Origin of the sequence: Virgibacillus sp. Bac332 (assembly GCF_003667785.1) — a bacterium.
Lineage (GTDB): Bacteria > Bacillota > Bacilli > Bacillales > Amphibacillaceae > Virgibacillus > Virgibacillus salarius.
On the sequence record NZ_CP033046.1, the window covers coordinates 2,536,470 to 2,997,842 of the forward strand.

The window sequence follows — 461,373 nt, forward strand, 5'->3', positions numbered from 1 at the left end:
CGTTTTTTGATCAATATGTAAAAAACTAGTAAGTCATGTATTTTTTTCATAATCATGGTTTAACAGTTATAAAAAATTAGTAAACGAGAGGGGCTGGGACAAAACCCAGTAAAATAAAAAGTGGTACTCGCCAATAATTTGGTAAGTACCACTTTTTTTGAGATTTATGTACGCAAAAGGGATACCTTCTGGTAAAGTTAAAGTAATCACACCCAAACAGAACCGGAGGTATCCCTTATGTTTAAACATTATACCATGAATCAAGTCGTTTTGCCTTTAGATTTTGAAATGAAATTACAAGAAAATGATATCGCCTATGCGGTTAACCATATTGTAGAACATATCCCAGAAGAATCATTTGTGGGATTTTTGCGCGAAACAGGTTGTCCTGCATACCATCCTCGAATGATGATGAAGATTATCTTATGTGCCTATACCCAAACTGTTTTTTCTGGCAGAAAAATAGAAGGCTTACTTAAAGATAGTGTACGGATGATGTGGCTAGCACAGGGTTATGAGCCGAGCTATCGTACCATCAATCGATTCCGTGTTCATCCCGAAGTAAAAGAGTTACTACGCCAATGTTTTGTCCTATTTCGCTGTCAACTTGTTGAAGAGAAGGCAATTGAAGAAGAGGCCATTTTTATTGACGGCACGAAATTAGAAGCGAATGCCAATAAGTTCACTTTTGTATGGAAAAAATCCATTGAAAAATACAGCTCCGATTTAGTAGAGAAGTCGAATCAAATGTATGAGGAGCTACTGGAAAAAGAAATTATCCCCGAAATAGAAAGAGAAAGTTCTGATGAAATTTCAACGGAAGAACTCAATGAAGTAGTAAAAAAACTAGATGAAAAAGTGAAGAAATACGATCAAGAAATCGAGGAAAGTGAAAAAGCAAAAGATCGCAAACAACTCCGTTCTATGCGAAAAGAACCCAAGCAATACCGTAAACAATTCCAAGACTATGTAATTCGTAAACAGAAATATCAAAATGATATGGAGATCTTTGGCAACCGCAATAGTTATTCTAAGACGGATCATGATGCCACTTTTATGAGAATGAAAGATGACTATATGAAAAATGGCCAACTTAAGGCGGGTTATAATGTACAAATTGCGACCGAAGGCCAGTACACATTAGCTTATGATGTATTTCCAAATCCTACGGATACTCGCACGTTTATTCCTTTCCTCAAGAATATTGAAGAAAGGTACTTCAAGTTACCCAAGTATATTGTCGCTGACGCCGGTTATGGTAGTGAACAAAATTATAGTGAGGTATTACATCGAAATAGAACTCCACTCATTACGTATAATTCCTATCGGATGGAAAAGAAAAAGAAATATAAAGAAAATCCTTTTTATGTGTCAAACTGGGACTATGATTCAGACAGCGACTTCTTTACTTGCCCAAACGGAAAGAAGGTACCTTTTCAATATCTATCGAATCGAACAGATAAAGCCGGATTTAAACGAACCTTTCGTGTCTATGAATGTGAAGATTGTTCGGGATGTCCATTACGCGTTCATTGTACCAAAGCAAAAGGAAATCGTAAGATTTTCTATAATGCCCATTGGGAACAGCAAAAAGCATATATAAGAGAGCAGCTTTCAAAAGAAGAAACGGGAGAAATCTATGGAAAACGTAAAATAGATGTAGAACCTGTCTTCGGATTTTTGAAGGCTAATTTGCGTTTCACTCGTATGTCAGTGAGAGGCAAATCGAAAGTGGAAAATGAATTAGGATTCGCCTTTATGGCGGTGAATTTAAGAAAGTACACCGCCTTCAGGCAAAATACAAGCCTAAATTATAACAAAAAAGATTCCAGCTATCATTTTTTGATAACTGGAATCTTTTTTAACTTCATAAGGGCTAGTTATGTCCCAGCCCCTTTCTTATAAGTTAAGAAAGTATAAAATCAGTGCAATGACTGGTTAAGCCAAGTAGTTATTTTGAAATGTTTGATGTATATTGGGCAATGCTCCGACTAATTACTTCGCTTTCCACGGGCACGGCCTCAACTAACTTTGCAAAGAAGAACACGTTGCAAAGTGGATTTTCGGCTCGCGCTAATCCCGCAGGAGTCTACGTAATTAGTCTCCGCTATGAGAAAGTGCAACAATTCTTGTCATAAGAAATAGGTTGACTTTTTTTACAATGGGTAAAGTGAAAATCGCTATCCGTGAGTATAAAAACAGCTGTGTTACTTCATGCTAGCGTTGTAGAGCCTGATAATAGCGAAGGCCGGTCGCTTCAACTCCTGTGGGAAATGTTTGACCTGAAGATCCACTTTTTTGAGCGGGTTTTGCTAAAAAAGTTAGCTGAAGGACAAACCCCACGGAAAGGGAAGTGGGCAAGCCGGAGTGGTGGTCAAGCAAGCAGTAGCTATTATTCCATAATAGCTACTAGAGGAAGCGTAAATCTGAGCATTTAGTGATAAGGACTGAGCGAATTTTGCTCCGTTTTTCTTATGGTTTAGAAAGAGGCTGTATTCCACATATAGCTGGCAGTAATCCCCCACTTCAAGTAATAAGGAGAAATCTCAATATAGGTAAGTGGGGGCGGCTGCCAGTAAATGTTCGATTGGTTTAAAGGCTTTTAGGTCACCCTTGTGGTACATAGAATATGTGCTATAAACTTTAGAGAAAGGTCCGTATCGACAAAAGCAGTGTATATTCGCTGCGGATTCAGAAACGACTATTCTTGAAAATTACTGTATAAAGTGAAACTTCCATCATTAGGTGTTTTGTTTATCCCCAATAATGGTTGTGAATATCAAAGGTATCTAAGCAAAGACAACATAGAGGAAGTTCCATTAATTACGGATTATAACGAGGGAATCTACAAGTGTTCATATGGGCATAGAATATGTCCAACCTACTATGGGAAAGGCAATCGTGTAAAAATCCCCGGAATTCGTGACCTCACGAGGATGCTGAATAACTGTCCATAGAAAGGTATTTTATTCCAACTGTGTTGAAAATGCATCTTCTGAGACCTCCCCAGTTTAGTATATCCTTATTCGTCACTTAACATATGATACGTAGTAAGGAATGGTCTATCTGCGAAATAAGCCGGTGGTTTTGTTGATTGTCCTTTATGGGATTGCTTAAACTGATCCGAGTTTTTCCAGTTTTCAAAATCTTGTACTGACTTCCATTGTGTGAATACAACGTACGTATTCCCTTTTTTGGGCTTTAACAACCGGAATGCTTGAAAGCCAGGCATCATGTCTACTTCGTGTTTACGTTTTTTAAAACGATCCTCGAATACTGGCTGCCCCTCTTCCGTTACTGGAATATTATTCATAACGACATATCCCTCTTCCTGTAAATTTCCTTTGTGGATTAGAATGTCGTATTCTCTTCCTGATGCAAATATGCTTTTCTTTTCATCTTCATAATAGGCAAGTGATCCTGAATTTGAACTCATGATCCAAAGTTGTTTATCCGTATGTTTTTCTTCAAGCTTCTTTAGAAAATCTGCAGTTCCATTAGTCATAAAAGCTTTCATTATATTTCCCCTTTCTTGAATGCTCTTATAGTCATCATACCCTATACAGATACTAGTTAGTCAATATCTTTTCTTATTAAATCTTACACGTGGAAAATAAATATTTGTCAATTTAGAAAATATGCTATGCTATACACTAGGAAAGGTGGAAGCACTATGAAACTTTCTAAAAACGTGTTAATTACGGTCACCATTCTTTTGGTTTTATCTATATGTCTTATTTTTTGTTGCTCATGGAACACCATGGGGGATGGCCAATGCCAAAGCTAGTTTTAGGGATTATTTAGAAGCTAAATACGATAGCAACTTCCTTATTAAAGAACTTTCTTTTGATGTGATGCATGGAGCGTATCATGCTACTGCATATGAGGTCAGTGAACCTGAATTATTGTTTTATGTTGGTGAGAATATCGCCGACAAAAAAATTAGTGATGCATATGATATTGAGAAAATAACTCAAGCAGCACAAGCTGATGTAACTGCCATCATCGACATGCATCTTTCCAAAGCTAAGATTTCTGTTGAACTAATATCACTACAAGCTAAAGAGCTTGAGATAAATGTTTGGACAGAATATAAAGTAGAAGAATCAGTGAAGGAGAAAATTTTAGAAGAAATTATAAATAATGGTTATCTAACAAATCAGTTAATCTTTAATCGTGATTAAAACAAACTCTGCTTTGCTATAGGGGTTGTTTTTTGTTTGCATTCACATAAATCTTTCTTTAGAATCTATTTGAAATAATTATTAATTAATATGAAGTATAAAACTTTAAGATTGTAGATTTGTGTCGTATAATGTAGGTGTGAATGTGTAGAGGTGAACAAATGAGCAGAATAGAAAGAAGGAAGTCCAAGCGTTCCCACCTTGTTCGTAAATTAAAGGTAATACTTTATAGCTGTCTATTTATTATTTTTATTGGATTCTTAAGTTTTGCTGCCATTGTATTTGCAGGTAGGCTAGTAGTTGATGATGAGAAATTTTTATTAAATGCTACAACTACGATTGAAACTGAGGATGGAGAAATCATAGGTCGATTATACAATGAGAACCGCACCCTTGCTTCACTTGCTGATATCCCAAAGCATGTTCAAGAGGCGTTTATTTCGATTGAAGATAAGCGGTTTTATGGTCATGCTGGTGTCGATTTCCGTTCTGTGTTTCGGGCGATATACAAAGATATTATTGCAATGAGTAAAGTGGAAGGAGCTAGCACCATCACACAACAGCTTGCTAAGAACCTGTTTCTCACGAATGATAAAACATGGTTACGTAAGACGAAAGAAGTGATGGCAGCTGTTTACCTAGAACAAACACTTCCTAAGGAACGCATTCTTGAATTGTACTTAAATGAAATTTATTTTGGACAAGGGGTATATGGTGTAGCAACTGCTGCAAATTATTACTTTTCCAAACCAATTGAAGAATTAACGATTGCCGAAGGAGCTTTGCTGGCAGGGCTTGCTAAGGCACCAAATGGGTATTCTCCAATAAACCACCCTGACAAGGCTAAGGATAGACGTAATACTGTTTTAAGATCGATGGAGGATGCAGGTGTAATTACTACAGAACAGCGCGTTAAAGAGGAACAGAGATCTCTTGGGTTAGATGTGAATAAATGGGATCCAAAACCATGGGCTGCGAGCTATGTTGACTTTGTCATGAAAGAAGCCGCAGCTGAGCATGATCTATCATTGGAAGAACTGAAGCGCGGAGGCTATCGAATTATTGTAAATATGAATGATACTGCACAAAAAGTAGCATATGATCAGTTTAAAAACGAGAATTATTTCCCAGGTAATACTGCTGGTACACAAGGAGCCTTTGCTATGATGGAGCAGAAAACCGGAAAGATCGTATCCATTATCGGAGGTAGAGATTATCAACTAGGTGACCTGAACCGTGCTACAGTATCAAGACAACCAGGTTCGACGATGAAGCCTATTGCAGTATATGGACCAGCTATGATGCAAAAAGAAAAATTTCAGCCTTATACACTTATACCAGATCAAGAAATTGATTATGATGGTTATACGGCCAAAAATTATGACGACAATTATGAAGGAGCTGTTTCTATTTATGATGCAGTCATTCACTCAAAAAATGCACCGGCTGTTTGGCTTTTAAATGAGATTGGCATCACAAATGCTAAGCAATATTTAAGCAAACTAAACCTTTCTATAAAGGATGAAGGACTTGCAATTGCCTTAGGAGGACTGACGGAGGGAATAACCCCCATTGAGCTAATGGAAAGCTATAGCGTTTTTCCACGGAAAGGAAAAGTGATCGAATCGAATGCGATAGACCGTATCTATAATCGTAATCAAAAGCTATTATTCCATGCTAAGCCAAAGTCTACGAAAGTGTTTGATTCCCAGGTTGCCTGGAACATGACGGAGATGCTTATAGAAACAGTGGCCAGTGGAACTGCAAGTGCTGGAGATTTTTCTAAAGCATTAGCTGGAAAGACAGGGTCGACACAACATTTGCAAGTCAAAGGAAAGACAAAAGATGCGTGGTTTGCCGGTTATACACCAGAATACGTCATGGCATTATGGATGGGATATGATAAATCGGATAAGGAGCATTACTTAACTGGTGGTAGTGAATACCCAACAAGGCTTGTAAAAAGCATTTTAACGGAGTTGGATAAACAGGATTCACTTGTCCAGTCATTTACAAAACCAGAAAAGGTTACAGCTGTTCCGAAGCCGATAGTCCTCCCTGAAATCAAGAATTTACAAGCTAGTTATTCCTTTGGGAGTATATCACTAGTAAGGGGTAAGCTGACATGGGAGGGGTCTACGGATAAACGTGTCATCTATCGAATTTACCGTGATAAAGCTGGCATAGATGAGCGAATTGGCGAAGTTGAAGGTGTTACAGAATTTACGATCGATGACGCATTATTTAGATCGAAAAGGTATTATATTGTTCCTTATAACCCATTAACAAAAGTAGAAGGTAAACGCTCTAAATCAGTACAATTAACGTGGTAATTTAGACAAATTCATGACAATCAGTAAGCATTACTATACAGGTTTACTATTAATCGATATAGTTATTAGTGGCTAATGAAGTACGTGAAAAGGATGGATGGTATGTCAAAGAAAATAAATGATACGATAATTCGCGCATATAAGGGGGAAGTTACCGATTATACACCAGCTTGGTTTATGCGTCAGGCGGGGAGATCCCAACCAGAATACAGGGCTCTAAAGGAGAAGTATTCATTATTTGAAATTACGCATCAACCAGAATTATGTGCCTATGTTACTAGATTGCCCGTTGAAAATTATGGCGTGGATGCTGCGATTTTATATAAAGATATTATGTCGCCATTACCTGCTATTGGCGTCGATGTTGAAATTAAATCGGGAATTGGTCCAGTTATTCATAATCCAATTACATCTTTTCATGATGTAGAAAAGCTTGGTGCAATTAATCCGAAAGCAGATGTTCCATACGTGTTGGACACAATTCGCCTATTGACAGAAGAGCAGCTAGATGTGCCTTTAATTGGATTTAGCGGTGCCCCGTTTACGTTAGCTAGTTATATGATCGAAGGCGGACCTTCTAAAAATTACAATAAAACGAAAGCATTCATGTATCAGCAAGCAGATGCATGGTTTGCTTTAATGGACAAACTATCAGATATGGTGATAGCGTATGTGGATGCCCAGGTTGAAGCGGGAGCTCGAGTTATTCAAATCTTCGATTCCTGGGTAGGTAACTTAAATGCTGCTGATTATCGTGTGTTTATAAAACCAGTAATGACGCGTATTTTCTCCGAGTTGAGAAAGCATCAAGTACCACTAATCATTTTTGGGGTTGGTGCACGGCACTTATTACTTGAATGGAATGACTTGCCGGTGGATGTTATTGGTTTGGATTGGCGTACCTCAATTGCTGAAGCTAGACAAATCGGGGTAACCAAAGTAGTCCAAGGAAATCTTGATCCAACGATTCTACTAACGAATTGGGAAATGATTAAAACGAAAACCAAAACTATTCTGGATGAAGGCCTTGCAGATGGCAATCATGTATTTAACCTTGGTCACGGGGTTACGCCGGATATCAAACCGGCTACATTAGAAAAACTGACGGCCTTTATTCATGAATATACAGGAAAGAACAAATAATCTTTAAGCAAGAAATCTAAATGAAGAGGTGCTTGGTAATGGGAAAACAAAAATTGGGATTATTAGTAATGGCTTATGGAACACCTTATAAAGAGGAGGATATCGAACGTTATTACACGCATATTCGCCATGGGAGAAAACCAGATGAAGCTGCATTACAGGATTTAAAAGATCGTTACAAAGCAATTGGCGGAATTTCTCCATTAGCAAAAATAACAGAGCAGCAAGCAGCGGCATTAGAAGAAAATTTAAATGCTTTACAGGATGAAGTTGAATTTAAAGCTTACATCGGTCTAAAGCATATCGAACCATTCATTGAGGATGCTGTACAGCAAATGGCAAATGATGGTATTGAGGAAGCTGTTTCCATTGTATTAGCTCCTCACTATTCTACCTTTAGTGTTAAATCTTATAATCAACGAGCGAATGATGAAGCTGCTAAGCATGGCGTGACATCCATTACTTCTGTAGAAAGCTGGTATGACGAGCCAGGATTTATTAAGTATTGGGCAGATCAAATATCTGCTGTCTACGATAAAATGACAGAGGATGAGCGTGAAAAAGCAGTCCTAATTGTTTCAGCACATAGCCTGCCAGAAAAAATCTTGCAAAATGGTGACCCATACCCACAACAGTTAGAAGAAACAGCGAAGTTAATTGCTAAAGAAACGGGTATTCGTAATTATGAAATTGGTTGGCAAAGTGAAGGGAATACTCCTGATCCTTGGCTTGGACCTGATGTACAAGATCTAACAAGAGATCTTTATGAGCAAAAGGGATATCGTACATTTGTCTATGCGCCTGTCGGCTTTATTGCGGATCATTTAGAAGTACTATTTGATAATGATTATGAATGCAAAGTAGTTTGTGACGAGCTAGGAGCAACATACTATCGTCCGGAAATGCCGAATGTTCATCCCCAGTTCATTCGTACATTGTCTGAAGTTGTTTTGAAAAAAGTAAAGCGTGAAGTACAATGAAGCCAACCAAGACGATTGCAATTGTGGGTGGCGGAATAACAGGCTTATCTGCTGCCTACTATTTACAAAAAGAGATAAAAGCAAAAAATCTACCCTATGAGATTAAGCTAATTGAAGCAAATAGCCGCTTAGGTGGAAAAATAAAAACCTTGAGACGTGATGGGTTTACGATTGAACAAGGTCCGGATTCACTTCTTGTCAGAAAACAGCCTGCTGTTAAACTTGTGGAAGAATTAGGGTTACAAGAGCAAATCGTCCGTAATGCAACAGGACAATCCTATATATTGGTTAATGATAGATTACATAAGATGCCTAAAGGAACGTTTATGGGAGTTCCAAAGGATATCGGACCGTTACTCACTTCTAAGTTAATTTCACCAAAGGGTAAGGCTCGCGCGTTATTTGATTTGGTATTGCCTAAAGGGAAACAAAAGGACGATCAATCACTAGGTGCTTTTTTCCGCCGTCGATTTGGAAATGAGTTATTAGTAAATCAAATTGAGGCATTATTATCTGGAATTCACTCTGGGGATATTGACCAAATGAGTTTAAAGGCAACCTATCCGAACTTTTATCAATTGGAGCAAAAATATGGTAGTGTAATAAAGGGCTTGCAGAAAACGATGCCAAAGGCGGATAAGCGTAAAAAGAAAAATCCAGAAGGCGTATTCTTTTCCTTTACAAATGGATTGGAAACACTTGTGAATCGTTTGGAAGAAGTACTTGACGACGACATCATCTCCTTGCAAACATCTGTTGATCATGTGGAAAAAAAGGAGCATGGGTACCATTTGTTACTAAGCAATGGAAATGTGTATAAAGCTGATGCAATCATCATGGCTACACCGCATTTTACAATACCAAAAATTTTTAGCCAGTATGATTTCTTTAAACCATTTACTACTGTTCCATCTACATCTACAGCAAATGTTGTTTTAGCATTCGATCAGTCAGCTATTAAAAAGGATATTAATGGTACAGGCTTTCTAGTGTCAAGAAGCAGCGATTATCAAATCACAGCTTGTACATGGACGCATAAGAAATGGCCAACAACGACACCTAAAGGAAAGATCTTACTACGGTGCTATGTAGGGAGACCAAATGACGAGTCTGTAGTCGACTTATCTGACGATGAATTGACGGATGTTGTTTTAAATGATTTAAATAAGACCATGAAAATTAAAGCAAAGCCAGAGTTTCGCGTCATTACTCGATGGAAGAATTCACGACCGCAATATACTGTAGGACATTTGGAGCGTCTTTCTGAAGTGCGTAATGAGGCTAATAAACATGTACCAGGAGTGTTTTTAACAGGATGTTCCTTTGATGGGGCTGGTATTCCCGATTGTATTGAACAAGGTGAGCAAACCGCACAAGATGTCATATCATTATTACAGTAATCATATATACAGTGGGCCGGATAGAAGCTGAAATTCTATTCGGCTTTTTTAGTCTAGGAAATTATAAAATTTGCCCAAGTGGATAAAGATGGGCGTGTTGAGCCTCGTCCAGCTCCAGCGCCTAGAAACTACGCGACTTCACGAACCGCCCTAATCTAAGTCAACATCGGCTCGCAAGCTCTATCTCCGTTGACTCGCTCCAGTCGCTAGGCTTCTAATCAGGCGCTTGTGCTTTTGTTTTAAGGAGAAAACCTCTGGCTGGGGGCTAGAGAGCTTATAGCTTGGCAATAAAAACTCACTTTATGGTAGGTTAAAGCTGTTGGTTTCTGGTGATTTTGATTTATCCACATTACAAAGGTCGACGGTATCGTAAATAATACGTGGGGGTGAAGGCAAAACCCCCACTGATGGAAATAGCACTTACAAAGATTATTTCTTTATCAAGAATTAAATGATAACATTATCTAGCTGGATGATCACAATCGTCACATAAATTACCGTAGCAATCTGCTTTCTCAACCATTTCATGACCACATTTACTACACTTTTTCTTAGGTAGATTTCTAAAAAACTCCATGACGTTTATCATGTGATTCCTCCTCTTGATTGAATTAAACTCATTGTAATATAACAGTATTCAATTAGTCAATACTGTGTTACAACAAAATAAAAAATAGGAGTGTATGCTTATGAAATTTACTGTTATTGGCTGCTGGGGTGGGTATCCTGCGCCAAATGGAGCAACTTCATGCTATTTACTAGAAACGAGAGGTTATAGCATGGTGCTAGATATGGGTAGTGGAGCTTTATCAAAATTGCAACAGTTTAAAGCAATTTCAGATTTGGACGTTGTCCTATTGTCTCATTATCATTACGACCATATCGCTGATATTGGAGTTCTACAGTATGCAAGATTGGTCAACTATTATATAACAGGAGTAGGCCGTGTATTACCCATTTTTGCACATACAGAGGATAGAGACGCATTTGATTCATTGACACATTCATTTACAAAGGGAATAGAATATGACCCAGCATTGCCTTTAAGCGTAGGACCGTTTACCATTACTTTTCTAAAAACGAAGCACCCAGTCCCTTGTTATGGAATGCGTATTACAGATGGTCAACATGTTATTGTATATACAGCAGACACTAGTTATCATATAGACTGGATTGATTTTGCGAAGAATGCAGATCTTTTGATTACAGATTGCAATCTTTATGCGGAACAAGATGGGACAAATGTAGGGCATATGACTAGTAGTGAAGGAGCATCAATTGCACAACAAGCTAATGTTAAACAGCTAATTTTAAGTCATTTGCCTCAGTACGGTGATAAGAATCAATTAAAAGAAGAGGCGGAACAGATTTATCAAGGTGTAATACAAATTGCAAAAGAAGGTTTGGTTTGGGAGCGCTAGGTTTATTTTTTGATTACTACTCTTATTTACATTAAACTAAAGCTATACCAAATACCTATTTTTATGTTGAAGGGAGTATAAACGATGAAGTTTATTGACAATAAAGGGATTACAGACCCATCAATTAATCTTGCACTTGAAGAATATGTATTGCAAAATTTTGGTGAGAAAGATACATATTTACTATTTTATGTGAATGCTCCATCTATTATTATCGGTCGGAATCAAAATACGATCGAAGAAATAAATACACAATATGTAGATGATAACGGCATTAAAGTCGTCCGTAGATTATCAGGTGGCGGAGCAGTATACCATGATGAAGGTAACTTAAACTTTAGCTTCATAACGAAAGATGATGGAAATAGCTTTCAAAATTTTGCTAAATTTACACAACCAGTGGTTGATGCTTTAAATAAACTTGGTGTGCCAGCTGAACTACAAGGGAGAAATGACCTTACTGTAGAAGGTCGGAAAATTTCAGGGAATGCCATGTATTCAACCAAAGGGAAAATGTTCAGCCATGGTACACTTATGCTGGATTCTGAAATAGAAAATGTTGTTTCTGCATTAAAAGTTAAAAAAGAAAAGATTGAGTCAAAGGGAATTAAGTCAATCCGTAGTCGTGTTGCTAACATTTCAGAATTTCTTGAGAAAAAAATTACCGTTGATGAATTTAAAGAGATTATTCTGCGACATGTATTCGACGTAGAGGATGTTGCTGATGTTCCGCGCTATGAGTTAACTGAGGAAGATTGGGAAAATGTCCATCAAATATCGCGTGAGCGCTATCAAAATTGGGAATGGAACTATGGGAAATCACCATCCTTCAACATTCAAGCATCACATAAATTCCCTGCTGGTCTTGTTGATGTGCGACTAGATGTTAAAAAAGGTGTCATTGGAAATTGTAAAATTTATGGGGATTTCTTTGGTATTGGTGAAATAAAAGTCATGGAAGAAAAGTTAGTAGGTGTTCGTCATAATCGCCAAGCTCTGGAAGAAGCATTGGCAAATGTTGATGTATCTCATTACTTAGGAAAAATTTCTAAAGATGATTTTATTAATTTAATTTATTGAGTTAATTTCATAATATAGAGCCCTTGGGGCTCAAGACTTTAAAGACATAAAAATTAGAGCACCTCCCCAAATCCTGTATAATGTTAGTTACCACACAAACATAAACAGAGAGGTGAGATGCCCCCTATGTCTATTATACGACAACAAAGCTTGTTTGACATACACGAATTATATGAGATGGAACCTACCCATCATTTTGAAGCTGTTTTTTCAACAATCAATTTGGATCCTATCTTGAATTTATTTGATAAACCTAATAAAGTTGGTGCCCCAAGAGAACTGAATTACGGTGCCATGATCTACTCATTAATCGCTCGTGTGGTGGAGCGAATTGTAACAATCAAAGACCTGATTAGGCGTTTAAAACGTGATCCTATTTTTCGATATGACTGTGGATTTCTTCACTCTGACCAAATTCCATCTGAAGCTTCTTATTCAAGAATGGTTACTATCATCAGTGAATCAGATGAGATGGAACATATCCATGATGAGCTTATTTTTCTTGCCATCGATGAAGGGCATATCGGCGAAGAAAACATCGCTATTGACGCTACTCATTTCGAGGCAAGAGATCGCGCTCATACATCCGATAAGAAAGAAAGGACAACACCGAAAAAGCGCGGACGCAAACCAAAAGCTGAGCGTGAACAATGGCTCAAAGAAAAACAGGCCGAGGAAGAAGCGCGTCCGATTTATGAAAAAGAAATTGTTCATCAGCTTTCTGAATCAGTGGAAGTGTTGTTGAATGAAGCCCCCATCGAACCAAAATGGGGAGTCAAGAAAAACAGTGATGGAAAAAACATCTTCTGGTTTGGCTACAAAGGTCACTTAGCCGTTAGCACAAAAAGCCAGTACATTCTTGCGGGGATGATGACGTCCGGTAGCCTCAATGATGGAAAGGCAGCCATCCCTTTATTAAAGAAAATTGATCGCGATCTTCCGTCTTTATTTACTGCTGGCCTTTTCGATGCCGGTTACGATTATGAACCAATCTATCAACAATTAATCGATCAGGATCTACAAGCTGTCATTCCATATAACCGACGTAACGAAGGAGAGACGGTTGGTTATGACGAGTACTTCGCACCGACTTGTGTCCTAGAGCATTCCTATCGCTACGACAGCTTCGATCCAAAATACAAGACATTGAAATATACACGTCCGAAGGAATGTGCAACGTGCCCATTACAACACGACTCACTTTGTCAAAAGACTTTTAAAATCAAACAATCTACAGATATCCGAAAGTACACCAATCCCGCAAGGGGATCGAAAAAATGGGATGAACTGTACAAAGAACGTACCGCTGTCGAACGTGTTAATGCCTATTTGAAAGAATTCTTTGGACTGAATAATGTCCGACACCGAACCGGGAAAAAATCAAGTCTTCACTTCCATTTGGTGACGCTTGTTTATAATGCCTCAAGATTAGCCGCGGATCGGATTAGACTAGAAATGAAACATAAGACGCTAAAAGCTGCATAAATAAAATTGATCTTTATTAAAAAAACTTGAAAATCATCAAGGAACAACTCTATGCATTTTTAAAAACAGCAATTATGAAATTGATTCTATTAAATGAAGATAATTGTTAAGCCTAGGGCTTTTTAGAAGTTCAATTAGAGCCGTCATCTTTTCACGGACAGCTGCAGCTTTTACAGGAATCAAACTCGCTCCTAGCGGGATCTTCAGCAGTTGCTGCTTCCGCAGGGGCGACGGCTCCATTACTATCTATCTACTTTGTCTATTCGTTTTATAGAGAAAAAAAGAAATCCAACTAAGGATGTCTTTTTTTTGGCCTAATTTGCTTTTAACACAGTGATCTCCTTACTGTGAAGGAATAGAATTTGAATTTCTCACAATTTGTTAACGCTTGCACTTGAAATGATAAAAATCGTAATTTATACTAAAATAGTAAAATAATTCATATGTTTTTGAAGATAGAGGAATAGCCAAAGTAATGGGAAGTATTCTTCTATTAAAAAATGCTGCATAATGAATGATTATTCATTCATTATGCATGAGGAGGATTAGCAGTGAATTTAAGTGAACAATTAGCTGTTACTGCAAAAAAGTATCCTGACAAGACGGCATATGTGTTTCAACATAAAGAAACGTCTTATTTTGAACTGAATCATGCTGTTTCGCTATTTGCCTCTGGCCTAGCATCCTTAGGATACAAGAAAGGAGATCATGTTGCCTTAGTTGTTGGTAATAGTCCTTATTATGTCATTGGTCTGTATGGCGCGTTACGACTTGGTCTAGTTATTATTCCAATTAATCCTTTATATACATCAAGTGAAATGACATATATAGTGAAGAATGGAGATGTCAAGGCTGTTATTACAATGGATGTATTATTGGAAAAGTTTCATGCAATCGATGATCAATTACCTGCGATTAATCATTACATAGTCTGCGACTCCGAGAAAAACGTATCATCACCACTCTTTCTTCAAGAAAAAACAAAAGCATTTACTGAAATTTTAGCTCTTGGAGAAACAAGCTTTATAGACCCTTCTTTGGATCAAGAGGATTTGGCTATTATCCTATATACCTCTGGAACGACAGGAACACCTAAGGGAGCGATGCTCTCACATAAAAACTTATATTCTAATGCAAAAGATACAGCAGATTATTTAACAATAAATAATCAAGACCGTGTGATTGCTGCATTACCTATGTTTCACGTTTTTTGTTTAACGGTTTCGTTGAACGCTCCATTAATGAATGGTGGAACAGTACTGATTTTGCCTAAATTTTCACCTACGGATGTGTTTCAAGTTAGTAAACAATATCAAGCCACGATTTTCGCTGGTGTACCTACAATGTATAATTACTTGGTACGAAGTGGGAAAGAGATGGTAGATCATTTTTCTACGATTCGTTTATGTATTTCTGGCGGCGCATCTATGCCTGTGGCTCTTTTAAAGTCCTTTGAGGAGATCTTCCATGTGAAGGTTTCAGAAGGGTACGGGTTATCTGAGGCCTCACCAGTAACTTGTTTTAACCCATTGGATCGTCCGCGCAAACCAGGATCTATTGGTAGAAGTATCCTTCACGTGGAAAACAAAGTAGTTGATGAGTTTGGCGAAGAAGTACAGGTGGGAGAAGTAGGCGAACTTGTTGTTCGTGGACCAAACGTTATGCTAGGCTATTATAAAATGCCGGAAGAATCGGCAATTGCTTTAAAGGATGGTTGGCTTTATACAGGAGATATGGCTCGAATGGATGATGAAGGGTACTTCTATATCGTTGATAGGAAAAAAGACATGATTCTTGTGGGTGGGTATAATGTATATCCAAGAGAAGTGGAAGAGGTTTTATACGCCCATCCAGGTGTTTCCGAGGTTGCTGTTATCGGTGTTCCCGATAGTCAAACTGGAGAGGCTGTATGCAGCTTCGTTGTGGTTAATGATTCTTCTATAACAGAGGACGAGTTATTGGAATACTGTGCTACCTATCTAGTAAAATATAAAATTCCTTCCACTGTTGAATTTCTTGAGGAATTACCTAAAAATACGACAGGAAAGATATTACGAAAAAATTTAAGATCGCATACACGAAATTGAGAAGAAAAAATGGCTGGGACAAGAGAATGAAGAAACAATTAAAAACGAAAACGAACGATGATTATTTTTGATTAATTATCGTTCGTTTTTTGATCAGAATCATTCATTTAGCACCTGAAATAAGCGAGACTCCGGCGGTAACAGCACGCGTCCGAAGATCCACGTATTAACGTGTTTTTCTTTACCAAAGTTAGCTGAGGCCGTGCCCGCGGAAAACGAATATAGTTTCACGGTGCGGCGATGATACTCCTATTGATAATATGATTATTCGTATTTTGAGTAAAGAAGTTGTGTTTTGTCCCAGCCTCTTTTTTGTTGTGGGATAAGACTGAACAAATAATGTATGGTTGTGTATAAATTGAGAGAGAATAGAGATAAGAGGTGATAAGGGATGAACTTATACGAAGATGAAGAGAAGGAGCTTGCTACTTTTACATGGTTAAATCCTGAGTTTGATGTATCTCAGAAACAGGAGCAAACCACTCCATCGCATTATGAATTAAAACATGAGGGTGATGCAGAAAACAATCGTTGAATTTTGTGAAGATATTGTTTTTATCTTCCATTTTCTCTATAATTTTGATAAATTAATATATAAGCCACTTTCTTTTCTTCGGAAAGGATGAGCATTTTAATGTTGAATTTGTATACATCTACACCAGAAATCACCCCACTGACTGTTGCTCTTGTTGCCCAACGTGATTCCAAAGATAACCCCATTACTATGGTATTAGAAGAAGAAGCTGAATATCCAGTCAGCTTTTCTCCTAGCAAAATTGTCGATCATGCTTGTAAGTTTTTTGGTGCAAGTTTAAAAGGTCGACAAGAGGGTACCAAAGATATCTGTGGAATTACACATAAAGCACCAATCACAATTGATCCAATTAGTGGCATGTATTTCTTCCCGACTACATCCCCTTCAAGCTCCAAATGTTCATGGATTGCACACTCCCATATTGATCAAGTTCTTAAAGCAGCTAATTATGGTACAGAAATCCTGTTTAAGAATGGCAAGCGTGTATTTCTTGATATCTCCTATGGTTCTGCGCTAAATCAGGTTCAACGAACTGCGCAGTTTCGCTATCTTTTAGATAATCGTATTAGGTTTTTGCAGAAGCATATTGATCGGACTGCCCCTTTTCCATTAATTCCTCAAGAATAGTTAGGACTTTTTTTCGAATAGCAGGGTTAAAATAATTCCGTTTTTCCTCACGACCTCGGCAGAGGAATAAATACGAAGAAAATGAATCATTTTTTTCTAATGTAACGACCTTTATTTGTTTATGAAGCATAGTACTTCGTAACACTCTGCGTTCATTGACTGCTTCTGCCTCCATTCTTTTCAAAAGTCCCATATAATGCTCTGTGATTTTAAACGCTCCTTTTTGGAAATGTTGCATGTCTTGTTGTATAACGACCATGGCCATCGATAGGAACAGAAAGCGAGAAGCAATCGTTAATTCTTCTTCGTTTAGATAGCGCATGACAATCTCCCTCCTTGACAAGAACGTTTGTTCTTGTTCATAGTATATGCAAAAATTAATAAACTAATCAATGGTAACTATTAGAAATGAAAAGAAAGTGGCAAATTAAGGATATGACTATGCATAATTAGATGTTTACATTAAAATAAAAATAGATAGACTTAAAAATAGGATAAAGTGACATTTACATATTGAGGAGATTTTACTACATGTATTTATTAGACATCCAACTTTCGGATTGGAAAACAATGATTGAAAATGACAATTTCGATGAATATATTATGCACTTGCTTCATAATTACGAGAATTTAGGGCCACTACCAGGGATATTGTTGCCATTCATTGAAGCGTTTCTCCCTTTTCTTCCATTGGTTGTATTTGTATTTGCCAATGCAGCGGCATATGGGTTGCTTGAAGGCTTTTTATTATCATGGGCAGGGTCAGCACTGGGCGCTGTCTTAGTATTTTTAGTCATTCGCAAGCTTGGTAATAAACGAATTTTTAAAACGATTCGAGGGAATAAACAAGTAAAGAAAGTGACAACCTGGTTGGAGCGACATGGATTTGGACCACTTTTCTTATTAATGTGTTTTCCTTTTTCACCATCCTCTGTCATCAATGTTGTTTCAGGCTTGTCGAAAATTAGTAAGCAACAGTTTATTCTTGCTGTAATTATGGGGAAATCGGTGATGATCTTTTCCATTGCTTATGTAGGCTCAAGTATTATGGAATTTGCTAAAAATCCGGTGAAGACTATAATTGTTGGAGGTTGCATCGTCCTTTTTTGGATTATTGGTAAGTATATCGAGAAGCGTTTGCAGAAAAAGGCGCTTGAAAATGATGAAATAGGCTCTGAAAAGGGTTAAGACACTGTCCTCCAGGGTATGATGTAAAGAGAACATACTCTGGAGGAAGGTTTGGCATGAAAAAAATAAAATATCGAAAAGTGATTCCACTTGTATTGCTTGGGATCATAGTTGCGATGGTATTCCGTTCTGTGATTTTTGCTAGTTATGTTGTAGACGGAGAATCCATGCAGCCAACATTAAACGATGGTAACTTATTAATGGTTAATAAAGTCGTCTACGATCTAACGGATGTGGATCGTTTTGATGTCATCGTGTTTCACGCTAATAAACAGGAGGACTATGTAAAACGTGTAATAGGTGTTCCTGGGGATGAAATAAAATATAAGGACGATAACTTATATATAAATGGAAAATATGTAGAAGAACGATTTTTAAGTGAGTTCGTTCAGGCAAGTAATGGAAAACCATACACCGAAAACTTTACCTTAGAAGAAATTACGGGTAAAACAGAGGTTCCAGAAGGAAAACTATTTGTAATGGGCGATAATCGTGATAATAGTCTGGACAGCAGATCGTTTGGGTTTATTTCACAAACACAGCTTGTAGGGAAAGTAGATGTGAAATATTGGCCGCTTTCTCAAGCGAGTTTAAGCCTTGGCAAATAGTTATGTAGTAGCTCTCATCTTTGGTAAAATAAAAGGATGAGAGCTTTTTAAATTGGAGAAGGAAATGGGGGAAACATTATGGGACTCCGTTTTATTACTGGACGAGCAGGAACGGGGAAAAGCGGCCGTTCATTGGATGAGATGAAAGCCAAATTAATTCAGGAACCACAAGGCCCACCTATATTCTATATCGTTCCAGATCAAATGACATTTCAACAGGAGTATACACTGTTTAATGATAAAGATATTCGCGGGAGTATTCGTGCTCAAGTAGCAAGCTTTTCAAGGCTGGCTTGGAGGGTGCTGCAGGAAACAGGAGGCGGGACGAAGCAGTTTATTAGTACGGTTGGTATTCAAATGATGCTACGCAAAATTATAGAAGAAAAACAAGATGAGTGGCATGTTTTCCAAAAAGCAATGGAAAAACAAGGTTTTTTACATCAATTAGAAACAATGATAACGGAGTTTAAGCGATATACCATTACACCAGAGCTATTGCATGCGCAAATTGAACAAATTGGTCAATACGTACATAAGGAGCCTGGGGAAGAGGCGTTAGCGAATAAGCTTGAGGATTTAGTATATATCTATGAAAAATTACTATTTGCTTTGCAAGATAAATATATAGATGGCGAGGATCAACTGCAATTACTTGCTGATAAGATTAAAGAGTCGCAATTATTACATGAAGCAGAGATATATGTTGATGGGTTTCATCGGTTTACACCAAAAGAAATGATGGTAGTAGAAGCACTTATGAAAAAATGCAAACGTGTAACTGTCGCGTTAACTGTGGAGCAGCCAGAGGGGGACGCTGTGTCTGAATTGGATTTATTTTACCAGACAACGGAAACCTACCAAGCACTTAAGCAAACTGCGGAAATGAATGACGTAATGATAGAAGAGACCGTTGAACTTGACCCTGAATATGGAAGATTTCGAGATCGGCCTTACTTTGCACATTTGGAAAAAAATTTTGATGTCCGACCTGTCCCTCACTATGATGGGCAAGTTCCACTGCAAATTGCAGAAGCAGTCCATCCCCGAGCAGAAGTAGAAGGAGCAGCTCAAGAGATTGTTCGACTTGTTAGGGAAGAGGGCTATCGTTATCGTGATATTGCGCTGTTTATTCGGCAAACCGATACGTACCATGATTTAATTGCAACGCTCTTTAATGATTATGACATTCCAGTTTTTATTGATGAAAAAAGAACCATGCAGAATCATGCGCTAATTGAATTGATTCGTTCTTTATTAGATATGGTAGAAGGAAATTGGCGATATGATGCTGTTTTTCGCGTACTCAAAACTGGTTTTATTCCAAGTTTAAATAAGGAATATCCGCTAAACCCTGACGCAATAGATGAATTAGAAAATTATGTACTAGAGTATGGAATTAGATCAAGAGAGCGCTGGCTAGGAGAAGAAGAGTGGGTGTTTCAAAGATTTCGAGGATTTGACCAAATGGCGCAAACAGATATGGAAAGAGATACACAAGCAAGAATAAATCATTATCGTAACCAAGTGGCGCAGGCATTAGGAAACTTCGATACGCAAATGAGAGACGCTTCAACCGTTCAGGAAAAATGTGAAACCATTTATTTATTACTAGAGGAATTACAAGTTCCCGTTCGATTAGAGGAAATACGTACGGATTATGATAATGTTGGAGAGCTTGAAAAAGGAAGGGAACAAGAGCAGGTATGGGATGCTGTCATTCAATTGTTTGATGAAATCGTTGAGATGGCTGGAGAAGAGGAAATGTCACTAACTACGTTTCGAAAAACATTAGAAGCTGGTTTCGAGACGTTAACGTTTGCTCATGTTCCGCCAAGTATGGACCATGTCATAGTTGGTTCTATCGATCGTTCTCGAATCAGTGGAATAAAATGTGGTTTCCTTCTCGGTGTAAATGAAGGCGTTTGGCCAATGAAACCACCAACTGATGGATTGATAAATGAACAGGAAAGAGAAATGCTGGCTGGTCATGGATTAAAGCTAGCAGAAAGTAGCAAGCGCCAATTACTTGATGATTGGTTCTATATGTATATAGCATTTACGGTAGCTAGAGACAGATTGTGGATTAGTTATCCTTTAAGTGATGATGAAGGAAAGGCAAAGATGCCTTCACAGCTGATTAAGCGTATGGAGGATCTATTTCCAAGCTCCAGTGACCACTTGGTTTTGCAGGATCCTGATGAATTATTAGATGCAGGTCGATTTATAACGACACCAACGAAGACAAGAGCTGCTTTAACAGCTCAGTTAGCTAGATATCAAAAAGGCTACCCTGTTAGGAGCATATGGTGGTATGTACTGAATTGGTATATGGAGCATCACAAGAAGTATCATACGACGTATCGAATTTTACAAAGTTTATTCTATCAAAATAAACCTACCGACTTGTCTAGTGAAACCATCGAACAGCTTTATCCAAAACAGGTAAAGGCGAGTGTTTCTCGATTAGAGACATATTATCGATGTTCATACCAGCACTTTGCAAAATACAGTTTAGGACTTGAAGAGCGTAGAACATACAAGTTAGATGCACCAGACATTGGGCAATTATTCCATGAAGCGTTAAAAACCATTACAGAATGGGTTCAAAGCGAAGGTAGAGATTTTTCACACTTGAACCAGTCTGATGCAGCTAATTATGCGTCTAAGGCTGTAAGCCATTTAGCGCCAGTACTACAGCATCAGATTCTACACAGTTCTAACCGTTATAAATACATTCAACAAAAGCTGGAAGAAGTTATCGCACGAGCGGCTTTTGTATTAAGTGAGCAGGCAAGACAAAGTAATTTCTCTCCAGTTGGGTTAGAATTAGGTTTTGGTAAAAATCAGAAGCTGCCACCATTAACGATTACGTTGGAGAATGGTTTTGAGTTAATGCTACGAGGTAGAATTGATCGTGTCGACAGAGCAATAAAGGATGATGAACTATTTTTACGAATTATAGATTATAAGTCTAGTGCCAAAGGACTTAACCTAATGGAAGTTTATTATGGTTTAGCTCTACAAATGCTTACGTATTTAGATGTGGTGTTAACGCACTCTGAAAAGTGGCTAGGGGTTCAAGCGACACCAGCAGGAGTATTATACTTCCATGTCCATAATCCAATGATTACAGGAAAAGGGAGACTTGATGATGCCTCCATCGCGGAAGAATTGTTTAAGAAATATAAAATGCAAGGATTACTATTATCAGACGAAGAAATTGTGAAATGGATGGATACTGCATTAGATTCTGGAGCTAGCCAAATTGTTCCTGCAGGTGTAAAGAAAAAGGGTGGCTTTTATAGTTATTCCAAAATAGCAGATCAACAAACATTCGCTAGTTTACAAAATCATATGCATCGACTTATGGCTAAAGCTGGTATTGATATGACTACAGGGGGAGTTGATTTAAACCCTTATCAGCATAAGCAGCAAGTTGCATGTACATATTGCCCATTCCATGCTGTATGTCAGTTTGATTCAACCATAGCAACGAATGATTACAGAAAGCTAACCGACTTAAAGGATGAAGATATCCTTAACCGTATTCAGAGGGAGGAGGGCGATTCATGGTAAGCTGGACAAAAGAACAAGAGGAAGCAATATATACCAGTGGGAGCGATGTACTCGTTGCAGCGGCAGCAGGTTCAGGGAAGACCGCTGTACTCGTTGAACGAATAATACAGAAGCTCCTTAATAAAGAGAACCCAGTAGATATCGATTCTCTACTCGTAGTAACCTTTACAAATGCTGCAGCCCAAGAAATGCGTAAGCGAGTTGGCGCAGCTCTTGAAAAGGCTTTGGCTGAAGACCCATCTTCCCAACATCTAAAGAAACAATTATCCCTACTACAACGGGCATCGATATCCACACTGCATTCCTTTTGTCTTGAAGTTGTACGTCAATATGCATATTTATTAGATATTGATCCTTCATTTCGCATTGCTAATGAAATGGAAGTAGATTTAATGAAACAAGAGGTAATGGATGATTTGTTTGAGGATTGGTATGGTGCAGATGGCGCTGACCAGGCATTATTTTTTCAAGTCGTAGATCGTTTTTCGAGTGACCGTAGTGATGCTGAAGTAGAAGACTTAATCCTTTCTCTCTATTCGTTTGCTGTACAGAATCCTTGGCCTGATCACTGGCTAGATCAATTAGCAAATGCGTATGATGTATCAGAAAATGATGAGCAAATAGATCTTTATTGGTTAAATATACTTAAGCGTGAGGTGGAAGGGAAGTTTGAAGCTATTCAGCAAGAAATGCTACTTGCTATGAATATAACAAAAGAAAATGACGGACCGTACCAGTATGCGAATACGATAGAAGAAGATATAGCTATGTTGCAGGAAGTTAAACGAGTTCAAGGTGATTGGAATCAACTTTATAATTTCATGAAAGACTACACATTTTCAAAACTATCGAGTCAACGTGTTGAAGTAAATGAGGAGAAAAAAAAGCATGTTCAAAAGCTAAGAAATAGCTATAAAAAACGTTGGAATGATATGAAGCAGGACTGGTTTAGTAGAGATTTAGCTAGTCATTTAGAAGATATGCGTGAAATGGCGCCAGTAATTAAACAATTGACGGAGTTAGTGAAGGAATTTAAACAACGCTTTACAAAAGAGAAGCGGGAGCGAGCAATGGTAGATTTCACGGACCTCGAACATTATTGCTTACAGTTATTAAATGAAGATGATTCAACCGAGTCACCAACACCATCAAAAGTGGCAGTTGGATTTCAACGACGATTTTCTGAATTACTCATCGATGAATATCAGGATACTAACCTAGTACAAGAGACCATTCTACATTTATTAAGTGATCAAATTGGTAAGGGAAATCGATTTATGGTAGGAGATGTAAAGCAAAGTATTTACCGTTTTCGACATGCGGAGCCGTCTTTGTTTATTGGTAAGTATAAACGATTTGCTGCTAATACTAATTCGGGAAAACGCATTGATTTAGCCAGAAACTTTAGAAGTAGAGAGCAAGTTTTAACTGGAACGAATTATATCTTTCGACAAATTATCGATGAAGCTCTTGGTGAAATAAACTATGATGAAAATGCGGAGCTAATTTATGGCAATAAAATGTATGATGAATATCCTTATAGTCAGCCAAATCCAGAGTTGGTAATTATAGATCGCCATATTGATGAACAAGAAGAAAGTATGGAGGAAGTGGACTTCCGAGATTTGGAAAAGGCAGAGCTTGAAGCTAGAGTATATGCTAAAAAAATTAAAAATTGGATTGGTCAAGCAGATCAAGCACCTTTGCAAGTGGTTGATAAGGAAACAAACGCCCAAAGGGATATGCAATATCGGGATGTTGTCATTCTGCTTCGGTCGATGACATGGGCTCCGGCTATTACAGATGAGTTGAAAAAACAAGGTATTCCTGTATATGCAGAATTATCAACAGGTTATTTTGAAGCAATTGAAATAAAGGTAATGATTAGCCTTTTAAAAGTGATTGATAATCCGAGACAGGACATCCCATTAGCGTCAGTATTACGTTCACCAATAGTTGGTTTAAATGAAGAAGAATTGGCAGCAATTCGATTAGCAGGAAAGAATCTTTCGTTTTATGATGCATTAAAAAACTATGTTAAGCAGCATACAAATGAAACTGCAAAAAGGCTTCAACGTTTTGTTGACAATCGGGAAAGATACCGTTTAGCATCTAGGCAAGGTTCTTTATCTGAGTTGATTTGGCAGATTTTTCGAGAAACAGGGTATTACGACTTTGTTGGAGGTATGCCAGGAGGCAGACAACGACAGGCGAATCTCCGAGCTCTCTATGATCGAGCGCGAACGTATGAAAAAACGTCATTTCGTGGATTATTTCGATTCCTACGCTTTATCGAGCGAATGGAAGAACGAGGGGATGACCTTGGAGCAGCAAGGGCTCTGAGTGAACAAGAGGACGTTGTACGTATTATGACGATTCATAAAAGTAAGGGACTTGAATTCCCTGTAGTGCTTTTAGGGGGGATGGATAAACAATTTAATTTGATGGATTTAAATCAGAAATACTTATTGCATAAGGATTATGGTTTTGCCAGTAAATACATCGACCCAGTTAAGCGAATTAGCTATCCAACACTGTATTATCAAGCGTTAAAGCGTGAAAAATTGAGGGAGCAGCTCGCAGAGGAAATGCGTGTACTTTATGTTGCATTAACTCGCGCAAAAGAAAAACTTGTCATGATAGGGAGTGTACCATCTTTAGAGAAAAAAATAGAGAAATGGGAGAAAATAAGGGAGCATCATGAATGGGTACTTCCTTCGTACTTCCGCATCGAATCAAAAACCTATCTGGATTGGGTTGGTCCAGCGCTCTTACGTCATCGTGACTGCGAAATGTTACGATTAGGCGATACCTCAAAAATGTCGAATGAAACGATAGAGCATGATCCGTCACATTGGGATGTGACCATTATTCATGGAAGTGAGCTGGTCAATAATACGGAACCTAATAAGGACAATGATGTGCAATTATATGAGCACATTTCTAAATGGAAGCCGTTGGATTTAACAGATAATGAACTCAAATATATCGTTGATCAACGTTTGCAATTTACGTATCCCTATCGAGAGGCTGCGACCTCAAGGGCAAAACAAACAGTAACTGAAATTAAAAGGCAACAGGAAATAAAGGATGAATATAGTTCTGATCAGCTTGTAGCTACATTTCAAAAGCCGATTGTTAAACGACCAGTATTTATGCAAAAGGAAAAATCAATGATTTCAGCTGAAAAAGGAACTGCAATGCACACAGTCATGCAGCATTTACCTATTAAACGAGTATTAAATGGTTTGCAAATAGAGGAAGAAATTGAAAAAATGATAGAAAAAGAGATTATAGGAAGACAAGAAGCAGGCCAGATTGACATCCATGCAATTGAGCAATTTTATCATACACCGATTGCTGCATTTATCATGGGTGTACCTAAATTCTATCGCGAGGTACCATTTAGTCTTGCATTGCCAGCAAGTGAAGTTTATACAACATGGCACGCACCAGAAGAAAATGTGCTAATACAAGGGGTAATCGATTGTCTTATTCCAAAAGAAGATGGTTGGATAATGATCGATTATAAAACGGATGCCATTAATGCTGAATGGACAGAGCAAGTCAAGGAAAAAATGCTACACCGTTATTTTACGCAAATGAAGCTTTATCGATATGCTGTTGAAACGATTTGGAAACAGCCTGTAAAGGAAACATATTTGTATTTCTTTGCGAAAAATCAACTTGTTGAAGTGCCACAGGAATTAAAAAGCTAGGCTAATAGTAGAGTAAAGCAAAATTCTGTTTTGTTATGTACAAGGGGGTGCGACATACTAAAACGGCTCTTTTTAAAGACGAAACCATCCTTTACACTCCCGCCGAAATATAGTGTGGGAGCAAAGGCTCAATAATAAGCTTGTAGAACCACTAAGGATTCCACAAGCTTATTTCATAATGTTTATGCGTTTGCCGTAATGTTTTGATCGTTTAAATCAGGGTCAAACGGATTGGTTGTACTGACGCCGTTATTCGTACAGATGAAGTCACCTGTATTAAGTGAGCCAGAACCAGCGTTAGTTTTTGCAGTATCCTTTGGAGATAAATAAAAGGAATCACCAAAGTTAACCACACCTCCGCCAACACTAATTATTTTTACTGGTCCAACAATAGCGGGCATGCTAACACCTTCTATCATAGTATTCTTAAAACAGTCTATGAGATGGAACAAGGATTGGTGTCTTATTTAATCTTGGAGCTTTCGGAAATGCTTTAATCGTGCATCTGCAGCTATATTTTCCACGCTCCCGATTTGCATTAAGGAGGAACTACTAACTCCAATTAAAGAAACATGGTGGACATTAATAGAACAGTCGTGATGAAAAGTAGATTTATTTACGGTTTTCCCATCTTTCAGCCAGTTTGCTTTTCTGGTGAAAATCGGATAATCCTCAAAGTATTCCTCATCTGCTTTTGTGAAGTAATCTCCCTCTTTTTGTACCGCAATCCCTTTGGAATTTAAATTGGCATTGAATGTGTCTCCAATTGAAACAACGCCACTAAAGGAAACAGAATTGGTAAACATATCGGATACATGAGCGATTCGTTTTTGCACGAGTTATTCTCTCCTTATGGGGCTAATGGTACAATATTTCCAAAAGTAAAGGCCTCTGGTGGTGTATCAAAAAAAGATGAAAGACATATCTCATCGTTGTCCCCAATCAAAAAAACGGATGAGGCAGATACGTTATCTACATTAACATTTTCAACATTTAGTCCCCAGTTATGGACTTCCATGTTCATGATGATTCTCCTTTATTCTTTTTGGTATGCATAAAATGAGCTAGCGATTTTTGAATTTCACTTTTAATGTTATCTGATATATAAGCATGCAATTCCTCTCTTGATTTAAGGTTACCATTTTGTGTTGCCTCATTTTCATGAAAGGCAATCCGTCCAGGCAACTGTTTTTCTATATCTTGTATAAGAACGGAGGGATATCCATCGTTTAAATTTACACTGTGCTCTCTTGCGAGCTGACGAATAATAGAGGGACCGGTTTCATGGAGATAATTTCCTAATTCTGATTGTAAGGTTTGTTTAAGTGGTGGCTGATAATTTGGTATGTCAGGCTGGTTTGGGAAACCCGTATCTTCAAGGTTTGCTAAGTCCTGTGGGGATAAACCGATATGAAGCGTACCGTCTAAATGCTCAATCTTCAGTTGGTCGAAGTGATATTCCACCTTTTCAATCTTATTAGATTTAGCAGCTTGCAAACTATCCTCCAATTGGTTTACTCTCGACATTAATGTTTGGATTAGATTCTCCTGCTGCTTCATATGTTCATGTAAATCATAAATATATTTTGACCAATCATTATTGTTCATGAAAATAAACCCCCCTTGCACAGTGTAGACGAATGCCTATGCTTAGTTTATGCATTACCTACAAAAATGTGCGAATTAAGGGGCTAAAGGTACAAGAGGAGTAGTCTCACTAATTGCTTCTGCCTCCTCAACAGCTTCTGTAAATCCGCCTGTATTGTATATATCGGATTGGGCTTGTAGACTGCCAGTGCTTCCAATTTGCAATACAGAAGAATTGGTAATAGCACCGACTTTTATCATATAAATACTAATGGATTGATGGACAGTGATATTCATCTTTATTCCTCCGAGATTATAGGTTGATCAAAATTGTCGGGATCAAAAACATAGGTTTTAGAATTCCCCAAGTTTACACGAATACCTCTTCCAGTATTGAAAGACCCTCCACCAGCATAGGTTTTGGCAGTACTGTCTGGGGATATGGAATACACATCGCCAATATTAAAAATACTGGAGGAAGATATATTAATTACTTTGACTGCTCCGACTTTTGCTGGCATTTGGACTCCTCCTTTACTGTTAGCTTATGAAAATCTTCTATTTTGTTGAGGATCTTTAGCAGGATTGTTTTGTTTTTTATCGAATAATATGAGGTACGAAGCAGAAAGGGAGTATATGATGGATATAAAGGCAACACCGACTCGTGAAAAAGATCGGTTGGTTTGGATTGATGCAGCTAGAGGCTTCGCTATTTTTGGTATATTTATTGTGAATATTGGCGCCTTCAGTGCACCTTATTTTTTGTATGGAGGAGAAGGGGTAGCGTGGCCATCTAGTTTGGATCATACGGTTCAAGGTATTATCGACATATTTTTTCAAGCAAGCTTCTATTCATTATTTTCAATTTTGTTTGGCTTTGGCATTCAGTTAATGAAGGAAGGGCTATTTGTAAAAGGAATTGCCTTTTATCCGATTCTAATTCGCAGGCTCATGGTTTTAATTGGATTTGGAATAATTCATGCGTTTTTAATATGGCATGGTGATATTTTATTGTCGTATGGAATAATTGGGTTGTTTTTACTTTTATTCTTGGATGTGAAAGATCGGACGCTACTTGGCTGGGGAGTTACTCTGTTAGTTGGAAGTGTTAGTATGTTAACACTATTTTTGTATAATGCGAGGCATTTTCTTAATGAATATGACGATGTAATGATAAATCAAGCGCTTGAAAATTATCAAAGTACCACTATTCAAGCCATTTGGTATCAAAACTTTCAAGATTGGATGTATGGTAATGGAGGAATTGTTTTTTTCATAATGATTGCAACCATTTTACCTTTATTTCTATTTGGAATGTACATTGCACGGAAACGCTGGCTACATAAACCGAAGCAATATCATTCTATTATTAAAAGGCTTTGGTTTAGTTCCTTGATTCTCTTCATTCTCTTAAAGCTAGCTCCCTATTTGTTTGGGAATCCGACATGGTTTTCGATGATTCAAGATAATATAGGTGGCTCATTTTCAGCACTATTTTATTTAACATCGATTACACTGTTAGCTCAAACCAAGGTGGGCGCTGCAATACTCCAACCATTAGTTTATGTAGGCAGAATGGCATTAACCAATTATATTACACAATCTGTCATATGTTTTGTCTTATTTTATGGGGTTGGATTGGGTCTATATGGAGCTATATCACCATTAATTGGAGTACTTATGGTTATTGTCATTTATTTCTTACAGATCATATATAGTAAATGGTGGTTTATTCATTTTCGGTTTGGTCCATTAGAATGGATATGGCGTAGCTTGACCTATAATCAGAAACAGTATCTTCGTAGGAAAAATCAAGGGTGAATGGGGGAGAAGTGATGCGAGTTCCAAAAGATAACTTTCCAACACTTGAAACAGAGCGAATGCGATTACGAAGGGTTACCATCGATGATGCTGCGGATATGTTTGCTTATTGCTCCGATAAAGAAGTAGCTAAATATGTGAATTGGGATGCCCATCAATCGATGGCCGATACCCATATATTTCTTAATCTAATATTAAATCAGTACAAAGGAAATAATTATGTCTTCTGGGGAATTCAAGATAAACAAACACATCATTTAATAGGAACGATTAATTTTGTATCATGGAAGAAAAAACATCGTACGGCAGAAATAGCGTATATCATTTCTAGAGACTATTGGGGAAGAGGAATGATGACAGAAGCTGCAATGAGAGTGATAGCATATGGATTTACAGAGATGAATTTAGTACGTATCCAAGCAAGATGTTTTCGAGAAAATCTTGCGTCTGAAAGAGTAATGGAAAAGGTAGGAATGACCTTTGAAGGAATAATGAGAATGGCCATGCAAGTAAACGGAATACATTATGATTTAAAATTATATTCCATTTTAAATCATGAATTTGATGCAGGTTAATGATAAACTACAGAAAGTTAGGGCAGTCAGCAAACTTTCTACGTTTTCCATTTTCATGACTCAAGAAGACATCTCCATAACTATCATGGATTTGACTGAAACTACTTTCTATCTGTACGAATTGTGAGAAACGTAATTTATTTCATCTGTGGCTGTGAATTACTGCTGCAGTCTGCAATAAAGCTATTAAAAAGGCTGTTCACAAGTCTAGCTTGACTTATGGGACAGCCTTTCTGTATACATTATAAAAATTCGTACTTAACCGTTAAACACTTCACGGATATGACTAATAGCCCAATCGAGATCTGTTTTATCAATAATAAGTGGAGGAGCAAAGCGTATTACATTGTCATGAGTTTCTTTACATAGTAATCCCTTTTCTTTTAACGCTTCACAATACGGGCGAGCGGCCTCTGTTAACTCCATACCAATAAATAGACCTTTACCACGTACTTCTTTTATTTTGGGATTATCAATTGTATTGAGTTCAGCCATCATATAGCTCCCAAGCTCTAACGAGCGTTCTGCCAAATTTTCTTCCTCTAGTACTTCTAAAGATGCTGTGGAAACTGCACAAGCTAGTGGATTTCCACCAAAGGTTGAACCGTGTGATCCAGGGTTAAATACACCCAAGATATCTTTATTAGCGACGACACAGGAGATTGGAAATACGCCTCCTCCTAAGGCTTTTCCGAGAATTAGAACATCTGGAGTTACATCTTCCCAATCACAAGCGAACATTTTTCCACTACGTGCAAGTCCGGCTTGTATTTCATCAGCGATATACAAAACCTTATTTTCCTTACATATAGCATAAGCTTCCTTTAAGAATCCTTCTGGAGGCATTACAATTCCAGCTTCACCTTGAATCGGTTCAAATAAAAAGCCCGCTGTGTTCTCTGTAATAGCATTTTTTAATGCATCAATGTCACCATAAGGAATGATTTTAATTCCTGGCAGCATTGGTCCAAATCCACGTTTGTATTCAGCTTCTGAAGAAAGGGATACAGCAGTCATTGTTCTTCCATGAAAATTTCCTTCACAAGCAATGATTTCTGCTTTATCTTCTGCAACACCTTTTACATCATAAGCCCATCTTCTAGCTGCTTTGATCGCTGTTTCAACAGCTTCAGCCCCTGTATTCATTGGCAGGGCCATTTCTTTATTAGTTAGTTTACATATTTTTTCGTACCAAGGTCCAAGCTGATCATTGTGGAAAGCTCTTGAGGTTAATGTTACAGCATCAGCTTGTTTTTTTAAGGCTTCAATAATTTTGGGGTGACGATGTCCTTGGTTTACTGCTGAATAAGCACTCAGCATGTCCATATAGCGGTTTCCTTCTGGATCTTCTACCCAAACTCCTTCAGCCTTTGCAATAACAACAGGTAGAGGATGATAGTTTTTCGCACCATATTCCTGTGTCTGATCAATTATTTCCTGACTCGTTTGTACCATATGATCCCTCCGAATTTTAAAAATAATCTACAAAAATAGTATAACAGTTTTTCTTGCTGAATAGATACAGAAAATTTGTCATGATTTTTTTATATGATTTATTAAAGTGATCATGGTATGATAGCGATAGTCATTGAATTTGGACAGGAGGTTGTTTAGAGATGACACATATGCATATTACTGCATGGGCGCTTGGTTTTATTTTATTTGCTCTAGCTTACATGATGTTAAAACAAGGTAAGGAAAAGCCTGCAAAAATTACACAAATGATTTTGCGATTAGACTATTTGTTTATACTTTATACCGGTGGAGATTTAATTGCGTATTATTTTAATGGCAGTCCATTACTACCTGAAGCAATCATTAAGGGACTTGCTGGAGTTTGGATTATTGCTGTGATGGAAATGATGCTTGTGAAGTTAAGAAAGCAGAAGCCACTTAAAGGTTTGTGGATCCAATTTGTGATTGCCGTTATTATTGTACTTGCATTGGGATTCTTTAGACTCCCTATGTCTGTATAAGTATAGAAAGATTGTCCTTATGTTTGGGGCAATCTTTTTTTATAGCCTAGGAAATTACAAAATTTGAGCCTATGGATAAATATACGTATTAAGTCACGTCCAGCTCCAACGCCCAGAAACGATGCGTCTTCACGAATCGCCCTAATCTAAGTCATCATCGGCTCGCAAGCTCACCGTGATTCCTTTATCTCCGTTGACTCGCTTCAGTCGTTACGTTTCTAATCGGGCTCTTGCGCTTTTGTTCTGTTTTGACAACGTGTTGGTTATCATAGCTCGACAACAGGTTATTATGCTATCATTATAGCTGACTATGGAGGCAAGGGTTAAAAATTTGAATGATTTCTTACAATGTAAGGATTAATATTGACTATTCCGATAAAAGCTCAATAATAGAACAAGAGTACTTTTACTAGATGGAGGAATTATATGAAACGTATCCTAAGTATTTTTTTTGCTATCCTTGCTATTCTTGTAGCGATGCCAAATGATATACAAGCAGAAAGTGCAAATATAAACGAAGAGATTTTATACAGTATCACCGTGGATCGCTATAATAATCTGGACCATGAACGAGATAAACAAGTCCGTTTAGATGATCCAATGGCATATCATGGAGGAGACCTAAAGGGGATTATAGACAAACTCGATTTCTTTGAAGAATTAGGCTATACAACACTGGTGCTATCACCCATTATGGCGAATGCACCGGACGGATATCATGGTTACTGGATTGAGGATTTTTATTCTGTTGAGGAACAATTTGGTACGATGGATGATCTACATACACTAATTAAAGAGGCACATAAACGAAACATAAAAGTAGTTATGGAGCTTGTTACCAATTATATTGCAGATAGTCATCCCATTGCACAGGATACAGCAAAGAAGGATTGGGTAATCGAGAATAAAAAGCCACAAACCAATTGGTCTAAAAATACAGTAAAACTTAATCAGAACAACCCAGAAGTGCAAGCTTACTTATTGAATGTGGCTAATTATTGGATGGATGAAACCGATATTGATGGTTATAAGCTACATGCGGCTGATCAAGCATCTTCAGAATTCCTGAATACACTTTCTAAGAATATTAAAGCAAAGGACGATGATTTCTATATCCTAGCAGATATTCTCGACCCTGAAACAGATATAACACATTTAAAAGAAAATAAATTATTGGATGCTATCGAAAATTACTCGTTATATAATAGAATGACAGAGGTATTCGCCGAAGCAGGAAAGCCGGTTTCTGACATATATGGAGCTTGGCAACAAACTGATCAAGCGTCTATGATATTTGTAGATAATAAATCAACGGAGCGGTTCACGCAGACTTTAGCAGAGAACGGAAGAAACGCTCTTACGACATGGTCACTAGCATTAACTTATATGTATACGATTCCTGGTGTACCAGTATTGTATCAAGGATCCGAATTGCCAATGTATGGGTCAGGCTTAGCTGAAGCACAGCAAATGGTGAAATTTAATAGCGGTGATCCAGACTTGACTGAATTTCATAACCGTATCTCATCGTTACGTAATAAATTTCCTGTTCTAACGCATGGCGATTTCGAAATGGTTGGCTCTGATGGAGCAATGAGTGTATTTAAACGGAGCTATCAAGATGAGACGATGTATATTGCAATAAATAATGATGAACACTCTAGGGCGGTTTCAATAAGTGATTTAGAGTCAGGAAAACAGCTACGTGGATATCTTGGTGATAATACTGTTCGGGAAAATGATAAGGGAGAATACAAAATTGGTTTAGCCAGAGAGACAGCAGAAGTGTTCGCTGTAGAAAATGATACAGGCTATAATTGGTTATTTATTGGGTTTATTATTGGCGTATTTTTATTATTTATTATCGCTGTAATTATCCTCAGTCGTAAACAAAAACAAAGGAAAAGTAAATAACTAGTGAGATTTGTTTTGTGGTTATTCGTAAAAGCTTGTAGGGTGATTTTTCTCTACAAGCTTTTTAATTATCTAGGAAATTATAAAATATGCCCACATGGATAAATATGGAGTGTTGAGTCATGTTCAGCCCCAGCGCCCAGAAACGAGACGACTTCACGAATCACCCAATAAGTTATCAACGACTCGCAAGCACACATAGATTCCTTTATATCGATTGACTTGCTCCAGTCGCTACATTTCTAATCGGGCGCTTGCGCTTTTGTTCTAAGTTAAGAAAGTATAAAATCAGTGCAATGACTGTGTTAAGCCAAGTAGTTATTTTGAAATGTTTAATGTATATTGGCAATGCTCCGACTAATTGCTTCGCTTTCCGCGGGCACGGCCTCAACTAACTTTGCAAAGAAGAACACGTTGCAAAGTGGATTTTCGGCTCGCGCTAATCCCGCAGGAGTCTACGTAATTAGTCTCCGCTATGAGAAGGTACAACAATTCTTGTCATAAGTAATAGGTTGACTTTTTTTACAATGGGTAAAGCGAAAATCGTTATCCGTGAGTATAAAAGCAGCTGTGTTACTTCATGCTAGCGTTGTAGAGCCTGATAATAGCGAAGGCCGGCCACTTCAACTCCTGTGGGAAATGTTTGACCTGAAGATCCACTTTTTTGAGCGGGTTTTGCTAAAAAAGTTAGCTGAAGGACAAACCCCACGGAAAGGGAAGTGGGCAGCCGGAGTGGTGGTCAAGCAAGCAGTAGCTATTATTCCATAATAGCTACTAGAGGAAGCGTAAATCTGAGCATTTAGTGATAAGGAATGAGCAAATTTTGCTCAGTTTTTTTTATGTGTGTCAATAAGCCCATTACTTTAGGTGGTTTTTTTCTTACAATCTCTTAATCTTCAGTTTAGTTTGAATTAACAGAGCATCGTTATAATAGAATTAAATACAGAACAAAGAGAGGGAGATTTAATGAAGCGTATTGTTTCAATTTTGCTAATGACATTTATTGTCATGTCCATGTTTACCACAGCTACATTTGCATCAAACAGTGAAATTAGTAAGAGAAATAAAGTTGTCAATGTAGCACATAGGGGTGCATCAGGACATGCTCCAGAGAATACGATGGCAGCTTTTCATGAGGCGTTTAAAATGAAAGCAGATTACATTGAGATTGATGTTCAAATGTCAAAAGATGGAGAATTAGTACTTATTCATGACACCACACTAGACCGTACTACAAATGGAACGGGTTATGTTGGAGATCATACGTTAGAGGAATTAAAACAACTAGATGCAGGAAGTTGGTTCAGTGATGAATTTGCCGGCGAGAAGATTCCAACCTTCGAAGAAGTATTAGATGCTTTTCGCGGAAAAATTGGTATCTTAGTTGAGTTAAAATCACCAGAATTATATCCTGGTATCGAGGAGAAGGTAGCTAATGCATTAAAGGAACGAAATATGGATAAGCCAAGAAATAATAAGATTATTATTCAATCTTTCAATCATGATTCTGTGTTAACCACCAAATCTTTATTACCACGTATACCTGTAGGAGTACTGGCTGGGATGAGCTGGAAGGATGTTACGGATCAAGAGCTTGAGGAATTTGCTTCTTATGCTGACTATTTCAACCCAAATATGAATATTTTAGACGCTGAATTAGTAGACAGAATTCATGACATAGGTTTGGATATTTGGCCATATACGGTCAGAGAAAAGGAACAGGCAGATCGACTGTTAAAGCTAGGCGTGGATGGAATTATTACTGATTTTCCTGAATATGTATATGACCATCCTGGAAGACATAAATAAGGAACAAAAGCGTGTCCGATTAGAAACGTAGCGACTGGAGCGAGTCAACGGAGATAAAGGAATCACGGTGAGCTTACGATCCGATCCTGACTTATCGTAGGCGATTCATGAAGTCGCCTCGTTTCTGGACGCGGCTTAACACGCCCTTATTTATCCACATGGGATAATTTTATAATTTTCTTGATTTGCTGACTATGAAAAAAGGGGCTGAATAAGTTTAAAAAGACTTGAGGGCCCCTTTTTTATTTTAAGACTAAAATTCAGAAAACCAATTTAGCCGTTAACAATCGTTCCACCATTTACATGGATCATTTGTCCACTGACATAGCTTGAATCCTTACAAGCTAAATATACGTAAGCAGGGGCTAATTCCTCTGGTTGACCAGGTCTTTTCATTGGAGTATCCCCTCCAAAGGAATCAACTTTTTCTTTTGTGAATGTAGAAGGAATTAACGGTGTCCAAATTGGACCAGGTGCTACAGCATTTACACGAATTCCTTTGTCAGCTAATTCCTCTGATAGTGATCGAGTAAAGGATGTGATCGCTCCTTTTGTTGCAGAATAATCAATTAAATCTTTGCTACCTTGATATGCTGTTATGGATGAAGTATTGATGATCGCACTTCCTTTTTTTAGGTTAGGAAGTACTGCTTTGGTTAAATAAAACATACTGAAAATATTAGTACGAAATGTTTTCTCTAATTGGTTACTTGTAATATCCAATATACTTGACTGTGGATGCTGCTCAGCTGCGTTATTTACCAAGACATCGATTTTCTTAAACTTTTCGAGTGTTTCTGCTACAGCTGCTTCACAAAAGGCTTGATTACCTACATCACCATCGATGAGGATACATTTTTTTCCTACCTGCTCGACTAAGCGCTTTGTTTCATTAGCGTCAGAATGTTCATTAAGATATATAATCGCGATATCTGCACCTTCTCGCGCAAAGTGAATGCTTACTGCTCGTCCAATCCCACTATCTCCTCCAGTTATTAAAGCAACCTTACCATATAATTTATTGCTACCATGATAGTCTGCACGGATGTATGCTGGTTCAGGCTTCATCTTTGCTTCTATTCCTGGTTGTTTATTCTGCTGCTGTGCTGGGGGTGTCAGCTGTCCATTCTCTTTTTCCATTTTCATATTTATACCTCCTGTTAAGCTGCTTTCTTTACTCTAATGGAAAGTGTTAGTTTCATTTTCCCCGAATCGTACTTTTTCAATCATATAATTGCTAAGGCGTTATAATGTTCAACAAAACGGGACAATAAAAAAATACTCAGCATATGAATCTTTTTCTGAGTATTTTTTAAGTGAAAATAGTGGATACAGATTTCATGTAGAGAGTAAATCAAATTCCTTCTTTAATAAAATGATGTAGGAAAGGGCTTCTTTGGTGTGTTGTACATATATTCATGTGCAGAGCTGGCACCTTGAATTTTAAGAAAGGAATAAATTTCTCGATACATGACAATATCTATTTCACCGGTAACATATTTCTTTTGATAATAATCTAGAATATCATTCATAGAATTAGGAGACTGATTACGCTCATGTTGATACATCTGGATTAATTGATCGATGTACATGCTATCCCCTCCCTTTGTAAGTTTTGTACAACCTAATACTACATGATTATGATCGGAGGGCAGTTTTCATGCATGTAATTTTCGTTTTATCCTATAACGTGACTTACTTTAATTCTGTATCTGTTGGTACATTTGGTTGATCTGGCAAGTTTAAGGTGTGAATGACTTTATCGCTATTCATATCATATACCTTCATTTGATTATAGGAAAAGGTATATAGAACGTTATCGATAGATGCCATTCTTCTCGTTTCTGACTCCCATTCTGGATGGTCATTTTCCTGTTTCTGGTGTGTAATGGATTCCTTTATTTGAATGCCATTTTCAGACGAAATATTAAGTAATAAAGCCCCTTCAAATAAAAATTGCGGTTTTTCATATGTTATATCTGCTTCTTGGACAGTCTTTGTCTCAAAGAGAGTAACTGGAAAGCCAAATAGATTTTTGTCCGGATGTTGATACAGTGCTTTATGATTATGGTTTAATTCGGTAAAGGAACCTTTTTCACCGATCACCTTACTAAACGTTTCTTTTGGTTTAGTAGGGTTACTAACATCAAAGATAGATATCTTAATTCCGCCGGTTTGTACAAGTGGTTCTGCATGATTCGTATTATTATCAACCTCGGTGTGCATTCCAAATCCTATCACATGCTGTTTATCCAATGGGTGTAAATAATTACTAAATCCAGGGATTTTTAATTCGCCCAAAACGTTTGGATTTTTGGGGTCTTTTAAGTCAATCACGAATAAAGGATCGATTTGTTTAAATGTAACCATATAAGCGACATTATCCATAAAACGAACACTATAGATTCGTTCGTCTTTTGCCAATCCTTCAATGGATCCTAGTCTATTTAATTCTAGATCAAATGTATATAAATTATTTGTAGTGTTTTCGTTTTCATCTATTCTATCGTTCGTAGTGGCTACACGAAAGTTATCCTTTCGTTCATCCATAGCAAATTGATTAATTAAGGTACCTGGCACCGTTGTCGAAGCTTGAAATTCTATATTGCCATTGTCTACAGCAAATTGCATGATTTCCGTTTTTACAGGCATTGGTGCAATCATTGTTGCTGTCTCTTCACTTCTTGAAGTATTATTTTGTTGGTACTTAGCAACAGCAATATACATATGCCGTTTGGACATATAGATGTCATGTGAAGCACCTAAATAGGATTGTATCTTTGCTGTTTCATTTATATTGTTGAGATCGATGGAGGTAAAGAGCAAGAAGTTCTTTTCCTCACTTTCTGGAAAGAAATACATATCATCATAGTTAATAGGCTTTCCATCTTTTCCATCTTTTGCATCTGCAGCAGTATCCTTTATAAATGGACGGATTTCTGGATTAGAATCAGCTTCTTCTAAGATTCTAAAATCAGGTTGCTCATTAGCAATAAGATATAGTTGGTTATCTGTTTTCCGTGAAGCTGAATAATTTCCTTCCAATGTTACTTCCCGAATCCGCTCGGGATTTTCCTTGTTGGAGATATCATAAATAAACACTGTAGTTTGACTGTGATGTGGCATTATATCTCTTGTTAGAGAACTGTTTTGTTGCTTTGTTGAATGATTATCCCCTTTACGTATCGGTTTATAACTATGGCCTATACTAATAAGATAATTATCATGTAAATATAGTTCCAACGGTTGAAAATTTTTCTCTGTAATTGTACTAATTACATTGCTTTCATTACTTCCCGCCGTAACTATGAGCAAATCATTTTCGCGTGAGAAGTAAAGATATTCTCCATCACTTTTTAGCTGGTCTCCCTCGTCGATACCTGCTACTTGAACATTTGTATTTGAAGTAGGAGTTGCAGCGGGCTTATCAGCTGCTAATTCGTTTGTCGATTCAGCCGTATTCGCAGATTCCTCTTTAATTGTCATCGTGGATCGTTCTTTAAGGATTGTTATTAATTGCTGTGCATCTTTGATTTTTGGAATATCGTTAACGACTGTAAACGTATGTGTGAGAGCATCCGAGAGGTAGTCTCCCTTTGCTGTTTTTACGCGATTAGATATGTTAATTTGGTAGGTGTGATCTTGTTGATAGCCATTTTCTGCATTAATTTTCAAAATGGTGTTTGATTCTTCCCAGTCAAAGGAAATAGATAAGGGCTCATTGTTTTCATTACGAATGGTAACACTTTCTTGTGTAATTGAATTTGGATCCATTTCTTTATTAAAATGAATGGTCCAAATTTTAGCTGCGGTAGCATAACTTGTGGCATTTGGTATATTTGCGGTTACCTTATTTGTTGTAAGCGAATAAAAAATTCCTACGCTGCATAGTAGAATTACTAAAAATAGCAATCCAGTTATTTGCTTATTCATTATCGAACCTCCTTTTATTTTGTTGGTGAAAAATTATTAATATTTACTTGAATACATCTATTTGAAGCGTGAATGCTTACTTATCTAGTTAGACGGACAAAATGATTGATTTGTTACAATGTTGTCAAAAAAAAGCTTAACCCAAGTTTAGGGTTAAGCGAAGTCATTACTTAGAGTTATTCAAGAAGAAAAGTGCAATTGTTCCAGGGCCTGAATGAGAACCAATCGCGGAGCCAACCATTTCAATAACGACATCTTTAACAGGAAATTTCTCTTTGATCATTGCAGCAAGTTGCTTTGCACGTTCAAGGTCATCACCATGAGAAATTCCAATTGTTTGATCTGTGAAATCTTTGCCCCGTTCTTCCATTAAGTCTAACATGCGTTGAAATAACTTTTTGGAACCACGGATTTTTTCTAAAGGAATTAATTTTCCATCTTCTACATGAAGAATAGGTTTTATCTTTAAAAGTGTGCCTACAAATGCAGCTGTTCGGCTAACTCGACCACCACGGTATAAATATTCTAAATTATCTACCGTGAAAATATGTTCCATATTTACTGCATATGTACGTGCAGCTGAGATTATCTCTTCCAATGTTGCGCCTTGTTTAGCAAGCTTAGCTGTATGAAGAACTACAAGTCCATAGCCTAGGGAAGCGCATTTTGTATCGATAACGTGAATAGGTGCTTCTGGGTGAATCTCCTTTACTTCCTGTTCCATCATCTTAGCTGTTTGATAGGTACCGGAAAGTTCAGAAGAAAATGCAAGATACACTAGAGGTTGATTTGACTCAGCGTAAGCAGTAAAAATATCTTTAAAAGTTTGTGGAGAAACCTGTGATGTTTTTGGGCTTTTCCCTTCTCTCATGGCATGATAAACTGTCTTAGGGTTAATTGTTTTTCCATCTTCATAATCATTATCATCAAGATGAACCGTTAATGATACCATTTCTATATCAAATTCGTTATAATAAGTCATTGACAAATCACATGCGGAATCCGCAAGAATTTTTATCGTCATATATATTCACCTGCATTTCTAAACTAGACTTTATTTTAGTTTAAATTGAATTTGTAGGATAGTCAAAATATATTTACGTAAAATTTTAAAAAATGTAAAAAATAATCAGTATGTTATACCAATTTGTAGGGAGGTAGCTATGTTTATATTTGAAGCAAAACGGATTTTCGTAGTCATTTTTGGAGCATTCTTAAATGCGTTGTCGCTAAACTTTTTCCTCATTGGAGCAAATGTATATGCTAGTGGGTTTACGGGTGCTGCCCAGCTGGTTTCTAGTGTATTTAACGATTTCATTGGTATAGGCGTTAGTACGGGAATTTTACTTGCAGTATTCAATATTCCTGTAGCGATCTTAGGCTGGTTTAAAGTAGGGAAAGGGTTTACGGTATACAGTATCATATCTGTAATGTTTACATCCGTATTTTTAGAATTATTACCTGTATTAGAAATTTCCGAAGATATAATTTTAAATGCTGTATTTGGCGGAGTGATTGCAGGAACGGGTGTAGGATTAACCTTGAAGGTAGGTGCATCTACTGGGGGTATGGATATTGTAGCAATGGTATTATCTAGAATGAAGGATCGCCCAATTGGAACGTATTTCTTAATGCTCAATGCAATTATTATTGCTTTGGCAGGGATTCTTTATCAACCAGAAAATGCTTTATATACATTATTAACATTGTATGTAACTACCCGTGTAATCGATGCTATTCATACACGCCATGAAAAAGTAACCGCGATGATTATTACCCATAAAGCGGATGAATTACAAAAAGAAATTCACAAAACGATGGTAAGAGGGATCACTATTTTGCCTGCTAAAGGTGCATATACAAAAGCAGATAAGCACATGATGTACCTAGTTGTGACACGCTATGAGTTATATGACCTGGAACGGATTATTAATGAAGTTGACCCCAATGCGTTTACCAATATTGTACAAACGACGGGCATATTTGGGTTCTTCCGAAGAGATTGATCCTTAAAATAGGCATAAGAGAAGGGGATACGATGAAATATTTCAGTGTTATTTTAATCTTATTATTTCTAATGGGGTGTGGTGACCAAGCGGAAACAGGTGATGATTCATCAAACCATTCCTCGATGAATAAGGAAACAACTGCTAATACTGCAGTAAGTTTTCGGAATATCGATATAAAGGTAGAAGATGGAAAAGCTATTATAGAAGGAGAAGTCAATGCAAGAAATACAGAAGTATTCTATATCCTTGAACATCAAAATCAAGAAATAATTAGCGAAAAACAAGCAAATACCAAACAACAGTCAGTAGCATGGATGGATTTTACTCTGGAAGTTTCACTTCCAGAAGAGGTGATGACTGGAAAAGAGCCACCGATTTTAATTCTTTATGGAAAAAATGAACAAGATGAAAGGATTAATGCAAATTATTTTCCAGTTGATATAAATAATGAATAATGACACAAAAAGGTCATGCAATCAAATGCTGACCTTTTTTATAGCCATATGATGTATGGCTTAATAGCCATAGTTTTCTAATACACTTATTACTTGGGGAGAAAGGTTATCCCATTCAACATCGAATTTTTTGTTTATGGTGATAAAGTTTTGGTAGCCAAATACATTATCAACACCTTCTAATTCCATAAGATCATTTAAAATTTGATGTTCGCTCGTATCACCAGGCATAACAGAAATGCTGTTTGTTCCTTCAAAAATTAGTTTATCCGTTGTAAATTTCAACGCGTTTGGGTTTGGGGTGGCTTCTGCTCGAATTCCCATTCGTCATCCCTCCTAAATCATACTTACTTCTATAGTAGCAGAAAAAGGTGGGATAAAAAAGCATTTTGTCGAATGAAATCCATGATACTTAAAGGATTCATTTGCATCAGAATAAAAGTACAAGTGTCCGATTAGAAACGTAACGACTAGAGCGAGTCAACGGAGATAAAGGAAACACGGTGAGCTTGCGAGTCATGATGACTTATCGTACGCGATTCGTGAAGTCGCCTCGTTTCTGGAATGTGGAGCTGGGCGCGGCTCAGCACGCCCATATGTATCCGCATGGGCTATTTTTATAATTTCCCAGACAATAAAGGGGCTGGGACATAACTAGCCTGGAGAAGTAAAAAAGAGATTCCAGTTATCAAAAATAGATAGCTGGAATCTTTTTCATTATCATAAATACATGAATTTTGTGTTATGGCGGTGTACTTTCTTAAGTTCACCGCCATAAAGGCAAATCCTAATTCATTTTCCACTTTCGAATTGCCTCTCACCGACATTCGAGTGAAACGCAAATTGGCCTTCAAAAATCCGAAGACAGGTTCTACATCTATTTTTCGTTTACCATAGATTTTTCCTGTTTCTTCTTTTGAAAGCTGCTCTCTTATATATGCTTTTTGCTGTTCCCATTGAGCATTGTAATAAATCTTTCGATTCCCTTTTGCTTTGGTACAATGAACGCGTAATGGACATCCCGAACAATCTTCACATTCATAGACACGAAAGGTTCGTTTAAATCCGGCTTTATCTGTTCGATTCGATAGATATTGAAAAGGTACTTTCTTTCCATTTGGACAAGTAAAAAAGTCTCCGTCTGAATCGTAGTCCCAGTTGGATACATGGAAAGGATTTGTTTTATATTTCTTTTTCTTTTCCATCCGATAGGAATTATAAGTAATCAGTGGCGTTCTTTTTCTATGAAGTACATTACTGTAATTTTGTTCACTACCGTAACCTGCGTCGGCGACAATATGCTCGGGCAATTGAAAGTACCTATCTTCAATACTATCGAGAAAAGGAATAAACGTGCGAGTATCCGTAGGATTTGGAAATACATCGTAGGCTAATGTGTATTGACCTTCGGTCGCAATTTGTACATTATAACCTGCTTTAAGTTGACCATTTTTCATATAGTCATCTTTCATTCGCATAAAAGTGGCATCATGATCTGTCTTAGAATAACTATTGCGATCGCCTAAGATTGCCATATCTTTTTGATATTTGTGTTTACGAGCTTCAAAATCTTGGAATTGTTTACGGTATTGCTTGGGTTCTTTTCGTTCGGAACGAAGTTGTTTGCGTTCTTTTGCTTCTTTGCTTTCTTCGATTGCTTTATCATATTTTTCTACTTTTTCATCTAGCTTTTTAACCACTTCACTGAGTTCTTCCTTTGAAAGTTCATCGGAACTTTCCCTTTCTATTTCAGGAATAATTTCTTTTTCCAGTAATTCCTCATACATTTGATTCGACTTCTCTATTAAATCGGTGCTGTATTTTTCAATGGATTTTTTCCATACAAAGGTAAACTTATTGGCATTTGCCTCTATTTTCGTACCATCAATAAAAATAGCCTCTTCTTCAATCGCCTTCTCTTCAACAAGTTGACAACGAAATAAGACAAAACACTGACGTAATAATTCTTTTACTTCGGAATGAACACGAAAACGATTAATGGTACGATAACTTGGTTCATAGCCTTGTGCTAACCACATCATACGTACACTGTCTTTGATTAATCCCTCTATTTTTCTGCCAGAAAAAACAGACTGTGTATAGGCACATAAGATAATCTTCATCATCATGCGTGGATGGTATGCAGGACAACCTGTTTCACGCAAAAATCCCACAAATGATTCCTCTGGGATATGTTCTACAATATGGTTAACCGCATAGGCGATATCATTTTCTTGTAATTTCATTTCAAAATCTAAAGGCAAAACGACTTGATTCATGGTATAATGTTTAAACATAAAGGATACCTCTTTTCTAAGTTTTTGTGTAGTTACTTTAACTTTATCAGAAGGTATCCTTTTTGCGTATATAAATATTGAAAAAAGTAAAAAAAGTGATACGCCCTAAATTGGCGTACCACTTTTTTCAGTTACTGGGTTTTGTCCCAGCCCCTTTATTGCTTAAAGTAAATCCGTTTCATCATGTCCATTAAAAACTAATGAATTGGAATTTACCTTCACAATATATGCAGAGGCTACTGTAATTGATTATGCTGTTTTAGTTGGTTCTCCAATTGCTGTAATTGCTGCTTTTCCTCAGGAGTGGCTTCATTATATGCAGCTTGTATAGCATTTTGTGCTGCTTGCTTATCCTGAGCACTAGCATTGTTTCCTTGTATATTCATAAAGTTTGTAACAGCATTTCTAGCTTGTTGAAAAAGGTTATTGTTATTATTATTCAACTTAAAAACCTCCTACTGTGTGGTTATCTGCTTCTTCCTGTTTTCTTTCTGCATCAGAGAATCTTGCCCTGTACGGAAATCGCTCAGCATGTTTTTTAACAGAATCAGCGCTCTGTTGGCTAAAACGCTTAGACTTACTTCCTTTTCCCACGATACTTCCTCCTTAGGAACACTATTTTGGAAAGAATCATGTTACACAAAAGCATGTTTAGCGTTCTTGAATAGCGCTCGCTATCCTTTTAGTCAGAATGGTACATTTGGAAGTTATGCAAAAAGTGAACGCATGTAGGCGTTCACTTCTAGTATGGCTGCTATGTTTTTTTATATAGTAGGAAATATTTGTGAATAATTAAACGGATTCAACCTCTAATTTTAAATATTCTTGAAGGAAGTTACCAATGCCATCCTCTTCGTTTGTATCAGTTATGTGTTTTGCCACAGCTTTTAATTCATCAATGGCATTTCCCATTGCAACACCAACACCAGCATAGTCAATCATTTCCAAGTCATTATCTTCATCGCCAAAGGCAATGATTCTCTCCTTTGGAATATGGTAATAATGAGCGACCTTTTGTAGACCTACCGCTTTATTCATCCCTTTTCTAACAATTTCTATGATATTCCACGGTGCACCCCATTTGCGATGTTCAATTAAATCAGCATGGTACTGATCAAGATGCTGACGCAACGTAGTAATATGATCTTCTTTTGGGTGAATAAGAATAGAAGTTGGATCTTCTCTTAATTTATTCTTAAGACTTCCAATGGTAAATGGCGGATCATTTTGAGTCATATGGAAGATGTCAATAATTGCTTGATCGTATTGATCCAAATAAACCTCATCCATAACCTCCGCTAACACATTATGGACATTAAGCTCATAGCAGGCTTCGACAATCTTATGTGCAGTTCTTATGGGCATAGGACTATGTAGCGCATCCCATTTACTATCTTGAGGATGATGAATTAGCGCACCATTAAAATTCACCATAGGTGTTGATAAACCAAGGTTTTTATAATAGTTAATACTAGCTCGATGTGGTCTTCCAGTAGCAATAACAACTATATGCCCTTCATCCATTGCTTTCCATATCAGCTGTTTGGTTCGGGGACTAATTTCCTTTTTATCTGTTAAAAGCGTACCATCTAAATCCAATGCGATTAAATGTCTATTCGTTTGCATAATTATTTCACCTCATCTGACAATAGTGTATAGTTGATAGTTATAGATGTAAAGTAAAATTTATCTAAGCATCATTTGCATTTCCAAACAATGGAATAGTAAAATTGTAAATGAAAACATACGTAAGGGGACAGTCACGATGATTGGAATATATGAAGAACAAATAAATAACATTCCGAGCTTGATTGTAGTTGAAGCAGATAAAGCAAAAGAAGCACTACCTGTCATCACATATTTTCATGGATTTACGAGTGCAAAAGAACATAACCTTCCTTTAGCGTTTTTACTTGCTGAAAAAGGATACAGGGTTATCTTACCAGATAGTAAATACCATGGTGCTAGAGAACAAGAAGTATCCTCTTTAAAACGACAAGTGTCTTTCTGGGAAATCGTCATACAAAATGTAAAAGAGCTAAAGGATGTAAAAGAATATCTAGATGATAAAGGTCTTGTCTTAAATGACCAATTTGGTATTGCAGGGACCAGTATGGGTGGTATCACCACTTCAGCAGCCCTTACACAGTATCCTTGGATTAAAACGGCGGCGATTTTAATGGGCTCTCCTAAGATAACAACCTATGCAAAAACACTGGTTGATAGCTTTAAAAAGATGGGGAATCTTCCGGTAACGGATGAAGAAATTAATTCCTTATATGAGCAATTGAAGTTATACGATTTGTCTGAACGGCCAGAAAAATTAAATCAACGTCCGTTGTTATTTTGGCATGGAGAAGACGATCCAGTTGTTCCGTTTGACCATTCCTATACTTTTTATGAACAAGTTGCCAAGGATTATATGAATCCGGAAGACATTGTATTTTTGAAGGAAGCCAATCGTGGGCATAAAGTGGGAAGGTATGCCATATTAGAAACAGTTAAATGGTTTGATAGGCATTTGTAGTTTGAAACAATGATATTTAAAAAAATCTATAAATATGTTTAAATAGTAATATCAAGTTAGAGGAGGTATGAGGGTATGGATGAAGCGCTAAAAGAGAATTTAATGGGTGCCTTAGAAAATGTTATTGATCCTGAATTAGGTATTGATATTGTTAATTTAGGTCTAATATATGATGTTGATTTAAATGACGAAGGTGTATGTAAAGTAACGATGACACTTACTGCAATGGGGTGCCCACTTGCTGGACATATCGAGCAAGATGTAAAGCATGCACTATTTGATATACCAGAAGTCAAGGAAACAGAAGTAAATATTGTTTGGAATCCACCTTGGGGTAAAGAAAGAATGTCTCGCTATGCTAAAATTGCCTTAGGTATTCCTGATTGATAATAATTTAGGTTAATTCATAGTATATGGATTGACCTTTTTATTTAGAATGATTAGGGTTGGTTTTTTCTTTCTAAAAAGGAGATGAACCACTAAACGTAGCTGAAGCAATAACGAAGGTAATAAGTTCTGACGCAGGGGCAGTTAATTATTGGAATGGTTCGTGAATTTACGAAAGGTAAACGAACCGTTTATTTAGAATACCAAGCATATAGAACGATGGTTTGGCAGAGAAAATGTTAGCGCAAATTGGCGACGAAATTAACCAAAAATGGGATAATGCGGATACGGTAATTATTCATCGAATTAGTAAGTTAGATACTTCAGATATTGCTGTTGTCATTGCAGGATCAACTCCACATCGTAAGGATACGATCGAAGCAAGTAGTTATGCTATGGAACGGTTGAAAGAAATTGTCCCTATTTGGAAGAAGGAGCATTAGGATAATGAAGAGGTTTGGATAGGTGTTCAAATACAGGAGAATACGAATGAAGTCTCTGTGATAGCGAAAGGGGAATTTCACTTGATTAAGGTGTTGATGGTTGCTGAAATAAAAGAAATAGTAAAAGATAAAATTTTACTGGGCGGAGCTGGGATGACTGTAAGGGAATTAAAGGAGAAATTGCAAGTAACATTAAGCGTGGAAGTATAGAGTCTGCACTCGTTGTAATTAACGAGGAATATGTGGATGAGCAGACATTGTTGAAAGAGGGCGATGTAGTAGCTATCATTCTCATCTGTTAGTGGGGGATAATCGAGCTGCTTGTCTGTATGAATAATAAAGCTGGATGACAATAAGTTATAACGGATTGAAGTGTGTAATAGGCTAGGAGAAGTACAGTCAATTACAGTTATTATGAGTTAAAAGGGCGGACTGCTTTTTCGTTGGCATTCCGCGTATTAATGAATAGTACATAAGTGAACAGGGCATTCTTCGCAATTAATGGCATTTTTAAGGTATTGTAAATTATGAATAGTAATGTATCCTTTGCAAATAGTTAGAATCCCTTTGCGCTTTAACTCGTTTAGTAAACGACTAACACTTTCTCTTGTTGTACCGCAGAAATTAGCTAGCTCTTGATTCGTAAGAGCTATGTTAATGAAGATAGCTTGTTCCTGCTTGAGCCCATAGCTATTTGATAATCTAATTAATGTTGAGTAGAGGGCACCACGCTTTCCAAACATGACTAAATCTCTGAATTTAGTTTGATCTCTCCGTAATGCGTTATTCATTAAATTGATAAAATCAATTGCCAGCTTACCGTCTTTTTGTAATTCTGGTTTTAGTCGTGAGGTAGTAAAAACAGCCGCTTTCGTATATTCTAGAGCCTTAGCATGTAATAAGAAGAAGTTACTTTCTAAACCTATATTTAATTCACCGATCACGTCTCCAGTAGAACATAAGCGTAAGGAAAGCTCTTTACCATCAGGAGAGGTTTTACCAACTTCGACTTTCCCCGATTGGATGATATATAGTTCTGTTGCTAGATCGGCTTCATGAAATACATAGTCTCCTGCTCGGAATTCTTGATAATAATCAGGATTATTTAGTAACTGTGTTAGGCTCTGAGAAAATCCATTTGCAGTACTCATATAAAGCTCCTCCAATCCATGAAGATCATCCGTTAAAAAATAGAAGGGGCTGGGACATAACTAGCCCTTATGAAGTTAAAAAAGATTCCAGTTATCAAAAAATGATAGCTGGAATCTTTTTTGTTATAATTTAGGCTTGTATTTTGCCTGAAGGCGGTGTACTTTCTTAAATTCACCGCCATAAAGGCGAATCCTAATTCATTTTCCACTTTCGATTTGCCTCTCACTGACATACGAGTGAAACGCAAATTAGCCTTCAAAAATCCGAAGACAGGTTCTACATCTATTTTACGTTTTCCATAGATTTCTCCCGTTTCTTCTTTTGAAAGCTGCTCTCTTATATATGCTTTTTGCTGTTCCCAATGGGCATTATAGAAAATCTTACGATTTCCTTTTGCTTTGGTACAATGAACGCGTAATGGACATCCCGAACAATCTTCACATTCATAGACACGAAAGGTTCGTTTAAATCCGGCTTTATCTGTTCGATTCGATAGATATTGAAAAGGTACCTTCTTTCCGTTTGGGCAAGTAAAGAAGTCGCTGTCTGAATCATAGTCCCAGTTTGACACATAAAAAGGATTTTCTTTATATTTCTTTTTCTTTTCCATCCGATAGGAATTATACGTAATGAGTGGAGTTCTATTTCGATGTAATACCTCACTATAATTTTGTTCACTACCATAACCGGCGTCAGCGACAATATACTTGGGTAACTTGAAGTACCTTTCTTCAATATTCTTGAGGAAAGGAATAAACGTGCGAGTATCCGTAGGATTTGGAAATACATCATAAGCTAATGTGTACTGGCCTTCGGTCGCAATTTGTACATTATAACCCGCCTTAAGTTGGCCATTTTTCATATAGTCATCTTTCATTCTCATAAAAGTGGCATCATGATCCGTCTTAGAATAACTATTGCGGTTGCCAAAGATCTCCATATCATTTTGATATTTCTGTTTACGAATTACATAGTCTTGGAATTGTTTACGGTATTGCTTGGGTTCTTTTCGCATAGAACGGAGTTGTTTGCGATCTTTTGCTTTTTCACTTTCCTCGATTTCTTGATCGTATTTCTTCACTTTTTCATCTAGTTTTTTTACTACTTCATTGAGTTCTTCCGTTGAAATTTCATCAGAACTTTCTCTTTCTATTTCGGGGATAATTTCTTTTTCCAGTAGCTCCTCATACATTTGATTCGACTTCTCTACTAAATCGGAGCTGTATTTTTCAATGGATTTTTTCCATACAAAAGTGAACTTATTGGCATTCGCTTCTAATTTCGTGCCGTCAATAAAAATGGCCTCTTCTTCAATTGCCTTCTCTTCAACAAGTTGACAGCGAAATAGGACAAAACATTGGCGTAGTAACTCTTTTACTTCGGGATGAACACGGAATCGATTGATGGTACGATAGCTCGGCTCATAACCCTGTGCTAGCCACATCATCCGTACACTATCTTTAAGTAAGCCTTCTATTTTTCTGCCAGAAAAAACAGATTGGGTATAGGCACATAAGATAATCTTCATCATCATTCGAGGATGGTATGCAGGACAACCTGTTTCGCGCAAAAATCCCACAAATGATTCTTCTGGGATATGTTCTACAATATGGTTAACCGCATAGGCGATATCATTTTCTTGTAATTTCATTTCAAAATCTAAAGGCAAAACGACTTGATTCATGGTATAATGTTTAAACATAAGGGATACCTCCGGTTCTGTTTGGGTGTGATTACTTTAACTTTACCAGAAGGTATCCCTTTTGCGTACATAAATCTCAAAAAAAGTGGTACTTACCAAATTATTGGCGAGTACCACTTTTTATTTTACTGGGTTTTGTCCCAGCCCCTTGAAGAAAATAATTATGTTACAAGAAAATAATAACAAGGATACCTACAATAAAGCAATAAAATGCAAAGTATTTCAGGTTTCCTTTGGCCATAATATTAATAAACCATTTTAAAGCAAAATACGAAGCGATGATTGAAGCAAGAAATGCTAATATGTTCGGAATCATTAATGCGCTAAACTCTGGGCTAGTAACTATTTTTGGTAACTTTAATACCGTTATCCCTAAGCTAACAGGAATGTATAGTAGAAACGAGAATCGTAATGCAGTCTCTTGTTTCATACCAACTAACATCGCTGCTACAATCGTAGCACCTGAACGACTAATCCCTGGAATGAGTGATACTGCTTGGGCAGCCCCTACAATTAATGCGTCCTTTACAGTTAGATCACCATCATTTTTCTTCCCTCTAAGGTTTCGAATAACCCATAATGCTGCTCCCGTAATTAACAATGTGTAGCCGACAACTACAGGGAAACTTAGTTTCTCACTAATATAATCCTCGAATAATAGTCCTAAAATTCCTGTAGGAATCGTAGCAATGATTAGAAATAAAATAAACTGAAAATCCGCCTTTGCTGTTTCTTCTTTTTTACTAAGATAACGCCAGCCATTTACAATTAGGCGAATAATATCTTTGCGGAAGATAACAAGAACAGCCAGTAATGAACCAAAATTAACAAGTATTTCAAAGGAAAGACCTTTGATTTCTATACCAAAAAGTTCTCGTAAAATGACTAAGTGCCCGCTTGATGAAATTGGAATTGGTTCTGTAAATCCTTGAAATAATCCTAGAATTACATATTTTATTAATGTCCCAAGTTCGGTTAGTGTTTCCATGAAATGTTCCTCCTCTTAATGTATTATTTATTTTTATCACTTATAGTCACCAACCCATAGGCTAATGAATAGGCTAGGTGGTGAGGAGGTAGATAAAAATGAATAATAATTATCAACATATATACGATGTGTGCAAAGATCATATGCATGCTTATGTGCTTATTGAATTAGCAGATGGTTCCAGTATTGATGGTATTATCACGGGACTAGATCAGGAATCAGTTTACATTGCAGTACCTTTAGAAGGTCATGAACAACAAAATATGATGTCTCAGCATCAGGCACCCTCCCATCAAAGACAATTCGGATATGGGTATCCTGGTTATGGGTATCCACCACCACGTTTCAGAAGATTAATTTTGCCATTAGCTGCGATTGCTGCATTAAGTATTCTGCCATGGTACTAAGACTACAAATGTTCGCATAGCAGCGAAATGTCTACACGTACTAATTCCTAGGATAGAACATAGTAAAACCCTTGCCCACTGTGCAGAGAAGGCAAGGGTTTATCCGGGCATACACAGGTTATTCCTCTCACTTACAGATTTACTATCGAAATATAAGATCAATTCACCTGTTTTCGTATTCCATCTACCGAATGGCAGCTATGCATAGTTGCTAAAGAACATGCTAATCACATTAATTTTCATGATTAGCTTCTGTTTGATCATCAGTTAACACACTATCACCCAATATGGTAATGGCTATAAACATAGTAACAGCAAGTACGATTGTACCCATGACGTCAAATTTATCGCCACCCATGCTTGATAAAACATAAGAAAGCACACTACTGATTAGAAGTGCCCAAACAATTGTTGCAATATAACGCATTTTATACACCTCAGCTTTTTGCAATTATCTCTACTTCATCTTTAATTAGTTTACCAAAACCGATAGGAAAAAAAAAGTATTTCTTTAGGTTATTGCTGCCATTGTTAATTAGGTATATCATCCCGCTTACTTTTATGTAAGAGGAACTACATAAATGTTTAGTTCCAATTGACGGTTCAAAGGGGGAGGAGAATTATTTATGACTTGTTTAGTTATAAATTGTAATCATTGGATAGGTTATCATATTGTCAATGATCTATTGGAAAAAGGTTGGGAAGTCGATGGATTAGTAAATGAGCAGCTAAATGATTCACTAAGCCTTTATTATGGAAGAAATAGTAATTTTTCGTTTTATCAAAGTGCAAATAAAAAACACTATGATACAAAGATTCATGTAGGTTCTATGAAAAGGGTAGAAGAAGTATCAGCAGATCTATCTGTAGTAATTCATTCAGTAGCTCCTGATCATTTACATGCGAATGATTTTTTTATTAAAGCTCCCTTACTTTTTGGTGAATGGATGCCTATGACTGAGAATGGAATGTATCGTAATCAACTCTTCATTCCGTTTAATTCAACATATTTCCTTACAGAGGCTGTCTATATTAAGGATTTCATGCATGCATTTATGGATTGGCTGGAAAAAGATAATAAAAAAGGTGAAAATAAAGAAAATAAGCAAATAAAACTTGAAAAATCAGCTTATCTTCGTGACAATATACCTATAGAAGAAAAATTAGATCATGTATTAGAGCATTATCATTTGAATAAGGAAATCTATTAGGTATGTTGGGTAATAAAAAATGCATATAGATTGGAGTGCCCACAATTGCAGAAGTTTGGATTGCTAGTAATTTTACTAATATTTGCAGTTATTATTGTAACTGGTTGTAGTTCCAATGTGGGTCAAGGGAAAATGCAAAATGTTGGAATGCTATTGGAAACTTCCATTAGTGACCAAGTATGGGCTGAAAAGGGATATCAAGGGTTAAATGAAATAGGTGAAACGTTTGATACCGATGTCTATTATAAAGAAAATATTAAAACAGAGGCAGAAGTAATTAAAGCAGTAGATGAGTTTGTACAGCATGGAGTAAATCTTGTTTTTGGACACAGTAGTATTTATGGGAAATACTTTACAGATATAGCAAAAAATTATCCTGACTTACATTTTGTTTATTTTAATGGTGGATATTTTTCTGATAATGTAACCAGTTTTAACTTTAATGCACATGCAATGGGTTTTTTTGCTGGTGTTTTGTCAGGGGCTATGACAGAGACAGATAAAGTAGGGATAGTTGCTGCTTACGAATGGCAACCAGAGATAGAAGGATTTTTTGAAGGTGTAAAATATCAAAATCCTCAAGCAGCTGTACAACTTGAATTTTTAAATGATTGGAACGATACGCAAACGGCAACGCAAATTTATCAAACGATGAAGCACGAAGGAACAGATGTGTTTTATCCAACGGGTGATGCTTATAGTGCTGAAATTATAGAGCGAGCAAAGCAGGACGGTAATTATGCAATTGGTTATGTGACCGATCAATCCGCAGTTGGTAGAAAAACGGTATTAACGAGTACGATTCAACATGTGGACAAGCTGTATCATTATGCTGCAGAACAATTTAATGATGGGGAGCTTGAAGGCGATATAAAAACATTCGACTTTCAAGATGATGCGATATCGTTAGCCCCATTTAGCTCAGATGTTCCAATTGCCATCCAGAAGCAACTGAAACAAATGGTTGATGCCTATACGGAAACAGGATTACTACCTCATGAGCAGTAATGTGACAACCATGAAGCTAACTTGCAAATTAGGGTAAAATACATTAAAATTAGTACCAAGTCATAATAATAGATAATAACATTATGTTTAAGGAGATGGAAATATGGATGTTGGTGTTTTAGGTACAGGTCACTATGTTCCAGAAAAGATCGTGACAAATAAAGATATGGAAAAAATAGTGGAGACAAATGACGAATGGATCCGCACAAGAACAGGAATTGAAGAGCGAAGAATTGCAGGAGATGATATAGATACGTCAGATATGGCCTATTATTCCGCAATAGACGCCCTAGAGAATGCAGACATGACACCAGAAGATATTGATTTAATATTAGTTGCTACCGTGACACCAGATACACCCTTCCCCTCTGTAGCATGTATAATTCAAGAAAGATTAGGAGCAACAAATGCTGCTGCTATGGATATAAGTGCTGCCTGTTCTGGATTTATGTATGGAATGGTTACAGCCAAACAATTTATCGATACAAATACGTACAAACATGTACTAGTAGTTGGGGTGGAAAAACTTTCGAAAGTAACAGACTGGAAAGATCGAAGTACTTGTGTGCTCTTTGGTGATGGTGCAGGTGCCGCAGTAATGGGACCTGTTTCGCAAGGAAGAGGTATTCTATCCTTTGAACTAGGATCTAATGGTGCTGGTGGGAAGGAATTATATCAAGACAAAGATAGCGGCTATATCTTTATGAATGGTCGTGAAGTGTTTAAGTTTGCTGTTAGACAAATGCCAGAGTCCTCTGTAAATGTAATTAAAGCAGCAGGTCATAACGAAGAGGATGTTGATTACTTAATTCCACATCAAGCAAATATTCGTATTATGGATGCTGCTAGAGAAAGACTTGGTATATCCGAAGATAAGATGGCGAAAACAGTGAAGAAATATGGGAATAATTCCGCAGCATCCATCCCTATTGCTTTATCAGAATCAATTAAAGATGGTAAAATAAACGATGATGATTTGATCGTTTTAGTAGGCTTTGGTGGTGGATTAACGTGGGGAGCTTTGGCATTACGCTGGGGCAGATAAATGTATATGATGTAGGAGGTCAATCGTATGGAGCAAAGAAGAGTAGTTATAACTGGTGTAGGAGCTATTAGTCCTGTTGGTAATGATGTAAATACGATGTGGGAAAATCTTATTAACGGGAAATCAGGTATTGACTATGTTACAAGAGTAGATAAAGATCTTTATGCAGCAAAGGTAGCTGCAGAGGTTAAGGATTTTGAGCCAACAAAGTATATAGAAAAAAGAGATGTCCGTAAAATGGACTTATTTACACAATATGCAGTTGTAGCATCTAAAATGGCAGTCGAGGACGCAAACCTAACGATAGATGAAAGTAATGAAAATCGGGTAGGTGTGTGGATTGGCTCCGGTATTGGTGGAATGCAGACATGGGAAGATCAGCATAAGAAGCTATTGGAAAAAGGTCCAAAACGGGTTAGTCCGTTCTTTGTGCCGATGATGATTCCGGATATGGCAGCTGGCCAAGTGTCGATTCAATTAGGTGCTAAAGGAATTAATTCCTGTACAGTAACTGCTTGTGCATCTGGCGCAAACTCTATTGGTGATGCTTTTAAGGCTATTCAGCGTGGAGATGCAGATTATATAATAACCGGTGGAACAGAAGCACCAATATCAAATATGGCTTTTGCTGGTTTTTCATCTGCCAAGGCTTTGTCTACAAACGAAGACCCAGAAAAGGCAAGCAGACCATTCGATAAAAATAGAGATGGGTTTATAATGGGTGAAGGTTCAGGTATATTGATTCTTGAAGACCTTGAAACGGCATTATCCCGTGGGGCACATATTTATGCTGAAATTGTTGGTTATGGTGCGACTGGTGATGCTTATCATATAACAGCACCTGCAGAAAGTGGAGAAGGTGCAGCCCGAGCAATGCAGCATGCATTGGATGATGCGTCGATTTCTGCTCAGGAAGTAGATTATATAAATGCTCATGGTACGGGTACAGATCTTAATGATAAATATGAAACAGCAGCAATTAAGGCTGTATTAAAGGAACATGCTGATAAAGTAGCAATTTCTTCAACAAAATCAATGACAGGACATTTACTTGGAGCTGCTGGAGGAATTGAGTCGGTTATTGCTGTAAAATCCATTGTAGATGGAATTATTCCACCGACAATTAACTATGAAACTCCAGATCCAGAATGCGATTTGGATTATGTCCCAAACGAAGCTAGAAAGCAGGATGTAAATGTTGTATTGAGCAACTCACTAGGTTTTGGTGGTCATAATGTTGCATTAGTATTTAAAAAATATGAATAGGAAATCAAAGTCGATCCGATTACATGGGGGTCGGCTTTTTTATTGTCTAGGAAATTATAAAATTAGCCCATGTAGATAAATAGGCGCGTGCTGAGCGGCGTCTCCCGCAGAAACGAAGCGATCTTCACGAATCGCCCTAATCTAATTCATTCATCGGCTCGTAAGCTCACTGTGATTCCTTATCTCCGTTGACTCGCTCCAGTCACTACGTTTCTATTCGGACGCTTGCACTTTTATTCATAGAAGAACAACGACTGCCACTTCAAGCAATAAAAGTGAAACAATTATGGGGAAGTGGGGGATCGACTGCCAGTAAATGTCTGATTGGTTCAAAGTCCTTTAGGTCAAACCCTTGTGGTACTAGCATCTGTGGAGAATAAACAAAACCCCACGGATCGAAGTTTTACTTTATTTGTGACTTGTACATTTTTTTCATTTCTTTTATAAGACAAGCATATTCTATTAAAAAGTGGACAAGGTAGGCGAAAAGCAATGGGGTATGTGTTTATCTTTCTAATGGGTTTTGGTTTTTCGGTGATGGGTGGAGTAACGATAATTGCTTACATGAACTTCCTACCAGCTGGACTTTCATGGGGAGAATACTTCACGTTTATTGCTAGTAGAATGGAGTGTTATTTTCTTCCAATAGGAATTATTATCATGGCAATTGTGCTGGCTCGATTTCCAAATAATACTAATCGCGGATCTTAGGGGACTTTAAAAAACAATTATATTTGTATGGATTATTAGCAACGGAGCGTTATTAGCCAATGAAATGATTCATCACAATGGATCGGATTTACCTTAAAATATCCTCATTTAAAAATGGGTCACTTAGAATATTTTTCTAAATGATGGTCATAATGTATGTTAAGTTCAGTTAATAAAGTGAGGGTTGTTTTATGTTATATATGCATGATGTATGGGTGAATTGGTTTGAAGGAGAAGAGAACGGTTATAATGTTTGTTATTTTCAAGAATGGCGTAAAGAAGATGGCATCGAGTTGCTAGATCAAGTGCCACTGCTATACATAACAAAGGATTTGTATAACTATATTGAAAATGACATGCATGATTTGCCAAAAGCCTTGCTAGATGCAATTTACAAACGCGCATATATGAGAAAAGGACAGGAGCGAACCGTATTAGACTATGCTTGTATTGTAACAGATGGAAACGATATTGTAGCTTTTGATACGATTAGTTATAAAATTCCTGTTCGTAAAAGTAGACTAATTCCGAGACAGGAGCAATTGGTGTATGACATGATAAAAAACACCAAACCTCAATCATTTAAGTTTGATAATAAATTTTATCAAAAGGAGTACCATATGCTTTCCATGCCACCTGAGCTTGTCTTTGGATTAACTAGAAGAGAGAGACAGTTGAAGCAATTATTAATGATGGGTTTAGACCAATTACGTACGGCGAATAATTTAGAGGAATTACGATATTGGTTGACGGAATGGGATCCCAAGAACTACCCTTATATCCGCTTCATGGATGAAGAGAAGGTTTGGACAGCTTTATATAATGGAGTTAGGGAAGGCTGGAGCTCTAGGCATGAGGACTTGTGTGGAAAGCTGATAAAAGGGCAACCATTTTTAGAGAAAATGTGGGAAATAGAAAACGGTCAAGAACAGAATACATCCAAACAGCAGTAATTCTTATGGGAGGATAGGCTGCCTACCTATTTTAAATAGGAGAGGGCGAGGCAAAAAGAAATTTAATAAAGGCTCCGAATTATAACCGTGTATATAAAGCTATATCTGGTTCATAGTTTGGAGCCTTTATTGTTCATTTTTTGAAGTGGAAGATGAAAGCGTAAAATGTTGTTCCCATATATAACTGGCAGTAAGAGTAAGCCCCGCTCCAAGCAATCTGTGAAACCACTATTATTAAGTGTGTGAATCGACTGCCAGTAAATGTCCGATTGGTTCAAAGGCCTTTGAGTCATACCCTTGTGGTTCGAACAGTCCGTGGGGGAAACCACCTACGGATGGAAGCTTCACTTTATTTGCAGTCTTTACGTTTTGTATAGCATTATTTTTTCTTTTTTACTCTTCCTAAACCTATTGCTTTCTTTGCTTTCGCTACTGTACGATTCGCAGTGATGGATGCTTTTTCAGCCCCATTGTCTAAAATCTGATCTAGCTCATCTGAGTTAATTAAAGCATTATATTTATCCTGAATTGGTTTTAGTACTTCAATGACAGCGTCGGCAGTACCTTGTTTGAATTCACCATATCCCTTTCCTTCATATTTAGCTTCCAATTCTTGGATGGATTCTCCTGAACAAATGGAATGTATGGTAAGAAGGTTTGATACACCTGCCTTGTTCTCTTTATCATATTTAACAACACCATCAGAATCCGTGACGGCACTTTTAATTTTCTTCTCAATTTTATTTGGTTCATCAAGCATGGAAATAAAACCTTTTTCATTGGAATCGGATTTACTCATTTTTTTCAAAGGATCTTGTAATGACATAATTCTCGCACCGACTTTAGGAATGCTTACTTCAGGTATTGTAAAAATATCATTATATCGATTATTGAAACGATGGGCTAGATCTCTGGTTAATTCTAAGTGTTGTTTTTGATCATCGCCAACAGGAACAATATGTGTATTGTATAGTAAAATGTCAGCAGCCATTAGCGAAGGGTACGTTAATAAACCAGAGGATACAGCTTCTTTTCCTTTTGATTTATCTTTGAATTGCGTCATACGCTCTAATTCACCCATATAGCTAATGGATTGTAAGATCCAACCTAGCTGTGTATGTGCGGGCACTTCAGACTGAATAAATAGGGTTGACTTGTCAGGATCAATCCCAGATGCAAGGTATAATGCTGCAAGTGAGCGAATATTATATCTTAATTTTAAGCGGTCTTGAGGAACTGTAATAGCATGTTCATCTACAATACAAAAGTAGCAGTCATGATCGTCTTGTAGTTTTGTAAAATGTTTTAAAGCTCCTAAATAATTTCCTAACGTTAGTGTACCACTTGGTTGAATACCAGAGAATATTGTTTGCATAATAATTCTTCACTCCATTTCAATTTTGGGCCATATAAAAAGGTCCAATTATCCCTAAAAATAGGGACGATTGAACCGCGGTGCCACCCTTATTATCTTACATTATTAATGTAAGATCACTTTCAACATATAAGCTCTAAAGCCCATTTCCAATCATCCATAGCGCTTGTTTCCACCAACCACAAGCTCTCTGTTACATGGTGTTTTAGGATAATGCTCCAATGAAACAAACGAAAAACCCCATAATTTTTGCTAGCGGGACATTGTACTATATCTTTATCATCGCTTTAACTTATTAATTTACATTATTATATATGATAAGACATGGTAAAATCAAGTTACACTAGCTCTGCTTTACTAGCAAACTAAGCGTGATATTATATATATTTTTTAGTGTTTTAGCATTCGTGTATCCTCAGCATAAAAGTGCAATTACTCTAAGATGCCGAGAAATGAAAGAAACGCATGGAAAGGGGTTCAATTATGAAAGTACTAATCGTAGGTTCAGGGGCGATGGGAAGTTTATTTGCAGGCAAGTTAAAGCAACATGGTGTAGATATCACATTATTAAATAGGCCAAATAGCCATATAAAGGCAATACAAAAGACTGGGTTACAGATTGTCGAACAAGACGGAAATCTTGCTACAATTGATCTTATGGTAAAAACAAATGCTGCTGATTTAAACAATGATTATGACCTTATCCTTTTATTTGTTAAAGCATTTGCTACAGAATCTGTATTATCAAACGTTTTACCATTCCTTTCACGTACTACACCAATTCTCACGTTGCAAAATGGTGTTGGAAATATGGAAAAGATACAAAAGCTAAGTCCGTCACGTAACGTAGTTGTAGGTGGAACTAGTACCGGCGCTGGAATAGTAAAACCTGGTGTAGTGGAGCAACGTGCTTGGGGGAGTACATTTATCGGATCTACCGTACCAGAAAAGCACAAGCAATTACTTGAACAAATTGCCTCTCTCTTCTCTGCAGGGGGAATCAAGACACATGTATCTGAGAATGTTCAATCTGTCATTTGGAGTAAATTAATCGTTAATGTAGCCTATAATGGATTAACAGCCGTTACACGATTAACAAATGGGGAGGCAATACGGACAGATGAGGGGAAGGAACTAGTTGCAAAGCTGGTAACTGAGGCTGTGCAAATTGCAGAACGAAAAGGGATTCTGTTATTGTATGATGATCCAATAAATGAATGTATCCGTTTAGGAATAGAAGAGATCGGCAAAAATACATCATCTATGTTAACAGATGTTCTAAACAAAAGAAAAACGGAAGTTGAAGTAATTAATGGAGCAATTGTTAAGGAGGGAAAGAAACACAACATGGCTACTCCATACAATGAAATGATTCTGAAACTAGTTTATATGATTGAAAACAGCTATGAGCAACGCTTATAAGAACCTTATTTTAGTCGAAAGATAAAGCGGGCAGGGCATAACTAAATGGTTTCTAAAGACGAACAACATACTATACTATCTCCGGACATTTACGTAGATCTCTGGGGAAATTATTGGTGAGTCTTACAAGTGCATCAGCACGAGAAGGCTCACCAGCTGTTTATTATCTGGCTAAAACACTTTTGTCCCAATCACCAATATGTCTATGATTCTATTGTTGTTAATGGAGGCTCCTGTTCAAGGATTTCTCTAATTTCATTATTTTCATTCATAATAGCCACAAGCGGGCGATGTGCAGCCAGTTCTTCGTTTGAGATTAGTGCATAGGAAACAATAATAACAACATCTTCCTTCTGTACGAGTCTAGCTGCTGCTCCGTTTAGACAGACAACTCTTGATCCTCTTTCACCAGGTATAACATATGTTTCAAGTCGTGCCCCGTTATTATTATTGACAATTTGTACCTTTTCATGTGGAAGGATATTTACTTTATCCAAAATATCTTGATCAATAGTCACACTGCCAACATAATTTAAATTTGCCTCTGTTACCCGGGCTCTATGAATTTTACTTTTCATCATAGTACGAAACATACGATTTCCTCCTAGTTATAGCGGTTAATAATTTTTCCATTCGGATGTAAAATTAAATTATCGATTAATCTAGCTTCATCAAAGTAAACTGCCGCTGCAAGAATTACCTGCTGATTAATGGTGGAAACAGGTTTTAATGCGGGATAACTTAATAATTTAATATAGTCAATCTTTCCTGAAATATGTTTTTCCACTGTTTGAGTTACTTCTTTTATAATAAGGGCTGGATTTCCTTCACCTTTAAGAAGAAGCTGTTGACCAGCTAGTAACCCTTTATATATCCATACAGCTTCTCTTCTCTCATGTTCTTTTAAATTTACATTACGACTGCTCTTAGCTAAGCCGTCTTTTTCTCGAACCGTAGGTAATCCAATTAACTCCATTGGAAAATTTAAGTCTTGAATTAATGCATCAACTACAGCAACTTGCTGTGCATCCTTCAATCCAAAATAAACCTTAGTTGGACGAATAATGTGGAACAGCTTTGTTAACACGGTTAATACGCCATCGAAATGTCCAGGGCGAGAATGGCCGCATAATACATTTACTCTCTCCCTGATACTCATATGAATGAGCATCGCATGTGGATACATTTCTTTTACAGTTGGTATAAATAAGACATCAACACCAGTTTTTTCAGCAAGTAATGTATCAGATTGTTCATCTCTAGGGTATTTTTCAAAATCTTCATTTGGGCCAAACTGTAGCGGATTGACAAATATACTAGCTACAACAATTGCGTTCTCCTTTTTTGCTTCCTTCATGAGTTGTAAATGTCCTTCGTGTAAAAAACCCATTGTAGCAACGAATCCAATTTGTTTATGTTGTAAATGGTATTTTTGAATAATCTCACTCATTGTATTTACGGAACGTATGACTTGCATATAAATATCTCCTTACTCACTAATAGGCAAATAATCTTTATCTTTAATATGGAAGGATTGTTCATCAGCCGGGAAGGATACCTGTTTTACTTCTGAAATGTAAGATTTCAGTGCATTTATTCCTTCTGTATTAAAGTCAGTATAGGGCTTCACAAATTTTGGCAGACGCTCAATACCATATTTCATAATATCATGGTAAACAAGAACTTGACCATCACATTCTGGACCTGCACCTATGCCGATGGTTGGAATATCTACTGTAGCTGTTATTATTTCTGCTAGCTCCCTTGGAACGCATTCTAAAACAAGAGCAACTGCACCGTGTTCAGCTACTTGTTTTGCATCTTCCAGCAGCTGTTTGGCAGCAGCTTTATCCTTACCTTGTACTTTAAATCCGCCTAACACATTTACGGATTGGGGAGTTAAGCCTAAATGGGCGATGACTGGTATACCAGATTCTGTTAATCGTTCCATGAAATGAAGTATTTCTAGAGAAGCACCCTCAATTTTAAGGCTTTGCGCATTAGTTTCTTGAAAAAGCTTTGTGGCATTACGTAGCGAATCTTCTAAAGATATATGATACGACATAAATGGCATGTCAACAACAGTAAATGTATTCGGTGCACCGCGCTTGACTGCTTTAGCATGGTGGATCATATCATTGACCTTCACCTCAACAGTTGATGAATAACCTAGTACAACCATACCTAACGAATCACCGACGAGTATGGTATCAATACCAGCCTGTTCTGCCTGTTTTGCCGATGGGTAATCATAGGAAGTGACCATTGTAATTTTGTCTTGATTCGCTTTCATTTTTTTGAAATCTAGTACACTTAGCATTAAATATTTCCCCCTTTTCAGACAAGTTTAGTATGTATGTATATTCATATGTAGAATTTGACTTTCAATTGCAATGAAGTTAATTATACAATAAACAGGGAAAAGAATAAATCAAGTGGAATTTTTTCTGCAGAATCTAGTTTTTTTCGTTCAAAATTGACAAATTTTCCTTTATACTAGATTCATATTACATAGTTGGGGATTGATAGCTTATGAAGAAAAATAAAAACATCATCATCGCTTTTCTTGGGATTATATTGCTAAGTATTCCAGTAATTGTGAGTGGAGAGGAAGCACAAAAAGTGACTGCTCATCAGGAGAGGCAAATTAATATTAAACCATTAAAAGCGAATAAAACATTGAAGCGATTTGTACATACTTCAGGCTATGATTTTGAATATCCCGACGCGGTACGTGGGATATATGTTACTGGAAATTCAGCTGGAGGCAGTCGTTTCGATTCCCTTGTGGAGCTAGTGGATCGTACGGATTTAAATACAATGGTTATTGATGTGAAAGAGGATAATGGAAATTTAACTTTTACCCCGGAAAAAGGATCTCCATATGAGGAAATTGCGAAGGATTACATTGATAATCCCAAAAAAATGATGAAGGTTCTTGAAGAAAAAGGGATTTATCCGATTGCTAGAGTTGTTGTATTTAAAGATTCCGTATTAGCAAAAAAACGCCCAGATTTATCTTTTACTAAAAATGGTAAAGTATGGGTCAATGGTAAAGGTGAGGCATTTGTTAGTCCTTTCCAAAAAGAAGTATGGGAGTACAATGTAGAAATTGGAAAAATGGCAGCATCAATGGGCTTCCAAGAAATCCAATTTGATTATGTTCGTTTTCCAGAAGGTTTTGAACATCGAGATAAAGAACTGGAGTATTCATTAGGAGATTATGAAGATCTTGACATGAATAATATTAAAAAACGTGTAAAGGCAGTAACGGATTTTGTTCACTATGCAAAAGAAGAGCTCAATAATTACGATGTGGATGTATCTGTAGACATATTTGGTTATGCAGCAACTATTGAGGAAACGCCGGGAATTGGACAAAACTTCTCGAAAATCGCGGAGAATGTGGATATAATTTCTTCCATGATCTATCCTAGTCACTGGTCTTCTTATTTTGGAATAGAAAAGCCTGATACAGAGCCGTATAAATTAGTAAATGAGTATGCGAAAGTGGAAAATAAAGTTTTAGGGAAATTAGACGATGCTCCTATTTCTAGACCGTGGATACAGGATTTTGAGGCTCCTTGGTTATATAGTGGTGCTACAAAGCAATATGGAAAAGCAGAAGTAGAGGCACAAATCAAAGCATTGTATGAAAATGGTATCAATGAGTTTCTGCTGTGGAATGCTGGTAATTCCTATACAGAAAACGTAGATTATAAATTAGGTAAATAACAAAAGTGAAACAGAAGCTGAGACAAAAGAATGAAGAAACAATAAAAGACGAACGATTAGGTGGTTACCCCCAAAAGTTAGAGTTTATACTATGCAGCTGATTGGCTGGATTGCGTTCGGTACTCAACTGGACTCAGCCCAGCCAATTTTTCCTTTATTCGTTCATGATTATACCAGTAGATATATTCTTCAATCCGACTTTTTAATTCTTCATAGCGTACTAATTTTTCACCATAATACATTTCTTGTTTTAAAATGCCAAAGAAATTCTCCATTGGTGCATTGTCTGCACAGGTGGCTTTGCGCGACATGCTTTGGAATATTTTATTTTCTTTTAGTGTCCGCACCCACTGATTGTGTTGGTAATGCCAGCCTTGATCGGAGTGGATCGTAGTGCGGTAGATTGCCCGACTCTTCAGTATCTCTATTAATTCTTTTAAAGGGGTCATGACAAGGTTTAATGTTGGGCGTTTTTTGATGTCATACGTAATAATTTCTCCGTTATAAAGGTCAAGAATCGGATTTAAATATAACTTCTCTTCGCCTAGACATTTGAATTCCGTTATGTCTGTTACTAACTTTTGAAGTGGAATAGATGTGTTAAAACGGCGAGACAATCGGTTTTTCGCCACTTTTCCAACGTTCCCCTTATAGGAATTGTATTTACGGGATTTCCGCATAAATTTCACACATTTTAATCCCAATTCTCGCATAATGCGATACACTTTTTTATGGTTGATAACATATCCTAATTTCTTTAGTTCTCCTGTAATACGTTTATAGCCATAACGTTCATGGAACTTTTTAAATAAATCTGTAATGATTTCTTTTAATACTGTGTCCGAATCTTCTCTTCTAAAATTTTTCACATGATAGTGATAGGTTGCTTCAGGAATACCCACAATAGGAAAAATATCTTTTAATCGGAATCCTTCTTCTTTGAGTTCGAATGCCACCTTTGCCTGTGCTTTTCGTAGAAGGCATTCGGATTCTCCCGAAAAGCTTTTAGCTTTTTTAAGTAGGCATTCTCTAGCCTTAGTAGCTCATTCTCACGTTCTAACACTTCTTCACGTGTTCTCTTTTTTGCTTTCTGCTTCTTCTGTTTCATGGGTTTTTTAGACATAGAAGGACGCCCCTTTTGTTTTAATTCCAGGCCTTCCTTACCTTGTTTGCGAAATTTTTTCATCCAGAGTTTAACAATGGACGAAGTGCTCAACTTAAATTGAACAGCAGTTTCTGTATAAGAAGCACCTGTCTCTAACATAAATTGTATCGCATCTAATTTAAATTGAACAGAATACTCCTTCTTTGTATTTCTTCGTTTTAGTCCCGCCATACCGTGACGCTCATAGTTTTTCACCCATTCATATATTGGTGTAGAGCTACTCATATGATATTTTTTGGCTAAGGAACGATATGAAAGATTTCCATCTATATACTCGGTGACAACCTTCCCTTTAAATTCTTCACTATATTTAGCCACAAAAACACCCCCTGAAATTAGATTTTTTACTCTAACTTCAGGGGGTCGGTACCTTATCGTTCTTTTTTTGATCAGAATCATTCATTTAGCACCTGAAACAAGCGAGACTCCGGCGGGAACAGCACGCGTCCGAAGATCCTCCTATTGATAACATGATTATTCGTATTTTGAGTAAAGAAGTTGTGTTTTGTCCCAGCCTCTGTTTTTTACATGATTTAGTGTAGAATGGGCAAGCTATAATAACACAAAATTATGAAACGATTTAACAAATCATTACATTTTCGTTATACTTAATACGACTACTAAAAAATAAGGAGTAGATCAATGAACTGGTATGAAAAGTTGAACAAGTATTTTCCTGTAGAAGAGATGAAATCAAGAGAACACATGGAAATGCTCTTAGAGGAAAAAGGAGATGTCTATTATAAAGACGAAAGTAATCAGCATGTTTTAATGTACGCTGAATTCGATACGTTTTTATTCATCGATTATCTATGGGTATCCGCAAAAACAAGAGGACAAGGGATTGGTCATTCCTTAATCGAAAAATTAAAGGCCAAGAATAAACCAATTATTCTGGAAGTAGAACCTGTAGATTATGAAGATTCAGATACAGAAAAAAGACTCCATTTTTACCACAGGGAAGGGTTTACCCATGCCCAATCTATCGGCTATAGTCGCCGTTCATTAGCCACTAATGAAGCTACCCCTATGGAAATACTTTATTGGTCACCTAATGATGATTCCGAAGACTTTATTTATGAACAGATGAAAAAAATGTATGAAGATATTCATACGTATAAAGATGAAGAAATTTACGGTCAGTCTTATCAGCCTGTGGATGAAGTGTTGACGTATGATGAAAATCGTTCTTCTGGAAATATTATGGAGAATTTAAAAACAACAGAGAAAGCCTAAGTAAAAAACTCCCTGCTTATTCAACAATAAGCAGGGAGTTTTTTACTTAGGCTAAAATATAGTCCGTCCGAATTAATACGAAACACAGGTTTTTATTTTATAGATTAATGAGTGAGAGTGTTTATTTCTGTATCATTTGAACTAAGTTGATTTATGTTTCGCATTCCCCATAGATAGATTATTTAAACGATCAGCTAGACCTAAGTTATAACCAATCGATTCGTCATTTTCAGAAATAAGCGATTCCTTTAATTCATATGCATTTGATCCATGTTCCGTGAAGTCTAATCCGGCTAATTCTTCTTCCTCAGAAACTCGGATAGATGAGAATTGTTTCACAATGAATAAGAATGCTCCTAATGTTATCATTGTCCATGCGATAACTGCTATAACTCCTATCGTTTGAATCCAAAATTGCGTTGTTCCATAACCATAGAACAAACCAGTCGACGTTGAAAATAAACCGATAGCTAATGTACCCCAAATTCCACAAAGACCATGTACAGTAATAGCGCCAACGGGATCATCAATACGTAGTTTGGCATCTAACCAGTGAATCCCTTCTACAAGTATGATGCCAGAAATAAGGCCAACTATTATTGATCCACCAAGTGAAATCTCTGCACATCCAGCGGTAATGCCGACTAAACCACCTAGTACACCGTTTAGGGACAATGAGGCATCGATACGCTTAAAGCGTAATTTTGTATATACGGCAGTCGATACAAGTGCTGCCGAAGTTGATAGCAACGTAGTGCCTATAACCATAGGTACAAGCGAAGGGTCGGCAGTAAGTGTACTACCTCCATTAAAACCAAACCAACCAAGCCAAAGGATAAAGACACCGAGTGCGCCGATAGGAATGTTATGTCCTTGAATAACATTTACTCTTTTCCCTGAGTATTTTCCAATACGTGGGCCTAAGTGCAATACAGCGGTGAGAGCACCTACTGCGCCGGTTACATGTACTACTGTCGATCCTGCAAAATCACTGAATCCTAAATCGGTAAGCCAGCCATCACCTTGCCAAACCCAGTGACCGACAACAGGATAGACAAATGCAGTCATCGCTATCACGATGAGAACATAACTGCTTAGTTTCATTCGTTCAGCAACAGCACCAGAAATAATCGTGGCACAGGTAGCTATGAACATTGCTTGAAATACGAAGAAGCCAACGTCTTCAACGTCATGTAATAAGAAACTATCTGTGCCTATGAATGAACCTCCAGAAGTACCAAACATAATACCAAAGCCGACAATAAAAAAGAGAATGGTCGAAATGCTAATTGTCAAGAAGTTTTTCATAAGAATATTGAGGGAATTTTTTGCTCTAGTAAAACCTGACTCCACCATCGCAAACCCTGCATGCATAAAGAATACTAGGAACGCACCAAGCATAATCCAAACCAAGTTAATGGATAACTCAAGAGAGGTAGTAGTTGGTGCAGCATATACAGGAGATGCAATGAGGGAAATAACGAAAAACAAGAATAAACTTTTTCTAAACATGCTTCATCCTCCTTTTAAATTACATAACAGCTTCTTTCCCTCTTTCTCCTGTTCTAATCCGGATCGTTTCTTCAACAGGCGAAACAAAGATCTTTCCGTCTCCAATATTACCAGTGCTACAATTTTTGATAATAATAGTAAGTATTTCATCTAATCGTTGTTCTTCTACAACCGTCTCCACTTTAATTTTAGCTAGTAGTTGTAGTTGAAAGGTTGTACCTCGGAATACTCCCTTTTGTCCTTTCTGCTTACCTGTTCCAGCAGCCTCTGTAACTGTTAAGCCTCCAATACCTGCTGCAGATAATGCTTTACGAAGTAATTGAAACTTTTCTGGACGGATAATTGCCTCAATTTTTTTCAATGCACTCACTCCTTTCGTGTAAGAAAACCTTACATTATAAGTTATGTAAATTATCATAATAGGTATACTAATTAAAATCAAGTAATTTTATATAATTATTTAGAAAATTACGAAACGAGCATTTGCAATTGGTTTTTAAGAAATTTTTTCAAATAAGATGTTTAATTAAAAATGATTAAGGGTAACTTACAAGTGAATGATTAAATTACATTTCGTAAACATCTAAAAAAAGCTCAATTTTTTCTTGAATATCCTCTACCTTTCGCTTGACAATTGTAGTATAATTTACATATAGGGTTATTTAAACTTATTTTAATTTGATAAGTGTTAAATGTTTATGGAATGACTAAACCCATTTTAGAATGAGGAGTGAAGTTTTAATGGTTACACTTTATACCTCACCAAGTTGTACATCTTGCAGAAAAGCAAAAGCATGGTTGGAAGAACATGATATCCCGTTCACGGAGCGTAATATATTTTCCGAACCACTAACACTGGATGAAATAAAGGAAATTTTACGTATGACGGAAGATGGCACTGATGAGATCATTTCAACTCGATCAAAGGTTTTTCAAAAATTGGATGTCAATATTGATCAATTACCAATGAAGGATCTTTTTAATTTAATTCAACAAAATCCGGGTCTTTTACGTAGACCGATTATTTTGGATGAAAAGCGTCTGCAAGTTGGATATAATGAAGATGAGATTCGCCGCTTCTTACCAAGAACGGTTCGTACTTTTCAGTTACGTGAGGCGCAACGAATGGTTAATTAACCAATTTAACATATTAAAAAACGCAGATCATTAATTACGATCTGCGTTTTTTTATCGCTATCTTGTAATCCTGCAAAGTAGACAGGTTAATTGTTACGGTTTCGTCACAAAAACGAGGATGACAAAACTTTAAATATAGGTTAAAATATGTTACTAATTATATAGGCATATATGTTTCCAATATGTTTGCTACTATCATACAATAAGTATAGAAAACCTTTTATTTCATTTACAAACATTTTGTTTGTAGGAAGTTTGGCATCACTCACATGTTGGAAGCATGAGCTGATCGTAAAGATTAGAAATCAAGGCATTAGGGTAAATCTACAATATTAAGTTATTTGGTGAAGCTGTTCTTCCACCTACCTAAAAAAGAAGGGGGAGAAATGAAAATGGAAATTGAAAGAATTAACGAGAATACAGTGAAATTTTACATTTCATATATTGATATTGAGGATCGCGGATTTGAGAGAGAAGAAATCTGGTATAATCGTGAAAGAAGTGAACAGCTTTTTTGGCAAATGATGGATGAAGTCAATTATAAAGAGGACTTTAATGTTGACGGTCCGTTATGGATACAGGTACAGGCTTTGGAAAAAGGATTGGAAATTATTGTAACTAAAGCTCAAATTTCTAAAAATGGAGACAATATTGAGCTTCAGACAGAAGATGGTAATACAGTTGATTTTCCAGTCGATAAAAAAATCGAAAATATGTTAGAAGATAAATTTGGTAAGCATGAAGAACCATTAGATGAAGAAGATGATGATAAGCTATGGATCATTGCTGATTTTGTCGACTTTGAAGATGTAATACAGCTAAGCCATTATCTTGATGACCTACAGGAAGGTACGATGGAAACACTTTACCATTATAACAATAAGTATTATCTATATATGGAGTTTTCTGAGGAAGAGCTTGATGAAAAACAGCAAGAAGATATTATTAGTAAAGTTTTTGAGTTTGCAGATGATTCAGATATTACCATACATGTACTTGAGGAATACGGGAAGAAAATCTTTGAAGAAGATACGTTTAATAAAGTTCGATCCCATTTCCCTGTACAAGTATAGACACTCCTTGAAAAGGAGTGCTTTTTTTATAAGTTAAGAAAGTATAAAATCAGTGCAATGACTGCGTTAAGCCAAGTAGTTATTTTGAAATGTTAGATGTATATTGGCAATGCTCGGACTAATTATTTCGCTTTCCGCGGGCACGGCCTCAACTAACTTTGCAAAGAAGAACACGTTGCAAAGTGGATTTTCGGCTCGCGCTAATCCCGCAGGAGTCTACGTAATTCGTCTCCGCTATGAGAAGGTGCACCAATTCTTGTCATAAGTAATAGGTTGACTTTTTTTACAATGGGTAAAGTGAAAATCGCTATCCGTGAGTATAAAAGTAGCTGTGTTACTTCATGCTAGCGTTGTAGAGCCTGATAATAGCGAAGGCCGGCCACTTCAACTCCTGTGGGAAATGTTTGACCTGAAGATCCACTTTTTTGAGCGGGTTTTGCTAAAAAAGTTAGCTGAAGGACAAACCCCACGGAAAGGGAAGTGGGCAGCCGGAGTGGTGGTCAAACAAGCAGTAGCTATTATTCCATAATAGCTACTATAGGAAGCGTAGATCTGAGCATTTAGTGATAAAGACTGAGCGAATTTTGCTCAGTTTTTTTTATGTTCTTTTTTTGTCCCACATATAACTGGCAGTAAGCCCGCCACTCCAAGAAGAAAAATAATTGGCTAAACCTAAGTAGGCTAACTTACCCGCCACTCCGTATAAAGTTTTTCTGAGGAAGCACAAAAAGTGGTGCCTCTAGCTTCGTATTGCCAAAAATAGTATCTTTTACGGAATGATGAACTGGGACTTGATATTTTCGTTCATATCAGTGAAACCGATATGGATAATGTGGGGTGGACTGCCAGTAAATGTCCGATTGATTAATTTTGGATTTAATTTTCTTCCTACAACGTTGTTTAATTTGATAGAATATAACAGGAGAGGTGAGCGCATGAGGAATCTACCCTTATACGGTAAAGTAAATATCATCATTGCTGCTGTATTCATGATTACAGGAATTTTATTATTCATCCAACGATTAGGTGCAGTTTTCGAGTGGCGGGATCAGTATCTGTCTCTTTCTTTTATTTTTTTAGGTAGCGCTTTATTTTTAAGTACCATTCGCTTAAAGAAAAAGAAGAATAATTAGAAGGATTTAAGCACTTTCTGTCGAATTCTTATTATTCACGGAGGTGTTTTTATGCTGCAAGCAATAGCGCAAACTGGAGAAATCGTGCTACTTTCTATTAAAACAAGGCATGAAATTGAACAATTGCGAAAACAGACCTTTTATTGTCCAATATGTAAGCAGCAAGTAATCATGAAAGCAGGTGCAGAGGTAATCCCACATTTCGCTCATTATTCATCAAGCCACTGCCGAATTCGTGAAGATGGTGAAGGGGCGTATCATGAGTCCGGGAAATTAATACTGTATCAATGGTTAAAAGCCCAAAAGCTAAACGTAACATTGGAGCCATTCCTCAATGAAATTCAACAGCGACCTGATATTTTATTAACGGTTAACACGAAAAAGATAGCTTTGGAATATCAGTGTGCTACAATTCCAATATCTATTATTACGGCCAGAAATAAGGGTTATCAGGCTGCAGGAATTACTCCCATATGGATACTTGGTGCTAAGCATTTTAAGCGTGAAACAGCCAGTAAATTTCGTTTATCTCCATTTACCAGCTCCTTTATACATCAATTTCCCACAAGCCAATCTTTGAAAGTTTTTTTCTTCTGTCCTATTACACGTTACTTTATTACCGCCCAAAACATTTATTTTACTACCAGTTTTAAAGCATTAGGTAAGTTTGTAATTACAAAGCTCAAGCATCTCATTTTTACGGATATATTTAAAGAAATTTCCTTCCCTAAACAAGAACTGTATCCATTATGGTTAAAGGAAAAGATGCTTTTTCGGACCAAATCACGAGTTCGAACAACCAAGCAAGAATTTTTATGGTTGAAATGGCTATATATAAAACAACACCATGTGGAAACATTGCCGTCCCTCATTTATTTACCGATATCATCGCAGATTCGTATGAACAAGCCTCTATGGCTCTGGCAAAGTAAAATTATCTTAGATCATATAGCTCCTCTATCAGTTGGTACAAAAATGGATGTTAGATTTATTGGTCGTTTATTGAACAAGCAAACTAGGTCAATAAGTCAAACCCCACTATTATTAAAGACGAAAAATCCTCTTATAGAATATATGTCTCTACTTGAACAACTGAAAATTGTAAAGCAGAATGCTCCCTTTATTTATACAAAACGCATACCAGTTTTCGTTCCTTCAACTTTAGAGCGAGCACTAGAAGAAGATCAGCTAATCATTAATCAATTACAGAAGCAAAATAAAAGCATGATTCATAAATAATACGATATACTAAATAGCAAGTATGCATTTTAAAAGAAGACTTTAAAATGCTTAACAAACAAGATAATGAGTTTTGTTTATTGGCTAAAAAGGAATTAGCAAACACATCACGAAAGAATAACTATAGGACGAATAGGGAGGAATAGAATTGGCTAAATCAACTAAGGAATTACCTAAACGAGAAGAATTACCTGAAGAGTCAACGTGGAAATTAGAAGATATCTTCGAAACGAATGATGCGTGGGAGCAGGAATGGAAAAGTCTGCAGCAAGCCATTCCACAAATTGAAGCATACCAAGGAAAATTAGCAGAATCACCTGCAAAACTTCTAGAATTATTGCAGCTACAGGATAAGCTATCAGAACGACTAGGTAAGCTATATACATATGCGCATATGCGATATGATCAAGATACAACAAATGGCATGTATCAGCGGTTAAATGCTCAGGCCGAGAGTATATTGACTTCAGCTTCTAGTTCAATGAGTTTTATAGTTCCCGAAATTTTAGCAATCGATGAGGAGAAGCTAAATCGTTTTTTAAAGGAAGAACAAGGTTTAAAGGCCTATAAAAAGACGTTGGATGAAATTACCCGTCAACGGCCACATATTTTAAGCGAGCGAGAAGAGGCAATACTTGCTGAATCATCAGAACCGATGTCAGCTGCTTCGCAAACATTCGGTATGCTGAATAATGCAGATTTAACATTTCCATCGATAAAAAATGAAAATGGAGAGGAAGTAGATCTAACACATGGACGATATATCCGTTTTTTGGAGTCCAAGGATCGTTCTGTCCGCAAAGCAGCCTTTGAAGCAATGTATGATACGTACGGGAAATTTCTAAACACGTTCGCTTCTACATTAAGCGGGAATATTAAGAAGGATAACTTCTTTGCAAAGGTTAGAAATTATAATTCTGCAAGACAAGCAGCATTGGATGATAATCATATTCCGGAAAAGGTCTATGATAATTTGATAGAAGCAGTTGATGAAAAGCTCCCATTACTTCATCGATATACCGAATTACGTAAAAAAGTGTTAAAGCTGGATGAGTTGCATATGTATGATCTCTATACGCCACTTGTTCAGGATGTAGATATGGAGATTCCTTTTGAAAGAGCCAAGCAATACGTCTTAGAGGGGCTTTCTCCATTAGGTGATGACTATCTAAGTATCATAAAAGAAGGTTATGAGAATCGATGGATTGATGTAGAAGAGAATAAAGGAAAACGTAGTGGCGCATATTCTTCTGGTGCATACGGTACTAACCCATATATACTGTTAAATTGGCAAAACAATGTTAATGATATGTTCACATTAGCTCATGAGCTTGGACATTCCGTGCATAGTTATTATACAAGAAAAAATCAGCCTTTCCGTTATGGAAATTATTCTATTTTTGTAGCAGAAGTAGCATCTACCTGTAACGAGGCATTGTTAAATGACTATCTATTGAATAACTTAGAGGATGAGAAGCAAAAGCTATATTTGCTTAACCATTTCCTAGAAGGATTTAGAGGTACTGTCTTCCGTCAAACAATGTTCGCGGAATTTGAGCATATTATTCACGTGAAACAGCAAGAAGGTGAAGCGCTAACTGCAGAAAAATTAACAGAGGTATACTACAATCTAAATAAAAAATACTTTGGCGATGGGGTAATTTCCGATAAAGAAATCGGGATGGAATGGGCACGAATTCCTCATTTTTATTACAACTACTATGTATACCAATATGCTACAGGATACTCTGCAGCTACCGCATTAGCAAGTCAGATCCTAGATGGTAAGGGAGATGCAGTAAAACGCTATATCAATTTCTTGAAAGCAGGTAGTAGTGATTATCCAATTGAAGTATTGAAGCAAGCAGGAGTAGATATGAACGATAAACAGCCTATTTTAGATGCTCTAGATGTATTTGAGGAGAAACTAAATGAAATGGAGCAGCTGCTAAGCTAATGAAATAGTGGGTTGACTAACAGAGTCTCCCTACACTGCCGAGAAATTTTTCTCGGCAGTTATTTTATTGTCAAGGAAATGATAAAATTAGCCCGTGTGGATAAATAGGGGTGTGTTGAGCCGCGTCCAGTTCCAGCGCCCAGAAACGAAGCGACTTCACGAATCGCCTATGCTAAGTCATCATTGGCTCGTAAGCACCCCGTGATTCCTTTATCTCTGTTGATTCGCTCCAGTCGCTATGTTTCTAATCGGACGCTTGCGTTTTGTTCATAAGTTAAGAAAGTATAAAATCAGTGCAATGACTGCGTTAAGCGAAGTAGTTATTTTGAAATGTTTGATGTATATTGGCAATGCTCCGACTAATTACTTCGCTTTCCGAGGGCACGGCCTCAACTAACTTTGCAAAGAAGAACACGTTGCAAAGTGGATTTTCGGCTCGCGCTAATCCCGCAGGAGTCTACGTAATTCGTCTCCGCTATGAGAAGGTGCACCAATTCTTGTTATAAGTAATAGGTTGACTTTTTTTACAATGGGTAAAGTGAAAATCGCTATCCGTGAGTATAAAAGCAGCTGTGTTACTTCATGCTAGCGTTGTAGAGCCTGATAATAGCGAAGGGCGGCCACTTCAACTCCTGTGGGAAATGTTTGACCTGAAGATCCACTTTTTTGAGCGGGTTTTGCTAAAAAAGTTAGCTGAAGGACAAACCCCACGGAAAGGGAAGTGGGCAGCCGGAGTGGTGGTCAAGCAAGCAGTAGCTATTATTCCATAATAGCTACTAGAGAAAGCGTAAATCTGAGCATTTAGTGATAAGGACTGAGCGAATTTTGCTCAGTTTTTCTTAAATAATGAAAATTGCAGGCACCTTCTTCTTGTAAAGTAAAAACGTTCACGTAGGAGCTTTAGCTGTTGCTAGGGTTCTAGGCTCATGCTTTTGCTTTCCTATGGAGACGTTGATGAAAGGAGGGGGACTTTGCTCATAGTCGAACATAAGCATTTTTTCTAATGTCAGATAACGGATTTTTTCTTGAATGTACGGATTCACTAACAAGTGTGTTAGATAAAGGTTATCGCATTCCCCTATATACGCGTCTATTTGCGAAGGAATATATGGTTAAATAAATTGCTAGGAATAAGATTGGTAAAGTAATATATAGCGGGATAACTTGCATTAGACCGAGAATATTTAAAAAGAAAGCGACAGCTGTTAATAATAAAAAGAGAAGTGGCTGAATAAATTGTTTCATCCTATCACCTCTATGTAATTTTTTTACGCTTGTAAATCGTATGTAGTGAGGAGATCATTTAGAAGTGACATTTTTGTGAAATCATGAACATACTACTTGAAAGGTGTAAAGTTACTTGGTATATTTATATTGTAAGTTAAATACAAACAAAACCCCTTTGTTTGATCATGAAACTTTCTCCCATCCCCCTTTGTTATTACAAAGAGAAAAAAGGCTATACGCTGCCCCGTATAGCCTTTTTTTATATATAAATAATAATGAATAATGACATTAGGTTAAAAAAGTCTTATAAAAGATTGTTGATTAATCATCATATTTCCAAAAATCACCATATTTCACAGGGACTCGAACTACTCTCTGCTTAAGCTGTAACTTCTTCATTTCTCTTTCCGCTTTGGCCATGGACCAATCATAGACCACGGCAATCTCTTTTGTTCCAACTGTTTTATAGAAGGAAAGAAAACTTTCCAATGGCGGCTTTTCCGAAGGGATTGGCTCTTTCTGCAAAATCTCTCTAAGAATTCGAACATAAATTTCATAAGGGTAGAGACCTGATATTTTAATCCCTTGTTCCTCTGTAACTTGATTAAAGAAAACAATCGTTGGAATAAAATCAACTTCCATTTCTTGCGTTAACTTTAAATCACATTGAAAAGCCTTCTTAGCTGATGATGAGTACAAATCGTTTCTGAATTCATCTGTATCCAAATTTGCTGCTTTTGCACATGCATAAAGCACTTCTTCGTCTGATATATCTTGTTTATATAAAAATGCACTCTCTTGAATTTTACGAAGAAAAATACGACCTGCTTTTTTCCCTTGTAATTCAGCAGCTTTGATGGCTAAGGATGCAATCCACGGATAAGGGATCGGATTTTCAGTCCATAGGTCCCCATCACAACACATACCAGTCCGTTTCGCTGTTTTTTCCCATATATCTTTTATTTTTCTAGGACGGTCAAATTGGTCTTTATTCAATGTATTTAGGTGTCCACTAATAATTGGACGTATAGTGAAAAAACGGCCGTATTCCATAGACAGCTTTTTTAAAAATGGCTCTAAAGCCCAGCACTCAGGACAAAGTGGATCAACAAAAACATAGATTTCAATTGGCTTCTGAACAAAATCAAAAAAGCTATATTGCTCCGATGTGTTTGATTGATAGGAGGATGTAACTCCAGAATGATCCCAACTCACATCGATTCTCCTTTCTCCTATTCTGGCGTGTTCATCATGTGGTTTGCAGTTAAGGTTAATTTTTCAAATATAGCTGTGCGATAGGGTTCAGCTATTTCTGCTTCTTCTAGTGCATGTGCCATACAATCAAGCCAAGCATCTCTGCGGGTAGGCGTAATCTCAAAAGGTAGATGTCTTCTACGTAACATTGGGTGACCACGCTCTTCAGCATACAATGATGGTCCACCCAAAAATTGGGTAAGGAAAAGTTTTTGTTTATGGATTGTTTCTGTTAAATCTTCTGGAAAGATTGGAATTAAATCTGGATGCTTTCCAACACGTGCATAAAAAGCTTGCACAAGCCGATCAACAGAAGCAAAGCCACCTATTGCTTCAAAAATGGTTCCAGGTTGTTTCATTCTCATTTTCCCCTTATTTGTTTCTATTTATTGTAGCAACGGAATGGGAAGTGGGCAAATAATCTGATTAGAATGGCTAGGTGAATGGACCCATAATTGGTTAATAATAGCAGAAAACTAAAAACGAGCTTTTTGTTTGTATTCTATTCTATTCAAGGACATGGCAAATAACTCTTTTTAGTCTAGAATGAATCACTATTCTACATAGTATTTAATGTTGAGAAAAAACGCTTGATTTTATTTGGTGTATCTCTTTTGGGAATTCGATAGGAAGTCAGCAGTTCATTAAATTTCGCTAGTCCATTTTTAGTAGATGTTGCCTCTAGTTCTAGCTCATAATCCGATGTTCCATTATACGTGCTATAATCAAGTACTAGCAAAATGTCCTCTTTCTGTACTTCTCTTCGTTCTGTTTTCAAACTGCCAAAATAACTAAGAGATGATAGTGAAATTCCTAATTCATGTAATTGTGCAGATGTTTCAGGTTTTTCTACCATCTTTCCTCTAAAACATGCTTCTGCCTCTTCTTTTGTTATAAAGTCATGTGTTTCTAGTAACCCTTGCGCGTGTGGTTCTTTAAGCGTTAAACGATAGAAACCATTTTTTTCTCGAATGCGTAGAGCACATCCTAACTGTTGCAATGCAAGATCCTTTGTTTCAAAATAGTAGTTGGTCTGTGTGTCACTATAAGCAGGAAATGGTATTTGACTTAATAAGCGGTGGTACTCTTGTTGGGTTAATAAATTTTTAAATTCAATCTCTATTTCTTGTGCCATAGTTACCCTCCACGTGAAAAAATAAGCTATTATTGATTATCGCCAATTTGCTACAATTTTGCAAAGATTAGTCATTGACCAATTCTGTGATACAATAATAGAGGCTTAATATTTGTGATAAACAATTAGGTGGTGTTGCATGTGAATTGGAAAACAATACTTGCTCCATATACGCAGGTTGTTGAAGAATTAAAGGTTAAATTAAAAGGGATTCGTAAACAATTTGAATATGATTCCAGACATTCACCAATTGAATTTATAACTGGCAGGGTAAAACCAATCCCTAGCATCCTAGAAAAAGCGGAAAATAGAAAAATCCCATTAGAGCATATAGAAAGAGAAATTCAAGATATCGCTGGTGTACGAGTGGTTTGTCAATTTGTAGATGATATCTATACCGTTGTAGAAATGATTCGAGCAAGAAAAGACTTAACGATTATTGAAGAGAAGGACTACATATCTGCAAAAAAAGAGAGTGGTTATCGATCGTATCATCTAATTATTGAATACCCTGTGGAAACAATTGATGGAATGAAAAAGTTACTCGCAGAAATCCAAATTCGAACATTGGCCATGAACTTTTGGGCTACAAATGAACATTCTTTGAATTATAAATATAAGGGAAGTATACCTTCAGAAATTAAGGAGAGATTACAAAAGGCGGCAGAGGCAGCTTTTAAACTGGATGAGGAAATGTCTATGATCAAGCATGAAGTTCAAGAAGCACAGCGAATGTTTCATCGAAAGTAAGTAAACACACTCCTTGTTCAAGTCAAACTAGAATAGTAAAATTTACATATGAATTTAAACTACATACATCAAGGAAGAGGGATGTTGAAATGAAATTCGCAATTGTGTCAAAAGGAGATGCGCGCTCCGAACAAATTAAAGGTACAATGACACAGTATTTAACAGATTTCGAATTAGAATATAATGCAAATGAGCCAGACCTTGTTATTTCAGTAGGTGGAGATGGGACCTTTTTAGAAGCTTTCCATACGTACGTTCATCGTTTAGGTTCAACTGCTTTTATCGGTGTTCATACCGGACATTTAGGCTTCTATGCAGACTGGGTACCTGATGAAGTGGAAAAATTAATTATTGAAATAGCTAAAACGCCGTTTCAGGTTGTTGAATATCCTCTCCTTGAAGTGATCATTCGTGCTAAGACCGGTGGGAGTGAAGATCGGTTTTTAGCATTAAACGAAGCAACGATAAAAACTGCCGATGGCTCTGTTGTATTTGATGTAGAAATTAAAGGGGAGCATTTTGAAACCTTCCGTGGTGATGGCTTATGTGTCTCTACTCCGTCAGGCAGTACGGCATATAATAAAGCACTGGGGGGGGGATAATTCATCCTTCGCTTGATGCAATCCAGTTAACGGAGATGGCATCCATCAATAATCGTGTATTCCGAACTATTGGATCACCACTTATTCTACCCAAACACCACACATGTTTACTAAAGCCGATAGTAGATCGAAGTTTTTTAATTGCTATCGATCATTTTACAACGAATTATACGAATGTAAAATCGATCCAGTGCCGAGTGGCAGAAGAACGAATTAGATTTGCGAGGTTCCGCCAATTTCCATTTTGGAATAGAGTCAGGGATTCCTTCGTAGCTGATGATAATCATTAATTAGAAAGAGAAGCGAAGTCATGGAATGGAAAATAAAGAACGTACATCAGGATATGCTCATTCGAGATTACTTACGTGACATACAAGGATTTTCAAGACGAATTGTAAAATCCATTAAATTTGATGGTGGAAGTATACTTGTTAATGGTACTACTCAAACGGTCCGTTATCGATTACAAGAGGGGGACAGGCTGACAGTCCACTTTCCCCAAGAAAAAAAAGGTAGCCTTATGCAGCCAGAAGCGATTGAACTCTCGATTGTATACGAGGATGAAGATATTGTAGTTATTAACAAGACACCAGGTATGGCAGTTATCCCTTCCATTCATCATCCAAATGGGACAGTAGCAAATGGCTTATTAGCTCATTATGCGAAGCAGAATGTACCTTTTACCGTTCATATCGTAACACGTTTAGACCGAGATACATCTGGTTTGATGCTCGTAGCAAAGCACCGATATAGTCATTCGATTTTAGCTGATTCACAACAACATGGTGAAGTAACGCGGAAATATCGAGCAATGGTGGAGGGGAAGCTAAAGAATAAGCATGGTACCTTTCGTGCTCCGATCGCTAGAAAAGATGGATCAATTATTGAACGAGAAATTAATACGAAAGGAAAGTCGGCAATAACACATTATATAGTAGAGAAAGAGTTTTCGCACTATTCATTAGTCTCTGTTCAATTAGAAACAGGACGTACCCATCAAATTCGTGTACACTTCTCTGGAAATGGTCATCCACTTCTCGGAGATACGTTATACGGAGGCGCTACAACCACCATTTCCCGGCAAGCATTACATTGTAATGAGCTTTCTTTTAAGCATCCAGTAACAAAAGAATGGTTGGAATTTTATTCTGAACTTCCCGTGGACATGGCTGCTGTTATGAAAAATAGCTGAACTTTTCCTTTACAAATGGCTGTTCCGATGGAACGGCTATCGTTTTTTCCTCAGGAAGTCGAAAGGCTGTTAGCTTATTTCCAAATACGCATCCAGTATCGATATTAATCGTTTTCTTCATTAATCTGGGTTCTATAACAGGTGTATGTCCATATACAATCCATTCATCACCATCGTAGTACTGTGCCCAATCTTTTCGAATCGGTCGTCCATCTTCGTGCACTTCACCCGTGATATCACCATATAATACAAATGTTTTTACCTTTTTATCTGTTCTTCCGATGAGGGATTCCTTAATTCCTGCATGAGCAATAATTGCGTTTGCTTCTGGTAGCTGTAAGTAGAGAGGAGCCTGTTCGTATAACGTCATAAATTGCTTACGAACAACCTCTTGTTGCTTCTTGGTAAGTGATTTATATTCAGCAACAGTTGTTTCTAAGCCATGTCGTTGCTGAACTTGATTACCTAGAAAGTAACGGTATAGTTTATTACAATGATTACCAGGTACATATAAGGCTTTCTTATGAACGATAGCCATCTTATAGACGAGTTGAATGACAGCGATTGACCTAGGACCGCGATCGGTAATATCTCCAACAAAAATGGGAGTTCGTTGATGTGGATGAAGATAAATTTCATTTGTTTTGAAATAGCCTAGCTCGATAAAAAGATGCTCCAGTTCATGTAGGCAGCCATGCACATCACCAATTACATCTATTTTCATTGTAAAATCTCCTTGATTTGTTCGGTTATTTTGGATATGATATGTTGCGGGAATAATCGCATTACCTTAGTTTGAATTGTATCATATTATATATACGGAATTTCATTTACAAACAGAAGCTTGCTTCAATATTGTTAGAAATGATGATAAGGGACCATGACTTCATGTGATTTTTGTTTGATTGTAAACAGACAGGGTAAAATGAAGTGTAGGAAATAAAAAGGATGTGATCGTATGGAATCCAATAATCGATTTGATAAAGAATACGAAGTACAGTATGAACAGCATTGGGAGAAACTACAACAGGCACTGGATGATGATAATTTAGAAGGATTTCGTAGCGAGTTTTTAGACATGCATCCCTATGATCAGGCTATGTTTTTTATGGAACAGGAAAAGGCGATTCGTCTGCAAATATATACGTATTTATCTCCAGAGGAAATTGGTGACATTATGGAGAGTATGGACGAAGAGGATACACAGGTTTTAATGGCCGAAATGGATCCCCGCTTTGCATCCATGGTGCTAGCAGAAATGTCTGCTGATAATGCAGTGGATATTCTGAATGAGTTAGAAAAAGATCAGGTTGCTAGCTTTTTAACTATTATGGATAAAGAAGCCGCTGAAGAAATAAAACAATTGCTACATTATGAAGAAAAAACTGCTGGTAGTATCATGACTACAGAGTTTGTAGCAACGTACAAAACGTATACTGCTCAGCAAACAATGCAGCAGTTAAAGGAGGATGCTCCTGAAGCGGAAACGATCTACTATTTATATGTATTGGATAAGGATAAGCGCCTTGTAGGTGTTCTGTCTTTACGTGACTTAATCGTAGCGAATGAAAATACATTGATAGAAGATATTATGAGTGAAAAAATCGTAGCAGTATCTGTAGGGAAAGATCAGGAAGAAGTGGCACAGATGATTCGAGATTATGACTTTCTTGCATTACCAGTCGTTGATTTTCAAGATCATTTACTCGGTATAATAACCGTCGATGATATTTTAGATGTAATGGAAGAAGAAGCAAGTGAGGATTATTCTAAGCTTGCAGGGGTATCTGACATGGATAAACCCCATGATAATGCATTTGTTTCAGCACGGAAGCGATTACCATGGCTTATTATCTTGTTATTTTTAGGTATGTTTACAGCTAGCTTAATTGGTCGTTTTGAAGAAACATTAAATCAAGTTGCAGTGCTTGCGATATTTATTCCATTAATTGCAGGTATGGCTGGAAATACTGGGACACAGGCACTGGCTGTTGCTGTCCGAGGCTTGGCAAATGGTGATTATGGCAAGCAAGGAAAAGCGAAGCTCGTTATGCGAGAGGCTTGTACAGGATTAATAAATGGTATTGTATGTGGTCTCGTTATAACGCTGGTTATCTATTTATGGAAGGACAGTATTTATCTCGGATTACTTGTAGGTATATCTATTGCAGCAACTTTATTAGTAGCTACACTTGCAGGTGCACTCGTACCAATCTTAATGGAACGTATGCATATTGATCCAGCAGTAGCCTCAGGACCATTTATTACAACTATCAATGACATTATATCAATCCTCATTTATTTTGGAATGGCAACTGTATTTATGGGGTTCTTAACATGACATCACTTTCAGTTAAAAATGTAATAGGTAGTTAAGAACGAATTTATAACAGTTATACTTGCATGAGCTGGCTTGCACATCGATTTCAGCTTTCCTGCCATATGGAAAAAGCAGAAAGAGATTGCTTTCCAGAATAGAAAACACTTTTTTCATCTGTGGTTAGGTATCTAGGTGAAAAAAGTGTTTTTTAAGTTGGACAACAGCAGTGTTTAGCTATAAGTATGTGGTTACATTTGGTACACAATCCTGAAGCTAAGATTAGCTTATACGAAAATTTAAACAACACATTTCTAGATATGGGTTCATATAATGGGTTGAGGAATGATATAAAAGGAGAGGTGAGGAATGGGAAAGAAGTATGCAAAAAACCCTTTGCTCTTTATTCATCAGCCTAAGGAAGTAGATAAAAAAGTACCCATGCAGCATATGTATGTTACTCCAAAAGAGAAAAAAGAAAGTAAACCAGATCATCAGGAAACTGTAAAGAAGTCGATAAGACACCGAGCATTTGCCGAACAAGATAATGAATCTCAAAATGAGAGCGACTTATACATGAATGACACAGATTCCGAAGTTGAAGACAAAATGGAAATGACGGAGGAGGACATGACAGAACAATCCTTGAATAATAATGGTGATAAACAAAGGTTTAAGGATATGTCTATCGAAGAGAAGGTTAATTATTTTGTGAATTCTCCTAGCTATGCACCGAAACTAAAGTGTGAAATTAGGACGGAAGGTAGAAATTATCGAGGTGTAATAACAGGTTCAGAAGGAAATGATGTATATGTTCGTGTAGGTAATCGGTCATCAAGTACAAAAATCTCTTTAGATGATATTAAGCACATAAAGCTATTAGGATTTTAACAAAACATCAAAAAACTGGGGAAACTCCCCAGTTTTTTGATTCATTCTTTAGTGTATTGCATTAATTGCTGGTAGGCAAGTTACATGACAGAAGCAGCTTAAGTCAACCGTCATACAGATGCCTGTTGTACATAATGGCTTTGTATCTTGATCTACTGGATCTTTTGGATCACGATCATCATCACGTGGGTCTCTTAGTAGTTCTATTACTGCACAGCAATCATCGGTTACCTTCTTAACGCGGAAGAAGAAACTTCCAACTATATCACCAATATCGCTTGGATGAGCTCCGAATCCTTTAAATGGTTTACAAGTACCTTTACAATATAAAATGACAGGTACTGTATCTAGACCATTGCCGTTATCTGTATCTCCCAAGAGATCGTTAATGGACTGTTCGCAGCTTGTGTCACAGCAATTCTCAATGACATCATTTTGTGCCTCTACGATTTCCTTTAAAATATCACATACACAGTTGCCTGTATCAAAATCTTTTCCACAACCCATGAATTATTTCTCCTTTCGATTATAATTGACTCATTTGTCTTTAATAGAATATGTCTGATTATTAGGATTGTGTGGGCACTCACACTAATTATTGATTTCGATTTAGGGTTATTTGCCATTTCATCGTAATGAGGACATTTATATATTTTCTGGGTAAATTCCGGGCGAATGACTATACCTGACAGTGTTGTTAACATAGACTAATAACGACCATACGTATAGAGGGAGGAAAGCAAATGTCTGAAAGAAAACAAGTCATTCATGTGAAAGATCTTGTGATCAAGGCAGATAATGTCCATATAGAACCATCACGACCACAAAGACCATCACGTCCATCTCGCCATCGAAGGGATCCATTCTTCGGTCGTGGACATCGTGAGATAGAGGAATCAGCAGAAAGTGAAAGCTCTGAGGAATATGAACATGACAGAAGAGAAGAGCGACATGATGATCGTGATGAAGATGATAGAAGAGAGCGTAAAGATGATGATCGGGGAAATAGAAGAAATTTCTCTTGGTTTTAATTTCAGATAAAGCAGCTGAATAAATAGCTGCTTTTTTTATTCTAAAGTCAGATCATGCTTAGTGGAGGATAATAATGAGGATACCAGAGCCTAAATGGATGAAGCATTTTCATGATATAGAAAAGCATCTAGGAAAAAACGAGAAGTGGTTACAGTTCCCAGAGAAAAAGGCTAAGAATATAGAACAGGATATGGAAAAATGGAACAATGAATTTTTGAAGATGATTTCCAATGTAGAAGATATAATAAAAGAATTAGAGAAAAAAATGGAAGAATAATTGATAAACAGGAATATTGTTATCGCCAAACGGGTATCGTTAAAGGATAGGTTAAGATCAATGTTAACATCGAAATTAATTCTTTAATTATCTGAATGTTTTGTGCGGTTGGGTGGGTAAATGATATACTAAGTAAAAGGGAGAGATGGTAATGGGATATATTTTGCCAGTTCAGCATTATCAATATCAACATTATCACCAGAGAGTCGAGACAAAGCAGCAACGAATGTTTTATATAGAAGAGCCATTTAAAGCACTACTTGATAACAAACATCAAGCATTAACCAAAAAGTATGAACGGTTTTATCGACAAGGCTATGACCGATATAGCATAAAGCCGATTGTATATCCAGAACCCTTTATTAAGCTCACAGCAAAGGGAAAGTCTGTTGATAAGGTTATTTAACATAAATAGATGCTCAGCATTTTCACTATCTGCTAAGCATCGAATTTATGGTGTTCTCTATTGACGAAAGGAAGGATAAATAATTCTTGCCCCTTCATATATTCTGCATAAAATACATCACTGACTTTTTCATAGTCCTGTTCTTTTAGTTGTTCATACAGCCAATCTTCTGTTAAATTTTTTTCTTTTAGGTTGTCATAAATAATTTCTCCGTCATTAATTAACGTAGTTGCCAAGTTTATTTCTTGGGGGGAAACATGCAGGTCTTGCTTATTCGGCATTTGATACGGAGGCTTACGGATAACCGATATGGTGCCGTTTGTTTCCATAAATGCGAATTCCACCTCTCGTAAGGAAAAAACATCTTTTGTACGAAGTAGACTTTGTAGTTGATTTACGTCCAAGCTGTTTTTTTTCATCACATCTCGAATTAATTTTCCTCTGTAAATAACAAAATCTGGTCCACCTTCTAATAACTGACGCGTACGTTTGAATTTCTGTGTGATCACTTCTGTTACATAGATTAACGAGCCCCAAAGTGTAATAACAAAGGCAATTTCAGGAATGCCTGCTTCTTTATCAAATAACGCATTTCCTACTAATTCACCAAGAATTAGGGCAGAAATAAAGTCAAAGGGAGTTAACTGTGTAATTTGAGTCTTGCCAAGAATTTTCGTTAACACAAATAAGGATAAAAACCCAAATATTGTATCACCTAACATCTGCAGATAAGAATCCATTCATCCTGCCCCCTTCAAACAATATCATCCATTAGCATAACCTGTAATGGGAAAATCATTCATGATAAAATGGGACGTTACTGAATTGTAAAGAAACCATACAAAAAAGAGAAATAATTTATTATAAAGTACTTTTGGATTGGGGAATTTAGCTGGGTGTATTAATGCAAATAATAATGTTTAACTTTCACCACAACCTAAAATATAGACACTTTCCGCGGACACGCCTTTAGTTAACTTGGCAGAGTGGATTCTCAGAAGCATGCCTTTTTTCAAAAGAGTCACTAGCTAGGATGAAAGGGCAAGTGTATCCATAATATTGATTATTTCAACCTGGACGATAAAAAACCGAACTACTATCGTGATATGATAATCGATAATAGTTCGGAAATTCGTTTTCTTCATTTTTTTGTCTTGTCCTTGATTTTTGTTAGAGCTCTTTCACCATCGTTACATGAGGGATGCCAGCATCCATAAACTCACCAGATATGGTTTTATAGCCTAATCGTTGATAGAATTTTTCTGCATGTGTTTGACCATTAAGCTTTGCTTTATGATAGCCTTTTTCTAGAATGACAGCTTCCATTGCTTGAATAAGTTGTTTTCCAATCGCTTTTCCACGATACGTTTTTAGTACGCAGATGCGTTCTAGTTTTCCATAACTGTCTACGAAGCGAAGGCGGCTAGCCGCAATTGGCTTATCATCATCGTATACGACGAAATGAGTGGATGATTCATCATGTGCATCTAATTCTTCTTCTGGAGGTACGTTTTGCTCATCAACAAAAACAACTGTCCGCACATAAAAGGCTTGTTCTATTTCCTCTTGTGAGGTAACTACTTTTATGTTCAAACTGGTTCCTTTCCGAAAACAAAGGAGTCATGAACCGTCCATGAACCGTTATCTAATTGATACATAAGCTGGAAGCGATCAACCTCATCTTCAATTTGGATATTTTTCATTTGTAGACTACCAAACACATCAGAATATTCGTCATGCGAAAGTTTTTGCGCAATCGTAATATGTGGTACGAATGCATATTCTTGATTTTTTGGGAATTTCCCTGACTGCATCTTCTCGTATAATTCAATAAGCTCTTTAATCGGTTCAACTTTTAGGTATATCGTGTTTGTTACAGGAGCAAAGGTGCTCACTTTATTAATGTTTATCTTGAATGGTTTTGTTTCATTTGCGATACGTTTTAATTCAGTAACCAATTCCTCTAATTGATCATCATCATCTACTTGAAATGCTTCTTTTAATGTAATATGTGGAGGAATTAACGCATAGTGCGGGTCATAACGCTTTCTATAAGAATTTGCTTCATCCTGTACGGCCTTCGTTGGGAAAATAGCGATACCATATTTCATTATAAAACCTCCTATTTTAATCAAACGTCTTATCTACTAGTAAATACTCGTTTGTTAGATATACTGGATTTTTTAGTTACCCTTTATTATAACAAAAAATTTGGCAAAATAAGAGATTTTTTTGCACTATCTGAAAAATTGCTTCCAATTTTCCTAGTCGAACATAGTAACTAGTGCACGTTTCATATCCTTTTGCCAGTATTTCCATGTATGTTCACCAGCTTCCAACTCATGATACGTATAGCTTGTTCCCATATTGTGAAGGGTTTTGTGTAGTTCGCGGTTCGGTGTGACAAAATCCATTCGTTGCCCATCTGTCGTATCAACAGCTGTTTCTTCGGTACCAATCGTATGATAAATATCAATAGCATCAAGTTGCTTAGCTTGTGCCGCAGCCTGTAATACAGTTTCATCCACGTAGGGGGATTGCATAATGACATTTCCAAACGTATGCGGATAACGAAGTGCGGTCATAAATGCCAGTGTCCCAGCCAAAGAGTCTCCCATCAAGGTCCTAGACTGACCCATATGATAAGTAGGGAGGAGGTCATCCAAGAATGGGACAATTTCATTTACTAAAAATTTTGTGTAAGATTCATTTTGTTCACCGCTTGGATGGTATTTCTCCCGACGATCATATTTATTTTGATAATGGATTCCCACAAAAATGGTGTTCGTCATATCCTCACTATCATGTAGTCTATCGCTTAACGTCGCTATTCTACCCATTTGGTAATAGTCATTTCCATCTTGCATGATGCAAATATGGTATTTGTAAAGTGGAGAAAATGATTCTGGCTGATATATCTTTAATGTCATTATTTCGTTTAAGTACTTACTATTTATTTGTTTCTCCATCATTGTTCCTTTTCTTCCCATGATTCCACCCCTTATATTGTATCAATATTCCCGTTGTCTTAATTAGTAAAACAAAGTTAGTTGGCATTCTCCAATAGTTGGCCAGTAAATAGTTGATGATATTTCCCTTTTTGGGCAAGAAGTTCTTCATGACTTCCTTGTTCAATGATCTGCCCATGCTCTAACATAATGATTTTATCCGCTTCTTGTATTGTGTTCAAACGATGTGCTATAACGAAGCTTGTTCGACCATTCATCAGGCGTTTTAGTGCATCTTGAATTTTCAGTTCGGTAATTGTATCAATATTACTAGTTGCCTCATCAAGAATTAAAATCGAAGGCTCAGCTAGTAGTGCACGAGCAATAGTGAGTAGCTGCTTTTGTCCTTGGCTAATGCCGCTACCTTCTTGATCAAGCACAGTATCATAGCCATTAGGTAATTTTTTGATAAAATCATATGCGTTTGCATCCTTAGCAGCTTGAGTCACTTCTGCATCCGTTGCTTCTAGTCGACCATAGCGGATGTTTTCTCGTATCGTTGTATGAAATAGAAAGGAATCTTGCAATACAAAAGCCATATGTTTTCTTAGACTGGATCGTTTTATGTTCTTAAGCGGGATACCGTCTAGACGAATTTCTCCTTTGTCATAGTTATAAAAGCGTGATATAAGGTTAATGATGGTTGTTTTTCCAGCACCTGTATGCCCGACAAGCGCAACTGTCTCACCAGACGCTGCTTCCAAATTGATGTTATTTAAAATGATGCTTTCTTCGTATCCAAATGAAACGTGATCAAAGACAATATTACCATTCGTACGATCAATGCTTCTGGCAGTAATTTCATCTGCTTCTTCCTGCTTCTCATCCAATACTCCAAATACTCGCTCAGCACCAGCTACAGCAGATAAAAGAATATTAAATTGATTAGATAATTCATTTAACGGGCGAGTGAACTGCCGAGCATATTCTGTGAAAATGACAATGATACCAACAGTGATTTGTCCTTGTATCGCTAAAATACCACCTATTAAAGCAATTAGCCCAAAGCTAAGGAAGTTAAGCATGTTCATGACCTTCGGAATGAATCCAGAAAACGTTAGTGCCCAAAATCCTGCTTTATTTAAATCCTTATTACGTGTCTCAAACTCTTGCATAACTCGTTTCTCCTGAGAAAAGGTTTTGACAATATGCTGTCCAGAAACAATCTCTTCGACATAGCCATTTACTTCACCAAGGTTTTTTTGTTGCAGTTTATATAATGGGCCAGTTCGCTTTGTGATCCAGCGCATGCCAATAAACATTACCGGTACGATTGTCATTGTAACAACTGTCAATATCGGACTGAGATATAGCATGACGCCAATTGTTCCAATTAGCGTAAGGACACTGGAAAATATTTGGATAACTGATTGATTTAACGTATTATTTACATTGTCAATATCATTGGTAATTCTACTCATTAATTCACCATGCTGCCTTTTATCAAAATAGGCGATTGGTAGATGATGGAATTGATGAAACAAATCGGATCGTAATGCGTAAACAGTGTTTTGGGCTACGCCAATCATCCAAAAATTTTGTAAGAAGATGGCTAGCGAATGAAATAAGTAGATAAAAACAAGCCAAATTAACAAAGCGGCTAATCCAGCACTTTCCTTCGTAACAATAAAATCATCGACCGCCATACCAATCATATAAGGACCGAGTAGACTGAGGCTAGAACTTGCAATAACCATCAGAATAATTAACGTAAGCTTCACTTTTTCTCTTGCAAGATAAGCCCAGATTCGTTTTATTGTACCAGCCGTGTCTTTTGCTTTTTTATTACTCGTTACTTGAATTGTATCTATTGGGATTTTTTCATATTGAAAAGGCTGCTTTAATTGATTATTTCGCATTTGCGTACTCCTTTCCAAATTGCGACTCTACTAGGCGTTGATACAGTTCAGACGTTTCCAGTAATTTCTCATGGGAACCAATGGCTAGCATTTTGCCTTCATCCAGTAATAAAATACGATCTGCACGCATCGCTGTAGAGATTTTTTGCGTTATAATTAATGTCGTACAGTCATAACTATCGATTGCAGTAAGTAAATGTGATTCTGTTGTTAAATCAAGGGCACTTGTACTATCATCTAACATCAAGATCTTTGGCTTACGAATGAGTGCACGAGCAATAGATATGCGCTGTTTTTGCCCTCCAGATAGATTTACTCCTTTTTGTCCAACTCGAGTAGCATATTGCTGATCTAATTCCATAATGGTATCGTGTATTTGCGCATCCTTGGCGGCTTGCGTAATCTCTTCAGTTGTTGCGTCGTTTTTTCCCCAAGCAATATTGTCCGTAATTGAACCAGTAAATAGCAGTGGACTTTGTGGAACATATCCAATGCTACCACGTAAATGATCTAATGAATAAGCTTGTATTTCTTTATGATCAATTTTTATCTGTCCCGTTTTGGCGTCATATAACCTAGGAATCAATTGGAATAATGATGTTTTTCCTGCACCTGTTGAACCAATCACTGCGAGGCGCTCTCCGGCTTCCACAGTAAAGCTAACGTGATCAATCACCTGTTTGTCACTGTCTGGGTAAGAAAAGGAAACGTCCCGAAACGTGATAGAACCATGACTCACCTTTAAGGTGGTATCCGATTCATTGGTATCTTTTAGGTCTACCTTTAGGTGAAGGACTTCACTGATGCGATCTGCGGAGGCCTTCATCCTAGATAAACCCATAATGATAAAGGTGAACATCGAGATAGACATCGCTACTCGCATGGCGTAGTTTACGATTGCTACTACGTCACCTACATTGGTTTCCCCAGCTATGGCTTGAGTGTTTCCAAACCAAATAATAAAAATAAGGCTTAAGTTCATAACGAATAGTAGCACTGGCATAGATGATTCCACAAAACGAAAAGTGAAACGAGTGCGGCTCGCAAGCTCTTTATTTGCTTCTGTAAAGCGAGTTTTTTCATGGTTTCTTCGGAAGAAAGCCTTAATTAATCGCATACCTGCTAGATTTTCTTGCATGACTCGATTGACGTTATCTATACTTTTCTGTACATTATTAAACAGGCGACTGGCTATTTTTAATACCCATAAAATAAAACCAATTAATATTGGAACAGTCACTAGAAAGATCAGTGCAAGCTTTGCGTTGACAATAAATGCCATCGTGACACCACCAATAACAATTAGAGGTGCTTTGGACATAATTCGCAATATCATAAATATAGTATTCTGAATTTGCCTAACATCATTGGTAAAGCGTGTCATTAAACCAGATGTAGGGTATTTATGCAAATTTGCAAAGGAAAATTCCTGAATCTTTGCAAATAATCTCTCTCGGATATCATGGGCAAATCCCCAGCTAACATGGGACGCATAAAATGAATTAATAATTCCAGCGATAAATGCAGTGAATGCGAGACCAATCATAATACCGCCCCACATCACAATATTTCCAATATCTTGATTTACCACACCATTGTTAATCATTTTCCCCAGGAAGAAAGGAAGTAAGAGCTCAACCGCTAATTCAATTAGCATCAGCATATAGGCGAGAATAGCAGGGAGCTTATATGGTTTTAAAAAAGATAAGACTGTTCTCACGATGACCCTCCCCAAAGTAGTTTTCTACTATTATAAATGGAAAAAATTTTTTTATCCAACATCCTATTTCGAGTGACGAAGGAATTTGGAGGTTTGATCATCTTTTACGGGGGGATGGAGTATTTCAGAAAAGAAGTAATTTGAAAAAATTATAAGCTAGTGGCAGGTGTTTGCGAATAAACGAAAGTAATAAAGAATAATACAATTAGTTTAATTATTATAATGGTTAATTCTCAGAATGCGTGAAGTTTATTTACATGTTTATATAGAAAAATTTGAGTAACTATATTCATCTTTTTTAGGGAGCGTATACCAAGATAAATGTAGAGATATAAATGATAAAATTTGATAGCAATTGAACTACACTCTCAATTCATTTTTAATACGATTAGTATTGTCTATTAAAACAAGAAAGAGGCTGTATTAATTTATGTTGTAGCTAAATTTTAAAAGTAGAGTTCAGAATTAAGATTTTCACATTTTCTTAATATATTAATGTTTGGATTGGAAGAAATATCACTTACTTTACTTGGCAACGTTATAAAAAGTTTATAACCTAAAAAGAAGTGATTGACAGAATAGAGGAAGAGACAGTATATTAATAGAGTAACCAGTATTTATTAATGCGATTCCGTAGCTCAGCTGGGAGAGCGCCACCTTGACAGGGTGGAGGTCGTTGGTTCGAGCCCAATCGGAATCATACCTTCAAACTATTGATATAACAATGTTTGGAACTAAAACACCACCTTTTGAAAAGGCGGTGTTTTTTATTGATTTTAATAATTGATACGAAATTGATACGAATGACTACTAATTTTGATAGAACATTTTACTGAAATTATTAACCGTTTCCTTTTGTAAATTTGGTAGCAGGTGGCTATAAGTATCAAGGGTAATTCTAACATTTGCATGTCCTAAACGTTCCGATACTATCTTAGGATTAACACCCTGTTTTAATAAAAGACTTGCGTGAGTATGGCGAAGATCATGAAAGCGAATTTTTTTAATTCCTGATTTATCTATAATTGAGTAGAAGGATCGTAATAAATTTCTTGGTGAAAGAGGTAATCCTGTGCTAGTTCTTACAACTAAATCATTTTGACTATTATAGACTGGACTGTTTACCATCATTTCTTCTTCTTGGAGGGTACGATGTTTTAAAACCTGAGAAAGAGTATTACTATCAATAGAAATTCTTCTGTTCCCTGAATTGGTTTTAGCTCCTACGCTTAATTCTTGACCTTTGTGAGATAATGTCTGAACTATTGAGATAGTTTCATTTTCAATATCGATATCTTTCCATCGTAAACCAAGTATTTCTCCTTGTCTCATTCCAGTTGTCAACGCTAAAAGGAAAGCATGATAATAACGTGAATCCTTAGCTACATGAGTTAATTTCATAATATAGAGCCCTTGGGGCTCAAGACTTTAAAGACATAAAAATTAGAGCACCTCCCCAAATCCTGTATAATGTTAGTTACCACACAAACATAAACAGAGAGGTGAGATGCCCCTATGTCTATTATACGACAACAAAGCTTGTTTGACATACACGAATTATATGAGATGGAACCTACCCATCATTTTGAAGCTGTTTTTTCAACAATCAATTTGGATCCCATCTTGAATTTATTTGATAAACCTAATAAAGTTGGTGCCCCAAGAGAACTGAATTACGGTGCCATGATCTACTCATTAATCGCTCGTGTGGTGGAGCGAATTGTAACAATCAAAGACCTGATTAGGCGTTTAAAACGTGATCCTATTTTTCGATATGACTGTGGATTTCTTCACTCTGACCAAATTCCTTCTGAAGCTTCTTATTCAAGAATGGTTACTATCATCAGTGAATCAGATGAGATGGAACATATCCATGATGAGCTGATTTTTCTTGCCATCGATGAAGGGCATATCGGCGAAGAAAACATCGCTATTGACGCTACTCATTTCGAGGCAAGAGATCGCGCTCATACATCCGATAAGAAAGAAAGGACAACACCGAAAAAGCGCGGACGCAAACCAAAAGCTGAGCGTGAACAATGGCTCAAAGAAAAACAGGCCGAGGAAGAAGCGCGTCCGATTTATGAAAAAGAAATTGTTCATCAGCTTTCTGAATCAGTGGAAGTGTTGTTGAATGAAGCCCCCATCGAACCAAAATGGGGAGTCAAGAAAAACAGTGATGGAAAAAACATCTTCTGGTTTGGCTACAAAGGTCACTTAGCCGTTAGCACAAAAAGCCAGTACATTCTTGCGGGGATGATGACGTCCGGTAGCCTCAATGATGGAAAGGCAGCCATCCCTTTATTAAAGAAAATTAATCGCGATCTTCCGTCTTTATTTACTGCTGGCCTTTTCGATGCCGGTTACGATTATGAACCAATCTATCAACAATTAATCGATCAGGATCTACAAGCTGTCATTCCATATAACCGACGTAACGAAGGAGAGACGGTTGGTTATGACGAGTACTTCGCACCGACTTGTGTCCTAGAGCATTCCTATCGCTACGACAGCTTCGATCCAAAATACAAGACATTGAAATATACACGTCCGAAGGAATGTGCAACGTGCCCATTACAACACGACTCACTTTGTCAAAAGACTTTTAAAATCAGACAATCTACAGATATCCGAAAGTACACCAATCCCGCAAGGGGATCGAAAAAATGGGATGAACTGTACAAAGAACGTACCGCTGTCGAACGTGTTAATGCCTATTTGAAAGAATTCTTTGGACTGAATAATGTCCGTCACCGAACCGGGAAAAAATCAAGGCTTCACTTCCATTTAGTGACGCTTGTTTATAATGCCTCGAGATTAGCCGCGGATCGGATTAGACTAGAAATGAAACATAAGACGCTAAAAGCTGCATAAATAAAATTGATCTTTATTAAAAAAACTTAAAAATCATCAAGGAACAACTCTATGCATTTTTAAAAACAGCAATTATGAAATTGATTCACATTTAAAAAAATGTTAATCTCATCTTGATTCCACACCTCAACTTCTTTTTTTATAACTTTCGGTGCATCTACCAAAGTAGCTGGATTTCTATTAATCATTCCCCATTTAAATGCTTTATTTAAAGAATCGTTAATAATAGTGTGGATTTTCCTAATGTTTTCAGAAGAAAGTCTTTTATTTTCTTTAAGATTATTATAGAGAGTCTGGATTTCTCTGGGGGTGATTTTTTGTAATTCTATATCTCCAAGTGAAACTAATATGAAGTTTTCTACAAGGTATTGATAATTAGAATAGGTGCTTTTCTTTACGTTTATTTTTTTGTCCTGTAGCCAACTATCCATAAAATCTCTATATAAAGTTTTGGAAGGTTCGATATATGTTCCTTTATTTACTGAATCCATAGCTTCAATCATTGCATTTTCGGCTTCTTTTTTAGTTTTAAATCCACGTTTTAGTTTCTTTTTATACTTATTACTCTCTTTGTAGCTGAAAGAGTAATACCATTTGTTTTTCTTAGCGTTCTTATCTTTGTAAACAGGCATTTGTTTAATTCCTCCTTAATAGCTTGTATGAATATAAGTATTAAAGTAAAGAAATGCTTAGAATGTATGTTCTGTTTAAATGCATGAAAAAATAATCCTGTTATTTGATATCCCATCTAATTTTATTTTTATTGCTTGAATCGGTAAATTAAAGAAACTTGCTATTTCCTTTAATGAAATTGTACTGATTTTACTTAATTGTGAAAATAATATTTCATCAGTTAAAACCAATTCTGTAGCAAATACAATGGTTTCTGGATTATTCATTTTGATGAAAAGAACAGATTGGTCTGGATTAAAATTGAAAAAGAAATGACCTAGCATATAGGCGATACAAAAGTTTTTATTTTTGACTCTAGGATTGATATGGATTAGAGGCTGAGCGTAGCAATATTGAAGAATTCCTTTTGCCTGTCCTAGATCACTTGCTTGAATCTTTATACAAAAACGATTGCATAGTTTATAAACATCATTTGTTTGATAGTGATCGATTATTGCATTTACTTCTTCTTTGATGCTGTCTCTGGTAAAAATAAGTATCCACTCCTTGATTTATGTTTTTTGCTATTTCAAGACGCCTATATATTAGTATATTAGGAATATTCTGTTATAAATAATACGATTTAAGTTATTATTTCGTTTCATTTTTTAGATGAGTTAATTTCATAATATAGAGCCCTTGGGGCTCAAGACTTTAAAGACATAAAAATTAGAGCACCTCCCCAAATCCTGTATAATGTTAGTTACCACACAAACATAAACAGAGAGGTGAGATGCCCCCTATGTCTATTATACGACAACAAAGCTTGTTTGACATACACGAATTATATGAGATGGAACCTACCCATCATTTTGAAGCTGTTTTTTCAACAATCAATTTGGATCCTATCTTGAATTTATTTGATAAACCTAATAAAGTTGGTGCCCCAAGAGAACTGAATTACGGTGCCATGATCTACTCATTAATCGCTCGTGTGGTGGAGCGAATTGTAACAATCAAAGACCTGATTAGGCGTTTAAAACGTGATCCTATTTTTCGATATGACTGTGGATTTCTTCACTCTGACCAAATTCCATCTGAAGCTTCTTATTCAAGAATGGTTACTATCATCAGTGAATCAGATGAGATGGAACATATCCATGATGAGCTTATTTTTCTTGCCATCGATGAAGGGCATATCGGCGAAGAAAACATCGCTATTGACGCTACTCATTTCGAGGCAAGAGATCGCGCTCATACATCCGATAAGAAAGAAAGGACAACACCGAAAAAGCGCGGACGCAAACCAAAAGCTGAGCGTGAACAATGGCTCAAAGAAAAACAGGCCGAGGAAGAAGCGCGTCCGATTTATGAAAAAGAAATTGTTCATCAGCTTTCTGAATCAGTGGAAGTGTTGTTGAATGAAGCCCCCATCGAACCAAAATGGGGAGTCAAGAAAAACAGTGATGGAAAAAACATCTTCTGGTTTGGCTACAAAGGTCACTTAGCCGTTAGCACAAAAAGCCAGTACATTCTTGCGGGGATGATGACGTCCGGTAGCCTCAATGATGGAAAGGCAGCCATCCCTTTATTAAAGAAAATTGATCGCGATCTTCCGTCTTTATTTACTGCTGGCCTTTTCGATGCCGGTTACGATTATGAACCAATCTATCAACAATTAATCGATCAGGATCTACAAGCTGTCATTCCATATAACCGACGTAACGAAGGAGAGACGGTTGGTTATGACGAGTACTTCGCACCGACTTGTGTCCTAGAGCATTCCTATCGCTACGACAGCTTCGATCCAAAATACAAGACATTGAAATATACACGTCCGAAGGAATGTGCAACGTGCCCATTACAACACGACTCACTTTGTCAAAAGACTTTTAAAATCAAACAATCTACAGATATCCGAAAGTACACCAATCCCGCAAGGGGATCGAAAAAATGGGATGAACTGTACAAAGAACGTACCGCTGTCGAACGTGTTAATGCCTATTTGAAAGAATTCTTTGGACTGAATAATGTCCGTCACCGAACCGGGAAAAAATCAAGTCTTCACTTCCATTTGGTGACGCTTGTTTATAATGCCTCAAGATTAGCCGCGGATCGGATTAGACTAGAAATGAAACATAAGACGCTAAAAGCTGCATAAATAAAATTGATCTTTATTAAAAAAACTTGAAAATCATCAAGGAACAACTCTATGCATTTTTAAAAACAGCAATTATGAAATTGATTCAGATATGTTTTTTATAAGAATTTTCTTTTATATATTTTTTCGTGCAATAGTTTATAAAATCTGTTTTATTTTCTTCATTATTAATCTTGTCTGGATAATCTTAAATATAGCTCTTTCAATTTATAGTTTCCAAGCATATTTACACTTAAATTTTTCCATTCAGATTTTTGAAAAGAGAGCACTTCATCAGCTCCATTTATTTTTAATTTTGCTAAGAACGTATTGTTATCCTGTAAACGATAATGCCAGTTGTTTTCTATTATTTTTTTACCTTCTGGATTCCACTTATCCGCTTGATTAATCATTTGAATAAATGTATTTACAGCTCCAATTACTTCATTTTTATAATGGGTTTCTAAATCCATTTTCTCACCTCATATTTTTTGCTACTGCTCATTTTATTGTGTGAAAAGTATATAAAAAAATATGAAAACCACTATAGAAATATTAGTAGTTTTCATACTTTTATTAATAAAATTCTTTTTTAACATTTATATTCCCAGTTCTATGTCCGTATTTTGCAAATTTATAACGGATATACATTGATATCTTATCTTCATGAGTGGATAAAATAATTTGTCTATCTGAGAAATCATTTCTTAGCAATTCAACAAATGATGCCATATTTATTTCATCCATAGTTTGAATTGGGTCATCTATTAGTAAAGTTCCGAGGCCACTATTATTATAGACCTTATTTAACGCTAAAGAAAAAGCCAGTACGGTTGCTGACAACTGACCGGAACTAAATGAATGCATTATATCATGATCAGTTTTCTCAGGTGGTACAAAATTTATCGCCTTTAATTGAGGGTCATTGTTTTGCTCATTTGGATCTTCTTTAATGAATATCCCTATACCTCTTTGATGATTTTGTATTATTTTCCCGCTATAAATATAAAATGGTATTTCAATTTCATTAATCATCTGAGCACGGTATCCATTTATTTTCTCATTGTAGATACCAATTGAATCATTAAGAGAATCTATGGATTCAGTTACTAGATGAAATTGATTAACTAATTTTTGATGCTTGATAAAAGATTCATTAACTTGCATATAGTACATATACTCAATATATTGTTTCTTTTTATCAATTTTTGCAATATTTATATCTTGAAGTAATAACTCGTTCTTATTAAAAATATTGCTATAAATTTCTTTATATTCGTTAAATTTATCAATTTCTAATCTACTTTTAGAAAGTTTACTGTACAATATTTCCTTAATACTCTCCACTCTTTCGTTTAGATTATTCACGTAATCCTTTTCTTTATTAAAGTAAGAGGAAATATCAATATTTAATTCATTAAAGAACTTCTTAGCTGCATTAATATCAACATTTAAAAGTATATGTTCATTAACTTGGTTAAAGAAAGCATCATTAATTGATTTCTTTATAAATTCATCTAAATGGATGACCAATTGAGCCAAATGTTTATCATATAGTTGGTCTGTTTCGTTAAGAATATTAGTAGAAGTATTATCTAGTTCCTCTTTTAATAATTTGGTTTTGTTATCTATTCGTGTAATGAGGTCATGGTAGGATTCCCATTCTCTACCGCAAAGTGGACAATCGTTACCATCAATTTGTTTGTTTCTAATAAATTCTTCATACTTTAACATAAGGTCTTTTCTAGTTGAAAGTAACTTCTCAACTATACTTGAGAGATTACTTGAATTCGTTTTTAATCCTTTAATAAAATTTATCTTTTGAATGAGGTCCTCTTTACTAATGGTTAGATTAAAATGTTCGTAGACTAAGTTCCAATTTAAATCAGTTTTAAAGATATCTTTATTCTCAATTTCTATTTTGATATTTTCGAACTTTTTTTTCAGATTATGGTCGTCCTTTATTTGGTCTAATTCTTTTTCAAAATGTCCCAAGATAATCAATGCGGATAGTTTTTGTTCCTTTGATGCAATAACTCGAATCTTTTCGTTTTGGGACTCTATCTTAAATTCATCAAAATTAGTTAGTAGAGCTTTTATAGATTCCAGTTGTTCTAAATACTTAGATTTATTTTTTTTATCCAAAGGTGTAATAATTTTCTGATCCCATACTATTTTATTAGAAGGGATGTTAATCAATTGAGCATATTCAACTTGTGGTGACTGAGTATTTTCTTTACTAGCAACAGAATCTATGTTCATTTCATCAATTTTTTGCTTTAAGCTTGTTTTGTGACGGATTAATTTATTTTTAGCTTTTTCAAGAATATCTCGTTCTTTCACTTCAGATTCAATATTAAAAAGTTTACTTATTGAATCCATTCGTTCCTTTTCATTTTTTTTCAATAAATGACTTGATTCCTCTTGTTCAATATAATGGTATAAACTGAACTTAGAAGCTAAATCAGAAACACCAAACTGTTCTTCAATTGCAGTTTGGGTAGACTTATTTCTATCTGTTAAGCTATCTTCAAAATCTTCTAGCAAATGGACAGTATAGTCAAAATCGTAAGGCTTTTTCTTAGACCTATTTAGTGAATTAGGTTCAATCTTTCGTCCAACAATGATTCTTTCAATAAATTTAAAATCAGAATCAAAGACTTCTAGCTCAACTTTTAAAATAATTGATTTAGATTGATTTTTAGCAAACAGGTAATCGTCATAACCTCTATTTCCAACATTTATTTTTAATTGTTTAATTCTTCTTATACTACCTGTTAAAATAAGTTCTATGACATCATAAATACTAGTCTTCCCAAAACCATTAGGACCATCAAGAACTGTAACCGTTTGATTATTAAATTCAAGACATGCTTTTTCTATCGACTTAAAGTTTTCAATGGAGACTCTTGAGATTTTTATTATATTATTCATTGTATTCTGCCCCTATTTTATTTAAGATACCTTCTATATTGAGTTCAGGATCATTTGAATATTGTTCAAGGATTAAATTTACTATTCTTGCTTGAGTTTGACCTAGTGTTTCGTCAATTTCATGTTTTAAGCTTACTAGACTCTCTTGCTTTAAATTCACACTCAGAAATGGTAATTTTATGAATATCTTTGTTATTAAATCGTACAGTAAAATTTCCCGATCTTCAGTAATATTGCTATCTTCTTTCTTCTTTTTAAAAGAAGAAAATAACGTTTTATCTTGTAAGAGGTTATTTAGTATTGTAGTTAGAGAAGCTTTTGTTGTTTCTTTTAAATAACTTTCCAAAGCAGTAACCTGATTTTGGCTATAAGTTAGTACATATTTCTTATAGTCATAAGGATCTTCTTCTAAATTATATATATATCTGTTTCGTTCTTTTGAATAGTTGATAGATTCGGTCTCAAGTAGTAGTAGAAACGAAAGGTTCTTATCAATGCCTGTTACATTCATTTCTTCAAGAATTGATTCAAAACATTGATCTAATTGTTCATTTAAACTGTCAAAATTTATTTCTTTCTCTTTAAAGTCAGCAACTAGATAGAAATCAAATTTATTATTATGTGTTCTTGTAAAAAATGAGAAGTTTATTGCTGAAAAGTTAATTCTTTCATTCATTTCAAATTCTGCTTCTTTGAAAATACTTTTTATTAGGTTATACATGCGGATTAAATTCCTCCATAGCAGTATTAATATCCATAAATTTTATTTTTTTAGGACCAGTAAATTTCTCCTTCTGCTTCTTTTCTATATCCGATTCCACTTCTGTAATGGTTCCTGTGTACTCCTCATTAATTGATCTATTAATATAGGTCTCCACTTCAAAAAGTAGCTCTAAAAGGTCTCCATCATGATTAAAATTATTAAAAATATCCTTTCCTACTTTGGAACAAGCGTTTTTCCCATGATTTAGAATAAGAGTAATCAAGTTAAATGTCTTACTATTCTTTATTAGGAGAATATCATTTTTAAATTTTGCTGCTTCTAACAAATGATGGAAAGTAAATATACACTCAAATAGCACCTGTTTTACTCCATGTTGATCCATAAGTCTTTTATATTCTTTTATGCTAATAGAATTTGTCTTTTTTATAGAGATGTTCGGTGAAATTTTCCTACAAATGAGCACAAAGTCTTCAGGTGACAATAGTTTTAATATATCTATATGATGGGTCCAAATCTTTGCTTTTTCTACATCTAATTCGAGATCTATTCCTTGTTCTTCACAGTACTCCTCAAAATAAGTAGTTAAATCGTCCATAAGTAAGCTAGCAATTGTTTCATTGGTTAGATTAAAAACACTATCATTCTGAAGAAGCTCTAGTACTTCAGTAAATGTGATAATTGGATTCGTTTGCTTTTTCATATGAATATCAGCTATGAGATTATTAATTTTATGGAGTAAATTTGAGTAAGCATAATCGATATTCTCACTACTAATTGTTGATGAATCTCTATGTAAATCGTTTTGAAGAAATATCTTTATTTGTTCTTTTATTTTATCGTTAATTTCATCAACTTGAACAACCCTATGAACATTTACTGTTCCATTCTCCACATTAAATTTAAGTTTATCCCATGCTTCATTGAACTTATCCTCATCAAATAGCAACTTTTTAAAATGTTTTAATAAGTCTTTCTTTTTATTGGGTTCATAAGCTTTTAGGTCCGTTATTAAATCCTTAATATTAAAGTCTTTTATGTTGAGGGCTGTATGAAGATTTGCTTCTTTGACTGTTGGTTCAATGAGAGATTTTCCTAATAATTCAAGAACAGCTACTTTAAATCCACGAATAGTTTCTTTATCTTGATACGACTTTACTTGATGTATTGAAAAGTAGTGGTTGTCGTACTTAATAGAAAAATCTTCAAAATGCTCTATTTCAAGAGAGTAAGAATTTATTTCCTCATTATTAGCTCCTAGTTGATTGATTAGACAAAGCATAGTATATACTGCTACTTTTCCCTGATATTTATATCCATTCCAAGATGATGCAGCACTTGCACAAGCAACCTCAGTCCAATTTGTCTCCATATCGGTAGAATGCATATGTGTCCTCCTAGATTTTAATTTTTATGTGTATGTTAGAGTATGAATATTCCAAGTTTCTAATAATAATATTAGCAAACTATTGGATTATTTGTAACAATATTCCCGTGAAAAGGTCAGAGTATATAATTTTTGAATAATATTGAATGATTAGTTATTCCTCATTTAGTTAAGCCTAATAAAACTCAAATGACTATAGAACTATAATTCGAATTTTAAGATTTAGAATAAGATACAGTATACGTCTATTAAAGCTTATTTATCTTCAACAATGCTATCGTTTCCCGTAATTGAATTTTTCTTTTCTTAATTCATCTAATTGAATCAATTTCATAATTGCTGTTTTTAAAAATGCATAGAGTTGTTCCTTGATGATTTTTAAGTTTTTTTAATAAAGATCAATTTTATTTATGCAGCTTTTAGCGTCTTATGTTTCATTTCTAGTCTAATCCGATCCGCGGCTAATCTCGAGGCATTATAAACAAGCGTCACTAAATGGAAGTGAAGCCTTGATTTTTTCCCGGTTCGGTGACGGACATTATTCAGTCCAAAGAATTCTTTCAAATAGGCATTAACACGTTCGACAGCGGTACGTTCTTTGTACAGTTCATCCCATTTTTTCGATCCCCTTGCGGGATTGGTGTACTTTCGGATATCTGTAGATTGTCTGATTTTAAAAGTCTTTTGACAAAGTGAGTCGTGTTGTAATGGGCACGTTGCACATTCCTTCGGACGTGTATATTTCAATGTCTTGTATTTTGGATCGAAGCTGTCGTAGCGATAGGAATGCTCTAGGACACAAGTCGGTGCGAAGTACTCGTCATAACCAACCGTCTCTCCTTCGTTACGTCGGTTATATGGAATGACAGCTTGTAGATCCTGATCGATTAATTGTTGATAGATTGGTTCATAATCGTAACCGGCATCGAAAAGGCCAGCAGTAAATAAAGACGGAAGATCGCGATCAATTTTCTTTAATAAAGGGATGGCTGCCTTTCCATCATTGAGGCTACCGGACGTCATCATCCCCGCAAGAATGTACTGGCTTTTTGTGCTAACGGCTAAGTGACCTTTGTAGCCAAACCAGAAGATGTTTTTTCCATCACTGTTTTTCTTGACTCCCCATTTTGGTTCGATGGGGGCTTCATTCAACAACACTTCCACTGATTCAGAAAGCTGATGAACAATTTCTTTTTCATAAATCGGACGCGCTTCTTCCTCGGCCTGTTTTTCTTTGAGCCATTGTTCACGCTCAGCTTTTGGTTTGCGTCCGCGCTTTTTCGGTGTTGTCCTTTCTTTCTTATCGGATGTATGAGCGCGATCTCTTGCCTCGAAATGAGTAGCGTCAATAGCGATGTTTTCTTCGCCGATATGCCCTTCATCGATGGCAAGAAAAATAAGCTCATCATGGATATGTTCCATCTCATCTGATTCACTGATGATAGTAACCATTCTTGAATAAGAAGCTTCAGAAGGAATTTGGTCAGAGTGAAGAAATCCACAGTCATATCGAAAAATAGGATCACGTTTTAAACGCCTAATCAGGTCTTTGATTGTTACAATTCGCTCCACCACACGAGCGATTAATGAGTAGATCATGGCACCGTAATTCAGTTCTCTTGGGGCACCAACTTTATTAGGTTTATCAAATAAATTCAAGATAGGATCCAAATTGATTGTTGAAAAAACAGCTTCAAAATGATGGGTAGGTTCCATCTCATATAATTCGTGTATGTCAAACAAGCTTTGTTGTCGTATAATAGACATAGGGGGCATCTCACCTCTCTGTTTATGTTTGTGTGGTAACTAACATTATACAGGATTTGGGGAGGTGCTCTAATTTTTATGTCTTTAAAGTCTTGAGCCCCAAGGGCTCTATATTATGAAATTAACTCAATTAAGAAAACTAGTAATAGAAATGTAGAAACAAGATTTAACATGAGTTTTCTGTTAAAGCAAGACAAACTTAAACAGGATTTGCCCTCTGTATATCTTTATTCGTCATCTCGTCTCATTTCTTCAACAAGTTTCATTCCATTTTTTAGTGCTTTTTTTACAAGTTTTATTGTTTCTTCGTCTAATTCTCCGTCATTAATATATATAGAATGCTCACTTCCGTTTGTTAACTCTTGTACAATTTCACTGAATGCATTATCTAATTGTGATTTTCTTTCATGGCTTTTTCTTTCAGGATGATCAGATAAACCTAAAAGAAAGTCTGAAGAGACATTATATAATTCACTAAGTGATCTGAGCATTTTTGTGTCTGGATCTCTAGCGTCTCGTTCGTAAGAAGATAGGACATTATTTGATATATTTAATTTTTTAGCTGCCTCTATTTGAGTGAGGTTTTTTCTCATTCTTGACAAACGAAGTCGTTCTCCCAATGTCATTTTCAATGCCATAATTTATCACCTATTCTACATAACGTTAAATTTTATGTTAATTTTATCATTTTGGTGGTTAATATCCTTAAGTATTAGCGATAAGATCATTTAATATTAAATTATAAACAATAAGTAAAAAAATACACTTTTAGTTAAAAAACGTATTGACTTTAACTTTTAGTTCATTTATTATATAAATATACACATAAAGTTAAATGTTTGGAGGTGGATTTGTTGTATGAATTCTTAACGGTGAAAGATGTTCAAGAAATTTTAAAAGTGAAAGAATCGAAAGCATATAGCATCGTTAGAACTTTGAATCGAGAAATGAAAGCCGATGGCTATTATGTCGTTCCCGGTAAGGTTAATAAAAGGAAATTTGAAGAACGCTTTGTTTATGACAATGTAGGTATATATTAATTAATTGTTATCACTTTTGGAGGTGATTCATGTAAGAGTCATATGAGGTTGAATGTTCTGAAAAAAAGGATGATGTACTTTGAAAATAGTATACAAAAAGAAAGCGCATCTGGCAATGACACCAGACACGCAATATAACTATAGCAATTATATTGTAGCATGTTTTTGTGAAACTGTCGATAGCGTGAGTATTAAGTGTAGACAGTTAGACACTTTTAAAAAAGCTGTAGCAGGCTAGAATAAGCGTGCTAATGGATATAAATATATCCTACTAAGTTGCCATGATCTCATAATAGGGAGCGACTGATAAGCGCCGTAATGGAATCAGAACCTAGCGATACTTAAACAATTGCTTGTGAGCTAAATAACCTGAGTAATTACTTTCTATTTTTAACGTTAGAAAACAAAAATATTTTAAAAATAACAATAATTATTTACTTTTAAAGCGGAGCAGTTGAACTGATTCTTGGAATAGAATCTTGTTATATAAGTTTATTTGATATAGTTTTTGAAATCTCCTAAATAAATTATGTACATTTAGTAGTTTTTCATATTACAGTAGTAAGCAAGATACCCATTGAAATAGAGTTGTTGCATTTTCAATCTAACACCAAAAAAGCAATAAAGTAGAAAATATGCTCAGTCCTAGGTGGGGGATTAACGAATTAGTAAGTAAAAACCGTGTTTATCAGGCTGTGTATGTTGCAATGCAAATCCGACTGATTCAAAACATTTCAAACAAGCGACATTATCTTCTTCGATTCCTGCATACCATCTCTTAATAGATTGCATATCTGGCAAAAGCATTGTTTTTTCAATAATTAGCCTTCCATACCCTTTATTACGGAGAGACGGTTTCACAGCAAGTGCAATACTGCCTGTACAATCATCTTCTATTTCTACCATAACTATACCTACTGGTTGATTACATTCAAGGGTGAGCCATACAAAATATTGGGTATTCTCTTTTATATTATTAAACCATTCCATTAGAGGTAACATTCCCTCTAAACGGTTTTGAATCTCGTGATCATTAAACCATTCTTGTACAGTTTTGATATCTTCCTCCTCAAAAAGACACATTTCGATTGACCTTTTCACTACATTAATCCCTCCATTTAAGATCATTAATAGAAATTAAACAATCTTCATTTTTTTGTATCTATAGGTACGATTTAATTAGGAATAAGTTTCATTAGTTAGTACTAATAACCAAACAAAATCGGAATTTTTGTTCTCATTTTAAAATTAAAATCCAGATAAAATTTATTTTAACACAAAGAATTATTTTGCTTTATGTTCTCTTGAATTTATCATCATAATGGCATAAAAAACCCTTCCTATAACAACTATGAAGAGAAATTGAAAGAAGGTTATTGTACCAGTAGGAAACAATAAATACATATAAGTTTGTACCTATAGAAAGGATTATTGTTGATTTATTAAAAAAGCCTCTAGGGGAACATTTTTAGTTTAGTGTTGGTGTGACAACGTTTTTGATGAGACTACTTCCGCATGTAGAAAGGTTTGAACAATAGTGGAGCAATTGTTTTTATCAAGTACTGGCAGATGATTAGAGTGTAATTGCTTGTTTAGTATTATTCAGTTCGATTGGACTATCTAGTTTCAACATGTAGCGAACTCTGTTTTGTATTGTGAATCTAGTTACCTTAACTAACATTACAGATGCAAATACCATTTTCTTCATGGATTGAGATATGGATAAAGAGAGTATAGGCCCTTTTGTTAACAGGAGCTACTATTGTGAGTAGTTCTTTTTTCTCTGTTTGAACAAACTGGAATAAAGGAATATTACGAGTAAGAACCGAAATATAATGGTATAGAATACTTTAATTTAAACACACCGTTACACAAAAGAAATATTTTTGTAATATAATTGAAACATTATAGTGCGTTCATACGTCTAATTAGTAGATAGAAAAGGAAGGGTGTTAAATTTGAGAAATATTCTAATCAGTATGTTATTCTTCTTATTTTTGGCTGCGGGCTGTGGTACACAAGAGAATGTGATAAAAGATGAAAATATACAGCAAGGAAATGCATTGCATCGAGAACATGTAAGCAATATTAAAGAGAAAGAAACCGTTGTGCTTGCTTATGAAACGTCGAAGCAAAACAATCAAGAAATGAATGTAGATGATTCAACTGATAAGCTAAAAACTTCTATAGATGAAGTAGAGAAATATGAAGTCCAAGATGATCGTTTAAAAGAAAGTGATGAAAAGCAAGAAAATAAGCTAGATACAAAAAAAGAACAGGATATGGTTAGTGAAGCTGTCTTTATACCAGTATTAAATAAGTATAATCAAATGTATGATATCATTGAACCGAATGTAGACCAGAGTAAGCTTTATGAAGAATATGTTGGATATAAATTTAAAACAATCAAAACAAAAGAGCAGCTTTATAAAGAATTCTCCGATTTTATGATTAGTGAAGTTGCCAGAAGCTTATGGAGCGACTATGTGAATGAGGGAGAAGACGCGTTATATTTAATTCCACAGGACGGTCATCCGAAGTTTATTAAGGATAATCCATATTCGTTAAAAAAGATAAATCAAAACACTTACCAACTGACCTCCAATCACCAATGTGAATTACATGGAAGGTTAGATATGGTCTTTACTTTTACGAAGATAGATGGTAAATGGAAGATTTCAAAATTAGATGTTAGCTAAGCTAACCATTAAAATATTCTACTGTATAAATATATTTTTCTACCGAATATGTAACAGGATGCTGGAAATGTTTACTAGACTACAAAATAATAAAGTTATAAGAATGTAGCCTGAATTCCTTAACAGATAAGGAATTCAGGCTTTTTTCTTGAAATAAGGAAGCGTGGAATTTGAAATCAGAATCAAGTATAACATTTACAAAAATAAAAAGTTTTCTTGCAATTACAAAATTATTTTGATAGGATAAGAAAAAATATAGTATAAGTAAAATAAATACAGTAAAAGTGTAATTATAGGAGTTGGAATATTCAAAAATGGAGCATATTCACAAAAAGATTAAGAGTTTACGTTTAGAAAAGGAAATGACATTGAAGGACTTAAGTGAAGCTACAGAGCTTTCGGTTAGTTTTTTATCCCAAATAGAGAGAGGTTCCTCATCTCTTGCGATTACGTCGCTAAAAAAAATTGCTGACGCGTTTCAAATTAATATTTCTTATTTCTTCCATGAAATAGAAAATTACAATTATGCTGTGCACAAGGAAGATCAAAAGCCGTTCAAGCTAGAGGGGTCTAATGTAAGGCATGTAAGATTAGCGGGGAAATTTCCTGACCGTAAAATGGAGCCAATGATGGTAACTCTTCCACCCAATAAAACATTTATTGAAAAGTTCAGTCATCCTGGGGAAGAGCTTTATTACATAGTAAAAGGGGTGGTGATTTTTAAGGTAGAGGAGAAGGAGTATATCCTTAATGAAGGAGATTCGATTCATTTTCCTTCTGTAAAAGTCCATCAGTGGAAGAATCCAACGAATGAAGATGCTGTTTTATTGTGTGTACTAACACCAGTGATTTTTTAAATAACTAATTCATTTAGAAAGGGCGGTAATACTATGAGGGTAGCAACAGATATTGGAGGAACGTTTACGGATTTAGTTTATGTTGATGAAGATGGAAAAGTAGAAGTTGCCAAAAGCCATACTACTCCTCCTGACTTTGAGCAGGGAGTTATCGATGTATTAGAAAAAAGTAACATGGATAAAGAAGCAATCGAAACTTTTATACATGGAACTACTGTAATTATAAATGCTCTAACGGAAAGAAAGGGTGCCAAAACGGGTCTCATTACTACAAAAGGATTTCGTGATGTCTTGGAAATCGCTCGTGGTAATCGTCCTGATTTATTTAATATTCGCTACAAAAAACCAGAGCCATTTATTGAGCGTTATTTGCGGAGGGAAGTGGATGAACGCCTTAATTATAAAGGAGAGGTTCAAACAGCTTTAAACCGCGAACAGGTTAAAACAGCAATCGAATATTTTAAGTGTGAGCAGGTAGAGGCAATCGCAGTCACCTACTTACATTCCTATGTGAATCCAGAACATGAAATGGAGACAGTCAAGTTGATCAAGGAGTTATGGCCAGAGGTTGCCGTGTCAGCATCGCATGAAGTAACGAAGGAGTGGAGGGAATACGAGAGAACGAATACGACCGCTTTAAATGCATATGTCCAGCCAACAGCAACATCATACATTAATAAATTACATCGCAAATTGACGGAATTTAATACGAATAGTAACAACTTTATTATGCAATCGAATGGCGGAACTACGACCTTTGACGAAGCAAAAAAAACACCGATTAATATGGTGGAATCTGGACCTGTTGCAGGAATATATGGCGCTGCTGTGCTGGGAGAGATTATAGGAGAAAAAAATGTAATAGCTTTTGATATTGGTGGTACCACGGCTAAATGCTCACTCATCGAAAATGGCGAAGTGAAAGTATCTACCAATTATTATATCGAACGAAATGATCGTACTGCAGGGTATCCGATTAAAGCACCGGTAGTGGATATCGTGGAAATCGGAAATGGAGGAGGCTCCATTGCTTGGATGGACGAGGCCGGTTCACTAAAAGTCGGACCTGAATCAGCTGGAGCTCTGCCTGGACCCGTTTGTTATGGACAGGGGGGGACAGAACCAACTACAACAGATGCGAATGTATTAACAGGACGTCTTTCTCCGGAAAATTTTGACTTTCCAGTTGATATGGAAGCTGTACAAAAGGTTATGGAAGAAAAAATCGCCAATCCTTTAATGATGACGGCTGAGGAAGCAGCATTAGGAATTATTCGTATAGCAAATTCTAATATGTTAAATGCATTAAAGTTAATTTCCATTCGAAAGGGGCACAATCCACAAGATTTTACATTAGTAGCTTTTGGAGGCGGTGGTTCCATGCATGCAACAGCGCTGGCAAAAGAGCTAGGTGTCAAAAAAGTAGTCATTCCAATAGCATCACCAGTGTTTTCAGCTTGGGGGATGTTAATGACTGATCTCCGTCACGACTATATTAAAACGTATATTAAACGAATAAATAAGTTAGACCTACAAGCGTTGCATCAAGAATGGCATATAATGGAGCAGTCGGCTTATGATCAATTTGCTAATGAAGGAATTCCGAAAAATGATGTACTATTTCATCGCTTTGCAGATATGCGTTACCTTGGCCAGGAGCACACTGTAAAAGTCCCAGTTCCAGCTGGTAATTGGTCGGAAAAGGATGTCAAGAAGATTATTGATGCATTCCATAAGTTACATGAGCAGAACTATACCTTCCAATTACCAGATACAGAAATTGAAATGGTTAATTTGCATGTTACTGCTTTTGGAAAAGTAGCCAAGCCTTCTATAAAGAAAATAAAGCGTCATACATCATTACAAGAAGCAAAAATAGAAACAAGAGATGTCTATTTTGAAGATCCCAAGGGCTGGAAGAAAACCGATGTGTACCAGCGTGAAAAACTGCCTATTAACAACCCGATATATGGACCAGCTATTGTCGAAGAAAAAGCGGCGGTTACGGTAGTTTATCAAGGACAATCCTTAACGGTAGATGATTATGGGAATTTAATAATAGAAACGGGGGCGAAGTAAATGTTATCTAATGAAACAAAAATAGATCCATTTACATTGGAAATCGTCAAAGATTCTTTGCTAGCTACTGGAGATGAAATGTTTATCGCCTTAGCCAAAACCTCTATGAGTCCGATTATCTATGAGGTTTTAGATTATGCTAGTGGATTGACGGATGCAAAAGGACAATTGCTTACTCAAGGGAATGGAGTAACTGGCTTTATAGGAATGCTTTCCTTTATGGTTAAACAAACGGTAGAGAAATACGGGGAGACTGGTAATCTGCATCCGGGGGATATTATTATTGTCAATGATCCATATGGTGGTGGAGGTTCCCATCTATCTGATGTAGGCTTAGTTATGCCAATTTTCTATGACGGGGAGGTAATTGCTTTTTCGGCAAATAAAGCGCATTGGACAGAAGTGGGAGGAAAGGATCCGGGATCATTCACCAATGATTCGAGAGATATTTTTCAAGAGGGTTTACAGTTCCCTTCATTGAAACTATTTGATGCTGGGAAATTAAATTAACCACTGGTTGAAATGATAAAGGCGAATGTGCGATTTCCTGATCTATCATTAGGAGATATGTGGGCTCAAGTAGCTGCCCTTAAAACCGGCGAGAAACGTGTTGTTGAATTATGTGAAAAGCATGGTAAAGAACTAATTGTTTCCGCTATTCGTAGCCAGTTGGATCACGGTGAAACAATCTCAAGACAAGAGCTCACCAAATTGCCGAAGGGGACCTATACAGCAAGCGGTTATGTAGAAACAGATGGAATTGGAAATGGACCATTTCCGATTCAAGTAAAGGTTACAATCACAGAGGATGCGTTTACTTGTGACTTCAGGGGTAGCAGTCCTCAAGTTCCAGGTCCGGTCAATTGCTCGTTTACTGGACTAGCGTCAGCGGTAAGAACCATTTTTTTAGCTATAACAAATCCAGATCAAAATGTGAATGATGGGGTTTTTCGTCCATTAGAAATAATTGTAGATGATAAGTCGATTATGTCAGCAGAAAGACCAGCTCCTACTTCTAATTATTTTGAGACAATGCTAGGTTGTACAGATTTAATTTGGAAAGCCTTAGCTCCACATATACCTGATAAATTAGCAGCAGCTCATTTATTATCTGTATGTGCTGTTACTTTAACTGGAAAGCATCATGACACGGAGGAACCATTTTTGATTGTAGAACCTTCTGTTGGTGGCTGGGGGGAGCTGAAGGACAGGATGGTGCAAGCGGACAGTTCTGTGTGTTAGATGGTGAGACATATAATGTCCCGGTCGAGGTCGCGGAAACAAGATACGGTGTCATGATTGATGAATATAGTTTACGTATTGATGGATCTGGGGCTGGACAATATATCGGCGGTAAGGGTGTTATTCGATCATATAGAGCATTAACAGATGAGCAATCAGCTACGGTCACATTTGGACGTAATAAGTATCGGCTATGGGGGATAAATGGTGGACAAGATGGATCATTAAATGAGTTTTATATCCATAAAGCGAACGGAGATATCGATGGACCTTTTGGTGTTTACCCGCGCTATCAACTTCAGAAAAATGACGTGTTAAAACTAATGACTGCTACTGGTGGTGGATATGGTGACCCAATGAAACGGCCAGCTGAACAAGTTGTTCGTGATGTGAAAAATGAATATTACACCGTGGAAGAGGCAGAGCATGTATTTGGAGTTAGCATTGACCCTCAAACGTTTGATTATAAAGAATCAGCAAACAGAAGATAGCTGGAAGGCGGAGTAGGTATGAAAATAAAAGAAGATGGCCACGAAAAATTAGGATTAACGACTTTATTTACAAACAAAGAAAAAACTGTGAAGTTTGGCACAGCTATTATTGCACCTGGTGAACGGGTACCTGTAGTGGGTGTTTCCTCTCATTTTGAACATGAATATTCCGTTATTGTAAAAGGAAAAATAGCTGGTGAAAGTGGCGGGGAAGCCTTTGAAGTTGGAGAATCTGCTGCAACTTTCATCCCAGCAGGTGAGGAGCATTGGGCAATAAATAATAGTGATGCTCCCTGTGAAATAGTCTGGTTACTTGTAAATGAACAGTAAAAGGAAAGTAAACAATAAGTAGAAAGGAAAGCATCTTTTCTACTATTGTTTTACAGATTTTTTTCAGAATATTGAATTATTAGGGGTGGATACAATTGAATGAGAAAAAAGGGAAAGCAATAGAACAAGATAATGCTCTACAAGCAGTTCCAATCGATCAACGTCAGCATTGGATGACTCCAGCAATGATATTTGGTGGTCTTGAATTTACGATACCAGTTTTAATGGTCGGAGCTACACTTGCGGGTAGCTTTGGACTTGGGGAAACATTCTTTATTCTTTTTGTAGCTCTATTTGGTATACAATGGATAGGAAATGCATTACAAGGTTATATTGGTGCCAAAACAGGACGTTCCTCATCTGTTATAGCCCGAACTAGTTTTGGTGCGATGCAAGCAAGGTTTATTGTAGGTTTAACTATTTTTGTAGTCTCGCTTGGATGGTGGGCCGTACAGACATCTGTGGCAGGTAATGCGATATCTGCGATGTTTGGAATTGATTACACCACACAATGGGGGCTATGGGCATGTATAACGGCGATAGCGGGTTTGCTTTTTGCTATACCCTCTATTATTGGGTATAGTTCCATGAAATGGACAGATTATATTGCTGTTCCTGCTGGACTTCTTCTAATTGGAGCGGGAATTTATTTTGCATTAAGAAATACAGGGTGGGAAACAATCTCCAATTGGAATCCAGCCCCTTCGATGGGGATATTTGCAGCTATTAGTTTAGTTATTGGTGTAAATGTATCTCAGTGGGTTATTGCTTCAGATTATACACGATATGCTAAACCAACAATAAAGGATAATGCACTTATTCCTGCAGGTATTGCCATCATAGGCCTTCCGCTATTTATTGTAGGAGCTGTTATGTCTGTTGGAGTTGGGGAAGCAGATATTGTTAATGTAATGTTGAATCTAGGGTTTCCAGTGTGGGGATTTTTAATTCTCTGGTTTGCCACATGGACGAGTCAATTGGTTAATAATTATAGTATGGGATTAGCATTGTCTAATATGTTAAATGTGAATTCCAATAAGGGAAGAGCGTTGCTCACCTTTGCTGGTACAGTCGTTGCTATTATCATATCATTAGCGGGTATCCTTGATTATTTTATGGACTTTTTATATTTAACTGCATTAGTGTACCCAGCAATTGCGGGTGTAATAATGGTAGACTTCTTTTTTATCCGTAAACGTACGTGGACAGATCATCAAGGCTGGAACTGGATGGCTACTATTGCTTTAGTGGTAGGTACAATGCTAGGTTATTTGACACAGTATGTAACTACTTTTGGTCTTCCTGCTGTTCAGTCACTAATTGCTTCAGGCTTCGTCTACTATATTTCAATGAAAATGAAAGCAAAGGTAGCACCTGACCATTTTACAAGCATTGCTACATGTGGCTACGAAGAGAGCAATTACAATGAAACTGTAAGTAACAAAAGGGCTTGATTCATTCTGTGAATCAGCCCTTTTTTATTAAATGATAGGGGAGCGAATCAATGGAACGAACCTCCATTGTTCTATAAGGTAGTGATTACTTTAACGACTGCCATTTCTTTACCAAACCTTTCACCATTATCAATAAATCCTAACTAGCGTAGAGGTGATGAGCGCTAGTATTGAGTCATTCACATGCTATATTTTGATAAGTATTTCTCTTCTTTAATTTATACCTTATCCTTATAAACATCCATTACCTTAAATGTTTGACAGACTAGTAATAAGTCGGGGGTAAAAGTAAGGCCGTACTGACTTAATTCCCAAGTGAAAAATTTGACATGCTCACGATACCAATAATCATAGCTTAAATCCCCTTCGCCCTCAGATCTTGCAAAATCACTTGATACTTCATTCATTTTTATAAAATCGATCTTTGTATATTTTATAATTGCTAATGGATTATTATCACCGTCTAATACAATACCATACTGACCAACTTTTGGAATTTCTTCTCCTTCCAGTTCATAAACACAATGAGCAGCGCATGTTCCAGTTTTGATTCCATTAACGACTAAACTTCCTAATTCATCTCCCATTTCTTTGGTACCATCCCCAAACATCCATGCTTCTGGAAGGTTCATGTTTAAATCATTCTCTTTAGCGTACATATTCCAATATTTTTTAATCTTATTATTAAACATTAATTATTCCCCTTTAGTAGTAAATGCGATAAAACAAAGTGACCATAACCTATTGTCTGTTATTTTGGGAAAACATGTATTACTATTAAATGACCTACATATTAGAAAAGATGTTACAATTATTTAACTGCATTGTTCCTTAAAAACATATAGAATGATGCACCGAAGATTGTAATATACCCAATTATACTCCAAACGTCGGGAATTTGATCGAATAAAACAATGCTGATGAACGCCGAATAAATTACTGTAGAATAGAAGAATATGGATATTTCTTTTGCAGGAGCATATTTATATGCAATCGTAATACCGAATTGACCAACAGTTGCAAATACACCAGCTGCTAGTAGATATGTCCATTGTTGCAGGCTCATTGATTCATAAAAAACAAGCACGAATGGCAGCAATATCATTGTCGTGAAGAATGAAAAATAAAAAACGACTGTATAAAACTGTTCTTTACTTCCTAATACGCGTAATACGGTGTATGCTCCTGCGGCAAACACAGCTGAAAGAAAACCGGCGAGATAAGGTATCGTATCTACCGAGAATGCTGGTTTAATAATAAATAAAGTTCCGATAAAGGCAATAATTATAGCAACAACTTGAAAAGTACGTGTTCTTTCTTTTAAAAAGATTGCTGCAAATATAATAGTAAGAAATGGACTTAACTTGTTTAGCATATCTGCATCAGATAGAACAAGATGGTCAATAGCATAGAAATATAAAATAATACCAATTGCTCCTAAACTAGATCGTAGCAAGAGAATTTTTTGATTCTCTTTTTTACCAAATAAACGTTCCTTATAATATTTGACGAATCCAAATGCAATAATCATGGAAATAGCATTTCGAAAGAACGTTTTTTGAACAGTTGGTACATCACCTGATAGCTTAACAAAAGCTGCCATCATAGAAAAACCAAATGCAGATAAAAGTAGTAAGATAATTCCTTTATTTCGATTGCTCATGGTGTCCTCCAATCATGTTGAATGGCAGTTATACTTTTATAGTTGGCCTCAACACCGTAATATTTTGTCATAAAGTCTATGTGTTGTCTACTAAAGTATTTTATCTATATAAAGAAAGGGAAATGATGATGGAAAAAGAAATGGTTGGTTATTGTGCGGTATGCCATAAGCCTATTTACTGTCATGGTGGATTTTTAGAAGGAAACATAGGGGATGATAAGGTACTTCGATGCCTTGCATGTACAAATGAGGATGAAGTTGTTTCTAACCAGTAATTATAAACACACATATCTCTCTCGTTTAATCGTGTTTATATTTAAACGAGGTGTATGTATTGTTCAACTATGTTTCTTTATAATACCTGTAATTCGCGAGTAAATGATGTTAATACTTCGACCTTGATCCTAACCGATTAACTGCCCCCAGGTGGTGATGCCATTTTATGTAAGGATTTTCTTCATCAAAAATAGGTATCATATGCGCAATGATGGATGCACTTCAATTCGTCTTCCCTAATGCTACATATGTTGATATTCAAGAAGCTATTAATAAACAGCGACTTAAGAAATTAAAAGTGAAATTTTCTATTTGCAAGAGTTGATCATACTATTTAGCAATTACAGGTACTACCACTAACGACATCAAGTATGTCTTTAATCAGTTTTTAAACGTTTCCCTTGATGTTAAAATTCCTTAACTATCCTTGAAATATCTCTAAATCCCACTAGCCACTCCGAATCCAAATAATGAATATAATATTCTAAGATAGTCATAATAAAACAGTAGGTAAGGGGGATGAGTTTATTGATATGAAATTGTTAAGATATTCTTTACTTTTCTATATTACTTTATTAACAATAATTATATTTTGTAGAGTTTCTATTGCAGATGTATCTAACTATCCATTGCAAATAAATTATCCGAACATAATGATGTATCAAGGGAAAACTCACCAAAAGGTTATTGCATTAACCTTTGATGATGGCCCTGATCAACAGTATACCCCGAAAATTTTAGATATATTAAAAAGGGAAGGGGTTCCGGCAACCTTTTTCTTAATGGGTGCACGTGTTTCAAAGTATCCTAATGTGGCAAGGAGAATTGTTGAAGATGGTCATAGTGTTGGTAACCATTCATTTTGGCATCCTCAATTGACAAAGACTAGTGTTAATCGGATGAAATGGGAAATTAAGAGTACAGAAAAACAAATATTATTAGCTACGGGAGTAAGTTCGACACTCTTCAGAGCACCATATGGAGATATAAGTGAAAAATTTGTACAAGAGCTCGGTAATATGGGATATAAAGGCATTGGCTGGTCTATTGATACGGAGGATTGGAAGGAACTTTCAAACACAGACATTTCTCAAACTGTGCTTAACTTAGCTCATCCAGGAGCTATAGTACTTATGCATAGTGCTGGACATAGTTCGCAGGACCTAACGGGAACAGTCGAATCACTAAAAAATATGATAACAATTCTTAAGCGGAGAGGATATCGTTTTGTAACAATTCCTGAACTGTGGAATCTTAATAACTAATGTATATTACCATGTAGTTTGTCATCAAATGAAGTACCCACTTAGTAATGTAATAACATATCCGTAGTTCTATGTAGATGATTTTTAAAAAAATGAGTGAAATATTTCCTCTATACACTCAGATTTACAACGCTAAGCACAATCTTAAGGACAATTTTAATCGGTTTACTTTGATGGGAACATATCATATATGTTCTTTATCTTATTTTCTTTTGCCCCCTCTGTAATTAATTAGCGATGCTAACCTTATATTTAAACTTAAAACTTCCTATCTGAATCAATTTCATAATTGCTGTTTTTAAAAATGCATAGAGTTGTTCCTTGATGATTTTCAAGTTTTTTTAATAAAGATCAATTTTATTTATGCAGCTTTTAGCGTCTTATGTTTCATTTCTAGTCTAATCCGATCCGCGGCTAATCTTGAGGCATTATAAACAAGCGTCACCAAATGGAAGTGAAGACTTGATTTTTTCCCGGTTCGGTGACGGACATTATTCAGTCCAAAGAATTCTTTCAAATAGGCATTAACACGTTCGACAGCGGTACGTTCTTTGTACAGTTCATCCCATTTTTTCGATCCCCTTGCGGGATTGGTGTACTTTCGGATATCTGTAGATTGTTTGATTTTAAAAGTCTTTTGACAAAGTGAGTCGTGTTGTAATGGGCACGTTGCACATTCCTTCGGACGTGTATATTTCAATGTCTTGTATTTTGGATCGAAGCTGTCGTAGCGATAGGAATGCTCTAGGACACAAGTCGGTGCGAAGTACTCGTCATAACCAACCGTCTCTCCTTCGTTACGTCGGTTATATGGAATGACAGCTTGTAGATCCTGATCGATTAATTGTTGATAGATTGGTTCATAATCGTAACCGGCATCGAAAAGGCCAGCAGTAAATAAAGACGGAAGATCGCGATCAATTTTCTTTAATAAAGGGATGGCTGCCTTTCCATCATTGAGGCTACCGGACGTCATCATCCCCGCAAGAATGTACTGGCTTTTTGTGCTAACGGCTAAGTGACCTTTGTAGCCAAACCAGAAGATGTTTTTTCCATCACTGTTTTTCTTGACTCCCCATTTTGGTTCGATGGGGGCTTCATTCAACAACACTTCCACTGATTCAGAAAGCTGATGAACAATTTCTTTTTCATAAATCGGACGCGCTTCTTCCTCGGCCTGTTTTTCTTTGAGCCATTGTTCACGCTCAGCTTTTGGTTTGCGTCCGCGCTTTTTCGGTGTTGTCCTTTCTTTCTTATCGGATGTATGAGCGCGATCTCTTGCCTCGAAATGAGTAGCGTCAATAGCGATGTTTTCTTCGCCGATATGCCCTTCATCGATGGCAAGAAAAATAAGCTCATCATGGATATGTTCCATCTCATCTGATTCACTGATGATAGTAACCATTCTTGAATAAGAAGCTTCAGATGGAATTTGGTCAGAGTGAAGAAATCCACAGTCATATCGAAAAATAGGATCACGTTTTAAACGCCTAATCAGGTCTTTGATTGTTACAATTCGCTCCACCACACGAGCGATTAATGAGTAGATCATGGCACCGTAATTCAGTTCTCTTGGGGCACCAACTTTATTAGGTTTATCAAATAAATTCAAGATAGGATCCAAATTGATTGTTGAAAAAACAGCTTCAAAATGATGGGTAGGTTCCATCTCATATAATTCGTGTATGTCAAACAAGCTTTGTTGTCGTATAATAGACATAGGGGGCATCTCACCTCTCTGTTTATGTTTGTGTGGTAACTAACATTATACAGGATTTGGGGAGGTGCTCTAATTTTTATGTCTTTAAAGTCTTGAGCCCCAAGGGCTCTATATTATGAAATTAACTCATCTATTAAATATTAGACGATCATTCAAAATAGAATCATAAACGTTTTCAAAAAGACCTTTGGACAGGCATGAATTACAGGGAAGTACACCAATAGTAAGAAATATTTGCTCACGTCATCCATGCTTTCATGACCACTACTCTAAACTACCTTCTGATCCCCTATGGAATAGCTGGCTGTATTAAACCTAAATTTGCTCTCATAATTTGTGTAAAAAATATTAACTTTTTTTTACATGTTTTCAACAAATTATGACATTAATTGCATTTTACCTGTGTTACTTTGTACATGAAATAGGTTTATTACTATCTAGAAGGAGGATAGAAAGTACAAGAAGTTCGATGGTAAGTAGTAAGTAAGCGAAGAAATTCATATGTTCTCATTATCGACTTTTTGTACAACCTCTTTGAAGGAGGGGATCTATGAATAAGATATCAAGATAAGTACAGGTCGGTGTAGTTGGTAATTTATTTTTTAATATGAATGGGAGGAATAGTTTAATGAAAAAAAAGCTAATAACAGGAGTCTTAACATTAAGTTTATTTATTGGAGGTACTGCTACAACATCTGTCCTTGCCGGTGCTGATGATATTGAAACGCAAACAGCTGTCCAGACTGAATTAGCTTCTAACAATGAAGTGTCTCCTGAAGCAACTCCAGCAGCTGCAGGAGCTTATGCAATGCAAGCTTCGCGTGTTGCAGCAACAGCTTTTGTTGGAGGGTTTACAGCTAAAGCCGGTGCTGATGCATATGATGCATTAGGAGGCAGTGCAATGAATGCAAGCCCGACTGGTTATGAAAATATTAAAGTGGTTTTTGATCAATAAATATTTACATTAAATAAAAGGCGATTGTCCCAAAACATGGGACAATCGTCCAATAGATAGAGGTGATATTATGTTGAAAAAAATTATTATAATATTTTCTATTATTTTGTTTTCCATACATTTTTTATTTACCGCTATTTATTTAGCCCCTTTTAATCCTGTAAAAGCAAAATTCGGATTTATAATAAATGGATATATGGAACCTTTGTTTTCACAGAACTGGAGATTATTTGCTCCCAATCCAGCAAGTACGAACAACCAATTCCTAGTACGTGCAGAATTGGCTAATGGAGAGACAACAGAATGGATTAATTTAACGTCTTTTATGATTGAAAAGAACTATAAAAATCGTTTTACACCTTATAATCGTTTAGTTAGAATTCAGCGAGGCGCTTTTACTGCCCTTCATCAAAAAGATGACATAACCATGAAGCTATCTGAAAAAGTAGAAGAAAAAAAATTAAATAAGGAAGATTTTGACTATATTCTGGATAATGAAATGATGAAAGAGCAAAGAGAAGATGGGATTGACATATTAAATCGTTATGCTCAATCTTACGTAAGCAGTTTATATCCTGGAGAAGATATAGCACGTACACAATTAATCGTTAGACAAACAGAGGCTACACCTTATTCGGAACAGAGCAATCCAACCTTTAAAAATAAAACAAATATACATGAATTTGAATGGCGAGAATTCGAAAAAGTTTCCCCTGTGTTTTAATGCATTTTCAACAGTTATCTATCGCCAGAGGTACCCGGGTAATCTGAGTAAGAGAACACGTCACATAAAAGATGTGATTAATAAATTCAAACTATTTTAAATCACGTCATTTTCATTCGTAAGGGCTTTTTATGGATATGCTTTAAATATTATAAAATTAAACCAAACATTTACTCAAAGGAGGATGCCAAGTTTTGAATAAAATTTATGAGAAGCTATCTACACAAAAACATATGTTAATGGGAACCAGTTTAATTAGAATTGCTTTTGGTCTATTAATTTTATATTTCTATTTTATTCATTATGGGCAACGAAGATTTCTGTGGGGACCAAATGGGATGCAGGATCATGAAACTTTAACAAAACAACTGTTTACCACTAATAATTTTTCTATCTATCAATTAAATGATTCCTTACTGTACTTTGAAATCATTTTTCATATCGGTGTTGTAATCGCTTTTTTCTTTACTATTGGATTCATGGGAAGACTAACAGCTATCTTAAACTTCATTTTTATTTGGTCTCTTCAACATGCAAATGTTTTAATTCTAGATGGTGGAGACAATGTAATGAGGATCATTCTATTTTATTTGTTATTTGCAAATACTACGGCATTTTTTTCACTGGATGGTTATAGAAGAAAACAGAAAGTTTCCAGTATTACCCTGTCACCGTCTTTATCCAATGCATTTCATAATTTAGCTGTTCTTGCTTCCATTATACAAGTCTCCTTTATGTATTTAACATCTGGTATGCACAAGATCATGGGAGAAGTTTGGCAAAACGGTACAGCACTTTACTATATCTTACAAGTAGACGAATACACCCATCCGTTTTTTAAGGAGTTAGTTATATCATCCGACTTTTTATTACTGATTGGTGCATATGGAGCTATTTTTGCGCAAATAACATATCCATTTTTATTATTCAATCGCTACACTAGATATATTGCTATCTTTAATATTATCGCTATGCATATAGGCATTGCGATAGTGATGGGATTGTTTACTTTTTCTGCGACAATGATTTCCATACAACTTGTTTTACTGAAAAATGAAGAGTATGAACGAGCATACACAGCTGTGAAAAGATTATTATCTAAATTAAGGCTCAGAAAGGGGAAGCAATATGAAGTTGAACAGATCGAACAAGTCTAAAGAAAAGAATCGTGTCCTTGTTTTTTATGATACTTGGTGCCCTGTTTGCACAAGAAGCATGAAAATACTAGCAAAAATGGATTGTTTCCGTCGTCTTCAATATGAGTCTACTAGAAATATAGCTGTTTTAAATGAATACGGCTTAGAATATGAAAAAGTGGAAAAACGAATGCACACCATTATCATAATAAATGGTGTAATAGAAGAAGGAATAGATAGTATATTACGTATAGCTAAACAAGTCCCATTTTTATGGCCCGCGGTCCCCTTGCTTAAACTGTTTATTTGGGTGGGGGTGGGGTCTAGGTTATATGACTGGTTGGCAAGTAAGCGGAAAATACTTCCAGTTGGAGGATGTGAAGGTGATTCTTGTAGGATCCATGATAAAAGTTAATCGATATTGATAAATACAAAAACCATTTGTAATACAAGGTTTTTACTAAAAATAAGTAAAAAGCAGGTGAAACTTTGAAAAATAAAGTAACCTATACTTTTCAATATTTTAATTCTACTTCCGCTAATGTATACCTATGGCTAGCATCTCCACCAGAGACGAGGTATCAGAAAATAATAAACGAGCAGAAATCATTACCCGTTCAAGAAAATGAAGATATGATTGGTAATCAGATTAGTTTCTATAAAATTGAATCTGGTGAAACAATGAAAGCATCTTACGAGATAGAGCTGTTAAGCAAAACAGAAGATAGTCTGCCAGAATTGACCCAAGAAGAAAAAAATTTCTTTTTAAGGTCGACACCTATGGTTTGTGTAAACGAAGAAGTAAGGCACATCGCTTTCAATGTCATTAGAAGTGAAACAAATCCAAAAGAACAAACAAAATTACTGTTTTTTTATATCGTCAAGCATTATAACTATAAATTTCCTCCAAAAGCTAGGGGGGTTACACATTTCCTCAAAGATAAGAACGGAGATTGTGGTGAATTTTCTTTTCTATATGCAGCCCTTTGTCGTGCTATTGGTATCCCTTGCCGTGTAATGGTAGGGGCGTTTACAGGTGGAAAACATCAGCCGCATGTATGGAATGAAATTTACTTGGAACAAGAAGGTTGGATACCAGTTGATACAAGTATGGCTGCTACAGTAAAAAAACAGTTCTGGAGATACATTTTCTCTCCTATTCAAACTTTATCTTGGAAAGCGTACTATGGGAAAACAGATAATCAGCGAATTACTTTTTCTATTGACACAGAACATACCCCGACTCCCGCTTATCCAAAAGTATCTGTACAGAATAGGCATATCTACAACACGTTTGATATAGCGGGAAAGTCATTTATTTGGGGGAAAGATGTAGTGCAACAAAAAATACCCTATCTCCAGCCTATTTATTTCTATTATGAAGATGAACAACCATTGAAAGATAGAACGGAGCATTATGTTGGTTTGTGGAGCGTTCATGAAACTGGAAATAAAAAATTAATACTACTACTTAGATCCGTGTTCGGATATAGTGCTTTCCTATTAGCAATGTTCTATTTTGTCACCAAATGGGAACCTTTAAGTATTCTGTTTCCAGTACCTGCGTTTCTGTTCTGTTTATCTTTTGTTATAAGAAAAGAGCGAGTGTTATTCTTCTCGATAGCTACCATTTTTTTTGGTATTATTTTGCTAATGGTAAGTATAGGAGCAATTTCTACTATTCTATAATTCCTTTTGGTCACTATTGTCCACCTCCATATTTTTTGAAATGCTATAAAGTTTTAAACTTATACGTACTGGGAAATGAATAAAAAGAATTTTATAGAAAGGAGTTTTTTCTTGAATAAAATGACTCCGGCAGCGATAAATTGCACGCAGAAAAAGCGTGCTTCTTTTTAAAGGCGTCTCGCATATTCAGTGGCTATATTATTTTTATTCTAATCAAAAAGCTTGTAGAGACTAGGATTTCTACAAGCTAAAGCATGTCCAATAAGGGACACGCTCAGAAAATACGCTGCATGTTACGCCGTCATCTTCGACGTCACGCCAAACAGAGTATCATTCCGTAATTTTCTTAACGTAATGAATGAAGAAAGTGAGCGACGCCATCTTCTGTATTAGGCAAAGTAACTACTTGACACGAATTTTTAATTTTCTGAGGGGCATTCCCCATTGCTGCACTTTTACCAGCGATTTCCAACATCGATAAATCGTTAAAACTATCACCGATGGCCGCTGTTTCTGATAGCTCAATTCTAAATTCCTCTGCTAGCATGCTTAATGCATTTCCTTTGGAAGCATCAATGTGCTCTAATTCAAAGTTATGCTCTGCTGAAGAAACAATCGATAAATTGGCTAGATTTTTAAAGTGGTTTCTTCCTTTTTCCAACTTTTCTTTATTGAACGAAAATGCAAGAACATTATAAACATCCAAATCCTGACCAATGAAGTCTCGGTAGGAACGTATAAATGAAAAGCCAGTTTGACTAAACTGCTTATTTGCAGCATCGGATAACTGATCTACATTAATTTCTGGGTTCGCACTTTTCATTCTATCTATTTCGATTGCTAGTAATTCTCTGCCATGCTGTGGTGTGTAGATGGCATGATTACTAAATACTTCATAATAATAGTCCTCTTTTTCAAGCCAGTTCAGTATGTTGACTGCATCCTGTTTTTGAATTGCTTTTGATCGGTATAATTTACCATCTGGGCTGTGTATGGTTGCTCCATTCGCTCCAATAATCCACGTGTTAATACCCGTGTCTTTAAAAAGTGTTTGAACATCAAAGTGCGCACGCCCAGTAGCGATAACGACTTCTATCCCTTTCGACTGAGCAGAAGTTATCGCTTCGAGGTTTTTTATACTTATCTTGTTGTTTTCGTTTAGCAAGGTTCCATCCAAATCAATGGCGATTAATTTTGTCATGTTAGTCATCTCCTATTTCATGCAAATCTGTGGTTAATAGCTCTACATTATGCTTAGTTAGTAACTCTCTAAACGCTTGTGAAGGAGTTCGATCGGTTATTAATAAATCGATATCACGTATCTCAGCAAAGCGGAAAAAATCTGATTTTCCTAACTTCGTACTATCGGCTAAAACAATAACTTGCTTTGCCTGTTGCATCATTTTTCTTTTTACAATCCCATCTTCTTCATGAGCGACGGTTAATCCATGTTCAGATATTCCTACTACACCAATAAACGCTTTATCAACAAGGTATTCTGAAAGTTTACTAATGACTGATGGACCATATAAATAACGGTGATCCTTTTCCAAGGTTCCTCCAAGTAGTTGAATATTCATTTCAGATTTAGTAGATAATAGATCTGCCTGATTAATTGAATTTGTAATGATTGTACAGTTAATATTATTGAGCTGCTCAGCACAGGATTGAACAGTTGTTGATGCGTCTAAAATGATTCTGTCTCTTGGGTAAATGAGCATAGCCGCTTTTTTTCCAATACTTTTTTTTTCAATAGACACCATCGTTAAGCGATTGGAATAGCTTTTTACTTCATTATGATATGCTGGGAGAATAGCGCCTCCTCGTGTACGGATAATCGCTTGTTCTTCTTCCAATTTGACAAGATCTCTTCTGGCTGTGTCTCTGGAAACGGCAAACAAGGAACAGATTTGCTCAACAGATATCCTATTATTACGTTGAAGAAACTCCAGTATGCCAATCAATCTTTCTTCTTGATACAAACAGATCCGCCTCCATCATTCTGTGCTTTGTTTTCATTATACTATAAATATAAGTAATTGTAATTATTTTTAAGTTTTTTTAAGTGAAGTTAATGCTTTCGCCAAGCAGGATAATGACAATGATTTGCCGAACGAATAAATAAAAGGAGGGGTTTGGTTTGCGTAGATTTGGATTAATTACAAAGTTTACTGCTTTTGCTGGAAGGCAGGAATACTTAGCGGAAATACTTGTAAATGCAGGAGATGAAATGGAAGAATTAGAGGAGTGTCAGTTCTATATAGTTAACTTAGCAAATGAAAGGGATACAGATATCTATGTTTATGAATTGTGGGAAAGTCAGGAAGCACATCAGGATTCGTTAACTTTGAACGTAACACAAGCACTCGTTCAAAAAGCTAAGCCTTATATAAACAGTGTAGAAAGGATATGCACGCTAACACCAGTTAGAGGTAAAGAAGGTATTTAAATAACATAGGCTGTCGTAAAACGATTTACGATCATGCAACAACTGGAAGAGCTACAAAAGCTATTTACTTATGAGGAGTGTGAACCGTTGTTGTATGGAAAATATATGTTCTCCAATAGCGATGGGAAAAAAGTATTTTAATCGGAGAAATAACGAATAAATAGATTGATAGTTCGTGTAACGAAGCTGATCTGGAGTTACCGTGGGTCGCTGGTGAGCCTCTTCGTGCTGACACAGCTTTAAGTCGCAGATGTGTATCCACTCACAGGATAAGGGAAACTTCGGTAGCGATACAACCGACGTAGAAAAACATTTTTCTTAATCAAGGAGTTTTCGTATTTTCCGAAGATAATGTAGTGTGTTGCAGGTCTTTAGAAAAGACCAGCTTAGTTATCTTCATGCCTCGATCTAATCAGACTTTTTGTTTATCATTTGTAGGATTTCTTTTAGAATTTCATTTCTCTGCCTTTGAATTTGAATTATTTGGGTCAGAAACCAAATGACAAATACGATAAAACCTAAATAAAATAATGGTGGTATAAATCCAAATAATGAAATAAATGAATCATGCACTTTTGTTCATCCTTTCTTACTTATTCACTATGTTATTCGACAAGAAATGGCAATTATCCTTCAAAGATAGCTAAAGATAGTAGATAGGTTAAAGGCGGATCTATTTAAACCTGCAAAGGGTCTACTTCTCTGCTTCTACCAATTTAAATTGATTAAAGAGGTTCCAACTTCTAATAAGAAAAAATATGGAGTAAGCTTATTAAGGTATTATATATATCTTATTGTTATACTATAATTAGTGATCAATGAGGGAGTAATGTAGAAAAATTATTTGTAAATATAGAACAGTAAGGAATGATCAATTGGCACAGACACATGTTTTTTCAAAAGGTGAGGAAATAGCCAATGCGATAACGCATGGGATAGGAGCATTAGGGAGTATTGCAGGATTGATTGTACTAATTGTATATTCATCCTTGTACGGGACAGCGTGGCATGTTGTTAGCTTTACGATATTCGGTACAACGATGGTAATTCTCTATTTATCATCAACGCTGGTACACGCATTTCCGCCAGGTAAGGCGAAAGATCTATTTGAAATCTTTGATCATTCGTCCATTTATCTATTTATTGCTGGGACATATACACCGTTTACTTTTCTTGTTATACAAGGTGCATTAGGATGGACAATGTTTGGTATTATTTGGGGACTTGCAATTGCCGGAACCGTATTTAAAGCGTACTTTGTGAAAAAATATCTGATAACCTCAACGATACTTTATATTGCAATGGGCTGGATGGTTACATTAGGATGGGATCAGATTGTTAATAATCTACATCCTAATGGTGTGACACTGCTTGTGATCGGTGGTCTCTGTTACACGTTTGGAGCTATTTTCTATGTATGGCGAGGTTTTCGTTATCACCATGCAGTGTGGCATCTGTTTGTTATAGCTGGGACAGCTACACACTTTTTTTGTGTATTGTTGTATGTATCCCGCATATAACTGGCATTTTAATTATACACGAAATAGAGTGGGAAATATTGTGAAGCAAAGAGTCGATAAATAGTTTAAATAATGTTTCTAAAGGGCGGGGAAGAATAATAGTATAAAGTAGAGGATGAGAATGAAAACAAATTCTTATTTGTATATAAATGTATCCCGCATATAACTGACAGTAAGCCCCCATTTCAGCAAAAAAGTGAAACCAATATGGTTAAATGGTGGACGACTGCCAGTAAATGTCCGATTGGTTTAAGGGCCTTTAGGTCATACCCTTGTGGCACTACCAATCCGTGGGGAAAAACAAAACCCCACGGATAGAAGTTTTACTTTATGCGAGGTATGTAAGGAGTCTTCTTCATGGCTATTATTAGAGTACTTCAGAAGTTGGTAAATCGATATTTTACCTTCAAGGTCTATGATTTGTCTGCGCAAATGGCCTATTATTTTCTGCTTTCTATTTTCCCGTTTCTTTTAGTCATTTATTCGCTGCTTCCATATTTACCTATAAGCGAAGATTATATTATTGAACTTGTGCGTCCATTTGCCCCAGAAGGTACATATAGCTTAATCGAAAATACGATATCGAATATTTTAGCGAATCAACAGATGGCTTTTTTCAGTTTTCTGATCAGTATCTGGCTTTCTTCTATGGGTGTGCAATGCTTGAAACGAATTCTTAATGAAATTTATGGTATTCAAGCGAAGGAGAATTTTATTAAACAAGTTATCGAGGGTTTAGTATTAACACTTGGGTTAATGTTTGCTATTTTATTCACTGTAGTGATTCCGTTAGTGGATCGATTCATGCGACATTATTTACAGGATGTCCAGTTTATTGAGCGATTTCAAGGGTACTGGTTCTTGTTTCAATGGGGTGTCGGAAGCATATTTATAATGGTTTTCTTTATCGGATTGTATTATTTTGCTCCAAATATTAATCTCAAGGTGAGAAACGTGCTTCCAGGGGCAATCTTCTCAACGATTGGCTGGCAGATTGTTTCTATCGTTTTTTCATCATTTGTTAGCCAAAATAATTATACTGCTTTTTATGGTCAATTGGGTAGTATTGTTGTTCTAATGCTGTGGTTTTATTTTTCCGCCATGATCATTATTATGGGTGCATTATTGAATACAATCATCTTTCCTGTCACAACAGTTAAATAAAAATAAAATCAAACGTATAAATAACTAATTATGAAACTAAAAGGTGCTTCTCGTAGGAAAGACAGAGGAGCACCTTTTGGCTTGCTTTAAATTTTGTATTGTTTGTGCACTTATCCGTAGCAACACGCAGTTATCGTCTTATATCGTTGTTACAGAAGATTTTTTTGCAAACATCTTTCCTGTTCTTGCATCAGCTGGTTATATTTCAACAACTATACATGAATTGGCCATGCCATGAATAGCTATATAGTAAGATGTATACAGCATAAACATTCACTAAGACCTAACAAAGCAGCTGTTGAATCTCTACATTAGGGGGAAGATGAATGATTGAATCGATATTAAAACTATTTACTAGCGAACAAAAAGCAGAGGCGATCTTAGCAAACCCGATGATAGAGCTTATCTTTATCGTTTTGTTTGTCACATTTATGGTCGCGCTTTTGGTACATTTGGCGTTGTTTAACAAGCTAAAGAAAATAAGGGATTTCTTAAAAGATACCAGTCAAATGGAGATAGAACCACTAGTTTCATTTAAACAACAATATGATAAGAAGCAGCAAGGAGAGGCTGTAAAAGCAGAAACATTCGTACAGGAGAAGTTTTCTAGTTGGCGTTTGTTTAATGTACCTGTGGTTAGTTTAATAAAAATAATTCAAATGACAGTTTCGATGTTTATTTTGATAGGGGTATTAGGAACATTTATAGGTTTAACGTCATCATTAAGTAGCATTAATATCGAAGGAAGTGATTTAGTCGAAGGGGTAGCGGGTGTTTTAGCAGGTATTGATGTTGCCTTTTATACGAGTATAGCAGGGATGGGCTTCTCACTGGTGATGACGGTATTGATTAAAGTACTCAATACGGAATTTATGCTCACAGATATTATGCTGATGACTGAATCAAAATTAGAAGAGAATGAACAGCACGGTATTAGTCAATTAATCCAAGTATCTGAAACCATTAATGAATCAATTCTAAGCTTGCAGGCAACGAACCAAGAGTCGTTACAAGGGATAGTAGCTGCATTTACTGGGTTTCAAGAATATACAACAGGACTTCAGCAGTCAGCAAAAAATTTAGCTTCATTTAATGATGGGCTCTCTGAAAATCTTCGTCATTTTCAACAACTTTTTGATTATATGAAGGATGTAACAGATGGGTTTTCTGAAGGAACTAAAAATCTGAATGAAAACTTCGAAGCATTATTTACGTATTTTAAGCGTATTGACGGCAGAAATGAACGAATGTTGAAAGCATTTGAAAATACCTATGAAAAGGTAAAAGAAGTTTCCCGTGCTCAATTAGATACACTCCAACAATTTGATAAATCGGTAGGTGATATGAAGCAATTTACTTCTGATCTGTTAGAAGAGCAAAGCTCGTTGCATACGATATTTGAAAGTATTAATGGTAAGTCCAAGGATTTAGTCGAGCGGATGGCCAGTCATAATAAGGAATTTAAGCAAGTCTTCGGCGAAGATCTTTCTACCAAGTTGACTGGGATTATGACACAGCTACGAGAGCTTTCTACAGGTTTTGATAAGATGGGGCATTCCATTGTGAAGCTCCCTGAAGCATTGGATGTTATTAATCAAACACAGGCAGAATATAAGCATTTATTGTCGGATCGTTTTACAGAACTAAAAGAATTTAATCAAACCTTCAATCAACATTTGAAGACACATTTAGCTGATTCGATGAATTTTGAGAAGCATATGCAGGAAGCTTCCAGCACATATGAACAATTGGGAATGAAAAATAACCAGTTAATTCATGAAATGAATACGACCATTTCACAAATGAACCAAGCATTTCAACAACGAGAAAACCAGTTAGAGACAAGTGTAGGCGTCTTAAAGGATACGTTATCAACTTATGTGACAAATCTTGAAGGGTCACTTGGAAGTAAATTGGATAAAGTTGGTCAGTCTATTCGTGATTATATGCAAGGAGCAAATGATGGGATTCGCAAGGAATTTCAAGACCTACGTCGAACATCTGAAGCTAATGAACAGAGTCATGCCCGTTTAATTCAACAAACCTTGCAAGATCTTAACCGTGAGATTCAAATACTTAACCAACAGCTAACAGCTTTTGTACAGCGAACAACAACACCGAATAATCCGATAAGGTTGAGTCAGAATGAATACTAAATATCAACGATTATTTAAGCAGGATCAGGATGAAGGTCATTTCTGGCCATCTTTTACAGATTTACTGACAACCATTTTACTCTGCTTTATGCTAATTTTTATCTGTATGATGGTCATTAAATCATTACAGATTGAAGAAATGAAGGAAACACTAGATCAAATTATGGGAGTGCGTGCGAAATTGGTGAATGACTTAAAAGAAGAATTTAGCGGTTCAGAACTCGGGGTTGAAGTCGATGATAAGACAGGCGCCATTATTTTTAACACGGAAATTCTCTTTGAATACAACAAAGATGAATTAAAGCCAGAATCGTTTACTTTTTTAGATGAGTTCGTGCCAAAATACTTAGATATACTTTTGCAAAGTGGTTATGAACAATATATCGCGGAGATTATTATTGAAGGGCATACTGATCGAGATGGCACTTATTTATATAATCTAAAGCTTTCACAAGATAGGGCATATAGTGTTGCAGCATATATTTTAAGTGCGGATTTTCCATATAAGAATATTCAACAGCATTTAGAGGAAAAGCTGACCGTTAATAGCAAGTCATTTTCTGATGTTCGCACAGATGATAAGGGTGGATATAATGCGAAGAAATCTCGACGAGTTGAGTTCAAATTTCGATTAAAAGATGAGGAAATTCTGGAGAAGACAAGGGAGATTTTAGGTAAGTAAATGAAAAGAGAGTGAATGCGATGCATTAGTACTAAATTTAGAAATTAACAATATTGCATGCTTTTCGTCAATATGCTAATATATATAACAGCATATTCCTTTAAGATGGTCCAGAGAGACCAAAAAGGGTAGTGACGTGACTATTATAGTTATTAAAATAACCGTTCATGCCCTTTTCCTCTTCTGGATAAAGGGTATTTTATTTTATATTAACACTAAATAAGCTTCGGATGAAAACTCAATACCTTTAAACGAAGTCCAGTGAGGCTTGAAAGGAGACAAAAAATGAAATATCGTAACAAAGCAGTGGTAGCTTCCGTAACTGGTTTAACATTAGAAGGCATGGATATTATGTTCATTTCCTTTGCTATGTCTTTAATCGTTGCTGATTTTCAAATTAATTTAACTACGGGTGGATTTATATCATCTATTACAAATATAGGTATGCTTATCGGCGGCATAATCTTTGGTATATTAGCGGACAAGTTTGGTAGAGTACGTATTTTTACGTATACGATTTTCCTGTTTGCGATTGGTACGGCGCTAACTGGATTGGCAACTAACATTGAACAAGTATATATTTTCCGATTTATTGCAGGACTTGGGGCTGGCGGAGAATACGGTATTGGTATGGCGCTTGTCGCAGAAGCATGGCCGAAAAATAAGCAAGGGCGCGCTTCTTCTTATGTCAGTATTGGCGCTCAGTTCGGAGTTATTATAGCCGCTGTTTTAAGTTCTGTGCTCTTACCAATTTTTGGCTGGAGGGGCTTGTTTTTAGTTGGAATCATTCCAGTTATATTTGCTTATTTTGTTAGAAGAAATTTGCAAGAATCACCAGAATGGCTAGCAGCACAGAAGCAAAAACCGGCAATTCAAAAACAAGGTAAGCTAAAGCAACTGTTTCATTCGCCACGTGTTGCATTAACAACGATCGGCTTAGCTGTGATGGCAACTGTACAAATCGCTGGTTATAATGGTTTAATGATTTGGCTTCCAACGATGCTACAGCAATCTCAAGGATTATCTGTTTCAAGCTCAGCAATCTGGACAATCAGTACTGCTGTAGGAATGATTGCGGGGATGCTGACTTTTGGTAGGTTTATAGATAGATTTGGTTTAAAGGTTTCCTATGGTATTTTCCTCCTTGCTTCTGCGGCTGCTGTATTTATGTACGCATATGCAACTGGAAGTACTGGTGTACTCATCGGCGGAGCGATTGTTGGATTCTTTTCAAATGGGATGTTTGCTGGATATGGAGCCTTAATAAGCCGTTTCTATCGTGTTGATATTAGAAGTACGGCAACAAACACCATTTTTAATTTTGGGAGGGCCGTTGGTGGACTATCTCCAATTTTAGTAGGTTTTATTCTCGAACACGCCAGTATGTCATTAGCAATGACATACTTAGCAGCGCTATACTGCATCTCATTCATTGTCATGATGAGTCTGAAAATAGATAGAGGGAAAAATATCCATGACGATGAGGCAGTTGTATCAGAGGTTGTTTAATTAGTCAATAGGATTGGTTCCTGTTAGCAACAAGTCACAGTAGCCATCTAGCTGTTTATAATTTTGATAGTTTAATGAAACTTTACTATATTAACCATGTTATTCCGTCATAACAAAAATTCGGGAACAGCTACCTTTTACTTTTAGTATTGTAATGTGTACAGATGATAGATGATATAAAACCTAATCATATGCTAAAAAATAGACAAATGAATCCATTGAATCGCTAATGTATAGAAGAAGGCATTCCACACCATTTGCGCTATTCGCTTTGTCATACTAAATGGTATGATCCAGTATGTATACTTCGTGATCGAGGGGCAATCGCAGCTGTCTATCTAGTAGATTTCTCATTCATTCGTTGGAAATGATAGAAGTGAATGATCTATTTACTTCGGATAAGCAAAGGGTAGATAGATGGGATATTGTTGTTAATTTTACGAGAGTAATACATCATCGTAAGTAAAAATCCTATTCGCATTCCCGAACGGACAGAGATTTTACGATTCTTTTGTTACAGCTCTTAAAGGTTATTTTCACACAAGCATAGTTTGTGATTTTAAATACACTAATTAAAAAGCATGAGCCCGGTTACTATATCGTGCTCATGCCCAAACAGTTACCTAATGAAATAACTGTATCTAACTTTATGTGATCATTGCAAAATGCCGTTCTTTTTTTATATTGTTTATTTTTTATAAGTTAAGAAAGTATAAAATTAGTGCAATGACTGCGTTAAGCCAAGTAGTTATTTTGAAATGTTAGATGTATATTGGCAATGCTCCGACTAATTACTTCGCTTTCCGTGGGCACGGCCTCAACTAACTTTGCAAAGAAGAACACGTTGCAAAGTGGATTTTCGGCTCGCGCTAATCCCGCAGGAGTCTACGTAATTAGTCTCCGCTATGCGAAGGTGCAACAATTCTTGTCATAAGTAATAGGTTGACTTTTTTTACAATGGGTAAAGTTAAAATCGCTATCCGTGAGTATAAAAGCAGCTGTGTTACTTCATGCTAGCGTTGTAGAGCCTGATAATAGCGAAGGCCGGCCACTTCAACTCCTGTGGGAAATGTTTGACCTGAAGATCCACTTTTTTGAGCGGGTTTTGCTAAAAAAGTTAGCTGAAGGACAAACCCCACGGAAAGGGAAGTGGGTAGCCGGAGTGGTGGTCAAGCAGTAGCTATTCCATAATAGCTACTAGAGGAAGCGTAAAATCTGAGCATGTAGTGATAAGGACTGAGCGAATTTTGCTCAGTTTTTTTTATAATGAACATACGTGTCATTATCTATTTGGATAGAAACTCCTCGATAACCTTCTTCCAGTAGTTTTTTCTGTGTTTCATAATCCATCATTCGAACGATTTTTTTCTTTATAGTAGTATTAAATTCTCTTGTGAAATCACGGAGTAGTATGTAACGAAGTTTTCCGTTATATTTCTTTTTGAGTGCGATTATTTCCATTCCTAAGGCAATCTTATCTTTAATACTTGGAATATTGAATGGTGCAACTGTGGTTGCTACATATTGAAAACGCTCTTTGTCTACTTCTGTAAATAGTAATTCCCCCATATACGTTTGTAGTCGATTCCCACGAAAGTCAGGATGTACATTAGATATTTCTGAATAGATCATTTTTAACCGTTCTTCTTTCGAAAGTCCAGCATCTATGCCTAAATGTTCATGTTCATCAATATTTGGAATGAGCATTGCTCGAAAAGCAATCATTTTGTTCGTAATGAAGATACCAATCATTGAGCCATTTCCAGTTAAAATATGGCGATATTCTTCATAGCTCAGCGTCTGTAAAGCCGCTGGTACTTCCATTGCTTGCTCAACTATTTGTTGAAGCTCTAAAATTTGTGGTATATCATCAACGGTTAAGAATCTAACATAAAAGGATTGCTTAGACTTTGGAAGCTTTCCTTCAGCAATAATCTTATGATTCATATGGACACCTTCTTTGTATGCTGTCAATGTAAGTAGTGTGGATTCATCAAATCAATTCCTAGGCCGATGTGTTTGGTTCAATTGAATAAATGGAAACATTATATTGTAAATTGCCAACGTCTTTTGAAAACTTTAATGGACCTGTTAATTCTACGCTTGTAATTGTCTTTTTCTAAAAAGCTATATAAAAGCCGGCAGCAGACCCGATGGAATATTCTACCATAGAACCAATCTGACAGTCTATCCGAGCCGTCTCTGCCATCGCGGCTAACTTTATAGCAGGTACATGTCACCACATTTCATCAGTTTAATATTCACTTTATCTGGTGAGCGCTTGGCTATTACTTCACGCATTTTTTTAAAACCATGTAATCCTTCATCAATCCTTATTGGAGTAGTAGTTTTCAATTTTATTTCTGCTAGAGAATCCATATCATCAGCTATAACTGGCTGCTCAAGCTAGTTTAAAGACACATGTTGTAATTTATCTAAAGCTTGTAAGGTAGCTGCAGAAGAATGCCAGCCTTGGTTGACATCAGCATGAATAGCAGTTTTTTGCCGACATGTTTATGGACAGCTTGATACGTTCCAAGCCTATATTTTACTTGGCAATACTTCTATAGCAGTTATTTTCATAATTATCTCTACCTATATATAATGTTTACTTTTCTTTTCTCTAGTTTCTTCATTTTCTAAGGTATTGATATCATTAGCTTGATTTCTATCCATTTTTACAATCGTAAATCCGGTAAAGGCATAGAGTAGTCCGATTAATGGAACTGTAAAATTCAAAATAGCGTATGGTGCATAGGCAAAAGCATGTACACCTAATGTGCCATATATAAACACACCACACGTATTCCACGGTATAAAGACAGATGTTAACGTACCGCCATCCTCTAATGATCGGGATAGATTTTTCGAATGTAGTCCACTATCATAATATACTTTGGCAAACATTCGCGATGGTACAACGATGGAGATATATTGTTCTGAACAAGTAGCATTAGTCAAAAAGCAAGCACCGATCGTTGATGCAATAAGAGAACCAGTCGATTTTACAATTTTCAAAAGCTGATCCATCATGGCTTGCAGCATACCAGAGTATTCCAGTATACCACCAAACGTCATGGCAACAATTGTCATGGATACAGTATACATCATTGACATTAATCCACCGCGATTAAATAGTTCAGAAACCATCTCATTTGACGTGTTAATGGAATAGCCATTTTGTAACACATTTAGTGCGCTGGCTATGGTATCTCCTTGAATGATAATTTCAGATAGGAATCCCATAATAATTCCTACAGCGATTGAAGGAATCGCTGGTACCTTTAATGCTACCAAAATAATCACAAGTAATGGAATCAACAAAAGATATGGTGAGATAACAAAATTCGCTTGCATATCTGCAATGGTTTGTTGAATATTAGCATTCTCAATGGTATTCCTGCCGAAATCTTTTCCCAAGTAAGCGAAAACAAACAGAGAAATCAGTAGTCCAGGGAAGGTTGTATAAAACATATGCTTAATGTGCACAAATAAATCTGTGTTTGTTAAACCAGATGCAAGGTTTGTTGTATCAGATAGTGGCGACATTTTATCGCCAAAATAGGATCCAGAAATAACCGCACCTGCTACCATCGGTACGGGAATTCCCATACTCATACCGATACCCATGCCGGCAACACCGATTGTCCCCATTGTTGCCCATGAGCTTCCAACTGTCAATGCAACAATACCACATATGATTGTAATCGTTACCAAAAAAATGGATGGTGAAATAATTTTTAAGCCAAAATAAATCATTGTAGCTACCACGCCACCACCAATCCAAGCACCAATAGTCAGTCCGACAAGCATGATGATAAGTACTGCCGGGAGAGCGAGTTTAATTCCTTGAAACATCATTTCTTCGATTTCTTTCCAATTATAACCTTGATTCCAAGCTATCAAAGCAGCAACCCCTGTACCGATAATGAGTGGTATGTGAGGTTCACCTTCAAAAACAACAATGGTTAAAAGCATTGCAATAATCATAACTATTAATGGAACGAGTGACCACCAAATATTGATTTTTCGTTTTTTTATATCGATGCTCATATTGTATCCCCCATCTAGTAAAGTCGTAACAATAATAACATTTTTTAAAAGAATAAAAATTATTTTAATTAGAAATTATAAAATTGTCAATCTATTTTTGTTAATAATATTGTGGGTGTATACAAAGCGTGTTCGTATAAAAACAATTCTTCTCCGTGAGGACGGTAGGCTTAAGCTTACTTACAAATGAATATGTTATGTCTACTTATTTTGAGAAACATAGTTTTTTGTATCCTAATTTGTCAATGATAGCTTTATCTACATCCTTATTTTTACTAATCCAATTAGGGGATATGCTGTATGCTATTTTTAATAAAAGAAGCTGGGACAAAACACAACTTTTTACTCAAAATACGAATAATCATGTTATAAATAGAAGTATCATCGCCGCCCCGTGAAAATATACCCGCTTTCCGCGTGCACGGATTAATTTCAACTAATCAACGTTCAGTTTTATTGTTTCTTCATTCTTTTGTCTCAGCCTCAATTAATGTATGTATCTTTCTACTCTGCGTTTGAAAATATCCCGGCTATTTTGTTTATACTGTAAGCGAAGTCGTTCAGAAATTTTCCTAATAATTACACCCAGCCTCTAAAAGAGAAGCCTCTGCCAGTTTCGAATACCAACGATATAAGTTGCTAACCGCATGTTGACTTGGTGCCGATTAGTAGCTACATAAACTTTTTTGAAAGACAGTTTGCATTCTTCAGATCAGTAATACCCGGATGTATCTAAAATTCACAAATTATGGAATGGATGATGGATGAATATAGCAGAATTAAAGAGTTCGAAAGCTAGACAATGGTAACGTCGGAATGTTTGAAAGGTTATACTGTCTGATCTCAGAGACGTATTTGTCTCTTTTAGGGTCAGACAGTACTTGTTTTATTTCTGACTAATCAATGTTTCTCCTTAAAATTCTTCATAGGTTGCAGGGTCTTGGTCTTTATTTCTACCATCCGGTCGAGTTAGGGTTGCGATTGCCTCCATTTCCGACTCTTCTAAAGAAAAATCAAAAATGGATATATTCTCAAGCTGTCGCTCGTATGCAGCAGACTTCGGAATTGCAATAGAACCAAGCTGATAATGCCAGCGTAAGATAATCTGCGAATTAGATTTTTGATGGTTTTTCGCTATGTCATTAATTATTTCATTTTGTAATACCTCATTTGCTCGCGCCAATGGACTCCATGATTGTGTACGAATGTTATGCTTTTCATGCCATTTTCGCTGTTCTTCCTGATTGAAAAATGGATGTAGTTCAATTTGGTTGAGGCTTGGCAGCACACCAGTTTCTTCTTCTAAACGTTCCAAATGCTCAGGTAGAAAATTACATACCCCAATTGAACGAATGAGTCCCCATTTCTTGGCATCTATTAATGCTTGCCATGCTTCGATATACGTATTCTGCTTTGGATTTGGCCAATGTATAAGATATAAATCGTAATAAGATAAATTCGCTCGATATAGGGATTCTTGAATAGTAGTTATAGCCTTGTCATAGGCTTGGTAACGACCTGGTAATTTCGATGTAATTATTAAATCCTCTCTATGGACAGAACTTCGACGCACTGCTTCTCCGACTGTTCCTTCATTCTCATAATTATACGCCGTATCGATTAATCGATAACCTGCATGTATCGCATTGCTAATTGCTGTTACACCTTGATTCCCATTTAGTTTATATGTACCAAAACCGACAAAAGGTACAGCAATCCCATCATTTAAAGTGACTTCTGGTATAGATAGGTTCATTTCGATTCACCCCTTCTTATTCTTATCTCAAGGTTACACATTTATAGGTAGAAAACCAACTATTTGAACTAATCTTTCATAAAACGTAATCGTTACTATTTACAAAACCAACGATTATAAGTATAATATTTAATCGTAATCATTACGATTTAATGCGCGACTTCTTATATTGAAGCATGAAATTTAGAAAGGAGGGATATGGTGGCTAAAAAAGCAAAAGTAGTCAAAGAGAAAAAACGTCAGGCAATGGTAAAAAAGTATGCTGAGATTCGTAGAGAATTAAAAGCAAAAGGTGATTATGAAGCATTACGAAAGCTACCGAGAGATTCTTCACCAACAAGATTAACAAATCGATGTCAAGTAACCGGTAGACCAAAGGGGTACCTAAGGAAATTTGGTATGTCACGAATCGCATTTAGAGATTATGCCCATAAGGGGCAACTACCAGGAGTCAAGAAATCAAGCTGGTAGGATGGAAAAATTAATAATAACTATATCCTACATTGATTGGTTACCTCTTGCATATAAATCGTAATGATTACGTTTTTTATGAAGGAGGAGAAGCGACTTGAAAAAATATTATAAGTTTAGTATCTATATTGCTTTTATTATTTTATTTTTGACTGGCTGCAATGTAGCGAAGGAACTATCTGTGTCGGAAGCTGGTGAAAATCATAAGGTGTTACAAATTTATACAACGTTATATCCTTTGACCTATTTTACAGAGCAAATAGGTGGAGAGCATGTGGAAGTGGAATCGATTCTACCTTTAGGTGCAGATGCTCATACATATGAGCCTACATCCAAGACAATGGTTGAGATTGCTAAGGCGGATGGATTTATATACAACGGAGCCCAAATGGAAGCTTATGCGGAAAGTATCAAGGAAGCATTAAAAGACGAAGGTGTTACTGTACTAGAAGCATCTAAAGGAATACCTTTATTAGAGCATAAGCATCATCACAGTCATGTCGAAGAAAATGACCATGGACATCATCATAATGAGATGGAAGAGGAAGAAGAAACGCACCATCACGATCATGGACAGGAAGACCATGAAACAGAAGAGCATACACATGAACATCAAGAGTCCCATAATCATGACGAGGAACCTGAGGAACATCACCATAATCATGGTGACAAAGACCCGCATGTCTGGTTAGATCCAAATCGAGCTATCACGATTGCTGAAAATATTAAAGATTTATTAGTAGAATTACAGCCTGAAGCAGAAGCGGAATTTGAAAATAATTTTACGGATTTGAAATCCAAATTAGAAGAACTAAACAAAAGCTATCATGAAAAAATTCAAGCACAAAGTAGAAATGAAATCTTAGTTACCCATGCAGCATATGGATATTGGGAAGAGGCTTATGGGATTAAGCAAATTGCTATTTCTGGATTATCTCCATCCAATGAACCATCTCAACAGCAGCTAGTGGATGTTATAAATATTGTCGATGACCATGAGATTAACTATTTATTGTTTGAACAGAATGTAGAGCCAAAAGTAGCGAAAGTTATTCAAAATGAAACAAATGTAAAGTCGCTTGACCTGCATAATTTATCTGTTCTTACTGAAGAAGATATACAAAATGAGCAGGATTATTTTTCACTTATGTATCAAAACCTAGATGTCCTAATAACAGCATTAAAAGAATAGACTTTATGCCTTTTCAATAGATAAGTAAATATTGCGATTATTACAGGCGGGTCTATTCTATGGACCTAAGGCACTACTCTATCTCCGGAGATATACGAGACTTCTTGAAAAAGAAGAGCGCTTTTTCTGTATCGCTGCCGAAGCTTTCCTTAATCCTAAAGAGGAAAGATACCGGTGAGACCTTACAGTGTGCCAGCACGAGGAGGCTCTCTAGCCACCTAAGGAAAACGAAGTATATTTCCGGAGAAACTTTATCCCACATCTAACTGGCAGTAAGATCCCATTTCAATAAAGTGGAACCAATATGAATAAGAGGGGATTGACTGCCAGTAAATGTCCGATTGGTTCTAGGGCCTTTAGGTCATACCCTTGTGGTACGAACAATCAGTGGGAGAATATACAATATCTCCACTGATTGAAGTTTCACTTTATCATATTAGTTATGCGTACTATTCTTTAATTAAAATACGCTTGTCTTCAAGCTTCCGTTAATAGTGGTTATTTCATTCTATGTTCCTCTTTTTTTAATTTATGCAATGTATGTTTAGTTCCCCATTCATGCATGGCTTCCAAAATTGGTTCTAAGGTTTTTCCGTACTCCGTAATGGAATATTCCACCTTAGGGGGAACCTGTGGGTAAACCACCCGCTGAATAATATCTTCTTCTTCCAATTCCCTCAATTGCTTCGTTAACATCTTTTGGGTAATCTCGGGCATCCTTTTTCTTAGCTCATTAAAGCGTTTCGTTCCTTCTTGTAATAAATATAAAAGGATTATTGGTTTCCATTTACCAACAAGTATACCTAAAGCATCTTCTACACGACATTCTTCTGGTATTTTATCCATTCTATTCCTCCTAAGTATCATTTTGTATACTAGGTCACCTTAAAGTGCGTACTTATATTTGTGATGGTTATAAACTACAATAACACTATAAGAGCATTCCTGTAATGAAGAAATTTGAGGGTTGAACAAAAAAGAGCCCCCTTGGTATAGTACAGGGTGTCAATGCGCATTGACCCCGAAATTAATAAATACCAAGGAGAGGACCCACTATGAATTATAATCAAAATCACAAACTATCGCAAATCACACCAGAAACATTAATTGTAGGAATCGACATCGCTAAAAACAAACACGTGGCACGTGCGCAGGATGACCGAGGGTTTGAATTTGGAAAACGACTGATCTTCGACAATCGCGTTCATGGCTTTGAACAGCTTTTAAACTGGGTCTCCAGACTTCAAAAAGAACACCGTAAAAGTGAATTAATCATCGGTGCAGAGCCAACAGGACACTTTTGGCTGAGCCTTGCTTATTATCTGAAAGCAAAAGATATTAACTTTGTGCTGGTAAACCCTATGCACGTGAAAAAGTCCAAAGAACTCGATGATAACTCACCAACGAAAAATGACACCAAGGATGCGCGTGTCATTGCACAGCTGATAAAAGACGGACGATACTCCGTACCAAATCTTCTCGATGGCATTTATGCCGAACTGCGGGAAGGGATCAAATTACGAGATCAACTCGTCAAACAGCTGATTATCATTGAAGGACGCATTCAAAACCATATTCAGCGATATTTCCCAGAGTTTAATGATGTATTCAAAGACTGGGAAGGCAAGACAGCTTTATTCAGCTTACGTAACTTTCCGTTTCCATCCGACCTCCGAGGCGTGACTCCGGAGGAAGTATTAGCACAATGGAAAACGACAATTAAGCGAGGCGTCGGAATCAAGCGTGCAACTCAGTTCATTGAGAAGGCAAGGAAGAGTGTCGGCATTGAAGTTGGATTGCGTTTCGCAAGAAAAGAAATACACAGTCTCTTAGACCAATACGAGCTCTATCAGAGCCAATTAACCGAACTGGACATGGAAATTACAGATCTCATGAAAGACATTCCAGGCGCCCAGGAAATGATGAATATTAAAGGGCTGGGGCCAATCACCATAGCCACCTTTCTCTCTGAGGTCGGAGACCTCAAAAAATATGACCATCCACAACAGCTGGTCAATATGGCAGGTTTGTCGTTACGAGAACATAGTTCAGGGAAGTTCAAGGGACAAACAAGGATAACAAAACGAGGGCGGAAAAAGCTGAGAAAAGCTTTATATCTGGCCGTTAGGCCATTAGTAGCCAGTAACTCGACGTTCAAGACCCTGCACAGATATTACACGACCCGATCCGTCAACCCGTTGAAGAAACAACAGTCATTGATTGCAATGTGCGGCAAATTACTACGTGTACTGTTTGTGATTGGCAGAAAACAATGTGAATTTGAAGGTAGCAAGCTATTACAAGGTTTAACTCAAATGAAAGAATTGCAGGCAGTTTAAGCTATTTCAAAGTAGTTGAAAAAATGCATCTAAGTTTTGGAATGAACAAACACCAATAATGCAGAGTCGGAGATTATTTATTCCATTCGGGCACCAGACCCAGCATAGGAGCTTTTTCCGACCTCCACCTTGTGGATACGCAGGACGAAGGAATGTATGGATTAAAATCCCGTGATACATGGGAGGGTGAGCGACCATAAGCGGTGTGGAGAATGAGGGCATGGTTATATCCCTTTTCAACCAAATGTACACAATTTGGCTGTTAGGATGGATAAAACCCGGTTAGAATATTCTGTACTCTGATTAAACGCTTTATCCATCAATACATTCAATGAAATGGTGCTTGATTAATTCTAAGAAAACAAGAGTATTTTGAAGATAATTAAAGTATATAGAGGGAGGTAATTGGAAAGGTGGATGAACAATGGAAACTTATCGCATTGATCGACGTAAAGGAATGGAGTTTGGCATCTATACACTAGGGGACCACCTGCCAAATCCTAAAACAGCAGAACGTATCTCTGCACAAGAACGTATACATGAAATAATTGAATTTGCTAAGTTAGCTGAACAAGCAGGTATCGATTTCTTTAGTGTTGGGGAGAGCCATCAGGAGTATTTTGCAACGCAGGCACACGCCGTAGTATTAGCAGCAATTGCCCAAGCAACAGAAAAGATAAAGCTTGCAAGTTCTTCGACGATTATAAGCACATCTGATCCAGTACGAGTATATGAGAATTTTGCAACCATTGATCTCATTTCAAAGGGAAGAGCTGAGATTGTAGCTGGGCGTGCATCAAGGATTGGATTATTTGATTTATTGGGCTATGATGTACACGATTATGAAGCATTGTTTGAGGAAAAGTTCGAATTGTTATTAAAAATCAATCGAGAGAAGATAGTTAATTGGCAAGGTGAATTTCGTGCGCCGTTAAATAGCGCTGAAGTTCTCCCACGTCCGAAAAATGATTCTATGCCAATTTGGCGAGCTGTTGGTGGTTCTTCGGCTAGCGCCATCAAGGCTGGTTACGCTGGAGTTCCAATGTTTCTTGCTCATTTAGGTGGTCCAGCTACAAGCTTTAAACGTTCGATTGATGCATATCGTGAAGCTGCTAATAAAAGTGGGCACGATTCATCTAAGCTACCAGTCGCGACTGCTGGCTTCTTTTATGCAGCAGAAACTTCCCAGCAAGCTTTACGTGAAATGTATCCTCATATAAATGAAGGAATGAAGCTAACGAATGGACAAGGATTTCCTAAACAGCATTTTGCACAAGGAGCAGATCCGCATAATGTTATGAATATAGGTAGTCCACAACAGATTATTGAAAAAATCTTATACCAGCATGAATTATTTGGGCATCAACGTTATATTGCCCAAATTGATTTTGGTGGTGTTCCATTTGATCGTTTAAAGAAAAATATCGAGATCATTGGTGCTGAAATTCTACCAGCCATTAAAAAATATACAGCAGAAAAATAGGAGGAAAAAATGAAAATTGTTGCGATGTCTGGGTCAAAGATTGGTACGAAAACGAGCACGGCTATAAAGTATACGATGAAAACAATTAAGAATACGTATCCACATGTAGGCGTTACTTTCATGGATTTAGCAGAATATGACGTTCAGTTCAGTGACGGCCGTCATTATTTAGATTATGAAGGGGATACAAAATATGTTACCCAATTAATTATGGAGGCAGATGCAATTATTATCGGAACACCTATATTTCAAGCATCGATTCCAGCTACGTTAAAGAATATATTTGATTTACTTCCAGTAAACGCATTTCTTGATAAAGTTGTAAGTATGCTAGTAACTGCTGGTTCGCCAAAACATTATTTGGTCCTTGAACAACAACTGAAACCAATTTTAACGTATATGAAAGCACAGATAGTTCCGTCTTATGTATTTATTGAGGAACAGGACTTTTATCAAAAAGAAATAATTAATGATGATGTGCGATTCCGAGTTGACCGTTTAGTGGAAGATACAATTGTATTAACCGAAACATATACAGCTATTCGCGAAAAGAAAGAAGCAGAATACTTCTTTTAATTCATTAAGGTAAAAGCTTTCCCTTACAAAAGCATCTTGCCTTTTTAAGGCTATATGTTGCTAACGCCTCAGGAAAGCGCATTCAAATGGTCTTGACAGATAGTTCTCCATCCTATATGATAAAATTAATGAAAGTCGACAACAAAATAGCATTAACAATTGGGTATGTGCTTAGGTGAATCCCTGCAATAATTGGCAGTTAACTGTCAGTTGGTTGTGGGGATTTTTTGTTGTCTATATTATAGAAATTGGGGAGATAGCATGCAAAAAACTAGACGAATGGCAAATCTATTTGCAAAAGATGGAAAGTCAATAACGTTGGCTCTTGATGGGTATTATTTTTCAACGAAAACGACCGGTATTGATAAGGCAATCGCTCAATTGCCAAGCATGATTGAAAATGGGCTAGATGCAGTACTTGTGACATATGGCATGGCTAAAACATATGCTGATACTTTTACCAATGTCGGCATGGTAGTACGTGCGGATATATCGACAGAACTGTTTGATGCAAGTGTTCCAAATACAACTGGATTAATTACAGTTGAAGATGCATTAAAACTCGGTGCTGATGGTGTGATTTCAATGACGTTTCCAGGAACTACGAATGAAGCAAGTTCACATCAAATAGCTGCTAATTTGGCACGTGAAGCAGATAAGTGGAATATGCCATTTATGTGCGAAACATTACCATTTGGTTATGCGATAAGTAGTGAAGCCTCCAATCAACCGGAAGTCATCGCCTCTGCAGGAAGAATGGGGACGGAGCTCGGTGCTGATATTATTAAGACTAGATTTTCTGGTGAAGCTAGTGACGTAGAGATTGTGAAAGCTGCTCAACGACCTGTGCTTGCCTTAGGTGGACCTAAGACAAATGACATGTTAGCCTATTTTAAGTTTGTTAAGCATTGTATGGATGCTGGAGCGAAAGGCGTGGCTGTAGGACGTAATATTACGCAAAATGAACACCCATCAAAAGTGGTAGCTGGTTTGAATACAATTATTCATAAAAATGGTACAGCTGAAGAAGCGTATGAAGTTTATCAGACATAATAGCTAGTAAAATACGTAGAGCTTGACACTTTTTTTGAAGTTTTCTAGAGTAATAGTTGCAAGCGCTTTAAAAAAGGGGTGAGGGCGATGTTTTCGCAAAAGACTGTAATCCCTTCTATAAGACAACTAAAGGATTTGCAAAGTGCGCTTTCAAGTAAGTCAACATATATATTTCTCTCTGAAGTGCATATTGGCAATTTAAAAGAGCTAACGAATCGTTGTCACCAAGCTGGTAAAAAAGTCATCGTACATTTAGATTTGGTTGAAGGGTTAACGAAAGATACGAAGGGTGTTAAATGGTTAAAAGAGATGTTTAAAGTCGATGGGGTTATTTCTCCGAATCAACGTGTATTAAACGCTGCAAGTAAAATGGGAATGCTGACAATCTATCGTATCTTCTTGTTTGATTCTCGTTCGTTGGATCAGTCATTGAAATCGTTAAAAAATACGCATTTTGATGGTGTTGAAATTTTACCAGGACCGTTTGCTATTCATTTTGTCGAACGGATTCAATCCATCGTCCCAGAAGCAAGCCTGCTTGCGGGTGGTTTTCTAGATACAAAAGATAAAATAAATAAAATTCTTCATGGGGGATTTGTTGCTGTGACGACAAGTAATAGAGAGCTTTGGTAAAACAAAATAGCGAAGGGGTATTTGTGATTAGGTGATAATTCCCTCAAAGCTGACAGACAAAGGGCTGTCTTCTTTGGGGGTTTTTTCATGCACAAAAAAAGGGGGAATAGAAGGATGGAAATAATAAACTGGGTTATTGATCTAGGTCCGTCAGTTATGATGCCAATTATTTTCTTAATTTTAGCACTATGTTTTAGGATTAGGTTAGGTCGTGCTTTTAAAGCTGCCATGCTTGTAGGAATTGGTTTTATGGGTATAAATCTAATCATTACACTTCTTCTTGAGAGTATGGGACCTGCAGCAGAAGCAATGGTAAAGCGATTTGATTTGCAACTGACGGTGATCGATCCGGGGTGGCCAGTAGCAGCTGCAATTGGCTGGGGAACACCGATTGTTCCTTTTGCAGTAATTAGCATCATCCTAGTAAATATAATTCTATTAGTGTTTAATATAACAAAAACAGTCAATATTGATATATTTAACTTCTGGATATTCATGATAACAGGTGCACTCGTTTATAGTATAACTGGGAGTATATCGATAGCTGTTGTTGCATCACTGCTTCATTTTATAGTGGTTTTGATCATTGGCGATGTAACTGCTCCACGGATCCAATCAGACTATAATTTAAAAGGGATATCATTCCCACACGGGACTACAGCAGTTTTTGTGCCATTTGGAATAGCTATAAATTGGATAATCGAGCGTATACCCGGATTACGTAAAGTGGAGGCAGATCCTGAATCGATTACTAAAAAATTCGGGATATTGGGAGAACCCCTTACATTGGGGGCGATCATTGGAGCACTGTTAGGGATTTTAGCGGGATTTAATATAAGCTCTGTTTTAACGTTAGCTGTAACAGTAGCAGCGGTAATGGTACTTTTACCTAAGATGGTTGACGTACTTGTAGAGGGATTATCAATAATTCGTGAAGCAGCAGAATCGTTTTTAAAACGAAAGTTTCCAGATAGAGAGTTTTACATTGCTATGGACACAGCGTTGTTAATTGGTCATCCTGCTGTACTTGCAACCGGTTTGTTGATGATACCATCTACGCTTTTACTTGCAATTATCCTACCTGGCAACCGATTATTACCATTCACTGACTTGGCATCGCTTTCATTTTTGTTTGCGATGTGTGCACCTTATTTAAAACAAAATATGGTTCGGTTATACATTACAGGGCTGGTAATTATGACGATGGTGTTATATATCGGAACAGATATCGCTACTGCTTTTACGGAAGCTGCTAATCTAGCAAACGTTACTTTACCTGACAACATAAGCGATACAACAGAGCTTGCAAATCTTGTTGGTGGAGCTTCAACGCCGCTAGGTTGGTTATTAATTAAAATTGCATCATTTTTTGGATAGGGAGGAATGATTTTTTTGAATAAGTATTTACTAGGTATTGATAATGGGGGAACAGTTACAAAGGCAGCACTCTATTCGCTATCTGGAAAAGAAGTGGCAATTGCTTCTCAAAAGACAACGATGATTATGCCAAAGCCATTTCATACAGAGCGTGACATTAATGAGTTATGGAATGCCAACGTAACGGTTATTAAAGAGGTACTAAAGAAATCAAACATTGATTCAGAACAAATAGCTGGAGTTTCCATTACTGGACATGGTAACGGTTTATATTTAACAACCAAAAGTGGTGACCCTACTTACAATGGTATTATCTCTACCGATAACCGTGCGAAAAGCTATATTGAGAAATGGTACGCTAATCCGAGGTTTGAATCAGAAATATTGCCGAAAACAATGCAATCTGTGTGGGCAGGCCAACCGGTAGCGTTGTTAGCGTGGTTGCAAGATAATAAACCCGAGGTAATAGAAAAAACGGATTATGTATTCATGGTTAAAGATCTCATTAGGTTTAAATTAACTGGAGAAGCCTATTTGGAATTGACTGATATCTCAGGTACGAATCTAATCAATGTAAAAGATCAGTGCTATGATCTGCATTTACTTGAATTTTTTGGTTTAAGTAAAATGTTGCCAAAGCTACCTCCTCTTAAGCAATCAACCGATATTTGCGGATATGTTACGAAAGAAGCTGCATTAGCAACAGGGCTGAAGGAGGGGACGCCAATTGCAGGAGGAATATTTGATATCGCGGCGTCGGCTGTAGCATCAGGCTTGGTTGAAGAAGATAAATTATGCATTGTAGCGGGGACTTGGAGTATAAATGAATATATTACTAGGAAACCAATTGTAGACAAGGATTTATTTATGACTTCTATTTATTGTTTGTCTGATTATTGGCTTACAACAGAAGCAAGCCCAACTTCAGCAAGTAATTTGGAATGGTTTATTGAAAAATTTATGTCTGTAGAAAAACAAGAAGCTGAAAAACAAGGAAGTTCTATATATGACCTTTGTAACGAACTAGTAGCTTCAACTGAGCCTGAGGAGAGTAATCTTTTGTTTTTTCCATTTTTATTCGGTTCCAATACAGTGCCGAATGCCAATTCTTGTTTTATCGGAATGAATAGCTGGCATCAATTGAAGCATTTCTTAAGAGCGGTGTATGAAGGTATTGTTTTTAGTCATTTATATCATATTGAACGATTGACGAAATATAATGACCAACTTGAATCATCGCGAATTGCTGGCGGTGTAACTAAATCAGCTATTTGGTTACAAATGTTTGCTGATTGTCTACAAATCCCACTGGAAATTGTTGAAGTCAAAGAACATGGAACGCTTGGAACAGCAATGTGTGCAGGGGTAATGACTGGATATTACCGATCAATCGATGAAGCTGCTAGAAATATGGTACATGTAGAACATATCATTAAGCCAAATCCGAACAGAGCCGAAGTGTATGCAACAAAATATAAGCTTTATAAAGAAACGCTAGAGAAGATGGAGCAAATTTGGAAGGTAGGGGTGTAGTAGCGATGGATTTAGGGATAAAAGAAAAAGTAGCCATTATTACTGGAGGTTCAAGAGGCGTTGGTAGGGAAACAGCACTAGCTTTAGCAAGAGAAGGTGCTAATATAGCTATTACCTATCAAGGAAGTCAAGAAAAAGCCCAAGGTGTAGTAAGTGAAATTAGAGCTTTGGGCTGCAAAGCCGTAGCTTTTCAAGTGAATCTTGCGGATGCTCATGCAGCAAAAGAAGTAGTGCTTAAAAGTATTGCGTATTTCGGTGATGTAGACGTTTTGATTAATAATGCAGGTGTATGGCCGACAAGTTACGTGAAAGATATGCGATTGGAGGATTGGAAGGAAACTCTTGATATTAATTTAACCAGTGTATTTCAAACATGTAAAACTTTCTCTAATCATTGCTTAGACAAAAAGAAATCAGGAAAGATTCTTAATATTACCTCGCAAGCAGCATTTCATGGATCGACAACTGGTCATGCTCACTATGCAGCAAGTAAAGCTGGAATGGTTGGTTTTACGATTTCGCTTGCACGTGAATTAGCAAAAAGCGAAATAAATGTAAATAACCTTGCTTTAGGGATAGTGGAAACAGATATGATTAAAGACTCATTACAAAAAAATAAAGAATACTACATGAATCGTATTCCGCTGGGGCGTGTTGCATCACCTAGAGAAATTGCTGATATAGCAACTTTCTTAGTCTCAGAGAAGGTAAACTACCTTACTGGTGCAACCATTGATGCTACAGGTGGCATGTTGATGCGATAAACATTAAAACAAAAAAGGGGTTATGGAAATTGAAATGTTTAGCCATTGCTGACTTATTTATTACAAAAGAAATGATGGAACAAGGTCTAACCAAATTAAAGGAAGCTGGTATCGAAGTTACGATACGTGAATGGAAACATGAAAATTTAGAGCAGTTGCAAAAGGATAATCTAGCGATTGAACAAGGCGGGAGTGAGGTTGTTGACGTACCGAACGACTTACTAGAGGATATGGATACGTTTGATATGATCATTACACAATTTGCTCCTATAAATAAGAAGGTAATTTCTTCTGCAACCAATTTAAAAGTAATAGGTGTACTTCGTGGGGGAACAGAAAACGTAAATAATGATATAGCCAGAGAAAAGCATATTAAAGTGGTGAATACACCAGGACGCAACGCGCGAAGTGTAGCTGAGTTTACGGTTGGACTCATCTTATCAGAAATTCGTAATATTGCAAGATCTCATGCTTCTCTAAAACAAGGTGAATGGCGTAAAGACTTTCCGAATAGTTCCTTTATACCTGAACTTGAAGAGAGGACAATTGGCTTAATCGGATTTGGAAACATTGGCCAATTAGTTGGTCGCTTCTTAAGTGGATTTGATGCTCGAATTATTTTCTACGACCCGTATTTTCATGGGCAAACAACGTTTGAACAGGTTGATTTAAATACGGTGCTTACCGAATCAGATATCATTTCTATGCATGGTCGATTGACGAATGAAACGAAGCATATGATTCGCTATGAGCATTTCCAACAAATGAAGAATACGGCTGTAGTCATTAACTCTGCTAGATCAGCACTTATGAAGGAAGCAGACCTTATTAAAGCATTACAGCATAAAGAAATTGCGGGAGCAGCGATTGATACATTTGATCATGAACCATTAGGAGATAGTAGTCCATTTTTACAATTAGATAATGTGACAATTACTGCTCATATGGCTGGAAGTACGAATGATGCTTTTCGCAATACACCAAAAAAACTCGCAGAATATTTATTAGCATGGTATAAACAACAAGTGTAAAAGTAGTCTTTTAACATTTTTATCCCGCATATAACTAGCAATAAGATCGCCGCTTCAAGCGGTTCACCTAACAATCAGTGGGTTGATAAACCACCCCCCACTGATTGAAGTTTCACTTTATATTTCTATTGAATGAAAAGGGAAATGATTACAATCGGTATTAAAATGCTATTAAAAACCGACAGTGATCATTTCCTTCTGTTTTGCAGCTTGTTCGTGTAACATTATCCGTTTGTAATACCTTTTGAAACATGGAGGTTTCACATCGGCATGCAATTTTGTATTCTTTAGCAACTGCCATAATAGGACAATTATATTCAGTAAGCTCATAGGTGTTTGCGTCAATCTTTGTGATATCCGCCATATAACCTTTTTCATTTTGAATCATTTCCATTTCTTTTATTCTTTCAGATGGGGATTTTTGGTACATCCGAATATTATATTCGTTCGTTAAACGATTTTCTCGTCTTTGAAATAATCGCTGAATGGAATCATCTCCATGCAAATCTCTAATATCGTTTAAAAATTCTACACTTAACCCTTCATAGCTTTTTGGAAACAATAATTCGCCTTTTTCCGATAACGAATACTGTTGCATCGGTCTTCCCATCGATTGTTTTACTTCTTCTGAAAAGATAAGCCCGTCTTTTTCCATAATAGAAAGATGCTTTCGAACTGCCATATCTGTGATATTCAAATGCCTTTTCAGTTCACCAACAGTCAATTTAACCTCTTTTTTTAATAGATGAAGTATCTTATCTTTCGTAGTAATCCTTTCCATAATTAACACCTCTTTTTAGGAAATTACGGTCACTGTCTGTATAAGAAGCAACAAGTCTAGGCTCATACTAAACCTGGTCATTGATATGGCAGAATATAGATTTCCTTTATTGTATAAAAAAGTAGCAATAGTTAAAAGCAAAAAGAAACTATGTGACCAACAAAATTATTAGGGTTTTTGAGCATATAAATTGCTTTTAACAAATTGATGCGATATCCTTTTTGTATACTTATTATACCAATAAGTATAATAAGTACAAAATAAAAAGGATGGAGGAATTTTTTATGGCAAAATTTGAATTACCTGAACTACCGTATGCAACAAATGCATTGGAGCCGTACATCGATCAAACTACTATGGAGATTCATCATGCGAAGCACCATCAAACATATGTAAACAAATTAAATGCTGCACTAGAAGGTAAGGCTGAATTAGCAGACAAATCATTAGAAGCAATTATTAGTAATTTGGAAGCAGTACCAGAAGATATCCGCACAGCGGTACGTAATAATGGTGGAGGACACTTAAACCATACGCTTTTCTGGGAAATTATCGCACCAGGTAAAGAAGCAGCTGAACCTGCTGGAAAACTGGCAGAAGCGATAAAAGAAGCATTTGGAAGTATTAGCAGTTTTGAACAAAAATTCGCTGATGCAGCGACAACTCGCTTTGGCTCTGGATGGGCATGGTTAGTTGTTAATCAAACTGGTAAGCTAGAAGTAATAAGTACACCAAATCAAGACAACCCAATCTCAGAAGGAAAAACACCGATTTTAGGTATTGATGTGTGGGAGCATGCTTATTACCTTAAGTATCAAAACCGACGTCCAGAATACATTGAGAATTTCTTTAATATTATTAATTGGGACGTAGTTGCTGAAAAATATGAGTTAGCTGTGAAATAATGCAAATAAATGGAATGATGTGCTATTCTGGCGCATTATTCCATACATATACAGAATATAAAAAAGGGGGGAAACCAGTGAAAATTGTTGGAATTTCCGGATCAATAGTTGGAGAGAAAACCTCACAAGCTGTGCACGAGGTTTTACTTGCTGCAAAACGCCAGCAAAAAGATGTCGAGACAGAGTTAATCGATTTAAAAGACTATGAAGTTGAATTTGTTCGTGGAACCCCTTTAGCTTATTATAACGAAGATACTTGGTATGTTGTAAATACAGTCTTAGCAGCAGATATCATTGTATTTGGCTCCCCAATATATCAAGCTTCGATCTCAGGTGTGTTAAAAAACCTGCTCGATCATTTTCCTGTGGACGCTTTCAAATCTAAAGTGACAGGAATTATAACAACGGGCGGATCTGAAAAGCATTTTCTTGTGTCTGAATACCAGCTTAAACCGATACTTTCTTATTTAAAAGGGATCGTACCGTCTTGTAGTGTTTTTATTCATAATGACTCATATAATGATGATAATGAAATCGTAGATCCTTCCATTTTAAATAGGATCACATTGCTCACGAAAGAGATGATGGCGATACAACAACGGATTGAACTGGAAACACAATAATGATGCAGTAAATCTGCTGATAGCTGATAGACGAACAGGGCTGTTCCCGAAATTTAAACTGGCTTTTTGGTGACAGCCCTTACTATGTAGCCTCTTTTACAGGAACTTATAGCACTTAGTTCTCTACAATATTTTTTGCAGGTGAATCCTTCTTTAAATTAAAATTATATTGGTTTTCATTTTCATATTTTGGGTCTAGGTAACTGGATTTTAAATCGCTTTTTGAAGTAATTTTAAATTCAGGAAAAGAAGTGTATGCTTCTTCTTTCCATACCCAAATACCTGTTCTTCCTACTTCCTTATGAAATACATTCATTATTAACTTGTTGGCATAATTTGTTGTAAAATGGTTAGCAATAAATAGACGAGATGGTCCAGCAGTTAAAATGTTTTTTTCAATCACATTTTTTTTAATATTATGCTGTAATAAAAGCTGTCCCCCGTCTAACCCTTTCGTATCGTTTCGATAAATAATATTTTTGGAGATAATGGAATTTTTCGTACCACCTCGTTCTTTATCATATCCGCCAATTGATATGCCTGTGTAATAGTTTTCATAAATAATATTATTTCTAATTGTAATATGCTCCGCATATTTCCCAGCATGTTCAGAGGTTGCTTCAATACCGATATCGCAATGATAGATGGTATTCTTTTCAATAGTTATATTTTTTCCGCCGTCTACGTAAATACCACCTGCACTATAATCTTCTCCATAACTTGGATTTCCGTAAGAGGAAATATCATAAACTTGATTATTCTTTATGAAGCCATTTCGTGCATAGTCATTTTTCTTATCATTAGATATCCCTTCATAACCGATAATATCAATGCCTATATTATCATTTCGGCGAACAAGATTATGTTCTATTTTAAAGCCATTTATATTACCATTGAGTACAATCGATTCACTTGAGCCAAGCTTTAAATCTTCCACTGTATTATTTAAAATGTTTATGTCTACCATTGGAGAGGTTCCATATACCGCAATTCCATGCCCATTTCCATCATTTGCATGAGTTTCAATACGCTGCACATGGTTATTTTCTAAAGTAATATGACTGCTAGAACCTGTCACATAAATTCCCATTACTGTTTCATTTGTTACATTACTAGTTAAATCCTGTATGATTAAACCACTAACTGTAACATAGTTTTTATTATTTATTGTAACTAACGAAGTATTCTCTTCAGCATCCTTTAGGTCCTTTCCACTAACAACTACCTTCTCGTTTTTGTAGGCTTTAAAAGTAATTGGTTTTGTTTTTGTACCACTATGTTTAACGACAAGCTTTTCGTTGTAAGTTCCTTTTCGTATGAAGACAGTAGTTCCTGCACTAGCTTTTGTAGCGGCTTTATTTAGCGTGCGAAATGGCTTTAATTTTGTACCATCATTTTGATCATTTCCATTTATAGATACATATATGACCTTTTCCTGCCCTGCATTAGCACTATTCGATATGAGAAAAATTGTAACAGCAGCCCCCATCAATAGAATAAATAATACCTTTTTCATGTAATCACTCCGTAATAAAAATAATTATGTCTTCATCATCGTACACGATGATGAAGACAAATACTATTTCTTCGTATTTAAAGCAAAAAAGAAGGCTGAAGAGATGGCCATGCGGCATTAAATCTAATTTATGGGAGCTTTAGTGCAATTCTATTTGGAAACAACTGAAAACTGAATGAGTTGAAAAAAGTATAGTAGCAATTATTTGTTGATCTAATTTTCCATCAACAAGAAGGGACATGAGGGAAAACAAAGCATATGGAAGCATGTGGGAACACTATATTAATAGAGAACTGGTAGAAGATACATAGGTTGGTTTGAAGCAACCGTACCTAGTTACGACTGAATCTGAACTTCATGGGATGAAGAGCAAGAGGTTAGTGGCATTTGGAGAAAATGCTATCACTAACTCCTAACTTACTTACATGTCCTTTGACCAAATTGGTAGAAAAAGCTTAATGCCTCGTTTGTTAAACGGGAGGAACTTGCTATCTCCAACTAAGTGGCTAATATACCCAATGAGGCAGGTATAGTAAACGCCGTCAACAGCAAGTGAGGATTCTAGGTTAGCAGCAATAAACCCAAAGAAAATAACCCCCAAGATAGAATGCGTATATGTACGGTGTGCTACAAAGGAAGCAATAAGAATATAGATTCCTAGCAATAGTAACCACATTTCCTGTAAGGATAGTCCACCCGCTAGTATACCAATCCCGGTAATGGTTAGCATATGCTTTTGCTTGATCGATGAAGATAATGCCAACAGTGCTAAACCGATTCCCATCCCAATGTACCTTTCATTATTTGCTCCTTCATAGAAACTATAGCAAATAAGCAAAACACCAATTAATTGTGCAACCGCTCGAAACATCTTATGAGATAAGGTTATCTTTCCTCTTAATTTACCATCGATATCAAGATCAGGAAGTAAACCTGATACGGTACCGATCCCGATTAGTAAAAGTGTTTGAGAAGGAGTAGATTGAAGGTTGTTTGCTATAATAAATCCTGTTGCTGCTCCAATTGTTGCATGTGCTGTACCATTCATTTAGTAGTACTCCCTCCATCCTATACGAGATTATAGAAAAACAGACTATTACATTGTACAACAAAATATATGTTCTGTTTAGTAGTAGAATTAATTATTTCAATTGTTTTATTTTATGAGAAAGTATAGAGAACAAGTGAAAGTCAAACGTGAAAAGGCAGTCTGAATTGGATAATCTATATTTAGAAAACAAAAAGGAGCAATCTCAATCTATCGAGCTTGCTCCTAGTTACAGATCATCTTATTCTTTTGTGTTTGTAGAATCTACAAAATTCCATAGCTTGAAGGCTATTTCTCTGGCCTCTACTTCATGGGGCGTTGTTTTAAATACTTCTTTAAATGAGTGCGAAATTGTCTCGATCAGGAAATATCTAGGATCATCTTTTTTTAATTCTTCAAGTAGAAATAGCAAGTACTCCAGACCGCTTGATGTAGTATTCGTATCAAGTTTTTGGTGGAAGCCATTTAATTCAGTTAAAAGTTGGTCTTTGGATCCTTTCTTATCACCTATGTTTCTCGCTAATGTGCTTCGTACATCGTCATCTAAAAGCAGGTCTTTTGAATGTATCAATTGTGGTACAATCGCATCTATTCTTCTAATCACATAGGCTACAAGCTCAGTAATATCACTTAAATTCTTTGATGAGGCAGTCCAAATATGAATAATATGTTGCATCATGCCAAGTAGAAGGACTGCACAATCAAGTGCATAGGGAGCAGATGCTTTGCCATATACATCAATTAGTCTATCTCTTAGCCAAAATAATTCGGCTAAATGATTTTTTTTGACAAAATCTCTTAGTTCATCGTCACCGGAATGGAAAATAGCTTCAAACAGAAGAAATAGATTCTGTTCGCGATTAATGTGCATACGAATTGCTATTTGTTCTGCAAGAACTTTTTTATCAGAAAGGTTTTGTCCAATAAGAATTTCTCTTCGCCTAACAAATGTCTCCTCATTAACATATTCTAATATTGCTATTAGACATTCATTCTTCGAGGAAAAATAGTTATAAAATGTTCCCTTTGAAATGTTTGATTCCTCTAAAATATCTTGTATGGAAGTAGCAGAGAACCCTTTCTCGATGAAAAGTTGTTGTGCAGTAACTAAAACTTGTCGCTTTCTTTCATTCATCTTATCACCTTTATTCCGCTCTCACAGGAAGAAAAAGATAATTTTGCTCCATTCCTGTAAGAACCAGCGTCGTTCAACTGCAAATAATGGAAGGATAATATTAGCTATACCTTATGCAGCATAAGATTATCGTAACCGATTACTATCTTCTTAGCAATGAGAACGAATATTATTGAGAGAAGCTTAAAAAAATTGTTGAGCTTTATACAATATTAGTATCAGGTATTAATACTTTATGTTAGAATGAAGTCGTAAGAATAAATCAATCTATTTATAAAGTGAAGGGGTTTCAGGATATGTATTATTTCGCAGCACATGCTTTAAAAATAATATTACGTTTGTTTGGAAGATTGAGTGTATACGAAAAGCAAAATGTACCGACATCAGGTGGCTATGTTATAGCTTGTACGCATACAGGTTGGGTTGATATATTATGGCTCGGAGTATCTGTTCTGCCAACAAAAATCCATTATATGGCAAAAAAAGAGCTCTTTCAAACTCGATTTTTAAAATGGTTGATGGAGGGGCTCCACGCATTTCCAGTTGATAGAGAAAATCCTGGTCCGAGTACCATTAAAATTCCCAGACGTTTACTATCTGAGGGAAAGGTTGTGGGGATTTTTCCAAGTGGTACGAGAACGAGTGAGGAAGTTCCTTTAAAAAGAGGTGCAGTTACGATTGCAGGACATGCGAATGTTCCAATTATTCCGGTGGCTTATAGTGGGCCAAATAATTTTAAAGATCTGTTGACGCGTGTGAAACCGAAAATTATATATGGCAAACCAATTTATCTGTCAACAGATTTGACTAAAAAAGAGGGAATGGAAGTTATGTTAGCTGAACTAAATCAGGAATTACGTCTGCTCCAGCAGAAGCTCCAGTCAAAGTGATCTCAACAAGAGGGAGTCTATGTTAAGAAATAGAGCTCCCTTATTAATAGATTAGCATAGAGGATGAGTAATTTTTCCGCATGAATAATACACTGCCTTACGTTACAGCCAGTTTTGAAAAGTATAAAAAGACTAATTATTCATCTGGGTTTAATTAGATTAATTTTATATGTAATGATAAACGATTCATTACTCTAAGTTAATTAATCAATAACTTTGCACATGAGAATACAAGCGTAAAAAAGCGTAGGAGGGAAAGTTATGGGGATTAGAAATTCTGCCAAAGCAATTATTATTCATGAGGGTGAAATTTTAACAATAATGAAACAAGATAGAGATGGCTATTATTATTTGTTGCCTGGAGGTGGGCAAAATAAAGGTGAAAATTTACATCAGGCCTTAAAAAGAGAAGTATTAGAAGAGATAAGTGCAGTTGTAGAAATTGGTGAATTATTGTGCATACGTGAATATATCGGAAAAAATCATGAACATGCCACATATGATGGGGATACGCATCAAATCGAATATATGTTTATTGCTAGTTTAGAGGGAGATAGAAGCCAAGTAATGAATGGCGTTCTTCCTGATGATGGTCAAATTGATGTAGCTTGGCTACCTATTTCAAGCATTGAGAACTATCGGCTATATCCAAAAGCACTTCGTCCCTATTTAATTGAATATATGGCTGAAGTAAAGCCTCCCGTTTATCTTGGGGATGTTAATTAACGATATATACTTCAATAAATAATATAAAACAATAGATGTCCGTATACCTTTCTTTTAAAGGGAAAAAGTAAGTAGAACCGATAAAAAAGATAGAGGTGTGTAAAATGGATAATGTTAATCTAGGGCTATCTGATGAAATGCAGAACCATTTAAGCAAATATTTAACACAAATTACATCTGATATTAATCATGTGCTTGATACAATTGAAAGAAAAGACTGCTGTATATTAAATGAGTTTGAGCATATCCATCATACGTTTCATGATTTACAAAAGACAGCTGCTTCGTATTATTTAAATTCATACTTATCCTCATACACTGATCGCTATCAAGCCTTATCAACAGCGATACAACATTTTTCCGAGCGTAAACACGGGGCACTCATGGTTGTTGAACGAAATGATATGTTGGAAACATTCCTACATTCTGGGATTCCAGTTGGTGCAAATCTTAGTTATGCCTTATTGGAATCCATATTTTACCCTGGAAGCCCACTTCATGATGGCGCTGTCCTAATTAAAGGGAATACCATAATCTCTGCGGGAAATGTTCTTCCTCTCTCTCAACAGGTAGCAGGTGATAAAAAAATGGGAACACGACATAGGGCTGCATTAGGATTATCTGAAATTAGTGACGCAGTTGTACTTGTTGTATCAGAAGAAACAGGTAAAGCTTCCTTTGCATTAGATGGTAAAATGTATGCGATTCATCCTGGAGGAATGATTTAAATGGTTGAAACTGACAAATCTTATGCGTATCATCCAATCGGTCATTCGAAGATAGTTTCTTTCTCAAGCTTTTCGGATTGAAATAATTCAATAAATCGCCTTGTACTTTTAGAAAGGTAACGGTCCTTTAACCAAATAAGAGATGACTGAGAAATGATTGTATTATCTTCTATTGTTAATGTTTTTAGCCCACGTAATTGATGTCCAGATAGTGTCGACTCAGGAACAATTGTTGCTCCAACCTCCTCACTAACAAGTTGGAGAATCATGTCTACATCTGGACATTCACAGACTATTTTAGGGTGTAGATTAAAACTTTCAAATTGATCAAGGATTAATTCATATTGTCCAATGCCGCTAATTCTGTGTAATAGTAACAATGGAAATGTGCTTAGTTGTCTCATTGTAGTAGCTATCATGGAAGATTCGCACCATTGTTCTGGCATTACTACGATATATTTTTCATCCGGAAGGGAAAGGGAATTAAAGGCTTGCATCTCTAATGGTAAACGAATAATGGCAATGTCAATATCTCGATTACTTAGTTGTTCAGCAAGCGAATAGGAATCTCCTTCTTTTAAATAAAAGTGTACGTGAGGGTATTTTTCCTGAAATAGCTTTATTTGCCTTGGTATGTGAGAGAAGCAAGTTTTCACACAACCGAGCGAAATACTTCCCTTCGTACCCGTCCCAGTTTCTTTTACCTCTGTAATTGTTTCTTCTAATGTATCGAACAATTCGTTAATTTTATTATAGAGTACTGTTCCTGCATCTGTTAATTCCATTTTACGCCCGTTACGTTCCAATAATTTAACTCCTAGTTCTTCTTCTAATGACTTCAAGCTTTGACTTAGTGGTGGCTGGGCCATATGTAATTTATTAGCTGCTCGGGTAATTTGCCCTTCATTAGCTATAGCTTGAAAATACCGTAAATGTCTTATTTCCATTGAGCTATTCATCCTTTTTTAGTTGGTAACGCTTACTTTTATTGGATTATATATGATTTGATGTACAAAAACAATATCTTTTAAAACAAATATATATTATATATATAGATTACTAATGAAATAGATATTATTAATATAGAAATAATCGTGCTATTATTCTAATTAAAGGTATTATTCAGAAAAAAGTTTGTGCATTGGACCGAAATGATATCGCTTACAATAATAAAGTATAGGAGGAAAGTATATGCCAGCAAAATCAGGAAAACAATATATCGATCGTTTAAAGCAAGCGAATAATAATGTGTATATTCATGGAGAACGTGTTGAAGATGTAACAGAGCATCCGGCATTTAAAAATGCAGTTCAGTCCATGGCAAGACTATATGATATTCAATATGAAAAACCAAAAAAAATGCTCTACACTTCTCCTACTACAGGAGACCAAGTAGGGAAGACATTTATGGTACCAACCACCATTGATGAACTAATCGAGCGACGTGAGGCAATTATGGAATGGCAAAGTTTTACGAAAGGGTTAATGGGAAGATCTCCTGATTATTTAAATGCTGATGTTATGGCAATGGGAGCAGCAAGTGAATTCTATGCCGAGGGTGACCCAATGTTTGCTGAAAACGCAAGGAACTTTGCTACTTTTGCAAGGGAAAAAGACATTAGTTTGACCCATACATTAATTCACCCACAGGTGAATCGTGCAAAGATTCAGGCTGAGCAGAAAGATGCAAATGTCGCTCTTCATGTAGTAGAAAAAAATGATGAAGGTGTCGTAGTTGATGGGATTCGCCTTTTAGCAACGCAAGGTGGTATTACGGATGAAATTCTAGTATTTCCATCTACAGTTAAAAAATCAGGTGAATTAGACGATCCTTATTCGTTAGCTTTTGCAATTCCGAATAACACACCAGGACTAAAGTATTTGAGTCGTGAATCGTTTGACTATGGAAAGAATCAATATGATCATCCACTCAGTTCTAAATTTGAAGAAGGGGATACCATTGTCGCATTTGATCATGTACTTGTACCGTGGGACCGAATCTTCGTTTTAGAAAATTCATCCATATGTAATCGGGCATTTTCTGAGACGAATGCAGTTGTGCATATGACACATCAAGTGATTGTCAAGGATATCGCTAAAACTGAATTCCTGCTTGGGGTTGTTCTTACACTAATGGATTCGATTGGCATTGATGGATTCCAGCACGTAAAAGATAAAGGCACAGAAATCATGCTTACCTTAGAAACAATGAAATCTCATCTATTTCGAGCTGAGCATAGCGCTAAATTGGATAGGTGGGGGATGATGACACCTAATTTCCAAGCTTTAGATGCTGCTAGAAATTGGTTTCCTCGTGTTTATCCGAGAATGGCTGAAATACTAAGGATTTTAGGGGCATCAGGCATGATGGGAATACCAACATATGCTGATTTCGAAAATGAAGAAATTGGTCCAATTCTTCATCGTGCTATGCAAGGAAAAAACGTTGAAGGTTATGAGCGCGTACAGATTTTTCGTTTAGCTTGGGATTTGACAATGAGTGCATTTGGTAGTCGCCAAACGCATTATGAATACTACTTTTTTGGCGATCCAATTAAAATGGGCATGGCGTATTTTGATAAATATGATAAAGAAGTGTATAAAGCCCAAGTTCGGGACTTTTTAAGTAGTCAGCACATGGGGCAAGTGAAATTATAAAATTTTTATTATAAAAGCCAAATAAAATTGATGGTAATACATTGAGCCTAGAAATTGGCTCGGTGTTCATTATCAAATGAAAATTACTTTCTCTAATACAGTTATAAATTGTAATTTACTTAAGCCAACAGGCAGCCACATGAAGGAAGCTATAAGGTTCTCAAGTGGTATATTGCAATATAACGGTGATAGCCAATGGTTGGTGGTAGTAAAATCGAATGCGTTATGAGTAAGACTACCAAGATAGATGTTCTAAGTAATTTCCATGATTTCCGTAGAGTCAGTTTCCATCTTACAATAAAGGAGCATTCCTGTAATGAAGAAATTTGAGGGTTGAACAAAAAAGAGCCCCCTTGGTATAGTACAGGGTGTCAATGCGCATTGACCCCGAAATTAATAAATACCAAGGAGAGGTCTCACTATGAATTATAATCAAAATCACAAACTATCGCAAATCACACCAGAAACATTAATTGTAGGAATCGACATCGCTAAAAACAAACACGTGGCACGTGCGCAGGATGACCGAGGGTTTGAATTTGGAAAACGACTGATCTTCGACAATCGCGTTCATGGCTTTGAACAGCTTTTAAACTGGGTCTCCAGACTTCAAAAAGAACACCGTAAAAGTGAATTAATCATCGGTGCAGAGCCAACAGGACACTTTTGGCTGAGCCTTGCTTATTATCTGAAAGCAAAAGATATTAACTTTGTGCTGGTAAACCCTATGCACGTGAAAAAGTCCAAAGAACTCGATGATAACTCACCAACGAAAAATGACACCAAGGATGCGCGTGTCATTGCACAGCTGATAAAAGACGGACGATACTCCGTACCAAATCTTCTCGATGGCATTTATGCCGAACTGCGGGAAGGGATCAAATTACGAGATCAACTCGTCAAACAGCTGATTATCATTGAAGGACGCATTCAAAACCATATTCAGCGATATTTCCCAGAGTTTAATGATGTATTCAAAGACTGGGAAGGCAAGACAGCTTTATTCAGCTTACGTAACTTTCCGTTTCCATCCGACCTCCGAGGCGTGACTCCGGAGGAAGTATTAGCACAATGGAAAACGACAATTAAGCGAGGCGTCGGAATCAAGCGTGCAACTCAGTTCATTGAGAAGGCAAGGAAGAGTGTCGGCATTGAAGTTGGATTGCGTTTCGCAAGAAAAGAAATACACAGTCTCTTAGACCAATACGAGCTCTATCAGAGCCAATTAACCGAACTGGACATGGAAATTACAGATCTCATGAAAGACATTCCAGGCGCCCAGGAAATGATGAATATTAAAGGGCTGGGGTCAATCACCATAGCCACCTTTCTCTCTGAGGTCGGAGACCTCAAAAAATATGACCATCCACAACAGCTGGTCAATATGGCAGGTTTGTCGTTACGAGAACATAGTTCAGGGAAGTTCAAGGGACAAACAAGGATAACAAAACGAGGGCGGAAAAAGCTGAGAAAAGCTTTATATCTGGCCGTTAGGCCATTAGTAGCCAGTAACTCGACGTTCAAGACCCTGCACAGATATTACACGACCCGATCCGTCAACCCGTTGAAGAAACAACAGTCATTGATTGCAATGTGCGGCAAATTACTACGTGTACTGTTTGTGATTGGCAGAAAACAATGTGAATTTGAAGGTAGCAAGCTATTACAAGGTTTAACTCAAATGAAAGAATTGCAGGCAGTTTAAGCTATTTCAAAGTAGTTGAAAAAATGCATCTAAGTTTTGGAATGAACAAACACCAATAATGCAGAGTCGGAGATTATTTATTCCATTCGGGCACCAGACCCAGCATAGGAGCTTTTTCCGACCTCCACCTTGTGGATACGCAGGACGAAGGAATGTATGGATTAAAATCCCGTGATACATGGGAGGGTGAGCGACCATAAGCGGTGTGGAGAATGAGGGCATGGTTATATCCCTTTTCAACCAAATGTACACAATTTGGCTGTTAGGATGGATAAAACCCGGTTAGAATATTCTGTACTCTGATTAAACGCTTTATCCATCAATACATTCAATGAAATGGTGCTTGATTAATTCTAAGAAAACAAGAGTATTTTGAAGATAATTAAAGTATATAGAGGGAGGAGAATTAGCATGGAAAACAGAGAGTTTCGTAATGCAATGGGGAGATTTGCCACTGGAGTTACGGTAATTACAACAAAATCGGGAGATAATCATCATGGCATGACAGCGAATGCGTTTATGTCTGTTTCACTAGATCCTCAATTGATAACGGTTTCCATTGACAATCGAGCTAATATGTTAAATAAAATAAACCAGTCTGAGAAATTTGCTGTTAGTTTTCTGTCTGATAAGCAGCAGGATATTTCCATGCACTTTGCTGGTCAAGCAAATGCTGACGAGGAAATAGAATTTGATTATATACAACAAGTTCCGGTAATCCAAAACGCTCTAGCCTCCATAGTATGTGATTTAGATCGTAGCGTAAAAGTTGGAGATCATACATTGTTTATTGGTAAAGTGATCGATATGAATGTAACAGATGGAAATCCGTTAACATTCTTCGGTGGAAAATACGGAAAACATGAACCCGTTGAATATGTATAGTTAACGATCGAAATTATTATATATGATTTAATATATTATATTCAAAGGAGTGGAAATCACATGGCTAATCAAGTAGCTGATCAGCATTTGAAAATGAAACAGCAAACAAAAGATATCAAGCTCTATATCAATGGAGAATTCGTTGAAGCCGAAAGTCAGCACACATTTGAAAATATAAGTCCATATACAAATGAAACCATAAACAAGGTTGCATCAGGTGATCAAGCTGATATTAAGAAAGCTGTACAGGCAGCAAGAGCTGCCTTTAACGGAGAATGGGGCAACTTAAAAGTAAAAGATCGGCTTGCATATGTCTACAAAATTGCAGATCTTATTGATGAGCATATTGAAGAGATAGCCCCTCTAGAATCATTTGATACTGGTTTACCAATAAGTCAAACCAAGAAAATGGTGAGTAGAGCAGCCTATAATTTCCGTTTTTATGCTGAAATGGTTTCTACGCGCATGGTAGGAGAAGCATATCAAGTGGATGATGAATTTTTAAATTATACCATTCATAAACCAATTGGTATTGCTGGGTTAATTACACCATGGAATGCACCATTTATGTTAGAAACATGGAAAATAGCACCAGCATTGGCTACTGGGAATACCGTTATCTTAAAGCCGGCGGAGTGGTCTCCATTGACTGCTAATCGATTGGCAGAAATCATAGACAAGGCAGGACTTCCTAAAGGCGTATTTAATGTAGTTCACGGTTATGGAGAAACAGCAGGTGCTTCCCTTGTAGCACATCCCGATGTTGAGTTGATTTCATTTACTGGAGAGACGACTACTGGCTCAGAAATCTTAAAAAATGGTGCGGACGCTTTGAAGAGCTTTTCTATGGAGTTAGGTGGAAAATCACCAATTATTGTTTTTGACGATGCTGATGTTGAACGTGCACTTGATGCATGTACATGGGGGATATTCTCGTTTAATGGAGAGCGCTGTACGGCGAATTCGCGCTTGTATGTGCATGAACATATAGCTGATGAGTTTATTCATAAGTTAAAACAACGTATAAACAAGATAAAAGTAGGAGATCCGTTAGAAGCAGATACACAGGTTGGTCCACTTATTCATAAAAATCATTATGCTAATGTCAGGAATTATCTTGAAATTGCTAAAAAAGAAGGATGCGAAGTAATTAGTGGAAATGTTCCAGACAGCAAAGGTAATTACGTTGCGCCAACCCTTATTCTGAATGCAACTAATCAAATGCGTGTGATACAGGAAGAAATATTTGGACCAGTTATTGCTGCAATGACATTTACAGATGAACAAGAAGTTATTGACTTAGCTAACGATGTTCGCTACGGCTTAGCTGGTTACGTTTGGACACAGGATATACAACGGGGGCATCGTGTTGCTCAAGCGATTGATTCTGGTATGTTATGGGTGAATTCACAGAATGTACGTGATTTAAGAACACCATTTGGAGGATCAAAGCACAGTGGAATTGGTCGTGAAGGTGGACATTATGCCTTTGAATTCTATACGGAAACACAAATTATCCATGTTGCTTTAAAGGATCATCCTATTCCGCAATTTGGAAAGTAATAGCTGTCATGATTTTATATGGGGAGGGGAATGCCAGCATGAACTTTGATATTATTCGTTCAGGTCGTGCCATTTTACACGTAACCGATTTAAAAAAGTCTAAAGCTTTTTATGAAGCGCTCGGATTTATCGAGTCAGAAGCGGATGATGAGAATATTTTTTTCCGCGGGCTGGAAGAACACAATCATCACAGCCTCTGGTTAAGAAAGAAACCGGAGGCTGCTGTGGAAGCAATAAGCTATAAAGTTACCTCTGAAAAAGATCTCGATGAACTGGAGAAATTCTTTCTTAGCCAAGGCAATGATGCGAAGTGGTTAGAAAAAGGGACACAACGAGCACTTGGGCGTGCATTACGAGTTCAAGATATTTCTGGTTTACCATTAGAATTTTACGCAGAAATGGAGACGGTTGACCGCCTATTACAACGCTATGACCTGTATAAAGGTGCGAAAGTACAGCGGATTGATCATTTTAACTGTATGGTACCAAATGTGGAGCAAGCATATGACTTTTATATCAACCAACTTGGATTTATGTGTTCAGAATATACCGTTGGAGAAGAAGATAAAATATGGGCTGCTTGGCTACATCGTAAGCCATCCGTTCATGATGTTGCATTCATGAATGGGCAAGGACCACGGCTACATCACATTGGTTTTTGGCTAAAAGACCCAATGAGTTTAATAGATGGTTGTGATGTGCTTGCGGCTATGGGGTATGGACCAAATATTGAACGTGGGCCAGGTCGTCATGGATTATCCAATGCCTTCTTCTTGTACCTAAGAGATCCAGATGGTCATCGAATTGAATTATATAATGGAGATTATTTAACGAGTGACCCCGACTTCAAACCAATTAAGTGGGATTTAGATGATCCAATGCGACAAACATTTTGGGGACATGAAGCGCCGGACAGCTGGTTTGAAGAAGCGTCTAGAGTTTTGGATGTACAAACTGAGAGAAAATTGCCGCTACATGAACCGAAATTGAAAAAAAGAAAACCGCAATTTGTACTATAGGTTAATTCAAATCGTTTAATGAAAAGAAAGGATGAGCAAAATGACCAAGACATATGAGGAAATAAAGCAGCGTTTAAGGGGGTCAATCACTCCAGTTATTACACCGTTCAAAGCTGATTTTTCAATTGATTACGATAAACAATCGGAACTGATTGAATATCAGTTGAACAATGGTACACATGCGATTTCTGTTACAGGTACATCAGGGGAACCAAGTTCACTGACCATTGAAGAACGGGTCAAAGTAATGGATAACGCGAAGAAAACAATTAATGGTCGAGTACCATTTGCACCAGGTACTGGCTCAACGAACCACGATGAAACCATGTATTTAACAAGAAAGGCACAAGAAATTGGTGCAGATGCAGCCATGGTTATTGTTCCATATTATAATAAACCGAATCAGCAAGCATTATATAAGCATTTCAAGACGGTAGCAGATTCGGTGGATATACCAATTATTGTATATAATATTCCGGGTCGCACTGCATTAAATATGGAAGTAGAAACATTAGCTAAATTAAATGAGGATTGTCCAAATATTGTGGGTGTTAAAGAATCAAATAAGGATTTTGAACATGTGAACAGAGTAATGCTTCGTTGTGGTAGAGACTTCCTATTATATTCAGGTATTGAATTACTTTGTTATCCGATGTTGACTATTGGTGGTGCAGGATCAATCAGTGCAACAGCTAATGTAGAACCAGCAAAGGTAGCGGAGATGCATGATGCATGGACAATGGGGGATGTGAAGCGTGCACAAGACTTGCATTTTGAATTAATGAAATTAAATGATGTCCTATTTAAAGATACAAACCCTGCACCAGTAAAGACAGCTTTAGGGATGATGGGGAAAATCGAACCCGTATTACGACTGCCGATGGATTTACCTTCAAAATCGCTTCAAAACGAAATTCGTGAAACCTTGGTTGAATACGGGAAACTTTTACAGCCCACTTAAGGAGAACAACATAAGAGCAAAAGTAAGCTAGTCAATGGGCAATGAGGCTTATGGGTATATTTTTTCATAGTACTTCGAGCTTAAGCAATAATCTTTTGTAACAGGATTGGGTATTGCTTAAGCTTGGTATATAGCTCAGAAAAAAGGATGATGAATCATGAAAACCGTTCGCTTAAAGATGTCAGGTATACAGCATTATAGGGAAGCCAAGGTCGATGTTGAAAATGGGAAAATCGAAATTGCTGGAACATCGTATAAGCAAGAGGAGGTTTCGTATGATATCCCTGTGTCTGGAACAGTTTACGGTACGTTATTAAACTATCAGGGCGAATACAAACAACTAGAAAAGGCTATGTATGAAGCACCATATCTAGCCCCTCCCAAAGCACCGATTTTATATATTAAACCTGTCAATACATTTGCTTCTGCAGGATCGATGATTGTCCTACCTGAGGACATTTCAGAACTAGAGATGGGTGCAGCCTTAGGTGTTGTAATAGGTAAATCAGCAACCAAGGTTAATGAAGTCGAAGCATTATCGTACGTAGAAGGATATACGATTGTAAATGATGTTACTATTCCACATGATAGTGTTTATCGACCAGCTATTAAAGAAAAGGCTCGCGATGGTTTTTGTCCAATTGGACCCTGGGTTGTAACACGTGACTCTGTAGATAGCCCTAATGATTTACAGATTCGAGTAAGGATTAATGGTGTGTTGAAACAAGAAAATAATACGAAAAATCTTATTCGTTCCGTTGAGAAACTAATTGCTGATGTGACCGCGTTTATGACATTAGCAAAAGGGGATGTGCTATTAGTTGGCATACCAGAAGACCCACCTGTTGCCAGAATAAATGATGTTGTACAGATTGAAATTAACAAGATAGGTATATTAGAAAATACGATAACTACCGAAGAAGCACTAGTAGGAGGGAGAGCATGAAGCATGCACGAATTGCTTATCAGGGACTTGTCCATGAAGCAGTTGTTACAGAGGATGGTATCCAACTAAATGATGGAAGAATGGTAAGCGAAGATCAGGCAGTGTGGCTGCCTCCAGTTAAGCCAAATACAATTTTTACATTAGGTTTGAATTATGCCGATCATGCGAAGGAATTATCGTTTTCTCCAACTCAAAAAGACCCACTTGTATTCTTTAAAGGTCCAAATACACTAATTGGTCACAAAGCCAGCACCATGCGTCCAAGTGATGTTGCATTTATGCATTATGAATGTGAATTAGCGGTCGTCATTGGCAAGGAAGCGAAACAGATAAGAAAAGAAGTTGCATATGATTATGTTAAAGGATACACAATTGCAAATGATTACGCGTTACGTGATTACTTAGAGAATTATTACCGGCCAAACTTAAGAGTGAAAAATCGTGACGGTTGTACACCAATAGGACCATGGTATGTAGATAAAGCCGATGTGAAGGATCCTATGAATTTAGCATTGCGTACATACGTCAATGGAGAAAAAACACAAGAAGGATTAACTGCTGATATGCTTTTAGGAATTCCAGAGTTAATTGAATACTTAAGTGGATTTATGACCCTGTTCCCAGGAGACATTATTTTAACCGGCACCCCAAAGGGCTCCATAGATACAGCAGTAGGAGATGAAGTAGTAACCGAGATAGAAGAAATCGGTCGTCTTGTCAATACAATAGTTGGGGAGGAAGCCTTTCTATCTAATTAATATGGCGAAAGGAGAAGAGCTTGTGCCACATGTAATCATTGAATACACAGATAATTTAAAAGCGGCGAGTATCCCAAAATTATTGAAAACAATAAATACCACACTACTTAACCATCAAGATATCATTCCGATTGGTGGACTTCGTTCCAGAGCTATTGAATTGAGTGATTATCTTGTCGCTGATGGTACTCAAGATGACGCTTTTGTACATGCTACGTTAAAAATAGGAAAAGGACGAACGGAAGAAGAAAAAAAGCGATTAGGTGATGATTTGTTTCGTGCCATCGAACAGCATTTTTCTACGATCTATAAAGATCGTTATCTTGCATTATCTATGGAAATCTATGAATTTATCTCTCCTACGTATAAATTAAATAATATTCATCAGCGCTATAAAAAATAGTATTGGAGAAAGTTCAAAATAGTTACTAGCACAAAGCGATCAAATATTTATGCCAAATAGCTGGGAAAGGCCTGCCACCAATTGATGTTATCCTAAAGGGTAACCTGTTGAAGAGGAGGTATGTAACCATTTTGACATCATATATAATATAGTATATGATTAATCCACTATGGAAAATAAAACAATTACTAAAAAACAAAAAGCTTATGATTATATGAAATCAAGAATTATTGAAGGGTACTATGCACCTGGTCAACGCATTGTCATTAATCAATTAGTAAAAGAACTATCTACAAGTGCAATTCCAATACGAGAAGCTGTACGGCAATTAGAAGCAGAGGGATTAATTGATTATCAGAACAATATTGGACCGGTAGTTACGCCAATTGATAAAAACGAGTATTTAGATACGATTTCCGTATTAGCAGTTATGGAAGGATATGCGACTGCATTGAGTAACCAACAGGGCTTCTCAGAAGAGAAAATAACGGAGTTATCAACGAAAAATCAACAAATGAAAGAGGCTATTGAAGCATTTGATTTTCAGGCTTTCGGAAGATTAAATCGGCAGTTTCATGATTTAATCTATACCCATTGTGAAAATAGATTTTTGGTTGAGGAAATTCGCAAATCTTGGAGAAAGTTAGACTCAATACGGAGAACAGGTTCTGCATTTCATCCTAAACGTGCTTTTGCTTCTATTCAAGAGCATCAACAACTCATAGATTTACTTCGTAGAAAAGCTGATTTTGAAACGGTTGAAAAGGTAGCTCGTATGCATAAATTAAATACAAAGGAAGCATTTAAACATCAACGTAACCAAATCCATGGAGATGCCTTTATATAATATGCAAGGTGTTATTGGATCGATTTTTTTGCTGGTAATTATACACGATGGCAATGCTTATGGGAACAGATAAGGTGGAGTATGTACTTGTTCACAAGATGAAACCCGTGCTTGTAAAAAAGGCTCATATTCCTGTTATGTAAGTAGGGAGCTGACGAATACAGACAGCTCCTTTTACATAGTTTAGGAAATTAAAAAATTAGCCTATGTTGATAAATATGGGCGTGTCAAGCCGGGTCCAGGTTCAGCGCTCAGAAACGAGGTGACTTCATGAATTGCTCTACAATAAGTCATCATCGGTCCGTAAGCACACCGTGATTCCTTATCTCCGTTGACTCGCTCCAGTCGTTACGTTTCTAATCAGAAGAAAAAATTTCTGACAATTCACAATTGACATCATATATGATCTTATATATAATTTTGTATACCAAATGGAAGCGTTATCAAAAGGGTGATGGCTGAATATATTCCTTGGAGGGAAAATGATGTTTGATAAGCTTGGATATTTTATTGGGATTATTGTATTGCTTTTACTAACAGCTTGTTCTGAAGGAATAGCTTCCACTGGATCACAACATAATTTAATTATTTCTCATTTTTTACCCGGGAGTCATCCGGTTCAGACTCAGGTGTTACAAGGTATAGGTAATGAAATAGAAAAAAAGACAGATGGAGACATAACCTATGAATTATATCCCTCCAATGCATTGGGAGTGGCAGGATCACAATATGATATGGCTGTTACCGGAGAAGCAGATATTGCATTAAGCGTTCATGGATATTCTCCTGGGAGGTTTCCATTGATGTCTGTTATGGAACTACCTTTTTTGGCGGAAACAGCTGTCCATGGTTCGGAAATAATAGCAAATCTCTATGAAGAATTTCCAAGTATTCAGGAGGAGCATGCCGATACGATACCATTATTTTTATTTACCGCAGAACCTGCTCAGTTAATTACGAAAAATCACCGTATTGAATCACCTGAAGATGTAAAAGGTTTACGTGTTCGGTCTCCATCTCCGTTAGCTAATGATATTTTGGAAGCATTAGGAGCTGTACCTGTATCTATGCCAATGGGAGATGTTTATGAGTCACTAGAGCGAGGTGTTATCGATGGAGCGATGATTCCTTTGGAAGCGCTTTATAATTATCGTCTACATGAAATAGCGGCTTATATCACAATTGGCAACTTCTCTGCAACTCCTTTCTTTTCGGTAATGAATAAGGAAGCATATTATCGTTTTACAGATTCGGAAAAACAGGTCATAAATGAAGCTACAGGAATAGAAGCGTCTATAGAAAGTGGAAGTGTTTTTGATGTAGACGGTCAGACAGGAAGGAAATTAGCAATAGAAAATGGAGCAGAGGTAATTGATTTAACAGAGGAGCAATTAATTCCATGGAGAAAGGCATTGGACCCAATTGTTCAAGCATGGATAAATGACATGGAAAATAGGGGCTATCCCGGTCAACATATTTATGATCGAGCATTTCAATTAAAAGCGGAGCTAAAGAAGTAGAAAGAAGGTGTGATTAGATGGACAGCATAATGAAGCAATTAAGTAGAGTCATTCATTATATTGCTCAAGTCATTCTATTATTGATGGCGATCTTGATTACATTAGATGTACTCAGTAGATGGATTCTTAAAGCTCCTATCACGGGTACGGTCGACTTTACGGAGCTAGGTCTATCACTTGTCATCTTCTTAAGCCTAGCTTACACACATGTCAGAGAGGGACATATTACAATTGACTTTGTAATTGAGCGATTCTCAACTCGTATACAGTGGATATTTGAATCTGCCATTAATTTGTTAATCACGGGTTTAATGCTACTTGTAGCATGGAGTACCTGTGAATATGCAATTCGTCTCTTTTACGCTCATACGGTAACAGGTGATTTACGTATTCCACTTTTTCCGATCGCCATGTTAGCAGTTATAGGGACAATATTATTCGCGCTAACCGCATTTCTGCATGCTATTCATTATTTGCAAAAGGTGGTTCATTCAAATGAGTCCTGAAATAATCGGTTTTATTAGTATTATTGCATTGATTGTCTTGTTATTACTAAAGGTTCCCGTAGGTATTTCTCTTTTATTTGTAGGCTTGACAGGTACAACATTAATAAGAGGTTGGGATGTGGCATTTGCTCAGCTCGGTAGGACTCCATTTGACACGGCGAGTTCCTATTCGTTAAGTGTTATCCCATTATTTATTTTGATGGGCATGATTCTTTCATACACGGGATTGGGAAAGGATTTATACAAAGCTGTAGACAGTTGGGTTGGTCATCTTCGGGGAGGATTAGCAATGGCCACCATTGGTACTGCAGCCATTTTTTCTTCCATTTCTGGTTCACTTAATGCGACAACTGCAACCGTTTCTAAAATTTCACTTCCTGAAATGGAAAAATTTAAATATCAACCGAGTCTATCGACAGCTTGTGTAGCAGCAGGTGGTACACTTGGAATATTAATTCCGCCAAGTGTGATCTTAATTTTATATGGAATTCAAACAAGGGAAGCAATTGGGGCATTATTAATAGCAGGTATTATTCCTGGTGTCATTCAGGTCATTATCTTTATGATTATTATTGCAATTCTTGTTCAGCGTAATTCAACATTAGCACCTGCGAGATCTGAACAAGCAACAATTCGTGAGAAATTACTTACATTAAAAAATGTTTGGCCATTTTTAGGCTTATTCTTAATTAGTATTGGTGGAATCTACTTAGGTGTTTTTACACCAACCGAAGCTGCGGGTGTAGGAGCAATGGGTGCAATTATTTTCGCTTTTTTATCTAGAAGACTTGACTGGAATAAACTAAAGCAATCATTTAATGAATCGTTACGGTTAACTGCCTATATCTTTTTAATACTTATCGGAGCTACATTATTTAGTCAGTTTCTCACAATTAGCAGACTACCTGTGAAGCTTACTTCCTTTGTGAGTGGGTTAGAACTTAACGCATATGTAATTCTGATCTTAATATTAATTGTATTATTTATATTAGGATGTTTTATCGAAGGCTTATCCTTAATCGTTTTAACGCTTCCAATTATTTATCCGATTATTATGGAACTTGGATTTGATGGTGTCTGGTTTGGAATTATTATGGTGATGGCAATCAATATAGGATCATTAACACCCCCGTTAGGAATTAGTATCTTTGTTATTAAAGGAGTCGCGACTAATATTCCAGTACAGACAATTTTCCGAGGAGCTGTGCCTATGATCATTGGGATGATCATTTGCATCGTATTGTTAATCGTATTTCCGCAAATAGTAACGATATTACCTAGCTTAATGAAATAAAATATATTAAAGATCTTCTAAAATGCAAAAGTATTGCTATACATATATCCCTTCGTTGAAAATAACCGATCATTGCTTACGGAAAATTAAAAGCTCTAAATTCTTCAGAAGTGGGCATTGCTTTATAGCCGAACTTCTGTGACTTATACAAATAGTAATGAACCTATTCAAGCTACATTTATAGTGAAAGAAAGAAGTATCTTTCATAATTAGTTTATGAATGATAAACTAGAGCTGCAACTTAATTAAGAAATCTGTAAAAATACAGGAGAGGTTCGCAATTCCATCCCTCTATAAAAAACTAAGGAGACCAAAACAACACCCTTCTTAGTGTTGTTTTTTTGATGGGAAATGCTAGTTAACGAACACTCTTCTTTGTCGAGGAGGAGAAGCGTCGATGAACGACCAAAAAGCGATAGTTGTATTCAGTGGAGGCCAGGACAGTACTACTTGTTTGTTTTGGGCGCTGAGAAAGTTTGAACATGTAGAAGCAGTAACATTTCAATATGGTCAGCGCCATATCGAAGAATTACAAGTTGCGAGAAATATTTGTGAACACTTGGAAGTTACACATCATCTGTTGGATATGAGTTTGTTAAATCAGTTAGCACCAAATGCGTTAACTCGAAAAGATATCGAGATAACAGAAAATGAGGGAGAGCTACCATCTACCTTTGTCCCTGGAAGAAACCTTATGTTTTTATCGTTCGCAGCAATTTTAGCTAAGCAAATAGATGCCAAACATTTAGTAACTGGTGTCTGTGAAACGGATTTTAGTGGTTACCCAGATTGTCGGGATATTTTTATTAAATCACTGAATGTAACAATAAATTTAGCAATGGATGAACAATTTGTTTTGCATACACCGCTTATGTGGTTGGATAAAGCAGGGGTGTGGGAGTTAAGTGACCAGCTAGCGGCTTTTTCATTTGTGAAAAATAATACGTTGACCTGCTATAACGGAATCAAAGGCAGTGGATGTGGGGAATGTCCGGCATGTAAATTAAGAAAAAATGGGTTAGAAAAATATGAAACTAATCGGAAGAGGGAGCAAGCAAAATGATACAACAAATCTATCCTGTTCCACATCATAACTATTCCTATGAAATTAACAAAGACTTTCATTTTGCAGCAGCACATTATATTCCACATCAAGACACTGGGAGATGTCAGTCCATGCACGGACATACATATTTTACAAATATTACGATTGTTGGTGAAACACTTAACCACACAGGATTTTTAGTTGATTTTAAAGAAATAAAGGATTTGATTCATAAACGCTTTGATCATGGTGTTATGAATAAAGATATTGCTTTTTCAAATGTGTGTCCTAATACCTTTCCAACAACAGAAATTGTTGCTCGGACGATTTATGAATTAGTACAGGAATATTTAGATGGTTTTTCGCATTCTCCGCGTTGTATCCAAGTGTATTTACGGGAAACGCCTTCTAGTTATTGTGTTTATCGTCCAAAGGAGAATATAGATGAAAATACCAGTAATTGAAATATTTGGACCGACCATTCAAGGGGAAGGAATGGTTATTGGAAGAAAGACCATGTTTATACGAACTGCTGGTTGCGATTATTCCTGTTCATGGTGTGATTCAACATTTACATGGGACGGATCAGAGAAACATCTCATTCAAATGATGGAAGCAGAGGAAATAATGCAAACCTTATATCAAAAGGGTGGAGATCAATTCGGCCATGTAACGATTTCAGGTGGCAACCCAGCGTTACTTAGCCAATTGAGTCGCTTGATTGATTTACTCCATCACGAACAAATAAAAGTTGCTATTGAGACACAGGGAAGTAGATGGCAATCGTGGTTTACTAAAATTGATGATCTAACGTTATCACCAAAGCCTCCTAGCTCAGGGATGAAAACCAATTATCAAACGTTAGATTTTATAATTGATTCGTTACAACATCGACAAAAAGGAGAATATAGCTTAAAAATTGTGATATTTGATGAGGGTGACTTAACATACGCTGAACAGATTCATAAAAGGTATCCTCAGGCTAAATTATTTCTTCAAGTAGGAAATGATGAAATTGGTATGGAAAGTTCAGATAAATTGATGGAGCACTTACTTCAGAAATACGAAGCGCTTATTGAACGTGTAATGACAAACAACATCTTAAAAGATGTGCGGGTGCTCCCTCAATTACATACCTTTCTCTGGGGGAATAAACGCGGTGTATAAGAACACGATGGAGATGAGATATATCTTATCCTAAAGCCTTCACTTTTAAAGAAAAATGATAGGGAAAAATTATAAATATGTAAAATATTTTTACAACCAAAAAGCCGAACTAGATTCAAATGAGAGCGGGTAAAACGTTTCGAATCTAGTTCGGCTTTCTCTTTGGCTAAATTCTTATCTCAAATTCTATATTGATGACTTATTGTCATTTTTTGTTGACATTATGTCATCATGAAGATAAGCTAAATGAAGATACGCTTGGGAGGAATAAATTCATGACAGCGGACAATTGCAATTTTCGGCATGGTCATTATTTTCATGATCAATTTCTATCAGTTAGCCCATTTAGTAAAGTGTCAACAATGGATAAGGTTACTATGTTAACTATTTTGAATGGGAAGCGACAGGGAGCATCAATCATTTACTGGTGTTTAGGAGAATACATAAACTCTATTATCTATGAAAGGTAACTAAATTCATGAAGGACACTACGTTTAGCCGTATACGTTTTTTAATTATTATCTTAATCTGTTTATTTTTATTTAGTCTGGTGGCTGTGTATAGTGGGTCTGGTCAGTATGCAGTGGCAGATGAGTTTTACTTTGTAAAACGACAATTGTTTTGGTATATAGTTGGATTTCTTATGTTGATCATGGTTGCTTGGTTTGACTATGAATTACTAGAAAAATGGGCTTTTCCAATGTACCTTATTGGGGTTTTGATGTTAGTCTATGTCCAATTGTTCGGTACAGTAAAAAATGGTTCTCAGCGATGGATAGATTTGGGGATCTTTCAGTTACAACCCTCTGAGTTTATGAAACTATTTTTAATTCTTTATATTGCTGTTCTTTTAAAGAAGGCTGGTAGTAAACGTCTATCATTCATTGCTAGTATTCCAGTTGTATTAAAGGTTTCCATCGCAACGGTAATACCATTATTTTTCGTATTAATGCAACCAGATTTAGGTTCGGGCTTAATGATCGTAGCCTCTACATTGACGTTTTTATTTGTCTCCCATATTTCTACAGCTATGCTTTTATTGTTAACCGTTAGCTTAATTGCTTTAATTATTCTACTAATAACCTTATACTATTTGAATTTTGAGTTGTTTTCTCGTTTTTTTCAAGATCATCAATTATCTAGAATTTATGGTTGGTTGAATCCGAATGAATTTGCATCCGATTATGGTTATCAATTAAAGCAGGCTATCCTAGGTATTGGTTCTGGGCAATTAACAGGAAACGGGTTTAACCAGGGTGTGCAAGTCCAAAATGGGCAAATTCCAGAAGCGCACACTGATTTTATCTTTACGGTTATCGGTGAGGAATTTGGATTTATAGGTGCAAGTATATTGCTATTGTTGTATTTTCTACTAATTTACCAAATTATGATGACTTCATTTCATTCAGGTAGCTTGTTTGGTGTTTATCTTTGTATTGGTATTAGTGGGTTAATGGCATTTCAAATTTTCCAAAATATTGCTATGACAGTTGGTTTGATGCCAATAACGGGTATTGCACTTCCTTTTCTCAGCTATGGTGGTAGTGCTTTATTAACTAATTTAATTGCATTAGGAATAATAGCTAGTATCCGAATCAGATCTAATCGTCGCTATGTATTTGGAAAAAATGTATTGACACAAGGTGATTAAATGAAAGAAAAAATACAGCAAATGGATTATCTCTTATTAATAACTGTTCTTTTGTTATCGGCATTTGGTTTAGTAATGGTATATAGTGCTAGTTATCCGATTGGGTATGAAGTTTATCATAATAGTACTCATTTTTTTGTTAGACAGTTTCTTTGGGTGTTAATTGGTTTCTTATTCTTGATAGTCACCGTACTTATACCACTGCATCGGATAAATAGAATGGTTCCATTGCTAGTTATATCATCTATATTTTTTTTAGTTCTTGTATTAATTCCTGGTATTGGAATAGAAAGGAATTATGCACAAAGATGGATTTCAATAGGTAGATTTGTCTTTCAACCAACAGAAGCTATCAAAGTTTCAATGGTTATATATTTTGCCTATATATATGCGAGAAAACAATCGTATATTCACAAGTTTGGCAAAGGTGTTCTTCCACCTCTTCTGCTATTAGCAACTGTATTTATGCTTATCTTATTACAGCCAGATCTTGGAACAGCCTCTCTAATTCTATTTTCCTGTGGAATTATTGTATTCTGTTCTAGAGTTAGATTTATACATTTAGTCGCGCTAGGTACTATTGCGATCTTAGGTGTAAGTTATTTTGCATACACATCACCGTATCGGTTGCAACGCTTAACATCTTTTCAACAGCCATTTGAAACCGCTGCTACTGATGGGTATCAACTCATAAACTCCTATATCGCAATAGCAGCAGGAGGAATAACTGGTAATGGACTAGGGAATAGTGTTCAAAAATTAGGTTATCTACCTGAAGCTCACACGGATTTTATTATGGCAATTATAGTAGAAGAGCTCGGCATAGTAGGTTTAATTATAGTGCTAGCAGCTTATTTAATGATTTTCTATAGAGGCATTCATATAGCTTTTCAACAGAGACATATGTTTCCCAAATTATTAGCTCTGGGCTTGACATTTCAAATAATTATTCAAGCTATATTAAATCTTGGAGCAGTTTCTGGAATGTTACCAGTTACAGGGATTACGCTTCCTTTTATAAGTTATGGGGGTTCTTCTTTGCTGTTTATGCTAATTTCTGTTGGAATATTAATTAATATATCTACATTAAAATATGAAACCGTTAATACACGATGATTGTTTTTGTAGTTAGATTATATTATCATTTATGGTGTTGGTAATAATAAAGGAAACGATTGTGAAGAGAATCACTAATGTAACGAATACGATGGTTATAAAAATGACATTAGTTAGTAAAGGAGTAGAACATTGAAGATAGGTATAGACAAAATAGGGTTTTACACACCACATTTATATGTAGATATGAATAAATTAGCTGTGGCTAGAGACGTGGAGCCAGAAAAATTTACGATTGGAATTGGTCAGGAAAAGATGGCTGTTGCTCCAATTACACAAGATTCAGTGACAATGGCTGCTAATGCAGCTTGGAATATACTAGATGATAAAGATAAGGAAAACATCGATTTTATTATATTCGGTACAGAATCTGGAATTGATAATTCAAAAGCAGCAGGTGTGTATATTCACGAATTACTCGGATTAAACCAACATGCACGAACAATTGAGGTAAAGCAAGCCTGTTACGGAGCTACTGCTGGAATACAGTTAGCAAAAGGTCATATCGCCTTAAATCCAGATAGTAAGGTGTTAGTGTTGGCATCTGATATTGCTAGATATGGATTGAATACTGGTGGTGAGGCTACCCAGGGTGCAGGTGCAGTTGCAATAGTGGTTAGTGCTGATCCGGCGATTCTTGCGTTAGAGGACAAAAGCGCATATTTAACATCTGAAGTAATGGACTTTTGGCGCCCAGTATATTCGGATACAGCTATGGTAGATGGAAAGCTTTCTAATGAAAAATATATTTCTTTCTTCGAAGAAGTATGGGAAGATTATAAGAAAAAATCATTATTGACGTTAGCTGACTTTGCAGCCATTTGCTTCCATTTACCATATACAAAGATGGGTTTAAAAGCATTACGTACGATATATGAGGAAGGAACAACAGAAGATAAAGAACGTCTTTTAGAAAACCTGGAATACAGTAAGCTGTATAATAAGCATGTTGGTAATATTTATACCGGTTCTTTGTATTTAAGTTTCCTTTCACTGCTTGAGCAGAATAAAGGCTTAGAAGCAGGTTCGAGAATCGGATTGTTTAGTTATGGATCAGGAGCTGTTGGTGAATTCTTTACAGGGATAATACAGCCGAATTTTCGTGAACATTTACTAATAGATCAACATGATCATCTACTATCATCAAGAAAAGAGCTATCTGTTGAAGCATACGAAGAAGTTTTTAACAATACGTTACCGACAGATGGTTCTAGTTTAGAATTAGACATCACTGCCGACCCTGCCAATATCACTTTAGCTGGTATAAACAAGCATATTCGTCATTACGTAAACAAAACGAATCACAAGTGAATATAATGATAAATCGGATTACTATAAGAAATCAGAAGCTTGTAGAGAAACTTTTTTGTTTCTTTGCAAGCTTTTTTATAGTCTAGGAAATTACACTAGCGTTGCATAAAAAATAACTGTAGAAGTTAATGAATATATTTTTGATCTCAATCAATTTGAACGATTTTTCTGATATTGGTTATATTTTATTTATGAAAAAGACAATAGGGCTATTATTTTTTTATATTGCAAAGCGTTACATCAAACCCCTTATAAACCTTCTGTATCAAGGTTTTGCTTGTTTTCAAGAACGTAGGATAAAGTAAGTTAATGAATCTAATTGGGGTACATTTGGGGGAAGATAGGGAACAAACAATGTACGTGGGTAGATATTATATGAGAGAGGACTTGAACCTCTCTCTTCCTATTTATATATTCTGTTAGAGAATTAATTTCCCTGCATTTATTTTTCTTTAACGTTTTTCTAAATGGTCTTTTAATCCACTGTAAATAAAACTGATACGAGACCCAACTTAGCAAAATTTTTCAACCGCATTTATTGCGGTTTTTGTTGCAAAAAAACCTAAATGGAGTTATTCAAAATACTTTGGTTTTCTATAGTTAAAGCACCCGTTACTTTAAGTACGATATTTCACATAATTCAATTAAAAATGCTTACTCTTATAATCGTATAATGGGTTCAGTCAACATTTTGTGAATTCTGTACGCTAAGGAAAATATCAACTAAAAAGACCTCTATTAACTAGAAGTGGATTTGCTATTATATCAATTTTATATATTTTTTAGACCTTTTCTTTTCATTTGAAAAATCCTTATAGACTAAAACTGCAACAAAAATAAAACTTAGACTAACAATCCTGAAGATCATCTCTAAACTAATCCATTCAGCTAAGATTCCTAATATAAATGCGCTGACTCCAACACCAATGTCAAAACTGGAAAGAAAGGTTGCGTTGGCAGCGCCACTTTTTTCTTCACTTACCTTTTGAACAGTCCATGTTTGTAAACATGGCATAACAGTTCCATAACCTGCACCAAATAAAATCGCTGCAATAATAAGATAAAGATTATTTGTCGTATATGATAGCAACACAAGTGACAAAAAACCTAGAATTGCTGAAACAATGATGATAGACCAAGGTCCTTTTTTGTCATACCATTTTCCTGTAAAAGGACGTAGTAAAGTGGAGACAGTCGCATTGATAAGGAAAAATAGAAAAATATGATCTAGTCCCTTTTGTTTTCCAAAAAGAACCAAAAAAGTAATAATTGCTCCAAAACCAAGTGTTGTAATGACCGTCAGTAATGCTGGGAACCACACGTCTTTCTCGAAAATCGCTTCAAAAAATTGAAATGATTGTTTCTCATGTTTAACAGGAGTAGGTGAATATACAAAATAAAGCGCAATTACTGCCAAAAGACTGAGTACTACTGATGACCAAATTAAAATATTGAAAGAAAAAGAGTCATAGATAAGGATACCTACACTTGGTGCAATGATAGCCCCAACCGTTGTTGAAATAGAAAAATACCCTATCCCTTCTCCTAATCGTGTATTGGAAATTAAATCGACTACCATTGTACTATTGGCTGTGGTTGATACTCCCCACGCTGCGCCATGGAAAAGTCGTAACAATAGCAAAAGCCAAATAATATTAAGAAAAGGATATAGCATTGTAATAATCATTAAAGCGGCACTTGCAATAATGGCAAGACTTTTCCGTTGGTTATCAATTAAATAGTAGCCTATAAAAGGTCTGAATAGAACAGCGCCTAGTGTAAATAATGTTGTCATTAGACCTACTTGAATGGAAGATGCATTCATGCTTAACAAATAGGCTGGTAAAATAGGTAACAACATCTCAAACCCTATAAAAACTAAAAAGTTACTTATAAATAAGAATATAAATGATTTAGTAAAGATTTTTTGCTTTTTCATATTATTATCCCTCGCTTCTAATTATTATTCTAAATTAGAAGCGCTTGGAACACTGAAACATTTCTATATTGCCTAAGCCTTTTAAACAATTTTCTCACCCTTTCTAAACTTCTGGTTCCACACAAATTATTGCAACAGTTTTTTTCGTTATTTGGTAGTTCCTTATCTGGTCTTTTTACACTTTTTTATGAATTCATCCAACAAGAGGATGAATACACATATACAACACAATTCTTCTCTTGTATATGCAAAAAAGACACCATATAAAAACCGGCGTCTAGTTACTAATTAGTATTTAATCAAAATGCACAAACAATTTAACAGTTTCTACAGTTCTAAAATAAAAAGACAAAAAGCTTCCGGTATCTGGTTTCTATATGAAGTTTGCTTAAAAAAGGACAGACTGATCCCGTTAAAAGTATATCTCCTAGATGTAAATATGACTTTACTTCTGTTGCAATTCTTCTGAAAACAGTTTCCATGACTTTTTGCCTCCCTTTCTTAATATTAGAAAATAATTTTATTCATTTTAATATATATTGATAAAAAAAGCAAATCCATCTGAGGATACGTTATTGGCATTACAAATCATTTTCAATTATAATTAATCCTTCTTCCAATAACCTGCCAGCTTCATGTTACGTCTTTTTTTCGTTACTCTTGGTGAAAATTCTCAAACATTATTATAAGTTGTTTAGAAATTCTACCAGCTGAATTAATGTAATTTTGTGTTTTGATAGTTTATTATTAATTATCATAAATAAATTAATTTTCTAAAAAATACTTTACAACTTTCTTAAGTTAAAGGTATAATTCTTAGTAAGTTTTACTAGCTTCTGCATCACTAGGAAAATAAAAGGGGGCTTTATTATGAGGCTAAGAAGCTGGATATTATTCCTTGTATTTGGTCTATTAATCAGCGTAATTGTTGCCTGCTCCGGTGAGAGTGAGGATGCATCGACATCTGAAGGGGAAACAGATGAGGCAACAGCAGATACGAATGAAGAAAAAGAAGGAGAAAAGGTATTAAGTTTTATTAACCCCGAAGCAATCCCGTCAATGGACCCTTCACTTGCAACTGATGAATCATCTTTTATATATTTAGCAGCCACGACGGAGGGGCTTTATCGATTAGATGAGAATGCGCAACCCGTAGAAGGGATCGCAACTGACCATGAAGTAAGTGACGATGGACTTACCTGGACGTTTACTTTACGAGAGGATACAGTTTGGGAAAATGGAGACCCTGTTACTGCCCATGATTTTGTTTATTCATGGCAGCGGGCTGTTAATCCAGAAACCGGATCAGAATATGGTCCATATATGATGAATGGTGTCATAAAGAATGCAACTGCAATTAGTTCTGGAGACAAGCCTATTGAAGAGTTGGGTGTTAAAGCTGATGGAGATTATACACTAGTAGTAGAACTAGAGAATCCTACAGCATACTTTGAATCTTTAACAACATTCGGTACCTTTTTGCCATTAAACCAGAAGTTTGTTGAAGAGCAAGGTGATAATTTTGCTACTAGTTCCGATACACTTTTAGCTAATGGACCATATAAAATAGCGAATTGGAAAAGTACTAGTAGTTCTTGGGAGCTTGAAAAAAATGAAGATTATTGGGATGCCGATACTGTGAAAATGGATAAAATTAACTTTGAAGTGGTAAAAGATCCTCAAACGTCTGTTGATTTATATGAATCAGGAAAGATTGATCGTGTTGATCTAACTTCAGATTTAGTTGATCAATATAGTACAAATGATGATTATGTCATTACTCCTGATACATTCGTTTACTTCATTAAATTTAATCAAACGACAACGGATGCTACTGCAAATGTAAATATTCGAAAGGCAATCAGTAAAGCATTCAACAAACAAGCGCTTGTTGACGAAATTTTAAATAATGGATCCATTGTTGCTAATGGTCTGGTTCCAGCTGATTTCACGCCAATGCCTGAAACTGGTGAAGACTTCAGAGAAGTTAATGGAGACCTTGTGACGTATGATATTGAAGAAGCGAAGAAATTATGGGAAAAAGGTTTAGAAGAGATTGGTAAAGATTCTGTTGAACTTGAACTGTTAACAGACGATGATGAAACAACAAAGTTAATGGTTGAGTATATTGCTAATCAGCTTTCTACAAACTTACCAGGTCTTAACGTTACGTTAAAGCAAGTACCTAAAGAGCAGCGGCTTGATCTGGATACAAGCATGAATTATGAAATTCAAGTTTCTAGATGGGGTCCAGATTTCCTTGATCCATTCACGTATATGAATCTTTGGACAACAGATAGTGGCAATAATATGATGGGGTATTCTAATGAAGAATACGATAACTTAGTGAATGCAACTACTTCCTCCTTAGCTACAGATAATGTAGCTCGTTATGAGAACTTTTTAGAGGCTGAGAAAATCCTTTTTGAGGACGCAGCTATTGCGCCGATTTATCAGGCTTCGAGAGCACAGCTTGTTTCTCCGAAAGTAAAAGGTGTTTTTGTGAATCCGTTTGGAGCAACATATGAATACAAATGGGCTGATGTAGGATCCGCTGAATAATTTAATGTACATGTATTAGGAGAGTCTGGGACAAAACACAACTTTTTTACTCAAAATACGAATAATCATGTTATCAATATCAGTATCATCGCCGCACCGTGAAAATATACGCTCTTTCCGCGGGCACGGCTTCAGCTAACTTGGTAAAGAAAAACACGTTACCACGTGGATCTTCGGACTCGTGCTGTTCCCGCCGGAGTCTCGCTTATTTCAGGTGCTAAATGAATGAGTTTAATCAAAAAAACGAACGATAATTAATTTATGATAATTATCGTTCGTTTTTTACTGTTTCTTCATTTTTTTGTGATAAAGAATTTAAAATATAGAAGAATACCCCTCTCACCCATAGCATTTTCACTCAGCCCATACAGTATAACCGTTAAGTGACTAAGTTTGGAGTTCTAAATTGCCTTACCTTGTGCTGCGGTGCTTTTAAGCAGACCAATTATCGCTTCATTGAGCCTATTACATAATAGGATTTGATTCCTGTAAATGTTTAGCTAGTCAATTACTTGAATAATATAGTGTTAGGTTGACAAACTAAGCATAAATCGCTATTATTATATTTAATTAATAATACTTTAATTAAATATAATTCATCAAAGGAAGTGTATAGTTGTGAAAAGAACAGCGGGAATTCACCATATTTCAGCAATTGTTGGCCATCCGCAGGAGAATGTAGATTTTTATGCAAGTATATTGGGGTTGCGACTTGTGAAGAAAACGATCAACTTTGATGATCCGGGTACGTATCATCTTTACTTTGGAAATAAAGAGGGAAAGCCAGGAACAATCATTACTTTTTTTCCATGGACCAATGCCTTTCCAGGTAAAATTGGTGATGGTCAAGTAGGTGTCACCTCGTATGCTATTCCACTGGGGGCGATGGATTTTTGGCAGGAACGATTTAGAGGTTTTGGCATCCAGTTCACAATGGAAAAGCGTTTTAGAGAAACGTATTTACGTTTTAAAGACCCCCATGGTCTACAATTAGAGCTTGTAGAGCGAGAAAACGGTGACCGGAATAATTGGACTTTTGGTAACATAACTCCTGAAGCGGCAATTAAAGGTTTTGCTGGAGTAACGTTATTTTCTTCGCAACCTGAAAAAACAGCGCAGGTACTAGAAGAAATAATGGGATTAGAGCGAATGGAAGAAGAGGACCTTATTCGTTTTCGGTCTTTTGGGGATATTGGAAATATGATTGATTTAAAAACTACATCTGCTGGGCGTGGACAAATGGGAGTTGGAACAGTTCATCATATAGCTTGGCGTGCTGAAAATGATGCCGACCAATTAGATTGGCAAACATATGTTAGGGAGAGTGGTTATAGTGTAACAGCAGTTAAAGATCGAAATTATTTTAACGCAATATACTTTAAAGAACATGGTAATATATTATTTGAAATTGCTACAGACCCTCCTGGATTTTCCCATGATGAATCATTAGCGACGTTAGGGGCAGCATTAAAATTACCAGAGCAATATGAGATTTATCGTGGGAAATTAGAAAAAACATTATTTCCTATTAAAATTAGGGAATTGGATCAATAATAATAAATTTGGAGGGGGTAGCGTAGGAGTGCTTTCTTTGAATCCAATACATTTAATTGGTAGTGTGGTACCGCGATCGATGGCATTTGAGACTGAAGACAGTACTATTCATGGAGCACCATCAGCTTTTTTAATATCGTATCGTAACATCCTCCAACCATTTCACAATCTTTTCAGCGCAAAGAGGATAGAATACAAAAGGATAATGTTAGAAATATTTTACAATCCAAAGCATTTGTAGTTCATATCGTAAATGAACAAATGTCAAGTAGACTAGAACATAGGGTGGTCATCTATCGGCAGGATTATGTGTTATCATGAAGATGGAGACAACTATAAGCAAGGGAGAATTAACCATACAGCATTAGGGGTAGTAGCATTAGGGGTAGTAAGTCGCTTTGCTGGTTCCATCACTAAGTTAGGTAATCGTTTTTCGATATCTGCCACAATAGAATGTAATTAAGTGAAGGTAGTCTTATAGAAACTGCTTTCGCTTTTCAATAATTTGAATATTGATAATTATGATAATTGTGATGTATGATACATAGTGGTGAAAAGCATAAAGGGCTAGAAGTAAAAAACGATGTTGGAGGGATAAGAATGATATTGAAATATGCTATCTATCAGATGGATATTGTCCCTGGTAACCCGTCCAAAAATCGAGCTAAAGTAAAAGAGTGGATGAAAAGAGAAGTAGCTAAAAATAAACCAGATGTTGTTGTGTTACCAGAAATGTGGACAACTGCTTATACACTACCATCATTAGATGAACAAGCAGATATAGGTGGTGAGCCAACAAAAGGTTTCTTACAAAACTTAGCGCTATCGCTAAATGTAAACATCATTGGGGGCTCAGTTGCAAATAAAGTGAATGATTGCTTCTATAATACGTCCTTCATTATTGATCGTAATGGAGTTGTTGTGTATCAATACAATAAGGTCCACTTAGTTCCTATGCTAGATGAGCATAAGTACTTAACAGGTGGTCAAAAGCCCCCAACAGTGTTTGAACTTGAAGGAGTAAAGATGGGTGTAATTATATGTTATGACTTGCGTTTTCCGGAGGTCATTCGTTCTTTAGCGCTTGAGGGAGTCGAAATTCTTCATGTCGTTGCAGAGTGGCCAGAGGCTAGGGCTGCTCATTGGAGAATCCTCCAATTGGCGAGAGCTATTGAAAATCAGATGTACGTTGTTTCTGCAAACAGAGTAGGAGAATATAATAATATTCTATTTTGTGGTAAGTCGATGGTAATCGATCCTTGGGGAGAAATAGTAGTGGAGGGTTCAAGGTATTCCGAGGACTCATTCTGCACACAAATTGATGCATCAACAGTTCCTCAAGTTAGAAAAGATATACCTGTTTTTGAAAGTAGAGTACCACACTTGTATAAAAAGTTGTTTTAGCACGGAAAATTAAAAGGGGAGGGTGGAAATGTTTCAAAAGATGAAAGATCCGTTGAAAAAATGGATGAATTCTAAGGTGATACAGGTGATTGGAAATATCGTTCTAATACTTATTGTACTCATGCTGTTTATAGTGGTTGGAACATTCGTTTACTTAGTAATCGCAGATCTATTATATAATGAATCTGCAATCAACGAAATTGTAAGTGATTACATATGATTTATTTTTTGTCTTAATAGATTATGTATGAATAGTAAAACAGATTAAGAAGCAAGCCTAGGTAAGGTTGAGTGTTGAATATTCCTGTATTAAGCAACAATAATTTTTGTCGTTACGTCCTATTCAATTTACTAAGGGGTGGAAAATACGAGTAAAAAATGAAAGGGTTTTCTGAAAATATGGATGCTGAAGTCGTGCCCGGAAAAATGAGTGTTTTCTTGATGAGCGATGATAGAGCCCGTTTTAAAAACGGAACTGTGTAGCTCTCTCACTTACACAGTCCCGTGTCTAGTCTATATTATCGTAAATTAGCTCGGACTTATTTATAATCGCTTTCTAAAAACGCTTTTAAAGCTTGCTTATTTTTTTCAAGATCGATGTTTAACACCGCTCCAGCATCTACATGTAAATTTGTATAAGAATTTTCGGTAGGGATGCGTAAGGTTTCTACTCCTTCGTTGGAATGTGTAAGTAAACCTTTACCTATCGAATATAAAATTTGTGTATTTACATTCGTATCTATATAAGCGTTGGTAGCTCCTAATATTTTTGGAAGTTTAACTAATTGATTGATCCTCAATGCTTGATCTTTTAATTTTGACAATACTTCTTGCTGACGCTCTACTCGACCGAAGTCATTTTGACTATCTTTTCGAAAGCGAACATAGCCTAATAATTGATCACCATGCAAAATTTGTTCGCCAGGATGCAGTGTCATGCCGATACCTTTAGACATTTCTTTTTCAATATTTACTTTTATCCCATCAGGTGCAACTAAATCTATAATTTTAGGAAAACCATTAAAATCGACGGTTGCATAGTAGTTAATATTAATATCAAAATTATGTTTAATGGTTTTTCTTAATAACTCTGGACCCCCGAAAGAGTAAGCTGCATTTAATTTTTGCATTCCATAACCAGGAATTTCAACGTATGTATCACGCATTAAGGATACAATTTTTATTTGATGTGTATGCTGGTTGTAATAACCAATCATCAATGTATCGGATCTACCTTTTTCTTCTCCTCGAGCATCGGTTCCTATTAAAAGTACTTTTATTTCTCCAAATTGTACTTCCTCTCCTTCAAATGGCTCAACAGTCGTATTGGCTACTCCTTTATTCATTGATAACCCCTGATTATATTGATATACACAGTAAATAATGATCATTGTAGTTAATAATGTTATCGATAAAATCAGTTTTCGATTTCGTTTCTTCCGTAATTTTTTTCTTTTAACTTGGTTATTGGCTGCTTTACCCAAATTTCTCACCTTCATCATCTGTATTGTACTAGTAAAACGTACTTATGCTTTCCTCTCTTGATAGTATAGTTGATATTACTAAAAGCTTCTTTTACAACTTACTCCCTTTATATGGAATTAAATATGATATAATTATTTTCCAATATACAGATGTGTTGATTTTTTGTCAACATTCTTTATAGATGGAGATGTCTTGGAGATAGAATGTAATTGAACTATATTAAGTGTTATTAAGAAATGGATTGTATTTTTGATAAATAACACATCATAATATGTTGACTTAAATACAACGTTTTTGACAAAATTATAATGAAGGTATAAAGTAAAAAAGAGTTTTATAGATGAGGAGTAGTGACAATGTCTCTAAATGAAAATGATACGTTAGGTTCTTTAGTAAAGGAACTCTTGCATAAAAAATCATTATCTATGCGTAAATTCAGTAAATTGACTTCCATCGATGTAGCGACGATATCGCGAATTGTTAATGGAAAGCGACGTGCTAACTTAAATCATTTACAAGTATTTGCTCAAGTATTGGACGTTCCGATTGTAAATTTGATGCGAGCTGCTGGTTATGAAATCGAAAAGAATGTAACTGATGATGCTAATGAAACGATACGACAAATGCAAAAAGTTATAGAAAAATCGGATATCCATCAAGAGGAATTTACCCTTGATTTGTTAGAGCAACGGTTATCTTCTTATCAACAATACTCTAGAACGGATGAAGGGGAAGAAATCATACGTAAGGAATTTAAAGAAAAAGTGAAAAAGGTAGCAGGTGTTGGACCATACATCCAACAGCTTCAGGATATATTTACGAAATTTACATTACGTAAGGGGAACGCAAAGGAACTAGCTGTAATGGGTGGTGTGTTAATCTATTTTATCTTAACGATGGACTTAGTGCCTGATTACCTATTTCCAATCGGCTTTATTGATGATGCGATTGCTGTTCAAACTGCAACCCAGCTTTTATCGCAAAAATAATAGGAGCGATGCATATAAAATGAAGCGTGTAGGTACTTTTTCAAATCATTTCAGGGTATTTATTTCTATTGTGTAAACCAAGTATTTTGGTATATGTTTGATTTTGAAGTCCTGGGGAAAAGAGCTTCCTTGAAATTGTCTGTTGAAGTATCTTCACAGCAGCCGATGACGATGCGTATACAGTAGTAAAATTAAATGAATCCAGCCAAATCGCTTTAAACCAAAGAAATTGAAAGAGCTGAATTAATGATAATAGAAAGTGAACAAAACACGGTGCTTGGAGTAGCAGAAATATAAAGTACGATTTGTATGTAATTTAGAGTATTCTATGATACTAGGTTAAACAGCAGTCGTTATATTATTGAAAAGACCTATATAAATGAAAGATTATATAAAGCGAAGATAGTTGATATTACTTGAACTATCTTCGCTTTTTCATGGATATAGGCTGTCTGTGATGTTGCTCTACTGTTTATTATTGCAAAATCATAATCTTACATTTTATGGTCTGTGAAACCTCTTACACAAACGTAATAATAGGGTTATAATTACGGTGTAAAGCGATGCAAAAATAAATCAGCTTTTTATTTTTGCAAAATTACTTTCTAGAAAGGTATTTCAAAATGGTATTAGATAAAAGGCGCGCGTACTTATTATCTATAGTTATGAAAGAATGTAAACCAATTCACACAAGAAGATTATCTGAATTATTGGGAGTTTCTCAGCGTACCATTTACTACGATTTAGACCAACTTAATAATTGGCTGACAGAGCAATGCTTAGAACCAATCCAAAATTGCTATGGAAAAGGAGTTTATTTAGTAGATAAGACTAGAAAAGAATTAATTTATCAAGGGATTATTGTGACGGATGACTATGCATATCAATTTTCAGAGCAAGAAAGAAAGTTACTCCTTACAATCAGGCTATTGACTGATAATGAGCCTTCTACTATGAGAGGCTTTATGGATATGACTAACATGAGTCGTAGTTCTGTAATAAAGGATATAAAGCATGTTAAAGCTTATTTGTCCAAGCATTATCTTCGTCTGCATTATACAAGACCAATCGGCTATCAAGTTGACGGTTCGGAAGAGCAGAAAAGGAGACTAGTTGCTCATATTTTATCCTATACATTATTACAGAAAGAATCAGATATATTTCAGAAAAAAATCTATCAAATTCTCAATCCGTTTTCTAAGCTGTACCATCAAGCTGACCATGCTAGGGAAGCTATTCTAGCTATCATTCATGAAGCGGAATGCGAACTTGGTTTAACGTTAACAGATGAAATGGTAGAAATGCTGTTAATACAGTTATTGGTAGTAGTGAAGCGAGTAAAGGCAGAACAAATTGTAGCAATTGATATAGAAGAAAAGAATGTATTACGTCAATCTGTATACTTTCACGCAGCTCAGTTCATATCTAATAGATTAACTACTAAATATCAACTGGAAATCCCAGATGATGAAATATGTTTTTTAACAATGAGCTTACTAGGCTTAAAGGTCCATCATGATGATTTTCGAAATTATACAGAACGAGAATTACGTGGTCTTCAACGTGTGGTTCATCGTATGGTATCAGAATTCCAAAATAATGCATGTGTCATTTTTGATGATCGAGATGGTCTAGAGAGGAATCTTATTTCACATATTAAACCAACATATTATCGTTTGAAGTATGACGTAAAATATTCCAATCATTTAACAGAGAGCATTCGAAAAAATTATGAAGAAATTTACCATTTTACAAAGCAAGTTATCGTTCATTTGGAGTACTATGTCGGCAAACAGATACCAGAGGATGAGATTGCATATATTTCTTTACATTTTGGCGGATGGTTAAAGAAAGAAAAAAAACAGGTGAATGTAAATTATCGGGCTATTATTGTATGTGAAAATGGGATAGGGACATCAAATATGCTAAAAACCCAACTGGAAAGCTTAATCGTTGGACTTGATGTAGTTGCTGTTCAATCCATCCGTGAATTTAATCAGCAACACCATCAGGTAGATGTTATTTTTTCAACGAATTATCTTAAAGAGAAGGATATCCCAGTTATTCATGTAGCACCGATTTTATCCAATCATGATAAGGAACGTATTTTAATGCAAGTGAATGATATGTTTAACATAGAAACCGTAACTCATGATGAAACGAATGCATTTATGGAGATAATTGCGAGGTTCGCTTCGATTAGAGATCCAATTGGCTTACAAGAGACTTTAAAAAAAATGCTGCAGGATCGAACTCATCATGTAAAGGAGATACGAAAACCAATGCTTAATGAGTTGTTAACAGAGAAAACGATACAGTTCAGAGATCATGTGTCTAATTGGCAAGAGGCTATTAAAGTAGCAGCAGAGCCTTTAGTTTTGCAAAGAGCAATTAAACCAACTTATGTTAAGGAGATGATCGATAATGTGAAGGAGATGGGCCCATACATCGTATTAGCACCAAACATAGCTCTGCCACATGCAAGACCAGAAACTGGAGTAGAGAGATTAGGTATGAGCTTTTTGCGATTAAAGGAACCAGTATATTTTTCAGCAAAGGAAAAGCACCGTGCACAGTTAATCATTGTGCTAGCAGCTATTGATAATGAAACTCATTTAACTGCGCTTTCTCAATTGACAGACCTTCTGTCGGTAGAAGAAAATGTACAGCAGTTAATTGCATCAGAAAATATACAAGATGTACAGAATATCATTAACCAAATTAATCTTATTTAGGAGGAAATAACATGAAAAAAATACTAGTTGTTTGTGGAAATGGGTTAGGAAGTAGCATGATTGTTGAAATGAACGTGAAAGCAATCTTGAAGGAGCTTGGTAAAGAGGCTGATGTATCTCATACAGATTTAGCTACAGCAAAATCTGAACAAGCCGATGTGTTCTTAGGGTCAGAAGATATTGTTAATAGTTTAGAGGATGGTAAGAAAAATGTTATTAAGCTTAAAAATCTAATGGATAAAGGAGAACTTCGAGACGCGATTGAGCAAAACATCTAACTTTACTATACATTTAAAGAAGGGGGAGACGTATAAATGATTGATTTAATAATGAATGATGTGCTAGGAACACCAGCAATCCTTGTTGGGTTATTTGCCTTAATCGGATTAATAGCTCAAAGAAAGAATGTTGCCGAAGTGGTTTCTGGAACACTCAAAACAATTATGGGCTTTGTGATTTTAGATGCAGGAGCAAATGTTATTGTATTGGCACTTGGGCAATTTTCTAGTATGTTTAATGAAGCTTTTAGCGTAGACGGTGTTATTCCAAATAATGAAGCAATAGTGGCGGTTGCTCAGCAAAGTTTTGGAACGGAAACGGCAATGATTATGTTGTTCGGTATGGTAGTAAATATTATATTAGCACGACTTACACCATATAAATACATCTTTTTAACTGGACATCATACGATGTTTATGGCATGTATGATTGGTGTAATCCTAACAACAGGTGGACTTACAGGTGTAATCCTAATTGTGGTGGGATCAATTATATTAGGTTCATTGATGGTTCTTTCACCAGCTATGCTGCAGCCATTCACACGTAAAATTACTGGTTCAGATGATTTTGCGATAGGTCATTTTGGATCAATGGGTTACGTTGTATCTGCGTTAGTTGGTAAATTAATTGGGAAAAATTCGAAATCAACAGAAGAATTAAAGGTGCCTAAGTCTCTTGGATTCCTTCGTGATACTTCCGTTTCTGTATCATTAACGATGGTGATTTTGTTCTTTATCGTAGCTGCTTGTGCTGGTCCTACATTTATTGAATCGGAATTAAGTAACGGACAAAACTTTCTAGTATTTGCTTTCTTACAGGGGTTAACATTTGCTGCAGGTGTATATATTATTTTAGCTGGTGTTCGAATGCTTTTAGGAGAAATAGTACCGGCCTTTAAGGGAGTGGCAGATAAATTTGTTCCTAATGCCAAACCGGCTTTAGATTGTCCTGCTATCTTTCCTTTCGCTGGAAACGCTGTTATTATCGGTTTTTTATTTAGTTTTATTGCAGGATTAATGAGTATGCTTCTTCTTCCTTTATTTGATTTGAAAGTAATTGTTCCAGGATTGGTACCACATTTCTTTACTGGGGCAGCCGCTGGGGTGTTTGGAAATGCTACTGGTGGACGTAGAGGTGCTGTTATTGGAGCAATGGCTAACGGGTTTATTATTAGCTTCCTTCCAGCATTATTACTCCCTGTATTAGGAACACTTGGATTTGAGGGTACGACATTCGGTGATGCTGATTTTGGCATAGTTGGGATCATACTAGGGAATTTGATTCAGTTTATTCAATCTAATCTATTATTTATCATCGTTATTTTTGTAGGCTTAGTCGTAATTTACGCCGTCGGCTGGAAGACGGTAAAGAATGTAGAGAAGAAAGACGTGGCATGATTATTTATACTACCTGGTATTTGAATCTTTGGAATGCCAGGTTTTTATTTCTATAGATTAGATCATGCTGATAATGAAGTAATTGGCTTGCTTATTATGTATGAAATAATACTTAGGAATTTAAGTAACCATAGCATAGAAAGTGTTGAGAACTGGGTAATAAATAACGAAATATGTTTTTGGATAACTACGTATTATTGAGTGCTGAGGGTGAAAAGTATGTCGATAGTTCTGAGGAGTTTCTAAACCATAAGAAAATAATAAATTTATTTACGGGGGATATGTAAATAAAAATATGATACGATGATTGTCTTTAGGGGTTATAATTTAACATTAGCATACTATTAACAAAAGGAAAGGATAAGCATACTTTTTAAATTTGAAGCCTTCGCTAATGATATGAATTCAAAAATCTTCGTGCTGCCTTTGTTTTTGAACAGTTCCTTTGTAAAAATTATAATAGCTTTGACTGTTTAGGTCTGATACTATTTCCTAGCACATAGATTAATAAAATCTCACGTTTATAAAAACGAGAGAGAAAGTAGTATCATGGGATTAATTGAGTCTATAATTAAAATATTGTTAGCGAACTTGATTCTAAGTGGTGATAATGCTGTTGTAATAACGTTGGCAAGCAGACGTCTTTCCGATCATTTAAAAAAGGTTGCCGTGATATGGGAGATTTTAAGAGCAATTGTCCGAATGCTCTTTGTTTTTATCGTTCTATATCTCTTAAAATTACCTTTCATTCATTTGATTGGTGGCATTCTTTTACTCATAGTAGCCTATAAGCTACTAGAGGACAAACAGGGGGAGTAAATTATAAGAATAGGAAGTTCCATGTGGGAATCTATTGTACTTATAATTGTTGCTGATTTAATCATGAGCTTAGATAATGTATTGGCAATTGTAGCTATTTCTAATATGGTGATATATTTCTTATCATGATTGGCATCATTGTCAGTAATTCCACTCATTATTATAGCCAGTCAATGTAGGATGGAATTAATGGAGGCGGTTACCAATCATTATGTATGGGAGAGCGGCTCTATTTACATATACAGCAGGAGAATGCTCCAGAGAGAGACTCTTGTGCAAAACATTTTGAAAGCGTTATCTTTATCGGAAGCGTACTTACGCTTAATTATTATTTTAATTGTTCTTAGTATAGGAGAGTACCGAAGAAGTAAGTAAAAAAGAGTTAGTGTTTTAGGAGGTGTCTCCAAAGACAAAACATGAAGGGTGAACTATAAAATTATCCTCCCAGATAAATTAACTGTAGTTGGCTATCATAAAGAATTAAAAAACATCATCCATTAGTAATGAGTCAATGGGCGATAAATGCTTTTGTTCCGAATATGCGCAGATGCACATACTCCGTCCTCAGTGAAGTTACCTAAATCAGGTGAGTGGCCAGTCTTCAATGCAGATGGTGAATTATTTAATTAGCTGGTTTATGAATTTAGCAAATAGTATTTTAGTGGATGCATATCTTTTGAGCAGAAATTAATTATGGACTGAATGGATTAAGAAGGTTGTAGCTTGAAAGGGAGTTGCTTTTCTTGCATACATAGAAAATTAAACATAGTAGATAATCATAGCCGTAAGACAAATAGCAACTTTGGCAAGAAACCTCATTTGGATCCCTCCATACATGTATTATCTATAGCTTTAATTCAAGTATAAAGCAGCATTTTTAAGTATGTATGAAATGATGGTAAACAATGTGTAAAAAATGGATGAAAAATACACGTATTCATGAACATTTATCCCACATATAACTGGCAGTAAAACCCTCACTGATTGAATTTTCACTTTCATTCATAATTTTTTCTGAGCTTGTATAAATATATCCTTAAGGAGAGGTTGTGAATGAAATTAGTAGTCATCGTAGGTGTTCTTGTTTTTATTGGTCTTTTATTTGGAGGTTTCTTAGCATCGATTATGAAAATTATTTTTAACAAACAGACTGCAAATCTCTATCTGTTTGCTTCTGGTATACTTATAGGAATTGTAGTTTTCATGTTAGTTCCTGAGGCTATGGGTCATTATAATCGTTTAGGATTAATAATTGGAATTCTAGGTGGCGTATCCTTTATGTTATTTCTTGAAACCAATGTATTAAAATCTGTTAATAGTGACCAGCTGAGACCACGGATGATTTTAAGTTCGTTTTTTTTAATCATAGGAATTGTATTTCATAATCTGCCAGTTGGACTGATGGTAGGTATGGAATTAGATAGTGCTACCTGGTTGTTAGATGGAACACTATTAGGGCCATTTGTGATTCACCAGATACCTGAAGGAATGGCTTTATTTGTGTCTTTTTTAGCTTGGACAGATACGCTTTCTCCCTTTCTGATTACTGCGTTTTCGTTAGCATTTTTTATGATTTTATTTATAGCAATAGGACATTTTGTAATGGATTTTACATTCAAAACAAAATCTGTTTGCATGGGAATCGCGATAGGCACACTAGGATATGCTAGCATTCATGGTATTCATTATCGCAGGGGCAGTTTTTCAACATCTTATATTCATCTCCTATTAGGGGTACTGTTTATTCTCATTTATACCGTTTTGATTAAAAGTCATTAATGGACATTGGAAAATAAACATACTATTAAATCAATATAGTAGTTTCTACCCGAAAGTTTGGTAATTGTCCCTAGATCATCCAAATTTCTGTTTCTTGTTAATTACTGATAGAAAAGGTTGTTTGCCTATTTAGTAACCGCAGTGTAAGATGGATCTAGCAGAAATGACACACAGTATGTCCCGAGTTGGTAAGTGCATTGATAACGGACCAATGGAATTGTTTTGGAGAACTCAGAAATGTGAGAAGTATTATCTACATAGGTAAGGAACGTTTAAAGAGCTTTCAAAAGCAATTGATGATTATATCGAATGATAGATATCAAGTAAATGAAACGGCCTTAGTCCCTGTTGATAGAGCTAAAGCCGCTTAAATCCATTTTTATTATTAATTATTTCCACTGTTTACTTGACAGGGCGCAGTTCAGATATTGCCCACTAATCTTCGTATGTGTTGAAAGAAACAATCAACAACCAAGGTTAAGCTTATACAAGCCCTAAACCTCTAACGATTTGTGCAATTGTAAACGTTACTGTAATAGCAATTGCGGTTGGCAGCGCAAAAGCAGCAAATGTCCATTTAGGACTTTTAGTTTCTTTCCATATATTTAACATTGTTGTACCACAAGGATAATGTAAAAGGGAAAATAGCATCATGTTTAATGCGGTTAACCAAGTCCATCCATGATCAAGGAAAATTTGCTTTAGATCATTAAGATTATCTACTTCAATCATAGAACCTGTTGAAAGGTATCCCATCAATAAAATTGGTAGGACAATTTCATTTGCAGGAAATCCGAGTATAAAAGCCATTAAAATAAATCCATCTAAACCAATGGCTTGTGCGAATGGATCGAAAAAGCCAGCAACATGCTCAAGTATACTTAAATCACCAATAAATATATTTGCTAAAATCCACGTAATAACTGAAGCTGGTGCCGCAACAATAACAGCCCGTTTTAAAACAAACCAAGATTTATCTAAAGTAGCTCGGACAATCGTGTTCCATATTTTGGGTTTACGGTATGGAGGCAGCTCCAATGTATAGTGGGAGGGGACGCCCCTTAGTAATGTTTTTGAAAGAGCCCATGATACAAATAGTGTCATGATTACACCGAATAATACAATTCCTACAACGACAGCAGCTGATATGAATGTATTCATTCCCCCAGAAAAGCCTGCAGCCATGAATAAACCTGCGAGCAATATTAATAATGGCCAGCGCCCATTACATGGAACAAAATTATTTGTTAAAATGGCCAGCATTCGCTCTCTTGGAGATTCAACAATACGTGAAGACATTACTGCAGCTGCGTTACAGCCAAACCCCATAGCCATCGTTAACGATTGTTTGCCATGTGCACCTGATTTTTTAAAAAAGCGATCTAAATTGAAGGCAACCCTTGGTAAATAACCAAAGTTCTCCAATAGGGCAAACATTGGAAAGAAGATTGCCATTGGTGGGAGCATTACACTAACCACCCATGATGTTCCACGATAAAATCCCTCTATTAGGATACCGTATAGCCAGTCTGGTGCTTGCAACCACTGAAATAATGCCGTTAACCAATCTTCCACAGTGGCAAAGGCTTCCGCAATGACGACACCAGGATAATTTGCACCAGCTATAGTTAAATAAATTACAACACCAAGCATAAGTAGCATAATCGGAAATCCGAAAGCCTTTGACGTGAGAATTTTGTCTAAATTTTCATCTAACCATGAGACTTTTTTATTCGAATATGCTACTGATTTGTTAGTTAGATCCTGAGAAGATGTATATATACGTGAAACAATGTGATCTCGTAAGTCATCTGATTGCATATTTTCTTGTTCATTAAAGAGATTATCTAACTGGTGTAGCTTCTGTTCAACATTATGCTCCATGACAACAATCCCCCTTTACTAATTGTTGCTGAGAATGGACGAAGTTAGGGTCTCGAATATAAGCTTTTAGTGCCTCAAGCAGTTGCTTATCTCCATCCAATAATCGAAGGGATAGCCATCTGGAAGGTAATGAGTCACCAAAAATAGCTTGTATTTTAGGCTGTAATTCATGTATTTTTTGTTCCACCTCGTCTGCGTACTGAACTTGAAACGGATGTGTCTGTATTTTGCCATCAATCATTTGGTCGATCGTTTTAAGTAATTGAATAATACCAATTTTTTCTCGGGCTGATATTAAAATAACCGGAATTCCCAATTGGCGAGATAGCTCTTCCTTATCTATGTGTATTCCTTTTCTTCTTGCTTCATCAATTAAATTGATGCAAAGAATAGCATTGCTGGTCATTTCAAAAACTTGTAATGCTAAATTTAGATTTCGGTCTAATGAAGTTGCATCTACGACAACTAAGGTTATATCTGGCTTTTCAAAAATAATAAAATCTCTTGCGACTTCTTCATCCGCAGAGTTGGAATAAAGGGAATAGGTTCCAGGTAAATCAATAACCTGATAGATATGATTATCCGTTTTAAGTTCTCCTTCCGCACGTACGACTGTTTTACCTGGCCAATTTCCAGTGTGCTGTTTCAATCCAGTTAATAAATTGAACAATGTACTTTTTCCGGTATTCGGGTTACCTGCTAAGGCAATCGTGTGACTCATTTATATCACCTCGCGATTCATTTTTTTTGCATAAATAAGTGAGCTTTCTTCTTTACGCAAAGCGATTGTTGTATGAAACACTTTAAACGCTACAGGGTCACCTAATGGACTTTTTTGTACTACTTCTATAGTCACTCCAGGTACAAAACCTAAATCTAGTAGTCTTCTTCGCATTACATTTTTTAGTTTAATAGATGTAATCTGTAGTTGATCTCCAACTTGATATTGGTAAATTGGCTTACCCTCTATCAATTTTGTCATCTCCTTTTGGTCGTTGTATAAACAGTTGGATTAGGGCAACTTATGAGTACATATAGGTATAAATATGTACGTTAACTTAGAATGTGCCTGTTTTTCTTCATTGAATATATTATGATTATAAACCAAAATTTTTACCGTGTACAACAATGGATCTTGAAAAACATATTTCTGCTTGGCTAATTAGCTTTGGTACTATACTCCTGTTTTTGTCACTTCAGCAATATGTTTAATAGGTCTTAAAAGGGCAAATTAGTACTAGACTTTATTATCAGATTTTTGTTATTATATTGAAATATTATTTAAATAAGGGGGGAGTCCACTTGAAGCTATTAGAAAAAATTAGTACAGTTGCAGGCAACACATTTGCCATCTGGGTTATTCTATTTGGGACTCTAAGTTTTATATTTCCAAGTGGTTTTTCTTGGATAGTTTCATTCATTCCGCTACTTCTAGGAATCATCATGTTTGGTATGGGGTTAACACTTTCCACGGCTGATTTTAAAGGTGTCGTTCAAGCACCAAAAAGTGTCATGCTTACAGTATTAGCACAATATACCATCATGCCTTTATTGGCTTATGGCTTGGCCATCCTTTTTCAACTTCCATCAGAAGTAGCAGTCGGTGTTATTTTAGTTGGTTGCTGCCCAGGTGGCACAGCATCCAATGTTATGACGTTTCTAGCAAAAGGTAACACCGCACTATCTGTTTCCGTAACAGCAGTATCTACAGTGCTTGCCCCAGTTTTAACTCCAACAATGACTTGGCTATTGGCAAGTGAATGGCTGCCGATTTCGGCTGGTAGTATGTTTTTGACCATTGTAAAGATCGTTTTAATACCAATTATTCTAGGCATTGTTATTCGTATGGTATTTCGAAGACGAGTTGAACAAAGCATAAAAGTTTTACCGCTCGTTTCAGTTATTGGCATTGTTGCAGTTGCAGGTGCTGTTGTATCTGTGAATACAGAAAATATTACTTCATCAGCATTTACTGTCTTTTCAGTTGTAATTTTGCATAATGGATTAGGATTACTACTTGGATTTCTGCTAGCAAAAGTTGTAAAACTTGATATCAAAGATCAAAAGGCGGTGGCAATTGAAGTGGGTATGCAAAATTCTGGACTTGGTTCAACATTGGCACTTGCTTATTTTTCACCGATCGCGGCGGTTCCGAGTGCCTTGTTTAGTGTTTGGCATAATATTTCGGGACCTATTCTAGCAACCATTTGGGCAAAGCAAAGTGAAAATATTGATCCACCACAAGATAATGAAGAAAAATTAGCATAAATATGAAAGGAGAATGTCCTTACATTCAAAACACCATCTTAACAAAATGTTATGTTAAAATGGTGTTTTTTCTGTCAGTCATTAATATCAATGAATCGTCTACTTGAATTCTTCTTAGGAATGGTTATTTGTAATATTCCATTGTTTAAGTCAGCCTTTGTTTCTTTTTCCGATATGGTGAATGGAATCGTAATTGTTCGTTCCGCACGTTGGCCGCGGTAGCTTCTTTCCTGCTCATTGGATGAAAATTCTTCCACTGCAATACGTAATTGATTTCCGATAATCTCTAATTGGATTTGGTCACGTTTATATCCAGGTAATTCTGCTTCAACAATTACATTTGACTTTGTTTCATAGGTATGGACGTTTAAAGGGCGTTTTACCAATGAATTGAAATTCTTTGCAGATTCATTAAAGAATGCATCCATTTGTTCCATTAAGCCATGAAAGGGATTCCGTTCAACTCGCTTTAAACGATTATCGTTATTATCCACAAATAATCACCTCTTTGCTTAAATCTACACTAATAACCTATGCTTTAATGGAATAATAGTAGTGGGCGCAAGTGTAATTAGAAGCGCTATTAATAAGATAGGATAAAAATTTTAAAAACAAAGAATGATAACCAACTAGAAATAACGGTTCGTGCAACGAAGCTGCTCCTGAAAGATACTTTGCTTTTCCTCTGCTGGCTTGTTAGCAGCCTTATGCTAATGTACAGAGGGTTTTATGTTTTCCGTCCGAAACCTTTTCTTCCGTAATAGTTTATCTACGCATCTGAAGATAAAGAGTACGTTGTCCGTCTTTTAAGTAGAGCGTTTTTAGATATAAACGCCACATAAATTTCTATATTCCTTGAAAATCAAAAAAATTTTGTCGAAATTCGTCGTATATGAGCGGGAATTGAAATCATGTATCGATAATAAAGGAACCGTTTTCTTTGCTGATAAATCAATAATTGGGCTAGTTAATTCGAAAAAATTAATTAACTTATACTATTAAAACTGTAATAAATTGTCTGAAAAAACAGTATAGACAAAAATTTAAGCTGGTGATATAGTAATAAAAATTCATTTTGAGGAGGGGTTCTCTTGTTAAGTAATCCACTTATTGCTACTGCACTTATTTTTGCGTTAATTGCCCTAGGAGAATGGCTCTCCATTATTTCTAGAGCTCGGATTCCCATGCTCCTAACAGCCATGGTTGGATTCCTAGTTTGTGTCTGGACAGGAATATTTCCTGAAGACATTTTAGAAAAATCACAATTTGCTGCTTTAGGAGCTATTTTAGTAGGACCAGCTATTTTGCATATGGGGACGATGATCCCACTATCTTTGTTAAGAAGCCAAGTAAAAGCTGTATTGATTGCACTTGGTGGAGTTATTGTATCAGGAATTATTATTCTTGTTATTGTTTCGCTCATGTTTGATTATGGCACGGCTGTTGCTGGAGTTGGACCTCTAAGCGGTGGAATTATTGCTCTCCTCATTACTTCTGAAGAACTTGCATCGATTGGAAGATCAAGCTTAGTTGTTATTCCTGCTTTAATCGTAGCTTTTCAAGGTTTGTTCGGGATGCCTCTTGCACTAAATTTTATGCGCAAGTATGCAGTGAAAATACAAAACCAACTGGATAATGGAACCTTTGTGCCTATGGCAAATGAAGTTGCTGCAACCAAAGAGAAAACAAAAGCTAGTCCACTAAGAGAAAGTGCGGTTCTTAAGTTATTTTATATATTTATCGGTGCAGCTATTGGTACTACGTTAGGTGAAGTAACTCCTATTCATGCTACATTATGGTGTTTGGCGATTGGAATTGCAGGACTTAAAATTGGGATTTTTGAAACGAAGACATTAGAAAAAGCAAATTCATTCACCATTACGATGATTGCGATTGTCTTTGTAGTAATTGGTACAATGGCAGATGTAACACCACAAGAAGTACTAGCCAATTTACCAAGCATTCTATTAATTCTAATTTTGGGAACATTTGGTATTGCGCTGGGTGGGTTTATTGTTTCTAAGCTAGTCAAATGGGATCCATTAAAAGGAATGCCAGTAGCATTAACTGCATTGTTTGGCTTTCCAGGTGACTATCTCCTATGTGAAGAAGTTAGTCGAAGTGCTGCACGAAATGAAGAAGAAGAGAAAATTATCTTTAATGAATTACTAGCTCCAATGCTTATTGGCGGATTCACTACTGTTACTGTTGCATCTGTTGTTATTGCTGGGTTTTTGGTTCAAACACTATAAGGAGGAAGATTAAATGAGTAAAATAATTATTGAAAATGGCTCTGTAATTGACGGTACAGGAAAAGAACCATTAAAAAATTCAATTGTGGTTATTGAAGATCAGAAAATCACCTATGTAGGTAAACAAGAAGGGTATGCGAAATCCGGAGAAGAAGCTGTAATAGATGCTCAAGGAGGCACTATTTTACCTGGATTAATTGATTCTCATGTGCATATGATGATGGAATTTTCGCCAATTGCTGATAGGCTTGCAACACCATTCTCATTTATGTATTATCAAGCAGCTAAGTATTTAAAGACTACGTTACATGCAGGTATTACTTCAGTTCGGGACGCATTGGGGACTGATCTAGGAGTGAAAAAGGCCATTGAAGAAGGGCTTATTTCTGGACCAAGATTACAATTAAGTATTAACGCCTTAACAATTACTGGTGGACATGGAGATGGTTATACAGTTTCCGGAAATGTAGTTGATCTTTTACCTTCTAATTATCCTGGAATGCCAAGTGGAAAGTGTGATGGGGTGGAAGAGGTTCGTAAAAAGACAAGAGAAATGCTACGTGCAGGAGCTGAAGTTATTAAAGTTCATGCAACTGGTGGAGTATTGAGTGCCACAGATCACCCAGAATTTACTCAATTCTCATTAAATGAACTTAAAGCGATCGTAGAGGAAGGACGTTTTCGGAAAAACGTAAAAGTTATGGCACATGCACAAGGTGCTGAAGGGATTAAAAATGCTGTTAAAGCAGGAATTCATTCCATTGAGCATGGAATATTTTTAGATGATGAAGCCATTGAAATGATGCTTGAAAATGGTACGTTTTTAGTACCAACCTTGCTTGCGCCAGTTGCCGTTCTGGAAACAGCAAAGGAAACAGGCATGCCTGATACAGCCGTGCAAAAATCGAAAGAGGTAATTGAACAGCATAAAGCAAGTATTGCTAAAGCACATCAAGCTGGTGTGAAAATAGCAATGGGTACGGATGCTGGCGTAATGAAGCATGGGACGAATCTTCGAGAATTAGGGCTTATGGTAGACGTTGGAATGAGCCCTATGGAAGCTATTGTTGCTTCGACGAAAACGGCTGCTGAATGTTTAGGATGGGAAGAAAAAGTAGGAACAATTGAAACAGGAAAGTTAGCAGATGTTATTGTTGTAAAGGGGAATCCATTGGAGGATATTTACTCACTTGCAACGAATGAAACTGTACAAGTTGTTATTAAAAATGGGGAGATAGAGAAAAATATGCTAATAAAAGAAAAGATAGCGTCGAATTAGTATTTAATAGAAGTGCTATTCCCTTAATAAATAGGGTTATGGTACTTCTTTTATTTATTGTTAAAAAACAGAAATAATTGAATGCTTGTAACATACCAATATGGTCGAGGATTCTTAATGATATATCTGCTAAATGGGCTCATTCCTATATTTTCGACGCTTTTTGGCGAATTTGAAGTTTTTTTGGAATTGCAACTAATTGAATTGGTATAACCATCGTATTTTTTAGAATTTTTGGGCGCTATTCTTAAAGGATTGCCCTTTATTTAACTGTCACCGTAACTCAGCAAGTTTAATCAAGCTATATAAGGTTTAAAGGCTTTTGACGCTTCCCCCTAATTATTTATAAGCTTATATAGTAGATTATTTACCAAAGTCTGGGAGGTGGAAGCATCCAAAGAACCATTAGCACGATTACAAAAACACGTGAAATTGATCAGGAACTTGAGTTTCGTATGCCTACAAAAGATGATGGGGCAGCTGTGTGGGAACTAATCCATGAAATTGGTAACCTTGACCTTAACTCTTCTTATAGCTATATCCTATGGTGTGATATGTTCTCAGAATCATCCATTGTTGTGAAAAGTGAAGGGGAAACGGTCGGATTCATTTCTGGGTTTATTCATCCGAATAAACCGAATACATTATTCATCTGGCAGGTTGCTGTTCGAGAAACTCAACGGGGTAAAGGGTTAGGAACGAAAATGTTGATGAAGTTGTTAGAGCGGGAACAATTATCAGAGATTCGATTTATTGAAGCAACGGTATCACCATCCAATTTACCTTCTCAGTATTTATTTTTAGGTTTAGCAAAAAAGCTAGACACAGAATGTGTGGTTGGAAATTATTATTTATCAATTGATTTTCCACGAACAGGACATGAAGATGAGCAACTGTATAAGATTGGCCCTTTTCAAAAGGGAAATAATGAATAAAAGGATGATTTGGTGACTACAGCAGTATTAAATAATGAAAAAATGAAAACCTTTGAAGAATTGGAATCATCGGTTAGAAGCTATAGCAGAGGCTGGCCAACAATTTTTACAAAGGCTAAAGGATATAAACTATGGGATATAGATGGAAAAGAGTATATTGACTTTTTTGCTGGTGCTGGTGCATTAAATTATGGTCATAACAATGATGTTATGCAGCAAAAGCTGATTGAATATATTCAAAATGACGGAATCATTCATAGTTTGGATATGGGCACAACTCCTAGAAAGAACTTTCTAGATCAGTTCAACGACGTTATACTTAAACCTCGTCAACTAGACTATAAAATAATGTTTCCGGGACCAACTGGAACGAATACTGTAGAAAGCGCCTTGAAAATAGCTAGAAAGGTAACGGGGCGCGACACGGTTATTAGTTTTACAAATGCATTTCATGGAATGACAATAGGTTCATTATCCGTGACTGGTAACTCATTTAAACGTCATGGTGCAGGAATACCTCTTCACCATAGTGTTTCTATGCCATTTGACGAATATGTGGAGGATCAGGACTCAATTGCTTACTTAGAGCGGTTCCTTGAGGATAGTGGAAGCGGTGTAGCATTACCGGCAGCAATTATCTTGGAAACTGTACAAGGAGAAGGCGGAATCAATGCGGCTAGCATGGAATGGCTAAAGAAAGTCGAATCTATCTGTAAGCGTTGGGATATTCTGTTGATTATTGATGATGTTCAAGCTGGATGTGGTAGGACTGGTACATTCTTTAGTTTTGAACCTGCAGGAATTAAACCTGATATTATTTGTCTCTCTAAATCAATAGGGGGTATTGGTCTACCTATGGCTATTACATTAATTAAACCAGAATTTGATCAGTGGGGACCAGGTGAGCATAACGGGACATTCCGTGGGAATAATTTAGCGTTTATTGCAGCTACGGAAGCTTTAACAAATTGGGAAACAGCTGCCTTTAGCAACTCTATTCAGCAAAAGGCTAACCTTATTCGTGAACGTATAGAATCTATTATTAATAAATTCTCCACGTTACAAGGTGAGGCACGAGGTCGTGGGTTTATGCAAGGTATTGTGATACAAGAAGCAGATCTTGCCAATAAGATTTGTGCGGAGGCATTTAATCGCGGATTAATTGTTGAGACATCTGGACCAAATGATGAGGTTGTAAAATTCCTTCCTCCTTTAATAATTGAAGAAGAGGGGATAAATAATGGTTTTGATATTCTTGAAGAAGCAATTAAACAAGTATTGAAGTAAACATTTTATATAAGATAGAAAAGAGGAGATTATTCATGATCGTAAAATCACTTGAAGATATTATTGGAACAGAAGATGAAACATCTGGGGAAAATTGGTCAAGCCGTCGATTTATTTATAAAAAAGATGGTGTAGGTTTTAGCATGAATGATACCATTATTAAAGCGGGTACCAACAACTTCTTCTGGTACAAAAACCATATTGAACTTGTCTATTGTATCGAAGGAGAAGGTGAGATTGAAAAATTAGAAACTGGTGAAGTATATCAATTAAAACCAGGAACTATGTACCTTTTAGATGAACATGATAAGCATGAACTTCGTGCCCGTACACAAATGCGTATGGTATGTGTATTTAACCCACCATTAGTTGGTAGCGAGACGCATACAAAAGAAGGATATTATCCTCTATTAACAGAATAACTAAATGAAATAAATGTACTTCACCCCAAAAGTGAGAGTGAAATCTTTCTTTTGGGGTGTTTCTTTATGGCTAAATATAGTGATCCATTTAAGTTAATAGTAGTAAGAGTATATCAAAGGGTTATTTAGGATATGACATGTTGGCTAAGAAGCATGGATTGACAAGCAGTTCCCACGTAAACGGTGGGTTGAAGAATTGTATAAGAAATTTGGGAGGGAAGGATTAATAAGGCAACGGGAATAGCAAGTTTATTTTGTTCCATTTACACTGGATGTATGAAGCTTTATGAAGAGAACAGATTCTTCATAAACGAAAACAGTCATTTAATTTGGGGTTACAACCTCCAATAATTAGTTCATGGAAAAAATTGTTAGTGAAGGTGATAATGAGTCCTTGGGAAACCCGAAAGGACGACCACCTATGTCTGATAAGGCTAAGAAAAAAGGAAATAAACAAACAGTTGAAAAAGAAATGACATAGGAACAAAAATTGGAACCACAGAACAAACTTCTTCGCCTAGAGGTAGAACTTACAATCCATTAATTTAAACGAAGTAAAAAAGCTTCAGAACGTATGATATAATTAAAATTCAGAATAATATGAAGTGGGATGTGGAATTAGTTATAAAAGAAGGGGGTTGATTTAATGAATATTCGGTCTATCGAAGGATCTGATTACTATCGTATTTCACCTATCATAAATGAATGGTGGGGTGGGAGACAGATGGCAGATATGGTACCAAAATTGTTCTTTGAGCACTTTAATAATAGTAGCTTTATAGCTGAAGAAAACGGAAAAATCATTGGTTTCTTAATAGGCTTCGTATCTCAATCCCAGACAAACACGGCTTATATTCATTTTATTGGTGTACACCCAAATCACCGAAATATGCAAATCGGAAAACGATTATATCACACGTTTTTTCAGGTTATGAAACGGTTTAACGTTGAAGTAATACGCTGTGTAACTTCGCCAAAGAATAGAAACTCAATAGCATTTCATACCCATATGGGTTTTGATATTGTTGAGGGAGATAACGTTGTAGATGGTATCTCTATTCACACGCAATATGATGGGATAAACCATGATCGAGTTTTGTTTAGGAAGCAAATATAATTTAACTTCAAGTTTAATTATAGAAAAAGATACAACACGATTGGAGAATCCGATATGCATTACTCTTTTAAACCAATGACGCAGGAACAGGCTGAAATTATTGCTTACGAGTGGTATTACGATGGAGAGTATCGCTTCTATAATATGGAAGAAGATCAAGAAGATTTACAAGAATTCCTTAATCCTGAACGACGTCAAGGTTCTCATTTTATTGTACATGATGAAAAGAATGAATTAGTAGGTTTTTTTACCTATCATTGTGGGGATCATAAAGTAGAAATTGGGCTTGGGATGAAGCCAGAATTAACGGGGCTCGGTTTAGGGCTAAGTTTTTTGCAAGCGGGTATTCAGTTTGCAGAGAAAAAGTATATTTGTCAGCGTTTAACGTTATCGGTGGCTAGTTTTAACCAGCGAGCTATAAAAGTGTATAAAAAAGCCGGATTTCAGACTGTGGAATCCTTTACGCAGCATACGAATGGATCTAATTATGAATTTATCAAAATGATGAGGAGTAAGGGAAAATGATAGAAGCTGTTATTTTTGATTTGGATGGAACGTTACTTCATAGAGAAGCTTCTATAAAACGGTTTGCCACGAATCAATATGAACGCTTCTATCCTTATTTCAGTCATATACCTAAAAAATGCTATGTCAATCGATTTATAACATTGGATAAAAGGGGATATGTGTGGAAAGACAAAGTATATCAACAAATGGTTAAGGAATTTAATGTGACTGGCATAACCCCTAAACAGTTATTAACTGATTATTTGGTTCAGTTCAAAACTAACTGCATCCTTTTTCCTAAAGTTTTAAAATTGCTGGAAGCACTGCAAGAACGATCATTAAAACTTGGCATAATTACAAATGGACAAGGACCGTTCCAAATGGATGTCATTCGTAAAACAGGGATCTTTCCGTTTATGGATGAGGTTTTGGTATCTGAATACGAGGGAATAAAAAAGCCAGACTTAGAGATTTTTAGAAGCGCTTTAGATCGGTTACAAGTTGCCGCAGCAAGAAGTATATTTGTAGGTGATCATCCCCAAAATGATGTCCATCCTGCTAAAAAGTCGGGGATGATAAGTATTTGGAAAAGAGATGCATATTGGGGAAGTGCTAATGCGGATTTTATCATTGATGATATGATGGAATTACTTGATATAATCGAAGACGAATCATTTCATATCGGGATGTGTAAAGAGCTTTCGTGCTAATTGTATATCGTTTATGATGTGGATATCCATCTATCTAATCATTAGCTTGATGGATGCAAAACTTTATCCTCTTGATTATTTGGCATATTGAGTAAGACAACTCCTCCAATAATGAAAATCAATCCAACCACGGTCAAGAAGCTAAATGGTTCATTCCAAATTAGTATTCCTATTAATGCAGTCAATGCCGTTCCAATTCCAGCCCAAATAGCATATGCCAAGCTTAGGGCTACTGTTTTTAAACAAATAGAGAGGAAATAAAATGCTGAAGCAAAGGAAACTACGACACCAAAAGATGGTAAAGGATTAGAAAAACCATCGGATATTTTAAGCATTGTTGTACCACATACTTCACTTATAATTGAGATGGCTAACATGACATATCCTTTCATAAGAAAAACCTCCAATCTACTATTATACTCCGCTCGATAATTTTAGAGAAATAACGCCACCAATAATAAAAACTAAGCCGATTATTTTTTTAAAATTAAATTTTTCTTTATAAACAAGAACACCAATGAGTGCAGTCAATGCAGTCCCTGCACCAGACCATACTGCATATGCAGTACTAAGTGGTATAGCAGTAAGCGTGAGCGATAGTCCATAAAACGCTATCCCCATTCCAAATATAACTCCTAAGGAAGGGAGGAGCCTTTTGAATCCGTTGGACTGCTTCAACATAGAATTTCCAAACACTTCACCTAAAACAGCAATGATTAAAATTACAAATGGATTGATCATTAGGGGCACCTCCTATGTTGTCATTTGAATTAATTTTTCAATGACCTTCTCACGTAAATTCTCATCTAATGGAGCCATGTCAAGCATTTCCGAATAATAAATACCATCAATGGCAAGTCGGATAATACTAGCAGTAACGGGATCTAGATTGTCTTGCTCAACTTTATTTTGCATATAACGATATCCCTTGCTAAGTCCTTCTGAAATATCAGGATTTAGCATGGATGCTGCCATGATTCCAATATTTAGTTTCGCGTTATTATCCAAGTCCCATTTAGATGTTTCAATTAAGGCTCGTGTCCACTTTCCTTTTTCATTAGGATCGTTTTCTGCATGTTTATTAAATGAGTTGGTAAATTGCTCAAATATATGATCAGATAAACCTTTTAATAAAGCATCTTTATTTGGGAAATGATATAGTAAACCGCCTTTGCTAATTCCAGCATGATTAGCAACAGCGTCCAAGGTTAACGAATTAAAATCATTCTCAAGAATAAACGCTGTACCAGATGTTAATATATGTTCTCGTTTCTTCTCAGCTTTCGTATTCATTACCATTCCTCCAATCAACCAACATAAAAAAGACCAACCGGACGGCTTTTTTAAAATTGTAACAACTAGGTGGTTTTTTGTCAAATGAGTATACAAGAGCAGCGAATATCACTGTTTCATGTAAGGAGAATTGTAGAAGGAGAACTGTAAAATAGAGAAGGGTTATGAAGTAGGTAAATCATTGTTTTTTTGTAGTCTAGGGAAATTATAAAATTTGCCAATGTTAATAAATATCGTTTGAGCCGCGTCCAGCTCCAGCGCCCAGAAGCTAGATGACTTTACGAATTGCCCTACGATAAGTCATCATCGGCTCGCAAGCTCACCGTGATTCCTTTATCTCTGTAGACTTGCTCCAGTCGCTACGTTTCTAATCGGGCGCTTGCGCTTTTGTGCAACGGTGAAAATTACAACCTACTAGGAATGCTATGTTATATCCATATATTACAAGTGAACAAATGATGATCACCCTTTATAATAGAGTACAGGGGTGATTTCTACATGTATATAAGTATTGGAATTATAGCATTATTGAGTTATTTTATATATATAGGCTATAGAAATACGCATTCTGTGGTTGTTAATCAAATTGATATAGAAAAAGATATAGAAACAAATAAAGGGAAAATACTAAAAATATTGCATATCTCAGACTTGCATATTGAAAATATATCGATAACTCCACAAAATATAATGCAACAATTAGATTCTCAATCGCTAGATTTAATTGCGTTAACAGGAGATTTCTTAGATCGTAAGAAAAGTATTCCCAAGCTTATACCTTATTTAGAGGAATTGAGTAAATTAAATCCTAAGTATGGTGCTTATGCGGTTTTTGGTAATCATGATTATGTGTTAAAGGATAGAGACTTTCAGCAATTAAAAGATATACTGAATCAGTATGGATTCAAAACGCTTCAGAATGAAAATGCGGTAATTACAGTAGATGGTGAGGCTGTTAATGTTATTGGCATTGATAATTTTAGTACAAATCATAGTAATCTAGTTAAATCGTTTGCAGGTTTGCAACAAGGAAGTAATCTTGTGTTAACACATGATCCAAATGTAGTTTTAGAAATGGACAAGTATCATTTTGATTATCTGCTTTCAGGTCATTTTCATGGCGGGCAAATTCATTGGCCAAAACCTTACCACCTTCGGAAAATGGGGAAACTGGTCAAGTTGAATATGGTTAAAGGACTTCATAAATTAGAAGGTCGTCCCTTTTATATTAGTGAAGGGCTTGGTCAAACAGGAATTAATATTCGAGTTGGAAGTCGTCCGGAAATCACCATTCATCATTTGCGCATAGGTAATCGGATCAAAGAAGTCATTTAGCCAGTGTTGGAAGTACAGCGTTGCGAAAATACTTCGTTGTCTCGCTATATAGGGGTTATTAAAACCAAACAACTAATTTAGAATTAGCCAAAGCACAACTAACATTCAAAAAGTTGGTACCGATCCCCAGAAGTTAGATTTTTTACTCTAACTTCTGAGGGTCGGTATCTTATTGTTCTGCTTTATTTTACTGAAAATTATTGATCTCAATCTCTTGATCTATGTCAAGACAAGGAGTCTGTGTATTTGTCATGATGTTTCCACCATTCATATCTTGGGGTTTTCCTGACCCAAGTAGGTGAGTTTTCCCAATCCTCTTGCCTGCCCATCGGGGTGATATCAAGATAGCTCCAATTACTACCTAAGTATTCAACACCACGTGCTCCTGTTGAATACGTATGATAAACCTTGTTGTTATCTTGTAAGAATACGCTGTATGCGTGCGTTTCTTCTCCTTGCTTCGTAGTTGCTCCAAAGTCATAATTGAAGTCACTGTTAAAGGAAGAGTACCATGGCAAGGTCCATTCCATTCGCTTTTTAAAGGGATGTATTTTTTCCATAGGAGCTCTAGAAATTAAGACCAACGTCGTGTCACGTGCACGTAAATGAGCTTGGTGTCCAATGTTATCTACCATCATAGAACAGCCATCGCAGCCTTCAACCCAACTGGGGTCAAACATGAAGTGATAAACAATAAGCTGTTTTTTTCCGGCGAATAAATCAAGAAGGCTATATTGCTCCTTTAATCCGTTAAATGTATAGTTTTTTGTTATTTCTACCATAGGTAAGTGACGACGTTCTGCATTTAATTTATCGCGCTCTCGAGTATGTTCCTTTTCCTTCTTTAAAAAGGCCTGATGTGCTTTATTCCAATCTTCTTTTGTTACAATCATCGCTTGATTTACATGAGTTTTGCGAAGCTGTTCATTATCAGCTGTATTATTTTTGCTACAGCAATGCTTCATTGATTCTGACATAAATAATCATTCCTTTCTCAAGTATATTCTTTCGGTAAGCAAAGAATAGCATATAGAAGAAGGAAGGGTTTCTCTTTTATTGCTATATGATCTACATAAAAGGAGTTATTTCCTCTTGATAATAATTAGAAAATTCTATATTATAATTAGTATTTTTATGATAGACGAACTAGGGGTATTAACTATCAACAATTAAAGGGGGGTTGGCATGATTACATCAATTATAAGTTCAGAAGATACATGGTTGTTATGGGCCTTTATGGCAGGTTGGGCTGCTGTAAGCATATGCTTAGAACAAAAATATAAGTGGGCCTCCAAGGTGACGGGTGCTATTATCGCTCTTGTTGGTGCGATGGTTCTCGTAAATATAAATGTGATTCCAAGTCAAGCACCTGCTTACGATGCTGTTTGGTCATATGTTGTCCCACTTGCTATTCCGCTGTTATTATTCCAGGCAAATCTTAAGAAAATATGGAATGAAAGCGGCAGAATGTTATTGCTGTTTCTTATTAGTTCAATAGGTACTGTAATCGGGGGCTTTGTTGCTTATATGTCTATGCATCAATGGATTCCAAATGCTACAAAGATTACAGGATTAGAAACAGGTTCCTATACAGGTGGAGGCGTGAACTTTGCTGCTTTGTCAGCTAAGCTTGAGGTACCAGGCGAATTGGCTTCTTCTGCTATAGTGGCTGATAATATTCTTATGGCGCTTTACTTTTTTACTCTAATTATGCTGCCAGCAATAACATTCATTCGTAACAGGTTCCATACACCTTACCTCGATGAATTGGAACAAAACAATAATGATTCTCAAGAGAATGGAGTTCGTACCTATTGGAAACGAAAAGAAGTTTCATTAAAAGATATTGCTTTTGCTATTGGTATAGCATTTGCACTAGTAGCAATCTCGTTTAAACTTGCTGAAGTTATTGACCAATGGATTCCATCAGGAGAAGGTGTTGGTTTCTTTTACAATGTATTAAATGGTTTATTCGGCGATGGTTATTTAATGCTAACGAGTATTACCGTTTTTGTCGTCACTGTCTTCCATCGTTTCTTTGAAAATATTCATGGTGCTCAAGAAATAGGTACGTATTTAATTTATATTTTCTTTGTAGTAATTGGAGTCCCGGCATCACTTCCACTACTTATTAGTAACGCACCTTTATTATTGTTGTTTTTAGCTATTATGGTTCTATTCAACATGCTAGTAACATTTACAGTTGGCAAGCTGTTTAAATTCAGTCTTGAAGAAATGATAGTTGCTAGTAATGCTAATATTGGTGGCCCTACAACCGCTGCTGCTTTTGCAATTGCTAAAGGTTGGACGAAATTAATTGTTCCGATTATGTTAGTTGGTACATTAGGTTATGTGATTGGGAATTATTTAGGAAGTATGGTTTATTATCTTCTTCCATAAAAGTGAACTAGTATATAAAAGAGTGCCCTATGTTATCAATATTGTATGGAAAACCTTTTATATTGTAAATGAAAGGGCACATGTTTGCTAAGTAGCATAGTCAAGGCTAGATTATTAGGTAGTTTCGTTTTCCTACATATTTTATTTTCATTATAGTAATCTGTCTCTATATGCTATGATGGATTAAATAAGAACAATACGCGGAGTGGCACCACTGCACGTAAATAATGTTTCATGGAGAATAAAAATGGAATCGGTTAAAGAAAAGATTTTAGATAATTTATATAAACAACTAAAAACTAAAAATCATATCATTGGTGTAGCTACTGGATCTGGTTTAACAGCAAAATATGCGGAACAAGGTGGTGCAGATTTTATACTGGCGTTAAGTTCGGGTCGATTTCGTCAAATGGGTGTTAGCTCACTTGCTGGGTTTATGCCATATGCAAATAGTAATAGCGTCGTTATGGATTTTGCTCTAAAGGAATTATTGCCTGTAATTAAAAAAATACCCACCATTTTTGGTTTGTTTGCAACTGATCCAACGATTAATTTAGAGGCTTACATAAAAAAGATTCAGGATCATGGTTTTGCTGGAATAAATAACTATCCAACACTAGGATTAATTGATGGTGATTTTCGCGAAGCACTCGAGGAGCAAGGAATATCGTATCAAAGGGAAGTTGAGGCAATTCGTATTGCAAGTCAACGTGGCCTGTTTACTGTTGCCTTTGTCTTTAATGAAAGCCAAGCAAAAGCCATGCTACAAGCTGGCGCAGATATCATATGTGTCCACCTTGGTTTAACAACAGGTGGGATACTAGGCGCAAAACAAATACAATCCTTGCAATCAGCCAAACGAATAGCAATAGCCATATTTAGTGTATGTAATCAATTTAATCGGCCTGTCATTAAGATGGTTTACGGGGGGCCAGTTAACAAGCCAATTGATGTACAGTTTATGTATGATGGAACGGATATAAATGGTTATATCGGTGGTTCTGTCTTTGAAAGGATACCAGCAGAGCAACTTATTATGAAAATAACCAAGTCATTTAAGCAAACGTATGATGTGAAGTATGAAGAATTTATGCAAAAAATTATAAACGGCTTTAGTAGTAAACAAGATTATATTGCGTTTATTAAAGATTATATAAGTACACATTATATGGAGCAAATTACCTTGAATGATCTTGCGAGTATCTTAAACCTATCTAGGACTTATTTAAGCACATTGTTTAAAGGAGAGATGGGGATTTCATTCGTTAACTATTTAATTAACTTTCGATTAAATAGGGCCATTGAAATTATGTACGAAAAAGATCTTCCTTTTTCGACAATTTCAGAAATGGTTGGTTATCCAAACTATACGCAATTTAGTAAGATATTTAAAAAAAGATATGGATTATCACCCAAGCAATATAAAAAACAAACATTAGGACAAAATAAACGAACATAAATACATTAATTTTCCGCGAAGAAAGCGATATCATTGGGATAGAGGGATAAATTGAAATTGCAAAAAGATAGAGATTACCCCGCACTGAAGCAATGGGTCATTGCTAATGTCATCACATCCTTGAAAAGATATCGCTTTTTTCGTGCGAAGTTTTCTGGAGCAATTTTAACTTTTCCTCCAGCTACCTTTAAAGCAGGACAGGACATTGTAGACTAAATAACAGATTTAACCTAACCAAAATTGAATGTGTAGCCAGCTAGCAAAGGTAGATGTTACGTTTTTAAATTATTAAAAGAAAAGGGGAGTTGGAAATGTCGAAAACAATTGCATTAGCAGGTACTTTTGATTCAAAGGGTAAAGAGTTTCAATACGTTAAAGAGTTGATTGAATCACTTGGGTTTCAAACATTGACTATTCATACAGGTGTTTTCGACCCTGTTTTTCCTCCAGATGTATCTAATACAGAGGTATTTGTTGCGGCTGGGGAAGATAAACAACAAATCGTAGCGGCAAAGGATCGAGCTCATGCTACGCTCGTCCTCTCTAAAGGTATGGAACTACTACTGCCAAAACTATATGATGAAGGAAAATTTGACGGCATTCTATCTTTTGGTGGAACAGGAGGTACTTCTATCGTTACACCTGGCATGAGAGCACTGCCTATCGGTGTACCAAAAGTTATGGTATCAACAGTTGCATCCGGAAATACGGAGCCATATGTTGGGACAAGTGATATTATGATGTACCCTTCTATTGTTGATGTAGCTGGATTAAACTCTATTTCTACCAAAATCTTCACAAATGCAGTCTTTGCAATTGCTGGAATGCTGACATATGAAAACAAAACAACGATTGAAAAAAAACCTTTAATCGCTGCGACAATGTTTGGGTTAACGACTCCCTGTATTAACTATGCAAAAGCATATTTGGAAAAACAGGGATATGAAACATTAATTTTCCATGCTACAGGAGTTGGTGGCCGTACAATGGAAAACCTTATTGAGAATGGTTTTATTAAGGGTGTGCTTGATTTAACAACAACAGAATGGGCAGATGAGCTATTTGGTGGTGTATTAGCAGCTGGCCCACATCGATTAGAAGCAGCGGCGAAACATCGTATTCCTCAGGTTGTATCTGTTGGTGCAATGGACATGGTGAACTTCGGACCGTATGATACTGTTCCAAAGCATTACGCGGGTCGAAATTTTTATAGGCATAACCCTACCGTTACATTAATGCGTACGAGCGTTGAAGAAAATAAGCAAATCGGTGAAGCTATCGCAGCCAAATTAAATAAGGCTGAGGGAGATACTGCTCTTATATTACCGCTAAAAGGGCTTTCTGGACTAGATGTAAAGGGACAGGACTTTTATGGTCCTGAAGAGGATACGATGTTATTTGATACGTTAAAGGAAAAAGTAGATCGTTCAAAAGTACAATTGATAGAGCTTGATAATGTTATTAATGACAAAGCTTTTGCTGAAGCGGCAGCTGAAAAGTTAATTCAATTAATGGAAGCTAAAAAAGGAGAGAACTAAATTGTATTCACGCGAAGAAATTTTAAATCGATTTAAAGAAGAGGTCAATGAAGGGAAAATATTATTAGGTGTGGGAGCTGGCACAGGTATAACTGCTAAAAGTAGTGAAGCTGGTGGTGCGGATATGCTAATTGTTTATAATTCTGGTCGATATCGGATGGCTGGTCGTGGATCATTAGCAGGATTACTTTCGTATGGTGATGCAAACCAAATTGTTGTAGAAATGGGGAGCGAAGTGTTACCAGTTGTTCATCACACACCTGTACTTGCAGGGGTGAATGGTACAGATCCATTTAGAGTGATGGATGTATTTCTAAAGCAATTAAAGTCACAAGGCTTTAGTGGTGTACAGAATTTCCCTACGGTTGGTTTGATTGATGGGGTGTTCAGACAAAATCTAGAGGAAACGGGCATGGGATATGATCTTGAGGTTGATATGATTAAAAAAGCGCATGAATTAGATATGCTCACAACTCCGTATGTGTTTGATGAGGAGCAAGCGAGAAAAATGGCGGAAGCTGGAGCAGACATATTGGTTGCGCATATGGGACTCACAACAAAAGGAACGATTGGAGCTAAAACTGCGTTAACTTTAGATGACTGTGTAGAAAGAATTCAAAAAATCATCGATGCTGGGAAGTCCGTAAATCCAGATATTACAGCTATTTGTCATGGTGGACCGATAGCCGAACCGGAAGATGCAGCATATGTAATCGAAAGAGTAGATGGTATTGTAGGATTCTTTGGAGCATCAAGTATTGAAAGGTTTGCTGCTGAAAAAGGTATCAAAGAGCAAGCAGAAGCTTTTAAAGATATTCGAAACTAACGTAATTAATTTAGCTATAATGGGAAGAAATGTTTAAACAAGGGGGAGTACAAATGGTTATCGATTGGTCAGTAACGCAGGTGTATAATACGATTATGGCGGTAGCAACTGGTGTAGGTTTATTATTAATTCTGCGATTTGCATCACATGTGAACAGAGGGCGCGTTGGACAGCTGGAGGGGTGGGCCATTGGCTTTGCTATCCCTGGTTTTATCCTTACAATAACTGGTACGCATATGAGCTTAACATGGCCGTTGTCTAAAATTGGATTTCCCTTCGATGATATCATCTTTGGAGAACCATCCTTAGCTTTTGGGGTAATGTTGTTGGCAGCTGCTATTTTATTATGGAGAAAGTCAAACGTATATATGGCTGAAGGTATAAATATGAACCATAATAAGACGGTTTCTGAAAAGTTACAACAGGAGCTACCTTATTTGTTAAAACCATTAGCTTATTTTGCTGCAGCAATGGGGCTAGCACTTTTTTCAGTGGCGATTGCTGGAGTAACTTATCAGTTATTTGCTGCTCCACCAGAAGAACCGATTTCGGGTGCATTTGCAGATTATCCGCTAATCGAGGCAATGTTTATTTCAGGATTATACGCGATTACAGGGCTGGGGGCAGTGTTATTTCCATTTATCCTAAAGCCAAAGCCTAATAAAAGCTTATTAATCATTATTAAAATGGCTTGGACTATTGCAGGATGGGTTTTTGTTTTATTTGGTGTGATGAATTATTTTACCCATATCGGACTAATTGTTAACACGATGTGATTCATTTGTTCTTGGCTGTTATACAGTTTAAAAAGGTGAACGAGTTTACCGTAACTTGTTTACCTTTTTACTATTTTAGCGTTTTGATGGGTAACATATTCTAGCTGGACATATGGTATGAAGCTTACTTGTTTTGGTATGATGCAGTATTTTGTCTTGTCTCAAGCACATTTATCGTTAGTTCCGATATATCAGTGTATAATAATATATAGTAACTAAATAATTATAAATAACTAAAAGATAGGAGTTGTATATGTTTGAAGGTTCAAGCAGCTGTTACACATAGTCAAGGTGATGATTTTAAACTAGAAGAGGTGGAGCTTTCTGAACCTAAACCCAATGAGGTTGTTATTAAAATTGTAGCTTCTGGTGTATGTCATACCGATGCAGTAGCAAGAGATGCGGGCCTTGCACCATTCCCCGCCGTACTGGGTCATGAGGGGTCAGGTGTTGTTCAAGAGGTTGGAGATGCAGTCACTACAATTGAGCCTGGCGACCATGTCGTCATTGCATTTGCTTCATGCGGGCATTGTGAAAACTGTTTAACAGGGCATCCATCTGTTTGTCTAGCATTCAATGATTTGAATTTCGGAGGAAAGATGGAGGATGGAACATATAGAATTCATCAGAATGGACAAGCATTATCCACTTTCTTTGGACAATCTTCTTTTGGAACATTTGCTGTTGCTAATGAGAAAAATGTTGTGAAAGTCGATAAAGATGTTGACTTAGCATTATTAGGACCACTTGGATGTGGAATCCAAACTGGCAGCGGTACCGTTTTAAATAAATTAAAACCCGAATTTGGTTCATCAATTGCAATATACGGTAGTGGTGCTGTTGGATTAAGCGCAGTTATGGCTGCTAAGATTCAAGGATGTAAGCAAATTATAGCTGTAGATATTCAGGAGAGTCGTCTAGAATTGGCAAAAGAATTAGGTGCAACTCATGCTATAAATAGTAAAACGACAGAGGATGTTGTGAAAGAAATAAAAGAAATAACCAATGGGGGAACGCACTATGCCATTGATACAACTGGAGTTCCTCCTGTGGTAAAACAATCCATACATGCGCTTCGCCCTTTAGGACAATGTGCAATTGTTGGTGTTACACCAGAAATAACGTTTGATGTGCATAATGATATCATGGCAGAAGGCAAAACGATTATGGGAGTAATTGAAGGGGACGCCATACCTAAAGTATTTATTCCTCAGCTAGTTGAGTATTATAAAAATGGACAATTTCCGTTTGATAAATTAGTTAAGTTTTATGAGTTCGAGCAAATTAATGAAGCCTTTGCAGATTCAAAGAATGGTGTGACGATTAAGCCTATTGTAAAAATGGCTGAATAGTATTTTCCATAACTATAAATAAAAATGAAGCGAATAGCTTGTTCGCTTCATTTTTATTTATATATATAGCGTATAGCGCAAAGTATAGCAAATTAATACGATTGTTAGTTTTAAATCAATGGTGATTGCACATAATAAGGATAATAATTGTAGAAGTTTGGTGATTAGATGGAGATTAATAATATGTATCAACCTGGTGAAGTAGTTTATGTTATCATTCGCAATCCGCACGCACAGGATGTTGCCCAGGTTCAACAGGCGGCGGTGGTAGAAAATCCTGAACTGCCACAAGAATTAGCCCTGTTTATATATGAAACCTATTATCCATTAACGGACGAGATTGCCGTATATAAGTCTGCTAATGAAGCCGAAGAGGCATATCAGGCAGCTTTTGGCTTACCAGAACAAGGAGACTACTATGGTTAAACCATTTGTTCCACAGCTTGTCTATGTTGAACCTAATGCATTGACATATCCACTAGGTAAAAAATTAATCACGAAGTTTGAGGATATGGGTATTGAGATTAGAGAAACAACATCTCATAATCAAGTTAGAAATTTGCCGGGGGATAATCATTTTCAAAGATATCGAGTAGCTAAGTCTACACTAGTTGTTGGACTGCGTAAGACCTTAAAGTTCGATACCTCAAAGCCATCAGCTGAATATGCTATTCCTTTTGCTACTGGATGTATGGGGCATTGTCATTATTGCTATTTACAAACAACGATGGGAAGTAAACCGTATATTCGGACCTACGTCAATGTAGATGAGATATTCGAAGCCGCAGAGCAATATATGGACGAAAGAGCGCCTGAAACAACACGATTTGAGGCATCATGTACGTCAGATATAGTTGGAGTAGACCACCTAACACATACTTTAAAACGGGCCATTGAATACTTTGGCCAATCGGAATATGGCCAATTACGGTTTGTGACCAAATTTGCACATGTTGATCATTTATTAGATGCAAAACATAATGGTCGAACTCGATTTCGTTTTAGTATAAATGATGACTACATCATTAAATATTTTGAACCTGGCACATCTCGGTTGAATGAACGTATTGAAGCTGCTGTAAAGGTAGCAGAGGCTGGATACCCATTAGGGTTTATCGTTGCCCCGATTTATCTACATGATGGTTGGAAGCAAGGGTATCATGAAATGTTTGAAAAATTAGAAGCAGCTTTATCAACGAAAGCGAAAAAGGATCTAACGTTTGAAATGATTCAGCATCGATTTACCAAGCCAGCTAAACGAGTCATTCAAGAAAATTATCCAATGACAAAATTGGAATTAGATGAATCGAAACGGAAGTGGAAGTGGGGAAGGTACGGAATAGGAAAATACGTTTATATGGATGAGGAGCAAGAAGATATGAAGGATACGTTAGGTGGATATATTCATAAATATTTTCCAGAGTCTAACATAGAATATTTTACGTAATGTTAGACCGTGACAACATATGTGAATGCCAAGCCTATTCGAAACGCTTTAGCTTGTCTTTGAATTGGCTCGGCTTTATTTGATGTTAGATTATCTAAACTAAGTAGCGTAGGTAAAATACAATGGCTCTCCTAGCGAGAGTGGGCCCCAATAATGCCCCTGAAGGGATCCAAAAGTTTGACAGTGAAGTAATCTCCCACAATGCAGTACAAAATCTCAACATTCCGTAATAGACCATTCTTTTTTAGAGGATAGGGTATAGTATTGCCAAGCTTTTTGATCAACGGTTACTAAGAATAACCCCTTTTTCCCTTAAGTTATCGATACATTCCTGCAAATATGAATTATTATGCTCGGGGTATATGGGATGATCGATGTTACGATTTGCATCCATACCGTAAAAACTTTCGGCATCATGTGGTTCTGAATTTTTCCCCCGGTAATATGGATCTTCCCATGATGGATCAATATTATATTCTCTCTTCTTCATTTCAATCATAATGCGTTTATGATATAAAAAAAGTAGATATGGGGAGTAGTGGAACACATAATTTACCGTAGCATGTTTTTTCCCCCATCCCTTGCCTCGTAACGCACAGCATTCACGGTGTTGTCCTAGTAATTGTTGACGTGGCAAAGCTTTAATTAGGGATTCGTGCCAAAGACGCATTGAAAAAACCTCCTTACTATATCTATCTCATAAATAAACGATATCGTTGCACATCGTATCTTCTCATTGTAATATAGATAAATGTACAAATGAAGGGGAGCTTAATTATGAGTAAGCGATCAAAGGCAAGAATTATCTTTTTCCTTTATATTTTAGTGTTATTATGTTTTGATACAACCTATTCGTTTATGATTTTTAATTTATTTCTTGCTTTTGCTGCATTAGAGCTTTCTTTTTTACTTCCTCTATTTCGAATAAGAAATAATAAAGAAATAGTGATGAGTATGTTTTTTGTTGTTACTTTTATTTTGCTATCTCCAAATGCTATTTATGTAGTAACAGATTTAATTCACCTAACTTTTTTTGATTTTGATTTTATGGAAGGACTAGAGTTGAAGGAATGGTGGAATTTTACGATATTAGTTAGTGGCGTATTTTTGGCTTTATTTTATTATGTGCTAATGATGGACCAAGTCCGAGCCTTTTTAGGAAGGTCAAAGTGGATGAATTTGATATTACTATTAATGATTATATTATCAAGTATTGGTGTATATATTGGTAGGTTTTTACGCTTCCATTCTATTCACATTTTTACAGAGCCATTAACTGTAGTTTTTCAAATTGTTCATTCACTAGACTATTCTTCTGTTCTATTTATAGGTTGGATGACGATATTGCAGATAATTATATGCTGGTTGTTTTTAGATGAAGTAGGTGTTAAAAATGGTACATAATCTATGGACAGAATTATATATTGTTCTATTACTACTAGCAGCAGTTGTGATTATTTCGCAATGCTACATTACATATCTATTTCATAAGTATGAGCAAGCAAAAATTTGGAAAGTTATTGGCATTCTTTTCCCATTAGGTCTAAATATATATATCTATCAAATTATTAAACTTGAAAAACGACTTAACAATTTTCTGCAAATAGCCTCAATGGAACGAATGGATTGGCGGACTGCTTATTTACTTGTTTTGGCTCAATACCTACTGCTTTTTGCTGTCTTCGGCTTATTTGCTTCTCCATAATAAATAAAATACCTCCTTGACATTATACCTATAGGGGTATAATATGGATGTAGATTACAGGAAACAAGGAGGGAAATATGACTGTCTTACTATTAGTTATGATTAGTTTATTATTGCTTGTCCTTTATCGACGATATATACCCGTTTGGGGTATTGGAAAAATAAATATTGATCGTGTCTCCTCATGTAATGATAAGATAACCATTGTAGATACGAGAGACTACCAAATATCATCACAGGACATGATTGATAATGCGTGTTGTTTACCAATGCCGTACCTTCATCGTTATTATAATGAATTACCAAATCATAAACTCATCATTGTAGCAAAGGATCGGGTTGATAAAAATTTAAGCTCTCGTTTTTTACGAAAAAAAGGAAAGCACGTTGTAGGCTATCATGTAGCTGCTAATGAATAAAGGAAAGGAGGGCTGGAGAAATGAAGTACAATTCGAATGTGAAAAATAGAATGAAGCGGGTTGAGGGGCAGATTAGAGGCTTGTTAAAGATGATGGAAGACGAAAAAGATTGCCGTGATATTGTTACGCAAATGTCTGCTGTAAGAAGTGCAATTGATCGTACGGCTGCACTGATTGTAAGTACAAACTTAGAACAGTGTATTCGAGAAGAAAAAGAAAATGGTGAAAGCTCAGAGGAAATTATACAGGAAGCAGTACAATTACTGGTTAAGAGCAGGTAACACATTGACAAACTAGCAGCAAACTACTACCATGTAGGAGGGGTTAACTTAACCCTATTTTTTATAAACGATATAATACCCGTGCGGGTATTAGTAAAATCCGAAAGAAGGTGCTGTGAAGATGACTGAAAAAAAGAAAACAACAATTGTATTATTTAGCGGGGACTATGATAAAGCAATGGCCGCTTATATTATTGCTAACGGTGCTGCTGCATATGACCATGAGGTGACTATTTTTCATACCTTTTGGGGGTTAAATGCATTACGTAAAGAAAATCAAGTTCCAGTAAAAAAAGGTTTTATGGAAATGATGTTTGGGAAAATGATGCCAAAAGGTACTGATAAAATGGGATTATCTAAAATGAACTATTTAGGGATGGGTCCCAAAATGATAAAAAGTGTTATGAAAAAGCATAATGCTATACCACTTCCTCAGTTAGTAGAAATGGCTCAAGAACAAGATGTAAAATTAATTGCCTGTACAATGACAATGGATCTACTTGGATTACAAAAAGAGGAATTATTAGATGAAATTGAGTATGGTGGTGTTGCTGCTTATATTGGTGATGCTCAGGATGGGAATGTAAATCTATTTATCTAATTTTTTTTGGGTTTATATACCTGTACCAGTATATGTGTTTTACCAACTGTGAATGAATAGGAGGAAAGTGTAATGAAGGAGATTACTACCAAGGAATTAGCTCAAAAGGTTTTGGCGGGAGAAAAACTATATATTATAGATGTCCGCGAAGATAATGAAGTAGCTCAAGGAAAAATACCTGGAGCTAATCACATTAAATTGGGTGATATTCCTGATAAATTAGGAGAATTAGATCAAAAGAGACACTATTATATGGTGTGTCGATCCGGTGGTAGAAGTGGAAAAGCAGCTACATTTTTAGAAGATAAAGGATTTGATGTTACGAATGTTGCTGGCGGCATGCTCAATTGGGAAGAAGAACTAGAAAAATAGGAGGGATTACATGAGTATACAAGCAAATGATGTCTTGGATGCAAAAGGATTGGCTTGTCCAATGCCAATTGTAAAAACAAAAAAAGCTATTAAAGAATTAGATCCAGGTCAGGTAATGGAGGTGCAGGCAACTGACAAAGGTTCGACAGCTGATTTAAAAGCATGGGCAGAAAGTACAGGTCATCAATATTTAGGCACTGTTGAAGAAGATGATATATTAAAGCACTATGTACGCAAAGCAAGTGTTGCTGAAGCTAAAGAAGAAAAGAAATATGAGAAAATAGCTGAACTATCTACCTTGCAAGCTAAATACAAAGAGGGTGCAACTATTACTGTTTTAGATGTACGTGAGCCAGCCGAATTTGCCTTTGGCCATATACCTGGGGCAGTAAATATTCCGTTTGGTGAATTGGTAGAACGCTTCGAAGAACTAGATAAGAAAAAAGAATTATATATTATTTGCCGTACCGGGAGCAGAAGTGATTTAGCTGCCCAAAAGTTAACAGAAGCAGGATTCACCAATATATGGAATGTTGTACCAGGCATGTCCAAATGGGATGGTCCATTAGCAAATGAACGTTAAGGAGGAAGTAAAATGTCAAATACAAAAGTAGCAATTATCGCAGCAAATGGGACGTTATTTGATGCATATAAAGTTTTTAATATTGCAACAGCAGCAGCTGCGTCTAATGCTGAGGTAGGGATATTCTTTACGTTTGAGGGATTGAACCTCATTCATCAAGATAAGTATAAAAATTTGCCACTTCCAGAAGGAAAAGAGGATTTTAAAACAGGCTTTGAACAAGCGAATGTTCCATCCATTAAGGAGCTTGTAGCTATTGCTCAAGAAATGGGAGTGAAAATGATAGCTTGCCAGATGACAATGGATGTTATGAAGTTAGAAAAGAAAGCCTTTGTTGAAGGTATAGAAGTTGGTGGAGCAGCTACCTTTATTGAATATGCCAAAGATGCCAATATTTCATTATCATTTTAGTTAGGAGGAAGAGTAATGGTAAAAACAATTTCAACTAAAGAATTGGCTCAGAAAATTATTAATCATACGAAAATTATTATTTTAGATGTGCGAAATACAGATGAATTTGATAATTGGAAAATAGAAGGGGGACAAGTTGAAGTTATTAATGAACCATACTTCAACTTATTAGATAGTGTTGATCCTGTGGCTAATAAGCTATCAAAAGACCAAGAAATAATTGTTGTTTGTGCTAAAGGTGGTTCATCTGAGATGGTAGCCGATCTCCTAGAGGAAGAAGGATATATTACTGTGTATAGCTTAGAAGGAGGTATGAAGGCCTGGAGCGAGCACTTAGAGCCTATTAAAATCGGTGATCTAAAAGAGGGTGGGTCATTATACCAATTCGTACGTTTAGGAAAAGGCTGTCTTTCTTACTTTGTCCAATCAAATGGAGAAGCCGCAATTATCGATACTGCACGTATGACAGATGTTTATGAGGAGTTTGCAAACGAAAAGGAAGTACGAATAAAACACTTACTTGATACTCACCTTCATGCAGATCATATTTCTGGTGGTCGAAAACTCGCTGAAAAAGTTGGAGGTACGTATTACCTTCCTCCAAAGGATGCAGAAGAGGTAACATTTGATTTTACACCTTTACAAGAAGGTAACGATATCATCGTTGGGAATACGGAGGTAAAGGTACAGCCTATCTATTCACCTGGCCATACCATTGGAAGTACGTCATTCATTATTGACGATACCTATCTATTAACTGGTGATATTCTATTTGTTCGATCAATTGGTCGTCCAGATTTAGCGGGTTTAGCGGAAGATTGGGTAGGTGATCTACGTGAAACACTTTATTCTCGCTATAAAGAGCTTTCTAATAATTTAATTGTTCTTCCAGCTCACTACTCTTTTGCTGAGGAATTAGGAGAAGGTGGAGAAGTATCAGCACGATTAGGTGATCTTTATGCAAGAAATGAAGGATTACAGGTAGAGGGTGAACAAGAGTTCCGTAAAATGGTGACGGAAAATTTACCACCACAACCAAATGATTATCAGGATATTCGGAGAACCAACATGGGTAAAATTGACCCAGATCAAGAGAAACAAAAAGAAATGGAAACTGGCCCTAACCGTTGTGCGGTTGAAGGTTAATTTTAAAGGAGGAAGTTATGATGAAATCAACAAAAGTATTAGATGCAAAAGGGTTGGCTTGTCCAATGCCAATTGTACGTACAAAGAAAGCAATGGAAGAATTGAATTCTGGAGATATACTGGAGGTTCATACAACTGATCAGGGCTCAAAGAGTGATCTTACGGCATGGGCTAAGGCAGGGGGACATGAATTGCTGAAGGATACAGAAGAGGATAATATATTAAAATTTTGGGTTAAAAAAGGATAAAGGAGGCTCACTTAGGTGAGCCCTCTCTATTTAGGGGGATTTAGATATGGAATATAGTCTATTGTTTATCGTTACCATTTTCTTAATCGGATTTATTGGGTCATTTATTTCTGGTATGGTTGGTATTGGTGGATCTATTATAAAGTATCCAATGCTTTTATATATACCATCATTGGTCGGATTAACGGCGTTTACTGCCCACGAAGTATCAGGAATAAGTGCGGTACAAGTATTATTTGCCACTATAGGTGGTGTTTGGGCCTATCGTAAAGGTGGGTATTTAAATGTAACCTTAATCATCTATATGGGTATTAGCATCTTACTTGGTAGTTTTATTGGTGGCTATGGATCGCAATTTATGAGTAATGGCGGAGTAAACCTTGTTTACGGTATTCTTGCTACCATAGCAGCTGTCATGATGTTCGTACCTAAAAAGGGAATTGATGATATTCCGATGGATCAAGTGAAATTTAATAAATGGCTTGCAGCATTTCTCGCCTTTTTAGTAGGTATCGGTGCTGGTATCGTTGGTGCTGCTGGAGCATTTATCTTGGTCCCGATTATGCTACTTGTATTAAAGATACCGACAAGAATGACAATTGCTACTTCCTTAGCTATCACCTTCATTTCTTCTATTGGTGCAACGACAGGAAAGTTGTTGACAGGACAAGTTTTATTCATTCCAGCAATTCTTATGATTGTGGCAAGCTTGATTGCTTCACCATTGGGAGCTAATTTTGGGAAAAAGGTAAATACAAAGCTTTTACAGTGGATATTAGCAATTCTTATCTTAGGAACAGCCATTAAAATTTGGTTGGATATTCTCGGATCATAAATTAGTTTACGCGATACGTTATTGAATCGATATAATTACTGATTTATCCCACATATAATTGGCAGTATAGACCCATTTCCAGCAAAAAAGTGAAACCAATATGGATAAGTGGGAGATAAACAAAATCTCCCAACTGATTGAAGTCTCACTTTATTTGGTTAGTCTTTCAATTTGATGAGAAGTCTGCTCTCCTAATTCCGATGCAGCATTATATAAATATTTTAAAACAATGCTACGTATTTCAGGAGAAATTCCAGTGAGATCCCTAGCGAGATTAGTTACTAAATGTTTTTGTTGTTGCACTGGGAGAGAGTTATAATACGCTCCAGCCTGTGCAAAGTCATCTTGCTTGGGGGTTTCCGACCTGGCAAGCCTACCTTCCACATACCTGTCACTGCCACTCGTAACAAGGTCGCCTGGCCACCAATTTTCTTGATGGTTGATCGGAATTTTACGGAAATCGGGTCCGATTCGTCTGCGCTGTGAATCCCAGTAAATATTAGCTCGACCCTGTAGCATTTTATCGTCCGATAACTCCGCACCTTCTAAAAGGTTAGAAGGTGAAAAAGCGATCTTTTCCACTTGCTCCATATAGTTATCAGGATTTCGATTTAATACCATTTTTCCAACAGGCAACATTGGATATTGCTGCTCATCCCAGACCTTTGTATCATCTAACGGATCGAAGGGAAGCTTATCTGTATCAGCAGGGTCCATTAGCTGCACGTATAGACCATATTCTACAGTCTTTCCAGCAGCGATTGTATCATATAAATCTTGACCAGCGATATCCGGGTTTTCACCCGCAAGCTTTGTTGCTTCACAGCTATCTATATATTCTACTCCCTCAAAAGGAATCCAATGGTATTTTATGTAATGTCTTACTCCTTTAGCGTTTTTCCACACATAAGTGTTCACACTATGTCCCGGTAGATGGCGAAGACTTTTTACCGTTCCTGCGTCAGAATAAATTCTAACAACAAAATGGGTGGACTCAGGTGCTCGAGCTACAAAGCTCCAGAATCTTTCAGGATCAAGTAGATTATTTTTGGGCGATGGCAAAAAAGCTTTGATGGATTCTGGAAAACGAATCGCATCCCGGACAGAGAAGACCGGAATATGATTACAAATTAAATCAAAAATGCCGTTCGTTGTATAGAATTTCGTAGAAAATCCGCGAACGTTTCGGGATGTATCTGGTGTGCCTTTTGTGCTTACAGCAAGCGAAAACCTTACTGCAACGGGAACTTTATGACCAGGGGATTGTAAAAAGGAGAGTTTTGTATACTCAGACATTGCATTTATTGTCTCAAAATAGCCAAATGCTCCGAAGCCTTTTACATGTACTGGTCGCTCTATCACTTTTTCATGTACAAATGATTCAAGGGTTTCATGAACAATATTATCTTGTTCTAGAACAGGACCTCTTTTACCAACAGTCTGTGAGTGTAGCTTTGCAGGTAAATCCTCTGCCCACTTTTGAGCTTTGTGAGATGTTTTAGAATGTTTATCCTGCTGATTCGATTTCTGTTTATGGACAGGTGATTGATTCGAATTAGACTTATTTAGAGAATTATTATGTTCTTGATTAAACCAACCATTATTACGATCCATTGTCGTACCTCCCGTGTTTGCATGTTCATTCTCGATGTTACATTATTATGTATGTAGATTTTTAGATAATTATGATTTCATTCCCTAGGAATAAAAAAATCTCGGACAACATAAATCCATAAGCTTAAAACAGCTTACTTGAATAACCAGAATGAAAAGGAGTAAGCTATTCACGTAGTAATTTTAAAAATATATGTTGTTAATTAAACGTATGCTATAAGAGGAATTGTAATAATATTTGTTTATGTTGCTGTTGAGAAAGGGGAGTTGAATGTGATGGATTACTTTTTATCGTTACATCCAGTAGTACAAGCTACAATTGCGACATTATTTACTTGGGGAATGACAGCACTTGGTGCGGCGCTAGTCTTCACTACAAAGAACTTTAATCAACGACTGATGGATGCTATGCTCGGATTTGCAGGAGGAGTAATGATAGCGGCTAGTTTTTGGTCCCTTCTTTCGCCTGCATTGGATATGGCAGAAGCTAGCGGAACAATTGCATGGATTCCAGCAGCTGTTGGATTTATGCTAGGAGGGCTATTTCTTTGGAGCATTGATAAAGTACTGCCACATTTACATCCAACCTCTCCAATGAAGGATGCGGAAGGCATACATCCCACTAGAAAAAAGCGAAGTACGCTTTTAGTTTTGGCAATTACGTTGCATAATATTCCAGAAGGCTTAGCAGTAGGGGTTGCATTTGGGGCAATTGCAGCAGATTTATCAACATCGACTATCACAGGTGCAATTGCTCTAGCAATAGGTATTGGTATTCAAAACTTCCCGGAAGGTTTAGCTGTTTCTATGCCACTTCGCAGAGAAGGTATGTCAAGAAGGAAGAGCTTTATGTACGGGCAATTTTCAGGTATGGTGGAACCGATTGCAGGAATAATTGGTGCAGTTGCTGTTACCTTTATTCAACCATTGTTACCATATGCTCTGAGCTTTGCAGCCGGGGCAATGATATTTGTGGTAGCAGAAGAAGTAATTCCTGGTTCGCAGGAGGAAGGGAACAAAGACCTTGCTTCCATGAGTTTAATGATTGGTTTTACTATAATGATGATTTTAGATGTGGCCCTTGGTTAATTCCAAATCAAAACCACCAGAGTAGTTAGAACTGGTGGTTTGCTCTGTGGCTGAAAGCCTCTATTATCGGCGCCTCAGCCTTAACTAAATGGCTAGCAGGTTCTTTTTTTTAGCCATACTATATCTACCATATTTGCCTTGTTTGTGCATGTCCACTAATCCTTTATGTGAACCACAACTGGTACCCATTTACGTATACTATTAATCAACCATATATTTGCGCAATTTTTAATTTCTTCTATTCTAATTTTTCGTTCTGAAATAATGTTATCATCTAAAAGTTTTTGACGAAATGTCCCCGGTAATAAGCCACATTCAAGGGGGGGTGTATAAAGACCACCATTTATTTCAACAACTAAATTTCCGATTGTAAATTCAGTTAACTCGCGCTGTTCATTCCACAAAAGCACATCAAAAGCTTCAGGGAATTCATTAAGGAAAACCTGATATATGGATCGATGGGTTGTCTTATGATAATAAAAGACATCCTTCTTGTTAATTGGGTATTTCGCAAGCTCCACCTTAGCAGGAGAAGCAGGCAACGTCGTTACATCCTTCTCAGCAGATATGGTTATATCTCCTAGGTTAGAAATAACCAATCGTACTCTAAAGGAACCGATACTATGTTGATTGGCGGTTTCTACCAGTAGTTTATAAAGCTTGTCCCGATGAAGTGGTATTGAAAAGTATGCTGCAGATTTTTCTAATCTGTTCATATGGTAATCGATTAGATAATATTCACTATCTATAAGGGAAATAGTTTCTAAAAGTTCCACTGATGATTGAGCCTTACTAAGAAATAATGCTTTCGTTAAAATCTCGGTATATTCTTCATCATCAGTCGAATCCCAAGTAATACCACCGCCTACCCCGTATAGTGCATTACCGGTTGTATTATTTACTAGGACAGTACGTATCGGTACATTAAAAATTGCCTCTTTTTCCGGGGTAATATAACCTACTGTTCCACAGTATACCTCTCTTGCCGAATCTTCTAGCTGATTAATTATTTTCATCGTGTTAATCTTAGGTGCTCCAGTAATCGAGCCGCAAGGGAATAATGCTCTAAAAATGGTAGTAATATCACTATCAACTTCAGCTTCTACAGTAGATGTCATCTGAAAAACGGTTGGATAACGTTCAATTGCAAAAAGCTTCGGAACCTTAACAGTACCAGGTTTTGCAATTAACCCTAAATCATTTCGTAATAAATCTACGATCATTACATTCTCTGCTCTGTTTTTATCAGAATGGTAAAGCCAATCTGCAAGTTGCTTATCCTCCTGCTGTGAATTGCCTCGTTTAACGGTACCTTTCATTGGTTTTGTCGTTATCTTGCCATCCCTTAAATGGAAAAATAATTCAGGGGATGCAGACAGAATCGAATGGTCTCCAATGTCCAGATAGGCTGCATAATTAGCTGATTGCGCTTGTGCCAATTGTTGAAAATAACTTCGAGTATCACCGTTAAATTGGCTCTGTAGCCGGACTGTGTAATTAACCTGATAGGTGTCTCCGTTCTCGATATGTTGCTTTATCATTTTCAAATTTTGTTGATAATCTTCAAGGGAAGTTGTAGGTTTCCACTCTGTTAAATGAAAGGCTTTAGTATCAGCCATTATTTCATCTGATGGCTGAGCGAAAATACCGAACCACAATAGTGGCAAGGTACTACAGTTGTTTACTTGCTGAGCCGGATCAAAGGCAGGCGCTGCTTCATATGCAAGGTATCCAGCTGCATAGTAACCAGCTTCGATATACTGTTGAATAGATTGCATACAAGGTATTACTTCTTCTAACTTTGTAGTGGTTATAATAGTAATGGGATCTTTAAAGGTCATGGGCTGTTTATTACCTAAATGATTGGCAAAGTCAAAGAATAGGAGTGGTTTTTTTGGCGAATGCATCTATTTGTCCAACCTTTCGTGTGAAAAAGTTCTCTAATAACTGTAGCCCTTGTTCGGATAGTATTGCTTCAGGATGAGCTTGAATTCCTTCTATTGGATAAGTTTTATGGCGAATTGCCATAATCTCACCTGTAACTGATTTTGCGCTTATTTCAAAGCAAGAAGGTAGGGTAGCCTCCTGAACAATAAGTGAATGATACCTTGTGACAGCTAACGGATTTTTAAGCTTTTTGAATATACCTTTATGATCATGGGTAATCATTGAAACCTTACCATGCATTGGTTGTTTGGCTTTTACAATACTAGCACCAAAGGCTTGAGCAATCGTTTGATGCCCTAAACAAATTCCAATTATTGGATATAGCGTATACAGTTTTCTTACAATCTCTAGACATATACCTGCAGAAGCCGGGTTTCCAGGTCCAGGAGAGAGCAATATGCTAGATGGGTTTAATCGTTTAATGTCTGCTATTGAGATTTCATCATTGCGAGCGACATATACTTGCTGGTTTAGCTGCTTCATATATTGTACAAGATTAAATGTGAATGAATCATAATTATCGATGACTAATATCATGTAGTTACCTACTCTCTTATAAACACTTCATGCGTTATTATAGCAAATGTAGGTTAATAAGCATATGTATCCACTTCAATTAATGCTTGTTTTAAATCCTCTATTAATTCATTTGGTTGTTCAATTCCAACTGAAAACCGTAGCAGTTGGTCGTCAACACCACGCTTTATTCTTTCATCTCTAGGTATGTCAGCGTGAGTTTGTGTTGCTGGATAAGTAATAAAACTTTCCACCCCTCCTAAACTTTCAGCAAAAATGATAAGCTTCAAACTTTGAAGGAAAGGATCTATCCATTTACTTTTTCGTAAGCGAAAAGATAACATACCACCTCTTCCTGGATATAGAACATTATCAACCATTGGATGCTCTTGCAAAAAGGATACGATAAGCTTTGCATTGGCTTCATGTTTTTCCACCCGAAGCGCAAGTGTTTTTAATCCTCGAATTAATAGCCAAGAGTCAAAAGGTGATAGCACAGCACCTGAAGCATTGTGGTAATTGGCTAATTTTTCAGACAAGGATTTACCTTTTGCCACTACTAATCCAGCGAGTACATCGTTATGACCACCAATGTATTTCGTGCCACTATGAATGACGATATCAGCCCCTGACTCAATTGGCCGTTGAAGTAGCGGGGTCAGAAAAGTATTGTCAACAATTAATAGTACATTATATTGGTGCGCTAATTCCGCAACTTTTACAATATCTATCTCTTGCATTAGGGGATTTGTAGGTGTTTCAATAAAGATTGCTCTTGTTTTCGAGGATATCAGTCGCCGCGTTTCTCCGTCATTCTTGAAATCTGTATATGTTGTCTGAATTTGATATGCAGCGGCGTAATGCTCTAATAATCGGTACGTTCCTCCGTATACATCACTCGTTACAATGAGTTCATCCCCAGCATTAAAAAGAGAGAATACTAATTGAATGGCTGCCATTCCAGAACTGCAAGCATACCCACTGTCAGCGGATTCCAATTTAGCGATTCCTTCCTCTAGTAAGGTTCTTGTAGGATTTTTCGTTCTTGAGTAATCATAGCCTGATGATTGTCCCAGTCCGTGGTGCTGGTAGGCAGTTGACAAATAAATAGGTGCGCTAACTGCTCCAGTAGCTTTATCACTCTTATTTCCTAATTGTACTAATTCTGTTTCAATGCTTCTTCGTGACATAATATCCATCCCTTCATTCGATGAAAAAAGCCTCTTCTAATTAAATAAGAAGAGGCTTACATCATTCGGTTACTCTTCCTATCTGCATGCTTTCGAGCATCTGGAATTGGCACAGTTCTCTTTATAAGTCTGTTGCCGAGGCTTCAAAGGGCCAGTCCCTCCACCTCTCTGGATAAGAAAATAGTTTATGTAATTTTTAAAATAGATTACAGTTGTTTTTGCTATTTGTCAAGGGAAACTTAGGGATTTACTCCAATGTACAGTTTACAGCATTTAGATAACATGGTTTCATCTGAAGATAAGTGGAAAATAATAGCAGATACGAAATATCGCAAGAAATAAATTAGTTAAAACATTCTAAAAATTAGTTGACTAATTTTTCGAACTAATCTATACTATTAATAACTTCACAGGAGAAACTATTTGGTTAAATACTGGAAAAATATAATAAATAGTAAAAAATCAATGGAATAAGCCATTTAATTCTGGTTATTAATTACATGATGTTAATAGGTGATCAAATGAAAATTAAGAATCAAGATTTTTTAAAAAAAGAAAATAGAAGTTTAGTCTTAGAAATAATTCTTAATCAAGGTCCGATCTCACGTGCCGAAATTGCCAAACAAACGTCGATGAGTCCTACTTCTGCTTCTCGAATTGTTGCATCATTACAAGAAAATAAGCTAATAAGAGAGATGAATATGTCTAGCGAAGGAATTGGCAGGAAGGCCACTTATTTTATTCCAAATGAACATTCTGTATTCTCAATTGGTGTTGAAATTGACCAGAAAGTTATTCGGATCGGTTTAATGAATTTTATAGGAAAGTTAACCATTCTGAAGTACTTTGACTATCAATCAATAGATCCAGTGGCAACAGTTCAATTTATAGCAGACCATATATTACAAATGATTGACGACGAAAATCTTACATCGGATCAAATTGCTGGAGTTTGTATTGGCTTACCAGGACTTATTGAGAATGACAAAGGTGAGGTGAAATTATCTGCGCAATTTGATTGGAAAAATATCCCTTTACAAGAGATGGTTGAAGAGAAAGTAGGCTTTACCGTATTCGTGGACAATGAATTAAAATTGAAAGCGCTTGCTGAGTATATTAGTGATCCTGAACCAAAAAAAGCGTATATGGCAATGATTGGTTTTGGTAGTGGGGTAGGTTCTGCGTTAATAAAGAAAGGAGAAATCTATCGAGGTGAAGGAAACTTCTCAGGAGAAATCGGACATACTATCGTTGATCCTTATGGAATTTATTGTCCATGTGGGAATTTTGGCTGTCTCCAAACGTATATTGCTGAAAAGTTTTTGTTAGATGAAGCATCTAAAACAAAAGAGATTGAAAATATTCAGGCCTTAATCATTGAATATGAAAATGGAGAAAAGTGGGCAAGAAATATAGTTGATAAAGCAATTACCTATGCAGCAATTACGATTAATAATGTTGTTTGCGTATACAATCCAGATTCCGTCGTTCTTGCTGGTAGTTTAATTGAAAGGTTTCCGCAAATTAAAGATCAAATTATTGAAAAGTGTGAGAATCAGATGTGGGCACCTGTCATGAAGACATTTCAATTACGCACTACAAAAACGGGAGAAGATGGCGTTGTGATAGGAGCTGCCATGATTGTACTACAGCATTTTATAAAAAATATTCATGAAAAGAGTGGGGTTTAACCTATGATATCAACACCTATTATTGCTGAAGAATATAGAGGAGGAACATTAGAAAATGTTCATCAGGGATTGATTTGTGTTTTAAATGAAAAGAAGGAAATACTTTATGAATACGGTGATGTAAAGCAGTCCGTTTTTTATCGGTCAGCGATGAAACCATTACAAGCAATTCCCTTATTCACCACAGATATTATGGAAAAGTATGATTTAACAACCGAAGAAGCAGCTTTATTTACGGCATCTCAAAGAGGTGAATCCTATCATCAAGAGGCTTTAGAACGTTTAATGAATAAACTGCAATTGTCAGAAGACATGCTGGTTTGCCAACAGAGCTATCCCTTAAATGAACAACCAAAGATTTCCTATATCTGGGAGCATTTACCTAAACGTAAACTTTTGCATAATTGTTCTGGTAAGCATTTGGGGTTTCTTGCTTATTCCAGAGAGAAAAACTATGATCTATCAAACTATGAATGGTTGGGTCATCCGCTTCAACAAGAAGTTTTAAACTATGTAGCAGATTTGTCGGAAACCCCGAAGAAAGAAATGAAAACCGCAATTGATGGTTGTGGAGTTCCTGTTCATAGCGTTCCGCTAAAAAACATGGCTATTTCATTCTTAAAGTTCATTCAGCCTTCGATGATACATGATAGTCGGGTTGCAACGGCTGTAAAAAGAATAGGAGAAGTTATGAACAAACACCCTAGAATTGTCGCTTCACATAACTTTATTTGTACAGCTCTGCTTGAGGATGAAAATATTATTGCAAAAGGAGGAGCTCAAGGAGTCTATTGCTTGGCGTTAAAGAGAGAAAAAATAAGCATTTCCTTAAAGGTGTTAACTGGTTCTGAATTAATTTGGCCACTATTAGTAGCTAAGCTACTACAAAAGTTAAATTATCATAATAAAGAAACGATTGATCGTTTGCTTAATATTCGATCAAACGAAATCTTCAATGATAATGGGAAAGTGGTTGGAGAAACAAAAATTCGATTATAAGAGGGGGAGCAATCGATGACAAATAAATGGATACGTCTAATGATATTACTAGGAATAATAGTAGTTGTATCAGCGTGTTCTTCAGATGCAAATAGTGATAATGATCAAGGAAATAAAGGTGAAGGTGATAAGGAATTAACCATTGCAATTGATCAAAATTTTGTTACATTGGATCCGCAAAATGCTGGAGATACCGTTTCAATTTTTGGTACAAGAGCAATGTATGAAGGGCTAGTAGGTTTTAATGAACATATGGAGATTGAACCTGTTCTAGCTGAAGATTATCAAGTGAGTGATGATGCTTTAACCTATACATTTCAGTTAAGAAAAGACGTGACATTTCATGATGGAGAACCTTTTAATGCTGACGCAGTAAAAGCTAATTATGAGCGTATTATAGATGAGGATAATGATTTACGTGCTAAAAGAAACCTTCAGTATGTGGAAAAACTTGAAGTTATAAATGAGTATGAAGTTGCGTTTATATTAAATCAACCATTCAGTGCCATGTTAAATAAATTTGCAATGGTGCCTTTTATAAGTCCAAAAGCACTTGAGGATGATGAAAAAGACATCGCGTTACATCCTGTTGGGACAGGGCCCTTTAAATTTATTGAATGGAATCAAGGAGACTCACTTGTTTTAGAAAAATATAATGATTATTGGAATGCTGCCAATTCCGATGCAGAGAAGGTTACATTTAAGCCGGTCCCGGAAAACGGCTCTAGAGCTGCTATGTTAAAAACAGGAGAGGCGGATTTTGTTTATCCTGTTCCTCAACAAGATATAAAAGAATTAGAATCGAATAGCGACGTTGTGATTGAAAAAACACCATCTACAATAGCCAGATACGTTTCTATTAATACATTTAAGGAACCATTTAATAATGAAAAAGTGCGAAAAGCAATGAATTATGCAGTGAATAAGGATGCATATATAAAAGTAGTAAAGAATGGGTATGGCAATATATTAGACTCAACCATGTCAACGGAAACACAATACTATACAAAGCAAGAACCATATGAATTCAATTTAGAAAAAGCGAAGGACTTATTGACTGAAGCAGGCTATGAGAATGGGTTTGAGGCAGAGATCTGGGGGAATACAAGCTCAGAAACACTTCAAGGCATGGAATTTATTAAACAACAGCTGGCCGAGATTGGCATTGATGTAACGATTAAGTCAATGGAAGAGGGGACGCTATCTGATGAAATATACACGCCAGAAACACCAAAGGATGCAAAGGTACAAATGTGGTATGTAAGCTGGTCTCCTTCATCTGGAGATGCTGATGGAGCAACTCGCTCGTTGTTTAGTAGTGAATACTTCCCACCAAATGGCGCAAATACAGCATATTACAACAACAGCGATGTAAATACATGGATTCATGTAGCAAATGAAACTTCCAATATTGATGAACAGGAGGAAATTTATGCCAATATTCAAAGTACTGTTTATCGTGAAGCACCTTGGATCTTTTTAGCAACAGATACGATTCTATCAGGTCACCGTAAAAACCTTGAAGGTGTTTATGTTTTACCTGACGGTTCTGTGAGCATTAAAAACGCGCAATTCAAATAAATAGGCTGCGGGAGCTGGTTGTTATCAGCTCCCTTTATTGGAGGTGTTAAAGCATATGTGGCAATACATAATTAAACGAGTGCTTGGACTAATACCACTTGTCCTTGTCGTCTCATTTGTTATCTTTATGTTTATTCATTTAATACCTGGTGATCCAGCTCGATTAATTGCTGGTAAAGAAGCAACATATGAAGAGGTACAGCAGATTCGTGAAAGTTTGGGCTTAGAAAAACCTCTATTCGTTCAATATTTTGATTATCTTAAAAGTCTTTTATCTGGTGATTTAGGTTATTCAATCCAGTCTGGTGCTCCTGTCAGTGAATTAATAGGAGAAAGAATTATGCCTACGCTTGGTTTGACCTTTCTGAGTATTGGATGGGCACTTGTCGTCGGAATTTTATTAGGGATTATTTCTGCTGTTTTTCGAAATAAGTGGCCGGATTATTTAGGGATGCTTACAGCAGTATCTGGTATTTCCCTTCCTAACTTTTGGGTGGGGCTAGTTCTTATTCAACTATTCTCTGTACAATTGGGGCTGCTTCCGACAGGGGGGGCTGATGCCTGGCAAAGTTATCTCATGCCATCGTTTGCGTTAGGTGCAGGAATTATGGCTATGATTGCTAGATTTACGCGGTCTTCATTGGTAAATACCTTGAAACAAGATTATATCCGAACAGGTAGAGCAAAAGGGCTAGGCGGTAATGCAATTATATTTGGGCATGCGTTAAAAAATTCTCTGATTCCTGTGGTAACAATTGCTGGTCTACAGTTTGGATTTTTATTAGGCGGTTCAGTAGTAGTAGAAACCGTTTTTAGTTTTCCTGGACTAGGTCGATTACTAATCGATTCCATCCAAATACGAGATTACCCAGTAGTACAAGCGGAAATTTTACTTTTTTCCTTACAGTTTATTTTGGTGAATCTGCTTGTTGATATCATTTATAGCTTTTTGAATCCGAAAATTCGATATGAGTAAGTGATTGGAGGGATATGGTACGTATGATACAAACAGAAGCTATAACACAGGAACAGTTAGATAAGCAAAGGCAAGGACGTCTATACAGCTTTTGGAAAGAATTTCGTAAAAAGAAGCCAGCGCTGTTTTCCCTATTTTTTATTGGATTTTTAGTTATTGTTATGATAATTGGTCCCTATGTTGTCCCCTATGATCCTGCTGCTCCAGATTATAATAAATTACTAGAATCACCATCATTACAGCATCTATTTGGAACGGATGCATTTGGGAGAGATATCTTAAGCAGACTTGCGGTAGGAGCAAGAATTTCGTTAACAGTAAGTATTTCTGCAGTTTTATTAGGAGCCATAGTAGGGACAGTGCTTGGCTTAATAAGTGGTTATTTTGGTAAATGGATGGATCGTTTAATTATGCGAATATGTGATGTATTATTTGCTTTTCCAGATCTGATTTTGGCAATTGGGATTGTAGCCATTTTAGGACCAGGTTTAAAAAATGTTGTTATAGCCGTGTCCTTTTTTAGTATCCCATCGTTTGCTCGAATCGTAAGAAGTGCAACGTTGGAGTCGAAGGAAATGCTGTTTGTAGAAGCTACAAGATCTATTGGAGCCAGCAATCGCCGTATTATATGGAAGCATATTTTTCCGGAAACTATTCCAACAATTATTGTTTATTTCACGATGAAGGTAGGTACCGCTATTCTAGCAGCAGCTAGCTTAAGTTTTCTAGGACTGGGTGCAGAGCCATCATCACCTGATTGGGGTGCAATGCTGAGTAAATCTCGAGATTATATTGATTCAGCATTTCATTTAGTCTTCTTTCCTGGGTTGATTATTTTTCTTACCGTACTTGCATTCAACGTATTGGGTGACGGACTTCGTGATGTATTGGATCCAAAGACAAAGGATTAATGAAAGGAGGGGTATAATGGAACGCCTACTTCAAGTGAATAATTTACAAACAGCTTTTCGAAATGAAGGCAGGCTGCAAACTGTTGTTCATGGAATTAGTTTTCATGTGAATAAAGGTGAAATAGTTGGAATAGTGGGAGAATCAGGGTGCGGAAAGAGCGTTACATCCTTATCCATTATGCGACTATTACATGATACGCCAGGTGAAATAATTAACGGAGAAATTATATATAAAGGGGAAAATTTGACGCAATTGCCGGAAAAGCAAATGAAAAAGTATCGTGGAAAGGAGTTATCCATGATTTTTCAGGAACCGATGACTTCGTTAAATCCGGTATTGAAAATTGGTAAACAATTAAGAGAATCTATTCAATTACATCTAAAACTATCAAAGCAACAAGCACATGAACATGCAATAAATATATTAAAATCTGTCGGCATACCGCGTGCAAGTGACCTGATGACTGAGTATCCGCATCAATTGTCTGGAGGCATGAGGCAGCGCGTGATGATTGCGATGGCCATCTCATGTGAACCGTCCTTACTGATAGCAGATGAACCAACAACGGCATTAGACGTAACCATTCAGGCTCAAATATTGAATCTAATGAAAGATATTCAGCAAAAAAGCGATATGGGGATACTAATGATTACACATGATTTGGGGGTTGTCGCGGAAGTATGTGATCGAGTGATTGTCATGTATGCTGGAAGAGTTGTAGAGGATTCGACAGTTGAGGCGTTATTTGCTAGCCCCAAGCATCCTTATACAAAGGGATTAATCGACTCTGTTCCTAAAATTGGCAGTGGAAATCAACGCTTGTATTCTATTCCAGGTACGGTACCTAATCCAAAAAATATGCCAATAGGCTGCAAATTTGCTGCAAGGTGTAATGATGTTATGGACATTTGTACAAGGGAGGAACCAAATTTATTAGAGGAAAAAGGACATTCTTGTCGATGCTGGCTCTATCATGACCAGCAGAAAGAGGTGAACATATAATGAATAACGAGATTTTATTAAATGTAAAGCATGTTAAGAAATACTTTCCTCTTTCTAAGAAATGGTTTGTTGAAAAAAAGTATGTCAAGGCAGTAGATGATGTATCGTTTTTTATTAAAAAGGGGGAAACATTTGGGTTGGTAGGTGAATCTGGTTGTGGTAAATCTACGACTGGCCGACTTATTAATGGATTGATAAAAGCTGATACCGGAGAAATAAATTTTCAGGGAACGAACGTAGCAAATATATCGGAAAAATTATGGAAGCGATATCGAAAACCGATGCAAATGGTCTTTCAGGATCCGTACGCTTCCCTTAGTCCAAGAATGAAGGTTAAAGATATATTAATGGAACCTTTAACGATTCATTATCCAAAAATGTCAAAGCAAGAAAAAGAAATACTAGTAAAAGATTTACTTGAAAAGTGTGGAATTAGTGAATTTCATTTGTCAAAATATCCACATGAATTCAGTGGCGGACAACGTCAAAGAATAGGCATAGCTCGTTCCCTCATTCTGAAACCAGAGCTAATTATTGCGGATGAGCCTGTGTCAGCACTAGATGTCTCCATTCAATCGCAAATTCTTAATCTGATGAAAGATCTGCAGGAGGAGTTTGGGCTTACGTATTTATTTATCTCACACGATTTAGGTGTTGTAGAGCATATCAGCGATCGAGTTGGTGTTATGTATTTAGGAAGCTTAGTAGAGATTGCCACGAAGAAGCAAATATTTGCAGATCCCAAGCATCCCTATACCCAAGCATTATTGTCATCCATACCAAAGCCAAATCCAAAAGAAAGAAGGGAACCTATCATGTTGGAGGGAGAAATTCCAAGCGCCTCCAATCCTCCAGTAGGCTGCAAATTTCATACAAGATGTCCGTTGGCGATGGATATTTGTAAACAAAAAGTGCCTGAATTAAAACAAATTGAACAAGAGCAGCAAGTTGCTTGTCATCTATTTGATTAAACGGAATGGAGCAGGGAAATGGAAGGTAAATTTATTGTGGAGTAAAAGGAGTTTTTTGTGTTGAATATAAATGTTGTTTTGATCGAAAATCTGGATGAAAAAGCCCCATTCATTATTCAAAAACAAATGATATTTTATGGACAAACGCATTTAATTCAAGTGAATAATACGTTTTATTTAACTGTAGGTATGAACAAGATGGAGAAAACTATGGAAGACATCCGTTTTTTAGGGGGAGAAACTAGAAAGGCAATTGACACCTATGATATTACAAGTGTATCCATAAACTTTGATAGGCTGTTTAAGCATTATACCTCATATTCGAATAAAGACATTGTCGTCTCATTTATGGAGGGGTGGTATTTAGCTGGGTATTCATTCCTCACCTATCAAATGCGTGAACCAGAGCATGAAGTCTCTCTGCAACTGGGAACACAAGCTTACGAGTATTACGCTGAAGTTGCAAGAGTACGTGCCAATGCCGTCTGTATTGCTAGAGATTTATGTAATGAACCTGCGAATAAATTAACCCCAAATACATATGTTAAGAAAATTAGATCGATCTTTCATGATTCACCCGTCCATGTGGAAATATTAGAATCAGAAGAGGATTTATTAAAGCATGGATTAGAGGCAACTGCAATAGTAGGTAAAGGAAGTTCTCGTTCGCCGAAGTTTGCTGTTCTCACTTTAAAGAATAGTAACGTATCACATATAGGGTTAGTTGGAAAGGGAGTTACTTTTGATTCTGGGGGAACAAATAGTAAGATTGCAAGTGATATTGGGGAAATGAAAATGGATATGGGGGGTCAGCTGCTGTCATTGGAGCAATGAAACTATTAGCTGATATGGAGAGCCCTGTTCATGTAACTGCTGCAGTACCGATCGTGGAAAATGTTTGTGGTAAAGATGCTTTTTTACCTTCTGATGTGATAAAGTACAGAAATGGGCTTACTGTTGAAGTAGGAAATACAGATGCAGAAGGAAGACTAATAGTAGCAGATGGAATCTTATATGTTCAAGACTTAGGTGCAGATACAATCATTGATATTGCTACACTTACTGGTACCATCGGCCAAGCGCTTGGGCTAAAGGTAGCAGGTATATTTAGTAATCGAGAAAATGAGCTTTGGAAGTATAAAGAATTAGGTGACAAAACTGGTGATCACGTGTGGCCAATGCCGGTTATTAATGATTATCAGTATTATTTACAAAGCAATACTGCTGATTTTTCGAATATGAGCTCTTCGAAATTCGGCGGTGCGATTACTGCAGCGTTGTACCTGAACAACTTTATTCAAGAGGAGAAAAAATGGATTCATATAGATATGGCAAATACAGTTAGACCATGGAGAGAAATAGGTTATTATGTTTCTGGAGCATCTGGCTTTGGCGTACGCCTGTTAACAGAATTAATTCTAGAAGAGGTTGGTAATAAGACATGAAACTTGAAGTAATAGTAAATAACGGTATAGAAGCAATCCAAGCAGAAGCATTAGGTGCTGATCGATTAGAGTTAGTATCAGCTATAAATGAAGGAGGACTGACTCCCAGCTACGGTACGATCAAACAGGTGTTAAACAGTGTATCCATCCCTGTCCAAGTAATGATACGTCCGCATAGCTATCATTTTTGTTATTCAAACAATGATATGGAAATAATTTGTGCTGATATTGAACAATTACTGGATTTAGGAGGAAATAGAATAGTGTTCGGTGCGTTAACGGAAGATAACAAAGTGGATACGACTATACTTGAGAAAGTAATTACCATTGATTCTAGTTTGGATATTACATTTCATAGAGCCTTTGATGAAACAGCTTCGTTAACCGATGCATACCGCACGCTGAACAATTATAAGAATGTGAAAAGGGTATTAACGTCAGGTGGAGCAGCTAATTGCGATAACGGTAAAGAAATGCTAAAAAAATTGGTTGAAATGGAAGCAGATTTGAATGGACCAAAAATTATGCCTGGTTCAGGTTTAACGCCATATAATATCAAAGAGATACATGATGCCGTACAGGCTGATAATTATCATTTTGGTAAAGCTGTAAGAATAGACAATGATTTTAAGTATGGATTTGATAAAGCAAGTATGGAGCAAATAAAACAAATAGTAAAAGGGTAGGGAGGAAAATGAATGACATCTACGTTGGATTGGCCAGACAGATACGGGGATCCATCATGGTTTCTTCAGGATCGTTTTGGTATGTTTATACATTGGGGATTATATGCACTAAAAGCAAAAGACGAATGGGTAATGACACAAGATAAAATAGCAAAAAAAGAATATGAAAAGCTTGCAAATCAATTTAATCCAGATTTAGCGGATCCATATGAGTGGGTTGCTCAGGCAAAACAAAGTGGGATGAAGTACATTGTATTAACAACGAAGCATCACGATGGCTTTTGTTTATGGGATAGCGCGTATACAGATTATAAAATTACGAATACAGCCTATGGGAAAGATATCGTAGCTGAATTTGTAGCGGCATGTCGTAACGAAAATATAAAAATTGGTTTTTATCATTCACTTATTGATTGGCATCATGAACATTATACAATTGATGGACTACATCCACAACGTGATGATGAGGCTGAGCGATCGAGAGAAAGAGATATGGTTGTATATCAAACGTATTTATATAATCAAATAGAAGAGCTTGTTACTAAGTATGGTAGAATTGATTATTTTTGGTTTGATTTTTCCTACGATGATCGAGATTGGGGTTGGTCAAAGGGCAAAGGACCAGCTGATTGGCAAGCTGAAAAATTGGAGAATATGATTCTTAACTATCAGCCTCATATTCTATTTAATAATCGATTAGGGCTAGATCGAGGAGTGTATACACCAGAGCAATATCAACCAACAGAACCATTATATACAGATAATGGGAAGAAACGTATTTGGGAAGCATGTCAAACGTTAAATGGCACCTGGTGTTACAATCCAACTAATTTACATTATAAATCCGCAGAAATGCTCATAAAGCTTTTGATCGATACCGTCTCGAAGGATGGTAATTTACTGTTAAATTTTGGACCTACAGCAAGGGGGAATTTTGACTCAGCCTCCACGGATATTTTGAATGCGTTGCAAACATGGATGAATGATCATCACGATGCTATTTATGGTACAGGTGCAAGCTATATGGAATGTCCGCAGGATTGTAGACTTACTCAAAAGGGGAATCGTTTGTTTATTCATATATTCTCGTGGCCGTTTCGTACGATTCATCTGAAAAATTTAGGCAATGTGAAATATGCTAGATTTCTTCATGATCATAGTGAGGTACCTGTAGTAGTTTATCAAGATTCGAACATATTCCATCATGATATGCCTGTAGTTGCTAAAAACGAGACAGTGTTGGAGTTACCTGTTATAAAACCTAAAGTAACTGTACCGGTAATCGAGGTTTGTCTAGGTGAATAGGAGAATTCGCTCTTTCTATATAAAAACCTGTTGCTTTTTGCAAACAGGTTTTTATTTTGCGAATTATTTTTTCAATAATTAAAATTTTGTTCTCGCAATCTTTCGTTACCTATTAAAAAGTTGTTGGAAATGATAATATGTGTTTAATTGTTCCTCACTGGTGGTGTAGGGAACAAATGTCCACCCCATATTCTTTAAAAAATCTTCATAGTTTTCTTGTATTTTTAACTGTTGTAAAGCCATTTCTACATGAATATCTCTTACATGTTGGTCTTGCATCATCAGAGCAGATATAAAATTATCATTTGCCATACTTTTTGCTGAAGTATGGGCTTCAGTGGCAATCCATTTATCATTTTTAGTGGCTGTACTATGTTTTACATTTTGATCAGAATGGGTATTATCCATTGATGGTAATTTAACTGGCTGCTGGTGATAAGGATTTATTAATGCAAGCATTACTAAAACATGAGCATACATCACATTTGATTGTAGCTTAAGAATATTTTTTAACTGGCTACTATTAGCGATGGCAAAGTACATGTTTAATTTACAAAGTTCCCCTTCGTGTGCAGCTAAATGTTCAGACATTAATCCAAGATCAATAGCTGGTAAACGTTCCATTGCATACCTCCATCCATATCGTCTTTATGCTATACCATATGATAGGGAACGAGATTATGTACAATGTCCCATTTTCATAGCTATAGATATTCCATATTTACAAAGGGATCTTTGGCATCGAGTTCTCCTTTAATTCGCTTTGCGTTTAGGTCTTTTCCATACAGCCATTTTTGAAAATCTATAATAAGCGGTTTTCTGTCTCCGCCAAGCGCAAACCATGCTTTTAAATCATTAGAAAAATAAGCAGCGGTATGTAATGTTCCTGCCCATGCTCCATATTTCTTAGAAAACACGCCTTTATCAGTATCATTTAACATTCGAAAGGCATGATAAGGATCAACAGCATGCTGCTGCTGTGAATAGATTGCTTCATAACGTTGATATGAGTCATCCATTCGATAACGGTTCTCTTCTACTAAGTGCTCAAAGTGGTTTGTACAAATATTGGATTGTCGTATTGCGACTGCTCGCGGAGATGCTTCAACAATGCTGGACTTCCCGAGCCCATCCATTAAAACATAACTAAAGGAGTGGCGGTGCGGTATTTCTTTTAGTAATGTTATTGCCTCTTCCAGATTAGCGCAGCTTTCTAACACAATTCTGCCAATCATATTACAAAGAAAACCATCTGCAGATTTTTTTCGATTAATGAAATTATAACCCATAGCAAGACCTTTCTCATTAATTCCATCTGTGCGCCCAGTAATTTGCATAGTTGGTCCTATGGTAGCGTAGCCATTATCATTTGGCTGATACATAACATAACGCCCCTCATAAGTAGAGGGGTCATTATCATAGTTGCGAATCATATAATGTGATCCTGTGAAAATAGAACAGCCACTTCTAATAAATTCCAAATAGTAGCCACCAAAATCTTGGACGGCTTCCTTGATCGTCAGTTGTAACGCATCGGCTAAACCTTGTAGCTCATCCCATATTCCAGGTGCAAAATAAAGGAGCATTTCTTTCACTGTATCAAGTTGAATAATGAAATGGCGTCGCTTCTGTGATTCCCACTGTTTTTTTCGATTAACTAAAATAGGTGTTTGTTTAAGAATTTCACCTTGATAATACCCGAAGTCATAATGGCTACCGCGGTATTCTACAACGTCACTAAAGACGGTCTTCATTTTCGTATCTCCTTTACTGGATAAATAGCGCATTAATCATGCATGTTGAGTGTACTTTATATCTTATAAAATAGATATAAATATGCACCGTATTTAAACTGGAGATGGACAAAAGGATATGCTGTAATTTCAGCCTAAAATATTCATTTCGTAAGTAAATTAGTTCTATTGACGTATTACAGGATGATACAAACAGAAGTAGGCTGGGACGAAACTAAAATAGCTAAACCAAAAGCCGAACGATAAAAAATGTTCATACGATGCGCAGTCAAAATACGTAGACTCCTTGAAAAAGAAGAGCACTTTTCTGCCTGCGATGTATCGCTTCTGAAGGCTTCCTTATCTTACGGCAAAAGTACGACTGAAGATCCTACAGGAAAGCGAAGCATTTTGACTAAGCGATGAATAAACTACCGAGATCCAAAACAAAAACCCAACCTTATCTAAAATATTCAGATGAAGTTTGGGTTATTCATCGCTTAAAAATTCTTGCGTCACAGCCACAGATAGCGATTTTTCTATTTACTTTCGTTTTTTCTGTTCAATTGTATTAAATTCATTCTCGCTTGCAAATTCTACGTGATCCTGTTGTTTATTATGTTTGTTTCTGTTATTTTGCTTATTCTTATCTTTATTGCGATTTTTGTTTTCCTCAGACATGTAAAAACCTCCTTATTCGTTTAGATAGTTTAGCGATGCCCAAAGCATAAAAAATTATGTATCACTATACGAAATAACGATAACGATAACGTAATAACGCTTTATTATACTATGTTGAATTAATTTTTAAGCTTTTTCCTCTAGTCAAAGCTAGTGAATCTCTTCGTGTGATATAAACGTTTTGCCATTTGAGAAGCTGTTACTACATGGAGGTTCATTATTTCGATCGTACCAATAAATAGGTCTATTATCCAGATCTTCTCCGTTAAATTCGGACCAATATGCATAGCGAATTATTGACAGTAATCTGCATAGCAGTTATCATAATGAAATAAATCTGACTAATTTCATCAGAAAAGGGTGTTTTGGATGTCGACAAAGATTCAACCAATCAGAGAAGTAAAAGATCCAATTCCTAAAAATACAACGAAGTTAAATAAACCACAAATTTCTTTAATTATTGGGGGGATACTGGTAGGAGCGATTCTGCTAATCTACTTATTCGCTAAGCAACCTATTACTCAGCCGTTACTGTTAATAATCGGGCTATTGCTTGGTTATACGTTATTCCATGCGCGTTTTGGCTTTACTTCCGCTTTTAGAAGATTTATGTCAGTAGGTAATGGGCAAGCACTACGTTCACATATGCTCATGCTAGCAATTGCAGTGACATTATTTGCACCTATTTTAGCGTTTGGTCATTCCTTCTTTGGTGGAGAAGTCGCTGGCTACGTATCACCAGTAGGTATAAGTCTATTAGTAGGCGCCTTCATGTTTGGAATAGGGATGCAACTTGGTGGTGGTTGTGCTTCAGGAACATTATATGCTGTTGGTGGGGGACGATCCGTCATGTTTGTAACCTTACTTTTCTTTATTATCGGTTCCACCATTGGAGCGAAGCATCTCCTGTTTTGGACAGAAGAATTACCAGCTTTTGAACCTATTTCATTAGCAACCTCAACAGGACTTGGGTATGGTGGTGCTTGGATTGTATCCATTGCATTATTTGGATTAATCGCTTGGATTACGTTTAAAGTGGAAAGAAAAAGAAAAGCACCTAAGATGGCACCTGTTCCTTCAACAAACGGTTGGAAACGTATCTTACGAGGTTCTTGGCCATTATTTGTAGCAGCTAGCATATTAGCTATATTAAATGCTCTTACACTACTTACGCGTGGAGCTCCATGGGGAATTACATCAGCATTTGCGCTATGGGGTTCTAAGGTAGCACAATTCTTTGGTGTCGACGTTGCTAGTTGGGGCTATTGGCAGGGAGCAAATGCTCAGGTACTAGAATCGTCTATATTCACAGACTCTACCACTGTACTAAATTTAGGTGTTATTCTTGGTGCGTTTCTTGCCTCAGCAGCTGGTGGGTTACTTAAATTTACAAAATTAAACTTCAAAAACGTAGTAGCTTCTATGCTTGGAGGGCTATTAATGGGCTATGGAGCTCGCCTTGCATTTGGCTGTAATATTGGCGCTTATTTTGGAGGGATAGCTTCTTTTAGCCTACACGGTTATGTCTGGGGGATCTTAGCATTAGCTGGTACATTTTTAGCCCTATACCTTCGACCATTATTTGGATTATCAGTCCCAAAATCAAAGGATTCCTTTTGCTAAATGAATGGTGTAAAAGTTAAAAACTGTCGCTTGATAGGATATCACTACAAGCGGCAGTTTGTTGTTTTCTGAAGAGAACTTAGAAGAAAACTTAAAGTGATGTGGCTTTTTGACCAGGAATTTTTTCCCTTTTATTTTTACTCTATTCTTATATACTCTTAACCATAGATTAATAGTTTCTCTGTAAAATCTGTAATGGAGTCCAAATACAAATGAGGAGGAATTGTTTTGATCAACAAAAGGTGTGGGAAAAGATTACTAACCTTAACAGTTATCACTTCTTTAGTACTTGGTAGTTTTATAGCTGCAGGTCAAGAGGTGGAAGCGAAGAGGCATTATCCTAGTCAAGCAAAAGTCAAAAATGTCATCTTTATGATAGGAGACGGCATGGGGCCAACATACAATACAGCATATCGGTCATTTAAGAATAATCCATCGCCTTATCTGGAGGAAACTGCTTTTGATCAGCATTTAGTGGGAATGCAGCAAACCTATTCTTGGGATTCAGAAGAGAGTATTACAGATTCAGCGGCAGCTGCAACTTCGTTATCCTCTGGGATTAAAACATATAATGGTGCAATTGCCGTTAATATGAAAAAGAATGAAGTAAAGACAGTATTAGAAGAAGCAAAAGATAGAGGAAAAAGAACAGGACTTGTTTCTACATCACAAGTAAATCATGCTACTCCAGCCTCTTTTGGAGCTCATGATAAGTCACGTCATAATTATAATGATATTGCTGATGATTATATAGATGAAAAAGTAGATGGTAAGCATAAAGTGGATGTTATTTTAGGAGGGGGTATCTCCTATTTTGAAAGAAAGGATCGCAATCTAGCAGAAGAATTTCAAGATGCCGGATATAGCTATGTAAATACAAGAGAAGAATTAGTAGCTGATACGAATAAGCAAATCTTAGGTTTGTTTGCTCCGGTTGGGCTAGATAAAGCAATTGATCGACCACAAGAGCAGCCATCTCTAGAAGAAATGACGGATACAGCAATAGATCGCTTGAGCACAAACAAAGATGGTTTCTTTTTAATGGTAGAAGGCAGTCAAATAGATTGGGCGGGTCATGATAATGATATCGTTGGTGCGATGAGTGAAATGAAAGACTTTGAGAAAGCTTATGAAAGAGCGATTGATTTTGCAGAAAAAGACAAGCAGACGTTAGTAATCACTACTGCTGACCATTCTACTGGTGGTTTAGTGATGGGGGTCGATGGAGAATATAAATGGGATCCAACACCCTTGAGAGCAGCTAAACGTACTCCTGATTTTATGGCAGCTGAGATTAGTGACGGCAAGGATGTTAAAGAGGTTTTGGATCAATATATTGACTTGGATCTAACAGCGGAAGAAATAGAATCTGTAAAAAAAGCGGTTGAAACTGACGATACAACAGAAATTGATAATGCGATTGAACGAATTTTTGATGTGCGTTCTGGTACTGGATGGACAACTGGCGGACATGATGGTGTAGATGTAAATGTATATGCTTATGGTCCACAGGCAGATCAGTTTATTGGCTTAAATGATAACCATGAGGTTGGGCGCAAGGTGATGGATATATTAAAAAATATTCGAAGCGCCAAGCCATAACCTAAATAACTATGTATACCATGATCCCGTTACTTAAGCAGCGGGATCATTTACATAAATGGAGGCAGGAGGGGCTTAGATTAATGATTAAATGGTTACTTATGCTGATAGCTATTCTAGTTGTATTTGGTTGTGCTAGGCATGATGAAAACGCGGAAGCAGAAAATGGTGCTGTAAATTCTGAACAAAAAGGAAAAGGGATGCAAGCAATAAAAGAGGAAGAGAAAGAAGTTGATCAATATATAAATAATCCACAGGCACCTGATACGAGGTCATTGAAAGAAATTGGTGATACATATGAAGATGAAGATGGCAAGGTTACTTTAGTAGCAAGCACAGACGATAGTAAAAGACTAGAAATTGGACCAATTGAGCTCACATATAAGAATTTGAAGGTGATGGAATATAGACCTGCTCTTCATTTGATAGATTACTTCCATCAATTCACTCATCATGAAGATAGATTTAATTACTTGAAGCTACAAGTAAAGATTCAGAACAAAAGTGAACAAACGATTAATGTTGCACCTGTATCGGTATTGGAGACGAGTGAAGGGGAACTAAAGGGTTTTGAAGATGATTTTTATCTACAAGAACTTCATGGAAAGCTATCACCTGGACAGGTGAAAACAGGTGAACTTGCATATATTCTTGAGAAATCAGATCCAGAACAGTTAAACTCCATTTCAATAACGACAAGTGATGTGTATGAAGACAATAAACAACAAGCAATAGAAAAGGGAAAGAAAGTGGAACTGGCGTTTTAAATTATCTATGCTTACCTCACGTTAACAGGCAGTAAGACAATTTCAAGATATTCACGGGTATTCCAACGTAGAAAGAATTCGTGAGCCTTCTTCGTACGTTAGCGCAAGAAGGCTCACTATCTACCATGGATAGCAAAGAATATTTTCCCAGCAGCTTCGTAGCACGAACTATTTTCAACCTGTTTGTTTTTTCATAGATTAATATGCTGGTTTTCTAAGCGTCCTATTGGTTGTTAGGATCTATTACTTTAAATGGCCGCATCATATCATAGTCCTCATGCTCTAAAATATGGCAATGCCAAACGTATTTTCCAGTATAAGGTGCGAATTTACTTATTACTCTTGTAATCTGTGCTGATGGAGCTGAAATTGTATCTTTCCATCCTTTTTCATTTGGCTGAGGAGGAGCAGGTAAGTCCGTGTAGATAATCCTTCCATCCTTATTATATTGCGCCAAATCAAAGGCTCTCCTATCTAATAATTGAAATTGAACAAGGTGTATATGGATAGGGTGGCTGAAACCGGTAACATTTATGATTGACCAGATTTCTGTTGAGCCTAATTCTGGTGTCTCAGTAATTGGATCTCCCCACTTTTTATTATCTAATAGTAGCAGTGGTCGCCCATAGTCATCATTTAATCCTATGAGTTTTAGATTACGAACCGCTTTAATTTTATTTTGTTTGAGAGAGGGTATGGTTGATAAGTAGGTTGGAATAAATAGTATGGTCTCGTTGTTTTAGTGGTAGTTGCACTCTAAATTGCATGATCTCGTTTGTTTCATCATCTGGATCAGCATTGGGTCCAAGGTCATTTTTCAAAATAATAGAGTTCTCTTTATACTTGCTGAAATCAACAATTACATCAACACGTTCAGCTGGCTCGATATTTATCGTATTTGCCTTAACCGTATTGGGGAGAAAACCTCCGTCTGAACCAATTTGATATAGGGGGGCACCAGAACTAAGGTATAATTGATATCCCCTTGTATTCGACGCGTTAAGAATCCGAAAACGATATTTCCTTGGTTCTACTTCAAAATACGGCCATATTTTACCATTAACGAGTATTTTATCACCAATAAATGCAGGTGAAATAGATGGATTTGGTGTGTTCGTAGTGGGATTATTAGGCTGTGCTGGATAGTAAAGAGATCCATCTTCATTAGTGGTACGATCCATGATAATGAGTGGAATTTCATAAGGATCGTTTGGAATATTCATTTCTCTCTCCTGAGTACCTCGAATAATGTACATTCCGGCAAGTCCTGCATACACATTTAATCTCGTAATCCCCATAGCATGGTCATGATACCAAAGTGTTGTAGCACGCTGTTTGTTTGGATAATGATACACTTGCTGTTGGAATGCAGGCCCTACTTTCTTAAAATCCTTTGTAAACCAAGCTTCAGGGTAACCATCACTTTCTGGGGTAGTTACACTACCGTGTAAATGAGTTACTGTTCGAACTTCTGGTTGATGAGCTAAATGATGAATGGATTTATCAACTGGCAGTAAATGTTTATCAGGAAGGTTGTTTATCCACTTAATATGCATTTGATTACCTTGATCAGTATCAATCGTAGGTCCAGGAAATTGTCTGTTATATCCCCATAATGTTGTCGGTCTTAAATCACGATGTAGTTTTTGTCTGAATTCTTCCATCCTTATTTCTAAATAAGAATAATCCTTTTATTGATTTCATAATAGGCAATTTATCAACAAATTTTGTTAGCTTCAAATAAGAACCCCCTTCGCAAAATTTGGGTGATAATACAGTAGATGTAAAGTAATGGTGTAAAGGTTGGGCGTTCTTCCTAATTCGTCATTTTCATTTTATCCCGCATATAACTGGCAGTAAAATCCTCACATCAAGCAATAGTGAATGCAATATGGGTAAGTGTGGATCAACTGCCAGTAAATGTCCGATTGGTTTAAAGGACTTTAGGTCATACCCTTGTGGTACTACCAATCCGTGGGGGATAAACGCCCTTCCACGGATTGAAGTTTCACACTCTCTATATACACATTTACATGCATGGTGATTGTTATCTCTTATATATTTAAATAGAAATATACGATTATATTTATCGTGACTATTACGCTACAATTGAATTAACATGCAGATGATAAGGAGCTGTTTACTATGAATTTTCATGAGTTAGAGCACAAAGAGATGTATGCAACGAGAGAAGCAGATTCTTCATGGATAAATATTGTAACAACTTTAATGAATCAACCTGCTTCACGTATTCGTGCTGCTGATATTGGTTGTGGTGGCGGAATTTATGCCAAAGCGTTGGCAGAAATGGGCATACCCACCGTTATTGGTATTGATTTTTCAGATGTAATGTTAACAGCTGCCAAGCAGAATTGTCAGAATTATTCACAACTATCATTTAAAAAAGGTAATGCGTATAGTACAGGTTTACAAGAAAGTAGCGTTGACCTCGTTCTACAAAGAGCGCTCATTCATCATTTGAAGGATTTACCGGCTTGCTTTCGTGAGGCATATCGAATTTTACAAAAAGATGGAGTGTACCTTATTCAAGATAGGACGATAAGCGATTGCTTGAGAGATGGCGATACTAAACATATTAGAGGGTGGTTATATTCGCTATTTCCCCGGTTAATTAATTATGAAGAAAAAAGACGATTCTCGAGTGATGTGATTATAAATTCATTAAAAGATGCGGGATTTAAAGATATCGAAGAGCTACAATTGAAGGAAACTAGAAAAATATACCCTTCTAAAGAACTTTTATTTACGGATATTAGAAGAAGAAATGGGAAAAGTATTCTTTATCAACTGTCTGATCAAGAAATTGAAAAATTTATATCCTATTTAAATACAACTTTAAAAACAGCAGGAGAAATTACGGAAGTAGATTATTGGACGATCTGGAAGGCAGTAAAATAAATAATATATACTCATAAAAGAATCGATGAACGTTCTCACCGATTCTTTTAGAATTATCCAATATGCATGCTTATACTCCGTAGAAGGAAATGTATCGTTTCCTTCTGCCTAATAACACAATTAATTATAAAGAACAGCCGGCTTACGGACAAAAGGTTATATAGTTAATGAGACGAGAGATCATCTTTAATCAAACTATATACATAATGATCCACATATGTATCATACAGCCACTCTGCTTTTCTTAATTGTCCTTCTCTATGAAAACCAAGTCGCTGCGGAATAGCGGCACTTCTAATATTCTTCGTTGCTACCCGAACTTCGATTCTATTTAATTGTAACTCTAAGAAGCAATAGTTGATTATAGCTTTGCATGCACTTGTAATTAATCCTTTTCCTTGAAACTTTTCCCCTAGCCAGTAACCAATTGATGTAGAGCGATTTCCCCAATCAATATGATGAAGGCCAATCACTCCAGCTAATTCTCCCTTATACCATATTCCTAAGTGTAACCCCGTATTATTGCTGAACTGTTTCAGTGCACTGTCAATGAAGGCTAAGGAATGTTCGACAGTCTGTGTTTGATCAATCCATGGTAGCCATTTTCGAAGATGATTTCTTGATTGATCGGTTAAATAAAATAATTGGTTTGCATGACGGTGTTCTAACAATTGTAAACCTGCTTCAGGGCTCAGCTGATGATAAAACATAGTCGCTTTCTCCTTTCCTATTTACCTAACATGCTCTGCATGCTAAGCTTTAACTACTTCTATTGTAACGGAATGGATGGCAGTTAGGGGGAGATCTTTATGAATATGGATGAAACGTTGCAAAACATTGTTCATGCTTTCCAAACATGTTTAGGGGAAAAACTAGATGGTATTTATTTACATGGTTCGTTAGCTATGGGGTGTTATAATCCGCTTCATAGCGATATAGATCTATTAGTTCTTGTGGGAAAACAACTATCGTTGGATGAAAAGAAGCATATAATTAAACAATTGATCGACTTAGAAGATAGGTTTGCTGTACGTATAGAAATGAGTATGATGTTGCAATCCACCTTATACCCTTTTTTATATCCAACTCCTTTTGAATTACATTATTCCATGGACCATAAACATTATTATTTACAGAATGAAAACTACCTATGTGCTAATGGTAAAGACTATGATTTAGCAGCGCACATTGTCGTAACCCTTGAACGAGGAGTTACATTATTTGGTGAAGCTAAGCAGCTAGCTTTTCCTGCCATTGATCATACAATATACCTTTCTTCCATTATGAAGGATATCGAAGATGCCTATATTGAAATTCGTAACGCACCTGTTTATTATAGTCTGAATTTATGTCGTGTACTTTATTACTTGAGGGAAAGTGTTGTATCGTCTAAGCAAGAAGCAGGTGAATGGATGTTAGCACAGCTAGCTGATGAAAGAGAGGATTTACATATGGTAGTAGCTCATTCCTTAGCTGATTATTCTTTAAATAAGCAAAAACATGCATGGGATGTTTCTGCATTACAGTTATTTGCTGCATATATGCTTCGTGCTATTGATAGACAATTGGAGAACATAACGTAAATGCTTACCACTAATGTAGAAAAGAAATACAAAGAAAAGGCATATACAAGCGGGAGTGCTTATGGAGAGCAATTAAAAAATATTATACAACATAAACACTTCCCAATAGATTACAGTTTTTTAACTTCGTTAAAATAGCAATAGCAATACATTATCATTGGCTTACCTTATTCATATACTCCCTTTGTCTCTAGATGGAAATCAACCGTAATCTTATGAAGTGATTCAGCTTTTAATGGATACTTGGCTAAATCTTTTGGTTTAACTCGTTGATGGAATAGCTTATTCTTAATGTTATATACGTCAACTCCTTTATTAATACCATTTAAGTATGTTTCGGTTATTTCTTTTTTTATTTGTTTCTTTACTAATTTTTCAATTTTCTTGACTGAAAGTTGCTCCTCCATGTCAGAAAGTGACCCTACAGCTTTCACATGGATGGAAAATTGAAAATCGCTTCCCTTTTTCTCTACACTAAATTCCACATGGGGCTTCATAATTCGAACTGTTCCTTTAATTTGATCATCTTCTACAACATCTATTGTTGTATTTTTCGTATCATTATTGGTCCAGCGAAGTCCTGGTAGTTCATCATGGGATAACCATTCCTTGCCCTTCCCATTATGAATGGGAAATACACCATTCACCTTTAATGTCTTTTTAGGCTTAGGTTCTACGACAGATTCCTTCCAATCTGTTTCATCGATAGAAAGAGCAGGTAATAATGCCGTTCCTCCAGGCTCTTTGTAGATGGAAACAAATTTATGCATGCGGATCGGCCTAATGTAGGAGTTAATAGTATACGTATCCGTGGGCTTATATAAAATGGTGTAGACAGGTGGTAGTTGAAAAAATCCTGTAGCACTTAGGATATCGTCAATCGATTCTTTTGTTCCAAACATCCAAGGAGTGTAACGAAATTGCCCGTTTTTTCGTAATGACTGCTCCGCACGCGTAACTCCTTTCTCAATTACAGATTGCGTATAAATAACAGCACCAACATGTGCCCAATTAATCATTTGCTGTGACGTATGATATAAATTATTAACAGCATCATTAACTGTTTTCCCTTTAGCCCTACCAATGTAAAGAGGAACTTGCTGAGCGGGTTTATTAACATCTTGCTTTGCTACATTGGAAAAGTCTAAAATTTGCACATAAATAATATAGTTTTCATCTTGATAGTCAATTGCCATAGCGGTTGCGTAATTAACCTCGCCAATTTCTTTTTCATCCCAACAACCACTTAAAACAAGTAATAAGAAACTAATTAAAAGTAATTTTTTGATACGCTTCATTATTTATCAGCCTGCCTGTCTGCATCATTCGTATCCAAAATTAATGCTCGTTCATTTTGTTTAACAACAGGGTCTTTTACGACGGCTTTCACAAAATCTTTTTTAGAGAAAGGAGAAACTGGGCTTAAATAAGGAACACCAAATGATTCGAGTTTTGCAAGGTAGCCAAGTGTAAGGAAAACACTAATGAAAAATCCAAACATACCAAATAAGGATGATAGAAGAATCGATCCGATTCTAATTATGGAAACAGTGCCAAAGAGTGCCTGATTTCCTAATGTAAACGTAGCAACTGCCGTAATAGATGAAATAACTAGCATCGTTGGAGAGGTTAAACCGGCACGAATGGCTGCATCTCCTACGATGAGACCACCTACTACGGCTACGGTTTGACCAACTGGTTTCGGTAATCTTACTCCTGCTTCTCTAAATAATTCAAATAATCCAAGCATTAAGAGTAACTCTACTGTCGTATTGAATGGAATACCTAATCTTGAAGCAGCAATTGTAGCTAATAGTGGAAATGGTATCTGGTCAACATTATAAGCAGATAGCGATACCCAAAAAGCTGGTAAGAAGATAGACAGCATAAACCCAACAAGTCTAAGAAACAATTCAAACGTAGCATAATAATACGGTGTATGCTCATCCTCAGAAGTATTTAAAAATAATCCTAAGTTGCCAGGAGCAATAATTACATTTGGTACATTATCAATAAAAATGGCGAACCTACCTATTGCTAAGCTACTTACAACACCATCTGGACGAGATATTGATTGCATAAGGGGAAATAAGGAATAATGAGATTCACCAAGAATACCTAATAACTGATTATCACTTAACAAGATATCAATATCTATATGATTGAGCCTTTTTGTAACTTCATTTATCATATCTTTATTTTGGATATCGCTAAAATAAACTAATTCTACCTTCGTATTACTTCTTTTTCCGATTACAAATGATTTTGAAGTAAGCGAGTTGGTCTTTAAGCGCTTGCGAACTAGTGCTACGTTAGAGCTTATGTCCTCAATAAATGCATCTCTAGGTCCACGTAAAGATACTTCTGCATTCGACTCTTCAGGTGAACGCTTTGGTGGATTCGAAGTATCAAAGAAATAAATATGGTCTGATATTATGAATGCTGAATAGCCGTTAAATATTTTTTCTGGAAGGGTTTGACCGATATTGACCTCATCTTTAGACCACTTTATTTTTTTTGAGCAGTTTATATGTTCTACACCCTTTAGACCATTATGATAATAATTTTCTTGTATTTCAGGTAAAATACTGTTTATTAATAAACTATGTTCAATCATACCGTTGCAGTAAATCACTAACATCGGTTCTTTTTGCTTTGGATTATATAAGAGATGGTTTTCAATGGAGACATCCGAAGAATCTCGAAATAAGTCTCGTATATAGTTTTCTTTTGATTGCTTTTTATTTTTTCGCATGTATAGACATCCTATTCTTCGATAATTTAATCAGGAGTGCGATCGTGCAAGTGATTACAACACCAAAGATACTGCTTCCCAAGTAATAATAGTTAGATAAAAACTTCAAAAATGCCTCATCCGAAATAGGGGCTAACATAAACAGTAAATAGATGAAGCAGATAAAAGCTTGTATAAATAGCCGTTTCTTTTTATTAGTAATGTTAAAGGCTTGGGTAATGAGATATAAGATGATAGCTAAACGGATAAAAGCGCCAGATAACCATTGGTAAATAGATAAAAAATCCAGATGGTTAAAATAGTTTCCAATACCAACAATTCTCCATTGAAAAAAGGCTGGATAACGAATTTTTGCTGCCTCTTCAACGCCAAAAGTAGCTATTGTCCCAAGTAAGGGGCCGGTAGTTAAGATAGATAAAAATAAGATAAGAAAAACTAAATGCTTGAATTGGATTGATTTTGTAACCTGATGTTGAAGTAAATACAATAAAAATAATTCAATAACGGAACCAAATGCGAACAAAGCACCGTGGAGGACGTCTCCCCATCCATTTTCAACCAGTACTGGTGCCACAAGTCGGTAGTTTTTATCGGGAATAGTACCAATTGCTACGAACATACCGAAAAGAATTACTAGAGGTAGCAGAACGCCTGCGCAGATACCAATAACGTTTAGCTTACAATAAGATATATAGAGCGATGCGCCTAAAGTAAACAAGGTGATAACAAGGATTGGTGTAAAAAACAAATACGTTTCATCTGTCCACATAACGGTTTCCTTTAAGGTTATCCAGCCCATAATTAGAAGAAATATAACAATTAAAACAGCAATACCATAACTTAGCGTTTTAGAATAGGTAGAAGATAACCATTGAAATAGCGATTGATCTTGAAACTGCTTTGTAACATAAAGGAACAATGGGGAAAGGGCTAGAAGGAGGCTATAACCAATTAGCACACTAATCCAAGCGTCTCGGCCAGTCGCGTTAATTAAGATTGGTATCACAATAACATGGTTGCTTAAGCCTGTGCTTAACAAGAAAATAGCCATTAATTGTGAAATTGTAATATTACCCATCTATAATCCCCCAACCCGTGTTAATGATGATAATCATATTGTGAGGATATTAGCAAAGTTTATTCATGCTAAAATGCCAAACCAGTAGTTAACTACTAGCTTGGCATTTTTATCCGCATATAACTGGCAGTAATACTTCCATTGATTGAAGTTTCCCCTTATCATTTTATATGCTTATGATGATAGTTACCCCAATGTGGTTTACTGCCATCCCTGTCCGTAAAATTGTAAATATCGGATAATTGCCAGGTAGATAGTGTTTTACCCGAAAAACGACCAACATCAGGATCTGTTGCTAAATGCCTAATCGCTTTACCGATGTAAAAAGGTGTTTCAGATGCTATAAAGTGTTTATCGCTTTTAACACCATCCTGCCAATTATCTTCCGTAACCTGAAATAAATCTAGCATTGCCTCGGAGCGCAGAAACCCTGGAGTAACAGCCAGTGCTATAATCGAATCTTCCTTTAAGTCAGTGGCCATCGCTTGTGCCATATGAATGTTTGAGATCTTAGCTAGACTATAATAGAAGTTCCCTCGATAGGAATAATCTGTCCCATCAGTGATTTCGATCATTATTCCTTGAGGTGCTTTCTTTAATAGTGGAATAGCATAATGTGAAGTAATAATATGTGATTGTACTGCTTGTTGCAGCAACTGTAACCCATCGGACAAATCATGATCTCCTATAGTTTTCCCCCATTCTGTTAACGGATCTCCGCCCCAAATGTCATTCACAAGAATGTCCAGTTGACCCTGTTCATGTTCAATTCTTTGAAATAAGGATTTGACTTGTTTTTCCTTTGTATGATCAGTTTTAACAGCGATGCCGCAGCCACCCGCTTGGCTAACTAACGCTGCTGTTTGCTCGATAGTTTCTGATCGTTGCATAGGTGAAGTATGGTTATTCGTAGTCCTTCCTGTTACATAAACTGTAGCTCCTGCTTCCCCTAACTGGATAGCAATACCACGTCCTGCTCCTCTTGTTCCGCCAGCAACAATGGCAACTTTCCCTGTCAAATTTCCCATCTTATTACTCCTTTCAAATTGATATACTGTTAGTGTAACGGTTAAATATGACACCTAATGTCAACATTGTTCGAAATTGTAGAGAGAACGACATTGTTAGGAAAACCAGTTCCATAGGTTTAAGCAGAGATGGTAGGGCAACAATGAAGCGATGGGATTTGATTAACTACAGTGCTTATTCAAATGAGTGGACAACTTTAACCCAATTTTGTGAATTCCAAGCATCGAAAATCCTGCGATTCCTTGATCTATGCGTGTATCGAAAGAGAAAGGTACCACACTTGTTTGCTCCACTGTTGGAGGAATACATAGTTGGGTGATAACATGATTTAGAAATGGATGATGCATCCCATTAAATAATGCACTAATAATAAATATCATACATGCAGGCATTAGGATCATAGCACTTAATAATACGAATTTCCGCTTTTGCTTTTGGTCAAAGTAAATCTTAGCTTTGGTACTAGCTAATGGCCACCACATGAAAAAAGCTAAAATGAAAAGTGCAACTAAATATGGTATACGAATCATAGGGTATTTGAATATAAACTGCATGACAACAGGTAAGTGATACAGAAAAAATAAGATAGCAAAAAGGAGAAGTGCTGATATCGTTAGCAATTTCATGTTTAGTCGAATTTGGATACCTAAAAAGCTATTCCTAGTACGGACGTGTAGTTTAGGACTACTTCGTATAAACAACGGCGGGATAATAAAATAGACGATACTCATTTGAATCATATGAAAACTAAAGTTAAAATGGCTAATTGCTGATAATGGACTACCTATGGTTAGATAGAAGAGGCATAGGGAGAAGATTAATAATATAGGCTGAGACTTCGTATTTATTGTTAACCTTTTCTTTATGAATAATAGAATATATCCAATGACTATTAATATGAGTGCGCATAATAATGGTATATTCCACTGCTGGCCAACAAGTAACATCTCGATACTCATTTTATCTCTCCTTTAGATTCGTAAGGCATTTATTATAAATTAACAAATACTCACAGATAAAGGAAGGAAAACTATAGTAGAATGTGTTAAGTTTGCAATGAATTCGTGAATTGACTAATAGATAATTCTATTCATAAAGTACATAAATTATTCACAAATAATTCAAAGAAATTACATTGATGATTCCGATTACACATGATATATTTTGTTATAAGATGTTAAATGATGTTATGTAAGGGGGGGTAAATAATGCTGCCGTTGGAGCGTCAAAATCGCATAAAAAAACTTATCTATGAAAAAAAGAATCTAAAAATAGCTGAATTAAGTAAAACATTTGGTGTCTCAGAAATGACAATACATCGTGATGTGAAGGGACTATTAGATCAGGGGATTGTTAAGAAAACATTTGGAGGAATTTCTTTAGTACATACGGAGCATCAGGAAACGAACACTAGTCATGATGCTTGTGTATTTTGTAGCCGGAAAAATAATGATAGGCTAGCTTATCGTTTAATCTTATCTAATGATAAAATCGAAATGGCCTGCTGTGCTCACTGCGGATTATTGCGACATCAACAATTGGGAGATAAGGTAATTCAAGCGATTTGCCCAGACTTTTTTAGACAGACAACTATAAGTGCACCCTCAGCTTGGTTTGTAATGGATACAACATTACATATGGGATGCTGTCAACCGCAGGTTTTAACTTTTGAATGGAAAGAGCATGCCGAAAAATTTGTCAAGGGTTTTGGAGGGGAAGTATATGCCTTCCAAGCAGCTAAAAAAGCTTTATTTGAAAAAATGAATGGTAATACAACTTGTGGTGGGAAGCACTAGTCTTTGAGTCCATTAAAAGAGGAGAATGTCAGATGCACAAGAAATATTTGTTGCTGATTTTAGGAATGATTTTGATGATGGTTCTTGCCGCTTGTGGCGAGAATGAAAAAGATGATACGACAAAAAAGGCTGAAGATGAAGAGGTTAAGTCATTAAATGTAGATTTTGAAGTACCTGAAACAGTTGATCCTGGTGATCCGGTGGAATTAAAAGCAACAGTGACTTATGGTGATGAAAAGGTTACAGATGCCGAAGAAGTGGTTTTCGAAATCTGGGAAAAAGACAAAAAAGATGACAGTATTAAAGTTGAATCTACAAACAATCAAGATGGTACATACACTGCAGAAACAACATTTGATCACGACGGAGAATATGAAATGTATGCTCATACTACCGCAAGGGCGCTTCATACCATGCCGAAAAAAGCAATAATAGTTGGAGATGGCAAAAGTCATGAGGAGCAGGAGGCTGAAAATCATGAACATGACTCAGGAGAGCACGATCATGGTACACATGCAGAAGGATTCTCCATGCACTTTAATAAACTAGAAAATGTAAAAATAGATCAGGATGTGGAAATGACCGTTCATCTACAGATGGATGAACAAGCACTTGAACAAGCAGCTGTGCGCTATGAGGTATGGAAAGAAGGCGAAGAAAAACATGAATGGGTAGATGCAGAAGAGAAAAAGGCTGGTGAATATACTGCAAACCATTCTTTTGGGGAACAGGGTACTTATCATGCTATCATCCATGTTGAAAATGATGAAGGTTTACACGAACACGAGGAATATCAAATAGAAGTAGCTAAATAAAGAATGGGTAACAATTACATGGTGAATTTGTTCACATATTATGAAATGGAAAAAGGAATGTTCATAGAGGAACGTTCCTTGCAGCTTGTAGAGAACCTTTATGTTTTCTACAAGCTTTTTTTGTTGTCTAGGAAACTATAAAATTTGAGCACTATGGATAACTATGGGCGTGTTGAACCGCGTCAAGCTCCAGCGTCTAGAAACTAGGCAGTCTCGCGAATTGCCCTACGATACGCCATCATCGGTTCGCGCGCAACCACACCGTGATTCCTTTATCTCCGTTAACTCTCTACGTTTCTAATCGGGTGCTTGCGCTTTTGTTGTGTGTGTGGGACGAATGCGGAAGTCTCCAGTATTCTCTGTCTTTATACGGAAAAGAATCCCCCTTATCTAACGCCATCTTATATAGGGGAAGACAATCTTCCGTGTTCTGTAGATCTACTTACCTTCATTAGAAAGCCGCTCGCCGTTTCATCGACCTGTTTTTTCGATCCTTCTCATACACGACGTATAACGGTTTTTCAATGTCTTAATTTTGTGTACACCTCTAGGATGATACCTACTTATTCGAGGACTACTATCAATTTAGCGTAAATAAAACGTTACGCGTTGAGTTTCTTTTGTCAGAGTATTATGGATTCGGTATAATAAGTCGAAGAGGAGGCGTGCAGAATGATTTCTTCATTAGTAATGTACATAACCGACACTTTAAATGCAACAAAAGGGACATGGGGGATTGGGGGTTCCCAACTTTTATATCAATACGGCATTGTAGATGAAGTCCATGATTTAGACTTAATCATTCCTGATAATGAGGTACAGCTTTTCACGGGGGCTATGAGATGTATTGGGACAGAAAAGGACGTACAAAAGAAACATCCCTTTTTAACTACGTATTTCTTTAAATTTTGTGTGGATCAGCTAGAAGTAGATGTAATGAGTGAATTTAAGATCGGGCATTCAGATGGGGTATATACGTATGCATTCACCAAAAATTCTATTGTTGAGCATCAAATCAAGGGTAAAAAGGTTCCTTTTTGTAAATTAGAGGATTGGTTTATCCTCTACCAGTTAATCCCGGGAAGAGAGCGAAAAGTAAAACAATTAGAAAATTATTTCCTGGGTAATGGTATCTGTTATCCTAGTATTCTATTAGCTGCAATCGAAGAAAATTTACCTTTGCAAATGAAGAAGCGTATTCAAACTGTGTTAGATAATACGATAGAAGCTAATGGCAATTGGAAATCTAAATGAGGGAAGGAGGATAGTTGATGGTAACAACAATTTATTTGGTAAGGCATGCTCATTCAACGTATACACCTGATGAGTACAATAGAACCTTATCAGCACAAGGTGTAATTGCTGCTAGTCAAGTAACAGATAAACTCACAAAAGAAAACATTCACCATGTCTATTCGAGCCCTTATCGACGAGCTATTCAAACTATTGAAGGGACGGCTAGACAGTTGGACAAAACGATAGGTCTGATTGAAAATGTTAAAGAGCGGATTTTGTCAGATAAACCGGTAAAGGATTTTCAAACAGCCATTACCAAGGTTTGGGGCAATTATGATTTTGCTTTCACAGGTGGTGAGTCCAATTATGAGGCACAACATAGAGGAGTTAAGTCCATTTTTGAACTATTGGAAATTCATCAGAATGAGAATATTGTAATTGGAACACATGGAAATATTATGGTACTCATCATGAACTATTTTGATCGTCGCTATGATTTTTCGTTTTGGGAAAAGCTTGAAATGCCAGCAATCTACAAGCTCGTTTTTAGGGAGAAAGAGCTTCAAGAAATACAAAAAATTGACGTAGACTAGTTCATATAAACAAGCAAGGATAGTTTCCATTTTTCGCGTTAACTATAACATTGGGCTGTTATGAAAGGGGTAGTGCTAATGAAATCCAAAATAAAACAATCGTTTGATCAATTATCCTACGCGTATGAACAAGAGGTTGACAAAGTAAGCTTATACAATAGCCAATATGAAAGACCAGCTATGCTGAAGCAAGTACCTGAGGATTTAACAGGGAAATCAGTTTTGGATGCAGGCTGTGCAGCAGGTTGGTATACAGAACAATTGGTGAAAAGAGGGGGGAGGCTAACAGCAGTTGATCTCAGCCCCAAAATGGTAGCTGCTACAAAGAGAAGAATGGTAGAAACAGTACAGGCATATTGTGTTGATTTAGAAGAAGTACTTCCATTTACGGATAATTCCTATGATATCATTGTTAGTTCTTTAACGCTTCACTACTTAAAAGATTGGCACAAGACCTTCGTTGAATTTAAACGTATATTAAAACCATCTGGCTTACTATTATTTTCTGTACATCACCCACAGATGAAATTCTTATTAGACCATATGACTAATTATTTTAAAGTAGAACTAATGAAGGATAGATGGAAAAAAGCGGGGGTATCCGTCGATGTTTACTCATATAGTAGGCCAATGCAATCTATTTTAAACGATACACTTTCTTATTTCTCACTTGAACAAGTAATTGAACCCCAACCAACACGAAAGTTTAAAGAACAGAATCCAACAGGTTATGAAACATTAATGAAGCAACCACATTTCTTAATCGTAAAGGCACGAAACGATAAAAGATGAGAAATAAACACACACTAAAATTAGTGGGCTGAGACAAATGTGTTTTATCTTGTATATAACTGGCAGTAAGACTGCCAGTTCAAGCAATAAAGTGAAACTTCAATCAGTGGGGAATAAACAAAATCCCCACTGATCAAGGTTTGTTCTGCCCCCTTTGTTTACACAAACCAGGTTCTTTCATCAGTCGAACAAAATACTACGCTTTCTGCGGATAAGGCTTCAGCAACGATACATCGCTTCCATAAATTAGATTTTCTCTCTAACTTCCGTATCTTATCGTTTGGCTCTTGGGTTAATTATGTTAATTTTGTCCCATCTTTGAACAGCGAAAGCTCCTATCCATTAAGTATATCTACATGATTACTTATTGTGATCTATCTCTGCTAATTGTTGTTCGGTGTCATTTTTTCTATACCTTATTTGTTCGAAGTCAGTATTATCTGAAAGATTGTTTTTTCCGGTTATATTTTCTAATAGCTCTTTTACATCAATACCTGAGGAAGCTTTGAGGGATTCCTGCAAGCTTGCCATTAAGTTTGTAGCATATCCAGATACCTTATTAGCACCACCGTCACTTCCACTGCTTCCAGTATCTACAACCGTAAGCTTATCAATATTTGAAAGTGGAGCGGCAATTTCTTTTGCATATTCTGGTAGCATTTTCATTATCATATCTAATATGGCTGCTTGACCATATTGTTCAAATGCCTCTGCAATTTCACGTTTTGCCTCAGCCTCTGCTAATCCAGTAAGTCGGATGACCTCTGCTTCAGATTCTCCTTGTGCTCGTTGAGATTCAGCCTTGGCAAGACCATCAACCCTTACACGCTCTGCATCTGCTCTGGCTTCAGCTTCAATTCGGTATTGATTTGCTTCTGCCTCAGCTATTTGTTTTGTCTTATCGGCGATAGCTGATTGCTCTACCGCATAACGATCTGCGTCTGCTTTCTTCTTAACCTCAGAATCATATTGTCTTTCTCGTCTTTGAATTTCTTTTTCTTCCAATTCAATTTGCTTTTGACGTTCAATGATTTTTATTTCCATTTCATGTTCGGTTACTTCCTGCTTTGCTCGGGCTGTTTCTAAATCATAGGCTTGGTCAGCTCGGGCTTTTGCAATATCCTGTTCTCTACGATAATCAGCAGTTTTCAATTGATTCACTTTTTCTGCCTCGGCGATTTCTGTAGATCTTTCTAATTCAGCCTTTTTCGCGTCTTTCGCTGCTTCAGCGCGTTTTATACGTGTTTCCTTATCCGCTTCTGCTGTAGCTATATCAGCATCTCTCTTTACTTGCGCAATTCTGGGCTTACCAAGTGATTCAAGATAACCATTTTTATCCTTAACATCCTTTATAGTAAATGAGACAATGATTAAGCCCATTTTTGCTAAATCTTGAGATGCAACACGCTGTACTTCCTGTGAGAATTTATCACGGTTTTTGTAAATTTCTTCGACAGTCATTGACCCGAGAATGGAGCGCAAGTGTCCTTCTAAGACCTCTCGTGCTTCATTTTCTCTGTCTTCTTTTGATTTGCCTAAAAACTGTTCTGCGGCAGTTGCAATTTCTCCAATCGATCCACCGATTTTAATAATTGCTGTCCCATCTGCCATAACAGGAACTCCCTGTTCAGTATAAACTTCTGGTGTGGTTACTTCTAATTTACTAGAAAGCAAGCTGAGTGGTTCCGCCTGTTGGAAAACAGGTAGTACAAAGGCACCCCCTCCTCGAATGATCTTAATCTTATTACCTGATTCATCTACATGAACATTTTTCCCACCTAGGTAGCTCCCAGTTACGATTAATGCTTCGTCTGGACCAGCGGTTCGGTATTTTGTGATAAAGACTCCAATTAATGCTAATAATAAGAAAACCGCAACTCCGATAACAATCCAAAATCCTTCAAACATAAATTTCCTCCTCCAACATGTATATTATTAACGTACAATTCCAAATTGGATTTGTAGGGTTAATCAGATTCATAGACTTCCAATTCATCTTCATAAGGTTCTACATAGAGCACACCATTTTTCACCTCAAGTACTAATACTTGAGTGCCTTCATGAATACCTTTTGTTGTATATTGTGTTGCAGGTTTTGATATCATTCCGCTTTTACTTTCAATAACAACTTCCCCATATCCTTCATCAGGAATTGGAATAATGATTTTACCAACTCTTCCAATTAACGATTCTTCTGTGTAACTTAACGATTCCTCAGCTGTAGATAAGGGAATAAGAATAAAAATATTTAATAGTGTATCTAAAATAAGACTTATAACTAGAGATAAACCTATAATAAAAAGACTAGATAATGTAGTAGTGGACTCTAGGATATATCCTGCTGCTGAAAAAAAAGTAATAAATGCTAAGATGAGCACGGGATTTATGAATGGAAAAATTTCACCAATCCCCTCGAGAAAGTCTCCGAAAAAAATGTAAAGAACAGTTAAGAGTCCTGCTATGATAAGTACATATAAATAGACTGTCTCAATTGGTGCACCAAATAGGGACATTCGAATCACATCCTTCATAAAGTTGTTATGCAACTTTTTCTTTAATAGTAATACGTAGTAAAATAAGGAAAAGTTTCGTAATTTTATTAAATTATAAAATATGTAGCGGGAATTATTAGATATATCGCTTGATAAAAATAGATGGAGGAACGCTTGTTTCTATTGAAGAAATCTTCCTTTGCTTTTAAGCGAGATGCTAAGGGATAGAAAAGTAGGAAAACCTGCAAAAATAGGCTATCGAGATTTTCGATAGCCTGAGAAACGTGAAGAGCCCCTTATAGAAAATACATTTCTACTAACCGTCAGCATTTACCTTTTCTGCATTCATATGATAATCACTGATAACTTTAGCTAATGCTTCTGTTGTATTGCTAAGTTCTTCCTTGTTATTATCGACGCCGCCGACCTCAATTAGAATAGATTTTGCAGAGAGATCTTGGTTATAAATACCATTTCCTTCTGACTTATCTTTTAAATAGATACCGCGACTAATTCCTGGATATTTTTCTTTTAGACGATCGTTTAATGCTTCAACAAATTTTAAGTTTTCTTTGTATTTATTGTGTTCTACCCCTACAATGAAATAGAGTTTGGCGTAATTTTTTCCATGAACATTAATAGTAGTTTTTTCTTTTCGTTGTGCATCACGATGAATATCGATTAGATAATTTACATGATTGTTGGATGCCATTACTTCTTCGATGGTTTGACGTGAATATTTATACGAATCATAATAATCCCACCCTTTTTTGTGTAATTCTGCTGTTACATTCGTTGTATCGTGAAATGTAGTTATTCCCTGTTTTTCTAATTGCTCTGTTAATAAAGAGCCCACCATTACAATATTTTTACTATTATCGGTACTTGATGCATCACTAGGTTTTTTCTTTGAATCTCCTAATAAAGGTAGGAAAGCTTCCCAACTATGACTATGATAGATAAATATTTCCGCGTTATCTTTATCATCACTTTCCTCGTTGGGTTGCTCCGTTTTTTTATTATTTGAATCTTCCTTTAGCAAATCTTCAAAATCAGGAGGTGGAGATTCCATTGGTATATTTGTGCTATTTTTGTCTGCTCCTGCCGTATAAATATTATTGGAATAAGCAGTTAATCCCGGCAACTCTAGGTTTAGCAGGCTGTTAAAATTGTTAGGTGTAATCCCTGATGTTCCTTCAAAAAGTAATCGTGAAAACTTTGGAGTTTCCATACCATTTTCCTCCAAATGATTATCCAATTGAGGTATTTCCGTACTCATTATAAAAAGCAAGGCATCTGAAAAAATAGTTGACTCCGTGATTTTACTTATCAATGGTACATGAAAGAGATCAGCATGAATTTTTGGTAGAGTCATAAAAGCCACAAGCAGAAGTAATATGACTGTACTAATAACCGATGTTAGTAGTGTGTTTTTTAGATTCATGATAGAAATCAGCCTTTCCTATTCTTTCTAGATTCTATGCTAGATATCGTTTTTAATAGAACTATAATTCAAAAAAGGTATCAAAATCACTATTTAAGGTGTAAAAAATAATGTTTAACCATTCGGTTGACTATTTGATGGCTATTCTTTATTATTTAACTAATTGGTTAAATAATAAAGAAAGGAATGAAGGAAACATGGGAAAAGTAACCCCCTTTTTAACATTTTCAGGTAATGCAGAAGAGGCAATGAATATTTATACGTCTATATTTAGACAATCAGAAATTAAGGAAATTATACGCTATGGAAAGGGCGAAGTTGGCAGAGAAGGAACTGTACATCAAGCGACTTTTATCATTAATGATCAAACGTTTATGTGTAGTGATAGTGTTGTTAAACATGAATGGTCTTTTACACCTGGTATCTCTTTGTTTGTAGCGTGTGAGTCAAACCAAGAAATAGAGAATGCTTTTCACGAACTTTCTAAGGAAGGGCAAGTGCTTATGCCACTTGACAGCTATCCGTTTAGTGAGAAGTTTGCTTGGATAGACGATAAATTTGGGGTATCTTGGCAACTAAACTTAAATAGTAAATGAATGAGGGATTACGATGGTCGTTAAGCAGCAGGAAGCAAAATTAGATCATGTTTTTCACGCATTGGCTGATCCTACTCGACGGAAGATAATACGTTTAATAGCAGCCCATCCTTGTACCATATCGGAGTTATCTAAACCTTTTCCTATTTCTTTGGCAGCTATTTCCAAGCATATCAAGGTATTGGAAAAGGCAGGGTTAGTAAATCGTCATGTCAAAGGCCGTATTCATAGCTGTAGTATTCAGTTAGAAGGACTTTCTGTAGCTAGAGAATGGCTGCGTTTCTATGAGGACCTGTGGAACAGTCAATTTGATAAATTGGAAATAGAACTAAATAACGATGAGTGTTAGGAGGGGAGAAATGGCGAGTGAATCACAAGTTACATTACAAATGAAGCGTCAATTTTCTGTACGGCCAGAAAGGGTATTCGATGCTTGGCTTGATCCAAACTGTATGAAAAGATGGCTGTTTACTACTTCTGGGTCAAATAAAGTATGTACAAATCATTCAGTTGTCGGTGGGACATGGGAAATTGTTGATCACCGGGATGGTAAGGACTATCGAGCGATAGGTAAGTACTTAGAGATTGAAGAGCCGAAAAAAATTGTATTTACATTTCAGATGCCGCAATTTAGTGAATCAGTGGATAAAATTAAGGTAGAGCTGAAAGAAGTTGAGTCTGGTTGTGAAATGATATTCACGCAATTTATAAATATTCCACATGAGATAGGCCGGGAAGCTGAGGATATGGAGAAGGAGAAAAAATCATATAAAGAGCAGTATAAACATGGATGGAATCTCATGTTTATCAGCCTTGAACAACAAGTAGCTAGGGATAAATAGCACGAAGTCTTTTTGGACTTGTGCTTTTTTTGCTTTAGCATAAAAATAATGAAACATTTAGCAATTATTCACGTAAAAGAAGATAGTGCTTGTGAAGTTTGCTACAATATAAGAAATAGTTTTCTCAGGGGGTTAGCGCTTGGAATATAACGAACAAAAGGAAACAGTAAAATCAAAAAAGTGGAGACGTGTTGGGACTGGATTTGCGATATTTCTTGGTATAATCATTATCCTCCTATCACTTGGTTTAATAAGCTTTCAATGGATTATTGACTATATATGGATGGATTCACTTCAATTTGGTAGTATTTTTACAACCATTATTGGCAGTAAAGTCATACTCGGTATTCTTGGATTTATCCTCTTCTTTATACTTACATATATTACTATTTCATGGATAAGAAATTCCTACCTTAGTCATTTCCACGATAATCAGCTACCATCGATGATCGAAAACCTGAAGCAGAGCAGATTATTAATGGCGTCCATATCACTTGTATTCGGTGCGGTAGGTAGTATGATTGTACAAGGAATAGGGTGGGAGCCTTTACTGAAAATGGTAAATCAATCCTCATTTGGATTAAATGACCCGTATTTTAACATGGATATTTCCTTTTATATGTTTGTCTTGCCATTCATTAAAATGATTGTATACATTTTACTAGGGTTAAGTATTTTCTATTTAGTAATTGAGATTGGTTTCTATTCCTTTTTTCATTTATATCAAATGAGCCGTTCAGCACAGCTTCATATGGGGATTACATTAGGTATGATCGGACTTCTTTTGGCAAGTCACCATTTATTGCAGCCTTATGAATCCATGTTAACCAATCAAGTTAATTTGTTTCAAGAAAGTGCTGTACATGGGTTAAGTTATACCGATAAACTCGTAAACATTCCGGCATCTTATATTTTAGCTGGTACTGCTGTAATTGGAACAGTATGGATGGTTAGTGCTTTATATCGTCGGAAATATTATCAGATGATAATCCCCATAGCTGGTTATCTAGGGCTCGTCATTGTAGCGCAGTTAGCTTCTGTCGGTGTTCAACAATTTATTGTGTCTCCAAACGAATTCTCTAAGGAGTCACCATATCTAAAGCATAATTTGGAATATACCAGAGCAGCCTATCAATTAGAAAGAATTGATGAGCGAGAGCATCCAGCTAATCAATCATTGACTGAAGCAATGGTTGATAGGAATAAGTTAACGCTAGACAATGTCAGAGTCAATGATTCAAGACCATTACTAGATATTTATAATCAATTACAAACATTTAGGACTTACTATAAATTTAATAATATCGACATTGATCGGTATGAGATTAACGGGGAGTACCAGCAAGTGTTTATCGGAGCGAGGGAATTGAGTACGGTAGACTTACCTTCACAGGCTAAAACATGGGTAAATCAAAAACTCCGGTATACACATGGTTATGGTGTTGCTATGAGTCAGGTAAATCAAGTTACCGAACAAGGTCAGCCTGAGTATATGGTGAAAAACCTCCCTCCAAAAGGAGATATAGATATTACTCGTCCGCAAATTTATTTTGGGGAACAAGATTACGATAATGTCATCGTGAATAGTAAGAAGGATGAATTTGATTATCCTTCCGGCGATGAGAATGTATCCAATCGATTTGCTGCCAATAGCGGTATCTCTTTATCTGGAATCAATCGACTTCTATTTTCGTTACAAGAAGGATCATTTCGTATGTTTGTTTCTGACCAGATAACAAGTGAAAGTCAGATTTTACAAACGAGAAATATTATGGATCGTGTTGAACGGATTGCTCCATTCTTTCAATACGACAAGGATCCCTATATTTTTGTGAGAGAGAATGGTAGTCTTGCATGGATGATTGATGCTTATATAACTGCGGAAAATTATCCGTATGCCAAACCACATGTAGGAAATGAAAATTATATTCGGAATGCAGTAAAAGTAGTAATTGACGCGTATACTGGAGAAGTTAATTTTTATATGGTTGATAAAGAAGATCCATTATTACAAACATATGCGAAGATGTTTCCAGATCTATTTACAGAGGAAATACCAGAAGACGTTCGTTCGCATTTTCGATATCCAGAAAGATTATTTACCATTCAAGCAAAAATGTATGGAACATATCATATGACTAATTTAGAAGTATTTTACAACAGGGAGGATTATTGGCAATTTCCAACGGAGAAATATTACAATGAAGATATTGAAATAGAGCCCTATTATATCACGATGAAATTGCCAGAGTATGAAGAAGAAGAGTTCATGCTTATGATGCCATATACTCCAAAGAATCGGCAAAATATGATTGCATGGATGGGTGTACGAAACGATGGAGAAAACTATGGAGAAATGCTTGTGTATCGTTTCCCTAAGCAGAAAAACAGCTATGGGCCACAACAAATCGAGAATAGAATTAATCAAGATAGCACCATTTCCCAAAAATTGAATTTATGGTCGCAGGGAGGATCAGAAGTCATTCGAGGAAACCTATTAGCAATTCCGATTGAAGATACAATGTTGTATGTAGAGCCAATTTATATTGAATCCTCAAATGCTACTTCTTTACCTGAAGTGAAGCAAATTGTAATGGCATATGATGACCATATTGTTATGGAAGCAACCTTTGATAAAGCATTGGATAAGATACTTCAATATATTGATCCAAATCGGGTAGTGGAAGAAGGTCAAAATGATAAAAAATCCAAGGAAGGTGAAGGGATTACTGATTCTTCTGAACAAAAACTGCAAGAAATAGTAGAGTTGTTTGATGCTTATCAAGCGGCATTATCGGCTGGAAATTGGGAAGAGGCAGCAAAAATAATGACAAGCATTGAGAATAAGTTAGATGACGTAAAATAAGTTAAACTTTATATTCTTTTATAGAAAAAGGAAGTCAGGGCGCTATGATAGCGCCCTGATTGTATAGGTTGTTCTTTTATACTGAAATAACGAAGAACACCAAAAAACTAATTTTTTATAAGAAAGGTATTACAACCAAGCTGCGCCAACGATAATAAGAAGAATGAATAAGACTACAATCAAGGCAAATCCGCCAACACCGTAACCATATCCACCACCTGCTGGAGCTCCATAACCATAGCCTCCGCAGCCACAACTAGATCCATAACCGAATCCCATTTAAACCCCTCCTACTAATTTATATAGCCTATTAACAAACGTAAGCTGCACCTACGATAATCAACAGGATAAATAAGACTACAATTAAAGCAAAGCCACTGCCGTAGCCATATCCGCCTAATGCTTCACCCATGTTGCTAACACCTCCAGTCCGTTTACATTAATAATGTATGAGCACAGATAAGAATTGATATAGGTTATCACCCAGATCATCAGAATTTGGGCGCTATTTCTCTGGAAAATCTCTTTATTTCCGCTATTCACCTGATACATCTGTCTTTTACAATGCAATATTTTATACATAAAATGTTGTATCTGTACTACAAATGGGGGGTGAATGATATGTCAGGATCACATTACTATTCCGTTTGTCAACGACATAAAGGTAAAGCTGTCGAAATTAAAACACACAATGGGAGAGTTCATCGAGGGATAATTGACCGTGTTAGCTCCAATCGAGTATATTTACGACCACTTGGTCAGCAAGGCTTAGGCGGATTTGGAATTGGATTTTATGGACCGGGTTATGGTTTCGGATTTGGTGTCGCACTTGGAGCCATTGCAACGTTGGCGGTATTGCCATTTTTCTTCTGGTAGTAAGAGAAAGGATGAGACAAACGTATTTTATTCACCTAATAATTCGAACGATTTCAGTTGAATCATTTCGGATTATTAGGTTCTATCATTGATCCAGCAAATTTTGGGTTAACTATTATAGTTTTGTAGGAAATTAGTAATGTCAACATCTAGTATTATAGTACTTATGAGTGGTAAGAGACTTTAAAGGCATTCAATTTCATGGTTATAAATACTTATTTTTGAAAAGATTCTATTTAAGTGGTAGCTACTACCAATATTTTCTTTTATAATGGCACTAAAGAACGATAGATATTAAAGTTGGAGGAAGTTTGTATGTCTGGCATGATGCGTATAAGTCCTGAAGAATTAGCAACTATTGCTCAACAGTATGGTATGGAAAGCGGAAATGTACTAAATATTGTGGGTAATTTGGATGGGCTAATGGAAAAATTAGAGGAAATCTGGGAAGGTAATGCAAAAGATGCGTTTGCGGGACAATATGAAGAATTACGTCCTTCATTCATGCAAATGGTTGAATTGTTAGAGGATGTGCAGAGACAATTAGCTTCAACGGCACAAACACTCCATGATACGGATGCAACTATTGCTAGTCAAATGCGTAAATAAGACTCTAAGTTGTAGTTATTTTGTTTCTTTTTTATGCGGATAATAACAGAAATAGTAAGTTTGTCATAGTGCCGCAGTATGTAAATTGCCGGCACTATTTTTTACGAAATAGAAAATAATAGGGGAGAAAAACATGTATATATATGTCACGGTTAATATTGAACGCTATCATCAAGAAAATATAGAACTGCGATTATCTGATCAATTTATGATTAAACAGCTGATTGATATCACATGGCAGGCGAAACAAATAGAAGGAAAACCAAGAGAAGGACATTGGATACGCGTAAAAAATAAGGAACGTGTTTATAATGGTGGGTTAACCTTACAAGCATGTGGCATTACAACAGGAGACTGTATCGAAATCCTATAAAGATACTAGATGGAATTGATAGTTTAAAGGAGCAAAGAAATGTCTGAGGAGCTTACATATTTAGAGAAACAAACAGACGCAGCTATTTCGTATGAACATGGAAAAATAGAAATCAGTTTTCACCGTGCAAAAGTAAAACTTAACGATCAATTAGAAATTGAATGGTTAAAGTCCATTAATCAAGAGATCCGTAAAGAAATAGTTCGAACGGAAGACGAATTAAAAATCTATCTGTCGCCACCTAAATCTTATCATGCTTTTCATAAACTATACTCCAAGAGTGAACAGGCACAGTGGCAGTTTGCATATAACTTAGTTCAACATATACAAAAACATGCCTTAAAACGATTAAAAATTATTGTTTGTCCTGAGAATATATTGTTTGACTATGGATTGAATCCCCATTTTTTACATTATGGTGTAAGTGAAAGCATACCACCTTATGAAGATAATGATGAAAGGTTATGGAGAGAAGTTAGGGCAGTTATTGCGGAGATAGCAGATAATAAAATTGATTTCGCTTCCTATGTAAAACACCATGAAACACTTGATCTGTCGCCAATTGCAAAGCAAATTATGGATGCAGAAACTTTTGAACAGTTACAGTCGATTATCACTCATCAATTACAAAATAAAGAGAAAGATGAGCAGTCTGTATTACATGTGCCAGCAAAAAAATGGAAAGTACAACGCTACACTTTGATCGCTGTATCTCTATTATTAATCCCAACGCTTTTCTATAGTTTATTTGCACTGTTTTTCAAAATCCCGCAGACAAACGCTTATATAGATAGTAACCGGTCATTTATGGAAGAACAGTATAGTTCTGTGGTAACAACGCTTGAAAACTATGATGAAGCATCTATGCCTTATGGAGTGAAATATCAGCTTGCTTCCTCTTACATTGTCAATGAATCATTAACAGAAAATCAAAAACAAAATGTTCAAAATACCATTACTTTACAGTCTGATGAGCGATATTTCTCTTATTGGATTAATATTGGACGTGGTAACTATCAAGAAGCAATTGACACCGCTAGGTTATTGGAGGACCGAGATTTAATCGTGTATGGTCTATTAAAACAACGTGAAGCATTAAAAATAGATCAAGAGCTTAGTGGAGATGAAAGAGAGGAAAGACTAAATAAAATTGAACGAGAAATAGATGACTATCAAGAAACAATGGATCAAGTCCAGGAGGGTAGCTCAGGGCAAGACGAACCACCAATTGATGAAGAAGCGAAATCAAACAATGGCGATTAAACACAGTTTACAACAGGAGGTGATCTTATGGAGCATCTGTGGTTATTTTATAATGGGTCCTATCAATACCAATCACTTAGCGGATTACAAGATATTTTAATAGGGAATAGTTTAAGCGACACAATTACGATTCAATCCATCTCCTTAGACTCATCAAAGATCTTAATTCGTAAAACGGGCGTTCAAAAGTTGGAAGTATTTCATGGCGGGCATTTTAAAGGTGAAATTGAACCCGACAAGCCGCATGAATTAAACATAAACAATCAAATGATAAAGCTTGTTTATCGATACCAGGAGTATCAAGAAAAAGACTATTACATTGGCAACCATTCGGAGCTGATCATACGTGATTTTTCCTTAGTAAGGCATGATGGTTCGTGGATATTACAACCTACTAACGATTCTGTTTTTCGAAATGGTGAAATTGTCAAAGGAGTAACACCCATACAGTATGGCGATAAATTGTTACATCAATATATATTCTTTTCTATTAAGAAAAACGATATCTTAACCGTTTACGCGCATAATCAATTTTCTATAGAATTAACAGAAATGAAAGAGCCAACATCGGTTATGAAGGAAAAGTATCCATCGTTTCGTAGAACACCTCGTATGATTTATGAAATGCCCGATGATAAAGTTGCTTTTTCGTTTCCTTCTGAGGAAATTGATGATGAAAGACGAGGAATCTGGCTAATTATTTTACCTCCGCTCATGATGCTTATTGTTATGGGGGTTGTAGCCTTGTTACGTCCACGAGGTATTTTTATTTTGATTTCTCTAGCAATGTTTGGTACATCGCTAATAACTTCTACTGTACAATATTTTAAAGAAAAGAAAAATCAGCTTAAGAAGCAGGAAAAGCGAAAAAGGTTATATACACGCTATTTAAAAAATAAGCGTGAAGAACTTTACCAGTTATCGAATAAACAGCGTGAGGTACTTTATTATCATTTCCCTTCATTTGAACGCATGAAGTATTTGACAAAAGAAATTAGTGATCGTATCTGGGAACGAACATTAGTAAGTAATGACTTTTTGCGGTTTCGTATTGGTAGAGCAAGAGTGCCATCTACCTACGATGTTTCTGTCCAACGAAGTGATATGTCCAACCAAGAAATGGATGATTTATTGGAAAAATCACAGGAGCTTGTTGCCCATTATAAGTATGTCAATAATGTACCATTAGTTATTGATCTATCCCAAGGTTCAATGGGAATGGTTGGTAAAGATTCAATCGTAAAGAAGGAAATTCAGCAAATTGTTGGTCAATTAAGTTTTTCCCAAAGCTATCATGATATTCGATTTGTAACTATATTTCATGAGGAAGAGTATAAGCAATGGGAGTGGATGAAATGGTTGCCACATTTTCAGTTACCACATACATACGCTAAAGGATTCATTTATAATGAACAGACACGTGATCAACTACTTTCTTCCATTTATGAAATGTTAAAGGAACGAGATTTAGACGAAGAAAAGGGTAAAATAACCTTTTCTCCGCATTTTGTGTTTATCATTACGAACCGTCAGTTAATTTCTGAACATGCTATATTAGAATATTTAGAAGGTGAACACGCTTCAATTGGCATCTCAACTATTTTTGCAGCAGATACGAAAGAAAGCTTATCGGAGCATATACACACCTTGGTAAGATACATTGATGATCAGCAAGGAGATATCTTGATTCAACATCAAAAAGCCGTACATATACCATTTAAACTTGACGGGCATCAAAAACAGGATAATGAAACCTTTGCGCGAACGCTGAGATCTTTGGATCATCAATTAGGGATGAACAATTCAATTCCAGAGAAAGTAACCTTCTTACAATTATTTCAATCAGCAGATATTCGTTGTTTAGACATTGCCAATAAGTGGCGAGAGAATCAGTCCGCCAAATCACTTGCTGTACCAGTTGGTCTTAAAGGAAAAGATGATCACGTATTATTAAACCTACATGAAAAAGCACATGGACCACATGGTTTGTTAGCTGGTACAACGGGCTCAGGAAAAAGTGAATTTCTACAAACCTATATTTTATCTTTAGCTGTTCATTTTCATCCTTACGAGGTAGCTTTTCTATTAATAGATTATAAGGGTGGTGGGATGGCTCAGCCATTTAAACACATTCCGCATTTATTAGGTACAATCACAAACATTGAAGGGAGTAATAATTTTAGTAAACGAGCACTTGCTTCAATTAAAAGTGAATTGAGAAGACGGCAGCGTTTATTTGATCTCCATGAAGTAAATCATATTCATGATTATATGCTTCTATATAAGCGAGGGGATGCCGTGGAACCAATGCCGCATCTCTTTTTAATCTCTGATGAATTTGCAGAGCTAAAGAGAGAAGAACCGGAATTTATTAGAGAATTAGTTAGTGCTGCACGAATTGGAAGAAGTTTGGGAGTACACTTAATTCTTGCTACGCAAAAACCTGGTGGTATTATTGATGACCAAATTTGGAGCAATGCACGGTTCAAGATTGCTTTAAAAGTTCAAGAGGAAAGTGATAGCAAAGAGGTTCTGAAGAATGGTGATGCGTCAAAAATCACAACCACTGGACGAGGATATTTACAAGTGGGAAATAATGAGGTATATGAACTTTTTCAATCCGCGTGGAGTGGGGGACCATATACAAAGGATGCGTTTGGTACGGAGGATGAAGTTGCGTTGGTTACAGACTTAGGTCTTATTCCTTTATCAGAGGTTTCAACAGAAGAAAGTGGAGCAAGGCATAAGAAAACGGAAATAGATGCAGTGGTAGAGGAAATCTCCAAGGTGCAAGAGGAATTGCAAATCCGCAAATTACAAAGTCCTTGGCTACCTCCTCTCCCACAGAGAATTACAAAAACAGAGGACAACATTGTAGCAGATAATGCGTACGAGATAGGTTTGGTAGATGAACCTGATCAACAAAGACAGACTAGTTATCTTTATCGTGTCATGGACGATGGAAACATTGGTATTTTCGGCTCTTCAGGCTATGGGAAATCAACGACAATACTTACATTTTTACTTCGTTTCTCAATGAAGAATAGCCCTGAAAAGATGAACTATTATATTTTTGATTTTGGAAATGGAGCACTTCTACCACTACAACAACTGCCACAAACTGGAGATTATTTTCGGTCAGATGACCATAGAAAGATTGAGAAGTTCTTCACTTTTATGTCAGCACAGATGGAAGAGCGAAAGCAGTTATTTAGGGATCAGGAAGTTAGTAATATTAAAATGTATAATGCTTTAGTAGAAGAGGAGTTACCAATTATCTTTATCGTGATTGATAACTATGATTTAGTAAAAGAAGAATTGCAGGAAATAGACAATCGCTTTATCCAAATTGCTAGAGATGGTCAATCGCTTGGTATTTATACAATTCTGACTGCTTCACGAACCAACGCGGTAAAGCATGCGTTGATGAGTAATCTGAAAACAAAAATTGTGCATTACTTGATGGATACGTCGGATAAATATGCGATCCTTGGAAAGACCGCATATGAAACAGAGGCAATTCCTGGAAGAGTTTATATTAAGAATGAAGAGCCATTTCTTGCGCAAATTTATCTGCCTTCAAGTGGCGAAAGTGATGTTGAGGTATTAACAGGCATTAAAGGAATAATTCAACTACTAAATAAAACCTATGTAGATGCTCCGAAGCCAAAGTCGATTCCGATGTTACCACATAAGTTATCATATCAATCATTTCTTAATCGTTCAGATGTTCAATTGTCTGGACAAACCCCGGCAATTGGCTTGGATGAAGCAAATGTAAAACCTGTGTATCTGGACTGGCAAACAAATCGACATTGCCTGATTCTTGGCGATACACAAAAAGGTAAATCAAATGTGTGCAAAGTTATTATCCATCGAATGAAGGAGAAAGCTATAATTGGATTATTTGATTCTATTAATCATTCATTAGCAAACTATGTAGAGGAAGATTCCGTTAATTATATGGAAACGAAGGAAGAATTAATAACATGGTTGAAAGAAATTGAACGAGAGTTTGAACGTCGAGAGCAAACATATAGGGAAGCTTTGATGGAAAGAAAAACAGCAAAAATCTTATTTTCTCCATATATACTTATGATTGACGGAATGAGTAATTTTCAGCAGAAATTGGATACTATGCTCCAAACAAAATTAGCAAATTTTATGAAGCATAATAGTCATCTTGGGTTTAGTGTTATCGTCTCTGGTGGTGCGAATGAATTTTCCAAAGGGTTTGATCCATTTACAAATGAAGTCAAACAAGTGAAACAAGCAATCTTACTCATGAAAAAATCTGAGCAAAACTTGCTTTCATTACCATATACACGTAATGAACAAGAAATTAAAGCAGGTTTTGGCTATTATGTAAAAAACGGTAACCCAATAAAAATTCAGATTCCACGCTATGACCTTGAAGGGGTGACCTATTAAATGGACAAGGGAATGAAAGCATCCATAGGGTTAAGCATGAAGGTACTAATTATATTACTATTACCACTTCTATTATTTCGTTATGTGGATAGTCAACCTAGAATTATTCTGGAAGAAGAGTCAAGTATTCGAAGTGTGGCAATTGTTAATGAAGATACTGGATATGAAAGTGAATTACAGTCGATTAATCTTGGGCATGAAATACCTATCCTATTAAAAGATCAGGAGGATTACTCATGGACCGTAGTTAATCGAAGTACAGCAGAGCAGGGGCTTGCTAATAAAAATTACGATGCGATTATGTATATCCCTTCCAATTACTCCAAAAATATAATGACCTTTAAAGAGAATCAGCCGACAAAGGCATCACTTCATTATGTAATTCAGCCTAATTTGGAAGCGAAGGAACGACAACGAATCCATAGGCAAATGGCGAATGCTAAAAATATAATTAATCAAGAAATGATATCGTTATATTGGAATTATGTTTCTCAGCAGGTCAATCATATTCGGGATCAGTTTGATTTAATTGTTGAAAAAGAAATTGCTTTTCAAGATGCAATGTATTCCTTCTATACACCTTCGTCAAAAACATTAGCGTATGAAATAGATGTACATAAATCTAACTTGAAAAACATATTAAAGGATACGAGTCAAGTTGATGAGATATCATCAAGCAATGTTCATACTGCTGAAAAAGTCGAAAACAAAATGAAGTCCTTTGCCAAAGCATTAAATGAATATAAAGAAACGCAAAAGAAACAACAGCGTTTATTAGAAATATATCTAGATGAAAACCAAGAGGCATTTCATGAAGGATTGACGAGATATCATCAGGCTCTTGAAGAAAGTATAACTTCAATTGAAGAACAGTTTAAGCAGCAATCGGTGCTATTTAAAGAAAATAGAAATCAATTATTGGGTAATTTTGAACATTTAAAGAATAATGTAGTACACGGTAGAAACTATGTGGATAAGTGGAATGAAATACAAGCAAAAAAATATGAATTACTTTTATTAAAAATAAATACGTATAAAGATAAATTTTTAAACGAACCAAATACTAAACTAGACAAAGCTATACGTAATTTAAAAGGTTTAAAAAGAGATATCATTGATATTCCAACAGCTCCTAATGTGAATGAAGTTATTACAATTGATTTAGCAAAACTGAGTGAACATATGGCAGAGTTGGGTAAGGCTATTGATCAGTTTTCAGCCGCAAGTGAGGAAGAGCCGGAAATTCCTAAAGAAGATAAGGCTGACTGGAATAATATAGTCAATAACTTCGCAAAATTAGATACGGAGTTAAATGCTTTAGTAGAATTGCAATCTAACAATCCAAATCCTAATGAAATTATTGATGTATGGGAAGAACACGTCAATGAATGGAATAAAACTTATAAAAAACTGATGGATCAGATAGAAGAGCCCATTTTGAAATTAGTTAATAACATTGAAGAGAAACAAAACAAAATATTAGTAAGTAAAGAAATATCTGATGAAAGAAGGGAGTTTTTAAAGGGTGAGTTTGAAAAATTAAAATTGGATAATAAACCACTTATTTCTTTAATTGTGTATTCAGAAGAGTTATCAGTCTACATGAATACATTAAATCAAAAGAAAAAAGTAAATAATGACATTTTGAGCGTTTTTGAGAAGGAATTACATACATTAACTACTTTAAATTCAAATTATTATACAAAACTCAATGATGTATTTGGCAAGAATTTAAACGCTATTAATTCATCAAAATCAGTAGGAGAAGAAAGGATAGGTCTTAGTGAATTAATTAAAAACACAGAAGATTTATTTGCTTCTTATAATGATAAACTGAATCAAGGAAAAACAAATATTAAAAGTATTATAGAAGAAATGGAGCTTGGTTCAGCTAATATTACAGAGAAACTACAGAAAATTAACGATCATACCTTTGAATGGAAGATATCTCCTGTCCTAGAACAATTAGATGGAGAAATGATGGTCGAAATTCAGCAAGGTACCATGTCTGATTTAGAGCATATGGCTGAACTGTTAAATAAACTAAATGAAAACCAAAATCAAATAACTTCCTCCACAGAAGAGCTACAGGAACAAGTAAATACGGTTCAGCAGCAATCAGATGAATTAAATAATAAATGGTCACAAAACGTTGCTTCATCTGAAAAGGTACGGAATGAAATCTATGATATCCTAGGAAATACAATTGTGGATGGACAAGTAAATCCACTTGTTTTCAATTATTTATCAAATCCTGTACAAGTGGAAGGACAGCTGAATGGTCAAGTAAAAGCAGAAACAGAAGATAGGATTCCACCAGTAATAATGTTTATCATTATTTTATTAAGTGGTTTATTAATTGGTTTTTTAAGTAATTACTATTCCAATACATCCTATCTTGTTCAAGGCGGACTGTTCTTGCTCTTAAATATAGCTGTAGGGTTGATTATTAGTATTTATGGATTGAACATGTATTCATTAGATAATGCTAGAGCTATGCAATGGTCGCTATTTACTATATTGTTGTTGGTTACCTGTGCAAACATAGTTCGTGGGGGATTATTTATTGGCCAATTTGTCGGTTGGATAACAAGTATGATGATGATCGTGTTTTTTATTTCACCTTTAGTAGATCTAATTGTACCGGAGTTTCGATTTAATAATCCGATAACGGATGTATATATTTCTTTACAATATGGTACAGGCGAATCCACCTATTTAGCTATGTTCATACTAGCCTTAATATCGTTACTCATGTCAGCTCTTATTTACACGATTCAGCAGTTTAAAAATAAGTCTAAGGTGGATGAGGATGAAGAAGAAGCACTTTAGTTTACTCGTTCTAGTAGCTTATTTCTGGTGTAGTCCCGTTTTTGCTGAAGGAAGCGATACACCGGAACCTAATGAATACAAAGAAAAGGAAATAGAAATAAAAAAATCATATCAAAATGATGTAAGCAAAAGAGGAGAATTACCAGAGGAACAAAAACATTTAACATTCCAAAAGCAGGATCAAACAGATAGTATGCAGTTAAGGGAGCAATTATTCCAAATTTCTCGACTAGAAGCAAATACGATTATAGCAAAAGCAGATCAATTAGCACTTTTTTCAAAGCAAGATCGAAATACTATCCGAAAACAAGAGATACAGCCAACGGAAAGTCCGTCCAATATCTTAACTGTATTGATAGTTACTGTGGTCATTATTATTGCTGCAATGTTTTTGCTGATTATTCCAAAGTACAAGCAATCCCATAATTAATTTTATGGGATTGTATTTATTTAATCGACTCAACCCCTAATATCAACATTATCTAGCTCTGCTATCTTTTCACTAGTTAATGTTAGCAATTCCTGACTAGTAGCTCGATGTTTTTCCAGGTATTTTTTAACTAGATAATTGCCAACGGAATAACCCATCATGAATGGATAAAATTGAAGTCCATAAAGGATGTGATGATGTTTTCTACTTTTTTTTGATAGTTGGTTATGAGGTAGAATATGTTTTTCCCAAAAAACGTTTAACATATCATCTGAATATTTACTTGTATAGAATGCTGTATATTTTTCACCTAGCCGTTCACGTACAGCATTTTCTGCCAACCCCTCTAAAATAATCGTGTCTAGTAAAGTATAATCTGCTTCTTCCTTGGAATAGTTCGTTAATCGACAGGCATGATTATATTCATGCGTAAGTAATGCTTTTATTTCATTTGGTGTATTTGTGTCGGATAAAAATAAAAAAAGTTTATCTTTAAAAGTTAGCCCAGCCTTACTATTATAATCATCTTTTAACTTACGGTTGGTGGTATCAGATGGGAAAATGAAAATAGGAACACTAGGGCCATTCCAGAGTCTTTTTAGCTGTTGATAGTCTTCCTCTACGGTTTGCCAAACTTGTTTTTTTATAAGTTGCCTGACTCGTTGTTTTTGTAGTGGTGGCAGGTACATACCGAATTGGGTTAAGTGGGCATATATTTCATCAGCGTAAGCATGCTCAAAATAATCCTCCATCTTTTCCGTGATTTTCAAAGGGGTTTTATAGTGCTTTAACAACCATTGATCTGTCCGTATAACTCCCATTTTTCCCCACCCTTACATCATTATTTTGATAGCATATGCGCTTTTTTTATAGACGTTTCCAGACTATATGTATTTTTGTGACCGAAATTGTTGTATTGTCATAGTCTGACAATGAAAGGAGGACTTTAACGTGAATTATCTTGAAGGATTAGCCGAACTTGGAGTTGGAGGTGCACATCCAGGGGGATTGAAGTTGACAAAAGAGCTGTTGAAAAAGGAAAACATTAATGAATCAACAGTGATTTTGGATGTAGGATGTGGGACTGGTCAAACGGCGGCATATCTTGCAGGGTTTTACCAATGTGCCGTTACTGCCGTAGATTATAATCAAATGATGGTGGATAAAGCGATAAATCGATTTAAGCTACGCAAGCTTCCAGTTCAAACCATGAAAGCAGATATCACGCAGCTGCCACTGAAATCAGAGGAATACGATATGGTTATTTCAGAATCTGTTATTTCCTTTACAGAAATTACTCGTGCCCTTTCAGAAATCACTCGTATCTTAAAGCCAGGTGGAGTCTTTATTGCGATAGAAATAGTATGTGAACGCACATTAAGGGATCATGAAAAGAGGATGCTAACATCATTTTATGGATTTACGGAAATACAAACAGAAGAAGCATGGAAGCAACAATTGTACCGAGAAGGGTTTCATTACGTGCGGGTGGAAAAACCGAAGTTAAAAAAGGAAGAAATGACATTAGAGGATACAAATGATTTCGATCTATCTGAAAAGGTTGATGAAGATACGTTTGAAGTATTAGTTTTACATGAAGAATTAATGGAAAGGTTCAAAGAAAAACTAGGATTTAGAGTATTTAGATGTAAATTATAAGGCTAGTTTATTATGGGACTTCCTAGTACTATCCAGGATGTGGCCTTGTATCTGCTAGTATGTATAATATCAGAGCATCATTTTGATGTCCCTGATAACATGTACACGCTAAAAGAGCTAATAAAGAAAGGCAAGTTTAATTAAGTGAAGAGTATTGTTGAACACGTACTGATTTTTATGATGGATCAACTTTGTTCATATGGTTAGAAGTATCAATTGTAAGTTTTTCGATTAATCGTTTCTTTATGTCGTTATTAGATATATTCTCATTAAAAATTAGAAATGATTTATCTCCATCTTCTATTATGTTAAATGGACCAGTTTTATTGAAATGGTGATCATTAAAAATCATATCATTTGGGTAATTATCTATTTCGTTACCTTGACTTCCAGTTAAAATGGTAACGAAAATGATTGCTATACTTAATCCAGCAATTATTTTCACCGAGCAATCCCTCCTAAATGAAAAGCTACTCATTATTAATTTTCATAGCAACCTGTTTTCCATTAATAAAAGTTTCCAATATCGTTATGAATATCGAAATAAATTGTTTCATGATGATTAACCTCCCTACTGTTTAGTATTACAATTTTGATTATAGTATCTAAAGGAAGTATTACCTATGTATTTATGTGACGTTAGCCTTACAATAATGAAAGGTCAACTTTTTTATATCATGATGATGCACCTTAGATAATTGTAGTACCTTCATTCATGTATAGTTTTCTGATCCTTTGGTGTTTCGCTTAGTAGCATATTTACTACCTTCATTTTCATATACGTTAACAAAGAGGCTGTAAAGGAAAGGGGACAGTATATGGACTATAAAATAGCTGTTATTCCTGGTGATGGAATCGGTGTTGAAGTGATGAATGAAGCGTTAAAAGTATTGGAAATTATTAATACCAAAGAATCAATTCATATTACATATGATATATTTAATTGGAATTCGGATTATTATTTACAAACCAGTCGTATGATGCCAGAAAATGGATTAAAGCAGCTTAAGGAATATGATGCGATTCTTTTCGGAGCAATCGGAGATGAAAGAGTACCAGATGATGTTACATTATGGGAACTAATTATGCCAATTCGAAAATCATTTCAACAGTATGTTAACTTTCGACCAATTAAATTACTTAAAGGTATGGATACTCCGATACGTAACCAATCCACTAAACCGATTGATTTTGTGCTAATAAGAGAAAACGCAGAAGGAGAATACTCTAATGCTGGAGGAATAATGTTTGCGGGAGAGCACAGGGAATTGGCGATCCAAAATAATATAATGACAAAACAAGGTGTTACACAAATAGCAGAATTCGCATTTTCCTATGCGCAAAAGCAAAATTTAACAAAGGTTACGAATGCAACTAAATCAAATGCGATTATTCACTCTATGAAATTTTGGGACAGAATTATAGAGGGTGTTGCTGGGGAATATCTAGATATTTCATATGAAAAATATTATATAGATGCATTGGCTGCATACTTTGTACAGCGTCCTCAAGATTTTCAAGTCGTATTAGCAACGAATTTATTTGGTGATATCCTTTCTGATTTAGGATCTGCAATTGTAGGAGGTTTAGGGATATCCCCTTCTGCAAACATAAATCCTGGAGGTGAGTTTCCTTCTATGTTTGAGCCGGTTCATGGTTCAGCTCCAGATATTGCTGGAAAAGGTATTGCGAACCCGATTGCTCAAATCTGGTCGTTGGCACTTTTGTATGAACAATTAGGTAGAAAGGATATCCATGATAAGGTAATAACAACTATTGAAGCCTTATTCATTAACAAGGTTAATTTAACTGCCGATATGGGAGGGACGGCGTCAACTACGGAAGTAGGAGATTCTGTTTGTACGATCTTAAAAAGCTTGTAAGAAAAGGGCGGGCAACGCTGAATAACATTTATCAAAATCGCAATAAATAATTTAAAACCAGAAAAAAAACGGATGGCTGCAAATGCTAGTTGAGAACATTTGCAGCCATTCTGATTTTCTTTAGTAAAATACGACTGTACTAGTCTCCTTCGTTTGTTAGCTTGGTTGTAAGTAATCGATAAAAATATTTTTTAGGATTTTTAATTGTTCTTCAGCCTCTAAATCTCCTTTAAGCATAGGGATTCGTTCATAAAGCAACAGCTTTCTAGAAAAGAGCCCAAACGAATTCGTAATAGTGGTTAGAACCTTTTTTATATCGATGTCAGATCGTATAGATCCATCTTGTTTCCCATCTTCTATAATGGATGCAAGTATCACTGATATTTTATTTTGCGACCTATTATATGCTTCAATATCTTCCAACGGCTCTGTTTGTAGAGAAGCATAACTTTTAAAAACCTCAAGAAGCTGCATATTTTCCAGTTTCTCTTCATTTATTTCTGAGATAAAGAAATCAAACATTCTTTCCATTTTATCTAAACAACTACCATTCATATCAGCAATAGATTGAAAAATAGGTATATATTTTTCCACAATATTAATCGCTACTGCTACAATTAGCTTCTCCTTTTTAGGAAAGTATCGGAAGACAGTAGCAATTCCAATATTTTCTTCATCGGCAATTTCCTGCATGGTCGTATTGTCAAAACCTTTTTTAGCAAATACTTTTTCTGCAGCTAGGATAATACTATTTCTTCGCTTCATTTTCCCTTCCATTCTTTCTTGTTTCCATCTATCCTGCGGATTCATTGGTCTTTCTCCTTTTTAAATGATAAAAGTTTTATGTATATAAAGTGAAACTTCAATCAGTTGGAGGGGGGGTTATCCCCCACTGATTGTTAGTACCACAAGGGTATGACCTAAAGGCCTTTGAACCAATCGGACATTTACTGGCAGTTGATACCTCACTTATCCATATTAGTTTCGCTTTATTGCTTAAATTGGGATCTTACTGCCAGTTATATGCGGGATAAAGTGAAACTTCAATCAGTTGGGGTGTTTATCCCCCACCGATTGTTAGTACCACAAGGGTATGACCTAAAGGCCTTTGAACCAATCGGACATTTACTGGCAGTTGATCCCCCACTTATCCATATTGGTTTCGCTTTATTGCTTAAATTGGGGTCTTACTGCCAGTTATATGCGGGATAAAGTGAAACTTCAATCAGTTGGGGGGTGTTTATCCCCCATTTACCAATATATGTGGGATAAAAAATTCGGAAAAGATGATAATTATAAATGAATATCATCTAAAAATCCTAGCAAACTAATTCATATTCGTCAATTTGAATCGTTTTTGAGCAATTCTATTGAAACTATTTCTTAAACAATACTATAATGATAATATCATAATGATAGTAAAACTATCATTATGATTAATTCACAAATTGAAAGGGGCTAATTAGCATGACAAGGCTTACAAATAAAGTTGCAATTATAACAGGATCTGGTAGTGGTATGGGAAAAGAAGAAGCATTGCTTTTTGCAAAAGAAGGTGCAAAAGTAGTTGCAACAGATATTCAAGTGAATGCTGTTCAAGAGGTAGTTGATGAAATAAAAGCAGCTGGTGGTGAGGCTCTAGCTTTAGCACATGATGTTACCTCAGAGGATGATTGGAAGAGTGTTATGCAAACGACCATTGATACGCATGGAAAATTAGATATTCTTGTAAATAATGCTGGAATTTCTCAGCCAGAACCAATGGAAGAATTGACGCTTGCACGCTGGAATCAAATTATTAATATTAATTTAACTAGTACATTTCTTGGTATAAAATTAGCTATTCCGCATATGCGTGAAAATAAAGGTGGATCGATCATAAATATTTCTTCCATTGCAGGATTGACTGGTAGTTCAGGTGCTGGTGCTTACACCGCATCTAAGGGTGGAGTACGTATGTTAACGAAAGCTGCTGCCGTTGATTATGGAAAAGACAATATTCGCGTGAATTCTGTTCATCCAGGATTTATAAAGACACCGATGAGTGAGGAATTCTTTGAACGAGAAGATATGAAGCAATGGTTCCTTGCACAAACTGCATTGCCGCAATTAGGTAAGCCAATCGAGGTAGCAGAAGCTGTGTTGTTCTTAGCATCAGATGCTGCCTATCATATCACAGGGGTGGAATTACCAGTCGATGGTGGCGTGGTTGCAAAATAAGGTGCGTAACGTAGAAAAGTGCTATGCAGAAAGTTTATTAAAATTATTACAAATCGTTTAGAACAAAAAAGCCGACCGCATTCATAAAGGTATCGCCCCCCTGTTAGAGTAAAAAATCTACCTGGGGGCGGCTTTAGCTTTTATTAACTACTCGTTTGATCTAGTGCTTTTTCAAGTGGTTTAAGCGTAGTAGCATGTAAAATATTCTCCTCATAGAATGTTGTTTACTCAGGTAAAGTTTGAACTGTATCCTTTAAAAGGCGAAATTTTTTGATTGTCGTATTTGAAAGGAACTAGTGGTAGTTCGTCTATATGGAAGTTAACAAGATACCGCTAGTAGAAACCTGTATGAATGACATAAATAATTTTCTGAAGTATAGGTTGCTCTCTTTTTCTTTCCATAAAAGGAGGTCCCAAAAATGAAACTTACTGCATATAAAGAGTATATAGGTAAATCTCCTTGTGAAAGGGGCTGAAGTATGATGTATTATTATGTTCCGAGTTATTATCCCACCACCTTATATCCTGTGTATATACCGGTTCGGGAGCAACTTCCTCCTGTTAATATAGAGTTTTTCTATGAATCAGCAAATGAAACGGTAAGGCTTATGAATGACGTACGTGTCGTTCTGAATAAGTTATCTACCTCAAAAGAATTTGATAGGCAGATAATGAGTGCTGCTCAACAGTCTGATCATGAAGAAGTGAAGCGCTTAATTCAATCATTAAATATTACTTCTACCATCGAGGTTGGGTTTACGCCAGATGAATTGCGTTTAAATTTCAGTAAAAAAACGGTTCATTCTAATCGGGACTGTTGCAAAATTACGATATTCCTGAGATGGAGATAAAGAAATGAGGATGAGGTTGGGACATATTTAAAACAGCATTTTAAGGTCTAATGATGAACAATACACTATTCTATCACCAGAAATATACGTAGACTCCTTGGAAAGAAGAGCGCTCTTTTTCTACGTGGAGTAACGTTGCTACAAGCCTTCCTTATCTTTCCAAAGGAAAGGTAGCAGTGAGCTGCCAAAGTGCGTCAGTAAGAGGAGAGACTCACCATTCGCTCGTGGAAAGCGAAGATATTTCTGGAGCGAGTTAGTTACACAAACCATCATTTCTAGTTGTTCCATATATAGATTACTTTTGTCTCTATCTCATTTGCTTCATAGTTCATGATGAACGAAACGATCGCTTCAACCGTGAGTATTTAATACGAATCGTAAAGGTGATCATTGTAATATGGTACAATTGTTAAGCTCTTTCTTCTAATAAGCTCAATAAAACATTAGCAATGATTATCCCAGCGGACTTTGATGCAACCTTACCTGGTAGACCAAGTGCATGCGAAGCTTTAATACCCTGTTTTGCTGCAAAGTTAAAGTCTGTTCCTCCGGGTTTTGATGCTAAATCAATGATAAACATACTTGGCTTCATTGCTGAAATGATGGTTTTATCAACTACGTTATCTGGTATGGTATTAATACAAATATCCATTGTTTCAATTGCTTGCTTTAAATCACGCAACTGAACGGGCGTAAAGCCCATCTCTGTAATGCGAGCGATTGCGGTGGAGCTTCTAACTGCGACAGATACATGTGCACCAACCGATTGAAATAATCTTGCGACCGTCATGCCTACTCTTCCAAATCCAAGTATACTAACATTAGAGCCATGTATTGTTACATCTGTTTCTTCTATGGCTATTTTAAGTGCACCTTCAGCGGTTGGAATAGAATTATAAATAGCAATATCATCACGAGCAAAGAGTTTAACTAATTTACGATTCGTAGCAGCTGTTGCATGATCTAAGTAATTATTGGAAGTACCGGTGTAAATAACACAATTTGATGGTGTACAAGATAAAAGCTGTTCGGTTAAATATATTGACTTGTCTGAATAAGTTACTTCTACTTTTCCTTTTGTATCAGTACCAGCAACAGGAAGTATAATAGCATTTAAAATGGAGTGGTCAATACTTTCTAACTCGACATGCTGAACATTTATTTCATTAAAATGAATATGATCATATCCAATCACGTAGACGGTTATGTTTTCCTGCGCTAACATGCGGATCACATGTAGATATCGAGCATCTCCACCCATTATCAATACATGTAAATTATTTTGCAAATAAAACATCTCCCTTCAGGTAAATACATTCATTCGTACAAGAGCTGATTACTTTATTAAAGAATAATATTGCATAACATAAATAAGAAACGATGGAGCAAACAAAACTCACTTTTTTATTTTACAATACATTGCTTGTCTCTTATGACAATTTTCTTATTATGAGGAGAATATAAGTATACGAGGGTTTGAATAAAGTAGTTAGATCACAAAAGAAGACCAACTTAAGTACAAAAGCATAAGCGTCCGATTAGAAACGTAACGATTGGAGCGAGTCAACGGAGGTAAAGGAATCACGGTGAGCTTGCGAGCCAATGATGACTTATCGTAAGGTGATTTGTGAAGTCGCCTCGTTTCTGGGCGCTGAAGCTGGAAGTGGCTTAACGCGCCGATATTTATCCATATGGGGAAAATGTTATGATTTCCTAGACTATAAAAAAAGTCCCAATTTGATAGATTGAGACTCTATGGCTCAGTTGACTAGTCTTGCCATTTAATTAATCTAGGGTGCGCATCTAAAATAGATTGATATTGTTCGTTCCAGCCAAATTCACTATCTGGATCAAGCTCTAAATATCGGTTATATTTTTGCTGACGCTCCTTAGCATTTGTCCAGCCAAAATGTTTAATTCGTAGTCGGGAAATTGCATTTGGCAGATGATAAATATTCGCAGGAAATCTACCACAATGAAACCTTTTCTTCTTCCATTGATAATCAAAGTTTGGTTGATATCGTAATAAAAATGGCCGATAGCACAAATGGGATTGCCAGTAATTATCATCTCTATAATGTTCTTCATCCCACATATCATAGAGTCTGAAGCTATAGAGATCGATATCCGATTGATTGATTAATTCACGAATCTCATTTGTCGCTTTATCTTCTAACAGTTCATCAGCATCTAGATTCAAAATCCAGTCTGGTTTTGTTTTTATTGTTTCCTCCCATTGTTGTTTTCTTAGTTCTACTTCATTTGCAAATGTAGATCTTTTGTTTTGGACGATATGCGTCGGAATGCCAGCTAAAATTTGTTTACACACCTCTATACTATTGTCCTCACTGCCATCATCAATAATAACCGCCGAATCAATGAAGTCCCTATGCTGAAGTAATACTTTTTTTAAATATCGTGAGGCTTCATTTTTCATAATCATGGATAATGTTATTTTATTGTTATTGTCTTTACTAATACGCTTAGCTAAGATATCAGATACTTCTAGAGGAGAGATACGTTCTTGATTATCGTCCTTGTAATCCTCTACAGCTTCAAGATCCGAGCTACGGTAAATATGGTAAGCTGGATAGTGTGTGTCAACATATAATGATAATCCTAATGCCTGTGCTCTAATACAAAAGTGACGATCCTCCCCCCAAAAAGAAAGATTCGGAATTGGACTAAAGTTTACACCAGTATTTAATGCGTGTGCACTAAGTAACGTACATGCACCTAATCCACCAACTTCATACGTTCCAGGCACCTTTAATTGATTAATGAATTCCATAGTTCTGCGTTTTTTTTCTTCATCTGATAATCGTTCTCCATGTGTAGCGTGATATAAAGTATATTCATCTTGAACCCATACTTGTGGAAGTGGGTCTGCGTTTATCTGCCATTTTGTCCAAAAGATGGTAGAAATAATGTTCTTGTCTATTCGAATTAAATATTCAATGGTGTTTGGATGAATAAGAAGGTCTGAATCAATTAAGAATAAATAATCATACCCTTTATCCCTTGCCTGTTTGATAATTTGATTCTTAAATTCAGCTACTTTCCAGATAGCTTGATGATTCCAAATATGCGTATTACCATTACGAGAATACCCCTGATGGTCATAGGGAGAGGGAGCAATAATTTCTGTACTGCCTTCATTATCTTGAGCGAAGTTCCTCAATAGTTGCTTTGAAGCTTTATCAGTATTATCATCAACGAACATATAATGGATAGTAATATTTGTTTGCTTCAGCTCAGATAAAGATGTTAAAAATTCTTTTAGAATAGGGTATTCCTGATGAATGGGTGACCCGATTAAGACACTGTGTTGTTTCATCCGAAATAGTACCTCCTTGTATGCGCGTAACAAAATAATCCTTGTAGTATTATATCGATCCGTTCATCAAATGTTCATTGTTTGCTGTTTTTTAGGTAATGTAGAGTGGACAGCAAGGCAAAACCATCCTGTCTGTATGGCAATCGATATTAGGGTGAAAACATTAACAAAATCAATAAAATTATTATTGCAATTCATTTATGTAAGCGGTATAATTGCAATATACAATATTTTGTATATTATGAAGGAGTCGATATGAGCAGAATTTGGGAAAGTTTATTTTCAAAAAATGGTTTAGCGGCAAAAGAGATAGCTGGAAAAATGCTGCATATTCAAGAGGGGGATAGAATTCCTAGAGTAAGCGACTTAGCGAAAACATTAGAGATTGGAAATGGAACCGTTCAAGGTGCTTTAAAGGTTTTAGAAAACTTGCACGCTATTCATTTGGAAGCAAGGGGACATCTTGGAACGTTTTTACGAAAGAAAGATGTTGTATTACTGAAAGAAATAGCAGGTGTTGGCTCGTTAATAGGTGCTATGCCGCTGCCATATTCACCTAAGTATGAAGGGTTGGCAACAGGATTAATTGAGGCATCGGAAGCGATGTTAAATCATATCGACCTTGCTTACATGAGAGGATCTAAACAACGGCTTGAGTCGTTAAAGGCAAGAAGGTCTGATTTTGTAATTATGTCCCAGCTTGCAGCTGAACAAGAAGTTTCTGAGGATGAGAATCTAGAGATAGCGCTGAATTTTGGAGCCCATACGTATGTTACAGCACACCAAATCTTTTTTTCTAACCATGGTGAACAAAAAATAAAAGATGGTATGCGTGTCGGGATAGATTATACTTCAATAGATCAATCGAAAATTACACTCATGGAATGCAGAGGCCTTGATGTTGAGTTAATACCTGTTAACTATATGCAGCTCTTTGAAATGCTTTTAAAGGGAGATCTCGATGCAGCAGTTTGGAATGCTGATGAAAATCGAGCAAGAGAAACCTTCCAAGTAGGCGAATTTCAGTCAGCGTCTACACGGCAAGTCGTGAAAAATGCATCTACTTCGGTCATTCTTATTGAAAAAGATCGAAAAGATGTAAAGGAATACATTACAAAGCTGGATAAAGAAAAAATACTACGAATTCAGCAACAGGTTGTGAATAAGGAAAAGCTCCCACACTATTAGTGTGAGGCAGTTTTTTATCATCAATATACAGAAAACTGTATTTTATCTAGGGGGTATATGTATGAATGTAGCTGAATTAGAAGATAGACTCCACATTTTAGTCTTAGGGGAGGTAATAACGAAAGAAGCATGTCATATTACTTTAGCTGCTTTTCAAGAATTAGTGAATGAATTAGAGCTAGAAGAGGTGGATCAGGCAGAAATGTTATTTACTCACTTACCTTCTGCATTGACAAGAATTGAAAGAGGTGAAGCTCTTGAGGCCCCATCTCCTGCTATTATGGAAGAAGTGAAGCAATCTGCTTATTATCTAGATGCAGAAAGACATGTGAATAAGGTACAACAGAGCTGGGAGAAAGAGCTTCCTCAGGAAGAAAAGGAATTTTTATACATGCATTATACAAACGTATTAGCTATGAATAAAGGAGGAAATAAAAAATGAAAATTGTTATAGGTGGACAAGTAGAGAAAAAAGCGATTGAAGCGTTAATTAAAGATGTGGATCCCGCTGTTGAGACTGTTGTGAAGTCAGATTTAGATGCAGCAATGGCCATGAAAACAGGTCAAGCCGATTATTATTTAGGTGCTTGCCATACTGGTGGTGGCGGTGCACTTGCAATGGCAATTGCGATGATAGGAAAAGATAAATGTGAAACGGTGTCTATGCCAGGGAAGAAGCCTGACGCTTCCAGAGTAGAAGAGGCTGTAAAAGAGGGGAAAATAGCTTTCGGTTTTACTGGTGATCATATGGAAGCAGCGGTTCCTATGATCCTTCAAGCTTTAAAAAATAAAGGATAATCACAAATAAAGGGGGACTATTAGATGGAAATGATATTTGTAATTTTGATTGGGGCAATTGCCGCTGTACTAGCCAACATGAACATAGCCGTTTTCAATGATGGGTTACGGCCAATTGTATCGGAGCATTTAGAGGGACGATTGAAGCGTAGAGAGCTAGGGCTAACGGCATTTGCCATGAGTTTTGGTTTAGTAGTAGGATTTGGAATACCTTTTACCATTACAGCAAGTATTATTTTGATTCATAGTATTTTACTTGGAACAGATATTATTGGCTTGATGACACCGAAGAATAAGTGGGGTACACCCGTTGCCGCAGTAATTGGTGGTTTATATGGTTGGGGACTATTGATGGGATTGGAAGGCTTTGTAAAGCTATTTGAATACTTACCTGTTAATTTCCTTGAACCGATGGGAGAGGTAGGAACACCAGTAGTTGTAACATTTATGGCTTTCCCAGCATTAGCAGTTGCGATGCAATTTAGTGTTAAGAAAGGGATTGTTACGTTTATTGTAGCGGCACTAGTTAGGCAGCTAGCGGTGTTTGTCAATGATAGTGGCTTCCTAAGTATCGGTGATAACGTGATCACGTTAAATCAAGAGGGTATGGCTCTTATCGCTGGTATGATTTTCTTATTTGCTTTTGCTATGAGGGAAAAGGCGGAAGAAGGTTCATCTGTTGACTTAGCATCCATATTCAGTGAGAAAGTTAAATCAATTAAAAAGAATGTTGTCTTCTTTATGATTATTGGTGCACTAATTGCTGGTGCGACGAATCTATTACTAATGGCCGGAGACCCAATTTCTCTTAATCTATTAGCTGAAGGAAAGCAAACAGATGCTGGAATTGCTGCTGCAGCTAGAGCCATTGGTTTCATTCCTTTAGTTGCCAGTACAGCAATAGCTACTGGTGTCTACAGTCCTGTTGGATTCACCTTGATATTTGTAGTTGGTCTATTCGTACCAAATGTTTGGGTGGCAGTAATTGTTGGGGCTATTGTTATCTTTTTAGAAGTAATGTTATTAAGTTCGATTGCTAAGTTCTTAGACAAATACCCTGGTGTAAGGAACTCAGGGGAAAATATTCGTAGTGCAATGACAAAATTATTAGAAGTTGCCTTATTAATTGGAGGGGCAAATGCAGCAAATATCATTGCACCTGGTTTTGGATTCTTCTTTATCGCAGGCTTCTATTTATTGAATGAGGTTGCTGGAAGACCAATCGTCCGAATGGCGGTTGGGCCTGTTGGAGCAATCGCAGTTGGTGTTATTGCAAACATATTGGTACTACTAGGAATTATGTCAGTATCTTAAGTACAAACAGCATAGGAGTGATTAGCAAATGATACAGACTGTAAAGGGAAAAATTGAGAAAGAAGCATTTGGTGTTTGTGCGGCGCATGAGCACCTCTCCATTGACTTATCTAGAGTAAAAGGGGATCCAGATACAATTTTGGATGATGAACAAGGGATGATGGAAGAACTTGCTTATTTTTATCAAGCAGGTGGACGATCCTTGATAGAACTGACGAATGATGGAATGGGAAGAGATGTCAAAAGGCTAGTTCGTTTAAGTGAAGAATCTGGTGTACACATTGTTACATGTACTGGTTTTTATAAAGATCCATTCATACCTGAATTTGCCCAGGGGTGGGATCGTGAACAATTTGCTACTCATTTCATAAAAGAAAGTAAAGAAGGAATTGAGGATACAGGTGTTCTTCCTGGAATTATCGGGGAGGTAGGGACAAGTGTTAATGAGATAAAACCAGTGGAAAAAGAGCTCATTATTGGAGCTGGCATGGCTGGTCTAGAGACAGGCTTACCGATTTCCACCCATACATCTTTAGGGACGCTAGGTAGTAAGCAAGTGGACATGTTTTTTGCATTGGGATTACCGAAGGAACAAATAATCATTGGTCATCAGGATTTAAATCCTAATAAGGAAGAGGTTTTAGACGTACTTCAATCTGGTGTATATATTGGATTTGATACGATTGGTAAGAAAAATTACAGACCGGATGAGGAGCGTTTGGACTTTCTATTAGATTTTATTGAGAGAGGTTTCCATAAACAAATTGTTTTGTCAGCAGACTTAACACGAAAATCCCATTGGCATAAATTTGGTGGTCCGGGATATGATCTTGTGTTAAACGATTTTATCCCTGCATTAAAAAAACGTGGTGTAACGGAGACGGTAATTACAGACCTGCTTGTAAAAAATCCAGCAAATGCATTTTCAGTAAAGGAGCGGTAATATGGCTTACAATCCGGAAAAATTAAAATATGCTTCATCTGTACTTCCAACGTTGACAGTTGAGGAGGCTCAACAGCTTCAATTTAAATTAACCCATAGTATGAGTAAATATTTTACAGGTGATCAATTCTTATCTATGGGTGACCTTGGTGTCGCTCCTCGTTATCAGAAACCAGAACAAACGGAAAGGGTAGAGCGTGTTATTGCCGATTTTTTTGAAGCTGAAAAGTCTGCTCTCGTTCGAGGTGCAGGTACAAGTGCGATTCGAATCATTCTGAGCACGCTCCTTGAAGCTGGTGATAGCATGTTCATTCATACTGCTCCTGTTTATACAACGACGAAGGATACGATTCGTATTCTAGGTATTCAGACAGAATCAATAAATTACAATGATTTGAATGCTGTAAAGGAAGCTGTGCAACAGAATCAATCCTGTAAGCTTTTTTATATTCAGCATGCAAGGCAACAGCCGACAGATATCTACCATCTAAAAGAGGTTATTCAAACGGTGAAGAATATTCGTCCAGACCTTCCAATCGTTGTTGACGATAATTATTGTGCGATGAAAGCTTATGGGATTGGTGTAGAATATGGTGCTGATTATTCTACGTTTTCCGGATTCAAGCTGCTTGGGCCAGAAGGTATTGGAGTAATTGTAGGGAAAAAAGACGGTATAGAGACACTACAGCAACGAAATTATTCTGGTGGTGGACAAGTACAGGGATATGAAGCGATGGAACTTTTACGTATGATGACATTTGCTCCAGTATCACTAGCAACGCAGAATGAACAGGTTGAAGAGGTTTGTAAACAATTAAATGAGGGCGTCATCGAAGGAATTGCAGCAGCCTATATGACAAATGCGCAATCAAAAAATGTCATTGTTGAGCTAGAGCAGCCAATTGCGCAAGAAGTTATTCAAAACAGTAATGGACTTGGTGCTGCTACTCATCCAGTAGGCGCAGAATCAAAATATGAAATTATTCCAATGATTTATCGTGTTTCAGGCAGTTTTATTGAAGCACAGCCACACTTAAAACAATATGGATTACGCATTAACCCGATGAAATCGGGAGCATCCACAGTTATTCATACCTTAAATAAAGCAATAAAAATGGTCAACTAGATTTTTATGAAGGAGGGGTGCTTCCATGTTTTTGCATACAACAATACAAAGAAATCCAGAGCTGATATATGCCGGGCTTTCGTTACATCAAAACGGAGAGATTCCTCCAAATACGTATATTATCGATGTAGATGCTCTAAAAGCAAATGCCAGCATGTTAGCAGATACTGCTAAAAAGCATGGAATGGAATTATATTTTATGAGTAAGCAGCTAGGCCGATTTCCGGAGGTTGTAAATTATATCGTAGAAAGTGGAATAAAAAAAGCAGTAGCTGTTGACTTTGATGAAGGTAAAGTACTCGCAGATCACGGTATCGCGATAGGTAATATTGGACATTTGGTTCAACCTGGAAAGCATCAGTGGAAGGAGATACTTAGCTGGAGCCCAGAGGTTGTTACGATATTTTCATATGAGCGTGCAAAACAATTATCAGATGCAGCAGTAGATATTGGTACAAAGCAGGATATTTTATTGAAAGTCGTTGGCCCTGAAGACAGTATTTATGAATCGCAGGAGGGTGGGATTCCACTAGGTGAGCTACATCGAGAACTTGATCGAATACTAACCTTACCTGGTGTTCGGATAATAGGTGTAACTACTTTTCCTAATTTACAATTAGCGGATAATAAGCAGGAAATGGTTGCAACTGCTAATCTCACAACGTTATTAAAAGGAAAGCAATTACTAGAAGAGAAAGGAATTACAGTAAAACAGGTCAATGGTCCGAGTGGGACGAGTGTTGACACGATTCCGTATCTAGCTACTCACGGAGTAACTCATGGTGAGCCAGGACATGGATTAACAGGGACAACACCAATACATGCGTTTAAGAGGTTGCCAGAAATTCCTGCAATGATCTATGTTTCTGAAGTATCACACGAAACGAAAGATCATTATCAGGTTATTGCTGGTGGTTTTTATGGGAGATCGAATATGGAAGGCTGTTTAGTAGGAAGTCACAAAGAATCCATTCTTCAACAGTATGTGGCGGCAAGGCAAAGTAGCCCAGAAGCTATTGACTATTACGGTTCCATTGCAAAACCAGATTGTTTTAAAGTAAAGATTGGCGATACAGCTATTTTTTCCTTCCGTACACAAATATTTGTAACCAGAGCTCATGTAGCACTTGTTGAAGGGATACAGTCTGGAACACCCAAGCTTGTACATCTAGAAAGGAAGTGGTGATCATGGCGAAAATGACATTACTTGTCATTGACAGCTTTGGAATTGGCGCAATGGATGATTGTGTTGATTATCAACCATCCGATTGCACGGCTAACACGTATAAGCATATTCGTGATGTGAAAAAAGATGATTTACAAATTCCCTTTATGTATCAATCTGGTCTTGGGGCTTTGGTTGACAATCAAGTTCCACCACCAAATGCCTATGGTCGTTCCAAATTAGCTCACCATGGCGCAGATACGTATTTGGGACATCAAGAAATAGCTGGAAGTTGCCCCAAAAAATCGCATAAGCGTCTAATGAAGGACATTCATTTAACAATGAAAGTTGTACTAGAGAACGCTGGATATCGTGTGACGTATCCAATTGCAGATTGTCCCATATTATTAGTGAACGATGCAGCAGTTGTTGCTGATAATTTAGAATCAGCATATGGAAATATTATTAATGTAACAGCTGATTTCAAGAAGATGCCTTTTTCAGAAGTTAAAAAGCTTGGTCGTGTCGTCCGTGAGAACGTAGATACTACTCGAGTGATTGCTTTTGGTGGACCATATACGTCGATCGAGCATATTTTGTCCTGTGTAGAAGAAAAGCATAAAGGACAATGGGGAGTGAATACGCCGAAAGCCAAGGTTTATGGAGAGGGCTATAATGTGTATCACATGGGCTATGGTGTTGAAATTGACCAGCAATTCCCGATGATTGCTGCGCACCATGGTTTGAAGGTTCATCGCTTAGGAAAAACTGCAGATGTATTGCATGGTGAGGGACCATCTGATCCGATTGTTAACACTACCGATCTCCTCCATACTGTGAGTCATGTTTATGAACAGGAAGAAGCAGACGCAGCTTTTCTCATAAATGTACAGGAAACAGACTTGGCAGGACATGCTGAGGATGTTAATTGGTATTGTCAGCTATTAAATGAAACTGATAAGTGGTTATCTGATTCGTTTCTTCCTCTAATGGCAGACGATGATTTGCTAATTGTTATGGCTGACCATGGAAATGATCCAACAATTGGCCATGCTAATCATACAAGGGAATATGTGCCGATTTTGATTCTTGGTAAGAAGGTAAAACAGGCGAATATTGGCCTCCGGGATACAATGGCTGATGTTGGTGCTACATTCTGCGATTTCTTTCAGCTACCATCAACGGCAGAAGGAAAAAGCTTCTTATCTGAAATAATAGACCGATAGATTTCATATAAAGAGGCTGGACAAAACACAACTTCTTACTCAAAATACGAATAATCATATTATCAATAGGAGTAGCATTGCCGTACCGTGAAACTATACGCTCTTTCCGCGGGAACGGCCTCAGCTAACTGGGTAAAGAAAAACACGTTACCACGTGGATCTTCGGACTCGTGCTGTTCCCGCTGGAGTCTCGCTTGTTTTAGATGTTCAACGAATGATTTTAATCAAAAAACGAACGATAATTAATTTAAACTAATTATTGTTCGTTTTTTACTGTTTTTCCGTTCTTTTGTCTCAGCCTCTTTGCTTTATCCCACATATAACTAGCAGTAACCCCCACGGATTGAAGTTTCATTTTATGTGCAATGACTAATTGCATACTTTGTTTTTAAGCTATAAGCAATATCGTATCTTGAATTTAGAAAACATGTTAATATTGCATTAATCCTATCGGGAAAGGAGTTTTTACTTTATGGCTAAGCAAACGTATTTAGGGAAATCTGATATTTCGGTCTACCCAATTGGGCTAGGGACAAATGCTGTTGGTGGACATAATATTTATCCGAATCTGTTAGATGAACGTGAGGGCCAGGATGTTGTGCGTAAGGCGCTGAATAATGGGATTAATATGCTAGATACAGCCTTTATCTATGGACCAGAGCGTTCTGAAGAGCTAATTGGTGAAGTAATGAAGGAATATAAGCGAGAAGATATTATCATCGCAACCAAAGGTGCACATAAATTTATCGGTGATGATATTGTGATGGATAATTCACCAGCATTTTTAAAACGATCAGTAGAGGATAGTTTGCGTCGTCTGCAAACAGACTATATTGATTTATTTTACATTCATTTTCCAGATGAAGATACGCCAAAAGATGAAGCTGTAGGCGCATTAAAAGAGTTAAAAGATGAAGGGAAAATTCGATCCATTGGTGTTTCTAATTTTTCTCCGGAACAATTAAAGGAAGCGAATAAAGATGGATACGTTGACGTACTGCAAGCAGAATACAATCTATTAAAACGTGATGCGGAAACGAAATATTTTCCTTATACCGAAAAAGAAAATATTACGTTCATTCCTTATTTTCCATTAGAATCAGGTTTATTAGCTGGGAAATATAATATAAATAGTACTTTCACTGATTTGCGAGCACAGAACCCTAATTTTCAAGGTGAGAAATTCGAAGAAAATCTTGCGAAAGTAAAACAGGTTAACATGATAGCTGAAGCATATGGCGAAGAGGTAGTGCATATTGTACTGGCCTGGTATTTGACACAGCCTTCGGTTAATGTTCTTATTCCTGGAGCTAAGCGTCCTGATCAAGTACTTAGCAATAAAAGAGCTGCTGAGATTTCTCTTTCGCAAGCAGATGTACAAAAAATTAGTGATATATTTGCATAGCTGTTAGTTTCCGAGCACTTTTTGCTATAAGCAAATGGTGCTCTTTTTAAAAAGGGGAGTTTGTTTTAAGCGTAATGACCACCAATTTTTTGGCTTCTTTCTAGGGTAATTCCAGCGTCTGTGTAACTGATGGCACGGAGAATAGAAGTAGAACCATATTTGGCACGGATAGCGTCCATCGTATAACCAATATCATTTTTCTTTGCCCTGTTTTCAAACAAATTGAGCTGTGTTTCTTGTTTTTTATATAAATTATCTAATGTAACATAGGCACGACGAACGCTGCTTACTCCATCATAAAACTGTAAAAACAAATCCATACAAACATGGTAAACATCCATCGTCACATTTGTCGGGATTTGGATAGAGCGAGAACGGGAAAAACCACCTCCTGTAGCTTTAGAATAGCCGATTGCTAGATGAATCGTTTTACCAGCCATGTTAGCAGTGCGAGCTCTACGACATACTTCTTCACAAAGGTCAAGTAGACAAACTTCTGTTTCTTGCATAGAGTAATCACGTAGTAAGGAAATACCATGACCAAATCCCTTTTGTTCCGTTTTAACAAAATCACCGAGGACTGGGCTTAAATCGATTCCCCAAGCATGCCAATAAAGCTGTTCTCCCATCACCCCAAAACGTTTTTTTAAGTGATTTAAATCATAGCGTGCAAGCTGTCCCAGTGTGACAATCCCCATCTTGTTTAAATTATTCTTCATTCTACTGCCAATTCCCCATATTGCTTCTATCGGAAATGACCATAACTTTGCTTCGACATCCTCATATTTGCATTCCGCAATTCCTTGCTTTTTGGCATGAAGATCCATAACAACTTTTGCAAGGAATTTATTATCACCGATACCAATAGAGCTCGTAATTCCAAAGCATTCAAGGATGTCGTGCTTCATCCGTTTTGCCACTTCCCAACGACTGCCAAACAATTTTGTTAATCCATTAACGGTAACCCAGACTTCATCAACAGAGTATGGATGAATAGCTTCCTTAGGCACATACTGATTAATTAATTTGGTTATTTCAGCAGACACATATAAGTAATCAGCCATATGTGCACGGACAATATATAAATCTGGATCATCCGGTAGCTCAAAAAAGCGGCTGACATTGCTAATTCCATATTTTTTCTTTAAAGCTGGCGATGCTGCCAGTACAATACTTCCTGATCGGTTCGGATCCCCTACAACTGCAAGCAGGACCTTCATTGGATCTTTTCCTAATTTAATTGCTTCGACACTTGCATAAAAGGAGCGCATATCAATGCAAAGTACATCGTTGCGTGGATAAGAAGCATAGTTCATATTAATCCACCTCCGAAAAAAAGAACGTTTGTTCTTATTGTATGCTGATAGCCCTATTTTATTCAATGGAAATATATGCACATATAGGTACTTATTATCAAACGAATCGTATGCTTGCCGGATAATTGTGATTATTCCCTAAAAATATATGTTATATTGGAAGAATAAGAGGAGGTGATACTATGAAGAACAAACCAATTTATGTAGAAATACCCATTCAATCGGATACAGAAACAATATGGAAATTCACACAAACACCGGACTTACATGAAAAGTGGGATTTACGTTTTTCATCTATCTCGTATTTACCAAAGGATGAAGTGAAGCAGCAACAAAAATTCTCGTATAAATCGAGAATTGGCTTTGGTTTATAAATAAAAGGCTGGGGGAGAAGTTCCGGAAGCTCCAATACAAAGGATGGATCTAAGGTATCCTCCCTGCAGTTTGGTTCAGATCAGACAGTATCCATTATTAAGGAAGGTGGAGGGTATTGGAAATACATACCACAACAAGATTCTACACTGTTTCTTACAAAATATAACTATAAAACAAGGTTTGGGTACTTAGGTAAACTGTTTGATTTTTTCATTTTTCGTCCATTGATGGGATGGGCCACAGCAATCAGTTTTGCTGTGTTAAAAAGGTGGATAGAAGAAGGAGAGATGCCAACAACACAGTATTTACGTTTCTTTAGTAGTTGGTTATTCACCTTGTTATTTAGCTTTATTTGGCTCTATCATGGATTAGCTGCTAAGTTGATACACCAACATCCTGTTGAATTATCAATGGTACAAACGGCACTTTCAATCAATGTAAAACAAGCATCTGTGCTAATTATGATCACTGGAGCGATAGAAGTTATGTTTGGGTTGATGTGGCTATTCTACGAAAATAGAAGATGGTTATACATAATACAAATTGCAATTTTTCCGTTATTAGGAATCATAGCCAGTTTAACAACTCCAGATCAGCTCTTTCATCCATTTAATCCCGTAACGTTTAATTTGGCTTTGCTAGTGGTTTCTATCGTAGGGTTACACACTACTAAGAATATTCCTACAGCAAGAAGCTGTAAGCGTAAGTAAGAAGGAGTTGCAAATGTCTATTTATAAAAAGGTATTAGAAAACCAATTTTATGATCTTCACCCTATGTTACAAAGACGATATGAATTTAAAAGAAATAGTATCTTTAAAGCAACGGGAGTGATGAAATGTGTAAGAGGGGGACCAATGTGGTTATTTCCTATCTTTTGGCTAGGTAAAAAGTATAAATTATTCTTTCCTGAATCTGGAAAGAATATTCCATTTGAAATTGTAAATTCGCAAATAATAGCAAGCGATGGAACCGAACAGGTTCACTGGGAAAGAGTATTTTATTTTAATCATAAAAAGCGCTTTTTTAATGCACGTATGTATCTAAATTCCGAACAAAACCTTATCCAAGATTATCTAGGTGAACCTGCTAAGTTTTATTCCGATTTAGCACTGTCAATAACGAAAGAAGGAGGATTGCGAATTGATTCTAAAAAACAGAGACTCGTATTACCATTTATAGAAATTCCATTACCCAAAATATTTCAGGGATTGGCTACTGTAACGGAAACATATATGGAAACGAAAGCGGTGTACTATATACAGGTTCAGGTTAAAAATCCTATAATTGGAACGGTTTTCTCATATGAAGGGGAGTTTAAAAGCAATGACATTTTTTAAAGTAGCCTGTATGAATAGTGTCTTATTCATTCTGATTACCTTGTATGGAGAAGATTCTTGGTACTTATTAATATTATCTGCAGCACAATTAATTTTTGTGCCATACATGCTGCACATCATTTTAAAAGAACAAAGAGGCTGGATCCCCACTTTTTATCCATATTTTGGAATTGTCGCATCTATAGCCATTTTTGTACTGCAAATAACACAAGATTCTCCAATTGATACAATACTGGCAACCATCTATTTCATGTTTACAATCATGTTGGCAATCCTTGGGGTCAACCGTTTTCTACATAGAGGTTTTGTACATGTCGAGGAGTTTTTAATTGATATTGGACTTATTTATATGGTTATAGGTGGAGCTTGGTTTGTGGCGCATGAAGCACAGATTGATACAGGCTTTTCACCTATTATTACATGGTTAACAGCAAATCATTTTCACTATTCTGCATTTCTATTACCTGTTTCTGTCGGGCTTTTAGGAAGAGTCCATCAATCGAAATGGTATCCATTAGTCGCAACCATTATTATCATTTCACCTATGGTTGTCGCGTTAGGAATTACGTTCTCGGTTATTTTGGAATTCGTGTCTGTCATACTTTATATCATTGGAATATATGGTTTAATTGGCTTATCATTTCAAACTTCGTTCCAAAACACGTTCCAAAAATGGTTTGTCCGTATTTCATACAGTGCATTAGGAATTTCAATACTTTTCTCACTTATATATGCACTTGGGAATCTTTCAGAGCGATTCTTTATTTCCATTGACTTCATGATACTGTTTCATGGCTTGATAAATATCATACTGTTTGCAGGAATAGGTACAATAGGCTGGTTAGTTGCTCCACCATTAAGTAAGCAAAGGGAGATAGTCTTTCCAATTAGTAAGATCAGAGGATCAGTCGTAGTAGACGAATCAATTCTAAATGGAAAGACGGATGAACAAAGTTATAACGGGCTTATAGACTCTATGAAACAATTTGCATATGATATCGATACAGAGACGTTATCCAAAACGATTATCGATTTCTATGAAAATACAAAAAGTTATCGATTATTTGCCGAAGTATATTGGCATCACTGGTTTCTACCCCTGGCAATTATCTATCGACAAATAAGCCGCTTTATAAAGCAATTGAATTTACCTTTATCCAGTAGATGTAACGAAATGACAGGAGATATACACGGGATCGCCGATCATATAGATGGCCGAAGCAATACAAGAGCATGGGTCAGAAAAATCAGTCAAGAGACTGTTTTTGTAGCGTTATATTCCCATCACCAAAGTGGGGAGCGTACTTATATGAATATTGCTTTACCATTGCCTCGTACATCCATGATTGGAATTTTGGAATTAAATCAACAAGGAGAGCATTTGCAGTTAACCAGCAAAAAAGTACGTACAACTAAAGCAGATTCGGGTATTTATTTAGTGATTAGAAATCGGTTATTTAGGTTGCCGATTGAAGAAACCTTTGATGTAGAAGAAGTAGAGGAAGGTTTACTTAAAGCCAGACATCGAATGTGGCTGTTCTCTATACCATTTTTACATATTAATTATCGTATTGAACATAAGCATCTACCACAACTTGAGAGAAAGGTGGAGTAATGTTTGCATCCGTTATTTACTATGCTGTAGTTTGCTATAAAGGAAATGAGTGGATAGGTTGTATATATAGAAGCGCGAAATCTTAAAAAAACAGGAATGAAAGACAGTCTTGTGGAAATAATGAATAAGGCCATAAACTTAAGCTATTTTGAGGTGTGTTCTTATGTTTGTACATCCTAAGGGTATAGGGTGGCTGGTTATTTTAGGATTGATCGTTACTGTATGTATAGCTTCTTCTGTGTCTTGCACTGCAACAGCGGCTAATGGAAAAGGAGAGAGCTATAGTATGAAGCAAGAGCTAGATTCATATATCCATAAAGAACCAAAATTAAAGGGCGGATTAATTGGGGTAAGTATTCGACAAGCGGATACAGGCAAAATAATTTATGAGCATATGGGAAATACTCGGTTTCGACCTGCCTCTAATATGAAGTTGTTAACTGCAGCGACGAGTTTATCCGTTTTGGGAAAGGATTATCAATTTTCTACAGAATTACGTACTAATGGGACGATAAAGCAGGGGAGGTTGAATGGAAATCTGTATTTAGTTGGAAAAGGGGACCCTACCTTGTTGCCAGAAACCTTTGACATGTTCGCAGCAAAGTTAAAAGCAATGGATATTGATCATATTTCTGGAGATATAATCGGTGACGATACATGGTATGATGCAGTTCGCCTCTCGCCAGATATGATTTGGAGTGATGAGCATTATTATTATGGTGCACAAGTATCTGCATTAACAGTTTCTCCAGACAAGGATTATGACGCGGGAACTGTCCGTTTAGAAATACAATCAGGTGGAATTGGTGAAAAGCCACAAGTATCCATGTCACCAAAAAACAATTATATAGAAATAAAAAATGAAGCAATAACGGTAAAGGCTGAGCAAGAAGAAGACCTCATCATAGAACGTGAGCACGGGACAAATATCGTATCAGTGTCAGGAATAATCCCTAAAGCCAAAGAGCCGATCAAAGAGTGGATAGCTGTCTGGGAACCCACTGGCTATGCACTGGACTTACTTAAGCAGGCTTTAGTCAAGCAGAATATAACATGGCATGGAGTAGTGAAAAGTGGCGAGGCACCTATAAAATCGAAATTGCTTTTCACGCATTCATCTATGACGTTAGCAGAGCTGCTTATTCCATTTATGAAACATAGTAACAACAGTCTTGGAGAGATTTTAGTAAAGGAAATGGGAAAAAAAGTATACGGAGAAGGAAGCTGGGAGCAAGGAATCGAGGCGCTAAAGAGACAATTAAAGCGGTTTGGTTTGAATCAAGAAAAACTACTTATTCGTGATGGTTCAGGAATATCACATGTAACATTAATACCACCAACCGCAATTACCCAATTATTATACGCTGTTCAAAAAGAAGCGTGGTTTCCAAGCTTTATAAAGTCACTTCCAGTAGCTGGGGATTCTGATCGGCAAATAGGAGGGACGTTACGTTATCGAATGCTTGATTTAGTTGTGCAAGCTAAAACAGGGACAATTTACGGTGTTAGTACATTATCGGGCTATGCTGAAAAAAGCAATAAAGAAAAGCTAATATTCTCCATTATGATTAACAATCTAATTGATGAAGAGGAAGGAAAGGTAATAGAGGATCAACTATTGGAAATTATAGTGGATACAGATTAAAACAACTAAATAAATGAAATAAAAGCTGTTGTAGTAAAGCAATAGCTTTTTTATAGTCTAGGAAATGCCCATGTGGATAAATAGGGGGTTGTTGAGCCGTGTCCAACTCCAACGCCCAGAAATGAGGCGACTTCACGAATTTCCCTACACGATAAGTCACCATCGGCTCGCAAGCACACCATGATTTCTTTATCTCCGTTGACTTGCTCCAGTAGCTACGTTTCTAATCGGGCACTTGCGCTTTTGTTCTTAGTTAAGAAAGTATAAAATCAGTGCAATGACTGCGTTAAGCCAAGTAGTTATTTTGAAATGTTTGATGTATATTGGCAATGCTCCGACTAATTACTTCGCTTTCCGCGGGCACGGTCTCAACTAACTTTGCAAAGAAGAACACGTTGCAAAGTGGATTTTCGGCTCGCGCTAATCCCGCAGGAGTCTACGTAATTAGTCTCCGCTATGAGAAGGTGCAACAATTCTTGTCATAAGTAATAGGTTGACTTTTTTTACAATGGGTAAAGTGAAAATCGTTATCCGTGAGTATAAAAGCAGCTGTGTTACTTCATGCTAGCGTTGTAGAGCCTGATAATAGCGAAGGCCGGCTACTTCAACTCCTGTGGGAAATGTTTGACCTGAAGATCCACTTTTTTGAGCGGGTTTTGCTAAAAACGTTAGCTGAAGGACAAACCCCACGGAAAGGGAAGTGGGCAGCCGGAGTGGTGGTCAAGCAAGCAGTAGCTATTATTCCATAATAGCTACTAGAGGAAGCGTAAATCTGAGCATTTAGTGATAAGGACTGAGCGAATTTTGCTCAGTTTTTCTTATTGATAAGTTCATTGTTTGAAATTACTTGCTTATAGGGAAAATGGATTCTAAATATAAGATTTACTACCAATGTAAATAAAGAGGAGGAGGGAGTATATTTGAGCGTCCATCACATACTTTTGCTATTAATTATCGGGTACATTGTTTTTTCTATAGACAAGAAGCAAGAGTACTTTCCTGTCCCAACGGTATTAGTGCTAATAGGTATTACGCTGTCACCAATCAGTTATTTCGCGAACATATCAATAACAAAAGATCTTATATTTCATGTTTTCTTACCGGCACTTCTATTTATATCAGCTTATCAATTCCCAACAATGGCTTGGAAGAAGTATAAGTATATTATTGGAGGATTAGGAACGATAGGTCTGCTCTTAACAATAGCTATATTTGGTGGTTTTGTTTATTTAATTGGAAATTTATTTATTCAAATATCCATTATAGCTGCGTTACTGATTGCTGCTATTTTATCACCAACAGATCCTGTATCGGTTATAGCGATATTAAAGAAATCGTCTAGTGATCGGAACACGGCTGACATTGTGGAAGGGGAATCGTTGCTTAATGATGGGACAAGCATTGTAGTATTTGGTGTGCTTCTAAGTATGTTAACGCAAGGGACAACCTTTTCACTTAGTGGTTTCGTTAGTGAATTCTTACTTGTATCCTTAGGTGGTGTTGCGATTGGTATTGCATTCGGTTGGCTTATGAGCAAGGCAGTGCATTATACCGACCATCGTCAATATCAGGTGATGTTAAGTATCATTGTAGCTTATGGTAGCTTTTACTTAGGAGAATTAATGGACGTGTCAGGTGTACTTTCAACTGTTACAGCGGGAATGATGCTATCCTATGAATTTGGAAAAAATATAAAAGAGGATCATTTTCGAGATCAACTGGATGGGTTTTGGGGAATTATTGAGCCAACAATCTTATCTATCATATTTCTACTTATAGGGATTCAATCAGCAAGGTACCTCGTTTTTTCAGAATGGCAGCTTGCTATTCTTCTATTTTTAGGATCGCTAATCGTACGATTTTTGGTAATTACAGCCATGACCCAATTTCATTCTACATGGAAAACGTACATGTCTCTAAGGGAATGTGCAGTAATAGCTTGGACCGGTATTAAAGGAACAATGTCAGTGGCACTAGTGTTAGGATTCGAAGCAGCTACTGATAAAAGTAGTGAATTCATATCCATCATTTTTGTTGTCATTTTACTATCATTAGTAATCCAAAGTGCAAGCGTATATCCATTAGTCAAAAGATTAAAAGGCTCATAAAAAGGTTTGGAAGCATATTATCTTCCAAACCTTTATTTTATACAAACATCCAGTTATATTCCAATGGGTTCAAAGGCCTTTAGGTCCTACTCTTATGGTACTAACAATCAGTGGGCGATAAACAAATCATAACTGATTGAAGTTTCACTTTATCTATTCTTCCAAAGGACTCATCTTTACTATTCATTCGATAATTTTAATACATCTAATAACTTAAAGAATAGGCCAAGGAATATGGCTACTATTGTAGCAAGCCCCATACCAGTTAGGGCTACTGAACCGATTTGAACTGTAGCACCACTAATACCGATGACAAGGACGACACATGTTAGAATCAAATTCTGTGAGTGGTTATAGTCCACATTTGCTTCTACTAACATACGAATACCACTAGCTGCGATAATTCCAAATAGAAGTAAGGAAATCCCTCCCATAACTGCGGTTGGAATAGATGATATCAATGCAGCCAACTTTCCAACAAATGAAAGAATAATGGCTATAACGGAAGCTATTCCAATAATCCAGGTGGAATATACCTTTGTTATTGCTAGTACGCCAATGTTTTCACCATATGTCGTATTCGGTGTTGATCCAAAAAAGCTAGAGATGATCGTAGATATACCGTTACCAGCTAACGAGCGGTCTAATCCAGGTTCTTTCATCAAATCTTTTTTGACAATATTACCTGTTACGAATAGATGTCCAATATGTTCAGGTACAAGTACTAAAGCTGCTGGCAAAATTACTAGTATGGCAGACCAATCAAATTTCATGTGATAAATTTCTGGCATCGAGAACCATTTTGCCTCTTTAATAGCAGTTAAATCAACCAATCCAAAGAAATATGCAATAATATAGCCTGCAATAATTCCAATCAAAATAGGAATGATTTTTAAGAAGCCGCGCATTGTTACCCAACAAATTATTGTAATTGCAAGTGTCAAAAGTGAGACTACGGCTGTACTAGTGTCCATCGTCCAAGAAGCACCTGCGTCTTGGGGTGCGATCCATCCCGCCATCTCTGCAGCTGTTGGTACAAGTTCTAAACCGATAACAGCGACAATTGCTCCCATAGCGGCAGGTGGAAAAATTATATCAATCCAACTTGTTCCAATAAATTTAACAATTAATGCAATGATGGATAAAACAACACCTACTGCAAGGAATCCACCTAATACATAGCTATATCCGGTTCCGCCTCCGTAATTCTCTAATACGGCAAAAACTGGTGATATAAACGCAAAACTTGATCCTAAATATGCAGGTATTTTTCCTTTTGTAATAAATAAGTAAATTAGCGTTCCAATACCATTCATTAATAAAATGGTTGCAGGGTTAACACCGAATAAAATTGGAACTAATACAGTAGATCCAAACATTGCAAATAAGTGCTGTATACTAAGTGGTAAGCTTTTTAAAATGGGTAAACGTTCGTCTACTTGAATCTCTTTATATTGTGCCATGTTTCTTCCCCCTTTAAGAATTGGCCCAACAGTTACCGTGGGTGATTAAAAAAAGAAAAAAGCACCGAGCCGTGTGTGGCAGGGTGCTTCTATAAAATGAGGTAGAACACGAAGTTCCTCCTGATTTTATTGAACAGAATTCCATCTGTTACACCTTGGCAGCCTCACGGGACTGAATTAAAGGTAACCGTATGAACTTATCTTAGATATTATCCCAATTTAAAGTGTTTCTGTCAATTCTTTTTTTATCATGTCAAAAAAACAAAAGACAGAGCATTTGCTTATAACCACTTCTGTAACTCTACTTTTAAAATTTTACCACTTGGGGTTTTGGGTAATTCATCTACAAAGGTAATCGATTGCGGATATGAAGTTCCATTGGTGCTATCTTTGCAAAAGTTAATGATATCTTGCTTCGTACTATCTGATTTGTTGTCAAGCACAATAAAGGCGTGAGCAATTTCTCCTAGTTCTTTATGCGGTAATGGGATGATAGCGGTCTCGGCAATGTGTGGGTGTTTCATTAAGATTTGCTCCAAGTTAGCAGTAGAAATGGTGCCCTGCTGATTTGGAATGTCTTTAAACGGTTCTTTCACATGAATATGACCTTGCTCATCTATAAATCCTTTATCACCTGTGAAAATCCAGCCATTTTTCATCATGTTTCGATTTTCGGCATGTTGCAAAGTTCCTTGCCCCTTTACGATAATGTCACCAATTTCAATTCCGTTATGCGCTACTTCCTCTCCCGAACTGTTTACGACGCGTATCTTTGTTTGACCCATGAAGATCCCACCTCAGTTCCAATTATCTAATAGTATACTTTATATTAAATTATATCACATTTACCTGTAAGCGTTTTACTTTTTGTGACTAAAAATATTTAGTTTGCTCGAAAATTGAGAATAATTGTAAAATGATTAGGATGATTGGAAGAAAGATTCAAACGTTTACCATGTGATAACGTAGAAAAACACGATAAGTATATATTCTAGTTGTACTTCTACTGATTATTAGCCTAAATATAAAAATTTTGATATGATTATTATATTGTTAAAATAGGTATAAGCGATTCTAAATAGTAATAATAACATTTTTGAGTTAATATGAAAGAGCGCTTTTCCTGTGAATTTTGTTAGTAAAATATAGGAAGGTGGAAGTTTTATGAGTTTAAACAAACCAAAAATAGTAGTTCTGGGCGCAGGCTATGCTGGATTGACAACAACAAAGCGTCTCTTACAAAAGCTATCACCGGAACAAGCAGAGATTGTACTAGTTAACAAACATAATTATCATTATGAATCTACTTGGTTACATGAGGTAGCTGCTGGAACAATTAATCCAAATCAAGCTCGTGTGATGATTAGTGATGTCATTAACCCAAATAAAGTAAGACTAGTTTATGATTCTGTTGTGAAAATCAACAAAGACGAGCAACGCGTTGTGTTGGAGAATAGTGAAATTGAATATGACTACTTAGTTGTTGGGCTTGGTTTTGAATCAAATGATTTTGGAATTAAAGGGATGGCAGAGCATGCTTTTGCTATTGAAGATATTGATTCCAGTCGTCTTATTAGTGAACACATAGAATATCAATTTGCTAAATATAACAACGAAGAGAACGTTGAGGATGAGAGCTTGCATATCCTTGTTGGTGGTGCAGGATTCACAGGCATTGAGTTTGTGGGCGAATTAGCTGATAGGGTGCCTGAGCTATGTAAAAAATATGACATAGATCGTAACAGAGTTAAAATTATAAATGTAGAAGCAGCTCCTTCTATCTTGCCAATGTTTGATAAAGAGTTAGTTGCATATGCCAAAAAATCCCTTGAAGATCGTGGTGTCGAGATTAAAATTGGTGCTGCCATTTCTGAATGTACAGAGGAAGGGTTTATTGTTGGAGACGATAAAGAGCTAATCAAAGCAGGTACTGTTGTGTGGACAGGTGGAGTGAAAGGTAGCTCTGTGTTAGGGAATTCAGGCTTTGAATTAACAAAAGGAAAAGTTAACGTTGACGCCGACTTACGTATGAAAGGTGAAGAGAATATTTTTGTTATTGGTGACTGTTCATGGGTTTGGAATAAAGAAGCAGATCGCCCGTATCCTCCTACTGGACAATTAGCAATGCAAGAAGCGGATGTTGTTGCTGCTAATCTAGCTGCACTTCTTACAAACCAACCTTTAACTGACTTTGTTTTTCATGACAAAGGTACGGTAGCTTCTCTAGGTATTTCTGATGGAATCGGAAATATATTTAATGATTACAAACTTCAGGGGAAAGCAGCAGCAGCAATGAAAAAAGTGGTAGATAACCGTTCTTTATTCCTTATGGGGGGAACAAAATTAGTTCTTAAAAAAGGTAAATTCCGTCCATTCTAAGACACTCATTTTATTAAAAAATAGCTACATCAAATGAGGAGGTATTTGGGAAATGAAAAATAAAACATTATGCGGATTATTTTTGGTCATAGCATCATTGGTTGGCTACAGACTTTTAAGTGATTATATGGAAGATTCGAGAGATTTTAGGTAAATGGTTGACCATCCAGGCGTTTATTTCGCTCGGATGGTTTTTTTTGAAAGTTAAGAAAGTATAAAATCAGTGCAATGACTGCGTTAAGCCAAGTAGTTATTTTGAAATGTTTGATGTCTATTGGCAATGCTCCGACTAATTACTTCGCTTTCCGCGGGCACGGCCTTAACTAACTTTGCAAAGAAGAACACGTTGCAAAGTGGATTTTCGGCTCGCGCTAATCCCGCAGGAGTCTACGTAATTAGTCTCCGCTATGAGAAGGTGCAACAATTCTTGTCATAAGTAATAGGTTGACTTTTTTTACAATGGGTAAAGTGAAAATCGCTATCCGTGAGTATAAAAGCAGCTGTGTTACTTCATGCTAGCGTTGTAGAGCCTGATAATAGCGAAGGCCGGCCACTTCAACTCCTGTGGGAAATGTTTGACCTGAAGATCCACTTTTTTTGAGCGGGTTTTGCTAAAAAAAGTTAGCTGAAGGACAAACCCCACGGAAAGGGAAGTGGGCAGCCGAGTGGTGGTCAAGCAAGCAGTAGCTATTATTCCATAATAGCTACTAGAGGAAGCGTAAATCTGAGCATGTAGTGATAAGGACTGAGCGAATTTTGCTCAGTTTTTCTAATCATTTGTAATTTTATCGAATGACATGATTATGACTTTCTCATACTAAAGGGAGGAGGTCATGTCATGAGAGCATTGTTACTTTGTATCAGTTTCATCGTTATTTGGACAAATACTGTTTTTGCTACTGAAATAGCTGAACATAAAGCGATACGTTTAGAAAAAGTAGAAGTGGATCAATATGCACTTAATCAGATTGATCCTCTATTTATTGATGAAAATAAATTGCATCAATTGGTTGATGACTTAAAGAAAAAAATCTATAAAGCACCAAAAAATGCGACCATAGCAAAGAGTGGTAACATTATTTTAGAAAAACCTGGTATAACAATTGATGAAGATCAATTTTACATTCAATTTAAAAAAACGTTTTATGACGATAAAGCAGACGGATTCCATATTCCTGTAGAGAAAGTGTATCCAAGAGTGGATAAAGCCCTATTAGAAAATATACGTACAAAGGAATTGGGGAATTATGTTACCTTTTATAAAAAGGGTAATGAAGAAAGGTCACATAATATTGCTCTAGCAGCTGAGGCAATAGATAATCACGTTGTATTTCCTGGAGAGATGTTTTCATTTAATAAAGTCGTAGGTGAACGTACCAAAAGTAGAGGATATAAACGTGCCCCTGTTATAGTAAAAGGTGAATTATCAGAAGATATTGGTGGAGGAATATGTCAAGTTTCATCAACACTGTTCAATGCGGTCGATTTAAAAGGTATTCAAATCGTTGAAAGATATGCACACAGTCGAAGCGTTCCCTATGTTCCCCCAGGTAGAGATGCAACGGTTAGTTGGTGGGGACCAGATTTCTCTTTCAAGAATATGTACAATGAACCGGTATTGATTCGAGCTCATGCTAGTAATGGAAAAATGTTAGTACGTATAACTTCATCAGATACAGTAGAGAATTTTACAGGTAGTTAGTGTGATGAATAGCAAAAGAAATGATCTCCAAGATTTTAGCTAGATCATGCCTTTCAAAACACCTTGACATACCTGGAAGCATCATATATGATTAGAACGAAATTGATAATCATTATCATTTACTAAACCAAGTCTACATAGATGATTTAGAGGAGTGATCTAGTTGAAGAAGCTTGCAATTATCTTATTGCTATTTTTGATAAGTTTGCTAGTTGCGTGTAATGATTCTTCTAATAAGGAGCAAGAAGAAAAAAACGGAGATTCTACATCTGACCCGCAAACAATTACAATTGAAGATGGTTTAGGTGAACAAACCCTTAAAGAAACACCTAAAAATATTGTTGTACTTGAATGGTCCTATGCTGAAGACCTAGTGGCATTAGGTATACAGCCAGCAGGTGTGGCTGATTTGGACGGATTTCATCAATGGGTTAATATCGATGAAAAATTCGATGATAGTGTAGTCGATGTTGGGACACGTCAGGAGCCGAATCTCGAAGCGATTTCCAGATTAAATCCGGATCTAATAATCGGTGTTAAATTTAGACATGAACAAATTTTAGATAGTTTAAAAGAGATTGCACCAGTAGTTACGTTTGCACCATATAGTGAAGAAGCTGTACAGGATCATTATCAAAACATGATTAACGAATTTCAGACCGTCGCTAAAATTGTTAATAAAGAAAAAGAAGCCGAGCAAGTAATATCAAATCTTGAAAGCTTTACGGAGGAGCAAAAGCAACGTATAACAGAAGCGGGCATTGATGGTTCATCTTATATTGCAACTCAAGCATTTACTGCACAAAACACACCGACAATGAGACTATTCACGGACAATTCCATTGTTGCAAATGTAATGGAGAATTTAGGATTTACGAATGCTTATCAATCAGATAATATAGAAACATATGGTTATAGCGAAGTGACAGTAGAAGCATTACAGAATTATCAAGATGAAGAGAATCTTCAATTCCTATATATTGTTCAAGAAGAGGATAATATTTTTGAGAATCAGCTTAAAGGAAATCCAGTATGGGAAGATTTAAGCTTTGTAAAAGCAGGTAATACACATGCACTTCCTGGAAATACATGGACTTTTGGTGGTGTTCTTTCTACTCAAGTACTAACAGAACAGTTAGTCAATGCGATGGTAAAAGAGTGATAGCATGAATACATCTTTTAAAAATACGATGAGAGCGGTTCTTACCTTTGGAGGAGGAGCCGCACTTTTATGTATCCTAACGTTCTTACATATTAATCAAGGTAGTGTATCGATTCCTTTACATACAGTGATAGAAGCTATTTTTTCTCCTCAGGATATTTTAGAACATCATACCGTTCGTTATCTCCGGCTACCACGTGCAGCTATGGGAGTTATTGCTGGAGGAGCCTTAGCTGTTGCTGGGGTTGTTTTACAAACAGTAACGAAGAATCCTTTAGCATCCGCCAGCACTTTAGGTATACACTCTGGAACATATTTTTCAGTCGTTGTGGCAACTGTCTTTTTACCTGGTGCTTTGTTTGGGGGAGGTATGATCGTTGCCTTTATCGGTGGTATAATTACCTTTTTAATTGTTTATGTCTTATCCGGAGGGAATAGTGCAACACCTGTACGAATGGTATTGGCTGGCATGATCGTTACCTTTTTATTTTCTTCTCTAACAAGTGTATTGCAATTGTTTTATGAAAATGAAACAGCCGGCTTATTTCTATGGGGATCAGGGACGTTGGTTCAAAATGGTTGGGACGGGGTTCAATTTTCATTGCCCATTATAATAGTTGGTTTATTAGGAATTGCACTAGTTAGTATGAGATTAGATACGCTTTCCTTAGGAGATGACGTGGCAACCTCATTAGGGCAAAAGGTAGTGACAGTGAAGTTTATTTCCATTTTAGCAGCCGTTTTATTAACGTCAGTAACTGTAAGCGTAGTTGGGCCGATTGGATTCGTTGGTTTAATCGCGCCACATATCGTTAAATTGATTGGTTATCGTAGGCATATCCCATTATTCATTGCCTCATTTATTTGGGGTGGGAATGTCTTGCTGGCGGCAGATGTCGTGGCCCGTGTAATCGATCCATCGTTTTCAGAACTCCCTGTGGGGGCTATAACAGCTTTAATAGGTGCACCGTGGTTAATTTATTTAGTATTTCGTATGAAACAAACAAACTACAGTGGTGATTCAACTTCTATTATTCCAGGGAAGTCTACTATTGGTATTTCCATGAAGATTTTACTACCTGTGTTAATCGGGTTGATCACTTTAGGTATCCTAGTTAGTTTAGCTTCTGGAAATTATGGTATTGAACCAATTGTATCATTCCAGGCTTTATTTGCTGGGGAAAATGAATTCATGAAAAATTTAATTCTTGATTTACGATTGCCACGTGCTTTGGTGGCTTTAGCTAGTGGAATGGTATTAGCAGTTAGTGGATTAATTTTTCAAGGTGTTCTCAGAAATCCGTTAGCTGATCCGTCTGTAATTGGAATAACTTCTGGAGCGGGTGTAGGTGCTCTATTGACGATGTATGTCTTTGGTGTATCAGCAATATGGATACCTGTGGGAGCTATGATTGGTTCTTTAGTATTCTTTATTTTCGTAATGTTATTTGCAATCCGTGCTCAATTCCAACCGACGATCTTAGCTTTATTAGGTATTGGTATTTCAGCTTTTGGTTCGGCAATTATTCAAATTCTTGTCGTTCGAGCAGAATTAGGTGTGGCAGGTGCATTGACGTGGTTATCAGGATCAACCTATGCGAAGGGTTGGGTAGAGTTATTTCGTTATCTTATTTGGCCAATCGTCTTATTATTCCCGCTGCTTCTAGTGCGAATCCGTTTGTTAGACACCCTAGCACTTGGGGATGAAACAGCAAAAGGATTGGGTCTTGGAGTGACGTCATCCCGATTTCAATTAGCGTTAATCGCTACTATTTTAGCTGCTTGCAGTGTTGCAGCAACTGGTACAATTGGTTTTGTTGGGCTAATTGCTCCTCATTTTGCGAGGTTGTTAGTAGGTCCTTCTAATACACGATTGTTACCAGTTACCATGCTTATAGGAGGACTTTTACTTGTCATTGCAGATTTATTAAGCAGGACGTTGTTAGCTCCAAATGAGATTCCTTCAGGCATTTTGGTGGCAATTATCGGCGCACCATATTTCTTATGGCTTATGAAGAAAAGAGCTTCTTAAAAAAAAGATCTATACTTCTTGTTGAAGCAGGAGCTTGTAAAGAAATCCCTTTGTTTCTTTACAAGCCTTTTTTTATAGTCTAAGAAATTATAAAATTAGCCCATATGGATATATGAGCGTGTAGAGCTGCGTCAAGCGCAAGCGCCCATAAACGATGCGACTTCACAGATAGCCCTAAGCTAAGTTATCATCGGCTCGCAAGCTCACCGTAATTCCTTTATCTTCGTTGACTCGCTCCAGTCGCTTGCACTTTTGTTCTGCCAATGTCGGGCTAAAATCACTCGCTTCCTATCGAAAAAAGTCCAAATCTCCTTAACAAATTAATGTAGTGAATATATTCTGCATAAAAAATGGCTGTCGAGACATTTTAACGACAGCCATTGTACTTTCTTGTTGAAGGTACTGCTTCAGACTACTATGCTTGCTTATGTGCTTCTATCTCAAAGTGAATTTTTACATCTTCACCAACTAGGACGCCACCTGTTTCTAATGCTGCGTTCCATGTTAGACCAAAATCCTTACGATTAATGGTAGTTTCTCCGCTAAAGCCCGCAACAATATTACCACTCATTGGATCTTTACTTTGACCTTCCATAACAACATTTAGCGTTACTGGTTTTTTCGTTCCACGAATCGCTAAATCACCTGTAATTTCATAATTATTTCCAGACTTTTTATGGATGTCGGTTGCAACAAATGTCATATTTGGGTGGTTTTCAACATCGAAAAAGTCAGCTGAACGTAAGTGATCGTCACGATCCTTATTACGCGTATCAATACTACCTACATCAATGGTAACTTCCAGCTTAGAACCTGTTAAATCATCCACATCAGCTTCAAATACCGCATTAAAATTATTAAATGAACCTTTTGCCTTTGAAATCATCATATGTTTTACTGAAAAACCAATCTCACTATGAACAGTGTCTATATTCCAAACAGTTTTACCCATGTAAATCCCTCCAATTATTAAATTTATCACTTTAATTACTTTATGTAACTTAGTATAAAATAATAAATTAATGTTGTCAAGTAACAATTTTAGAACCTATTTCAGTACTGGTTTTCCCTAATAGATAAAGATAAAACACGATGTAGACTATAGCGTGATTTACTCTAAAGCCGTTCCAAATAAAGGAATAAATGAAAATACTAATAGTAGGTAGATATGTTAAAAAATCTTAATGGATGAAAAACTTCCATCGTTGGAGGGGGGATTAAAATGGATAAAGGGACAATAGCTAGAACCATCGCACTCGTAATTGCCTTAACAAATCAATTTTTAGTTATTTTTGGAAGGTCGCCATTACCAATAGATAGTGAACTGCTTGAGAACACAGTATCAGCAATTTTTACAATCGTTACCTCATTAATAGCGTGGTTTAAGAATAATTACGTTACAAGTATAGGGATGAAGCAAAAGCAGCTAATTAAGGAAAATGGGCTAACATCAGCAAGTAAAAGAAAAAAGAAAAGTTAAGTTAATGTAGCAGTGGGAATATCCTTCCCACTGTATTACATGAGATTATTAGAACAATTGTTTTTCTAATGAAAATATTCTTATTTTTGTTATAATATGTAGTTAGGGTGATTAATTTAATTTTAAATAGAGGGGCGATTTAATGGAACAGACGTTACATCCTACATGGGATCTAGACGTGATTTTTCCCGGAGGTAGTGACTCAAAAGCATTTCATACATATTTACAATCCACACAGGAAGAAATGAAAAACCTTTTTAACACGGTATCTTACTTTTCTCCTAAGAAACGAGACGGAGATAAAGAAACATTAGTGTTACTTATTAAACAATTGGAAGCAACGATGAAGAAAGTACGAGAAGCATTTGCTTTTATAAGCTGTTTAAGTGCACAGAATCTTAAAGACGAGAAAGCAAATTTATTAGTCAGTAGACGCCATGAAATAAAAGCCGAAATGGATACGATTCAAACGACATTTGAACAAAAACTAGTCGACATTCCTGACATAGTATGGGACCAACTTGTAAAAAGTGAGGATTTAGTTGATGTAGCATATGTGTTAGAAGAATTTAGAAATCATGCAAACGAACAATTGGTGCGAGATCAAGAGGTTCTTATCAATGATCTGGCAATTGATGGATATCACGCTTGGGGACAAATGTACGATGTGATTATAGGAAATATGAGTGTAGATATGGTAGAGGATGGGGAAACGAAAAGCTATTCTATTGGGCAGGCTACAAATAAACTAACACACCCAAACCGTTCATATCGTAAGCAAGTGTTTCAACAGCTAGATAAAGCTTGGAAGAATAACGCTAGTTTATTTGGTCAAACATTAAACCACCTAGCTGGCTTTCGTTTACAAACATATAAGCATAGAAATTGGAATGAAGTTTTGCAAGAACCATTGGCTTTGAACCGTATGAGAAAAGAAACATTAGATGCGATGTGGACTGCAATAAAAAAATATAAGCATCCCTTTGTAGAGTATCTTATGAACAAGGCCAAACTACTTGGACTTAACAAACTAAGTATTTATGATGTTGGAGCACCAGTAAACAAAGTGGTTAAGACTTCGTCGTTTGAAGAAGGAGCTGACTTTATTGTCGAACATTTTACTCAGTTTAGTCCCCAAATGGCTGATTTTGCGAAAATGGCCTTTGAAAATAGGTGGATTGAGGCTGAGGATCGTCCAAATAAGCGTCCGGGAGGATTTTGTACAAGTTTCCCTGATAGTAAGCAAACACGCATTTTTATGACTTATTCAGGTACTTCATCTAATATTGCAACGTTAGCTCATGAGTTAGGGCATGCTTATCATCAACATGTAATGAATGATGTAAATGGACTTAATCAACGGTATGCAATGAATGTTGCTGAAACAGCGTCAACATTTGCTGAAATGGTTGTTGCAGATGCGTCGGTAAAAAGCGCACGTTCGATTGCGGAAAAGAAAAGTTTATTAGAGGATAAGATTCAGCGGAGCATTGCTTTTTTTATGAATATACATTCCCGTTTTATCTTTGAAAGGCGTTTTTATGAAGAAAGGAAACAAGGATTAGTGCCAGTGAAAAGATTAAACGATTTGATGATAGAAGCACAGAAAGAGGCATATTGTGATGCATTATCGGAGTATGATCCTAATTTTTGGGCATCTAAATTACATTTTCACATAACAAGGGTGCCATTTTACAATTTCCCTTATACATTTGGTTATCTTTTCAGTCTAGGTATCTATGCAAAAGCACAAGAAAACGAAGATAGTTTTGAAGATGCATATATTTCGCTTTTAAGGGATACTGGTCGCATGAACGTAGAGGATCTTGCTAAAAAACATTTGGATACAGATTTAACTAAGCCTGAATTCTGGGAAGCTGCTATTCAATTATGTGTCAATGATGTTGACGAATATCTTTCGTTGTAACGCTGTTGTGTTTTTACGATATGTCATGTACAATACTTGTAGTAAATAGGCAGTGAAAAGTAGTTTCTTATTTATTCCACATGTAACTGATAGTAAGAACCCCACTTCAAGGAATAAAGTGAAACCATTATTGGTAAGTGGGGGAATCGACTGCCGGTAAATGTCTGATTAGTTTATCTCTCAATCAGAGGTATAAACAAAAACCCCCACTGATTGAAGTTTCACTAAACAGTAAGACAAAAGAAGCAAATATAAGTTAGAAGCCTACAGGGGGAGCCAATTGGCTGAGAGTGAACATAACTGTTCTTACCCTTTGAACCTGTTAGTTAGTACTAGCGTAGGGATGGTGGCTTTTTTGATGGACAGAAAAGTAATGTGAGCAGATTCCCCATCAGGAAGTCTTCCCCTTGGCATTGCTTTTTTTGTATGGATAAGTTACTTAACTGCATAAAAAAGGGGAGGAGAAAGATATGAGGCGCACATTATTTTTAGTAGAAGTAGCCATTTTTGCAGCTTTTGCATTTTTATTGGATTTTATACCATTTTTATCATTTAAGGTTTGGGCTCAAGGTGGCTCCATATCCTTTGCGATGATACCGATTTTTATTGTCGCATTTCGCTGGGGGGTCAAGGGCGGTTTATTAGCTGGATTGCTGTTGGGAGGATTACAATTATTATTTGGGCCAACAGTCTTCGTACCCCTACAAGGGTTCTTAGATTATATTGTTGCGTTTACCGTATTAGGTTTTGCAGGAATTTTTGCAAAACCTGTCCAAGCAGTAGTTAAAGAAGGAAAAACGAAAACAAGCCTATATTATATTGCTGTAGGCGTGTTTTTAGGATCAGCTTTACGCTTTTTAGCCCATTTCACTGGAGGGATTGTATTCTTTGGTGAATTTGCGCCAGAAGGTCAGCCTGTATGGTTATACTCGTTGCTATATAACGGATCGTACATGTTACCTGGCTTTATATTAAGTACGGTTCTTGTGTTCTTTTTATTTCAAAAACAACCACGTACACTATTACGTATGTCCGCTTAATCTAGGAGTTTTCCTCATAATAAATATACGAAGATTAGTGGGTAGTTATTGACTCGAGGATTTTGCCCACTATTTTCTATTTAGTAGTTTAGAGTTATAGTGAGAGGTGAAATCAAGCTTAATCAATTGCGGCAATTATTATCGAGACTGATAAAATGATTATTCAGAGTAAGAAATATTTTGTTTTTTCCCAAGCTCTTTATTATCTTTATTTCATAACAAAAGCGCATTAGAAACGTAGCGACTGGAGCTAGTCAGCTCGTAGGGCGGGCGATTGTGAAGTCACATCGTTTCTGGGCGCTGGAGCTGGACGCGGCTCAACACGCCCCTATTTATCCAAATGGGTAAATTTTATATTTTCTTCCTAGACTATGAGAAAAGCTGCTTCACCCAATTAGAATTGGTGAAACAGCATTGATAACTTGCCTATCATAAGCAAGTTATCTTTTTCTTACTGACAGATTAAAACGTTTAATTATGAAAAACTACTGTATAGTAGAGATTTATGCTTTTATTGTAAATACCTATTAACTTCCTCATGGTTAGTTACAATCAAGAGTACTTTTCCTTCATCCATATCTTCCTCATAGTTTTCAGCTTCTGCTTGAGAGAATCCTATTTCGGTTAATTTCGTTCTTAGTTCATCACCTTGTGTACTAAAAAGATTACCAACGGCATGTCCAATATCCATTTCCCTTATTCCTATGGTATTCGCATCCGCACCATCAGCTATTCGGTTTGTTCGATCATCATCATGGGATAAAACATACACATCTTCTTTATGAATACCTTTATCCTTTAGTATTTGAATAGCTTCCTTTAATTGCTGATCATTTGTATATTCTTTTATAAATGGTTTCATTAAAATTACCTCCTTATCAATCTTTCATTATTATCATACCCAACGCTAGAAGAACTAAACATGTACGAATTGCATAGGCTATAGCACATCCATTGGAGAGGAAGAGGTTGGCGTGGAGCTTTCAATATCCCATATTTTATATGGTTTGTTTACCTTACTAATTATAGGCACAATGGTCATGCGGAAGGGAATCGTATTACCAACGTTATTTGGTACATTTATTATTGCGTGGGTTTATAAAGGTAGTCTAATTGCTGGATTTACCGCAATATTTCATGCAAATCTTGTAGCAGCACAAGAACTATTTAGTATTTTTTTAATCATCACCTTTATGCTCGCGTTATTAAATTCATTACGTGATTTAGGTGCAGATAAACGAATGATTCAGCCAATACAAAAAATAATGGTAAATGGTCATATATCTTATTTTGTTTTAGTTATTGCTACCTATTTGATATCTCTATTCTTTTGGCCAACACCAGCAGTACCCCTAATATGTGCGCTTTTGGTACCCGCTGCAATCCGAGCAGGTCTACCAGCAATTACGGCTGCAGTAGCAATAGCAATAGCTGGTCAAGGAATGGCACTTTCCTCTGATTATATTGTGCAAGTTGCCCCCAATTTATCTGCTACCTCAGCAGGAGTAGAAACAGCTGTGGTTGCCGATCAAGCACTTATTTTGTCACTTATAACAGGTGGTATTGCTATTATGCTTGCTTATATAATGTATCGAAAAACAATTCGATCGAAGGAGGATGTGCGAAACAACATAGAACTTGAAAACATTCAAACAACAAAGGAGTATACACAAAGTCAACATACGAATGAACTACGTGTATGGAGTAAATTATTTGCTATTCTTGTCCCTCTGGCATTAACTGGTGTCGTTAGTTACATGGTTTATGAAAAGCTTAATACAGGAAGAATGAGCGGATTAGAAGGAGGAGATGGAGCAGCATTTATTGGTGGTGTTGCAGTTATCTTGCTATTATTATCGACCATTGCATTTCGTAGGCAGCATGCGCTCGATTATATAACAACACATATAACAGATGGATTTGTTTTTGCTTTTAAGGCAATGGGTCCGGTTATTCCAATTGCTGGATTTTTCTTTTTAGGTAGTTCAGACTTTGCAGGAGCTATTTTAGGTATGGAGAAGCGTTCACCTGCATTCCTATTTGATCTCGTTCAATCGATTCAAGAATATCTTCCACAAAGTGCATTGTTAGCTGGATTCAGCGTTTTGCTTATTGGTATTATTACAGGGCTTGATGGCTCTGGTTTTTCAGGGCTTCCACTTACTGGTTCTCTAGCGGCATCATTACAAAACGGTTCCATTGATGCAACCACCCTTGCAGCAATAGGGCAAATGGGTTCGATATGGACTGGTGGTGGTACGCTCGTTGCATGGTCTTCTTTAATCGCTATTGCTGGTTTTTGTGGTGTATCGGTAATGGAATTAGTACGTAAAAACTTTATACCTGTTATCGTAGGATTAGTCATTACAACAATTGTAGCTGTAGTTATTTTATCCCGCATATAACTGGCAGTAAGCCCCCACTTCAAGCAATAAAGTGAACCCAAAATGGATAAGTGGGGGGTCAACTGCCAGTAAATGTCCGATTGGTTCACCTAACCATCCGTGGGGGATAAACAACCTCCTCCACGGATGGAAGTTTCACTTTATCCCGCATATAACTGGCAGTAAGCCCCCACTTCAAGCAATAAAGTAAACCCAAAATGGATAAGTGGGGGGTCAACTGCCAGTAAATGTCCGATTGGTTCACCTAACCATCCGTGGGGGATAAACAACCTCCTCCACGGATGGAAGTTTCACTTTATCCCGCATATAACTGGCAGTAAGCCCCCACTTCAAGCAATAAAGTGAACCCAATATAGGTAAGAGGGAGATCAACTGCCAGTAAATGTCCGATTGGTTCAAAGGCCTTTAGGTCATACTCTTGTGGTACTAACAATCAGTAGGGGATAAACAACCTCCCCACGGATGGAAGTTTCACGTTTTATAAATTGTATGAATGGACTCAAATAAAAAGGTGGTCCCTTATTAAATATCCTTCCTGTATAAATAAGGGATTACCTTTTAAACCATACATAAGGGTTGAATGAATCATGTAAAAGCAGAAAGACAGTACTAAAATAAAGCGTATTCACATATTCTCATACAGATACGTCTTAAAAAAATTACGTGCTAAAATTGGACGGGTCTTTACTTGATAAAGGAGGGATAAAGAAGTGTCAGGTATTTTAGTTGCATTAATAGGTATGATCGTTTTTGCATTAGGTTATCGCTACTATTCTCGTTTTGTAGCGAAAAAAATTTTTAAACTTGATCCAACCTATGTGACACCAGCACATCGTTACAGTGATGGAGTGGACTTTGTTCCCACAAATAAATTCGTACTATGGGGGCATCATTTTACTTCGGTTGCTGGTGCTGCACCAATATTGGGTCCGGCAATTGCCGTTTATTGGGGATGGCTGCCAGCTTTTCTGTGGGTAATACTTGGAACTGTATTTGCTGCGGGTGTGCATGATTTTGGAACATTGGTCTTGTCAGTACGAAATAAAGGTCAATCTGTAGGTACATTAGCACATCGTTTAATTGGTCAACGAGCGAAGATACTGTTTTTATTTATCATTTTAATTCTAGTGTTAATGGTCAATGCGGTCTTTGCATGGGTAATTTCAAATTTATTTATATCTTACCCAGCAAGTGTGCTTCCTGTATTTATTCAAATCCCATTAGCTATCTGGATCGGTTATGCTGTATATAAACGAAACAGAAAAATGCTTATTCCATCCGTGTTAGCATTAGCAATTATGTATTTAACTGCAATTGTTGCTAGTAAGGTAGAATTTCTTCAATTTGATCTCGTTCATTATATGGGTGGTGAAGCTGGAGCTGGTTTATTTGGTTTAGGAGCGGTTTCTTCGGCATTTTTAATTTGGATCGTCATTTTGATGATTTATGTCTATATTGCCTCAACACTTCCGGTTTGGAAATTATTACAGCCACGAGATTTTATTAATTCACATCAGCTTGTAGTGGGACTAGGAATTCTTTACTTAGGATTATTATTTACTAACCCAGAAATAACTGCTCCAGCTACGAATGCTAACCCAGATACACCTTGGCTTCCCTTATTATTTATTACGATAGCATGCGGGGCAATTTCAGGTTTTCATGGACTTGTTACATCAGGAACATCGTCAAAGCAATTGAATAGGGAAACAGATGCGAGATTTGTAGGCTACTTAGGAGCAGTAGGTGAAGGAATATTAGCATTAGTATCGATTCTTGCTGTTGCTACTTTTTTTGCTAGTACCGATGAATTTATGGCTACCTATAGCAGCTTCTCTGATGCCAATGCTTCTGGACTTGGTACCTTTGTTGAAGGGGCCGCTGTTCTGGCAGGGGGACTTGCCATTCCTCCAGATGTAGCAGTTACGATTGTATCGATTATTGTCGTTAGTTTCGCAGCTACGACTTTAGATACTTCTGTTCGACTCATGCGTTACATCATTGCTGAATTAGGTAGTGAGTATAATCTTCCAGTGTTAACACGGACACATGTGGCAACAACTGTGGCAGTTGCATCGAGTGCTGCGCTTGTATTATTACCAGAAGGTCCGAAAGGATTTGGGTCTGGAGGTTATCAACTTTGGCCACTATTTGGTACAGCCAATCAGTTACTGGCAGGGATTAGTTTGATGCTTATCGCAGTTTGGTTGAAACGATTAGGGCGAAACTATGCAGTTGTATTCATACCAATGGTGTTCTTAATGTTTATGACACTTTATGCGATGTTCCAGCAGGTTTTATTTGAATGGTCGTGGTTAGGCTCATCTCCTGATATATTATTATTTATTTTTGGTGCAATTATCTTTATATTTGCACTTTGGATAAGTATAACTGCATTCTCTGTATTGAGAGGAAACGATGGGAAACCATTGGATGATGACAATTAATGAAGGGCGTGTCTTCTATAAAAAATCGCCTAGATTAAAGTAACTGGAATATACGAGACATCTGTTGGAAGCGTGAGCGTGTGTGTGAATCCTCTGAAGAGAGATTGCAGGAGAGCCTAGCAGTTAGAAGGGAATACAATTCAGTCATGTTGGAAAAGGGCTAGTTTTTATCCCACATATAACTGGCAGTAAGACCCCCACTTCAAGCAATCAAGTAAAAACAACATAGGTAAGTGAGGGATTGACTGCCAGTAAATGTCCGATGGTTTCAAAGGTCTTTAGGTCATACCCTTGTGGTACTGATCCCATTCGTGGGGGATAAACAAAACCTCCACTGATTGAAGTTTCACTTTTTGACAGCCCCTTTTTCGGTGAAGGAGTGATTACATGTTTAAACATTGGAAGCGGTGCATTCAATGGTATGAGGAAATGATTAGCATGCCCCATCGTCAAGAAATCGCCCGAGAACTTAGGCAAGAAGATGATGTGTTTCTCTTACTACTATATTCAGAAATGATTGGCATTCCTAATCCAGTCTACTATTATACATTAGAACTCTATCCGTACATAGTGGAGAATTTTCATGATTGGCATTTGCGAATGGGGATGGAAAAATCACCTTTATCCGGTATTCGGTGCTGTTAATAAAAATCAAAAGGAGATTCAAATGGCAACGTTACTAAATAAGATTGTATTTATTGGCGGAAAAGGGGGAGTGGGTAAATCTACATCTGCAGCAGCACTTGCATGGGAAGCTGCAAGATTAAACAAGAAAACTTTGCTCATTTCTACAGACCCTGCTCATAATCTAGGAGATATTTTCAAACGGGAAATTGGCGGGCAAATAACCCAAATCACTAGATTATTATCTGCTATCGAAATTGATCCTGAAAAAGAAACGAACAACTATATAATGGGTGTAAAGGAAAATATTAAAAAGATGATGCATGCTGGGATGATTGAAGAAGTGAATCGGCAATTAGATACAGCTAAAGCTTCTCCTGGTGCAGATGAATCAGCGTTATTTAACAAACTTATTTCTATAATTATTGATGAACAGGATCATTATGATCATTTAATAGTTGACACAGCACCTACTGGTCATACAATACGACTTCTTACCCTTCCTGAACTTATGGGCATTTGGATAGATGGATTATTACAGCGAAGGAGGAAAACAAATCAGAATTATAGTCAGCTTTTAAATGATGGCGATCCTGTCGAAGATCCAATATATGATGTACTTAGCCAACGACAGAAGCGTTTTTCTAAGGCTAGAGAACTGCTTTTAGATCAAGCTAATACAAGCTTTATATTTGTTCTCAACCCGGAGCGACTACCGATTGTGGAAACAAAGAAAGCAATTCAATTACTTGAAAAATATCATTTACATGTGAAAACATTAATCATAAATAAATTGTTACCAGAGCAAGCTGATGGTGAATTTTTGATACAACGTAAGGAATATGAGCAAAAGTATGTACATCAGATCGAATGTACATTTCCTAGCCAGGAAAAGATCTATGTTCCGTTATTTTCTCATGATATTATAGATATACAGCAACTAGAATTATTTGGTTCATACTATCAAAAGCACGATTTACTATTTAGCTAGCAATGGTAATACATGTGTAGAAGGGGAGAAGCGACTAATGATGAAGGGTTTTGTACATGAAGATGAAAAACTGTTAATACGTGAAATGAGTGTCCCAGTCCCAAAAGGCACTGAGGTAGTAGTTTCTTTAAAAACAGCAGGATTAAACCGCCGTGATTTGTATATTCCTAACCGAAGAAAAGGAAAGAAAGAGCCTTTAATATTAGGATCAGATGGAGCAGGTATAGTTGAGCAGGTAGGTGATGAAGTAGACCATTTTCAACCAGGTGATGAGGTTATTATCAATCCTGCATTACGATGGGAGGCTAATAGTGACGCTCCGCCTCAGGGATTTGACATTTTAGGTATGCCTGATCATGGTACGTTCGCTGAAAAGATTGCCATAGACGCAGCGCAATTAGAAGACAAGCCACAACATCTTTCCTGGGAAGAAGCCGGCGTTTTAGCGCTTTCTGGATTAACAGGATATCGCGCATTAGTCACAAAGGGACAAATAAAGAAAGGCGAAACTATATTTATTACGGGGGCTGGTAGTGGCGTATCAACATTTATTATTTCCTTTGCAAAGAATATGGGAGCAAAGGTTATTGTAACGTCTCGAAGTGAAAAGAAATTACAGCAGGCAAAAGCATTGGGAGCAGATATTACGCTCAGTAATGATGTTAATTGGACGGAGGCTTTAGCCGATGAAACGGTTGACCTTGTTATAGATAGTGTTGGACGGGCAACCTTTCAACGTTCATTAGAAGTATTAAGAAAAGGAGGGAGAATGGTAGTTTTTGGAGCAACTACAGAAGACATGATTCATCTGAATTTGCGGGAATTCTTTTATGGTCAATATCAATTACTAGGTTCGACGATGGGGAGTAGAGAGGAGCTTCGTGCTATGCTTAATCATATTGTGCAATATAATGTACACCCAATCGTAGATAGCACGTTCTCATTGTCAAATATTCAAAAGGCGTTTGATCATTTAGAGGAAAACAAGCAGTTTGGTAAAATAGCGATTAACCTTACGTAAATAGGGAATAAATCGTAACTATTAAAAAACAGGCTTGCAATATGCTGCGAGCCTGTTTTTTAATAGTCTAGGAAATGAAGGAATTTATAAAATTAACCCATGTGGATAAATGGGCATGTTGAGCCATGTCTAGCTCCAGTGCCCAGAAACGAGGCGGCTACACAAATCACTCGCCCTAATCTAAGTCATCATCGTCTTGCAAGCACACCGTGATTTCTTTATATCTGTTGACTCGCCCAAGTCGCTATGTTTCTATTCGAGCGCTTGCGCTTTTGTTCTAAGTTAAGAAAGTATAAAATCAGTGCAATGACTGCGTTAAGCCAAGTAGTTATTTTGAAATGTTGGATGTATATTGGGCAATGCTCCGACTAATTACTTCGCTTTCCGCGGGCACGGCCTCAACTAACTTTGCAAAGAAGAACACGTTGCAAAGTGGATTTTCGGCTCGCGCTAATCCCGCAGGAGTCTACGTAATTAGTCTCCGCTATGAGAAGGTGCAACAATTCTTGTCATAAGAAATAGGTTGACTTTTTTTACAATGGGTAAAGTGAAAATCGCTATCCGTGAGTATAAAAGCAGCTGTGTTGCTTCATGCTAGCGTTGTAGAGACTGATAATAGCGAAGGCCGGCCACTTCAACTCCTGTGGGAAATGTTTGACCTGAAGATCCACTTTTTTGAGCGGGTTTTGCTAAAAAAGTTAGCTGAAGGACAAACCCCACGGAAAGGGAAGTGGGCAGCCGGAGTGGTGGTCAAGCAAGCAGTAGCTATTATTCCATAATAGCTACTAGAGGAAGCGTAAATCTGAGCATGTAGTGATAAGGACTGAGCGAATATTGCTCCGTTTTTCTTATTAAGCAGTTGATGCTTTTGCTTTTTCCATCCAATCTTTTCCTTCTAATTGTCTTGTAACAAGCATACTTGAAACTGTGTCACCTGTAACATTAACCATTGTGGCTGGTGGATCGACAACGACACCGATGGCCGATATAATTGGTAAAGCCTCCATAGGTAGTCCGTATAAGGTAATAATCATCATCTCACCCATAAAACCACCACCAGGAATACCACTCATAACAATTCCTGATAACAAACAGATACCGATTGCTGTTAAGAATGTATCTATACCTGTAAAGTCCTTATTAAAAACACCAAAGACAAAGGAAATTTTTAACATCGCAGAAAGGCATGAACCATCCATATGTATAGTTGCTCCTAGGGGAAGTATAGTCTCCCTAATATCTTTTGGTACGCCAATTCGTTTAGCTGCCTGTAAATTCACAGGAAGCGATGCAATACTACTACCAGTACCTAAAGAGGTAGCTGCAGGGGATAAAATGTTCTTCCAAAATCGAACGGTTCCTTTTTTGCCACCAGCTATAAAGGCGTATAGTGTAAAGCCAATTACAAAATAAAGGAAGGAAACCGGATAATATATAATGACAGCTTTTGCATAGTCACCAATCAGGTCTGCTCCAAATTCACCAACTAAAGCAGCGAAATAAGCGCCTAAACCAATAGGAGCATAATACATGACTAATTGTATAATTTTCATAAATACTTCAGAGCCACTTGTTAAGAATTTCGAGAATGGGCGACCTTTTTCTCCTGTAATACCGGTTGCTACGCCGATTAAAACAGAAAATATAATGAGTGCAAGCATGTTTTCACGAGAAAATAAATCTACAAAATCAGGTACGGTAAATGTATTGACGATCTGTTCAGAAAAACTCATTTCTTCTACATTATCTGGCTCCATAAGTGGAATATCAACACCTGAACCAGGCTGGAAAATTACTGAGGCTGTAAGCATAAATATTGATGCGATGATACCAGTAACAATAAATATTGTAAGCATAGAACCCATGATTTTCCCGAGCCGTTTCATACTATCCATGCTGGCAATCGCAGATGATATGGTAAAGAAAACGAGTGGAACAACAATCATAAATAATAAATTAATGAATAAGTCACCCAATGGTTTAATTACCGTTGCCTCTTTACCAAATGCAAGACCAATAATAGAACCTATAATGATCGATGATAGTAAAATAATGGGAAAACGATAGGCCTTCAATTTGTTCCTCATGTTACTCAGTCCCTTTCGTATATAATAAAGATAACTACTTTATCCCGTGTATAACTGGCAGTAGGTCCCTAAAGTGAAACCCAATATGATAAGTGAGGGATCGTCGACTGCCAGTAAATGTCCGATTAGTTCAAAGGCCTTTAGGTCATACCCTTGTGGTACTAACTATCAGTGTGGGATAAAGAAAAACCCCACGGATTGAAGTTTCACTTTTTATTTTACACGAAAAGCAACCGCAACAAAAGGAAATCGGTGGCTGGACAATAAAGATACACCCCGCCTTACACATAAGTACGTAAAGGGGGTGTATAATTAGATGAGATATGGATTAAGTAAATCGATAGCTTGCTGAAGTTTTTTGCTGTTTTTTTCGTAAAGTTGTTTCGCATGTTGATTCTCAGTTGCTAATGAAAAAAGCTCGAGGTCAGCTTGACATTTTTTCATGGTTGCCATAAGTAAAGGTTTTTCTGACGGCTCCGTCACAGCAAGCAAATCGTCATATAAATCAAGGTATAGCTGTCCGTCATTATCCGCTTGCGCCAGAAATACATTTTCTATACTAACATTTTGTTTATCAAGTTCAGTCTCCAACCAGTTGACACTTAAGGATAAGTTGGCAAGAGGTTCTAACAACATTTCACCATCCATAATAACCGTTTGAGGTTCTTTTTCAGGCGCCAGCTTTAATCCTAAATCTTTTGCTGTTAGAGGTTGGTTTTCTTTTTTAGGAAGAACACTTAAAGAACCGGACGGTTCAAGTACAGCAAATTCAACATCAGATGCAAGAAAAACATTATTATCCCTTAATTTCTCTAAAAGATCATCTGTCGAATATCCTTCCTTTTTAAGATTATCTTCCATAATTTTTCCATCCTGAATCAAAACAGTGCTGCTTCCCTCTGTGAAGTTCCGAAATCGTTTACTTTTTAAAGAAATATACTCTACAGTTAATGGTACGATAAACCAAATAAACATGGACAGTATAGCATAAATTAAGTTTGCGTTTGGATCAATCGTGTGGATGGCAACTATTCCTCCAAGTACGATACCGGAAATATATTCAAACACATTTAATTGTGAGATTTGTTTCTTCCCAAGCCATTTCGTCATAAAAAACAAAATGATCAGTAGAGAAAATGACCGTATGATCACAATAACCCATTCTGGCATCGGTTATCTATCCTTTCTTATTACAGATTACTTGTATTGTGGCTCTTCTTTCGTAAGTTGAATAACGTGCTGTTGCAAATCTCTTTTTATTTCAGTTATTAACTGCTCTACTTGAAGGTATCTTTGCTGTGCCTCTTGTTCCGTTGTTTTTTCTGATAATAGATGCAATGTAGCCTCTATACTTTTTATAGAAGAAAAACAGCCTTTCACCTGAGAACCTACTGTCATTCAATACCCTCCTAACCTTTTGGTTTGAAAATTATGGCACCGATAACACCAAAAATAATTGCAGCTGAAATACCAGCGCTTGTTACTTCAAACATCCCAGTTACAACTCCAACTAGACCGTGGATTTCTGCTTCTGCCATTGCTCCATGTACCAGTGAATTCCCAAAGCTTGTAATTGGTACAGTAGCCCCTGCACCAGCAAAGTCGATTAATGGTTCATAGAGTCCAAAACCGTCTAAAATTGCCCCGGATACAACCAATATAGTCAATGTTTGCCCTGGATTTAGTTTTAGAACATCGAGTAAGAGTTGACCAACTACACAAATTAGACCTCCGATTACAAATGCCCAAAAAAAGATCATGAAACATCACTTCCTGCTTCTATTGATACTGCATGCGCAATACAAGGTATTGGATCATTTTGTTGGATACTTAGTGGTGAATGAAGCGCACCAGTTGCTACAACTAATATGCGTTTAATTTCACCCTTCTTCATTAAATTAAGAAAATGACCATACGTTACAATGGCTGAGCAAGCAGGGCCACTAGCTCCAGCTAGAACGGGTTGACCTTCCCGATAAATGGTTAATCCACAGTCAACATATTGGTCTTCATGGATGGTTACGCCTCTTTTCTGCAATAAGTCCAAGGAGACTTCTCTACCGATATGTCCTAAGTCACCAGTAATAATATAATCATAGTAGGAGGGGTCGATGTTCCGTTCTTTAAGATGTGTTTCAATTGTATTTACTGCTGCTGGTGCCATGGCTCCACCCATATTAAACGGGTCTGTCATTTCCATATCAACAATTTTTCCTATAGTTGCGGAAGTAACAACTGGACCTTGACCATGTTGCGCGAGTAATGCACATCCCGCTCCTGTAACTGTCCATTGAGCAGTTGGCGGTTTTTGTCCTCCATATTCGGTAGGGTATCGGTATTGTTTTTCTGCAGCTGCATTATGACTTGAAGTTCCGCTTAAGATATAGTTTGCTCCTTTGGCATTTATGATCATAGCTGATAATGCAAGGCTCTCCATAGAGGTAGCACAGGCGTTAAAAATTCCCAAGTAAGGAATGCCGATCGTTTTTGCAGCAAAGCTACTAGGTGTAATTTGGTTTATCAAATCACCACTAATAAAAAATTCAACTTGTTCTTTTTCGATTTTGCTCTTTTTGATAGCCATTTGACAAGCTTCTTCCATTAATGCTTGTTGTGCTTTCTCAAAGGAATCTTGCTTTAGCCACATATCTTCATGTAGTAAATCAAAGTCATTCGCTATATTACCATTTGCTTCGAACGGTCCGCCGACCGTTCCAGTAGCAATAATGACAGGAGTATTAGCAAACACCCATGTTTGGTGTCCAGTCAGCATTATAATCCACCCCACTGAATGAGAATGGTTTTGATGAGGGCAATTACAAATGCAGAAAAGACACCATAGACAATAACCGGTCCAGCTAATTTCAGCATGTTCGTACCTACTCCTAGGATAAATCCTTCAGTTCGGTGCTCAATTGCTGCTGAAATAACAGCGTTACCAAACCCTGTAACGGGTACGGCAGAACCAGCCCCAGCAAATTGACCAATTCGATCATAAAATCCAAATCCAGTAAACAACATCGTAATAAAGATCAGAGTTGCTACAGTGGGATTTCCTGCAGTTTGTTCCGTGAAATGAAAGTAATAGATATAAAAAGTGGAAATGATTTGACCTATAAAGCAAATGATTCCACCTACTAAAAAGGCTTTTACACAATTTTTTAATATGGGTCTTTTCACTTCCCTCTCTTGTTGGAAAGCTTGATATTCCTGAGCATCAGGCGGTGTATTTTTTTTCGTTTTATCTGCCATTCATTATCCCTCATTTCCTCATGTCTGCTCTTTGGAGAATTCAATAAGCTTTTTCAATTTCCTTTCCAGCTTTTTCTTACTATAGGATTTGGATTGAATAGATTTCTCTAATTTTTCTAATTCCATAACAATTTTCTTATCTGTCGAAAGCTCGACTTTTAAGTCTTTAAATTCCTTTTTCATCTGTTTGGTTAGTTGTTCTCTTATCTTTCCCAGTTGAAATCGTTTACCATGCTGTATTTCTATCGCAATTAGCATATGTTTATCTGTATTAACTGCCTTTACTGTAGTTATTTCCTGGTAGTGACTAAGTATTTCTTTCGCTCTGTTTGCATGATGTTGACTTACAGATGAATTTGTCGATATTTTTGTTAAATCTATGTCTCCATTCGGTTGATTGGTCGGTGGCTCTAAAGCAGAGTCATTACCACAACCAATTAATGTAATTAGTAAGAAACTTATCATTAAATTTCTAGCCCATCTCCATTGCATTTAATCACCCATTTCATTTATCGAGCTAAAAAGGGAGGCTGGTAATTCCAGCCTCGAAATAGTTAATTTCTTCTTAAAACCCTTTATATTGAGGCTCTTCCTGTTCTATTTGCTTCACTCTAGGCTCTACACTTTGTAAGATAGCCATTGTTTGTTGTGCAGCATTTTCATATAGCTGTTTTGCTTGCTTGTTTTCAGTTTGTAGTGCAAATTGTTCAAAACTGGCTTGGGCACTTTTAAGACCTGCTATGGTTTGTTTAACTTGGCTTGATACAGTCATACAGATCCTCCTTTGTGATATCATCATTAGTTAGAATGAGGATTTCTAGAGGTAAATATACGATGGATATTTTTCCTATTATAACCAGTTATGAAAAATTATTAAAAATTGAAACATTATTAAGGGGTAAATCGTCTTATATGTAAGAGGTTTTGTGGGAGGATTTCATGTGAAGAAAATCATTGTTATTTTATTGATGATTGGTATTTTTTTACTCTTACTTATTTATAGCGACTTTAGGAATGCAAATGCAAAATTAGTGGAGGATATAACAGTAAGTAAAGAGATGGATGATTTTATTTTACATATACGAATTGAAAACACACAAGAAGGAATAGAAGTTTTTCGATCATTACAGTATATTGGAAATGAGGAGGTAGTTGTACATCATCAGTCCCCCTTAATATCTGTATCTATGGATCATAAAAATCATGATTTTACTGGTAGTCCTGTAAATAGAACGCTTAAAAGCGGAAATGTATACATACCTCAAGATCCAGATATATTTCCGATACCAAGAAGTGAAAAAATGACAAATATATATTTTGAAGCACGTTTTAAAGTCAATGGAGAGTGGAAAGTGATTGATCATGTTGAAGAACTTCATTTTAACTAGAGACTGGAACAAAATAATTTTATTTACTTAAATAGGTTCTATCATTGCTCCATCAGTATACAACCTTCCTGGGGCTCACCTACAGTTGGCGCCTTTCCCCGTGGGATAAGGAAGACTTCGACAGCGATACATCGCAGAAAAAGCGCTCTTCTTTAAAAATCTACGTATTTTTGACTGCGCTTCATATTAATATTTATTCGAACTATTTTAGTTTCGTTCCACACCCTAGTTATATACATAAAGTGAAACTACAATCAGTGGAGCTTGTTCCCTCCACTGATAGGAACCAATCTGACATGTACTGACAGTCGATCCCTCACTTATCATATTGGGTTTCACTTTAGGGACCTGCTGCTAGTTATATGCGGGATAAATGAAGCTCATTGTTTGTTTACATTTTTCATTTTCAAGAATGGAGCAACATCCATTCGAATCGGGTTTGAAAATTTTCTCACCATTTGTTCTGTCCATGTATCTTTGCGCTTATTCTGCGTCCGTATCTGATAATAATCGTGAAGCTCTTGATCGAACTGTTGAATAAAAGGAAGCTGTTTTTCTATCTGTAAGTAAGTATTATGATGGTAAACGGCTTCGTATGGTAATCTTGGCTTTAATTCAGGCTCTTGGTCTGGATATCCAACGGCTAATCCGAACAATGGTATTACTCTTGGAGGTAGCCTCAATAAATCGTTTACTTTTTGAACGTCATTGCGTAAGCTTCCAAGAAAGCAGATTCCTAAGCCCAGGCCTTCGGCAGTAATTGCCGCATTTTGTGCAGCAAGCGCTGCATCAATTGTCATGACAATAAATTGTTCAGAGCTTTCCAAGCTTTTCTGCATAGCCAGCCTTTCTTCATTGCTACCAATTTGCTCCACGCGATGTAGATCACCACAAAAGACAAATAGGTGTCCATTATCTTTTACGTAGGGTTGTCCAGAGATTTCTGCTAGTTGTTCTTTTATGCTTTCATCAGTGATGCCAATTATCGTATAAGCCATAACATGACTAGAGGTGGATGCTTGCTGTGCGGCTGTCACAATTGTTTGAATTTGTTCTTCTGAAAGTTTTTGGTTTTTAAACTTACGAATAGACCGATGACTCATGATTGTGTCGATTGCTGATATTGTCATTATCATTCTCCTTTATTACTGTGAATTAATTTCTAAAGTGATGGTACTCATTGATAGATCATCTAAGGTAGTTTGTTTTATTAGCTCTGGTTCTTGAAAATCAGGTTTTAAAACAGATAAGGTTTGATTATCTTCTCATTTAGCATTTTTTAATGGTCATATAAAAGGAAGAATATCTTCACCACTAGTATTTGCTAATGATACTATTTCCCAGCTTTCAACGTCAATAACTACGATATTTGATACTGGAAGAGGAGGTATATCCCGTTGAAATACAAACAGGTCTGTGAATGAATAGTCACAGCCTTTGCTAAATCGGATATAAGGTATGCTTTATGGTTCATAGCTGGATTAAAAATTAAATAAGAGCACAAATCGTTGGTACAAGAAAATTCGAGCAGGTAGATTGGTTTTGCTAAATCAGTGAGCGGAATCCATTTTCTCCATAGCTGATTTTGGGTCGCTAGATGTATGTAAATATGATCTTAATATCGGGACCAATTGAAGATTAATGGTTATTTTCTCATTCTTTAAGTAAAGCTCTATAAATTCTTCTACATCTTTATTACTATTTCTTCCAAGAATGCGGCTCCGTTATTTTCTTGGTTTATTCCAGCATCTGCTCTTTCAATAACAGGTTTGTCATCGCTACATGAGGTAAGTAAAAGCATTAATAGGAACAATATACCCTTCTTCATAAGAACACACCTCACCTGTTTTTTACCATTATACAATAAAGTGAAACTTCAATCCGGGGGGGTTCACCTCAGATTGTTAGTACCACAAGGGTATGAGCTAAAGGCCCTTGAACCAATCGGACATTTACTGGCAGTCGATCCACACTTCCCCAAATTGGTTTCACTTTGTTTCTTGAAATGGGGATCTTACTGCCAGTTATATGTGGGGTAAACAATCAAAAAGTATATATAAGTTCAATCAAGACGATTTTTATTTCTTTGCTTTACATGCTGGATATATTGTTTTGGAATTGTGCGTGCTTCACAGATCGTAGGCTATATCAAAAAATTACTATTTTTGGTACACTAGCTTTATATAAAGGGATAAGGGGAGAAATGTATGGTGAAGCCTAGAAATCCTATTATGGTGGATGAAGCAATTAACAAAGTAATGAGACATAAATGGGAAGCTGAGACGGAACTTGTCTCACTTGAAAATTGTGACCTTCGTCGGCTTGCAGCACCATTTATTGCAACACATAATATACCCTTCTTTCATAAATCTCCTTATGACGGTTTTGCTATTAGAGCAGAGGATACGAAATATTCTACAGATGAAGATCCGGTTGTTTTTGAAGTTATCGACTATATTGGAGCTGGACAATTACCCAGAAATGAATTAGGTGAAGGACAGGCAACAAGGATTATGACTGGTGCAAAAATCCCGCAGGGAGCTAATTGTGTTGTTATGCTTGAAGATTGCTACACCTATCAAAAAGACGGTATTCATTATATGGAATTAGCCAAAAAAATGGAAGAAAATCAAAATATTATTAAAGAAGGCTCTGAATTAGCTAAAGGAACTTTGCTAGTAGATCGAGGAGCAATCATCAATCCAGGTATAAAAGCTTTATTGGCAACGTTTGGGTATCATCAAGTGGAAGTGATAAAAAAACCACTTATTGGTGTTATTGCGACAGGGACGGAACTTCTTGAGCCAGATGAAGACCTGGAAAGTGGAAAAATATATAATTCGAATGCATATATGATATTATCACAAATCAAACGAGCTGGGGGAGATCCTAGCTATTATGGAAAGCTTGATGATGATGTTACTTCCAGTTATTCGCGAATCAAGCGTGTACTTCAAGAAGTAGACATTTTAATCACGACAGGTGGTGTATCCGTTGGTGATTTTGATCTTATGCCAGAGCTTTATAACATGCTAGGTGCAACTACCTTATTTAATAAAGTAGCGATGAGGCCAGGAAGTGTAACAACGGTAGCGGTGAAGGGAAAGAAACTTTTATTTGGACTATCTGGTAATCCATCTGCATGTTACGTAGGTTTTGAATTATTTGTGCGACCAATGATTAGAGGGATAATGCATCAAAAAAATGTTTGTATGAAACGTGTCAAAGCAAAACTAGATGATGATTTTCCAAAAATGAATCCATATACTCGATATGTGAGAGGACAACTAAGCTATCAGGGTAGAGAACTATATGTACAACTTGCTGGGATAGATCATTCAAATGTGGTATCTTCACTAGCGTATACTACATGTCTGATAGAAATACCGGGCGGAAAAGAAAAATACGAAAAAGGCGATGAACTAGAAGTTCTATTATTGGAAGACATGGAGGGTCAAGCGAATTTTCGTTAATATAAAGGGGGGAGGCAATGTCGTGATTAATTATGGAGGATCGATTTGGAAGACCACTTAAAGATGTAAGGATTTCAGTAACGGATCAATGCAATTTACGCTGCACATATTGTATACCAAAAGGAATTTTTGGTGAAAACTAAAAATTTCTATCAACGACTGAATTATTATCATTTGATGAATTTGTATTGATTGATAGTAGAGCGATTTGCACGAATTACGGTGGGGAACCGCTGTTTTTCCTGCGTAATTTGGCTGACAATATTATTGCGAGCACTCGGGAAACAGTTTTACAATTTCGGTTATGCCCGGTGGAGTGAAAAGAATTGTCTCAAATGATCCTAGAACATTATCTAGGAACATCACGGAACGTCCAAGTGATTGAGATCTGATGCAATGAAATAAACGCATTTATGAAAAATTCCACAAACGAGTTGCAACAGCTTGTATATTATTTAAATGAATCAGAATGGATAGGCTGAAAATTAATTCCTTAATATACTATACGAGGAGTGGTATCGTTGAAAACTTTTAAACTAAAATTATTAAATGTGATGGAAGAAAAGGATGGAGAAATCATTCCACATCGGATTCCATTGATAGATGGTTTAATTATTAATCGGGAAGATGATAAAAACCAATGGACAGTAGAGGCTTACGTTGAAAGCTCATACATGCCATATTTTGAACAATTAAGTAAAAATAAAGATGAGATATTAATTCAGGTTAAAATTACAAAAGAAAGTAATGATACAGCGACATTTATCACTTCTATCATAGGTATGAATGAGATCGGCTCAAACATGAATGTGTTATTTTTAGGTAATATTGTAGATAGAAGAAAGGCAAATATTGAATCAATGCTAACTACGTTAATTGAAGAAGGATATCAAGGTAAAGAACTATTAAAGAAATTTAAAGAAATTACGTGATAAAAGTTAATCAAGCATTGGTGAAGTTTTAAAATTTGCGAAAATTCGGGTCGCGAACTTTTTTGAATGAAATAGGCGCATTTATCTACAGCGCCTGCTATAATATGAATAGGATTTTTAGTACATATGGATGTAAACACCAGAGCAAACAAGGAGTAATTACATATGCAATACCAAAAGACGACAGCGATTCGCTGGGCAAATAGGCTGTCACCAGTTCAAATCTTATTATTATTTTATTTTTTTGCCGTGTTACTATCAACGGTCATTATGTCCTTACCAATCGTTTATAAAGATGGAGTAGATATTCCGTTTATTGATATTCTATTTACAGCCGTCAGTGCACTTAGTGTCACTGGTTTGAGTTCCATTACAGTTGCAGATACGTTAAGCACTACGGGAATTATTTTACTCGCAGCAATTCTACAGCTAGGTGCTGTAGGAGTTATGGCGATTGGGACATTCATTTGGCTTTTACTAGGAAAAAAAATTGGTTTGAAAGAACGTCGATTAATTATGACAGACCAAAATCAAACGACATTTGAAGGAATGGTTCGTTTGATTAAGCAAATTGTTTATGTACTGTTAACGATTGAATTTATTGGATTTATTGTATTAGGAACGTATTTTTTACAATATTTTGATACAGCTAAAGAAGCGTATCTTCATGGGTTCTTTGGTACGATAAGCGCCGTATCAAATGGTGGATTTGATATAACGGGTTCGTCACTAATTCCATTTAAAGACGATTATTTTGTACAATTTATTAATATGCTATTAATTATTTTTGGGGCGATTGGTTTTCCTGTATTAATCGAGGTAAAAGAATACATATTTGCTAAGCCAGATATACGAAAACATATTCGTTTTAGCTTATTTACAAAAGTTACTACCACCACATTTCTTATCCTTATTATTATTGGTGCTTTTTTCATGTATCTATTGGATATTACTAATTTTTTCGTCGATAAATCATGGCATGAAGCATTCTTTTATTCGCTTTTTCAGTCAGTAACGACAAGAAGTGGTGGACTAGCAACAATGGATGTCAGCCAACTTACGGAGCAGAACCATTTATTTATGTCTTTATTAATGTTTATTGGTGCCTCACCAAGCAGTGCTGGAGGAGGCATACGTACAACTACATTTATTTTAGTTGTAATTTTTATCATTACATACGCTAGAGGCGGGAAGAGTATTCGTCTATTTAACAGAGAAGTGTATGATGAAGATTTACTAAAAGCTGTTACCGTAACTTTAATGGCACTAATTTTAGTATTTACATCTGTACTGGTTATTTCAATTGCTGAACCATTTTCAATAACACAAATTATGTTTGAAGCAACATCTGCTTTTGGTACAGTAGGTCTTTCACTAGGTATTACAAGTGAATTAACTTCATTTAGTAAGGTTGTTCTAATGATTTTAATGTTTATCGGCAGAGTAGGTATCATTACATTTTTATTTATGTTTAAAAATAATAAAAACAGTGGTAATTATCATTACCCGAAAGAAAAATTAATTATTGGATAAGTTGTCAGTTGGGAGAGAATGATATATGTCTAAGCAGAAGCGTTTTTTGCCAATCCCTCATCGTATTTTAGTTAATTTACAAGAAGCTATCCTAATTACGAACAAGAGTGGAATAATCTTAGCCGGAAATGACGCTGCTTATACGTTACTTAAAATAGAATCGGATATTTAGCATTTTATGATGAGCTAACGGACTTACCTAATAGACATTATTTTCAAAAGTACTGAATGAAGCAATTGAGCGAGCTACCAGCCGAAACGAAGTTTTGGCAATCTACTCCTTTGATTTGGACTACATTAAAGAGCTTAATGATACACTGGGTTATTCTGTAGGTGATAAATTAATTAAAGCAAGTGGAGAAAGATTAAAGGGGTTTATTGAAGCAAACACATTTATAGCTCGCCTAAGTGGCGATATGTTTCTCGTTTTACACTATGGAATAGATACGAAGGCATCCATTAATAAATTTGCAGAACGATTAATCCATTGCTTTCAAGACCCAGTAAAAATAAATGATTGTGAAATCTATACTTCAATAAGCATCGGCATTAGTCTTTTCCCTCAAAATGGGCTTACTGCTGATGACTTAATTAAACACGCTAACTCCGCATTGCTTTCAATAAAAGATACATATCGTAATTGCTATAAATTATTTGAAACCTCTATCTCTGAAAAGTTCAAGTCACTTCTTACTATGGAAAATCAACTGAGAAAAGCGATAATTGGCGGCCAATTTGAGTTGTATTATCAACCGCAAGTCGATTTTACATCTTCACGAATTATCGGAGTGGAAGCATTACTGCGATGGCGACACCCTGAAAAAGGTTATATATCCCCACGTGATTTTATTTCGATTGCAGAAAAAACGGGCATCATTATAGATATAGGTGAGTGGGTTCTCCATGAAGCATGTAGGCAAAACAAAAAATGGCAGGATGAAGGACTTACACCTATTGTTGTAAGTGTGAATCTATCTGCCGTGCAACTTCACCAAAAAGGGTTTGTGGGAAAAATCAAAAAAATCCTAAATGAGACAAACTTAGATGCAAAATATCTAGAATTAGAAATAACGGAATCCATGGCAATGAAAAATGAACAATCGATATTGGATATTTTGCAAGAACTTAGATCAGAGGGGATTTTAGTTGCTATTGATGATTTTGGGACAGGTTATTCCTCATTAAAATCTTTAAGCTTATTTCCAATAACTAAATTAAAGATTGATAAAATGTTTATGAATAAACAAGATGAGAATCGACTGATTGTGAAATCAATTATTCAACTATCGCATTCTTTAAATATGAAAGTTATTGCTGAAGGTGTTGAAACGAAAGAACAGTTTACCTTTCTTCAACAAGAGAAGTGTGATGAAATGCAGGGGTATTTTTTTAGCAGGCCAGTACCTGCCTATCAATTAAAAGAAATGCTTCTTAACGATAATTAAAAGAACAACAGCTTGCGCCAAGAGAAGAAAGATGGCACAAGCTGTTGTTTTGGTTTAGCAATAAAATGCAGCACCTACGATAATCAATAGAATAAAAAGCACTACGATTAATGCAAAGTTGCTACCATATCCTCCACTAGGATAGCCGCAGCCTCCGCCATATCCGTAACCCATTATTTCACCTCCGATCTTACAGTTACACTATATGCGATCGCGGAGAAAATGGTTTGGACTTTTACCTAGTTATAACGGATTTCTAATAGTAATAAGGCCGATCTATCCCCAATATAACTGGCAGTAAGCCCTCTGGGGGATAAACAAAACTCCCGCTGATTGAAGTTTAACTTTATTCCTTTGTTTCTGTTGCTGTAATACTAGTAATTTTAATTTGATCATTTTCATATTTTGTAGTAAACGTATAGGCATAAGATGTTTTGCTAGCTTTTTCTTCTTCTTTAGATCTTTTTTCAATGGTGACGGAAGCTTCAATTTGAACTTGATTATTGTCTGCTATAGTGCTTTTTAATTCTGAAAATTTCACGTTTATAAAATCAATATAACCCTCTCGAAATTGCGCGTAGGAGGACTTAGATTGCATCTCACTACTTAATAGTGCGTAAGCATTAACGTAATCTCTAATTTCAATACTCTCAAGGAAATAATTAACTAAATACTCTGCATCCTCTTGAATCTGATCGGGGTCTTTAGAACTGATAATATCTGATGTGCTTGCAAAATCCAGTTTATCCGTTTGAGCTTCGTGTGACCATTGGTCCATTTCATCAATTACTTCAGTGATTGGGATACTAAATCCTATCGTGCCGTCTTTAGTTCCAACTGAATTAATCCCAACAACATGACCTGTTTTTCTGTCAATTAATGGACCGCCACTATTCCCATCTGTAATTTGAGCAGATATTTGATATACATTATTATAATTAAATCCATCCACCGTAAAATTACGTTCTTTTCCAGAAATAATACCTAATGTAACAGTATTTTGAAAACCGTGTGGACTACCTAATGCAATAACTTCATCACCTATTTCAGAAGGCGATTCTTTTTCGACTTCCATATATTGACCTGCAAGCTGTGGAACACGAATGACAGCAATATCTGTATCTTCACCAATCCCAACAACCGCAGCTGGATAAATTTGCGCATTGGCAGTACGAACATAGATTACATCAGCATCTTTAATTACATGGGCGTTGGTAATAATGTCTCCACTTTTATTATATACGAATCCTGAGCCTGTAATGGTACTATCTTCATTTTGTCCCTCAATCTGAATTACATTTTTTTCAGCTTCATGAATGATTGATTTTAAATCTAAATCTTGATTACTTGTAGTTACTTTATTTATGACAGGATTACTAATCGACATATCTTCGCTTTGCCATTTTTGGTAAATAAATATCATAGCTATGATACCAATAATAAGTACAAGACCTGATAGAAGATATGTCGAATACTTTAGTTTCGGCACTGCATTGTTCACCTCGCTTGAATGAGCCTCTTAATTAATCGGTATACCAAGTTATTTTCTCAACATCCGTTTCTACATCTTTGGCTTTATAGTCGATATCAAAATGAGTGAATTCAAAGTTTCCGGACTCATCTGGATATAATTCATCAGGATATACGTAAACGCCATTTGTTAATAACTCATGTCCATCCTTAGTTTGAAGTCTATACTTAACCATGATGGAATTAACAGGGATGGTTGCCACACTCTTAACCTTCCCTTTAACTACAAGATTACCTTGATCATCACTAGTGGTTTTTATGGATACTAATTCAACCGCATCATTTTCATTTACTTGCTGTTCTTTCGTAGCAGAGGTCATAGCTTGCTCGATTCTTTTTTGCTGGGCCGTTTCAAAACTCACCTGCTCCTTATCAATCGTTGTCTGTAAACTTGTTAATTTCTCTGACTTAGGAGCATATTTTAAGCCATCCTCAACAATTAATTTCGCATCATTAAATTGTTTTTTATTTAATTGCTCATTGGCCCTTGTGTACGTATAATTAATTATTTGGTCTCTAATATCTTTTGTAATTGGTTCAGCTTCCTCAGTGTCGATAGAAGCAGCGTCCCAAAGTAATATTTTTAATTGATCAATATTCGGTTCCTTTTTTAAAGATTCTGTTACTTGCTTTAATTTAACAGCATTTCGATTAGCTGCAATCTCGTCAATTAATTGGTTTATCGCAGGCCCATCAAAGTCTTTTAGCGTGTTTTCTGTATTATTGATAAGATCGAGCGCTGCCTGATATTTTTTTTCTTTAAGAAACTGCGTTGACTCTTCTAATGAAGCTCTTATAGATAACGCATGATCCATAAATTCAAGTGAATGCTGTGCTTGATTAAAATTATGCTTATAGTCAATCGCTTTCTGAAAGAGCTCTTTAGCTTCTTGATATTCTGCATTTAGAACCTTCTCTTCACCCTTATTGTATAAGTCCTTTGCTTTAGCAGTTCGAATTTCTAACGTAACATAGAGTAAGACGATAGAAAGCAATACACAGCCTGTGACAATCGCTGGTAGCTTCCAAAATTGCTTGCCTACTTTCTTTTTCACCCGGTTAAACCTATCTTCTGGTAGTTTCTTGCCACATTTAATACAATAGCTCTCATCTTCTTTAATTGATGTACCACAGTACGGACAATGGAGCATTTAAATCACCTGCTTTTATATGAAACAGCTTCTGTTTTCATTTAATTAGTAATAGCATTATTTTATCATATTTTGACTTTTCTTAGGTAATAGAAATTGGTATGATAAAGTGGAAGTATTCCAATAATAAGATTAACTAAGTTATGTTACATAGGAGCTTTTTGGAGGAGGTGCGGTACATATGGAAATCGATATGGGAGCTGTCTTCGGTATTATTTGTTTTGTTATTATTCTGTTAAATATTGGTTACTGTATCTTTGATGCAGAAAAATAAGTAATTAATGGAAACTTCAAAAAAGATCAGACGAATCGTCTGATCTTTTCCCATACACTACGTTATATTATTATTTATCTGGTTAAGGACCATTGATCGAAAGGGAAAATGATAAATTCAGAGCGGCCTATAATTTCATTTTCTTCGATTAATCCCAAGCCATTTCGGCTATCCTTACTTATTGCTCTATTGTCTCCCATAACAAAATAGTTTCCTTCAGGTATTTCCACTGGTCCATAATTACCTGACTGACGTTGTGCTTCTTCATTTAAAAAATTTTGTTCGTATTTATCACCATTAATATAAAGGTTACTTCCATTAATTTCGATTGTCTCGCCAGGAAGTCCAATAATACGTTTCACATAATTTTTTAATGGTCTTTCGATAATAACAATGTCCCCGCGTTCTGGTTCATCAAGAATATAGATTATTTTATTAAAGATTACTCTTTCACCGTTTTGGAGAGTGGGGTCCATGCTTTCACCTTCAACAATAGACGTTGCAAAAATAAACGTTCTTAAAAAGAAAGCAATTAAAATTGCAATAATGATTGCCTTAACCCATTCCAACCATTCATTTTTCTTTTTTGTTTCTGCCACCGAAGACATCCTTTCCAGAAAACATTACACTTATTATAGTAGCATAGTGGACAAAACTAAGCGAGTAAGAGAATCTCTACAAATAAAATAGCTTGTGTTATATAGCAAGAAAAACTTGTCAAATTCTGTAATGCTATGCTACAGTAAAATAAACCAAAAGGAGGAGGTATCACTGCGATCATAATGAGTACAACAGACAATCTTCTTAAAAGAATTGAATTTCTGCGTAATAAAATGACGGAGGTTGCATTGGAAAAAGGGTTTACCAATCTTGAATCAGTTGCGCTTAGTCAAGAATTGGATAGGCTCTTAAATCTTTATGAGAGCATGAAACACCCTGATGCACATGAAAAATAGAAATTATAATGATGTAATTATAGGAACGGTTTATAAATACGTCTGAATAAAATCCTCCAATCTATCCAGTCCTTTTTGTAAGGTCTTTAATTGATATGCATAGGAAATGCGCATATATCCTTCTCCTAGTTTAGAAAAGCTATTACCTGGTACTAGCGCAACCTTACCTTTTCTTACTAGGTCCAATCCTAATTGGAATGAGCTTATTTCTTTTATCGGAAATTTTGGGAAGAAATAAAATGCTCCTTCAGGCCTCTGGACACTAAGCCCCATGTTGTTCAATCTCTCTTGTACATAATCTCTTCGCTGCTGATAAGCAGATCGCATTTCGCTTGAATCGTCTATTCCATATGTTAAAGCCTCTAATGCAGCATACTGGCTAATGGAAGAAGCGCAGGAGACATTATATTGATGAACCTTTAGCATCTCCGAAGCGATCCAATCGGGTGCTAATACGTAACCAATTCGAAACCCAGTCATGGAGTGGGATTTTGATAACCCATTAATAACAATGGTTTTATCTCTTATCTCGGAAAATCTAGCTATGGAAATATGTTGGCTGTCATATACTAATTCACTATATATTTCGTCTGCTAATACAAACAGTTCTTTATCTTTCAGTATGGAGACAAGTTGTTGCAATTCTTCTGTTGAGAATGAAGCCCCAGTTGGATTAGAAGGATAGGGCAAAACAATACATTTTGTTTTTTTTGTTATATGCTTAACAAGCATATCTTTAGTAACTTTAAAGCCTGTTTTAGTTGTATCCATATAAACCGGACTTGCTCCAGCTAAGCGGATTAACGGTTCATATCCAGGGTAAATTGGTCCAGGGAGTAATACCTCATCTCCTGGATTCAATATGGTACGAAAAGCAATATCAATCGCCTGAGATGCACCTGTTGTAACAATGACTTCATTTTCAGGATTATAGCTAATCGCGTACTGCTTTTGATTAAACACAGCTATGGCTCGACGAAGTTCAATAATACCTGCATTATGTGTATAGGTTGTTTTGTTTTTATGTAAGGAATTTACCGCTGCCTCCTTAACGTGATCGGGTGTATGGAAATCTGGTTGTCCAATGGTTAACGATACAATATCTTTTTCATCTGCTACCATATTAAAAAATTTACGAATCCCTGATATTTCTATTTCTTTTACATTTTTATTAAGTAGATGTTGCATAAAATTACCTCCAAGGTGAATTAATTAAATTGTTAAAAAATATTTAAAAATTTGTGATCTAGTTTACAAGAATTTACGGTATACTCTTGTTGACAGTATAAAAGGAGTGTATCACATGCGACCAAAAACGTTAAATTTTGAGCAGTTAGTTAAACAAAATAAACAAGAATTACTAGACGATAAGAAAAGCATTTCTCAGATAGAAACTAGATTAGAAATGAAACAGATGAAATTAGTCCAAAACAAGAGGAAAAAAGCTTGATCTCTATTATGTCTAGGTAAAAGAGACTGAGACAAAAGAATGAAGAGAAATAATTAAAAACGAACGATAAGGTACCGACCCCCTGAAGTTAGAGTAAAAAATCTAATTTCAGGGGGCGTTTTTGTGGCTAAATAGCGGAAAGAGCGTATATTTTCACGGTGCGGCGATGATTCTCCTATTGATCATATGATTATTCGTATTTTGAGTAAAGAAGTTGTGTTTTGTCCCAGCCTCTTTTATGATGTACCAGTTTTTCGTAAAAGGTTGACCGCCTTAGGTTGGTTATTTAACTGAATAAAAAGAACAGCCCCCAAAATACAAGCCATCCCAATCGATTGGATGATAGAAAACGTCTCTTGAAATATTAATATACCTATCAATGTAGCTACAACTGGCTCAACTGTTGATAAAATAGATGCTTTGGAAGCTTCTGTGTGGTTAAGTCCATGTGTATAAATAATATAAGCGAAAGCAGTAGGTAAAAAGCCTAATCCAAGTGTGTAGAAAATCACCTCGGGGTACATGAGTAATTCCCATTTTTCCTTGTAAGGAAATAGAGGTGATAATGCAATTGCAGCTATGATGAACGTATAAGTAGTTATGCTGAGACTAGAGTATTTTCGAAGTGCAAACTTGCTAAATATACTATATAAGGAGTAGCCAAATCCAGCACCTAAACCAAAAATAATTGCACTTAGAGATACAGCATTTAGATTAAATGGTATGACTTCTACTACGAGACAAGTTCCAATTAATGTCGTTAGAAGAGCCATAAGCTTCCCTTTCGTAATGGGCTCTTTGAAAAATAAAAAGGATAATATCATTACAAATGCAGGGGCGGTGTATAATAATGCTGTAGCCACAGGAATGGTACTTAATTCAATCGCTGTAAATAGGCAAAAATTAAAGAAAGTAATGCTTAAAATACCAGTTCCAAGGAAATACCTTATATCTTTCAAGGATTTAAGCTTTAGTTTGTTTCGGAAAAAAAATAATAAGTAAAGAAAGAGCAATAGGGCTGTTGACCATGCTCGTAAAATTACTACCTCCATAGGTGTGAAGCCAAACGAATAGAGGTTTTTAACATACCAACTGATTGTCCCCCATAAAGCAGCACCAGTGATAATATATAAATATGCTTTTTTCAAATACAAATCACCCCTCTATAGTTGTCAATTTAGCCCATTATATCAAATTTAATAAATGTTCTGTGAGAATTTTGTGTAGAAGGTAATTTCTTAGGGATGAATAAGGATGTATAGTTAAAAGAAGAGTAGGATAGAATGCTACTAATCTATGGAAAGAAGAAAGGGACGATACAATGTTCATCCTTTATATAGAGTATGATATGCATCGATTGCAATCAATAATAGGGGAGGGTAGCTATTTGTTACTATTCCTGATCGTTCTAGGAATAGGAATTTTATATCGTTTCGTAAACATATTTATTCAGTGGAATATGCGGAAACGTACATATATGCTTCTGTCGTACATCGGAATTAGTTTAGGTGTTTTTACAGTATGTTTTAGTATTCTTATGACTACAGGTACATTAGACAAATCTACATATGCATATTTATCACTACTGTTACGAGCGTTATCCATTTTTGGTATTGTGCTAATCTTGTTCTCGGCAGGAAAACGATTATTTTCACATAAATAAAGCAGTAGAGGATTGCCGCTACTACTTGAAAAGGGTGTATAAAGCGTATAACTGACTTGTATTTGTATGTAATAGGATATTATGAGGCTAAATATTATTTCTAATTTCGGTGTGATTTACTTGGCGGCCATTCCATTTTACCCAATGAAGAAGGAGTGAAATATGTAGAAGCAGAAGAGTGTTTCTTTTCATAGTTTCTTTTCTTATTTTCCGGCTTCCAATTAATATAACGATAAATGACTTTTTTCGCTTGTGATAATGACATTTTCGCTTGAGGGTTCCGATAATTTTCGTCTAATGATCCAAGGTGCTCTAAATTCTTAAAGTCTTTTTTGGTTGGCGGAATATGGAAATAATAGTTAGCTACTTTAACAAGAAGCGTTGAATGTTGATTACTAAATTTAGGCTGTTTAGAAAAATGAAGTCCGACTTTATTAGCTCGTTTTTCAGAGAGTAAGCGACTTATAGTTTCTTTTTTTATATCGTAGAGGTGTTTCGGGTCAGGAGCTGTTTTAGCATGCCGATTAATCGTATAAAGTGCTTTTGCAAGTTCTTCTAGTTGTTGTTTGTTTGTCATAGTTAGGCTCCTCCTTTGCTCCCGTTCTTAAATAGCTTGTCTATATCCTATCGCAAAGCATATCTTGTTGCAAGAGTGATAGCTAATCATTTAACAACAGAAACGAGCAGAACTTATCTGCTCGTTATTACGTTATTTCAAATCTTGAATCGTTGGAACGATTTTTTTCACTTCATCTGGCTTTCTTCCATCAAATCGATAAATAAAGTCACCATCTGGAGAAATGATGTAGAAATAAACGCTATGCATGACCTGATCAGAGTCTGCTGGTATTTCTAGAGGTGCTTTAAATGATTTAATAGAAAACTCTTTGATTTTGTCAAATTCATAACCGGTTAGGAAATCCCAGTTATCAAAAGATGCACCCCTGGACTCTCCAAATTCCTTTAATTTTTCTGGCGTATCATTATCTGGATCTACACTGAACGAAACAAGACGAACATCATCTAAGCCAGCTTCTTTTAGTTGGGTTTGTAGATTAGCCATATTGGATGTCATTGGGGGACAAACCGTCTCACAATTTGTGAAAATAAAATCCGCAATCCAAAAGTCACCATCTAACTCACTTTTGGAGACATTTTCACCATCTTGGTTCGTGAATGAAAAGTCCTTTACTTCAACAGAGTAGTCGCCTTGATATTTATTTCCGCAAGCAGCTAATAATAATAATAAAAACACTAAGGGTAAAATGAATTTACACGTTGTCCGCATATGTAAAACCTCCATACGTGTTTGAAATCCCATTAAGTGTAGCATGGAAAGCCCTAAAATACCATGTATAAATTGTTAACAAAATACTGAAATAGTGATAGTGTGTGTTTTATTAGGTATTTTGTTTCTGCGCTAACATATAATTAGTTGACATTAATAAATAGCCTGAAGGTTAACTATGATGTTCAAGGGTATAGAGGTGAATCTCTGGTTTACATAAAAATCGATAGGGCAGTCTAGTAGTTCCGATTCCGCTATTTACAAATAATAAAAGCTTATCATCATTTAACGAATATTTTCCTTGCACATATTTTTCAGCATATGCAGGTGTATAGAGGTGACCAATAAATGGCAATCTTACTTGTCCACCATGACTATGCCCAGATAATTGGACATCTACAGGGTAATTCACGGCTTGATCAGCAAAATCAGGTTCATGAGCAAGTAATATGGTAAAAAGTTCAGGATTAGCTTCAGTAAGTGTTGATTGTAAGTCTGGTTTGCCAAGCATAACATCATCAATCCCTGCTAGTGTCAATTGCGCTCCGTTAACGTCGATTGTTGTGTGATTGTTTTGTAAAAGATGAAAACCAGCATTTTCCATTACTTTCATCACTATCTCTGTCCCATATCCCCCATGGTCATGGTTTCCGTAGATCCAATATTTTCCTTTAGGAGCGGTTAATTTACTTAAAATATTTACAATTTTATCATCCCATTGAAAGGTGTGGGGCTCATCCACAAGGTCACCAGTAAATACTATTAAATCAGGTTCTAGTCCATTGATTTTGAGAACAAGTTCATGGAGTTGTTCTAATGTGTAATGAAATCCAATATGAGTATCTGAAAATTGAATGATTTTAAAATCCTGAAATGCAGGGTTTATTTTTTTAGATGAGATTCTGTTTTTATTTATGTGAAGAAGTATAGGCTCAATTTCTTTTGCATAATAGTATGTTCCGCCGCTTAGCCCTAGTAACGCAAGGAAACTACCAAGCGCTTTTTTTAAAAATGATCTTCTGTTCATTGGTTACAAACCTTTCTCGACATGCATTAGAACAAAATTATAACACGAATAGTGAAAAATTGAATTAGCCACACTTTTTATCGGAATAGTCAGTTAATTACTTGACATTTGATTCATAAGAACATACGATAAAATGGATAGGTATTAAACCGTTTAAATAATGAAAAACGAGCTACTGTATTTGTTTTAGGAACTGTTGTTATTGGGAGGAGAGCATATTCACATAGAAAGAAGTGTCCGCCAAAATAAGGCAGACACTCCTAATCTCGGTAGCGTTTAAGGACAGGAATCACAATCTTCTTGAAAGGGTGTATGAAGACCTTCCATTTGAATGGTGCAATGCGATATATGAAACTGGTCTTTTAATACCTGATTTGCTTGTTTAAGTAAGTCATCACGATGGATAGAATCATCAACAACTACATGACAACTCAACGCTGGAAACTCAGAGGTAATTGACCAAACATGTAAATCATGCACATCTTTTATTCCTTGTAACTTTAATAATGCTGTTTTAATTTCTTTTACATCTATATGCACGGGCTTTCCTTCCATTAATATATGGATAGATTCCTTGGTCACTCTGAAACCTGAAATTAAGATTAAAATGGCGACGATTACACTAGCTATTGGATCGGCAATATTCCAACCGAAAAGCAGTATGAGTATACCTGCTACGATGGCTCCAACTGAACCTAAGAGATCACCTAAAACATGAAGTAATGCACTTTTAATGTTAAGGTTATCTTCTGAGTCTCCGCGCATCAGCATCCAAGCTACAATGATATTAACGATAAACCCAATTACGGCAATAATCATCATATTGGCACTGACATTTGGCGGATCCATAAAACGATGAAAAGCTTCATAGAAAATATAGAGGGAAATAAGCACCAATGTTATGCCATTAATAAACGCTGCGATGATTTCAAATCTACGATAACCATATGTTTTTGAAGTAGTCGCTTGTCGCTCGCCAATTTTAAATGCTAAAAGACTTAATCCTAATGCAGCTGCATCACTCAACATATGTCCAGCATCTGATAGTAAAGCAAGACTATTTGTTAGCAAACCTCCAACTGCTTCAATTATCATAAACGCCGTAATCATGATGAAGCTCCAGAATAGTACCCTCTTGTTACTTGTATGATGATGGTGACCATGGTGATGGTCATGATCATGTCCCATAATCAAGCCTCCTATCGTGTATGTTTACTGTGCTCAATAGTTTGTTCTAATAAATTCATAACGTGATAATCATCGGGAGAATAATAATACATGGTCTTTTCTCGTCGGTTTTTAACTAGTCTTAGCTGTTTAAGATACTTTAACTGATGTGAAATGGTAGATTGATTCATTTTTAGGCAATCTGCGATCTCACTGACAGAACACTCTTTATGGAAGAGTAAATGTAAGATTTTAATACGAGTTGGATCAGATAAAGCTTTAAACGTTTGTGAAACAGCATCGATTAATTGTTCATCAATTGGATTATAATCCATTTTTTCTCTCTCCAATACTATATGATCATATGTTCATATTATAACTTTTATAAGTTGCTTTTGCAAACCAAAATTAGCTTGTTTCGTTTTTCTTATTTCTACACTATGGTAAAATATAGAATGTAGTTTGGTGGGTTAATAAAATGGATACGAAACTGTACCTTCTATGAAAGTATGATAAGGGGTGATGTGATGAGTATGTTGCAAGATAAGCAATTAACTGATCTATCTGTTGGTGATGTGATGATTTCTTCCGAGAAGGTTGCACATGTACAAGTAAATAATCCATTAGAGCATGCTTTGCTTGTATTGGTAAAGTCTGGATATTCCGCAGTTCCGGTTCTTGATGCATCTTATAAATTAATTGGAACAATAGCTAAAACCAATATATTAAATCAAATATTAGGGCTTGAACGTTTTGAGTTTGAGCGGCTTTCTGACATCCTTGTTAAGGATGTTTTAAATGAAGAAATACCTTGCTTATCAAAAGAAGATTCGTTACTTAAAGGCTTAAATACAGTTATTAACCATCCTTTTGTCTGTGTGGCTGATAGTGATGGATATTTTGATGGGATTCTAACAAGAAGAGCCATTTTAAAGCAAGTTAAAAAAGACATTTATACACAAAAATCATGAGAAGATGCTGGGACGAAACTAAAATAGTTAACCCCCAAAAACGGAACAATAAAAATTTAAGTGTTTATACGAAACGCAGGCAAAATAAGTAGACTCCTTGAAAAAGCGAAGTATTTTGCTAGAGCGATGATACCAAAATAATCCGAACTGATTCGTTCGGGTTATTTTTTGAAGAAATACTTTTGCTTTAGTCTCTTTCATTGCTTTAATGAACAGGGATAATCTAGATAAGATTATTTGTAAAAGCCTCTTTAGGAATTTACATAATGGATAATAATTGCGACGAAAAAAGCTATCTGCTAAATTAAAAGATAGTACATAAATAGGAGGATACGAAATAATGAATATGATGGATGCAAATGAAATTATAAGCTTTATCTCAAACAGCAAAAAAAGTACACCAGTGAAAGTATATATAAAGGGTAATGATTTAAGTCAATTAGAATTAGATAAATCGATTCAATCGTTTTTGGAGAGTAAAAGTGGTGTCTTATTTGGAGAATGGGAAACAATCAAGAGCCTATTAGAGAATAATAAAGATGTTATAGAGGATTATGTGCTGGAAAATGATCGCAGAAATTCGGCAATTCCATTACTAGATTTAAAAGGAATTAATGCTCGTATTGAACCAGGTGCTGTAATTCGTGATCAAGTAGAAATTGGTGACGGTTGTGTCATTATGATGGGAGCAATGATAAATATCGGTTCTGTTATTGGCGCAGGAACGATGATTGATATGAACGCTGTGCTGGGTGGGCGTGCGACAGTTGGTAAGAATTGTCATATTGGCGCAGGAACCGTTCTTGCTGGGGTTATTGAACCACCATCTGCAAAACCGGTTGTCGTAGAAGATGATGTGGTAATTGGAGCAAATGTAGTTGTGTTGGAAGGTGTTACGATAGGGAAAGGAGCAATCGTTGCAGCTGGAGCAATTGTTACAAAGGATGTTGCGCCAAACACATTGGTTGCTGGCACGCCTGCAAAAGTATTAAAAGAAATCGATGAGAATACAAAATCAAAGACAGAGATCAAACAAGAGCTACGGAAATTAAATGACTAAGTAGGGAATAAATATGCTAGAACTAAAAGAGATTAGAAGAGATCTACATCAGATACCCGAACTAGGATTTCAAGAAATAAAAACACAGCAATACTTGCTTGAAAAAATTAAAGATTTCCAGACTGATCGAGTGTCTATTCAATTATGGAAAACAGGTATACTTGTATTTGTAGCGGGATTAGCTCCGGAGAAAACCATAGGTTTTCGAGCTGATATGGATGGATTACCAATTATGGAAAAGACCAATTTAGCGTTTTCTTCCTTGCATCAAGGAAAGATGCATGCTTGTGGTCATGATTTTCATATGACCATTGGACTTGGAGCATTACAGCACATGATTGAAAATCCGATTAAGGATAATTGTTTATTTATATTCCAGCCTGCCGAAGAAGGACCTGGTGGTGCACTTCCATTAATGCAGTCTGAACAATTTAATGATTGGCGTCCAGATGTAATCTTTGCTTTGCATATTGCTCCAGAACTACCAGTAGGTACAGTATCTAGTAAACCAGGGCTGTTATTTGCTAATACTAGTGAACTTTATTTAGATTTTACTGGCAAAGGTGGACACGCTGCATATCCGCATTTAACAAGGGATATGGCGGTTGCTGCAAGTAGTTTTATCGTGCAGATGCAGCAAATTGTTTCGAGAAACATAAACCCGCTGGAGGGTGCGGTTGTCACTATAGGAAAAATGGAAAGTGGATTTGTTCAGAATGCGATTGCAGAGACAGCAAGGCTGGAGGGAACGATTCGAACCGAACATCCTAATGCTATTCAGACGGTAAAAAATCGACTGGAGAAAATGGCTAAAGGTTTTGAAATGGCCTATGATTGTTCCATTACAATTGATTATGGTGCCAATTATTATCAGGTGTATAATGATCACCAGCTGGTGGAACGTTTTTCCGAAATAATTCAAGCGACTGATCTGAATTATATACAAGCAGATGCCGCAATGACTGGTGAGGATTTTGGGTATATGTTAAAAGATATACCCGGATTTATGTTTTGGCTAGGAGTAGATTCTGAATATGGTCTTCACCACGCACAGTTAAATCCTGATGAGGACGCATTATTTGTGGGAGTAGAAGCTGTTACAAAAACAATTAAGATGCTTTCTTTATAGCTTTTGTATATCTTTCTTATTAGTTGCAAAATCTATATATGAATTAAATATATAGAGGAGGCAATGAAAGTGGCACGTATTGGTGTGGAAGAAACATTAACAGATGTTAAAGAGGCATTAATGGAGATGGGACATGAGGTTGTAGATTTAAAAAATGCAGACGATGCTGCATATTGTGATTGTTGTATTATTTCTGGACAGGATAAGAATTTAATGGGTGTGACGGATACACAAATTGCTGGTGCTGTAATTAATGCTCAAGGATTCAGTGCAAATGATGTTTGCCAAATGGTAAATCATAAATTAGATTAATTTTTCTCTTAAATATTCTTATTTTCAACGAACCATTTTATCCAACTATTCATATATAGGTATGGGTAGACGGTTGAATTTAAGGATACTTTAGGAGGTAGTAGCATGCGTTTACGTGATGAGATGCCGGAATTAAATGGAGCCACTAATTGGTTAAACAGTGATTCGATTACCAAGGAAGATTTAATCGGCTCAAAACCAACATTCATCCATTTTTGGTCTGTCAGTTGTCATCTATGTAAAAAAGCCATTCCTAGAATTAATCAATTACGAGATACTTATCAAGGGAATTTACAGGTTATTTCAGTTCATATACCACGTTCTATAAGTGATAAGAACATGAAGAAAATCAAACTAGTTGTAGCTAATTATGGTATGCATGAACCGATTATTGTAGATAACAATGATGAGATAACAGATGCATTTGGATTGAATTATGTTCCGTCGTTTTATCTATTTGATAAATCAGGAATACTACGTTTTGTACAAAAGGGAAAAAGTAATACCAATATGCTTGAACAGCGAATCCAGCGATTGGTACATGCTGAAAATAACTAACAATAGGCCTCTGCAACGAAGCAGAGGTTTTTGTTTGGGAAAAAATATTATATATAAGAACGATTGTTCGTTTATGCTATAAAGGTAATAAGATAAAAGTTTGATCATGTAACTATTCATGTTTTATATTTTAATAGGTCAAGCCATTGAATGAAGGGTTCATACACATTCATAATTCTTAAAAATAATAACTTGAAAAAAATTTAAAAAATTGAGTTAAAAGAGTGGATATTTATTTCGGAACCCGTTATATTAGTAATTACGGAAATTCATCTAAAGGAGGGAAACACTTGGACACATTTAAAAAGCTAAAGCAATTCTTTTGGCCGTACAAGAAATATTTAATGCTGTCATTATTCTTCTTATTCTTTGTTACAGTCATTACCGTTGTGTATCCAATTATATTGCAACAGACGATTGATAACGTCGTTTTGGCTGATCAGTATGAATTGATACCGTATATTTCAGGAGCATTTTTATTGTTAATGATATTTAAGGGGTTTGCTACGTTTTATCATCAATATTTAGGAGATTTATTTGGGATTATAGCTGTATATAAATTACGTGACGCACTATACGATAAACTACAAAGGCTCTCTTTTAAATACTATGACAATGCAAAAACAGGTGACATCATGTCACGATTAACCGCTGATGTAGAAGGATTTCGTTTTTTCCTATCATTTGGTTTTTCTGAATTACTGCGCATCATTTTACTGATCGGTATTAGTTTAGGAGTAATGTTTTATTTTTCAGTGCCGCTAGCCTTGGTTACGATGGCAGCAATGCCTTTTCTTGGAATCGTTGTGTATCAGTTCGATAAACGGGTTCATCCAGCATTTCGGAAAATTCGTAAGTCGTTTGGAAAGTTAAATACAAGAGTGCAGGAAAATATTAGTGGGATGAATACAGTAAAATCTTTATCCAGAGAGGATTTTGAAATAGGGAGATTTTCTGTAAGCAATGATGATTACCGACAAAACTATTTAAAAACATCTTTCATATGGTCTAAATATTTTCCTTTAATGGAATTTATAGGTAACTTTTGTGCCGTGGCTTTACTGGCATTTGGAGGTTACCTAGTAATTAACGGCAATTTATCTATTGGTGAACTCGTCGCATTCTTTAGCCTGGTTTGGTACATTATGGGTCCGCTAATGAATCTGGGTTTTGTTGTCAATCAATTTTCTCAAGCAAAAGCTTCTGCTGAACGATTGCTAGAAATACTTGAAGCTAAAGAGGATATAGAGGAAAGTGAAACAGCTATCGATCAGCCTATTAAAGGCCATGTAACGTTTAATAATGTGACATTAACCTATTCTGAAAACGATGATTCTGCCCTAAAAGACATTTCATTTGATGCCCCACCAGGGAAAGTAGTTGGCTTAATTGGGTCAACTGGTTCAGGAAAAACAAGTATTACTCAATTAATAACAAGATTCTATGAGCCTGAAAAAGGTGAGGTTCTAGTTGATGGGAGAGCTGTTTCCGACTACCGCATTAAAACCTTACGTCAAGCAATTGGATTTGTATTGCAGGAGCCGTTTCTGTTTTCAACAACAATAAGAGAGAATATTGCATACGGAAACCCAAATGTTTCAGAAGAACAGATTATAGATGCAGCCATGCGAGCACAAGCACATGATTTTATTATGAAGATGCCAAATGGATATGAGACGATGCTTGGGGAGCGAGGAATGGGGCTATCTGGTGGTCAGAAACAACGAATTGCCATTGCCAGAGCAATCTGTATTAATCCAAGTATTCTCGTGTTAGATGATGCAACTTCTGCTGTAGACATGGAGACGGAATTTAAAATACAAAAGGCACTTAAAGAAGTAATGAAAGGTAGAACCTCGTTTATCATTGCCCATCGAATATCATCCTTAAAGCACGCGGATGAAATCATTGTTTTAGAGGATGGTGAGGTTGTAGAGCGAGGTACACATGATTTTCTGTTACAAAATCAGGGAGCTTACCAGCGTATTTATGAGATTCAATATCAGGATCGTGAAGAGATCATGAATAGACAACATGCATAAGGAGGGAAACTATGGCGCAACAAAGAGAGGAAAAAGAGAGTAGACATTTGCAACGATTTTACTATACACAGGATCAAGCTATTGAAAAACCTTTTAACTGGAAGCAAATGTGGAGATTACTTATTTATTTAAAGCCTTATTCGAGAACATACTTACCTGCAGCAATTATTGCAATGCTAGTTTCAACAGCTGTAAGACTTATTGTCCCCATCTTAATTGGTAAAGTAGCGATTGATGTAGCAATTGACGAAGGGAATATTTCGCTTCTTACCTATTTAGTTATTGGTATAGGTATCCTTTACTTACTCAGTTATGTTGGTAACGTCTATCGAATTAAGTGGATAAATATTCTAGGGCAGAACGTCATTTATGATATTCGACAGCATTTGTTTTCTCATGTACAACATCTATCTCATCGTTTTTTTGATTCTAGATCTGCGGGATCTATTTTAGTACGGATTATGAACGATATTAATTCACTTCAAGAATTATTTACGAATGGAATTATAAATTTATTAATGGACGTTGTTACACTTGTTGGTATCATCGTCATCTTATTCGTATTAAGTCCGAAGTTGGCGCTTGCAATCATGATCATCCTGCCAGTAATGTTTTACCTTACAACAAAGCTTAGAAGAACTATTCGTAGATCTTGGCAATCCGTACGTATTCAACAGTCTCGCATGAATTCCCATTTGAATGAAGGACTTCAAGGTATGCGGATTACCCAGTCATTCTCACAGGAAAAAGAAAACGGGGAATATTTCCATGGAGTAAACTCAGATAATTATAAAAGCTGGAGAGAAGCTACGAGGAAAAGCGCGATGTTTCGTCCATTTGTAGAGATGAGTAATGCAATTGGTACGATCATTCTTATTTCATATGGTGCCTATCTAATTCTTTTAGGTGTGGAGAATGGTGGGATAGAAATAGGAGACTTTGTATCTTTTGCCTTCTTTATTGGCATGTTTTGGGACCCAATTTCTCGACTCGGGCAAATGTATAATCAAATGCTAATGGCAATGGCCGCCTCAGAGCGAATTTTTGAATTCCTTGATGAAAAACCAAATGTAAAAGAGGCGGCAGATGCATATGGAATTGATGACATGAACGGGCATATAGAATTTGACAAGGTAGAGTTTTCTTATGATAATGATCGAATTGCTTTACATGAAATTTCTTTTGAGATTAAGCAAGGTCAAACTATTGCGTTAGTTGGACATACGGGGAGCGGCAAGTCGACAATTGCTAACTTAATCAGTAGATTCTACGATCCTACAAAAGGAAAAGTAAAAATTGACGGGCATGATTTAAAGGAAGTAAATCTAAACAGCTTACGGCAAAAAATAAGTGTAGTGTTACAGGATACATTTATATTCTCAGGCACGATTATAGAGAATATTCGATTTGGTAGGCCAGATGCATCTGATGAAGAAGTAAAAGAGGCAGCAAAGGTTGTTGGAGCAGATGATTTTATTCAGCGATTAGCAAATGGTTATGAAACGGAAGTTGAAGAGCGGGGGAATATTTTATCGGCGGGTGAGAGGCAGCTATTATCTTTTGCAAGAGCATTGCTTGCTAATCCAAGTATTTTAATCTTAGATGAAGCCACGGCAAGTATTGATACGGAGACAGAGGTAAAGATACAAGAAGCATTAGGAAGGCTGCTGAAGGGGAGAACTGCAATTATCATTGCACATCGGTTATCAACCATTAGAGAAGCAGATAATATCTTCGTATTAGAACAAGGAAAAATATTAGAAAGTGGAAATCATAGTGAATTAATGCGTAAGCAAGGAGAATACTATGGATTAGTGAAATCACAATTTCAAATGCTTGATGCAATGTGATTAAGAGGCTGAGACAAAAGAATGAAGAAACAATTAAAAACGGACGATAATTAATTAAAAAAATTAATTAGGTACCGACCCCCTGAAGTTAGAGTAAAAAATCTAATTTCAGGGGGGTTTTTGTGGCTAAATATAGTGAAGAATTTAAAGTGAAGGTTGTTACCGAGTATATAGATGGAAATCTTTCATATCGTTCCTTAGCCAAAAAATATCATATGAGTAGCTCTACACCACTATATGAATGGGTGAAAAACTATGAGCGTCACGGTATGGCGGGACTAAAACGAAGAAATACAAAGAAGGAGTATTCTGTTCAATTTAAATTAGATGCGATACAATTTATGCTAGAGACAGGTGCTTCTTATACAGAAACTGCTGTTCAATTTAAGTTGAGCACTTCGTCCATTGTTAAACTCTGGATGAAAAAATTTCGCAAACAAGGTAAGGAAGGCCTGGAATTAAAACAAAAGGGGCGTCCTTCTATGTCTAAAAAACCCATGAAACAGAAGAAGCAGAAAGCAAAAAAGAGAACACGTGAAGAAGAGTTAGAACGTGAGAATGAACTACTAAGGCTAGAGAATGCCTACTTAAAAAAGCTAAAAGCTTTTCGGGAGAATCCGAATGCCTTCTACGAAAAGCACAGGCAAAGGTGGCATTCGAACTCAAAGAAGAAGGATTCCGATTAAAAGATATTTTTCCTATTGTGGGTATTCCTGAAGCAACCTATCACTATCATGTGAAAAATTTTGGAAGAGAAGATTCGGACACAGTATTAAAAGAAATCATTACAGATTTATTTAAAAAGTTCCATGAACGTTATGGCTATAAACGTATTACAGGAGAACTAAAGAAATTAGGATATGTTATCAACCATAAAAAAGTGTATCGCATTATGCGAGAATTGGGATTAAAATGTGTGAAATTTATGCGGAAATCCCGTAAATACAATTCCTATAAGGGGAACGTTGGAAAAGTGGCGAAAAACCGATTGTCTCGCCGTTTTAACACATCTATTCCACTTCAAAAGTTAGTAACAGACATAACGGAATTCAAATGTCTAGGCGAAGAGAAGTTATATTTAAATCCGATTCTTGACCTTTATAACGGAGAAATTATTACGTATGACATCAAAAAACGGCCAACATTAAACCTTGTCATGACCCCTTTAAAAGAATTAATAGAGATACTGAAGAGTCGGGCAATCTACCGCACTACGATCCACTCCGATCAAGGCTGGCATTACCAACACAATCAGTGGGTGCGGACACTAAAAGAAAATAAAATATTCCAAAGTATGTCGCGCAAAGCCACCTGTGCAGACAATGCACCAATGGAGAATTTCTTTGGCATTTTAAAACAAGAAATGTATTATGGTGAAAAATTAGTAAGCTATGAAGAATTAAAAAGTCGGATTGAAGAATATATCTACTGGTATAATCATGAACGAATAAAGGAAAAATTGGCTGGGCTGAGTCCAGTTGAGTACCGAACGCAATCCAGCCAATCAGCTGCATAGTATAAACTCTAACTTTTGGGGGTAACCACCTTATCGTTCGTTTTTTTGATTAGAATCATTCATTTAGCACCTGAAATAAGCGAGACTCTAGCGGGAACCGCACGAGTCCGAAGATCCAACTGGTAACGTGTTTTTCTTTACCAAGTTAGCTGTGGCCGTGTTCGTGGAAAGAGCGTATAGTTTCACGGTGCGGCGATGATACTCCTATTGATAACATGATTATTCGTATTTTGGGTAAAGAAGTTGTGTTTTGTTCCAGCCTCTTTTCAATGGTTTAGAAAACCCCTGCCTATACTGAGTTCTAGAGACCTCCTAGGAAGCAAAAAGCGGCTTCCTGCGGGGTTTTAGGAAGTTGCTTTTTTTGGAGGAGGATAGGGAAGCGTTTGATTCATTTTATACAGGCAGAAATCCCTTTCAGACATCCTTTAAAGTCCAAGATTGTTGTTGACAGAGGCTTACAGTCGCAGCGAAAGCTATCCGTTCACAAAATATTTGTCTCTTTTATTCATATAGAAATATGTGATAAGCTAAGGACAAAGAATAGTGATGGAGGAAACAGGATGAAACGAGAATTTGCGGTAATAGGTCTTGGAAGATTTGGTGGTAGTATTTGTAAAGAGCTTAGCATGGAGGGTATGGAAGTTCTTGCTATTGATAATAATGAGGATCGAGTAAATGAATTTAAAAATATTGCATCACACGCAGTGATTGCTGATTCAACGGATGAAGTGTCGTTGAAAGAATTAGGAGTTAAAAATATAGATCATGTGATTGTGGCAATAGGTGATGATATTCAAGCAAGTATTCTTACGACGGTTATATTGACTGATTTAGGGATTAAAAAAATTACAGTTAAGGCTCAAAATGATTACCATGCAAAAATTTTAAATAAAATTGGTGCTGATCAAGTTGTTCATCCTGAAAGAGATATGGGTAAACGAATAGCGCATAATATTATTTCCAATAATATTTTAGATTATCTAGAATTATCGGATGATCATAGTATTGTCGAAGTTAAAGTAGGAAATAAAATGTTAGACAAAACATTGGCAGATTTAGATATACGAGCCAACTATGGCTGTAACGTTGTCGCAGTAAAACAAGGAAAGGATATAAATGTCTCACCAAGTGCTGATCACGTCTTCACAGAAGGAGATATACTTATCGTTATCGGTGCGGATAAAGATATTTCTCGCTTCGAAAAACATTTAGTCATCGAGGAATAAAGCTAAAAAAAACAAAAAGTCTGGGACGAAAAAATTGTTAGCAATGTAAAACCCAAACTTTATCTGAAATATTTTAGATAAAGTTTGGGTTTTTGTTTTACAGACAGATTGTTCATTCATCGCTCAGTCAGAAGATAAATTTAATCATCTTTATTTAGCGGTTCTACTATTTTACCATTAAACTTCCATAATAATAGGTAACACCATCGGTCTGCGTTTTGTTTTTTCATAAAGAAATGGGGCAATCGTATCTGTTATTTCGTTCTTAATTTCAGACCATTGCGTAGTTTTTCGTTCCATTACTTTATCTAGATGAGAAGCGACTAATTTTTGCGCTTCATTAATGAGATCCTCTGATTCTCTCATATAAACGAATCCTCTAGAGATGATGTCTGGTCCAGCAGAGATTTTAAACTCTTTCATATTTATACTGACAACCACGATTACAAGTCCTTCTTCAGAAAGGATTCGTCGATCTCGTAACACGATATTACCAATATCACCTATGCCGCTTCCATCAACATAAATGGAACCTGAAGGGATTTTTCCAGCTATAATGGCATTATCTTTTCCTAATGCCAATACATCGCCATTATCCATAATAAATGAATTACTTGGCTCTACATCACACGCTTCGGCTAATTTCATATGCTCTTTTAGCATACGGTATTCTCCATGGATAGGCATGAAGTATTTTGGTTTGATAAGGCGAAGCATTAATTTTTGCTCTTCCTGACTACCGTGACCAGAAGTATGAATATTACTTAATTTGCCATGAATAACATCTGCACCAGCTCGGTACAATTTATTAATTGTACGTCCAACACTTATTGTATTTCCAGGGATTGGTGATGAAGAAAATACAACAGTATCACCTGGTATAATTTGAATCTGACGGTGTGTTCCATTGGCAATACGGGAAAGGGCAGCCATAGGTTCACCTTGTGAACCGGTACATAGAATGGTTACTTCTTGAGCTGGAAGACGATTAATTTGATTTGCATCAATAAATGTGTCTTTAGGAGCTTGTATATAACCTAATTCTTGTCCGAGATTAATGGCAGATTCCATACTACGACCGAATACAGCTATTTTACGGTTATTATTAACTGCAGCTTCTACAACCTGTTGAAGTCGATAAATATTTGACGCAAACGTCGCAAATATAACCCTACCATTTACTCTGCTAAAGATATCTTTGATGTTCGCCCCAACCACTTTTTCTGACATGGTAAATCCAGGAACCTCACTGTTCGTACTGTCAGAAAGCAAACAGAGCACACCTTCTTTGCCAATTTCAGCCATCCTAGAAAGATTAGCTGGTTCACCAACAGGTGTAAAGTCAAATTTGAAATCACCAGTATGCACAATGTTACCTGGTGGTGTTTTAACTACGATACCATAAGCATCGGGAATACTGTGAGTAGTAAGGAAAAAGCTAACGGAAGTTTTACGGAATTTAATTATATCGTCTTCTTGTATGGTATTTAATTTAGCGTTTCTTAATAGACCGTGTTCGTCTAATTTGTTACGAATTAATCCGATCGCAAGTTTACCGGCATATATTGGCACATTGATTTCACGAAGAAGATAAGGGATTCCCCCAATATGATCCTCATGACCGTGAGTAATAAATAATCCTTTGATTTTATCCTGGTTTTGCACAAGGTAAGTGTAATCAGGAATTACGTAGTCGATACCTAAAAGTTCATCTTCAGGAAATTTAATTCCAGCATCAATTAATATTATTTCATCCTGGAATTGTACTCCGTACGTATTCTTTCCGATTTCCCCTAGTCCGCCTAATGCAAAAACAGCAGCTTGGTCATTTTTAACGAACTTCATTTCTTATATGTTCTCCACTTTAAAATCATCGGATAATTTTTCGTAATCTAAATGTGCTTCATCCATTTCGTGGATATACTCAATATTATACTTGCGTTCATTTAATTTTTTTCGAACTTGTCTTACAGATTCTCCTTCAACATATACACTCTTCGTACGCTCTCGAACTGGAATTTCTTCTGGCAGTTCTTGATATAAAACTTTGTAAATCATCTCATCTCTCCTTAATTATCATTCTTGTCCATTTCTATTTTTATAACACGTTTATTTACACTAAATTATACCTGATTTGATACATGTTTTTCCTGATTTATCCGATTTCCCGTTTTTGTATTTCCGGCTTTATGGTACCTTTATATTGTTGCGATTGGTACTATCAATGGTAGTCTTTTTTACAAGTTGTAGGTACACGTCCTTGGCCTAAAAAGTCTTTCCAGCGTTTCTTGAGCTTTTCTTTTAGGCGTTTTAACATGACGTTACAGCTCCTTTCTCAGATTTAAGAAAAGCAAGAAAAACGTTCTACCGATCCAATCCCTCTTATCTATAGTATAGTATGAGTTGAGGAAGATTGAAATAAAAATACTTTATTTCTTTTAAAAAATATTTATTATTGCTTTACAGACTTTCTTTTGATACGTTGGTATACTTAGTTTTAACATAGTTTAATTTCTTATACATCCAGAAAAGGGGAATAGCAGAATGCAGAAAAAAATTGTATTTTTTGATATTGATGGCACCTTATTAGATCATCATAAGCAGTTACCAGCTTCAACAAAAGAGGCTATTCAAGAATTAAAAAATAAAGGTGTTTATGTTGCGATAGCGACTGGAAGAGCTCCGTTTATGTTTGAAGATATTCGGAAAGAGTTGGATATTCATTCTTATGTTAGCTTTAATGGACAATTTGTTGTATTTGAAGGAAAAACAGTTTATGAAAATCCACTAGAGAAAGAAGAGCTTGCTAACTTATATAATAAAGCACTGGATTTAGATTATCCGTTAGTCTATTTAAATAATCAGGAAATGAGAGCCTCGGTTTCGGATCACCCCTTTATTTCCGAGAGTATGGGGAGTCTGAAAATTTCCTATCCAAAAGTAGATCCAGATTTTTATAAAGTAAACAAAATTCATCAAGCGTTGATATTTTGTGAAAATGAACAAGAAAAGCTCTTTGCTCGAGCTCATGATCGCCTGCATTTCTTACGCTGGCACGATTATTCATGTGATATTTTACCAATCGGGGGGTCTAAAGCGGTTGGAGTAGAAAAGCTAATTGAAGCTAGTGGATTAGATTTACAAGATACCTATTCGTTTGGAGACGGTTTAAATGATATTGAAATGTTAAAGGAGACAGGTACAGGTATAGCCATGGGAAATGCAGTTCCTGAATTAAAAAAAGTAGCAGATTTTACAACAGCCTCTGTTGATCAGGATGGAATACGAAAAGGATTAGAATATGTAAATTTAGTATAAATGAATAAGAGAAACGGCAGTCCATAAGGGTTCTGCCGTTTCTCTTTATTCTAGTGGTTTTGCATTTTCTGGAATAGCAAAAGGATTATCTTCATTAATATGATCATAAAACATAATACCGTTCAGGTGATCAATCTCATGTTGGAATACGATCGCTGCATAGCCTTTTAACCGTAATTTTAAAGGGTTACCTTCCTTATCAAAAGCTTTTACTGTAATGCGTGCATACCTAGGCACGTAGCCTTCCACTGGACGGTCGACAGATAAACACCCCTCACCTGTAGATAAATAGGTTTTTTCTACGGAGTGACTAATTACTTTAGGGTTAACAAGCCCATAGCTGTATTGCTTCCCATTAGGATCTTCGAAGTGTACAGCTACTAATCGCTTATTTAAGCCAAGCTGAGGTGCTGCTAAACCTACCCCTGCGCGTAATTGATATTTTTCAGCTATTTCTTCAACTTGACTATTTTTTAAAAATGTAATCATATCCTCTAATAACTTTTTATCAGCGGTGTTTAATGGATTCTCCACCTCTTCAGCAACAGTTGTTAAAGAAGGATGCCCTTCACGAACAATATCTTTCATGGTTATCATGCATACCACTCCTAATCCTATACTCTATTCTTCATTTCAATTTCATATTTTATCATATTTAAGTTATATTAATCATAGTTTTACTATATACATGCTAGAGCAATTAGATTTATCTTTTGTCCGATATATTTTATGGTATACTGAGAATCGAATAATTGATGGAAAAGTTGTAGGGGGTAATATTCGTGCCATTAAAAAAATCTGCCATTTTCGCAGGAATCATACTTTTATTAGTGATTTCTGCTTGTAGTAGTAAGTCTACTGAGGAAAAAATTCAAGGACATTTAGAGGAAGCTGTTTCTTTAGAACAAGGCTTTGAGGAGCAACAAAGTAAAATTACTGATTTAGAAAAAGAAGAGCAGCAATTATACAGTAAAATTGTCAATCTCGGTATGGACGAAATGGATAAAATTAAGAAATATTCTAAACAAGCAATTGAAACAATTGATCAACGTGCTAAAGAAATAGCTAAAGAAAAGGAAAGTATTGAAGCAGCAAGTAATGAATTCTCTGAAATAGAAGAGCTGATTACTGATCTTGAAGCGGATAAAGTGAAGAAGAAAGCTGAAAATATGAACGAAGTAATGGAAAAGCGCTATGAAACGTATTCAAAGCTAAATAAAGCTTATCAAGAATCGTTAAAACTCGAAAAAGAAATGTATACCATGCTTCAAAAAGAGGATCTTGAGCAAAAGACTTTAACTGAACAAATTAATAAAATAAATGATAGTTATGAAAAGGTTATTGATTTAAATAAAGCGTTTAATGATAATACCGTAAAGTATAATAACTTAAAGAAGGAATTCTATAGTTTGGCAGGTATGGAAGTAAGCTATGAAGAAAACCCTACTGGAGATAAGTCAAATAAAGAAACGAACTCCAAAGAATCTTCAACAGAAAAATAAATAGGTAGTTTTTAAGAATAACACGCTACAGTACCTCTAAAGGTGATGCTGTAGCGTTTTTGTTAGTTTAGGAACTTATAGAGTTTGCCCATGTGGATAAATAGGGGCGTGTTAAGCCGCGTCCAGCTCCAGCGCCCAGAAACGAGGTGACTTCACGAATCGTCCTAATCTAAGCCATCATCGGCTTGCAAGCTTACCGTGCTTCCTTTACCTCCAATCACTCGCTTCAGTCGCTACGTTTCTAATCGGGCGCTTGCGCTTTTGTTCTAAGTTAAGAAAGTATAAAATCAGTGCAATGACTGCGTTAAGCCAAGTAGTTATTTTGAAATGTTTGATGTATATTGGCAATGCTCCGACGAATTACTTCGCTTTCCGCGGGCACGGCCCATAGCCGTCAAGCTAATAAAAAAGAAGTATGGTGCAATGAAAATATAAACATATTTTTCCAGTTTAATCCGTATTCTTTTATGGGTACTTGTTTTCTTTTTTACACTTTTACTTACGCGGCACGGAAATGTACTTTATACGCAATGTTTAAGACATCAAAAGGACTTTTATGCTGACAACGATGATCTTTCCTTCCATGCCGGTATATGTTCTGGTAAATATTATCGATGAGAGCTTTCAAAGAAGAAAGGTGATAGAGTGAATACCCCTTCGTCTCTACTATTGCGTTTCTCGCATGGTTGATACATTTGTACTCACTCCCTTCTAGTTGATACCTTTCGTAAAGGCAGTAACGGCACTGAAAAGCAATCATCGAAGAAAGAAGAATATGAATTAAAGTCCCATACAAATGACAGTAAAAGCGGTCGGTATTCATTGCCTGCACATCATCAATTTCAAATAACGATTTCCATGTTTTAAAGAGAATCTCCACTTGCCAACGCAAGGAATAGATAGGATACAAGGTTTGCTCATCCATTTCTTCTTGTGTTATATTGGTAGCAAGAATTTGGATATGATTCTTCTTGTTGGCGGATTGGGTATGCCCCCCTTTCCGTCTTCTTTCTTTTAAATAGGTATCTCTCTGTTTTTGTTGCTCTTCGGTTAATCGTTGTACGACTACACGTGCATGAAATGTATTTTTTCCCTTAACACCTAATTGAATGAACCCATAATCCTGTATCTCTCCTGGAGCTAGATGCATGGCATCTTCTTCAGGCTTTATTTGGATTCTTCGTTGCTTGTCATCCAATGTCCAATAGGTCATATTGGCAGGAACACGAGTAATATAATAGGCTCCTGCTCGATCTATTTTTTTAAAGTGATCTCCTGAGAAATAGCCGAGGTCACGCAAGATAAGGTCCTCTTCTCCTATTGTATCTGCCAATTCTTCAGCTGCATCGTGATCACTGTCTCTTGGTCCATAGAACAACGTATGCAAAAAATTCCCTTGATACAGCTCATATTCTAATTGTATTTTCACTCCATCCCAATAACTCGCGTTGTTCTTTTTTACTTGAAAGGATGTGCCATCCAAGATACGGATCCGAGAAAAAGGATAATCAGATGGAGATGGTAACGATAACATCTGTTGTTTTTCCGCTAACTGCATAAAAACTTGTTTTAAAAAAGCCACTCCTTTCTCGTCTAATCGTTGATGTAAGGCTTGTTTAGATATGGATATTTCTGATTCACGAGAAAGGGAGGCACAGAGCTGTCCTAGCCCCTCCGTACCAACTTTTTCATGTAAGAAGGCACATATACTTAAGAAATCTTCCGGCATTATCTTCTTCAATCGTTGTACAAAACCTGATTCCCGAGCAACATTGCGAAGCTCAGAAATAGATAAAATATCGAGCACACTCTTTACAAACGAGTCAAAATGATATTGCTTAGCCATACGTAATCCCTCCAAATTATTCCATTTATAATGTCAGAATAACGAATAACTATTTGGTTTTTAAAATATCCTGCTTAACTTGACGGCTATGGGGCACGGCCTCAACTAACTTTGCAAAGAAGAACACGTTGCAAAGTGGATTTTCGGCTCGCGCTAATCCCGCAGGAGTCTACGTAATTAGTCTCCGCTATGAGAAGGTGCAACAATTCTTGTCATAAGTAATAGGTTGACTTTTTTTACAATGGGTAAAGTGAAAATCGCTATCCGTGAGTATAAAAGCAGCTGTGTTACTTCATGCTAGCGTTGTAGAGCCTGATAATAGCGAAGGCCGGCCACTTCAACTCCTGTGGGAAATGTTTGACCTGAAGATCCACTTTTTTGAGCGGGTTTTGCTAAAAAAGTTAGCTGAAGGACAAACCCCACGGAAAGGGAAGTGGGCAGCCGGAGTGGTGGTCAAGCAAGCAGTAGCTATTATTCCATAATAGCTACTAGAGGAAGCGTAAATCTGAGCATTTAGTGATAAGGACTGAGCGAATTTTGCTCCGTTTTTTTAATTTTTATATAGAAACATTGGTTATAAATATTTTAATGGTAATGATTATAATACAGTTTTTAATATGTAATATAACAGAGGGGAGGTAAATGCCATATAAATCACTAGCCATTATTAGGCTGTTTTAAAAATAAATTAATAAAAACAAAGTGTTTGACCAACTGAAATAATTAAGCTAGAATTTACATGAAAAGAAATTGTACTAATGATTTTTGCTTTATTTATGTAACAGATAAATGTGAAAGTAGCTTTGATTAATCTAAAACGGAAAAGGGTACATAGTTAATAGCAAAAAGTACAGATTTTTTTCGTATTTTGGGTACGCTAGAAATGACAATACCAATAAGGATATAAAGAAAGGAAGAGGTGAACTATTTTGAAACACGTATTAGAAAGTGTTGAAAGTCAGTTCGAAATGTTCCAAATTCTTAACGAAGATGGAAAGATTGTCAATAAAGATGATATGCCCGAACTATCTGATGACGAATTAAAGGAACTAATGCGTAGAATGGTATACACTCGTGTGTTAGATCAGCGTTCTATTGCTTTAAATCGTCAAGGGCGTTTAGGATTCTATGCACCAACTGCTGGTCAAGAAGCTTCTCAATTAGGAAGTCAATTTGCATTGGAAAAGGATGATTTTCTTTTACCAGGATATCGCGATGTTCCACAATTAATCTGGCAAGGATTACCTTTATATCAAGCTTTCCTATTCTCAAGAGGTCATTTTCATGGTAATCAAATGCCTGAAGGTGTAAATGCAGTTAGTCCACAGATTATTATTGGAGCACAATATGTACAAACTGCTGGTGTAGCTCTAGGTATTAAAAAACGTGGTAAGAAAGCAGTTGCTGTAACTTACACTGGTGATGGCGGTACATCACAAGGGGACTTTTATGAAGGAATAAACTTTGCTGGTGCATATAAAGCGCCTGCTATTTTCTTTGTACAAAATAACTACTTCGCGATTTCAGTACCTGTTGAAAAGCAAACAAATGCTAAAACGTTGGCACAAAAAGCTGTAGCTGCTGGTATTGAAGGAATCCAAGTAGATGGAATGGATGTACTTGCTGTTTATGCTGTAACTAAACACGCTCGTGAACGTGCTATTAATGGTGAGGGCCCAATGCTTATTGAGACATTAACATATCGTTATGGTCCACATACGATGGCTGGAGATGACCCTACACGTTATCGTACAGATGATTTAGATAACGAATGGGAGAAAAAAGATCCACTTGTTCGCTTCCGCAAATTCTTAGAAGGTAAAAATCTATGGTCTGAAGAAGACGAAAGCAAAGTAATTGAAGAAGCAAAAGAAGAGATCAAAAAAGCTATCAAGCAAGCTGATGAGTATCCAAAACAAAAAGTAACGGATTTTATTAGCAATATGTATGAGGAACTTCCATATAACCTTCAAGAACAAATGGAAGAATACAAAGAAAAGGAGTCGAAGTAAATCATGGCACAAATGACAATGATTCAAGCAATCACGGATGCATTACGCACAGAATTAAAAAATGATGAAAATGTGCTTGTGTTCGGAGAAGATGTTGGTCAAAATGGTGGCGTATTCCGTGCTACTGAAGGACTGCAAGCTGAATTTGGCGAAGATCGTGTGTTTGATACACCGTTAGCTGAATCTGGCATTGGTGGTCTTTCAATTGGACTCGGTTTACAAGGCTATCGACCAGTACCAGAAATTCAATTCTTCGGCTTCGTATATGAAGTAATGGACTCTATTAGTGGACAAATGGCACGTATGCGCTATCGTTCTGGTGGATCACATAGTTCACCAATTACAATTCGCTCACCTTTTGGTGGTGGAGTACACACTCCAGAGCTACATGCTGATTCTTTAGAAGGATTAATTGCACAACAACCAGGAATCAAAGTAGTAGTTCCTTCAACTCCATATGATGCAAAAGGTTTGCTGATTTCAGCTATTCGTGATAATGATCCAGTGCTATTCCTAGAACATATGAAGCTATACCGCTCATTCCGCGGAGAAGTACCTGAGGAAGAATATACAATCGACTTAGGAAAGGCTGAAGTTAAGCGTGAGGGAACAGATGTTACGCTTATTTCCTATGGTGCCATGGTACACGCTTCATTGAAGGCAGCAGAGGAATTAGAAAAAGATGGTGTACAGGCTGAAGTTATCGACTTACGTACGATCTCACCTCTAGATATTGATACCATTATCGAATCTGTTAAGAAAACAAATCGTGTCGTTGTTGTCCAAGAAGCACAGCGTCAAGCAGGTATTGCTGCAAATGTTGTAGCTGAGATTCAAGAGCGTGCAATTTTACATTTAGAAGCACCAGTATTACGTGTTGCAGCTCCAGATACAGTATATTCTTTCTCAGCAGCAGAAGAAGTATGGTTACCAAACCATAAAGACATCGTAGAAAAAGTAAACACTGTAATGAATTTTTAATAAGAGATAGGAGGTAATACGAATGGCATTTGAATTTAAACTTCCAGATATTGGTGAAGGAATTCATGAAGGCGAAATTGTCAAATGGTTCGTAAATGAGGGCGATGACATCAAAGAAGATGATGTATTGTGTGAAGTCCAAAATGATAAAGCTGTCGTAGAAATCCCTTCTCCAGTTGAGGGTACAGTAAAAAAACTCCATGTGGATGAAGGAACGGTAGCTGTTGTAGGAGATGTACTAATAACGTTTGACGCAGAAGGTTATGAATCAGAAGATTCAGCTTCTGAAGATAATAAAGAAGAAGCTCCTAAAGAAGAAGAAAAACAAGAAACAGCAGCTGATAAAAAGCAAGATACTACAAATGATGGTAGCGACAAACGAGTGATCGCAATGCCTTCCGTTAGAAAATATGCGCGTGATAACGATGTGAATATCTCAGAGGTTACTGGTTCTGGGAAAAATGGCCGTATTTTAAAAGAGGATATTGATAGCTTCCTAAGCGGTGATCAGCCTGCTAAAACTTCTGAAGAAGCTAAAGAAACGAAAAAAGAAGCTTCTGCACCTACGGCTACAACTGCTGTGACTGAAGGTAACTATCCTGAAACACGTGAAGCGATGAGTGGAATTCGAAAAGCTATTGCTAAAGCAATGGTTAATTCGAAAACGAAAGCTCCGCATGTTACGTTAATGGACGAAGTTGACGTTACAGAATTAGTAGCACATCGCAAGAAATTTAAAGCTGTAGCTGCGGAGCAAGATATTAAACTAACTTACTTGCCATATGTAGCGAAGGCGCTTGTATCTGCTTCTAAGAAATTCCCGATTTTAAATGCTGCGGTGGATGATGAGACAAATGAAATTGTTCAGAAGCATTATTATAATATTGGAATTGCAGCTGATACAGAAAAAGGACTACTTGTTCCGGTTGTAAAAAATGCTGATCGTAAATCTATTTTTGCTATTTCTAAAGAAATTAATGAATTGGCAGAAAAGGCTAGAAGTGGTAAACTATCACCTGAAGAGATGAAGGGTGCTTCAAATACAATTACAAATATTGGTTCTGCAGGCGGACAATGGTTTACGCCGGTATTAAATTATCCGGAGGCAATAATTCTAGGAATCGGCAGAATTGCTGATAAACCAATTGTTCGAGATGGAGAGATAGTAATTGCACCGGTACTCGCATTATCATTAAGCTTTGATCATCGCATTGTTGATGGTGCAACTGCACAGTTAGCGCTAAATCAAATTAAGCGATTATTAAGCGATCCACAATTAATTATGATGGAGGCGTAGGTTATGGTTGTAGGAGATTTCCCAATTGAAGTAGATACGTTAGTTGTTGGAGCTGGACCAGGTGGCTATGTTGCTGCCATTCGAGCTGCACAATTAGGTCAAAAAGTTACAATTGTTGAAAAAGGTAACCTCGGGGGAGTTTGCTTAAATGTTGGGTGTATCCCATCAAAAGCATTAATTCAAGCAGGACATTTAACAGAACATGCTTATGGAAATGAACAGTTAGGTATTAAAACAGAGAACGTAACTGTAGATTTTACTAAAGTCCAAGAATGGAAGGGTACTGTTGTTAATAAATTAACATCAGGAGTAGAAGGTCTGTTAAAAGGTAACAAAGTAGATATTATCAAAGGTGAAGTTTACTTTGTGGATAAAAATACAGCAAAAGTTATGGATGAGAAAAACTCTCAAACATATACCTTTAATAACTGTATTATTGCAACAGGCTCTACACCAATTGAAATTCCAACATTTAAATTCTCTGAACGTGTATTGGATTCTACGGGTGCCTTAAACCTTAAAGAAATTCCAGAGAAAATGGTCGTTATCGGTGGAGGATATATTGGAACTGAACTTGGTACAGCGTATGCTAATTTTGGTACTGAAATAACAGTACTTGAAGGTACAAAGGATATTCTCGGTGGCTTCGAAAAACAAATGAAGCAAGTTGTGAAAAAACGTCTGAAGAAAAAAGGTGTAAATATCATCACAGAAGCTATGGCTAAAGGTGTTGAAGAAACCAAAGATGGCGTAAAAGTATCCTATGAAGTTAATGGTAAAGAGGAAACCATTGAAGCAGATTATGTATTAGTAACAGTTGGTCGTCGTCCTAATACCCAAGAGCTTGGTCTAGAACAAGTAGGTATTGAAATGAATGATCGTGGTCTAATAAAAATTGATAAACAATGTCGCACAAACATAGATAATATCTATGCTATCGGTGACATTGTAGAAGGTATGCCACTTGCTCATAAAGCATCTTATGAAGGTAAGGTTGCTGCGGAAGCAATTAGTGGAGAAAAATCAGAGATTGATTATATAGGTATGCCTGCAGTTGTATTCTCTGATCCAGAATTAGCATCAGTTGGTTATACTGAACAAGAAGCAAAAGATGCTGGTTACGATGTAAAAGCTGCTAAATTCCCATTTGCTGCTAATGGTCGTGCGCTATCATTAAATGATAGTGATGGATTTATGAAATTAATCACTCGTAAAGAAGACGGCCTTGTAATTGGGGCACAAATCGCTGGACCAAATGCTAGTGATATGATTGCTGAAATTGGTATTGCGATTGAAGCTGGAATGACAGCAGAGGATATCGCACTAACTATTCATGCTCATCCTAGTTTAGGTGAGATTACGATGGAAGCTGCAGAGGTAGCTTTAGGTACACCAATTCATATGCTGTAATATAAATTAGAGGCTATCTCACAACAGCTGAGGTAGCCTTTTTTATTCGCATAAAGAGTTCCTTAGCTGGCAGTCTAGTCGTTATTATTATCTAAGCCAGGTACAGGTAAAACCACTGCTATTTTTGCTATAAGACATAGTAGAAAACTCCCGCAGAAGATAAACTATTTCTGGGGGAGTTTTTTTCTATTTCAAACAACTTATAGGAGCATTCAGTCCATCTATTAGTTGATGATTTGCTCTAATTTATCCATGAGATCATTTTTTGCTATATCTCCAGATAAATGTTCGATTGTCTTCCCGTTTTTCATGATAACTAAGGAAGGTGATTCAGGTTTTAATCCCATTTCTAAATCGTCCATCGTTTTTTCCTCTTTTTGTACATCTTTAAAAGCGGATGGATATTTAGCTTTTATCTCAATAATTGCATCGAAATATATATTCTCTAAATCACTATTCGAGTTATTTGTAAAAAACATAACATTGTAACCATTCGGTTGAAATGAAATAACGTCTATTGTAGTTGCATTTGTCGCTTGGCATCCTGATGAAAAAATCAGTAGGAATAAAGCAAGTACAGGGATGAATAAGCTTCTAATTTTCCTCACCTACCTGTTTAATAATCATATATACATCAGTTTACCAAATAGAATGCTTAACATAGCGTTTGTTATTGAACTGTTAATGGATTGAAACGCATCTGTTGGATTAGTAATAAAGCTATAAATAAAACGAAATGCAGATGTAATAGGGATTCGAGTCTTGCAAAATGTACACAAGCACCAGAAAACTGTTACTCGTCATGTGTGAGAAGGAAGAGCAGGTTCGTTTGAACCGCCTTTCTAATGATGGTAAGTGGATTTTCCGTATGAGAAAAGAAAAAGTAAAACGTAGCTTCAAAGAAAAAAACTGTTGTTATTGCTGTTTGCGCAAAAAAAGCTTGTAGAAAACACACAAGGCTTTTTCTACAAGCTGAGGTTCTAACCCCTTCTTTTGCTTCCTAAATCAATTTCCTTTGCTTCCTGTCTAAATGACTTAACTAACGAGATAACAACAAGTAGCATTATCATGGCAAATGGAAAGGCAGCTATTATGGATGCCGTTTGTAAAGCATTTAATCCACCTTGCCAAAGTAGTACTGCTGCAGCACTCGATTGTATAATACCCCAAATGAATTTTACTGAATTAGCTGGGTCTAGGCTACCGCCTGTTGTTTGCATTCCTAATACAAAAGTTGCTGAATCTGCTGATGTAATGAAGAATGTACAGATTAATAAAATTGCAATGATGGATATAACGATACCAATAGGAAATTGTTCTAGTACAGCAAACAAGGCTAATTGTTCACCGCCACTTTCAATGTATTGCATGATATTAGCACCTGCATTCGCTTCTAAGTGTATGGCTGATCCACCAAACACTGAAAACCAAAGTGCTCCGAATATAGTTGGTACGAGCAGGACGCCTAAAACAAATTCACGTATCGTTCTACCGCGGGAAACCCTAGCGATAAATGTTCCTACAAATGGGGCCCAAGCAATCCACCATGCCCAATAAAAAATGGTCCAGCCATTAATCCATTCTGCATTTTCTTCGTTGAATGGAGTCATTCTTAAGCTCATGCTAGGAAGGTTCTGTAAATAACTTCCTAGAGTTGTCGTGAAAAAGTTCATGATAAAATTCGTTGGCCCTAAGAATAATACGAAAAGCATTAATAATAATGCGAGCATTAGATTTGCATTACTTAAATATTTAATTCCTCTGTTTAAACCTGTCATAGCTGAAGTCATGTATAATACTGTAACAATAGCAATAATAATTAACTGCAAGGTTATTGTTGATTCAATACCCGTTACAAAGGAAAGACCACCACTAATTTGAATGGCGCCAAGTCCAAGGGAGGTTGAAACACCAAAAATAGTTGCGAATACAACAATGAAATCTACGGCGGTACCCCATCCACCCTTAATGCGATCACCAAATAGCGGCTCTAGTATGGCACTAACCACACCTGGAGCTTGTTTTCGGAATTTGAAATAAGCTAGTGCTAATGCAATCGTTGCATAGATTGCCCATGGATGAAATCCCCAGTGGAAAAAGCTATATTGCATTGCTGCTTTAGCTGCATCATTCGTTTCTGCTTCTCCAAATGGAGGGTTATGAAAGTGGGAAATAGGCTCTGCTGCACCCCAGAAAACAAGTCCAATTCCCATACCGGCACTAAAAAGCATAGCAAACCATGTTAAATAACTATATTCTGGCTTATCACCTGGTCGACCTAACTTGATGTTTCCATATTTTGAAAAAATAAGGTAGATCGCAAATCCTAGAAATGCAGTTGCACTTAATAAGTAAAACCATCCAAATTTATCTACCAAAAAGCCTTGAATAATTGACGTTACATTATCCAAATTTCCATTAGGCAATATATCTTTCGGGATAATGCCCCAAATAATAAACAATAATGCGATAATAGCTGAGATATAAAATACGCGTGTTACTTTTTTCACAAAAATTGTCCTTTCTATTTAAAATTTCTTTGATCTTATGTAGTAGGCGCACTTAGTGTATTAAAACATATAGTAAAGGTCTGAGGCAAATCTCACACCTCATGCTTTTACTATTCCCTTGTCAAAGAGGATCATACCATATATTTTCTTACCCAATTCGTAGTGTGTTTAAACTTTCACTTTATAGGAAATGGTATATTACTCATATTGTCAGTGCATTTTATGGAGTCTATAATATAGGTGACAGAATAATAAACTAAACAAGGGGACGATCTGATGAAGACATCATTCATAACACTTATAATCGCGATAGGACTTTTTCTGCTTGCTGGATGTGGTGCAAATGAAGCGATGCAACAACCAGAGCAAGAACAGGATCATTCAACCGATTCTACCGACAAAGAAAGCAGTGGAGAATTAGAGGGCAAAGATTCAAATGCCGAGGTCATAAAAAACAAAGAGGAAGATCAAACCGAGCCTATGTATGAAATAGCGGATGATTCATCAGTTGTACCTTTGGGTGAAGATACGAATGAAAAAGTAGTCTTATTAACCATTGATGATGTACCTGATAAACATGCTTTGGAAATGGCAAACACTTTAAAAAAGTTAGATGTAAATGCTATCTTTTTTGTAAATGGACACTTCTTAGAGACACCAGAGCAAAGAGATATGCTAAAACAAATTCATGAAATGGGATTTGTAATTGGTAATCATACATACAGTCACCCAAATTTAAAAGATTTAACGGATGAAGAGCAAACGAAAGAAATAGTGAGAGTTAGTGATCAAATTGAAGAAATAATTGGCGAAAAACCATTATTTTTTCGAGCACCGCATGGGTCTAACACGGAGCATTCAAAACAGGTTGTAAAAGATGAAGGAATGGTCCTAATGAATTGGACATATGGATATGATTATTTTAAGCCTTATATGGATGCAAAGAAATTGACCACGGCAATGATAACAGGTGAGGGGCCTGAAGTAGGGGTTGATTATTCACTGCTCAAACCCGGCGCTAATTTATTGATGCATGACCGTGAATGGACAAACGAGGCATTAGAGAATATTGTGAATGGGTTGAGAGATAAGGGCTATGAAATGGTTGATCCTCATCTAATCAAAACATTATAATACTGTAATCTACAACCGCTGCGAAAAGTAGCGGTTTTTAATTTGGATTAATTATTAAATGTGTCATACTATTTTAAGGTTGATTTTTTTAATGTGACATATTATAATGTGAATACGCTATCACAATTCATTAAAAAGGAGTTGGGCCAAATGGGCACAGTTGTTTGCCAAGATTGTCAAAAAGTCATTGAACATTATGATGAAGAGAAAGTTACCACTTTATATGGTACTTGTCCGACTTGCCGTGAAAATAAATAATAAAGTTAATATATACCTATTAAAGATAGCTAGCTCTCATTAGGGCTAGCTATCTTTTTGTGTACAATTATGGGATTTAAAAATATGATTATAGGCTAATTTATGTGGAATGTGGATAGAGAGTATAAAAAATTGTTTGCTATTATGGTTAAACTGGTTATTAGTTTAAAATCATTTAAACGGCTTATATTCCTTAATTACCTGGATCGTTTCAAGTGTTTCATCTAGAAGTCCTTGTACAGGTAGTCCAGCATCAATATTCTTTTGAATATAAGAGATATTTTCATTCGTAATGATCTCTCCAGGTATAAATATAGGAATCCCTGGTGGATAGATCATAATGGATTCTGCGCTGATTCTACCTGCTGCCTCCTGAAATAAGACGGTTTCTGTCTCTGCATAAAATGCATCTCTAGGTGCTAAAGCAAGGATGGGAATATCGGGTACGGTAACTTGTACATCCGTTACAGATTGTTTCTTAACTTTTTCTAGATGATTTAGCCCCTCCATTAATTTACTAATGGAAGAAAGAGAATCGGCAGGGGTAATGATGCATAATACATTATAGAGATCGGAAAGTTCTACTTCTATCGCATGCTTTTCCCTTAAAAATAGTTCAGCTTCATAACCGGTAATTCCTAAATCTTTCACGGAAATGATTAACTTAGTCGGATCATATTGATTTATTGCTTCTGATCCTAATAATTCAGAGCCAGCACAATAAAGATAAGCTAGGCTGTTGATTTGAATTCTGGCATAGTTGGCAAGTTCTATCGTTTTGGTTAGGAGCTCTTTCCCTTTAGTAGCTAATTGTTTTCTTGCAGTATCTAAAGAAGCTAACAGTAAATAGGAAGTAGAAGTCGTTGTTAGCATTGATATAACTGTTTGTACTCGTTCATGTGAAATAAGCGTACCTTGAAGGTTTAAAATCGAACTCTGGGTTAATGATCCTCCTAATTTATGAACACTTGTAGCGGCAAGGTCAGCTCCAGCCTGCATGGCAGATATTGGTAAGTCATCATGGAAATGAATATGTACTCCATGTGCCTCATCAACTAAAACAGGTATACGATATGAATGTACCATCTTTACAATTTCTTCTAAGTCTGCTGCAATACCAAAATAGGTAGGGTTAATAACCAAAACCGCCTTAGCTTCCGGGTGTGCTTCAAGAGCTTGCTCAATAGAAGTTGGCGTAATTCCATGAGAAATACCTAATACTTTATCTAATTCTGGATGAATAAAAACAGGTATAGCACCAGAAAAAATAATGGCAGCTGTTACAGATTTATGGACATTTCTGGGTACAATTATTTTATCACCAGGGCCACAGACGCTCATTACCATTGCCATAATAGCACCGCTTGTTCCTTGCACAGAAAAAAAGGTGTGCTCCGCACCAAATGCTTTGGCAGCTAGTTCTTGAGCATGCTTAATAATTCCTTGTGGATGATGTAGATCATCTAAAGGTGTAATATTAATTAAATCCATCTTAAAGGCATTCTCGCCTAAGAACGTACGAAATGTATCATCAGCAGCCCTTCCTTGTTTATGACCTGGTATATGGAAGGGGATAGGATTTTTGTTAATATGTTCTAATACACCGGTAAATAATGGTGTATGATGCTGTTCATCCAATAGGAACACCTCTCTATGATGTCAGACTAAAATATCGAAAGTATTATAGCAAAAGACAACCATAAATACTAGTCGTTCAACAAGAATAAATGCTAAAATAGAAGAAATAGTTATTGATATAATTCTTTAGAAAAGGTTTTTAGCAATTAAACATTAAAAACCCAATCTTTCAAAGAGATTAGCTCATTCGGCTTTTGCTGATTTATCGGTAGGGAATGCTAGTGAGTTAGCAGATTGCTGCAATGAGCGAAGCAGACACAGAGAAGAATATCTTCCAGATAGTTATAGAAAGAGACTTATCAAAACGTAAAAGCTTGATGCTGAAAGGGGTCGTGGCATGAGTTATCATTATCCTATTGATGAAACCTGGACGAAGGAGGAAGTAATACAGGTGGTTCAATTCTTTTCACTGGTCGAACAAGCATATGAAAAAAACGTTGACCGTACTGTATTATTGACTGTATATAATGATTTTAAGAAGGTCGTTCCCTCGAAGAGTGAAGAGAAGAAACTATTTCGAGAATTTGAACAGGGATCTGGATATGCATGCTTTCCGGTTATAAGACACGCAAGGGATTCAGATCAACATAAAATATCTATGAAATAAAACTGGCGAAGCGTATTTTAACGTACTTCCGAAAGAAGTCTCCATCTTCAAGCGTGTGAAGGGCGGAGCCCAACGGTAAGGGAGTGGAGATGAATTTCGGTTGGGCGACAGCCCAAAGGCTTTTTTCCTTTTTTGTTCAAAGCACAACCCAACAGTGAATGATCGAAATTCATCAATGCCTATAAAAGTGCCAGTTCAAGACTTAGCAAGAGGGATTTTCCTCCTGTTCGTAAAAAGTTATGGAAAGAAATGTTTTGGTCAAGAAGTTTTGGTTTGTTGACAACTGGCGGTTCGCCTATTGAAGTAGTAAAAAAATAGATTGAAAATCAAAGGATATTGATAAATGGTTCCCATCTACCAAAACTTGTTCGAGTTGCGGAAATACCCAACCAATGCCTATAGAAATTAGAACTTACGCTTGTTCGTGTGGGCTAAATCTCGATAGAGATTATAATTCAGCGCTTCATATCAAAAAAGAAGGCATTCGCTTATTAGCAAGTGCCTAATGAAAATATAAACTCTTGGAACAAGAGGGTTAGCTTGGTCCATTTCGTCAGCTACCAAAAGTGGCGATTACCCAAGAAGCCCCCATTTCAAGCAACCCGTAAGGGCGGTAAGTGGGGGGAGTAGTTCACTATACTATTTACTATTTACTGCTTTTTTATAGAAAGGTAGTAGAGAATCAATGGTACTTGTTGCTTGATGTAAGAATGCGTCTCCATCATACACACGGTCATCATTTCTATCTAAATGTAGACCAACTAGAAATTCAGCCTTCTTTACGTCGCGGAATCGTTTAACATCTTTTAGCTCTAAGTCTTCTATACTTTTTGCATCTTTTTTCATATGATCTAGTGATACGACAAAGTTTTTAGGAAGTTGTTTTAATTCATCAAAACTATTTATGAATGTCTGGGCAATGGCTGATTTATGATCTAGTTCATAAATCAGTGCTAACCAAATGAATACATGATCATCAAACAAACCTACCTGAAAGTGTGGGTGTTTTTTGTATCCCCGTTTATTCGCAGCAATAGCTAGCCATGTATCTTTTGGCGGATTTACTGTTCTACGCGCATGCTTGGCAATATGTACGAATACTTCATTCCCTACTTGCGTAGCTAAATAATCTGCCAAAAAGCTACCGATTTCTTGAAATTTTGGCTGTATCCGTGTTTGAATTGCCTCCATTCTTGATTCAAGTCCATCAATGAAAAATGTATCAAAATCTTTTTTTTCAAAACCATTAAAAGCCATTTTAATCTCCCTTTCTTCTGTCTAGTTATCAAGGTGTATTTCTGCAGATTCTAATTATAATAATTATTATTAAGTATTTATTAAAGCAAGTCAAGTTTTATAAATATAATGTTTAAACAAGTCGTTTTAAGGGGAAATTATAACAATAAGTCGCGGAATTATAAGATTTATTGAACCAAATGGTGATGATATTCATAAATATATTAAAAGCGATCGAAAGGTTGTGTACAAATTGAAGTACGTTATGGAGGCTTTACGTCGTAAAGAAGCCCAAGAAAAATTGCCTGTGATCCGCATGGAAATTGATTATGAACTTGTAACACTTTATGATGCGATGAAGAGTGAAGATACTGTAGGAATTATAAAAAGTAAAGAGCGATTAAAGCAGCTGAGGAGACAGCTAATGGAGATTGATAATGAATAGAGTGCTTTGACCTTCAATAACGGTATTTCATCCGTATTGAGGGTTTTTTCATAGTCTAGATAATGAAATTATTAAATTTGCTCATGTGGATAAATATGGAAATATTGAGCCGCGTCCAGCTCTAGCACCCAGAAACGAGGCGACTTCACGAATCGCCCTAATCTAAGTCATCATCGGCTCGCAAGCTCACCGTGATTCCTTTATGTCTGTTGACTCGCTCCAGTCACTACATTTCTAATTTGGCGCTTGCGCTTTTTTCTTACTAACTAGAAATGATTATAGCTAAGGTAGTGAAACCGATGACTCGCATCAAGAGTTCTGATACTATAGTATTATATAGAAAACATTGGAGGAATACATATGGATGAAGTGTATCGTGAAGAAGTATACCATCAAGCGGTAGAATGGGTACTTGAAGCTGGAAGGACAATTAGAAATCATATGAACGATCCATTAACTATTGATACAAAATCCAATGCAAATGATTTAGTCACGACGATGGACAAAGATACAGAAGCTTTCTTTGCTTCCCGGATAAAGAAAAAATATCCAGAACATTTTATATTAAGTGAAGAGGGTTTTGGTGATGAGATAAGAACAATGGATGGAACGGTTTGGATCATCGATCCAATTGATGGAACAATGAATTTTGTTCATCAAAAGAGAAATTTTGCTATATCAATTGGAATTTATCATGACAACATCGGTGAGATTGGGCTTATTTACAATGTGATGGATGATATATTGTATAGTGCACAACGAGGAAAAGGGGCTTATAAAGGCGAGACGAGACTTCCTTTATTAAATCAAGACGTCCGTTTTAATGAGGCGATCATCGGATTAAACCATTTTTGGTTGTGTAAGAATCGTCTAGTCGATGAAACTATCATGCAACAGCTCGTTCGGGATATAAGAGGCACGAGAACTTATGGTTCCGCAGCGTTGGAATTTGCATACGTAGCTGAAGGCATTTTAGATGGCTACTTAACGCTTAGTCTTTCACCGTGGGATATTGCGGCAGGAATGGTTATTGTTAATGAAGTAGGTGGAGTAACTTCAACGATTGATGGGGATAAAATAAATATGTTAGATAAGAACTCTGTCTTCACCTGTAACCCACAAATACAACAGAACATTCTTGAAGATTACGTACGTAAAGCGAGGAAGTGACTTTTTAAAGTCACTTCCTTTTTTTCTTTAAGCTTATACCAAATCCCATAAAAGCAAATCCCAATAATATAAACAAAATCACTAACCATATATTACGGTAGGCTATCGATATGCTGACGCCAACAAACATTAAAATAACGAGTAATGCTAATAAGAGCATTGGAAAATTTATATTTTTCATGTCCACACCTCTTTTATCTCAAAATCTAGTATATCGGAAATCGATTATTTGATCAAAGGGTTTTATATAAGTATGTAACCATATATTAGGCTGGCGAACATGCTAAATATTTAGTATGATAATAAAAGGATTTTAAATTGCTATACATAAGTAGTGGGGGATACATATGAACTCGAATTTCAGTCTAGTATTTGATTTTGTTCTCGAGCAAGTTGGAACGGAATATTTGTTTGAAGGATTATATATTTTAAATCTTATCTTTAGTATTATTGCATTTAAGCTGGGGTTTGCTAGAAAGCTTCCGATGATTAAAACGATTGTGGTATATATCATGTTGGCAATTGGTGTATTTGTACTTACGATTTTCAGTAGTGTTATGCAAATGCCAATTACAGAGAGTTTAGTTGTTATTTCACTCGTGTTAGGTATTTATCGATTACGACTACATAAGGAAAGAACCAGAAAACGCAACGAATAAAGAGAATGAGACAACAGAATTAAGAAACAATAAAAAACGAAAGGTAAATTAATTACCTTTCGTTTTTTTGATAGTCTAGGAATTATAAAATGTGCCCATGTGGGTGGATAAATATTGGCGTGTTGAGTCGCGTAAAGTGCAAGCACCGAGAAACGAGGCGATTTCACAAATCGCCTTAATCTAATTCATTCATCGGCTCGAAAGGCTCACCGTGATTTCTTTATCTCCGTTGACTTGCTCCAGTCGCTACGTTTCTAATCGGACACTTGCGCTCTAAAATATACGAGACTCCTGCGGGGTAACATGATTATTGTATTTTGCGTAAAAAGCTGTTTTTTTATCCCCGCTCTTTATGACTTAAATAAAATCGTCAGATGCTTTTTTTTCTGTATATAAACGAAATTTTCCGGTAGCATGACGTTGTTTCGTTTTGTGCTCAATTCGTTCATAACATAATTGGCAAAGGTACATATGGATTCGCCTGTTTCTTAATCGTTTCGCTTCAAAGGAATGATCATCAATACTTTCTATATTGTCGCAAATTGTACATTTAACTTGCATAATTTCACCTCAACGTAAAAAAATAGGCTTAAGATTATTGTCGACAATATCATCATTATTTGTCATCATAATCTAATCTTAGTGTAACACAATGTGGACCTGAAAAAGAAGTATGTCATGTTTGATGATTGGTGGAATAGGGTAAATACCTCATAAATAAGTAAAAGAAAGGGCGATTTGATGAAGAAAGGATATTTGTATTCTGCTGGTGCAGCTGGTGTGATTGGTGCAACAATGGCAGGATATTTTTTAAAGAATAAAGATAATCGGCAAAAAGTAAAAGACAAAATAACAAATTATCAAAATGGAATACGTACTACTTTTGAAGATGCTGGTGTACCGGATCAATCAGAAAACCAGGATCTAGCACAATTAGAAAACGCTAAAATGGTTTCAGAAGGCTCTCAATTTGGAGTTCAATACTATACAGAGCATAAAGATAATAATGCCATTGAGCATCAACAATAAGGATAAAGAGTTTCCGTAATAGTCGGAAACTCTTTTATTATTCATTATTATGATGATTAGATTGTTCTTCTTCTGTATCTTCTAGCTTTTGTTTTTCGTCCTCGGGTATTACTTCTTTATTTTGATCCGGTTCCTGAGGTCTGTCATCGCTGATTGGAAAATCTGGCATATACCTTCCTACAATTGCAGCAAGTTCATCTACAACGCCATGGACTGGGTGTCCTTGTCTAATTTTATTTGCCATTCCTCTAATTCTTTCTGTCATATCTGCATCCGCTACAACAACCGCTGTTTTTCCATAAGGATCATGATAAAGAGCTTCTAACACACTATATTTTATCGTGCCTACTCTCGATCGATCGAGGTCTTTATCTACATCAATCCCTACAACTGCATAGGGGCCAGCTACAACAGATGTCGCGTCTTCAACGTTAGGAACGTCACTTGCAATATTTGCAAGGTGATCTGCGATTTCTGTATTTGTAAGGTTTTTTTGTTCGTGAGGGTCCGAATTCTTTACCTGAATCATTTGATTGTCTTTCTCTTCATTCGATAATGGCTCTTCTTGACTTTGCTGCTGACATGCTGCCAATATAAATATATTAGCAAGTAATATTAAACCTATTCGCCATCTCATTAGAAATTCCTCCATCCATAATAAAAACGATTACTGTTATTTTGGATGAAATAATATAAATTATACAAAACGGTAAGATATTGAGGGTTATTTACGAAAACTATGATAAAGATAGTATTAGAAAAAATTACTTCGGCAAAGAACAAAAGCGCAAACGCCCGAATAGAAACGTAGTAACTGGAGCGAGTCAACGAAGATAAAGGATTACGGTGTGCTTGTGAGCCGATGATGACTTAGATTAGGGCGATTCATGAAGTCGCCTCGTTTCTGAAGGCTGGTGCTGGACGCGGCTCAACACGCCAAGATTTATTCACATGGGAAAATTTATAATTTCCCTGCTTATAAAAAAAGGTTGTCGCAACAATGTGCACAACCTTCAAAATCATTCGGTAACTTTTTAATAAAGTTTTTCATCACTGCTTTCCCATTATTTCTTTCCGTTGTTCTATGGTCAAATAGAAAGAAGAAGATGTCTAAGTTAGTGTTACTTTATTTTTATAGCAGTAATATGTTTAATAGGATTATCCTTGTTGGAACCGTCTTGATAATATAAATGAACCGGTCCGTCTTCTTTAAGAGGTTTTCCATCCCGAGCGAATAGAAAATAACTATGGTATAAATCATCAATGGAAATAGGGATTTCTTTACTATCAGTAACTAAAATTGCACCCGATGCATCCTTGCTAATTTCTGCATTATCAAGAAAATGACCTATTGGCATCACGTAAGAGCTTTCCAAGATTTTTTCGCGCTCGTATTTTTTAATACTTCTATTTACGGGTGGTTTTATATTTTGTTGATAGACCTCTTGGCTCCATCTTTGAGAAGCACGTTCTAATTCGTCTTGATCATTGGTATCAACTGGTTTTTCTGTAAAAGCTTTCTCTAGTTCTATTTTTCTGTCATCGAATATCCACACTGTTGGATCTAATGTAATGGGATACGCTACTTTCCCGTTTATTGGTACGATCATATTTATCACCTCTTAAAAGTTGTCCTTCTTAAGGATAGCAGACCTATACTAATTTTTCACTTCTAAGATTATGATTTTCTTTAATTTTATTTGCATTTTATTGATGCTAACGATAATATAATATAGAGAAGGAAGCTTATTTTTGGAGGGGATAGATTTGATTCATGAGGTGACAGTAAATCATCGCGAAAAAGCCCATGCCCTTCTTAAGGCTGATGCTGACAAAATTTTGCGACTAATAGAAGTTCAAATAGATAACCTAACAATGCCACAATGTCCTTTATACGAAGAAGTTCTCGATACACAAATGTTTGGGCTTTCCAGGGAAATTGATTTTGCTGTTCGTTTGAACTTAATCAGCGAAGATGAAGGTAAAGCACTCCTTGAAAATTTGGAGAGGCAGTTAAATATTCTGCATGAAGCAGCGCAGAAATCCGTGTGATAGTAACGTCACGAGATTAGTTGCGGGTTGAACGAAGATGCAAAAACTTTGCCTACAAACTAAAACGGCAAGGTTTTTTTGTTTAAACACAATGTAAATAGGTAAGTGAGTAGCTTCATACCCTGCGATAAGACATAATAAATATAGAATTTATAGAAAACAATACCGCTTGTAATATATAAAAGTAGGGAGAAGGAAAATGGTACAGAAATTAAAAAATTATGATTTTACTTTAATGATTACCCCAATCCTCTTAGCTGCATTTGGATTAGTAATGATTTATAGTGCGAGTATGGTATTCGCAGTAGTAAATGAGTATAAACCTACGCATTATTTGGGCTTACAATCTGTTAGATTTGCAATGGGATTAGGAGCATTTATAGTTTGCTGTATTTTCCCTTATAAGTATTACCAAAAATTAATAAAACCAATCATATTAGGTATCATTTTATTATTAATAGCTGTGTTATTGTTTGGTTCAAATGTAAACAATGCTCAGTCATGGATATTTGGAATACAGCCTGCTGAGTTTGCTAAACTTGCACTAATTATGTACCTAGCTTCTGTTTATTCGAAAAAACAAGAATATATTGATCAGTTTAGTAAAGGAGTACTTCCACCGCTTATACTAACAGGCATAATTTTAGGCTTAGTCGTCCTTCAGCCTGATATTGGAACAGCATCAATTATCTTTTTGATTGCATGTTCCGTAATTTTTAGTTCAGGAATTCGGTTAAAACACTTGCTGATATTAATAGGTATTGGTGTTGCATTATTATTATTTGCAATACCATATATGATAACAGACGAAAGGCTTTCCCGTTTTACAGGAGCATATCAGCCCTTTCAAACACCCGATTCTCATGGCTATCAATTAATTCAGTCCTATCTGGCGATAGGTAATGGTGGTATTTTGGGAGAAGGGCTCGGGCAAAGTGTTCAAAAGCTCGGCTATTTAACCGAGGCTCATACTGATTTTATTATGGCAATTGTTGCTGAAGAGCTTGGTTTTTTAGGGGTGGTTATCGTTATAGGAATGTTAGCCATTATTGTTTTACGCGGAATTTTTATCTCGCGAAAAACAAAAGACAGCTTTGGAGCATTATTAGCTATAGGTATATCGTCAATGGTAGGTTTGCAGGCTATTATTAATTTAGGAGCAATTAGTGGTTTACTTCCTATCACAGGAGTTCCACTTCCGTTTGTAAGCTATGGTGGTTCGTCTCTATTGGTATTAATGATATCGATGGGGGTTTTAAATAATATAGCAATGCAAGTAAAGAAGAGAGAACAAGAACCAGCAACCGAACAACAGAATAATGATAGTAAAGTACTTTATACTAATCGAGGAGGAAAAACATGGAAGAACAACTTAAGCAGATAAACAAAATATTAGTTGCAAACCGAGGAGAGATAGCAATACGTGTTTTTCGGGCTTGTACTGAATTAAACATCCGGACAGTTGCTATTTATTCTAAGGAGGATTCTAGCTCTTACCATCGGTATAAAGCGGATGAAGCGTATCTTATCGGTGAAGGAAAGAAGCCAATTGAGGCTTACCTTGATATTGAAGGCATTATTAAGCTCGCAAAAAAAGTTGGTGTGGATGCGATTCACCCTGGGTATGGTTTTCTTTCGGAGAATATTTTATTTGCGAAACGTTGTGAAGAAGAAGGAATCATTTTTATTGGTCCCACAAGTAAGCATCTCGATATGTTTGGGGATAAGGTAAAAGCACGAACACAAGCGATTAATGCAGGAATTCCTATTATACCAGGAAGCGATGGGCCAGTTACTTCTTTAGAAGAAGTAGAAGAATTCACTACGCAGCATGGCTTTCCAATTATAATAAAGGCATCACTTGGTGGTGGCGGTCGAGGTATGCGCATCGTACGCAGTGAACAAGGACTTGCAGAAGCGTATGACCGTGCGAAATCTGAAGCAAGGGCTGCTTTCGGAAATGATGAGATCTATGTTGAAAAATTAATTGAGAATCCAAAGCATATTGAGGTGCAAATAATTGGTGACCATGCTGGTAATACAATTCACCTGTTTGAAAGAGATTGCTCTGTCCAGCGAAGACACCAAAAGGTAGTAGAAGTAGCACCTAGTACATCATTGCCTGACAAATTACGGATGGAAATATGTAATGCAGCAGTACACCTAATGGACAATGTTCAATATGTTAATGCTGGAACAGTAGAATTTCTTGTAACAGAAAATGAATTTTACTTTATAGAAGTAAATCCACGTGTTCAAGTAGAGCATACGATAACTGAAATGATTACGGGTGTGGATATTGTTCAGACACAAATTAAGGTAGCTGAAGGAAGAAACTTACATGATACTTCTATTGGCATACCGGAACAAGATAAATTGGTTACAAATGGTTTTGCTATTCAATCTCGGGTAACTACAGAAGATCCCTTAAATAATTTTATGCCTGACACAGGAAGAATCATGGCATATCGAACTGGTGGGGGATTTGGAGTTCGATTAGATGCAGGTAATGGGTTTCAAGGAGCAGTCATCTCACCTCATTACGACTCACTCTTAGTAAAGGTATCTACTTGGGCACTAACATTTGAGCAAGCTGTACAAAAAATGGTCAGAAACTTAAAAGAATTCCGGATACGTGGAATTAAAACAAATATTCCTTTTTTAGAAAATGTCATCTTACATGAGAATTTTCTTTCAGGTGTTTATAATACGACCTTTATCGACCAAACACCGGAGCTATTCGTTTTTCCGAAACGAAAGGACCGAGGTACAAAGATGTTAACCTATATTGGTCATACGACTATTAATGGGTTAGATGCATCAGGGAAGAAGGCAAAACCATCTTTTTCAAAATTACAAATTCCTAAATTTGACTCAGCAGAGAAAATCCCTGATGGCACAAAACAAATTCTTGATCAGCAAGGACCTGAAGGACTTGCAAATTGGTTGAAAGAGCAAAAGGAAGTCTTATTAACTGATACGACATTCCGTGATGCCCATCAATCTTTATTAGCAACGAGGGTTAGAACAAAGGATTTGTATCAAATTGCTGAGCCGACAGCACGATTATTACCAAATTTATTCTCCGTAGAAATGTGGGGTGGAGCGACCTTTGATGTTGCTTATCGTTTCCTAAAAGAAGATCCATGGGAACGTCTGTTAAAGCTTCGAGAAAAAATGCCAAACGTACTTTTTCAAATGTTGCTACGTGCAAGTAACGCGGTAGGGTATAAAAATTATCCAGATAATTTAATTAAAGAATTTGTTGAAAAAAGTGCTACTGCAGGAATAGATGTTTTCCGAATTTTTGATAGCTTGAATTGGGTTGAAGGAATGCAATTAGCAATCGAGTCCGTTCGCGAAAATAACAAAATTGCTGAAGCCACAATGTGTTACACTGGAGATATATTAGATATTGGCCGTTCTAAATATGACATAGAATATTATAAAAAACTTGCTAAATCATTAGAGGATTCTGGTGCCCACATACTAGGTATTAAAGATATGGCTGGATTATTAAAACCGGAAGCGGCATATCAATTGATTTCAACCTTAAAAGAGACTGTTGATTTACCAATTCATTTGCACACGCATGATACAAGTGGAAATGGAATTTATTTATACGCTCGAGCAATAGATGCAGGTGTTGATGTTGTAGACGTTGCTGCTGGGCCAATGGCTGGGTTAACATCACAGCCAAGCGCACAAACACTATATCATGCGTTAGAATCCCATTCGAGACAGCCAAAGGTAAATGTTTCTGCTTATGAAAAACTTTCGCATTATTGGGAAGGGATTCGAGACTATTATCGTGACTTTGAAAGTGGTATGAAATCACCGCATACAGAAATATATATGCATGAAATGCCTGGTGGACAATATAGTAATCTAAAACAGCAAGCCAAGGCAGTCGGTTTAGAAGACAGATGGAATGAAGTAAAAGCAATGTTTAGGCAAGTAAATGATATGTTTGGCGATATTATTAAGGTAACTCCTTCCTCAAAAGTTATTGGTGACATGACATTATTCATGGTACAAAATAATTTAACAGAAGATGATATTTATGAACGAGGGGAATCTATCGACTTCCCTGATTCGGTAATAGAATTTGCTCAAGGCTATATTGGACAACCATATCAAGGGTTTCCTCAAGAATTGCAACGCATTATTCTAAAGGGTAAGGAACCAATTAAGGTACGTCCAGGCGAACTACTAGATCCGATCGATTTTACCCAATTAAAAGAAACGTTATTTAAGACACTAGATCGTCAGGTTACTAGTTTTGATTTGATATCACATGCATTATATCCAAAGGTATTTATGGATTACAATAAATTCTACGATACATATGGAGATATGTCGGTTTTAGATACACCAACTTTCTTCTATGGTATGAATCTAGGTGAAGAGATAGAAGTAGAAATCGAACAAGGAAAGACGCTAATTGTAAAGCTTGTATCGATATCTGAAGCAAGGGCAGATGGTACTAGGGTTATCTATTTTGAGTTAAATGGACAAACACGTGAAATTGTCGTTAAGGATGAAAATATCCAGTCAGAATTAGAAATAAAGCCAAAGGCGGATAAAGGAAATGATAAGCATATCGGAGCAACAATGCCTGGTACGGTTATTAAGGTTTTAAGAAATGTTGGTGAAAAAGTAGATAAAGGTGATCATATTTTAATAACCGAATCTATGAAAATGGAAACAACTGTTCAAGCACCTTTTACAGGTACAATTAAGAATATATACGTTAGTGACGCCGATACGATCGAAGTAGGAGATTTGCTCATCGAATTTGATTAAATGGGATACCACTTGATTAATAGGGTGTTGGTCAGCGCTACTTGACGTAGCTTGTTACTATGTGAATAGCTGTGCCAAAAGTGTACCTGAAATAAAAAATCTCAAGGAAAAAAATTTCCTTGAGATTTTTTTATGCAAATAATTGACATAAACAGTTTCCATATTAAGTTGATGAAATATTGGGCTTATCTTGCGTTTGCTTTTCATACTTGCCACTTCTTGTTGCTAGCAAAACAAAATAGCTCAGCATGCCAAAATAAAGAGAAATTACGAGTGCATGTAAAAGTGCCGTACCTAGATGGAGTCGAGTAAAGATTATCATTGCTCCAAAGAATACTTGTAAGAAGATAAATGATAATGTTATGATCCAACCCCAATACATAATATGGTTGGAACGATAATTTTTAATCATTTGTATAAAAGCTATTACTGTCCATATAAATAATATTGCCGCAGCTAATCGATGTCCCATTTGAATCCATTGAGGTATAGTATATTCTGAGAAAGCAAATGGAGCATTATTATTACAGAATGGCCATCCACCACACACCAGATTAGATTCAGTATGGCGCACAAGGGCGCCAGTATAAACAACCAACATAGTGTATATCGTTAATGCATATATTTCGATACGATGAAACCTCTTAATAAATAGAGATTTAGCATCGAATTTTTTGTCAACCTCAAAAACGAGAAGCATAAGCAAAAAGACGGAAGCAAAGGAAATTAGCGAAATGCCAAAGTGTGCAGCTAATACAAAGTCAGATTGCCCCCATTTCACTGCTGCAGCCCCAATAAGTGCTTGAAGAATTAAAAAAAATAATGAAAGAAATGACAAGAACTTCACTTCACGAATATGGCCAATATGTCTCCAAGCTAATACTGCCAAGCCCAATACTGCAAAACCAACAATACCTGTGACCATACGGTGACTTAATTCAATTATTAACTCTGGTGTAATCGTAGTTGGTATTATTTCTCCTTCACATAATGGCCAACTATCTCCACATCCGTCAGCTGATCCTGTTTTCGTTACAAGTGCACCACCTAATAAAACGAACATCATACCAATGGTTGCCACGACAGATAACCACTTTAAGATTTTGATCATTAGTAAATCCTCACTTTATGTAATTTAAAAAATAGTATGTTTACAAATCCGATAGATTTATCATAATATTAATACTTGAGAAAAAGCAATGGTTTGCCTCAAAAATGGATTGTGTTGACACACAATTGTAATAGTATCATGTTTTGTTTTTCTTTTCACTATAGAAAATATAAAAAACGCTTGCATTGTTGTCTGTTGTTTGCTAGAAATAGTGTAGGGGAGTTTGATATACTTACCATCATTACGCGAAAATAACTACCATCCTACATAGCCAATTCTTTATTGTTTTAAAATGATTCACAAAATCGTCACAAAAACATGAGTGAATTACAGTAAAATAATTACTAGGTAGTTATTAGATTGTAAAACAATTCCATGATACAATTAATTTTTGGGGATACTTTGTTTTTATTGGATTTTCCACTAAAGTATACCTTGTCTCATTATGCCTTTTGGTAGGCGCTTGAAGGGGGGATATGAATGGATAAAGCAGAGACACCTACATCAACGGTTGTAAGCAATGCTGGTGTTTCCGACGATAAACGTTCCAACACGTTACTTGCAGATATTAAGTCATTGATCAAAGTTGGAATCATTAATTCCAATTTAATCACTGTATTTGCAGGTTTCTGGTTAGCGCTATATTTTACCGGATCTTCTTTTACAGATTATATTGGAACATTTATATTAACAATGGTAGGAAGTGCACTAGTGATTGCCGGAGGGTGTATGTTAAATAATTGGTACGATGCTGATATTGATCCAATTATGACAAGAACGAAATTACGCCCAACCGTAACCGGAACCATTTCACTTCAAGCTGTTCTTACACTTGGTATCGTTACCACATTAATAGGATTTGGACTACTCCTGTTTACAACTATTGAAGCGGTATTATTTGCGTTTATTGGTTGGTTTGTATACGTTGTTCTCTATACGATGTGGTCTAAAAGAAAGTATACGCTGAATACAGCAATTGGTAGTTTTTCTGGGGCAGCACCACCTTTAATTGGCTGGGCGGCAGTAGAACCGAATTTTCATATTGTTCCATTTATTCTGTTTTTAATTATGTTTATTTGGCAGACTCCACATTTTCTTGCATTAGCAATGAGAAAAAGTAAAGAATATAAAGCAGCAGGTATACCAATGCTACCAGTAGTACATGGTTTTGAATTCACGAAACGTCAAATTGTAATTTACATTGCATGTTTATTACCATTACCGTTTTACCTAGCTTCGTTGGGAACAACGTTCATGGTTATTGCTACTTTACTTAATGTTGGATGGCTAGCAATTGGTATCAGTGGATTCTTTATGAAAAATGATCTGAAATGGGCAAACATCATTTTTATTTATTCATTGAATTATTTAACTATCTTATTTTTAATGATGGTTCTAGTAACATGGAACTCTCCATTTAGTTAATTCGTCCTTAATTTAATTTATATATAAGGAGCATCAAGAAAAGAAAGAGAGGTATGGATACATGAAAGGTTGGATGGGAAAATTCAAATCTGTATTCCTTTTAAGTTTACTTGCACTTGTCCTTGCTGGGTGTGGGAAAGAAAACTTAACTGCCCTTGTACCAAAAGGGTATGGAGCAGAGTCTTCCATGAATTTAATTATTCTATCATCAATTATTATGTTATTTGTGTTTGTTATCGTATTTTTGGTTTATGTAATTACACTTGTCCGTTTTCGCAAAAAGAAGGGACAGGAAAATTTCATACCAAAGCAAGTAGAGGGCAACAAAACCTTGGAAACAGTATGGACAGTTATTCCAATTATTTTAGTGCTTGTGCTTGCAGTACCAACCGTTGCTGCTACATTTGATTTGGCAGATACATCCAAATCAAAAGATGGTATCAACATTGATGTTACTGGTAATCAATACTGGTGGCACTTTAGTTATGCTGGTGAAGAAATTCAAACAAGTCAGGATTTATACATTCCAACAGGAGAAAAAGTATATCTAAATATGCAATCATCAGATGTAATCCATTCATTATGGGTACCAAGTATCTCTGGTAAGATGGATGTTAACCCTGAAAATGTCAACACCATGTATATTGAAGCAAAAGAAGAAGGGGTTTACTGGGGCAAATGTGCAGAGCTATGCGGACCTTCACATTCCTTGATGGATTTTAAAGTTATTGCTGTTAGTCCAGAAGAATATGATCAATGGGTTGAAGACATGCAAGGTGTTGATCCAGAAGCGCAGCCTCAAGATGCAGTGGCTCAAGATGGTAAGGCAGCATTTGAGGAAAATAACTGTATGAGCTGTCACGCTATTGGTTCTTCGCCAAATGCGGTAGGTCCAAACTTAACCAACTTTGGTGATCGCTCTAGAATAGCTGGTATTTTGGAACCAACAAAAGAGAAGTTAGTTAATTGGATTATGGATCCTGAATCCATAAAACCAGGGAACAAAATGACGAATAATTACCCTGAACTATCTAAAGAAGAAGCAAGTAATATCGCAGAGTATTTGCTGCAATTGCAGCCATCTGAGATAACTCCAGAGAGTGCAGGAAACTAATTAAACTAAAGGGTGGAAGAAGTAAAAGGGAGGTTTAAAATTTGAGTATTGCAGCTGCTCAAAAGAAAGGCTTCGGTGCTGTTATTTGGGATTATTTAACCACAGTCGATCATAAGAAAATTGCGCATTTGTATTTATTCGGCGGTGGCTTCTTTTTCCTACTTGGCGGACTTGAAGCATTGTTTATTCGTATACAACTGATTAAACCTGAGAATGATTTTTTAAGTGCAGGTTTATATAATGAAATGATAACGATGCATGGTACGACTATGATATTCCTTGCAGCTATGCCATTATTGCTAGGAATAATGAACGCTATTATGCCCTTACAGATTGGGGCACGAGATGTAGCATTTCCATTTTTAAATTCACTTGGGTTTTGGCTATTTATGTTTGGTGGGGTTCTTTTAAACTGTAGCTGGTTCCTCGGAGGCGCTCCTGATGCAGGTTGGACTGCCTACACACCATTATCAACCACGTCTCCTGGTCATGGAGTGGACTTTTATATCCTAGGTCTCCAGATTTCGGGTGCAGGGACATTAATGGGTGGTATTAACTTTTTAGTAACAATAGTTACAATGCGTGCACCAGGCATGACATATATGCGTATGCCGCTCTTCACTTGGACGACATTTGTAACAAGCGTGCTAATTTTATTTGCCTTTCCAGCTTTAACAGTTGGACTGTTTTTATTAATGTTTGACCGTATGTTCGGATCTGCGTTCTTTGAAGTTTCGCTTGGAGGAAATGCAGTTATCTGGCAGCATCTATTTTGGATATTTGGTCATCCAGAGGTTTACATTTTAATACTTCCAGCATTTGGTGTGTTTAGTGATATATTCGCAACCTTCTCTAAGAAGCGATTATTCGGTTATACTGCCATGGTATTTGCTACAATACTGATCGCATTCTTAGGTTTTATGGTTTGGGCACACCATATGTTTACCGTGGGTCTTGGACCTGTTGCTAATGCTATTTTTGCGATTGCTACGATGGCGATCGCCGTACCTACTGGTATTAAGATCTTTAACTGGTTGGCAACAATGTGGGGCGGTAGCATTACGATTAATTCCGCAATGCTTTGGTCATTAGCATTTATTCCATCATTTACAATCGGTGGAATGACAGGGGTAATGCTTGCCTCAGCTGTTGCAGACTATCAATATCACGATTCTTATTTTGTTGTAGCTCACTTCCACTATGTTATTGTAGGTGGAGTAGTATTTGGTATTTTGGCAGCCTTACATTATTGGTGGCCGAAGATGTTTGGAAAAATTCTAAATGAAGCCTTAGGTAAATTATCGTTCTGGTTATTCTTTATCGGCTTCCATTTAACTTTCTTTATTCAACACTTTTTAGGTCTAATGGGTATGCCTCGACGCTATTGGGTATTCTTAGAGGATCAAGGCTTGGATACAGGTAACCTAGTTAGTACTATAGGAGCACTGTTAATGGGTGTTGGAGGTCTTTTATTTGTTATTAACATCATCTATACATCTGTTAAAGGAGAAAAAGCTCCAGCGGATCCTTGGGACGGTCGTACGTTAGAATGGGCTATTCCTTCTCCACCACCGTTCTATAACTTTAAGCAAACACCACTTGTACGTGGGCTTGATCCACTATGGATTGAGAAAACGGAAGGTAAGGGTGAAATGACTGCCGCCGAGCCACTTGGGGACATTCATATGCCTGATGGATCTATTTTACCTTTCATCATGTCATTAGGTTTCTTTATTGCAGGGTTTGGATTTATTTATCAGGTGGATCAAAAAGCATGGTTAGTAGCTGTGTTTGCCGGTATGGGTATTGCGCTAGCTTGTATGCTTATTCGCTCTTTGAAAGATTACCATGGCTTTCATATTACCAAAGAAGAACTTGAAAGGGAGGCTGACTAATATGAGTCACGATCATTCCTTAAATCCAGAAACGATGCCTCAGGAACCAGAAAAGGCTACCCTTGAAGGTAAAAATAAATTCCTTGGGCTATGGTTCTTCTTAGGCGGTGAGACAGTTTTATTCGCCAGTTTGTTTGGGACTTTCTTAGCATTGAGAAATTCAACTGCAGACGGTCCTGCTGGTGAAGAAATTTTTGGCTTAGAGCTTGTTTTTCTAATGACAATGCTTTTATTAACTAGTTCACTTACTAGTGTGTATGCGATGTATCATATGAAGAACAATGACTTTAAGAAAATGCAATTATGGTTAGGGATCACTGCATTTCTTGGTATTGGATTCCTAGCTTGTGAAATATATGAGTTTTATCATTATATTCACGAGTATCATTTTACGTTTAGATCGTCTGCTTTTGGTTCAGCGTTCTATACGTTAGTAGGTTTCCATGGAGGGCACGTAGCGTTTGGGCTTAGTTGGTTAATTGCCATTATGGTTCGAAATGCGAAGCGTGGTTTAAACCTATATAATGCACCAAAATATTACACATTCAGCTTGTATTGGCACTTTATTGATGTCGTATGGGTATTTATCTTTACGGTTGTATACCTAATGGGAAAGGTGGGTTAATTCATGACGGATAACACCAATATCAATTCGTTCCAAAAGCAAAAGAATAAAGAAGAAATGAAGAAGCAACTTATTACTTTTGCTCTTATGATTGGATTTACCATTATAGCTTTTGCTATTGTTGCAACTGAAGCAATGGATAAAATGTTCGCTATTCCTCTACTGCTAATTTTAGCAGTAGTTCAAGTAGCATTTCAGTTCTATTATTTTATGCATATGAAGGATAAGGGACATGAGTTTCCATCCATGATGATTTATGGTGGTATATGGGCTGCTATATTAACGGTAGCAGCATTAGTAGCCATTGTTTGGTGGTAGGATAAAAGAGGCTGAGACAATAGATTGAAGAAACAATAAAAAAACGAACGATGATTAGTTGAAAATAATTATCGTTCGTTTTTTGATCAAAATAATTCATTTAGCACCTGAAATAAGCGAGATTCCGGCGGGAACAGCACGAGTCCGAAGGTCCACTTGGTAACGTGTTTTTCTTTACCAAGTTAGCTGAGGCTGTGTCCGTGGAAAGCGAGTATGTTTTTGCGGTGCGGCGATGATACTCCTATTGATAACATGATTATTCGTATGTTGAGTAAAGAAGTTGTGTTTTGTCTCAGCCTCTTTTTCTTAGTCTAGGAAATTATAAAATTAGCCCATGTGGATAAATAGGCGCGTGTTAAGTCACGTCCAGTTCCAGCTCCCAGAAACGAGGCTACTTCATGAATCGTCCTAATCTAAGCCATCATCGGCTCGCGAGCTCACCGTGATTCTTTTATCGCGGTTGACTTGCTTCAGTCGCTACGTTTCTATTCGGCGCTACGCTTTTGTTCTTGCTTTATGCTAGTGTTTTCTAAAAGTCGTCACATTATAAGTGTGTGTTAATATTCATATTCAGTTATAATAGTGAGGACAATCCTTTTATAGAGGTGAATAATAATGTGGCTAGAATTACAGATCTTCGGATTTCGTGCCTTATGGAGTCCGTATTTTCTATTATTTGTAATCGGATTGGGTGTCGCTTACTTTTTAGTTACAGGTCCATATCGTCATAAATTTGGTGGAACTGATAAACCGACGGGTAAACAGCAAGTTATGTTCTATATCGCAATCTTTTTACTTTACGTAGTTAAGGGAGCACCGATAGATTTGCTTTCACATATTATGCTAACTGCTCACATGGTACAGATGGCAATTTACTACTTAGTATTTCCTATACTCGTAATAAAGGGAATTCCAACTTGGATTTGGAAAAAAGTAATTGGAGCACCAATTATTAAACCGCTTTTTAACTTATTAACTAAACCGTTAATTTCACTGCTCCTGTTTAATGCACTATTTTCCATCTATCACATTCCTGTAATCTTTGACTTTGCTAAATCCAATCCGATTGCACATACAACTATTTCGCTTGTAATACTTGCAGCAGCTTTCATTGTTTGGTGGCCAATCTTATCACCAATTAAAGAAATGGATACAATGCGACCACTAGTGAAAATAGGGTATATTTTTGCTAATGGTGTGTTAATCACTCCAGCATGTGTGTTGATCATATTTGCAGACCATCCTTTATTTGCTGCATATAGTCAAGATGGAGCCTGGTTACAGGCGCTTGCTTTATGCGTTCCGGGAGAGGTACTAGAGGGAATATCTTTTTCCATTTCTGGACCTGAAATGTTCTCCCCAATGAGTACCGTTGAGGATCAGCAATTAGGTGGGATTATTATGAAAATCATGCAGGAAATCACCTATGGTATTCTGTTAGGTAGAATTTTCTTTAAGTGGTTTAATCAAGAGAGCTTGAGAGTCGATCCAATACCAGCAGATATAAGAAATTAACAAAGATTTATTCCTATAGAAAGATTACTAATATTGTTTTCAGCACTTTACTTGATTGCAATTTTAGTCCTAAGCCTCACCTCTTTTATCTAGTTACTTGGTAATTAGGTGGGGGCTTTGTTGTGTTTAGGAATTTTTTTATACTGGTGTAAAATTGAAATACTAATAATATGACATTATGTTGTAAAAATAGTATCAGTAAGTCTATTTTAAATGGAAACCGTATTTTTAAGCATAAGCTAAAACTGATTCGTCCATAATGACTTTATCAGGACGTCGTGATTTTAGCCTTTAACAAAATATGATAAAATATAAAAGCATAATCTTGAGGTTTGCTGAGTTACTTATGCATTTTTAGAAGGGAGCACATATTTTCTATGCCTTTATTGCCCACTATTAGTACGTTTTTTATTGTTCTTAGTGCAGTATTAGTCGCTTTTGGCTGGCGATTTATTGTTAAAGGAGAGGCGAAAAGCCACAAGAAAACGATGATTGCCGCTGCAATTAGTGCATTGCTGTTTTTTATTATTTATATATCAAGAACTATTTTTATTGGTAATACGAGCTTTGGAGGACCAGAGGATCTTGAAATATATTATACGATTTTCTTGATTTTTCACATTACCTTAGCTACAACGGGGGCTGTTTTTGGTATTACAACGTTGGTATTGGCATTTAAGCGTAAGATCAGCGTACATAGAAAAATAGGTCCGATTACGAGTATAATTTGGTTTTTAAGCGCGTCTACCGGAGTAATTGTTTATCTTTTACTATATATACTCTATGAGGGTGGAGAAACAACTAGTTTAATAAAAGCAATTTTAGGAACATAGAAAAGAGTTAGAGGCTTAAGCCTCTAACTCTTTTTATATTTTTATATTCCAGTTAATAATACCTGCCTCTTTTGCTGAATTAAACGCGATTACTAGTAGTGGACCGAGTATAAATCCGAATAGACCTAGGAGTTTTAGTCCAATGAACATGGATATTAAGGTGGCTAATGGTGACAATCCTATATGCTGTCCCATCACTTTTGGCTCAACTGTTCGACGGATAGCAAGTAGGATAACAGCAAGCACGGCGAGTTGAATCCCCATCCCCGTATCGCCAGCTAGGAACATAAATATCGACCAAGGTCCAAGGATGGCAATTGAACCAATGATTGGAATTAAGTCAATCACCCAAATGATTAATGACATAATAATCGCTACTTCAGGTGCTATGAAAAATAATCCAATCAATGTTACAGCTAGAATAATAAGGCTCACAAGAAACTGAGCTTTGAAGAAACCCAAAAATACACTCGTCAGCCTTGCGTTCATAAACGATACTTTTTCTGCTGTTTCTTTCGTCATTACGTGATACATTTTGGCCTTTAGCAATGGTAGTTCAACCATAAATAAAAATAAAGCAATTAAATAGACAATGAAACTAATTAAGTATTGAGGAACCGTTGCAAATACTTGTGCAATTCGATCAAGCGTGAATTTCTCTTTAGCAGTTTCACTTAGTGCATTCAAATTGGCTTCGATGCTAGATGATACCTGATTAACAAATTCAGATGGTAAATCATCTGTATATTGCTGAACTTCTGTTTCCCATTCCCTATAGATTCGGTTCAATTCATTGAAATGAGAAGGCACATCTTCAACAAAATTAACTACTTGTGTGACAGCCCTTGTAACAGTAAAGGTCCCTGCTACTCCAAGTACGATTAAAAACAGTAAGAAAACGATAGTCACTGAGATTTTTCTGTTGACTTTTAATCTTCTTTGAATTAGTCGAATTACTGGATTTAGGAAAAGGGCAGAAACAAATGCTACAATCAAAGGTATTGATATGGGCAAAATAAAAATCGCAACTAAAATGATGAATATACCTAAAAAAATGAGTGTCCAATGGCGTTTTGTTATATTTCGAAACAACTTATTACGATGGCTCCTTTCCTAGAAAAAACAGTTACAAATATGAGTTAATTTCATAATATAGAGCCCTTGGGGCTCAAGACTTTAAAGACATAAAAATTAGAGCACCTCCCCAAATCCTGTATAATGTTAGTTACCACACAAACATAAACAGAGAGGTGAGATGCCCCTATGTCTATTATACGACAACAAAGCTTGTTTGACATACACGAATTATATGAGATGGAACCTACCCATCATTTTGAAGCTGTTTTTTCAACAATCAATTTGGATCCCATCTTGAATTTATTTGATAAACCTAATAAAGTTGGTGCCCCAAGAGAACTGAATTACGGTGCCATGATCTACTCATTAATCGCTCGTGTGGTGGAGCGAATTGTAACAATCAAAGACCTGATTAGGCGTTTAAAACGTGATCCTATTTTTCGATATGACTGTGGATTTCTTCACTCTGACCAAATTCCTTCTGAAGCTTCTTATTCAAGAATGGTTACTATCATCAGTGAATCAGATGAGATGGAACATATCCATGATGAGCTGATTTTTCTTGCCATCGATGAAGGGCATATCGGCGAAGAAAACATCGCTATTGACGCTACTCATTTCGAGGCAAGAGATCGCGCTCATACATCCGATAAGAAAGAAAGGACAACACCGAAAAAGCGCGGACGCAAACCAAAAGCTGAGCGTGAACAATGGCTCAAAGAAAAACAGGCCGAGGAAGAAGCGCGTCCGATTTATGAAAAAGAAATTGTTCATCAGCTTTCTGAATCAGTGGAAGTGTTGTTGAATGAAGCCCCCATCGAACCAAAATGGGGAGTCAAGAAAAACAGTGATGGAAAAAACATCTTCTGGTTTGGCTACAAAGGTCACTTAGCCGTTAGCACAAAAAGCCAGTACATTCTTGCGGGGATGATGACGTCCGGTAGCCTCAATGATGGAAAGGCAGCCATCCCTTTATTAAAGAAAATTAATCGCGATCTTCCGTCTTTATTTACTGCTGGCCTTTTCGATGCCGGTTACGATTATGAACCAATCTATCAACAATTAATCGATCAGGATCTACAAGCTGTCATTCCATATAACCGACGTAACGAAGGAGAGACGGTTGGTTATGACGAGTACTTCGCACCGACTTGTGTCCTAGAGCATTCCTATCGCTACGACAGCTTCGATCCAAAATACAAGACATTGAAATATACACGTCCGAAGGAATGTGCAACGTGCCCATTACAACACGACTCACTTTGTCAAAAGACTTTTAAAATCAGACAATCTACAGATATCCGAAAGTACACCAATCCCGCAAGGGGATCGAAAAAATGGGATGAACTGTACAAAGAACGTACCGCTGTCGAACGTGTTAATGCCTATTTGAAAGAATTCTTTGGACTGAATAATGTCCGTCACCGAACCGGGAAAAAATCAAGGCTTCACTTCCATTTAGTGACGCTTGTTTATAATGCCTCGAGATTAGCCGCGGATCGGATTAGACTAGAAATGAAACATAAGACGCTAAAAGCTGCATAAATAAAATTGATCTTTATTAAAAAAACTTAAAAATCATCAAGGAACAACTCTATGCATTTTTAAAAACAGCAATTATGAAATTGATTCATATATAAAAAATATAGCATTTATTTTTGAATTTGAACAGAATAATATTTCTAAAAACTTCCATGCACAACGGCTTATATACTTTTTATATCTAAATGTTATGTTACATATATACATGGAATGTGTAAAAAAACCGGCTACTCTCATACTTAGGAGTAGTCGGCTGCTAGTTATTTATTGGTTGAATTGTTCAATTTCAGATTTCACTTTACTAACTAAGTTATTTGCACGTTCAACTAAATTTTCTGGAAAGCCTTCTTCCTCTCCATATTCAACCCCATGCGGGTAATAGTGCTTTCCTAATAAAGGTGTCATTAGTTTGATGACGGCGTTTCCACGATCGACATCACCTTCAACAGCATAGCCTTGAATTCGAATGTAGTATGTAATATTCTTTTCTTTGGAATCCATTCGGTAATCATAAGTGACACGTTCATAATCCCATTGACCTGCACGAATAAAAGCATGTTTAGCAGTTAAATGATCCAGTGGCTTTAAATCAATAACCAAGTCTTCCAGTCCTGTATTTTCTAATCTCATTTTATCCACCTCACCTAATAGTCCTCACTATACTATATTAGTATGAATTGCAAGAACTTGCAATTGAAAAGACATATTGAAAAATAGGATAAATTCCTACAGGATGACTGCTAATATAACTATTGGATATTCGCAGGACTGAAATTGTTGTAATGGGTTCTATTTGCGTATTTTGAAAGTGAAATTATTTGCCGAACTTGGCATTTTTTTATATGATTACCATTAAAATAATAGAGAAGATAGCATGATTTATATATTAGAATCATATATATACCATAAAACGTAAAAGGAGACTATATAATGCGATTTATTAAAAGCATCATACTTTTATCTCTATTAGCGGTAGTAGGATTCTATTTCTTGGAGCAAAATGATATGTCTCCGGAAGCAACAATAGAATCAATTAGTGATTCGGTAAAAGAAAAGCAACAATTACTTAAAACAAAAGTTGTACCTGAGAAAAAGGAAGAAATTCCATTAGCAGGTGAACTTTTTCAATGGTTTGGTAAATCAACCGATGCATTAATTCAAAGCATGGGAAAACCTACTAGAAAAGATCCAAGTGCTTACGGATACACTTGGTGGGTTTATACGGATCAAAAAGAAACCTATGTGCAATTTGGGGTGGCAGATGATAAAATTCAAACAATCTATGCAACTGGAAATAATATTAACATAAAGCCTGTTACACTGGGCGAGTCTTATGAAAACATAAGCAAACAGTTTAATTTTTCAGATGAAGTAACTTATCGAAATGGATTAACTTCATATACGTTTATGCTTAAAGATGAAGATAAAAAAATGCGGCCACTCGTAAAATTATCCGATTCTGTCTTTATGCAACTCTATTTCGATACATTTACGAATACATTATCCTCTGTACGAGTGTTAGAAGCGGAAACGTTATTAAAGCATCAGCCTTATGAGCTTCAGTACCGAGGGAATTTGCCTGAGCAGCCCGATTTAACAAACGAACAATGGGCAAAGGTAGAGGAAGGTATGGAACAACAGATTTTTGATATAACAAATGTGATGCGACATAAGCAAGGGAAAACAACGTTAAAATGGGAAAAATCTGTAGGTGAAGTAGCATTTCTGCATAGTAAAGATATGTCAGATAATAATTATTTTTCCCATTCTAGTTTAGATGGAAGAGGTTTAAAAGATCGGTTAGATGAAGGGAAGGTTTCATTCGTATCAGCAGGTGAGAACATTGCCGCGCAATATCCAGATGCTGCAGCTGCTATGGAAGGATGGTTGAATAGTGAAGGGCATCGAAAGGCATTGCTGAGTGATGATTATACCCACCTAGGGGTAGGCGTTTACCGCTTATATTATACACAAAATTTCTTAGCAAAAGCGTTCTAATTGTAAGCAAGCGAAGATTTATAATGCTTCGCTTGCTGATTTTGAATCACATCTATCATGCCTATGCATAGAATAAATAGTGCATATGACTATGTATTAAAAGAGGTGATGAGGATGAGTGACCAGAAACTACACCCTTCAGTCCTTGAATTTAAGCAATTTATCAACGAACATCCCAAGCTGATTGAGCATATAAGAAAAAGTGGTAGACCATGGCAGGAAACATATGAAAAATGGGTATTACTAGGTGAAGATGACCCTTTTTGGGAAAAATATAAGGGTGATAAATCGCAAACAAAAACCCAAAAAGAAAAAGCAAAAAAGGAAAAAAATTCAGAGCTATTCAGTCAGTTAATGAAAATGACAGAATCAATGGATCTAGAAAAAATTCAAAAGCAAATTGAACAGTTTAGTGACTCCATTACGACGATACAAGAACTTATTGGACAATTTCAACAAAATAAAAGCACTTCTTCACAACAACCAAATGAAAGAATGGGATGGTTTCGCGACTAAGGAGTGAAAATATGGATCCGAATTCCTATAACTACTTACGACAAAATCCTGAATTATTACGATTTGTTAGACTTAATCCTATCTGGTATCGATATTTATCACGAGATCCTAATCTTATCGAAGACATGAGAAAGGAGTCCAAACGCTTCTATGGAAAAACATTTCCTCAGCAGGTAGAGAAAGTAAATAATCACATTCAAATGGTGGGAATGTTAATGCAGTTTGCTGGAGCGATGAAGGATTAATTATTTTCAGAAAGCAGGAAAAGTGATAAGATAAGGATGGAGGTGGATAGGATGATTGCGACAATGGAATATGTAGATATTCTAGATCGGTCTGAGCAGCTTGGTAGAATGATTTTAGACTCAGACGTTATGGAAGCCTATAATCGATCTCAGCAGGAACTTGATGAGGACCAACATGCACAACGGCTTATACAAGCATTTATAGATATAAAAAGTCATTATGAAGATGTTCAACGTTTCGGTAGATATCATCCAGATTATAATGCGATTATGAAAGAAGTTCGAAGAGTAAAAAGGGAGATGGACATGAATGATAAAGTTGCTTCCTTTAAGATAGCTGAACGTAATCTACAAAAATTGCTGGATGAAATTAGTAATTATGTTGCTCATAGTGTAAGTGAGCAAGTCAAAGCCCCACAAGATGGTGCTGCATTATCCGATAGTGGATGTGGTTGTGGTAGCGGTGGCGGATGTGGATGTGCATCTTAAATGATGGAAAAAGTATATTATTTTTAGCGAGGTAACTTATGCGAACAAAACGTCAAGGAATTGTGGTCTGGTTTCAACATATGAAGAATCTAAAGCAAATTAAGCGCCATGGTCATTTTTTATACAGTTCAAAGAAAATGAAATATGCTGTATTATATGTCGATCAAGAGGAAATAGAAAAAGTAGAAGAAAAATTATTAAGGCTTTCTTTTGTTTCTAAGGTTGAGCGCTCCTACAAGCCTTTTGTTCGAATTGATTTTGAAAATGCGAAACCAGATAAGGCTAAACAATATGATTATAAAATGGGGATATGACGGAAAAGCTGCGAATTGATTGTTCGCAGCTTTTCGTTTGAAACAATTCTCTTATACAAAAGAAAAAACCTGCAGAAATGATTCTACAGGTCCCTTTGTTTTCTTGTTAGAAAACAAAAAGGCAAAGGGAGAGGAGAAACCGGAAGAAGAACTTATGGGGAAGAGTAAGTCTTCTCCGTGTTTTGAAACAACCAAGCTAACCTTTAGCTGTCTCATTATGTTAGTATGGTCGATCATAAGGATAATATACACCTAGCTAAAAAATTTTTTCAATGAATTCTTGTTTTCGTTTTCATACTTTTGTGGTAGGATAAATGTCGAATAGGGTAAAATCGAGGTGGAATAATGCGTATAATAGCTGGTGAGTATAAGGGAAGGCAGCTAAAAGCTGTACCAGGGAAGACAACTAGGCCAACAACTGATAAAGTAAAGGAAGCAGTTTTTCAAGTGATTGGTCCATTTTTTCAGGGTGGGAATGCATTAGATCTCTTTGCAGGTAGCGGCTCGCTTGGATTTGAAGCATTAAGCCGCGGTGTGGAGAAGGTTGTATTCGTAGACAAACACCCAAAGGCAGTACATACCATTAATGAAAATAGTAAACAACTGAAGTTGGAAAATAGAGTGGAAATTTTCCGCGCAGATGCATTTCGTGCAATTCACGCCGCAGCTAAACGTGAACTGGATTTTCAACTCGTTTTACTCGATCCTCCTTATGGAAAGGTAAACTATGAAGAGTTAATCAACGAAATGATTCAACTTCGGCTTATAAAACAAGGTGCTTGGATATATTGTGAGCATGACATGTCTGAAAAACTGCCATCGGATCACCCATATTTAAACGTAGTAAAACAAACCCATTATGGTGGTACGATAGGAATCACCATTTATAAAATGAATGAGGAAGGGAGCGCTTATCTTGACTAGATTGGCGATATGTCCGGGCAGTTTCGATCCTGTGACGTATGGACACTTAGATATCATACAACGAGGAGCAAAGATCTTTGATCAGGTTATTGTAGCCGTATTCAATAATCAATCAAAGGCCCCTTTATTTAATGTAGAAGAACGTATCAACTTATTGGAACAATGTACAGCAGATTTACCAAATGTATCTATTGATTCATCAAATGGTCTATTAATGGATTATGCAAGGTCAAAAAATGCGCAGGCAATTATTCGTGGTCTTCGAGCTGTAAGTGATTTTGAGTATGAGATGCAAATTACTTCGATGAACCGGAAATTAAATGAAGATATCGAGACTTTTTTTATGATGACAAATAACCAATATTCATTTTTAAGCTCAAGTATCGTGAAAGAAGTTGCGAAGTATAAAGCGAATGTTAGTGATCTAGTTCCTAATGTTGTAGAAGCAGCATTAGAGCAAAAGTATAATTAATGGACAAAAGAATGAAGAAGCAATAAAAAACGAACAATAATTAGTTGAAATTAATTATCGTTCGTTTTTTGATTAGAATTATTCATTTAGCACCTGAAATAAGCGAGACTCCGGCGGGAACAGCATGAGTCCGAAGATCCACTTGGTAACTTGTTTTTCTTTACCAAGTTAGCTGAGACCGTTCCCGCGGAAAGCGCGTATAGTTTCACGGTGTGGCGATGATACTTCTATTGATAACATGATTATTCGTATTTTGAGTAAAAGAAGTTGTGTTTTGTCCCAGCCTCTTTTTATAGTCTAGGAAATTATAAAATTTGCCCATCTGGATAATTATGGGCGTGTTAAGCTGCGTTCAGCTCCCAGCGCCCATGAATCGCCCTAATCTAAGTCATCATCGGCGTGAATCCTCTATCTCCGTTGACTCGCTCCAGTCGCTGCGTTTCTAATCGAGCGCTTGCGCTTTTATTTATACAGCTAACCATCGCTTTATTTTGCAGCATTTAGTCGAATAGCAATTATAATAATAGAAATTCCTAGGGAAATGATGGTAATGATTGGACCATATGTTATTATTTTCTCCAATACCATATTCCAAATATTTTCATGAACGGCTTGCGATACAGCGATATGATCGGAATCAAATGCTTGTTTATTCAAATATAACGGTTTATAAAGGACGATAGTAAGGATGGCCGCAATCATTCCATGAAGAATTCTAGCAAAAAAATAAGGCGCAAAACGAATATCTGTTTTTGCAAGTATGCTCGCAACTTGTGCTTGAACCGACAAACCATTAAAACCTAAAATAAAACTTACTAAGATAGCTTTTGTTAGAAGCGTATCACTTGTTATTCCTGAAATGCTCTGCGCACCAATTGTTATCTCGAAAAGTCCAGATAATAGAGGTAAACCAAATTCGGGAGACATAGAAAATAATTGTAAAATATGTTGGAAAAATACAGATATGAATGTGGATATACCAGTTAAAAAGAATAACTTTGTAAGCACAGAAAATAAAATGATAAATCCACCAACCATTACTAGTGTTTTAACAGAATGAAGGACAGCATCTCCGAGAATTTCTCCTAATGGTCGATTGTCCATTAATCTTGTTTCATGCATATCTTTAAATGCTTTAACGATTGATACTCTCCCACGAACTTCCCTTCTCATTATATCTTGTTTTTCTTTGTTTTTTCCATAGAATCGCATACAAATACCAACAAATGCATTACTAATATAATGACAAGCAGCTAGTAATATTCCTAGTTTTGTATCGTGGAAAAAACCAACAGATACTGCTGCAAAAATAAATAATGGGCTGGAGGCATTAGTAAATGAAACTAATCTTTCAGCTTCAATTTGTGTTAATTGTTTTTCTTCTCTTAGTCTACTTGCGATTTTGGCGCCAGTAGGATAACCACTTGCCATCCCCATAATCCATCCAAAGCTTCCAACACCTGGAATATTAAATAAAGGGCGCATGATTGGTTCAAATAGTACGCCAATAAATTTCACGACACCAAAACTGATTAGTAGTTCAGCAGTTATAAAAAAAGGTAATAGTGATGGGAATACCACTTCCCACCAAATACTTAAGCCACGGATACTGGCTTCAAATGTTTGATCTGAAAATTGTATTAGTGAAAATGCAATAAATGCCGTTGTCCCAGAAAGAAGGAATGTTTTAACTATTTGTGACAATGTTGCGCCTCCTAATTGTTAGCCTTGCTCTGTACTTATTCGTATGATAGTAGTAGAATTGGAATATCATTAGGAGAAAGCGCGTTCTCCTAATGCGATGTACAAGTCTATATAAATATACGCACATACCTAGCGAATTTATGCCATACACTTTTAAAACAGATGGTGTTAGTGGAACATAGTGGAGGGTAAAGAAATGACAAAAAAATACTTGGCTAGCTTACTTCTAATGATAGTTGCTGTTTATTTTTTAGCGGCATATCAGCTTCCATTTTATATTTATAAGCCTGGTGGTGCAGATGCGCTCAATCCAATTGTTGAAGTAGAAGAAGGTTATGAAAGTAAGGGAGATATGCATCTTGTTACAGTTAGTGGCGGACAAGCTACACCAGTACAATACATATTGGCAAAGGTGCTACCTCATCATCAAATAGTTCCTATTGAAGAAGTTTTCCCCGATGGTATAACAGATGATGAGTATATGCATGCTCAATTGCAAATGATGGAAAATTCACAAGAAGCATCGACTGTAGTTGCATATAAAGCTGCACATCAAGATATATCAATCGATTACAATGGTGTATACGTTGTTTCAATTGTTGAAAATATGCCTGCTGATGGGAAATTACAAATGGGAGATCGAATTATTGGAATTGATGGAGAGGAGATTAAAGAAGCGAATGATTTAATTCATTACGTAGAAGAAAAAAAGGCTAACGAAACAATTACTGTAGATTTCGTTCGTGACGAAAAAGAGATGTCTGTAAAGATTACACTCGAATCATTAGCTGATTTAGGTAATAAGCCTGGAATAGGTATTCGATTAGTAACTGATCGTGCGGTTTCAGTAAACCCTCAAGTACATTTTTCTAGCGGGAAGATAGGTGGTCCTAGTGCAGGACTTATGTTCTCTTTGGAAATTTATGATCAATTAACGGAAGAGGATTTGACGAAGGGTTATGAAATCGCAGGTACGGGCGAAATAGACTATGACGGTAACGTACATCGAATCGGGGGAATCGATAAAAAAGTGGTTGCTGCTGATAAAGAAGGTGCGGATATCTTTTTTGCTCCAAACGAGGCAGGTAATGGTGAGACAAATTATGAAATCGCACGTAAAAAGGCAGCGGAAATAGAAACAGATATGAAAATAGTCCCTGTTGATACATTTGAAGATGCGCTTGATTATTTACAGCAGTTGAAGTAAATAAAAAACAAGACCTAGATTTTTTATAGGATAGGTCTTGTTTTTTAATGCTATTATAATATTTTAATCGGTGGTTGGATTTCTTGATTACGTAGAGCTAATTTTACATCTGGAGCAAGAATACTATAATAGGCATCACTTGCTCTTTCTTCCATTTCTAACATCGGATGCATGGTACGACCCAACTTCTGAATAAGAGGAACATCTATTTTCTTCTTCTGTTGATGAATATAAGCTTGCCCCGTTTTATTAAATCCAAGTACACGAACGTAAGCCATCTTGGATGGATTACATAAGATGTCGATTTCTTTCTTTTTGGTATTCGTCAATATATGTACGAACATACGTTGTAATCGTGTCCATGTGTAACGCTTTGTTTTTAGTGTCTGCATCCATTCTCCAAATGAATGAACACTCCTAGCAGCTTTTTTTAATCGATGTTCAAGCCCTTCATCTACACCTTGAATCATAGAAAGTTCCTGTAGCGACATAGTTGTTACACGATAGTGTAGAAATGGAAAATAATTTTCCCAAACATGCCAAGTTCCAGCGCGTTGATTATAATTTTCTAATTCCATTTTTGTTGTATCAGGAATAGAGTTGCTAATTTCATGTGTGATCGTGTTTCTTTCTGTTAGAGTTTTTCGTATACTGGTTGCACTGGCAATTGATCCTGAAATTGTTTCATCATGGTAACCACATTGGGAGCGTTGGACAGTTAATGGTCTAATCGGGAGATTATGATCCATAATGGTTTTTACATAACTAAACCCTAGAATATTATTTGGTTTGGTTAAATCCATTTCATCAGTAGATAAGCTAATATGACGGTATGCTGCTTTACTAGCTTCTGGAAAAGATATTCCGGAATTTAACTGGTCTCTAAGAACGTTTTGATAGTCTTGTTGATTTGTTTTTAATCTGTGATAACTGTTTATAAAATTGTCAATATTGCCTGATTCACTACCAAAGCATAAGCTAGATACACCTAATTCGCTTAAGGTTAAAACTGCTCCCTTAGCAAATAAATCACTGCTTTGCACAGCGAATGGATATGGTAACTCAACTACTAAATCAATTCCCTTGCTTAGGGCCGCTCTTGCACGATAAAATTTATCCATAATTGCTGGTTCTCCTCTTTGTAGGAAGGAACCACTCATCACGGCTATCATACATTCTGCCTGACTTATTTTTCGAGCTTCCTGTATATGATATACATGCCCGTTATGAAATGGATTATATTCAACTACTAGCCCACATGCTTCCATTTTCATCATCTCCTAGTTCAAATAAAGTTTCACTTTATTACCGGTAACCTGGGCAGTAAATCTAGATGAAAAAGAAATAACACGTAGAGGAAATTGCCCGTAGAAGCCCGATTGGTTCAACTAACATTCAGAAGTAGTACACTTTTGAATAAAGTGTCACTTTATTGTATCAAAAAATAGATTATTTCGCATTTGGTCTACTGTTATGATGACTAGTGATAGGAGTGATCGGGAACACTCTATATAAAGGATATAGCTAATCAATTAGTTTTGTATTCTGTAAAGAAAATATGTTGACAAAAGTCTTTTTTTCTTTTAAAATTACTCTTGTTGCCTTGAGGTGATTATATTGAAATTTGCATTAGCTCAATTAAAGAAAAGTGCTTATAATGAACCATTCACTTTTGATGAAAAAGTAAATGTTTCTGAACTGGAGACAATGAATAACGATATTCGTCAAATTGAACCAGTTCGTGTTCATGGACAGTGTTTTTTTCAAGGAGACCAAATCATTTTTTCATTGGAGATTAGTGGAGAGATGATACTTCCTTGTGCGCGAACACTAGTAGATGTCCCGTATCCGTTTGATATTCATGCAGATGAAGTATTTACTACTGCACCATACGTTACTGAAGATGAAGCGGAAGAAGAAATACATCCGATTGATGGGGAAGTACTTGACTTAACCCCGCTTATAAAGGAAAATATTCTATTAGAGGTTCCGTATCGAGTATTTTCAGATGAAACAAATGACCAAATGAAGTCCCCTACAGAAGGGAAAGGTTGGGAGTTTATTTCAGAAGAAAAAAAAGAAAAGACGATAGATAAGCGTTTTAAGAAATTGGAATCATTGTTGAAAGATGACGAGAAGAAAGACTAACATCATTCTACTCGGTTTTCTTATCTTCTATGAAGGAGGTGTAAGTCATGGCAGTACCTAAAAGAAGAACTTCTAAAAAAGTTAAAAATCAACGTCGTACTCATAAAAAATTACACGTACCTGGCATGGTAGAATGTTCAAATTGTGGTGAATTAACAAAACCACATTATGTTTGTAAATCATGCGGACATTATGACGGGAAAGAAGTAGTAAGTAACTAATAAAGTATAATCATAGCTTACAAACAGATCACAAATTGTGATCTGTTTTTTATATAATCAACAGGTAGTTATGGAATCTATGGTTGTCTATTTTCACTCCAAGTTAGCTGGAACCTGTTATATAGGAAAGGATTTCACTAGATAAGCGCACCCTCTATTTTTATTTTTATTTGTACAATAATTAAAAAAACTGTTAAAAATACATAATACTTTATTCTATCACTCCTATTTTTTGCATACATTGATAGCAAATGTATAAGGAGGGATGTTATGAATGCAACTCGACAAGATGCATGGACTAAAGATGAGGATGTGTTGTTAGCAGAAACGGTCCTGCGCTATATACGAGATGGAAAAACACAATTAGAAGCTTTTAAAGAGGTAGCTAAAAAATTATCAAGAACTTCAGCTGCATGTGGATTTCGTTGGAATGCGACAATTCGTAAACAATATCAGGATGCAATTCAAACAGCGAAAGAGGAACGAAAGCTTGGCAATAGAAAGGATATATGGAGCTTTACTGAGCCTAAAATTCAAGAAAGAGATACGATAGAAACTGCGATTCTGCTATTAGAAAAGATGAGATCCAATTTTTCAACACAAAAAACAGAAGATATCAAGAATGATAAAGAATATGCGGAGCATTTAGAGAAGGAAAATGCGCATCTAAAAGAGAAACTTACGCGATATGAAAATGCTTGGGAAGAAATGGGTAAATTATGGAGTTGGGTAAAAACGGATTCACAGGATAAGTAATAAAAACAGATAACTCATTGCGCTTGATTTGTCTAGCGCATAAGTAGATAATTTAAAGCCTTTTTTATGTTTTATATAATTGTAAACAAAAGCCAAATTCAGATAAAGTGAAACTTCAATCAGTGGGGGTTTTTGTTTATCCCGCACTTACCATATTGGTTTTACTTTATTGCTTGAAGTGGGGGTATTAATGCCAGTTATATGCGAGATAAAAAGACATGAATGCAATTTTACATTCATGTCTTTAGCTTCAATTTAATTTGAACTTTCTTGCTCTTTTACCCCTTCAGGCATCCATATTAAAGGATTTTCGCCTAAGTCTCTTTCCATTTCATAATGCGCTTTTTGGAATCCCATTTTTTCCCAAAAGCCGTGGGAGTTAATACGAGGATTCGTTTTAATAGGTAATTGATAACTTTTAGCGAAATTAACAAGTACTTTACCATACCCTTTTCCCTGATATTCAGGTAAAACTTCTAACTTCCAGAGTGTTAGATAGTCTTGAGGTGGTTCGAAATAAAAGTCGTATTTTTTCTTTACTTTATAAAGACTCATTCTGGCGATTAAACTATCCCCAACATAAATCCCGTAGAATGGCGAGTCATTTTGATTTTCGATCATATTATTTTCTAGGTCTTCCAGCATTGATAATTCTTGATTGCCATATTCCTTGAAATGTTTAAATTTTTCAAGTGTTTTGTAATTGATCATGAGTTTTTCCACTTTCACGGATTCCATAAAAGTTCCCCCTCTATATCGTTGCTGTCATTTACTTTGTTACAATTATTTTGGATTTTCTATATATTTATTATAATATAAAAGGAACAATATGAAAATAAAAGAATTATTTAGCGTTTTTAACGATGAACAGTTCGGGGGAAATGGTAATAAATGATTAATGTACTTAGCTATTTCATTGCATTGTTAGTAACAGTTCCACTATTTGCTACTGGGATATTGTATTACATTGCTCGTTCTTCAGGTATACACCCCTTAAAGGCTTTACATGTTGCAGTTCATTGGACAACAATATTTTACATCCTATCTGTATGTGTAATAGGGTCAATTATTTTTAATTTCAATGTTATTGGCATTATAATTACATTTTTGCTTGTACTCATCACTACCATTATTGTTTTACAGTGGCGTATGCAAACGGAGGTTAATTTTGCGAGGGCTTTTAAAATTATGTTACGGATTTCATTTTTGATTTTCGGTTTTTTATATGCCTTACTTGTTTTACTAGGAGTTATTCAGCGAATTTTTTTCTAACTGTACCTTGCAAAACAGATCGCATGAAATTTACGCTCTTTTTATGTACAATACAAAAAGGACATTACATATAAAGGAGCATGGGATCTATGCGGATTGACCCGATCGTTTTGAAGAAACGGAATAAATTAATACAGGATTATAGAAATAACGACGAGCAAATTCAATCTTTTTTTGATTATGCTCCATTTGGCAGTTTTGATAAAAGATATGATGAACTAATGGAACGTTCTTTTCAACGAGAAAGTTTATGTGAGGTATTGCATGAATTGAACCAAGGCTGGAACGCTCCTCCATCTACATTGGAAAATATAGAACGGTTAGTAGCGGATGACAGTGTGGTTGTAATTGGGGGACAACAAGCAGGATTAATGACGGGTCCAATGTATACGATAAATAAGATTATTTCAATTATACAGTTTGCTAGGGAACAAGAAAAAATTCTCGGTGTTCCAGTTATTCCTATTTTTTGGATCGCCGGAGAAGACCATGATTTTGATGAAGTAAATCATATTTACCTTCCTCAACAACAGCATTTACAAAAATATAAGGTGCAACATAAGGTTTGGGACAAAATTTCATTATCTGATTTGCAGATTAATAAAGAGCAAAGTGCAATTTGGTTACAGCAGTTATTTAAAGATCTAAAAGAAACAAACTATACAAAAGAATTATATGAGCAAATGAAGCATTGCTTGAATGATTCTGCTAGCTATGTTGATTTTTTTGCACAAATAATTTTTGCCCTTTTTCCAAATGAAGGTGTCGTACTCATTGACTCGGGTGATGATCGCGTACGTGAACTGGAAAAAGAGTACTTTGTGCAAATGATTAAACAACAGCCCGAGATCAGTAAGGGTGTACATGCAACGATTAAGGAATTGAATGAATTAAATTATTCTCTATCTCTTGATGTGGAAGAATCGGATGGTCACTTGTTTTTTCACAGAAATGGAGAGCGAATTTTATTACGCCGTATGGAAAATGGTGACTGGCAAGGGAAACAAAATGAGGTAGTGCTTACTACTGACGAGCTAGTATACATTGCTAATCAAAATCCAAATCTATTAAGTAACAACGTAGTTACTCGTCCATTAATGCAAGAGTTTTTATTTCCTAGCTTGGCATTTATCGGAGGACCAGGAGAAATAGGTTATTGGGCTTCTTTAAAATCTGCCTTTCATTCGGTTCAGTTAAAGATGCCACCTGTCTTACCAAGGCTATCTTTAACGATTGTAGAACGTCATATAGAGAAAACAATGCACAAGTTTCAAATTTCAGCTGAAGACGCAATAAATCATGGCACTGTTCACCTTAAAGAACATTGGTTCGCTCAGAAGAATCAGCCAGCTATTGAAGAAATTGCTGAACAAGTAAAAAAAGATGTTGAAAGGGCGCATTTGCCTTTGAGGGAAGTTGCGATTGATATGCGAAGCGATTTAGGTGATTTAGCTAATAAGAATCTGCAATTTTTAAAAGCAGATGTATCCTTTTTGGAGAGTAAGTTAATAAATGCACTACGATCAAAACATGAGGAAGAATTAAAAGCATTTGATTTGATGAATATAGTATTACATCCAGAAAATGGTTTACAAGAGCGTGTTTGGAATGTATTACCTTGGATTAATAAGTATGGTTTAGGCTTTATAAGTGAATTAATGAATCATTCCTATCAATTTACAACTGATCATTATATTATTTATGTATAAAAAGGCAATTATTCTCCCACTAATTACCACCATCGTATAAAAAAGGGGCTGGGACATAACTAGCCCTTATGAAGTTAAAAAAGATTCCAGTTATCAAAAAATGATAGCTGGAATCTTTTTTGTTATAATTTAGGCTTGTATTTTGCCTGAAGGCGGTGTACTTTCTTAAATTCACCGCCATAAAGGCGAATCCTAATTCATTTTCCACTTTCGATTTGCCTCTCACTGACATACGAGTGAAACGCAAATTAGCCTTCAAAAATCCGAAGACAGGTTCTACATCTATTTTACGTTTTCCATAGATTTCTCCCGTTTCTTCTTTTGAAAGCTGCTCTCTTATATATGCTTTTTGCTGTTCCCAATGGGCATTATAGAAAATCTTACGATTTCCTTTTGCTTTGGTACAATGAACGCGTAATGGACATCCCGAACAATCTTCACATTCATAGACACGAAAGGTTCGTTTAAATCCGGCTTTATCTGTTCGATTCGATAGATATTGAAAAGGTACCTTCTTTCCGTTTGGGCAAGTAAAGAAGTCGCTGTCTGAATCATAGTCCCAGTTTGACACATAAAAAGGATTTTCTTTATATTTCTTTTTCTTTTCCATCCGATAGGAATTATACGTAATGAGTGGAGTTCTATTTCGATGTAATACCTCACTATAATTTTGTTCACTACCATAACCGGCGTCAGCGACAATATACTTGGGTAACTTGAAGTACCTTTCTTCAATATTCTTGAGGAAAGGAATAAACGTGCGAGTATCCGTAGGATTTGGAAATACATCATAAGCTAATGTGTACTGGCCTTCGGTCGCAATTTGTACATTATAACCCGCCTTAAGTTGGCCATTTTTCATATAGTCATCTTTCATTCTCATAAAAGTGGCATCATGATCCGTCTTAGAATAACTATTGCGGTTGCCAAAGATCTCCATATCATTTTGATATTTCTGTTTACGAATTACATAGTCTTGGAATTGTTTACGGTATTGCTTGGGTTCTTTTCGCATAGAACGGAGTTGTTTGCGATCTTTTGCTTTTTCACTTTCCTCGATTTCTTGATCGTATTTCTTCACTTTTTCATCTAGTTTTTTTACTACTTCATTGAGTTCTTCCGTTGAAATTTCATCAGAACTTTCTCTTTCTATTTCGGGGATAATTTCTTTTTCCAGTAGCTCCTCATACATTTGATTCGACTTCTCTACTAAATCGGAGCTGTATTTTTCAATGGATTTTTTCCATACAAAAGTGAACTTATTGGCATTCGCTTCTAATTTCGTGCCGTCAATAAAAATGGCCTCTTCTTCAATTGCCTTCTCTTCAACAAGTTGACAGCGAAATAGGACAAAACATTGGCGTAGTAACTCTTTTACTTCGGGATGAACACGGAATCGATTGATGGTACGATAGCTCGGCTCATAACCCTGTGCTAGCCACATCATCCGTACACTATCTTTAAGTAAGCCTTCTATTTTTCTGCCAGAAAAAACAGTTTGGGTATAGGCACATAAGATAATCTTCATCATCATTCGAGGATGGTATGCAGGACAACCTGTTTCGCGCAAAAATCCCACAAATGATTCTTCTGGGATATGTTCTACAATATGGTTAACCGCATAGGCGATATCATTTTCTTGTAATTTCATTTCAAAATCTAAAGGCAAAACGACTTGATTCATGGTATAATGTTTAAACATAAGGGATACCTCCGGTTCTGTTTGGGTGTGATTACTTTAACTTTACCAGAAGGTATCCCTTTTGCGTACATAAATCTCAAAAAAAGTGGTACTTACCAAATTATTGGCGAGTACCACTTTTTATTTTACTGGGTTTTGTCCCAGCCCCTTTTTCCGTTGTTATTACCGTTAGCTTTTAGCTGTATAAACAGCTTTTTTTTTATGTTTTTTTAAATATGAGTGGTGAATAGTGGGGGAATGTGGTAATATTGGATATACAAAGGTGGGGTGGACTATATGTTCATGGGTGAATTCCAACATAACATTGATACTAAAGGAAGAATGATTGTTCCATCTAAGTTTCGTGAGGGGCTTGGGGAAAGCTTTGTTGTGACCCGTGGACTAGATAAATGTTTATTTGCTTATCCAATGGACGAATGGAAACTATTGGAGGAAAAGTTAAAAAAACTCCCACTTACTAAGAAGGACGCCAGAGCATTCACGCGATTTTTCTTTTCTGGTGCAATTGAATGCGAAGTTGATAAACAGGGAAGAATAAATATTCCGCAGAATTTACGCAGTTACGCTGCATTGGAAAAGGAATGTGTCGTGATTGGTGTTTCAAATCGCATTGAAATCTGGGCGAATGAGAATTGGGAAGAGTACGTGACAGACTCAGAAGAATCCTTTGCAGAAATTGCAGAGAACCTAATGGACTTCGATATCTAATCAACTAGAGAGGACATTTGACATCATGAAGGCGGCAAACGATAGAAATGGGTGTTTCAATGTTTGAACATTATAGTGTTTTAAGAACAGAGACAATTGAAGGAATGGAGATCAAGCCAACTGGTACGTATGTTGATTGTACAGTAGGGGGTGGAGGGCATTCTGAGCAAATTGCCTCAAGATTAAGCGAAAACGGATTACTAATAGCTTTTGATCAAGATTTAGATGCATTACAGGCTGCAAAAGAACGATTAGCGGAATATAAAGATCGAATATTATTTGTTCATTCTAATTTTAGCAGGCTAGAAGAAGCTCTAGAAGAGCATCAAATTGACCAAGTAGATGGGATTTTATTCGATTTAGGTGTATCTTCTCCTCAATTGGACAGGGGAGAAAGAGGCTTTAGCTATCAGCATGATGCAATACTTGATATGAGAATGGATCAAACAAAAGATCTGAACGCTTATGAGATCGTAAATAACTGGTCGTATAATGATTTGGTGAAAATTTTCTTTAAATATGGTGAAGAAAAATTCGCCAAACAAATTGCCAGAAAAATAGAAGCCTATCGGAAAACTAAAACGATAGACACGACACATGAATTAGTGGGAATTATTAAAGAAGGTATTCCTGCACCCGCTAGACGTAAAGGGGGACATCCTGCTAAAAGGATATTTCAAGCCTTACGAATTGCGGTAAATGATGAGTTAGGTGTGTTTAACGATGCCTTACATCAAGCTGCAAGAGTTGTAGGCATTAGTGGAAGAATTGCAGTAATTACCTTCCATTCATTAGAGGATAGACTTTGTAAACAAGCTTTTAAAAAATGGAGTACACCAAAGGCTACACCAAGAAACTTGCCTATTTTACCGGAAGCTAATGAAGCACCTTTTCGGCTAGTTAACCGAAAACCGATTATTGCTAATGAGCATGAGTTGGAGGTTAACCGAAGATCACGATCTGCTAAGCTGCGTATTATTGAAAAAATATCTGATTGGAAACCACATTTTAGGTATGAAGAAGGGTGGAGAAAATAATGAGTGTAAATCATGCTAGATCATGGGAACAAATTAGACCGCAGCAGACACCGAAGAAGGAGCAATCCATACCTGTTAAAGTGCAGAAGCAGGGTTGGATTACAAAAGGAGAAAAATTAATTTATTCCATAATTGGGGTATGTATAATTGTAGCAGGATTGTATATGGTTTCTTTTTCTTCATCAACGGATACGGTTAATCGAGAATTACAACAATTAGAAAGCAAAGTCAAGTTACAACAAGCTGTTAATGATCAACTTAGCTATGAGTTGAAAGAGTTGAGTAGGCCGGAAAGAATTATAAATATAGCTGAAAAGAATGGTCTAAAAATTCAAGATACCAAAGTGAAACAAGCTCAGAAAATGAATAATTAGAATCAAGGGGAACATGGTTATGAGGAAAAATAAAGCGACTCACTTCATGGCAGGCATTTTTATAATCCTTTTCGTAGGTGCATTTCTTACATTGTCAGGACGGTTTCTCTACATTCAAGCCACAAAGGAAATAAACGGAGTATCATTGGAGGAATGGGCAGATAAACAACGAACATCATCTTATACATTACCCGCAGAAAGAGGAAAAATATACGATAGTAATGGAATGACGCTGGCTTATGATCGACCTACATATAGATTATACGCCATTGTAGATGAATCCTATTCCGAAGATTTAGAGGAGCCAAAGCATGTAAAAGATCCGGAGAAAACTGCGGAATTGCTGGCTCCTTTATTAGATATGAAAGAAAGTGAAGTGCTTGAACAGTTAAATGCTGGCATCGAAAAAAATAAATTTCAGGTTGAGTTTGGAAATAACGGTAAAGAATTATCTCAGCAGAAAAAGGATGAAATTGCAGCTTTAGATTTGCCTGGAATTAATTTCAAGGAAGAAGCAATTCGCTATTATCCAAATGGAATGTTTGCTTCACAAATTATTGGGTTTGCAAGAGAAACAGAAGTTGATAAGAAAGACAAAACTGGTACGAAACAAGAAATCAAAGGTGTAGCTGGCATTGAACATGAAATGAATGATTTATTAAGCGGTAAAGATGGGCGCATATCTTATCAGCGTGATCAATATAATAAAAAGCTCTTGCATCCAGAAGAAGTTGTTACTGAACCTGAGGATGGAGATGATGTTTATTTAACGATCGAACAGAAAATTCAAACCTTACTGGAGGATACACTTACACAGGCAGATGAAAAGTATGAGCCTGAGCGCATTTCTGCTGTTGTAATGAATCCTAAAACGGGTGAAATTGTGGCGATGAGTAATCGACCAAGCTATAATCCGAATGATCCAAAAGTAGAAAATTGGTTTAATGACGTTGTTTCTACACCGTTTGAACCGGGTTCAACGGTTAAAATGTTTACTTGGGCAGCAGCGATAGAAGAGAATGTATATAATGGTAGTGAACCTTATATGTCAGGTAGCTACCAACCCAATGAGCAAATAAAGCCTGTGCGTGACCATAATGGAGGTAACGGTTGGGGGAAAATCTCATTTGATAAGGGATTCCAACGATCATCCAATGTAGCAGCTTCTAAGCTTGTATGGGAAAAAATTGGTACCGACAAATATCTAGAATACTTAAAGGCCTTTCAATTTGATAAAAAAACGGAAATTGATTTACCCAATGAGGTAGCTGGTGAAATTTTATATAATTGGCCGCGTGAGAAGTTAAGTACTTCTTTCGGTCAAGGTAGTACGCTAACACCAATTCAACAAATGAAAGCTGCAACAGCTATTGCAAATGATGGAAAAATGCTACAGCCTTATGTGATCAAAAAAATTGTTGACGCTAATTCTGGAGAAATAATCGAAGAGAAGTCACCAAATGTAGTTGGCAAACCAATTTCTAAAGCGACAGCTGAACAAGTTTTAGAGCTTTTGAAATCTGTTGTAAATGGAGAAGATGGGACGGGTAAAAAGTATAAACTGGATGATTATACAGTTGGAGGTAAAACAGGGACAGCGCAGATTCCTAATCCTGAAGGAGGATATTTATCTGGTAAAGAAAATCATGTTTTTTCCTTCTTAGGCATGGCACCCATCGATGATCCGGAGTTAATGATGTATGTATCTGTTAAGCAGCCCAAGTTAGAGCCAACGGAATCAGGTTCGACACCAGTATCTTTTATTTTTAAAAATGTAATGGAGAATGGGCTTCACTATTTGAATATTAATCCTGATAAAGAGAAGACCAACAAGGTTAAACAAGTAAGCATCCCTACCTTAGTAGGAAAAGATGCTAGTAAAATGGAGAAAGAGCTTAAAAAGCATGGGTTGAAAGTTACGGTAGCTGGTCAAGGGGAAATTGTAGCTAGTAATGTCAGAGAAGGTGAAAAAGTGTTACCAAATGATCATGTTTTATTAATAACTGAAAAACCAAAGATGCCTAACATCGTGGGCTGGTCGCTACGTGATGCATTACAGTTAGCAAATCTATTGGAATTGAAAACAGAGACCTTTGGTAATGGCTATGTTGTTACTCAGAATATAAAGGAAGGTACACCTGTAAAGCCTAAAGACTATTTAGGTATTGAATTAGTACCTCCGAATCAAGAAAAGCAGGAAAACACTTCATCAGATCAAGAAGATACAGGGGAATAACACAAGTAATATAATTTTGTGGCGATGAGAAACAGTGTTCTAATCCAATTTTATTGTTCATATAGTGGATACAAGCATGTCTATAAAAAGGAGATGTAGTATGAAACGTGTATCTGCTGTGACGACAAAAAAACGGATAGTCGCTGTTTTTCTTATTGGTTTATTAATATTTACAGTTATTGATATTCGTTTAGGGTATGTGCAATTTGTAATAGGCGATAAATTAATGGGACAAGCCAATGAATTATGGACAAGGGATATTGAATTTGAACCTGAAAGAGGAAATATATTGGACAGTAATGGTGAAGTACTTGCTGAAAATGTAACAGCTCCATCCGTTGTAGTTGTACCGAGGCAAGTTGATAAGCCTGAGGAAACGGCAAAGAATTTGTCCAATATTCTAGACATTTCATATGATAAGGCTTATGAATATGTTACACGAAATGCATCGAGTGTGAACATACATCCAGATGGCAGGAAAATAGATGAAAAACAAGAAACCGCTATTCGAACATTGAATATGGATGGTGTCTATTTATCTAAAGATTCTAAGCGACATTATCCATACGGAGATGACCTTTCCCACGTGCTCGGATTTGCAGGCATTGATAATCAAGGATTAATGGGTCTTGAGTTATTTTATGATGATAAATTAAGTGGAGATAAAGGCAGTCTCTCCTTTTACTCAGATGCGAAAGGTAGACGTCTAGATAGATTAGCAGATGAATACAGCCCTCCCAAGGATGGACTAGACCTCAAAACAACTATTAACACAAAAGTACAAACTATTATGGAGCGTGAACTTGATCTAGCTGAGTCCAAATATCATCCAGATGGTGCAGTTGCGATTGCCGTAAATCCTAAAACTGGGGGAATTCTTGGTATGACGTCACGTCCAAACTTTCATCCCGAGAATTATCAAGAAGTAGACTCCGATGTGTTTGATCGAAACCTGCCGATCTGGAGTACGTATGAACCAGGTTCCACATTCAAAATTATTACATTAGCTGCTGCTCTTGAGGAAAAAGTCGTAGATTTAGAAAATGATCACTTTCACGATGATGGTGACATCTCTGTTGGAGGAACCGAATTACATTGTTGGAAGAGCGGTGGTCATGGGCATCAAAGTTATTTGGAAGTTGTCCAGAATTCTTGTAACCCTGGCTTTGTAAGCCTTGGTCAAATGTTAGGAAAGGAGAAGCTATTTTCATATATCAATAGTTTTGGATTCGGTAAAAAGACAGGAATTGACTTGCAGGGAGAAGGGAATGGAATTCTGTTTAAACCAGAAAATGTAGGACCAGTTGAATTGGCTACTACAGCTTTTGGACAAGGTGTATCTGTTACTCCAATTCAGCAAGTAATGGCGGTAGCAGCTGCAGTTAATGGTGGCTATTTATACGAACCATATATTGCAGAAGAGTGGATTGATCCTAAAACAAAAAAGACAACCGAAAAAGTGGAACCTACCATGAAAAAGAAAGTTATTTCCGAATCGACTTCCAAGGAGATACGTCACGCTTTAGAAAGTGTTGTTGCACAAGGAACAGGACGACCTGCATATGTTGATGGCTATCGAGTTGGCGGGAAAACAGGTACAGCACAAAAAGTTGGACCAGATGGTAGATATATGGAAAATAACTATGTGGTATCCTTTATTGGTTTTGCTCCAGCAGATGATCCTGAAATCGTTGTGTATGTAGCTGTTGATAATCCGAAAGATACGGTCCAGTTTGGTGGTGTGGTAGCAGCACCAATTGTTGGTACAATTATTGGTGATAGCCTAAGGGCAATGGAAGTCGAACCTCGTAAGGGTGGACTGGACAAAGAATATCAGTGGCCAGAAGAACCGAAAGTAGAAGTTCCTGACTTAGTGGGACTAAATAAAGAAGAATTAACGGAATACATGACAAACCTATCCATCGAAACTAGTGGAAAGGGTGATTATATTATTGATCAAGCACCTAGTCCTGGAACAAAAGTAGAGCAAGGATCAAAAATCCGCATTTATTTATCGGAAAATAATCGTTAAACAGGGATAAATTTGCTATAATGATTTAGGTGGAAAAAGAATAAAAGAGGGTGCTGTCACCCTCTTAAAAATTGTAATCTACGAGAATACATATGTGGGACATTATTTTAGATTGGGATGTTAAACATGAAATTAATTGATTTGTTAGGATGTATACCTTTTTATGAAACAAATGATGATATAGCTCATATAGAGGTATCTGGTATTGAAATGGATTCGCGAAAAGTAGAATCCGGTAATCTTTTTGTCTGCATCAAAGGCTTTACAGTTGATGGACATGACTACGTAGAGCAGGCGGTTCAAAATGGAGCCAGTGCCGTTATTGTCGATCAAGAAGTACATTCAAGCGTACCAATAATTAAAGTCGCTAATACAAGCAGAGCATTATCGATGCTTGGTGTGAAATATTATAATAACCCTACTGTTAAGCTACCTTTAATCGGTATCACTGGAACAAATGGTAAGACTACGGTGACGTATCTGCTTGAAACGATATTTAATGAATATAAGAAAAAGACAGGTGTTATTGGAACAATTCATATGAAAATAGGAAATGAAACATATCCGGTTGCCAATACGACTCCAGATGCGTTACTACTTCAGAAGTCGTTCAAAAAGATGCTAGATCAAGATGTAGACCAAGCAATTATGGAAGTTTCTTCGCATGCGCTTGTGCAGGGAAGGGTTTATGGTTGTGATTATGATATAGCGGTTTTTACAAATCTATCTCAGGATCACTTAGATTATCATAAAGATATTGATGACTATCTAAGAGCCAAGAGCCTCTTGTTTGCGCAACTAGGCAATAGTTATAGCGGTGAAGATAAATATGCCGTAATTAATGAAGATGATGCGTCAAGTACACTATTAAAAGAAAGTACAGCTCAACATGTGATTACGTACGGAATCGAAAATTCTGCTCAAGTAATGGCAAGTAATATTAAACTTGGTGCAGCAGGTACAACTTTCCAATTAACGACACCTGTTGGAGAGTTAACAATCCAAAGCAAGCTTATTGGTATGTTTAATGTATATAATATGTTGGCGGCCAGTGCTGCAGCAATTGTGAGTGATATTCCGATTGCCCACATTAAAACGGCTTTAGAAAAAATGGAGGGTGTAAATGGTCGATTTGAACCTGTGAATGAAGGGCAATCCTTTGCAGTTATTGTTGACTATGCACATACACCGGATTCATTAGATAATGTTTTACAGACGGTGAAAGAATTTGCAGAAAATCGTGTGTTTGTAGTAGTAGGCTGTGGTGGTGATCGTGATCGTACGAAGCGGCCACTTATGGCGGAAATTGCATTAAAATATGCAGATTATGCTATTTTCACATCTGATAATCCGAGAACGGAGGATCCCCAAGAAATTTTGGATGATATGACAAATGGTTTGCATGCTAACGAAGATTATCAAGTTATCGTAGATCGAAGATTGGCAATACAGTATGCTGTAGAACATGCTAAAGCTGGTGATGTTATTCTAATAGCAGGTAAAGGGCATGAAACATATCAACAAATCGGCAATGTTAAATATGATTTTGATGATCGAGAAATAGCTTGCCAAGCTATTTTAGCTAAGGAGTAGAGATTATGTTTAGTTTAAATTGGCTTTCGGGATTTTTTCCAGACTTTACGGGGGATATCCACGGAAAATCAATAGAACATGTTCATACAGACAGTAGGCAGCAAAAGCCAAATTCCTTGTTTATTCCGATTATTGGGGAGAACTTTGATGGTCATGCTTATGTGGAACAGGCAATTCATAATGGAGCAATTGCTGTATTTTGGGATCAGGCGAAGGCTCTACCACAGCAGGTTCCCGATGACCTTCCGATTTTCTTTGTTGACAATACGATTACTGCCTTACAGGAAATGGCTTTTCATTATCGGAAAAAGATTGATCCAATCGTAGTAGGTATTACAGGTTCAAATGGTAAGACTTCTACGAAAGATATCGTGGCAGCTATGCTGAAAGCTGTATATCGAACACATTATACAGATGGAAATTATAATAACCATATCGGATTACCATTAACTATTTTATCTATGCCGATTGATACGGAAGCATTGGTTTTAGAAATGGGAATGAGCAACTTTGGAGAAATTGAACAATTATCCGAAATTGCAAGGCCAGATTATGCCATAATTACCAATATTGGCGAATCACATATTGAATATTTAGGTTCACGCAAAGGTATTGCCAAAGCTAAACTTGAGATCACTTCCGGACTAAAGTCAGATGGTTATTTAATTATCGATGGTGATGAGGAATTGCTTTATCATATGCATAAAAAAGCTAATGTTCGTACATGTGGATTTAATCATACGAACGATAAACGAATCATATCGGTCGAGTTAAAACATGCACAGACACTTTTTCAGCTAGGTAAAGATGAGGAATATAGCATACCTTTTTTAGGAGAGCATCATGCTAAAAATGCAACATTTGCAATAGCACTTGGAGAATTGTTAAATATTAGCGGCGCATTAATACAGCAATCATTTTTGCAAATGGAAAAGACAGGAATGCGATTTGAATGGCTAACAGGTAATAATGGTGTAGCCATTATTAATGATGCCTATAATGCTTCTGCGACATCGATGAAGGCTGCAATAAAAGTTGTAAAACAATTACATGATTTTAAGGATAAAGTACTAGTACTAGGTGATATACTAGAATTAGGAAATCATTCAGAAATGTTACATCGGTCTGTAGCTGAAGTTATATCAGAACCTGTGACAGAAGTTTTCACATTTGGCGAGGATGCTAAATACATTACTAAAGCAATGAAAGAAAAACATTCTCTAATTCCCTCAACGCATTTTAGGGATAAACAAGCGCTCATTGAGGCACTTCAACCTTATTTGAATAAAGACACTGTAATTTTGTTTAAAGCATCTAGAGGATTGAAATTTGAATTAATGATAAAAGAAGTTAGTTATTTACAATAGATGGACGGTTTCTAACAAGGAGGAGAAACAATGAATATATTCGTATTAGTCATAACGATTGCTATAGCATTTTTAATCACCGTCCTTATGTCTCCTATTATTATTCCATTTTTAAGACGATTAAAGTTTGGACAAAGCATAAGAGAAGAAGGGCCAAAATCACATAAAAAGAAGACAGGTACGCCTACAATGGGTGGATTAATGATTGTTCTAAGTGTTATAATCACATCAATAATTATGGCCTTGAAAACAAATTCAGATGGCATTGGCTATGAACTTTGGTTACTCATTTTTGTGTTAGTAGGGTACGGATTATTAGGATTCTTAGATGATTTTATTAAAGTCGCAATGAAGAGGAACCTTGGTTTGACTTCAAAACAAAAGATGTTTGGTCAGCTGATTATTGCACTTGTTGTATATTTTATATTGAGAGATCAAGGCTTTCCGACCTACATTTCAATTCCAGGTACATCTATTCAATGGGAATTGGGCTGGGGTTATGCACTTTTAATTATTTTTATGCTTGTTGGTGCTTCTAACGCCGTAAATCTTACAGATGGCTTGGATGGATTACTTGCAGGTACCGCTGCTATTGCATTTGGTGCATTCGGAATTCTAGCTTGGTATGGAATTCCACAAAATGAAGTCACTATTTTTTCATTAGCTGTAGTTGGTGCACTGCTTGGTTTCCTTGTATTTAATGCACATCCTGCTAAGGTATTTATGGGTGACACAGGCTCATTAGCGTTAGGTGGAGCCATCGCTGCTATTGCCATTTTAACTAAATTAGAGATTATTTTAGTTATTATCGGTGGAGTTTTTGTTATTGAAACGTTATCTGTCATTATTCAGGTTATATCTTTTAAAACAACTGGAAAAAGGGTGTTTAAAATGAGCCCACTACATCATCATTATGAATTATTAGGTTGGTCTGAATGGCGTGTCGTAACAACCTTCTGGTTAGTAGGCTTAATTTTTGCAGCTTTAGGTATATACATTGAGGTGGGCATAAATTGAGAAAGCTAAATGATTTTCCCTATTCACATGTACTTGTATTAGGTTTAGCTAAGAGTGGTACAGCTGCTGCTGAGGTATTAATGAAAGATGGGAAAAAGGTACGTATAAACGATAAAAAAGCAACTGCTTCAGATGAAGAGGTAATTCGATTAAGGGAGATGGGTGCAGAGATAATTGTTGGTTCCCATCCTCTTTCTGTGTTAAATGATATCGACATAATCGTAAAAAACCCAGGAATTTCCTATGAGAATCCAATTGTTGCCGAGGCTATAAAAAAAGAAATTCCAATTATTACTGAAATAGAAATAGCTGCGCAGTTAACAGATGCAACAATCATTGGTATCACAGGTTCAAATGGTAAAACAACGACAACCACGATGACTGCTCAAATGCTTACACAGAGTGACCAACCTGTTAAGATAGCTGGAAATATTGGAATAGTTGCAACTGAAGTAGCACAAACAATAGATAATAACGAGAATTTAGTTTTAGAACTATCTTCTTTTCAGTTAATGGGGATAGATAAATTCAAGCCTAGGATTGCAGTTTTATTAAATATTTTCGAGGCGCATTTAGATTATCATAAAACACTTGATAATTATAAACAGGCAAAATTTAATATCTTTAAGAATCAAACGGAAGAAGATTTTCTCGTCTATAATGCCAACGATCGTAGCTTGATTGATGCAGTAGAAAACAGCAAAGCTCATAAAGTTCCTTTTTCTGTTAAGGAGCGTTTAGAAGATGGTGCTTGGATGGATGAAACATCGATTTATTTTAGAGATGAAAAGATTATGGATCGATCAAATATCGCCTTAATGGGAGAGCATAATTATGAGAACATACTTGCCTCAATAGCTGCTGCTAAGCTTAGCGGTGCTACGAATCACGGGATTCAAACTGCCCTATCTGCTTTTACAGGGGTAAAGCACCGTTTACAATTTGTCGGAAAACATCTTGGTAGGATGTTTTATAATGATTCAAAGGCAACGAATATTCTGGCAACACAAAAGGCGTTATCAGCTTTTGAAAAACCGGTAATCTTGTTGGCTGGTGGGTTAGATCGAGGGAATGAATTTAGTGAACTAATCCCTTACTTAGAACATGTTAAAGCGATGGTGTTATTTGGAGAAACTGCAGAAAAATTGAAGGCAGTTGGCGAACATGCAGGCGTTCCCCAGATAAAATTAACAGATAATGTGGAAACAGCGGTACAAACTGCTTTTGATTTTTCAGAAGAAGGTGACACCATTCTGCTTTCTCCAGCTTGTGCAAGTTGGGACCAATATGCGACGTTTGAAGAAAGAGGAGACATGTTTATACAAGCCGTGCATACGATAGTATAGGGGCTTGTTTAAAGAACTTGTTCAAGAAGTATGTCTCACCTTCTTTTTGAACCGAGTAGAAAAAACATCGTGAAGTAAATAGCTTTAAACAACACCCCGATTTCAATCTAAAGAGGGGTGTTATTTTTGTTCCAGAATAAAGCGAGATCACATACTTCACCCGATTATATCTTATTGGGCGTTATCATAAGTTTGTTACTTATTGGAGTCATTATGGTCTACAGCTCCTCCTATGTTTGGGCAGAATATAAATTTGGTGATGCGTGGTATTATGTAAAAAGACAAGTATTATTTGCTGGCGTCGGCGTAGCAGCAATGCTTTTTGTGATGAAAATTCCCTATAGTACGTGGAAAAAATACGCGAGAGTGATTTTGTTAGCTTGCTTCATACTTTTATTTTTAGTATTAATACCAGGAATTGGAATGGTACGTGGAGGAGCACAAAGCTGGATTGGAATAGGGGCATTCAGTATTCAACCATCGGAATTTATGAAGTTAGGTTTAATTATTTTTCTATCTGCATTTTTAGCAACGAAGCAGAAGTATATTACCTCATTGAAGCAAGGTTTTCTTCCATCCATTATGCTGATATTTACTGCGTTTGGCTTAATTATGCTTCAACCAGATTTAGGTACTGGTATGGTATTAGTATTAACGTGTATGATTTTAGTATTTGCTGCTGGTGCTAGACTTTCACATTTTTTTGGACTAGCTCTACTTGGGCTGATAGGCTTTGTAGGTCTGATTGCATCTGCGCCGTATCGTATTAGTAGAATTACTGCATTCTTAAATCCGTGGGAAGACCCACTTGGCGATGGATTCCAAATTATACAATCACTATATGCAATTGGTCCAGGAGGTTTAATGGGGTTAGGATTTGGGAATAGTCTACAGAAGTATTTTTATTTACCTGAACCACAAACTGATTTTATCTTTGCTATTTTAGGAGAAGAGCTTGGCTTTATTGGAGGTACTATCGTTTTATTGCTGTTTCTACTCTTACTATGGCGTGGGATAAAAGTATCCCTGGAGGCACCTGATCTATTCTCTCGTTTCTTAGCACTTGGGATAGTTTCCATGCTTGCGATTCAAGCAATGATAAATATTAGTGTCGTTATTGGTTTAATTCCTGTAACTGGAATTACCTTGCCTTTTTTAAGCTATGGAGGATCATCATTAACATTAATACTATGTTCTGTAGGTATTTTGCTAAATATTAGTAGATATACGAAAATCTAAAATTACTTACTATAAAACCATAGTTTGCAGAGATATTGCAAAGAGCTTAAAAACTTTATTTTCCATCTATGTACACTACAACTTTAAAGGGATAATGTGATATACTTTAAATTAACATAAGGAAATGGTATTTATTTGCCATTTCTATTGTTAATTTATGATAAAGGAAGAAATGGAGATGGCAAAAAAGAAAGTTGTTTCAATAGAAGATAGGATACCGAAATTGAAGCAGGCTAGGAAAAAAAAGGCAAATCGACGGTTAATATTTTATCTTTCTATTTTTTTCTTATTAATTTCTATTATCGTCTATCTGCAATCTTCATTAAGTCATATCCGATATATCGAGGTAGAAGGAAATACCTTTTTATCGGATAAAGAAGTAATAAGCATAAGTAATTTAGCGGAAGATATGAATATATGGACAATTGATAAATCAGCGAGTGTGAAAGCAGTAGAGAATAATCCGATTATTTCATCCGCAAGTGTAGATAGAAAATTACCGTGGACAATCACTATTCAAGTGGAAGAATATGAGCGTGTTGGTTATGTACAAAAGGAAACAAAATATTATCCAATTCTAGGGAACGGTACTGTGCTCAATAGTTTGGAACAGCATACCTTTACTGGAGATGCTCCATTAATATCCAATTTTACCGAAAAAGAATATATACATAGGATGACAGCAGAACTAGAAAAACTTCCCAAAAGTATATTGAAGTTAATTTCTGAGATTCATTGGGCTCCAACGGATGATAATAAAAACAAAATTCGCCTATATATGAATGATGGATTAACGGTTGATGCAACGATTCGGGATTTTGCAGCTAGAATGGAAGTATACCCATCTATTGTTGCTCAATTGGATGCAGACAGTGAAGGAATTGTTCATATTGGAGTAGGAGCCTATTTTGAGTCTTTTAATGAAAAAGAAGAGAGCCAGCAAGATGAAACCACTGAATCTGAAGAATCAGTAGAAGATACTATAAATCAGGAGGCAACATCTGAAAATCGTGAGTAAAAGAATTTAATTTCTTATGAAAGTCATAATTCCAGCTCTCTTTACGAAATAGTTTAATATAAGAGGTATGGTTTCTTTTTCCTAAATAATTAATGATCACATTGTATTAATTGTAAAATCTGCTTAATTTTTTTAAAAAAATTACCGAAAAATAAAAGGAATCCTATATTTTATGTGGAATAACCTATATATATTTTATTTTTAGGAAATGTTTTAAACTATTACATTATTAGGATAATTACAGAATTTGGTATAAGAAGTTTGCTTAGTTGTGCAGCTTCTGAACTGGGGGGTGCCTTACTTGAACAACAGTGAAGTATTAGTAAGTCTTGATATAGGTACATCAAAAATCAAAGTTATAATAGGTGAGGTTTTAAACGATTCATTAAACATCATTGGAGTTGGTTCTGCTAAATCAAATGGCATGAAGAAAGGTGCTATTATAGACATTGATCAGACAGTCCAGTCCATTAGAAATGCTGTTGAACAAGCAGAACGTATGGTAGGCATGCAAATTGATAGTGTTGTAGTCGGCGTGAATGGAAATCACATTCAATTACAACCTTGTCACGGAGTAGTAGCGGTTCAAAGTGAAAACCGTGAGATAAGTGATGATGATATTACGAGAGTGATTGATGGAGCCCAAGTTATGTCCATTCCTCCAGAACGTGAGATTATCGATGTCATACCTAAACAATTTATTGTTGATGGGTTAGACGAGATTAATGATCCACGAGGAATGATTGGCGTACGATTAGAAATGGAAGGTACGATTATCACTTGCTCTAAGACGGTTTTACATAACATCTTAAAATGTGTGGAGCGAGCAAATCTCCAGGTTGCTGATATTTGTCTTCAACCACTTGCAGCTGGTACGACCGCCTTATCAAAGGATGAAAAGAACATGGGTGTCGCATTGATTGATGTTGGTGGTGGTTGCTCAACTGTATCTATTTTTGAAGGTGATCATCTTGTCTCAACAAGTGTCGTTCAATTGGGCGGTGACAATATTACAAAGGATCTGTCGATTGGGTTACGAACGTCTACAGAGGAGGCTGAAGATGTTAAACTAAATTATGGACATGCCTTTTATGATCATGCTTTAGAGGAAGAAGTATTCGATGTTTCCATAATAGGAAGTAATACAAAGCAAACGTATAATCAATTGGAAATCTCAGATATGATAGAAGCTAGAATGGAAGAAATTTTTGCGTTTGCTGAAAGAGAAATTAGAAAGATGGGCTATCATAGATTACCTGGTGGATATGTACTGACTGGAGGTACGATGGCTATGCCGGGTGTTCTGGAGCTTGCGGAGGATATATATCAATCCAATATTCGTATAGCGATTCCAGATTATATAGGTGTCAGAGAACCACAGTTTACTGCGGGGGTTGGAATCTTGCAATTTGCCTACCGTAATGCGAAAATACAAGGAAAAGAATTGTTTCCATCTGTTATCGAACAGAAACAAGAAATACAACCAAAGCGAGTAAAAAAACAGTCAAAATCAAATGAAGCAAAAGAAAATAATAAAAAAGAATCTGGAATAGCTAATTTGTTTAAGTATTTTTTTGATTAGACAATTATTTCCATCGACTTAAAAAGCAGTATTTTTTACTGTATACTTTAAGGTGACCTCTAATTAATTAGCTTCTAGAAACGCTTGTAATTTTGCATATTAGGAGGAACGAGATATGTTGGAGTTTGATACAAACATGGAAGAATTAGCCACAATAAAAGTAATTGGAGTTGGCGGTGGCGGTAATAATGCTGTTAACCGTATGATCGAACACGGCGTTGAAGGTGTAGAGTTTATCGCTGTAAATACAGATGCTCAAGCTTTAAATCTATCAAAAGCAGAATTGAAAATACAAATTGGTGGAAAATTAACTAGAGGATTAGGTGCTGGAGCTAATCCTGAAGTAGGCAAAAAAGCCGCAGAAGAAAGTAAAGAACAGCTTGAGGAAGTACTGCAAGGAGCAGATATGATATTTGTAACTGCTGGAATGGGTGGAGGTACTGGTACTGGTGCTGCTCCAGTTATTGCACAGATCGCAAAAGATCTTGGTGCCCTTACAGTAGGAGTAGTAACGCGTCCATTCTCTTTTGAAGGCCGAAGAAGATCCACGCAAGCAATTTCTGGAATTGAGTCATTAAAAGGTAGTGTGGACACATTAATTGTTATACCAAATGATCGTCTTCTAGAGATAGTAGATAAAAATACACCAATGTTAGAAGCTTTCCGCGAAGCTGATAATGTATTGCGTCAGGGTGTACAAGGCATTTCAGATTTAATTGCAAAACCAGGGCTAATCAATGTTGACTTTGCCGATGTTAAAACCATTATGTTTGATAAGGGCTCTGCCCTAATGGGGATTGGTGTAGCTACTGGTGAAACAAGGGCTACTGAGGCTGCTAAAAAAGCAATCTCTTCACCACTATTAGAAACCTCAATAGATGGCGCGCACGGCATCTTGATGAATATAACTGGGGGTACTAACTTAAGTCTGTATGAAGTTCAAGAAGCTGCTGATTTAGTTACTTCTGCTGCCGATAATGAAGTCAATGTAATCTTTGGATCGGTTATTAATGAAAACTTAAAAGATGAAATTGTTGTCACGGTTATAGCGACAGGCTTTGATGAATCTACTAAGAAAATGGAGCAGCAACCAAAACAGCATCGACCGGTAATTAATCATCATCAGCATGCTGCTACTAGAGTAAATGAAGAACCACCTAGTAGAGAAAGAGAGAGTGAACCTGTTCAACAGCAAAGACCAAGACAAGAGGAAGATGGTTTAGATATTCCAACTTTCTTAAGAAATCGAAACCGTAATCGAAATCGTTAATGATAAAAAGAAGGCAATGCTACTATTACGTGCATTGGCCTTTTTTATTGTCAAAGAAATTATAAAATTAGTCCATGTGGATACATAGGAGCGTGTTGAGCCGCGTCGAGCGTAAACGCCCTACGATAAGTCATCATCAGTTCGCAAGTTCACCGTTATTCCTTTATCTCTGTTGATTCGCTCTAGTCGCTACGTTTCTAATCGAGCGATTGCGCTTTTATTCTTTGTCAATTTGTTCATTATAAGGAAAAGAACCATCCTATGAATGAATTTAGAACATGAGTAACAATTGGACTGGCACTGGTACTTTATTACTATAAATTCTGTTTTCCAGTTCCTCTCTCGATTTTCTTCACTATTACACCCACCACACAAAAATTGGCCAAATTATCAAGTTTAAGCATTATGTATATCCTCTTTTCTTTTAAATTGGATCAACCAATTTCATGCATAGGTCATTTAAGTCCAATTTTTAACTTGGCTATAATTACCGACAAACATTCCAACAACTCGTTAAAATTAGTCATACGAACCATACAGGAAATGACAGACTTTTCCTTTTCTCTTCGATATACTTTAATCATTATGAAGTTAATAATTTAAAATCTTTCATATGACAGAATACGTGAAAGGAAGGAAAGGTGTGACTATTTATCTGGATGCTGTTTGGGCATTAAATTTTTTATTAGATATCATGCTTTTAATGCTCACACAAGCTTTAGCAAGAGATAGTACACGGATTATCCGCATAGTAATTGGGGGATTTGTTGCATCTTTACTCGTTCCTATCTCTCTCTATTTTCCTGATACTTTTTTTACCAGTGTAATAGGAAAACTCTTGTTCTCGTGCTTCATTATCTTAACTACATTTGGTTATCATAATTTTTACCGTTGGATAAAATTATTGCTGCTATTTTATTTTATTACCTTCTCTATTGGAGGTGGATTAATAGGTATTCACTATTTATTTCAGCGTCCATTTGGTTTAGACAGCAATGGATTTCTGACCTTTAACAGCGGCTTTGGAGATCCAGTAAGCTGGCTATTTGTTGTAATCGGGTTTCCATTGGTTTGGGTATTTACAAAATCCCGTATGGACAAGCATGCTGCAGAAAAAATACGCTATGATCAATTGTGCCCAGTAACTATACAAATTAAGGGAAAGAGCTATTCTACTACAGGGTACATTGATAGTGGTAATCAATTAATCGATCCGCTTACAAAAAAACCGGTAATCTTATGCGACGAACCTTTCTTGAAGAATTGGTTTACGGAAGAAGAATGGAAACGAGTTCGTAAGTGCAGTGAATCACTAGATTTGGATAGTTTGCCAACGGAGTGGGAGAAATATTTGCAGTTAGTACCTTATCAAGGTGTTCAAGGTAATAGTACATTTCTCTTTACGATTCGACCAGATACATTAGTTATCTATTATGGTGAACAAAAGATTGTAACGAGTAAAGTATTGGTAGGGCTTCAGTTTTCCAATCTAACAAAAGATGAAAGCTATCATTGTTTATTACATCCACAAATTATAAAATTAGCGACAATTCATTCTGCATAAAGGAGAGATTGCTTTGAGATCAACAAAATTACGCCTTCGTTTATGGTGGTACAAAATTTTAATTAAATTAGGACTCAAATCAGATGAAATATATTATATTGGTGGGAGTGAAGCTTTACCACCACCACTTTCTAAGCAAGAAGAACAGGAATTATTAGTCTTACTTCCAAAGGGAGATAAATCCGCCAGAGCCATTTTAATCGAACGAAATTTACGATTGGTTGTTTATATTGCTCGTAAATTTGAAAACACAGGAATAAATATTGAAGATTTAATTAGTATTGGAACAATCGGACTTATTAAAGCGGTGAATACCTTTAATCCTGAGAAAAAAATTAAACTTGCCACATATGCATCTCGTTGTATAGAAAATGAAATTTTAATGTATTTAAGAAGAAATAATAAGCTTAAATCAGAGGTATCCTTTGATGAACCGCTAAATATCGATTGGGATGGAAATGAGTTACTACTCTCTGATGTTTTAGGAACAGATGAAGATATAATTACAAGAAATCTAGAGTCCAGCGTTGATAAAAGCTTATTGAAGAATGCTCTGTCACAGTTAAATGCCCGTGAAAAACAAATCATGGAGCTGAGATTTGGTTTAATTGGAGAAGAAGAAAAAACACAAAAGGATGTAGCGGATATGTTAGGTATTTCTCAGTCATATATTTCCCGATTAGAGAAAAAAATTATTCGCCGATTAAAAAAAGAATTTAATAAAATGGTCTAGCCTTGTCGCTGTAAGTAAAGAAGGTTTTTATGAGTATTTCTTCATGCTAGTGTCTGCATAAAAATCTTCTCAGTCGGAGATACTGTCCATGAACAGCATCACCAACTGGGAGGGTTGAACGCAGATGACAAGACATAAGGTTGAAATATGTGGTGTTGATACATCGAAGCTACCTGTACTAAAGAATGAAGAAATGCGAGAATTATTTAAGAGAATGCAACAAGGAGATGGAGACTTATCTGCACGGGAGGAGCTGGTTAACGGAAATCTGCGACTTGTCTTAAGTGTTATTCAACGATTTAATAATCGTGGAGAATACGTTGATGACTTGTTTCAGGTTGGCTGCATCGGATTAATGAAATCCATAGATAATTTTGATTTATCCCATAATGTGAGGTTTTCTACCTATGCTGTTCCTATGATCATTGGGGAAATCAGAAGATACTTGCGAGATAATAATCCAATTAGAGTTTCTAGATCATTACGCGATATTGCTTATAAAGCACTACAAGTAAGAGAAAAATTAATCAACAAAACATCAAAGGAACCAACCCCAATGGAAATTGCAGAAGAAATGGGTATTCCCCATTCAGATATTGTTTTTGCATTGGATGCTATACAGGATCCGGTTTCCTTATTCGAACCAATTTACAATGATGGCGGTGATCCGATCTATGTAATGGATCAAATAAGTGATGATAAGGATAAGGATTCTACCTGGCTTGATAAATTATCTTTAAAAGAGGGGATGCATCAATTAAACGATCGTGAAAAAATGATACTAAACAAACGATTCTTCCAAGGAAAAACACAGATGGAAGTTGCAGATGAAATTGGAATTTCCCAGGCGCAGGTTTCTCGTTTGGAAAAAGCAGCGATTAAACAAATGAATAAACAGATGTTTGAATAAATGAAAGGCTATTAAGATAGTCAAGGGAAGATTACGGATCTGTTCCCTCAGAGTGTAGAAACGCTATAGGTGTTTCTACACTTTCAGCTTGTAGAGAATGTCTACAAGCTTTTTTATTCTGGTAATTTAAGGAAATTATAAGTGTTAGCCAATCTGGATAAATATGGGCGTGTTGAGCCGCTTCCAGCTTCAGTGCCCAGGGAACGATGCGACTTCATGAATCACCCTAATCTAAGTCATCATCGGCTCACAAGCTCACAGTGATTCCTTTATCTCCGTTGACTCGCTCTAGTCGCTACGAACCTGTTTGAAGTAAACAACGAATCTCCTGCAAATTTTGACGAGTTCGTGTCATAAGTATCTATAACTTCCAACGCAAGCATTCTTGTATAACTAATCGCAAAGATATCTTGTAAATTTATTGTTCCATGAAAGATCACAAAAGTTATGCATATATATAGAGTAAGGGTGAGGTGAATAAAAGTGATAAAATTATCTGAACTACAAATTAAAGAAGTAATCATTATTGACAATGGTCGAAAACTGGGACATATCAATGACTTAGAAATTGATACAACAAATGGTAGAATTCTTGCAATTGTAATCATTCCGAGGGATAAGAAAAGTGGATTATTTGGTAAGGCAGAAGAACTTGTTATCCATTGGAATCAAATTGTTCGAATTGGATCGGATGTTATCCTCGTAAAAGATGTCGAAAAGCCGAAATTATATAATGAACCATTTATTCAGGAAAGAAAATAAAAAACAGCAGATTTTGTGGTAAAATGAAACAAGCAGTGAACGTGGGAGGTAGTTAGATTGTCAGAGCCCTTTATCAAGCACAATGATTCCATATTACATATCGAAAAATGGCAAAAACGAAATGAAAAATTAAAAGTTGGATTTACCACAAAACATGGTGGAGTAAGTAGGCAACCATACGCATCCTTAAATGGTGGGTTACATGTTAATGATAGTACAGAAAATGTAATAAAAAATAGAGAAATAATTGCTAATCATGTAAGGATTCCATTAAATAATTGGGTTAGTGGAGAGCAAATCCATCAAACACGCATACATGCTGTCACTGAAAATGACAAAGGTAAAGGTGCAACCGAATATGATACGGCAATTAAAGATACAGACGGATTAATTACAAATACTTCAGGGATTTTATGTACTGGATTTTTTGCAGATTGTGTTCCATTATTTTTCTTCGACCCAATTACTTCTTATATTGGTATTGCACACGCAGGGTGGAAAGGTACTGTTAGTGGGATAGCTGATGATATGGTCAATACCCTAGCCAATCATGGGGTAAATGTGAGCGACTTGTTAGTGGCTATCGGCCCTTGCATAACAAAGCAGTTTTACGAAGTAGAGCAAAAGGTTATCGATAGGATTCCATTATCACATAGACAAAGTTCAGTTCTACCAACTGGTATAAATCGATATTTACTTGATTTAAAACAATTAAATATAGATATTCTTTTACAAGCTGGGGTATTACGTAATAATATAGATGTAACAAATTATTGCACGTTTCGAGAGAATGACTTATTTTTCTCACACCGCAGAGATCATGGGAGAACTGGTAGAATGTTAGGCTTTATTGGCTTTTCATCATGATTATACGAGGGAGGAGAATTGGAAATAATGGATGTAGCACAAAATTTAACAGCAATACAGCAAAAAATAAGACAAGCATGTTTGAAGCGTAATCGAAATCTGGAGGACATCACCATAATTGGTGTGACGAAATATGTTACAATAGAGCGAACAGAGGAAACGATACTAGCTGGCATCACGAATATCGGTGAAAATCGACTTGAGGGCTTCCAAGAGAAGTATAATCTTTTAAAAGACAAAGGGACCTGGCACTTTATTGGTACACTGCAATCTAGGAAAGTAAAAGAAATTATTAATCAAGTTGATTTTTTGCATTCGCTGGATAGATTATCGTTAGCGAAAGAAATAAATAAACGTGCAACTGATCCAGTGAACTGCTTTATTCAAGTAAATGTAAGCGGCGAAGAATCGAAACATGGTATTGATCCAGACCAAGTTATTCCATTTATAGAGGACTTAGCAAACTATCCTAACGTGTATGTAGTTGGTTTGATGACAATGGCTCCTCACATTGATGATAAAGAAAAACTACGAATGATTTTCCGTAGATTAGCTGATATAAGGTCAAACGTACAACGTGAAAATTATACGCATGCGCCTTGTCAGTATCTTTCTATGGGCATGAGTAATGATTATGAAATAGCAATTGAAGAGGGTGCAACACATATCCGAATTGGTACAAAATTAGTAGGGTGAGGTGACAAAATGAGCTTAAAGAACAAAATTAAAAACTATTTCACAATGGAAGATGAGTATGAATATGAATATGTTGATGTTGATGAACTAGAAAATGATCCTAGACCACAACCGAAAGATAAAAATCAAAATGTCGTTAATCTTACTAGTATGCAAAATCCAACTTCTAAAGTTGTACTATGTGAACCTAGGACATACAATGAAGCCCAGGAAATAGCCGACAATATCGTTAATCGCCGAGCAGTCGTTATTAATCTACAACGCGTGGACAATCATCAGGCGAAACGCATCGTCGACTTTTTAAGTGGAACAGTATATGCTGTAAATGGCGATATACAAAAGCTGGGTGCACAAACATTCCTCTGTACACCTGATAATGTCAATGTGTCTGGTACGATTACAGACGCTTTTATGGAAGATGAATATGAAAAAGGATGGTAGCAAATAAATGTTTGGACTTTATCGATTATTAGATACTGCTTTTGTTATATACAGTTATGCGTTAATTATATATATTTTTATGTCGTGGTTTCCAGGTGCAAGGGAATCTTCATTCGGACAAATATTAGCAAAAGTATGTGAACCGTATTTAGAGCAATTTCGTAAGTTTATTCCTCCGATCGGCATGATCGACCTATCACCAATCGTCGCCATTTTTGTCTTGTATTTAGCAAGAATGGGGTTATTACAATTCTTCCAGATGTTTGTTTTTTAAAGGGTTAAACAATGGAGATCTACCAGCATTTTAGGAAAGATGAGGAGCCCTTTATTGATCAGGTCATGTCATGGAAGGAACAAGTGGAGCGATCCTTTCAGCAACGGTTAACAGATTTTCTTGACCCTCGTGAACAGCAGATCATGGACATGCTTATTGGTTCCAAAGGCGATGAAGTAAAACTAGCCTATCATGGAGGAAATCCATATGTGGAGCGGAAACGGGTAGTAATTGCCCCCTTTTATGACACAATACAAGCTGATGATTTTCAATTAACATTATTACAAGCTAGTTATCAATCTAAATTTGTAAATGTGACACACAGCGACATAATGGGCGCATTTCTATCTTTAGGTATTAAACGAAAAAAGCTTGGAGATATTTACGTGGACAATGGCCTGATCCAAATCGTCGTTGCAGATGAAATAGCTTCATATGTGAAGACTAATTTATTATCCATCAAAACAACAAAAATAACGTTGGAAGAAATGCCGTTATCAGAATTTAAACGGAAACAAATGAACTGGGAGGAATCAGATTGCACCGTCTCCTCCTTACGACTTGATACACTTGTTAAAGAAATCTACCGGATTTCAAGAAAAGATGCGGTATCTTACATTAATAAGTCACATGTCAAGGTGAATTTTAAAGTCATCGAAGATGTAAAGTTTCTCTTACAGGAAGGTGATCTATTATCACTAAGAGGTAAGGGAAGGAGTAAAGTGGTACAAATTAGGGGGAAAACAAAAAAAGATAAAATTAAGGTAACTACTGCAATCTTGAAATAATTTTGTTAAATATGCAGGAATTAGCTACCTTTTGTCGAATAAAAGTGTAAGATGGGGATAGTACGTTTTGTGAAACAACTTTAATAGGAGGTGGCTGTTGTGCCATTATCACCATTGGATATTCATAATAAAGAATTCACTAGAAGTTTTCGCGGATATGATGAAGATGAGGTAAACGAATTTCTTGATCAGGTAATTAAAGATTATGAAATGGTTATACGTGAGAAAAAGGATTTAAAGGAGCAAGTAGATCACTTAAATGAGAAGCTTGGTCACTTTACGAATATCGAAGAAACCCTAAATAAATCAATTCTTATCGCGCAGGAAACTGCCGAAGAGCTAAAAGGCAATGCTACAAAAGAATCCAAATTAATAATTAAAGAGGCAGAAAAAAATGCTGACCGCATTATTAACGAAGCTCTAAGCAAGTCTCGTCGTATTTCAATGGATGTAGAAGAGTTAAAAAAACAGGCCAAAGTCTTTCGTACACGTTTAAAAATGTTGGTTGAAGCTCAGTTGGACATGATAGGTACTGATGATTGGGAACAGTTATTTGATGCGGAAATAGGTGAAGACCTAGAATTAGCAGAGAATGAATCATAAGCCTTGACGCTAGTCGCTATTTTACATATAATTCTTACACAGAGGTCTATGAATCATTAGTTGAATAAATTAAGCAAGGATAGAGCTAGTATAAAGGTGAGTTACTGAATAGCGAGTTGGGGTATGGTGGGAGCCCAACACAGTAATACTTTTAGAAAATCACTCTTGAGCTTTCATTATGAAATGAATTAGTAATGAACGGGATCATTCACGTTACGAATTTCGAGTGAATTTGACAGTTAGTCAAATTTATAAGGGTGGTACCGCGAGTCTTCTCGTCCCTTTTGGGATAGAGGGGATTTTTTAATTTAGAAGGAGGAGCATAAATGGACTATAAAGAAACATTATTAATGCCAAAAACTGCATTTCCGATGCGTGGAAACTTACCAAATAAAGAGCCTATTCGCCAGTCAGAATGGGAGGAAAAGGACCTATATAAAAAGAGCTTAGAAAGAACAAAGGGGAAACCATTATTTATTCTTCATGATGGCCCTCCATATGCAAACGGAGATTTGCATATTGGTCACGCATTAAATAAAATTTTAAAGGATTTTATTACTCGTTATAAATCGATGACAGGATATCATGTACCATATGTTCCAGGATGGGATACACATGGTTTACCAATTGAAACAGCACTGACAAAAAATAAGAAAGTGAAACGTAAAGAATTAAGTATTGCTGAATTTCGAAAACTTTGTGCTGAATACGCACTTGGACAAGTAGATAACCAGCGGGAGCAATTTAAAAAGCTAGGTGTACGTGCCGATTGGGACAATCCATATATTACGTTGACAAAGGATTATGAGGCCGCGCAAATAAAAGTATTTGGAGAAATGGCGAAGAAAGGCTATATATATAAAGGATTAAAGCCAGTGTATTGGTCTCCTTCTTCAGAATCCGCTTTGGCCGAAGCCGAAATTGAATACCATGATAAACGATCTCCTTCCATCTACGTTTCATTTGAAGTAACGGATGGTAGAGGCTTATTGGAATCTGACGTCAAATTTATTATCTGGACGACAACACCTTGGACGATCCCAGCTAATCTTGGAATAAGTATCCACCCTGAATTAGAATATGCTGTAGTTGCAGTAAATGATGATAAGTTTGTCATTGCTCACGCTCTTTTAGAAGCAGTGACAGAGGCGTTAGAATGGAACAATCCAGAAGTAATTCAAACCTTTAAAGGAGAAGAAGCGGATAAGGTTGTCGCTAAACACCCTTTCTATGATCGTGAATCATTAGTAATGCTTGGAGAACATGTAACAACAGAAGCTGGTACAGGTTGTGTTCATACAGCACCTGGACATGGTGAAGATGACTTTTACGTAGCTAGAAGTTACGGTATGGATGCACTTTGCCCAGTAGATGAAAAAGGTGTATTTACCGATGAAGCTCCTGGCTTTGAAGGTCTGTTTTATGATAAAGCAAATAAAGTAATTACAGAAAAATTAGACGAAGCCGGTGCATTGTTAAAGCTCGCATTTATAACGCATTCCTATCCACATGATTGGCGTACGAAGAAACCAACGATATTCCGTGCAACGTCACAGTGGTTTGCTTCGATTAAGGACTTTCGTCATACGATATTAGATGAAATCAAAGCTATCAATTGGTATCCACAATGGGGAGAAACAAGATTATATAATATGGTGCGAGATAGGGAAGATTGGTGTATTTCACGTCAGCGAACATGGGGTGTGCCAATCCCAGTATTTTATGCAGAGGATAAAACACCAATCATTACAGATGAAACAATTAGTCATGTGTCTGATTTATTTAAGGAGCATGGATCTAATATTTGGTTCGAGTGGAAAGCAAATGATTTACTACCTAAAGGCTTTACCTCGGAGCACAGCCCAAACAATATGTTTACCAAAGAAACGGATATTATGGATGTATGGTTTGATTCTGGATCTTCACATGAAGCGGTATTACTTGGCAGAGAAGATCATTATCGTCCAGCAGATATTTATTTAGAAGGTAGCGACCAATACCGAGGGTGGTTTAATTCATCCTTATCCACATCAGTAGCTGTTACTGGAAAAGCTCCTTATAAAACTGTTATTAGCCATGGGTTTGCACTTGATGGTGACGGTAGAAAGATGAGTAAATCGCTGGGCAATGTAATTCAACCTGGGAAAGTACAGAAGCAGCTAGGGTCGGATATTCTTCGTTTATGGGTATCTTCAGTAGATTATCAAGCTGATGTTCGTATTTCAAATGATATCTTAAAACAGGTTTCTGAAGCGTATCGTAAAATCCGTAACACATTCCGTTTTATGCTTGCTAATCTTGCTGATTTTGATCCGAAAACAGATCGAGTTGCTGATACAGAATTGGAAGATGTCGACAAATATATGCTCTATCGTCTTCAACGATTAATAAACGATGTGCGTGTAAGCTATGAAAGCTATGAGTTTTCACCAATATTCCATCAAATTCATAATTTCTGTGCAGTTGATTTGAGCTCCTTCTATTTGGATTTTGCTAAAGATATTTTATATATTGAAGCAAAGGATAATCATAGAAGACGTAGTATTCAAACAGGCTATTATGAAATTCTAACGTCTCTAGTTAAACTATTAACACCGATTATTCCGCATACAGCTGAAGAAGTGTGGGAGTATATTCCAGGAGTAGAAAGTGATAGTGTTCAATTAACAGACATTCCTGAGTCGAGAGAAATAACAAAATTTGCTGTAGAAAAATGGGATCACTTCATGCGTGTTCGTGATGATGTGTTAAAGGCATTAGAAGAAGCTAGAAATGAGAAAATAATTGGTAAGTCACTTGAAGCAAAAATAAAGTTAGTACCGAAAGATGAGCAAACGAAAGATGTATTACAGTCTATTGAGCAGCTACATCAATATTTAATTGTTTCAGAGGCTGAGGTAAGTGATGATACGTCAGAAACTAAGCCTTATTCGTATGTTCATGTTGCAGTTAATAAACACGCTGGAGAAAAATGTGAACGATGCTGGATTTCTGCTACAACAGTAGGTGAAGATAGTGAACACCCTGCTTTATGTTCACGTTGTGCTGAGGTCGTAAAGAGACATTATTCCGCATAAATTTAATCTAGTCATTAAAAAGAATCTGGACAAAAGTAAATAAGAAACACAAAAACGAGCTATAATTCATTAATGAATTATAGCTCGTTTTTTATTAAAAGTTAAGAAAGTATAAAATCAGTGCAATGACTGCGTTAAGCCAAGTAGTTATTTTGAAATGTTTGATGTATATTGGCAATGCTCCGACTAATTACTTCGCTTTCCGCGGGCACGGCCTCAACTAACTTTGCAAAGAAGAACACGTTGCAAAGTGGATTTTCGGCTCGCGCAATTCCCGCAGGAGTCTACGTAATTCGTCTCCGCTATGAGAAGGTGCAACAATTCTTGTCATAAGTAATAGGTTGACTTTTTTTACAATGGGTAAAGTGAAAATCGCTATCCGTGAGTATAAAAGCAGCTGTGTTACTTCATGCTAGCGTTGTAGAGCCTGATAATAGCGAAGGCCGGCCACTTCAACTCCTGTGGGAAATGTTTGACCTGAAGATCCACTTTTTTGAGCGGGTTTTGCTAAAAAAGTTAGCTGAAGGACAAACCCCACGGAAAGGGAAGTGGGCAGCCGGAGTGGTGGTCAAGCAGTAGCTATTATTCCATAATAGCTACTAGAGGAAGCGTAAATCTGAGCATGTAGTGATAAGGACTGAGCGAATTTTGCTCAGTTTTTTTACTGAAATATGCGAAGCCTCCTTGAAAAAAGAACGCTTTTTCTGCGCGATGCACCGCTGCCGAATCCTTCCTTATCTATGTACATTTATATACACAATTAACGGAATAATAAAAAAATTATGTAACCTGATAGTTTTTAACTATTAAAAGATTCTGGTTATTTAATAAATTATATGATATAATTCGCTTGACTATTTCTAACGTTAATGAAGTATAAAAAGGGGGAATCGCATTGAAAAGGTTTTTAGGCTTTATAGTTATTCTCGGCATTCTGGCGCTTACAGCATGTGGAAGCGATGAGAACGATGAGGGAACAGCTGCAACAGATGATAAGAGTTATCAAATTGGAGTAAGTCAAATCGTGGAACATCCGTCACTTGATGCAGCTTACGAAGGCTTTCAAGAAGCATTAAATGATGCCGGAATTAACGCCGAATTTGATTTTCAAAGTGCTCAGGGAGATCAGAATAATATTAAACCAATCTCAGATGGGTTTGTAGCAGATAGTGTTGATTTAATTTTTGCTAATTCTACTCCAAGTGCGATTGGTGCCTTGCAGGCTACCCGTGACATACCGATTGTTTTTACCTCGGTAACCGATGCTGTAGAAGCAGGTTTAATAAAAACCATGGAAGAACCTGGTGATAATATAACTGGTGTGGTAGACCTTCATCCTGATGCAATTGCAAAGACAGTTGAATTTATAGAAACCTATTTTTCTGATGCAACGGTTGGTATGCTCTATAATGCAGGTGAGCAAAATTCAGTAACGCAGGTCGATGCGGTAAAAACAGCTGCTGAAGGCACCGGAATAACAATTGAAGAAAGAACGGTTGCTACATCTTCTGAAGTTCAGCAAGCTGCTACTTCACTTGTTAGTGATGTTGATCTTTTTTATATTATTACAGATAATACAGTAGTTTCAGCACTAGATAGCGTAGTAGGAGTTGCAAATGATCAGGATATTCCATTGATTGTTGGCGAGCCTGATTCACTAGCTAAAGGTGGATTTGCAACGTTTGGTATTGATTATAATACAATTGGATATCGAACAGGTGAAATGGCAGCAGCAATATTAAAAGGAGATAAAGCCCCAAGTGATTTTCTAGTTGAATACCCACCTGAACTCCAGTTATTTATTAATAAGCAGGCTGCCGAAGAGCAAAATGTAGAATGGAATACAGAATGGGATGAATCAGCGCAGTTTTTAGAAGCTGAATAGACGAATAATAGAGTAGAGCCGGAGATGAGTCTGGCTCTAAATTTTACCTCAAACAGGAGGATTCATATGTTTATATCTTTGTTTGGAGCTGTAGAATCGGGTCTAATCTATGCAATTATGGCATTAGGTGTGTATTTAACCTTTCGTATACTTGATTTTCCAGATCTAACTGTGGATGGCAGCTTTGTTACTGGAGGTGCTGTAGTAGCGCTTTCCATTATGAATGGTGTTTCACCAATTATTGCAACGATACTTGCAGCTGCAGCGGGCTTCATTGCTGGATGTTTTACAGGGTTGCTACATACAAAGGGGAAAATTAATGCTTTACTTTCGGGAATACTTATGATGACAGCGCTTTATTCTATTAATTTACGGATTATGGGGCAGCCTAATTTATCTATTATAAATGAGAATGTCGTATTTGATTCCATTAATTCGCTAATTGAGAACACCGGGATCACTACGTTATTAAACAATTTATTAGCAGTAGTCGGTATTGAACAATTTCCACCTACTTGGGGAATTGTAATCCTTATGGTTGTGGTTACGCTTATGATTAAAGTATTAACTGATTTCTATTTGAAAACAGAGGTAGGTCTTGCACTGCAGGCTATCGGTGACAATAAACAAATGATTCGGAGTCTGTCAGCTAATACAGATTCATTAACCATTATTGGTGTTGGTATCTCTAATGGTATGGTAGCCCTTGCTGGGGCTCTGATCGCTCAACAAGGTGGATTTGCTGATGTTGGTATGGGTATTGGTATGATTGTTATTGGACTTGCTTCTGTTATCATCGGAGAAGCGTTATTTGGTAAAAAAACAGTGGCAAGAGCTACTTTTGCTGTTATCGGTGGAGCAATTATTTATCGGATTATCGTTACGATGGCATTACGCATCGACTTTATGGATACAGGAGATATGAAATTAATGACCGCGCTAATCGTTATTCTTTCTTTAGTAACGCCTAAAATACTACAAGCTAGAAAAGAGAAAAAGCGCCGACTATTAAAACAAAGGCAGCTTTATCCATTGAAAAAGGAGGTCTCGTAAATGCTTGAGCTAGCTAACATATCCGTCACGTTTAACGAACAGACTCCTGACGAAAAAAAGGCATTGCAAGATATTCAATTAGAAATGGATAAAGGTGATTTTGTAACAGTAATCGGAAGTAATGGAGCAGGAAAGTCGACTTTAATGAATGTAATTGCAGGACAAATTATACCTGATGTAGGTGATGTCTTTATAAATCGTCAACAAGTTGCTCATTTGCCAGAGTATAAGCGTTCTACTTTTATTGGCAGGGTTTTTCAGGACCCGATGGCAGGTACAGCTCCTTCCATGACGATAGAAGAGAATCTAGCAATGGCACTTGGTAGGATTCATAAGCGAAAATTAAGACTTGGAGTAACAAAAAACAGGAAATCTACCTTCAAGGAAGTACTAAGTTCCCTGAATTTAGGATTAGAGAATCGATTAACTGCAAAGGTTGGTCTGCTATCTGGTGGTGAAAGACAAGCATTATCGCTGTTAATGACAACTTTTACAGAACCGGAAATATTGTTATTGGACGAACATACTGCGGCGTTAGATCCATCCAGAGCTGCACTGATTACAGAATTAACGGGAGAGGTCGTTCAAAAATTTAATCTTACAACCTTAATGGTGACACATAATATGCAGCAAGCATTGGATTTAGGCAATCGATTAATTATGATGGATAAAGGTCAAATTATTTATGATGTAAGTGGAGAAGAAAAACAAAGATTAACGATTGAAGATTTACTACAGGAGTTCAGACGTATTCGTGGAACACAATTAGATAATGATCGTGCAGTGTTAAGTTAAATTGTTAAATACTCAAATAGGCTTTAATATAAGTCGTCTTTTTTTTGGGGGCTAGGAAATAAAATTTGAGCCTATGGATATATGGGCGTGTTGAGCCGCGTCCAGCCGCATGCGGCCAGTAACGAGGCGACTTCACGAATCGCTCTAATCTAAGTCATCATCTGCTCACAAGCTTTCCGTGATTCCTTTATCTACGTTGACTAGAATCCAGTCACTACGTTTCTAACCGGGCGCTTGCGTTTTTGTTCAAAGTTAAGAAAGTATAAAATCAGTGCAATGACTGCGTTAAG

Annotated in this window: 448 protein-coding genes, 1 tRNA gene, 13 pseudogenes, 3 riboswitches and 1 other annotated feature (1 of these 466 cut by a window edge); of the genes and pseudogenes, 311 read left to right on the forward strand and 151 right to left on the reverse strand. The window is 36.4% G+C overall.

Annotation, left to right across the window (positions count from 1 at the left end; all coding sequences use genetic code 11):
* The 3 genes from D9782_RS11995 to D9782_RS12005 all read left to right on the forward strand — a co-directional run.
* Nucleotides 1-29 carry the 3' end of a thioredoxin family protein gene (locus D9782_RS11995; RefSeq protein ID WP_026680600.1) on the forward strand. The gene continues 451 nt to the left of window position 1, outside the view, so only the last 29 of its 480 coding nucleotides appear in the window; its start codon lies off the left edge, out of view; the stop codon is at nucleotides 27-29.
* 208 nt (nucleotides 30-237) lie between these two features.
* The gene (locus tag D9782_RS12000; protein ID WP_121604863.1) at nucleotides 238-1,905 is read left to right on the forward strand and encodes an IS1182 family transposase; all 1,668 of its coding nucleotides are present in this window, start codon (nucleotides 238-240) and stop codon (nucleotides 1,903-1,905) included.
* A gap of 281 nt (nucleotides 1,906-2,186) precedes the next feature.
* Complete coding sequence (locus D9782_RS12005) at nucleotides 2,187-2,438, forward strand: hypothetical protein (RefSeq protein ID WP_121604864.1); 252 nt, start codon at nucleotides 2,187-2,189, stop codon at nucleotides 2,436-2,438.
* A 584-nt stretch (nucleotides 2,439-3,022) separates the two neighbouring features.
* On the opposite strand, the gene D9782_RS12010 is transcribed toward D9782_RS12005, so the two are convergent.
* Entirely contained in the window at nucleotides 3,023-3,517 is a 495-nt protein-coding gene (locus D9782_RS12010) for an antibiotic biosynthesis monooxygenase family protein (protein ID WP_026680601.1), read from the reverse strand.
* Between the two features lie 250 nt (nucleotides 3,518-3,767).
* Between D9782_RS12010 and D9782_RS12015 the strand changes: the two genes are divergently transcribed.
* The 5 genes from D9782_RS12015 (at nucleotide 3,768) to hemY (ending at nucleotide 10,040) form a co-directional block, all read left to right on the forward strand.
* Nucleotides 3,768-4,184, forward strand: coding sequence for a hypothetical protein (locus D9782_RS12015; RefSeq protein WP_026680602.1), 417 nt, complete (start codon nucleotides 3,768-3,770; stop codon nucleotides 4,182-4,184).
* A 161-nt stretch (nucleotides 4,185-4,345) separates the two neighbouring features.
* A complete protein-coding gene (locus D9782_RS12020) occupies nucleotides 4,346-6,517 on the forward strand; it encodes a transglycosylase domain-containing protein (protein WP_121604865.1) in 2,172 nt (723 codons plus the stop codon).
* A gap of 102 nt (nucleotides 6,518-6,619) precedes the next feature.
* A complete protein-coding gene (gene hemE / locus D9782_RS12025; protein WP_026680604.1) occupies nucleotides 6,620-7,660 on the forward strand; it encodes a uroporphyrinogen decarboxylase in 1,041 nt (346 codons plus the stop codon).
* A 38-nt stretch (nucleotides 7,661-7,698) separates the two neighbouring features.
* Nucleotides 7,699-8,640, forward strand: coding sequence for a ferrochelatase (gene hemH / locus D9782_RS12030; protein WP_026680605.1), 942 nt, complete (start codon nucleotides 7,699-7,701; stop codon nucleotides 8,638-8,640).
* Nucleotides 8,637-10,040, forward strand: a complete 1,404-nt coding sequence (gene hemY / locus D9782_RS12035; protein WP_121604866.1) for a protoporphyrinogen oxidase — start codon at nucleotides 8,637-8,639, stop codon at nucleotides 10,038-10,040. Before hemH ends, hemY begins: the two co-directional genes overlap by 4 nt.
* A 460-nt stretch (nucleotides 10,041-10,500) precedes the next feature.
* Here hemY and yhfH read toward each other — a convergent pair whose 3' ends face one another.
* Nucleotides 10,501-10,629: a protein YhfH gene (gene yhfH, locus D9782_RS12040; protein ID WP_080668645.1), complete on the reverse strand. Its 129-nt coding sequence runs from the start codon at nucleotides 10,627-10,629 to the stop codon at nucleotides 10,501-10,503.
* Nucleotides 10,630-10,729: 100 nt separating this feature from the next.
* Here yhfH and D9782_RS12045 point away from each other — a divergent pair, with 100 nt between their 5' ends.
* The 6 genes from D9782_RS12045 (at nucleotide 10,730) to D9782_RS12065 (ending at nucleotide 17,275) form a co-directional block, all read left to right on the forward strand.
* Nucleotides 10,730-11,461: an MBL fold metallo-hydrolase gene (locus tag D9782_RS12045; RefSeq protein WP_026680607.1), complete on the forward strand. Its 732-nt coding sequence runs from the start codon at nucleotides 10,730-10,732 to the stop codon at nucleotides 11,459-11,461.
* An 84-nt stretch (nucleotides 11,462-11,545) separates the two neighbouring features.
* Nucleotides 11,546-12,541: a lipoate--protein ligase gene (locus tag D9782_RS12050; protein ID WP_026680608.1), complete on the forward strand. Its 996-nt coding sequence runs from the start codon at nucleotides 11,546-11,548 to the stop codon at nucleotides 12,539-12,541.
* 126 nt (nucleotides 12,542-12,667) lie between these two features.
* A complete protein-coding gene (locus D9782_RS12055) occupies nucleotides 12,668-14,026 on the forward strand; it encodes a transposase (protein ID WP_121603749.1) in 1,359 nt (452 codons plus the stop codon).
* A gap of 551 nt (nucleotides 14,027-14,577) precedes the next feature.
* The gene (locus tag D9782_RS12060) at nucleotides 14,578-16,113 is read left to right on the forward strand and encodes a fatty acid--CoA ligase family protein (RefSeq protein ID WP_026680609.1); all 1,536 of its coding nucleotides are present in this window, start codon (nucleotides 14,578-14,580) and stop codon (nucleotides 16,111-16,113) included.
* A 391-nt stretch (nucleotides 16,114-16,504) separates the two neighbouring features.
* Nucleotides 16,505-16,648 carry a hypothetical protein gene (locus D9782_RS22920; RefSeq protein ID WP_161629266.1) on the forward strand — a complete coding sequence of 48 codons (144 nt, stop codon included), beginning with the start codon at nucleotides 16,505-16,507 and terminating at the stop codon, nucleotides 16,646-16,648.
* Between the two features lie 99 nt (nucleotides 16,649-16,747).
* Entirely contained in the window at nucleotides 16,748-17,275 is a 528-nt protein-coding gene (locus D9782_RS12065; RefSeq protein ID WP_121604867.1) for a competence protein ComK, read from the forward strand.
* On the opposite strand, the gene D9782_RS12070 is transcribed toward D9782_RS12065, so the two are convergent.
* Nucleotides 17,214-17,597, reverse strand: a complete 384-nt coding sequence (locus tag D9782_RS12070; protein ID WP_121604868.1) for a YhjD family protein — start codon at nucleotides 17,595-17,597, stop codon at nucleotides 17,214-17,216. The genes D9782_RS12065 and D9782_RS12070 overlap by 62 nt on opposite strands.
* 209 nt (nucleotides 17,598-17,806) lie before the next feature.
* On the opposite strand from D9782_RS12070, the gene D9782_RS12075 reads away from it, so the two are divergent.
* The 4 genes from D9782_RS12075 to addA all read left to right on the forward strand — a co-directional run bounded on the left by D9782_RS12075 (nucleotide 17,807) and on the right by addA (nucleotide 26,366).
* On the forward strand, nucleotides 17,807-18,463 hold the full coding sequence (locus D9782_RS12075) for a TVP38/TMEM64 family protein (protein WP_121604869.1): 657 nt from the start codon (nucleotides 17,807-17,809) through the stop codon (nucleotides 18,461-18,463).
* A gap of 56 nt (nucleotides 18,464-18,519) precedes the next feature.
* Nucleotides 18,520-19,071 (forward strand): signal peptidase I, encoded by a 552-nt coding sequence (gene lepB / locus D9782_RS12080; protein WP_121604870.1) that lies wholly within the window; start codon nucleotides 18,520-18,522, stop codon nucleotides 19,069-19,071.
* 78 nt (nucleotides 19,072-19,149) lie between these two features.
* On the forward strand, nucleotides 19,150-22,647 hold the full coding sequence (gene addB / locus D9782_RS12085; RefSeq protein WP_121604871.1) for a helicase-exonuclease AddAB subunit AddB: 3,498 nt from the start codon (nucleotides 19,150-19,152) through the stop codon (nucleotides 22,645-22,647).
* Nucleotides 22,641-26,366, forward strand: coding sequence for a helicase-exonuclease AddAB subunit AddA (addA, locus tag D9782_RS12090; RefSeq protein ID WP_121604872.1), 3,726 nt, complete (start codon nucleotides 22,641-22,643; stop codon nucleotides 26,364-26,366). Before addB ends, addA begins: the two co-directional genes overlap by 7 nt.
* Nucleotides 26,367-26,548: 182 nt before the next feature.
* Here the strand turns inward: addA and D9782_RS12095 are convergent, their stop codons facing one another.
* The 6 genes from D9782_RS12095 to D9782_RS12120 form a co-directional block, all read right to left on the reverse strand.
* Nucleotides 26,549-26,767 (reverse strand): spore germination protein, encoded by a 219-nt coding sequence (locus tag D9782_RS12095; RefSeq protein ID WP_026680614.1) that lies wholly within the window; start codon nucleotides 26,765-26,767, stop codon nucleotides 26,549-26,551.
* A 66-nt stretch (nucleotides 26,768-26,833) separates the two neighbouring features.
* Nucleotides 26,834-27,202, reverse strand: a complete 369-nt coding sequence (locus tag D9782_RS12100) for a spore germination protein GerPE (RefSeq protein WP_026680615.1) — start codon at nucleotides 27,200-27,202, stop codon at nucleotides 26,834-26,836.
* Between the two features lie 14 nt (nucleotides 27,203-27,216).
* Nucleotides 27,217-27,390, reverse strand: coding sequence for a hypothetical protein (locus D9782_RS12105; protein WP_026680616.1), 174 nt, complete (start codon nucleotides 27,388-27,390; stop codon nucleotides 27,217-27,219).
* Nucleotides 27,387-27,974 carry a spore germination protein GerPC gene (gene gerPC / locus D9782_RS12110; protein WP_026680617.1) on the reverse strand — a complete coding sequence of 196 codons (588 nt, stop codon included), beginning with the start codon at nucleotides 27,972-27,974 and terminating at the stop codon, nucleotides 27,387-27,389. The genes D9782_RS12105 and gerPC overlap by 4 nt, the downstream gene beginning before the upstream one ends.
* Before the next feature lie 75 nt (nucleotides 27,975-28,049).
* Nucleotides 28,050-28,250, reverse strand: a complete 201-nt coding sequence (locus tag D9782_RS12115; RefSeq protein WP_026680618.1) for a spore germination protein GerPB — start codon at nucleotides 28,248-28,250, stop codon at nucleotides 28,050-28,052.
* A 2-nt stretch (nucleotides 28,251-28,252) separates the two neighbouring features.
* Nucleotides 28,253-28,474 carry a spore germination protein gene (locus D9782_RS12120; RefSeq protein ID WP_026680619.1) on the reverse strand — a complete coding sequence of 74 codons (222 nt, stop codon included), beginning with the start codon at nucleotides 28,472-28,474 and terminating at the stop codon, nucleotides 28,253-28,255.
* Nucleotides 28,475-28,562: 88 nt separating this feature from the next.
* On the opposite strand from D9782_RS12120, the gene D9782_RS12125 reads away from it, so the two are divergent.
* Together D9782_RS12125 and D9782_RS12130 are read left to right on the forward strand one after the other, a co-directional pair.
* On the forward strand, nucleotides 28,563-29,774 hold the full coding sequence (locus D9782_RS12125; protein ID WP_240455731.1) for a DUF418 domain-containing protein: 1,212 nt from the start codon (nucleotides 28,563-28,565) through the stop codon (nucleotides 29,772-29,774).
* 14 nt (nucleotides 29,775-29,788) lie between these two features.
* Nucleotides 29,789-30,349, forward strand: a complete 561-nt coding sequence (locus D9782_RS12130) for a GNAT family N-acetyltransferase (protein WP_026680621.1) — start codon at nucleotides 29,789-29,791, stop codon at nucleotides 30,347-30,349.
* Nucleotides 30,350-30,607: 258 nt separating this feature from the next.
* On the opposite strand, the gene D9782_RS12135 is transcribed toward D9782_RS12130, so the two are convergent.
* A complete protein-coding gene (locus tag D9782_RS12135; RefSeq protein WP_026680622.1) occupies nucleotides 30,608-31,804 on the reverse strand; it encodes an ornithine--oxo-acid transaminase in 1,197 nt (398 codons plus the stop codon).
* Between the two features lie 161 nt (nucleotides 31,805-31,965).
* On the opposite strand from D9782_RS12135, the gene D9782_RS12140 reads away from it, so the two are divergent.
* The 4 genes from D9782_RS12140 (at nucleotide 31,966) to D9782_RS12155 (ending at nucleotide 36,048) form a co-directional block, all read left to right on the forward strand.
* A complete protein-coding gene (locus tag D9782_RS12140; RefSeq protein ID WP_026680623.1) occupies nucleotides 31,966-32,325 on the forward strand; it encodes a YisL family protein in 360 nt (119 codons plus the stop codon).
* 426 nt (nucleotides 32,326-32,751) lie between these two features.
* Complete coding sequence (locus tag D9782_RS12145; RefSeq protein ID WP_121604873.1) at nucleotides 32,752-34,239, forward strand: alpha-amylase family glycosyl hydrolase; 1,488 nt, start codon at nucleotides 32,752-32,754, stop codon at nucleotides 34,237-34,239.
* A 552-nt stretch (nucleotides 34,240-34,791) separates the two neighbouring features.
* Nucleotides 34,792-35,007: a hypothetical protein gene (locus D9782_RS12150; RefSeq protein WP_121603973.1), complete on the forward strand. Its 216-nt coding sequence runs from the start codon at nucleotides 34,792-34,794 to the stop codon at nucleotides 35,005-35,007.
* 198 nt (nucleotides 35,008-35,205) lie between these two features.
* Nucleotides 35,206-36,048 (forward strand): glycerophosphodiester phosphodiesterase, encoded by an 843-nt coding sequence (locus tag D9782_RS12155; RefSeq protein WP_026680625.1) that lies wholly within the window; start codon nucleotides 35,206-35,208, stop codon nucleotides 36,046-36,048.
* 273 nt (nucleotides 36,049-36,321) lie between these two features.
* Here the strand turns inward: D9782_RS12155 and D9782_RS12160 are convergent, their stop codons facing one another.
* From D9782_RS12160 to D9782_RS12175, 4 genes are all read right to left on the reverse strand, one after another.
* Nucleotides 36,322-37,194, reverse strand: coding sequence for an SDR family oxidoreductase (locus D9782_RS12160; protein ID WP_026680626.1), 873 nt, complete (start codon nucleotides 37,192-37,194; stop codon nucleotides 36,322-36,324).
* A 221-nt stretch (nucleotides 37,195-37,415) separates the two neighbouring features.
* Nucleotides 37,416-37,640, reverse strand: coding sequence for a YppF family protein (yppF, locus tag D9782_RS12165; RefSeq protein ID WP_051388293.1), 225 nt, complete (start codon nucleotides 37,638-37,640; stop codon nucleotides 37,416-37,418).
* A gap of 103 nt (nucleotides 37,641-37,743) precedes the next feature.
* The gene (locus tag D9782_RS12170; RefSeq protein WP_121604874.1) at nucleotides 37,744-39,981 is read right to left on the reverse strand and encodes a beta-propeller domain-containing protein; all 2,238 of its coding nucleotides are present in this window, start codon (nucleotides 39,979-39,981) and stop codon (nucleotides 37,744-37,746) included.
* 166 nt (nucleotides 39,982-40,147) lie between these two features.
* Nucleotides 40,148-41,005 carry a DegV family protein gene (locus D9782_RS12175; RefSeq protein WP_026680628.1) on the reverse strand — a complete coding sequence of 286 codons (858 nt, stop codon included), beginning with the start codon at nucleotides 41,003-41,005 and terminating at the stop codon, nucleotides 40,148-40,150.
* A gap of 139 nt (nucleotides 41,006-41,144) precedes the next feature.
* Here D9782_RS12175 and D9782_RS12180 point away from each other — a divergent pair, with 139 nt between their 5' ends.
* Together D9782_RS12180 and D9782_RS12185 are read left to right on the forward strand one after the other, a co-directional pair.
* Nucleotides 41,145-41,987 carry a YitT family protein gene (locus D9782_RS12180; protein ID WP_026680629.1) on the forward strand — a complete coding sequence of 281 codons (843 nt, stop codon included), beginning with the start codon at nucleotides 41,145-41,147 and terminating at the stop codon, nucleotides 41,985-41,987.
* 32 nt (nucleotides 41,988-42,019) lie between these two features.
* Nucleotides 42,020-42,445, forward strand: a complete 426-nt coding sequence (locus tag D9782_RS12185; protein ID WP_121604875.1) for a hypothetical protein — start codon at nucleotides 42,020-42,022, stop codon at nucleotides 42,443-42,445.
* A gap of 60 nt (nucleotides 42,446-42,505) precedes the next feature.
* Here D9782_RS12185 and D9782_RS12190 read toward each other — a convergent pair whose 3' ends face one another.
* The 5 genes from D9782_RS12190 to D9782_RS12205 all read right to left on the reverse strand — a co-directional run bounded on the left by D9782_RS12190 (nucleotide 42,506) and on the right by D9782_RS12205 (nucleotide 46,368).
* Complete coding sequence (locus D9782_RS12190; RefSeq protein WP_026680631.1) at nucleotides 42,506-42,769, reverse strand: NifU N-terminal domain-containing protein; 264 nt, start codon at nucleotides 42,767-42,769, stop codon at nucleotides 42,506-42,508.
* Between the two features lie 293 nt (nucleotides 42,770-43,062).
* Nucleotides 43,063-44,742 (reverse strand): IS1182 family transposase, encoded by a 1,680-nt coding sequence (locus tag D9782_RS12195; protein WP_121604876.1) that lies wholly within the window; start codon nucleotides 44,740-44,742, stop codon nucleotides 43,063-43,065.
* 236 nt (nucleotides 44,743-44,978) lie between these two features.
* Nucleotides 44,979-45,128: a DUF3813 family protein gene (locus D9782_RS12200; protein WP_121605876.1), complete on the reverse strand. Its 150-nt coding sequence runs from the start codon at nucleotides 45,126-45,128 to the stop codon at nucleotides 44,979-44,981.
* Nucleotides 45,129-45,186: 58 nt separating this feature from the next.
* On the reverse strand, nucleotides 45,187-45,336 hold the full coding sequence (locus D9782_RS22925; RefSeq protein WP_162986391.1) for a hypothetical protein: 150 nt from the start codon (nucleotides 45,334-45,336) through the stop codon (nucleotides 45,187-45,189).
* A 198-nt stretch (nucleotides 45,337-45,534) separates the two neighbouring features.
* Nucleotides 45,535-46,368 carry an HAD family hydrolase gene (locus tag D9782_RS12205; RefSeq protein WP_026680633.1) on the reverse strand — a complete coding sequence of 278 codons (834 nt, stop codon included), beginning with the start codon at nucleotides 46,366-46,368 and terminating at the stop codon, nucleotides 45,535-45,537.
* A 139-nt stretch (nucleotides 46,369-46,507) separates the two neighbouring features.
* On the opposite strand from D9782_RS12205, the gene D9782_RS12210 reads away from it, so the two are divergent.
* The 5 genes and pseudogenes from D9782_RS12210 (at nucleotide 46,508) to D9782_RS23975 (ending at nucleotide 48,401) form a co-directional block, all read left to right on the forward strand.
* On the forward strand, nucleotides 46,508-47,269 hold the full coding sequence (locus D9782_RS12210) for a prolyl oligopeptidase family serine peptidase (RefSeq protein WP_026680634.1): 762 nt from the start codon (nucleotides 46,508-46,510) through the stop codon (nucleotides 47,267-47,269).
* Between the two features lie 75 nt (nucleotides 47,270-47,344).
* Nucleotides 47,345-47,656: a metal-sulfur cluster assembly factor gene (locus tag D9782_RS12215; RefSeq protein WP_026680635.1), complete on the forward strand. Its 312-nt coding sequence runs from the start codon at nucleotides 47,345-47,347 to the stop codon at nucleotides 47,654-47,656.
* Nucleotides 47,657-47,766: 110 nt separating this feature from the next.
* Nucleotides 47,767-48,099: pseudogene (locus D9782_RS12220) on the forward strand (molybdenum cofactor biosynthesis protein MoaE).
* An 81-nt stretch (nucleotides 48,100-48,180) separates the two neighbouring features.
* Complete coding sequence (locus D9782_RS23805) at nucleotides 48,181-48,309, forward strand: hypothetical protein (RefSeq protein WP_255637735.1); 129 nt, start codon at nucleotides 48,181-48,183, stop codon at nucleotides 48,307-48,309.
* A gap of 32 nt (nucleotides 48,310-48,341) precedes the next feature.
* The gene (locus tag D9782_RS23975) at nucleotides 48,342-48,401 is read left to right on the forward strand and encodes a hypothetical protein (RefSeq protein ID WP_366141137.1); all 60 of its coding nucleotides are present in this window, start codon (nucleotides 48,342-48,344) and stop codon (nucleotides 48,399-48,401) included.
* Nucleotides 48,402-48,557: 156 nt separating this feature from the next.
* Here D9782_RS23975 and D9782_RS12230 read toward each other — a convergent pair whose 3' ends face one another.
* From D9782_RS12230 to D9782_RS12240, 3 genes are all read right to left on the reverse strand, one after another.
* A complete protein-coding gene (locus tag D9782_RS12230; RefSeq protein ID WP_121604877.1) occupies nucleotides 48,558-49,250 on the reverse strand; it encodes a Crp/Fnr family transcriptional regulator in 693 nt (230 codons plus the stop codon).
* A gap of 32 nt (nucleotides 49,251-49,282) precedes the next feature.
* Entirely contained in the window at nucleotides 49,283-50,953 is a 1,671-nt protein-coding gene (locus D9782_RS12235; protein WP_121604878.1) for an IS1182 family transposase, read from the reverse strand.
* 166 nt (nucleotides 50,954-51,119) lie between these two features.
* The gene (locus D9782_RS12240) at nucleotides 51,120-51,941 is read right to left on the reverse strand and encodes an undecaprenyl-diphosphate phosphatase (protein WP_121604879.1); all 822 of its coding nucleotides are present in this window, start codon (nucleotides 51,939-51,941) and stop codon (nucleotides 51,120-51,122) included.
* Between the two features lie 98 nt (nucleotides 51,942-52,039).
* Here D9782_RS12240 and D9782_RS12245 point away from each other — a divergent pair, with 98 nt between their 5' ends.
* Nucleotides 52,040-52,348, forward strand: a complete 309-nt coding sequence (locus D9782_RS12245; protein WP_026680638.1) for a hypothetical protein — start codon at nucleotides 52,040-52,042, stop codon at nucleotides 52,346-52,348.
* 232 nt (nucleotides 52,349-52,580) lie between these two features.
* Here the strand turns inward: D9782_RS12245 and D9782_RS12250 are convergent, their stop codons facing one another.
* Entirely contained in the window at nucleotides 52,581-52,775 is a 195-nt protein-coding gene (locus D9782_RS12250) for a DUF2929 family protein (protein ID WP_026680639.1), read from the reverse strand.
* Nucleotides 52,776-52,974: 199 nt separating this feature from the next.
* Here D9782_RS12250 and D9782_RS12255 point away from each other — a divergent pair, with 199 nt between their 5' ends.
* The 6 genes from D9782_RS12255 to D9782_RS12280 all read left to right on the forward strand — a co-directional run bounded on the left by D9782_RS12255 (nucleotide 52,975) and on the right by D9782_RS12280 (nucleotide 58,542).
* Nucleotides 52,975-53,559 (forward strand): hypothetical protein, encoded by a 585-nt coding sequence (locus D9782_RS12255; RefSeq protein WP_026680640.1) that lies wholly within the window; start codon nucleotides 52,975-52,977, stop codon nucleotides 53,557-53,559.
* A 45-nt stretch (nucleotides 53,560-53,604) separates the two neighbouring features.
* Nucleotides 53,605-54,567, forward strand: a complete 963-nt coding sequence (locus D9782_RS12260) for a BMP family ABC transporter substrate-binding protein (protein ID WP_026680641.1) — start codon at nucleotides 53,605-53,607, stop codon at nucleotides 54,565-54,567.
* A gap of 103 nt (nucleotides 54,568-54,670) precedes the next feature.
* Complete coding sequence (locus D9782_RS12265; protein ID WP_121604880.1) at nucleotides 54,671-55,612, forward strand: beta-ketoacyl-ACP synthase III; 942 nt, start codon at nucleotides 54,671-54,673, stop codon at nucleotides 55,610-55,612.
* A 27-nt stretch (nucleotides 55,613-55,639) separates the two neighbouring features.
* Complete coding sequence (gene fabF, locus D9782_RS12270) at nucleotides 55,640-56,878, forward strand: beta-ketoacyl-ACP synthase II (protein WP_026680643.1); 1,239 nt, start codon at nucleotides 55,640-55,642, stop codon at nucleotides 56,876-56,878.
* 492 nt (nucleotides 56,879-57,370) lie between these two features.
* Nucleotides 57,371-57,589 (forward strand): YuzI family membrane protein, encoded by a 219-nt coding sequence (locus D9782_RS12275; RefSeq protein ID WP_026680644.1) that lies wholly within the window; start codon nucleotides 57,371-57,373, stop codon nucleotides 57,587-57,589.
* Between the two features lie 191 nt (nucleotides 57,590-57,780).
* Nucleotides 57,781-58,542: a YjbA family protein gene (locus D9782_RS12280; RefSeq protein WP_026680645.1), complete on the forward strand. Its 762-nt coding sequence runs from the start codon at nucleotides 57,781-57,783 to the stop codon at nucleotides 58,540-58,542.
* Between the two features lie 379 nt (nucleotides 58,543-58,921).
* On the opposite strand, the gene trpS is transcribed toward D9782_RS12280, so the two are convergent.
* The gene (trpS, locus tag D9782_RS12285; RefSeq protein WP_121604881.1) at nucleotides 58,922-59,917 is read right to left on the reverse strand and encodes a tryptophan--tRNA ligase; all 996 of its coding nucleotides are present in this window, start codon (nucleotides 59,915-59,917) and stop codon (nucleotides 58,922-58,924) included.
* A gap of 483 nt (nucleotides 59,918-60,400) precedes the next feature.
* On the opposite strand from trpS, the gene D9782_RS12290 reads away from it, so the two are divergent.
* On the forward strand, nucleotides 60,401-61,339 hold the full coding sequence (locus tag D9782_RS12290) for a ketopantoate reductase family protein (RefSeq protein WP_026680647.1): 939 nt from the start codon (nucleotides 60,401-60,403) through the stop codon (nucleotides 61,337-61,339).
* A gap of 203 nt (nucleotides 61,340-61,542) precedes the next feature.
* Here the strand turns inward: D9782_RS12290 and panD are convergent, their stop codons facing one another.
* Genes panD through panB form a run of 3 tightly spaced genes read right to left on the reverse strand, consistent with a single transcriptional unit; the run spans nucleotide 61,543 to nucleotide 63,659 of the window.
* Nucleotides 61,543-61,932: an aspartate 1-decarboxylase gene (panD, locus tag D9782_RS12295; protein WP_026680648.1), complete on the reverse strand. Its 390-nt coding sequence runs from the start codon at nucleotides 61,930-61,932 to the stop codon at nucleotides 61,543-61,545.
* Between the two features lie 11 nt (nucleotides 61,933-61,943).
* Nucleotides 61,944-62,816: a pantoate--beta-alanine ligase gene (gene panC / locus D9782_RS12300; RefSeq protein ID WP_121604882.1), complete on the reverse strand. Its 873-nt coding sequence runs from the start codon at nucleotides 62,814-62,816 to the stop codon at nucleotides 61,944-61,946.
* A 12-nt stretch (nucleotides 62,817-62,828) separates the two neighbouring features.
* Nucleotides 62,829-63,659: a 3-methyl-2-oxobutanoate hydroxymethyltransferase gene (gene panB, locus D9782_RS12305; RefSeq protein ID WP_026680650.1), complete on the reverse strand. Its 831-nt coding sequence runs from the start codon at nucleotides 63,657-63,659 to the stop codon at nucleotides 62,829-62,831.
* A 212-nt stretch (nucleotides 63,660-63,871) separates the two neighbouring features.
* Here panB and D9782_RS12310 point away from each other — a divergent pair, with 212 nt between their 5' ends.
* Nucleotides 63,872-65,074, forward strand: a complete 1,203-nt coding sequence (locus tag D9782_RS12310) for a putative glycoside hydrolase (RefSeq protein ID WP_026680651.1) — start codon at nucleotides 63,872-63,874, stop codon at nucleotides 65,072-65,074.
* 89 nt (nucleotides 65,075-65,163) lie between these two features.
* Here the strand turns inward: D9782_RS12310 and D9782_RS12315 are convergent.
* Nucleotides 65,164-66,036 (reverse strand): annotated as a pseudogene (locus tag D9782_RS12315) (IS3 family transposase); the annotation flags it as partial.
* Nucleotides 65,994-66,638 (reverse strand): helix-turn-helix domain-containing protein, encoded by a 645-nt coding sequence (locus D9782_RS12320; protein WP_121604883.1) that lies wholly within the window; start codon nucleotides 66,636-66,638, stop codon nucleotides 65,994-65,996. The gene D9782_RS12320 and the pseudogene D9782_RS12315, both read right to left, overlap by 43 nt.
* 243 nt (nucleotides 66,639-66,881) lie before the next feature.
* Between D9782_RS12320 and D9782_RS12325 the strand changes: the two genes are divergently transcribed.
* Entirely contained in the window at nucleotides 66,882-67,475 is a 594-nt protein-coding gene (locus D9782_RS12325; RefSeq protein ID WP_026680652.1) for a GNAT family N-acetyltransferase, read from the forward strand.
* A gap of 141 nt (nucleotides 67,476-67,616) precedes the next feature.
* Here D9782_RS12325 and D9782_RS12330 read toward each other — a convergent pair whose 3' ends face one another.
* Nucleotides 67,617-68,987 (reverse strand): ammonium transporter, encoded by a 1,371-nt coding sequence (locus D9782_RS12330; RefSeq protein ID WP_026680653.1) that lies wholly within the window; start codon nucleotides 68,985-68,987, stop codon nucleotides 67,617-67,619.
* Nucleotides 68,988-69,006: 19 nt separating this feature from the next.
* On the reverse strand, nucleotides 69,007-69,348 hold the full coding sequence (locus tag D9782_RS12335; RefSeq protein WP_121604884.1) for a P-II family nitrogen regulator: 342 nt from the start codon (nucleotides 69,346-69,348) through the stop codon (nucleotides 69,007-69,009).
* A gap of 380 nt (nucleotides 69,349-69,728) precedes the next feature.
* On the opposite strand from D9782_RS12335, the gene spxA reads away from it, so the two are divergent.
* The 7 genes from spxA (at nucleotide 69,729) to D9782_RS12370 (ending at nucleotide 76,296) form a co-directional block, all read left to right on the forward strand.
* Nucleotides 69,729-70,124: a transcriptional regulator SpxA gene (gene spxA / locus D9782_RS12340; protein WP_021292282.1), complete on the forward strand. Its 396-nt coding sequence runs from the start codon at nucleotides 69,729-69,731 to the stop codon at nucleotides 70,122-70,124.
* A 392-nt stretch (nucleotides 70,125-70,516) separates the two neighbouring features.
* A complete protein-coding gene (gene mecA / locus D9782_RS12345; protein WP_026680655.1) occupies nucleotides 70,517-71,197 on the forward strand; it encodes an adaptor protein MecA in 681 nt (226 codons plus the stop codon).
* Between the two features lie 313 nt (nucleotides 71,198-71,510).
* Complete coding sequence (locus D9782_RS12350) at nucleotides 71,511-71,726, forward strand: hypothetical protein (RefSeq protein WP_121604416.1); 216 nt, start codon at nucleotides 71,511-71,513, stop codon at nucleotides 71,724-71,726.
* A 406-nt stretch (nucleotides 71,727-72,132) separates the two neighbouring features.
* A complete protein-coding gene (locus tag D9782_RS12355; RefSeq protein WP_026680656.1) occupies nucleotides 72,133-72,330 on the forward strand; it encodes a hypothetical protein in 198 nt (65 codons plus the stop codon).
* 51 nt (nucleotides 72,331-72,381) lie between these two features.
* Nucleotides 72,382-73,569 carry a competence protein CoiA gene (locus D9782_RS12360; protein WP_051388294.1) on the forward strand — a complete coding sequence of 396 codons (1,188 nt, stop codon included), beginning with the start codon at nucleotides 72,382-72,384 and terminating at the stop codon, nucleotides 73,567-73,569.
* A 148-nt stretch (nucleotides 73,570-73,717) separates the two neighbouring features.
* On the forward strand, nucleotides 73,718-75,526 hold the full coding sequence (gene pepF / locus D9782_RS12365) for an oligoendopeptidase F (RefSeq protein WP_205601730.1): 1,809 nt from the start codon (nucleotides 73,718-73,720) through the stop codon (nucleotides 75,524-75,526).
* Between the two features lie 554 nt (nucleotides 75,527-76,080).
* Entirely contained in the window at nucleotides 76,081-76,296 is a 216-nt protein-coding gene (locus D9782_RS12370) for a hypothetical protein (RefSeq protein WP_121603973.1), read from the forward strand.
* A gap of 295 nt (nucleotides 76,297-76,591) precedes the next feature.
* Here the strand turns inward: D9782_RS12370 and D9782_RS12375 are convergent, their stop codons facing one another.
* The 4 genes from D9782_RS12375 to D9782_RS12390 form a co-directional block, all read right to left on the reverse strand.
* Entirely contained in the window at nucleotides 76,592-76,771 is a 180-nt protein-coding gene (locus D9782_RS12375) for a hypothetical protein (protein ID WP_080668649.1), read from the reverse strand.
* Nucleotides 76,772-77,074: 303 nt separating this feature from the next.
* Nucleotides 77,075-77,968, reverse strand: coding sequence for a ClpXP adapter SpxH family protein (locus D9782_RS12380; RefSeq protein WP_026680658.1), 894 nt, complete (start codon nucleotides 77,966-77,968; stop codon nucleotides 77,075-77,077).
* A gap of 17 nt (nucleotides 77,969-77,985) precedes the next feature.
* A complete protein-coding gene (locus tag D9782_RS12385) occupies nucleotides 77,986-78,366 on the reverse strand; it encodes a globin domain-containing protein (protein ID WP_026680659.1) in 381 nt (126 codons plus the stop codon).
* 200 nt (nucleotides 78,367-78,566) lie between these two features.
* Nucleotides 78,567-79,142: a CYTH domain-containing protein gene (locus D9782_RS12390; RefSeq protein WP_121604886.1), complete on the reverse strand. Its 576-nt coding sequence runs from the start codon at nucleotides 79,140-79,142 to the stop codon at nucleotides 78,567-78,569.
* Between the two features lie 141 nt (nucleotides 79,143-79,283).
* Between D9782_RS12390 and D9782_RS12395 the strand changes: the two genes are divergently transcribed.
* From D9782_RS12395 to D9782_RS12405, 3 genes and pseudogenes are all read left to right on the forward strand, one after another.
* Entirely contained in the window at nucleotides 79,284-79,892 is a 609-nt protein-coding gene (locus D9782_RS12395) for a GTP diphosphokinase (protein ID WP_121604887.1), read from the forward strand.
* A gap of 89 nt (nucleotides 79,893-79,981) precedes the next feature.
* Nucleotides 79,982-80,784: pseudogene (locus D9782_RS12400) on the forward strand (NAD kinase).
* A gap of 20 nt (nucleotides 80,785-80,804) precedes the next feature.
* Nucleotides 80,805-81,686, forward strand: coding sequence for an RluA family pseudouridine synthase (locus D9782_RS12405; protein WP_026680663.1), 882 nt, complete (start codon nucleotides 80,805-80,807; stop codon nucleotides 81,684-81,686).
* On the opposite strand, the gene prpE is transcribed toward D9782_RS12405, so the two are convergent.
* Nucleotides 81,670-82,410, reverse strand: a complete 741-nt coding sequence (gene prpE / locus D9782_RS12410) for a bis(5'-nucleosyl)-tetraphosphatase PrpE (protein ID WP_026680664.1) — start codon at nucleotides 82,408-82,410, stop codon at nucleotides 81,670-81,672. The genes D9782_RS12405 and prpE overlap by 17 nt on opposite strands.
* Before the next feature lie 234 nt (nucleotides 82,411-82,644).
* Here prpE and mgtE point away from each other — a divergent pair, with 234 nt between their 5' ends.
* Both mgtE and D9782_RS12420 read left to right on the forward strand, forming a co-directional pair.
* Nucleotides 82,645-84,027, forward strand: coding sequence for a magnesium transporter (gene mgtE, locus D9782_RS12415; protein ID WP_121604888.1), 1,383 nt, complete (start codon nucleotides 82,645-82,647; stop codon nucleotides 84,025-84,027).
* A 345-nt stretch (nucleotides 84,028-84,372) separates the two neighbouring features.
* Nucleotides 84,373-84,894, forward strand: a complete 522-nt coding sequence (locus D9782_RS12420) for a CotO family spore coat protein (RefSeq protein WP_121604889.1) — start codon at nucleotides 84,373-84,375, stop codon at nucleotides 84,892-84,894.
* 48 nt (nucleotides 84,895-84,942) lie between these two features.
* Here D9782_RS12420 and D9782_RS12425 read toward each other — a convergent pair whose 3' ends face one another.
* Complete coding sequence (locus tag D9782_RS12425) at nucleotides 84,943-85,401, reverse strand: CotY/CotZ family spore coat protein (RefSeq protein ID WP_026680667.1); 459 nt, start codon at nucleotides 85,399-85,401, stop codon at nucleotides 84,943-84,945.
* A gap of 236 nt (nucleotides 85,402-85,637) precedes the next feature.
* Between D9782_RS12425 and D9782_RS12430 the strand changes: the two genes are divergently transcribed.
* From D9782_RS12430 to D9782_RS12440, 3 genes are all read left to right on the forward strand, one after another.
* Nucleotides 85,638-85,925: a hypothetical protein gene (locus tag D9782_RS12430; protein WP_121604890.1), complete on the forward strand. Its 288-nt coding sequence runs from the start codon at nucleotides 85,638-85,640 to the stop codon at nucleotides 85,923-85,925.
* A gap of 74 nt (nucleotides 85,926-85,999) precedes the next feature.
* A complete protein-coding gene (locus D9782_RS12435; protein ID WP_026680668.1) occupies nucleotides 86,000-86,203 on the forward strand; it encodes a hypothetical protein in 204 nt (67 codons plus the stop codon).
* Between the two features lie 151 nt (nucleotides 86,204-86,354).
* A complete protein-coding gene (locus D9782_RS12440) occupies nucleotides 86,355-86,609 on the forward strand; it encodes a hypothetical protein (protein ID WP_034678802.1) in 255 nt (84 codons plus the stop codon).
* A 32-nt stretch (nucleotides 86,610-86,641) separates the two neighbouring features.
* Here D9782_RS12440 and D9782_RS12445 read toward each other — a convergent pair whose 3' ends face one another.
* The 6 genes from D9782_RS12445 to D9782_RS12470 all read right to left on the reverse strand — a co-directional run bounded on the left by D9782_RS12445 (nucleotide 86,642) and on the right by D9782_RS12470 (nucleotide 93,196).
* Nucleotides 86,642-87,349, reverse strand: a complete 708-nt coding sequence (locus D9782_RS12445; RefSeq protein ID WP_026680669.1) for a DUF421 domain-containing protein — start codon at nucleotides 87,347-87,349, stop codon at nucleotides 86,642-86,644.
* Between the two features lie 430 nt (nucleotides 87,350-87,779).
* Nucleotides 87,780-88,202, reverse strand: a complete 423-nt coding sequence (locus D9782_RS12450) for a GNAT family N-acetyltransferase (protein WP_121604891.1) — start codon at nucleotides 88,200-88,202, stop codon at nucleotides 87,780-87,782.
* Nucleotides 88,199-88,720 (reverse strand): YjcG family protein, encoded by a 522-nt coding sequence (locus tag D9782_RS12455; protein ID WP_026680671.1) that lies wholly within the window; start codon nucleotides 88,718-88,720, stop codon nucleotides 88,199-88,201. The genes D9782_RS12450 and D9782_RS12455 overlap by 4 nt, the downstream gene beginning before the upstream one ends.
* 153 nt (nucleotides 88,721-88,873) lie before the next feature.
* Complete coding sequence (locus D9782_RS12460; RefSeq protein ID WP_121604892.1) at nucleotides 88,874-89,599, reverse strand: alpha/beta hydrolase; 726 nt, start codon at nucleotides 89,597-89,599, stop codon at nucleotides 88,874-88,876.
* A gap of 56 nt (nucleotides 89,600-89,655) precedes the next feature.
* Nucleotides 89,656-91,476, reverse strand: a complete 1,821-nt coding sequence (locus tag D9782_RS12465; RefSeq protein WP_121604893.1) for an ABC transporter ATP-binding protein — start codon at nucleotides 91,474-91,476, stop codon at nucleotides 89,656-89,658.
* Complete coding sequence (locus D9782_RS12470) at nucleotides 91,466-93,196, reverse strand: ABC transporter ATP-binding protein (protein ID WP_121604894.1); 1,731 nt, start codon at nucleotides 93,194-93,196, stop codon at nucleotides 91,466-91,468. Before D9782_RS12470 ends, D9782_RS12465 begins: the two co-directional genes overlap by 11 nt.
* 627 nt (nucleotides 93,197-93,823) lie before the next feature.
* Here D9782_RS12470 and D9782_RS12475 point away from each other — a divergent pair.
* Nucleotides 93,824-93,896: transfer RNA gene (locus D9782_RS12475), tRNA-Val, on the forward strand.
* Nucleotides 93,897-94,006: 110 nt separating this feature from the next.
* On the opposite strand, the gene D9782_RS12480 is transcribed toward D9782_RS12475, so the two are convergent.
* On the reverse strand, nucleotides 94,007-94,597 hold the full coding sequence (locus tag D9782_RS12480) for a site-specific integrase (RefSeq protein ID WP_121604895.1): 591 nt from the start codon (nucleotides 94,595-94,597) through the stop codon (nucleotides 94,007-94,009).
* Nucleotides 94,598-94,711: 114 nt separating this feature from the next.
* Here D9782_RS12480 and D9782_RS12485 point away from each other — a divergent pair, with 114 nt between their 5' ends.
* Nucleotides 94,712-96,070, forward strand: a complete 1,359-nt coding sequence (locus tag D9782_RS12485; RefSeq protein ID WP_121604346.1) for a transposase — start codon at nucleotides 94,712-94,714, stop codon at nucleotides 96,068-96,070.
* 59 nt (nucleotides 96,071-96,129) lie between these two features.
* Here the strand turns inward: D9782_RS12485 and D9782_RS12490 are convergent, their stop codons facing one another.
* Together D9782_RS12490 and D9782_RS12495 are read right to left on the reverse strand one after the other, a co-directional pair.
* Nucleotides 96,130-96,702: a tyrosine-type recombinase/integrase gene (locus D9782_RS12490; RefSeq protein ID WP_121604896.1), complete on the reverse strand. Its 573-nt coding sequence runs from the start codon at nucleotides 96,700-96,702 to the stop codon at nucleotides 96,130-96,132.
* Between the two features lie 75 nt (nucleotides 96,703-96,777).
* A complete protein-coding gene (locus D9782_RS12495) occupies nucleotides 96,778-97,254 on the reverse strand; it encodes an ImmA/IrrE family metallo-endopeptidase (protein ID WP_121604897.1) in 477 nt (158 codons plus the stop codon).
* Between the two features lie 230 nt (nucleotides 97,255-97,484).
* On the opposite strand from D9782_RS12495, the gene D9782_RS12500 reads away from it, so the two are divergent.
* The gene (locus tag D9782_RS12500) at nucleotides 97,485-98,843 is read left to right on the forward strand and encodes a transposase (RefSeq protein WP_121603749.1); all 1,359 of its coding nucleotides are present in this window, start codon (nucleotides 97,485-97,487) and stop codon (nucleotides 98,841-98,843) included.
* Nucleotides 98,844-99,010: 167 nt separating this feature from the next.
* Here the strand turns inward: D9782_RS12500 and D9782_RS12505 are convergent, their stop codons facing one another.
* From D9782_RS12505 to D9782_RS12530, 6 genes are all read right to left on the reverse strand, one after another.
* Entirely contained in the window at nucleotides 99,011-99,295 is a 285-nt protein-coding gene (locus D9782_RS12505; protein ID WP_121604898.1) for a hypothetical protein, read from the reverse strand.
* Nucleotides 99,296-99,398: 103 nt separating this feature from the next.
* Complete coding sequence (locus D9782_RS12510) at nucleotides 99,399-101,756, reverse strand: AAA family ATPase (RefSeq protein WP_121604899.1); 2,358 nt, start codon at nucleotides 101,754-101,756, stop codon at nucleotides 99,399-99,401.
* On the reverse strand, nucleotides 101,749-102,477 hold the full coding sequence (locus D9782_RS12515) for an ABC-three component system middle component 1 (protein WP_121604900.1): 729 nt from the start codon (nucleotides 102,475-102,477) through the stop codon (nucleotides 101,749-101,751). The genes D9782_RS12510 and D9782_RS12515 overlap by 8 nt, the downstream gene beginning before the upstream one ends.
* A complete protein-coding gene (locus D9782_RS12520; protein WP_121604901.1) occupies nucleotides 102,470-103,864 on the reverse strand; it encodes an ABC-three component system protein in 1,395 nt (464 codons plus the stop codon). The genes D9782_RS12515 and D9782_RS12520 overlap by 8 nt, the downstream gene beginning before the upstream one ends.
* A gap of 408 nt (nucleotides 103,865-104,272) precedes the next feature.
* Nucleotides 104,273-105,631: a transposase gene (locus tag D9782_RS12525; protein ID WP_121604902.1), complete on the reverse strand. Its 1,359-nt coding sequence runs from the start codon at nucleotides 105,629-105,631 to the stop codon at nucleotides 104,273-104,275.
* A gap of 227 nt (nucleotides 105,632-105,858) precedes the next feature.
* Nucleotides 105,859-106,269, reverse strand: coding sequence for a helix-turn-helix domain-containing protein (locus tag D9782_RS12530; protein WP_240455732.1), 411 nt, complete (start codon nucleotides 106,267-106,269; stop codon nucleotides 105,859-105,861).
* Nucleotides 106,270-106,476: 207 nt separating this feature from the next.
* Between D9782_RS12530 and D9782_RS12535 the strand changes: the two genes are divergently transcribed.
* Entirely contained in the window at nucleotides 106,477-106,671 is a 195-nt protein-coding gene (locus tag D9782_RS12535) for an ICEBs1 excisionase (RefSeq protein ID WP_371413950.1), read from the forward strand.
* A 657-nt stretch (nucleotides 106,672-107,328) separates the two neighbouring features.
* On the opposite strand, the gene D9782_RS12540 is transcribed toward D9782_RS12535, so the two are convergent.
* Entirely contained in the window at nucleotides 107,329-107,772 is a 444-nt protein-coding gene (locus tag D9782_RS12540; protein WP_240455734.1) for a GNAT family N-acetyltransferase, read from the reverse strand.
* Between the two features lie 857 nt (nucleotides 107,773-108,629).
* Between D9782_RS12540 and D9782_RS12545 the strand changes: the two genes are divergently transcribed.
* The 6 genes and pseudogenes from D9782_RS12545 (at nucleotide 108,630) to D9782_RS12570 (ending at nucleotide 115,823) form a co-directional block, all read left to right on the forward strand.
* Nucleotides 108,630-109,370, forward strand: a complete 741-nt coding sequence (locus D9782_RS12545; protein ID WP_121604905.1) for a hypothetical protein — start codon at nucleotides 108,630-108,632, stop codon at nucleotides 109,368-109,370.
* A 314-nt stretch (nucleotides 109,371-109,684) separates the two neighbouring features.
* Nucleotides 109,685-110,227 (forward strand): helix-turn-helix domain-containing protein, encoded by a 543-nt coding sequence (locus D9782_RS12550; protein WP_121604906.1) that lies wholly within the window; start codon nucleotides 109,685-109,687, stop codon nucleotides 110,225-110,227.
* Between the two features lie 33 nt (nucleotides 110,228-110,260).
* A complete protein-coding gene (locus tag D9782_RS12555) occupies nucleotides 110,261-112,306 on the forward strand; it encodes a hydantoinase/oxoprolinase family protein (RefSeq protein WP_026683013.1) in 2,046 nt (681 codons plus the stop codon).
* Nucleotides 112,307-114,039 (forward strand): annotated as a pseudogene (locus tag D9782_RS12560) (hydantoinase B/oxoprolinase family protein). It abuts the gene before it with no gap.
* Between the two features lie 18 nt (nucleotides 114,040-114,057).
* Complete coding sequence (locus tag D9782_RS12565) at nucleotides 114,058-114,369, forward strand: cupin domain-containing protein (protein ID WP_121604907.1); 312 nt, start codon at nucleotides 114,058-114,060, stop codon at nucleotides 114,367-114,369.
* A gap of 95 nt (nucleotides 114,370-114,464) precedes the next feature.
* Nucleotides 114,465-115,823, forward strand: a complete 1,359-nt coding sequence (locus tag D9782_RS12570; protein WP_240455735.1) for a purine-cytosine permease family protein — start codon at nucleotides 114,465-114,467, stop codon at nucleotides 115,821-115,823.
* Nucleotides 115,824-115,894: 71 nt separating this feature from the next.
* Here the strand turns inward: D9782_RS12570 and D9782_RS23980 are convergent.
* The 3 genes and pseudogenes from D9782_RS23980 to D9782_RS12585 all read right to left on the reverse strand — a co-directional run.
* Nucleotides 115,895-115,995: pseudogene (locus D9782_RS23980) on the reverse strand (GNAT family N-acetyltransferase); the annotation flags it as partial.
* Nucleotides 115,996-116,041: 46 nt separating this feature from the next.
* Nucleotides 116,042-116,515, reverse strand: coding sequence for an ASCH domain-containing protein (locus D9782_RS12580; protein WP_121604908.1), 474 nt, complete (start codon nucleotides 116,513-116,515; stop codon nucleotides 116,042-116,044).
* Between the two features lie 119 nt (nucleotides 116,516-116,634).
* Nucleotides 116,635-117,486: a DMT family transporter gene (locus tag D9782_RS12585; RefSeq protein WP_121604909.1), complete on the reverse strand. Its 852-nt coding sequence runs from the start codon at nucleotides 117,484-117,486 to the stop codon at nucleotides 116,635-116,637.
* Between the two features lie 83 nt (nucleotides 117,487-117,569).
* Between D9782_RS12585 and D9782_RS12590 the strand changes: the two genes are divergently transcribed.
* Nucleotides 117,570-117,761 carry a hypothetical protein gene (locus D9782_RS12590; RefSeq protein WP_162986288.1) on the forward strand — a complete coding sequence of 64 codons (192 nt, stop codon included), beginning with the start codon at nucleotides 117,570-117,572 and terminating at the stop codon, nucleotides 117,759-117,761.
* Between the two features lie 534 nt (nucleotides 117,762-118,295).
* A complete protein-coding gene (locus tag D9782_RS12595; RefSeq protein WP_121604911.1) occupies nucleotides 118,296-119,027 on the forward strand; it encodes a polysaccharide deacetylase family protein in 732 nt (243 codons plus the stop codon).
* Nucleotides 119,028-119,388: 361 nt separating this feature from the next.
* On the opposite strand, the gene D9782_RS12600 is transcribed toward D9782_RS12595, so the two are convergent.
* Nucleotides 119,389-120,747, reverse strand: a complete 1,359-nt coding sequence (locus D9782_RS12600) for a transposase (protein ID WP_121603749.1) — start codon at nucleotides 120,745-120,747, stop codon at nucleotides 119,389-119,391.
* Between the two features lie 628 nt (nucleotides 120,748-121,375).
* Here D9782_RS12600 and D9782_RS12605 point away from each other — a divergent pair.
* The 5 genes from D9782_RS12605 to D9782_RS12625 all read left to right on the forward strand — a co-directional run bounded on the left by D9782_RS12605 (nucleotide 121,376) and on the right by D9782_RS12625 (nucleotide 125,251).
* Nucleotides 121,376-121,702 (forward strand): hypothetical protein, encoded by a 327-nt coding sequence (locus tag D9782_RS12605; RefSeq protein ID WP_121604912.1) that lies wholly within the window; start codon nucleotides 121,376-121,378, stop codon nucleotides 121,700-121,702.
* A gap of 73 nt (nucleotides 121,703-121,775) precedes the next feature.
* Nucleotides 121,776-122,426 (forward strand): DUF5819 family protein, encoded by a 651-nt coding sequence (locus D9782_RS12610; protein WP_162986393.1) that lies wholly within the window; start codon nucleotides 121,776-121,778, stop codon nucleotides 122,424-122,426.
* Between the two features lie 194 nt (nucleotides 122,427-122,620).
* Nucleotides 122,621-123,583: an HTTM domain-containing protein gene (locus D9782_RS12615; RefSeq protein WP_121604914.1), complete on the forward strand. Its 963-nt coding sequence runs from the start codon at nucleotides 122,621-122,623 to the stop codon at nucleotides 123,581-123,583.
* On the forward strand, nucleotides 123,555-123,977 hold the full coding sequence (locus tag D9782_RS12620; RefSeq protein WP_121604915.1) for a thiol-disulfide oxidoreductase DCC family protein: 423 nt from the start codon (nucleotides 123,555-123,557) through the stop codon (nucleotides 123,975-123,977). The genes D9782_RS12615 and D9782_RS12620 overlap by 29 nt, the downstream gene beginning before the upstream one ends.
* Nucleotides 123,978-124,051: 74 nt before the next feature.
* Nucleotides 124,052-125,251, forward strand: coding sequence for a transglutaminase-like domain-containing protein (locus tag D9782_RS12625; RefSeq protein WP_121604916.1), 1,200 nt, complete (start codon nucleotides 124,052-124,054; stop codon nucleotides 125,249-125,251).
* 346 nt (nucleotides 125,252-125,597) lie between these two features.
* On the opposite strand, the gene D9782_RS12630 is transcribed toward D9782_RS12625, so the two are convergent.
* The gene (locus tag D9782_RS12630; protein ID WP_121604917.1) at nucleotides 125,598-126,452 is read right to left on the reverse strand and encodes a Cof-type HAD-IIB family hydrolase; all 855 of its coding nucleotides are present in this window, start codon (nucleotides 126,450-126,452) and stop codon (nucleotides 125,598-125,600) included.
* 1 nt (nucleotide 126,453) lies between these two features.
* Nucleotides 126,454-127,233 (reverse strand): DeoR/GlpR family DNA-binding transcription regulator, encoded by a 780-nt coding sequence (locus D9782_RS12635; protein ID WP_121604918.1) that lies wholly within the window; start codon nucleotides 127,231-127,233, stop codon nucleotides 126,454-126,456.
* 158 nt (nucleotides 127,234-127,391) lie between these two features.
* On the opposite strand from D9782_RS12635, the gene D9782_RS12640 reads away from it, so the two are divergent.
* On the forward strand, nucleotides 127,392-127,700 hold the full coding sequence (locus tag D9782_RS12640; RefSeq protein WP_121604919.1) for a putative quinol monooxygenase: 309 nt from the start codon (nucleotides 127,392-127,394) through the stop codon (nucleotides 127,698-127,700).
* Between the two features lie 408 nt (nucleotides 127,701-128,108).
* Here the strand turns inward: D9782_RS12640 and D9782_RS22930 are convergent, their stop codons facing one another.
* Complete coding sequence (locus D9782_RS22930) at nucleotides 128,109-128,273, reverse strand: hypothetical protein (protein WP_161629302.1); 165 nt, start codon at nucleotides 128,271-128,273, stop codon at nucleotides 128,109-128,111.
* 302 nt (nucleotides 128,274-128,575) lie between these two features.
* Between D9782_RS22930 and D9782_RS12645 the strand changes: the two genes are divergently transcribed.
* The 6 genes from D9782_RS12645 (at nucleotide 128,576) to D9782_RS12670 (ending at nucleotide 135,911) form a co-directional block, all read left to right on the forward strand.
* The gene (locus D9782_RS12645) at nucleotides 128,576-129,220 is read left to right on the forward strand and encodes a PAQR family membrane homeostasis protein TrhA (RefSeq protein WP_121604920.1); all 645 of its coding nucleotides are present in this window, start codon (nucleotides 128,576-128,578) and stop codon (nucleotides 129,218-129,220) included.
* Nucleotides 129,221-129,577: 357 nt separating this feature from the next.
* Complete coding sequence (locus D9782_RS12650; RefSeq protein ID WP_121604921.1) at nucleotides 129,578-130,384, forward strand: YihY/virulence factor BrkB family protein; 807 nt, start codon at nucleotides 129,578-129,580, stop codon at nucleotides 130,382-130,384.
* A 326-nt stretch (nucleotides 130,385-130,710) separates the two neighbouring features.
* Nucleotides 130,711-132,540 (forward strand): MotA/TolQ/ExbB proton channel family protein, encoded by a 1,830-nt coding sequence (locus D9782_RS12655; RefSeq protein WP_121604922.1) that lies wholly within the window; start codon nucleotides 130,711-130,713, stop codon nucleotides 132,538-132,540.
* On the forward strand, nucleotides 132,530-133,222 hold the full coding sequence (locus D9782_RS12660) for an OmpA family protein (protein ID WP_026683024.1): 693 nt from the start codon (nucleotides 132,530-132,532) through the stop codon (nucleotides 133,220-133,222). The genes D9782_RS12655 and D9782_RS12660 overlap by 11 nt, the downstream gene beginning before the upstream one ends.
* Nucleotides 133,223-133,507: 285 nt before the next feature.
* Nucleotides 133,508-134,731, forward strand: a complete 1,224-nt coding sequence (locus D9782_RS12665; RefSeq protein ID WP_121604923.1) for an MFS transporter — start codon at nucleotides 133,508-133,510, stop codon at nucleotides 134,729-134,731.
* A gap of 982 nt (nucleotides 134,732-135,713) precedes the next feature.
* Nucleotides 135,714-135,911 (forward strand): hypothetical protein, encoded by a 198-nt coding sequence (locus D9782_RS12670; RefSeq protein ID WP_121604330.1) that lies wholly within the window; start codon nucleotides 135,714-135,716, stop codon nucleotides 135,909-135,911.
* A 71-nt stretch (nucleotides 135,912-135,982) separates the two neighbouring features.
* On the opposite strand, the gene D9782_RS12675 is transcribed toward D9782_RS12670, so the two are convergent.
* From D9782_RS12675 to D9782_RS12690, 4 genes and pseudogenes are all read right to left on the reverse strand, one after another.
* Nucleotides 135,983-136,678 carry a hypothetical protein gene (locus D9782_RS12675; protein ID WP_026681678.1) on the reverse strand — a complete coding sequence of 232 codons (696 nt, stop codon included), beginning with the start codon at nucleotides 136,676-136,678 and terminating at the stop codon, nucleotides 135,983-135,985.
* Between the two features lie 47 nt (nucleotides 136,679-136,725).
* Nucleotides 136,726-137,259 (reverse strand): annotated as a pseudogene (locus D9782_RS12680) (enolase C-terminal domain-like protein); the annotation flags it as partial.
* Between the two features lie 67 nt (nucleotides 137,260-137,326).
* Nucleotides 137,327-138,784, reverse strand: coding sequence for a Na+/H+ antiporter NhaC (gene nhaC / locus D9782_RS12685; protein ID WP_121604924.1), 1,458 nt, complete (start codon nucleotides 138,782-138,784; stop codon nucleotides 137,327-137,329).
* Between the two features lie 913 nt (nucleotides 138,785-139,697).
* Entirely contained in the window at nucleotides 139,698-140,540 is an 843-nt protein-coding gene (locus D9782_RS12690; protein ID WP_121604925.1) for an aldo/keto reductase, read from the reverse strand.
* A 201-nt stretch (nucleotides 140,541-140,741) separates the two neighbouring features.
* Between D9782_RS12690 and rpsN the strand changes: the two genes are divergently transcribed.
* Nucleotides 140,742-141,011 (forward strand): 30S ribosomal protein S14, encoded by a 270-nt coding sequence (rpsN, locus tag D9782_RS12695; protein WP_026681681.1) that lies wholly within the window; start codon nucleotides 140,742-140,744, stop codon nucleotides 141,009-141,011.
* 97 nt (nucleotides 141,012-141,108) lie between these two features.
* On the forward strand, nucleotides 141,109-142,203 hold the full coding sequence (locus D9782_RS12700) for a metal ABC transporter solute-binding protein, Zn/Mn family (RefSeq protein WP_121604926.1): 1,095 nt from the start codon (nucleotides 141,109-141,111) through the stop codon (nucleotides 142,201-142,203).
* Between the two features lie 498 nt (nucleotides 142,204-142,701).
* Here the strand turns inward: D9782_RS12700 and D9782_RS12705 are convergent, their stop codons facing one another.
* Nucleotides 142,702-143,049: a winged helix-turn-helix transcriptional regulator gene (locus D9782_RS12705; protein WP_026681683.1), complete on the reverse strand. Its 348-nt coding sequence runs from the start codon at nucleotides 143,047-143,049 to the stop codon at nucleotides 142,702-142,704.
* Between the two features lie 209 nt (nucleotides 143,050-143,258).
* Between D9782_RS12705 and D9782_RS12710 the strand changes: the two genes are divergently transcribed.
* From D9782_RS12710 to D9782_RS12750, 9 genes are all read left to right on the forward strand, one after another.
* Nucleotides 143,259-144,542 carry an IS110 family RNA-guided transposase gene (locus D9782_RS12710; RefSeq protein WP_121603878.1) on the forward strand — a complete coding sequence of 428 codons (1,284 nt, stop codon included), beginning with the start codon at nucleotides 143,259-143,261 and terminating at the stop codon, nucleotides 144,540-144,542.
* Nucleotides 144,543-144,966: 424 nt separating this feature from the next.
* Nucleotides 144,967-146,025 carry an LLM class flavin-dependent oxidoreductase gene (locus D9782_RS12715; protein WP_026681684.1) on the forward strand — a complete coding sequence of 353 codons (1,059 nt, stop codon included), beginning with the start codon at nucleotides 144,967-144,969 and terminating at the stop codon, nucleotides 146,023-146,025.
* 9 nt (nucleotides 146,026-146,034) lie between these two features.
* Nucleotides 146,035-146,601 (forward strand): NADPH-dependent FMN reductase, encoded by a 567-nt coding sequence (locus tag D9782_RS12720; protein WP_121604927.1) that lies wholly within the window; start codon nucleotides 146,035-146,037, stop codon nucleotides 146,599-146,601.
* Nucleotides 146,602-146,862: 261 nt separating this feature from the next.
* Nucleotides 146,863-147,654: a class I fructose-bisphosphate aldolase gene (locus tag D9782_RS12725; RefSeq protein ID WP_026681686.1), complete on the forward strand. Its 792-nt coding sequence runs from the start codon at nucleotides 146,863-146,865 to the stop codon at nucleotides 147,652-147,654.
* A gap of 87 nt (nucleotides 147,655-147,741) precedes the next feature.
* On the forward strand, nucleotides 147,742-148,287 hold the full coding sequence (locus D9782_RS12730) for a glycerol-3-phosphate responsive antiterminator (protein WP_026681687.1): 546 nt from the start codon (nucleotides 147,742-147,744) through the stop codon (nucleotides 148,285-148,287).
* A gap of 114 nt (nucleotides 148,288-148,401) precedes the next feature.
* Nucleotides 148,402-149,664 carry a PTS galactitol transporter subunit IIC gene (locus tag D9782_RS12735; RefSeq protein ID WP_026681688.1) on the forward strand — a complete coding sequence of 421 codons (1,263 nt, stop codon included), beginning with the start codon at nucleotides 148,402-148,404 and terminating at the stop codon, nucleotides 149,662-149,664.
* Nucleotides 149,665-149,679: 15 nt separating this feature from the next.
* On the forward strand, nucleotides 149,680-151,197 hold the full coding sequence (locus D9782_RS12740) for an FGGY-family carbohydrate kinase (RefSeq protein ID WP_205601731.1): 1,518 nt from the start codon (nucleotides 149,680-149,682) through the stop codon (nucleotides 151,195-151,197).
* Between the two features lie 5 nt (nucleotides 151,198-151,202).
* On the forward strand, nucleotides 151,203-151,961 hold the full coding sequence (locus D9782_RS12745; protein WP_121604929.1) for a 3-oxoacyl-ACP reductase family protein: 759 nt from the start codon (nucleotides 151,203-151,205) through the stop codon (nucleotides 151,959-151,961).
* Nucleotides 151,962-151,990: 29 nt separating this feature from the next.
* Complete coding sequence (locus tag D9782_RS12750; RefSeq protein ID WP_121604930.1) at nucleotides 151,991-152,992, forward strand: 2-hydroxyacid dehydrogenase; 1,002 nt, start codon at nucleotides 151,991-151,993, stop codon at nucleotides 152,990-152,992.
* A 160-nt stretch (nucleotides 152,993-153,152) separates the two neighbouring features.
* Here D9782_RS12750 and D9782_RS12755 read toward each other — a convergent pair whose 3' ends face one another.
* Complete coding sequence (locus D9782_RS12755) at nucleotides 153,153-153,773, reverse strand: helix-turn-helix transcriptional regulator (RefSeq protein ID WP_121604931.1); 621 nt, start codon at nucleotides 153,771-153,773, stop codon at nucleotides 153,153-153,155.
* A gap of 284 nt (nucleotides 153,774-154,057) precedes the next feature.
* Here D9782_RS12755 and D9782_RS12760 point away from each other — a divergent pair, with 284 nt between their 5' ends.
* A complete protein-coding gene (locus tag D9782_RS12760) occupies nucleotides 154,058-154,678 on the forward strand; it encodes a superoxide dismutase (protein ID WP_121604932.1) in 621 nt (206 codons plus the stop codon).
* A 77-nt stretch (nucleotides 154,679-154,755) separates the two neighbouring features.
* On the forward strand, nucleotides 154,756-155,301 hold the full coding sequence (locus D9782_RS12765; RefSeq protein WP_026681694.1) for an NADPH-dependent FMN reductase: 546 nt from the start codon (nucleotides 154,756-154,758) through the stop codon (nucleotides 155,299-155,301).
* A gap of 115 nt (nucleotides 155,302-155,416) precedes the next feature.
* Here the strand turns inward: D9782_RS12765 and D9782_RS12770 are convergent, their stop codons facing one another.
* The 3 genes from D9782_RS12770 to D9782_RS12780 form a co-directional block, all read right to left on the reverse strand.
* Nucleotides 155,417-156,817: a right-handed parallel beta-helix repeat-containing protein gene (locus D9782_RS12770; RefSeq protein ID WP_121604933.1), complete on the reverse strand. Its 1,401-nt coding sequence runs from the start codon at nucleotides 156,815-156,817 to the stop codon at nucleotides 155,417-155,419.
* 421 nt (nucleotides 156,818-157,238) lie between these two features.
* Nucleotides 157,239-157,865: a metal-dependent hydrolase gene (locus D9782_RS12775; protein ID WP_026681696.1), complete on the reverse strand. Its 627-nt coding sequence runs from the start codon at nucleotides 157,863-157,865 to the stop codon at nucleotides 157,239-157,241.
* Between the two features lie 241 nt (nucleotides 157,866-158,106).
* Nucleotides 158,107-159,000, reverse strand: a complete 894-nt coding sequence (locus tag D9782_RS12780; protein ID WP_121604934.1) for a TetR/AcrR family transcriptional regulator — start codon at nucleotides 158,998-159,000, stop codon at nucleotides 158,107-158,109.
* Between the two features lie 296 nt (nucleotides 159,001-159,296).
* On the opposite strand from D9782_RS12780, the gene D9782_RS12785 reads away from it, so the two are divergent.
* The 3 genes from D9782_RS12785 to cdaS all read left to right on the forward strand — a co-directional run bounded on the left by D9782_RS12785 (nucleotide 159,297) and on the right by cdaS (nucleotide 161,344).
* Nucleotides 159,297-159,890, forward strand: coding sequence for a lysophospholipid acyltransferase family protein (locus tag D9782_RS12785; protein WP_026681698.1), 594 nt, complete (start codon nucleotides 159,297-159,299; stop codon nucleotides 159,888-159,890).
* 261 nt (nucleotides 159,891-160,151) lie between these two features.
* Nucleotides 160,152-160,616 (forward strand): NUDIX domain-containing protein, encoded by a 465-nt coding sequence (locus D9782_RS12790; protein WP_121604935.1) that lies wholly within the window; start codon nucleotides 160,152-160,154, stop codon nucleotides 160,614-160,616.
* 104 nt (nucleotides 160,617-160,720) lie between these two features.
* Nucleotides 160,721-161,344, forward strand: coding sequence for a sporulation-specific diadenylate cyclase CdaS (cdaS, locus tag D9782_RS12795; protein WP_026681700.1), 624 nt, complete (start codon nucleotides 160,721-160,723; stop codon nucleotides 161,342-161,344).
* A 41-nt stretch (nucleotides 161,345-161,385) separates the two neighbouring features.
* On the opposite strand, the gene D9782_RS12800 is transcribed toward cdaS, so the two are convergent.
* Entirely contained in the window at nucleotides 161,386-162,291 is a 906-nt protein-coding gene (locus D9782_RS12800; protein WP_026681701.1) for a LysR family transcriptional regulator, read from the reverse strand.
* 244 nt (nucleotides 162,292-162,535) lie between these two features.
* Between D9782_RS12800 and hpaB the strand changes: the two genes are divergently transcribed.
* The 20 genes from hpaB (at nucleotide 162,536) to D9782_RS12900 (ending at nucleotide 182,699) form a co-directional block, all read left to right on the forward strand.
* The gene (hpaB, locus tag D9782_RS12805) at nucleotides 162,536-164,002 is read left to right on the forward strand and encodes a 4-hydroxyphenylacetate 3-monooxygenase, oxygenase component (protein WP_121604936.1); all 1,467 of its coding nucleotides are present in this window, start codon (nucleotides 162,536-162,538) and stop codon (nucleotides 164,000-164,002) included.
* 421 nt (nucleotides 164,003-164,423) lie between these two features.
* Nucleotides 164,424-165,707 (forward strand): IS110 family RNA-guided transposase, encoded by a 1,284-nt coding sequence (locus D9782_RS12810; RefSeq protein WP_121604937.1) that lies wholly within the window; start codon nucleotides 164,424-164,426, stop codon nucleotides 165,705-165,707.
* Nucleotides 165,708-166,118: 411 nt separating this feature from the next.
* Nucleotides 166,119-166,592, forward strand: coding sequence for a flavin reductase family protein (locus tag D9782_RS12815; RefSeq protein WP_026681703.1), 474 nt, complete (start codon nucleotides 166,119-166,121; stop codon nucleotides 166,590-166,592).
* A 60-nt stretch (nucleotides 166,593-166,652) separates the two neighbouring features.
* On the forward strand, nucleotides 166,653-168,155 hold the full coding sequence (gene hpaE, locus D9782_RS12820) for a 5-carboxymethyl-2-hydroxymuconate semialdehyde dehydrogenase (RefSeq protein ID WP_200862554.1): 1,503 nt from the start codon (nucleotides 166,653-166,655) through the stop codon (nucleotides 168,153-168,155).
* A gap of 38 nt (nucleotides 168,156-168,193) precedes the next feature.
* On the forward strand, nucleotides 168,194-169,174 hold the full coding sequence (hpaD, locus tag D9782_RS12825) for a 3,4-dihydroxyphenylacetate 2,3-dioxygenase (protein WP_026681705.1): 981 nt from the start codon (nucleotides 168,194-168,196) through the stop codon (nucleotides 169,172-169,174).
* Between the two features lie 40 nt (nucleotides 169,175-169,214).
* Nucleotides 169,215-170,135 carry a 2,4-dihydroxyhept-2-ene-1,7-dioic acid aldolase gene (hpaI, locus tag D9782_RS12830; RefSeq protein ID WP_121604938.1) on the forward strand — a complete coding sequence of 307 codons (921 nt, stop codon included), beginning with the start codon at nucleotides 169,215-169,217 and terminating at the stop codon, nucleotides 170,133-170,135.
* A 157-nt stretch (nucleotides 170,136-170,292) separates the two neighbouring features.
* Nucleotides 170,293-171,081: a fumarylacetoacetate hydrolase family protein gene (locus tag D9782_RS12835; RefSeq protein ID WP_121604939.1), complete on the forward strand. Its 789-nt coding sequence runs from the start codon at nucleotides 170,293-170,295 to the stop codon at nucleotides 171,079-171,081.
* Nucleotides 171,078-171,839 carry a fumarylacetoacetate hydrolase family protein gene (locus tag D9782_RS12840; RefSeq protein WP_121604940.1) on the forward strand — a complete coding sequence of 254 codons (762 nt, stop codon included), beginning with the start codon at nucleotides 171,078-171,080 and terminating at the stop codon, nucleotides 171,837-171,839. Before D9782_RS12835 ends, D9782_RS12840 begins: the two co-directional genes overlap by 4 nt.
* Nucleotides 171,840-171,861: 22 nt before the next feature.
* Nucleotides 171,862-172,242: a 5-carboxymethyl-2-hydroxymuconate Delta-isomerase gene (locus D9782_RS12845; RefSeq protein ID WP_026681709.1), complete on the forward strand. Its 381-nt coding sequence runs from the start codon at nucleotides 171,862-171,864 to the stop codon at nucleotides 172,240-172,242.
* A 169-nt stretch (nucleotides 172,243-172,411) separates the two neighbouring features.
* Complete coding sequence (locus D9782_RS12850) at nucleotides 172,412-173,089, forward strand: GntR family transcriptional regulator (protein ID WP_026681710.1); 678 nt, start codon at nucleotides 172,412-172,414, stop codon at nucleotides 173,087-173,089.
* Between the two features lie 485 nt (nucleotides 173,090-173,574).
* Entirely contained in the window at nucleotides 173,575-174,609 is a 1,035-nt protein-coding gene (locus tag D9782_RS12855; protein ID WP_240455736.1) for a TRAP transporter substrate-binding protein, read from the forward strand.
* A gap of 29 nt (nucleotides 174,610-174,638) precedes the next feature.
* Nucleotides 174,639-175,115 carry a TRAP transporter small permease gene (locus D9782_RS12860; protein WP_205601732.1) on the forward strand — a complete coding sequence of 159 codons (477 nt, stop codon included), beginning with the start codon at nucleotides 174,639-174,641 and terminating at the stop codon, nucleotides 175,113-175,115.
* Nucleotides 175,105-176,409: a TRAP transporter large permease gene (locus D9782_RS12865; protein ID WP_121604943.1), complete on the forward strand. Its 1,305-nt coding sequence runs from the start codon at nucleotides 175,105-175,107 to the stop codon at nucleotides 176,407-176,409. Before D9782_RS12860 ends, D9782_RS12865 begins: the two co-directional genes overlap by 11 nt.
* Before the next feature lie 264 nt (nucleotides 176,410-176,673).
* Nucleotides 176,674-176,720, forward strand: a riboswitch (PreQ1 riboswitch).
* Nucleotides 176,721-176,806: 86 nt separating this feature from the next.
* Nucleotides 176,807-177,472 (forward strand): 7-cyano-7-deazaguanine synthase QueC, encoded by a 666-nt coding sequence (gene queC / locus D9782_RS12870; RefSeq protein WP_026681714.1) that lies wholly within the window; start codon nucleotides 176,807-176,809, stop codon nucleotides 177,470-177,472.
* Entirely contained in the window at nucleotides 177,469-177,918 is a 450-nt protein-coding gene (queD, locus tag D9782_RS12875; RefSeq protein ID WP_121604944.1) for a 6-carboxytetrahydropterin synthase QueD, read from the forward strand. The genes queC and queD overlap by 4 nt, the downstream gene beginning before the upstream one ends.
* Complete coding sequence (gene queE, locus D9782_RS12880; protein ID WP_121604945.1) at nucleotides 177,899-178,621, forward strand: 7-carboxy-7-deazaguanine synthase QueE; 723 nt, start codon at nucleotides 177,899-177,901, stop codon at nucleotides 178,619-178,621. The genes queD and queE overlap by 20 nt, the downstream gene beginning before the upstream one ends.
* Nucleotides 178,622-178,896: 275 nt before the next feature.
* Nucleotides 178,897-179,091, forward strand: coding sequence for a hypothetical protein (locus D9782_RS12885; protein WP_121604946.1), 195 nt, complete (start codon nucleotides 178,897-178,899; stop codon nucleotides 179,089-179,091).
* Nucleotides 179,092-179,099: 8 nt separating this feature from the next.
* On the forward strand, nucleotides 179,100-180,272 hold the full coding sequence (rodA, locus tag D9782_RS12890; protein WP_121604947.1) for a rod shape-determining protein RodA: 1,173 nt from the start codon (nucleotides 179,100-179,102) through the stop codon (nucleotides 180,270-180,272).
* Nucleotides 180,273-181,388, forward strand: coding sequence for a putative lipid II flippase FtsW (ftsW, locus tag D9782_RS12895; RefSeq protein WP_121604948.1), 1,116 nt, complete (start codon nucleotides 180,273-180,275; stop codon nucleotides 181,386-181,388).
* Nucleotides 181,389-181,520: 132 nt separating this feature from the next.
* Nucleotides 181,521-182,699 (forward strand): hydroxymethylglutaryl-CoA synthase, encoded by a 1,179-nt coding sequence (locus D9782_RS12900; protein WP_026681720.1) that lies wholly within the window; start codon nucleotides 181,521-181,523, stop codon nucleotides 182,697-182,699.
* Between the two features lie 760 nt (nucleotides 182,700-183,459).
* Here the strand turns inward: D9782_RS12900 and D9782_RS12905 are convergent.
* On the reverse strand, nucleotides 183,460-184,638 hold the full coding sequence (locus D9782_RS12905; protein ID WP_121604949.1) for an MFS transporter: 1,179 nt from the start codon (nucleotides 184,636-184,638) through the stop codon (nucleotides 183,460-183,462).
* A gap of 870 nt (nucleotides 184,639-185,508) precedes the next feature.
* Between D9782_RS12905 and D9782_RS12910 the strand changes: the two genes are divergently transcribed.
* The 5 genes from D9782_RS12910 (at nucleotide 185,509) to D9782_RS12930 (ending at nucleotide 190,378) form a co-directional block, all read left to right on the forward strand.
* Nucleotides 185,509-187,200, forward strand: a complete 1,692-nt coding sequence (locus D9782_RS12910; RefSeq protein ID WP_121604950.1) for a peptide ABC transporter substrate-binding protein — start codon at nucleotides 185,509-185,511, stop codon at nucleotides 187,198-187,200.
* A 618-nt stretch (nucleotides 187,201-187,818) separates the two neighbouring features.
* Nucleotides 187,819-188,754 carry a ring-cleaving dioxygenase gene (locus D9782_RS12915; RefSeq protein ID WP_121604951.1) on the forward strand — a complete coding sequence of 312 codons (936 nt, stop codon included), beginning with the start codon at nucleotides 187,819-187,821 and terminating at the stop codon, nucleotides 188,752-188,754.
* A 307-nt stretch (nucleotides 188,755-189,061) separates the two neighbouring features.
* A complete protein-coding gene (locus D9782_RS22935) occupies nucleotides 189,062-189,217 on the forward strand; it encodes a hypothetical protein (protein ID WP_161629274.1) in 156 nt (51 codons plus the stop codon).
* Nucleotides 189,218-189,354: 137 nt separating this feature from the next.
* The gene (locus D9782_RS12925) at nucleotides 189,355-190,158 is read left to right on the forward strand and encodes a carbon-nitrogen family hydrolase (protein ID WP_308035987.1); all 804 of its coding nucleotides are present in this window, start codon (nucleotides 189,355-189,357) and stop codon (nucleotides 190,156-190,158) included.
* Nucleotides 190,159-190,186: 28 nt separating this feature from the next.
* Nucleotides 190,187-190,378: a hypothetical protein gene (locus tag D9782_RS12930; protein WP_026681725.1), complete on the forward strand. Its 192-nt coding sequence runs from the start codon at nucleotides 190,187-190,189 to the stop codon at nucleotides 190,376-190,378.
* A 319-nt stretch (nucleotides 190,379-190,697) separates the two neighbouring features.
* Here D9782_RS12930 and D9782_RS12935 read toward each other — a convergent pair whose 3' ends face one another.
* Nucleotides 190,698-191,657, reverse strand: a complete 960-nt coding sequence (locus D9782_RS12935; protein WP_121605881.1) for an LCP family protein — start codon at nucleotides 191,655-191,657, stop codon at nucleotides 190,698-190,700.
* Nucleotides 191,658-191,999: 342 nt separating this feature from the next.
* Here D9782_RS12935 and D9782_RS12940 point away from each other — a divergent pair, with 342 nt between their 5' ends.
* The 6 genes and pseudogenes from D9782_RS12940 to D9782_RS12970 all read left to right on the forward strand — a co-directional run bounded on the left by D9782_RS12940 (nucleotide 192,000) and on the right by D9782_RS12970 (nucleotide 199,641).
* Nucleotides 192,000-192,632: a DUF1232 domain-containing protein gene (locus tag D9782_RS12940; RefSeq protein WP_026681727.1), complete on the forward strand. Its 633-nt coding sequence runs from the start codon at nucleotides 192,000-192,002 to the stop codon at nucleotides 192,630-192,632.
* Nucleotides 192,633-193,297: 665 nt separating this feature from the next.
* Complete coding sequence (locus D9782_RS12945) at nucleotides 193,298-195,367, forward strand: BglG family transcription antiterminator (protein WP_162986394.1); 2,070 nt, start codon at nucleotides 193,298-193,300, stop codon at nucleotides 195,365-195,367.
* 11 nt (nucleotides 195,368-195,378) lie between these two features.
* Nucleotides 195,379-195,645 (forward strand): PTS sugar transporter subunit IIB, encoded by a 267-nt coding sequence (locus tag D9782_RS12950; protein WP_026681729.1) that lies wholly within the window; start codon nucleotides 195,379-195,381, stop codon nucleotides 195,643-195,645.
* A 36-nt stretch (nucleotides 195,646-195,681) separates the two neighbouring features.
* Nucleotides 195,682-197,043 carry a PTS ascorbate transporter subunit IIC gene (locus D9782_RS12955; RefSeq protein WP_026681730.1) on the forward strand — a complete coding sequence of 454 codons (1,362 nt, stop codon included), beginning with the start codon at nucleotides 195,682-195,684 and terminating at the stop codon, nucleotides 197,041-197,043.
* Between the two features lie 549 nt (nucleotides 197,044-197,592).
* Nucleotides 197,593-197,991, forward strand: a pseudogene (locus D9782_RS12960) (hypothetical protein).
* Between the two features lie 924 nt (nucleotides 197,992-198,915).
* Nucleotides 198,916-199,641: a ZIP family metal transporter gene (locus tag D9782_RS12970; RefSeq protein WP_121604954.1), complete on the forward strand. Its 726-nt coding sequence runs from the start codon at nucleotides 198,916-198,918 to the stop codon at nucleotides 199,639-199,641.
* A gap of 483 nt (nucleotides 199,642-200,124) precedes the next feature.
* Here D9782_RS12970 and D9782_RS12975 read toward each other — a convergent pair whose 3' ends face one another.
* From D9782_RS12975 to D9782_RS23340, 3 genes are read right to left on the reverse strand one after another with little or no spacing between them, the layout of a single operon-like run.
* Nucleotides 200,125-201,525, reverse strand: a complete 1,401-nt coding sequence (locus tag D9782_RS12975; RefSeq protein WP_026682251.1) for a nucleoside recognition domain-containing protein — start codon at nucleotides 201,523-201,525, stop codon at nucleotides 200,125-200,127.
* The gene (locus D9782_RS12980; RefSeq protein WP_205388452.1) at nucleotides 201,515-202,246 is read right to left on the reverse strand and encodes a FeoB small GTPase domain-containing protein; all 732 of its coding nucleotides are present in this window, start codon (nucleotides 202,244-202,246) and stop codon (nucleotides 201,515-201,517) included. The genes D9782_RS12975 and D9782_RS12980 overlap by 11 nt, the downstream gene beginning before the upstream one ends.
* A complete protein-coding gene (locus tag D9782_RS23340; protein WP_318279949.1) occupies nucleotides 202,247-202,498 on the reverse strand; it encodes a FeoA family protein in 252 nt (83 codons plus the stop codon).
* A gap of 329 nt (nucleotides 202,499-202,827) precedes the next feature.
* Between D9782_RS23340 and D9782_RS12985 the strand changes: the two genes are divergently transcribed.
* A complete protein-coding gene (locus D9782_RS12985; protein ID WP_121604955.1) occupies nucleotides 202,828-203,793 on the forward strand; it encodes a bile acid:sodium symporter family protein in 966 nt (321 codons plus the stop codon).
* Between the two features lie 74 nt (nucleotides 203,794-203,867).
* On the opposite strand, the gene D9782_RS12990 is transcribed toward D9782_RS12985, so the two are convergent.
* Nucleotides 203,868-204,287 carry an Hsp20/alpha crystallin family protein gene (locus D9782_RS12990; RefSeq protein ID WP_051388387.1) on the reverse strand — a complete coding sequence of 140 codons (420 nt, stop codon included), beginning with the start codon at nucleotides 204,285-204,287 and terminating at the stop codon, nucleotides 203,868-203,870.
* Nucleotides 204,288-204,884: 597 nt separating this feature from the next.
* On the opposite strand from D9782_RS12990, the gene D9782_RS12995 reads away from it, so the two are divergent.
* From D9782_RS12995 to D9782_RS13030, 9 genes are all read left to right on the forward strand, one after another.
* On the forward strand, nucleotides 204,885-206,045 hold the full coding sequence (locus D9782_RS12995; RefSeq protein WP_026682247.1) for a hypothetical protein: 1,161 nt from the start codon (nucleotides 204,885-204,887) through the stop codon (nucleotides 206,043-206,045).
* A gap of 13 nt (nucleotides 206,046-206,058) precedes the next feature.
* Nucleotides 206,059-207,324, forward strand: a complete 1,266-nt coding sequence (locus D9782_RS13000; protein WP_121604956.1) for a metal-dependent hydrolase family protein — start codon at nucleotides 206,059-206,061, stop codon at nucleotides 207,322-207,324.
* A gap of 455 nt (nucleotides 207,325-207,779) precedes the next feature.
* Nucleotides 207,780-208,259 carry a diaminobutyrate acetyltransferase gene (ectA, locus tag D9782_RS13005; RefSeq protein ID WP_121604957.1) on the forward strand — a complete coding sequence of 160 codons (480 nt, stop codon included), beginning with the start codon at nucleotides 207,780-207,782 and terminating at the stop codon, nucleotides 208,257-208,259.
* A gap of 9 nt (nucleotides 208,260-208,268) precedes the next feature.
* On the forward strand, nucleotides 208,269-209,546 hold the full coding sequence (gene ectB, locus D9782_RS13010; RefSeq protein WP_371413951.1) for a diaminobutyrate--2-oxoglutarate transaminase: 1,278 nt from the start codon (nucleotides 208,269-208,271) through the stop codon (nucleotides 209,544-209,546).
* Nucleotides 209,547-209,581: 35 nt separating this feature from the next.
* Nucleotides 209,582-209,968 carry an ectoine synthase gene (locus D9782_RS13015; protein ID WP_026682243.1) on the forward strand — a complete coding sequence of 129 codons (387 nt, stop codon included), beginning with the start codon at nucleotides 209,582-209,584 and terminating at the stop codon, nucleotides 209,966-209,968.
* Nucleotides 209,969-210,326: 358 nt separating this feature from the next.
* Nucleotides 210,327-210,449, forward strand: a complete 123-nt coding sequence (locus D9782_RS23810) for a hypothetical protein (RefSeq protein WP_256365747.1) — start codon at nucleotides 210,327-210,329, stop codon at nucleotides 210,447-210,449.
* Between the two features lie 165 nt (nucleotides 210,450-210,614).
* Complete coding sequence (locus tag D9782_RS13020; protein WP_121604958.1) at nucleotides 210,615-211,085, forward strand: GNAT family N-acetyltransferase; 471 nt, start codon at nucleotides 210,615-210,617, stop codon at nucleotides 211,083-211,085.
* Between the two features lie 54 nt (nucleotides 211,086-211,139).
* Entirely contained in the window at nucleotides 211,140-211,610 is a 471-nt protein-coding gene (locus D9782_RS13025; RefSeq protein WP_121604959.1) for a GNAT family N-acetyltransferase, read from the forward strand.
* Nucleotides 211,607-212,302, forward strand: coding sequence for an HAD family hydrolase (locus D9782_RS13030; protein ID WP_121604960.1), 696 nt, complete (start codon nucleotides 211,607-211,609; stop codon nucleotides 212,300-212,302). Before D9782_RS13025 ends, D9782_RS13030 begins: the two co-directional genes overlap by 4 nt.
* A 41-nt stretch (nucleotides 212,303-212,343) precedes the next feature.
* Here D9782_RS13030 and D9782_RS13035 read toward each other — a convergent pair whose 3' ends face one another.
* From D9782_RS13035 to D9782_RS13045, 3 genes are read right to left on the reverse strand one after another with little or no spacing between them, the layout of a single operon-like run.
* Nucleotides 212,344-212,694 carry a DMT family transporter gene (locus tag D9782_RS13035; protein WP_026682239.1) on the reverse strand — a complete coding sequence of 117 codons (351 nt, stop codon included), beginning with the start codon at nucleotides 212,692-212,694 and terminating at the stop codon, nucleotides 212,344-212,346.
* Nucleotides 212,695-212,716: 22 nt separating this feature from the next.
* Complete coding sequence (locus tag D9782_RS13040; RefSeq protein WP_026682238.1) at nucleotides 212,717-213,040, reverse strand: DMT family transporter; 324 nt, start codon at nucleotides 213,038-213,040, stop codon at nucleotides 212,717-212,719.
* Between the two features lie 15 nt (nucleotides 213,041-213,055).
* The gene (locus D9782_RS13045) at nucleotides 213,056-213,595 is read right to left on the reverse strand and encodes a TetR/AcrR family transcriptional regulator (RefSeq protein WP_121604961.1); all 540 of its coding nucleotides are present in this window, start codon (nucleotides 213,593-213,595) and stop codon (nucleotides 213,056-213,058) included.
* Between the two features lie 498 nt (nucleotides 213,596-214,093).
* Here D9782_RS13045 and D9782_RS13050 point away from each other — a divergent pair, with 498 nt between their 5' ends.
* Nucleotides 214,094-214,930 carry a metallophosphoesterase gene (locus tag D9782_RS13050; RefSeq protein ID WP_121604962.1) on the forward strand — a complete coding sequence of 279 codons (837 nt, stop codon included), beginning with the start codon at nucleotides 214,094-214,096 and terminating at the stop codon, nucleotides 214,928-214,930.
* 224 nt (nucleotides 214,931-215,154) lie between these two features.
* Here the strand turns inward: D9782_RS13050 and D9782_RS13055 are convergent, their stop codons facing one another.
* A complete protein-coding gene (locus tag D9782_RS13055; protein WP_240455737.1) occupies nucleotides 215,155-215,907 on the reverse strand; it encodes a DUF899 domain-containing protein in 753 nt (250 codons plus the stop codon).
* Between the two features lie 208 nt (nucleotides 215,908-216,115).
* Between D9782_RS13055 and D9782_RS13060 the strand changes: the two genes are divergently transcribed.
* From D9782_RS13060 to splB, 9 genes are all read left to right on the forward strand, one after another.
* Nucleotides 216,116-217,330 (forward strand): DUF819 family protein, encoded by a 1,215-nt coding sequence (locus tag D9782_RS13060; protein ID WP_121604963.1) that lies wholly within the window; start codon nucleotides 216,116-216,118, stop codon nucleotides 217,328-217,330.
* A 247-nt stretch (nucleotides 217,331-217,577) separates the two neighbouring features.
* Nucleotides 217,578-218,789, forward strand: coding sequence for a phosphoenolpyruvate hydrolase family protein (locus tag D9782_RS13065; RefSeq protein ID WP_026682233.1), 1,212 nt, complete (start codon nucleotides 217,578-217,580; stop codon nucleotides 218,787-218,789).
* 57 nt (nucleotides 218,790-218,846) lie between these two features.
* The gene (locus D9782_RS22940; protein ID WP_162986395.1) at nucleotides 218,847-219,005 is read left to right on the forward strand and encodes a hypothetical protein; all 159 of its coding nucleotides are present in this window, start codon (nucleotides 218,847-218,849) and stop codon (nucleotides 219,003-219,005) included.
* Nucleotides 219,006-219,100: 95 nt separating this feature from the next.
* Nucleotides 219,101-220,327 carry a Tm-1-like ATP-binding domain-containing protein gene (locus D9782_RS13070; RefSeq protein ID WP_121604964.1) on the forward strand — a complete coding sequence of 409 codons (1,227 nt, stop codon included), beginning with the start codon at nucleotides 219,101-219,103 and terminating at the stop codon, nucleotides 220,325-220,327.
* Nucleotide 220,328: 1 nt separating this feature from the next.
* The gene (locus D9782_RS13075) at nucleotides 220,329-221,153 is read left to right on the forward strand and encodes a phosphoenolpyruvate hydrolase family protein (RefSeq protein WP_026682231.1); all 825 of its coding nucleotides are present in this window, start codon (nucleotides 220,329-220,331) and stop codon (nucleotides 221,151-221,153) included.
* A 53-nt stretch (nucleotides 221,154-221,206) separates the two neighbouring features.
* Nucleotides 221,207-221,929 carry a DUF981 family protein gene (locus D9782_RS13080; protein WP_121604965.1) on the forward strand — a complete coding sequence of 241 codons (723 nt, stop codon included), beginning with the start codon at nucleotides 221,207-221,209 and terminating at the stop codon, nucleotides 221,927-221,929.
* 257 nt (nucleotides 221,930-222,186) lie between these two features.
* A complete protein-coding gene (locus D9782_RS13085) occupies nucleotides 222,187-223,281 on the forward strand; it encodes an NAD(P)-dependent alcohol dehydrogenase (RefSeq protein ID WP_121604966.1) in 1,095 nt (364 codons plus the stop codon).
* 183 nt (nucleotides 223,282-223,464) lie between these two features.
* Nucleotides 223,465-223,707, forward strand: a complete 243-nt coding sequence (locus tag D9782_RS13090) for a transcriptional regulator SplA domain-containing protein (protein WP_371413952.1) — start codon at nucleotides 223,465-223,467, stop codon at nucleotides 223,705-223,707.
* On the forward strand, nucleotides 223,700-224,728 hold the full coding sequence (gene splB / locus D9782_RS13095; RefSeq protein WP_121604968.1) for a spore photoproduct lyase: 1,029 nt from the start codon (nucleotides 223,700-223,702) through the stop codon (nucleotides 224,726-224,728). Before D9782_RS13090 ends, splB begins: the two co-directional genes overlap by 8 nt.
* A gap of 280 nt (nucleotides 224,729-225,008) precedes the next feature.
* On the opposite strand, the gene D9782_RS13100 is transcribed toward splB, so the two are convergent.
* Entirely contained in the window at nucleotides 225,009-225,398 is a 390-nt protein-coding gene (locus tag D9782_RS13100; RefSeq protein ID WP_121604969.1) for a TIGR02328 family protein, read from the reverse strand.
* 107 nt (nucleotides 225,399-225,505) lie between these two features.
* On the opposite strand from D9782_RS13100, the gene D9782_RS13105 reads away from it, so the two are divergent.
* From D9782_RS13105 to D9782_RS13155, 11 genes are all read left to right on the forward strand, one after another.
* Nucleotides 225,506-226,132 (forward strand): DUF1361 domain-containing protein, encoded by a 627-nt coding sequence (locus tag D9782_RS13105; RefSeq protein ID WP_026682225.1) that lies wholly within the window; start codon nucleotides 225,506-225,508, stop codon nucleotides 226,130-226,132.
* Nucleotides 226,122-226,433 (forward strand): hypothetical protein, encoded by a 312-nt coding sequence (locus tag D9782_RS13110; protein ID WP_121604970.1) that lies wholly within the window; start codon nucleotides 226,122-226,124, stop codon nucleotides 226,431-226,433. Before D9782_RS13105 ends, D9782_RS13110 begins: the two co-directional genes overlap by 11 nt.
* Nucleotides 226,434-226,510: 77 nt before the next feature.
* Nucleotides 226,511-226,852, forward strand: a complete 342-nt coding sequence (locus D9782_RS13115; RefSeq protein ID WP_121604971.1) for a sulfurtransferase — start codon at nucleotides 226,511-226,513, stop codon at nucleotides 226,850-226,852.
* A gap of 20 nt (nucleotides 226,853-226,872) precedes the next feature.
* A complete protein-coding gene (locus tag D9782_RS13120) occupies nucleotides 226,873-227,133 on the forward strand; it encodes a metal-sensitive transcriptional regulator (RefSeq protein WP_026682222.1) in 261 nt (86 codons plus the stop codon).
* 121 nt (nucleotides 227,134-227,254) lie between these two features.
* On the forward strand, nucleotides 227,255-227,734 hold the full coding sequence (locus D9782_RS13125) for a DsrE/DsrF/DrsH-like family protein (protein ID WP_026682221.1): 480 nt from the start codon (nucleotides 227,255-227,257) through the stop codon (nucleotides 227,732-227,734).
* Nucleotides 227,735-227,806: 72 nt separating this feature from the next.
* Nucleotides 227,807-228,106: a rhodanese-like domain-containing protein gene (locus D9782_RS13130; RefSeq protein ID WP_026682220.1), complete on the forward strand. Its 300-nt coding sequence runs from the start codon at nucleotides 227,807-227,809 to the stop codon at nucleotides 228,104-228,106.
* A 10-nt stretch (nucleotides 228,107-228,116) separates the two neighbouring features.
* A complete protein-coding gene (locus tag D9782_RS13135; protein WP_121604972.1) occupies nucleotides 228,117-228,689 on the forward strand; it encodes a sulfurtransferase TusA family protein in 573 nt (190 codons plus the stop codon).
* A 12-nt stretch (nucleotides 228,690-228,701) separates the two neighbouring features.
* A complete protein-coding gene (locus D9782_RS13140; protein ID WP_121604973.1) occupies nucleotides 228,702-229,100 on the forward strand; it encodes a DsrE/DsrF/DrsH-like family protein in 399 nt (132 codons plus the stop codon).
* 15 nt (nucleotides 229,101-229,115) lie between these two features.
* Nucleotides 229,116-230,246 (forward strand): MBL fold metallo-hydrolase, encoded by a 1,131-nt coding sequence (locus tag D9782_RS13145; protein ID WP_121604974.1) that lies wholly within the window; start codon nucleotides 229,116-229,118, stop codon nucleotides 230,244-230,246.
* Between the two features lie 20 nt (nucleotides 230,247-230,266).
* Nucleotides 230,267-230,494, forward strand: a complete 228-nt coding sequence (locus tag D9782_RS13150; protein WP_026682216.1) for a sulfurtransferase TusA family protein — start codon at nucleotides 230,267-230,269, stop codon at nucleotides 230,492-230,494.
* A 46-nt stretch (nucleotides 230,495-230,540) separates the two neighbouring features.
* On the forward strand, nucleotides 230,541-231,329 hold the full coding sequence (locus D9782_RS13155) for a sulfite exporter TauE/SafE family protein (RefSeq protein WP_121604975.1): 789 nt from the start codon (nucleotides 230,541-230,543) through the stop codon (nucleotides 231,327-231,329).
* A 150-nt stretch (nucleotides 231,330-231,479) separates the two neighbouring features.
* Here D9782_RS13155 and D9782_RS13160 read toward each other — a convergent pair whose 3' ends face one another.
* Nucleotides 231,480-232,943, reverse strand: a complete 1,464-nt coding sequence (locus D9782_RS13160) for a catalase (protein ID WP_121604976.1) — start codon at nucleotides 232,941-232,943, stop codon at nucleotides 231,480-231,482.
* Nucleotides 232,944-233,219: 276 nt separating this feature from the next.
* Between D9782_RS13160 and D9782_RS13165 the strand changes: the two genes are divergently transcribed.
* Nucleotides 233,220-234,032, forward strand: a complete 813-nt coding sequence (locus D9782_RS13165) for a ZIP family metal transporter (protein ID WP_246484555.1) — start codon at nucleotides 233,220-233,222, stop codon at nucleotides 234,030-234,032.
* A gap of 155 nt (nucleotides 234,033-234,187) precedes the next feature.
* Here D9782_RS13165 and pabB read toward each other — a convergent pair whose 3' ends face one another.
* The 3 genes from pabB to D9782_RS13180 are packed head-to-tail and all read right to left on the reverse strand — an operon-like array spanning nucleotide 234,188 to nucleotide 237,685.
* The gene (gene pabB / locus D9782_RS13170; protein ID WP_026682213.1) at nucleotides 234,188-235,939 is read right to left on the reverse strand and encodes an aminodeoxychorismate synthase component I; all 1,752 of its coding nucleotides are present in this window, start codon (nucleotides 235,937-235,939) and stop codon (nucleotides 234,188-234,190) included.
* Nucleotides 235,905-236,516 (reverse strand): anthranilate synthase component II, encoded by a 612-nt coding sequence (locus tag D9782_RS13175; protein ID WP_026682212.1) that lies wholly within the window; start codon nucleotides 236,514-236,516, stop codon nucleotides 235,905-235,907. The genes pabB and D9782_RS13175 overlap by 35 nt, the downstream gene beginning before the upstream one ends.
* Before the next feature lie 53 nt (nucleotides 236,517-236,569).
* The gene (locus D9782_RS13180; protein ID WP_026682211.1) at nucleotides 236,570-237,685 is read right to left on the reverse strand and encodes a methionine biosynthesis PLP-dependent protein; all 1,116 of its coding nucleotides are present in this window, start codon (nucleotides 237,683-237,685) and stop codon (nucleotides 236,570-236,572) included.
* A 75-nt stretch (nucleotides 237,686-237,760) separates the two neighbouring features.
* Nucleotides 237,761-237,864, reverse strand: a riboswitch (SAM riboswitch).
* Nucleotides 237,865-238,185: 321 nt separating this feature from the next.
* Here D9782_RS13180 and D9782_RS13185 point away from each other — a divergent pair.
* The 10 genes and pseudogenes from D9782_RS13185 (at nucleotide 238,186) to D9782_RS13235 (ending at nucleotide 249,253) form a co-directional block, all read left to right on the forward strand.
* On the forward strand, nucleotides 238,186-239,376 hold the full coding sequence (locus D9782_RS13185; RefSeq protein WP_080668727.1) for an ROK family transcriptional regulator: 1,191 nt from the start codon (nucleotides 238,186-238,188) through the stop codon (nucleotides 239,374-239,376).
* Between the two features lie 3 nt (nucleotides 239,377-239,379).
* Nucleotides 239,380-240,375: an asparaginase gene (locus tag D9782_RS13190; protein ID WP_034679381.1), complete on the forward strand. Its 996-nt coding sequence runs from the start codon at nucleotides 239,380-239,382 to the stop codon at nucleotides 240,373-240,375.
* 15 nt (nucleotides 240,376-240,390) lie between these two features.
* Nucleotides 240,391-241,956, forward strand: coding sequence for a glutathione ABC transporter substrate-binding protein (locus D9782_RS13195; protein WP_121604977.1), 1,566 nt, complete (start codon nucleotides 240,391-240,393; stop codon nucleotides 241,954-241,956).
* Between the two features lie 55 nt (nucleotides 241,957-242,011).
* Nucleotides 242,012-242,932, forward strand: a complete 921-nt coding sequence (locus tag D9782_RS13200) for an ABC transporter permease subunit (RefSeq protein WP_026682207.1) — start codon at nucleotides 242,012-242,014, stop codon at nucleotides 242,930-242,932.
* Between the two features lie 23 nt (nucleotides 242,933-242,955).
* Nucleotides 242,956-243,843 (forward strand): ABC transporter permease, encoded by an 888-nt coding sequence (locus D9782_RS13205; RefSeq protein ID WP_034679379.1) that lies wholly within the window; start codon nucleotides 242,956-242,958, stop codon nucleotides 243,841-243,843.
* A 16-nt stretch (nucleotides 243,844-243,859) separates the two neighbouring features.
* Nucleotides 243,860-244,846: an ABC transporter ATP-binding protein gene (locus D9782_RS13210; protein WP_205601733.1), complete on the forward strand. Its 987-nt coding sequence runs from the start codon at nucleotides 243,860-243,862 to the stop codon at nucleotides 244,844-244,846.
* Nucleotides 244,846-245,817, forward strand: a complete 972-nt coding sequence (locus D9782_RS13215; protein ID WP_121604978.1) for an ABC transporter ATP-binding protein — start codon at nucleotides 244,846-244,848, stop codon at nucleotides 245,815-245,817. Before D9782_RS13210 ends, D9782_RS13215 begins: the two co-directional genes overlap by 1 nt.
* 393 nt (nucleotides 245,818-246,210) lie before the next feature.
* Nucleotides 246,211-247,262, forward strand: a pseudogene (locus D9782_RS23595) (leucyl aminopeptidase family protein).
* On the forward strand, nucleotides 247,259-247,948 hold the full coding sequence (locus D9782_RS13230) for a copper homeostasis protein CutC (RefSeq protein ID WP_026682203.1): 690 nt from the start codon (nucleotides 247,259-247,261) through the stop codon (nucleotides 247,946-247,948). Before D9782_RS23595 ends, D9782_RS13230 begins: the two are co-directional and overlap by 4 nt.
* Before the next feature lie 12 nt (nucleotides 247,949-247,960).
* Nucleotides 247,961-249,253, forward strand: a complete 1,293-nt coding sequence (locus D9782_RS13235) for an alpha-L-fucosidase (protein WP_121604981.1) — start codon at nucleotides 247,961-247,963, stop codon at nucleotides 249,251-249,253.
* Between the two features lie 105 nt (nucleotides 249,254-249,358).
* On the opposite strand, the gene D9782_RS13240 is transcribed toward D9782_RS13235, so the two are convergent.
* From D9782_RS13240 to D9782_RS22945, 3 genes are all read right to left on the reverse strand, one after another.
* Nucleotides 249,359-249,877, reverse strand: coding sequence for a spore coat protein (locus D9782_RS13240; protein ID WP_026682201.1), 519 nt, complete (start codon nucleotides 249,875-249,877; stop codon nucleotides 249,359-249,361).
* 80 nt (nucleotides 249,878-249,957) lie between these two features.
* Nucleotides 249,958-251,007, reverse strand: coding sequence for a C45 family autoproteolytic acyltransferase/hydrolase (locus D9782_RS13245; protein ID WP_026682200.1), 1,050 nt, complete (start codon nucleotides 251,005-251,007; stop codon nucleotides 249,958-249,960).
* 522 nt (nucleotides 251,008-251,529) lie between these two features.
* Complete coding sequence (locus D9782_RS22945; protein ID WP_162986396.1) at nucleotides 251,530-251,667, reverse strand: hypothetical protein; 138 nt, start codon at nucleotides 251,665-251,667, stop codon at nucleotides 251,530-251,532.
* Nucleotides 251,668-252,036: 369 nt separating this feature from the next.
* Here D9782_RS22945 and D9782_RS13250 point away from each other — a divergent pair, with 369 nt between their 5' ends.
* From D9782_RS13250 to D9782_RS13260, 3 genes are all read left to right on the forward strand, one after another.
* Complete coding sequence (locus D9782_RS13250) at nucleotides 252,037-253,290, forward strand: YeeE/YedE family protein (protein WP_121604982.1); 1,254 nt, start codon at nucleotides 252,037-252,039, stop codon at nucleotides 253,288-253,290.
* A 228-nt stretch (nucleotides 253,291-253,518) separates the two neighbouring features.
* Entirely contained in the window at nucleotides 253,519-254,892 is a 1,374-nt protein-coding gene (locus D9782_RS13255) for an alkaline phosphatase (RefSeq protein WP_240455738.1), read from the forward strand.
* 83 nt (nucleotides 254,893-254,975) lie between these two features.
* The gene (locus D9782_RS13260) at nucleotides 254,976-255,659 is read left to right on the forward strand and encodes a hypothetical protein (RefSeq protein ID WP_051388383.1); all 684 of its coding nucleotides are present in this window, start codon (nucleotides 254,976-254,978) and stop codon (nucleotides 255,657-255,659) included.
* A gap of 223 nt (nucleotides 255,660-255,882) precedes the next feature.
* On the opposite strand, the pseudogene D9782_RS13265 reads toward D9782_RS13260, so the two are convergent.
* Nucleotides 255,883-257,399 (reverse strand): annotated as a pseudogene (locus tag D9782_RS13265) (multicopper oxidase family protein).
* Between the two features lie 405 nt (nucleotides 257,400-257,804).
* On the opposite strand from D9782_RS13265, the gene D9782_RS13270 reads away from it, so the two are divergent.
* On the forward strand, nucleotides 257,805-258,578 hold the full coding sequence (locus tag D9782_RS13270; protein ID WP_121604983.1) for a class I SAM-dependent methyltransferase: 774 nt from the start codon (nucleotides 257,805-257,807) through the stop codon (nucleotides 258,576-258,578).
* Nucleotides 258,579-258,742: 164 nt separating this feature from the next.
* Here D9782_RS13270 and D9782_RS13275 read toward each other — a convergent pair whose 3' ends face one another.
* Entirely contained in the window at nucleotides 258,743-259,288 is a 546-nt protein-coding gene (locus tag D9782_RS13275; protein WP_026682195.1) for a GNAT family N-acetyltransferase, read from the reverse strand.
* Between the two features lie 99 nt (nucleotides 259,289-259,387).
* On the opposite strand from D9782_RS13275, the gene D9782_RS13280 reads away from it, so the two are divergent.
* A complete protein-coding gene (locus tag D9782_RS13280) occupies nucleotides 259,388-260,161 on the forward strand; it encodes an aminoglycoside adenylyltransferase domain-containing protein (RefSeq protein ID WP_121604984.1) in 774 nt (257 codons plus the stop codon).
* A gap of 167 nt (nucleotides 260,162-260,328) precedes the next feature.
* On the opposite strand, the gene D9782_RS13285 is transcribed toward D9782_RS13280, so the two are convergent.
* The 5 genes from D9782_RS13285 to D9782_RS13305 all read right to left on the reverse strand — a co-directional run bounded on the left by D9782_RS13285 (nucleotide 260,329) and on the right by D9782_RS13305 (nucleotide 265,982).
* Complete coding sequence (locus D9782_RS13285) at nucleotides 260,329-261,459, reverse strand: Ger(x)C family spore germination protein (RefSeq protein WP_121604985.1); 1,131 nt, start codon at nucleotides 261,457-261,459, stop codon at nucleotides 260,329-260,331.
* Nucleotides 261,459-262,916 carry a spore germination protein gene (locus D9782_RS13290; RefSeq protein WP_121604986.1) on the reverse strand — a complete coding sequence of 486 codons (1,458 nt, stop codon included), beginning with the start codon at nucleotides 262,914-262,916 and terminating at the stop codon, nucleotides 261,459-261,461. Before D9782_RS13290 ends, D9782_RS13285 begins: the two co-directional genes overlap by 1 nt.
* Nucleotides 262,903-263,994 carry a GerAB/ArcD/ProY family transporter gene (locus tag D9782_RS13295; RefSeq protein WP_121604987.1) on the reverse strand — a complete coding sequence of 364 codons (1,092 nt, stop codon included), beginning with the start codon at nucleotides 263,992-263,994 and terminating at the stop codon, nucleotides 262,903-262,905. Before D9782_RS13295 ends, D9782_RS13290 begins: the two co-directional genes overlap by 14 nt.
* A gap of 161 nt (nucleotides 263,995-264,155) precedes the next feature.
* Nucleotides 264,156-265,022: an SDR family oxidoreductase gene (locus D9782_RS13300; protein ID WP_121604988.1), complete on the reverse strand. Its 867-nt coding sequence runs from the start codon at nucleotides 265,020-265,022 to the stop codon at nucleotides 264,156-264,158.
* A 162-nt stretch (nucleotides 265,023-265,184) separates the two neighbouring features.
* Complete coding sequence (locus tag D9782_RS13305; protein WP_121604989.1) at nucleotides 265,185-265,982, reverse strand: cytochrome c oxidase assembly protein; 798 nt, start codon at nucleotides 265,980-265,982, stop codon at nucleotides 265,185-265,187.
* Between the two features lie 249 nt (nucleotides 265,983-266,231).
* Between D9782_RS13305 and D9782_RS13310 the strand changes: the two genes are divergently transcribed.
* The 5 genes from D9782_RS13310 (at nucleotide 266,232) to D9782_RS13330 (ending at nucleotide 270,255) form a co-directional block, all read left to right on the forward strand.
* Entirely contained in the window at nucleotides 266,232-266,819 is a 588-nt protein-coding gene (locus D9782_RS13310; protein ID WP_026682188.1) for a DeoR family transcriptional regulator, read from the forward strand.
* Between the two features lie 32 nt (nucleotides 266,820-266,851).
* Complete coding sequence (locus D9782_RS13315) at nucleotides 266,852-267,634, forward strand: FixH family protein (RefSeq protein WP_026682187.1); 783 nt, start codon at nucleotides 266,852-266,854, stop codon at nucleotides 267,632-267,634.
* Between the two features lie 672 nt (nucleotides 267,635-268,306).
* Nucleotides 268,307-268,888 (forward strand): hypothetical protein, encoded by a 582-nt coding sequence (locus D9782_RS13320; protein WP_121604990.1) that lies wholly within the window; start codon nucleotides 268,307-268,309, stop codon nucleotides 268,886-268,888.
* A 17-nt stretch (nucleotides 268,889-268,905) separates the two neighbouring features.
* Nucleotides 268,906-269,463, forward strand: coding sequence for a histidine phosphatase family protein (locus tag D9782_RS13325; protein ID WP_121604991.1), 558 nt, complete (start codon nucleotides 268,906-268,908; stop codon nucleotides 269,461-269,463).
* A gap of 78 nt (nucleotides 269,464-269,541) precedes the next feature.
* Complete coding sequence (locus tag D9782_RS13330) at nucleotides 269,542-270,255, forward strand: class I SAM-dependent methyltransferase (protein ID WP_121604992.1); 714 nt, start codon at nucleotides 269,542-269,544, stop codon at nucleotides 270,253-270,255.
* 360 nt (nucleotides 270,256-270,615) lie between these two features.
* Here D9782_RS13330 and D9782_RS13335 read toward each other — a convergent pair whose 3' ends face one another.
* The 3 genes from D9782_RS13335 to spoIIP all read right to left on the reverse strand — a co-directional run bounded on the left by D9782_RS13335 (nucleotide 270,616) and on the right by spoIIP (nucleotide 274,191).
* Nucleotides 270,616-272,163: a flotillin lipid rafts scaffold protein FloT gene (locus tag D9782_RS13335; RefSeq protein ID WP_121604993.1), complete on the reverse strand. Its 1,548-nt coding sequence runs from the start codon at nucleotides 272,161-272,163 to the stop codon at nucleotides 270,616-270,618.
* Between the two features lie 59 nt (nucleotides 272,164-272,222).
* A complete protein-coding gene (locus D9782_RS13340) occupies nucleotides 272,223-272,768 on the reverse strand; it encodes an NfeD family membrane protein (RefSeq protein ID WP_121604994.1) in 546 nt (181 codons plus the stop codon).
* Between the two features lie 295 nt (nucleotides 272,769-273,063).
* Nucleotides 273,064-274,191: a stage II sporulation protein P gene (spoIIP, locus tag D9782_RS13345; RefSeq protein ID WP_121604995.1), complete on the reverse strand. Its 1,128-nt coding sequence runs from the start codon at nucleotides 274,189-274,191 to the stop codon at nucleotides 273,064-273,066.
* Between the two features lie 197 nt (nucleotides 274,192-274,388).
* On the opposite strand from spoIIP, the gene D9782_RS13350 reads away from it, so the two are divergent.
* The 4 genes from D9782_RS13350 (at nucleotide 274,389) to D9782_RS13365 (ending at nucleotide 278,495) form a co-directional block, all read left to right on the forward strand.
* Nucleotides 274,389-274,787 carry a VOC family protein gene (locus D9782_RS13350; RefSeq protein WP_026682181.1) on the forward strand — a complete coding sequence of 133 codons (399 nt, stop codon included), beginning with the start codon at nucleotides 274,389-274,391 and terminating at the stop codon, nucleotides 274,785-274,787.
* Nucleotides 274,788-274,800: 13 nt separating this feature from the next.
* Nucleotides 274,801-275,136, forward strand: a complete 336-nt coding sequence (locus D9782_RS13355) for an ArsR/SmtB family transcription factor (RefSeq protein ID WP_026682180.1) — start codon at nucleotides 274,801-274,803, stop codon at nucleotides 275,134-275,136.
* 10 nt (nucleotides 275,137-275,146) lie between these two features.
* Nucleotides 275,147-275,629 (forward strand): SRPBCC family protein, encoded by a 483-nt coding sequence (locus D9782_RS13360; protein ID WP_121604996.1) that lies wholly within the window; start codon nucleotides 275,147-275,149, stop codon nucleotides 275,627-275,629.
* A 139-nt stretch (nucleotides 275,630-275,768) separates the two neighbouring features.
* On the forward strand, nucleotides 275,769-278,495 hold the full coding sequence (locus tag D9782_RS13365; protein WP_121604997.1) for a UPF0182 family membrane protein: 2,727 nt from the start codon (nucleotides 275,769-275,771) through the stop codon (nucleotides 278,493-278,495).
* A gap of 129 nt (nucleotides 278,496-278,624) precedes the next feature.
* Here the strand turns inward: D9782_RS13365 and D9782_RS13370 are convergent, their stop codons facing one another.
* Both D9782_RS13370 and D9782_RS13375 read right to left on the reverse strand, forming a co-directional pair.
* Nucleotides 278,625-278,774: a YjcZ family sporulation protein gene (locus tag D9782_RS13370; protein WP_034679373.1), complete on the reverse strand. Its 150-nt coding sequence runs from the start codon at nucleotides 278,772-278,774 to the stop codon at nucleotides 278,625-278,627.
* A gap of 31 nt (nucleotides 278,775-278,805) precedes the next feature.
* Nucleotides 278,806-278,907 (reverse strand): YjcZ family sporulation protein, encoded by a 102-nt coding sequence (locus tag D9782_RS13375; protein WP_121604998.1) that lies wholly within the window; start codon nucleotides 278,905-278,907, stop codon nucleotides 278,806-278,808.
* 209 nt (nucleotides 278,908-279,116) lie between these two features.
* Between D9782_RS13375 and D9782_RS13380 the strand changes: the two genes are divergently transcribed.
* The 7 genes from D9782_RS13380 to essA all read left to right on the forward strand — a co-directional run bounded on the left by D9782_RS13380 (nucleotide 279,117) and on the right by essA (nucleotide 289,309).
* Complete coding sequence (locus D9782_RS13380) at nucleotides 279,117-279,371, forward strand: hypothetical protein (protein ID WP_026682178.1); 255 nt, start codon at nucleotides 279,117-279,119, stop codon at nucleotides 279,369-279,371.
* 315 nt (nucleotides 279,372-279,686) lie between these two features.
* Nucleotides 279,687-279,980, forward strand: a complete 294-nt coding sequence (locus tag D9782_RS13385; RefSeq protein WP_026682177.1) for a WXG100 family type VII secretion target — start codon at nucleotides 279,687-279,689, stop codon at nucleotides 279,978-279,980.
* Between the two features lie 133 nt (nucleotides 279,981-280,113).
* Nucleotides 280,114-280,353, forward strand: a complete 240-nt coding sequence (locus tag D9782_RS13390; protein WP_121604999.1) for an ESX secretion system protein YukD — start codon at nucleotides 280,114-280,116, stop codon at nucleotides 280,351-280,353.
* Nucleotides 280,354-280,392: 39 nt separating this feature from the next.
* Complete coding sequence (essB, locus tag D9782_RS13395) at nucleotides 280,393-281,616, forward strand: type VII secretion protein EssB (RefSeq protein WP_121605000.1); 1,224 nt, start codon at nucleotides 280,393-280,395, stop codon at nucleotides 281,614-281,616.
* 27 nt (nucleotides 281,617-281,643) lie between these two features.
* The gene (gene essC / locus D9782_RS13400; protein WP_121605001.1) at nucleotides 281,644-286,047 is read left to right on the forward strand and encodes a type VII secretion protein EssC; all 4,404 of its coding nucleotides are present in this window, start codon (nucleotides 281,644-281,646) and stop codon (nucleotides 286,045-286,047) included.
* Nucleotides 286,048-288,879 (forward strand): type VII secretion protein EsaA, encoded by a 2,832-nt coding sequence (gene esaA, locus D9782_RS13405; RefSeq protein WP_026682173.1) that lies wholly within the window; start codon nucleotides 286,048-286,050, stop codon nucleotides 288,877-288,879.
* Nucleotides 288,860-289,309, forward strand: coding sequence for a type VII secretion protein EssA (gene essA / locus D9782_RS13410; RefSeq protein ID WP_026682172.1), 450 nt, complete (start codon nucleotides 288,860-288,862; stop codon nucleotides 289,307-289,309). The genes esaA and essA overlap by 20 nt, the downstream gene beginning before the upstream one ends.
* A 29-nt stretch (nucleotides 289,310-289,338) precedes the next feature.
* On the opposite strand, the gene D9782_RS13415 is transcribed toward essA, so the two are convergent.
* On the reverse strand, nucleotides 289,339-290,130 hold the full coding sequence (locus D9782_RS13415) for a DUF2268 domain-containing putative Zn-dependent protease (protein ID WP_026682171.1): 792 nt from the start codon (nucleotides 290,128-290,130) through the stop codon (nucleotides 289,339-289,341).
* 130 nt (nucleotides 290,131-290,260) lie between these two features.
* Between D9782_RS13415 and D9782_RS13420 the strand changes: the two genes are divergently transcribed.
* The gene (locus tag D9782_RS13420; RefSeq protein ID WP_121605002.1) at nucleotides 290,261-290,968 is read left to right on the forward strand and encodes a class I SAM-dependent methyltransferase; all 708 of its coding nucleotides are present in this window, start codon (nucleotides 290,261-290,263) and stop codon (nucleotides 290,966-290,968) included.
* 175 nt (nucleotides 290,969-291,143) lie between these two features.
* On the opposite strand, the gene D9782_RS13425 is transcribed toward D9782_RS13420, so the two are convergent.
* Nucleotides 291,144-291,446 (reverse strand): hypothetical protein, encoded by a 303-nt coding sequence (locus tag D9782_RS13425; RefSeq protein ID WP_162986397.1) that lies wholly within the window; start codon nucleotides 291,444-291,446, stop codon nucleotides 291,144-291,146.
* A gap of 340 nt (nucleotides 291,447-291,786) precedes the next feature.
* On the opposite strand from D9782_RS13425, the gene D9782_RS13430 reads away from it, so the two are divergent.
* On the forward strand, nucleotides 291,787-292,851 hold the full coding sequence (locus D9782_RS13430; protein ID WP_026682168.1) for an isocitrate/isopropylmalate dehydrogenase family protein: 1,065 nt from the start codon (nucleotides 291,787-291,789) through the stop codon (nucleotides 292,849-292,851).
* Between the two features lie 156 nt (nucleotides 292,852-293,007).
* Here the strand turns inward: D9782_RS13430 and D9782_RS13435 are convergent, their stop codons facing one another.
* Nucleotides 293,008-293,661: a TetR/AcrR family transcriptional regulator gene (locus D9782_RS13435; protein ID WP_026682167.1), complete on the reverse strand. Its 654-nt coding sequence runs from the start codon at nucleotides 293,659-293,661 to the stop codon at nucleotides 293,008-293,010.
* A gap of 225 nt (nucleotides 293,662-293,886) precedes the next feature.
* On the opposite strand from D9782_RS13435, the gene D9782_RS22955 reads away from it, so the two are divergent.
* From D9782_RS22955 to D9782_RS13445, 3 genes are all read left to right on the forward strand, one after another.
* On the forward strand, nucleotides 293,887-294,063 hold the full coding sequence (locus D9782_RS22955; protein WP_162986399.1) for a hypothetical protein: 177 nt from the start codon (nucleotides 293,887-293,889) through the stop codon (nucleotides 294,061-294,063).
* 255 nt (nucleotides 294,064-294,318) lie between these two features.
* A complete protein-coding gene (locus tag D9782_RS13440; RefSeq protein WP_026682166.1) occupies nucleotides 294,319-295,071 on the forward strand; it encodes an SDR family NAD(P)-dependent oxidoreductase in 753 nt (250 codons plus the stop codon).
* 479 nt (nucleotides 295,072-295,550) lie between these two features.
* Nucleotides 295,551-295,922 carry a YuzC family spore coat inner layer protein gene (locus tag D9782_RS13445; protein WP_121605003.1) on the forward strand — a complete coding sequence of 124 codons (372 nt, stop codon included), beginning with the start codon at nucleotides 295,551-295,553 and terminating at the stop codon, nucleotides 295,920-295,922.
* Between the two features lie 409 nt (nucleotides 295,923-296,331).
* On the opposite strand, the gene dpsA is transcribed toward D9782_RS13445, so the two are convergent.
* Together dpsA and D9782_RS13455 are read right to left on the reverse strand one after the other, a co-directional pair.
* Nucleotides 296,332-297,210 carry a dipicolinate synthase subunit DpsA gene (gene dpsA, locus D9782_RS13450; RefSeq protein ID WP_026682164.1) on the reverse strand — a complete coding sequence of 293 codons (879 nt, stop codon included), beginning with the start codon at nucleotides 297,208-297,210 and terminating at the stop codon, nucleotides 296,332-296,334.
* A 480-nt stretch (nucleotides 297,211-297,690) separates the two neighbouring features.
* Nucleotides 297,691-299,259 carry a glycosyltransferase gene (locus D9782_RS13455; RefSeq protein WP_121605004.1) on the reverse strand — a complete coding sequence of 523 codons (1,569 nt, stop codon included), beginning with the start codon at nucleotides 299,257-299,259 and terminating at the stop codon, nucleotides 297,691-297,693.
* Nucleotides 299,260-299,514: 255 nt separating this feature from the next.
* On the opposite strand from D9782_RS13455, the gene yhfZ reads away from it, so the two are divergent.
* From yhfZ to D9782_RS13500, 9 genes are all read left to right on the forward strand, one after another.
* Complete coding sequence (gene yhfZ, locus D9782_RS13460) at nucleotides 299,515-300,447, forward strand: GntR family transcriptional regulator YhfZ (RefSeq protein WP_034679368.1); 933 nt, start codon at nucleotides 299,515-299,517, stop codon at nucleotides 300,445-300,447.
* A gap of 61 nt (nucleotides 300,448-300,508) precedes the next feature.
* Nucleotides 300,509-300,889 carry a PRD domain-containing protein gene (locus D9782_RS13465; protein WP_026682161.1) on the forward strand — a complete coding sequence of 127 codons (381 nt, stop codon included), beginning with the start codon at nucleotides 300,509-300,511 and terminating at the stop codon, nucleotides 300,887-300,889.
* Nucleotides 300,886-301,245, forward strand: a complete 360-nt coding sequence (locus D9782_RS13470; protein ID WP_026682160.1) for a DUF2620 domain-containing protein — start codon at nucleotides 300,886-300,888, stop codon at nucleotides 301,243-301,245. The genes D9782_RS13465 and D9782_RS13470 overlap by 4 nt, the downstream gene beginning before the upstream one ends.
* A 24-nt stretch (nucleotides 301,246-301,269) precedes the next feature.
* On the forward strand, nucleotides 301,270-302,559 hold the full coding sequence (locus tag D9782_RS13475; RefSeq protein WP_121605005.1) for a YhfT family protein: 1,290 nt from the start codon (nucleotides 301,270-301,272) through the stop codon (nucleotides 302,557-302,559).
* A 28-nt stretch (nucleotides 302,560-302,587) separates the two neighbouring features.
* Nucleotides 302,588-303,502, forward strand: coding sequence for a phosphotriesterase family protein (locus D9782_RS13480; protein ID WP_121605006.1), 915 nt, complete (start codon nucleotides 302,588-302,590; stop codon nucleotides 303,500-303,502).
* Between the two features lies 1 nt (nucleotide 303,503).
* Complete coding sequence (locus D9782_RS13485) at nucleotides 303,504-304,628, forward strand: aminotransferase class V-fold PLP-dependent enzyme (RefSeq protein ID WP_121605007.1); 1,125 nt, start codon at nucleotides 303,504-303,506, stop codon at nucleotides 304,626-304,628.
* Between the two features lie 25 nt (nucleotides 304,629-304,653).
* Nucleotides 304,654-305,814 carry an alanine racemase gene (locus D9782_RS13490; RefSeq protein ID WP_026682157.1) on the forward strand — a complete coding sequence of 387 codons (1,161 nt, stop codon included), beginning with the start codon at nucleotides 304,654-304,656 and terminating at the stop codon, nucleotides 305,812-305,814.
* A 2-nt stretch (nucleotides 305,815-305,816) separates the two neighbouring features.
* Nucleotides 305,817-307,019, forward strand: coding sequence for a phosphopentomutase (locus D9782_RS13495; protein WP_026682156.1), 1,203 nt, complete (start codon nucleotides 305,817-305,819; stop codon nucleotides 307,017-307,019).
* Nucleotides 307,020-307,491: 472 nt separating this feature from the next.
* The gene (locus D9782_RS13500; protein WP_121605008.1) at nucleotides 307,492-308,424 is read left to right on the forward strand and encodes an aldo/keto reductase; all 933 of its coding nucleotides are present in this window, start codon (nucleotides 307,492-307,494) and stop codon (nucleotides 308,422-308,424) included.
* Nucleotides 308,425-308,489: 65 nt separating this feature from the next.
* On the opposite strand, the gene D9782_RS13505 is transcribed toward D9782_RS13500, so the two are convergent.
* Nucleotides 308,490-309,740, reverse strand: a complete 1,251-nt coding sequence (locus D9782_RS13505) for a DNA polymerase IV (RefSeq protein WP_121605009.1) — start codon at nucleotides 309,738-309,740, stop codon at nucleotides 308,490-308,492.
* A gap of 182 nt (nucleotides 309,741-309,922) precedes the next feature.
* Here D9782_RS13505 and D9782_RS23600 point away from each other — a divergent pair, with 182 nt between their 5' ends.
* The 7 genes from D9782_RS23600 to D9782_RS13535 all read left to right on the forward strand — a co-directional run bounded on the left by D9782_RS23600 (nucleotide 309,923) and on the right by D9782_RS13535 (nucleotide 316,821).
* A complete protein-coding gene (locus tag D9782_RS23600) occupies nucleotides 309,923-310,114 on the forward strand; it encodes a hypothetical protein (protein WP_240455739.1) in 192 nt (63 codons plus the stop codon).
* A gap of 228 nt (nucleotides 310,115-310,342) precedes the next feature.
* Nucleotides 310,343-310,825 carry a DoxX-like family protein gene (locus D9782_RS23605; RefSeq protein ID WP_240455740.1) on the forward strand — a complete coding sequence of 161 codons (483 nt, stop codon included), beginning with the start codon at nucleotides 310,343-310,345 and terminating at the stop codon, nucleotides 310,823-310,825.
* A 13-nt stretch (nucleotides 310,826-310,838) separates the two neighbouring features.
* The gene (locus D9782_RS13515; protein WP_026682152.1) at nucleotides 310,839-311,453 is read left to right on the forward strand and encodes a DUF4166 domain-containing protein; all 615 of its coding nucleotides are present in this window, start codon (nucleotides 310,839-310,841) and stop codon (nucleotides 311,451-311,453) included.
* Nucleotides 311,440-313,068 (forward strand): YndJ family protein, encoded by a 1,629-nt coding sequence (locus D9782_RS13520; RefSeq protein ID WP_162986400.1) that lies wholly within the window; start codon nucleotides 311,440-311,442, stop codon nucleotides 313,066-313,068. The genes D9782_RS13515 and D9782_RS13520 overlap by 14 nt, the downstream gene beginning before the upstream one ends.
* Before the next feature lie 163 nt (nucleotides 313,069-313,231).
* On the forward strand, nucleotides 313,232-314,713 hold the full coding sequence (gene dacB / locus D9782_RS13525) for a D-alanyl-D-alanine carboxypeptidase/D-alanyl-D-alanine endopeptidase (RefSeq protein WP_162986401.1): 1,482 nt from the start codon (nucleotides 313,232-313,234) through the stop codon (nucleotides 314,711-314,713).
* 533 nt (nucleotides 314,714-315,246) lie between these two features.
* Complete coding sequence (locus D9782_RS13530; RefSeq protein ID WP_121605011.1) at nucleotides 315,247-315,462, forward strand: hypothetical protein; 216 nt, start codon at nucleotides 315,247-315,249, stop codon at nucleotides 315,460-315,462.
* A gap of 171 nt (nucleotides 315,463-315,633) precedes the next feature.
* On the forward strand, nucleotides 315,634-316,821 hold the full coding sequence (locus tag D9782_RS13535) for a cation:proton antiporter (RefSeq protein WP_026679625.1): 1,188 nt from the start codon (nucleotides 315,634-315,636) through the stop codon (nucleotides 316,819-316,821).
* Nucleotides 316,822-317,000: 179 nt separating this feature from the next.
* Here the strand turns inward: D9782_RS13535 and uraA are convergent, their stop codons facing one another.
* Entirely contained in the window at nucleotides 317,001-318,284 is a 1,284-nt protein-coding gene (uraA, locus tag D9782_RS13540) for a uracil permease (RefSeq protein ID WP_026679624.1), read from the reverse strand.
* Between the two features lie 281 nt (nucleotides 318,285-318,565).
* Nucleotides 318,566-319,069 carry an AMP-binding enzyme gene (locus tag D9782_RS13545; RefSeq protein ID WP_026679623.1) on the reverse strand — a complete coding sequence of 168 codons (504 nt, stop codon included), beginning with the start codon at nucleotides 319,067-319,069 and terminating at the stop codon, nucleotides 318,566-318,568.
* A gap of 379 nt (nucleotides 319,070-319,448) precedes the next feature.
* On the opposite strand from D9782_RS13545, the gene D9782_RS13550 reads away from it, so the two are divergent.
* The 4 genes from D9782_RS13550 to D9782_RS13565 all read left to right on the forward strand — a co-directional run bounded on the left by D9782_RS13550 (nucleotide 319,449) and on the right by D9782_RS13565 (nucleotide 325,559).
* On the forward strand, nucleotides 319,449-320,663 hold the full coding sequence (locus D9782_RS13550) for an NAD(P)/FAD-dependent oxidoreductase (protein ID WP_026679622.1): 1,215 nt from the start codon (nucleotides 319,449-319,451) through the stop codon (nucleotides 320,661-320,663).
* An 838-nt stretch (nucleotides 320,664-321,501) separates the two neighbouring features.
* A complete protein-coding gene (locus D9782_RS13555; RefSeq protein ID WP_026680702.1) occupies nucleotides 321,502-322,365 on the forward strand; it encodes a VanW family protein in 864 nt (287 codons plus the stop codon).
* 163 nt (nucleotides 322,366-322,528) lie between these two features.
* Complete coding sequence (locus D9782_RS13560) at nucleotides 322,529-323,527, forward strand: ABC transporter substrate-binding protein (RefSeq protein ID WP_121605012.1); 999 nt, start codon at nucleotides 322,529-322,531, stop codon at nucleotides 323,525-323,527.
* Nucleotides 323,528-323,531: 4 nt separating this feature from the next.
* Nucleotides 323,532-325,559, forward strand: a complete 2,028-nt coding sequence (locus D9782_RS13565; RefSeq protein WP_121605013.1) for an iron ABC transporter permease — start codon at nucleotides 323,532-323,534, stop codon at nucleotides 325,557-325,559.
* Between the two features lie 415 nt (nucleotides 325,560-325,974).
* On the opposite strand, the gene D9782_RS13570 is transcribed toward D9782_RS13565, so the two are convergent.
* Nucleotides 325,975-326,511 (reverse strand): YceI family protein, encoded by a 537-nt coding sequence (locus tag D9782_RS13570; protein ID WP_121605014.1) that lies wholly within the window; start codon nucleotides 326,509-326,511, stop codon nucleotides 325,975-325,977.
* Between the two features lie 270 nt (nucleotides 326,512-326,781).
* Here D9782_RS13570 and D9782_RS13575 point away from each other — a divergent pair, with 270 nt between their 5' ends.
* The 3 genes from D9782_RS13575 (at nucleotide 326,782) to thiT (ending at nucleotide 330,006) form a co-directional block, all read left to right on the forward strand.
* Nucleotides 326,782-327,039: a phage holin gene (locus tag D9782_RS13575; protein WP_121605015.1), complete on the forward strand. Its 258-nt coding sequence runs from the start codon at nucleotides 326,782-326,784 to the stop codon at nucleotides 327,037-327,039.
* Nucleotides 327,040-327,181: 142 nt separating this feature from the next.
* Complete coding sequence (locus tag D9782_RS13580) at nucleotides 327,182-328,966, forward strand: M3 family oligoendopeptidase (RefSeq protein WP_121605016.1); 1,785 nt, start codon at nucleotides 327,182-327,184, stop codon at nucleotides 328,964-328,966.
* 259 nt (nucleotides 328,967-329,225) lie between these two features.
* A riboswitch (TPP riboswitch) is annotated at nucleotides 329,226-329,328 on the forward strand.
* A 108-nt stretch (nucleotides 329,329-329,436) separates the two neighbouring features.
* Nucleotides 329,437-330,006, forward strand: coding sequence for an energy-coupled thiamine transporter ThiT (gene thiT, locus D9782_RS13585; protein WP_121605017.1), 570 nt, complete (start codon nucleotides 329,437-329,439; stop codon nucleotides 330,004-330,006).
* 511 nt (nucleotides 330,007-330,517) lie between these two features.
* Here thiT and D9782_RS13590 read toward each other — a convergent pair.
* Nucleotides 330,518-330,868: a YflT domain-containing protein gene (locus tag D9782_RS13590; protein ID WP_026680709.1), complete on the reverse strand. Its 351-nt coding sequence runs from the start codon at nucleotides 330,866-330,868 to the stop codon at nucleotides 330,518-330,520.
* Between the two features lie 112 nt (nucleotides 330,869-330,980).
* On the opposite strand from D9782_RS13590, the gene D9782_RS13595 reads away from it, so the two are divergent.
* On the forward strand, nucleotides 330,981-332,411 hold the full coding sequence (locus tag D9782_RS13595; RefSeq protein WP_121605018.1) for a hypothetical protein: 1,431 nt from the start codon (nucleotides 330,981-330,983) through the stop codon (nucleotides 332,409-332,411).
* 295 nt (nucleotides 332,412-332,706) lie between these two features.
* Here the strand turns inward: D9782_RS13595 and D9782_RS22960 are convergent, their stop codons facing one another.
* Nucleotides 332,707-332,844: a hypothetical protein gene (locus D9782_RS22960; RefSeq protein WP_162986402.1), complete on the reverse strand. Its 138-nt coding sequence runs from the start codon at nucleotides 332,842-332,844 to the stop codon at nucleotides 332,707-332,709.
* 277 nt (nucleotides 332,845-333,121) lie between these two features.
* Between D9782_RS22960 and D9782_RS13600 the strand changes: the two genes are divergently transcribed.
* The 5 genes from D9782_RS13600 to D9782_RS13620 all read left to right on the forward strand — a co-directional run bounded on the left by D9782_RS13600 (nucleotide 333,122) and on the right by D9782_RS13620 (nucleotide 338,273).
* On the forward strand, nucleotides 333,122-334,858 hold the full coding sequence (locus D9782_RS13600; RefSeq protein ID WP_121605019.1) for a carbon starvation CstA family protein: 1,737 nt from the start codon (nucleotides 333,122-333,124) through the stop codon (nucleotides 334,856-334,858).
* A 387-nt stretch (nucleotides 334,859-335,245) separates the two neighbouring features.
* Nucleotides 335,246-335,503, forward strand: coding sequence for a cory-CC-star protein (locus tag D9782_RS13605; RefSeq protein WP_121605020.1), 258 nt, complete (start codon nucleotides 335,246-335,248; stop codon nucleotides 335,501-335,503).
* 22 nt (nucleotides 335,504-335,525) lie between these two features.
* Complete coding sequence (locus D9782_RS13610; protein WP_121605021.1) at nucleotides 335,526-336,473, forward strand: ArsA family ATPase; 948 nt, start codon at nucleotides 335,526-335,528, stop codon at nucleotides 336,471-336,473.
* 40 nt (nucleotides 336,474-336,513) lie between these two features.
* Nucleotides 336,514-337,494 (forward strand): zinc-binding dehydrogenase, encoded by a 981-nt coding sequence (locus D9782_RS13615; protein WP_026680714.1) that lies wholly within the window; start codon nucleotides 336,514-336,516, stop codon nucleotides 337,492-337,494.
* Between the two features lie 563 nt (nucleotides 337,495-338,057).
* Nucleotides 338,058-338,273, forward strand: a complete 216-nt coding sequence (locus tag D9782_RS13620; protein ID WP_121605022.1) for a hypothetical protein — start codon at nucleotides 338,058-338,060, stop codon at nucleotides 338,271-338,273.
* 72 nt (nucleotides 338,274-338,345) lie between these two features.
* Here D9782_RS13620 and D9782_RS13625 read toward each other — a convergent pair whose 3' ends face one another.
* The 8 genes from D9782_RS13625 to D9782_RS13660 form a co-directional block, all read right to left on the reverse strand.
* Complete coding sequence (locus D9782_RS13625) at nucleotides 338,346-339,581, reverse strand: dicarboxylate/amino acid:cation symporter (RefSeq protein ID WP_026680715.1); 1,236 nt, start codon at nucleotides 339,579-339,581, stop codon at nucleotides 338,346-338,348.
* 312 nt (nucleotides 339,582-339,893) lie between these two features.
* Nucleotides 339,894-340,751, reverse strand: a complete 858-nt coding sequence (locus tag D9782_RS13630) for a DUF421 domain-containing protein (RefSeq protein WP_026680716.1) — start codon at nucleotides 340,749-340,751, stop codon at nucleotides 339,894-339,896.
* 27 nt (nucleotides 340,752-340,778) lie between these two features.
* Entirely contained in the window at nucleotides 340,779-340,979 is a 201-nt protein-coding gene (locus D9782_RS13635) for a DUF1657 domain-containing protein (RefSeq protein ID WP_026680717.1), read from the reverse strand.
* A gap of 11 nt (nucleotides 340,980-340,990) precedes the next feature.
* A complete protein-coding gene (gene spoVAE, locus D9782_RS13640) occupies nucleotides 340,991-341,341 on the reverse strand; it encodes a stage V sporulation protein AE (RefSeq protein WP_026680718.1) in 351 nt (116 codons plus the stop codon).
* The gene (gene spoVAD / locus D9782_RS13645; RefSeq protein WP_121605023.1) at nucleotides 341,338-342,354 is read right to left on the reverse strand and encodes a stage V sporulation protein AD; all 1,017 of its coding nucleotides are present in this window, start codon (nucleotides 342,352-342,354) and stop codon (nucleotides 341,338-341,340) included. Before spoVAD ends, spoVAE begins: the two co-directional genes overlap by 4 nt.
* A complete protein-coding gene (gene spoVAC, locus D9782_RS13650; RefSeq protein ID WP_026680720.1) occupies nucleotides 342,354-342,833 on the reverse strand; it encodes a stage V sporulation protein AC in 480 nt (159 codons plus the stop codon). Before spoVAC ends, spoVAD begins: the two co-directional genes overlap by 1 nt.
* Before the next feature lie 18 nt (nucleotides 342,834-342,851).
* Complete coding sequence (locus D9782_RS13655) at nucleotides 342,852-343,325, reverse strand: hypothetical protein (protein ID WP_121605024.1); 474 nt, start codon at nucleotides 343,323-343,325, stop codon at nucleotides 342,852-342,854.
* 73 nt (nucleotides 343,326-343,398) lie between these two features.
* On the reverse strand, nucleotides 343,399-343,605 hold the full coding sequence (locus tag D9782_RS13660; RefSeq protein WP_026680721.1) for a DUF1657 domain-containing protein: 207 nt from the start codon (nucleotides 343,603-343,605) through the stop codon (nucleotides 343,399-343,401).
* Nucleotides 343,606-343,774: 169 nt separating this feature from the next.
* Here D9782_RS13660 and D9782_RS13665 point away from each other — a divergent pair, with 169 nt between their 5' ends.
* The gene (locus D9782_RS13665; protein ID WP_026680722.1) at nucleotides 343,775-344,221 is read left to right on the forward strand and encodes a hypothetical protein; all 447 of its coding nucleotides are present in this window, start codon (nucleotides 343,775-343,777) and stop codon (nucleotides 344,219-344,221) included.
* A gap of 380 nt (nucleotides 344,222-344,601) precedes the next feature.
* On the opposite strand, the gene nfsA is transcribed toward D9782_RS13665, so the two are convergent.
* Both nfsA and D9782_RS22965 read right to left on the reverse strand, forming a co-directional pair.
* Nucleotides 344,602-345,351, reverse strand: a complete 750-nt coding sequence (gene nfsA, locus D9782_RS13670) for an oxygen-insensitive NADPH nitroreductase (protein WP_026680723.1) — start codon at nucleotides 345,349-345,351, stop codon at nucleotides 344,602-344,604.
* Nucleotides 345,352-345,905: 554 nt separating this feature from the next.
* Nucleotides 345,906-346,049, reverse strand: coding sequence for a hypothetical protein (locus D9782_RS22965; protein WP_161629267.1), 144 nt, complete (start codon nucleotides 346,047-346,049; stop codon nucleotides 345,906-345,908).
* A 379-nt stretch (nucleotides 346,050-346,428) separates the two neighbouring features.
* On the opposite strand from D9782_RS22965, the gene glp reads away from it, so the two are divergent.
* The 5 genes from glp (at nucleotide 346,429) to D9782_RS13690 (ending at nucleotide 351,604) form a co-directional block, all read left to right on the forward strand.
* Nucleotides 346,429-347,694, forward strand: a complete 1,266-nt coding sequence (glp, locus tag D9782_RS13675; RefSeq protein WP_026680725.1) for a molybdopterin molybdotransferase MoeA — start codon at nucleotides 346,429-346,431, stop codon at nucleotides 347,692-347,694.
* A 512-nt stretch (nucleotides 347,695-348,206) separates the two neighbouring features.
* Nucleotides 348,207-348,626, forward strand: a complete 420-nt coding sequence (locus D9782_RS13680) for a YwpF family protein (RefSeq protein ID WP_309299804.1) — start codon at nucleotides 348,207-348,209, stop codon at nucleotides 348,624-348,626.
* 165 nt (nucleotides 348,627-348,791) lie between these two features.
* A complete protein-coding gene (locus D9782_RS13685; protein WP_051388302.1) occupies nucleotides 348,792-350,159 on the forward strand; it encodes a TrkH family potassium uptake protein in 1,368 nt (455 codons plus the stop codon).
* Nucleotides 350,160-350,184: 25 nt separating this feature from the next.
* Nucleotides 350,185-350,331 carry a hypothetical protein gene (locus D9782_RS22970; RefSeq protein ID WP_161629268.1) on the forward strand — a complete coding sequence of 49 codons (147 nt, stop codon included), beginning with the start codon at nucleotides 350,185-350,187 and terminating at the stop codon, nucleotides 350,329-350,331.
* A 94-nt stretch (nucleotides 350,332-350,425) separates the two neighbouring features.
* Nucleotides 350,426-351,604, forward strand: coding sequence for a putative bifunctional diguanylate cyclase/phosphodiesterase (locus D9782_RS13690; protein ID WP_121605025.1), 1,179 nt, complete (start codon nucleotides 350,426-350,428; stop codon nucleotides 351,602-351,604).
* Between the two features lie 54 nt (nucleotides 351,605-351,658).
* On the opposite strand, the pseudogene D9782_RS13695 reads toward D9782_RS13690, so the two are convergent.
* The 4 genes and pseudogenes from D9782_RS13695 to lepB (D9782_RS13710) form a co-directional block, all read right to left on the reverse strand.
* Nucleotides 351,659-351,742 (reverse strand): annotated as a pseudogene (locus tag D9782_RS13695) (YjcZ family sporulation protein); the annotation flags it as partial.
* A gap of 208 nt (nucleotides 351,743-351,950) precedes the next feature.
* Nucleotides 351,951-353,093, reverse strand: coding sequence for a S1C family serine protease (locus D9782_RS13700; protein ID WP_026680728.1), 1,143 nt, complete (start codon nucleotides 353,091-353,093; stop codon nucleotides 351,951-351,953).
* A gap of 34 nt (nucleotides 353,094-353,127) precedes the next feature.
* Nucleotides 353,128-354,285, reverse strand: coding sequence for a zinc-ribbon domain-containing protein (locus tag D9782_RS13705; RefSeq protein WP_026680729.1), 1,158 nt, complete (start codon nucleotides 354,283-354,285; stop codon nucleotides 353,128-353,130).
* Nucleotides 354,286-354,633: 348 nt separating this feature from the next.
* Nucleotides 354,634-355,158, reverse strand: a complete 525-nt coding sequence (gene lepB / locus D9782_RS13710) for a signal peptidase I (protein ID WP_026680730.1) — start codon at nucleotides 355,156-355,158, stop codon at nucleotides 354,634-354,636.
* A gap of 183 nt (nucleotides 355,159-355,341) precedes the next feature.
* Here lepB (D9782_RS13710) and D9782_RS13715 point away from each other — a divergent pair, with 183 nt between their 5' ends.
* Nucleotides 355,342-355,515: an aspartyl-phosphate phosphatase Spo0E family protein gene (locus D9782_RS13715; protein ID WP_080668659.1), complete on the forward strand. Its 174-nt coding sequence runs from the start codon at nucleotides 355,342-355,344 to the stop codon at nucleotides 355,513-355,515.
* 30 nt (nucleotides 355,516-355,545) lie between these two features.
* Here D9782_RS13715 and D9782_RS13720 read toward each other — a convergent pair whose 3' ends face one another.
* Nucleotides 355,546-356,703, reverse strand: a complete 1,158-nt coding sequence (locus D9782_RS13720) for an aminotransferase A (RefSeq protein ID WP_026680732.1) — start codon at nucleotides 356,701-356,703, stop codon at nucleotides 355,546-355,548.
* 115 nt (nucleotides 356,704-356,818) lie between these two features.
* Between D9782_RS13720 and D9782_RS13725 the strand changes: the two genes are divergently transcribed.
* The gene (locus tag D9782_RS13725) at nucleotides 356,819-356,965 is read left to right on the forward strand and encodes an FbpB family small basic protein (RefSeq protein WP_080668660.1); all 147 of its coding nucleotides are present in this window, start codon (nucleotides 356,819-356,821) and stop codon (nucleotides 356,963-356,965) included.
* Nucleotides 356,966-357,201: 236 nt separating this feature from the next.
* On the opposite strand, the gene D9782_RS13730 is transcribed toward D9782_RS13725, so the two are convergent.
* Nucleotides 357,202-358,113 carry a DMT family transporter gene (locus D9782_RS13730; RefSeq protein WP_026680733.1) on the reverse strand — a complete coding sequence of 304 codons (912 nt, stop codon included), beginning with the start codon at nucleotides 358,111-358,113 and terminating at the stop codon, nucleotides 357,202-357,204.
* Nucleotides 358,114-358,352: 239 nt separating this feature from the next.
* On the opposite strand from D9782_RS13730, the gene D9782_RS13735 reads away from it, so the two are divergent.
* Nucleotides 358,353-358,628, forward strand: coding sequence for a hypothetical protein (locus D9782_RS13735; RefSeq protein ID WP_121605026.1), 276 nt, complete (start codon nucleotides 358,353-358,355; stop codon nucleotides 358,626-358,628).
* A 100-nt stretch (nucleotides 358,629-358,728) separates the two neighbouring features.
* Here the strand turns inward: D9782_RS13735 and D9782_RS13740 are convergent, their stop codons facing one another.
* The 5 genes from D9782_RS13740 to D9782_RS13760 all read right to left on the reverse strand — a co-directional run bounded on the left by D9782_RS13740 (nucleotide 358,729) and on the right by D9782_RS13760 (nucleotide 362,445).
* Nucleotides 358,729-359,205 carry a YkyB family protein gene (locus D9782_RS13740; RefSeq protein WP_121605027.1) on the reverse strand — a complete coding sequence of 159 codons (477 nt, stop codon included), beginning with the start codon at nucleotides 359,203-359,205 and terminating at the stop codon, nucleotides 358,729-358,731.
* Between the two features lie 132 nt (nucleotides 359,206-359,337).
* Nucleotides 359,338-359,931: an SCO family protein gene (locus D9782_RS13745; protein WP_226983506.1), complete on the reverse strand. Its 594-nt coding sequence runs from the start codon at nucleotides 359,929-359,931 to the stop codon at nucleotides 359,338-359,340.
* Between the two features lie 157 nt (nucleotides 359,932-360,088).
* The gene (locus tag D9782_RS13750; RefSeq protein WP_026680737.1) at nucleotides 360,089-360,943 is read right to left on the reverse strand and encodes a metallophosphoesterase; all 855 of its coding nucleotides are present in this window, start codon (nucleotides 360,941-360,943) and stop codon (nucleotides 360,089-360,091) included.
* Between the two features lie 276 nt (nucleotides 360,944-361,219).
* Nucleotides 361,220-362,131 carry a cation diffusion facilitator family transporter gene (locus D9782_RS13755; protein WP_026680738.1) on the reverse strand — a complete coding sequence of 304 codons (912 nt, stop codon included), beginning with the start codon at nucleotides 362,129-362,131 and terminating at the stop codon, nucleotides 361,220-361,222.
* Between the two features lie 11 nt (nucleotides 362,132-362,142).
* Nucleotides 362,143-362,445: an ArsR/SmtB family transcription factor gene (locus D9782_RS13760; protein ID WP_026680739.1), complete on the reverse strand. Its 303-nt coding sequence runs from the start codon at nucleotides 362,443-362,445 to the stop codon at nucleotides 362,143-362,145.
* Between the two features lie 192 nt (nucleotides 362,446-362,637).
* On the opposite strand from D9782_RS13760, the gene cbpB reads away from it, so the two are divergent.
* The 10 genes and pseudogenes from cbpB (at nucleotide 362,638) to D9782_RS13810 (ending at nucleotide 372,774) form a co-directional block, all read left to right on the forward strand.
* Nucleotides 362,638-363,081, forward strand: coding sequence for a cyclic-di-AMP-binding protein CbpB (gene cbpB / locus D9782_RS13765; protein WP_026680740.1), 444 nt, complete (start codon nucleotides 362,638-362,640; stop codon nucleotides 363,079-363,081).
* Between the two features lie 340 nt (nucleotides 363,082-363,421).
* Nucleotides 363,422-364,141, forward strand: coding sequence for a 2,3,4,5-tetrahydropyridine-2,6-dicarboxylate N-acetyltransferase (gene dapD, locus D9782_RS13770; RefSeq protein ID WP_026680741.1), 720 nt, complete (start codon nucleotides 363,422-363,424; stop codon nucleotides 364,139-364,141).
* 13 nt (nucleotides 364,142-364,154) lie between these two features.
* Nucleotides 364,155-365,270 (forward strand): N-acetyldiaminopimelate deacetylase, encoded by a 1,116-nt coding sequence (locus tag D9782_RS13775; protein ID WP_121605028.1) that lies wholly within the window; start codon nucleotides 364,155-364,157, stop codon nucleotides 365,268-365,270.
* Nucleotides 365,271-365,339: 69 nt separating this feature from the next.
* Nucleotides 365,340-365,582 carry a YkuS family protein gene (locus D9782_RS13780; RefSeq protein WP_026680743.1) on the forward strand — a complete coding sequence of 81 codons (243 nt, stop codon included), beginning with the start codon at nucleotides 365,340-365,342 and terminating at the stop codon, nucleotides 365,580-365,582.
* Between the two features lie 105 nt (nucleotides 365,583-365,687).
* The gene (locus D9782_RS13785; protein WP_026680744.1) at nucleotides 365,688-366,140 is read left to right on the forward strand and encodes a TlpA family protein disulfide reductase; all 453 of its coding nucleotides are present in this window, start codon (nucleotides 365,688-365,690) and stop codon (nucleotides 366,138-366,140) included.
* A gap of 290 nt (nucleotides 366,141-366,430) precedes the next feature.
* The gene (locus D9782_RS13790) at nucleotides 366,431-368,182 is read left to right on the forward strand and encodes an ABC transporter ATP-binding protein (protein ID WP_121605029.1); all 1,752 of its coding nucleotides are present in this window, start codon (nucleotides 366,431-366,433) and stop codon (nucleotides 368,180-368,182) included.
* Nucleotides 368,183-368,193: 11 nt separating this feature from the next.
* A complete protein-coding gene (locus D9782_RS13795) occupies nucleotides 368,194-370,032 on the forward strand; it encodes an ABC transporter ATP-binding protein (protein WP_121605030.1) in 1,839 nt (612 codons plus the stop codon).
* Between the two features lie 149 nt (nucleotides 370,033-370,181).
* The gene (locus D9782_RS13800) at nucleotides 370,182-370,718 is read left to right on the forward strand and encodes a helix-turn-helix domain-containing protein (RefSeq protein ID WP_240455861.1); all 537 of its coding nucleotides are present in this window, start codon (nucleotides 370,182-370,184) and stop codon (nucleotides 370,716-370,718) included.
* Nucleotides 370,676-371,548, forward strand: a pseudogene (locus D9782_RS13805) (IS3 family transposase); the annotation flags it as partial. The gene D9782_RS13800 and the pseudogene D9782_RS13805, both read left to right, overlap by 43 nt.
* A 560-nt stretch (nucleotides 371,549-372,108) precedes the next feature.
* Nucleotides 372,109-372,774, forward strand: coding sequence for a potassium channel family protein (locus D9782_RS13810; protein WP_121605887.1), 666 nt, complete (start codon nucleotides 372,109-372,111; stop codon nucleotides 372,772-372,774).
* Nucleotides 372,775-372,951: 177 nt separating this feature from the next.
* Here D9782_RS13810 and rnjA read toward each other — a convergent pair whose 3' ends face one another.
* Nucleotides 372,952-374,619, reverse strand: coding sequence for a ribonuclease J1 (gene rnjA / locus D9782_RS13815; protein ID WP_026680748.1), 1,668 nt, complete (start codon nucleotides 374,617-374,619; stop codon nucleotides 372,952-372,954).
* A gap of 3 nt (nucleotides 374,620-374,622) precedes the next feature.
* Nucleotides 374,623-374,832: a DNA-dependent RNA polymerase subunit epsilon gene (locus D9782_RS13820; RefSeq protein ID WP_026680749.1), complete on the reverse strand. Its 210-nt coding sequence runs from the start codon at nucleotides 374,830-374,832 to the stop codon at nucleotides 374,623-374,625.
* 486 nt (nucleotides 374,833-375,318) lie between these two features.
* Here D9782_RS13820 and D9782_RS13825 point away from each other — a divergent pair, with 486 nt between their 5' ends.
* Complete coding sequence (locus D9782_RS13825; protein WP_026680750.1) at nucleotides 375,319-376,092, forward strand: Cof-type HAD-IIB family hydrolase; 774 nt, start codon at nucleotides 375,319-375,321, stop codon at nucleotides 376,090-376,092.
* A 45-nt stretch (nucleotides 376,093-376,137) separates the two neighbouring features.
* Here D9782_RS13825 and def read toward each other — a convergent pair whose 3' ends face one another.
* Entirely contained in the window at nucleotides 376,138-376,689 is a 552-nt protein-coding gene (gene def / locus D9782_RS13830; RefSeq protein WP_121605031.1) for a peptide deformylase, read from the reverse strand.
* A 185-nt stretch (nucleotides 376,690-376,874) separates the two neighbouring features.
* Between def and D9782_RS13835 the strand changes: the two genes are divergently transcribed.
* Nucleotides 376,875-377,594, forward strand: coding sequence for a YkyA family protein (locus D9782_RS13835; protein WP_121605032.1), 720 nt, complete (start codon nucleotides 376,875-376,877; stop codon nucleotides 377,592-377,594).
* A 499-nt stretch (nucleotides 377,595-378,093) separates the two neighbouring features.
* On the opposite strand, the gene D9782_RS13840 is transcribed toward D9782_RS13835, so the two are convergent.
* Nucleotides 378,094-379,440, reverse strand: a complete 1,347-nt coding sequence (locus D9782_RS13840) for an IS4 family transposase (RefSeq protein ID WP_121605033.1) — start codon at nucleotides 379,438-379,440, stop codon at nucleotides 378,094-378,096.
* A gap of 266 nt (nucleotides 379,441-379,706) precedes the next feature.
* Between D9782_RS13840 and D9782_RS13845 the strand changes: the two genes are divergently transcribed.
* The 5 genes from D9782_RS13845 (at nucleotide 379,707) to lpdA (ending at nucleotide 385,140) form a co-directional block, all read left to right on the forward strand.
* On the forward strand, nucleotides 379,707-379,922 hold the full coding sequence (locus D9782_RS13845) for a hypothetical protein (RefSeq protein ID WP_121603973.1): 216 nt from the start codon (nucleotides 379,707-379,709) through the stop codon (nucleotides 379,920-379,922).
* A 486-nt stretch (nucleotides 379,923-380,408) separates the two neighbouring features.
* Nucleotides 380,409-381,452 carry a pyruvate dehydrogenase (acetyl-transferring) E1 component subunit alpha gene (gene pdhA, locus D9782_RS13850; protein ID WP_226983656.1) on the forward strand — a complete coding sequence of 348 codons (1,044 nt, stop codon included), beginning with the start codon at nucleotides 380,409-380,411 and terminating at the stop codon, nucleotides 381,450-381,452.
* Between the two features lie 3 nt (nucleotides 381,453-381,455).
* Nucleotides 381,456-382,433 carry an alpha-ketoacid dehydrogenase subunit beta gene (locus D9782_RS13855; protein WP_026680753.1) on the forward strand — a complete coding sequence of 326 codons (978 nt, stop codon included), beginning with the start codon at nucleotides 381,456-381,458 and terminating at the stop codon, nucleotides 382,431-382,433.
* A 22-nt stretch (nucleotides 382,434-382,455) separates the two neighbouring features.
* Entirely contained in the window at nucleotides 382,456-383,730 is a 1,275-nt protein-coding gene (locus D9782_RS13860) for a dihydrolipoamide acetyltransferase family protein (protein ID WP_121605034.1), read from the forward strand.
* A gap of 3 nt (nucleotides 383,731-383,733) precedes the next feature.
* Nucleotides 383,734-385,140, forward strand: coding sequence for a dihydrolipoyl dehydrogenase (lpdA, locus tag D9782_RS13865; protein WP_026680755.1), 1,407 nt, complete (start codon nucleotides 383,734-383,736; stop codon nucleotides 385,138-385,140).
* Nucleotides 385,141-385,364: 224 nt separating this feature from the next.
* Here the strand turns inward: lpdA and D9782_RS13870 are convergent, their stop codons facing one another.
* Together D9782_RS13870 and D9782_RS13875 are read right to left on the reverse strand one after the other, a co-directional pair.
* On the reverse strand, nucleotides 385,365-385,748 hold the full coding sequence (locus tag D9782_RS13870) for a hypothetical protein (protein ID WP_026680756.1): 384 nt from the start codon (nucleotides 385,746-385,748) through the stop codon (nucleotides 385,365-385,367).
* Nucleotides 385,749-386,120: 372 nt separating this feature from the next.
* Nucleotides 386,121-387,650: a glycine betaine uptake BCCT transporter gene (locus tag D9782_RS13875; RefSeq protein ID WP_121605035.1), complete on the reverse strand. Its 1,530-nt coding sequence runs from the start codon at nucleotides 387,648-387,650 to the stop codon at nucleotides 386,121-386,123.
* Between the two features lie 276 nt (nucleotides 387,651-387,926).
* On the opposite strand from D9782_RS13875, the gene D9782_RS13880 reads away from it, so the two are divergent.
* Together D9782_RS13880 and D9782_RS13885 are read left to right on the forward strand one after the other, a co-directional pair.
* Nucleotides 387,927-388,784 (forward strand): polysaccharide deacetylase family protein, encoded by an 858-nt coding sequence (locus tag D9782_RS13880; protein WP_026680758.1) that lies wholly within the window; start codon nucleotides 387,927-387,929, stop codon nucleotides 388,782-388,784.
* Nucleotides 388,785-388,934: 150 nt separating this feature from the next.
* Nucleotides 388,935-389,042 carry a GapA-binding peptide SR1P gene (locus tag D9782_RS13885; RefSeq protein ID WP_080668661.1) on the forward strand — a complete coding sequence of 36 codons (108 nt, stop codon included), beginning with the start codon at nucleotides 388,935-388,937 and terminating at the stop codon, nucleotides 389,040-389,042.
* 171 nt (nucleotides 389,043-389,213) lie between these two features.
* On the opposite strand, the gene D9782_RS13890 is transcribed toward D9782_RS13885, so the two are convergent.
* Nucleotides 389,214-390,680 (reverse strand): aminotransferase class I/II-fold pyridoxal phosphate-dependent enzyme, encoded by a 1,467-nt coding sequence (locus D9782_RS13890; RefSeq protein WP_246484910.1) that lies wholly within the window; start codon nucleotides 390,678-390,680, stop codon nucleotides 389,214-389,216.
* A 337-nt stretch (nucleotides 390,681-391,017) separates the two neighbouring features.
* Here D9782_RS13890 and D9782_RS13895 point away from each other — a divergent pair, with 337 nt between their 5' ends.
* The 3 genes and pseudogenes from D9782_RS13895 to D9782_RS13905 form a co-directional block, all read left to right on the forward strand.
* Nucleotides 391,018-391,287: a UPF0223 family protein gene (locus D9782_RS13895; protein WP_026680760.1), complete on the forward strand. Its 270-nt coding sequence runs from the start codon at nucleotides 391,018-391,020 to the stop codon at nucleotides 391,285-391,287.
* Nucleotides 391,288-391,419: 132 nt separating this feature from the next.
* Nucleotides 391,420-391,605: pseudogene (locus D9782_RS13900) on the forward strand (transposase); the annotation flags it as partial.
* A 17-nt stretch (nucleotides 391,606-391,622) separates the two neighbouring features.
* A pseudogene (locus D9782_RS13905) lies at nucleotides 391,623-391,793 on the forward strand (zinc ribbon domain-containing protein); the annotation flags it as partial.
* 133 nt (nucleotides 391,794-391,926) lie between these two features.
* On the opposite strand, the gene D9782_RS13910 reads toward D9782_RS13905, so the two are convergent.
* Nucleotides 391,927-392,544 carry a YktB family protein gene (locus D9782_RS13910; RefSeq protein WP_026680761.1) on the reverse strand — a complete coding sequence of 206 codons (618 nt, stop codon included), beginning with the start codon at nucleotides 392,542-392,544 and terminating at the stop codon, nucleotides 391,927-391,929.
* Between the two features lie 232 nt (nucleotides 392,545-392,776).
* Here D9782_RS13910 and D9782_RS13915 point away from each other — a divergent pair, with 232 nt between their 5' ends.
* Together D9782_RS13915 and D9782_RS13920 are read left to right on the forward strand one after the other, a co-directional pair.
* Nucleotides 392,777-392,968, forward strand: a complete 192-nt coding sequence (locus D9782_RS13915) for a hypothetical protein (protein ID WP_026680762.1) — start codon at nucleotides 392,777-392,779, stop codon at nucleotides 392,966-392,968.
* A gap of 360 nt (nucleotides 392,969-393,328) precedes the next feature.
* A complete protein-coding gene (locus D9782_RS13920; RefSeq protein WP_026680763.1) occupies nucleotides 393,329-394,138 on the forward strand; it encodes an inositol monophosphatase family protein in 810 nt (269 codons plus the stop codon).
* A gap of 10 nt (nucleotides 394,139-394,148) precedes the next feature.
* On the opposite strand, the gene D9782_RS22975 is transcribed toward D9782_RS13920, so the two are convergent.
* A complete protein-coding gene (locus tag D9782_RS22975) occupies nucleotides 394,149-394,319 on the reverse strand; it encodes a DUF5325 family protein (RefSeq protein WP_161629269.1) in 171 nt (56 codons plus the stop codon).
* A 166-nt stretch (nucleotides 394,320-394,485) separates the two neighbouring features.
* On the opposite strand from D9782_RS22975, the gene D9782_RS13925 reads away from it, so the two are divergent.
* The gene (locus D9782_RS13925) at nucleotides 394,486-394,797 is read left to right on the forward strand and encodes a YlaH-like family protein (RefSeq protein WP_026680764.1); all 312 of its coding nucleotides are present in this window, start codon (nucleotides 394,486-394,488) and stop codon (nucleotides 394,795-394,797) included.
* 357 nt (nucleotides 394,798-395,154) lie between these two features.
* On the opposite strand, the gene D9782_RS13930 is transcribed toward D9782_RS13925, so the two are convergent.
* Nucleotides 395,155-395,358 (reverse strand): YlaI family protein, encoded by a 204-nt coding sequence (locus D9782_RS13930; RefSeq protein ID WP_026680765.1) that lies wholly within the window; start codon nucleotides 395,356-395,358, stop codon nucleotides 395,155-395,157.
* Nucleotides 395,359-395,538: 180 nt separating this feature from the next.
* On the opposite strand from D9782_RS13930, the gene D9782_RS13935 reads away from it, so the two are divergent.
* Nucleotides 395,539-395,826, forward strand: a complete 288-nt coding sequence (locus D9782_RS13935; RefSeq protein WP_026680766.1) for a hypothetical protein — start codon at nucleotides 395,539-395,541, stop codon at nucleotides 395,824-395,826.
* A 37-nt stretch (nucleotides 395,827-395,863) separates the two neighbouring features.
* On the opposite strand, the gene D9782_RS13940 is transcribed toward D9782_RS13935, so the two are convergent.
* On the reverse strand, nucleotides 395,864-396,463 hold the full coding sequence (locus tag D9782_RS13940; protein ID WP_026680767.1) for a YhcN/YlaJ family sporulation lipoprotein: 600 nt from the start codon (nucleotides 396,461-396,463) through the stop codon (nucleotides 395,864-395,866).
* Between the two features lie 484 nt (nucleotides 396,464-396,947).
* Nucleotides 396,948-397,436, reverse strand: a complete 489-nt coding sequence (locus tag D9782_RS13945; protein ID WP_026680768.1) for a hypothetical protein — start codon at nucleotides 397,434-397,436, stop codon at nucleotides 396,948-396,950.
* Between the two features lie 160 nt (nucleotides 397,437-397,596).
* Here D9782_RS13945 and D9782_RS13950 point away from each other — a divergent pair, with 160 nt between their 5' ends.
* The 3 genes from D9782_RS13950 to pyc all read left to right on the forward strand — a co-directional run bounded on the left by D9782_RS13950 (nucleotide 397,597) and on the right by pyc (nucleotide 402,684).
* Nucleotides 397,597-397,878, forward strand: a complete 282-nt coding sequence (locus tag D9782_RS13950) for an Fpa/YlaN family protein (RefSeq protein ID WP_026680769.1) — start codon at nucleotides 397,597-397,599, stop codon at nucleotides 397,876-397,878.
* Between the two features lie 199 nt (nucleotides 397,879-398,077).
* The gene (ftsW, locus tag D9782_RS13955) at nucleotides 398,078-399,262 is read left to right on the forward strand and encodes a putative lipid II flippase FtsW (RefSeq protein ID WP_026680770.1); all 1,185 of its coding nucleotides are present in this window, start codon (nucleotides 398,078-398,080) and stop codon (nucleotides 399,260-399,262) included.
* On the forward strand, nucleotides 399,238-402,684 hold the full coding sequence (gene pyc, locus D9782_RS13960) for a pyruvate carboxylase (RefSeq protein WP_121605037.1): 3,447 nt from the start codon (nucleotides 399,238-399,240) through the stop codon (nucleotides 402,682-402,684). Before ftsW (D9782_RS13955) ends, pyc begins: the two co-directional genes overlap by 25 nt.
* Before the next feature lie 163 nt (nucleotides 402,685-402,847).
* Here the strand turns inward: pyc and D9782_RS13965 are convergent, their stop codons facing one another.
* The gene (locus D9782_RS13965) at nucleotides 402,848-403,795 is read right to left on the reverse strand and encodes a COX15/CtaA family protein (protein ID WP_121605038.1); all 948 of its coding nucleotides are present in this window, start codon (nucleotides 403,793-403,795) and stop codon (nucleotides 402,848-402,850) included.
* A 480-nt stretch (nucleotides 403,796-404,275) separates the two neighbouring features.
* Here D9782_RS13965 and cyoE point away from each other — a divergent pair, with 480 nt between their 5' ends.
* From cyoE to D9782_RS14000, 7 genes are all read left to right on the forward strand, one after another.
* Nucleotides 404,276-405,220, forward strand: coding sequence for a heme o synthase (gene cyoE / locus D9782_RS13970; protein ID WP_026680773.1), 945 nt, complete (start codon nucleotides 404,276-404,278; stop codon nucleotides 405,218-405,220).
* Nucleotides 405,221-405,281: 61 nt separating this feature from the next.
* Nucleotides 405,282-406,334, forward strand: coding sequence for a cytochrome c oxidase subunit II (gene coxB, locus D9782_RS13975; protein ID WP_121605039.1), 1,053 nt, complete (start codon nucleotides 405,282-405,284; stop codon nucleotides 406,332-406,334).
* 41 nt (nucleotides 406,335-406,375) lie between these two features.
* Nucleotides 406,376-408,229, forward strand: coding sequence for a cytochrome c oxidase subunit I (gene ctaD, locus D9782_RS13980; protein ID WP_121605040.1), 1,854 nt, complete (start codon nucleotides 406,376-406,378; stop codon nucleotides 408,227-408,229).
* 1 nt (nucleotide 408,230) lies between these two features.
* Nucleotides 408,231-408,854, forward strand: coding sequence for a cytochrome (ubi)quinol oxidase subunit III (locus D9782_RS13985; RefSeq protein WP_026680775.1), 624 nt, complete (start codon nucleotides 408,231-408,233; stop codon nucleotides 408,852-408,854).
* 3 nt (nucleotides 408,855-408,857) lie between these two features.
* On the forward strand, nucleotides 408,858-409,172 hold the full coding sequence (gene ctaF / locus D9782_RS13990; RefSeq protein ID WP_121605041.1) for a cytochrome c oxidase subunit IVB: 315 nt from the start codon (nucleotides 408,858-408,860) through the stop codon (nucleotides 409,170-409,172).
* A 615-nt stretch (nucleotides 409,173-409,787) separates the two neighbouring features.
* A complete protein-coding gene (ctaG, locus tag D9782_RS13995; RefSeq protein WP_121605042.1) occupies nucleotides 409,788-410,687 on the forward strand; it encodes a cytochrome c oxidase assembly factor CtaG in 900 nt (299 codons plus the stop codon).
* Between the two features lie 377 nt (nucleotides 410,688-411,064).
* On the forward strand, nucleotides 411,065-411,520 hold the full coding sequence (locus D9782_RS14000) for a DUF420 domain-containing protein (protein ID WP_026680778.1): 456 nt from the start codon (nucleotides 411,065-411,067) through the stop codon (nucleotides 411,518-411,520).
* Between the two features lie 33 nt (nucleotides 411,521-411,553).
* Here the strand turns inward: D9782_RS14000 and ytvI are convergent, their stop codons facing one another.
* Complete coding sequence (gene ytvI, locus D9782_RS14005; RefSeq protein WP_026680779.1) at nucleotides 411,554-412,612, reverse strand: sporulation integral membrane protein YtvI; 1,059 nt, start codon at nucleotides 412,610-412,612, stop codon at nucleotides 411,554-411,556.
* A 171-nt stretch (nucleotides 412,613-412,783) separates the two neighbouring features.
* On the opposite strand from ytvI, the gene D9782_RS14010 reads away from it, so the two are divergent.
* Nucleotides 412,784-414,142: a transposase gene (locus D9782_RS14010; RefSeq protein WP_121604346.1), complete on the forward strand. Its 1,359-nt coding sequence runs from the start codon at nucleotides 412,784-412,786 to the stop codon at nucleotides 414,140-414,142.
* A gap of 261 nt (nucleotides 414,143-414,403) precedes the next feature.
* On the opposite strand, the gene D9782_RS14015 is transcribed toward D9782_RS14010, so the two are convergent.
* Nucleotides 414,404-414,769 carry a YugN family protein gene (locus D9782_RS14015; RefSeq protein ID WP_026680780.1) on the reverse strand — a complete coding sequence of 122 codons (366 nt, stop codon included), beginning with the start codon at nucleotides 414,767-414,769 and terminating at the stop codon, nucleotides 414,404-414,406.
* Between the two features lie 300 nt (nucleotides 414,770-415,069).
* Here D9782_RS14015 and D9782_RS14020 point away from each other — a divergent pair, with 300 nt between their 5' ends.
* From D9782_RS14020 to coaD, 7 genes are all read left to right on the forward strand, one after another.
* Nucleotides 415,070-416,137 (forward strand): CAP domain-containing protein, encoded by a 1,068-nt coding sequence (locus D9782_RS14020; RefSeq protein WP_121605043.1) that lies wholly within the window; start codon nucleotides 415,070-415,072, stop codon nucleotides 416,135-416,137.
* A gap of 114 nt (nucleotides 416,138-416,251) precedes the next feature.
* Nucleotides 416,252-416,653, forward strand: coding sequence for a YlbD family protein (locus D9782_RS14025; protein WP_026680782.1), 402 nt, complete (start codon nucleotides 416,252-416,254; stop codon nucleotides 416,651-416,653).
* Between the two features lie 11 nt (nucleotides 416,654-416,664).
* Nucleotides 416,665-416,898: a YlbE-like family protein gene (locus D9782_RS14030; RefSeq protein ID WP_026680783.1), complete on the forward strand. Its 234-nt coding sequence runs from the start codon at nucleotides 416,665-416,667 to the stop codon at nucleotides 416,896-416,898.
* Nucleotides 416,899-416,949: 51 nt separating this feature from the next.
* The gene (locus D9782_RS14035) at nucleotides 416,950-417,387 is read left to right on the forward strand and encodes a YlbF/YmcA family competence regulator (RefSeq protein WP_026680784.1); all 438 of its coding nucleotides are present in this window, start codon (nucleotides 416,950-416,952) and stop codon (nucleotides 417,385-417,387) included.
* Between the two features lie 38 nt (nucleotides 417,388-417,425).
* Complete coding sequence (locus tag D9782_RS14040) at nucleotides 417,426-417,701, forward strand: YlbG family protein (protein ID WP_026680785.1); 276 nt, start codon at nucleotides 417,426-417,428, stop codon at nucleotides 417,699-417,701.
* Between the two features lie 345 nt (nucleotides 417,702-418,046).
* A complete protein-coding gene (gene rsmD, locus D9782_RS14050; RefSeq protein ID WP_026680786.1) occupies nucleotides 418,047-418,625 on the forward strand; it encodes a 16S rRNA (guanine(966)-N(2))-methyltransferase RsmD in 579 nt (192 codons plus the stop codon).
* Nucleotides 418,618-419,097: a pantetheine-phosphate adenylyltransferase gene (coaD, locus tag D9782_RS14055; protein ID WP_121605044.1), complete on the forward strand. Its 480-nt coding sequence runs from the start codon at nucleotides 418,618-418,620 to the stop codon at nucleotides 419,095-419,097. The genes rsmD and coaD overlap by 8 nt, the downstream gene beginning before the upstream one ends.
* A 486-nt stretch (nucleotides 419,098-419,583) precedes the next feature.
* Here coaD and ylbJ read toward each other — a convergent pair whose 3' ends face one another.
* On the reverse strand, nucleotides 419,584-420,801 hold the full coding sequence (ylbJ, locus tag D9782_RS14060) for a sporulation integral membrane protein YlbJ (RefSeq protein ID WP_121605045.1): 1,218 nt from the start codon (nucleotides 420,799-420,801) through the stop codon (nucleotides 419,584-419,586).
* Between the two features lie 196 nt (nucleotides 420,802-420,997).
* On the opposite strand from ylbJ, the gene D9782_RS14065 reads away from it, so the two are divergent.
* Complete coding sequence (locus D9782_RS14065; RefSeq protein WP_026680789.1) at nucleotides 420,998-422,008, forward strand: SepM family pheromone-processing serine protease; 1,011 nt, start codon at nucleotides 420,998-421,000, stop codon at nucleotides 422,006-422,008.
* 53 nt (nucleotides 422,009-422,061) lie between these two features.
* Here the strand turns inward: D9782_RS14065 and D9782_RS14070 are convergent, their stop codons facing one another.
* Nucleotides 422,062-423,276 carry a nucleotidyltransferase gene (locus D9782_RS14070; RefSeq protein WP_121605046.1) on the reverse strand — a complete coding sequence of 405 codons (1,215 nt, stop codon included), beginning with the start codon at nucleotides 423,274-423,276 and terminating at the stop codon, nucleotides 422,062-422,064.
* A 349-nt stretch (nucleotides 423,277-423,625) separates the two neighbouring features.
* Here D9782_RS14070 and D9782_RS14075 point away from each other — a divergent pair, with 349 nt between their 5' ends.
* The 3 genes from D9782_RS14075 to D9782_RS14085 all read left to right on the forward strand — a co-directional run bounded on the left by D9782_RS14075 (nucleotide 423,626) and on the right by D9782_RS14085 (nucleotide 425,133).
* Complete coding sequence (locus tag D9782_RS14075; protein ID WP_026680791.1) at nucleotides 423,626-424,156, forward strand: YceD family protein; 531 nt, start codon at nucleotides 423,626-423,628, stop codon at nucleotides 424,154-424,156.
* A 47-nt stretch (nucleotides 424,157-424,203) separates the two neighbouring features.
* Nucleotides 424,204-424,377 (forward strand): 50S ribosomal protein L32, encoded by a 174-nt coding sequence (gene rpmF / locus D9782_RS14080; RefSeq protein ID WP_026680792.1) that lies wholly within the window; start codon nucleotides 424,204-424,206, stop codon nucleotides 424,375-424,377.
* Between the two features lie 270 nt (nucleotides 424,378-424,647).
* Nucleotides 424,648-425,133: an RsfA family transcriptional regulator gene (locus D9782_RS14085; RefSeq protein ID WP_026680793.1), complete on the forward strand. Its 486-nt coding sequence runs from the start codon at nucleotides 424,648-424,650 to the stop codon at nucleotides 425,131-425,133.
* 255 nt (nucleotides 425,134-425,388) lie between these two features.
* Here the strand turns inward: D9782_RS14085 and D9782_RS14090 are convergent, their stop codons facing one another.
* Nucleotides 425,389-425,871 (reverse strand): N-acetyltransferase, encoded by a 483-nt coding sequence (locus tag D9782_RS14090; protein WP_026680794.1) that lies wholly within the window; start codon nucleotides 425,869-425,871, stop codon nucleotides 425,389-425,391.
* Nucleotides 425,872-426,024: 153 nt separating this feature from the next.
* On the opposite strand from D9782_RS14090, the gene D9782_RS14095 reads away from it, so the two are divergent.
* Both D9782_RS14095 and bshC read left to right on the forward strand, forming a co-directional pair.
* Complete coding sequence (locus tag D9782_RS14095; RefSeq protein ID WP_026680795.1) at nucleotides 426,025-426,405, forward strand: DUF3397 domain-containing protein; 381 nt, start codon at nucleotides 426,025-426,027, stop codon at nucleotides 426,403-426,405.
* A gap of 110 nt (nucleotides 426,406-426,515) precedes the next feature.
* Nucleotides 426,516-428,114, forward strand: coding sequence for a bacillithiol biosynthesis cysteine-adding enzyme BshC (gene bshC, locus D9782_RS14100; protein ID WP_240455741.1), 1,599 nt, complete (start codon nucleotides 426,516-426,518; stop codon nucleotides 428,112-428,114).
* Between the two features lie 19 nt (nucleotides 428,115-428,133).
* Here bshC and D9782_RS14105 read toward each other — a convergent pair whose 3' ends face one another.
* Nucleotides 428,134-429,816, reverse strand: a complete 1,683-nt coding sequence (locus tag D9782_RS14105; protein ID WP_121605047.1) for an IS1182 family transposase — start codon at nucleotides 429,814-429,816, stop codon at nucleotides 428,134-428,136.
* A 276-nt stretch (nucleotides 429,817-430,092) separates the two neighbouring features.
* Here D9782_RS14105 and mraZ point away from each other — a divergent pair, with 276 nt between their 5' ends.
* From mraZ to D9782_RS14245, 28 genes are all read left to right on the forward strand, one after another.
* On the forward strand, nucleotides 430,093-430,524 hold the full coding sequence (mraZ, locus tag D9782_RS14110) for a division/cell wall cluster transcriptional repressor MraZ (protein WP_026680797.1): 432 nt from the start codon (nucleotides 430,093-430,095) through the stop codon (nucleotides 430,522-430,524).
* A 59-nt stretch (nucleotides 430,525-430,583) separates the two neighbouring features.
* On the forward strand, nucleotides 430,584-431,561 hold the full coding sequence (gene rsmH, locus D9782_RS14115; protein ID WP_026680798.1) for a 16S rRNA (cytosine(1402)-N(4))-methyltransferase RsmH: 978 nt from the start codon (nucleotides 430,584-430,586) through the stop codon (nucleotides 431,559-431,561).
* Nucleotides 431,561-431,935 carry a cell division protein FtsL gene (gene ftsL / locus D9782_RS14120; protein WP_026680799.1) on the forward strand — a complete coding sequence of 125 codons (375 nt, stop codon included), beginning with the start codon at nucleotides 431,561-431,563 and terminating at the stop codon, nucleotides 431,933-431,935. The genes rsmH and ftsL overlap by 1 nt, the downstream gene beginning before the upstream one ends.
* Nucleotides 431,936-431,954: 19 nt before the next feature.
* A complete protein-coding gene (locus D9782_RS14125) occupies nucleotides 431,955-434,171 on the forward strand; it encodes a penicillin-binding protein (RefSeq protein WP_121605048.1) in 2,217 nt (738 codons plus the stop codon).
* Nucleotides 434,172-434,271: 100 nt separating this feature from the next.
* On the forward strand, nucleotides 434,272-436,203 hold the full coding sequence (locus D9782_RS14130) for a stage V sporulation protein D (RefSeq protein ID WP_121605049.1): 1,932 nt from the start codon (nucleotides 434,272-434,274) through the stop codon (nucleotides 436,201-436,203).
* Between the two features lie 126 nt (nucleotides 436,204-436,329).
* Nucleotides 436,330-437,796, forward strand: coding sequence for a UDP-N-acetylmuramoyl-L-alanyl-D-glutamate--2,6-diaminopimelate ligase (locus D9782_RS14135; RefSeq protein ID WP_121605050.1), 1,467 nt, complete (start codon nucleotides 436,330-436,332; stop codon nucleotides 437,794-437,796).
* Nucleotides 437,797-437,801: 5 nt separating this feature from the next.
* Nucleotides 437,802-439,163, forward strand: a complete 1,362-nt coding sequence (gene murF / locus D9782_RS14140; RefSeq protein ID WP_371413956.1) for a UDP-N-acetylmuramoyl-tripeptide--D-alanyl-D-alanine ligase — start codon at nucleotides 437,802-437,804, stop codon at nucleotides 439,161-439,163.
* A 30-nt stretch (nucleotides 439,164-439,193) separates the two neighbouring features.
* Nucleotides 439,194-440,180, forward strand: coding sequence for a phospho-N-acetylmuramoyl-pentapeptide-transferase (gene mraY / locus D9782_RS14145; protein WP_026680804.1), 987 nt, complete (start codon nucleotides 439,194-439,196; stop codon nucleotides 440,178-440,180).
* Nucleotides 440,177-441,526, forward strand: a complete 1,350-nt coding sequence (gene murD, locus D9782_RS14150; RefSeq protein WP_121605052.1) for a UDP-N-acetylmuramoyl-L-alanine--D-glutamate ligase — start codon at nucleotides 440,177-440,179, stop codon at nucleotides 441,524-441,526. The genes mraY and murD overlap by 4 nt, the downstream gene beginning before the upstream one ends.
* A gap of 126 nt (nucleotides 441,527-441,652) precedes the next feature.
* Nucleotides 441,653-442,765: a stage V sporulation protein E gene (spoVE, locus tag D9782_RS14155; RefSeq protein ID WP_026680806.1), complete on the forward strand. Its 1,113-nt coding sequence runs from the start codon at nucleotides 441,653-441,655 to the stop codon at nucleotides 442,763-442,765.
* 178 nt (nucleotides 442,766-442,943) lie between these two features.
* Nucleotides 442,944-443,783: a cell division protein FtsQ/DivIB gene (locus tag D9782_RS14160; protein ID WP_121605053.1), complete on the forward strand. Its 840-nt coding sequence runs from the start codon at nucleotides 442,944-442,946 to the stop codon at nucleotides 443,781-443,783.
* 301 nt (nucleotides 443,784-444,084) lie between these two features.
* Complete coding sequence (gene ftsA, locus D9782_RS14165; RefSeq protein ID WP_121605054.1) at nucleotides 444,085-445,365, forward strand: cell division protein FtsA; 1,281 nt, start codon at nucleotides 444,085-444,087, stop codon at nucleotides 445,363-445,365.
* 115 nt (nucleotides 445,366-445,480) lie between these two features.
* Entirely contained in the window at nucleotides 445,481-446,635 is a 1,155-nt protein-coding gene (ftsZ, locus tag D9782_RS14170) for a cell division protein FtsZ (protein ID WP_026680808.1), read from the forward strand.
* A 643-nt stretch (nucleotides 446,636-447,278) separates the two neighbouring features.
* The gene (spoIIGA, locus tag D9782_RS14175) at nucleotides 447,279-448,199 is read left to right on the forward strand and encodes a sigma-E processing peptidase SpoIIGA (protein WP_026680809.1); all 921 of its coding nucleotides are present in this window, start codon (nucleotides 447,279-447,281) and stop codon (nucleotides 448,197-448,199) included.
* A 13-nt stretch (nucleotides 448,200-448,212) separates the two neighbouring features.
* Entirely contained in the window at nucleotides 448,213-448,932 is a 720-nt protein-coding gene (gene sigE / locus D9782_RS14180; RefSeq protein WP_026680810.1) for an RNA polymerase sporulation sigma factor SigE, read from the forward strand.
* A 124-nt stretch (nucleotides 448,933-449,056) separates the two neighbouring features.
* Entirely contained in the window at nucleotides 449,057-449,842 is a 786-nt protein-coding gene (gene sigG, locus D9782_RS14185; protein WP_026680811.1) for an RNA polymerase sporulation sigma factor SigG, read from the forward strand.
* 483 nt (nucleotides 449,843-450,325) lie between these two features.
* The gene (locus D9782_RS14190) at nucleotides 450,326-450,604 is read left to right on the forward strand and encodes a YlmC/YmxH family sporulation protein (protein WP_026680812.1); all 279 of its coding nucleotides are present in this window, start codon (nucleotides 450,326-450,328) and stop codon (nucleotides 450,602-450,604) included.
* A gap of 57 nt (nucleotides 450,605-450,661) precedes the next feature.
* Nucleotides 450,662-451,471 carry a peptidoglycan editing factor PgeF gene (pgeF, locus tag D9782_RS14195; RefSeq protein WP_121605055.1) on the forward strand — a complete coding sequence of 270 codons (810 nt, stop codon included), beginning with the start codon at nucleotides 450,662-450,664 and terminating at the stop codon, nucleotides 451,469-451,471.
* 27 nt (nucleotides 451,472-451,498) lie between these two features.
* Nucleotides 451,499-452,167 (forward strand): YggS family pyridoxal phosphate-dependent enzyme, encoded by a 669-nt coding sequence (locus tag D9782_RS14200; protein WP_026680814.1) that lies wholly within the window; start codon nucleotides 451,499-451,501, stop codon nucleotides 452,165-452,167.
* A 9-nt stretch (nucleotides 452,168-452,176) separates the two neighbouring features.
* Nucleotides 452,177-452,608: a cell division protein SepF gene (locus D9782_RS14205; protein WP_026680815.1), complete on the forward strand. Its 432-nt coding sequence runs from the start codon at nucleotides 452,177-452,179 to the stop codon at nucleotides 452,606-452,608.
* A gap of 7 nt (nucleotides 452,609-452,615) precedes the next feature.
* Nucleotides 452,616-452,882 carry a YggT family protein gene (locus D9782_RS14210; RefSeq protein WP_026680816.1) on the forward strand — a complete coding sequence of 89 codons (267 nt, stop codon included), beginning with the start codon at nucleotides 452,616-452,618 and terminating at the stop codon, nucleotides 452,880-452,882.
* 65 nt (nucleotides 452,883-452,947) lie between these two features.
* On the forward strand, nucleotides 452,948-453,670 hold the full coding sequence (locus D9782_RS14215; RefSeq protein WP_371413957.1) for a YlmH family RNA-binding protein: 723 nt from the start codon (nucleotides 452,948-452,950) through the stop codon (nucleotides 453,668-453,670).
* Nucleotides 453,671-453,769: 99 nt separating this feature from the next.
* Complete coding sequence (locus D9782_RS14220) at nucleotides 453,770-454,273, forward strand: DivIVA domain-containing protein (protein ID WP_026680818.1); 504 nt, start codon at nucleotides 453,770-453,772, stop codon at nucleotides 454,271-454,273.
* 67 nt (nucleotides 454,274-454,340) lie between these two features.
* Nucleotides 454,341-454,559 (forward strand) — a binding site (T-box leader).
* 40 nt (nucleotides 454,560-454,599) lie between these two features.
* A complete protein-coding gene (ileS, locus tag D9782_RS14225; RefSeq protein WP_121605057.1) occupies nucleotides 454,600-457,350 on the forward strand; it encodes an isoleucine--tRNA ligase in 2,751 nt (916 codons plus the stop codon).
* A 381-nt stretch (nucleotides 457,351-457,731) separates the two neighbouring features.
* Nucleotides 457,732-457,929, forward strand: coding sequence for a hypothetical protein (locus D9782_RS14230; protein ID WP_121603754.1), 198 nt, complete (start codon nucleotides 457,732-457,734; stop codon nucleotides 457,927-457,929).
* A gap of 316 nt (nucleotides 457,930-458,245) precedes the next feature.
* Nucleotides 458,246-459,235: an ABC transporter substrate-binding protein gene (locus D9782_RS14235; protein WP_026679612.1), complete on the forward strand. Its 990-nt coding sequence runs from the start codon at nucleotides 458,246-458,248 to the stop codon at nucleotides 459,233-459,235.
* A 66-nt stretch (nucleotides 459,236-459,301) separates the two neighbouring features.
* Nucleotides 459,302-460,288, forward strand: a complete 987-nt coding sequence (locus D9782_RS14240; protein ID WP_026679613.1) for an ABC transporter permease — start codon at nucleotides 459,302-459,304, stop codon at nucleotides 460,286-460,288.
* Nucleotides 460,289-461,083, forward strand: a complete 795-nt coding sequence (locus D9782_RS14245) for an ABC transporter ATP-binding protein (RefSeq protein ID WP_121605058.1) — start codon at nucleotides 460,289-460,291, stop codon at nucleotides 461,081-461,083.
* Nucleotides 461,084-461,373: the final 290 nt, after the last annotated feature.

Bases quoted from the DNA above. Each gene is read 5' to 3' on its own strand.
- D9782_RS12000 (WP_121604863.1), top strand. From the start codon at position 238: ATGTTTAAACATTATACCATGAATCAAGTCGTTTTGCCTTTAGATTTT.
- D9782_RS12010 (WP_026680601.1), bottom strand. From the start codon at position 3,517: ATGAAAGCTTTTATGACTAATGGAACTGCAGATTTTCTAAAGAAGCTT.
- D9782_RS12015 (WP_026680602.1), top strand. From the start codon at position 3,768: ATGGCCAATGCCAAAGCTAGTTTTAGGGATTATTTAGAAGCTAAATAC.
- D9782_RS12020 (WP_121604865.1), top strand. From the start codon at position 4,346: ATGAGCAGAATAGAAAGAAGGAAGTCCAAGCGTTCCCACCTTGTTCGT.
- hemE (WP_026680604.1), top strand. From the start codon at position 6,620: ATGTCAAAGAAAATAAATGATACGATAATTCGCGCATATAAGGGGGAA.
- hemH (WP_026680605.1), top strand. From the start codon at position 7,699: ATGGGAAAACAAAAATTGGGATTATTAGTAATGGCTTATGGAACACCT.
- hemY (WP_121604866.1), top strand. From the start codon at position 8,637: ATGAAGCCAACCAAGACGATTGCAATTGTGGGTGGCGGAATAACAGGC.
- yhfH (WP_080668645.1), bottom strand. From the start codon at position 10,629: ATGATAAACGTCATGGAGTTTTTTAGAAATCTACCTAAGAAAAAGTGT.
- D9782_RS12045 (WP_026680607.1), top strand. From the start codon at position 10,730: ATGAAATTTACTGTTATTGGCTGCTGGGGTGGGTATCCTGCGCCAAAT.
- D9782_RS12050 (WP_026680608.1), top strand. From the start codon at position 11,546: ATGAAGTTTATTGACAATAAAGGGATTACAGACCCATCAATTAATCTT.
- D9782_RS12055 (WP_121603749.1), top strand. From the start codon at position 12,668: ATGTCTATTATACGACAACAAAGCTTGTTTGACATACACGAATTATAT.
- D9782_RS22920 (WP_161629266.1), top strand. From the start codon at position 16,505: ATGAACTTATACGAAGATGAAGAGAAGGAGCTTGCTACTTTTACATGG.
- D9782_RS12065 (WP_121604867.1), top strand. From the start codon at position 16,748: ATGTTGAATTTGTATACATCTACACCAGAAATCACCCCACTGACTGTT.
- D9782_RS12070 (WP_121604868.1), bottom strand. From the start codon at position 17,597: ATGCGCTATCTAAACGAAGAAGAATTAACGATTGCTTCTCGCTTTCTG.
- D9782_RS12075 (WP_121604869.1), top strand. From the start codon at position 17,807: ATGTATTTATTAGACATCCAACTTTCGGATTGGAAAACAATGATTGAA.
- lepB (WP_121604870.1), top strand. From the start codon at position 18,520: ATGAAAAAAATAAAATATCGAAAAGTGATTCCACTTGTATTGCTTGGG.
- addB (WP_121604871.1), top strand. From the start codon at position 19,150: ATGGGACTCCGTTTTATTACTGGACGAGCAGGAACGGGGAAAAGCGGC.
- addA (WP_121604872.1), top strand. From the start codon at position 22,641: ATGGTAAGCTGGACAAAAGAACAAGAGGAAGCAATATATACCAGTGGG.
- D9782_RS12095 (WP_026680614.1), bottom strand. From the start codon at position 26,767: ATGCCCGCTATTGTTGGACCAGTAAAAATAATTAGTGTTGGCGGAGGT.
- D9782_RS12105 (WP_026680616.1), bottom strand. From the start codon at position 27,390: ATGAACATGGAAGTCCATAACTGGGGACTAAATGTTGAAAATGTTAAT.
- gerPC (WP_026680617.1), bottom strand. From the start codon at position 27,974: ATGAACAATAATGATTGGTCAAAATATATTTATGATTTACATGAACAT.
- D9782_RS12115 (WP_026680618.1), bottom strand. From the start codon at position 28,250: ATGAATATCACTGTCCATCAATCCATTAGTATTTATATGATAAAAGTC.
- D9782_RS12120 (WP_026680619.1), bottom strand. From the start codon at position 28,474: ATGCCAGCAAAAGTCGGAGCAGTCAAAGTAATTAATATATCTTCCTCC.
- D9782_RS12125 (WP_240455731.1), top strand. From the start codon at position 28,563: ATGAGGTACGAAGCAGAAAGGGAGTATATGATGGATATAAAGGCAACA.
- D9782_RS12130 (WP_026680621.1), top strand. From the start codon at position 29,789: ATGCGAGTTCCAAAAGATAACTTTCCAACACTTGAAACAGAGCGAATG.
- D9782_RS12135 (WP_026680622.1), bottom strand. From the start codon at position 31,804: ATGGTACAAACGAGTCAGGAAATAATTGATCAGACACAGGAATATGGT.
- D9782_RS12140 (WP_026680623.1), top strand. From the start codon at position 31,966: ATGACACATATGCATATTACTGCATGGGCGCTTGGTTTTATTTTATTT.
- D9782_RS12145 (WP_121604873.1), top strand. From the start codon at position 32,752: ATGAAACGTATCCTAAGTATTTTTTTTGCTATCCTTGCTATTCTTGTA.
- D9782_RS12155 (WP_026680625.1), top strand. From the start codon at position 35,206: ATGAAGCGTATTGTTTCAATTTTGCTAATGACATTTATTGTCATGTCC.
- D9782_RS12160 (WP_026680626.1), bottom strand. From the start codon at position 37,194: ATGAAAATGGAAAAAGAGAATGGACAGCTGACACCCCCAGCACAGCAG.
- yppF (WP_051388293.1), bottom strand. From the start codon at position 37,640: ATGTACATCGATCAATTAATCCAGATGTATCAACATGAGCGTAATCAG.
- D9782_RS12170 (WP_121604874.1), bottom strand. From the start codon at position 39,981: ATGAATAAGCAAATAACTGGATTGCTATTTTTAGTAATTCTACTATGC.
- D9782_RS12175 (WP_026680628.1), bottom strand. From the start codon at position 41,005: ATGACGATAAAAATTCTTGCGGATTCCGCATGTGATTTGTCAATGACT.
- D9782_RS12180 (WP_026680629.1), top strand. From the start codon at position 41,145: ATGTTTATATTTGAAGCAAAACGGATTTTCGTAGTCATTTTTGGAGCA.
- D9782_RS12185 (WP_121604875.1), top strand. From the start codon at position 42,020: ATGAAATATTTCAGTGTTATTTTAATCTTATTATTTCTAATGGGGTGT.
- D9782_RS12190 (WP_026680631.1), bottom strand. From the start codon at position 42,769: ATGGGAATTCGAGCAGAAGCCACCCCAAACCCAAACGCGTTGAAATTT.
- D9782_RS12195 (WP_121604876.1), bottom strand. From the start codon at position 44,742: ATGTTTAAACATTATACCATGAATCAAGTCGTTTTGCCTTTAGATTTT.
- D9782_RS12200 (WP_121605876.1), bottom strand. From the start codon at position 45,128: ATGAATATACAAGGAAACAATGCTAGTGCTCAGGATAAGCAAGCAGCA.
- D9782_RS12205 (WP_026680633.1), bottom strand. From the start codon at position 46,368: ATGCAAACGAATAGACATTTAATCGCATTGGATTTAGATGGTACGCTT.
- D9782_RS12210 (WP_026680634.1), top strand. From the start codon at position 46,508: ATGATTGGAATATATGAAGAACAAATAAATAACATTCCGAGCTTGATT.
- D9782_RS12215 (WP_026680635.1), top strand. From the start codon at position 47,345: ATGGATGAAGCGCTAAAAGAGAATTTAATGGGTGCCTTAGAAAATGTT.
- D9782_RS12230 (WP_121604877.1), bottom strand. From the start codon at position 49,250: ATGAGTACTGCAAATGGATTTTCTCAGAGCCTAACACAGTTACTAAAT.
- D9782_RS12235 (WP_121604878.1), bottom strand. From the start codon at position 50,953: ATGTTTAAACATTATACCATGAATCAAGTCGTTTTGCCTTTAGATTTT.
- D9782_RS12240 (WP_121604879.1), bottom strand. From the start codon at position 51,941: ATGGAAACACTAACCGAACTTGGGACATTAATAAAATATGTAATTCTA.
- D9782_RS12245 (WP_026680638.1), top strand. From the start codon at position 52,040: ATGAATAATAATTATCAACATATATACGATGTGTGCAAAGATCATATG.
- D9782_RS12250 (WP_026680639.1), bottom strand. From the start codon at position 52,775: ATGCGTTATATTGCAACAATTGTTTGGGCACTTCTAATCAGTAGTGTG.
- D9782_RS12255 (WP_026680640.1), top strand. From the start codon at position 52,975: ATGACTTGTTTAGTTATAAATTGTAATCATTGGATAGGTTATCATATT.
- D9782_RS12265 (WP_121604880.1), top strand. From the start codon at position 54,671: ATGGATGTTGGTGTTTTAGGTACAGGTCACTATGTTCCAGAAAAGATC.
- fabF (WP_026680643.1), top strand. From the start codon at position 55,640: ATGGAGCAAAGAAGAGTAGTTATAACTGGTGTAGGAGCTATTAGTCCT.
- D9782_RS12275 (WP_026680644.1), top strand. From the start codon at position 57,371: ATGGGGTATGTGTTTATCTTTCTAATGGGTTTTGGTTTTTCGGTGATG.
- D9782_RS12280 (WP_026680645.1), top strand. From the start codon at position 57,781: ATGTTATATATGCATGATGTATGGGTGAATTGGTTTGAAGGAGAAGAG.
- trpS (WP_121604881.1), bottom strand. From the start codon at position 59,917: ATGCAAACAATATTCTCTGGTATTCAACCAAGTGGTACACTAACGTTA.
- D9782_RS12290 (WP_026680647.1), top strand. From the start codon at position 60,401: ATGAAAGTACTAATCGTAGGTTCAGGGGCGATGGGAAGTTTATTTGCA.
- panD (WP_026680648.1), bottom strand. From the start codon at position 61,932: ATGTTTCGTACTATGATGAAAAGTAAAATTCATAGAGCCCGGGTAACA.
- panC (WP_121604882.1), bottom strand. From the start codon at position 62,816: ATGCAAGTCATACGTTCCGTAAATACAATGAGTGAGATTATTCAAAAA.
- panB (WP_026680650.1), bottom strand. From the start codon at position 63,659: ATGCTAAGTGTACTAGATTTCAAAAAAATGAAAGCGAATCAAGACAAA.
- D9782_RS12310 (WP_026680651.1), top strand. From the start codon at position 63,872: ATGAAGAAAAATAAAAACATCATCATCGCTTTTCTTGGGATTATATTG.
- D9782_RS12320 (WP_121604883.1), bottom strand. From the start codon at position 66,638: ATGATTCTGATCAAAAAAAGAACGATAAGGTACCGACCCCCTGAAGTT.
- D9782_RS12325 (WP_026680652.1), top strand. From the start codon at position 66,882: ATGAACTGGTATGAAAAGTTGAACAAGTATTTTCCTGTAGAAGAGATG.
- D9782_RS12330 (WP_026680653.1), bottom strand. From the start codon at position 68,987: ATGTTTAGAAAAAGTTTATTCTTGTTTTTCGTTATTTCCCTCATTGCA.
- spxA (WP_021292282.1), top strand. From the start codon at position 69,729: ATGGTTACACTTTATACCTCACCAAGTTGTACATCTTGCAGAAAAGCA.
- mecA (WP_026680655.1), top strand. From the start codon at position 70,517: ATGGAAATTGAAAGAATTAACGAGAATACAGTGAAATTTTACATTTCA.
- D9782_RS12355 (WP_026680656.1), top strand. From the start codon at position 72,133: ATGAGGAATCTACCCTTATACGGTAAAGTAAATATCATCATTGCTGCT.
- D9782_RS12360 (WP_051388294.1), top strand. From the start codon at position 72,382: ATGCTGCAAGCAATAGCGCAAACTGGAGAAATCGTGCTACTTTCTATT.
- D9782_RS12375 (WP_080668649.1), bottom strand. From the start codon at position 76,771: ATGAAACAATTTATTCAGCCACTTCTCTTTTTATTATTAACAGCTGTC.
- D9782_RS12385 (WP_026680659.1), bottom strand. From the start codon at position 78,366: ATGAAACAACCTGGAACCATTTTTGAAGCAATAGGTGGCTTTGCTTCT.
- D9782_RS12390 (WP_121604886.1), bottom strand. From the start codon at position 79,142: ATGGCACAAGAAATAGAGATTGAATTTAAAAATTTATTAACCCAACAA.
- D9782_RS12405 (WP_026680663.1), top strand. From the start codon at position 80,805: ATGGAATGGAAAATAAAGAACGTACATCAGGATATGCTCATTCGAGAT.
- prpE (WP_026680664.1), bottom strand. From the start codon at position 82,410: ATGAAAATAGATGTAATTGGTGATGTGCATGGCTGCCTACATGAACTG.
- mgtE (WP_121604888.1), top strand. From the start codon at position 82,645: ATGGAATCCAATAATCGATTTGATAAAGAATACGAAGTACAGTATGAA.
- D9782_RS12420 (WP_121604889.1), top strand. From the start codon at position 84,373: ATGGGAAAGAAGTATGCAAAAAACCCTTTGCTCTTTATTCATCAGCCT.
- D9782_RS12425 (WP_026680667.1), bottom strand. From the start codon at position 85,401: ATGGGTTGTGGAAAAGATTTTGATACAGGCAACTGTGTATGTGATATT.
- D9782_RS12430 (WP_121604890.1), top strand. From the start codon at position 85,638: ATGTCTGAAAGAAAACAAGTCATTCATGTGAAAGATCTTGTGATCAAG.
- D9782_RS12435 (WP_026680668.1), top strand. From the start codon at position 86,000: ATGAGGATACCAGAGCCTAAATGGATGAAGCATTTTCATGATATAGAA.
- D9782_RS12440 (WP_034678802.1), top strand. From the start codon at position 86,355: ATGGGATATATTTTGCCAGTTCAGCATTATCAATATCAACATTATCAC.
- D9782_RS12445 (WP_026680669.1), bottom strand. From the start codon at position 87,349: ATGGATTCTTATCTGCAGATGTTAGGTGATACAATATTTGGGTTTTTA.
- D9782_RS12455 (WP_026680671.1), bottom strand. From the start codon at position 88,720: ATGAAATATGGTATCGCTATTTTCCCAACGAAGGCCGTACAGGATGAA.
- D9782_RS12460 (WP_121604892.1), bottom strand. From the start codon at position 89,599: ATGGGAAGAAAAGGAACAATGATGGAGAAACAAATAAATAGTAAGTAC.
- D9782_RS12465 (WP_121604893.1), bottom strand. From the start codon at position 91,476: ATGCGAAATAATCAATTAAAGCAGCCTTTTCAATATGAAAAAATCCCA.
- D9782_RS12480 (WP_121604895.1), bottom strand. From the start codon at position 94,597: ATGAAATTAACTCATGTAGCTAAGGATTCACGTTATTATCATGCTTTC.
- D9782_RS12485 (WP_121604346.1), top strand. From the start codon at position 94,712: ATGTCTATTATACGACAACAAAGCTTGTTTGACATACACGAATTATAT.
- D9782_RS12490 (WP_121604896.1), bottom strand. From the start codon at position 96,702: ATGCCTGTTTACAAAGATAAGAACGCTAAGAAAAACAAATGGTATTAC.
- D9782_RS12500 (WP_121603749.1), top strand. From the start codon at position 97,485: ATGTCTATTATACGACAACAAAGCTTGTTTGACATACACGAATTATAT.
- D9782_RS12505 (WP_121604898.1), bottom strand. From the start codon at position 99,295: ATGGATTTAGAAACCCATTATAAAAATGAAGTAATTGGAGCTGTAAAT.
- D9782_RS12510 (WP_121604899.1), bottom strand. From the start codon at position 101,756: ATGAATAATATAATAAAAATCTCAAGAGTCTCCATTGAAAACTTTAAG.
- D9782_RS12515 (WP_121604900.1), bottom strand. From the start codon at position 102,477: ATGTATAACCTAATAAAAAGTATTTTCAAAGAAGCAGAATTTGAAATG.
- D9782_RS12520 (WP_121604901.1), bottom strand. From the start codon at position 103,864: ATGCATTCTACCGATATGGAGACAAATTGGACTGAGGTTGCTTGTGCA.
- D9782_RS12525 (WP_121604902.1), bottom strand. From the start codon at position 105,631: ATGTCTATTATACGACAACAAAGCTTGTTTGACATACACGAATTATAT.
- D9782_RS12530 (WP_240455732.1), bottom strand. From the start codon at position 106,269: ATGGCATTGAAAATGACATTGGGAGAACGACTTCGTTTGTCAAGAATG.
- D9782_RS12550 (WP_121604906.1), top strand. From the start codon at position 109,685: ATGGAGCATATTCACAAAAAGATTAAGAGTTTACGTTTAGAAAAGGAA.
- D9782_RS12555 (WP_026683013.1), top strand. From the start codon at position 110,261: ATGAGGGTAGCAACAGATATTGGAGGAACGTTTACGGATTTAGTTTAT.
- D9782_RS12565 (WP_121604907.1), top strand. From the start codon at position 114,058: ATGAAAATAAAAGAAGATGGCCACGAAAAATTAGGATTAACGACTTTA.
- D9782_RS12580 (WP_121604908.1), bottom strand. From the start codon at position 116,515: ATGTTTAATAATAAGATTAAAAAATATTGGAATATGTACGCTAAAGAG.
- D9782_RS12585 (WP_121604909.1), bottom strand. From the start codon at position 117,486: ATGAGCAATCGAAATAAAGGAATTATCTTACTACTTTTATCTGCATTT.
- D9782_RS12595 (WP_121604911.1), top strand. From the start codon at position 118,296: ATGAAATTGTTAAGATATTCTTTACTTTTCTATATTACTTTATTAACA.
- D9782_RS12600 (WP_121603749.1), bottom strand. From the start codon at position 120,747: ATGTCTATTATACGACAACAAAGCTTGTTTGACATACACGAATTATAT.
- D9782_RS12605 (WP_121604912.1), top strand. From the start codon at position 121,376: ATGAAAAAAAAGCTAATAACAGGAGTCTTAACATTAAGTTTATTTATT.
- D9782_RS12620 (WP_121604915.1), top strand. From the start codon at position 123,555: ATGAAGTTGAACAGATCGAACAAGTCTAAAGAAAAGAATCGTGTCCTT.
- D9782_RS12630 (WP_121604917.1), bottom strand. From the start codon at position 126,452: ATGACAAAATTAATCGCCATTGATTTGGATGGAACCTTGCTAAACGAA.
- D9782_RS12650 (WP_121604921.1), top strand. From the start codon at position 129,578: ATGGCTATTATTAGAGTACTTCAGAAGTTGGTAAATCGATATTTTACC.
- D9782_RS12655 (WP_121604922.1), top strand. From the start codon at position 130,711: ATGATTGAATCGATATTAAAACTATTTACTAGCGAACAAAAAGCAGAG.
- D9782_RS12660 (WP_026683024.1), top strand. From the start codon at position 132,530: ATGAATACTAAATATCAACGATTATTTAAGCAGGATCAGGATGAAGGT.
- D9782_RS12665 (WP_121604923.1), top strand. From the start codon at position 133,508: ATGAAATATCGTAACAAAGCAGTGGTAGCTTCCGTAACTGGTTTAACA.
- D9782_RS12675 (WP_026681678.1), bottom strand. From the start codon at position 136,678: ATGAATCATAAGATTATTGCTGAAGGAAAGCTTCCAAAGTCTAAGCAA.
- nhaC (WP_121604924.1), bottom strand. From the start codon at position 138,784: ATGAGCATCGATATAAAAAAACGAAAAATCAATATTTGGTGGTCACTC.
- D9782_RS12690 (WP_121604925.1), bottom strand. From the start codon at position 140,540: ATGAACCTATCTATACCAGAAGTCACTTTAAATGATGGGATTGCTGTA.
- D9782_RS12705 (WP_026681683.1), bottom strand. From the start codon at position 143,049: ATGGATAAAATACCAGAAGAATGTCGTGTAGAAGATGCTTTAGGTATA.
- D9782_RS12710 (WP_121603878.1), top strand. From the start codon at position 143,259: ATGAATTATAATCAAAATCACAAACTATCGCAAATCACACCAGAAACA.
- D9782_RS12715 (WP_026681684.1), top strand. From the start codon at position 144,967: ATGGAAACTTATCGCATTGATCGACGTAAAGGAATGGAGTTTGGCATC.
- D9782_RS12720 (WP_121604927.1), top strand. From the start codon at position 146,035: ATGAAAATTGTTGCGATGTCTGGGTCAAAGATTGGTACGAAAACGAGC.
- D9782_RS12725 (WP_026681686.1), top strand. From the start codon at position 146,863: ATGCAAAAAACTAGACGAATGGCAAATCTATTTGCAAAAGATGGAAAG.
- D9782_RS12730 (WP_026681687.1), top strand. From the start codon at position 147,742: ATGTTTTCGCAAAAGACTGTAATCCCTTCTATAAGACAACTAAAGGAT.
- D9782_RS12735 (WP_026681688.1), top strand. From the start codon at position 148,402: ATGGAAATAATAAACTGGGTTATTGATCTAGGTCCGTCAGTTATGATG.
- D9782_RS12745 (WP_121604929.1), top strand. From the start codon at position 151,203: ATGGATTTAGGGATAAAAGAAAAAGTAGCCATTATTACTGGAGGTTCA.
- D9782_RS12755 (WP_121604931.1), bottom strand. From the start codon at position 153,773: ATGGAAAGGATTACTACGAAAGATAAGATACTTCATCTATTAAAAAAA.
- D9782_RS12760 (WP_121604932.1), top strand. From the start codon at position 154,058: ATGGCAAAATTTGAATTACCTGAACTACCGTATGCAACAAATGCATTG.
- D9782_RS12770 (WP_121604933.1), bottom strand. From the start codon at position 156,817: ATGAAAAAGGTATTATTTATTCTATTGATGGGGGCTGCTGTTACAATT.
- D9782_RS12775 (WP_026681696.1), bottom strand. From the start codon at position 157,865: ATGAATGGTACAGCACATGCAACAATTGGAGCAGCAACAGGATTTATT.
- D9782_RS12780 (WP_121604934.1), bottom strand. From the start codon at position 159,000: ATGAATGAAAGAAAGCGACAAGTTTTAGTTACTGCACAACAACTTTTC.
- D9782_RS12785 (WP_026681698.1), top strand. From the start codon at position 159,297: ATGTATTATTTCGCAGCACATGCTTTAAAAATAATATTACGTTTGTTT.
- D9782_RS12790 (WP_121604935.1), top strand. From the start codon at position 160,152: ATGGGGATTAGAAATTCTGCCAAAGCAATTATTATTCATGAGGGTGAA.
- cdaS (WP_026681700.1), top strand. From the start codon at position 160,721: ATGGATAATGTTAATCTAGGGCTATCTGATGAAATGCAGAACCATTTA.
- D9782_RS12800 (WP_026681701.1), bottom strand. From the start codon at position 162,291: ATGGAAATAAGACATTTACGGTATTTTCAAGCTATAGCTAATGAAGGG.
- hpaB (WP_121604936.1), top strand. From the start codon at position 162,536: ATGCCAGCAAAATCAGGAAAACAATATATCGATCGTTTAAAGCAAGCG.
- D9782_RS12810 (WP_121604937.1), top strand. From the start codon at position 164,424: ATGAATTATAATCAAAATCACAAACTATCGCAAATCACACCAGAAACA.
- D9782_RS12815 (WP_026681703.1), top strand. From the start codon at position 166,119: ATGGAAAACAGAGAGTTTCGTAATGCAATGGGGAGATTTGCCACTGGA.
- hpaE (WP_200862554.1), top strand. From the start codon at position 166,653: ATGGCTAATCAAGTAGCTGATCAGCATTTGAAAATGAAACAGCAAACA.
- hpaD (WP_026681705.1), top strand. From the start codon at position 168,194: ATGAACTTTGATATTATTCGTTCAGGTCGTGCCATTTTACACGTAACC.
- hpaI (WP_121604938.1), top strand. From the start codon at position 169,215: ATGACCAAGACATATGAGGAAATAAAGCAGCGTTTAAGGGGGTCAATC.
- D9782_RS12835 (WP_121604939.1), top strand. From the start codon at position 170,293: ATGAAAACCGTTCGCTTAAAGATGTCAGGTATACAGCATTATAGGGAA.
- D9782_RS12840 (WP_121604940.1), top strand. From the start codon at position 171,078: ATGAAGCATGCACGAATTGCTTATCAGGGACTTGTCCATGAAGCAGTT.
- D9782_RS12850 (WP_026681710.1), top strand. From the start codon at position 172,412: ATGGAAAATAAAACAATTACTAAAAAACAAAAAGCTTATGATTATATG.
- D9782_RS12855 (WP_240455736.1), top strand. From the start codon at position 173,575: ATGTTTGATAAGCTTGGATATTTTATTGGGATTATTGTATTGCTTTTA.
- D9782_RS12860 (WP_205601732.1), top strand. From the start codon at position 174,639: ATGAAGCAATTAAGTAGAGTCATTCATTATATTGCTCAAGTCATTCTA.
- D9782_RS12865 (WP_121604943.1), top strand. From the start codon at position 175,105: ATGAGTCCTGAAATAATCGGTTTTATTAGTATTATTGCATTGATTGTC.
- queC (WP_026681714.1), top strand. From the start codon at position 176,807: ATGAACGACCAAAAAGCGATAGTTGTATTCAGTGGAGGCCAGGACAGT.
- queD (WP_121604944.1), top strand. From the start codon at position 177,469: ATGATACAACAAATCTATCCTGTTCCACATCATAACTATTCCTATGAA.
- queE (WP_121604945.1), top strand. From the start codon at position 177,899: ATGAAAATACCAGTAATTGAAATATTTGGACCGACCATTCAAGGGGAA.
- D9782_RS12885 (WP_121604946.1), top strand. From the start codon at position 178,897: ATGACAGCGGACAATTGCAATTTTCGGCATGGTCATTATTTTCATGAT.
- rodA (WP_121604947.1), top strand. From the start codon at position 179,100: ATGAAGGACACTACGTTTAGCCGTATACGTTTTTTAATTATTATCTTA.
- ftsW (WP_121604948.1), top strand. From the start codon at position 180,273: ATGAAAGAAAAAATACAGCAAATGGATTATCTCTTATTAATAACTGTT.
- D9782_RS12905 (WP_121604949.1), bottom strand. From the start codon at position 184,638: ATGAAAAAGCAAAAAATCTTTACTAAATCATTTATATTCTTATTTATA.
- D9782_RS12910 (WP_121604950.1), top strand. From the start codon at position 185,509: ATGAGGCTAAGAAGCTGGATATTATTCCTTGTATTTGGTCTATTAATC.
- D9782_RS22935 (WP_161629274.1), top strand. From the start codon at position 189,062: ATGTGTTATCATGAAGATGGAGACAACTATAAGCAAGGGAGAATTAAC.
- D9782_RS12925 (WP_308035987.1), top strand. From the start codon at position 189,355: ATGATATTGAAATATGCTATCTATCAGATGGATATTGTCCCTGGTAAC.
- D9782_RS12930 (WP_026681725.1), top strand. From the start codon at position 190,187: ATGTTTCAAAAGATGAAAGATCCGTTGAAAAAATGGATGAATTCTAAG.
- D9782_RS12935 (WP_121605881.1), bottom strand. From the start codon at position 191,657: ATGAAGGTGAGAAATTTGGGTAAAGCAGCCAATAACCAAGTTAAAAGA.
- D9782_RS12940 (WP_026681727.1), top strand. From the start codon at position 192,000: ATGTCTCTAAATGAAAATGATACGTTAGGTTCTTTAGTAAAGGAACTC.
- D9782_RS12945 (WP_162986394.1), top strand. From the start codon at position 193,298: ATGAAAGAATGTAAACCAATTCACACAAGAAGATTATCTGAATTATTG.
- D9782_RS12950 (WP_026681729.1), top strand. From the start codon at position 195,379: ATGAAAAAAATACTAGTTGTTTGTGGAAATGGGTTAGGAAGTAGCATG.
- D9782_RS12955 (WP_026681730.1), top strand. From the start codon at position 195,682: ATGATTGATTTAATAATGAATGATGTGCTAGGAACACCAGCAATCCTT.
- D9782_RS12970 (WP_121604954.1), top strand. From the start codon at position 198,916: ATGAAATTAGTAGTCATCGTAGGTGTTCTTGTTTTTATTGGTCTTTTA.
- D9782_RS12975 (WP_026682251.1), bottom strand. From the start codon at position 201,525: ATGGAGCATAATGTTGAACAGAAGCTACACCAGTTAGATAATCTCTTT.
- D9782_RS12980 (WP_205388452.1), bottom strand. From the start codon at position 202,246: ATGAGTCACACGATTGCCTTAGCAGGTAACCCGAATACCGGAAAAAGT.
- D9782_RS13000 (WP_121604956.1), top strand. From the start codon at position 206,059: ATGAGTAAAATAATTATTGAAAATGGCTCTGTAATTGACGGTACAGGA.
- ectA (WP_121604957.1), top strand. From the start codon at position 207,780: ATGCCTACAAAAGATGATGGGGCAGCTGTGTGGGAACTAATCCATGAA.
- D9782_RS13015 (WP_026682243.1), top strand. From the start codon at position 209,582: ATGATCGTAAAATCACTTGAAGATATTATTGGAACAGAAGATGAAACA.
- D9782_RS23810 (WP_256365747.1), top strand. From the start codon at position 210,327: ATGGAAAAAATTGTTAGTGAAGGTGATAATGAGTCCTTGGGAAACCCG.
- D9782_RS13020 (WP_121604958.1), top strand. From the start codon at position 210,615: ATGAATATTCGGTCTATCGAAGGATCTGATTACTATCGTATTTCACCT.
- D9782_RS13025 (WP_121604959.1), top strand. From the start codon at position 211,140: ATGCATTACTCTTTTAAACCAATGACGCAGGAACAGGCTGAAATTATT.
- D9782_RS13030 (WP_121604960.1), top strand. From the start codon at position 211,607: ATGATAGAAGCTGTTATTTTTGATTTGGATGGAACGTTACTTCATAGA.
- D9782_RS13035 (WP_026682239.1), bottom strand. From the start codon at position 212,694: ATGAAAGGATATGTCATGTTAGCCATCTCAATTATAAGTGAAGTATGT.
- D9782_RS13045 (WP_121604961.1), bottom strand. From the start codon at position 213,595: ATGAATACGAAAGCTGAGAAGAAACGAGAACATATATTAACATCTGGT.
- D9782_RS13050 (WP_121604962.1), top strand. From the start codon at position 214,094: ATGTATATAAGTATTGGAATTATAGCATTATTGAGTTATTTTATATAT.
- D9782_RS13055 (WP_240455737.1), bottom strand. From the start codon at position 215,907: ATGTCAGAATCAATGAAGCATTGCTGTAGCAAAAATAATACAGCTGAT.
- D9782_RS13060 (WP_121604963.1), top strand. From the start codon at position 216,116: ATGATTACATCAATTATAAGTTCAGAAGATACATGGTTGTTATGGGCC.
- D9782_RS13065 (WP_026682233.1), top strand. From the start codon at position 217,578: ATGGAATCGGTTAAAGAAAAGATTTTAGATAATTTATATAAACAACTA.
- D9782_RS13070 (WP_121604964.1), top strand. From the start codon at position 219,101: ATGTCGAAAACAATTGCATTAGCAGGTACTTTTGATTCAAAGGGTAAA.
- D9782_RS13080 (WP_121604965.1), top strand. From the start codon at position 221,207: ATGGTTATCGATTGGTCAGTAACGCAGGTGTATAATACGATTATGGCG.
- D9782_RS13090 (WP_371413952.1), top strand. From the start codon at position 223,465: ATGTATCAACCTGGTGAAGTAGTTTATGTTATCATTCGCAATCCGCAC.
- splB (WP_121604968.1), top strand. From the start codon at position 223,700: ATGGTTAAACCATTTGTTCCACAGCTTGTCTATGTTGAACCTAATGCA.
- D9782_RS13100 (WP_121604969.1), bottom strand. From the start codon at position 225,398: ATGCGTCTTTGGCACGAATCCCTAATTAAAGCTTTGCCACGTCAACAA.
- D9782_RS13105 (WP_026682225.1), top strand. From the start codon at position 225,506: ATGAGTAAGCGATCAAAGGCAAGAATTATCTTTTTCCTTTATATTTTA.
- D9782_RS13110 (WP_121604970.1), top strand. From the start codon at position 226,122: ATGGTACATAATCTATGGACAGAATTATATATTGTTCTATTACTACTA.
- D9782_RS13115 (WP_121604971.1), top strand. From the start codon at position 226,511: ATGACTGTCTTACTATTAGTTATGATTAGTTTATTATTGCTTGTCCTT.
- D9782_RS13120 (WP_026682222.1), top strand. From the start codon at position 226,873: ATGAAGTACAATTCGAATGTGAAAAATAGAATGAAGCGGGTTGAGGGG.
- D9782_RS13125 (WP_026682221.1), top strand. From the start codon at position 227,255: ATGACTGAAAAAAAGAAAACAACAATTGTATTATTTAGCGGGGACTAT.
- D9782_RS13130 (WP_026682220.1), top strand. From the start codon at position 227,807: ATGAAGGAGATTACTACCAAGGAATTAGCTCAAAAGGTTTTGGCGGGA.
- D9782_RS13135 (WP_121604972.1), top strand. From the start codon at position 228,117: ATGAGTATACAAGCAAATGATGTCTTGGATGCAAAAGGATTGGCTTGT.
- D9782_RS13140 (WP_121604973.1), top strand. From the start codon at position 228,702: ATGTCAAATACAAAAGTAGCAATTATCGCAGCAAATGGGACGTTATTT.
- D9782_RS13145 (WP_121604974.1), top strand. From the start codon at position 229,116: ATGGTAAAAACAATTTCAACTAAAGAATTGGCTCAGAAAATTATTAAT.
- D9782_RS13150 (WP_026682216.1), top strand. From the start codon at position 230,267: ATGAAATCAACAAAAGTATTAGATGCAAAAGGGTTGGCTTGTCCAATG.
- D9782_RS13155 (WP_121604975.1), top strand. From the start codon at position 230,541: ATGGAATATAGTCTATTGTTTATCGTTACCATTTTCTTAATCGGATTT.
- D9782_RS13160 (WP_121604976.1), bottom strand. From the start codon at position 232,943: ATGGATCGTAATAATGGTTGGTTTAATCAAGAACATAATAATTCTCTA.
- D9782_RS13165 (WP_246484555.1), top strand. From the start codon at position 233,220: ATGGATTACTTTTTATCGTTACATCCAGTAGTACAAGCTACAATTGCG.
- pabB (WP_026682213.1), bottom strand. From the start codon at position 235,939: ATGCATTCGCCAAAAAAACCACTCCTATTCTTTGACTTTGCCAATCAT.
- D9782_RS13175 (WP_026682212.1), bottom strand. From the start codon at position 236,516: ATGATATTAGTCATCGATAATTATGATTCATTCACATTTAATCTTGTA.
- D9782_RS13180 (WP_026682211.1), bottom strand. From the start codon at position 237,685: ATGTCACGAAGAAGCATTGAAACAGAATTAGTACAATTAGGAAATAAG.
- D9782_RS13185 (WP_080668727.1), top strand. From the start codon at position 238,186: ATGATGTTAATAGGTGATCAAATGAAAATTAAGAATCAAGATTTTTTA.
- D9782_RS13190 (WP_034679381.1), top strand. From the start codon at position 239,380: ATGATATCAACACCTATTATTGCTGAAGAATATAGAGGAGGAACATTA.
- D9782_RS13195 (WP_121604977.1), top strand. From the start codon at position 240,391: ATGACAAATAAATGGATACGTCTAATGATATTACTAGGAATAATAGTA.
- D9782_RS13200 (WP_026682207.1), top strand. From the start codon at position 242,012: ATGTGGCAATACATAATTAAACGAGTGCTTGGACTAATACCACTTGTC.
- D9782_RS13205 (WP_034679379.1), top strand. From the start codon at position 242,956: ATGATACAAACAGAAGCTATAACACAGGAACAGTTAGATAAGCAAAGG.
- D9782_RS13210 (WP_205601733.1), top strand. From the start codon at position 243,860: ATGGAACGCCTACTTCAAGTGAATAATTTACAAACAGCTTTTCGAAAT.
- D9782_RS13215 (WP_121604978.1), top strand. From the start codon at position 244,846: ATGAATAACGAGATTTTATTAAATGTAAAGCATGTTAAGAAATACTTT.
- D9782_RS13230 (WP_026682203.1), top strand. From the start codon at position 247,259: ATGAAACTTGAAGTAATAGTAAATAACGGTATAGAAGCAATCCAAGCA.
- D9782_RS13235 (WP_121604981.1), top strand. From the start codon at position 247,961: ATGACATCTACGTTGGATTGGCCAGACAGATACGGGGATCCATCATGG.
- D9782_RS13240 (WP_026682201.1), bottom strand. From the start codon at position 249,877: ATGGAACGTTTACCAGCTATTGATCTTGGATTAATGTCTGAACATTTA.
- D9782_RS13245 (WP_026682200.1), bottom strand. From the start codon at position 251,007: ATGAAGACCGTCTTTAGTGACGTTGTAGAATACCGCGGTAGCCATTAT.
- D9782_RS22945 (WP_162986396.1), bottom strand. From the start codon at position 251,667: ATGTCTGAGGAAAACAAAAATCGCAATAAAGATAAGAATAAGCAAAAT.
- D9782_RS13250 (WP_121604982.1), top strand. From the start codon at position 252,037: ATGTCGACAAAGATTCAACCAATCAGAGAAGTAAAAGATCCAATTCCT.
- D9782_RS13260 (WP_051388383.1), top strand. From the start codon at position 254,976: ATGATTAAATGGTTACTTATGCTGATAGCTATTCTAGTTGTATTTGGT.
- D9782_RS13270 (WP_121604983.1), top strand. From the start codon at position 257,805: ATGAATTTTCATGAGTTAGAGCACAAAGAGATGTATGCAACGAGAGAA.
- D9782_RS13275 (WP_026682195.1), bottom strand. From the start codon at position 259,288: ATGTTTTATCATCAGCTGAGCCCTGAAGCAGGTTTACAATTGTTAGAA.
- D9782_RS13280 (WP_121604984.1), top strand. From the start codon at position 259,388: ATGAATATGGATGAAACGTTGCAAAACATTGTTCATGCTTTCCAAACA.
- D9782_RS13285 (WP_121604985.1), bottom strand. From the start codon at position 261,459: ATGAAGCGTATCAAAAAATTACTTTTAATTAGTTTCTTATTACTTGTT.
- D9782_RS13290 (WP_121604986.1), bottom strand. From the start codon at position 262,916: ATGCGAAAAAATAAAAAGCAATCAAAAGAAAACTATATACGAGACTTA.
- D9782_RS13295 (WP_121604987.1), bottom strand. From the start codon at position 263,994: ATGGGTAATATTACAATTTCACAATTAATGGCTATTTTCTTGTTAAGC.
- D9782_RS13300 (WP_121604988.1), bottom strand. From the start codon at position 265,022: ATGGGAAATTTGACAGGGAAAGTTGCCATTGTTGCTGGCGGAACAAGA.
- D9782_RS13305 (WP_121604989.1), bottom strand. From the start codon at position 265,982: ATGAGTATCGAGATGTTACTTGTTGGCCAGCAGTGGAATATACCATTA.
- D9782_RS13310 (WP_026682188.1), top strand. From the start codon at position 266,232: ATGCTGCCGTTGGAGCGTCAAAATCGCATAAAAAAACTTATCTATGAA.
- D9782_RS13315 (WP_026682187.1), top strand. From the start codon at position 266,852: ATGCACAAGAAATATTTGTTGCTGATTTTAGGAATGATTTTGATGATG.
- D9782_RS13320 (WP_121604990.1), top strand. From the start codon at position 268,307: ATGATTTCTTCATTAGTAATGTACATAACCGACACTTTAAATGCAACA.
- D9782_RS13325 (WP_121604991.1), top strand. From the start codon at position 268,906: ATGGTAACAACAATTTATTTGGTAAGGCATGCTCATTCAACGTATACA.
- D9782_RS13330 (WP_121604992.1), top strand. From the start codon at position 269,542: ATGAAATCCAAAATAAAACAATCGTTTGATCAATTATCCTACGCGTAT.
- D9782_RS13335 (WP_121604993.1), bottom strand. From the start codon at position 272,163: ATGTTTGAAGGATTTTGGATTGTTATCGGAGTTGCGGTTTTCTTATTA.
- D9782_RS13340 (WP_121604994.1), bottom strand. From the start codon at position 272,768: ATGTCCCTATTTGGTGCACCAATTGAGACAGTCTATTTATATGTACTT.
- spoIIP (WP_121604995.1), bottom strand. From the start codon at position 274,191: ATGAATCTAAAAAACACACTACTAACATCGGTTATTAGTACAGTCATA.
- D9782_RS13350 (WP_026682181.1), top strand. From the start codon at position 274,389: ATGGGAAAAGTAACCCCCTTTTTAACATTTTCAGGTAATGCAGAAGAG.
- D9782_RS13355 (WP_026682180.1), top strand. From the start codon at position 274,801: ATGGTCGTTAAGCAGCAGGAAGCAAAATTAGATCATGTTTTTCACGCA.
- D9782_RS13360 (WP_121604996.1), top strand. From the start codon at position 275,147: ATGGCGAGTGAATCACAAGTTACATTACAAATGAAGCGTCAATTTTCT.
- D9782_RS13370 (WP_034679373.1), bottom strand. From the start codon at position 278,774: ATGGGATTCGGTTATGGATCTAGTTGTGGCTGCGGAGGCTATGGTTAT.
- D9782_RS13375 (WP_121604998.1), bottom strand. From the start codon at position 278,907: ATGGGTGAAGCATTAGGCGGATATGGCTACGGCAGTGGCTTTGCTTTA.
- D9782_RS13380 (WP_026682178.1), top strand. From the start codon at position 279,117: ATGTCAGGATCACATTACTATTCCGTTTGTCAACGACATAAAGGTAAA.
- D9782_RS13385 (WP_026682177.1), top strand. From the start codon at position 279,687: ATGTCTGGCATGATGCGTATAAGTCCTGAAGAATTAGCAACTATTGCT.
- D9782_RS13390 (WP_121604999.1), top strand. From the start codon at position 280,114: ATGTATATATATGTCACGGTTAATATTGAACGCTATCATCAAGAAAAT.
- essB (WP_121605000.1), top strand. From the start codon at position 280,393: ATGTCTGAGGAGCTTACATATTTAGAGAAACAAACAGACGCAGCTATT.
- essC (WP_121605001.1), top strand. From the start codon at position 281,644: ATGGAGCATCTGTGGTTATTTTATAATGGGTCCTATCAATACCAATCA.
- esaA (WP_026682173.1), top strand. From the start codon at position 286,048: ATGGACAAGGGAATGAAAGCATCCATAGGGTTAAGCATGAAGGTACTA.
- essA (WP_026682172.1), top strand. From the start codon at position 288,860: ATGAAGAAGAAGCACTTTAGTTTACTCGTTCTAGTAGCTTATTTCTGG.
- D9782_RS13415 (WP_026682171.1), bottom strand. From the start codon at position 290,130: ATGGGAGTTATACGGACAGATCAATGGTTGTTAAAGCACTATAAAACC.
- D9782_RS13425 (WP_162986397.1), bottom strand. From the start codon at position 291,446: ATGAGTAGCTTTTCATTTAGGAGGGATTGCTCGGTGAAAATAATTGCT.
- D9782_RS13430 (WP_026682168.1), top strand. From the start codon at position 291,787: ATGGACTATAAAATAGCTGTTATTCCTGGTGATGGAATCGGTGTTGAA.
- D9782_RS13435 (WP_026682167.1), bottom strand. From the start codon at position 293,661: ATGAATCCGCAGGATAGATGGAAACAAGAAAGAATGGAAGGGAAAATG.
- D9782_RS13440 (WP_026682166.1), top strand. From the start codon at position 294,319: ATGACAAGGCTTACAAATAAAGTTGCAATTATAACAGGATCTGGTAGT.
- D9782_RS13445 (WP_121605003.1), top strand. From the start codon at position 295,551: ATGATGTATTATTATGTTCCGAGTTATTATCCCACCACCTTATATCCT.
- D9782_RS13455 (WP_121605004.1), bottom strand. From the start codon at position 299,259: ATGAAACAACACAGTGTCTTAATCGGGTCACCCATTCATCAGGAATAC.
- yhfZ (WP_034679368.1), top strand. From the start codon at position 299,515: ATGAGCAGAATTTGGGAAAGTTTATTTTCAAAAAATGGTTTAGCGGCA.
- D9782_RS13465 (WP_026682161.1), top strand. From the start codon at position 300,509: ATGAATGTAGCTGAATTAGAAGATAGACTCCACATTTTAGTCTTAGGG.
- D9782_RS13470 (WP_026682160.1), top strand. From the start codon at position 300,886: ATGAAAATTGTTATAGGTGGACAAGTAGAGAAAAAAGCGATTGAAGCG.
- D9782_RS13475 (WP_121605005.1), top strand. From the start codon at position 301,270: ATGGAAATGATATTTGTAATTTTGATTGGGGCAATTGCCGCTGTACTA.
- D9782_RS13480 (WP_121605006.1), top strand. From the start codon at position 302,588: ATGATACAGACTGTAAAGGGAAAAATTGAGAAAGAAGCATTTGGTGTT.
- D9782_RS13485 (WP_121605007.1), top strand. From the start codon at position 303,504: ATGGCTTACAATCCGGAAAAATTAAAATATGCTTCATCTGTACTTCCA.
- D9782_RS13490 (WP_026682157.1), top strand. From the start codon at position 304,654: ATGTTTTTGCATACAACAATACAAAGAAATCCAGAGCTGATATATGCC.
- D9782_RS13495 (WP_026682156.1), top strand. From the start codon at position 305,817: ATGGCGAAAATGACATTACTTGTCATTGACAGCTTTGGAATTGGCGCA.
- D9782_RS13500 (WP_121605008.1), top strand. From the start codon at position 307,492: ATGGCTAAGCAAACGTATTTAGGGAAATCTGATATTTCGGTCTACCCA.
- D9782_RS13505 (WP_121605009.1), bottom strand. From the start codon at position 309,740: ATGAACTATGCTTCTTATCCACGCAACGATGTACTTTGCATTGATATG.
- D9782_RS23600 (WP_240455739.1), top strand. From the start codon at position 309,923: ATGAAGAACAAACCAATTTATGTAGAAATACCCATTCAATCGGATACA.
- D9782_RS23605 (WP_240455740.1), top strand. From the start codon at position 310,343: ATGGGATGGGCCACAGCAATCAGTTTTGCTGTGTTAAAAAGGTGGATA.
- D9782_RS13515 (WP_026682152.1), top strand. From the start codon at position 310,839: ATGTCTATTTATAAAAAGGTATTAGAAAACCAATTTTATGATCTTCAC.
- D9782_RS13520 (WP_162986400.1), top strand. From the start codon at position 311,440: ATGACATTTTTTAAAGTAGCCTGTATGAATAGTGTCTTATTCATTCTG.
- dacB (WP_162986401.1), top strand. From the start codon at position 313,232: ATGTTTGTACATCCTAAGGGTATAGGGTGGCTGGTTATTTTAGGATTG.
- uraA (WP_026679624.1), bottom strand. From the start codon at position 318,284: ATGGCACAATATAAAGAGATTCAAGTAGACGAACGTTTACCCATTTTA.
- D9782_RS13545 (WP_026679623.1), bottom strand. From the start codon at position 319,069: ATGGGTCAAACAAAGATACGCGTCGTAAACAGTTCGGGAGAGGAAGTA.
- D9782_RS13550 (WP_026679622.1), top strand. From the start codon at position 319,449: ATGAGTTTAAACAAACCAAAAATAGTAGTTCTGGGCGCAGGCTATGCT.
- D9782_RS13555 (WP_026680702.1), top strand. From the start codon at position 321,502: ATGAGAGCATTGTTACTTTGTATCAGTTTCATCGTTATTTGGACAAAT.
- D9782_RS13565 (WP_121605013.1), top strand. From the start codon at position 323,532: ATGAATACATCTTTTAAAAATACGATGAGAGCGGTTCTTACCTTTGGA.
- D9782_RS13570 (WP_121605014.1), bottom strand. From the start codon at position 326,511: ATGGGTAAAACTGTTTGGAATATAGACACTGTTCATAGTGAGATTGGT.
- D9782_RS13575 (WP_121605015.1), top strand. From the start codon at position 326,782: ATGGATAAAGGGACAATAGCTAGAACCATCGCACTCGTAATTGCCTTA.
- D9782_RS13580 (WP_121605016.1), top strand. From the start codon at position 327,182: ATGGAACAGACGTTACATCCTACATGGGATCTAGACGTGATTTTTCCC.
- thiT (WP_121605017.1), top strand. From the start codon at position 329,437: ATGAGGCGCACATTATTTTTAGTAGAAGTAGCCATTTTTGCAGCTTTT.
- D9782_RS13590 (WP_026680709.1), bottom strand. From the start codon at position 330,868: ATGAAACCATTTATAAAAGAATATACAAATGATCAGCAATTAAAGGAA.
- D9782_RS13605 (WP_121605020.1), top strand. From the start codon at position 335,246: ATGTTTAAACATTGGAAGCGGTGCATTCAATGGTATGAGGAAATGATT.
- D9782_RS13610 (WP_121605021.1), top strand. From the start codon at position 335,526: ATGGCAACGTTACTAAATAAGATTGTATTTATTGGCGGAAAAGGGGGA.
- D9782_RS13615 (WP_026680714.1), top strand. From the start codon at position 336,514: ATGAAGGGTTTTGTACATGAAGATGAAAAACTGTTAATACGTGAAATG.
- D9782_RS13625 (WP_026680715.1), bottom strand. From the start codon at position 339,581: ATGAGGAACAAATTGAAGGCCTATCGTTTTCCCATTATTTTACTATCA.
- D9782_RS13630 (WP_026680716.1), bottom strand. From the start codon at position 340,751: ATGCCAGAATGGGTTATTGTGATCATACGGTCATTTTCTCTACTGATC.
- D9782_RS13635 (WP_026680717.1), bottom strand. From the start codon at position 340,979: ATGACAGTAGGTTCTCAGGTGAAAGGCTGTTTTTCTTCTATAAAAAGT.
- spoVAE (WP_026680718.1), bottom strand. From the start codon at position 341,341: ATGATCTTTTTTTGGGCATTTGTAATCGGAGGTCTAATTTGTGTAGTT.
- spoVAD (WP_121605023.1), bottom strand. From the start codon at position 342,354: ATGCTGACTGGACACCAAACATGGGTGTTTGCTAATACTCCTGTCATT.
- spoVAC (WP_026680720.1), bottom strand. From the start codon at position 342,833: ATGGCAGATAAAACGAAAAAAAATACACCGCCTGATGCTCAGGAATAT.
- D9782_RS13655 (WP_121605024.1), bottom strand. From the start codon at position 343,325: ATGCAATGGAGATGGGCTAGAAATTTAATGATAAGTTTCTTACTAATT.
- D9782_RS13660 (WP_026680721.1), bottom strand. From the start codon at position 343,605: ATGACTGTATCAAGCCAAGTTAAACAAACCATAGCAGGTCTTAAAAGT.
- nfsA (WP_026680723.1), bottom strand. From the start codon at position 345,351: ATGACAATATCAGCAATCGACACAATCATGAGTCATCGGTCTATTCGT.
- D9782_RS22965 (WP_161629267.1), bottom strand. From the start codon at position 346,049: ATGAAGAAGGGTATATTGTTCCTATTAATGCTTTTACTTACCTCATGT.
- glp (WP_026680725.1), top strand. From the start codon at position 346,429: ATGGTGAAGCCTAGAAATCCTATTATGGTGGATGAAGCAATTAACAAA.
- D9782_RS13685 (WP_051388302.1), top strand. From the start codon at position 348,792: ATGCAATACCAAAAGACGACAGCGATTCGCTGGGCAAATAGGCTGTCA.
- D9782_RS22970 (WP_161629268.1), top strand. From the start codon at position 350,185: ATGTCTAAGCAGAAGCGTTTTTTGCCAATCCCTCATCGTATTTTAGTT.
- D9782_RS13705 (WP_026680729.1), bottom strand. From the start codon at position 354,285: ATGCTCCATTGTCCGTACTGTGGTACATCAATTAAAGAAGATGAGAGC.
- D9782_RS13715 (WP_080668659.1), top strand. From the start codon at position 355,342: ATGAGTACAACAGACAATCTTCTTAAAAGAATTGAATTTCTGCGTAAT.
- D9782_RS13720 (WP_026680732.1), bottom strand. From the start codon at position 356,703: ATGCAACATCTACTTAATAAAAATGTAAAAGAAATAGAAATATCAGGG.
- D9782_RS13725 (WP_080668660.1), top strand. From the start codon at position 356,819: ATGCGACCAAAAACGTTAAATTTTGAGCAGTTAGTTAAACAAAATAAA.
- D9782_RS13740 (WP_121605027.1), bottom strand. From the start codon at position 359,205: ATGACAAACAAACAACAACTAGAAGAACTTGCAAAAGCACTTTATACG.
- D9782_RS13745 (WP_226983506.1), bottom strand. From the start codon at position 359,931: ATGGAGGTTTTACATATGCGGACAACGTGTAAATTCATTTTACCCTTA.
- D9782_RS13750 (WP_026680737.1), bottom strand. From the start codon at position 360,943: ATGAACAGAAGATCATTTTTAAAAAAAGCGCTTGGTAGTTTCCTTGCG.
- D9782_RS13755 (WP_026680738.1), bottom strand. From the start codon at position 362,131: ATGGGACATGATCATGACCATCACCATGGTCACCATCATCATACAAGT.
- D9782_RS13760 (WP_026680739.1), bottom strand. From the start codon at position 362,445: ATGGATTATAATCCAATTGATGAACAATTAATCGATGCTGTTTCACAA.
- cbpB (WP_026680740.1), top strand. From the start codon at position 362,638: ATGAGTATGTTGCAAGATAAGCAATTAACTGATCTATCTGTTGGTGAT.
- dapD (WP_026680741.1), top strand. From the start codon at position 363,422: ATGAATATGATGGATGCAAATGAAATTATAAGCTTTATCTCAAACAGC.
- D9782_RS13775 (WP_121605028.1), top strand. From the start codon at position 364,155: ATGCTAGAACTAAAAGAGATTAGAAGAGATCTACATCAGATACCCGAA.
- D9782_RS13785 (WP_026680744.1), top strand. From the start codon at position 365,688: ATGCGTTTACGTGATGAGATGCCGGAATTAAATGGAGCCACTAATTGG.
- D9782_RS13795 (WP_121605030.1), top strand. From the start codon at position 368,194: ATGGCGCAACAAAGAGAGGAAAAAGAGAGTAGACATTTGCAACGATTT.
- D9782_RS13810 (WP_121605887.1), top strand. From the start codon at position 372,109: ATGAAACGAGAATTTGCGGTAATAGGTCTTGGAAGATTTGGTGGTAGT.
- rnjA (WP_026680748.1), bottom strand. From the start codon at position 374,619: ATGAAGTTCGTTAAAAATGACCAAGCTGCTGTTTTTGCATTAGGCGGA.
- D9782_RS13820 (WP_026680749.1), bottom strand. From the start codon at position 374,832: ATGATTTACAAAGTTTTATATCAAGAACTGCCAGAAGAAATTCCAGTT.
- D9782_RS13825 (WP_026680750.1), top strand. From the start codon at position 375,319: ATGCAGAAAAAAATTGTATTTTTTGATATTGATGGCACCTTATTAGAT.
- def (WP_121605031.1), bottom strand. From the start codon at position 376,689: ATGATAACCATGAAAGATATTGTTCGTGAAGGGCATCCTTCTTTAACA.
- D9782_RS13840 (WP_121605033.1), bottom strand. From the start codon at position 379,440: ATGGCTAAGCAATATCATTTTGACTCGTTTGTAAAGAGTGTGCTCGAT.
- pdhA (WP_226983656.1), top strand. From the start codon at position 380,409: ATGTTCCAAATTCTTAACGAAGATGGAAAGATTGTCAATAAAGATGAT.
- D9782_RS13855 (WP_026680753.1), top strand. From the start codon at position 381,456: ATGGCACAAATGACAATGATTCAAGCAATCACGGATGCATTACGCACA.
- D9782_RS13860 (WP_121605034.1), top strand. From the start codon at position 382,456: ATGGCATTTGAATTTAAACTTCCAGATATTGGTGAAGGAATTCATGAA.
- lpdA (WP_026680755.1), top strand. From the start codon at position 383,734: ATGGTTGTAGGAGATTTCCCAATTGAAGTAGATACGTTAGTTGTTGGA.
- D9782_RS13880 (WP_026680758.1), top strand. From the start codon at position 387,927: ATGAAGACATCATTCATAACACTTATAATCGCGATAGGACTTTTTCTG.
- D9782_RS13885 (WP_080668661.1), top strand. From the start codon at position 388,935: ATGGGCACAGTTGTTTGCCAAGATTGTCAAAAAGTCATTGAACATTAT.
- D9782_RS13895 (WP_026680760.1), top strand. From the start codon at position 391,018: ATGAGTTATCATTATCCTATTGATGAAACCTGGACGAAGGAGGAAGTA.
- D9782_RS13910 (WP_026680761.1), bottom strand. From the start codon at position 392,544: ATGGCTTTTAATGGTTTTGAAAAAAAAGATTTTGATACATTTTTCATT.
- D9782_RS13920 (WP_026680763.1), top strand. From the start codon at position 393,329: ATGGATGAAGTGTATCGTGAAGAAGTATACCATCAAGCGGTAGAATGG.
- D9782_RS22975 (WP_161629269.1), bottom strand. From the start codon at position 394,319: ATGAAAAATATAAATTTTCCAATGCTCTTATTAGCATTACTCGTTATT.
- D9782_RS13925 (WP_026680764.1), top strand. From the start codon at position 394,486: ATGAACTCGAATTTCAGTCTAGTATTTGATTTTGTTCTCGAGCAAGTT.
- D9782_RS13930 (WP_026680765.1), bottom strand. From the start codon at position 395,358: ATGCAAGTTAAATGTACAATTTGCGACAATATAGAAAGTATTGATGAT.
- D9782_RS13935 (WP_026680766.1), top strand. From the start codon at position 395,539: ATGAAGAAAGGATATTTGTATTCTGCTGGTGCAGCTGGTGTGATTGGT.
- D9782_RS13940 (WP_026680767.1), bottom strand. From the start codon at position 396,463: ATGAGATGGCGAATAGGTTTAATATTACTTGCTAATATATTTATATTG.
- D9782_RS13945 (WP_026680768.1), bottom strand. From the start codon at position 397,436: ATGATCGTACCAATAAACGGGAAAGTAGCGTATCCCATTACATTAGAT.
- ftsW (WP_026680770.1), top strand. From the start codon at position 398,078: ATGGTACAGAAATTAAAAAATTATGATTTTACTTTAATGATTACCCCA.
- pyc (WP_121605037.1), top strand. From the start codon at position 399,238: ATGGAAGAACAACTTAAGCAGATAAACAAAATATTAGTTGCAAACCGA.
- D9782_RS13965 (WP_121605038.1), bottom strand. From the start codon at position 403,795: ATGATCAAAATCTTAAAGTGGTTATCTGTCGTGGCAACCATTGGTATG.
- cyoE (WP_026680773.1), top strand. From the start codon at position 404,276: ATGGATAAAGCAGAGACACCTACATCAACGGTTGTAAGCAATGCTGGT.
- coxB (WP_121605039.1), top strand. From the start codon at position 405,282: ATGAAAGGTTGGATGGGAAAATTCAAATCTGTATTCCTTTTAAGTTTA.
- D9782_RS13985 (WP_026680775.1), top strand. From the start codon at position 408,231: ATGAGTCACGATCATTCCTTAAATCCAGAAACGATGCCTCAGGAACCA.
- ctaF (WP_121605041.1), top strand. From the start codon at position 408,858: ATGACGGATAACACCAATATCAATTCGTTCCAAAAGCAAAAGAATAAA.
- ctaG (WP_121605042.1), top strand. From the start codon at position 409,788: ATGTGGCTAGAATTACAGATCTTCGGATTTCGTGCCTTATGGAGTCCG.
- D9782_RS14000 (WP_026680778.1), top strand. From the start codon at position 411,065: ATGCCTTTATTGCCCACTATTAGTACGTTTTTTATTGTTCTTAGTGCA.
- D9782_RS14010 (WP_121604346.1), top strand. From the start codon at position 412,784: ATGTCTATTATACGACAACAAAGCTTGTTTGACATACACGAATTATAT.
- D9782_RS14015 (WP_026680780.1), bottom strand. From the start codon at position 414,769: ATGAGATTAGAAAATACAGGACTGGAAGACTTGGTTATTGATTTAAAG.
- D9782_RS14020 (WP_121605043.1), top strand. From the start codon at position 415,070: ATGCGATTTATTAAAAGCATCATACTTTTATCTCTATTAGCGGTAGTA.
- D9782_RS14025 (WP_026680782.1), top strand. From the start codon at position 416,252: ATGAGTGACCAGAAACTACACCCTTCAGTCCTTGAATTTAAGCAATTT.
- D9782_RS14030 (WP_026680783.1), top strand. From the start codon at position 416,665: ATGGATCCGAATTCCTATAACTACTTACGACAAAATCCTGAATTATTA.
- D9782_RS14035 (WP_026680784.1), top strand. From the start codon at position 416,950: ATGATTGCGACAATGGAATATGTAGATATTCTAGATCGGTCTGAGCAG.
- D9782_RS14040 (WP_026680785.1), top strand. From the start codon at position 417,426: ATGCGAACAAAACGTCAAGGAATTGTGGTCTGGTTTCAACATATGAAG.
- rsmD (WP_026680786.1), top strand. From the start codon at position 418,047: ATGCGTATAATAGCTGGTGAGTATAAGGGAAGGCAGCTAAAAGCTGTA.
- D9782_RS14065 (WP_026680789.1), top strand. From the start codon at position 420,998: ATGACAAAAAAATACTTGGCTAGCTTACTTCTAATGATAGTTGCTGTT.
- D9782_RS14070 (WP_121605046.1), bottom strand. From the start codon at position 423,276: ATGGAAGCATGTGGGCTAGTAGTTGAATATAATCCATTTCATAACGGG.
- rpmF (WP_026680792.1), top strand. From the start codon at position 424,204: ATGGCAGTACCTAAAAGAAGAACTTCTAAAAAAGTTAAAAATCAACGT.
- D9782_RS14085 (WP_026680793.1), top strand. From the start codon at position 424,648: ATGAATGCAACTCGACAAGATGCATGGACTAAAGATGAGGATGTGTTG.
- D9782_RS14090 (WP_026680794.1), bottom strand. From the start codon at position 425,871: ATGGAATCCGTGAAAGTGGAAAAACTCATGATCAATTACAAAACACTT.
- D9782_RS14095 (WP_026680795.1), top strand. From the start codon at position 426,025: ATGATTAATGTACTTAGCTATTTCATTGCATTGTTAGTAACAGTTCCA.
- D9782_RS14105 (WP_121605047.1), bottom strand. From the start codon at position 429,816: ATGTTTAAACATTATACCATGAATCAAGTCGTTTTGCCTTTAGATTTT.
- mraZ (WP_026680797.1), top strand. From the start codon at position 430,093: ATGTTCATGGGTGAATTCCAACATAACATTGATACTAAAGGAAGAATG.
- rsmH (WP_026680798.1), top strand. From the start codon at position 430,584: ATGTTTGAACATTATAGTGTTTTAAGAACAGAGACAATTGAAGGAATG.
- ftsL (WP_026680799.1), top strand. From the start codon at position 431,561: ATGAGTGTAAATCATGCTAGATCATGGGAACAAATTAGACCGCAGCAG.
- D9782_RS14125 (WP_121605048.1), top strand. From the start codon at position 431,955: ATGAGGAAAAATAAAGCGACTCACTTCATGGCAGGCATTTTTATAATC.
- D9782_RS14130 (WP_121605049.1), top strand. From the start codon at position 434,272: ATGAAACGTGTATCTGCTGTGACGACAAAAAAACGGATAGTCGCTGTT.
- D9782_RS14135 (WP_121605050.1), top strand. From the start codon at position 436,330: ATGAAATTAATTGATTTGTTAGGATGTATACCTTTTTATGAAACAAAT.
- murF (WP_371413956.1), top strand. From the start codon at position 437,802: ATGTTTAGTTTAAATTGGCTTTCGGGATTTTTTCCAGACTTTACGGGG.
- mraY (WP_026680804.1), top strand. From the start codon at position 439,194: ATGAATATATTCGTATTAGTCATAACGATTGCTATAGCATTTTTAATC.
- D9782_RS14160 (WP_121605053.1), top strand. From the start codon at position 442,944: ATGGCAAAAAAGAAAGTTGTTTCAATAGAAGATAGGATACCGAAATTG.
- ftsZ (WP_026680808.1), top strand. From the start codon at position 445,481: ATGTTGGAGTTTGATACAAACATGGAAGAATTAGCCACAATAAAAGTA.
- sigG (WP_026680811.1), top strand. From the start codon at position 449,057: ATGACAAGACATAAGGTTGAAATATGTGGTGTTGATACATCGAAGCTA.
- D9782_RS14200 (WP_026680814.1), top strand. From the start codon at position 451,499: ATGGATGTAGCACAAAATTTAACAGCAATACAGCAAAAAATAAGACAA.
- D9782_RS14205 (WP_026680815.1), top strand. From the start codon at position 452,177: ATGAGCTTAAAGAACAAAATTAAAAACTATTTCACAATGGAAGATGAG.
- D9782_RS14210 (WP_026680816.1), top strand. From the start codon at position 452,616: ATGTTTGGACTTTATCGATTATTAGATACTGCTTTTGTTATATACAGT.
- D9782_RS14215 (WP_371413957.1), top strand. From the start codon at position 452,948: ATGTCATGGAAGGAACAAGTGGAGCGATCCTTTCAGCAACGGTTAACA.
- ileS (WP_121605057.1), top strand. From the start codon at position 454,600: ATGGACTATAAAGAAACATTATTAATGCCAAAAACTGCATTTCCGATG.
- D9782_RS14240 (WP_026679613.1), top strand. From the start codon at position 459,302: ATGTTTATATCTTTGTTTGGAGCTGTAGAATCGGGTCTAATCTATGCA.
- D9782_RS14245 (WP_121605058.1), top strand. From the start codon at position 460,289: ATGCTTGAGCTAGCTAACATATCCGTCACGTTTAACGAACAGACTCCT.